The organism is Ruegeria sp. AF8, assembly GCF_056541825.1.
The window spans coordinates 505,070-954,182 of sequence record NZ_JBQFYW010000001.1 but is presented as its reverse complement, the minus strand read 5'-3'; the positions used below and the strand labels follow the sequence as shown (position 1 = coordinate 954,182).

Here is a 449,113-nt window from a genome sequence, read left to right as displayed (position 1 = left end):
TCGGCCAAGGCATTAGCAAACAAGTTGGCCATCTCATCGAAATCAGTGTGGCTGATATTGAGATTTCGATGAACCGCTTCAATCCTCTCGTCGCTAAACGAGGCAGGACCGCCGACCAAAGATGATATGAATTTGGTCTGATGATCCATCAGCCTCGGCATGTCGATATCCGCGAAATAGTCTCCAATCTGGTCGGAATCCAAAGCCATTTCATAAAAGGTCATCACGATCCGGCTGATGGTTTTGAAACCACCGTATTTTTCATAAATCGTTTGACTCATGGCACCGTTCCGCAAGTTTCACTGCAATTAGTCGTTAACTCTAAATCAAAGACGCCCTTTTGTTAAACCTTTTGGGTATTTTGCTCTGGCAATAAAAAGGCAGCCGCCGTTGCGGGATGGCTTGGCAGGTGTTAACAGCGCACAAGCGAGCTCCGTTTTCGGCAGGGTTATGAAACTTTTTCTCATCAATTTGGATCGTGCGGTCGATCGCCGCGATTATATGTTGTCGGAACTGCATCGGCTGTTACCGGACGCACAGGTGGAGCGCGCGCTTTGCGTCGATATCAAATCCGACAATTGGGAACCCCCGTCCAACGTAACGCCCGGAAAATGGAGCAGTGACCGTTGGTCTCTGCCACCCAGTGATATTGAAATCTTTCGCAGCCACATGGATTGCTGGCAGAAAATAGCAACAACTGGCGAACCGGGTATCGTACTGGAAGACGATCTTCTGTTCTCGAATGATTTCAAGACAGTATTTGATCTTCTTAATAGCCAAAGACCGTCTGCACTGATCCGTCTGGACGGGGTGCACTTTCCCTTGATCCTGGCCCCGTCGGACATTTCGGTTGGCAGTTTTGGACTGTCTCGCGTGCTGTCGATCGCGGCCAGTGCCGCTGCCTACTATCTGGACCCCGTTGTTGCAAAAAATCTGCTGAACGCGGCTCGGATCGATCGGACAGTTGATGATTATCTGTTTGACCCGGACTCAGCCGAACGCGGCGCACGCGGGCATAACCTGCCGATTTATCAGCTGGAACCCGCCGTGGCCGTCCAAGCCGAATGGGGCGCAATTAGTGACCCGGGCCGGGACACGCCGGCCTTTCTGAAAACAACCAAACGCGTGGACGCACCAACCCGCCGAGATCGCTCGTATGTAGGGCCTTGGCCCTATCGGCTGCGCAAAGAGCTTTATCGGGCGATTCACAAACACCGGCGCAAGCGGCGCCTTGAACGCGTCGAAAAATCCGGTGGTCGCTGGGGCGCTCCAGAACTCAGCCCGGATTTGCGTTGGGACTGAAGCGCATCCGCCGCCACCTGCATCTGCACCCACTAAAAAGCCAATAATACCCAGCTTCGATAGACATGAGCTTGCAAAAAAAGGCCGCGCCCTTGGCGCGGCCTTTTTCAAATCTTGGGACCCAAAGTTTAACGCTTCGAGAACTGGAACGAACGACGTGCTTTGCGCTTACCGTATTTCTTACGTTCCACAACGCGGCTGTCGCGGGTCAGGAAACCTGCGGCTTTCAGAGCGCCACGCAGGTTGGGATCGTACAGTTGCAGGGCTTTCGAGATGCCATGCTTGACCGCACCGGCCTGACCGGTCAGGCCGCCGCCCTTGACGGTTGCGACAACGTCGAACTCACCTTCCACACCGGCCACCTGCATGGGCTGGCGCAGGATCAGCTGCAGAACGGGACGCGCAAAATAGACGTCCTGGTCCTTGCCGTTCACGGTGACCTTGCCGGAGCCCGGCTTGATCCAGACACGGGCAACAGCGTCTTTGCGCTTGCCGGTGGCATAGGAACGGCCCAGCTCGTCACGCACGGGTTCACGCGCGATGACTTCTTCGGCCACGGTTTCAACGCCTGCGACGGCGCTCAGCTCTTCGAGAGTATTGATCTGATCAGCCATCGGTCATTAGCTCCGGGTGTTTTTCTTGTTCATGGACTTGACGTCCAGAACTTCGGGTGCTTGCGCCTCATGGGGATGCTCGGCACCGGCATAAACGCGCAGGTTGGTCATCTGCTGGCGCGCCAGACGGTTGCCCGGCAGCATGCGCTTGACCGCTTGGGTCACAACGCGCTCGGGGTGTGCACCTTCCAGGATCTGCTGTTTGGTGCGCGACTTGATGCCGCCCGGATGGCCGGTGTGCCAATAGAAGTTTTCTTCGCGCTTCTTACCGGTCATCTGGATTTTGTCAGCGTTGATCACGATGACATTGTCGCCCATGTCCATGTTCGGGGTGAACGACGCTTTGTGCTTGCCACGCAGACGCATGGCGACGATCGAGGCAAGACGGCCCAGAACAACGCCCTCGGCGTCGATCAGGATCCACTTCTTGTCGATGTCTGCAGGTGTTGCAGAAAAGGTTTTCATGGCAGGATAGTCCTGTTTGATGTGAAAGACCGCCCCAAGGCGGAGCGGCCCGAATTCGATGGATGCGTATCTAGACACCCAAAGGTGTCTCGTCAAGCAACACAATTCGAATTAAATGACGTTAAATCAATGAATTACAAAATAGGTATTATTTTACCCCACATCAGACGCTGATTTGCTCGGGCGGATTGTCCAGCAATGCGCGTAACCGCAGCATTGCATCCTCGAATTTCTCAAGCGAAACATGCCCATTGACCGCGATCCGAACGGCGTTGGGCGCGCGACCATCCCGCAAGGCGAACTCATCAGCCGAGCGCACCTGGATCCCCTCGCGCTCGGCAGCGCGGCTGAAGGCGGCGGATCGCCAGCCAGAGGGCAGGCTCAGCCAGACAAACGGCACCTCGGCGTCCCAGTTCAGGTCAAACCCGCCCAACGCGTTGACCGCCACCCGGATGTAATCCCCCATCTTCCTGCGCACGTTCCGGGCCAGTTTGCGGGCGCCGGGGTCGCTCAGCATCAGGCGGGTCAGTTCCGCCAGCGGTTGCGCCAACCCGAAATACCCGTATTCAGCCGAGCGCCGCAAATCCACCGCGCGATCCTTCGGCGCGATCGCGAACCCGACCCGCAAGGCGGGCGTCAGCGTTTTCGAGATCGACGACACGTGCCACCCGCGTTCCGGAGCCAACGCGCGATAGCTGGGCGCGCGGGCATCGCCCATGCGGTAACAGTCATCCTCGACGATTTGCAGATCGTGTTTGCGCGCGACCTCAACCACCTCTTTGCGCCGCTCCAGCGGAGAATGGCCGCCCGTCGGGTTCTGAACCTCGGGCGAGACACACACCGCCTGCGCCGGGGTCTGCCGCAGCACATGGTCCAGCGCTTCGGCGTTTATTCCCCATTTATCCATCTTCACACCGATGACATCGGCCCGCATCAACTCACCGGCGCGGCGGAACCCGGCATAGGACAGGTCTTCGACCAGAACGACGGGTTTGGGCCCCTTCAATATGGTTTGAAACACCACGCACAGACCGCTTTGCCCGCCATGGGTCAGTACGATATCATCCGCCGTCACTGCCCCCAACGGCAGATCGGACAACCATTCAACCACCGCCTGCCGCACGGGCAGATAGGCGCTGCGCGTCGGGTAGTTCATGAACATCCGCGGATCGCCCTGCGCGATCTTCAAAAGGCAGTCCCGGATCAGCGCCACCTGCCCCACATCCGGCAAACGCGGGCTGAACAGGCTGACATTGGCATCGTGGTTTTCATCCTGCAAGTGCAGTTGCCGCGACCAGACATCATCTAGAATCGGAGATTTCGGTGGCGCCACAAATGTACCGCGCCCCACTTCTGCCAGCAGCAACCCTTCGTCTGTCAGAATGGTGTAGGCGCGCGCAACCGTGCCTGGCGTAATTTTCAGCCGGTACGCCAGATCCCGCACCGGAGGCAGCTTGACGCCAACCTCCAGCGATTTGTTTTCAATGGCTTTTCGAATCGTATCGGCGACCAGAGTATATTTTGGCTCCTTGGATTGCGGCAACGATTCCGGCCAAATTGTACCCATTACAATTCTTCCTTTGCATTTAGCTCAATACAGAATGTACCAAGCACATGTACCGAACAATTCAACTTTGTGTCAATACAATTTGGAAAGGAAACCTGTCATGACACGCGCAATGCACAACCCCGCCCTGTCGCTGCTGAACGCCAGCCCCCGGCTGCCGCTGATCGCCGCTCTGGCCGTGCGTTTCGCAGCGACCGTGACACGTTGGGAGCAACGCCGCCGCAGCCGGATCAATCTGAGCCGTCTTGATGACCGGCTCCTTAAGGATGTGGGTCTGACGCATATGCAGTCGCGACGCGAAACGAGGCTTCGCTTCTGGCAGATATGAGATATCCCCAGTCCCTTTTCGGGACAATTCCTGGGCCGGGGTTGGACCCCGGCCTTTTTTATCCCGCCGACGCCGCCACCGACTCGGCGGGCGGAATGGAATAAGTCATCGTCGCGCGCGCCACGGGTTTGTCGCTCCCCTCGGAATACATCAGGATATCCCCCACCGCCAAAGTCCGCCCAAGTTTGAGCAACCGGCATTTAGCGATCATCTGTGCCGCACCGTCCGGCTTGCGCATGAAATCCATCGAACAATTCGTGGTAACAGCCAGCGCCATTCGCCCCAGCCGTGCCAGAACCATCGCGTAGACGCAGACATCCGCCAAAGCGAACATTGCGGGGCCAGAAACCGTTCCGCCCGGGCGCAAATGCCGCTCACCCGTCAGAAGCCGCATGGTCACGGTTTCATCGGTTAGATCATCGATGGCAAAATCTTCTCTGACTTGCGGAAAAACCTCGGCCAGGTAGTCCGCCAACTCCTCCTTGTTCATTGCCAAAGACATTCTTCCCCTCCTCCGGTTCTGCCTCTAGAGTTGCCCCGACTTAAGCGGAGAGGGCAAGATGACAATTCTGGAACGTCACGACACAGGCGCGGTTCGGCATCTGCAACTGAACGCTCCGGACCGGTTGAACGCGCTCAGCGATGAGATGCTCGCGGCGCTGCAGGCGGAATTGGATGCGTTGCAAGATGCGACGGAAATACGTGCCGTGATTCTGTCAGGGGCGGGCAAGGCGTTTTGTGCAGGACATGATCTGAAGCAGATGACTGCCGGGCGGCAAAGCGTGGACATGGGGCGTGCATATTTCAAGGATCTTTTCGACCGCTGCGCGCGCGTGATGATGACAATCCAACAGATACCGCAACCCGTTATCGCACAGGTGCACGGTATTGCCACTGCCGCCGGGTGTCAGCTTGTCGCCACCTGTGATCTAGCGATTGCTGCCGAAGGTACCCGTTTCGGCGTGAATGGCGTCAACATCGGTTTGTTCTGCTCGACCCCCATGGTTGCGCTGAGCCGGAACATTCCACGCAAACAGGCCTTCGAAATGCTGACCACAGGTCAGTTTGTCGACGCGGCCCGCGCCTCCGAGCTTGGCCTGGTCAACCGCGTGGTTCCTCCGCAGGATCTTGCGTCGGAGACGCAAAACCTTGCCGAACTTGTGGCCTCGAAACTTGGCAGTGCGGTCAAGATCGGCAAGCAGGCATTTTATCAGCAGATACCGATGCCGTTGGATCAGGCCTATGCCTTTACGGGGGATGTCATGGTCGAAAATATGCTGAACCGCGATACCGAGGAAGGCATTTCCGCCTTTATCGAAAAACGGAATCCGAACTGGAAACAATAACCCAACACCCCGGCCACTAGATCGAATTGTTAATACCTTATCCATTCACTATTGAAGATTTTCCTTTCCAAAATCGCCACAATGTGTCAAGGATTTGGTAAGGCTAAGGCCTTGACGACACTTTTGGGTCGCCGTGAGCGGAAGGTCCCTCCAAGCCGGTTTCTCTCACCGGCGTAGACATTCCCGCAACGGCGACCCCAAGTTCCCCTACATATGACCAAAGCTCTTTCAGGCGTTGCACAGTCCCGTGCCCTGCCCTATGTGGCTCGGCATGACACAGATATTGCATATCGTTGGCGGCGGCATGGCCGGGTCCGAGGCAGCATGGCAGGCTGCGGAAATGGGTGCGGATGTGGTCATTCACGAAATGCGCCCGAAGGTCGGAACATTCGCACATCAAACCGGCAATCTGGCCGAGATGGTGTGTTCCAACTCGTTTCGCTCGGATGATGATGAGCAGAACGCCGTCGGTCTTTTGCATTGGGAAATGCGCGCCGCGAATGGCCTGATCATGGCCACTGCGGACACACATCGCCTGCCAGCGGGTGGTGCCTTGGCCGTCGACCGCGATCCTTTCGCGGAAGCGGTAACCGCCAAGCTGCGCGCCCACCCGCGTATCTCGGTCACCGGGGAAGAAGTGACGGAACTTCCTGAGGGCGGCAAATGGATCTTTGCCACCGGCCCTCTGACCTCGCCTGCGCTCGGGGATGCGATCCGCAAGGAAACTGGTACGGATGCGCTGGCATTCTTTGATGCCATCGCGCCCATCGTCTATGCCGACAGCATCGACATGTCGCAGGCGTGGATGCAGTCGCGCTATGACAAGGGCGAAACCGAAGCGGAACGTACCGCATATCTCAACTGCCCGATGGATCGCGACCAGTACGAGGCATTCATCGACGCGTTGCTGGCCGCCGACAAGACCGAGTTTCACGAGGGCGAGACGGCCGGCTATTTCGATGGGTGCCTGCCGATCGAAGTCATGGTTGAACGCGGCCGCGAAACCCTGCGTCACGGTCCGATGAAACCCGTTGGCCTGACCAATCCTCATCAGCCGGATGTAAAACCCCATGCGGTCGTCCAACTGCGCCGCGACAATGCTCTGGGCACTCTGTTCAACATCGTGGGCTTCCAGACCAAGATGAAATATGGTGCCCAGACGGACGTGTTCCGAATGATCCCGGGCCTGCAAGACGCCGGTTTTGCGCGGTTGGGTGGGATTCACCGCAACACTTTCATCAACTCCCCAACGCTGCTTGATGCGCAGATGCGGCTGAGATCCCGGCCCAACATCCGCTTTGCGGGGCAGATTACCGGGGTCGAGGGCTATGTCGAAAGTGCCGCCATGGGTCTGTTGGCGGGCCGTCTTGCCGCGGCTGAAATCCTTGGAAAGACGCTTCCCGAAATCCCGCAGGACAGTGCCATGGGCGCATTGATCCACCACATTACCGGCGGGGCCGAAGCCAAAACTTTTCAGCCAATGAATGTCAATTTCGGCCTGTTCCGCCCCGTGGATGGCCTTAAAGGCGGGCGCCGTGGCCGCAAGGACCGTTACAAGGCTTATACGGACCGCGCCAAGGCCGCCTGGACGGAATGGCTGGCGCTTTCCTGACTGGACGAAGTGTCGTTCTGCATCCTAACATGTCGGCATGAGCGACAAGTTTTTGAAAAACACCTATGATCTTCAGTCCCCCGAGGCCACTCGCGACCACTATCAGGATTGGGCGTCGACTTACGACAAGGAGATCGGCGAAAACGGTTATGCCACACCGGGGCGTGTCGCCGAGGCGCTGTGGTCGGTACTGCCAGAGCCAGAGACCCCGATTCTGGATTACGGCTGCGGAACGGGCCTGTCCGGTGTGGCGCTGTCGCGCGTCGGATACAAGATTATCGACGGTATGGACCCGACACCCAAAATGCTCGAGCAAGCCGCAGCCAAGGGGGTTTACCGCAATCTTGAAACCTTTGAAATCACCGATCCCAACCCATTGACCCAAAACGCGTACAATACGATTGCCGCAACCGGAGTTCTGGGCCTGGGAGCGGCTCCGCCCGAAACCTTCGACCTGCTGATCAAGGCGCTTCCCAAGGGAGGATTGCTGGCCTTTTCCCTTAACGATCTCGCACTGGCCGATCACGCCTATACTGGTCGCCTGAGCGAATGGGTGGACATGGGCGCCGCACGCCTTCTGTTTCGTGAATACGGCGCGCATCTGCCCGGGATCGAACTGAAATCAGAAGTATATATCGTCGAAAAAGCGTGAATTTTATCACTCGCTTCGCCCCGTCACCAACTGGACCTCTGCATCTGGGCCATGCCTATTCGGCCCTGTTGGCCCATGACATTGCCGAGATGGCCGGCGGTGCCTTTCTTTTGCGGATCGAAGATATCGACCGATCCCGCTCGCGATCCGAGTGGGAAAGTCAGATCTATGATGACCTGCACTGGCTTGGTCTGAGATGGCCCGCCCCGGTCATGCGCCAAAGTGAAAGGCTGCCCAACTATCGCGCGGCGCTGGACAAACTGATTTCACTGGGTGTCGTCTATCCGTGCCGCTGCAACCGGTCGGATATCGAGGCAGCGGCGGGTGCACCGCAGGAGGGTGTGCCGCAATTCGGGCCGGACGGGCGCATCTATCCGGGAACCTGCCGCACGCGTTTGATGGCAGAGACCGGTGCAAACGATGTGCTACGGCTCGACATGTCCAAGGCGTTGGTCTGTACCGATCTGCATTCTTTTCAGGAACAGGGCCGGACGCATTCGGGAGTGCACAAACTTGACGCCGAAACATTGCTGACCGGCGTGGGGGATATTGTCCTTGTGCGCCGGAATATGGGCAGTTCCTATCATCTGTCCGTTGTGGTCGACGATGCCGATCAGAACATCACCCATGTCACGCGCGGCGAGGATCTGTTCGAGGCGACCCAGATCCACGTTCTGTTGCAATCGCTGCTGGATATTCCCACGCCGGTCTACCACCATCACCGGCTGATCCGCGACGAAAAAGGCAAACGCCTTGCCAAACGCGACGATGCACGGGCCATCGCGACCTTTAGAGAGACGGGCGCGGCGCCTGCGGATATCAGGGCACTGGTCGGGCTTTAACCTCAGGCCACCGGCGACATCAATTCCACTTCTTCGCCGTTCCGCACAGCCGTATAAAAACAACTCCGCCGGTTCGTGTGGCAGGCGGGGCCGGTCTGGCGGACCAGAACCAGCAGGCAGTCTCGATCACAATCAACCCTGAAATCCACAAGTTCCTGTACATGCCCCGAACTTTCCCCCTTGACCCAGAAAGACTGGCGCGACCGAGACCAATAGGTCACGCGCCCGGTTTCAAGCGTTCGCGCCACGGCTTCGGCGTTCATCCAGGCCATCATCAGAATCTCACCCGATGCCTCGTCCTGGGCAATCGCCGGAACCAGACCGGCCTCGTTGTATTTCAGCGAAGAAGGGTCGAACGTCATGAACAAAAACCTTTTGCATCCCGGAACATGCCCACTATGTATGGGGAACAGTCAACGAGGAAAACCCATGTCCGGCGAGACCGATCTGATCAAGCTTTATTCCGGCCGCATTCTGGCGCTTGCGGCGGATATTCCGCATCTCGACCGGCTGGAAAATCCTGACGCCACGGTCAAGAAACGCTCACCGCTTTGCGGCTCTACCGTAACGGTGGACATCAAGGTCGAAGACGGCAAGGTTGCCGATTTCGGCCAGGACGTCAAAGCATGCGCGCTGGGGCAGGCCTCGGCTTCGGTGGTAGGCGGCGCAATCATCGGCGCCACTCGGCACCAGGTGAAAACGGCCCGTGATCAGCTCAAGGCCATGCTCAAGAACGATGGCCCCGCGCCCGATGCGCCTTTCGACGGGCTCGAAGTTCTGAAACCTGCCCGCGACTACAAGAACCGGCACGCCTCAATTCTGCTGGCGCTGGAGGCCACGGCGGAGGCAATGGCGAAGGCCGAGCAGGCCAACTGCGCCTGAGCATAGATTTTTTTCCGAAAGTGCCCTAGCCTGCCGGATATTTTTCGGGGGGATCGCATTGTGGCAAATTCATTAGAAACATTCGTTACCCTGTGGGTTGTGATTGATCCGATTGGCACTGTCCCGGTCTTTGTGGCTGTCACCGCATCGCTGGACGCTGCGACGCGCCGCAAGACAGCATTGCAAGCCGCCCTGGTCAGTGCCGGTATTCTGATGTTCTTTCTGGTGCTGGGGCAAATTCTGATCGATGCGCTGGACATTGGGCTGAACTCGTTCCAGGTCGCCGGTGGCATCATCCTTTTCCTCTTCGCGCTCACGATGATCTTTGGTGAAAGCAAACCCGAGTCCGACCGCCGCCAGATCGAAGCGGAAACCGCCGAAGACGACCACAAACCCAACCCCGCGATCTTTCCTCTTGCGGTTCCGTCGCTCGCCTCACCCGGAGCGATGCTGGCCATCGTCATATTGACCGACAACGATCGTTTCAGCATTGCGGATCAAACCGCCACCGCCGCGGTTATGCTGGTCGTCATCGCCATCGCGTTCGTCATGATGCTGCTTGCCGGCCCGATCATTCGTCTGATCGGCCACGCCGGATCGGCCATAGTCAGCCGGGTGATGGGGATGATCCTAGCCTCGGTGGCGGCAAATTCGGTGCTGTCGGCGATATTGGACATTATCCATACCGGTCAGCTTTAAAAAAAAACCGCCGCTCCTCCCGGGCGGAGAGGGCGGCGGCAGGTCATGCGTGTCTCGTGAGGGATCCGGATAGCCGGTTCGGGGCCGAGGCATGGCCCCTCAAGGGTCTTGGGACAGGTCGTCACCCTGGCATCCAAATGGGGACAAGGATGCAGGCGCCGGCACGAGATCGCAGGCAAAATCGGTCAGAATGTTCCAGGCAGGTAGAGGGCAACCATCAGCATAACCACCAGCGACGCGGCGCCTGCGGCGTCCTGCAACAGCGTTCCATGCGAACGGGTCAGCGCGGTCTTGATCTGGCTCAGCATGCTCTCACCTCCGGTCAGGTTTAATCTTTTGTTGACCTTTTGTTCTCATTTTTGACCACGTCTGTAAAGAACTTTTTGAGAACATTTGCGAACTTTTGTGAATATTTCACCTAACCCACTGAAATCAAACGGATCGCCTGATCTTGCTTCATCAGCCACAAAAGCACACGCGCCGCCCTGCCCCGATCCGACGTCAGGCCGGGATCCGCAGACAGCAATGAACGCGCATCCGACTGTGCAACGACCATCAACCCCGCCTGGCGCTCCAGATCGGCGATCCGGAACCTGGGCAGGCCCGACTGCGCCGTGCCGATCAAATCTCCCGCACCGCGCATCCGCAGGTCCGTTTCGGCAATCCGGAAGCCGTCCTCAGTCTCGCGCAGGACCTCCAGCCGCTTGCGTCCGCCCTCGCTCAGTGGCGGCTGGTACATGAGCAAACAGGTCGAGTCCGCCTCGCCGCGTCCGACGCGCCCGCGCAACTGATGCAATTGCGCCAATCCGAATATTTCAGCCCGTTCGATCACCATGATCGACGCATTGGGTACATTGACGCCGACCTCGATTACCGTGGTCGCCACCAGAACCTTGGTCTCGCCCGACTGAAACGCGGCCATCGCCTGATCTTTTTCAACAGGCGGCATCTGGCCGTGCACCAATCCGACCAAACCTTCGCCCAACATCGCGCGCAGGCGTTTGAACCGCTCCTCGGCGGCGGTCAGATCGGATACTTCGGATTCGTCGACAAGCGGACACACCCAATAACATTGGCGCCCTTCCGCAATAGCCGTACGCAGGTGATCCACCACCTCATCCAACCGCTGCGTACTTACAATGGCCGTCTTGACCGGCTTTCGCCCCGGCGGCTTCTCATCCAGAACGGAAACGTCCATATCGCCATATTGCGCCAGTGCAAGACTTCGTGGAATGGGCGTGGCGGTCATGACCAGAACGTCCGCCGCGACACCCTTTTCCGCAAGCTCCATCCGTTGCCGCACACCGAATCTGTGCTGTTCGTCGATGATGGCAATGCGAAGGTCATGAAATGCGACATCGTCCTGAAACACGGCATGCGTGCCGACAAGAATGTGAATGTCTCCACGCGCAAGTGCCGCCAGTTTGGCCTTGCGCTCGGCTCCCTTGTCGCGGCCGGTCAGGATTTCCAGCACCACTCCGGCCTCTTCGGCCAGCGGACGCAACCCGTCAAGATGCTGTTGGGCCAAAATTCCGGTCGGGGCCATCATCACGCCCTGCCCGCCCGCTTCGACTGCGACCAGCAGCGCCATGAACGCCACCAAAGTCTTGCCTGCCCCGACATCCCCTTGCAACAGCCGGTTCATGCGCGTCGGCAATGCCATATCCGCGGCAATCTCTTCGATGGCCCGCACCTGAGCGCGGGTGGGTCGGTACGGAAGGCCGGACAGCACTTTGGATTGCAGCGCGCCAGTCCCGACGCTGACCAATCCACGCGCCTTCTGTTCCCGCTGGCGGGCCAGCGCCAATGTCAACTGATGCGCGAACAACTCGTCATAGGCCAAACGCGTCCGCGCCGGCGCAGTGGGAATCACGTCGGTCAACCCACAAGGCGCATGTGCGGCTTGCATTGCCGATAACCAACCCGGCCAGTTCTCTTTGCTCACTTGAGCCGGGTCGATCCATTCGGTTAATTCCGGCGCCCGGGCCAAAGCGCTTCGCGCCGCCTTGAACGCGGTTTTTTGTGTCACACCGTGGGTGAGGTGATAGACCGGCTCGAAATCCGGAATGTCACCTGCCGCTTCCACCGGCAACATGTGATCCGGGTGAACCATCTGCGCCATGCCGTCAAACAGCTCCAGCTTGCCGGAAACCACACGGCGAGCGCCCTGGGGCAGAACTTTCTTCAGATAGTCGCCACGGGCATGAAAGAAGACCAGTTGGAATTCCGTCTGCGAATCCTCGACATGCACCCTGTATGCGCCGCCCTTGCTGCGCGGTGGGCGGTGCGGGCCAACCGTGACTTCGACGGTCAGTGTGGACGGGAAATCCGCGCCCTTGATTGTGTCCCGCCGGCGGCGGTCGACCACCGCATAAGGCAGGGAATACAGCACGTCACGCGGCGTCTCAATTTCAAGCTGGCCGAAAAGCCGCGCGGTCTTTGGCCCCACGCCTTCAAGCGTTTCCAGCCCGGCAAAAAGCGGAAACAGTTGTTCCGGTCGGCCCTTCATGCGTCGCCGATCAGTTGTAGCCAACCATCTTCGTCCACTGTATCGACGCCAAGCTCGGCTGCTTTTTTGGCCTTGGAGCCAGCACCGGGGCCCGCTACGAGCAGATCGGTTTTCTTGCTGACCGAGCCCGCCACCTTGGCTCCCAGCGCCTCGGCCCGCGCCTTGGCCTCGGCCCGCGTCATTTTTTCAAGCGTACCGGTAAAGACCACGGTCTTCCCGGCGACCGGACTGCCAGAGGTGTCAGGCCGCTTCGCGTCCAAGACTGTAAGTTGAGCCACCAGATCGTCGATTGACTCGCGCTCGGCTGCTTGAGCAAAGGCTGATACCAGCGCCCGGGCCATGACCTCTCCGACACCGTCAATACTCAACAGCGTGTCCCAATCAGAACCTTCGAATTCCGCGGCGGCCGTCACCGAGCGCTCGAACTCCGGCCAGGTGCCGAAGTGGCTGGCGATCAGGTTCGACGCCGCTTCGCCGACATGACGGATACCCAGCGCAAACAGCAATCGCCCGAAGGGGATGGACCGTTTTGCGTCGATCGCCGCCCAAAGGTTCGCGGCACTCTGCGCCCCCCAGCCCTTGCGATTGGCAAGCTTGGTCAGATTGGCCGCGTCCCGTTCGTGCAGCGTGAAGATATCCACTGGGGTTTTCACGGGCAGATCGGGATCGTCGTAGAACATTTCTATCTGCTTTGCCCCAAGACCCTCGATGTCGAACGCTTTGCGCGAAACGAAATGTTTCAGCTTTTCCATGGCTTGTGCCGGACAGATGACACCGCCCGTGCAGCGCCGCACGGCATCCCCTTCCTCACGGACCGCATCGCTGCCGCATTCCGGGCATTTTAACGGGAATTTATAGGGTTGAGCATTCGCAGGCCGCTTGGCCAAATCCACATCCGCCACTTTTGGGATCACGTCCCCGGCGCGGTAGACCTGCACCCAATCGCCCACGCGAATGTCCTTTCCGCCTCGAATGTCTCCACCCGTGGCGTTGCGGCCGGCAACGTAGTCTTCGTTATGCAGCGTGGCGTTTGAAACCACCACACCCCCTACTGTCACCGGCGACAATCGGGCCACCGGGCTGAGCGCGCCTGTTCTGCCAACCTGTATGTCGATCCCCTCCAACCGGGTCCAGGCCAACTCGGCAGGAAACTTGTGTGCGATGGCCCAGCGGGGTGTCGTCGAGCGGAATCCCAAACGCGCCTGCAGGGACAGGTCATTTACCTTGTAGACCACTCCGTCGATGTCATAGCCCAATGTCGCCCGCTGCGCCTCGATCTCACGGTAGTGCGCGATCATGTCCTCGGGCGATTCACATAGTCGGGTCAACGAGTTGGTCCGAAAACCCAAGCCTTGCAACTTTTCTATGGCGGCCATCTGTGTTTCACCCAGTGGCTCGGACACTTCGCCCCAGGAATAGGCAAAAAACCCCAGGGGCCGCGAACGGGTAATTCTGGCATCAAGTTGCCGCAAGCTTCCGGCAGCTGCGTTGCGCGGATTGGAAAAGAGCTTTCCCCCGGTTTCCGCCTGACGCTTATTGAGAGCCTCGAAATCCGCTTGCGACATAAAAACCTCGCCACGAATCTCCAACACGGTCGGTGCTCCATCCAGAATGTGCGGGATGTCGGAAACCGTGCACGCATTCGCCGTCACATTCTCGCCGACCTCGCCATCTCCGCGCGTCGCGGCCTGAATCAGTTTTCCGTCTTCATACCGCAAGGACAACGACAACCCGTCGATCTTCGGTTCTGCCGTATAGCCCAGAGGGGTCGCCTCATCCAGCCCGAGGTATTTGCGGACGGAGCGATCGAAATCGACCACGTCCTCGTCGTCGAACGCATTGCCAAGCGACAGCATACGAATGGCATGGGTTACCTTCGCGAATCCGTCGGCGGCACGGGCACCGATCTGTTCGGTCGGGCTGTCTGGTCGCTTCAGTTTGGGGAAACGCGCCTCGATTTCGGAATTGCGGCGCTTCAGCGCATCGTATTCCGAATCAGAAATCTCAGGTGCATCATCTGTATGATAAAGCTCGTTCGCCCGCTGCAGCACCATCGCGAGTAGCGCAAGCTCTTCCTCAGCCTGAGCCTGTGTCAGCTTTTCCACCGGTAGAGAGTCGTTCATGGCCCCGCCCTGCTGCTCGATCTTGATCACCAGTGATAGGGCGAGGCCATGTGCAGGTCCAGATATGGTTTACGTGAGTGGCGCAGTCGTCCCGGACCCCAGGGACGAATTTGGTTTTGCGTTCAGGCGCTGACTGCTATGCGTACATCATCCAGCGGCTTGGTTTGCGGGTCACGCAGCACGTATCCACGCCCCCAAACAGTTTCGATGTAATTATCGCCACCTGTCGCATTGCTTAGTTTCTTGCGAAGTTTGCAAATGAAAACGTCAATGATTTTGAGCTCCGGCTCGTCCATTCCACCATATAGATGGTTCAGGAACATTTCCTTGGTCAGGGTAGTTCCTTTCCGCAAACTCAGCAGTTCCAGCATCTGATATTCTTTGCCTGTCAAATGAACAGATTTCCCATCTGCCTCGACCGTTTTCGCGTCGAGATTGACCGAAATCCGTCCCGTCTGGATAACCGATTGCGAATGGCCCTTAGACCGGCGGATAATAGCGTGAATGCGCGCCACCAATTCCTCGCGGTGGAACGGCTTGGTCAAATAGTCATCGGCCCCGAATCCAAAGCCTTTGATTTTGCTTTCCGTATCGTCCGCACCCGACAATATCAGAATCGGTGTTTCCACCCTGGCAATCCGCAATTGCCGCAAAACTTCATGCCCGGTCATATCCGGCAAATTCAGATCCAGAAGGATCAAATCGTAATCATACAGTTTGGCCAGATCGATCCCTTCTTCTCCGAGGTCAGTTGCATAGACATTCAAATTTGCATGCGTCAGCATCAGTTCGATGCTTTTGGAGGTCGTGGGGTCATCCTCGACAAGAAGTATGCGCATTTTTATTTCTCCGCTTCAATCTCGTTCCAACTTCAGATCGAGCCTGGCCAAGAATGGTTAATCTCTCGTTACCGGCGAATTTTATACTAATCCTCCCCTTTAGGTTGTCTATATTTTTTTAGCGCGGTGACTTTCAGAGCATCAACACCGTGATCGGCAATCGCCGCTATCCAGCCGTTCATTTCCTCTGCGCTCAGGCAGTATTTTTTTTGGGCCTCCGACACCGTTAAGAGACCATATAAGACGGCGCGCACAACCAGAGCCTTGCGAGAGGCAACCCAACGCGCCGTGTCTTCAGGTGGCAAATCGGCCCGCGACAAAATCGACCCGTCCGGCAAGGTGATTGACCGCGGTCCCTCGACTTTATGCAAATACATCGCCTGCTCCTCAGCTAATTTCATCGCCAGATTTCACCAACCTACTTAAAGACGTGTGAAACCGCCTCTTGAGAGTGTCTAGGATTTTCCTATATTCTGCCGGTCTTCATTAACCCGCACTGGAACCGACATGGCCCTCGATACCGAGCCCCCGCTGAATTCGCTTGGCTTTGCCAAACCGCCCTCGGAAACGCGGGTCGTCGTTGCCATGTCCGGTGGCGTGGACAGTTCAGTCGTGGCCGCGTACCTGGCCGATCAGGGCTATGATGTCGTGGGCGTGACGCTGCAGCTTTACGATCACGGTGCGGCACTTGCCAAGAAAGGCGCCTGCTGCGCAGGAATCGACATCCACGATGCGCGTCGCGTGGCCGAAGAACGTGGTTTTCCTCATTATGTACTCGATTATGAGAACATTTTCAGGGACGCGGTTATCGACGAGTTTGCCGACAGCTATCTGGCCGGGGCAACGCCTGTTCCATGCATTCGATGCAACGAGCGTGTCAAATTCAAGGATCTGCTGGAAACGGCCAGGGATCTTGAAGCCGATTGCATGGCCACCGGTCATTATATCCAGCGCAAGATGGGGCCGAACGGGCCCGAGCTCCATTGCGCCGAGGACGCCAATCGCGATCAATCCTATTTCCTCTTCTCCACCACGCCGGAACAGCTGGACTATCTGCGGTTTCCGCTCGGGCATCTGCCTTCAAAGGACGCGACCCGGGAAATGGCGGCGCAATATGGCCTGTCGGTGGCCGACAAGCCGGACAGTCAGGACATCTGTTTCGTACCAAACGGCAATTATGCGAGTGTGATCGAGAAACTCCGCCCCGGCGCCGCGGAACCAGGCGAGATCGTCCATGCGGACGGGCGCGTGCTGGGCAAGCACAACGGGGTGATCCATTACACGATCGGCCAGCGCCGGGGACTGGGGATCGGTGGTCTTTCGGATCCGCTTTATGTGGTCCGGCTGGACGTTGAGAAAAAACAGGTCGTCGTTGGCTCAAAGGATCTGCTCGCGACTCGCACAGTACCGGTGCGCGAGATCAACTGGCTCGGCGACGAACCCTTTTCTTCGCGCCCCGAATGGCATCTTTCGGTCAAGGTCCGGTCAACCCGTCCGCCGCGCGAGGCCATTGTGCGTCCGCTGTCGGACACGACAGCCGAAGTCGAATTGCTGACGCCCGAGGAAGGCATCTCACCCGGTCAGGCTTGTGTCTTTTATGAACCCGGCGGCAGCCGTATCCATGGCGGTGGCTGGATCTGGCGTGGTTACTGAAGCGCGTCTGTGCCCGAATTCATCAGGATATAAATCCCGGCCACAACCATGACAAAAGGGGCCAACCGTTCCAGCCGGCTGGCCCATCGGGATATGCCGGGCAAAATCCGCGTGCTCAGAATGCCAGTGGCAGCCAGCCCAGCGGCGGCCATCGAGGCCCCGAGAAAACCGGCCAACCGGTAGCTTGGCGTCGAATCCGCCAACAGAGGCGCGATCACCGAAAAACTGTCCATCGACATGCTGAGAAAAATCGCGGCAACAACGAAGACCGAGCCGTGAGATTTCATCTGCGATCTCACGGCTTCGTCTTTGCCGAATTGCCGCCAGATGCCAACGGCCCCAAGCGTCAGAGGGATCACCCCGAGGTACCCGGTCCAGCTTGGAACCGCCCCGCTGAGTTCCTGGGCAACCACCAGAGATGCCCCAAGCATCAACAGTTGCGCCAGCGCAAAACCGCCCACGGCCCGTGCCCGGCCTACAATCAGCATCAGCGCAATCAATGCGGCAAGATTGTCGAGATTGGTCAGCACTTGCGCGACAGCGGCTGAAAATGCAAACAGCAGATGATCCAGCATCTCAACCCTGCATACGTTCCAGAACCGCACGCGCCGCCCTGAGCCCGGGTGCTTCGCCGCCGCGTCCCAAACGCTCCATCGTCAATCGCATCGCCTCGGTCTGTGTTTGCGGGTCGGCATGTACCAGCCGCATTCGATCGGCGATATTGCCAGGCAGGCAGTCCGGCCCCAGGCATTCCGGCACAGCGCGGGTTTCGCTGACCAGATTGACCAGCGTAACCGTATCGAGCTTGACCAGCCTCTCGGCCATCTTCTGCGTCAGCCAGCTTAGCTTGTATGCAATCACCATCGGCGTGGCCTGGGCGGCCAGTTCCAGCGAGACGGTTCCGGATGCGGCCAGCGCCAGTTCAGCGGCGGCAAAACTTGCGCGTTTGTTCACCCCTGCCCGGGCCGGCTCAATTCCCCGCGGATCAAGAATCACAGGATCTCCCGGCCAGCCGCGCACCTGCTCGGTTACGTAATCGGCCATATGGGCCACCGCCGGCACAACCACCCGCATGTCGGGTCGGTCTGTCAGAAACAGGCGCAAGGCGCCGCCGAATACGGGCGCCAGCCTGTCCACTTCACCCCGGCGCGAACCGGGCAGAACCAGCAGCAGCGGCGCCTCGCCCAGATCATAGGCTGTGCGAAATCCGGCGATATCCTCTGCAGTGGATACCGGCTCGCTCACGACCGGATGACCGACGAAATCACATTCCATCCCGGCACGTTGCATAAGGGGCGGTTCGAACGGCAGCAGGGCAAGAACGTGGTCGATAACTTTTGCCATCTTGTCCGCCCTGCCAGGTCGCCAGGCCCAAACGCTGGGGGCGACATAGTGAACGGTGCGGATATTACTTTGCGCCTTGACCTGTTTCGCCACGCGCAGCGAGAAATCCGGACTGTCGATGGTGATCATCACATCCGGCGTCGTATCCAGTACCGCCTGTGCGGTCTCGGCAATACGGCGCTTGAGATGAAAGTACTTCGGCAGAACCTCCACCAGCCCCATGACACTGAGTTCCGCCATCGGAAACCGGCTGACCAGCCCCTGTGCCTCCATCGTTGGGCCGCCGATGCCGTCGAATTCGACTTCGGGAACAAGGGATTTCAACCCCTCCATCAAGGCCCCGCCCAGCCGGTCACCGGACGGTTCACCGGCCAGCAGGAAGACCCGCATCAGACCGCGCGCTCCCGCACCAGCAGGAACAGGCCAAGGCGGTTGCACTCTTCAATCACAGTTTCGCGGTCCAATACCATCACCCCGCCCTTTTCGATCACGATACCGGACAACCCAGCCGCAACGGCGGTGGTCACGGTATCCAGCCCGATCACGGGCAGATCAACACGGCGGTCCTGATCCGGTTTCGGTGCCTTGAACAAAACGCCTCCGCCCGCATCGGGCCGCTGCGTCAGCGATTCCAGCATCCAGTTGGTGCCGAATACGCCCTCGATGGCCAAAGCCTGCCCCCGTAATACAACGCATGCCTGACCAATATCCGCCGCACTCATAGCCCTCAGGATACCGGCCCCGCGATGGGCGTCCGCCAGATCCTCGTCCGAGGGTTGGGCATCTGTCATGCATCCCAGAGGCGGAAGGATATCAGGAGCAAGCTCATGGGCGGCGCGCACCTGCAGCCCCGCATCCTCAAAAATACCGATCACAGCCCGCAACGCCCCGTCATCACCGGACATGATCGCGCGCTGCAGAACCGGCACAAGCGGCCGGGTCTGTGTATCAATCCGCTTGGGGTCGATCACCGGGCGCCGTACCGTGCCCGCCATGCAAACCTCGGTCACACCGCGCGCCAGAAGATCGGCAATGAAACTTCCCAACTGCTCCAGCGGGAACTGCCGCTCAACCGGCAGACGGTCAGGCTCGAACCCTTCCATGGCGCAAATCAAAGGGCGCTCGGGCAAACGAGCAACCAACTCATCCGGCAAAGCTCCGGTTCCGGCGATCAGGGCCAGCATGAGATTATTTCCCCGGTGTCAGAAAGGACCGGTCGGTATCGCCAGTTACGAAATCGACGATCCTTTGCACATATTCACTGCGGTTCGCCTCTCCGACGCGTTTTGCCCGCTCCATGAACGTTCCGCCGCCTTCGGAAAGCTCGCGGAATGCGGCGCGAAGGGCGGATATATCTTCGCGCGGCACGCCCCGCCGTTTGAGACCGACAAGGTTGAGACCATCAAGCTCGCCCCTTGGTCCCTGCACCAGACCATAGGGAATGACGTCATTCGGAACCATCGTAAGCGCCCCGATAATCGCACCCCGGCCCACGCGCACCCATTGATGCAATCCCGAAATACCGCCGATGATCACATCATCCTCGATGATGCAATGACCAGCCGCCCCCGCGTGGTTGACCATGATCACGCGATTGCCGATCTGAACGTCGTGGGCCACATGAACACCTGCCATCAAAAGGCAATCGTCGCCGATGCGGGTCACGCCGCCACCGCCCTCGGTTCCCGCATTCACGGTCACATGTTCGCGGATGCGATTGCGCCGGCCGATTTCCAGACGTGTGTTCTCGCCCTTGAATTTCAGATCCTGCGGTATTTCCCCGATCACCGCAAAATTGAAGATTACAGTGTCTTCCCCAACCGAAGTTTCACCCGTGACGACAACGTGCGATTTCAGTTCCACCCGGTCTGCCAGCGAAACTTGCGACCCGACATAGCAGAACGGGCCGATCACGCAGTCCTGACCGATCTTTGCCCCGTCTTCGATTATGGCGCTGGGATGAATGTCGCTCATGTCGTTTTTTCCATATCCCAATCGACATACGCCGAAAATTCGGCTTCGGCTGCTACTTCGCCCTCTACGGTTGCGCGACCGCTGAATTTGAAGATCTTACCGCCAATCTTGCCGCGCACGGTTTCGACATGCATTTCCAGAACATCGCCCGGCACCACCTTGCGGCGGAATTTGCACTTGTCGATATTCATGAAATAGATCAGCAACTCGCTGTCGATCACGTCCATGCCGACACCCAGCATCACCCCGGCAGTCTGGGCCATCGCCTCGACGATGGTCACGCCCGGCATGATCGGAGTGCCCGGGAAATGCCCCTGAAAATGCGGTTCGTTCATGGTAACGTTCTTGATGCCAATGGCAGAGTGATAACCGTTGATATCGACGACCTTGTCGACCAACAGAAACGGGTAACGGTGCGGCAGAATACGCTGAATCAGCTGAATGTCGGCACTCTTGGTTTCCGTGGTCATGATGCGGCTTTCCTGTTCTGGATGTCTTTCATGCGTGGTTAGCAATACCGTCAGGTCAGGGCAAGCATGCCTATTCCGTATTGCCGTTTTCCAGCTCTCGCCCGTCGCCGATTACGGCATCGATCCTGGCAATGGCCAAATCGGTAATGTCGGTTGCGTCCGAACTGAGGAACACGCTGGAGCGTTCCAATATCACCCCTGCCCCGGTTTCCTGCATCAGGCCGGCGAGAACCGGCCGAACCAAATCGCGGAACATGGCGCGCGCCCTTTCCGTTCTTGCAGTCAGTGCGTCGAGCTTCGCCCTTTGACCATCCCGGTGAGACTGAACTTTCTGATCGAACGCATCTGCCAGAGCGCGAAACGCTTCCGGCTCCATTTCATGACGCTGCTCGGTCAGTTCTTTCTCTTCGCGGCTCAGATCAGCGATAATTCGCTCGTTCTCGTCGGCAAGCATCGCTCCTTCCGCCTCGATTTCTTCGATCACCCGGCGCCCGAACGCCGACTCAGAAAACAGCTTTTCGCTGGAGATCGTCAGGATTGTCCCCTGCGATAGGCCGAACTGCTGCGCCGCGACCTGAACCGGGACCAGCAGTGCCAAAAACACACACAAGGCCCGAAATGGGCCTTGTGTCGAAAGATTGCGGAAAAGGGGCCTCATCCGGCCTCAGAACCGTGCCTGAATTGTCAGGTCAAAGTTCTGCTCCTTGTCGAAGTCTTCCTTTTTGAGCGCTTTCGAAAAGTTGAAACGCAGCGGGCCGAAACCTGTGGTCCACAGGAATGACAACCCGATCACGTGACGGATCGAACCATCCGCGCCGACGATGTTGCCTCCGGCCGTATTCACATTGTCCAGATTGTAAAGGTTGCCCACATCGTAGAAAACGCCACCACGCAGACCAAGCTCTTCCGGCAGTCCCAGCGGGAAGTCCGCTTCGAAACGGGCAACCCAATAATAGTTGCCACCGATGGCGTCATCCTGGCCATTCGACAAGTCGCGGGGCCCGATACCCGCAGGTTCAAACCCTCGGAAAGTGTTTGGCCCCAACACGAACCGGTCAATCGTCCGGCTGAAATTGTCACCTGTCCAGGACAGAGCACCCAGTTCAAGGTCGGCCCGAAGGGTCACTTCTTCGTTCAGAACTCTTTGTTGAGCAACAGCCCGCGCAGTTGTTTTGACAAACTCATTGTCGCCACCCAAACCTGCCGCGTCCACACCAACCTGAAACAGCACACCGGCATTCGGATTCAAACCGCCAATGCGGCTGTCATACGTATAGGACAGTCCCAACGAACTGGTCGACAATTCGCCTTGGTCGATTTCCGATTGAATGACGCTGCCAACCGGCTGGTCAGTACGCGAAATCATCTCGCTGTTTTCCCAGTTGTAGCGCAGGGTGAGCGCCGAAAGCTCGCCGATTGCATAGCTTAGGGACGGGTTGAAAAAGACACGCTTGGTATCGTAGTTCGCAAAGCTCGAATTCTGCCGCGCCAGACCTAGGCCAAGATCGAACCGGAGGCGGCGGCCCAGAAGATAAGGTTCGGAGAAGTTGATCACATATTGTTCTGAATCCTGCGCGGTCGAGAGCGTCAAACCAAGCGTCTGACCCCGCCCGAGGAAATTGGATTCAGTGAGCCCGATTGCGACACCAAACCCGTCCGAGATCGAGTAGCTGCCGCCGAGGTTGAGCGAACCTGTCGGCTGCTCTTCGACATCCACGTCAACGATGATCTGACTCGGCGATGTGCCTTCGCGTGTTTCAACATCCGCAGTCGCAAAAAAGCCCAAAGCCCGGATACGTTCGGCACTTTGACGAATTTCGCGCGGATTGAACGGATCACCTTCAACGGTATCGAACTGACGCCGGATTACGCTATCCAGCGTCGTTGTATTGCCTTCGATATCAATCCTCTCGACAAAAATACGCGGACCTTTGACCAACGCGAAGGTCACATCCAGTGTCAGTTCGCGGTCATTGCGATTGATACGCGGTTCGACACGCAAAAAGTCCACCCCCTGTTTCAGGCCAAGCCTTTCCAGGCGGGTCAGGGAATTCTCGACATGCGATGGTGAATAAACCACGCCAGGCTTGATCTTCAGCGCGTCCTGATATGCCGCGGCCTCGACACCGGGGATTTCGCTGACAACTGAAATGTTTCCGAATTTGAACTGCTGGCCTTCGGTCACGTTCATAACCAGAAAGAATGCATCCCGCTCACGGGTAAATTCGACATTTGCACTATTGACCCGGAAATCGACATAGCCCCGGGACAAATAGAAATCCCGCAACACCTGTTTGTCGAACTCGATGCGGTCTGCGATGAACGTGTCAGAACGGAAAAATGCCCTCAGAAGACCGGCTTGCTTGGTCTCCAGAACGCGCCGCAAGCGACGGTCGGAATAGACGCGGTTGCCGACAAAGCTCACCCTTTCGATCTCGATCGTATCACCTTCGGCGATTTCGAAAACCAGATCGACACGATTGTCACTGCGCCGGATGATCCGCGGAACAACGGTTGCCGCGACGCGCCCTTGCGCCGAATAGATTTCGGCAATCAAGTTTGCGTCTTTCTCTGCCTGTTCCGGGGTGAAGACACGGCGCGATTCAGACTGGATCGCTTCCTGCAAACGATCGTCATTGATACGGCGATTGCCCTCAAAGCTGATCTTGTTGATTGTCGGGTTTTCCTTGACCGAGATCACAAGGGTGCTGCCGCGAGGCGTCAACTCGACTGTTTCAAAAACGCCACTGTCAAGCAGGCGTTGGAACGCGTCATTCAACTGGCCCGCGGTCACTTCCTGACCTTGCTCGATGCCTGCGCGTGACACAACGGTCGTGTCATCAATACGACGATTTCCTTCGACCTGAATTGTGTTGAATGTGTAGGTCTGTGCTTGAGCGGGCCGAGGTGCCGAGTAACCGGCCACTACAACAACCAAAAAAAACAAATAAACCATACGCAACAAGATATAGCTGCGCGCAGTATTGCCATAACAGGATGTGCCTGTGCCTCTGCCGTCACTCATATTATCAACCCAAGTTTTTTGTGACCTCAGAAAGGTCACTAACGGGATATCTGAAGGTTGTCAAAACCGCAAAAGCAAAGCGCGACCAAAAGATCGCGCCACACAAAAGAAACCGGCAATCGAGAATCAGAGAGTCAGAACATAGGCACCCGCAGCAAGCGCAAACGCGATGGTCCCCAGGCTTAGAAACCTGTCCCAATTCAGGGACATGATCAGACTGATGCCGCGATATGAGTTTTGAAGGGAATGTAGCATGAGCTTTTCGATCGCATAGCAAGTTGCACCTGCATGCAGACTAATTTCCAAATGCGGCATTACTGGGGCGGAATTGCGGCGCCCGTCCGCCTCGATCCGTCCAATCAGCAAAACAGGTCATTGCTTAGCGAAAACACCATCAGCGACAGGATCAGAGTAATTCCGATACCCATCAGAACTTTCAATGCCGCATCGCTCGGCGGGCGTCCGGTTACGGCTTCATACGCATAAAACACCAGGTGCCCCCCATCCAGGGCAGGGATCGGGAACAGGTTCAGCATTCCGACTGCGGTCGAGAGAACGGCAATGAACCAGACGAAACTCTGTGCCCCCTGGCTGGCCATCGCCCCCGAGGTTTCGGCGATCCCGATGGGGCCGGAGATATTACAGGTGCTGATTGCACCGGTAATCATGTGCCAGATTCCTGACAACGAACCTTCGACGATCCTCAGCGTTTGCGCCGCGCCACCGCCAAGCGCCGCCAGAAAACCGGTCGGCTCGGTGGCCGGTTCCAACATCATCCCGCCGACGATGCCAATCCGCCAATGCGTTACAAAACCACCTTCCGGCCTGGGTTCGTCCGTGCGCCTTGGCGCTAGCGCGAATTCATGGGTCTGACCATCGCGCCAGACGTCCAGCAGCAAAACGCGCCCATTCGATGTCTCGACCCGCTCCTTCAACTGCGAAAAGGCATAGATCGGTTCACCATCGACGGCCTGGATCACATCGCCCGGCCGCAGTTCAATATCCATCGCAGCGCTGCGCGGCGCGATCTGCTGGATGAATGGTGGAAACAGCCATGGACCTTTGACATCCATTTCCTGACCATCACGCAACACGGTGTAGTCCAAGGATGCCGACACTGGCAGATCGTCGACAAAACCGGACCACTCTGCACTCTGATCGAAGTCCGGCGTGTCTATCCCGTTGATCGCCCTGATTTCATCGCCAATCCGCAATTCCTGCACAGTGTTTGGCAGCGGACGCAACTCTCCTACGGTCAGCGGGCTTTTGGCCTGCCCTTGAAACATGAAAATCAGGCCAAAAACAATGATCGACATGACAAAATTGAAGACCGGCCCGGCGGCAACCGTCGCGGTGCGCGCCCACAGCGGAGCCCCATGCATCGTGTGACGGATATCATCGGGATTTTTGCGATAGATTTCGGCCATGGTGTCGCCATCCTTGCCGGACGCCGCATCGGCATCCCCCAGGAATTTGACATAACCGCCAAACGGCAAGGCCGCGACCTGCCACCGGGTGCCGCGCTTGTCCATCCGGCTCCACAGAACAGGTCCGAAGCCCAGCGAAAAAACTTCGGCGTGAATACCAGTCCAGCGTCCAACGATATAGTGGCCGTACTCATGCACGGCGACAATGGCGGACAAGGCCACGACAAAGGCAAGAATCGTGTAAAGAAGTCCGCCGAACTGCGGGATCAGAGAAATGATATCCAAACTTTTATCCTGCTCGTTGCAACACCGCGTCATCTGTCCACTTACGTGCCAGATGGTCTGTTTGCTGAACGTTATCAAGGGTCATTGGGGCGTCAATAAGACCTGAAGCGCCCTCAAATCTGTCAAGAACGCATTCGACGATGGCCGCCATCTCAAGAAATCCGACCTTGCGTGCTATGAAAAGATCCAGTGCGCGCTCTTTGGCGGCGTTGAAAACCGCCCCGGCCAGGCCGCCTCGCGTCATCACCTCGCGGGCGAGCCGCAGCGCGGGATAGCGGGCTTCGTCCGGAGAGCGGAAATGCAGACGCGTCAATTTGGTCAGGTCCAGCCTTTCAACCGGCAAGTCGCGCCGTTCCGGCCAATGCAGGGCATAGCCGATGGCGTGCCGCATGTCGGGGGTCCCCAGATGCGCCATTAAAGCCCCATCGCGAAAACCCACCAGCGCGTGGACCAGCGATTCGGGGTGTACCACGACCTCGATCTGCGACGGATCCACACCAAAGAACTCCCGGGTTTCGATGACTTCCAGTGCCTTGTTGAACATGGATGCGCTGTCGATTGTGATCCGTTGACCCATGTTCCAGTTCGGATGCCGCGATGCCTGTTCGACAGTCGCGCGTTTCAGATCCTCCAATGGCCAGTCCCGAAACGCTCCGCCGCTGGCGGTGATGATAATCCGCTCGATGGCTGCGACATCCTCGCCGACCAGGGCCTGAAACACTGCTGAGTGCTCGCTGTCGACCGGCAGCAGGCGGGCATCGTGAGCCTTGGCGGTGTCCAGAACCAGCTTACCCGCGCAAACAAGAGTTTCCTTGTTGGCAAGTGCCAGGGTCGCACCCTGCTTCAACGCTTCGAGCCCAGGCGACAATCCTGCTGCTCCTACGATTGCCGACATGACCCAATCCGCCGGGCGCGCCGCGGCTTCGTCCAGCGCCGCCTGCCCTGCCGCGGCCTCGATGCCGCTGCCGGCCAGCGCGCTGCGCAACTCCACCAAACACGTTTCATATGCCGTAACCGCCACGTCAGCGCGCAGTCGCCGGGCATCTTCTGCCAGACGCCGGATATTGGCACCGCCGGTCAGTGCGACGACGTCATAGGCTTCGAGATCGCGATTGATCAGGTCGATGGTGCTTTGCCCGATCGATCCGGTGGCCCCAAATATCGAGATCTTTCGCATTACATCACTCCGGGCTGATAAATCAGCCCCGCCAGCAGGACAAACACCGCCGCACCCATCATACCATCGAACCGGTCCAGAAACCCGCCATGACCCGGAATTAGGTTGGAGCTGTCCTTGACACCCAATCTGCGCTTGACGGCGCTTTCGGCGATATCTCCGGCCTGGCTGGCCATAGACGCCATGACGGAAACGACAACCAGACCCAGTCCGAGCCCTGCATAAACCGCAAACACACCCCCGACAAGGGCCGCGGCAATCCATCCTCCGGCTGTTCCCGACCACGTCTTCTTTGGGCTAACCCGAGGCCAGAATTTTGGACCGCCAATGGATTTTCCGGCAAAGTAACCGGCCACATCCGTCGCGACGACCACAGCAATCAACCAAAGCATCCAGCCGAACCCCATGCCTTCGCGGATGAGGATGAACCCCAGCCCCGAAGCCGCGATCCAGAACGCAAAAATCGCATAGAGCCCCTTTTCGCGGGAGATCTGCCCCGCTCCGACCAAAGCCGGAGACAGCAAAACCGGCAGGCGGAGACTGGAGGGCAGATAATAGCTGAGAAGAACCGCAAACCCGGTCAACAACGCCAACTGCACCGCTACCCCACGGCGACCGGGGTCGATCATCTGTACCAGTTCCCAGATCATAAGCGCTGATGCCGCCGCTATGAATGTCTCGAACCACAGGCCGCCCAGCCACACTTCAACCGCGCCGATGGCCACAAGAACCACTGCCGAGGCAACGCGCGCCGTCAGATCGGACCAGCGCCCGTCACTCATGCCTTTATCGCCCCAAACCGGCGGTCTCGTGCACCAAAGCTTCGGCACAGACGCTCAAGTTCGGCCGCCGTGAAATCCGGCCACAAAGTATCGATGAACTCATACTCGGCATAGGCCGACTGCCAGAGCAGGAAGTTTGAAATGCGGGCTTCGCCACTGGTACGGATCACCAGATCCGGATCGGGCAGAACATGCGTATCCAGATATTTCGGCAGGGTCTCCTCATCGACATCATCAGGTTTCAACCTGCCAACTGCCACATCCTGCGCCAGGCGTTTCGTCGCCCGCGACACCTCATCCCGACCGCCGTAATTTAGTGCAATTGTCAGGTTCACCCCTTTGTTATCGCGGGTTTTTTCTTCGAGTGTATCCATCAACGAGGTCAGTTTTTTGTCCAACCGAACGCGATCTCCGATGAACCGGACGCGAACGCCCCTGGCATCAAGCGCCATCGTTTCCTTGGCAATGTAGCGGCGGAAAAGGCTCATCAATCCGGCCACTTCCGCTTGTGTCCGCTTCCAGTTTTCCGTCGAAAACGCGAATATGGTCAAATATTTGATCCCAAGCGCGGGGCACGCTTCGACCACTTCGCGGACACGTTTCGCGCCCGCGTGATGGCCGAACAGTCTGGGCCGCCCCCGTGCCTGCGCCCATCGGCCATTGCCGTCCATGATGATGGCAACATGACGCGGGCCCACGGCCGGTTCGCTGATGGGATCTTTTGGCATACCGCCGCTCAGACCTGCATGATTTCGGCTTGCTTATGCTCCAGCGCCTCGTCCACGGACTTGATCATCGTGTCCGTCAATTCCTGCACCTCGGCCTCCCAGAACTTCTGGTCATCCTCCGAAACCGTATTGTCGTTCTTGGCCTTTTTTATCTGGTCCATCCCGTCCCGGCGAACGTTTCGAATGGCAACACGGGCATGTTCCGCATATTGCCCCGCGACCTTGCCCAACTCGCGGCGGCGCTCTTCGTTCAGTTCGGGAATGGGCAACATGATGATGGTGCCGTTCAGCTGCGGGTTGATACCGAGTCCGCTCTCACGAATGGCTTTTTCCACCTTTCCGACCAATGACTTGTCCCAGACATTTACCGTGACCATTCGGGGTTCGGGTACATTCACGGTGCCCACCTGGTTGATCGGCGTCAGCGCGCCATAGGCATCGACCATGATCGGCTCCAGCATGGAGGCGGATGCGCGTCCTGTTCTCAGCGAGGCGAATTCCGTCCGCAGGTTGGCCATCGCGCCGTCCATGCGACGCTGCAGATCTTTGGTATCCAGTTCAAAATCGTCAGACATGCTGCTCACTCCCCGAATTCAGGTGCTGTTGGGATGGGTGATAAGCCATCGCAAATAGGATGTATAGCAATCATGGCCGGGAATTTTCGCAATTGCGAGAGGCGTATCGCCAACAACGGCGAAATTCGCCCAATCAAGGGCGACGGCCCGCCAAGCCACCCTGCCCGGCGGAACATCCAGCCAATTCTGGTCTACGCGTTGACGTCCACAACAACGCGGCCCTTGACCTGTCCTTTCAGAATTTCCGCACCGAGTCGCGGCAGATCACCCAGCGTCGCGGGCTGGATCATCGCCTCAAGCCTGTCCATCGGCAGATCAGTGGCGATGCGGTTCCAGGCGCGCACTCGGTTGTCATAGGGCTGCATCACACTGTCTATTCCCAGCAGGTTCACACCGCGCAGGATAAAGGGCGTGATCAGCGCGCCTTCGATTGCCGCGCCGCCCGCGAGGCCGATGGCCGCGACCGAAGTGCCATATTTCATCTGCTTCAGAACCCGGCCCAGCATCACGCCGGCGACCGCATCGACACAGCCCGCCCAGGTTTCGCTTTCCAGCGGCTTGCGTGTGGGCTCGCTGAATTCGTCTCGCCCGACGATCTGGGCTGCGCCGAGCTCTCTGAGATAAGGTTCCTGTTCAGGGCGTCCCGTCACCGCGGCGACTTCATAACCGAGATTGGCCAGAATTGCGGTAGCCACGCTGCCGACACCGCCAGCGGCTCCTGTTACCAGAACAGGGCCGTGATCTTTCTGCAGCCCCTGATGCTCCAGCGCCATGACCGCCAGCATCGAGGTAAGACCCGCAGTGCCGACGGCCATCGCCTGACGCGTATCCAGCCCCTTGGGCAACGGCACCAGCCAGTCGGCCAGAACGCGCGCTTTTTGCGCGTATCCGCCCCAATGCGCCTCGCCCACGCGCCAACCGGTCAGCACCACCTTGTCACCGGGTTTATAGCGATCGTCCGAACTGTGCTCGACCGTCCCGGCAAAATCGATCCCCGGAACATGCGGGTATTTGCGAACAAGGCCTCCGCCCGGCCCGGTACACAGACCGTCCTTGTAGTTCACCGTGGAATATTCGACGGCGACCAACACTTCACCATTCGGCAGATCATCCTCGGCGATCCGTTTGACCGCCGCGCTGGTCTTGCCGCTTTCCTCGTCCTTTTCCACAATCAATGCGCTGAACATTTCAATTTTCCTTTTTCTACAGCGGATTACGTTCCGCTCTTCATTCTCTTTCAGATGGTGGCCCGGCCCTACCTCACCGCCAAAACTGTTTCTGCACAACGGCCCACCGCATGCCATGCTCGGTCAATACTTCAAGACGCGTTCCCGGCTCCCAACAGGCGCGATCCACCATGCCAATGGCCACATTTACCCGAAACTCGGGCGAGAACGCAGCCGAGGCGACCCGCCCCACCTCGTCACCGTTGGCCAGCAGCCGCCACGTGCCGGTGCAAGACCCAATCTCGCCCTCGATCACCAGCGGTCGGATCTGGCGCGGCGGGCCGTTCCTCGCGTGTTCTTCCAAAGCAGTCTTGCCGATATAGTCTTCCGGCGAATTGCAATACCGCCCCAAACCGCATTCATGGGGCGTGTTTTCGCGGCGCATGTCCGAACCGAAACTCAATAACCCGCCTTCGATCCTTTCGATGCCGTTCGGACAACCTGCGCGAACCTTCAGGTCATGCCCCGCGGCGAACAACGCGTTCCACAGCGGCATGCCATAGTCTGCGCCTTCGACGTAAATCTCGAATCCGCCCTGTTTGGACCAACCCGACCGCGCAACTATAAATTCCCGGTCCTCGAACCGGAGCCTTTTGTAGCGGAAGAAACGGATATCCCGCACGGCATCGCCAAACACGCGCGACATCAGTTCCTCGGCCCTTGGGCCTTGCACCGCCAATGGCGACACATCCGGCTCTTCGATTTCCACATCGAATCCCAGAGCAACCGCAATACCCAGAGCAAATTGCCACAAATCGCCGTCGGCAACGGAAAGCCAATAGTGGTCGTCGTTCAGCTTTACCGCCACGGGATCGTTCAGCATCCCCCCTTTGTGATCCACTATTGGCAAATAATAGCACTGGTCCGCCGCCATCCCGCCCAGGTCGCGCGGACTCAGCATTTTCATCAATCGCAAGGCGTCCGGGCCCCTGATCTCGACCTGCCGCTCGCAGGCCACGTCCCAGACCTGCACATGCTGCTTCAGATGGGCATAGTCGGCTTCGACACTTTCAAAGAATGTGGGCAGCAGCATATGGTTGTAAACCGTGTACCCGCCGACGCCCTCGGCTTCGACCCCGGGCGTGAACGGCGTCTTGCGGACGCGGCGGTTGGGCATGATGACCGCCATGTCAGAACTCTGCCGGCAAGAACACGAGATCGCTGACCGGAGCCTTCGATCCGGTTTCCGTCAGCATCTGATGTATCTGCCCCCTGTGATGAGTCTGGTGATTGAAGAAGTGGATCACGCATTGCGCATAAGGCCGGGTGACTTCCTTCCCCAACGCGGAAGACACCCACGAAAAGTCCCCCTCAAGCGCCCCATCCTCCAGTTTCTCGGCCCAATCTCCGATCCGCGCATCCATCTGACGACGCAGGGGCAACCATGCTTCGATATCCTCGCAAATGCGAACACTTCCCGGAATGCCACAATCCGGCGCAGAACCGCCATCAAACCGTGAAATCCAGATCCAGTCCCCCCAAAGCAAATGGTTCGCTGTCCCCAGGATCGAACCAAAAAAGGCCCCTCTGTCATATGCCAACTCCTCATTGGGAATTGATGCAAGAAAACCCGCCAACTGACTGTTTTGCCATCGATTATAGAGCGCCATCTCGCGTGCGTATTCGGCGGAGATCATCACTTTGGACCATGCCAGTCGATCTGGCAAATTTCAGCGGACCGGCCATCGAAATCCCAGACCCGGCCGAAGGCGCGCACCTTGCCTTTCGAGGCCGTGGCAACCGTGATGTCGGGACCCATCCAGTATTCGGTGTTCGAGATCACGATATCCGTGTCCTTATCCTTGCCCTGAACAGGGAACACGGTGCCCTGAATTTTCCGGCCCACGGTGATGTGGCGGTTCTTGCCGTCATTGACGTAAGTGACCGGCTGACGTTCGGCCCCAAGAAACTCACCGACCAGCACCGAGAACAGCCCCGTCGTGCCCCTCGCCTGACCCGAAAAAATCTTGACCAGCCCCTCAAAAGCCGCATGGCTGGCGCGGTCATCAATGAATACGGCCGCCTTCCAGTTGCCACGCGACATCATGCCGGGAATCTCGATCAGCAGACCGATATTGAGGCCTGACAAATCCTCGTCACCGTAGTGGCCGCTGTCGATCCGCACACCGCCCCAGGTCTGGCAATGACCCTCGGTCGGAGGGTGTTTGCCCAGCGACACAACGCACGGGCAGAACACGGTACAATTGCAGTTCAGAACCAACTCGCCCTTGATTGCCCAAGGTGTCATGCCGGGATCCTTACGCTCTGCCGCAGGGTGGCGGCTGTCGATCTTTTCGGCCACTTCCAGACGGTCGTTTGCCATTTCTCATCCTCCTCAGATCATTCCGGTTCCGATCACAGCGGCAGCTGCCAACAACAGCAGGCCAAGTGGCCGGGTTACCCAACGCCCGAGATCGGGCAGTTTTTCGAAAACCATTATGGCGGTCGCGAGCCCCATAAAGGCAAGGTTCATGGTCCCGCCGACAAAAGCCAAAAGCATCAAGGCCCAGCAGCAGCCCAGACAGACCAGCCCCAACCTGATGCCGTTGCGCCAGGGGCCTTCGTCCCAGTGCGTCATGAAAAACATCAGGGGAGAGCGGCACTTATCCAGGCAGGCATCCTTGACCGGCGAAAACTGATAGAACCCCGCCGCGGCCAGCAGACCGGCAGACAGCCACCGGGTGCTGCTTTGCCCTAACGGATCAAGCAATCCGGCCCTATACAGCCCAAATTGAAGCAAAGCCGCCACACCGGAAAATCCGACCCATACGAAAAGGTAGCCGCCGAACAACCGCGACATGCGAACCGGCGCACCTGTTTGGCCAAGCTCTTCATACGTGGCCAGAGCCGGCAGAGCAGTCGGTGCCATCATCGCAGCAGACATCAGAACCCACATGCCGGCTATCCGGGCAAACCCGGCCACGTCGGGGGTGATGACACACAAGCTGGTCCAGAAATCGGCACCATAGACAGAGCCGAATTGCCGCAATTCAGGGGGGACCGACATGAGATAAAGCAATGCCCACGCAACGGCGATTCCCGTAAACAACCCCAACCAGTGAGGCGCAGACATGGCTCGAATGCGACTCGACAGCACGGCTCTCCTCTCCTCACTCCCGACTCAGTTCTTGCTTTTCAAATGTCAGACTTTTAAATGTCAGACAAATAAAAAACGACGCGCTCATGAAAATTGATCCACAAAACCCCGCCGATCTGTCTGCCCAGATCGCTCAGGCCATCAAAGATGCCATCGTTTCCGGTGAACTAATTGTCGATGCCCGCCTGCCATCCGAGGCGGAACTTGCCGATCAGTTTCAAGTATCCCGCCCGACGGTGCGCGAGGCCCTGAAACGTCTTGCGGCCCAGTCCCTCATCCGCACCCAGCGCGGCGCAACCGGCGGCGCATTCGTGAATCGGCTGAACTTTGAAGACGCGTATTCCCAACAGATTACCACTTCGACCCTTCTGCTGTCGATGAACGCCGTCAGCTTCGACACTGCATGCGAAGCCCGCTATGCACTGGAGCGGGCCTGCGCGCCGCTGTCGGCCGCGCGGCGCACACCCGACCAACTGGCAACCATGCGGGCCGAGATTTTCCGTCAGTCCCAACCGGGCCTGACCGACGAGGCGTTTTGTGCCTCGGATGTGGCGTTTCACAGGGCGCTTGTGGATGGCGCCGCAAATCCAGTGCTGTCCTATCAGCTGGCCGGGGCCGTCGAGGCGATGCAACCGCTTATGAACATGATCACTTTCACGGCCCGATCGCGCGAAGCAATCATTGCATTGCACACCCGTATCGTCGACGCGCTTGATGCCCGCGACGCTCAGGCGGCGGATCTGACTTTGGCGGAACTGGAATCCTACACCCGGCAACTGGCCCGGGATGTCGCCGAGCGGCGCCGAAATCAATCCGGCTAGATAAAAAAAGAACTACAGTCTTGACGCGCCATGTGTCTCAATCCGACACTTGGTCAGGCAGTCTGACGCCCGGCAAAAAGACCGGTTTCCCCTAAAAACAATGAGTATCAATGATTTACGGGAGGAAGTTATGAACCTAAGACCGGACCCGACCTTTTATCCGTCCGCCAAAATCGCGATGGAAGCCCCGGCCGAAACCCTGGCCTTTACCCTGATGCTGAGCCCGGATTTCTCGCAACCTGACGGCCTGGCTGTCATCAATGTTGATCCGAATTCTGATGACTATGGCAAGATCGTTCACAGCGTGATCATGCCGGAGAAAGGAGACGAGTTTCACCATTTCGGCTGGAATGCCTGCTCTTCCTCTCTGTCGCCGCTCACGGGCCATGCTTTTCTGGAGAGGCGCTATCTGATCATTCCCGGCATACGGTCAAGCCGGATCTACATCGTAGATGTAAAGGAACCGCTGAACGCGAAAATCCACAAGATCATCGAACCCGAAGAGGTCTTTGAAAAGACAGGGTATTCCCGCCCTCACACCATCCACTGCGGCCCCGAAGGCATCTATGTCAGCACATTGGGCGGCGGCGGTCCCGATGGCACCGACGGCCCTCCGGGCATCTTTATTCTCGACTGCCAGACATTCGACATCATCGGGCGCTATGAGATCGAACGCGGCGTACAGGACAAGCAGTACGATTTCTGGTGGAACCTACCGCGCGATTATATGGTCAGTTCGGAATGGGCGCTGCCACCGCAGTTCGAAAACGGCCTGGTGCCCGAAGACCTGCTGTCCAACAAATACGGTCACCGGCTTCACTTCTGGAACCTGCGCAGCAGAACCAATGCCCAGACGATCGACCTTGGCGAAAATCACCAGATGGCGCTGGAGATCCGGCCCGCGCATGACCCGGTCAAACAGCACGGTTTTTGCGGCGTCGTGGTCGATACGACCAATTTGCAAGGTTGCATCTTTACCTGGTGGCGCAACCCGGACGGCACCTTCGAGGCTAAAAAGACGATCACCATCGATCCGCAACCGGCGGACCCGAACGACCTGCCAGAGCTGCTGAAAGGATTTTCCGCCGTGCCTCCGCTGGTCACGGATATCGACCTGAGCCTTGATGACAAGTATCTCTATGTGTCCTGTTGGGGCACAGGCGAGATGCACCAATATGATGTATCCGACCCGATGAACCCCGTGCTTGCCGGAAAGGTCGAAATCGGCGGTATCGTCAATAAGACCAAGCATCCCAACGGCAAGGACTTTGGCTATGGTCCGCAAATGGTTGAGATCAGCCGGGACGGAAAACGCGTCTATTGGACAAATTCGCTCTATTCCACCTGGGATGATCAGTTCTATCCTGGCGACCGGGGCTCTGCCATGGTCAAGGCAGATGTCGGCGAAAATGGCGGCCTGACGCTGGATCCGAATTTCTGGGTCGAATTCCCGGAAGGCTATCGGACGCACCAGATCAGGCTGGAGGGCGGCGACTGTTCGACCGACAGTTTCTGCTATCCTTCGGTTTAAGTGGAAGAGCTGGTAACAACAACGGCCGGCCTGTGGCTGGCCGTTTTTCTGAGCGGCCTTTACCATGGCATCAATCCCGGGATGGGTTGGCCGCTGGCCGTGTCGGCAGCGTTGATGGAACAGCGCCCCTTTGCGTTGTGGCGCGCCTTGGGTGCGCTTGCGGCAGGGCATTTTCTTGCAATGCTCGCCATTCTTACCCCATTTGCGGTGCTGACTGCGCTTGTGCAATGGCAGCGTGAAATTCAGATCGCCGCTGCTCTGCTGGTGATGTCGATGGGTTTGTATCTGGTCATCACCAGGCGCCACCCGCGATTTCTGTCCCGCATTCCCCCTGCCCGATTGATGCTATGGTCTTTCCTCGTCGCGCTGGCGCATGGGGCGGCGTTAATGCTGGTGCCAATTTATCTGGGGCTTTGCGACCTGAACGAACAGGACGCAGGCCATGTGGCCGCCGGTGCGCTGATGACTTCGAATGCAGGGCTGACATTGTTGGTTGCGGTGTTTCATACTGCGGCGATGATCTTTGCCGGTGCGGTTCTCTCGGTGGCTGTGTACCGCTGGCTGGGTCTGCGGTATCTGTCGCGCGGCTGGTTCGACCTGGAACTTGTCTGGGCGCTCAGCCTGCTTGCGGTTGGCGCTTTCAGCCTTTGGGTCGCAATTTGAAACCCGCCTTTCGGAACATCCCGCATATTTTGCGCCGGTCCCCTTTCCCCCTTTGCATCGGTTGGAATTCCACCTATATCTGAAATGTCCTTTCGGGGACTATGGACATAAACGCGCTCGCAATAAGCGGATCGGACCCGGGGGCGGTACCCGGCGGCTCCACCAAAATCCTTCGTTTGAGGATCCTGGGGCCGAAACAGGATCGACGGACGTCTAAAGGGGTTTGCTTTGTCTCGGTGAGGTACCACCGTTACCGGTCCGAACAGTACAATTGCAAACGACAATCGTGCTCCGGTTGCAGTTGCTGCGTAAGCAGTAGCAAGACCGAAACTTAAGCCCTTGCGCCTAGCAGCGTAAGGCGGGGTCCGCAGGTACCTGGCAACAGAAACCTGCATTTTGCCAAAAAAGATCAGACTTGTTCACAATTTGCTGTGACGATTCAGGATTCGTTCACCCTTTTCGCGCATCGTGATCCGGCAAGAACGGAGACTCCAGATGACCAAATCCGATGTTCTGAAAGCGTGGTACGAGCAGGTCTGGGAACAGGGCAACACCGACGCAATTCCGCAGTTTTTCGCGCCAGACACGACCGCGGACGGTTTGATTCCGGAAATGCAGGTGGGCGCGGACGACTTTCGCGATCTGGTTGCCGCCTTTCGATACATTCTGGGCGATATCCGGGTCGAATTGCCGAAAATCATCGAAGACGGCGATTGGTTGTCAGCGATCCTGCATGTTCACACCACCCGCGCCGATAACGGGGCACCGGTCGAAGTATCGGGTCAGGTCATGGCGCGGTTTCAAAACGGGAAAATGGTCGAAACCTACAATCATTTCGATTTCATCTCGTTTTTTGAGCAGCTTGGTCAATTTCCGCAGGACACATTGCCGGTTTGCATGACCGGTCAGCGTCTGGATTTCGCCTGACAATCCACCGGATTGTTGACGGGACCGGCCATTTGGCGCTAGCAAGGTTGCATGGGGCAAAATTGCGAACGCCCCGTGAGGCGCCAGCCCAAGTTTCGCATGTTTCCACCGACAAAGGACACATGCCATGGCTGCTCCAAACACGATAACGGTTCCTCAGCTTCTGCGTCTGATCGGCACTCCCGCAAGCCCGGTCATTGTGGACACATCGACCGACGAAGACTTTCAGGCAGATCCTTTCCTGATACCGGGATCGTTCAGGCATCCGCACACGGATATCGAGGGCCTCTGCCGCCGAATTGGCGACCGCGCCTGTGTGATCATCTGCCAGAAAGGCCAGAAGCTCAGCCAGGGGCTTGCGGCCTGGCTGCAAAATGACGGCTACCACGCCGAATATCTGCAAGGCGGCATGTACGCATGGCGCGACTACCCCGATGCGCCCCGCATTCCGGTCGCCAGCATCCCGGCGGCCATTGGCGGCAGCACGCTTTGGGTCACACGACACCGACCAAAGATCGACCGGATCGCCTGCCCGTGGCTCATTCGGCGCTTTGTCGATCCTGCGGCCCGGATTCTCTTCGTTGCTCCGGGTGAAGTGGCGGGGGTTGCCGAGCGGTACGGCGCAACCCCGTTCGATGTCGAAGACACATTCTGGAGTCACCGGGGCGAGAACTGCACGTTTGACACGATGCTGGAGGAATTCCGACTGCGAAACAACGCCCTGGATCGTTTGGCGCAGGTGGTGCGGGGGGCGGACACCAACCGTCACGACCTGGCCCCCGAAGCGGCTGGTCTGCTTGCCCTTTCCGTGGGGCTGTCACGCCAATACAGGAACGATCACGAACAGCTTGAGATCGGAATGCAAATGTATGACGCGTTCTATCGCTGGGCGCGCGACGGGTTTGATGAAGGTCACGACTGGCCAGCGGATCGGAAGAAATGAGCCCAACACTCGCCGATCTGGCGCGCGTTTTTGGCCGGATCGGTGTCATGTCCTTCGGCGGCCCCGCAGCGCAGATTTCGCTGATGCACCAGGAACTGGTAGAAAAACGCCCCTGGCTTGACGAACAGACGTTCCTGCGCGCCCTGTCGCTGTGCATGCTCCTGCCCGGACCCGAAGCCATGCAACTGGCAACCTATTCAGGCTGGCGGCTGAAGGGGGTGGCTGGCGGGTTGCTGGCCGGAGGGCTGTTCGTGCTGCCCGGTGCGATGATCATCGCCATTCTGGCGGGTCTCTATGCCGCTTACGGCACTCTGCCGCTGGTTCAATCCGCATTTCTGGGCATCAAGGCCGCGGTCATCGTCATTGTCCTGCAGGCGCTTATTAACCTGTCCCGCAAGGCGCTCGTTGCTCCGGCTGCAAAGGCCATTGCCGCTTTGGCATTCCTTGCGATCTTTGCCCTGAACCTGCCGTTTCCCGCAATCATTGCGCTGGCCGCCATCTGGGGCCTGGTGACTTCGACCGGGCCACAGGAGTCGCTTCCAATCCTGGAATCGCCGCCGAGCCATCCAATCAAAACCGCGGTCATCTGGCTGACACTTTGGCTTTCCCCCCTTTTTGCGCTGACAGCCCTGGGCCATCAACTGCTCAGCGATTTGGGATGGTTCTTTGCACGGCTTGCAGTCGTCACCTTTGGCGGGGCCTATGCCGTTCTGACCTATATGACGCAAACCGTGGTGGATAAATACCACTGGATATCGGCGAACCAGATGATCGACGCGCTGGGCCTTGCTGAAACCACACCCGGGCCGCTGATCCTCGTCACTCAGTTTGTCGCGATGCTCAGTGGTCAAATCGAGGGGGGTTTGACACTTGCCATCGCCGCCGGTCTGGTCGCTTTGTGGGCAACATTCGTCCCTTGTTTTCTTTGGATTTTCCTTGCAGCACCCTATTTGGAGCAAATTGCCGCGCGCCCCCGCCTGCACGCCGCGCTGGCGGCGATATCGGCTGCGGTGGTTGGTGTAATACTGAACCTGTCGGTTTGGTTTGCACTCAACGTGCTATTTGGATCTGTACCGTCAAAGTCCTTTGGGCCGCTATCCCTGCCCTTTCCCGATCCCGGCCTGCTGAACGTCAAAGCCCTGCTGTTGACCCTGTTTGCAGGGCTGCTCATGTTCCGCAGCAAGCTCCGCATGGAGGCGGCTCTGGCAATATTGGCGGCCACCGGGGCTTTCTGGCATTTCTTCTGACTAATAATCGGCTAGAAGCTCTTTTGTTTCCAACCGAATCCCGTATGCTGAAACTAATATTTATCGAGGAACAACCATGTCGCGAGACATTGATTACGGAAACCTCATGCACACTGCGATGCGGGGTCTGATCAAAACCGTTCTGGCAGATGTCGCCACGACCGGGCTTCCGGGCGCGCATCACTTTTTCATCACATTTGACACGCGCCATTCCGGAGTCGAACTCGCCGACTGGTTGCGCGACCGGTATCCCGAAGAAATGACAATTGTCATGCAGCATTGGTTCGAAAACCTCATCGTGACCGAAGACGGGTTTTCGATCACGCTGAATTTCGGCGACACGCCGGAGCCGCTTTACATTCCTTACTCGGCCATAAAGACATTTGTGGATCCATCCGTTGAATTCGGCCTGCGTTTCGAAACCGCCGATGAGGAAGGTGACGACGAAGAACTGCACGCCATGACCGAAGCGTTCGACGACGCGCAAGAGACGCCGCAACCCCAACACGATGCTGATGTGGTGTCACTGGACAGTTTCCGAAAATAGACCCGGTGGTCTCAGGAAACCGAACCGGCCCGCTGAGACCGCACCTTATTGTCTCGTCAGGAAGGTTTCGACCGACCGGGATCTCTCTCCGTTCCTGAAACGCGTGAAGGACAGGTCAAGCCCGCCTTGGGCCAGCGTCCGGTCAAATTGCTGCAACTCGTACCCGCCGGCGTCATCAATGAAGAGGGAATAGATCGTCAGAGTATCCCCGGTTATCCGACCCCAGACAAACGGCTCGCCTTTCATCGGGTCCAGTTGAACTTCGTGCCCGAATACGTTTCGGCGCATGGCGGCGGAAAAGACATCCATCCGGTCCGTCGGCACAAAATCGACCGTGTATTCCTGTTCTTTGACCCTTCCATCGGGTTTGTAGGTTGTCGTGGTCCAACTCACGTTGAAACCCTCTTTGGTCTCTGCAATCGCTACGCTCATATTCCGGGGCGTTTCTGTTCCGTCGGTCTCCACCATTTTGGCAGAGCCGTGATACGTCCCGACAAATGACGCAACCTCAGCCGCAAAGCCGGTTCCTGCTGAAAACACGATCACAAAACCGATTGAAAACAAGATCACAAAACCGATCACCATATTCCGCAATGCGTGAAACAAACGACTTCGAAACAGATCGGGCATCCGGATTCTCCACTCGGCTCGCGAAATCCATTCTACAACCGCGACGAACGCAAACAATGCCACAGTTTTACGCAGCCACGGGAAATTGAGGCGCCCGAATGTCTGTACCTGCCGGGGTCATGCTCATAAGGTGCGCGCAACTGGCCGATTGCGCCACGCGCGCAACGCGGCTAAACGGCATACAACCGCATACCAGACGGAGTGACAGATGTCTCAGACCCGCACCGAATCCGACAGCTTTGGCCCGCTCGAGGTGCCCGCCGACAAGTATTGGGGCGCGCAGACCCAGCGGTCGATCATGAACTTTCCCATCGGCTGGGAAAAACAGCCCGTGGCCATCGTGCGGGCGCTTGGCGTGATCAAAAAGGCCTGCGCGATGCAGAACAAGACCACCGGCGAGCTGGACTCCAGAATCGCCGATGCGATCATTCAGGCCGCCGGTGAGGTGATCGAGGGAAAATTCGACGACAACTTCCCACTGGTCGTTTGGCAGACCGGTTCGGGCACGCAATCGAACATGAACTCCAACGAGGTGATCGCCAACCGCGCAATTGAAATTCTGGGCGGCGTGATCGGCTCGAAAGATCCGGTGCATCCGAACGATCACTGCAACATGGGTCAGTCCTCGAACGACACTTTCCCAACCGCCATGCATATCGCCACCGCCATGAGCGTGCGCGACGTCCTGCTGCCAGGCCTTGAAAACCTGGCTTCGGCGCTGGAGCAGAAGTCTGATGAATTCAAGGATATCATCAAGATTGGCCGCACCCATACACAAGATGCAACACCCCTGACTCTGGGTCAGGAATTCGGCGGCTACGCACATCAGATCCGTCAGGGCATCGCCCGCGTTCACGCCGCCATGCCGGCGATTTACGAACTGGCGCAGGGCGGCACCGCCGTTGGCACCGGGCTGAATACCCAGAAAGGTTGGGGCGAGGCTGTGGCCTCGAATATGGCCGAAATCACTGGCCTGCCCTTCGTCACCGCGCCCAACAAGTTCGAGGCCCTGGCCGCACATGACGCCATGGTGTTCCTGTCGGGCGCTTTGGCGACCATCGCGGGCAGCTGCTACAAGATCGCCAACGATATCCGGTTCCTCGGCTCGGGTCCCCGCTCGGGTCTGGGTGAGCTGATCCTGCCCGAGAACGAGCCCGGCTCGTCCATCATGCCCGGCAAGGTGAACCCGACCCAGGCCGAGGCATTGACGCAGGTCGCTGCCCATGTGATGGGCAACAATGCCGCAATGACCTTTGCCGGGTCGCAGGGTCATTTCGAGCTGAACGTCTATAACCCGATGATGTCCTACAACCTGCTGCAGTCCATTCAGTTGCTGGGCGACGCCACTGACAGCTTTACCGAGCGGATGCTGAAAGGCATCAAGGCCAACGAGCCGCGCATCGACAAGCTGATGAAGGAATCGCTGATGCTGGTCACCGCGCTGGCGCCGACCATCGGCTATGACAACGCCACCACCGTCGCCAAAACCGCGCACAAGAACGGCACCACGCTGAAGGAAGAGGCCATCGCACTGGGTTTTGTGGACGAGGCGACCTTTGACGCCGTGGTCCGCCCCGAACAGATGATCGGCCCGAAAGACTGACCCGCTCGCGGCAAAAGCGACCCCGGCGGAGGGGTCGCTAACACGCGGCGCCCCCTTCCGAACAGGCATTGTCCGAAAGAACTTTAACCAAATCTCCCTACTTTAGTAGGATTCTTCGTTCAAAACTGGCATAGTTCCCAAAAAAGGCGGAGCAGCATTTATGGCGACAACAGTTTTCGAAGTATATCTTGCATCGGACCTGAACTTTTCCGATGCCAACCCATCTGTTGGTGACACAGTTACGTTGGTCAGCGGATACGACGGCAGCAACGACACTATCCTGACTATAGAAGACGATGACACGACGCTTGACGGCGACAATGCCCGCAACGAGGACGGCAACGATCTCAACCAATTCGGTACCGCCGTTTTTGCTGACGGTACTGTCATCGGCGGGTCCAATTACAATGTCTACTCGGAAGAGCAGTTCGAACTGACAGGCGACGACGGTTCGACGATAACAATGTACGTTATCGAAATTGACTCGGACCCGGACTCTCGCTTGGGCGATGGCGACTTCATCGGCTATTTGCCGTCCTCGCCATTGCAGCCCGGCGTAACCTATACCGTCAGCTCAACAAGCAATACCACCCAAACAACGGCCCCCGAGTTCAACGAGGTCGAAGGCGCCATTTGTTTTTCTGCCGATTGCCTGATTGAAACCAAAGACGGTCCACGCCCTGCGGGAGACCTGGAAACCGGAACTCTTGTCAGAACATTGGACAACGGGTTTCAACCGTTGCGATGGATTTTTCGGCGAAAGATCTCGCTGACCGAGTTGTCCAGATCACCACAGCTGCGCCCGATCTTGTTTCGCGCAGGATCTCTTGCGGCGGGCAAACCCGAAGTTGATATGCGCCTCTCCCCGCAGCACCGCATCGTCACTCGGTCGCCACAGAATGAGTTGTTCTTTGGAGAAAACACCTTGCTGGTCCCGGCCAAAGCCATGGTCAACGGCGAAACGATCCTGGTGGACGACAACGCCCGCTCTGTTGAATATGTCCATCTTCTCTTCGATCAGCACGAGATCGTATTCTCCAATGGGGTGGAAACCGAAAGCCTGAATCCCGGTGTCCAGGTGCTGAGGTCATTGTCGGACGACGCACAAAACGAATTGAAACAGATCTTTCCCGACCTGTTTTTGTCGCCAGATTCCTGTTACCCTGACCGCTATGCCTCGGTCACAACGACCGAAGCGCATGTTCTGGCGTGAAAATCCGCCGGCCCGTTGATCGGATGAGAGCCTAATGAGCAATGTCGTCAATCTGAGACAGGCGCGCAAAGCCATCAAGAGAGACAGGAAAAAAACTCAGGCGGCAGAGAATGCCGTACGATTTGGCCGTACCAAATCTGAACGTCAGCTTGAAAAGGCGCAGTCACTGAAAGCCGAGCGCGACCTTGATGGTCATGAGTTGGATAAGTGACCGGGCGACCTGTCAAACGGTCCCTGACATTGAAGGGACACCGAACATCTGTCTCGCTTGAAGAAGAATTCTGGCAAGCTTTTCGTGACATCGCCCGGGAAAAACAACTTTCCATCAACTTTCTGGCCTCCGAGATTGATGTTGCGCGCGATGCGAAAACCGGACTTGCCTCGGCAATGCGTGTATTTGTGCTCAACTGGTATCGTGAACGATCCCAGTCTCTTTGAACGCTGTGGACAAAAAGAGAACATTGCTTCAGAATGCGGCGCTGAAGCTTCGTTGCAGGCGTGTCATGTATATCATTCTTCTAAGGCTCTCGACCAATCGCGACCGCGTTAAAGACCTGTTCACCGCGCATAAGGCGTGGCTGGACAAAGGGTTTGAAGACGGTGTCTTTTTGTTGGGTGGCAGGCTCGACCCCGACGTCGGAGGCGGAATTCTCGCCCGATCGGAATCGCCTGAAGAAATCGAGGCCCGAGTGAACCAAGATCCATTTGTCGCGCATGGTGTTGTCACGCCGGAAATCCTCCACATGACCCCGTCCCTCGCCAACGACCGTTTGTCCTTTCTTCTGGCTCCGGAGAACGCATGACCAAGACCATTCCAGGCCCCGACGGGCAACCGCGTTGCGCCTGGTGCCAGGCGGCGCCCGAATTTTTCGAGTATCACGATAACGAGTGGGGCTATCCCGTTTCGGATGACCGGCGGCTTTTCGAAAAGCTTTGCCTCGAAAGTTTCCAGTCCGGTCTGAGCTGGCGAACCATACTGGCCAAGCGCGAAAACTTCCGCGCGGCGTTTTGCAATTTCGACTATGAAAAAGTTGCGGAGTTCACCGAGGCGGACGTTGATCAACTGCTGAACAACGCGGGTATCATCCGCCATCGCGGCAAGATTGAGGCGGTCATCAACAACGCCCGCCGTGCTCGCGAACTGGTGGAAAGCGAAGGCTCGATTGCCGCCTATGTCTGGCGGTTCGAAGCCAAACCCGAAGATATGCCCGAGCCTCAAACAGCTTCGACCTCGCCGGAATCGGTGGCGATGTCCAAAGATCTCAAGAAACGCGGTTGGAAGTTCGTGGGCCCGACAACGGTTTTTGCGTTTATGCAGGCCATGGGGTTGGTCAATGATCATGCCGTGGCCTGCGCAATGCGGGAAAAGGCGGCACGTCTCAGACGTGAATTTGACAAGCCCGAATGAAAAAAGCGCCCCGTGGGGCGCTTTTGCAATTAAACCGACGCGCGGTAGATTTTGTCGATATTGCTGCCGACTGCGGTGTTGAACTCCGTATCGGACTGCTGTTTGGACAGCCCTTCGGTCAGCGCGCGAGAGAAAGAGGCAATCATCTTGCCGTTCCGGGCCAGCAGGTCGCAGGCTTCTTCGGTAGAATATCCGCCCGACAGCGCAACAACGCGCAGAACGCGGGGATGATCGGCCAATTCGTCAAAAAGGTTCGCCTTGCTCGGGATGGTGAGCTTGAGCATTACCTCCTGACCTTCGTTCAGCGCGTCGAGATTCTTCAGGATTTCCGCTTTCAGAATATCCTCGGCCTCAGCCTTGGATTCCGAGTGGATGTTCACTTCGGGTTCCACGATCGGGACCATTCCGGCTGCCACCACCTCGCGCGCCACATCGAACTGCTGCGCGACAACCGCTGCAATCCCGCCGGCATTGGCTTCGTGGATCACCGAACGCTCTTTGGTTCCGAAAACGTTGGGGTATTTCGCCAGCGTATCGGCAAGACCCGGAATCGGCTTCATCATCTGCACGCCGTTTTCCTGATCGGTCAGGCCCTTGTCGATCTTGAGGAAGGGAACGATACCTTTTTCCTGCCAAAGATAGTCGGCAACTCCCTTGCCGTCGATTTCTTCACCCAGCGTCCGTTCGAACAGGATAGCGCCGATCACCTTGTCCCGGGTAAACCCGTCGGCCAGAATGATCCGTGCCCGCATTTTCTGGATCTCGTCGAACATCTCTTCTTCCGATCCATATTGCGCTGCATCCACGCCATACAGCGCCAGCGCCTTGGGGGTCGAACCGCCGCTTTGATCCAGAGCCGCGATAAATCCCGCTCCGTTGGTCATCTGTTCGCGCTGATCTGCCTTGGACATAACACTTTCCCGTTCAATCTGATTCCTCTTGGACTTTCGCATACAGCAAGGCTTTGACGGATGGTAGTTTGTTAGCGCTCAAGGACGCGCAACCAGATACCGTCCCGCGCCCTTACCGTCAGATGGGCAACCGGAACCGGATCGCGCCCCTCGACCCGTTCGAACCGGAAATGGCGCAACAGCGTCGACAGGATCAGCGGGCCTTCGACCATCGCAAACCCGGCCCCCGTGCAGACGCGCGGCCCAGCCGAGAACGGCATATATGCGTCACGCTGGCACGTCCGGCCATTCCCGGTCTGCCACCGCAACGGATCGAAGTCATCCGGCCTGTCCCACAACCGTTCATGGCGGTGCAGATGCCACGGGCTGAGAACGATCTGGGCACCTTTGGGCACAGCCCTGTCGCGAAACCGTTCCGGACAGGTCGATTCCCGCACCATCATCGGAACCGGAGGGTAAAGCCGCAACGCTTCGCGGAACACGTCTCGGCTGAGCCTGAGCCGGGACATCACCGCAAAGCTGTCATCGTCCAAGGCCGCAGCCTCGGCGGCCACCTTGTTTTGCCAATCCGGAAACAGCGCCATCAGATACAGCGTCCAGGCCAGCGCGGAAGCGCTCGTCTCGTGCCCGGCAAGGAAAAAGATCGCCACCTGATCGACCATCTCTTCCATACTGAAACGCTCACCCGTCACCGGATCGGCGGTTGTCATGATCTTGGTGGCCAGATCGTCCGGCGCCGTGCCCGCCTCGATCTCGGCCATACGTTGGATAGTGAGGCGTTCGATCAGTTTCCGCACCGCCGCGGCGTTTTCTTGGGTCTGGTGTGAATGAAACCGCGGGAGCCATCGCAGCAACGGCACGAAAGCCCCAAGATTCAACAGCGGCTGCGCCCGCTGATAGGCGCGGAACCGGTCGAATATCTGCGCGGCGATGTCGTGATCGATGGGAATCGAAAACAGCGTCCGAAAAATCACGTCCGCCGCCGCGTGACTGGTGATCTCTTCGAACTCGGCGCACTGACCGACGCGACTTTTCAATCGGTCGGCGCAGGCTTTGGATGCAGACAGCATCGCCGGAAACGTATCGCGCAGCCTGCCACCTTCGAAGGCCGGATCGATGATCCGGCGCTGCCGTTTCCAGGTTTCGCCATTGGTCAGAAACACCGAATTGCCCAATAGCGGAAGCAACCCCTCGCGAATACGTTTCGATTTGGGGAAATCATCGGGACGCTGCTTTAAAACCTCGTCAATCAGATCGGGCTGATTGATCAGAAAAGACCGGAAAAAAGGAGTTCGGAACTCGGCCATCCAGGCGCGATACAATCGCTGCGGTTGGGCCGAAAGCAAATCCTGGCGAAACATTTTCAGGTATCGCCACAGCGATATTTTGTCGGGTCGCGACGCGGGTTTGGGCGGGATCATGCGGCCACCGATGTGTATTTGGACACCGGTTTGTCGATCCGCGACTTCGAAGGTTTGCGCCCCGCAAACCGTTCGGCCAGAGTTTTCGGCCCGGCCGTGATACGGAAATAATCGTAGTCGCGCGGGCGATCAAAGGCGCACAGATACTGGAAGTGCACTCGAAAGAAACGCCTGCGCAATACCTTCCACCGTTCGGGCGACAGGGTTTGCGTGAACGCAGCGGATAACACGAGTGGCCAGCGCTTGTCGTCTGCCGCAACGCCGCTCACCGAAACCGGATCGCACAAGGCAAAGGCGCATCCATCACCAGGTGCAGTGACATCGACCCAGGTGATTATATCGCATGTGCCAAGAAGGTGCAGGTCCGCTCGCAGGCTTTGCGCTTCGGGCAGAAAAGAGACCATCGGCATCACCTGCCCCAATGTCAGAAAACTCAGCGCGGGACCATCGCCGGAAACGGTTCCGGACCGGATCAGATCCGCCAGTACCGACACGCCGATATGAGCGCCCGAACTGTGGCCGACAACCAGAACCTCTTCCACCTCGCTGCGCATGGCGTCACCGATCAGCGCAGTGAATTCGGCAATTCGCGCCTTGAGTTCCGGAGGGACCCTTCCCCGCAACCGTGAGGAATAAATGTAGTTGTGCAACAGGTAGTAGACCAGCAGTCTGTTGTCGAGTTTCCGAAACCAGCGCAAAACTCCAATGGCGACAACCAACGCTCCTACAAGGCCAATCCACCCCAGATATGGCAGCGACGCTAAAGCGACTGCCAGACCCAGCATCAGGGCAAGCATCAATTGCAAAACCAGCATTCCCACCGGATAGAGCGCCGCGATCACCGGCCCCTTGCGCAGCCGCATCATACGGCGCAACGTGCCCGTCGATACATATATCCAGGCCATGCCCAGCGTTTGTACACAGGTTCGGGCGATGGTTCCCGACATGCTGTCGCGCACGATATCGGACCAGACCAGTACATCGAACTCGGTATCCACCTGGCCGCCATCCTGTGTCGATGTCACATTCCAGCCATAGCGCCCGCCGCCGGATTTCGGTCTGAGAACAATATCGTAACCCGAAATACGCGCCTGTTCGGCACCTTCCTTGCGGTATAACTCCCTATACCTGCGTGCGTGCATGGGGTCGTAGCCGGGAATGTAAAACACCCGGCGCCGCCTTACCTGCCCCTGCAACGATTGACTGCTCATGACCTCGACCTCTTGGCGCAAACTATAGCAGCTTTGAGGTAAGCGTAAGGCCCCGCTCCGGGAACGTTTCAGATCAGCAGATGTGGGTCAGCCCAGTGTCGCAAGACCCGGGAAAGTCTCCAGCAACCACCAGCTGAAGGCCGTAAACAGACCAGTGATCAGCATGATCCCAACAAACAGCAGCAACCCGCCCATCACCTTTTCGATTGTTCCCATATAGGGTTTGATCCGGTTCATGACCGACATCGAACGGTTGAGGAACATGGCTGCCGCCAGAAACGGTATCCCAAGCCCCGCCGCATAGATCCCCAGCAACAGGGTTCCGCGCGCCACCGACGCCTCGGACGCGGCCAGCGAAAGAATCGCCCCGAGTTGCGGTCCGATACAGGGCGTCCAACCAAAAGCAAAGGCAAGCCCAAGGATATAGGCGCCAAAGACCGACCCCCCCGAGTCGCCGGTTTCCATGCGGGCCTCACGATCAAGCAGAGGAATGCGGAACACGTTCAGAAAATGGAGCCCGAACACAATGACCACGGCCCCCGAAAGCTTGGCGAAAAGCTCCTGATTCGACAGAACAAACGCACCGAACACCGATGCAGTGAAACCCAGCAGCAGAAAGACGGTGGACAAGCCCAAGACGAAAAACAATGCCGCCAGGGTGGCCTTGCGCCGTGCCTGCGTCTGATCCCGCATTTCGTTGATCGTGACGCCACTCATATAGGCCAGATACGGCGGCACGATCGGCAGAACACAAGGTGACAGAAAGCTGATGACCCCACCGAGCATCGCGATGAACATGGCGGGCAGCAGGCCCGCATCAATGATATCGATTCCGAACATGTAACTGCACATATGTCATGATTGCGCGCGCGTCACGTGGCCATGCGGTCACATCCCCGTGCTCTGGCCGCTGGACAGGAGCACCATGGAAGAATATCTGGCGCATATGACCAAGATAAACGAAACACTGGATGCATTGGGCCTGTTGTGCCCCTTGCCTGTTCTCAAGGCCCGCAAGCGGCTGAAATCCATGCCGGACGGCGCGGTTCTTCGCATTCTGGCGGATGACCCGGCCGCGATAATCGACGTGCCGCATTTTTGCACCGAATCCGGGCACGCCCTGCTGTCAACTGGCGAGGACGGTAACCACCAGTTTTATTTGGTCCGAAAGGGCGGATAGAACAAAGGCGGGCCGCCCGGACCCGCCTTGTTCAGGTTCAAAAGATCAGTTACCCGCAGACCACCAACCACGGCGTTTGGGTTTGGGCGGTTCCGCAGGTTGCGACGGTTCTTCCGCCACCATTTCGAACTCGGGCTCGGCTTCGGTCGGTTCGTCCGGTTCTTCGGCGACAGGCACTTCTGTTTCTGTCTTTTCCGCCTCGTCCGCGGTCGCTGCAGTTTCCTCGATGACCGGAGCGGATGCCGGATCGGCTTGATCCGGCTCAACCTCGGCTATTGCTTCCGGCTCCGGAATGGTGGCCTCCGCTTCCTCAGGCAGCACGTCCACCGCGCCTGGTTCCTGTGGCTGATCGGTGGTCGCCTCTGCGGTCGCATCTTCGGCGCTTGCCACCTCGGTTGCCTCGGCTTCGGCGGCTTGCTCCGCCTCGTCGCCCTTCCCGGCCTCCGGCTCTGACTCTCCCGCATCGGACGCACTTTCGGATGCTGAGGCCGATTCCTCGGCTTCCGCAACTTCGTCCTTTTTCTTCCGTCGCGGCGCGCGGCGTTTCTTGCGCTTCGGCGTATCTTCCTGCGCCACTTCCTCTGCCGGTTCTTCGGGCGCGCGCTCTGTTGGCTGTTCTTCGTCCTCGTCGCTTTCGGACGTGGCCTCCTGGCTCTCGCTCACATCGGCGGCATCGCCGCTTCCGCTCCCCTTTTTGCGACGCCGGCGGCGGCGCTTGCGCTTGGCTTTTGCTCTTCCTCGGTCTGAGCGGTTTCTTCTTCCTCAATTTCATCCGCGTCCACCTGATTCATCAATGAGGCGTCCACCGAAACAACCGGGGTCGTCGGTTCGGGAACTACGCGGATGGCAGTCTTGAATTTTTCCATCGAGAAATCCGGGCTGACCAGGTGCACATCGCCCTCAATTCGCACGGACAAGCCATAGCGCGCTTCGATCTGCGCGATATGTTCGCGTTTCTGATTCATCAGGAAATTCGCGATTCCCACCGGACACCGTACCAGAACCTCGCGCGAGCGGCGGCGGGTGCCTTCTTCTTCAATCTGGCGCAGAATAGACAACGCCATATTGTCATCCGACCGGATCAGACCGGTACCGTGGCAAGACGGACAAGGCTGTGTCGTCGCTTCGAGCATTCCGGGGCGCAGCCGCTGCCGACTCATTTCCAGCAGCCCAAATCCCGAAATGCGCCCGACCTGAATACGCGCGCGGTCGGTCTTGAGCTTGTCTTTCAGACGCTTTTCGACGGCCGCGTTGTTCTTGCGTTCGTCCATGTCGATGAAATCGATGACGATCAGCCCGGCAAGGTCGCGCAAACGCAGCTGGCGCGCGACTTCTTCAGCCGCCTCCAGATTGGTCTTGAGCGCGGTCTCCTCGATCGAACCTTCCTTGGTGGCCCGACCCGAGTTCACGTCGATCGCCACCAATGCCTCGGTCACGCCGATCACGATATAACCACCCGATTTCAGCTGCACCGTCGGATTGAACATCGAACTCAGGTAGCTTTCCACCTGATAGCGCGCGAACAGAGGCAGCGCGTCCTCATAGCGCTTCACGTTCTTGGCGTGGGACGGCATGATCATCTTCATGAAGTCCTTGGCGATGCGATAGCCCGCTTCGCCCTCGACCAGGACCTCGTCGATATCCCGATTGTACAGATCCCGGATCGAACGTTTGATCAGGTCGCCTTCCTCATAGATCTTGGCCGGCGCAATGGATTTCAGCGTCAGTTCGCGAATCTGTTCCCACAGGCGTTGCAGGTATTCATAGTCGCGCTTGATCTCGGATTTGGTCCTTTTGGCGCCCGCGGTTCGGATGATCAGCCCCGCGCCGGTCGGCACGTCGATTTCCGACGCGATATCCTTGAGCTTTTTCCGATCCACCGCATTGGTGATCTTGCGGCTGATACCGCCGCCACGCGCGGTATTCGGCATCAATACGCAATAGCGGCCCGCCAGTGACAGATAGGTGGTCAGGGCCGCACCCTTGTTGCCACGCTCTTCCTTGACGACCTGCACCAGCAGAACCTGACGGACCTTGATGACTTCCTGGATCTTGTAACGGCGCGGGCGTGGCTTGCGCGGCGGTCGAATATCCTCGCTATCGTCCTCGTCGGCCACCGACTCGATGCTGTCGTCCTTGTCGCTAGCATCGACACCACCGACGTCGTCGTCATCCTCGGTCTCGGTTTCGTCGTCCGAAAACTCTACCTCGGTCTCTTCACCGGCGTCAGTCACCTGGTCTTCGACCGGTTCGTCCCGAGAAACCTCTTCGATCGCTTCGCCGGCCTCATCTTCAGCGGCTTCAGACTGATCAGAAACCGCATCAGCGGCAATGGATTCCGCAGGATCCGACGGCTCTTCGACAGGTGTGTCCGCCACCAGTTCAATCGGGGATGTCCCTTCGGGCACCTCCGCCTCGGCGGCTTCGTCATCCTCTCCCAGATCGATCGTTTCCATACCGGTGGGTTCCGAGACCACATCCTTGGTCTCGACCGGATCGTTTGATTTGAAATCCTCCGCCTTGGTGCGCGAACGCGACCGGCGCTTTTTCGGTTTTCCCTCGTCCGCCTCATCACGCGCCTTCATCGCCTCTGCATAGGCGCGCTCTTCCTCCATCAGCGCCTCGCGGTCGGCGACGGGGATCTGGTAATAGTCCGGGTGAATTTCGGAAAACGCCAGGAACCCGTGCCGGTTCCCGCCATAGTCGACAAAGGCCGCCTGCAGCGACGGCTCGACCCGTGTTACTTTTGCAAGATAGATGTTGCCGGCAAGCTGGCGTTTGTTTTCGGATTCAAAGTCAAACTCCTCAACCTTGTTCCCGTCCACCACCACGACGCGGGTTTCCTCCGCGTGGGTGGCATCGATAAGCATTTTCTTAGCCATGTGTCCTTGTTGCACCGCGCCAAACGCGTTGTCCTTACCCGTCCGGGCGGACAGGCGCTTTTGGGGTGGTGTCTTGTCAGGGCGATATCGGACGGCGCGCGGCAGGGTCTGGCGCTGTGGCCCCCTGCCCGTTCTCTCGATCGTCGCGCGCGCGTCATCGCGGTTCTTCTCCGACAGGCGCGAATTGCCGCTGCCTGCCCATTTATTCCTTTCACCCGGGGTTCCCGGGCTCAGGCACTCCACTGCCCCAGCCGGGGCACAATCGGTCTGCTGAACCGCGAGGACTTGATCCTCAGCAACGGATCAGCAGCGAAACTCAAAGATGCGGGACTTCAGGGCATAAATACGCCCGGCCCGTCCGGTCACCATAAAGGCAGATCTGTGGAAAATACAATGGGCAAACTGCGCGCCCACCAGACAAGACCCTAAAGGAATCCCTTCATCTGGGCAAAAATATCCCGGGGGTGAATTGAGCGGAAGGCTCAAGAGGGGGCTGGCCCCCTCTCTCGAATCTCATAAATAATCCGATCGTTGCAGGCCATACTTGGCCATTTTCTCGTTCAGAGTCCGGCGCGGCAGGCACAATTCGTCCATCACCGACGCGATCGAACCCTTGTGACGGCGCATGGTGTTGTCGATCAGCATCCGCTCGAACGCCTCGACATATTCCTTAAGCGGTTTGCCTTCGGTCGTCATGACCGGCTGCATCTCTTCGTGGTCCGACATCAACAGCGAGGCAATGGTTCCCGAACCGCGCCGCGATTGCAGCACTGCGCGTTCGGCGATGTTGATCAACTGACGCACGTTGCCGGGCCACGGCGCCTGCAACAACTGCGCCGCCTCCTGAGCGCTCACCTGCGGAGCATCGCAGCCGTATTCCTCGGCGAACTGCTCGCTCAGGCGCGTGAAAAGCGTCAGAATATCCTCGCCGCGCTGGCGCAGGGGCGGCATGGTAATACGCAGGGCGGCCAGACGATAAAACAAATCCGGGCGCAGCACGTCCTCGCTCGTTTTGCCGGCCTCCTGCAGGTTCGAGATGGCGACGATCCGGGTTTCCGCCGGTGTCCCCTGTTCATTCATCACGCTCAGCAGCCGGGCTTGCAACGTGTCGCTCAGCGCCTCGACATCTTCCAGTACCAGCGTGCCGCCGCGCGCCTCTTCTATCGCAGGCAACTGGCTGTCCTCGGGCAGCATCGGGCCGAAAAGGCGCTTGGACAGGGCGTCCTCTTCCAAGGCAGCGCAGGACACCAGTACGAACTTCTTGCCCGCACGGCTGCCGACGGCGTGAAGGGCATGGGCGCAAAGGGTCTTGCCGGTTCCAGTTTCGCCATCGATCAGCACATGGCCATCGGCCTGCCCCAGGTCCAGGATATCCTCGCGCAGACGCTCCATCACGGGGCTTGCACCAATCAGTTTCCTCATGATCTGGGTTCCGCCCGACAATTCGCGCCGAAGCGCGCGGTTGTCGAGCGTCAGGCGCCGCGCATTGCTGGCGCGCTTGGCCAGTTCCGACATCCGGTCAGGGTTGAACGGTTTTTCCAGGAAATCGAATGCTCCAACGCGCATCGCTTCGACCGCCATCGGAACGTCGCCATGGCCGGTGATCATGATGACCGGCAAGGTACTGTCCGAGCCCATCAGCTTTTTCAGAAACTGAATACCGTCCATCCCCGGCATCTTGATGTCCGAGATCACGATCCCCGGGTAATCCGGCCCAAGCACCTTGAGCGCCTCTTCGGCGCTGGCGAATGTTTCGGTGTCATATCCGGAAAGCGCCAGCCATTGACTGATCGACTGGCGCATGTCCTGTTCGTCATCGACGATGGCAATCTTCATGGCCTGTGCCATAGTTTTTCCTCGTTATTCAGCGGCCTCCAGGCCGTCCTTGTCCAAAATCGGCAACTGCATCTCGAAAACGGCGCCGCCATTCTGCGCATTGCGCGCCGTCAGCCTTCCGCCATGGTCGTTCACGATCCCGGACGAGATGGCAAGCCCCAGACCGACCCCATCCCCGGGTTGCTTGGTCGTATAAAACGGTTCGAACAGGTTCTCGATATCCTCGATTCCGTACCCGTTGTCACGCACCGTCAGAACCGCCATATCCCCAGCCGCCAGGATGATTTCCACATCCGGCTCCGCCACTGATTTGGTGGCATCCAGCGCATTTCGCAAGAGGTTGACCATGACCTGCTCGATTCGCATTCGATCCCCCATGACCAGCACCGGCGCCTCAGGCAGAATCTGGGTGATCTTGACGTGCCGCTGCCGCAGCTGCGGCTCCATCATGGACAGCGACGAGGCCAGCGCATCGCCAAGGTTTACAGGCGAAAACGCATCCGCCCCCTTGCGCGCATAGGATTTGAGCTGACGCGTGATCGCCCCCATCCGTTCGATCAGACCGTCGATCCGGCCAAAGCTAGCCAGCGCCTCTTCGGGACGGTTTCGGCGCAGCAAAAGACGCGCCCCGGCAAGATAGGTTTTCATCGCCGCCAGCGGTTGATTCAGTTCGTGGCTGACCGCCGCCGACATCTCTCCCAATGCGGCCAGTTTCGAGCTTTGCGCAAGCGTTTGCTCGGCCACTTCCAGCGTCTTTTCAACCCGTTCGCGCTCAGCAATTTCCCGCTGCAGCCTTGCATTCAGTGCGCGAAGCTCCGCCGACTCGCGCTGAAACAGCGCCATACGCAAGGCGGTGCGGCGGCTGAGCGCATAGAAGGCCAATGCCAAAAGAATCGCGAACCCCATGATTTCCAGCGCCAAAACGCTGTTCACCCGCTCACGGATCGAGGCATAGGTGGTGAACGAGGTCATCTGCCAACCCCGGAAAGGTATACGGGATTCCATCCTCATGACCGCCTCGCCCTGCAGATAGGCATCCGCTGGCAATCCGCTCCAGTCAGTGGTCGCCCGGATGGCGCGCTGAATGGCGGTCTGCGGCGTCTGTCGCCGCAACGCCTCATCCTCGTTCAGACCGCGCCAGCGGGGTTCGGTGGACAGGATAATGTCTCCGGTACTGTCCGTGACCATCACCGCATCCGAAATTCCCGCCCAGGCCCGTTCGAATTTCTGCAAATCCACTTCGACGGCGATGACCCCAAGCACATCAGAGCCGCTTGCGATACGCCGCGAATAGAAAAATCTGTATCCCCCGGATTCCCGTCGGATCACTGAAAATATGGTCGCGTTGGAGCGCAGCGCTTCCACGAAATACGGCATGTTGCGATGGGTTTCCCCCAACCGGTTCCGGTCAGTCGCGGCGACCGACCGGCCATCCCGGTCCAGCAACATCAGCGACGCCGCGCCGATCTCTTCGACAAACGAAATCAGGCGCTGTGTGGATAGCGAAAAGTCATGCGACTGCAGCGCCGATATCAGTGTCGGATCACGCGCCAGAAGCTGTGGCACAATGGCATTGCGGCGCAGCTCGCTAAGCAGGTTGCCGGAATACAGCGCCAGACGCAGTTCCGCGCGGTTTCGCGTGCTTTCCGTGAACCTCTGCGTCAGCAGCGTATTGGTTGTCCAAACCGTGATAACCGCAAGCAACAGCAGGGACAAAACGACAGTGCGCAATCGCCAGCCCAGCGAACTGGTCTGCACCCACGACATGCGTTCCTTGTCGAATTTCTGATCGCCGGAGTTCATAAGCCGAGGCTACGCCGCCTCGCCCGTTATCACAAGTCAGGCCGGTGCCAAAACCCCCGCCAATGCGCGAAACAGCGCCGTTCCGTCCGTACCGCCATGCCCCGGGTCCGCGGCGCGCTCGGGATGTGGCATCATGCCCAGAACCCTCCGGTTTTCCGACAGAATTCCGGCAATATCGCTGCAGGACCCGTTTGGGTTTTCGGTATAGGTAAATGCGATCCGGTCCTGATCCCGCAATGCGGAAAGGGTTTCATCATCTGCAAAGTAATTGCCATCATGGTGGGCAATCGGAATGCTGATGACGTCACCTGCATTGTAGCCCTGGGTAAAGACGCTGTCGCTGGTCTCGACCCTGAGGCCCACTGTGCGGCAGATGTATTTCAGCCCCGCATTCCGCAGCAGCGCGCCAGGCAGGATGCCGGTCTCGGTCAGGATCTGAAAGCCATTGCAGATACCGGCGGCATATCCGCCGCGCTCAGTGTGCTCGACCACCGCCTTGCAGATCGGCGATTGTGCTGCGATTGCGCCGCAACGCAAATAGTCTCCGTAGGAAAATCCGCCGGGAACGCCGACGATATCAATCCCTTTCGGCAGGGTGGCATCCTTGTGCCAGACCATATCGACCTGAAATCCCGCCTGCTCGAAGGCCACGGCGAGGTCACGGTCACAATTCGATCCGGGGAATACGACTACGGCTGCGCGCATGGCAGGTCCTCCTAGGTCTCAAAATCGGTGATGACGGCCACGCCCGGAGGCGCGGGCCGGTCAAAAGCGGCAAGCTCGTCGCTTGCCTGGCTCAGGGCGATGGTTCGGGTCACAAGCGGGCTAAGATCAACCTGCCCGCCCGCAATCAGATTCAGAAGCGACGGATACCGCCAGCTTGGCATGCCGCGGGTACCATAAACGGCGAGCTGCCCGGAATAGAGCACGTCCATCGGCAGCGACATTTGTGTGTGCGCGCCAGCGGGCATCCCGATCTGAACCATCCGGCCCAGCTTTCGCAGCGACCGCATCGTGGCCACGGTCGTCGTCTCGATGCCAAGCGCCTCGATCCCGACATGTGCCCCGCCGCCAGTGATCTCGCGCACCGCCTGCGGCGCATCGCAGGTTGCGGCATTCACAACCGCGTCCGCACCCAGCTTGCGGGCATAGTCGAGCTTGTCTTCGCTGATATCAACCACGGCAACGCGCGCGCCAAGCGCACGGCCCAGCAGCAAGGCCGACACGCCAACCCCGCCGCCACCGAACACCGCCAGCCATTCACCGGGCTGAATCGCAGCACGTCCCACCAGGGCCTGCCAGGCGGTCGTCACCCGGCAGCCAAGCGCCGCGGCAATTTCAGGCGCGAGCATATCCGGCAGCTCTGTCAGATTGGTATCGGCATAGGAAACCGCGACCAATTCGGCAAAAGCTCCGTTGCAGGTAAATCCGGGTACGATCTGGCTGGCACAGGTCGTCTGATTTCCCGCCGCGCAATCACCGCATTTTCCACAGGCCAGGATGAAGGGCGCGATCACCCGGTCACCAACGCGCCAGCGCACGACATTCGCGCCAACCGCAACCACCTCGCCACAGAATTCATGGCCGGGTATCATCGGCAACCGGACATCCGGGTCGGAGCCGGTCCAGGCATGCCAGTCCGACCGGCAAACACCACAAGCCAGGACGCGCAGCACCACTCCGTCCGCATCCGGTTCCGAATCCGGCACGGTCGTCAGCTCAAGCGGCTGGCGAAAGGCGGTCAGACGCGCGGCCCGCATCCGTCAGACCAGTTCGATCTCGTAACGTTCGATCACGGTATTGGCGAGCAGCTTTTCGCACATTTCGGCGACATCGGCCTCGGTTGCACCTGCGGCCAGTTCCAGATCGATCACCTTGCCCTGACGCACGCCCTCGACCTTGTCGAAACCCATTGCGCCCAATGCATGGCGCACCGCTTCGCCCTGCGGGTCCAGAACCCCGTTCTTCAGCATTACATGCACCCGTGCCTTCATCTTTTCCGTCCTTCGGCTCGCTTGAGAAACCCTTTGGGCTTCGTCATTCTTCAATTACTCGAACGCAACGCCCGCGCCCCGGGCAACGCGCTCAGTTGATCAGCGTCGGCTTGGCAACCTGGCTTTTCGGCAGCACGCCCAGACGGCGCGCCACTTCGGAATAGGCATCCGTCAGGTTGCCCAGATCACGGCGGAACACGTCCTTGTCCAGTTTCTGGCCGGTCTCGATATCCCACAGGCGACAGCTGTCGGGGCTGATCTCGTCGGCTACGATCAGACGCTGGAAATCGCCGTCATAGACCCGGCCGATCTCGATCTTGAAATCGATCAGCCGGATACCGACAGCCAGCATCATGCCGCTCATGAAATCGTTGACCCGCAGCGCCAGGCTCAGAATGTCGTCCATGTCCTGCTGACCGGCCCAGCCGAAGGCGGCGATATGCTCTTCGGTCACCAGCGGATCGCCCAGACTGTCGTCCTTATAGCAATATTCCACGATCGGGCGCGGCAGTTGGGTACCTTCGGCAATACCCAGGCGCTTGCTCATCGACCCGGCGGCATAGTTGCGCACGATCACCTCCAGCGGGATGATTTCGCAAGAGCGCACCAGTTGTTCGCGCATGTTCAGACGGCGGATGAAATGGGTCGGCACGCCGATCTGATTCAGACCGGTCATGAAGAATTCGCTCAGACGATTGTTGAGCACGCCCTTGCCCTCGATGACATCCTTCTTTTCCGCATTGAACGCGGTGGCGTCATCCTTGAAATACTGCACGATGGTTCCCGGCTCAGGGCCTTCATACAGGATCTTCGCCTTGCCTTCATATATCTTCTTGCGACGCGCCATGTGCGACCCTTCCGGATTGAAGCGAGGGATTGAGTCCCTCTGCGTTGGCGCCCTCATAAGCCAAGCGCCGTTGTGTCGCAAGCTGGCGACACCCCCTTGCGGATGCGGCATAGCGGCGTCATACGTAATTTGAGGAAGAATTATTCTAAGGGGACGCATCCCATGACCACATTCGACGAACGCGAAGCCGCGTTTGAAGCCAAATTCGCCCATGATGAGCAGATGCAGTTTCTTGCCCGGATGCGCCGCAACCGGTTCATGGCCGTCTGGGCCTCGGCCCTCAAGGGCGAAACCGTCGAACAGGCCAAGAAATACGGGCAGCAATTGGTTCGCACCGATCTTCAGCATGTCAGCGAAGACGATGTGGTGGATGCGGTTCTGGGCTATCTTGGTGATCTGGCGGACGAGCAAACCGTGCGTCTGAAGATGGCCGAGCTTCTGGTCGAGGCCAAAGAACAGGTTCTGTCCGAAGCCGATCTGTGATCCAAGGCCGACAGGCCAGCCGGCCCGGCGCTGGCCTCATGATCTTCATGAGATTTATGAGTTTGATTTGACGCCCCGTTTGTGAGAAACGGGGCGTCTCACTTTTTAGTGATTGCAAATATTCTTATTGTGGATCGCGACCATGACCAATTCTCTTGCTGATCTTCTCGCAAGTTCAGATCCCATCCTTGCGGATGGAGCAACCGGCACCAACCTGTTCAATATGGGCCTGCAATCAGGCGATGCGCCGGAGTTGTGGAATACCGATGCACCCGACAAGATCCGCGCTCTCTACAAGGGATCGGTCGATGCCGGCAGCGATCTGTTTTTGACCAACACCTTCGGCGGCACCGCAGCGCGCCTGAAACTGCACGATGCGCAAACCCGTGTGCGCGAACTGAACCGCATCGGCGCCGAACTGGGCCGCGAGGTCGCCGACAAGGCAGGCCGCACGGTGATCGTGGCCGGATCGGTCGGCCCGACAGGCGAAATCATGGAACCCGTTGGCAGCCTGACCCACGCCGCGGCGGTCGAAATGTTTCATGAACAGGCCGAAGGTCTGAAGGAAGGCGGCGTCGACGTACTGTGGCTGGAAACCATTTCGGCCCCAGAAGAATTTCGCGCCGCTGCCGAGGCCTTTGCGCTGGCGGATATGCCCTGGTGCGGCACCATGAGCTTTGACACTGCCGGGCGCACCATGATGGGGGTAACTTCGGCCGATCTGGCGCAGTTGGTCGAAACCCTGCCCAATCCGCCACTGGCTTTCGGCGCAAATTGCGGGACCGGCGCGTCGGATATCCTGCGCACGGTCTTGGGCTTCGTGGCGCAGGGCACCGAGCGCCCGATCATCTCAAAAGGCAACGCAGGTATTCCGAAATATGTGGACGGACACATCCACTATGACGGAACACCCGAGCTGATGGGCCACTATGCGGCCATGGCGCGCGATTCCGGGGCAAAGATCATCGGCGGGTGCTGCGGCACCATGCCTGAACATCTGCGCAAGATGCGCGAGGCGCTGGATACCGAACCGCGCGGCGAGCGCCCGACACTGGATCAGATCACGGCGGCCCTCGGCCCGTTCACCTCGGCCTCGGACGGCACGGGCGACGAATCCGCCGGCCCGGACAGACGGTCTCGCCGCCGCCGCCGTGCCTGATTATTGCCCGACACCGGGCGCCTGCAACAGCGCCCGGACCTGGGCCGTCGGAACACCAAAATTCGACCCGCCGAATTCGGGAATGATGGCAGCATTGACTGCCACCACCTCGCCCCGCAGATTGAGGACCGGTCCACCACTGCCGCCATGCGTGGTTTCCGCGTCATAGACAATGGCCGCAACGGTTGCCTGACCGACAATTCCCCGGCTGGACAGGGGCGACATCAGGCCCGCCTCAGACAACCGGGCGGCGACGTCCCAAAATCCGGTCTCGCCGCGCTCCCGAAGCGCCGCCACGAACTCTTCGCCCGACTGCGCCAGCAGGGACATCAATCCGGTCGGATACCCCATGACCAGTACCTCCTGCCCCGGAACGGGCACAGCATCGGCCAGCGGGATACCCGGCGGCAGTGAACTGACGTCTGCTGGCACAAGCAGCGCCAGATCTGCGGTGTCGCTGACGGCCTGGGGCGTCAGATGGATCGGATCGGTTCGGCCCGGAAAATACCCTATGAACCGGGTCAGAACCGGTTCCATCGCCTCACCGCCCATGCGCACTCCCGGCTCCTGATCCCAGGGAACGGCGACATGGCGGTTGGTCACGATCAAATCATGCCCCGCAAGGACAAATCCGGTTCCGTTGAACTGCACTTCGGCCACCGGACCGTTACCTTCAAGCGACAGCATCGGCTGACCGTTCGGCAAACGGATCGGCACCCTCTCGGCATCCACAACCTGCCGCAGCATCTGGCCGCTGTCCCTATGGCGCAGACCATAGCCGCCCTGCAGGAAGGCCACGGATACCGCCGCGTCGCGCACCACCCGCATCGCCGCTCCCGTGCGCGCCTCAAGTGTTTGCAGACGTTCGGCATTGACGGACAAGCGGGTACGCAGATCTTCCTGCAACGCCTTCAGATCCCCGGAACTGATCGCATCGCGCTGCGTCTCCGACAGAGCCGCCGCCAGAGAATCGACCTGCATCTGCCCCGTTTGCAGTTGCGCGCGCAGCGCCCTGTCCGCCCGGAATTGAAATCCAACCGCAACGATCAACCCGATCAGCACAAGCATTACCGCAAATCGAAACAGCAAGGTGGTATCCGTGACAATACGGCGAACCACCTCTGTCATTGCCCGCAACACCCGGCTGGCAAGAGAGCGTCGGCTACTTCGCAGATAACACAGAGCATCGTCCAGAATTTCGCCAAATGTCAGCTTTGGATGGGTTTGATCGTCATATATGCGAAGCCGCGACAAGGGGCCGAATTCGCCGAATTCAATCATATCGCCCTGGCGCAGATCTGCCCGTTGAACCGCGCGCCGGTTGACCCAGATATCAATTTCGCCAGACGCTTCGACCGAAAACCTTTCGCAATCCCGCTGCACGCGCGCGGCGAACTGTCCGTCCGGCAGCTGCGCGCCGGGCAGCAAAACGCGAATTCCGCCAGACCGGTCCAGCCAGATGTCCATCGCATCGGCTGTGATCCAGGAGTAGTGGCCGCGATTCTTTCCCGTGAGATGTTCTAGAACCGCCGCGCAGGGGCTGAGGGTCGGCGCGGTCATGTTCCGATCATGACGCGCGCCCGCCCCCATCTGTCAATGGTTTAGCGACCTTCGAACTTTGCCGGGCGTTTTTCCAGAAATGCCACCACGCCTTCGGCAAAATCGCGGGTGCGCCCGCATTCGCCCTGCAAATGCGCCTCGGCCGCCAACTGGTCAGGCAATGTCCGGTCATAGGTACCCCGGATCGCTTTCTTGATCGCAGCGAAACCGGCGGTTGGACCATTGGCCAGATAGGTCGCGCGCCCGCGCCAATGGGCCTCGAAATCATCATCCGCCACCGATTCCCAGATGAGACCCCAATCATCCGCCTGGCGCGCACTGATCCTGTCGGCAAAAAGTGCAGCGCCCATAGCCTTGGCGAACCCCATCTGGCGCGGCATGAACCATGTGCCGCCTGCATCCGGCATCAAGCCGATCCGCGCAAAAGCCTGCAGAAAATAGGCGCGTTCTGTCGCGATCACCACATCGGCACACAAGGCCAGATTTGCCCCTGCCCCGGCGGCAGGGCCGTTGACGGCGGCAATCGTCGGCACCGGGCAGTCATAGACCGATTGCAGCATCGGCTCGTATTCATCCCGCAACGCGCGCTCCAGATCGATCTTGCCTGTACTGGATGCATCGCCAAGATCCTGGCCGGTACAAAAAGCGTCGCCCGCGCCGGTCAGAACAATGGCGCGGGCGCTGCGCGCCCCTTCATGCATCGCATAGGTGATCTCGGCCCGCATCTGGGCGGTCAGCGCGTTCATCTTTTCGGGCCGGTTCAACGTCAGAACCGCCAGGTTCCCGGCGATCTCGAACGTTATGGTGTCGTACTGCATGAAATGCCCCTCGCCTGCGTTCCTGTCGAACGCAAACTGGCGCAAGCTGACGTGCAGGGAAAGCGGAACCGCGCGTCACTCTTCGAGAATTTGACGCAACCGTTCCTTTTCCTGATCGCTCAGGGCCTTCTCAGCGGCAGGCGCTTTTCTGCTCGACCGATTGCGAACGAAACGCCATCCCATGGCCGCAGCCACCAAAAGCATGGCAGGCCCCGCCAGCCACAAAAGCCAGTTCGCCCCTTGGGCCGTAGGCCTGAGCAGAACGTATTCCCCATAACGTTCGACAATGAAATCAATCGCCTCTTTGTCCGTGTCGCCCGCCACCAAACGTTCACGAACCAAAATCCGCAGATCACGGGCCAACTCGGCATTGCTCTCGTCAATGCTTTCGTTCCGGCAAACCAGACAGCGCAATCCCTGGCTCAAATCGCGCGCGCGCTCTTCCAGAACCGGATCGTCCAGAACTTCATCGGGCTGCACTGCCAGAACCGGCCCCGCCAGGAACAAAAGGATCAGGATCAGCCGTTTCATTCCGCAGGCACTCCGGCATGAGGGGATTTTCGGGCACCGGCGGCAACCCGGAATCGCCGGTCTGACAGGGACAGAACCCCGCCAAGCGCCATCAGGATCGAGCCCCCCCAGATCCAGTTGGCCAGCGGTTTGATATAGGTCCGCATCGTCCAGCTTCCGTCCTGCTGGCGATCACCGATGACAACATAGACGTCCCGCAGGAAACGATAGTCGATGGCGGCTTCGGTCGTTGGCATACGTGACACGGGATAGTCCCGTTTTTCGGGATTGAGGGTTGTGACATAGCGCCCGTTCTTTTCGACCTTCACCGATCCCATCGTCGAGAAATAGTTCGGGCCTTCGACACGCTGCACATCTTCAAGCGTCAGGGTGAAGCCGCCCACCTCGAACGGTTCGCCTAAACGGGCCACGCGAATATCCTCGACCTCCCAGGCCATCAGCCCTGCAATCGCGAACATGGTGATGCCCAGCCCCGAATGCGCGACCGCCTTGCCCCAATCGGCGCGCGGCAGGCGCATCATGCGCGCCAAACTGCCTTTGCGGCCTGTCCGGCTCCACAAATCGACGGCGGCGCCAAAGGTGATCCATGCGCCCAGGAACAGGCCCACAGGCCCCAGCGCGCTGCGTCCGGACTGCATGACCCAGACCAGCAACATCAATGCGACGGCAAGACCGAAAGCATAACGCAGAGACCAGGCGACCTTGCCCAGCTTGCCCCGTTTCCACGGCAGCATGGAGCCAAGCGGCAGGGCAATTCCAAGGGCTACCATGAACGGCGTGAATGCAGCGTTGAAGAACGGTGCACCGACCGACAGTTTGCGGCCAAAGGCCATTTCGGCGACGATCGGCCAGAGAGTGCCGAAGAACACGACGAAACACGCCACGGCAAGCAGGATATTGTTCAGCACCAGCGCGCTTTCGCGGCTGACCATTCCGAACACGCCTTTCGCCTCCATCGCCTGCGCCCTGGCGGCAAAAAGCGTCAGCGAGCCACCGATAAACAGCGCCAGAATGATCAGGATGAACACGCCCCGCTCCGGGTCATTGGCAAAGGCGTGGACCGAAGTCAAAAGTCCGGAACGCACAATGAACGTGCCGATCAGCGAAAACCCGAATGCGATGATCGCCAGCAGAATAGTCCAGCTTTTCAACGCCTCGCGCTTTTCCACCACGATGGCCGAGTGCAGCAGCGCGGCCGCCAGAAGCCAAGGCATGAACGACGCATTCTCGACCGGGTCCCAGAACCAGAACCCGCCCCAGCCCAGTTCGTAATAAGCCCACCACGATCCCAGCGCGATGCCAATTGTCAGAAAAATCCACGCGGCCAGCGTCCAGGGGCGCACCCAGCGGCCCCAGGCGGCATCGATCCTGCCTTCGATCAGGGCGGCCACGGCAAAACTGAAGGCCATGCTGAGCCCGACATATCCCAGATAAAGAAATGGCGGATGAAAGGCCAATCCCGGATCCTGTAGCAACGGGTTGAGATCCTGCCCGTCAAAGGGCGGCACAATCAATCGCAGAAACGGGTTTGAAGTGAACAAGATAAACCCGAAAAAGGCCACCGCGATAGCCGACTGCACCGCCAGAACACGCGCCTTCAGGGTCGGCGGCAGCCCGCCACCGAACCAGGCCGCCATGGCTCCGAATAGGGTGACGATCAGAACCCACAACAGCATCGAGCCTTCGTGATTCCCCCATGTGCCGCTGATCTTGTAAATCATCGGCTTGGCAGAATGGCTGTTCTGCACAACGATCTGCAATGAAAAATCAGATGTGACGAAAGCCCAAACCAGAGCACCGAACGCGAAGGCGGTCAGCAGGAACTGCGCCGTCGCGGCGGGTTCCGCCATCGCCATCCATCCGGACCAGCGTTTATGGGCTCCAACGAGCGGGACAACTGATTGCACAATGGCAACCAGAAAGGCGAGGATCAGGGCGAAGTGGCCAAGCTCTGTAATCATGGCCCGACATATACTGCGCGGGCCCGGCATGTTCCAATCACTTTCGCCCTCAGGCCGCGCACAAAGTGTCGCGGCTCACACCCCGCGCCGCCTGCGCCATTCTTCAAGCGCCGGATTCTCCTGCGCCTCAACCGAAGACAACGTCATGGCGGCATCGCTTCCGGGATCAGCAACGCCCGGGTCATCCGCCCTTATCCGGTCTATGGTTGCGATGTTTCGGGCAAATTGCGGCACCCGCGCGGCCACCCCGGCAATCTCGCGTTGAAAGTCCTGCGTCTTGGCCTGGTGCCGCGCCCCGAAATAGAAAGACACGATCACGCCCAGCAGCCACCAAAGCGGCTCGGGCACAAGGGCAAGGCCTTGCATCCGTTCGGCAAACCACAGCGGATCAATCATTGCCGCAACGAACAGCCCCAGCGTTCCAAATGCCAGCGCCGGACGTGGCAACCGGTTCAGACCGTCGACGAACCGGTCGAACACTCCCTCTCGCGGCACTGAAAACTCCGCACCGAATTGCTCCATCGCCTGTGTTTGCAAGGTCAACTGGCGCCCTGCCCCGGCCTCGGCATTCTCGCGGAATACTCCGGCGGTTTCGGCAACCACGTTGCGGCTGTTTCCAAACAGAAAACCCAGAATTCCCGAAATCAGTCCCATGCCGCGGTCCTTTCCCGAAATTCCTCCTCACCCAGATGATAGCGGGGCGAAATAAAGGCTTCGGCCCGTCTGATCCAGCCGCCCTTGCCGCCGTTCCGGGTGCGCACATATTTCCGCGACGGCGGTCTATGATCCGCAAGCCGGAAATAATAATTCCTGCGCGCTATGCCGTAGGCATCCCGTAAAACCGGACCATCTGGTCGAGACGCCGTAAAAGCCGCGTGCATCGTCTGTGGTCCGATCGCCCCATCGACAGCGATTTCGAAACCCATGTCCCGCAACAGGATTTGCAGAATCCGCACCGCCTGCGCACCGGCATTGACATACATGTCAAAAAGCGGCGCCTGCAGCGCATCCGGCATCTCTCCGATCCGGGGGTTCTGATAGTAGTGCTCCAGAAAAATCCCAACAGCCTGATTCCGCGACAATTGCCGGACATCCGAAATCCCGATCGCCCCATCCTTATCCAGATCCAGCCCCAAACGACGCATCGTGTGGATAGTTATCCCGAAATTGGTCGCGCCGCCCGGGTCGTCCGGGTCGTTCACGAAACCACCTTCCCGCTTTACGATATCTTCGGCGATCTGTCTGACCGTCTGCATCTTGAACCCTCCGCAAACCCACGAAAACGCTGAGGTAAAACGATAAACCCCAGGACAACAAAAAGGGCGCTGCAACTGCAACGCCCTGTCCAGACCTTTGGATTTACCCTGATGAAGCGCGATCAGCTTTCGCCGGCTTCCTTATAGACGCCCTGATCCTTGAGCGCGTCCACGACCTCTTTCGGCATATACGTTTCATCGTGTTTCGCAAGAATTTCAGTTGCTTCGAACACGCCGTTCACATAGCGGCCGGTGCCAATCATGCCCTGGTTCTCGGCGAAAAGGTCGGGCAGCACACCGGTAAACACCACCGGCACACTTTCGCCGCCATCGGTGACCGAAAACTTCACCGCCTCTCCTTGGCCGCGCACCAGCGTGCCTTCTTCGACCAGCCCGCCCATCCGGAACACTTCATCCGGTCCCGGTGGTTCGGCGATGATCTGACTGGGCGCGCGGAAAAAGTTGATGCCGTCGCGCATCGCATACCCAATCAAACCTGTCGCCAGCGCAAGGGCCACCGCGGCCAGCAGAATAACTTGTACGCGACGTCGTTTCTTGAGCGATTTCATGTCGTCCTCACGGGAATAGCGGAGCCATCATCAGACCCCTCGTTTCAGGCTCACCTAACATCAGGTTGGCGTTCTGCAAGGCCTGCCCGCTGCTACCTTTTGTCAGGTTATCCAGCGCGCCGACTACGATGGCGCGCCGTTCGATCCGATCCGCCGTCACTCCGATATGGCAGAAATTGGAACCGCGCACATGATGCGTGGAAGGTGCCTCGCCAAAGGGCAGCATCCGGATGAAAGGTTCATTTTCATAGGCGTTGCAAAGCGTTTCATAAACGCTCTGCGGATCTCCATGCACATATGTGGTGGCCAGAATGCCCCGGTTTGCCGGGATCAGATGCGGCGTGAATTGCACATGCACCGTACGTCCGGCGATCTTGGAGAATTCCTGATCGAATTCACCCAAATGCCGGTGCGTGCCGCCGATGGCATAGGCGTTATAGCCTTCGCTCAGCTCGGCGTGCAGGAGGTTTTCCTTCAACGCCCGCCCTGCCCCGGAAACCGCACATTTCAGATCGAGAATGATGTCATCCAGATCGATCACCCCCGCCGAAATCAGGGGCCGCAGAACATATTGGCCTGTCGCGGCATTACAGCCGGTGCCCGCCACCAGCCGCGCGCCTCTGATCTCATCGCGATAGAACTCGGTCAGGCCATAGACGGCCTCGGCCTGACACTCCAACGCGGCATGCGGATTGCCGTACCATTTCTGGTATTCGGCCGGGTCGCGCAGCCGGAAATCAGCCGAGAGATCGACAATTTTCAGCGACTTCGGAAGATCACGTACAATCTCCTGGCTGGTTTTGTGCGGCAAGGCGCAGAAACACAGGTCGATCTGAGCGAAATCGATCTCTTCGATTTTGCACAGGTCCGGCAGGTCGAGATGCCGCAGATGCGGAAATACCTGTGCCATGCTCTGGCCCGCCTTGCGCTCGGCGGCAAGCGCAGCGATTTCCATGCTCGGGTGTTCGGCGATCAACCGCACCAGTTCGGCGCCGGTATAGCCGGATGCGCCCAGAATTGCGATTTTGTGGGTCATGTCAGACCTCTTCTCTTGGATGTCACATGATTTGACCGCCGATGTGACGGTCACGGGAATAGATAACCGGATGAACGCCGTCCTTGACCGAAGTCACGCGGCTTCGAAGCTGATCTGTCGTCGGAGAAACTGAGTCGCCCGGTCGCTGACAAAACCGGGCTTGCCGGTGGTCACGAAACCACCCTCGCCCTCGCCCATCATGTCGGGGTGACGCTGTAGATAGTCGGCAAGGCTGTCGGCCACCAGAGATCCCTGGCAGAAGACCTTCACATCCTCACCCAACGCGGCCTGAAAGGTCGCCTCCATCAGCGGATAGTGCGTGCATCCGAGAATGGCTGCCTGCGGATGCGGCATCTTGCGCTTCAGCGCATCCACATGGCTGCGCACCAGCGCCTCGGCCAGGATCATGTCGCCGTCTTCGATGGCATCGACCACACCGCCGCAGCTCTGCGCTTCGACATCCACACCGATGGCGCGGAACGCCAGTTCTCTCTGGAACGCGCGGCTCGCCACTGTAGCAGGCGTCGCAAACAAAGCCACATGTTTGGTTTCGACCTCGCGCGGTGGCGAGTTGTCGCCCCATTGCCGCTCGGTCAGCGCCTCGATCAAAGGCACGAACACACCCAGAACCCGCTTGCCCGGAGGAACGCCTTCTTCCTGCATCCGCCGCAGGGCCGCGGCGCTGGCGGTGTTGCAGGCCAGAATCACCAGATTGCAGCCCCGATCCCAGAGATCGTGTACCGCCTTGCGCGTCAGTTGATAGATATCCTCGGCATCCCGCACACCATAAGGCGCGTGGGCGCTGTCCGCGAAATACAAAAACTCCACATCCGGCAGGCGTTTCTGCGCGGCGTTCAGGACGGTCAGCCCGCCCAAACCGGAATCAAAGATGCCTACTGCCATTTGCCCCTTCAGGCGCGATGCCGTTCCTCGAATTCATAGCCATAGTCATACGACTCCAGCGGCTCCGGAGACAGCTCATACGTGGCTTTGCGCAGAAAATCCATCATCTTGCGCGTATCTCGCGACAACGGGTCCAGAATGTCACGTCCGATGGGCATTCCGACGACCACGCGTACAGAGGTATCGACGCGTTTGTTGAACTCTTTGATCAGCAACCCCATCCGCAAAGTACTGTGCAGATGGCTTGCGATCTGAAACAGGCGTGACGTGTGGCCGTCAAAGAAAAGCGGCACCACCACCGCGTTGGATTTTCCGATCATGCGCGCCGTGAACCCGCGCCAGCCGGGGTCCATCGGATGCGAAAACATCCGGGCCGACGTACTGACAGTGCCGCCGGGAAAAATGCCGATCGCCCCGCCCCCGTCCAGATAGTCCAGCGACTCCGTCCGGGTTTTAAGGTTGGTCTTGACCGCCTCTTTCGTCTCTTCAAAGGAGACAGGGAGTATCACCCTGTCCAGATCCTGCGCCTTGCGGAACACCCGGTTCGCCAGAATTCTGAATTCTCCCCGCGTCTGCGACAGGATATGACCCATCATCAGCCCATCGAGAATTCCGTAGGGATGATTGGCGATCAGGATCAGGGGGCCGTGGCTGGGAATATTCGACAGCGACCCACCGGCGACATCCAGCGTCAGACCATAGCGATCGGCCATAACCTCCCAGAAATCCCGCCCCGCGGCGACCTCGTTCTCATACCCGTCCGCGCGTCTGATCAGCCTCAGCCGTCCCGTCGCATTTTCCATCAGTCGGATCATGGCGCGCCCGCCGCGCGTGGCGGCGGAATGAGCATAGGTGATGTCGCGTGCAATATGACGGCGCGATGGCATGACTTTCTCCGAATCGATGCCCGCTGGATAAGGGCGGGCTCCGTTCTTGCATAGCCTTCATGACCGGAGTGTGACGGATTACTCCGCCGCCTTTTTCACCTCCGGCCCGCCCTGGCGGATCACCGCCAGCAATTCTTCGCGCCGTTTTGCGGCCCTGGCCTCATTCGCCTTCATCACAGGCCCGAACCCCCGGATATCCAGCGGCAAACGGGCCAGAGCGATGATGGCGTCCCGGGTTTGCGACGACAGCATCGGCAGGACTTCTTTCATGTCCTTCTCGTATTGACGGATCAGCGCCCGCTCCAACCTGCGCTCGGCGCTATAGCCAAAGATGTCGAGCGGCGTGCCCCGCAGCCCCTTCATCCGCGCCATCAGCTTGAGTGGCCCAAGCATCCATTCACCATATTCACGCTTTTTCGGGCGCCCATCCGGTCCCTTCCCGCCAAGGATCGGAGGGGCCAGATGCAGAGTCATCCTGAAGTCGCCGTCGAATTCCTCGGCGGCTTTCTCGCGACTGCTCAGCAGCATCCGGGCGACTTCGTATTCGTCCTTGTAGGCCAACAGCTTGTGATAACCCTCGGCCACCGCTTCCCTGAGTTCCACATCCTCGATACCATCCACCAGCCTGCGATAGCGCCCTGCCAGTCGCTTGCCCTGATACGCCACCAGATGATCGGCGCGGAAATTGATCTTTTCCTCAGGCGTTTTCGGCAGGTCCACCACGTTTGGCGCAACGATATTCGCCACCTCACCGGGATGCAGCACCGCCCACCGTCCGATTTCAAAGGCACGCTTGTTGCGCTCCACTGCGGCCCCGTTCAATTCGATCGCCTGTAGGATCGCATCATGGCTGATCGGCAACAACCCACGCTGCCAGGCGGCGCCAAATATCATCATGTTGGAGTAGATGGAATCGCCCATAACCGCACGCGCAAGTGCCGAGGCGTCAATCAGATCAAGCCGGTCTTTCAACCGCGCCTCCAGCGCCAATGCCAACCGGTCCGCAGGGATCTGGAACTCCGTATCTCGCGTGAAATCGCCTGTGATGATTTCGTGACTGTTGACAACGGCCCCGGTTTTTCCCGTCTGCGTCAGACCCAGTGTCTTGGCTCCGGCGGACACCACCAGATCGCCTCCGATCAGCGTATGCGCCTCGCCCGTGGCGACCCGGATGGCGCTGATGTCTTCGGGTTTGTTTGCCAGCCGGCAGTTGATCTGAACTGCCCCGCCCTTTTGGGCCAGACCGGCCATTTCCATCATGCCCGCGCCCTTGCCGTCGATCTGTGCCGCCTGCGCCAGCACCGCGCCGATGGTCACGACGCCGGTGCCCCCGACGCCGGTTATGACAACGTTATGGGTGCCGTTGATCTCGGGCAGCGTCGGTTGCGGAAGGTGCGGAATGTCGATCTCGGTTGTGGCCTCTTTGCGGAGCTTGGCCCCTTCAAGTGTCACGAAGGACGGACAAAACCCATTCAGGCATGAAAAATCCTTGTTACAACTTGACTGATCGATGGCGCGTTTGCGACCCAGTTCGGTTTCTTTTGGAACAATGGAAACACAGTTCGATTGAACGCCGCAATCTCCGCATCCCTCACAGATGTCCGTGTTGATGAAAACGCGCTTGTCCGGATCGGGGAATGTTCCCCGCTTGCGGCGGCGGCGCTTTTCGGCGGCGCAGGTCTGAACATAGACGATGACGGACACACCTTCGATGTCCCGAAACGTCTTTTGAACATTCGGCAGCTCGGCCCGCTCGAATGTCTTCACACCCGAAGGCAGCGCCTTGAAATCCACATCCTCTTTTTCGTCATAGACAACTGCAATGTGCCTGACGCCCATCGCTTCCACTTCCCGCACGATCCGGTCGGCGGTCAGGTCGCCTTCGTTCTGCTGCCCACCGGTCATCGCAACCGCGTCATTGAACAGGATCTTGAAGGTAATATTCGTCCCGGCCGCCAAAGCGGCCCGGATCGCCTGAACACCGGAGTGGTTATAGGTACCGTCGCCAAGATTCTGGAATACATGATTGGTTTTCGAAAACGGTGCTTCGCCGACCCAGTTCGCGCCCTCGCCACCCATCTGGGTGAACCCGGTCGTGTTGCGATCCATCCACTGCACCATATAGTGGCACCCGATCCCGGCATAGGCCCGGCTGCCCTCGGGCACCTTGGTCGAACTGTTATGCGGACAGCCGGAACAGAAATACGGCAGCCGAGACGCGATTTCCTGCGCGTTGTCGGCGCGGCGGGCGTCATCCAGCTTGCTCAGCCCGGCACGAATCCCGTCGGTGTCATGCCCCTCTTCGATCAGGATTTGCCCAATCTTTTCGGCAATCATGACCGGATCCAGCGCGCCGCGCGTCGGGAACAGTTCCTCACGGTGCATCGTACCCGCACCGCCCTTGTACCAGCCATAAACGCGACGTCCGCGACGGTCGTCAAAGATCGCCTCTTTGACCTGCACCTCGATCAGCTTGCGCTTTTCCTCGACGATGATGATCAGGTCCAGCCCCTCGGCCCAGTCATGAAAACCCTTCATGTCAAGCGGGAAAGTCTGACCGATTTTGTAGGTCGTTATTCCCAGACGCTCGGCTTCATTCTCATCGATATGCAACAAGGACATCGCATGGACGAGATCGAGCCAGTTCTTGCCCGCGGCAGCGATGCCGATCTTGGCGCCGGGCTTGCCCCACATACGCCTGTCCATCTTGTTTGCATGCGAGAACGTTTCCGCCGCAAAGCGTTTGTAATCGATGATGCGCGCCTCTTGCAGGTGCGGAGTATCGCCAAGCCGGATGTTCAACCCGCCTTCGGGCATATCAAATTCAGGGACGACCAGTTGCATGCGACCGGGACTTCCGTCCACCACCGACGTTACCTCGATCGTGTCCTTCATGGTCTTGAGACCCACCCAGAGACCAGCAAACCGGCTCAACGCAAACCCGTAAATGCCAAAATCAAGGATTTCCTGCACGCCCGCGGGACTGACAACCGGCATATACATATCGACCAGCGACCATTCCGATTGGTGCAATACGGTCGAGCTTTCACCGGTATGGTCATCCCCCATGGCCATCAGCACACCGCCATGCTTGCCGGTTCCCGCCATGTTGGCGTGGCGCATGACATCACCCGAGCGGTCGACTCCCGGCCCTTTGCCGTACCAGAGACCATATACGCCGTCGAATTTTCCGTCGCCGCGAAGGCCGGCCTGTTGACTACCCCAAAGGGCGGTGGCGGCCAGATCCTCGTTCAGACCGTATTGGAACAGGACGTCGCTCTCGGTCAGTTGTTTCTGTGCCCGGCTCATCTGAAGATCCACCGCCCCCATGGGCGATCCACGATACCCGGTGACCAATCCGGCGGTATTCAATCCTGCCCGCCGGTCCCGTTCTTTCTGCATGAGCATCAGACGCACGAGCGCCTGGGTTCCGTTCAAAAGAACAGGACTCTTTTCCAGATCGAACCTGTCATTGAGCGATATTTTTTGCTGACTCACCTGACGTCTCCCCTCGCCAAATAGCGTGCGATAACCTGTTTCGATATTAGGTCATAAATTCTGACCTGTATAGGTGATATTTCCTATTTCCGTTACAGCCTCATCGTTTGAGTGTGGAAATTGTTACCTCTTTCATATAGGGCTGCTGGCTCATAACGAAAGTTGCTGCGATGGATTGGGACAAGCTCAGAATATTTCACGCGGTTGCCGATGCGGGTAGCCTGACACATGCCGGGGACAAGCTGAATCTGTCCCAATCGGCGGTCAGCCGACAGATCCGCGCGCTCGAAGAATCGCTTCATTCGACCCTTTTCCATCGCCATGCACGCGGACTGATTCTCACCGAGCAGGGAGAATTGCTGTTTGATGCGACCTCCGCCATGTCCAAACGTCTTGATGCGGCTGCCGCGCGCATACGCGACAGCGAAGACGAGGTCTTTGGTGAATTGCGCGTCACCACAACATTTGGCTTCGGCACGCTATGGCTGGCCCCGCGCTTGCCGAAACTTTATGAAAAATACCCCGATCTGAACATCGACCTGATGCTCGAAGAGCGTGTTCTGGACCTGCCGATGCGCGAAGCTGACGTCGCCATCCGGATGAAAGAACCCAGCCAGGCGGATCTCGTCCGCAAACGTCTGATGACCGTGCAGATGCGCTTGTATGCCACCACCGGATACATCGACAGCCACAACGGGATGCCGCAATCGTTGAGCGATATGGTGAATTACCGGCTCATCTGCCAGAATCCGTCTTCCGCGCAAGTCGGCGCCGGGGCTTCGCTGGTCCAGGAACTCATGACCTACAATCCCGGTTCGTTGCTGACAGTGAACAACTATTTTGGAGTGCTGCAAGGTGTCCTGCACAATCTCGGCATCGGCGTTTTGCCGGACTACGTCACCGAAGACTTTCCGGACCTGGTGCGCGTCCTTCCTGACATCGAAAGCGCGGATGTACCGGTATACCTCGCCTATCCCGAGGAACTGAGGCATTCGCAACGCATCGCGGCGTTTCGTGATTTCGTGCAGCAAGAGATCATCGCACACCGCAAACAATTGAGACAGCTTGGAAAATTATAGCTATGCGCTCTGATCATATCGGGCATGAAGCGTTTGCACCCTAGTTTCTCTTGAACGGCCCGCGACTGATCCTTAAATGAAGCCTCGAAGGCGGTGATGCTGTAACGCTCATCATCTTCATACCTCCCTGTTGGACTTCGGCCGAGCTTAGAGCTCGGCCTTTTTTTTGGCTTTCGCCCCCGCCTGCACCGGTTCGAAGGGAATCTTCTGGAAAATTGGCTCCAACCGCTTATGATCTCGGAAAACAAACATAAAATTGTTACCGAGGGCTATCTATGTTCCGCTTATTCCGACTGTTTGTGGCAATCGCACTCGTCGCTGTTCTGGGAACCGCATCGCTTGCACAGGTTCCCGGAAGCACATCATCCAGCAGTTCGACCGCAACGCCTGTCGTTCCCGAAGACCTGACTCCGGAACAGGTGGACGACCTTGTGGCCCGCATGTCGGACGATCAGGTTCGGGCGCTGCTGCTGGAACGCCTCGACGCTGTCGCGGAAAAACAAACCGAAGCGGTCGGCTCGAAAAAGGGGCTGGTCGGCACGATCACCACCACGGTCACGGCAATGGCCGCATCCTGGGTGGATGTGATCAAAAAGCTGCCCTCGCTCTTTTCCAAGCAATTTGAAGCCGTTACCAATTTTGCTGCGACCTTCGGTTCGAGCGGGTTGCTTGCCCTGTTCGGATATACGTTCTTGGCGTTGGCAATCGGCTTTGCTGCGGAAAAAGCCATCGGCCTTTGGACAAGAAGATGGACCAGAGTGGTTCCCAGCGATTCGTCCTCAGACCTGCGCGGTGCGGTCACGTTTCTGTTCCGCCGGTTCTGTCGCGAACTTCTGGGTTTGCTGGTTTTCTACTATGTTCTTGTATTTGTCGGCCGTCGGTTGCTGGACGAACAGCAGATCGCTCATGTCGCTCCCTTCGTATTCTATCTGATCTGGTTTCCGAGGCTGGGCGCCGCAATCTCGCGCTTTGTACTGGCCCCTGAAAAATCCTCCCTGCGGCTGGTGAACATCGACGATCACTGGGCAAAATACCTGCATCGCAACCTGATCGGATTGTTTTTGCTGATCGGCTTCACGATGTTCATCATCATCTTCAACACCCAGAACGGTGTTTCGATAGGGGAAACCCGGCTCGGTTTCTGGCTCAACACGTCGATCCATATCTATATCGCGGTGATTGCATGGACCGCGCGCGAGGGTCTGAGCGACATGATGCGCGGAACCGATCCGGATCGCACCGAATTCGATGAACGTGCGGCGGAATTCTACCCCTATTTTGCCATCGGCGTATCCGTCGTTATGTGGTTCGTTGTCGAGTATCTCGCGGCGGTCGCCGACCCGTCCGTGCTTGTGTCGTTGGGTGAAGGCGCCCATTTCACCACCATGTTCTGGCTGATGATTGCCCCGGCCATCGACACACTGATCCGCGGATTGGTGCGCCATCTGCAACCGCCGATGATTGGCGTCGGGCCGATTGCGGAACGCGCGTATAAGTCGACCAAACGCAGCTATATCCGTATTGGACGCGTCCTTGCCGGCGTCTTTGTGATCCTGATGATCGCGAACGCATGGGATCTTGACCTTCAGGAAATCGCCGGAGCGGGCACTGATGCAGGCGGAAAAGTGATCCAGTTCTTCATCATTGCCGCCATCGGATACATCCTTAACGAAGTTGTATCGCTTTGGATCAACCGGCGCCTGGCCAAGGAACAAACCGCCTCCGGGCAGAGCCCGGATGAAGAAGCTGGCGAGGGTGGAGGAGCCGGCGGCTCGCGCCTGGCCACGGTTTTGCCCTTGCTGCGAGTGACGGCCCAGGTCGCTATCGCCGTCATTTTCGGCCTTCTGGCCCTTGGCGCGCTTGGCCTCGACATCACGCCACTTCTGGCAGGTGCCGGGATTTTGGGTCTGGCCATTGGTTTTGGTGCGCAAAAGCTAGTTTCGGACATTGTCGGCGGCATCTTCTTCCTGATCGACGACGCATTTCGCGTCGGCGAATATGTCGATGTGGGTGGCACGACAGGGACCGTCGAAAAAATCTCGATCCGGTCCATGCAACTGCGCCACCATCGTGGGCCGGTGCATACGATTCCCTATGGCGAGATACAGAAGCTCACCAACTACAGTCGCGACTGGGTGATCATGAAGCTCAAATTCACCGTGCCGTTCGACACCGACCCGAATAAGGTCAAGAAGATCTTCAAGAAAATCGGTGCGGAGATGATGGAGGACGAACTCCACAAAGATGGCTTCCTGGAACCGTTCAAGTCGCAGGGCGTCTTTGACTTCGACGATGTCGGCATGATCATACGTGGCAAGTTCATGGCCAAACCGGGCAAACAGTTCACCCTGCGCAAAGAGATCTTCAACCGCGTCAAGGCCGCCTTCAAGGAAAACGGCATCGACTTTGCCCGGCGCGAAGTGCGCGTCGCCATTCCGGGCCTCGATGAGGCCGAACATCTGACGGACGAACAAAAGGCCGCCGTCGGGGCCGCCGCAGGCGATGCGATTGCGCAGCAAGCCAATTTGCAAGACCAACAGGGAGAAAAGAAATAGTAAAACGCCCAACGCCATTCACCGGGCGTTGTCAATCGCCTAGTCGCCCAGTTTTTCGAGAATATGGAATTGTTGTCTCAGACTGGTTCAAAGCAGCACTGGTGGTTTTGGGCACTTCAGGATTGGCGCCGGAAAAAGTCTACGCACAAGAAGCAGGCAGTGTGGTCGATACACAGGTCGGTCACTTGGGCAACAATCCCGAATCCGAAAAAGCGGGCGCGAAGCGAGGCTCGTTCATAGTCGCGCCAATCCCTTTTTCGAATCCCACCATCGGCTCGGGTCTGGTTCTCGGCATGGGATATCTCTACAAGATCGACCCAGGCTCGGATCCATCAGTGATCGGCATCGGCGGGCTTGCTTCTGACAACGGCAGCCGCGTCGGTGGTGCTTCGGTGAAACTAAAATTCAACAACAACAAGTGGATCATAAGCGCACTTTATGCCAGGGCGGATGTGCGTTACGACCTTTACACGGACACGGCTGGAATCCTTCCGATCCGACAGGATGGCGTATTGGGAAAAATCAGTCTTTCATACGGCGTCACACCGGATTTGTCCTTTGGCGCAAGCCTGCGTTATCTCGATACCACGATCACACCGGACGCGCCGGGTTTGCCCCCGATCCCCCCTCCGTTCGACCAATTCCTGAACACGGAAATTGCAAATGTGGGCATACTGTCGGACTGGGACACAAGAGACGACACAATCTATCCGACCGAAGGTCACAACCTGCATTTCGAAGCCTATCGTGGCTATAGCCTTAGCGGTTTAGTAGACGACTATTCCAAGGCATATATGAATTTCACTTACTATTTCAGCCCGTGGAACACAGGCGCGGTGGCCGCCCGGCTGTCAATCTGTGACTCGTCCTCGGGAACGCCGTTTTTTGATCAATGTGGGTTGGGTACAGTGGATGCATTCCGTGGGTTTTCCGCAACACAGTTCCTGAATTTCAGCTCAGCGTCGCTTCAGGTCGAACTGCGCCAGCGCATTGGCGATCGAATTGGTGTTGTTGCCTTTGGCGGCGCAGGTCAAACCGGCGACAGTTTTTCCAATCTCAGCGACAATGGAACCCAGACGGCCTATGGCGTCGGCGCAAGATACCGTGTCTCCAAGAAGTTCCCGGTGGACTTTTCCATCGATGTGGCACGCAACGACGAACAGGAAAACACTCTCTACATTTATGTCGGGCAGCGGTTCTGAGGCTACTGCGCCTTCTTGGCACTTCCCCCCGGCCCGCCCTTGCCCTAAAAGGCCCGCAATATCGGCCAGCTTGGGGACAGGACAGACGATGCAAGAGCCCGCCATCACACCGGAACTGATCGCAGCCCACGGGCTGAAATCCGAAGAATACGACATGATCCTCGAGATCATCGGGCGCGAGCCGACCTTCACCGAACTCGGCATCTTCTCGGCCATGTGGAACGAGCATTGTTCCTACAAATCCTCCAAGAAATGGCTGCGTACCCTGCCCACCTCGGGGCCTCAAGTGATCTGTGGACCGGGTGAGAATGCGGGTGTCGTGGATATCGGTGATGGGCAAGCCGTGGTCTTTAAGATGGAAAGCCACAACCACCCCTCATATATCGAACCCTATCAGGGCGCCGCGACCGGCGTGGGCGGCATCCTGCGCGATGTCTTCACTATGGGCGCACGCCCAATTGCTTCGATGAACGCGCTGTCCTTTGGCGAACCGGGTCACCACAAGACCCGCCAACTGGTCAATGGCGTGGTCGAAGGCATCGGCGGCTATGGCAACTGTTTCGGCGTGCCTTGCGTCGGTGGCGAGGTTCGGTTTCATCCCGCCTATAACGGCAACTGCCTTGTGAACGCCTTTGCGGCGGGGCTCGCTGACAGCGACAAGATTTTCTATTCGGCTGCCTCGGGCGTCGGTATGCCCGTTGTCTATCTCGGTGCAAAAACCGGTCGTGACGGCGTGGGCGGCGCGACCATGGCTTCAGCCGAGTTCGACGACACCATCGAAGAAAAACGCCCTACCGTTCAGGTCGGCGACCCCTTCACTGAAAAGCGCCTGATGGAGGCGACGCTGGAGTTGATGCAGACCGGCGCGGTGATTTCCATTCAGGACATGGGCGCGGCGGGCCTGACCTGTTCCGCCGTCGAGATGGGCGACAAGGGCGGTCTGGGTGTGCGTCTTGATCTGGAAAACGTCCCTCAGCGCGAAGAGAACATGACCGCCTACGAGATGATGCTGTCGGAATCTCAGGAACGGATGCTGATGGTCCTCAAGCCCGAACTTGAGGCCGAGGCTCGCGCCGTTTTCGAGAAATGGGATCTCGACTTTGCCATCGTCGGCGAAACTATCGCCGAAGACCGTTTCCTGATCATGCACAATGGCGAAGTCAAGGCCGATCTGGTTCTGTCCAAACTCTCTTCGACCGCACCCGAATACGACCGCCCGTGGGAGCCGACCCCGCAGGCCGAAGAACTGACCGAGGTGCCCCAGATCGACCCCGTGGACGGTTTGCGCGCCCTTCTCTCTTCGCCCAACTATGCGGGCAAACAGTGGGTCTATGAACAATACGATACCATGGTGATGGCGGATTCGGCCCGCACGCCGGGTCTGGGCGCAGGCATGGTTCGCGTGCATGGCACCGATAAAATACTGGCGTTCACCAGTGACGTCACCCCGCGCTATGTCCGCGCCAACCCGGTCGAGGGCGGCAAGCAAGCTGTGGCCGAGGCTTATCGCAATCTGACCGCTGTTGGGGCCAAACCGCTGGCCACCACTGACAACCTGAACTTCGGCAACCCCGAAAAACCCGAGATCATGGGTCAGTTCGTCGGCGCAATTCAGGGGATCGGACAGGCCGTCGCTGCGCTGGATATGCCAATCGTGTCCGGCAATGTCTCGCTTTATAATGAAACCGACGGTCAGGCGATCCTCCCCACCCCGACCATTGGCGCGGTCGGCCTGCTGTTCCACACCGATGAGATCATCGGCAACGAGGTCCGCGATGGCCACGTGGCTCTGGTCATTGGCGAAACCAACGGCCATCTGGGCCAATCCGCCCTTCTGGCCGAGGTCTTCAACCGCGAAGACGGTGACGCGCCGCATGTCGATCTGGACGCCGAAAAACGCAACGGTGAGTTCATCCGCGCCAACCGCGGGATGATCAAGGCCTGCACCGATCTGGGCGATGGCGGCCTCGCGCTGGCCGCGTTCGAACTGGCCGAGGCGGCAGGTGTCGGCATCCATCTGGACGACGCCCCGACCGAGTTCCTGTTCGGCGAGGATCAGGCCCGCTATCTGGTCGCCTGCAACTTCGATCAGGCCGAAGCGCTGATGATCGCCGCCGGTCAGGCCGGAGTGCCGCTGACCTCGGTTGGCCGCTTTACCGGCGACAGCGTTCGCATCGGCGGCTCAGAGGCCAGGTTGGAAGACCTGGCCGAGACCTTCCGCAGCAGTTTTGCTGCCGCTGTGGCCTGATCCACAACTCTTCTTCTTGCCCCAGATACGGCAAATCCCGCGCCTGTGACCGGGCGCGGGATTTGCCGTTTCAGAACGGCCGTCACATCTTGCGCCCCCCCGCGCATCGCTCTACATCTTTTGGAAAGACCTTCAGGAGACACCTACATGCCGATGAGCGCCCACGAAATCGAACACCTGTTGCGCGAAGCCTTTCCGGACGCGGAAATTCAGGTCGGCGGGCATGACGGCGTGCATATGTCCGCCATGGTCGTGGACGAAAGCTTTCGCGGCAAAAATCGGGTCCAGCAGCAGCGCGCGGTCTATGCGGCCCTGAAGGGCAAGATGGATGGACCTGACGGAGAATTGCACGCGCTGGCACTGACGACGAAAGCGCCGGAGTAGGCAAATGAACGCGGCATTCACGGTATTCTTCATTGTTTCGGCCGTGATTTTGGTTGCACTGCTTGCCCGAAGCCGCGCAAAACTCGAAAACAAGGATCGGCGAGGAACTGAACCCGGCGACGGAGATCAGATCATTGACAACGGATACATCTCAGGTGGATTTGGTGGCGGACATTGCACCGTGATGCGGATTACCCGCGATCCGCATGAGTACACCAGAGCAATGGTGCCGCGAAAATGAGCGGATGGCTGATCTGGATCGGTTGCGGAATCGTCACTTTGGTGGTTGCCGCCGCTCTGGTTGAGGCCTATCTGAAACGCAACACACGACGCCGGTTGTCGGATATGCGCCCCGATCCCGAAAATCTCAAACGCCGCCCGTGGGAAGCAGATGGGGTTTCAAAGGTCGATGGCGGGCATCAAGAACTGGAACGAGGAAACCGGTGGTTCCGCCGCCACAGTATGAAATGATCACCGCCTCTGCGGGCAGACACAAGGACACGAAGAATGACCGACGTTAAGACCAAGATCGACGAAACCGTCAAAACCAATGACGTGGTGCTCTATATGAAAGGCACCAAGGAAATGCCGCAGTGCGGATTCTCGTCCCGCGTGGCCGGCGTTCTGAACTATATGGGTGTGGAATACACCGACGTGAATGTTCTGGCCGATGAAGAGGTGCGTCAGGGCATCAAAGACTATTCCGATTGGCCCACCGTGCCGCAGCTTTTCGTCAAGGGTGAATTCGTCGGCGGCTGCGACATCATTACCGAGATGACCCTATCGGGCGAGTTGGACACACTATTCGACGAAAACGGCGTCGGCTACAACAAGGACGCCGCCGACAAGATCCGCGAAGCAAACGCCTGACCTGGCAGTCACAGCGGGTGACCATCCTGCAGCGCGCTCTGACATTCCGATGGCACCGGAATCATCTGTCGCGTGTCGTGCTCTAACGGCTGGAACAGTCCTTGAACAAAACCCGCTCAGGGGCTGTTGATCCGACCGCTTGATGGGTGATCGTCGCGTCCCATCCTTTGGAACGAAGGGTATAAGTATTTTCTCCTCCGACGGATTCATACCGGATACCCGATCCGCTGGGGGCCTGCCGCATTGGCACCAGCAAGCCGTCGACAATCATTGCGGCCGCTCCTGATCCGTCGGAAGCGTTGAAATAAGTTACCGGGATCTGCGTGCCGTTTTCACAATTGAAGGTTACCGAAAGAATGTCGATCTCGGCCATTGCCGCAGTTGCGACGACGGACAACACCGCGCCAAGGGCGAAGTGACGCAAGCCCCTCATTTTCTCGACTTCTCTTCGACCACTGCCGCGAGGGCCTCGGCCCGGGCCGCCATCTCGGCCAATGTGTCGGTCACTGACGGCGGAATGACCGCAACCTCTATACGCTCGGGCTCGGGCGCGGGCGCATTGCGCAATGCCAGCATCTGCGCCTCATATTCGGCCAGCCTGGTCTCAACCGCCTTGATCCTGTCTTCGGCTGCTGCGGCCTTGTCCGCCAGCATCAGCCCCGCCATCAACAACATGCGCGCTTCGGGCATCCGTCCGATCTGGTCAGACAAGACCTGCGCCTCGTCATCCAGCATTTTGGCTGCGGCGTGCAAATAGGACTCTTCGCCATCCTGACAGGACACTTGAAAACCGCGCCCTCCGATATGAATGGTCACGTCGGGCATTACTCTACCTCTCCTTCTGCCAGATTGGCGCTGGCCAAAAGCGGTTCCAGCCGGGCCAGAACCGCACGCGCCTCGGCGGCATCGGTCGCCCGCACCGCACGCAGGGCTTCAAGCTCCGTTTCAGCCGCCTCGTTGAGCAACTCATGATCGGTCAACCCGGCTTCGGCCGCCGCCTTTAGCTTGGCAACCATGTCGCGCAATTCATCGTTTGATTTCCGCAGGCGCCGAAGATCTCCGTCCAGCCGGGCCATCGCCTCGCCGTGACTGATGCGCTCGGCCCGCAGCATCTCCAATTCCGCGCTTAGTTCCGCAACCCGTTCGGAATTGGCAAGTTCGGACTTGAGCGCCGCGATTTCGGACTTGAGCGGGGCCACATCCTCCACCGCTTCCAAAGCGGCTCTGGCTTCGGCCAGCTCAGACCGCAACACCTCGGCCATCTCTCCGCCGCTCAATTCGCCGCGCAGCGCCTCGATTTCCGCTGTGTGGCGGTCTCTCAACGTTTTCAGGCGCTCTTCGAGCTGCGCATTCGCCAGCCGCTCTTCCTGCAAGGCTTCACTTAGCTCCAGGCCCTGGCTCTCATCAGCCGAAGCCCCGGCCTCCAGCGCCTCAATACCGACGCTTATCCGATCCATCGCGGACAGGATGCGGCGGTGAAACTCTTCGATCTGACTCATGCCTGTGTCGCCTTTTGTCCAAGGTTCATTGTTTGCATGCCGCCCCGAATCGGAGCGGATCGGGCATAGCTCTAGTCTACCTAAACAGGGCGGAAAATACCCCCCTTTTGCTTTCAACGGCTTGCAGGCCACAGTTGAGGTCAGCGGCCCTTACCGCACCGGGTTCTGCTTGCACTTTGAGGGTTGGATGCTATTGAGCGCGCAAACCGCCCGTAATTCAAAGGAACAAGTTCCGTGGACCTGACTGCGCTGCGCAATGCCAACCCCGAACACTGGGCCAAGGCTTCGGCCATCCGCTCTCTGACTCTCGACGCCGTGGCCGCCGCCAATTCCGGCCATTCCGGCATGCCGATGGGCATGGCCGACGTAGCCACGGTGTTGTTCGAAAAACACCTGAAGTTTGACGCCGCCAACCCGACGTGGCCGGACCGCGACCGGTTCATCCTGTCGGCAGGCCACGGCTCGATGCTGATTTATTCGCTGCTGTATCTGACCGGCAATTCCGATATCACGTTGGACGAGATCAAGAACTTCCGGCAGCTGGGCGCCAAGACCGCAGGACACCCCGAAAATTTCCTGGCCAACGGCATCGAAACCACCACCGGCCCCCTGGGTCAGGGTATTTCCAACGCCGTGGGATTTGCCATGGCCGAAGAAATCCAGCGCGCGCACTACGGCAAGAAGATCGTTGATCACTATACTTATGTGATCGCCGGCGACGGCTGCTTGATGGAAGGCGTCAGCCAAGAGGCGATCGGACTGGCGGGTCGGCACGAACTGAGCAAGCTGATCGTGTTCTGGGACAACAACAACATCACCATCGACGGCAAGGTCGATCTGTCGGATCGCACCGATCAGGTTCGCCGCTTCACCGCTTCGGGCTGGCACGTCATTGAAATCGACGGCCATGATCCCAAGGCCATCGATGCTGCGATTGCTCAGGCAAAGTCTTCAAAGAAACCGACAATGATCGCCTGCGAAAGCCACATCGCGCTGGGTCATGCCGCCCAGGGCACATCAAAGGGACATGGCGCACTTACGGATCAGGACCAACTGAAAGCGGCGAAAGACGCCTATGACTGGCCGCACGGCGCTTTTGAAATCCCGCAAACCGTGAAGTCGGCCTGGGAAGCTATCGGCCAACGAGGAGCCGCCGAACGCGAAGCGTGGGAGAAACGCTTTGCCCAATTGTCCGAGCGCAAGCAGGCGGAATTCAATCGCGCCTATGCCTGTGAAGCACCCAAAAAACTGGGCAACGTTATTCGCGCGCTGAAAAAGCAAATCTCGGAAGATCAGCCCAAACTCGCCACTCGCGCCGCATCTGAAAAGGTACTGAGCGTGGTGAACCCGGTGATGCCCGAAACCGTCGGCGGCTCGGCCGATCTGACCGGTTCCAATAACACCAAGACCGCCGATCTGGGCGTGTTCGATCCGGAAAACCGCAAGGGCCGCTATATCTATTGGGGCATCCGCGAGCACGGTATGGCAGCGGCGATGAACGGCATGGCGTTGCATGGCGGCATCCGCCCCTATGGCGGAACGTTCATGTGCTTCACCGACTATGCCCGCCCAGCGATGCGTCTGGCCGCGCTGATGAAGATCCCTTCCGTGTTCGTCATGACGCACGACTCCATCGGGTTGGGCGAAGACGGTCCGACCCATCAGCCGGTCGAGCATCTGGCAATCAGCCGCGCGACGCCCAACACTTACGTCTTCCGCCCCGCCGACACAGTGGAAACGGCGGAAAGCTGGGAAATGGCGCTGACTTCTAAAAACAGCCCCTCGGTTCTGTCGCTGACCCGTCAGGGCGTGCCGACCGTGCGCACCGAACACAAGGCCCGAAACCTGACCGCTCAGGGTGCCTATGTGCTGGCCGAAGCCCAAGGCAAACGTCAGGTCATTCTGATCGCCACCGGGTCGGAAGTTGCCATCGCGATGGAGGCCAAGGCTCTGCTCGAAGCCGAAGGCATCGGTACCCGCGTCGTTTCAATGCCCTGCATGGAGCTTTTTGCCGAGCAGGACGAAGCCTATCGCAAAAAGGTTCTGCCCGCAGGCCCAGTCCGCGTCGGTATCGAAGCCGCCGTGCGTGCGGGCGGCTGGGACCGCTGGCTGCTGGGCGAGCGTGGGCGTGAGGCCAAGGCGGGCTTCATCGGCATGTCGAGCTTTGGTGCATCCGCCCCCGCCGGTGAGCTCTACAAGCATTTCGGCATCACTGCCGAAGCGACAGTGGCGAAGGTAAAAGAACTTCTGGGTCTCTGACCCCAGTTCAATTCTGATCGCTTCAGCCCGCCGGTCCTCCGGCGGGTTTTCATTTTGTGAGGTCATGCCCCTATAATTTACTTTTTCAATCAGGATTGACTTTCCGACAGTTTTACTCAATTAACGATATATAGCGAAATTGGACGAGCACTATGATCGTTTGCAGCTGCGAAACCATCACCGACCGCGATATCAACGCGGTGATCGACTGGATGCGGTCTTCGGATCCGAAAACGATAATAACGCCCGGAAAAATCTACCACGCTCTCGGCAAATCTCCCAATTGCGGCGGCTGCATGAAACTGTTTGTTGCAACCATGCGGCAAAACACCAACTGTGAGGTACCCGTTATTCTGCGGAACCTAAAACCTAACGACACGAATGGGAGTATTGGCCATGAAGGGCGACAAGAAAGTCATCGAGTATCTGAACAAAGCGCTTCGTGTTGAACTGACGGCGGTCAGCCAGTTCTGGTTGCACTATCGTCTGCAAAAAGACTGGGGCTATGGCAAACTTGCCAAGAAAATGCGCGAGGAATCCATCGAAGAGATGGAACATGCCGACAAGCTGATCGACCGGATCATATTCCTTGAAGGCCACCCCAACCTGCAAACTCTCGACCCACTTCGGATTGGCGAAAACATACGCGAGACACTGGAATGCGATCTGGCCGCCGAAATGGAGGCCGTCAAGCTATATACCGAAGCGCGAAAGTACTGCGCGGATGTTGGCGACTATGCCTCGATGCATCTGTTCGAGGAACTGATCCTGGACGAGCAAGGCCATATCGACTTCCTGGAAACTCAGCTCGATCTGCACGAGGAAATCGGTGCCGCAAATTACGGTCAACTGAACGCGGAACCTGCAAACGAAGTCGACGATTGATTGCGTCCAAGACGTTAGCCATTCGCTCTGCGCGAAAATCGGTTCGCGGGTTCAATGCGTTCGCGGACGCCCTGTTATAGTCGCGACCAGAGGGGCGATGACATTGGTGGCCACCGGGATCAGCACAAACCCCCAAGCCAACCCGAACACACCGTCCATGGTTGCCTTGGCAATCCATTCCACGGCTGCTGTCCATTGCCCGGGCCCTGCGTGGCCCACGGCATAGGCCCAGTCGTGGATGTGATGGCCCAGCCAGCCAAAGCCCAGCACCTCCAGCCCGTGGATGATGATCGAGCCGCCCACCCACAGCATTGCGGCGGTGCCGACGATCGACAGCGTCTTCATCACCGCAGGCATCGCCTTGACCAGCCCCCTGCCCAAGCCGCGTCCGACGGGCGTGGGCGCGTTCCGGGCCAGATACAGTCCCACATCGTCCATCTTCACGATCAGCGCGACCGAGCCATAGACCGCGAGAGTCACACCCAGCCCCACAACCGCCAGCGTCGCCGCCTGCATCCACAGATTCGGTGCCTCAATCGCCGCCAGCGCGATGGTCATGATCTCCGCCGACAGGATGAAATCGGTCTTGATCGCGCCCTTGACCTTCTGCTCTTCCAGATGGCCCGGATCGCGGTTTTTCATGTCCTCGTGAATAACGTGGCTGCCATGTGGAAACAGGGCATGAAATATCTTCTCCGCCCCTTCAAAACAAAGATAAGACCCGCCGATCATCAGCAAGGGCGTAATCAGCCATGGCGCGAAATTGGCCAGCAATAGCGCCACAGGTAACAGCAGCACGATCTTGTTGAACACCGACCCGCGCGCAATGCGCCAGATGATAGGCAATTCCCGCGCGGGCGCGAAACCCTGCACATATTTCGGGGTCACTGCCGCGTCGTCGATGATCACGCCTGCGGTCTTGGTCCCGGCCTTGCCCGCCGCAGCGAACACATCGTCCACCGATGCCGCCGCCACCTTGGCGATGCCCGCCACATCATCCAACAAGGCCAGAAGACCACTCATCCGCGCATCCTTTCGCTCATCCTGCCGTCCCGAACCATACCTGACGGCGGCGCTAGCGCAAGCGTTAGCGCAATCGTGGACGTTTTGCGCTAACATGCTCAAATCAGGCCGCTTTTGGCCTTTCTACACAAGGTTGGCGGGGCTATACGGCGCGCAAGTTACACCGCATTCGGAGACGCAACATGACCATCAAGGTTGGCATAAACGGTTTTGGCCGCATCGGCCGCTGCACCCTGTCCCATATCGCAGCTTCGGGCCGCGATGATATCGAGGTGATCAAGGTCAACGCCACGGGACCGCTGGAAACCGCCGCCCACCTGATCAAATATGACAGCGTCCATGGCCGCTTCCCCGGCGATGTCACCATTGGCGAAGGCACCATGAACCTGGGCCGTGGCGACATGCAGATGTTTTCGACCTATGACCTGAGCGAACTGGATTGGGATGGTTGCGACGTCGTTCTGGAATGCACCGGCAAGTTCAACGACGGCACCAAGGCCAATGTGCACCTGGAACGCGGCGCCAAAAAGGTCCTTTTGTCCGCCCCCGGCAAGAACGTGGACAAGACCATCGTCTTTGGCGTGAACGACGGCCAGCTTGAGGCGTCGGATACCATGATCTCAAACGGGTCCTGCACCACCAACTGCCTTGCGCCCCTGGCCAAGGTTCTGGACGAAGGCGTCGGCATCGAACACGGCATCATGACCACGATCCACGCCTATACCGGCGACCAGCCGACGCTGGACCGCCGCCACAAGGACCTGTACCGCGCCCGGGCCGCGGCCATGTCGATGATCCCGACCTCTACCGGCGCAGCCAAGGCTTTGGGCGAGGTTCTGCCGAACCTCAAGGGCCGACTGGACGGTTCCGCCATCCGCGTCCCTACTCCGAACGTCTCGGCCGTTGATCTGACTTTCCGTGCGGGCCGCAATGTGACTGCCGAAGAAATCAACACACTCGTCAAGGAAGCCGCCGAGGGTCCGATGAAAGGTGTCCTCGGTTACGAACCTGCGCCGCTGGTCTCAACCGATTTCAACCATACCGACGAAAGCTCGATTTTTGCGCCCGACCAGACCCGTGTGGTCGAAGACCGCATGGTCCGCGTTCTGGCCTGGTACGACAATGAATGGGGTTTTTCGGTCCGCATGGCGGACGTGGCCGTGGCCATGGGGAAACTCGGCTGAATTTGAGGCAACGCCTTGAGATAGAACGTCCGCTCAGGTTATCTGGGCGGGCGTTTTCCTTTGCACCGAGGTTCATATGACCAACAGGCTCGCCATCTGGTTCTTGGTGCTGCTGTTGAGTGCTGTCATGCTGGACTATGGCCTCAACGGGGCTGGGCATCTGCTTTTCCTCGGAAAGAAACTCTTCGACCTTCTTGATTGGCTCGCTTTTTGGCGGTGACCGAGTCCGGCTATTCGAGTTTCAGTCTCGATGCCGGCACCACCAGGCGCAAATGCGCCAACCTGTTGAACGGGAATTGCACCCGGACTTGTCATTGACGGTTTGGCCCGCGCGGCTGGGCAATTCTTCGCGCTGCGGCGTGAACGATACCCCGCCCTCAGCCAAGCCGTTCTTTCAAGGCATCGCGCACCCTGGGCGTGACAAATCGCGACACATCCCCGCCCAGACGCGCGATTTCCTTGACCAGTTTCGAGGCAATGGCCTGATGCCGCGCCTCAGCCATCAGGAATACGGTTTCGACCGAACTGTCCAAAGCCCGGTTCATTCCGACCATCTGAAACTCGTACTCGAAATCCGCAACCGCGCGCAGACCTCGAATGATGATCTGAGCACCCACGTCATTTGCGCAATCGATCAGCAGATTTTCAAACGGATGTGCAACAATCTCTGTTCCGGTCTGTTCAGTCAGCAGCGCGCATTCCGCTTCGATCATTGCCACGCGCTCTTCCAGGCCAAACAATGGCCCCTTGTCCCGGTTGATTGCGACGCCGATTACCAATTTATCCACCAACGCCGCAGCGCGGCTGATAATGTCGATATGACCCAAGGTGATCGGATCGAAAGTGCCCGGATACAATCCAACCCGCATGACGCTCTCCTGCGCAATATTATTTCTGCCGGAAGCAAACATAACTTCGCTGCAGGTGCAAGGGGCGCGCTCGTCCACCGCGCCGCCGTAATACGAAAACCCGAGGGTCAGTGACCCATGATCATGCCTTCAAGGGCGTCTTTTTCCATTGCCAGTTCAGTCAGCTGCGCCTTGACCACATCACCCAGCGTCACGATGCCGACCAGCTTGCCCTCTTCGACAACCGGCATGTGACGGAACCGCCTCTCGGTCATCTGGGAAAGGATGTCCTGAACGCTGGCCTGACCTGTGCAAGTCACAAGGTCGGTGGTCATATATTCGCTGACCGGTTGTGTCAGGCATCCGCTGCCGCTTGCGGCCAGTTCCCGAACGATATCGCGTTCGGACAGAATTCCGACAGCCGTCTGGCCATCATCATCCGAAACTACCACCGTCCCGATACGTTTGTCGGCGAGGATCCTCGCCACCTCCGTCACTGTCGCGGAGGATCCCACGGTAACCACTCCCGAGGTCGCCTTGGATTTCAGAATGGCCTGTACGAGCATATGCAACTCCTCCGAAATATAATTGCCGTTTTACAAAGCGTTGCCGCAATGCGTTGTCCTGTCAAGGTGAAGCTTCGACCTCCAGCCGCGCCACCTCGTCGCGTATACCGCGGCTGAATGCCTCGGCGAACCGGTTGAGACGCTCGTTGCGTTTGTCGCCCAAATGCCGGACCAGGTGGAAACCGCGGGTCAAACTGATCTGATCGGTCAGGATTTTCTTCAGTTGAGGGTGAAAGGGCAGCGTAAAGTCATGGGCCACGCAGACGCCTGTTCCCATGGACACCTGACGCAGCTGCACGGAAACGGAGTTGGACGCAAGCGGCACCCGCTCGATACCGATGTCGTTCAAATAGTCGAGTTCCCGGTCAAAGATCATGTCGGGGATGTATCCGATCATACGATGCCCCTTCAGATCGCTGACGGTGTTGATCGGCGGATTGGCTGCCAGATAGTCGCGAGTCGCAACCAGGTGCAGCTTGTAGTCGCTGATTTTTTGAACCAGCAACTGGCCTGCGGTCGGAGCGCTGACCGTCACCGCCATGTCGGCCTCACGCCTGGACAGGTTGATGATCCTCGGCAGCGCCAGAATCTGGATGTCGAGGTCGGGGTTGGCGTCGCTGATCCTGGCGCAGACCTGCGGCAGCAGGTAATTCGCGCTGCCATCCGGCGCGCCAATACGGATCTGGCCCGACAATTTCTCGGCCGGACCCGCCATTGCCCCGGCGGCCAGACGCATCGCCTCTTCGGCCTGCTCTCCATGCGTCAGCAACCGTTCACCCGCCGTCGTCAACACATACCCTTGCGGGGATTTGGTAAACAGCGGGGCCGCCAAGGCAGCTTCCAGACGGGCAACGCGCCGGCCGACGGTGGCCGGATCGAGCTTTAACTGTTTTCCCGCCCCCGAAAGGCTTTCTTCCCGCGCCACGGCCAGGAAAACCTTCATGTCATCCCAGTTCGGCTCCATCCTCGGCACCTGCATTTTTGCAAAATGACTTTGGCATATTGCCTCTTTTCATGGGATTTATGCAAGCCTATGGTGCCCGCAAATTCACCGGAGGAGTTCGACATGCAGGAACTGTATCACTTCATCAACGGCAAACACGTTGCCGGCACATCCGGCCGCACTGCCGATGTCTTTAACCCCGCGACCGGCGAAGTTCAGGCAAAATGCCCGATGGCCAGCGTCGCCGAAACCACTGCCGCCATCGAAAAGGCCGCCGCCGCGCAGCCAGAATGGGCCGCCTTCAACCCGCAGCGCCGTGCCCGGGTGATGATGGCAATGGTCGGCCTGATGAACCGCGACATGGACAAGCTGGCCGAGGCGCTGAGCCGCGAGCACGGCAAGACCATCCCGGACGCCAAGGGTGACCTTCAGCGTGGCCTGGAAGTGATCGAATACTGCATCGGCGCGCCGCAGATGCTGAAGGGCGAATACACCGACAGCGCCGGCCCCGGCATCGACATGTACTCCATGCGCCAGCCACTGGGCGTCGTGGCTTCGATCATGCCGTTCAACTTCCCCGCCATGATGCCGCTGTGGCATGTCGGCCCGGCGCTGGCCTGCGGCAACGCAGTGGTGCTGAAACCCTCCGAGCGCGACCCCTCGGTACCGCTGATGCTGGCCGAACTGTTTGTCGAGGCGGGGCTGCCCGAAGGCGTGTTCCAGGTGGTTAACGGCGACAAGGAAGCAGTCGACACCCTGCTCGACAGCGAAATCATTCAGGGCGTGTCTTTTGTGGGCTCGACTCCGATTGCCCAGTACATCTATTCCCGTGCAACCGCGAACGGCAAGCGTGCGCAGTGCTTTGGCGGCGCCAAGAACCACATGATCGTCATGCCGGATGCCGACATGGATCAGGCCGCCGACGCGCTGGTGGGCGCCGGTTTCGGCGCGGCCGGCGAACGATGCATGGCCGTTTCGGTTGCCGTACCGGTGGGTGACGAAACTGCCGACAGGCTGATCGACAAGCTGGTGCCCCGCATCGAGAAACTGCGCGTGGCCCCCTATACCGATGGCGACGATGTGGACTATGGCCCGGTCGTCACCCGCGAAGCGAAAGAGCGGATTCTGGGCCTGATCCAGTCCGGTGTCGATCAGGGCGCGGAACTGGTGGTCGATAATCGCGACTTCTCGCTGCAGGGCTACGAGGATGGCTTCTTTGTCGGGCCGCACCTCTTCGACCGCGTGACCCCCGACATGGATATCTACAAGACAGAAATCTTCGGGCCGGTCCTGTCCTGCGTCCGCGCCGGTTCCTATGAAGAGGCCATCGGCCTGGCCATGGATCACGAATATGGCAATGGCACCGCGATCTATACCCGCGACGGCGACACCGCCCGGGATTTCGCCAGCCGTATCAACATCGGCATGGTCGGCATCAACGTACCGATCCCCGTTCCGCTGGCCTATCACACCTTTGGCGGCTGGAAAAAATCCATGTTCGGCGATCTGAACCAGCACGGCCCCGACAGCTTCAAGTTCTACACCCGCACCAAAACCGTGACCGCGCGCTGGCCGTCGGGCATCAAGGAAGGTGGCGAGTTCAACTTCAAAGCGATGGATTGATCTTTTCATCTCTGGCATGATTTTGACCCCGGCCATTTGGCCGGGGTCTTTCTTTCAGGCAGGTTTTCGCTCAAGCGACATCGGCCCGCCTGCGCGTTCACGCAATTTTTAGCGGAACCGTCTTCAAAAAAGGGTGCCGACTGAATAAATTTGCGCGCAAAGATGTTACCGAGCAGAAACAATAAGAGGCGACCTTGTCCCAGCTGATCCTGACCCGCCGCAGTGCTCTTTTGGGCGCAGCCGCCGCATTGATGAGTCCTGCCATCGCACGCGCGCAAAACGCGTTTCCGACGGACGAGCCCCCGATTGAAGAAACGTTGCCAGTACGCCGCAACATTTCGTCCTTCTCGCAGCAGAACTGGCAGGATCATTTTGATGAACTGGGTGTCGGTTGCCTGTTGGCCGATATCACCAGCCGCGCCGTGCACTACTGGGGGCCGGATGGCACATACAAGCTGTATCCCAGTTCGGTCCCTCAAAGCGAAGAACTTACCAAACGCGGTTATACCGAAGTGGTCAGAAAGCAAGAGAACCCCAGCTGGACCCCGACCGCGTCCATGCGCGAGCGTGACCCATCCCTGCCCGAACGCATAGAAGGCGGTGAGGCGGGAAACCCGTTGGGCACCCGCGCCATGTATCTGACATGGCCAGCGTATCTGGTGCACGGAACCCATGACACCCGTAAGATCGGACGCCCGAGCTCGTCAGGGTGCATTGGTCTGTATAACCAGCATGTCGAGGAACTGTATCCGCTGGTCCAGATCGGCACTCAGGTCAGGCTGATCTGATCCTGATGGCCCCGGCAATAACAGTCGGAATAGGTTGTCCGGTTGTATGGTCCGCCATACAGGCAAACGAGCATCGGCCGCACTGAAATTGACATCAATCGCCGTTTCAGCATCTCCGCTCCCGTTGGTGGGGAGTGGAGTTGCAGAATCATTTCCGGACCGGGAATGATGCGATCAGGTTTTGCGGACCCACAGGCTCTGCGCCCTGCCAGCCTTCAGGAACGGCAAGGCTTCCACCGCGTCCGCGCGTGCCTGCTGCAGGTAATAGCCTGGCCATAGCATCTCGAACCCGCCGGACTGAAGCAATGCGTGCAGCACGTACTGCTCGGCCCATCCGGGACAGTCGTAGAAGAACCGTTTCGGATACTCATAGGGCAGGAAAACGTCGTGAACGTGGATGACCACTCCGGGTTTCAGCGCCGGAATGATGCGACAGAACAGATGCGCCACGTCGTTGCTCATCCGTACCACGTGGCTGGAGTCGATAAACAGGATGTCGCCGGGTTCAAGTTCGGAAAACAGATCCGGCTCGACCTCCTCAAGGCGCTTTTGTTCGAACTGGTCGACCACATGCGCGATATCGGCCCTCGGATAGGGGTCGATCGCTGTGATCCGGGTGTCCAGCCCGCCATCAATGACGGCCTGCCGTGTAACCCGGGTTGAATTTCCGCATCCCACCTCGATCACCCGCCGGGGCCGATAGCGCCGGACCATCAGATAAAGCGCGTCCGCATCCGGGCTGTCATAATACCCGTTTTCCGGGCGATAGCCCGTCTGATTCCCGGTCGTATCCTTCAACGCCTCCAGCGCGCTGGCGTGCACATGGTATTCTTCGACAAGGCCGGAAAGATCAAAATCCCGCATTCCCGGCGACAGCGCATAGGCGGGGCGATCCAGCCCGCCCGCCCTTTCGAACGCTTCAAGGCGCGCCCGTTCTTCCCTTTCGCCGGCTTTGTCGATCATCCTGACTCCGAAGGAATCCAGAATCGCGTTTATCCGGGGGAATTTTCTGGGCTTCACCTGACTGGTCCTTTTGTTTAGGGCTTCGCGCCTCAATACCTTTGCGGGCACGCCATCTGCAAGAACTTGCGGCGCAAACCCTTGGCAAGAGGGGAATTTCCGTATTCACTGAGCAGAATTCGAACGGGAGGCGCGACATGCAGCAGGATTTCACGCTGGGCATCGAGGAAGAATATCTGCTGGTTGACAAGGACTCCTTTCAATTGTCCGAAGCGCCCGCCGCATTGATGGAGGCGTGCCAGAACGATTTCGAAGGTCAGGTAAGCCCGGAATTCCTGCAGTGCCAGATCGAGGTCGGCACCCGCCCCCACGCCACGATTGCGGGCGCGCGCGAAGACCTCAGGCGCCTGCGCTCCTGCGTGTCCAAACGTGCAGCCGAGCACAATCTGTCGCCGATTGCGGTGTCCTGCCATCCCTTTGCCAACTGGAAAGACCAGCATCACACCCGCAAGGAACGCTATGACGCGCTACAACACGCACTGGGCGGTGTCGCCCGCCGCATGCTGATCTGCGGCATGCACGTCCATGTCGGGATCGATGATGAATCTCTGCGCGCCGATCTGATGCCCCAGCTTTGCTATTTCCTGCCGCATCTTCTGGCCTTGTCGACGTCGTCACCCTTCTGGAATGGCGAGGATACCGGCCTGTCATCCTATCGCCTGACCGTGTTCGACAATCTACCGCGCACGGGGTTGCCGCCGAGCTTTGGCAGCTGGGCGGAATTTCAGCGCACCACCGGCATTCTGGTTGAACTGGGCGTGATTGAGGACACAACGAAAATCTGGTGGGATTTGCGCCCGTCGCACCGGTTCCCCACGCTTGAAACCCGGATCATGGACGTGCAGCCCAGGCTGGAACACACGCTTTCGCTGGCCGCAATGAAACAGGCACTTGTGCGCATGCTGTGCCGCCTCAAGGACCGCAACCTGCGCTGGCGCCACTATGACAGGTTCCTGATCGGTGAGAACCGCTGGCGCGCGCAACGTTACGGCGTGGGCGAGGGTCTGATCGATTTTGGCGACCGTTCGATCAAGCCAATGACCGAGTTGATGGACGAACTGATGGGCATGCTTGCCGAGGATGCCGAAGCTCTGGGAACGCTGCCCGAAATCGCCCGTCTCCGCCAGATTGCAAATACCGGGACATCCGCGACCCGACAGCGCCGGGTTCATGCCGAAGCCCTCTCAAGGGACGAAAACGGGGGCCAGGCGGTCGTCAAACACTTGATCGAGGAATTCCATGCGGACCTGTGATGTTTCACGCAAGTCACTTCGGGTGCCTCAAACACTGCAGGTAGACACCTATTCTTGCAGTGATACCGGAAGAGGCCCTGGAGCAGCTTCCCGAAAGTGGTCCACCAACTGGGATAGCATTGTCCCGCGATTTGGAGGATCAGCGATGGCTGAGAAACGAGAGAAGCCCGACGAGATTGTATCGAAGCTTCGGCAGGTGGAAGTGCTGCAAGGGCAAGGCATGACAGTTGCCGAGGCGGTTCGCCAGATCGGCGTGATGAGCAACCTCATCTGACTGGTCCAAGTTGATTGTTAGTGCATGATCGGCCTGTGATCCATCGGGATAATGGTTTCGGGCGCTGGCGGTCGCGTATCCCGGAATATGGAAGGACGCATCATGAACGTTTAATACAGCGAGGATTCCCTGGAGTTTCTCGTGCTTGTCACTGATGAAGCGACCGAAGGGCCACGAGATCTAAGCACTGTCGCTGTTGAGGCATATGCCGCCCGATCCGGCTATGCTCCAATTGCTGCCAATTGCGACATCCCCGCACCGGCCGCCGCCGGAAACATCGTGGTCAGTTTTCCGGCAGGGTCGTTTTCGGGTGGCCCGGGTCATTATACCTGCCACGTGATCGCCACTGACACCGGGGAAGTGCAGACCGTCGCAGAGATCGAGTTCACAATTCATCGTTCGCTGAAACCCTACGCGGAATGCCTGCGAGCAATGACTGGCAAGACTTTCATCGCCAACCGCCATCAGATTGCGATCTCTTTCGATCCAGTTGGGAGGGATTGTCGCCGACATTTCGTGTTGGATTCTCCCTTGCCCTAGCCTAAGCATTCTTTCGAACAATTTTTGAGAGAGATTTCCATGCTGTTTGGTCGCAAGAAGATTGAAAAACCCGTCGAAGAATTCCCCCATGAAGACAAGTTTCCACATGAGCAAATTGCAGAGAAGCGGAAATGGATTCTACGCTATGCCAAGAAAGGCGGCATTGGCGCGGAGTTCGGTGTGTTCAGAGGGCATTTCTCTGCAGTGATCTGCCGGGTTTTGGAGCCGAAGAAACTCTATCTGGTAGATCCTTGGGAGAAGTTGGGCGAACGGTTCAATTGGGGCACCGGCAACTACACAAACAACAACCAATTGACCACAAGGCAGGCAAAAGAAGATATGCTTCGCCGGACCAAGGGACTTACCGGCGTTGAGGTTGTCGAGGATTTCGAAGACAATTTCATTGCCGGTCTGAAAGAGAAGTTGGATTTCGTCTATCTCGATAGTGGCCACCACTATGGCGAAGTTCTCGAAACTCTGCGCAGGATCGACAAGATTTTGGCCCCCGGTGGCGTTATCATCGGTGACGATTGGTACTCCAACCCAAAGCACTATTCCGGTGTCTGTCGTGCGGTAAATGAGTTTGCCAAGGTGGCAGGGTACGAAATTATCGCGGCTGGATATGACGCTCAGTTCTGCATTCGCAGGATATCTGACATCACGTATTCGCACGAGTTCGGAACGCCTGCGCTAGAGGAAAAGTTCTGAATGCTGCTGTCGGACGCCTTGGCGCTGCAATTTCTTTCGGAGGCTGGCGAACACACCGTGTCTCTAGTGACGGGCAGCGCCGAAGATCAACTAACTATTCAATTGGAGCGTCTCGTGTCCGAGGGCTTGGTGAGCCGCGACTCCCCCCGACCTGGTCGCGGGACTACCTATCGCATCACTGGGGTGGGTAGAGCCGTTTTGCGAGAACATCTCTAATTCAGTTTGGCTTCGCACTAGCCTGACAAGCACTCAATTTTCCATTCAACAACCATTTTGCTCGCGCTTCAAAAGCGGTTTACGGAACTCCGGTCCAGTCACTTCATTTCAAGCGGCAAAGGTTGTCTTTGAACGGTATCGCCGACAAAAAGCGTGTTGCTGCAAATAACTCTGTCGAAATTTGAAAAAAATACGTGTCGCGCTACAGCTACACACCAATACCCCTATCGAGCGTTGCAAAACTTCTGTAAGAATTCGGAAATAAACAGTCGTTCAATTCATCACGCCGGGAGGGAGACAGGCCATGGATTTCGCACTGACCGAGGAACAAACGGCCATTTTCGACATGGCCTATGCGTTCGGGCAGGAAAACATCGCCCCCTTCGCCCGCCAGTGGGAGGCCGAGGGCACCATCCCCAAGGACCTCTGGCCGCGGGTAGGCGAGCTTGGTTTCGGCGGGCTCTATGTCTCCGAAGACGCTGGCGGCTCGGGCCTGACCCGGCTGGACGCGACACTGGTATTCGAGGCGCTGTCGATGGCCTGCCCCTCGGTCGCGGCCTTTCTGTCAATCCATAATATGTGCGCCAAGATGCTGGACAGTTTCGCCAGCGACGAGTTGAAGGCGCGGATCATGCCGGATGTGCTGAGCCTCAAAACAGTGCTTAGCTATTGCCTGACCGAACCGGGATCGGGGTCGGACGCCGCAGCACTGAAAACCCGTGCAGAACGCACGAACGAAGGTTATACCCTCAACGGCACCAAGGCCTTCATCTCGGGCGGCGGCTATTCCGATGCCTATGTCTGCATGGTGCGTACCGGCGAAGACGGACCCAGGGGGATTTCCACCGTCTATGTCGAGGATGGAACATCCGGCCTCAGCTTTGGCGCGCTCGAACAAAAGATGGGCTGGAAAAGCCAGCCGACAGCACAGGTACAGTTCGATGATTGCAAGATTCCGTCCGGCAATCTGGTCGGCACCGAAGGGGACGGGTTCAAATACGCAATGATGGGTCTGGACGGAGGGCGCCTGAACATCTCGTCCTGTTCGCTGGGTGCGGCCCAGACCGCTATCGACATGACGCTTCAGTACATGTCCGAGCGCAAGGCTTTCGGCAAGTCCATCGATCAGTTTCAAGCGTTGCAATTCCGGCTGGCGGATATGGAAATCGAGTTGCAGGCCGCGCGCACCTTCCTGCGTCAGGCCGCCTGGAAGCTGGACCAGGGCGCGCCGGATGCGACAAAATTTTGCGCGATGGCCAAGAAATTCGTGACCGAAACCGGCTCGAAGGTCGTGGACCAGTGCCTGCAATTGCATGGCGGATACGGATATCTTGCGGATTACGGTATCGAGAAACTGGTCCGCGATCTGCGCGTGCATCAAATCCTCGAAGGCACCAATGAGATCATGCGCGTCATTGTTGCCCGCCACATGCTCGCCAACCGCTGAGAGGTCACATGGCTGACATCGACATCCGCGCCACCGGCCGTGCGGGCCGCATCACACTGACCCGCCCGCATGCGCTCAACGCCATGAGCTATGACATGTGCATGGCGATCGATACCGCTCTTCGAAACTGGCGTGAGGACGATGACATCGACCTCGTGATCCTGGACGCCGAAGGCGAGAAAGCCTTTTGCGCCGGCGGTGATATTGCCGAACTCTACGAAACCGGCACAAAGGGAAACTTCGACTACGGCCGGACGTTCTGGCGCGACGAATACCGCATGAACGCGATGATCTTCGAATATCCCAAACCGGTCGTCAGCTTCATGCAGGGTTTCACCATGGGCGGCGGCGTGGGCATTGGTTGCCACGGCTCACACCGGGTTGTCGGCGAAAGCTCGAAAATCGCCATGCCGGAATGCGGCATCGGTCTGATCCCCGACGTAGGCGGAACCCTGATGCTGGCACTGGCCCCGGGGCGGATCGGAGAATATCTGGGGCTGACCGCTGTCCGGATGGAAGCCGACGATGCAATTTTCGCAGGGTTTGCCGATCACTATATCCCTCAGGAAAATTGGGCTGATCTGATTGGGATGCTCGAGGCCTCGGGCGACGCGTCACATATTCAAACCCATGCCGGAACGCCTCCAGCAGGGTCATTGCGTGCAGCGCAAGGCGATATCGACCGCCATTTCGGCGGCGAGACACTTGGCGACATTCTGACGTCGCTTAGCCACGCAGGCGAAGAATTTTCGTCGAAAATTCTCGCTGGTCTGAAGCGGAACTCTCCGCTGTCGATGGCCTGTACGGTCGAAATGCTGCACCGATTGCGCGGCCCGTCCCTGACCATCCGCAAGGCGCTTGAGCTGGAATACCGCTTCACCCACCGTGCGATGGAGCATGGCGATTTTCTGGAAGGTATCCGGGCCCAGATCATTGACAAGGACCGCAATCCCCAGTGGCAATATGCCGACATGAACGTGCCAGCGGTGGCCGTTTCCAAAATGCTGCAGCCTTTGGGCGCTGAGGCACTGACATTCGAGGAGGAGTAAGAGATGAAGATCGGGTTCATTGGCCTGGGCAACATGGGCGCACCGATGGCGGCCAATCTGGCAAAGGCCGGGCACGAGGTCGTGGGCTTTGATATGGCCCAGGTGGCGGTCGACGGCGTGACCATGGCCGGCTCGGGCGCCGAGGCCGCCAGCGGTGCCGAAGTGGTCATCACCATGCTCCCCAACGGCCAGATCCTGCGCGCGGTGGCGAACGAGGTAATCCCGGCCATGACCCGGGGTGCCGCGCTGGTCGATTGCTCGACCGTCGACGTCGACAGTGCCCGGGCGGTGGCCCAACAGGCCACTGCCGCCGGTCTTCTGTCCGTCGACGCCCCGGTCTCGGGCGGCATCGGCGGCGCGGCGGCGGGCACGCTGACCTTCATGGCGGGCGGCACGGCTGAAGCCTTCGCCAAGGCCGAACCGCTCTTCGACATCATGGGCCAGAAGGCCGTGCATTGCGGCGAGGCCGGCGCCGGTCAGGCGGCCAAGATCTGCAACAACATGATCCTCGGCGTCACCATGATCGCCACGTGTGAGGCCTTCGCGCTTGCCGACAAACTCGGCCTGGACCGGCAAAAAATGTTCGATGTCGTCAGCACGTCATCGGGATACAGCTGGACCATGAACGCCTATTGCCCCGCCCCCGGCGTCGGCCCGCAAAGCCCGGCGGATAACGGCTATCAGCCCGGCTTTGCCGCCGAACTGATGCTCAAGGACTTGCGGCTGAGCCAACAGGCTGCCAAAAGCGCCGATGCCGATACGCCGATGGGTCAGGCCGCCACCGCGCTTTACGAGCAATTCGTCGAAGGCGAAGGCGGTCAGGGCATGGATTTCAGCGCCATGCTGCCCCGGTTCGAGAAGCGCGGGCGCGGTTAGCATGCATGCGGCGGATTTTTGCGCAGTCATTTGAAACAGGGGCGAAAATTCCCATCTGATGCAGTAACGCTATGTCCAGGACACCCAGCGATACCGCCTAGGAGCATGAACGATGAAATTTCTGGCCTATTCCGCCGCCGTTCTGGCCCTGACCCTCAGCCCCGTCTCCGGTTGGGCCGGGAACGGAAATGGCAAAGGGAAAGGGCACAACAAGAACAAGGTTAAGATCGAGCGCGTATCGCCGGGCTATAGCCGCCAACCTGTCGCCAATGTCGGCCATTGCCCACCCGGACTTGCAAAAAAAGCGGTACCCTGTGTTCCGCCCGGTCAGGTCAAGAATCGCTATTATGCGGGCGACTACATCTATCGCGATTATATCCGGATAAACGATCCCTATCGGTATGGGCTGCGCCGGGACGGTTATTACGTCCGGGCCGGAGATTATGTCTACAGCGTCGACCGCGATACACACAAGGTGCTGAACCTCATCGGCGCGGTCGCCGATATCCTGAACTGATCCTATCGGTAAGGATTGCCGGGCGAGCGGTCTCCTGACAGGCTGGCTTGTCTGTCCCGCACCAGTTCCTCGATCGCATCCGCCAGGTGAATGCGATCTATGTTGTAGTCGCCCCTGTCGACCCTCAACCGATGCGCCCGGATGAGTACATCGGCATAAGTGCAGCCGACGGGCGGTTCGAAGCGATAGCTCGCCAGTTCGATCAGCAACCCGAGCGGATCCTTGAAATAGATCGAATCCATGAACCCCCGGTCCTTGGGGCCGGAATGGCCGATCCCGCGCTCATCCAGCCGCTCTACCGCTTGCCAGAACGTCGCCTGCGACACGTTGAACGCCAGATGGTGCACGCAACCCGGATCGGTCGGGGTGCGGGCTCGGTTCCCTTCGCGGGTTTCATTGGTGAAAACCGTGATCAACCGCCCATCGCCGGGATCGAAGTACAGATGCCCTTCATCCGGATTGTCCAGATTGGGTTGGTCGAACACAAAGGGCATGCCCAGTACGCCTTCCCAGAAATCGATGGTGCTTTGCCGGTCGGTCCCGGTCAGCGTGATGTGGTGAACGCCCTGGGTCTGCAGTTTTCGCATGATCCTTCCTCCGCAAGTGGAATTTGCCACAGCAGAGCAGCTCTGTGCAGTTCATTTCCATGCCTCTGAGGAACTTTTTCACCGCAACACTGCAGCGCTAGGCTTAACTCCCAATTTTTGACGCAATTTGGCGTCACCGTATTTTCGAATTATTGTGAGAATTGCATAATGAATAATGATGGCGTGATATTTCAGTTCCACGGCCCCTGGGGCGTACCAGTACAAATCAATCAAAGCTTAATTTTTCTGATTTTCATCATTGTGGGCTTCAACTTTGATCCCGCCAGCCTGCTCTATGCTTTGGCTTTTGTGGCGATCCTGCTTGGGTCGATCCTGCTGCATGAACTGGGGCACGCCTGGGGTTGCCTGATCCAGGGCATTCCCGTCAACCGGGTGGTGCTATACTGCGGCGGCGGCTTCTGCGAGCATCGCCGTTCGACCTCGCATTATGAGGATGAACTGATCGTCGCCATGGGTCCGATCGTGAACCTGACGCTATGGGCGGTGTGTTCCTTGCTGGAACCGCTTGTTGTTTCTCCGGATCTTGCATGGATCGTCGGGCGAACCGCAGATCTGAACCTTTGGCTGGCCCTGTTCAATCTGCTGCCGCTGATGCCGCTGGATGGCGGGCGGCTGTTCCATGCACTGATGGCACGATTCCTGCCGCCCAGAGCCGCCACCCGCCTGGCCGGCGCAGTGGGGCTGGTCGGCGTGATTCTATGGATTCCGCTGATGCTCTTTGCCTATGTCAGCTTTGGGTTTGTCTTTCTGTTTTTCCCGCCGCTGGCACGCCACTGGAATATGTTGCGGCACGCCCATTACTGAGCCTGCGCCACGGCGGATGTCATTCCGCCGCGACTCGTTCGGGATTCAACATCGCTTTCAGATAGCGCCCGGTATGGCTGCGCTCGCAGTCGGCCACCTCTTCCGGCGTGCCCTTGGCGACGATCCGGCCGCCGCCATCGCCGCCCTCGGGACCGATATCGATGATGTGATCGGCGGTTTTCACCACATCCAGATTGTGTTCGATCACCACCACCGTATTGCCCTGTTCGACCAGTTCATGCAGCACTTCCAGTAGTTTGCGCACGTCTTCGAAATGCAACCCCGTGGTTGGCTCATCAAGGATATAGAGCGTGCGTCCGGTCGAGCGCTTGCTGAGTTCCTTCGACAGCTTCACCCGCTGTGCCTCGCCGCCCGAAAGCGTCGTCGCCTGCTGACCGACCTTGATATAGCCAAGACCCACGCGCGCCAGCGCGTCCATTTTTTCCCGGATCGAGGGCACTGCCTTGAAGAACTCCTGCGCATCCTCGACGGTCATGTCCAGTACGTCGGCGATGGATTTGCCCTTGAATTTGATCTCCAGCGTCTCGCGGTTGTAGCGCGCGCCCTTGCAGGTCTCGCAGGTCACGTAGACGTCGGGTAGAAAGTGCATCTCGATCTTGATGACACCATCACCCTGACAGGCCTCGCACCGCCCGCCCTTGACGTTGAAGCTGAAGCGGCCCGGCTTGTAGCCGCGCGCCTTGGCTTCGGGCAGACCGGCGAACCAATCGCGGATCGGAGTAAAGGCCCCGGTATAAGTGGCTGGATTCGAACGCGGAGTCCGCCCAATCGGTCGCTGATCGATGTCGATGACTTTGTCCAGATGCTCGAGCCCCTTGATGGTCTCGCAGGGCGCCGGCGTCTGCCGCGCACCGTTCAGACGCATTGAAGCGGTCTTGAACAGCGTCTCGATGGTCAGCGTCGACTTGCCCCCGCCGGACACACCCGTCACGCAGACGAACTTGCCCAACGGGAAATCGGCGGTCACCTTCTTGAGGTTGTTGCCTGTGGCCTTGACCACCGAAACGTTCTTGCCATTCCCCTTTCGCCGAACAGCTGGCACCGCAATCTCACGCGTCCCGGACAGGTATTGCCCGGTGATCGAGGCGGCATCTGACGCGATGTGCTCGGGCGTGCCGTGGCTGACCACCTGCCCGCCATGCACCCCGGCGCCGGGGCCGATATCGAACACGTAATCCGCCTCGCGGATCGCTTCTTCGTCATGTTCGACCACGATCACCGTATTGCCCTGATCGCGCAGGTTCTTGAGCGTGCCCAGCAATCTGTCGTTGTCGCGCTGATGCAACCCGATCGAGGGTTCGTCGAGCACATACAGCACGCCTGTCAGGCCCGAGCCGATCTGGCTGGCCAGACGGATGCGCTGGCTCTCGCCGCCCGAGAGCGTTCCACTTGAACGTGACAGCGTAAGGTATTCCAATCCCACGTTATTCAGGAAACCCAAACGCTCACGGATTTCCTTTATAATGGCCCGCGCGATCTCGTTCTTCTGATCGCTCATATGGTTCGGCGCATCCTCGATCCAGGCCAGCGCCTCGCGGATCGACATCTGCACCACATTGCCCACATGCAGGCCCGCAATCTTCACCGCCAGCGCCTCTTCGCGCAGGCGATGCCCCCGGCAGGTGCCGCAGGGGCGGTTATTCTGGTAGCGCTCGAACTCCTCGCGAATCCAATTTGAATCCGTCTCGCGATAGCGGCGTTCCATGTTGGGGATCACGCCTTCGAAGGTGCGGGTGACCTGATAGACCCGCCCGCCCTCGTCATAGCGGAACGGGATTTCCTCGTCGCCCGAACCGTACAGGAACACCTGCTGCACGTGTTTCGGCAGATCCTTCCACGGGATGTTCTTGTCGAACTCGAAATGGCGCGCGATGGCCTCGATGGTCTGCAGGAAATAGGGCGACTTGCCTTTGCGCCACGGCGCCAGCGCGCCGTCATAGACCTTGAGCGTCTGGTCCGGCACCACGAGACGTTCGTCAAAGAATAACTCGACCCCCAGACCGTCGCAATCCGGACAAGCTCCAAAGGGTGCGTTGAACGAGAATAGGCGCGGTTCGATCTCGGGGATGGTGAAGCCGCTGACGGGGCAGGCAAAATTTTCGCTGAACGTGATGCGCTCCGGGTCGCCTTCACGCGGGGCGGTTTCCAGAATGGCGATGCCGTCGGCCAGATCCAGCGCGGTGCGCAAACTGTCGGCCAGACGGGTCTCCATCCCCTCGCGCACCACCAGACGGTCCACCACCACGTCGATATCGTGGCGGAATTTCTTGTCCAATGTCGGCGGTTCGTCCAGCTCATAGAAAGCGCCATCTACCTTGACCCGCTGAAACCCCTGCTTGCGCAGTTCCAGGAACTCCTTACGGTACTCACCCTTGCGGTCCCGCACGATGGGCGCCAGCAGATAGCCGCGCGTGCCCTCCTCCATCATCATGATACGGTCGACCATGTCCTGCACCTGCTGCGCCTCGATGGGCAGGCCGGTGGCGGGGCTGTAGGGTGTTCCGGCGCGGGCGAAGAGCAGGCGCATGTAGTCATAAATCTCGGTCACGGTACCGACGGTCGAGCGCGGGTTCTTCGAGGTCGTCTTCTGCTCGATGGAGATTGCAGGGCTCAGGCCGCTGATGTGATCCACATCCGGCTTTTCCATCATGTCGAGGAACTGCCGCGCATAGGCAGACAGGCTTTCAACGTAGCGCCGCTGCCCCTCGGCATAGATCGTGTCGAAGGCCAGCGAGGACTTGCCCGAGCCCGACAGCCCGGTGATCACCACCAGCCGGTCGCGTGGGATATCCACGTCGATTCCCTTGAGATTGTGCTCGCGCGCGCCACGCACTTCGATATTCTTCAGTTCCGCCATGACCTACCTCGGCAACAATTCCTAATAGATAGTTGAGACAGCCTGAGTCTCCAACCAAAAAATAAGAACATACAAAGAACATTCATGCGGCGCCATGGATAGACCAGCTGGGGCTCTGCCCCAGACCCCGGGATATTTGAGGCCAGATGAAGTAACGGATCCTTAACCCGTTTTCGGCAGAGTTGACCCCGCGGTGCAGGCGGGGACGCCGATGACCGCGCCAGGTGAAGCGCCCCGACCGGTTCGGGGCGCGGATCCCGTGTTCATCTGGCCTCAAATATCCCCGCCGGAGGCACCGGCTTTCGCCAGAAAGCCCAACAAAAAAGCCGCGCCAGAGGCGCGACCTTTTGAGAACCAATTGTTTTTCGGGATCACATGTGGATCACCCGCCCGTAAGCGTCCAGCACGCTTTCATGCATCATTTCGCTGAGCGTGGGATGCGGGAAGACCGTGTTCATCAAATCTTCTTCCGTGGTCTCCAATTGGCGGCCCACCACATAACCCTGTATCATTTCAGTGACCTCGGCACCGATCATGTGCGCGCCCAGCAATTCGCCGGTCTTGGCGTCGAACACAGTCTTGACCAGTCCCTCGGGTTCTCCCAGGGCGATTGCCTTGCCGTTGCCGATAAAGGGGAAGCGGCCGACCTTGACGTCATAGCCCAGTTCCTTCGCCTTGGCCTCGGAATAACCCACCGACGCCACCTGCGGATGACAATAAGTACAGCCCGCAATGCTCTCTGGTTTCACCGGATGCGCATGCTTGCCCGCGATCAGGTCGGCGACCATGACGCCTTCGTGGGACGCCTTGTGCGCCAGCCAGGGCGCGCCGGCGATATCGCCGATGGCATAGAGCCCTTCGACCCCGGTGCGGCAGAATTCATCAGTCACTACATGGGTCCGGTCAATCTTGACGCCCAGAGCCTCCAGACCAAGATTCTCTACGTTGCCCACGATGCCCACGGCAGAGATGACCGTGTCAAATTCGTGCTTTTCGACCTTGCCCTTGACCTCGATGTGGGCGGTGACCTTGCCCTTGCCGCGATCCAACTGCTTGACCATCGCCTTTTCCATGATGGTCATGCCCTGTTTGGTGAACGCCTTTTTGGCAAAGGCGCTGATCTCGGCATCTTCAACCGGCAGGACGCGATCCAGCACCTCGACCACGGTCGTATCGGCCCCCAACGTATTATAGAAGCTGGCAAATTCAATCCCGATTGCGCCCGAGCCAATTACCAGCAGCTTTTTCGGCATACGGGGTGGTTGCAGCGCGTGCTTGTACGTCCAGACCAAATCGCCATCCGCCTCCAGCCCCGGCAGTTCGCGCGCCCGCGCACCGGTGGCGAGGATGATATTCTTGGCCGTCAGCTCTTCGGCCCCCTTGTCGGTCTTGACGCTGACCTTGCCCTTGGCCGGGATCGTCGCCTCGCCCATCACCACGGTCACCTTGTTCTTTTTCAACAGGTGACCGATGCCGCCCGAAAGCTGCGCGGCAACTCCCCGGGACCGTTTCACGACCGCATCCAGATCGTAACCGATCTTGTCCGCCTTCAGCCCGAAGTCCTTGGCGCGCTCCATCAGGTGAAACACTTCCGAAGACCGCAGCAGCGCCTTGGTCGGAATACAGCCCCAGTTCAGACAGATCCCGCCCAGATGCTCTCGCTCGACCACAGCCGTCTTGAGGCCCAGCTGCGCCGCGCGGATGGCGGCAACATAGCCGCCGGGGCCAGCGCCGATTACGATAAGATCAAAGGATTGTGCAGCCATGGGTCCCTCTCGGCGCAGGTCGTTTCAAAACTAGTTTACCATTAAACTACTTTTCCCAACACATCAATAACCCTGTCCCGCGACAAATGCAACGCAAGGTCAAACACCGTATAACAAGCGGTTTCCAACCTATACGCGGTCAAGCTATTTGGCTAGAAAAGATGACGAGTTCATTGAAGCAGCCAAATTTAACGACTGAAATCAGAGGGATCGAAAATGGTCAGGATACTCAAAGATCTGTTGCTCGCGATGCTTAACGCGACCTTGATCCTTTTGGCAATCTGCCTGTTCCTGGGTTGGAAGCTGTTTTCAACGCTTGACGGCTTTAAAGATGACTTCACCCAAAAAATGGAACTGCTGCAACCGCTGCGCATTCAGGCGCAGGACGTCGCGGGCGAGTTGAAAGGCCTCAGAAACGATATGAAGGAACTCGGCCAGAATAACGGAGAAATCTCGCCGGCCGTCGCCCAGCGAATTCTGGGAGTGCTGGCCAGCACCAACGCCATCGAACAGAAACTCGAAAAAACACAAGCCCAGTTGGCGGATCTGGCGGATTCACCTGAAAAGTTATTTGACCATGCCATCGAAACATCCGCCGCAGCCATCGCCAACAGCATCAACGAAATTCGTGGCTGCCGCCCGGCGTCCTAGATGGCCGCCTGCAACTCGCGGATCGTCTGACCGTATCCGCCACTGCTGACATAATCCGCTTCCTGCGGTGTCATCTCACGATGCAGGGCCTCGTTGCGATACGGGAAACGGCCGAATTTGCGAATGACCTCACGATGAGCCTGCGCGTGCAGCAGGTTTCCGGCGTCCGACTGCGGCATGCGCTGATGCATCAGGCGAACGCAACGCTCCTGATCGCACAGGTTTTCCGAATGCATCAGCGGCATATAGAAAAACTGCCGGGCCGGTTCGTCGATCCTCAGATCCCAACCCTTGTCGATCGCACATTTCGCCGCCGACAGCGCCGCGCGGTCCGAAGCAAACGCCCGGCCTTCGCCGCGGAACATGTTCCTAGGAAACTGGTCCATCAGGATGGTGTACGCCAATGTTCCGCTGGGATATGTCAGCCAAAGCGAAAATTTGCCCTGACATGCGCCATTCCAGGTTTCGAGAAACGTGTCGCGAATAAGCGCATCCAGCGCTTCATCCTGCTTATACCACCCTTCGGGCCCTACTTCATCTAACCAGAAACTCAATACTTCTTCAGGACGTACCATTGCCCTTACTCCACTAATGTTCCCCCCCAGGGGCACTGACTATAATAAAATGACTTTTACAAACGTGTTACAATAAAATATTGCAACATTGGCGACATAAATCCAACCATTATGCGCCATCTTGCGTTTCGCTGCTTACCTGTTCGGCTTCGATCGCCACCACCTGGGCGACCTCCAGGGCCACGGGCGACGCTGTCGGATAAAGTGCCGTCATAGTACCGGTCTCGTCGATCGGGGTCGCGGCACGCTGAGTCATCCGGTAGAGTGCATAAAACGCCATCATGAACAGAAGTACCGAGAAATACAGGAAAAATCCCGACGGTCCGAATGATCCCTCTCCCATCATCCCCCCCACGATCACCGGCCCGGCAATCGCTCCAAGCCCGTTGATGAAGACCAGCCCGCCAGATGCGGCCGCCATGTCTTCGTGAAGCAGATAGTCGTTTGTATAGGCGATCAGCAGAGAATAGAGCGGGTTCGTCATTCCGCCGATGGCAAAGGCCGTACCCAGAAGAACCGGGAAACTGTTGCCGAAAATCATCGCTATTATTGCGCTTCCGCCACCGACCGCGGCCACCATCATGATCAGAAACCGGCGGTCCATACGGTCCGAAATCCACCCCAACGGATATTGCAGGACCACCGCACCGACGTAAAACATCGCCACGAAGGTCGAGATTTCCACCAGGCTCAACCCGGCCTCCGCACCATATACGGCGGACATACCGAACTGCGCCGAAAAGACGCCGCCCAGCAAAAACATCCCGACACAGCCAAGCGGAGAAATTTTCATCAACTGCTTCAACGTCATCGGTTTCGTCGTGTCGAATGCCGGTGTCGGCGAAATCGACAACAGGATCGGGCCGAAGGAGATCGAAACCAGTATCGACGCGATGACAAAGATTTCGTACCCGGCCGGGTCTCCGATGAGAAGCAACCCCTGCGCGACGATGATCCCGCTCACCTGAACAATCATGTACAGCGACAGGGCCTGTCCCCGGTTCTCATTGCTGGCCGCGTTGTTCAGCCAGCTCTCGGCGGTGACATACACGCCCGAAAAGCAAAATCCGATGACCACACGCCCCAAAGACCATGCTACCGTATTGGCCAGCATCGGATACATGATCATGACGGCAGAAATGAATGAGGCCAGCGCAGCGAACACCCGCACATGCCCGACTCGCCGGATCATTTCCGGCGCCAAACGGGAGCCGCCCAGAAAACCCACGAAATAGGCAGACATGACAAAGGACATCTCTAAGGTGGAAAACCCTTCGATTCCGCCGCGCACGCCAAGCAACGTGCCCTGCAGGCCGTTGCCCACCATCAACAGGCCCATACCAAGCAAAAGCGCCCATGCGCTGGAGAGAACCTGTAACATTGGGTTTTCCGCCTCTTAACGTCTCGTGTTGCGGGGTATTCTCCCCGCAAATATCATTTCTGAGTGTTTCTCGACAACAATCGGCGCATAAGCGCCCAAAAACGCGCCTTTCAGGGTATCAAAAGCGACGCATCGCCATAGGAAAAGAAACGATAGTTCCCGGCAATTGCGTGGGCATAGACCGTGCGCATCCGCTCTTGCCCCATCAGGGCGGACACCAGCATCAGCAAGGTCGATTTCGGCAGATGGAAATTGGTCATCAGCGCGTCCGTGACATGAAACTCGAAACCGGGATAGATGAAGATGTCCGTCTCTCCTTCCCATGGCGCGATCCGGCCGCTTCGCGCTGCGCTTTCGATCAGCCGCAGCGCGGTCGTCCCGACGGGAATGACCCGGCCGCCCGCCGCCTTTGTCGCACGGATCTCTTCGGCTGCCTGCGCGCTGACACGCCCCCATTCCGCGTGCATTTTGTGGGTCGTCACATCCTCGACCTTCACCGGCAGAAAAGTGCCCGCCCCCACGTGCAGCGTCACATGGGTGAAATCAACCCCCTTGTCGCGCAGCGCCTGCATCAGCGCCTCATCGAAATGCAGCGAGGCGGTCGGGGCAGCCACCGCCCCGGAATGACGGGCCCAGATGGTCTGATAGTCCATCTTGTCCTGATCGTCCGCTGGCCGCCTGGCCGCGATATAGGGCGGCAGGGGCATAGCGCCCGCATCCTCCAGCGCGCGGTCAAAATGGTCTCCCGCAAGATTGAACCGCAGGAATGCCTGCCCGTCCTCCACCCGTTCAAGGGTCGCACTGAGCCGGTTGGAAAAGGCGATTTCTTCGCCGATCTTCACTTTTTTCAGCGGCTTGATCAGTGCAGCCCAGGTGCCGTCCGCCTGCGGGTCAAGCAAAGTTGCCCCGATCACGGCCGTAACCGGGCCCTGCGCGCTCTGGCGATGCCGGCGCCCGCTCAGCCGCGCCGGAATCACACGGGTATCATTCAGAACCAGCCGATCACCGGCGCGCAGCCAGTCGGGCAGATGAATGGCCGAGGAGTCCGCGATCTGATCCCCTTCCGCAACCAGCATCCTCGCCGAAGAGCGTGGGCTGGCCGGACGGGTTGCGATCAACTCTTCGGGCAAATGGAAATCAAAGTCGCTCAGTTTCATGCGCGCGCCTTACCTTGCCCGCAAAGATTCGGCCACTGCATCCTTCAACGGTCGCTGCCCTGCAAACTTTTTGGGGTTTCCTTCGGCGCATTGTCATCAGGAAACAGTAATTTGGTGGCATCGTCCGGTATGGCGGGGCGCGGCTTTCGCAACAGATCGCGGAGAAAGACGGGGGCCAGCCCCGACAGGGGATTCACACCGACTTTGGGGTCGGAAATCGGGCCGTTCAGAGTATAGTTGAACGCAAACACCCCTTCTCCCTTGCGGGTCAGGACACTGCCGATCGCATTCAACAGATATACCGGAGTGACCGCCCCCCGCAGATCAAGCCAGCGCCGCTCGGTATTCACCTTACCGTCGAACGAAAGTCCGATGGACGGGCCGACGGCACTGCCGCTCAATACCGTGACCTCTGTCGGAGAGATCCGCATCCGGCTGTCAATGCCGGTGAAATAGATCCCCTGCCCCGACATTTCATCCAGCAGACCGACCAGGCTGATGGCGTTCAGCAAGGCCGCCATTGCCGGAGCGTCCTTGACCCGCGTGTTGGCAATTCTCAAAACTGCATCGTAATACCCGGATGCCTGTACCGGTTCGAGGGTAAGCCGGAAACTTCCTCCGTGCGCCTGTGTGAGAATACCTGACGATCGCAACACACCGCCGGCATCCGCCGATTGCAGCACGATGCCGCTGCGGTTGCCGCGTGGCGCCACTTGCCCGGAAACCGCCGTCCCGCCGTTGACGCGGGCCGTGAAGGTCCCGCCGAGCCCGCCCAATGTGCGAAATCCCCCCTGAAACCCGGTCAGGGCGATTGTATCCGTGATCTGCAACCGGTCGAGCCGCACCTCCAGATCGGGGCTGTCGCCGCCTGCAGCGGACGTTCCACCCGAACCGCCGGACCCGAAAGTTGCGGTTCGCATATCCATGCGACCACCAAGAATTCGGATATCGGGCGCGCGGTTGCCCCGGCTGACCAACTCTACCGGAACTGAGAGCCAGCTACCCAGTTCAAAGGACGAAAGCCGCACGCGATCCATCTGCGCACCGTCCGAGAACGAAATGCTGCCGGTCGTCCGCAACCCCGCTGCGTCGACCTTGATCTCGTCAACATTCATCCCCGCGCCCAGTTCCGCTGCCATCGTCAGCAACCCCGAACTCGCCGCGGCCTTGCGCCATCCCAGTTCCGGTATCGCCAGCCCCACACCAACCAGATCGGATTGTGCCGTCAGGTACGGTGGCTTTCCGCCACCCAGATCGACGGTCACATCCGCTGTCCCTACGCCGGTCAGCATTCCGTCCGGAAGGCCTGCGTGGATTTCCGTCATCAGCCGGGGCGACAATTCGATCTGACCCACCAACCGGCTGCGTTCCGGCTTTGCTCCGCCAATGGGTTGCGTCCAGCGTCCCTGCATGGGAACCGCCCCGAAATATCCCTGCCCGGCTATGGAAACCTGTGTCTGATCCCCGGACAGGTCCAGACGATCGGCGCTTACCTCCATGCCCGGAACGAGTTTATCGCTTTTTACGTTCCCCACATCGCCGGCATAGTGAAACTCCATATCCGCAAGCCTGACCTCGTCCCGCAGCGGCAGCGCCAGCGTGCCTTCCAGACTTACCAGCCCCTGCGCCAGATCAACCGGCAACCCGGCTTTGGTCATTACCTGCAGCGGCGGACGGTCCAGCAGGGACAGCGCCGCGGTGGCGCTGCCGCGCGCGCGAATCCGGGCAATGCCCGGCGCGGCCTTTTTGATGCCTATGTCCGGAATGATGAACGATGTGCCCGCCGCATCGATCGCGCCCCCCTGATCGGGGATAACCCGGCCTCGCTGAGCCGTGACCGTGAACCGGCTCCCCACAAGACTGGCCTGCCCCTGTGCGTCGACAACCGGCGGCAGGGTCTTGGCGAATTTGATTTTGGCGTTTTTGTAGTCGAAATCGGCATAGAACTGCGGGCGCGCGCCGGGCCTAAGCCTGACCGCGAGGTCAAGATCCTCCAGCCGCCCCTCCAGCAGGTTTTCCGAAACCCATTTCCGGGGCTTTCTGGCCGCCTTTTCCGGCCAGTAATGCAGCAGTTGCGCAGGCGTCAGGTGATCCAGTTGCGCATCCAGATCGACGCCCCAGCCTTGGGACAACTCTTTCAGGCTGCCGAAAACCCGCAAGCGGCGGTCCTTGTCCTCGACCACCAACTGCCCGATCCGCAAGCGGAATGGCGCGAATTTCAGCTGGAATTCAGCCGCCGCGCCCGACAGCTCCAATGCCTCGGCATACATTCCGGCCGGATTCGCCTTGATGCCCGAAGATCGGAATTGCGCGGTCAGGCTTTTCAATTGACCGCCTTCCACGCCTTCAAGGTCCGCGCGCCCGTCAATCACGGCGGATCCCCATGGCGAAGCAATCGAAATCTCGCTGAAATCAAGAAATTGCCGCTTGGGATCATACGAGAAATACGTGCGCGCCGTATCGAACGGAATAGGGCGCACTTCGGGGTTGGGCTGAACCACACCTTTGGCAATCTGCAATGTTGCAAAAACCGGGTCCAAACTGCCATCCGCCCCGACGCTGCCACGCAACGCCCCCGACAGTGGTGCGCGCAAAACCTGCAGCCAGGCCAGAACCGGGCTTTGCAGCGCGATGTCCTCGGCCGGCAAGTCGGTGACACTGACGCCAAAACTCGCTTCAGGTGATCCGAGCTTGCTGGTATAATTCATTTCGACCGCACTGGCATAGTCACGCCCACCCAAAAGCGAAAACCCGGTCGCAATGCGGATTTCGTCGGTGCCGCGTGTAATCTGAATATGCCCTCCGTCGAGCGTCCATGACCGGTTCTGCCGCAAGTCGCTGTAAAACAGTGTGATCGCATCCAGTTCGAAAGAGGTCAGCGCCGACAAGGCCGGGGCCATAAAAAGGGTGTCGGCCTCCTCGATCAATTCCCTGACATTGGGCGCCTGCTCCACCGGTTCACTGTCTTGACCGACGACCAGAGAAAACTGGCCGTTCTTGTCGCGTTGCAGGGCAATATGCGCCCCGCTCATCATGATGCGCTTTGGGCGAATCTCTCCGCGCAGCAGCGGGCGCATGGCAAGGCTTGCGCGCATATCGGACAACTGCGCGATCTGCCGACCTTCGCTGTCGCTGAGCGTCACGTCGCGCAATCTCAGACGGGGCCGCCAACCTTCGTGAATGATGAAACTGACATCCCCAAACTTGATCTGCAGCCCCCCGGTGGCCTGTTCAATCCGGTGTTCCACGCGGTCCCGCAACCATTGCGGCGCATGCATCCTCTGACCGACGACCATAAGCGCCGAGATCGCAGCCAGAAAAATCAGGATGAAGGTGCCGCGCATGGCCCACAACGCCGCCCTGCGCCTGCGCGACCGACGGCGAACGGGTTTTTGAGCCTGACCTTCCGGCTTATCCGATCTGTCCTTGTGTGTCTCGGCGTCTTTCAACTTGCCCGTCCCGGCTTATTGTGTTGAGCAACATGCATCGAATTCCGCCGGAGTAAGCCCATGCCTGAAATATCCGATCCCGCTCCCGACTTCACCCTGCCCCGCGACGGCGGCGGTGAAGTTACGTTGTCCGCCCTGCGCGGCAACGCCGTGGTCCTGTTTTTCTATCCCCGTGATGATACTCCGGGCTGCACCAAGGAATCCATCGAATTTTCCGAACTATTGCAGGAGTTTGCCGAAGCTGGCGCAAATGTGTTCGGGATATCCCGCGACAGCGTGGCCAAACACGACAAGTTCGTCGCCAAACATGGCCTGACCACTCCGTTGCTGTCGGACGAGGGATCGGCCGTATGCGAAGACTATGGTGTCTGGGTCGAGAAGAACATGTATGGCAAAAAATCCATGGGGATTGAACGGACGACCTTCCTGATCGACGCCGAAGGTCAGATTGCGCGCGTCTGGCGCAAGGTGAAAGTGCCCGGTCACGTCGAAGAGGTTCTGCAAGCCGTCCGCAGCCTGGCCTGACCCAACCCCATATGAACGGAGCAAGCGCATGCCCTTGACCCTGACCGAAATGGCGACTGAGGTTCTGACCACGGCAGACGGACATGCCAAGACCGCGCTGTCGCAGCAACATGCTGCGGCATGGTTTGCTTCCCGCACCGGAGACGCGCCGCCAATCGAAATCGGCACGGCATCGCCACCGCTTAATCCGGCCCGGCCCGACCGGCCTGAGTTGCTGTCGCCGCGCGACGTCCCGAAACGGCGCCCCGGGTCCGAGGCCGGCAGGATCGCCCTGCTCCACGCGGTTGCCCATATCGAACTGAACGCGGTGGACCTGCACTGGGACATCATCGCGCGGTTCGGACATGTGCCGATGCCCGTCGGATTCTATGACGACTGGGTGAAATGCGCCGCCGAAGAATCACGTCACTTCGAGCTCGTCTGCGATTGCCTGGATTCGATGCAAAGCCACTATGGCGCCCTGCCCGCCCATGCCGGAATGTGGCGCGCCGCCGAGGATACGGCAGAGGATCTTATGGGGCGGCTGGCCGTGGTTCCGATGGTACTCGAAGCACGCGGGCTGGATGTAACCCCCGGAATGATAGATATTTTCCGCAAGGCCAATGCGCAAAAAGCCGTTGATGCGCTGAATGTGATCTATGCCGAAGAGGTCGGTCATGTCGCCTATGGATCGAAATGGTTTCACTTCCTGTGCGGACGTGAGAATTCCGATCCCAAAGAGGTTTTCCACCGGCTCGTGCGCCGTTATTTCCATGGGGCGCTAAAACCCCCGTTCAACGAAGAAAAACGGGCCAAAGCAGGACTGCCGCCGGATTTCTATTGGCCTCTGGCGGACGAATTGCCACCCTCCGGAAAAGTGATCGTCTGATACAAGCGAATACCAGGCGTCGGCAAAAACCCGCTCATCTCAAGCGCGATTATCCCCCGAAATTCGACCGGATGGTTAACAAACTTGCCCCGAACGTTCCGCGCCGCTATGCAAGCGCCCCAAGGGACGGTCGCAGCCACTCTCGATGCGTCTCTATACAGGGGATGAAAAAGAGGAAAGACGCGTGCGGACACGTCTGACGATCAGAATTCACGCTCTGCTGGAGAAACATTTTCCCGAGCGCAGGGTGTTCCTCAAATCGGACAACGACACGCGTTTCATCCGGCTTCGGCCGGAGACTCAGATCATCGCCTTTTCCGGGGTCGCCCTGACGCTTGCATGGACCATCGTGGCGACGGCGATCATTCTGATGGACAGTATCGGATCGGGCAATTTCCGCGAGCAGGCAAAAAGAGACCAGGCGACATATCAGGAAAGGCTCAACATCCTGTCACAAGAACGGGATATGCGAGCCGAAGAAGCCCTGGCAGCGCACCAACGGTTCAACAAAGCCCTCGAACAGGTTTCGGCTATGCAATCGGAACTGCTGAAATCGGAAAACCGGCGGCGTGAGTTGGAAACCGGGGTCGAAGTGATCCAGACCACTTTGCGCGAAACGATGAAACAGCGCGAAGCGGCCCGTATGGCGCTGGCAAATCTCGAGCAGAATACAGGCGAAGACGCGGCCAGCCACGAGTTGGCCGCGTCGGCTCCGGTGCAGATGGGGTTCATGTCCGAGGCCCTGTTGCGGACCGCGCAGGAACGCGACCTGATCCAAGCCAATGCGCAAGAAGCGCTGGTTCAGCGTGATGACCTGGAGCTGGAAATCCAGCTGATGCGCGAACGCAGCGACCAGATCTTCCGCCAACTGGAAGAGGCGATGGCAATCTCGATCGAACCGCTTGACAAGATGTTCCGTCAGGCGGGCATGCCCACCGACCGGATCATCGAGGAGGTCCGGCGTGGCTATAGCGGTATGGGCGGTCCGCTGACCCCTTTATCCTTCAGCACACGCGGTGAAGAGATTTCCGCCGAGGAAATCCGCGCGAACAACCTGCTTCAGCAGATGGATCAGCTTAATCTGTACCGCATCGCGGCCGAGAAAGCCCCGTTCGCCAGCCCGGTCAACGCGGCGGTGCGATATACCAGCGGTTTCGGCCACCGGCGCGATCCGAAAACCGGCGGGCGACGCATGCATAACGGTTCGGATTTCGCGGGCGCGCACGGCACTGATATCTTTGCCACCGCGGACGGCGTGGTCACGCATGCCGGCTGGCAATCCGGTTTCGGGCGGCTCGTAAAAATCAAGCACGCCTTCGGGATTGAGACACTTTACGCTCATAACACCACTATCCGCGTCAAGGTCGGACAAAGGGTCTCGCGCGGGGATCATATAGCTGATATGGGTAGCACCGGACGGTCGACCGGCACACATTTGCACTATGAGGTGCGTGTGAACGGGGAACCCGTGAATCCAATGACTTACATCAAGGCTGCGAGAAATGTTTTCTAAGAGCAAAATCAACGAGCCGGCATCCAAGGCACCCGAAGCGGCCAAGCCCGCCGCCCCGTCGACCCCGGCAAGCCCGGCCCCGGCTGAAACCAAGGCCAGCGCGCCCAAACCCAAGCCGCCCGCATCGGTGCTGTCGTCGGATCTGCACATCACCGGTAACATCAAGACCAGTGGCGACATTCAGGTCGAAGGCACTGTCGAGGGGGACATTCGCGCCCATCTTCTGACCATCGGCGAGACCGCCACCATCAAAGGCGAAGTGACCGCCGATGATGTGGTGGTCAATGGCCGCATCGTGGGCCGCGTCCGTGGTTTGAAAGTGCGCCTGACCTCGACCGCCCGGGTCGAGGGTGACATCATTCACAAGACCATCGCGATCGAAAGCGGCGCCCATTTCGAAGGCTCGGTTCAGCGTCAGGACGACCCGCTCAACCCGGGACGTTCGGGCAACAAATCTTCCGGCAACCCGGCCGCAGCAACTGCGGAAGTCAGCCAGTAAGACCACTCAACCATCCCGTTGGGTGGTCCCATTTCCAGGCGCTCCGGAGAAATCCGGGGCGCTTTTTGTTGCCGCTTGCCGGTCCCCAGGAATTTCAGAGTTTCGCTTTTTTCTTCCAAATTGAAGAGTTTGACGCCTAATATCGATCATTCAACTTTGGGAGGTACGTTGGATGTCTTCAAAGCTTTTAGCTGAATTTTTCGGTACATTCTGGTTGGTGCTTGGCGGTTGCGGCAGTGCAGTTCTGGCAGCGGGCGTTGCGGATGTCGGCATTGGCTGGCTGGGCGTCGCACTGGCCTTTGGCCTGACCGTGCTGACCATGGCCTTTGCCGTCGGCCACATATCGGGCGGGCATTTCAATCCCGCCGTCAGCCTCGGCCTCATGATCGCCGGACGGTTCGAGGCCAAGGATCTGATCCCTTACTGGATTGCGCAGGTCGTCGGAGCGATTGTCGCGGCGGTCGTGCTTTACGTGATTGTTTCGGGCGCGCCCGATTTCACCGGTGTCGGTGGGTTCGCCTCGAACGGGTATGGCAGCGCGTCACCCGGCGGTTATTCGATGACAGCCGGCTTTGTGACCGAAGTCGTGATGACCGCCTTTTTCCTGTTCATCATTCTGGGAGCCACGTCGAACGGCGCCCCAGTCGGGTTTGCGCCCATCGCCATCGGTCTCGGCCTGACGCTGATTCATCTGGTTTCAATTCCCGTCACCAACACATCGGTTAACCCGGCGCGCTCGACCGGTGTGGCGCTGTTCGCCGATGGCCCGGCTTTGGCGCAGCTCTGGATGTTCTGGGTGGCGCCACTGATTGGCGGCGCGATCGGCGGCCTGATCTGGAAAGCGGTCTCAACCGACGACTGAAAGATTGCGCGACATCTGACAAACGCCGCCTCATCGGGCGGCGTTTTTCATGAACGTCTCCGGCCCGCCTCTGGAATATGGGTCAGTCCCGTACGCCGAGTTCACGAACACATTTCTGATTCAGGCGCCCGCATGATATCATGCCCGGGTTTCAGCTTTGTATTTAGGGGAAAAATCATGATGACACCGGAATTGCGCGCCACCTATTCCCTGGCACGGCAGACTCATTACTTCGCAATCATGCAGACGACCATATTCTCGTTCATTGCGTTGGCGGCGATCATCCATTTCGGGCCACAGGGCTTTTCACCTGCGCTGGCTATGCTGGTTATCGTAACAACGGCTTACGGCATCCTCGCCGGCGGCACCGCGCTGGACGATATCATCAACCTGATCGCCGATCTCAGCCCGGACATGGCCGAGACGAATATGGGCCAGGGCATCAAAGCCCGGAATATGCCCATGCTCAAAATGATTTCGGCCGTCCTCATCGGTCTGACCGGGTTGGCGGAACTGATCGCGCTTGCGGCGTGAACGCTGCGCCGTTCAGCGCCCCAACATCCATTGCCCTCCGGGCCAGAAGGCATGAAACGCAAAGGCGAACATGACGTCATGGGCCACGTCCCGGCCCTGCCCGTCGCGGACGCGGATCGAACCCACGTCACGCCCCTTGCGGATGGAACCGGTATCCAGCGCCGAGGCCTGGCCCGCGGCCCAAGTGATCCGCACGCCGCCCTCGTGCACTTCGCCCATCTCGCTCAGCCGCGTCATAGGCCAGGCCCTGTCACCCACCCGCACCACGCGTTCAAGCGGATGGATGCCGTGCGGCGGCATTTCACCGGAATAGAGAAACGGTCTGCGCGATGTGTCATAGCCGCGATAAGGATTGCGCCCGTATGAGCGGTTGTATCCCGGTTCTGCCATGACCAGACCGTCGGGGTTGCGGGCCTTATAGTCCTGCCAGCTTTCCATCCAGGACGGCAAGGTCTTCAACTGGGTACCGGCCAGGCGTCCCACAATCGCCTCTCCAACCGCCTGCTGCCACCAGCTTTCAGTCTGACGGTCATACATCACCATGTCGGAATGGCGCAGCTTGCCGCTGACGCCAAAGCTCAGCTCGCCGCGCGGCGTCCTGCGGTCAAAGGTGATGGCCGAGTTGCAAAGCGGACAATAGGTAACCGCCACGGGCACGCCGCCGATCCGGTCATTCACGATCTCATGCCAGATCAGATAGCGGATCGGATAGGCCCGGGGCCGCTGCCCGTCGATCTCAACCGTGACTACCGGCTCGCGCGCGCCAATGCGGGTTTTCTGGCTGACGGACAGGAAAGTGGGATTGTCAATCGCCGGTATCCCGTCTTTCGGCGGCCCGCCTGACTGGATCTCGGACCAGTTGGAAATACGCGATTTGCTGAAATCAGTCTCGGGCCATTCGTGCCGCCAGAATTCAGGACTGGCCCAGGTCTGAGTGGCAAGGACGACGGCGATTGCGATCGAAAGAAGACGCATAGGGCTGCTCCTGTCGGATGCGCAATTCTGCGCAACACGCGCCCGCGAAGCCAGCCCACTGCACACAGACGTGATGCAATGTGCGCCGAACCCGGCGCGGAGCAAACCGCGCCGGGTTGCCGGTCAGTCCGTGACGGTGACCTTTTTCATGACATCCGGCTGGCCGATCACGGCTCCGTTCGGGCCGGCGCCACGCTTGATGGCATCGACCACGTCCATGCCACCGGTCACCTTGCCCACGACGGTGTATTGACCGTCAAGAAACGGACCCGGCGCGAACATGATGAAGAATTGCGAATTGGCACTGTTCGGGTCTTGCGCCCGCGCCATTCCAACAATGCCCCGGTCATAGGTGACGTCCGAAAACTCTGCCGCAAGGTCCGGACGGTCCGACCCGCCAGTGCCGGCGCGGCGCATGTCACCGCCCAGTTTGCCGTGCTGGACATCGCCGGTCTGAGCCATGAAGCCGTCGATCACGCGGTGAAACACCACCCCGTCATACTGACCTTCGGCGGCCAGCGCTGAAATCTGCTCGACATGCTTCGGCGCCACATCCTCGAACAGATCGACGGTAATCGTGCCATTGGCCCCCTCGCCCTCAACCTCGATCTCAAGCCCGGTCGCCAGCGCCGGGCTGGCCAGAAGGGCGAATGCAACTGCCAGTTTATGCATCAGCGGCCACCTTGACGCTGATCATCCGGTCAGGGCTTGCGGGCGGTTCGCCCCGCACGATCGCGTCCACATGCTCCATCCCGTCGATGACACGGCCATAGACGGTGTACTGGCCATTCAGGAAATGGTTGTCCTTGAAGTTGATGAAGAACTGCGAATTTGCCGAATTCGGGTTCTGTGACCGTGCCGCGCCCAGGGTTCCGCGATCATGCGGCAGCTTGGAGAATTCCGCCGGCAAATCCGGCAGCGACGAACCGCCCGTGCCCGCCATGCGGATGTTGAACCCGTCTTCCATGTCGCCATGCTGAACGTCGCCGGTCTGCGCCATGAAACCGTCGATCACCCGGTGAAAGCATACGTTGTCATATTCGCCCGAGCGCGCCAGTTCTTTCATGCGCGCGCTGTGCTGCGGGGCGACATCCGGTAGCAGCTCGATAACCACGTTACCGCCCTTCAGTTCGATGATGATGGTGTTTTCGGGATCCTTGATCTCGGCCATTGGGCCCTCCTGTCGATGGTATTGCGCGAATACCTAAGCCCCATGCGCGCGAATGCCAAGTGACGCATTGACCTTGGCGCGAAATGCGGGAAAAGAACCGCTCAAACAGGATGCGAACTGCGGAGCGGAAAATGGGCTGGAAAACACTCGACGACATGGATCTGAACGGCAAGCGCGTGCTGGTGCGCGTCGATATCAACGTGCCGATCGTCGACGGCGTCGTCACCGACTCCACCCGCATCCGCCGTATTGCCCCCACCGTGCGCGATATTCTGGCCGCCGGTGGCCGCCCGATCCTGCTGGCTCATTTCGGTCGCCCCGGCGGCGAGCGGCGTAAGAACCTGTCGCTGAACCAATTGGTGCCCACTCTGGAGCGCGCGTTCGAGACCAGGGTCCTGTTTGCCGCCGACTGCGTCGGCCCCGCCGCCGAACTTGCAGCGGAATCCCTGCAACCGGGCGAGGTACTGCTGCTGGAAAACACCCGCTTTCACGCAACCGAAACCAAGAACGACCCGGATCTGGCCGCAGGTATGGCGCGGCTGGGCGACGTCTATTGCAACGACGCGTTTTCAGCCGCCCACCGCGCCCATTCCTCGACCGAGGCCATCGCCCGCCTGCTGCCCGCCTGCGCCGGTCGCCTGATGCAAGCGGAACTGGAGGCGTTGGAAAGCGCGCTGGGCGCTCCCAGACGTCCGGTCACGGCGGTTGTGGGCGGTGCCAAGGTCTCGACCAAGCTGGAACTGCTGGGCAACCTGATCGAAAAGGTCGATTTCCTGGTGATCGGCGGCGGCATGGCCAACACCTTCCTTGTCGCCAAGGGACATCACGTCGGCAAATCTCTGGCCGAGCGGATCATGAAGGACACCGCCGCCGAAATCCTTGCCAAGGCGGAAGCGGAGGGGTGCAGGATCATCCTGCCCAGCGATATCGTCGTGGCGAAAAAGTTCGAATCCCACGCGCCGCATGAAATTCTGCCTGCCGACCAATGCCCCGAAGACGGGCTGATCCTGGACGCAGGCCCCGACAGCGTCGCCACCATCATCGATATCTTCAACCAAAGCCAGACACTGATCTGGAACGGCCCGCTGGGCGCCTTCGAACTGGAGCCGTTCGACGCCGCCACCAACGCCGCCGCGCTCAAGGCCGCGGCACTGACCCGCGCGGGCCAGCTGACCTCGGTTGCCGGCGGTGGCGATACGGTTGCCGCGCTGAACGCATCAGGGGCCGCAGGCGATTTCTCGTACATCTCCACCGCCGGCGGCGCATTTCTTGAGTGGATGGAAGGCAAGATCCTGCCCGGCGTCGCCGCCCTGAACGGCAGCTGACGCCGGATGCGGTCAGCGCCGGGTCACCTGGCGCATTCTCACGCTTTCGGGGCGTTTCGGCCTTGATATTTGCTCGGCCGCACCGCCGCCATCCGGCCCATCATCGTCATCGACAATGGCTTCGCGCATATCGTCGATATCCAGGCTGTGCATCCAGCGCAGCCCCGTGGTGCGGTAGGCGAATTCGAACATGTCTGCTCCTCTCTTCTGAAGTGTCAGCCCGATCCGGCGACCTGTGCGCGCGGCGCCATTGCGTCGAGCGTTCGCAGGATGCCTTCATGCCTTGCCAGATCGTCCTTGATGCGTACTTTGCGCCGCTTGAGATGCTGCAGGGTCATGCTGCAGGGCGACGGGCGTTTAAGCTCTTCGAGAATCCGGGCCTTCAGCTCTGCCTGACGCTGGCGCAGCCGTGCCATACGGGCCTTCAACGAGAATTTCTTAATGCGTGGACTGTTTTTCATGGGACCTCCGAAGTTCCGAGATGCTGATTTCCAGTGTTCACAACGCAGATATGGAGATTGCGTATCTTTAAACGAGACAATTCAATGATAATTTAAGATAGGAAAAACCTATCATGATTGAGGCACCCAACCCTTGAACTCCGATGTTACCCTGCGCCAGATCCGCTATTTCGACACGCTGGTCCGGGTCGGTCAATTCCGGCGGGCCGCGCAGCAACTGGGCATCAGCCAGCCATCGCTAAGTTTACAAATCAGCGCGTTCGAGGATGCGTTGGGTGTTCGGTTGCTGGAACGCCACCGCAGCGGGCTGATCCTGACACCGGACGGGCGCGAAGTGGCCGATCTTGCCGAAAAGGTGTTGCACCAGGTCGAAACCCTGACCAGTTACGCCACCCCATTGCGCGAAGGATTACGCGGCACGCTGCGGCTGGGCGCCACCCCGACGATCGGCCCTTACCTGCTGCCGCGCGTGCTGCAACGCCTGCATGCCGCGCATCCCGATCTGCGGCTTATGGTGCGGGACGGCGCGCCGCGTGAACTGGCCGAGGATTTGACCGCCGGACAGCACGACATGATCCTGACCCAGCTTCCTGTGCGGGGCGCGGCCTTTCGGACCCGCCCCCTGTTCCGCGAACCACTGCATCTGGCGGTTGCGCCGGAACACGAACTTGCGGGGCGAACACGGGTCGACCGTGCCGAACTTGCCGGCCAGACCCTGCTGACCCTCGGCCGTTCCTACCTGTTGCATCGCCAGATTGCCGATCTGTGCGAAGACACCGGCGCGGTGCTGCGCAGCGACTTCGAAGGCACCAGCCTCGACGCGTTGCGCCAGATGGTTTCCATGAACATGGGCGTCACTCTATTGCCCGCGCTCTATGCCCATTCCGAGGTACAGGCGCGCGGCGGGGACGTGTCCGCCAGCCATCTGCGCGGCATGTATCGAAGCGTCGGCCTGGTATGGCGCGCCGCCAGCGGAATGCCCCGCGCCTTCACCGATTTCGCCGACCTGATCGATGCCGTCATTCGCGAGGATTTCGCCGGTGTCGTCACACCGCAGGGGTGAGGACCTTCACAACCGCAAATTATTATTGCCCTGGTGCAGAACGGGGATTCACAAGCCGAATCACCTGTGACATAGTGCCGGAAGACGCCCGGAAAGGGCGCGTTTCCTGAGGCAGAAATCATACGGCAAAGCAGAGTGTCCCGTTCCAGTCGACCCAGTTTAGGTGCAGTTTTGTTTTTCGCAGTGGCGTTCGCGTTGGGTGTGTATTTCACCTTTGCGGCGGTGCAGGGCGATTACGGGCTGTTCCGGCGGGTCGAAATTGCGGCGGAACGGGACGCCCTGTCACGCGACATGACGGCACTTGAGGACCAGATCACAGAAATGGAAAACCTGACCCTGCGCCTGTCGGATACCTATCTTGACCTCGACCTGCTGGATCAGCAGGCGCGTTCGGTGCTGGGTTTGCTGCGCGCGGATGAAGTCGTCATTCACTAATCCCTCGCGTTCTTTTGTTGCGTGAGCCTCCTCGCCCATCAAAGCCTCAATAAGTTTGTCATCATAGTAGAATCTGGATTGTCTTCTTCATTCTCGGCCTGATCCCAAGCGTGCGCCGCAACGGCCCACCGTCCTCCTGTTTTCACTAGGAGGTATCCACTGCCTTGTCCCAACACATTGCATCGAAATGATTGCCGATGAGCGCTCGGATTTCTCGGTATCGGTCATGTTCTCCCATTGCGAAACTCGATCTCCAGTCCAACACAGATCATTTCCCTGTTGGCTCAAGCATTGGAAACACGCCGAAATTAGGCAATTTGCGGCCTTCGGGAACGCTGCGTCACATTTCCTCTCGCCAGAGGGAGAGAAATGCTTTATGAGATAGTTTAACGCTAAACTATCTTGCCGAAGACGGGAGATCGCCACGATGGCCGCGCGAAAAACTACTAAGAAACCAAACGTTTCTGCGGAAGAACTCAAGACCTACTACCGTGAAATGCTACTGATCCGCCGATTCGAAGAAAAGGCCGGTCAGCTTTATGGAATGGGCCTGATCGGTGGGTTCTGCCACCTTTACATCGGGCAGGAAGCCGTTGTTGTCGGGCTGGAAGCCGCCGCCGAGGAGGGCGACAAACGCATCACCTCCTATCGCGATCACGGCCACATGCTGGCCTGCGGCATGGACCCGGGCGGCGTGATGGCCGAATTGACCGGGCGCGAGGGCGGCCTGTCCAAGGGCAAGGGCGGTTCGATGCACATGTTCTCGAAAGAGAAGCACTTCTACGGCGGTCACGGCATCGTCGGTGCGCAGGTTCCACTGGGCGCGGGGCTGGCTTTTGCCGACAAGTACAAAGAGAACGGCCGCGTAACCTTTACCTATTTTGGTGACGGTGCTGCCAACCAAGGTCAGGTTTACGAGACCTTCAACATGGCCGCCTTGTGGAACCTTCCGGTCGTCTTCGTGATCGAGAACAACCAATACGCCATGGGCACCGCTCAGGCCCGGTCGACCTCGACGCAGGATATCTATGTTCGCGGCGAGGCCTTCGGCATCCCCGGTGAAATCGTCAACGGTATGGACGTGCTGGCTGTCAAGGAGGCCGGCGAAAAGGCAGTCGCTCACTGCCGCGCCGGAAAGGGTCCCTATATTCTTGAGGTCAAAACCTACCGCTATCGCGGCCACTCGATGTCGGACCCGGCCAAGTACCGCACCCGCGAAGAGGTGCAGAAGGTTCGCGAACAAAGCGACCCGATCGAACATGTGCGCGAGTTGCTGTTGACCGGTAAACACGCGAGTGAGGATGACCTGAAGGCGATCGACAAGGAAATCAAGGAGATCGTCAACCAGGCCGCCGAATTCTCGAAAGAAAGCCCCGAGCCGTCCGTGGACGAGCTCTGGACCGACATTTACGCCTGAGAGGACGATTAAGACATGGCAACCGAAATTCTCATGCCCGCCCTTTCGCCCACGATGGAAGAGGGCACCCTTGCCAAATGGCTGGTCAAGGAAGGCGACACCGTCAGTTCCGGCGACATCCTTGCCGAGATCGAAACCGACAAGGCCACGATGGAATTCGAGGCGGTCGATGAAGGCATCGTCGGTAAGATACTGATCGAAGAAGGCACCGAAGGGGTCAAGGTCAACACCCTCATTGCGGTGCTGGTCGAAGAGGGCGAAGACGCCTCCGCCCTGCCCTCGGCTGCACCCGCAGCCGAAGCGGTGGCCGAGGCCGCCCCGGCGGCGGTTGAGGCCCCCGCTCCCGCCGCTACCCCCGCCGCACCGGTCGTTGATCTGTCGCCGGATTGGCCTGCGGATGCGGAAATGAAATCCGTCACCGTTCGCGAAGCTCTGCGCGACGCCATGGCCGAAGAAATGCGCGGCGACGAAGACGTCTACCTGATGGGTGAGGAAGTCGCTGAATATCAGGGCGCCTACAAGATCAGCCAAGGCTTGCTGGACGAATTCGGATCCAAGCGCGTGATCGACACCCCGATCACCGAGCATGGATTTGCCGGTATCGCAGTGGGTTCGGCCTTTGGCGGTCTGAAGCCGATTGTCGAATTCATGACCTTCAACTTCGCCATGCAGGCAATTGACCAGATCATCAACTCTGCCGCCAAGACGCTCTATATGTCCGGCGGTCAGATGGGCTGCCCCATCGTGTTCCGTGGCCCCAACGGTGCCGCCGCTCGTGTGGCCGCGCAACACAGCCAGGACTACGCCGCGTGGTACATGCAGGTCCCGGGCCTGAAAGTTGTGATGCCCTATTCGGCAGCCGACGCAAAGGGCCTGCTGAAATCGGCGATCCGCGACCCAAATCCGGTGATCTTCCTGGAAAACGAAATCCTCTACGGCCGCTCTTTCGACGTGCCGCAGGTGGATGACCTGACCGTGCCGCTGGGCAAGGCGCGCATCTGGCGCGAAGGCTCGGATGTGACCATCGTCAGCTTCGGCATCGGCATGCAGTACGCGCTGGAAGCCGCCGACAAACTGGCCGAGGAAGGTATCAGCGCCGAAGTGATCGACCTGCGCACCATCCGTCCGATGGATACAGGCGCGATCATCAACTCGGTGATGAAAACCAATCGTCTGGTGACGGTCGAAGAAGGCTGGCCTCAAGGCTCGGTCGGCAGCTACATCTCTTCCGTGGTGATGCAGGAGGCGTTCGATTATCTCGACGCGCCTGTCATCAACTGCACCGGCAAGGATGTCCCGATGCCTTACGCCGCAAACCTCGAAAAGCTGGCCCTGATCACCACCGATGAGGTGATCGCAGCGGTCAAACAAGTGACGTACCGGTAAGGAGCGACAGACAGATGCCCACCGAAATTCTGATGCCTGCCCTTTCCCCGACAATGGAGGAAGGCACGCTTGCCAAATGGCTGGTCAAGGAAGGCGATACCGTCTCTTCCGGCGACCTGCTGGCAGAGATCGAAACCGACAAGGCCACGATGGAGTTCGAAGCCGTCGACGAAGGCACCATCGGCAAGATCCTGATCCCCGAGGGCACCGAGGGGGTCAAGGTCAACACCGCAATTGCGGTGCTGCTGGAAGAAGGCGAAAGCGCCGATGATATCGCGGCCGCTCCGGCCGCAGCACCCGCGGCAGCACCAGTAGTCGCAGCGGGTAACCAGGCTGCCGCGCCCGCGGCACCCGAGGCGCCCGCCCCTGCCCCGGCGGCTTCGGTCAAAGCCGATGGCGGCCGTATCTTCGCCTCGCCTCTGGCCCGTCGGATCGCGTCACAGAAAGGTCTCGACCTGGCGCAGATCGCCGGCTCCGGCCCGCATGGCCGCATCGTCAAGGCCGACGTTGAAGGTGCAACCGCCACGGCCCCGGCACCTGCTCCGGCGGCAACCGCCGCCGCACCTGCTGCCGCCCCGGCGGCTCCGGCTGGTCCGTCGGCGGATATGGTCGCGCGGATGTATGAAGGCCGCGCGTACGAAGAGATCAAACTTGACGGGATGCGCAAAACCATCGCGGCACGCCTGGGTGAGGCCAAACAGACCATCCCGCATTTCTATCTGCGCCGCGATATCAGGCTGGATGCGCTGCTGAAATTCCGCAGCCAGTTGAACAAGCAACTGGAGTCGCGCGGCGTGAAGCTGAGCGTCAACGATTTCATCATCAAGGCTGTCGCCAATGCGCTGCAGCAGGTTCCCGAGTGCAACGCCGTGTGGGCGGGCGACCGGGTGCTGCAACTGAAACCTTCGGACGTGGCCGTCGCGGTCGCCATCGAGGGCGGTCTGTTTACCCCGGTTCTGCAGGATGCCGACACCAAATCGTTGTCGGCGCTGTCGACCGAGATGAAAGATCTGGCCGCCCGCGCCCGCGACCGCAAACTGGCACCTCATGAATATCAGGGCGGCACTTTCGCGGTCTCGAACCTCGGCATGTTCGGCATCGACAATTTCGACGCTATCGTGAACCCGCCGCACGCAGGCATTCTGGCGGTCGGCACCGGGTTGAAGAAACCTGTTGTGGGCGACGACGGAGAGCTCACCGTTGCCACCGTGATGTCCGTCACCATGTCGGTCGATCACCGGGTCATCGACGGCGCCCTCGGCGCACAACTGCTGCAGGCCATCGTGGACAACCTTGAAAACCCGATGGTCATGCTGGCCTGAGCATCGTCTTCTCCAAACGAAAAAGCCGCCCCGTTTTTCGAGGCGGCTTTTTTGTCCATCAGATGTGTTTACTGGTCCTTGCCAAGCATGTGATCCATATTGACTGAAGGCTGATCGCAACCTGCCTCGCCCATGATCTTGGCGGGAATACCCGCAACCGTCTTGCAAGGCGGAACTTCCTGCAGCACAACCGAACCCGCTGCGATACGGCTGCAATTGCCGACCCTGATGTTGCCCAGAATCTTGGCCCCGGCCCCGATCAGCACTCCATCGCCGATCTTGGGATGGCGGTCTTCTTCTTCCTTGCCGGTTCCGCCCAGCGTCACCGAATGCAGCATCGAGACATTGTCGCCCACAACAGCAGTTTCACCGATCACGATGGAATGCGCGTGGTCGATCATGATGCCCTTTCCGATCCGCGCGGCAGGGTGGATGTCGATCCCGAAAATCTCGGACGAGCGCATCTGGAAGAAATATGCCAGGTCAAACCGCCCCTTCCGCCACAACCAATGCGCGACGCGATAGGCCTGCATCGCCTGATATCCCTTGAAATACAGGATCGGCTGCAGCAACCGGTGGCAGGCCGGGTCGCGTTCGAACACCGCCATCAGATCGGCACGCGCGGCCTCAAGCAGACCGGAATCGTCCGCATAAGCCTCCTCCACGATTTCACGCAGAACCATCATCGACATCTCGTTCGAGCAGAGCTTGGCGGAAATGCGATAGGACAGCGCACGCTCGAGGCTCTTGTGATGCAGGATACAGGCATGAACCAGCCCGCCCATCAACGGTTCCTTCTCAACCGCTGCCTGGGCTTCAGTGGTGATCCGGCTCCAGACCGGATCGATGGGCGTCAGTTTTCTGCGTGTCTCGACCATGGCTTTACGTCCTCTGCTTCGACTAGAATACCCATCTAAGGCGGAAAAGGCCAAACGCAAACCCTTGAAGTGCGACATAACGGAAATGAATGAGACCGAGCTGGAACAATTCGAACGTTTGATCCATGAAAAACTGGACGAGTTGGATCAGGGTTCCGTTGCCGGGCGCGATGCGCAGGCCGTGGTGGAACTGGATCAACAATCGGTTGGGCGCCTCAGCCGCATGGACGCGCTGCAAAATCAGGCGATGGCCAAGGCGCAACAAGCCCGGCGCGATATCGAAACCAGACGCCTTATGGCCGCCCTGCAGCGCATCGAACACGGCGAATTCGGCTGTTGCGAGGATTGTGGCGACGAAATCGCGCCACAGCGGCTCAAGCTTGATCCCGCCGCATGCAAATGCGTCAGCTGCGCTTCCGGCTGAGCCTGCGTCGAACCAGATGGCGCAGCACCATCTCGAAACAACTGCAATAGTCCGTATCGTCGAAACCCGGCTCATCCGCCAATATGCGTTTGCGCGCCGCCGACATCAGCGATCCGTTGCCAAATACCGGATGGAGACGACCGGTCTTGCGAACATGCCGGTCCGCCAGTTCAGCCTCTCGGATCATCCGGCGGCACAGATGCTCCCGCAAGGCGGGGGCGGTCCGCAACAGCACCCGCGCCGCCGAACTGACATCGCCATGCAGGACCGCGCGCAACCGCGCTACTCCACCCGCAACCCGGCAAACGGGCCGGGACCATAAACCGCCGAAACCTGCGCCACTTCGACATCAAAGGGTTCGCCGACCCCGTCCGCCCCTCGGGCGGCCGCGCCATATACCCAGCCCGGCGAATGAGTCACCGCCTCTCGGACGATGGCTCCGTCCTTGCGCACCCGAACGAAATAGGTTTCGCTCTCCTCCGCCAGCGGAACCTCCAGCCCGTCCCAGCCGTCACCGTCAATCCGGGTGCGCCTGATCCAGGACACCACCAGGTCTCCACTCGCCCCGTCGGCACGCAAATGCGCCGGCGAATAGGGGCGCAAACCGTTGCCGTCGAACGCCTCGACCAGATGCGTGTAGGATGGATCGTCATATCCCCGGCGGGCCGTTCCGATCCGATAGTGCCTGGCAAGCCTGCGCTCCGACCGTTTCAGCCCGATCTGGGAAACCGCACCGTTCATCAGCACGAATCGCGATCCGGCGGGCCAGAACTCGGGCATCAGCGCGTCACTGCCCAACTGGCCGCGCAAACGCCCGCTCAACAGGTATGTTCCTTCGGCGATCAGTTGGGCCTCGCGGAACTGGAACAGCTCCCAAGCCCCGCTGCTGCCATCCCCGATCGCGGCCAGATTGGCGCCGTCAAGCACCGCCGAAGCAGGGCGCGACTCCAAAGCCCCGGTCGCCAGTTTCACCTGTAACGCCGCGCCTTCGTCCCACAATCCGGCAGAGCTGCGCGGCAACCCGTTTTCCGTGACCCCGACCACCGCCCGGCTGGCGATGATGTCGGACAGGGCATAATCCTCGTCTTGTGCGGACGCGTAAACCGCGACCGTCCCCGGCCAGGGTTTCGCAGTGACCGCCAGATGCGGAGCATGCTCGACCTCGTCGCCGGTGATCAGCGGTAAGTCCATGAATATCGGCAGCACCGGCAAAGGCGGTACAAAGGCTGAGGCATTCGGCAACACATCCACGATATCGCCGGGGAGATATACATTCGGCTCGATCCGCACCGCCTCGATCAGCTGCAACCCCACCTGTTCCACCCTATCGATCCTGAACAGGGCGCCAGCCTCACCATCCCCGCCCGGCAACCGCACGACATCCCCTGCCCCCAATCCGATCAGCGACGGCGGCACCGCGAACTTGATCGTTTCCCGCGATGCCCGCGCCTCGACCAGCCATCGTTCGGCCGTTTGCCGCCCCTCCGAGCGGGTCATGGACAGCGGCATCTCGCTGGCGGACACGGCATGTGTCGCCTCATCCGGCAGAACCGCCTCTTCCGAGACAATGTCGTGATCCGCATCCGATTGCACGAATCTCAGCCGCACTCGGCCCGACATTTCCGCATCCGCCTCACGGCGATGCTCGAACGTGCCGTCCACTTCCGGCGACATGGCCAACTGATCTTCGGTCAGATCAAACGGGCGCAACCCGTCCCGCATCCGGAACTTCAGAACCCCGTCCCGCTCGATCGCATCAAAGCCAAAGCGCAGCATCAGGGGCTGCAACAGAGCGCGCGCATCGCTTACCTCTTCGGCCACATAACCGCGCACGACCCCCCACAACTCCGAGACATCGATCTCTGTTACACCCGACCGGTGACAGATCTCGGCCACCACCGAGGCCAGCGTGCGGCTACCGGACCGCCCGTTCAGCCAGTGACCGCGCGGATAGTTCTCGCCGTCGCTCCACAGGCTCAGCCGGTTGGGAAAGGCCGGAAACGGCCGCAGATCCCAGGCCCAGACATAGGCGTTCGCCATGTCGATCATCTGGTCTTCGTAGATCGGCGAGACCGGGTTGTTCTCGGCCTTGCCCCAATACCCCAGAACCGCCTTGAGGTATTGAAGCTGAATCAGATCATCCCTCGCGCCGCCGGAATATTTGGGCAACTGAGATTCCGACGATTTGGGATCCAGAAACTTGTTCGGCTGATTGGTGCCTTTGTCGATCGCCGCACACCCCAATTCGGTGAACCAGATCGGCTTTGAACGCGGCTCCCACGCGGTCGGCGTGGCAATACGCTCTCCGCCGATACGCTCGTGATGCGGTCTGGCCCACCAATTGCGCAAATCCTTGTAGCGCCAGATCCACGGCTCGTCATGCTCCCCGTCGGTGATCGGCGTGCGGATCTGCGCCTGTTCGGCCTCGGGTGAATGGTAATACCAGTCGTACCCCTCGCCCCCCTCGATATTGCCCTGAAGGTAGTCAAGCTCATAGATCGATCGCGCCCCGCCCAGCGCGTCCAGATGCTCTTGCCCGTCGCGCCAGTCCGAGATCGGCATATAGTTGTCGATGCCGATGAAATCGATGTTGTCGTCGGCCCAAAGCGGATCAAGGTGAAAATACCGGTCGCCACTGCCATCCTGCGGCTGATAGCCGAAATATTCCGACCAGTCGGCGGCATAGCCGATCCGCGTTTCGGCCCCCAGCAGCGTGCGCACCTCGGCGGCAAGCTGTTTCAGCTCCGACACTGCCGGAAACCCGGACGCGCCGCGAATATGCGTCAGCCCGCGCATTTCCGAGCCGATGCAGAACGCATGCACCCCGCCTGCCGCCGCACACAGGGCGGCGTTGTGCAGGATGAATCGCCGCAGCCCCCACTCATCCGGACCGGTATAGGACACGGTGCCGTTTCCGACCACGAAATCCGATGCCGACGCCGCACCGAAAAACTGCGCGACCTCGGCCTCTGCCGCACTGGACCGGTCCGGCGAACCCGGCTGTCCCGGCGCGGCGCTCAGAGTGATCCGCCCCCGCCACGGCAGATGCGGTTGATCGGCGTTTCCGGTCCAGGGATCGGGCAAGCCGTTTCCGGACAATTGCTCCATCAGAATGAAAGGATAAAACATCACCCGCTTGCCGCTGTCATTCAGGTGTCGGATCGCCTCGATCACCGATGCATCCGCCGGGGTACCGCCATAAACCGGCTCGCCTTCCACGCGCGGCACTTCCTGCGCGGCGGCCCGCGACAAACCGGATACCCGCCACGGCATGTTCGCCCCGTCATATTTCCGACGCTCCACCTTTGGCCGGATCTCGCATTCTCCGCAGCGCAGGTCGCTGCCGAACCACGACACGATCAGCGACGCCGCATCACATCCCGGCAACTCCGCCTCCAACGCGTCCAGCGAAGTCAGAATGTCCGCCTGGCCCGAGGGCGAGTTCGCATTGGCCGCCCAATAGCTGCCCGGCCCGTCAGTATAGTTTACCTGCCGCGTCGCCAGCGCGTATTCACCGGTTCCCGGCATCAGGGCGACGCCGCGCACGAGCCCGGCAAGCCGGTCTTCATGCCCCGGCAGATCCGGCTGTTCCTGACGTACCACCTCGAACGAGAATTGCGGCACCCGATTGCCATAGGGCGCCAGTTGCAGGTCCTCAAACACTACATAGGCTGTGCCGCGATACGCGGGCACCTGCCCCGCCCCTTCGATTGCCTCCAGCAGAGGGTCGGGCAGTTGATCGCGCGTACCCCGATAAACGCGCATGTTCAGATCGGTATGCGCGACCTCTTCGCCATCGGCCCAGATACGGGCGATCCCGGCAATCTCGCCAGCCCCGACCGACACCGCCAGCGACACCGAATAACTGTACTCGGTCGTCGTCACCTCGGGCTGTGACGGGCCCCCCTTGCCGCCACCGGATGTATGGGTTCGTGTCGTGGACAGGAAATCCGACGCCCAGATGACCTGACCGCCGACCCGCATCCGGCCAAAGACCGAGGCGACGGGCGCCCCCTCGCCGGACCCTGTCAGACGAAAACGGTCGATCCTGCCGGTTTCCACCGACTCGCTGCCGCCCCCCAGCAACCGCTGGTCGATCAGTTTGCCCAATGTCGCGCCGACGGCGCGCCCGATAACAGCGGTGGACAGGCCTGCAACCGTGCCGCCGATTGACCCGCCAATGGCCGCGCCTGCGGCCGAAAGAAGTATGGTCGCCATTTACTGCTCCTTCAGCGGAAATTGAAACCGGGCCGCGATCCGTTTTCGCCACGGCTCGCTCAGGGGGTTTTCGACAACGCCGCGCCCCGAATAGGCATGAATGAATTTGGGATGCGGGCCAATATCGCTCACCAGCCCCACATGTTTGGCCACCGAGGCGCCGCGCATCCGAAACAGGATCACGTCGCCCAGATCGAGCGCCGGCAGGGGGCGTTCGACCAAATGGCGACGGGCCGCCTGCCAGAGACGCTCCTCACCCTGCGGCTCGGACCAGTCCATGCTGTATGCGGGAACCGCTTCGGGCTCGGCCCCGTAAAGCTCCCGCCACACTCCGCGCAGCAGGCCCAGACAATCGGTTCCCGCACCGCGCCGCGACGCCTGATGCCGATAGGGCGTTCCCACCCAGCGCCGGGCGGCCTCGACCACATCCTGCCTGCCACCCGTCATCTCAGGCTGCCCCCGGTATTGGTTGCGCTCGACTTCGGCACCGCCATCATCCAATCCTCGCTCGGCAGGTCCGGAAATCCTTGAAAGTTCAGCAGGTTGTTGAATTTCAACCGGCAACTGTCAAAGCGCTTGTCACAGCCCGCGAGCAACCGCACCCGATCCCCGGTGTTCAGACCCGCGCGAACCGACTCCCACAGTTCGACGACCCTCTGGCCGTCCTCGACCCCGTCGCGCTTGATCGTTCCCCACAAGCCTGCCGCCGGCCCGTCCAGCACCGTCAACCTTCCCCGCTGGAACCATCCCGGCTCGAACCCGCTCAGATCGGCCCAACGGCACACCCTTGCATCCTCGATGAATTCGACGGCCACATCGGTCGAATATCCCGGCAGCGAAAGATCGAACCCGCAATCGCCATCCCCCAGCACCGCCGTGCATGGTTTCTGATAGATACGACCCAACGAACGGTTCAGCGCATCGGTCAGCCCGCGCAGCTCGGCATGAAACGCACCGCCCGCACGGCGGATCTCGCCGATCGAGCCGCGAAACTGCAGCCAGCGGTCTTGCGGGTTGGCCCAGTTCACCAGCCACACCCGCACCTCGGCCCCGTCAAACCGCCCGGCCTCGATATCCTCGTCCCGCACCGCGGCGTCCGACAGCACCCCCATCGCCTCGCTGTTGTCGATGGATAAACCGGTCGACTGCTCCAGCGACGCCGCTGTCAGGCCGCTGTCGGACCTGAACGCGACCCCTTCGAATTCCAGACCGCGATCGTGATCGGTGAACCCGTATTCCACACCGTCGCTCCGGGTTACCGCCCAGCACCGGCACAGGGTTGTCAGCCCGCCCGCGACATGCGCCTGAAAGCTCTCGGAAACACCCGCCATCAGACCCGCACCTCCACCACCGGCACGTTGGGCACATCTCCCGCCTGAAAACTCGCCACGCTGGTCTGGATACGGTCGGTGTCAAAACGCACGGGAACGTCGAATTCGAACCCCGCTGTCACCTGCGTCTGTTCCGAGGGCGGCACCGCGAATGTCACAAGCCCGGTCGCGGGATCGGCCTCGAAATCAACCCCTTCCTTCATCTCATCCTGCTCAACCCCGATCCGCACCGTGCCCAGAACCGGCTTGACGATCGGTCGCGCATAATCGAACCCGCCCGAGCGATAGGTCTTGACCAGTTGAAACACTGTGGTCTCTCCATCGCCCTGCGCGATCACCTGATCCCCGATCGAGGTCTCGGCCGAGGCCATCCCGGACTTGAAATCCGACCAGTCCTTCCAGCGAAACCCGAACATCTGCCCGCGCCGCGCCTCGAAGAACGCGATCAGCGTCTCGACATCGTCCAGCGAACGCATGCCCAGACCGGCATCATAGCGCCGCCGCGAATGTGCCCAGGGCGTGTTACGCTCCTCGAACCCGTTGGCCAGCGTCACGATATCCGTGCGCCGCTCGGGGCCACCGACCGAGCCAAAGCTCAGATTGGCGGGAAATCTCACCTCGTGGAAATTCATCACCTGCTCCCTGATCTACCTGTTGCGGTTGCCACGGCCCAGCGCGCGGCTCATCTGCGACGCGATCTGGCCCTGGCTGCGGCGGAAGCCCTGCACATCCGGCGTCGTGATGTTCATCACCACATTCACTGCACGCGCGCCGCCCGAGCTGCGAACCCCCAGCTTGCCGTCGAGGCCGCGCGCCAGCGGCATGATCGCCTCGGGCCCGGCCTCGCCCATCAACCCGGTGCCGCCACGCATCGGGAACAAGGTCGGGCCGCTGACCACGCCGCCATTGGCAAAGGGCATCACCCGACCATGGGCAAAACTGCCACCATCGGCGAAAGGCAGAATGCCCTGCACCAGCCCACCGACGGTACTAGCCAGCAACCCGCCGAAATGATCCGTCACCGGCTTGATCGCGGCGGAATAAGTAGTCTGGATCATCGACTGCGCCACAGTTTCCAGCGCGTCCGACAGCTTCATCCCGTCGAACACCACCCCGTCGAACGCCCGTCGCAGCCCCTTGGACAGCCCGCGCTCCAGCGTCGCCACGTCCTTACCCGTCTCCGCCAGCGCCGAGCGCACACGCTGCAATTCGCTGTCGAATCCGGCCGCCATGACCGCCGCGTCGCCCAGTGCATCGCCCAGCGCCTCGCTGCGCGTTTCCAGATCGTCGAATCCGTCACTCTCCGCCATCGCTCACTCCTTGTGTCCTGTCCGGATAGGCCGCCAACAGCGCGTCCAGCCCGGCACGGTTCATCGCCGGCACACCCGCGCCCTGCCCCAGCATCAGCCGCAGCTCGGCCGGGGTCAGACGCCAGAACTGATCCGGCGCCAGCCGCAGGCCGAGGAACCCTGCACGCATCAGCGCGGGCCAGTCGAACCCGCTCACTCCGGCACCATGAAGGCGCGCGCCAGCAACTCTGCCGCCGCTTTGGCGCCCATCATTGGCCCGCCTTCGATCCCGGCATGCATCAGGTCGGCACGCGTCACATCCGCTCCGCCACCACGCAGCCCGGCCACGATCAGCGCCAGCACGTCACCGCTGGAATAGGCCCCGCCCTCAAATCGCTGCACCAACTCAACCAGAGACCCCGCCTCCAGCGCCTGCTCCAATTCCGCCAAAGCACCCAAAGTCAGTTTGAGCACCCGCCGCTCCCCATCGATGGTCAATGCCACCTCGCCCGTCCACGGATTGGCCATCAGAGCGCCGTAAAGCTCAGCGCACCGGCGCTTGCCATGCTCATCTCATAGGTCGCCTCACCGTTATGCGAGCCCGCATATTCGATGCCGGTCACCTGAAACGGGCCTTCGACAATGCCGAAATCCGGGATGATCACCTGAAACGCGGGCGTCTCGCCATCAAAGAACAGCTGCCGCGCACGCTCGTCCGTGCCCGCGTCCTTGAACACGCCCGAGCCCGAGATCGAGGCAGACTTGACCCCCGCCCCCGACAACAGTTCGCGCCAGCCGCCCTGGCTCTCCAGGCTGGTCACATCCACGCTTTCCGCGTTGAAACTCACCCGCGTGGCGCGCAGCCCCGCGATGGTCTCGAACAGGCCCGTGCCATTCATATCCACTTTGACCAGCAGGTCCTTACCGTTCTGGGCACCCATATGCTCTCTCCAAAGATTGGTTGCTTAGTCGTCTTCCACGCGGGCGCGGAATCTCAGATCGATCTGGCGGATCGCCCCGCCGGTTCCGGTACGCCGGGCCGAGGCCCGCTCGAACCACAGCCCCACCACGCGCCCCCGGGCCAGCGTCAGCGACGCCGCCTCCAGCGCGTCGCACACGGCGCCCGCCAGCGTCTTGGCCGCGCCAAACCCGGCTGCCTCGGAGACCACCGAGACGGTAAAGCGATGCACCGCCCCGGCGCCGGTCCCGTCGGACGCCTCGCGCACCTCCTCGGGCCCGAGCGTCACATAGGTCTGCGGCACAGATCCCGACGGCACGGCGTCGTAAATCGCCCCTCCAGCCAGCGCGCTGACCTCCGCATCCGCAACAAGCTGCTGATAGACCGCGGCCTGAAGCGCCGCCGACACTGCATAGCTCATGCCGCCACCTCCTCATCCGCGAAACAGGTCAGGTACCGGCCCGCCGGATCGCGCCCGGCCACCGCCCGGATCACGAACCGGCGCGCACCATCGCGAAACCGCTGATCCGGCGCCGGACGCATGCTCGACCCTTCCGGAGCCCCCCGCACCACGATGCGATAGCTCACTCGTGACACCGGCACCCCGGCAATCGATCTCTCAGACCCGCTGCGCGCACTCACCTCGGCCCAAAGCGTGCCCAGCACCGCCCAGCTCTCGGTGTAACCGCCCGCACCATCGGCACTGCGTACCGGCGCCTCCAGCACCAGACGCCGGTTCAGATGCGGCGCCTTCATTGCACCACCCCGGCACCAAACCGCACCATCCGATAACGCTGGATCAGGCTGGTGACTCCAAAGGGCATGCAGCCATCGCCCAACGCAGTCTCGTTGCGATATTCGTGGTAATGCGCCGCCAGCAGCAGCACCGCCTGGCCCAGATCGGCCGGCAACCCGCCCCAATCCGCCGCCATCCCGGCGGTAAAGGCGATCTTCACCGACCCACCGGTCGCAATCGCAGGCAACAAAGCACCAGCAGGACGCAAACGCGGGCGCTGGCTGTCGGGCTCCAGCCGGTACGCACCGGCGCCCACCACGGCCTCGACTCCTTTGGCATCCACCAGCGTCACCGCGTCGATCCCGGTCACCGGCGCCACCGGCAGCACCTCGCCCCCGCGATCGCGCCAGCTGTTCAGGCTCCAGGAAAACGCCCGCACGATCAGCACCTTGCCCGTCCGCGCCTCGATCGCCGCAATCGCCGCCCGCAGAAAGCTCTTCAGCACCTCGTCCTGCACATTGTCCTCGGCAAACCCGGTGCCCAGCCGCAAATGCGCCTTGAACTGGTCCACCGGCAGCGCGGCATCCGGAACCGAGGTCTCTTCGATCAACATCATCAATTCACTCCGCAAGCTCGGACCCCTGTCGGGCCCTAATCTTCAGGAAAAAGCGGGCACGCGCCGCCCCACGTTGCTCGGACGGAGGGGAGCAGCTAGACAACGCAGGGTTCACCCCGACCCGTACCCGCCCGAGGGGCCCTGGGCCCCCCGGATTCAGCCCGCGTTACGCGATGCCGAATTTCACCAGCTTGATCGCGGCAAAGTCGCTCACGTCACCGCCCACGCGCTTGGTGGCATAGAACAGCACATGCGGCTTGGCGCTGAACGGATCGCGCAGCACGCGCAGATCGGGACGCTCGGCGATGGTGTAACCGGCGGAAAAGTCACCGAAGGCAATCGAGAAACTGTCGGTGCCCGCATCCGGCATGTCCTCTGCGATCAGCACCGGATAGCCCATCAGACGCGCGGGCTCACCGGCGGCCAGACCGTCCGACCACAGGAAGCGGCCATCGCTGTCCTTGAGCTTGCGGATCACCCCGGCGGTTTTCGAATTCATCACGAAAGTGCCGTTGACGCGGTACTGCGCCCCCAGCGCATAAACCACATCCACGATGGCATCCGCATCGACACCTCCATCGATCCCGGTCGGCACGTAACCGATATTGCCCCAGGCCCAGACATCATTGTCGATCTTGGCGTGATGCAGGATACCCTTCGGCTTGTCCGCACCATCCCCATTGATGAACGCCGCCGCCTCGGCGCGGGCGAACTTGTCGGCGATGCGGCCGGCCAGCCAGCCCTCGACATCGAACGCGCTGTCATCCAGCAGGCGCTGCGACGCCTTGGGCAACGCGCTCAGCTCGTGCAGCCCAATCGAGATCCGGTCGATCAATGGCGTTGCCGTCTCGGTCGAGCCCGAGGTTTCGTCCGCCCAGCCCGCGCCCACATCGGTATGGTCGATCAGCACATCGAACGAGTTCGCCTCGACATTCACCACCGACGCAATCGAACGGATCGAGGCAGTGGATTTCAACACCGATTTGATGATCTCGGCGGTCTGCGGATCGACCAGATAGCCGCCATCGCTGTTGACGGCGCTCGACAGCGACTTGGCCTCCATCTCCAGCCCGCGCAAGCCATCGTCGTCGCCCGAACGCACATAGGCGTCAAAGGCCTTCTGATGCGGCGCGCCCTCGTCGGTAAAGGCCGCCAGGTGCGGACGCGCCGCGATGGTTGATTTACGATCCAGCATTGTCAGTCGCTCTTCTGTCTGTTGCAGTTTGGTTTGAACTTCAGCCTTCAGGCCCTTGAACTCATTCACGAAGCCAGTCATCGCCTGCTTCACCTCCTGAGCCAGGGGCACACCCTCTCCGGCCAAGGCCGGCATTTCGGTCTTGCTCATCAGCACTTCCTTCTTGGGGGTGAGTTTTCGGCGCGCTAGTTTCGCGCCAGCTCCAGCCGGGCGTCTCTGAACACCTCGGCAATCTCGCGCCAGATATCCCCGGCCTCGGGGGTTGCCCCCTTGGCCGCCACCCGCGCACTGGGCAGCATCGGAAAGGTCACCAGCGACACCTCCCACAGCTCCAGTTCCGTCAAGAGCCTCTGGCCCTTCTCGTTCTTCACGGCCCGCCTGGTGCGATAGCCGATCGACAAACCGTCGATCGCGCCCGCCTTGATCAGCGCCGCCGCCTCGCGCCCTTTCTGGGTGCTCTCCAGCAGCCGCCCCTTGACCCACAGGCCGGTGTCGTCCTCGCGCACCTCGTCCCAGACGCCGATGGGCTGCGCCGGATCGTGCTGCCACAGCATCTTGACGCGCTGACCGGCGGCCTCCAGCCCTTTGAGTGACGCGCGATACGCGCCCTTCTGTACATTGTCGCCGCCCTGATCGGTCTGGCCGAACAGGCTGGCATAGCCCTCGATCACCGCATCGTTCGTCACCGTCAGCCCGTCGCCGAACCGCGCGAACTTGTGTTCAAGCCCGGTGTCCATGTTCATGAAACACTCCTTGTAACCCTTTGAAATCCTAAGGCGCCGCCACCAGAACCGATTGAAACGCCTGCGCCAGAATCACCGCCACAACCCCGTAGACGGTCAGCCACAACCGCTTTTCCAGCCGCTCCATCATCTCTTCGATCTGATCCAGCCTGCGGCACAGATGCTCATGCTGGATCGCGGCCACCCGCTCATGGGCGGCCAGTTGCAACCCCGGAGCACACTCGAACGGCGGATATCCCGGCCCATCAGCCATCGGCAGTCTCCGTCAGCACCGGCAGCCCCAACAACGCGCGCTTCTCGGCATCGCTCAGAAACTCGGCCCCACACACCCGCGTCCATTGCGCATCGCGTTCCGCCGACAGCGCCGGCACCTGATCCAGATCGGGCTTCAGCATCAGATCCTCGCCAGTAAAGCCCGAGAGCCATTCCGACACCGCCGCCGCCACCCGCGTCACCAGGGGCAGCACGGTCAGGCGATAGAACGCCCGGTTGGCCTCCTGATAGTTCGAATAGGTCGCGTCGCCCTGAATCCCCAGCAGCATCGGCGGGACTCCAAAGGCCAGCGCGATCTCGCGGGCGGCGGCTTCCTTGGTCTTCTGAAACTCCATGTCGGAAGGCGAGAACCCCATCGGCTTCCAATCCAGCCCCCCTTCCAGAACCATCGGTCGCCCGGCATTGCGCGCCCCGCGATAGTTCTGCTCGATCTCATCCGAGAGGCGGCGGAACTGATCCTCGGCCATCACCCCATGCCCGTCACCGCCCTTCCACACCAGCGCCCCCGAAGGCCGCGCGGCATTGTCCAGCAACGATTTCGACCACCGCGACGCACTGTTATGCACATCAATCGCCATCGCCGCCGCCTGCATGGGCGAGAACCCATAGTGATCGTCCTGCGGGTGGAAGGATTTGATATGACAGATATTTTCCGCCACGAACCGGTGCGTCTTGCCGCCCACCGCGTAATCATACGCCTTGGGCCACCCATCGGCCCCCGGCACCACGCTCATCCGGTCCGAGCGCAAGACGTGCAGCTCAACCGGCAAGCCTTCCTCGGCCTGCACCGCCTCGACATAGGCGTTCCCCGACAGCAGCAACTGCCCGAACAAAGCCTCCATCAACTCCGCCCGCCCCTGCGCCGCATTCGGACGGCGCATGAGGCTGAGGATCGGATGCACATCAAACCGCTGCGCCTGATCCTGTAACACCAAAGGCAACGCCGCCGCCGCCTCGGCAATCAACTTGACCGAGCGAAACCCTACCGGGTTCCCCGAAAACCCCGTGCGTGTCAGCGACACCGTGTCCCGAGGGCTCCACGCCACGCGCCCGCCCGTCTGCCACGCCACCACAGGCCCCGCCGCGCTCGCCTTTGCCTCGGGCGCCTCGCCAGCCGATCCACGACGCAAGAAATCGAATACCATCTGTGCTCCTTTCTGCCGCCGCTCTGCCCGGCTTGTTGAAAGGAGTTATGAGGGAAAGAAGTTTAAGCCTTGGGAATGGGGCGCACGGGGGATGGGCAACGGCAGTCTCCACCTTCTGTTGTGTTTCAATACGGCGGCAGCCTCAAAATGTAACTTTGTTGATAAATCAGCCATCTATTTTGAACTACAGGGCTTCACCATTTGAGCACAATATAGCGTATTCAACGTCTTTGTCTGACAACGTTGGGTTGCTTTCAACGTAGTCCCTCACAAGTTCTTTGGTGTCTGGATGATATACGTGGTTCAATCCGTGCAAGGCAGCGAACTGGCAGTGTTTGGTATCCAGCCACAGTATCTTAGATAGTGTTTCGAACATCGCGTTCTGAATTCGCTTGTGTTCTGGATTGTTCCTGGGGTCAGCTCTCTTCATTGGATTAATGTCGTATGCCAAACCATCCCACCACATTTCGCAAGTCAGGCCCAAGGGATCGGAGGCAAACAAATCGCGATACAAGTAATACATAGAGTGGATCAGGGTTTCTTTTGTTTCTATTGGAAGCGCACTATCCCAGATCAAGGTTTCGAGGCTGCCATCAAAACCCGCGCTGAACAAAGCCCAGCAACTCTGCTCCAGTTTTGCCCGCGTATACTTGGTGAGCAAGCTGCGCGCTCCGATAAACATTTCGATCATGCACTTTGCGCTGTTTTCGGCATCGTATTGAATATCTAAATCAAACTGGTCATACCAAACATCGGAGCTCCCGATGTTGTGCACATCGTGCTCAAACACGAATTCTTCGAAATCACTTAAAGTAGCCTGCCTTAAATCTATGATTCTTCTGGTCATACAGCTTTGTCGCACCAAAATTGTAGAATCGAAATATCAAATGGCGGCCTGATTAAAGATCAAAGCCGTCATGGGCCGAATGTGTTTGTTCGGTTTCTGTGAACAACGTAGACAAAGCCCGCACCCTCGGCCGCCGACACCCCCCCGCAGGCCCAACCGCCAACCCATTCTGCGCGCGGAACGGCGCATCACCTGCCGGGCACTTTTAATGCCCCGCCTCAATCCGACCGCAACGACCGCCCGGTTACAAAATTGTAACTCTCCAGCACCAACTGGAACACGACATCCAGTTCCTCGGCGGTCATTGGGGTGTAGATCATCACGAACCCCTCCCATCCCGGTCGCTGATCGGCCCATGGATGTGGCACGGCCCAGCCCTTAGCGACCGCCAGACGCGCCGTTTCCGGATTCAACGAGGCGTGGAGAGAGCCGTCTGGATGAACATGTGCGAACTCCCGCCCGCCAACAATGACCTCCGGGCGCTCCAGCGGCAAACTGTCCGCCAGCCAGAACCCTTTTGCTCCGGGCAGCGAGACTACGGTTTCGCGAATTTCAACATCAGGAATTTCATCGACCCGTCTCAACAGGTCTTCCGTCAAAGCCGGAACAGGGGAAACTCCAATTTGGACATGTGGCACTCCGCTGGTCGTGTCCGGCCGTGGCGAAGTTCTCTCAGGCAATCTGGTACTCTGCGCAGCGGCGCACATGGCCGTGCCGCAAATGATCCCTGCAAAAAGGGTGCCTCGCAATATACTTTGGACTCTCATGACTTTGCCTCCGTCATGAAATGGTCGCACCAAGCATGTTATCAGGCAACTCTTCTCAATCCCGGCGTGACGTTCACCTTCACGGCAAAACCAGTCGTTGGTCTCAATCTAACGGCTCAATATCCTGATAGCCATCACTCACAAAGCCCGCACCCTCGGCCGCCGATACGCCCCCGCTGGTCCCACAACCAGCTCATGCAGCGCCCAGACCAGCGCGTCGACCCGGTCGGGCGAGCCCTGCCCCTCGAACCCGCGCGCGGTCATCTGGCACATCTGCTCCTCGAGCGCGTCCAGCCCGGCCACATGCAACACCCGCCCCTGCTCGTACAAGGCCGCCACAGGCTCCGCCCGCGCCACCTTGCCGCGCGAGGCCCGCACCGCCCGGAACGGGACCAGAGGGTCTACCTGCCGCACGACCTCTTCCACCAGTTGCCCGCCCTGATTGACCTCGGCCACCAACCGCTCGGCCCCGAATTCATCCATCGCGTCAATCGCCGCCTGCGCCCAGCCCGCCGGGCCGACGCCCTGCACCGTGCGGTCGGCCAGCACATAGGCGCGCCAGTCCTCGGGCGGGCCCTGCAATTGCGCGCCCACGACCATGATCCCGCAGGCATCCGCATCCGAACCAGCCGTCACCGCCGGGTCCAGCGCCACCACGATGCGGTCCAGTTCCGGCACACGCGCGCAACGCGCCGCCTCCAGCATCGATCCGGTCCACAGCGCGCCTTCCGCATCCGACAGCAACACCCCGTCCAGTTCCTGCCGCCCCAGCCGCGTCCCCGCATAGCGTGCGCGCACCTCCTCCAAGAAGGACTCCGCCAGATTGGCCCGGTTCGCCTCGGTTGGCGCATGGGTGACCACCGTGGACGGCGACGCCAGCAACTCCTTCAAAACCTTCACATTCCGCGGCGTGGTCGTCACGCAGACCCGAGGCCGCTCGCCCAACCGCAATGCAAATTGCAACATGTCCCAGGTCTCGCCCGCCTTCTTCCACTTGGCCAGTTCATCCACCCAGGCGGCATCGAACTGCGGCCCCCTCAACCCCTCCGGATCATGCGCCGAAAACGCCTGCGCCTCGGCGCCGTTGGGCCAGACCAGCCTCCGCTCCGACGCCTTCCACACCGGGCGGCGATCCGGCGGCGAACACTGCAGGATCCCGCTATCGCCAAAGATCATCACGTCCCGCACCTGATCGAAGGTCTCACCCACCAGCGCCACACGCTTCGCCACGCCCTCATCCAGCGGCTTGCCCCCCTCGACCATCGACCGAACCCATTCGGCCCCGGCCCGCGTCTTGCCCGCGCCGCGCCCGCCCATGATCACCCACGTGCGCCAGTCGCCCCCGGGCGGCAACTGATGCGGCAACGCCCAGAACTCGAACAGGAAAGGGAGGGCACACAGCCCTCCCTCCCCGATCTCACTCAGAAACCTCTCCCGCACCGCAGCATCGGCGGAGGCGAGCCAGCCTGCACCCGATCTCAGATCGGGCCTGCTCAAGGTCGAGCGCATAGCTCCCTCGGGCAATTCCTTGTTGTCTGTGATGGTGTTCGACAAGGCTCGTCTCCACTTTCTGACAGCTCCGGATCAGGCCCTCGACCTGACCAAGCTGCTTGCCGGTGCCGGCAAGATCTGCATCCTCCCCGGTCACGATCTGCTTGCGCAGGTCTTCCGCCGCTTGCCGCAGACCGCGAATGGACGTTTCCAGCGACTGCAACAATTCAGCCGTCCGGGCGATCCTCTCTTCCGGGGTAATCATCGTCATGTGTGCGTTTGACCTCATGCGTGAGTTATTCCGCACGAGAGAAATGAAAAACGGCCACCGGATCGCACCCGGAGACCGTCACTCACTTCTTCTAGCATGACACAACCTATACGAGAATGCGTGCGGCAAGTCAAGATTTCCCGCAACAGGCGCGCAACACCCAACGTACCGGGATCACGCACCCATGCAACGATCACGGGCCATCACAGCCCATGCTACGGCGTGTCAAACACGAAAGACAACGGTTTGCAAAGCGCGATCAACCAATCCAGAAACAACTGCACAGGCCCCGCAAGCGGGCCTTTGCGGCAGATAGCATAATACACACCCGTCATATTCAGCGGCGCATCCACCTGTACCAGTGACCCTTCGCGCAGCTGCTTTCTGACCGTCAGTTCAGGACTGACATGAAGCCCATATCCCATCAATGCGGCCTCCAACTCGAATTTCGCGCCGCCGGGATCGACAAGCTGAATGGTATCCGGATCGAATCCGGCCTGCCGAACAACGCGCTGAAATACGTTCCAACCTATACTGTGATCTTCAATCCAGGGCACTGACGCCAGACCAATTTCCGCCGAACTGACAAGATCGGGCGTACCGCAAATGATGATTGGCGTTTCAAGCAGCGGCATTTCGAAATATCCGTCCCAGCTATGTCCCGGAGGGCCCGCGCGGACAACAATATCGAATTCGTCCAGGTTGATGGGCTGCGAGTTTCCTTCAGGCGTGAACGACACCTGCAACCCCGGATGCATCTGCCAAAGCGCACCCAGTTGCGGCAGTATGACAGCATCGACAAAACGGTCCGTGGTGGACACCCGAACGCCGCGTGTTGCCTCGCGCAATAGCAGATCGTCGAACCCGGTTGCGATTGTTGAAAAGGCGTCGCTCAAAGTACCGCCCAGCTGACGGCCAGCGTCCGTCAGGGCCAAGCCGCGCCCGTCCTTGCGTACCAGGGTTACTCCAATATCAGCTTCAAGTCTGCGCACCTGCTGAGCTATCGCAGCAGGCGTCACATTAAGGGCGCGTGCGGCCGCAGAATATCCATTTAGCCGCGCGGTGGCTTCAAAGGCCCGCAGCGTGGTCAGGGGAGGTAGTTTGTGCCAATCCACATCCGCCATTTATTACTTTTCCTAAAAGATCAGGAAATATTCCTGACTCTAAAAATAAATTTTTTCAAGTTATTGTTCAGAGCACAGCAAGTCTGAACCGATAACAATCTTGTGGTTTTTCTACCAAAAACAAAAACCACGATCCCGGTCGGGTCGAACAGTTTCATGGGTTTCTTGCACCCGGCATCAACGGCCCGAAACCGATCCATCGGCCAATTAAAGGAAGCAACCATGATCAGGATAACCGGCGCATTCGCGGCCGCCACAATTGGTATGGCCCTGACCAGCCCCGCCCTTTCCGAAACCAGCAGACACCCGGCCTTCAAGGCACATGACGCCTATCTTGACGCAATGAACGCGAACGACCTTGAGCTTTTCCTGAATGCCGTCACCGACGACATCGTATTCATAGCACCGAATTCTCCGGCAATAGTCGGCAAGACCGAAGTCAGGAACTGGGCAGACGTCTATTTTGAAGAGTTCAAAACGTCGTGGCGGAAAACCCCGATAGAACGTGTCATCGCATCTGACTGGGCATTCGAACGATACGCCTACACCGCAGTCGCCACACCGTATTCAGGTGGCACGACCCGGATTGAGTACGGAAATGGCCTTAACATCTATCGGATGGGAGAGGACGGGATCTGGCGTGTCGCCCGGGACGTCTGGACCGCAAGCCACCAGTCGCAGAGAAACTCGGACAGCGGCGCATTGGCTTCTTGCGCCACCGACCACGCCCCCTGCTAGCTGTGATCCGTCAATGGTGCGTTAACCGTTTTTGTCTCATGAAATCACAACTCAAAGGGCCGCTCTGGGCGGCCCTTTTCATCTTTGCCTCCGAACAGCCCCGGCGCCATGTACAAAATGCACACCGGCTCCCCGGAACTCAGTACAAATCGCACAATTCAGCGGATTGGCTCAGTTATTCGAATTTTGCCGCTGCGCTTCGATCTCGCGCCATTTGGCGACGTTGCGGTTGTGCTCCTGCAGCGTCTTCGCAAAGGCGTGACCGCCCGTGCCGTCCGCCACGAAGAATACGTATTCCGTATCCTCCGGCGCCACTGCCGCCTCAAGGCTTGCCAGCCCCGGATTGGCGATCGGCGTCGGCGGAAGGCCATCGATCAAATATGTATTCCAAGGCGTTACACGGCGAAGCTCACTTCGACGCAATCCACGCCCCAAGCTGCCCTGGCCCTTGGTAATGCCATAGATCACGGTCGGGTCCGTCTGCAGCTTCATGCCCTGTTCCAAACGGTTGACGAACACGCTCGCCACCTGTCCTCGCTCATCCGGAATCCCGGTTTCCTTTTCAATGATCGAAGCGAGAATCAACATCTCTTCAGGTGTCGTGATCGGCAATCCATCCTGCCGATCCTCCCAAATGGCATTCACCCTAAGTTGCTGTTTTTCTTTCATTTTCGCAAGGACGTCAGCGCGCGGCATCCCCGGTGTCACCTCATAGCTGTCGGGGGCCAGCATCCCTTCGGCCGGCAACTCTCCGACTTCTCCCTCCAGCACGTCCATTACCTTGAGCGCCTCTGCGACCTGCCACGTGGTCACACCTTCGGCCATCGCAATTCGATAGCGCGTATCCCGTTCAGAGCGTTTTTCCGAATATATTTCAGGCACTTGCCCCTCGGCTGGGTCGAACTCGGCAATCTCCACAAACTCCAGTGTCGCGGGGTCCAGTTCCCGCACCTCGGTCTGATTGCGCGTCACTCCGATCCGATAGACGATCTCGGTTCCGCAGGTGCTGGCGCCGCTGCGCGTGATTTCATCGACAATCTGATCCATCGAGGCACCTTCCCGGATCAGAAAACTCCCTGCTTTCAATTGCTTGGATTTATCGGAATAGTCCGCCCCCAGCCGAAAGATCGTGCTGCTGGTGACCGCACCCTGTTGTTCCAGATCTCGGCTGACCCGGGTCATGTTCGACCCGCTGGCGACCCGCAGGCAGATGGCCGTATCCAGCGGTCCCTCGGCGGTGTATTGCGACTTGCCCCACAGAACGATCCCGGCGGCCAGAAACATGCCAACCGCCAGAACAGTCAGCATGTTCGAAGCCAGACTACGCCACATCTAGTTGGCCTTTCCGAAAATCACACTCGCGTTGGTGCCGCCAAACCCAAACGAGTTCGACAGGGCAACATCAATCTTGCGCTCGCGTTTGGCGTTCGGAGCCAGATCGAGCGATGTCTCGATCGCAGGGTTGTCAAGGTTGATCGTCGGCGGGGCAACCTGGTCACGGATCGCGAGGATCGAAAAAATCGCCTCGATCGCGCCGGCGGCGCCCAGCAGGTGGCCCGTAGCCGATTTGGTAGACGACATCGTGGCATTGGCGGCATGATCACCCAGCAGTCGCTCCACCGCGCCAAGTTCGATCGTATCCGCCATAGTCGAAGTGCCATGCGCGTTGATATAGTCAATGGCCGAAGGCTCCAGCCCGGCGCTTTTCAGCGCGGCACGCATCGAGCGTTCGGCGCCGTCGCCATCCTCGCTGGGCGCTGTGATGTGATAAGCGTCGCCCGACATGCCATAGCCAAGCACTTCGGCATAGATCTTGGCGCCACGAGCCTTAGCGTGCTCGTATTCTTCCAGCACGACAACGCCCGCGCCCTCGCCCATCACAAAGCCGTCGCGGTCAACATCATAAGGACGGCTCGCGGCCTTGGGATTGTCCGCATATTTCGTCGACAAAGCCTTGCATGCATTGAAACCCGCAATGCCGATTTCGCAGACACAGCCTTCGCCGCCACCGGCGACCATCACATCCGCATCGCCCAGCCTGATCAGCCGGCTGGCGTCGCCGATGGCATGCGCCCCGGTCGAACAGGCCGTCACAACCGAATGGTTCGGCCCCTTGAAGCCGAACCGGATCGACACTTGTCCGGATGCCAGATTGATCAGTGCCCCGGGAATAAAGAACGGGGACACGCGGCGCGGGCCGCGATCCTTGATCAGGTTTGCGGTTTCCGCGATCGAGCCAAGCCCGCCGATACCCGATCCGATCATCACGCCGGTGCGCAGAAGCGCATCTTCATCCTCGGGCAACCAGTCGGCATCCTTGCAGGCCATCTCGGCCGCAGCGATCGAATAAAGTATGAAGTCCTCGATCTTGCGCTGTTCTTTTGGCGGCATCCAGTCATCGGGATTGAATGTCCCGTCGGTTCCGTCACCGCGCGGTACCTCGCAGGCATAGGTTGTTGTGACGCCACTTGCCTCGGCGTCAAACAAGGTGATCGGTCCTGCACCCGACTCGCCGGCCAGCAGCCGCGACCAAGTTTCCTCGACTCCGCTGGCCAATGGAGTGACCAAACCAAGACCGGTTACAACGACTCTGCGCATGAACTATGCCTCTTGCCTGCTTCCTGTTTGAAACCCGCTCATACCCCGGTCAAGGGGACGGGGGCAAGAGCGAGCATGGTTTCCCGATCAGCGTTTTTCAGCCGTTTGACGGTCACGTCATTTTGGCGCATCCGCCAAAAACGGGCAAGAGTCCGGGGTGCCCTGACCATTGCCGTACTCAACGAGCCGGCGGACGATCGGGCCTTCGGACATTATCGTCAAATCTGCCCTGTCTGCATTTGAATACAGTCGCGCCGCCTCTCCTCCGGCGATTTACCAGGCGGATCACAGGCAGCGCTGTAGTTTTCTATTGGAAATCCGCGACCGGCTCGTGTGCTTTTTTCGCGACCTCAAGAACGTCTTCCAGTTTCAAAGTCTTGCGGAACAAGGCCCGGCTGACAAAGGCGCCCGAAATGTTGTGGAGATAGGCTAGCCGGGAAATATCATCGACCGAACGCACGACACCACTGGCGATCACAGGTGTTTTGGCGTCAGCCGCCAATCCTGAAATCAACCCGAGCTGCGCTTCCACATCCACCATCTCGCTGTCGATGTCGGTGATCACGATCGCAGCAAACGGCGTATCTGCGAAGGCTTCGATATAAGCTTCGGGCGTCCAGGCGCTTTGACTGCGCCATCCTTCGGTCATAACCTGCCCCTGCCATACGTCGACGGCCAGGACGATCTGGTCGGGATGCAGCTTGGCAAGCTCTTTGGCGGTGTGCGGATCGCGCGCCGCATAAGTTCCCAGAACCACGCGCCCGGCCCCTTTGTCGATCCAGTGTTCAACGGTTTCACGGGTGCGCATGCCACCACCCAACTGCACCGATACACCGGCTGTCCGAATGATTTCTTCGATCAGTTCGGCATTTTCGCGGCTGCCTTCGATGGCATCGAAATCTGTAATATGGATCCACTCCGCCCCTGCATGTGCCCAGGCGCGCGCCGTCTCGACAGGGTCGACATGCCAGATCATCGCCGAATCCAGCCGGCCCTTTTCCAGCGTCACACACCGACCGTGCTGCAGTTCCATTGTGGGATAAATTATCATGAGCCTGTTCCTCCGCTCAATCGCAGTGAAATTTGAGTTTAGCATATCGCACAGAGAATCAGAGTCATCTCACGGGATCGGCATCGTTTGTCTCATTTGCGGCGCGCAATTGACCGATTCATTTCATGGTCTGGCCGGTGGGCCATTTCTGCGAAACAGGTTGACCGGTGTCCCCCGATACTCGGCCTCGCGCAGCGGCTTGTAACCCAGCTTGTCCACGAGGTTTCGGGACACTTCATTGGCGGCATCCACCAAGGCCACCAGCGGGCCGGGGATCACCCGGTCGAACCAGTCATGCGCGGCCTGAGCAGCCTCAAATCCCAGCCCCTGCCCCTGCGCCTCGGGCGACAGAACCCAACCCGCTTCGGGAAACCGGTCGAAATCCTCGCCAAGGCAGCGGTTGCTGTAGAAAAAGCCGGTCTGACCGATCATCCTGCGGGTCGCCTGCGACACCACCGCCCACTGCCCGAAACCCGTCATCTGCCAGTGACCGGCATTGCGCAGAAACGCATCCCAGGACTCGCCGCGCGTGCGCACCTCGCCCCCAATAAAGCGGACAACCTCAGGGTCGCTCCAGATTTCCGCGAACCGCTGAAAATCCTCGGGGCGCATCGCGCACAGCGTCAGACGCGCCGTGTTTATCATCGGGATGGATCGTTTCATGCCCTGCCCGCTCTGCTTTTTTGCCTCAGGGATGAAAATTGCGTGGGGCTTGGGTGTTGCGCAAGGCGGAATTCATCCTGACAAAGAAAAACGGCGCCTCCGTTGCACGGAAGCGCCGCTTGTCAGTTCACACGAAAGGCTCAGGAAGCTTCGGTGATGAATTTCACAGCGTCGCCGAAGGTCTGGATAGTTTCGGCTGCATCATCCGGGATTTCGATGCCGAATTCTTCTTCGAAGGCCATCACCAGCTCCACGGTGTCCAGGCTGTCTGCGCCCAGATCGTCGATGAAGGACGCGTTTTCGACAACTTTGTCCTCTTCAACACCCAGGTGTTCAACAACGATCTTTTTCACGCGATCTGCGACGTCGCTCATGTCTATTCCTCATTCCTTCAGGGCGCTCTGCCCGGTTCTGCCCTTGCCCGATCGGGAGGCTTTGATATGCCCGATCCGGGCGGTTTGTTTCCCGGATTTCCGGGGATTTCAGAGCCGACCACCGGACCGGCCCCAACAGATATGCGCCGCCTATAGCACAGACAACGCAGGAGGCAAACGCTTTCCGCCTGCCTCCAGCTGCGCCTACAACATGGCCATACCGCCGTTCACATGCAAGGTGCTTCCGGTGACATAGCCCGCTTCGGGGCTGGCAAGATAGAGAACCGCGGCCGCGATTTCGCCGGCCTCCCCCATTCGTCCCATCGGAACCTGTTGCAGCAGGCCCGATTTTTGGTCACCGGACAGTTTGTCGGTCATCGCCGTGGTGATAAAGCCGGGCGCGACGGAGTTCACCGTGATCCCCCGTGTCGCAACTTCGTAGGCCAGCGATTTGGACAGACCGACCATACCCGCCTTCGAGGCCGCATAGTTGGCCTGCCCGGGATTCCCGGTTGCCCCGACGATGGACGAGATGTTGATGATCCGCCCCCAGCGCGCCTTCATCATGCCGCGCAGGACGCCCTTGCACAGGATCATGGTCGCGGTCAGATTGACGTCCAGCACGCTTTGCCATTCGTCATCCGACATGCGCATGAAAATGTTGTCACGCGTGATCCCAGCGTTGTTGACCAGGATATCGACCGATCCCATCGCCTCGGCAGCCTGCTTGGGCAGCGCGGCCACAGCCTCGGCATCGCTCAGGTTGCAGGGCAGGACGTGCGCATGCTCGCCCAGGTCATCCGCCAGAGCCTGCAAGGGCTCGACCCGGGTGCCCGACAGCGCCACCGTTGCTCCGGCCTTGTGCAATGCCCGCGCGATCTCGCCGCCAATGCCGCCGGATGCACCGGTGATCAGTGCATTCTTGCCTGTCAAATCAAACATATTCGTCCCCTTTGTTTGGGTATGGGCATCCTACCCAGAACCCTTAACGTTCCCAGAACAGTCAGGCCGCGCCTGCCGCAACCTTTGCCACATCTTCCGGCGTGCCGACCGCGTGGCTTGAAATCGCGCGGTCGATCTTGCGGATCATACCGGACAGGGCTTTGCCCGCCCCGATTTCCCAGGCCTCGGTCACGCCCTGTGCCGCCATGTATTGTACGCTTTCGCGCCAGCGGACCGAACCGGTGACCTGCTCTACCAGCAATTGGCGGATCAGCGCCGGGTCCGTCACCCCCTCGGCGCGCACATTGGCCACCAGCGGGACGGCGGGCGCCTTGATTTCGACTGCGGCCAGAGCTTCGGCCATGGCGTCCGCCGCAGGCTGCATCAGCGCGCAATGGAACGGGGCGCTGACAGGCAGCATGACCGCGCGCTTTGCGCCCTTTTCCTTGGCAATTCCCGCCGCGCGTTCCACGGCAGCCTTGGTCCCGGACACCACGACCTGCGTCGGATCGTTGTCGTTGGCAGCCTGACAGACCTCGCCCTGCGCCGCCTCTTCGGCAACCGCGCGCACCGCGTCCAGATCCAGCCCCAGAATGGCGGCCATCGCGCCCTGGCCAACCGGCACGGCGCTTTGCATGGCCAGCCCGCGCGTGCGCAGAAGACGGGCGGTGTCGGATACGCTCAGGGCACCCGCGGCGGCCAGCGCCGAATATTCACCCAGCGAGTGGCCGGCGACAAAAGACGCTGTCGACACCGGTATCCCTTCGGCCTCCAGCGCACGCATGGCCGCCATCGACGTCGCCATAAGCGCAGGTTGGGCATTCTGCGTCAGCGTCAGCTCGCCAATGTCACCTTCCCAGATCAGCGCGCTCAGCTTTTCCTCCAGAGCCTCGTCAACTTCCTCAAAGACAGCCCTGGCAGCCGGATAGGCATCAGCCAGGGCCTTGCCCATTCCGATCGTTTGGGCGCCCTGCCCCGGAAAAACGAATGCGATTGTCATTGCGACCTCTTACCTGACGTTGGGTTGCCGCGCGGTGTAAACCGCGCAAGCGCGCGGCACAAGCTCTGCATCCAGACACCGGCCCTGTGCGCCGCAACCAGTTGCGCTTTGCGATCCGTCACATAGGTTCTGTCGAAATTCAATCATGAGATCGGGAGAGCCGCAAAGTGCCCTTGTCGAACACGTCGCGCCAATACGGAAGCGTTGCCAAAACATTTCACTGGCTGACCGCACTGATGATATTGACCGCAATACCACTGGGCTGGATCGCCAGTGACATGGCGCATGATATCAACGATCCGGCGGTTCCAACAACGATCGAAGATATCAGCCGCACCTTCACCTTGTTCTCCATACACAAAACTCTGGGCGTCACGATATTTTTCGTGGCCCTAGCGCGAATCCTCTGGACCATAACCCAAACCAGACCCGGTCTCCTCAACGCCGAAAACAAGCCCGAGGCTTTCGCTGCGGAAATCGTGCACTGGCTGCTTTACGGAGCATTGATTCTGGTGCCGTTGACCGGATGGATGCACCACGCCGCGACCGAAGGGTTTGCGCCGATTGCCTGGCCATTTGGGCAGAACCTGCCATTTGTGCCCAAATCCGAGTGGTTCGCCGAGTTTTTCGGCGGTTTGCATTGGGTGTTTCAATGGGTTCTGGTTGCCGCTTTGACATTGCATGTAGTGGGTGCCCTCAAACACCACGTGATCGATCGGGACGCCACGTTGCGGCGTATGCTGCCTGGTTCCCACATGGCCCCGCAACCGCCGAAACAGCCGCACAGCCCGCTGCCCGCGATCACCGCCATAGTTCTGTGGGGCGCGGCATTGGCGTATGGCGTCTGGATCGGGAGCAATTCAGAAAAAACCACACCCGTCCCCAATCTGGGTTTGGCCCAGGTGCAGTCGGACTGGCACGTCGAAAGCGGAAATCTTGGGATCACGGTCACACAGGCGGGAAACCCGGTCAAAGGCGCGTTTGCCGACTGGACTGCGGCCATATCCTTTGAAGACCCGGCGCGACCCGGTCCGGCAGGAACTGTCGATGTGACGGTCTCGATCGCCTCCCTGACCATCGGTTCAGTCACGGATCAGGCGAAAGGTCCGGACTTCTTCGACGCCATGGAATACCCCACCGCGACATTCAAGGCCGAGCTTCTCAAGACCGAAACCGGCTATGAGGCTCGTGGCCCCCTGACGATCCGCGACCAGACGCACGAGGTCGTTCTGCCATTCACGCTTGACCTGCAGGAAGGCACGGCAGTTATGGTCGGCGATCTGGCTCTCAACCGTTTGGATTTCGGGGTCGGCTCGAACGTCAAGGACGAGGCATCGCTCAATTTCGCGGTCGACGTGAATATCGAACTGACGGCCAAACGCTCAGAATAACCCCCAAGGCCCAACGACGGGCAAAAAAAAGCGGCGGCCCTTTATGGGCCGCCGCATCCTCAAAGTAGAAACCGACCGATTATTCGGCTTTCTGTGCTTCGATCGAAATCAAAATCTCAACCTCGTCGCTCACATACGGCGCGAACATGCCCAGGTTGAAGTCCGAACGCACAACCTTGGTCGTTGCATCAAAGCCGGCCCAGGGTTTGCCGACCACCGGGTGTTCACCCAGCTGGTTCAGCTTTGCATCCAGCTCAACGGGTTTCGTGACGCCGTTCATGGTCAGGTCACCGGTGATTTTCGCCGTATTCTCACCGGTAATTTCGATTCCGGTCGAGTTGAAAGCGATCAAGTCACCTTCCTCGGCACCGAAAAAATCGCCGGACATGAAATGCTCTTCACGCTTTTCCCATCCAGTGAACATGGACAGGACCGGCATCGAAACCGAAACGCTTGAAGTTTCCGGGTTTTCAGGATCGAACAGAATCTCGCCTTCAAACCCCGAGAACATACCGGTGGTGGTCGAGAACCCGAGATGGTTGTAGGTGAATACCACCTGGCTGTGGCTTGCATCCAGGATGTATTTTTCAGCGCTGGCCAAAGCCGATGTCGCTGTCATCGCCAGTGCGGCGGCAAGAAGGGTCGATTTCATTAAGTCTGCTCCACAATAGTGTCGATGCGGCCGGTTCGGGCCGCTCAACGAAAGAATATGTGTCGCCCATGGGCGACACTCAACCTTCGAAAATTCACAGAATCTGTGAGCGAATAAACAGAGGCGGATTCACGCCTTAATTGCGATGGAGCCGCTCAACTGTCCTTTGAGCGCATGCGTGATCTCTTGCGACGCCAGCGGCAGTTTCATCAGAAGGCTGCCATCCAGATCGAACAGTTCCACCTGCTTGTCCGAAAACCGTGCGCCACCCAGCGTGTCATAGCTGCGACGAAGAACAGTGTGCGGGCGGCCTTTTTCATTTTTCTGCAGAACCCGTACTTCGCGACGGATCGGGTCGAAATAAGCGTCAGGGCGGTCGTTCACGTGCTTCAAAGTCAACATCGCGATTCCGGTTGCCAGAACCAGCATGGATGGAACCGCCTTGAACAGCAGCACATCGGCGTCAAATGTCGATCCCGGTACGAACCACAGGGCCAGAACGCTGAGGATCATCAGCAGACCGATCGCCTTGATCAGTACAATGCGCGCGGGCCAGTTCGGGGCAAACGTGATCTTGACCGGAACGGATTTTTCAAAGGCCGATGCGACGATCGGCTGCGGAAACGTGTTGGTCTGGGTCGCGGTCATCGGTCTCAGGGTCCTTACAGTGCAGTTACTCTTATGCGGTTCAACTCGCGGTAGACAAGACTTCGACCGGAAAAGCGTCAGCAATTGGGCACATGCGGGGTATTTGGGCGGCGTGGCCATGACTTTATTCAGGACTTGCCCTTGGCGCTGCAACGTGTATACGGGGCCATCCTTTCGCAAAGCTATGTGAACCGCGCAGCCTCTCGTGGCAGGGTCGCGAAAGGGAAATGGCCCCGCCTATGAAATGCGCCTTGATACAAACAGGAGTACACATGCCGTTTTATGAGCATGTTATGATCGCGCGCCAGGACTTGTCCAACGCGCAGGCAGAAAGCCTCGTCGAACATTTCGGCACCGTCCTCGCGGACAACGGCGGCAAGATCGTCGACAGCGAGTACTGGGGCGTCAAGACGATGGCCTACAAAATCAACAAGAACCGCAAGGGCCACTATGCCTTCCTGAAAACCGATGCCCCTGCTGGCGCGGTCCAGGAAATGGAACGCCTGATACGCTTGCATGACGACGTCATGCGCGTTCTGACCATCAAGGTCGAGGGCCATGAAGAAGGCCCCTCGATCCAGATGCAGAAACGTGACGACCGCGACGGTCGCCGTGAACGCCGTTCGTAACCTCAAGGAAGGAGATTAAACCATGGCTGCAAAACCATTTTTCCGCCGCCGCAAGGTCTGCCCTTTCTCGGGTGAGAACGCGCCGAAGATCGACTATAAGGACACTCGCCTGCTGCAGCGCTACATTTCCGAGCGCGGCAAGATCGTACCTTCGCGCATCACCGCCGTTTCGGCAAAAAAGCAGCGTGAACTGGCCCGCGCCATCAAGCGCGCCCGCTTCCTCGCCCTGCTGCCCTACGCCGTGAAGTAAGGAGAAACTGACATGCAAGTTATCCTTCTGGAACGCGTTGCGAAACTGGGTCAGATGGGCGACGTCGTTGACGTCAAACCCGGCTACGCCCGCAACTTCCTGCTGCCCCAAGGCAAGGCGCTGAGCGCGTCCGAGTCGAACATCGCCTCGTTCGAAGCCCAGAAAGCGCAGCTTGAGGCCCGCAACCTGGAATCCAAGAAAGAAGCTGAAGCCCTGGCTGAAAAGCTGGACGGTCAGCAGTTCATCGTGATTCGTTCGGCATCGGATGCTGGCGCGCTTTATGGTTCGGTCACACCGCGTGACGCCGCCGATGCCGCCACCGAATCCGGTTTCTCGCTCGACAAGAAACAGGTCGCCCTGGTCGCTCCGATCAAGGAACTGGGCCTGCACACCGTCGCCGTGATCCTGCATCCCGAGGTTGAAGTCGCAATCAAGCTCAACGTCGCCCGTTCGACGGAAGAAGCCGAACTTCAGGCTTCGGGCAAATCGATTCAGGAACTGGCAGCCGAAGAAGAAGCTGCTGCTGAATTCGAGATCTCGGAACTGTTCGACGATATCGGCTCGGCCGCGTCCGAAGACGAAGACATCGCCGCAGCCGGCGCTGAAGCCTCGGGCGACGACGCCAACGCCTGAGATGTCTCACTAAACCGAATGAAAGGCCGCGCACTGATTGCGCGGCCTTTTTTGTTTCCCGATAGGCGAGAAATGGCGGACAGCCTGCCGGAGGTTTGCAGCTCAGAACCGTGCCAATTATACAATTCGCACAACTGAGGTGCCCGATGACCAACCTGACCCGCCGGACAATCCTGTTCGCGCTTTGCTCAACCGCCCTGACCGCCTGTTCTGGCGCGAATGACCGGCTGAGCAGCCGAAACCAACAATTCGACCCCCCGCTCTATCCCAATGAAACGCCCGAATTGCGGGAATTGATCAATGAGTGGGCCGACCACTATGAATTGCCGCGCGAGTTGGTCCACAAACTTGCGATCCGCGAAAGCACCCATCGCCCGTGGGCTGTCAATCGGCCTTATTACGGGTTGCTGCAAATTCTCCCGGCGACAGCTCGTTCGATGGGATATCAGGGGTCGCCCGACGAGCTTTTGGATGCCGATACCAACCTGAAATACGCGGGAAAATACCTGCGCGGCGCCTGGCTGTTGGCGGATGGCGATCAACAGCGGGCAATTCATCTTTATGCCAAGGGCTACTACTACGAGGCGAAGAAACGCGGGATGCTAGTCGAAACGGGATTGGTCAAACCAAAGACCTGATGGGCTGCCAATGCCATTTCACCCAATTTGAACCGGCTCAGAATGGCGAAATGTTTTCAAAGTTTAAGGATCTGGGGCATTTGGGACACAAAATCGCCAAAGTGTTGCCAATCGAACGCGCTTATTGTTCGATTATGCTCAACTTACTTGCGTATATCGCGCCATTTGACGCAACGTTCGAGCGTGGATATGGTAAAAGCCGCAACTTAAACGGACAGGTTCACCGTCTGCAGCCGAGGTGTGTGAGGTGAAGTTAATAGACTTAGCAGCGGTCGATCAGAAAGAGACGTCCGCCAGCGAGATCATAGATTCCATCTGTGATCTTCTCGGCTTTGACTTTGCGTCTTATGCAACGATGAATCCGATTCATGGTGATGTGCAGGGATATGCGAACTATCCCGAAGAATGGAAGCATCACTATGCCCGGCAAGGCTTTCACCATTTGGATCCCACACTCTCTCAAGCGGCATTGAGCGTGGCACCCGTGGATTGGGGGCGTTTCAATCACGACAACAAATTCAATACGGTTTTCCGCGACGCGAGTGATTTCGGCATTACCGATCGCGGTCTGACCGTTCCAATTCGCGGTCCCTACGGAGAATGCGGATTGCTCAGCGTCACGCGCGACTGTTCTGACAGAGAGTGGGAATCCCAGATCAAGGATGTGATGGGAGAACTGCAGATGGCCGCCGTACATATTCATGACACCGTGATGCGCTCGGGACTTCTGGCGAAGGCATTGTATCTTCCCCCCCTGTCATCGCGGGAAAAGGAAATTCTGCAATGGGTGGCCGAGGGCAAATCCCAGCAGGATATTGGCGATATTCTCAGCATCTCCCACCGCACGGTCGAGGTCCATATGCGCTCGGGCCGCGACAAACTTGGCGCTTTGACCACAGCACAGGCCGTCGGGCGCGCGATAAGCCTGGGATTAATCTACCCAGGCTAAGAAAAAGGCCAATATACGGGAATCCCCCAATAGATTTGAACCTCAAGTCTCTCTTAACGTTAATGGTACGGACAATAGAGAACTGAGGGGGATGACATGATCATTGTCATTGACGGGCTGAACGCACAGAAGTTCAGCAGTGTTTTGGACGAAATGTTCAAATTGCGCGCACGCGTCTTCCAGGATCGCCTGGGTTGGGACGTTAACGTCGTGGACGGGAAAGAACGGGACGAATTCGATAACCTGCATCCCGCACATGTTGTAAGCATCAACGATGATGGGGACGTCGTTGGGTGCATGAGATTGCTTCAGACCACTGGCCCGCACATGCTGGCCGATGTCTTCAGTGACATTCTGGACGGAGAACCCCCGCTGCGCAGCGCGCAGATCTGGGAAGCGACCCGCTTTTGCGTCGATACTAACAAACTGGGACATGGCCGGGGCAAGAACACCGTCTCATACGTTACCAGCGAAGTGATGATCGGATCTTTCGAATACGCACAAAAAGCGGGTGTTCTGGATGCCGTCGCGGTGATTGACCCGGTAATCAACCGCGTTCTGAAACGCTCTGGAAACGCGCCTTGCGACTATCTCGGAACGCCAAAACCCATGGGCAAGGTCACGGCGATGGCGGCCTTGATGGATTGCTCTGATGAACGGATCAGCAGCATTCGGGAATATGCCGGAATAGATCACAACGTGTTCCTGGAGGAGAACGAAGCGCTGGACTTGTTCAACGGAGTGACCGCGAAACAACCCGCCGAACAAAATCCGGCGAACCGGGATCACCAGCCGCTCAGCTCTCTGGAACGGTATTTCGTCGAACAGATGAACTCGGCCAGAACTGAAAGCGAAATGCAGGCGGTTCTGAGGCTCATTGAAGAGCTTTCGGACAAGTTCACACCCGCGCAAAGAGAGGCACTGCGACACACAACACCTCGCGCTTTTGCTCAAGAGGCCTGACCCCCTCACCTCCTGAGCATGAAGCCAATCTGGCAGAGTTGCCGTCCACACACCCGGCGACTCTGCCAAGAGACCCCCCGTGCTTTTGCTAGCAAGACCTGACCCCCTCATCTTGCATATCAGAAGCCACCCAAGCGGAGCCGCTGAATTACCGGCGGTTCCGCCCAATTTCCCCGGTGCTTTTGCCTGCGGGGCTCCCCCCTCGCCTTGCAGGATCAGAAGCCACTCACGCGGAGCCGTCGCACATCCGGCGGCTCCGCCCCAATTTTCTGCGCTTCTACCGACGAGGGTCGACCCCCCTCACCTCGTTCGGCGGACGCAAAAAAAACGGAGCTGCAAGTTTCCCTGCAGCTCCGTTTTTTTTGCGTTTTATCCAGCGCAGGTCGGGAAGAGGATTATTCCTCTTCCAGCGCTTCAACCGCCTTTTGCAAGTCGTCCTTGCCAACTTCCTTGTCGTCGATGCTGGCCAGTTCAAAGACATAGTCCACAACTTTGTCTTCGTAGATCGGCGCGCGCAGCTGTTGCTGCATCTGGGCGTTCTTCTGGATGAATTCGAAGAACTGGCGTTCCTGTCCCGGATACTGACGTGCCTGGCTCATGATCGCCTGGGTCATTTCGGCGTCGGTCACCTCGACTTCGGCCTTCTGGCCCAGCTCGGCCAGCAGCAGGCCCAGACGCACCCGACGCTCGGCCAGCTTGTTGTGCTCGTCGGTGGGCTCGATCTCGCCGTGGTCGTGGCCTTCCACTTCCGGGTTTTCTTCGTGCCACAGCTGATGCGCGATCTGCTTGGCCTCGGCATCAACCAGCGACGGCGGCAGGTCGAATGAAACCTTGGTGTCCAGCGCATCCAGCAGGGCGCGCTTCATGACCGCGCGCGACGCACCGGCATATTCCGCTTCCAGACGCTCACCGATCTGGGTTTTCAGCGCGGCCAGATCCTCGGCACCGAATTTGGTGGCCAATTCGTCGTTGATCTCGGCGGCGACCGGCTCTTTCACCTCTTTGATGGTGCAGGTGAAGACAGCGTCCTTACCGGCCAGATGTTCGGCGCCGTACTCCTCGGGGAAGGTCACGTTGACCTCTTTTTCCTCTTCGGCCTTCACGCCGACCAGCTGCTCTTCGAAGCCGGGGATGAAGCTGTTGGAGCCCAGAACCAGCGGATAATCTTCGGCCGAGCCACCGTCGAAGGCTTCGCCATCGACCTTGCCGACGAAATCAATGATCACCTGGTCGCCATCCTTGGCCTTCGACCCCTTGCGGCGGCTTTTGAAATCCTTGGCGGTATCCGCCAGGTTGCTCAGCGCTTCCTCGACCGCCGCATCGTCGGCCTTGACCACCAGTTTCTCCAGCGAGATCGATTTCAGATCAACCTCGGGGATTTCGGGCAGCGCCTCATAGGACATCGCAACATGCACGTCGTCGCCTTCTTTCCAGTCCTCGTTGGTCATCTTGACCTCGGGCTGCAGGGCCGGGCGGTCGCCGCTGTCCTCGAAATGCTTGCTCATGGCGCCGTCGATGGTTTCCTGCATCGCCTCGCCCAAAAGACGCTGGCCGAACTGCTTTTTCAACAGTGCCATCGGTACTTTGCCCTTGCGGAATCCCTTCATTTCGACTTCCGGCTGTGCTTCGGTCAGCTTTTCGTTGACCTTGTCGTCCAGCTCGGCTGCGGTGACAACAATGTTGTAGCCGCGTTTCAGACCTTCGTTCAGCGTCTCGGTAACCTGCATTCTGGTAGTCCCCATAGGATTCGGGGCGCGCAAAACCGCGCGCCGGGAAAATTTGTTGCCTTCTATTTTGCCCACCGCCCGCGTGCAAGAGGCATATACCGCAACAGCCCGGTTTCGGCACAATTTCCCCAACAAAAAACGCCCCGGCGTGAACCGAGGCGTTATTCGATCCTGTTCAGTCGGAACTCAGAACTTCCAGCGGGCACCCAGTACCCAGGTTGTCAGGTCCTGATAGTCTGCGGTTGCATCCTGATACTCGTAGCTCTGATAGGTCAGATAGACGTCGGTTTTGTAGCTGTCGAGCCTCTGAACCGCGCCGATCCCCCAGCCCTTGGTGGACGATCCATCCACATTGAAATCGGACCCGTCATAATAGTGCACACCGATGCCGGTCTTGCCTATCGCGAACCACTCGGCGTCATAGGCCACCTTGGCATAGTAATAGCTCGGGTCGCTGCCGGCATCATTGTCGCGGCTCCCTCCAGCCACGGTAAAGCTGATCCCGTTTTCAAGCAGCACCGAGGCCGAGCCGATCACGTCTTCCCGCTTGGTCCCGCTGTCGTCGCGAACCTGATAGCCGACGCCCGCCGCAACCTCGGCCCCGCCAAAGTCGCCGCCATAACGCAGAGCTACGTCATAGTAGTCGGCGTCATCGCTGGAAGAGAGGATATTCTGCCCCCAGGCCGCCGAAGCGGTAAAGCCCGAAAACTCCGGCGTGTCATACCGCAACCGGCCCCGGCGCGAGCCGTCAAAGTTGTCGGTCGTGTCCCCAACGATCGGCCCGGTCAAAGCTCCCGCAGGATCGCGGAACAGAAAGCTGAAGTTTGAATCCGCCGTATAGGAATAAAGCGCGGTCCCGACATAGGACAGATCCACTTCGGCAATTCCGTCGGTGCTCATGCTGCCCTGACCGGCCGAGGCCTTGCCCCAATCACCTTCCAGCCAGAAATCGACGTGCCGGATATCCGTGCGGGTCCATCCGCTGTAGAAGGATCCGAACTGGTTCACTTCGGTCGAATTCGGCAAGCCCAGAGCCGCCTCGAAACGGAACCCGAAGTTATTCGCGCCATAGGGCTGCATCAAAAGCAAGCCGACCCGGCTGTTGGACAGATCGTTGTCCAGCAGGTTGGTTTCCGTCTGCTCACCATCGTCAACCGAGATAATGGCGGGGTTGAGCTGCCCGTAAAGCAGGACATAACCGCCGGAATTGTTTTCGTACTTCAATTCGGCCAGGGCCGGAATGGCTGACGAGGACGCAAGAAGCGCTGCCAGTGAGAGAATTTTTTTTGCGTTAGGTTTCATCACAGTCCCCATGAACAGTTCGGTTTTTGGCTTGTTCGCTCCCACTCACTTGTGCACGCCAGATGATTATTCCAGAACCGGGCATCCAATCTCGCAGGACTATGGCAAAATCATCACAGCCGGAATCATTCAAAGCTAAAAAAGCCATTTTTTTCCAACTCTTAACTGAAACCTCAGCTCCTCAGGAAAGGTCGCCAAGACATTTGAAATGCCAGTTCTATGTCCAACGCACATGCCGCCTGTGTATTTTGGCACATGCTGCGAAAAATGTACCGCGCAACCGATTGATTCGGGCGGTAATTCGCCGATCTCCTGGAACGGTTGTTTGACACGTATTGAATGGTTTGGTGCGGGTGAAGGGACTTGAACCCCCACGCCTTGCGGCGCCAGAACCTAAATCTGGTGCGTCTACCAATTCCGCCACACCCGCACGATCAGGGCCCTGCCCTGCTGTGAGGCGCTCAATAGCAAAGCTTGCAACCGAGTGCGAGGGGGAATCTTGTCCTGTTCACAAAGAAAGCCTGCGGAACACTTCCGGCAGTTCTTCCGGCAGATCCTCGGCGATCAAGCCGGGTCCGAACGCCCGCGCGCATTCCACATGCATCCAAGCGGCCGTCTCCGCCGCTCGCTTCGGCCCAAAGCCGCGTGCCAGAAGACCGGTGATGAATCCGGCCAGCACATCGCCCGAGCCCGCGGTCGCCAACCAAGGGGCCGCGCGTTCATAAAGCGCTGCATTGATCGAACACTGCCCGTCGGGTGCGGCGATCACCGTATCCGGCCCTTTGAACAGCACGACACAGCCTGCCCGTTTCGCCGCTTCGCGGGTGGCATCGACTTTGGAATAGGCCGGGCCTTTGGTTGGTATTGCCGCCAGCTTCTTGGCAATGTCCGGGAACAACCGCGAGAATTCTCCGCCATGTGGCGTCAGAACACAGTTTTCATGGAGTTGTGAAAGCAACGCTGCCGGCTCATCCGCAAACGCCGTCAACGCGTCGGCGTCCAGAACCGTTGCACGTTGGGCCGCAAGGGCAACCGTCACCAACTCTCGTGCGCGTTCTATGCCCAATCCCGGACCGAGACACAGAGCATTCAGCCGCTCGTCCTTCAGCAGGTCGGTCATGCCATCCGCGCCTTCGACCCGCTGCAACATGATGGCCGTCACCTGTGCCGCAACCTCCATCTGAGCGGCTGGAGGCACCGCCAGCGTCACCAACCCCGCCCCAATGCGCAAAGCCCCCCGCGCCGCCAGCCGCGCGGCCCCGGTTTTCGCGGCGCCGCCGGAGAGGATGAGGGCGTGACCGTGCGCGTATTTGTGAGTCTGAGGAAGTTTTTTTAAACGTTTTGGTACGCCTTCAACCAAACCTAAGATCGCCCCGTCTGCCTTCTCATTCCAAACTTCATTTATGCCAATTGATTTCACGACCAGCTGACCCGATTGATTTGATCCGCGATCTAAATAATGACCCCGCTTAGCCCGGTGAAACGCGACTGTCAGATCAGCGACCGCGAACACACCAAGCGACTTGCCACTATCTGAGCAAAGCCCAGACGGAGCATCGATGGCGACAACTTTGATCCCCCTTGCTTCGATCAAGGCGTCGAAAGACTGCAAAACTTGCGCAAGCTCCCCTTCAATACGGCGAGCTAGCCCGGTTCCAAAAACAGCGTCAATGATTAGGTCTGGTTCCTTAGTTTTTGAAAGTGGACTCTTGCTTCGAAGATCGCCGACAGCGCCCAACTCGCGCCAGCGCTCGTAGTTGGCTCGCGCATCTTCAGGAAGCTTCTCAGGGTTGCCATACAGAAAGACTTCGACCTCCCAACCCTGATCGCGCAACATACGCGCTACAACAAAGCCGTCGCCGCCATTGTTCCCCGGCCCGCACAGAACCACAGCCCGGCCAGGCGATTTTGCCAGTTCCGGCCACTCTTCAAAAATCGCCTCGACAACGCCCCTCCCTGCCCGCTCCATCAGCTCAAGCCCGGTCACCTCGCCAGACTCGATCGCAGCCTTTTCAATCGCCCGCATCTGCGCCGCCGTCAGCAGTTCCGTCATCGCGATCCTCCTCCTCGATTCAGTTTTGCAAATTTTTTGTGCGCTTCGGTCAAAATTTAATCGCGCCCCCGGTTTGACCGCACCGGACCCGGCGCATTTCCACAAACACATTGCCGCCCGATCTTAGACGTGATCTGAGCCGACCTGACAAGATTGCGAGGGGACTCGGATGAAGAAGATCGAAGCCATCATCAAGCCATTCAAGCTGGACGAGGTCAAAGAAGCACTGCAGGACGTGGGCGTTCAGGGCCTGAGCGTAATCGAGGTCAAGGGCTTTGGCCGCCAGAAGGGCCATACCGAGCTGTATCGCGGCGCCGAGTATGTCGTCGATTTTCTGCCCAAGGTGAAGATCGAGGTCGTGCTCGACGACGACCAGGTCGACTCCGCCGTCGAGGCAATCATTGGGGCCGCGAAGACCAACAAGATCGGGGATGGCAAGATCTTTGTCTCGCCCGTCGAACAAGCCATCCGCATCCGCACCGGCGAATCCGGCTCGGACGCGCTGTAAAAAATACCGAGATCTCAAACAGAGGACAAATAGAATGAGCAAGGACGCAGTTCTTCAGCTGATCAAGGATGAGGGTGCCGAATATGTCGACATCCGCTTCACCGACCCGCGCGGCAAACTCCAGCACGTAACCATCGTGTCCGATCTGGTGGACGAAGACTTTCTGGATGAAGGTTTCATGTTCGACGGCTCGTCCATCGCCGGCTGGAAGTCGATCGAAGCATCCGACATGAAGCTGATGCCCGACACGGACAGCGCGTACGTCGATCCGTTTTATGCCGAAAAAACCGTCAGCATCCACTGCACCGTGGTGGAACCCGACACCGGCGAGCCCTACGAGCGTGACCCGCGCGGCACCGCGCAAAAGGCCGAGGCCTATCTGAAGGCATCGGGCATCGGCGATGTGGCCTATATGGGCCCCGAGGCCGAATTTTTCCTGTTTGACGACGTGCGCTTCTCGAACTCGATCAACAAGGTGTCCTACGAAGTGGACGCGACCGACGCGTCCTGGAACACCGACACCGAATACGAGATGGGCAACATGGGGCACCGCCCCGGGCTTAAGGGCGGGTATTTTCCTGTCAACCCGACCGACGAGGCACAGGACCTGCGCTCGGAAATGCTCTCGACGATGAAACGTCTGGGCATGAAGGTCGACAAGCATCACCACGAGGTTGCATCCTGCCAGCACGAGCTGGGTCTGATTTTCGGCACGCTGACCAAACAGGCGGATGAACTGCAAAAGTACAAATACGTCATTCACAACGTGGCCCATGCCTACGGCAAGTCCGCCACGTTCATGCCCAAACCGATCTATGGTGACAACGGCTCGGGCATGCATGTGAACATGTCGATCTGGAAAGACGGCAAACCGCTTTTTGCCGGCGACAAATATGCCGACCTGTCGGACGAGGCGCTGTGGTTCATCGGTGGCATTCTCAAGCACGCAAAGACGCTGAACGCCTTCACCAACCCCGGCACCAACTCGTACAAGCGCCTGATCCCCGGTTTCGAAGCGCCGGTTCTGCGCGCCTATTCGGCCCGCAACCGTTCGGGTTGTGTCCGTATTCCGTGGACCGAAAGCCCGAAAGCCAAGCGCGTCGAGGCCCGCTTCCCCGATCCGTCGGCGAACCCATACTTGTGCTTTGCCGCGCTGCTAATGGCCGGTCTGGACGGTATCAAGAACAAGATCGATCCGGGCGAAGCCATGGACAAGAACCTGTACGACCTGCCGGCGGAAGAGCTGGAAGGCATCCCGACCGTGTGCGGCAGCCTGCGCGAAGCGCTGGACTGTCTGGCGGCGGATCATGACTTCCTGCTGCAGGGCGACGTGTTCACCAAGGACCAGATCGACGGCTATATCGCGCTGAAGATGGAAGAGGTTCACCAGTACGAACACACCCCGCACCCGGTCGAATTCGGCATGTATTACAGCTGCTGATCCGGCAACCGGCTTTGATCCAAAGGGCGTCCGCAGGGGCGCCCTTTTTCATTTGACCTTTGCGGGCGCGCCGATACGCTTGATCACGGATTCAAGCTATGGAACTGTTTCATGACATTGCCTTGCCTGCCTGGTGCCTACCCGAAAATTTCTCCTGCGCGGAGCCGAGCTGTTCGAATTGTACCGGCTTTGCAGGCACTGTTGTCCATTTTGTACAACCCGGTCCGCACTCCGCCGCTCACCCGGGCCGAAGGATTTTCCATGCGCCCGGCGACACTCGCCGCCCTGTTCGCGGTGAGCCTGCTTCCGGCGGCAGCGCAGGCCGCGCCCTGCGGCAATACCGGATCAGGGTTCGAGGCCTGGAAAAAGGATTTCGCCGCAGAGGCGAAACGCGCGGGCGTGCGCAAGAAAGGGCTGAACGCCCTGGCGCAGACCCGCTATGCCACCCGCACCATCGCGGCGGACCGGAACCAGAAAAGTTTCAGGTATTCGCTCGACAAGTTCATGCAGGTGCGCGGCGCGGATGTCATAGTGGCGCAGGGCCGCAAACGGAAGGCGGCGAACGTGGAATATTACGCGGTGCTGGAACAGCAATACGGCGTGCCGGCGGGTATTCTGATCGCCATTCACGGCATGGAAACCGGATTTGGAAGGTTTATGGGCGACAGTCCCGTTGTTTCCGCAATCACAACACTGGCCTATGATTGCAGACGCTCGGATTTTTTCATCCCGCATGCAATCGGCGCATTGAAACTGGTCGATCAGGGGTCGATCTCGGTGGCGACAAAAGGCGCAAAACATGGCGAACTTGGGCATACGCAATTTCTACCCGGCAACGCGCTGACCTATGGCGTGGACGCGACCGGCGACGGCCAGGTCGATTTCTACAACATGACCGATGCGCTGGCATCGACCGCAAATTTCCTGCGCCAGAAGGGCTGGAAGCCCGGACGCGGATACCAGCCGGGTGAGCCGAACTTTGCGGTGATCGAACAGTGGAACGGTGCCACCGTCTACCAGAAGGCGATTGCCATAATGGCGGCGCGAATCGATGGATGACGAATCTGTGCGCTTGAGCCACGCCACACATTCGCCACATTGAATCTGAAAATTCTCCCGAAACCCCTAAGTCTTGTGGTTTCCAATCCGTGATCAATCCAGAAGTTCCATTTCGAAAGTTGAAATTCGGTCTAACTTTCCCCCACATCGTGCAGTAGTCTTGATTCTGGCGATGCACGCATAGGAGGATTCTGTCCTTGACACAGAACGGCAAGTATCACGGTGGCCTTATATTCGAAGGTGGCATCGAAGGAGCGCTGGATGAGTTTAGCCGCATCGCCGCCACGACACTGAAGGATTACGGGCACACCATCGAGCGACGCTCGCTGATGGGACCCCATGATGCGCGTATCGTATCGGGTCAATACCTGATCCGTATGCACCTGGAATCCGACGTCTCGGCCCAGGAACCCAGGTACCGGCGTCTTGACCGGATCGCGGGACTAAAAAGCGCATTGGCGCTTGCGGCTCCGGCGCCGCAAAACAGGTTGGTGATTTCGATGTCTCCGGTTTCGGACCTGCTGGACGACCGGGAACTTTCGGAAATGATGCTGGTGGTGATCTTGTACCGGCTGGTCGCTGTACAACCTTCGGCGCTGATCGAATGGCTGTCGCCGAACGCGATCCTGACGGTCGACCAGTTCATGAGCGCCTTCGCCAACCTTGCCCCGCAGAGTTCGCGCAGCCGCCGACAGATGTTTGGCGCGGTCTGCGGTCCGTTCTCGCCGGGAATGCCGGACAATGACAATGCCGAGATTATCTCGATGCGGGGCCGGACAGGCGATGGCCACAAGACCGCCGGGAAACACCAAGACATTACCAAACCATTCGATGATCAAGTTCTGGCCCTGACCTTTCGAGCAGTCCCGGATCATGAGGCAAAGGACGACACAAGCCCGAAAGAGGCCCTTTCCAATGATCTACAAAGGTTGACCAGTTGGTGCATGACCGGAGTTGTTGCGTATTTGGCAACTCCGGTCGCGGTTTCTCTGGCCGCCGTCAACCTGATCAGGGGCGAGGATTTTCGTCTGAATACGCAGGTTCTGTCCTATACCTCGGCCATCGTGACGTTGAAGGCGACCGGATCTTTCACAGAATTGGCGTCCGCCCTCGGAATCTGAGGTCAGGACGGCCGCTGAAGTCTTTCGGCCGCCACTACGTAAGTGTGGATTGAAAACACCACGGCCCGGCTTTGCGGCAGACGCAGCAGGCATTGACGCTCGCTGCGCAGAAAATTCGCATGCGAGCGGTTGCGCGCCAGGCGCGGCGCATTGGCGCGGCGGGGTTGGTAAAGCTCGGCGTCGTCATACCAAAGAGCGTTGTGGCGCCAGAGCGGCCTGCCAGGCTGGATGCCGTCAAACAGGCGCTGCACACGTTTGGCGATGCCGTCATCGTATTGCGCCACCGGGTCGTGAATCGCAATCAGCGGGCGCATGAATTTTTCCGACAAGGTCCAGCTTGCGGGGAAACACAGGATGGCACCGGTCAGGATGTGTTCGCCGCCGCATTTCTGGAGGATACAGAAATCCTCCTGAACCAGTCTGCACAGGGTTCCCAGCGGATCGGCCCGGTCGATACCGACCCGCACCCCATCCGGCCGCAAGGCGTGGTCGCAAGCGTCCGGATAGGCCTGCGCCAGCACCAGATCGAGCAATTCCCGCGCCGCCGGAAGAGCACTTTCGTCAAGTGCCAGAACCCGGGACCGGCGATCCGACAAAAGCGCCTCGCGCCGGGCCATCTGGGCGGCAAAGACATCGTCCCGGTGCAGCCAGTCCTGAATCTGCAACGGCTGAATTCCCGGAAGCGGTCTTTTGACCAGCGGATCATAGGGAATCGTTTTCTGAAGTATTTCCATCATTTTTTCGGCCTAACATTCAAATTGCCGCCTGTCGGTCGAAAAACGACGATTTGCCGGTCGCAAACCTTGGCGACCCCGCAACCTGGAACACGCAGGCTGCACCGGCAAACCGGGAGATACGCATTGAACACGCATTACCGCGACACCCGCAAGATCGACCCCACCAGAGGCGCAGCCCTGGGGGACGGCACACCCAACGACAATGACCGGGTCGAGATCGGCCCGACCCAGCTTGCCTTTGCGGAATGGGCGGCGGCGGGGCTGGAACTGCCCAATCTCGAACGGATGCGCGAGCATCGCTGGAAGCGGCTGACACAGGCCATCGTCGATCGCGGTTATGGCGGGCTGCTGATGTTCGACCCGCTCAACATCCGCTACGCCACCGACAGCACCAACATGCAGCTCTGGAACACGCATAACCCGTTCCGGGCTTTGCTGCTGTGCGCCGATGGCTACATGGTGATCTGGGACTATAAACAGTCGCCATTTCTTTCCACCTTCAACCCGCTTGTGCGCGAGCAGCGCTCGGGCGCCGACCTGTTCTATTTCGACCGGGGCGACAAGGTGGATGTGGCCGCCGACAAGCTGTCGAACGAAATCCGCATCCTGATCGAGGAGCATGGCGGCGGCAACATGCGGCTCGCCGTGGACAAGATCATGCTGCACGGCCTGCGCGCGCTTGAGGCGCAGGGCTTCGAAATCATGGAAGGCGAAGAGGTCACCGAAAAGACCCGTGCCGTCAAGGGCGCCGACGAGATCCTGGCCATGCGCTGCGCCCACCACGCCTGCGAAACATCCGTGCGTGCGATGGAAGAATTCGCCCGCGCCAATGTCGGCAACGGCAAGACCTGCGAAGACGATATCTGGGCCGTGCTGCACGCCGAGAACATCAAGCGCGGCGGCGAGTGGATCGAGACCCGCCTGCTGGCCTCGGGGCCGCGCACCAACCCGTGGTTTCAGGAATGCGGGCCGCGCATCACCCAGAAGAACGAGATCATCTCCTTCGATACCGACCTCATCGGCTCATACGGCATCTGCATCGACATCTCGCGCAGCTGGTGGATCGGGGACGAAAAGCCGCGCCCCGACATGATCTATGCCATGCAGCACGCGCAAGAGCACATCATGACCAATATGGAGATGCTGAAGCCCGGCGTGACCATCCCGGAACTGACCGCCAATGCGCATCGGCTGGATGACAAGTTCCAGGCCCAGAAATACGGCTGTCTGATGCATGGCGTGGGCCTGTGCGATGAGTGGCCTCTGGTCGCCTATCCCGATCAGGCGGTCGAGGGCGCCTATGACTATCCGCTGCAGCCGGGCATGGTGTTGTGTGTCGAGGCCTGCGTCGGCGAAGTCGGCGGGGATTTCACGATCAAGCTGGAGGATCAGGTGCTGATCACCGAGGACGGGTATGAAAACCTGACGACCTATCCGTTCGATCCGGCCCTGATGGGCGCGTCGTAACGAACGAACGCAACATGTCACCTCCGCGTGAGGCGGGTGTCAAACGGGTTGTGGCGTGGCGTGGTCGCGCCCACTCTGTGACCGACGAGTCAGGAGAATACCCATGCCCACCGAACGCATTACCTTTGCTGGCCATGACGGCAGCCAACTGGCCGCGCGCCTGGATCTGCCCGATGGCCCGGTATTGTCGACCGCCGTGTTTGCCCATTGCTTTACCTGTTCCAAGGACATTCCGGCGGCGCGGCGTATCTCGGCGCGGCTGTCGGCGATGGGCATCGCGGTGTTCCGTTTTGACTTTACCGGGCTGGGCCATTCGGGGGGCGAGTTTGCCAACACAACCTTTACCTCGAATGTCGAGGATCTGATTGCCGCCGCGCAGTATCTGGCCGGGCGCCACATGGCCCCCGCCCTGCTGATCGGCCATTCGCTTGGCGGTGCTGCCGTGTTGCGCGCACGGGCAGGCATCCCGTCGGTCAAGGCGGTGGTGACGCTGGGCGCGCCCGCCGATCCGGGCCACGTCGCCCACCATTTCGAGGCCGCACTGCCGGAAATCCGGCGGCAGGGCGCCGCCGAGGTGTCGCTGGGCGGACGTCCCTTCCGCATCGGCAAGGCCTTTGTGGACGATATCTCGGAAACCGCGCTGACCCCGGCCATTGCCGGGCTGAACGCAGCCCTTCTGGTCCTGCACGCGCCGCGGGATGAAACGGTCAGCATCGACAATGCTGGCACGATTTTCCTGGCCGCGAAACATCCCAAGAGCTTTGTCACGCTGGACGATGCCGATCACCTGATCACCCGCCCTGCCGATGCCGAATACGCGGCCGATGTCATCGCGGCCTGGGTGTCGCGCTATATCACCCTGAAACCGCCCGCCCCGCCGCCGGGTGCGCCCGAGGGGATTGTGCGCGTGACCGAGGCCGATGCAAACGGCTTTCTGCAGGATGTGCAGTCGGGCCCGGAGCACCACACACTGGCGGACGAGCCGGTTGCCTATGGTGGAACCGACAAAGGCATGTCGCCCTATGGGTATCTGGCCGCCGGGTTGGGGGCCTGTACCTCGATGACGATCCGGATGTATGCGCGGCGCAAGCAATGGCCGCTGAAGGGCATCAGCGTCGATGTCAGCCACAACAAAGTGCATGCTCAGGATGCCGGTCTGAAAACGGCCAACAAAATCGACCATTTCGACCGGAGAATCCGCCTTGACGGTCCGCTGGACGCGGAACAACGACAGAAGCTGTTGGAAATTGCCGACAAATGCCCGGTGCACCGGACACTGGAGGGCTCATCGCATGTGACCACGGTACTGGAGGACCACCCTCCTACCCGCGCAAAGACGGGCACCCTCGGCACCTGACACGCGATCCGGCGTCATCGTGGGCGCGCGGGAAGCGGTCGGGCTGTCGGAGGTCTGTGAATCGGCGGCTTGGCAACCGGCGGGCGGGCGATCGGATGCTCGGGTTTGGGCCGATCCGGGCGCGGCGGGCGGGGATAACCGTAGTAATAGTCGTTCCACAGCATCGAATCGTAGTAAATCCCCCCACCGACCGAGACGTTGGCGTTAGGATCACATGCCGCCAGGGTGATCGCCGCAACACCGCCTCCGACCAGCAGCGTTAGTCTTTTGATCAACGTCGCCATTTATCCCTCCTTCAGCGCATCGAGCGAAACGAGCCATAAATGGCGTTGATATCCGAAACGAGTTCGGGATTTGCGCCAGCCTCAATGACCGCCAGCGAAATCGCGACCCGGTCGCCGGGCAGGTCGATCAGCAAGGCCGTGAAATTGACGGTCCGGCCATCCCGTTCACCGGTTCCGGCAAATTTCTCTGCAGGCAATCCACCGATGCGTAGGCGGGATTCAGTCTGAACCTCGGGATTGGTGACCACCGATTTGCCGATATTTGAAAGATAGGCGCGGGCCTGTTCAAAGTTGGCGACGCCATTCGGAGACATGAACCCGACCCAGACACCTGTTTCGGCCACCGGCTCAAACCCGATTACCCGGTTTATCAGGCGCTCCTCGTCCGAGTCCGGAGGCGATATTGTGCGGGGGCCACCCGCCCGGACCTGCCAGAAATCCGGAGCGCTGATCCGAAACAGGGATTGGCCGTCGGATTTATAGGTCACAGGCATGTCCGCCTTTGCGGCCAGCGGGACCAGCATCGCCGAAACGGCGCAGGCCCGGACGACATTCGCAATCTCAAACATCTCTCTCACTTTCGCTACATTGGGTATGACATTCATAAGCCGGATGAGTTTTGTAAAGAGAAAGGCGCACAAGGGCGGCGGGGAATAATTTGGGTTGTTGCGCCCACAAATTTCCGGTCAACCCACACGAGTCGCCGGAAAACCGCGAAAAAGCAGATCAAACGACAAAGGCCCGGAACGTCGTTCCGGGCCTTTCGATCAGATTGCAAAAGGGCTTAGCCGCGGGCGTCGCCCACCAGTTTCCACAGCGCGGGGATCAGCAGGGCCGCCAATACCAGCTTGATCGCGTCACCCACCAGGAACGGCGTCAGGCCCCATTCCAGGATCGGCTTGTCCCAGCCATAAAGCTGGCCCAGCCACAGCAGGCCGGGAACGTAGATCAGCACATTTGCCAGAACCAGCGCCAGCGCCATCCTGCCAAACGAGCGGTCCCAGCCGCGCGCGGCCAGCGCGCCCAGAAGAACCGTGGCCAGCAGGTAGCCCACCAGATAGCCGCCAGTGCCGCCCATCATGTAAGTCAGGCCGTATTTCTCGGCTGAAGAGCCGGCAAACACATCAAAGCCCAACGCGCCGACCAGCAGATAGCCCAGCATGGTCACAAGGCCCAGACGCGCGCCATATGCGGTGCCGATCGAGAGAACGGCGAAGGTTCCCATGGTGATCGGAACCGGCCACATAGGCACCTTGATCTTGGCGGCAATTGCCAGGGCAACGATGCCCAGCGCCACCAGAACCACTTGTTTGACCCGCAGGGCCGTTCCTTCGCGCGGGCCGATTGCGTCGGCCAGAACACTCATGTTCATATTATGGTCTCCCATATCAATCCGTTATTGGCATACAGCAATGCCCATTCAGGCCGCCTGCTGCAAGAAGTTTACGCTATCGGCGCGAGAATTCTGTTCTCATTTCATAGGATTTGCGCGGCCCCGAAACCGTCCAGCAAACGTTCCAGCGGGGCCAGCGGGAGAAATCATAGGCCGCGTCATAGCTGTCGGGCGGGCAATCGTGGTGGTCGGCCGGGTTTACCTGACCAAGCGTCAAGCCATGGAAATAACGGCCATCTTCGAAATGAACCGCAATTTGGGCGGCTGTGCCCCGCCACAGGTAGCGGCGCGTGCCGCGCATGGGCTGCTGGCCGGGAATGCGCAGCGTAACCTCTTCATCATAAACATATCCGTCTGCGCTGCGACGCAGCGTCGCGACCCCGTCGGCATGCAGGGTCTGGCCTGAAACGCGGTCGTCGATCACCCGTTCCAGACGCCATTCGCCCGCGAAATCCTCGATGCGTTCCGGTCCGGTCACTGCATGTACTCTCCGTCCGTGAGATCCCCGCCCTGCCCGATAAAGCGGATTCTGTCCCCGTCCCTTTCAACATCGTAGCACGCCCACAGGTCCGAGGGCGGCCAGGCCGAACAATACTGGCCGTCGCGCACCGCCCACCTGCCGGTGCTGGGCCCGTTCGAGACATAGAGCGTGGACATCGACGGGTCGAAACTCTGCGTGGCGCCGCCGTCATAGATCAGCTTGCGGCCCGAGAGCGCCTCGAGAATTTCATCACCGTCCAGCCGCCGGAACTCTTCGGCGGCCAGTGCCGCGGGCAACAGCGTCAAAATCAGGGCAAACCGTCTCATTCCCGCTCTCCTGCCTTGTCGACATGCGCGCGCGGGTTTATGACCCGCGCCAACGCCCCATGCCAATCACAAAAAGGTGCCGCTGCCAATGATCCCACGCTATTCCCGCCCCGAAATGGTCGCCATCTGGTCGCCCGAGACCAAGTTCCGCATCTGGTACGAGATCGAGGCCCATGCCTGTGACGCGCAGGCCGAGTTGGGTGTGATCCCGAAGGAAAACGCGCAGGCCGTGTGGAAAGCCAGGGACGTGGAATTCGACGTGGCGCGGATCGACGAGATCGAGGCCGTCACCAAGCATGACGTGATCGCGTTTCTGACCCATCTTGCCGAACATATCGGATCGGAGGATGCGCGTTTCGTGCACCAGGGCATGACCTCGTCGGACGTGCTGGACACCACGCTGAACATCCAGCTGGTGCGCGCCGCCGACATCCTGCTGGCGGATATGGACAAGGTGCTGGCGGCGCTGAAAAAGCGCGCGCATGAACACAAGGACACCGTCCGCATCGGCCGCAGCCACGGCATCCATGCCGAGCCGACGACGATGGGGCTGACCTTTGCCCGCTTCTATGCCGAGATGGACCGCAACAAGAACCGGCTGGAAAAGGCGCGGTGGGAAGTGGCGACCGGCGCCATTTCGGGCGCGGTGGGCACATTCGCCAATATCGACCCGGCGGTCGAGGAGCATGTCTGTGACAAGCTGGGTCTGCGGCCCGAGCCGATTTCAACTCAGGTGATCCCGCGCGACCGGCACGCGATGTTCTTTGCGACGCTGGGGGTCATTGCCAGCTCGATCGAGAATATTGCCGTGGAGATCCGCCACATGCAGCGGACCGAGGTTCTGGAGGCGGAAGAGTTTTTCTCCAAGGGCCAGAAGGGCTCGTCGGCGATGCCACACAAGCGCAACCCGGTTCTGACCGAGAACCTGACCGGCCTCGCCCGCCTGGTGCGCATGGCGGTGATCCCGGCGATGGAGAATGTGGCGCTGTGGCACGAGCGCGATATCTCGCACTCGTCGGTGGAACGCGGCATCGGTCCGGACGCCACCGTGACTCTGGATTTCGCGCTGAACCGTCTGGCCGGCGTGATCGAAAATCTTGTCATCTACCCCGACAATATGCTGGCCAACATGAACAAGTTCCGGGGCCTGGTGATGAGCCAGCGGGTCTTGCTGGCGCTGACGCAGGCGGGCGTGAGCCGCGAGGACGCCTATCGTCTGGTGCAGCGCAACGCGATGAAGGTCTGGGAACAGGGCAAGGATTTCAAGACCGAGTTGCTGGGTGATCCCGAGGTGACCGCCGCGCTGAGCCCTGCTGAGATCGAGGAAAAATTCGATCTGGGCTATCACACCAAGCACGTGGATACGATTTTCGCCCGCGTTTTCCGTGACTAACCGATCAACGCTCGGATGTTAAAGACCAAGGCCCGGATCGCAGGCGTGATCCGGGCCTTGTTGTTTTGCCAGAACGGCCAAAACCGGGTATGATGGCGGGGCAAGTCAAGACAGGAGAAACGCGATGACGTTCAAGACGCTAGCTTGCGCCGTGGTTTTCGGGCTGTCGGCATCGGTCGTTCTGGCCTGCGACAAACACCAGCAGCAGACACAGTCCTGTGTTCCCGGAACGGTCTGGGACAGCGAAAGCCAGAGCTGCGTGAAAGAGGTCACCAGTTGAACTGCGCCTCACCGAAGTTTGAAAGAAAGCGGGCCATCGGTGGCTCGCTTTTTTTGCCTTTGGGCTATTTGATCTGAGAACGGATTATTGACCGGAGATTTCTGATGCGCCTGCTGATCGTGACTGCCGTTGCCCTTTCGGGATTTGCCTTTGCCCCCGACATGGCCCTTGCCGCCAGCGGTGGCAGCGGCAGCCCGCCAAAGACGACGAAGACTACCAAGAAGTGCCTGTTCGGACGGGTCTGGGACGTGGACCGGCAGAAATGCGTCAAACCCAGCCAGACCAACTTTACCGATGACGAGCTTTACGAGGCCGCGCGCGAGCTTGCCTATGACGGGCAGCTGGAGCATGCGCAGAACGTCCTGCGGGTGATGAGCGATCAGAACGACGACCGGGTTCTGACATATTGGGGCTTTACCTATCGCAAGATGGGCCGGGCGGACCTGGCCAATACCTATTATCAAAGGGCCATCGCCACCAATCCCGACAACCTTCTGGCCCGCAGCTATATGGGGCAAGGGTTCGTTGCCGAAGGAAACACCGAGCTGGCCATCGAACAGTGGAAAGAGATCACGGCGCGGGGCGGAGAAGGCACCTGGCCCGAAACCTCGCTGCGCGAGGCGATCCGGTCGGGGTTCACTTACAGCTATTGAGGTTCAGCCTTTCTTTACCCGTGTTCGGCTAGCCTGACTGCGGAAGTCGACTATTGGGTGACGCAGACGATGCAGAACAGCAGCGCATTGGCACGGGTGGCCGCCGGCGGGCAGCGCGCGCCGGCCACGGAACCGGAGGGAATAGCGGAACGCCGGGTTCCGAGGAAGCTTTCCAATATCCAGAAAGCGGCCGTGGTGGTGCGGCTTTTGCTCAGCCAGGGCGCCGAAATCCCGCTGGAGGACTTGCCGGACGAATTGCAGGACCGGCTGACGCAGCAGATGGGGCGCATGGGGCTGGTGGATCGGGTGACTCTTGACGCCGTCGCGCATGAGTTCGCTGAAGCGCTGGAGGGGATCGGTCTGTCCTTTCCGCACGGGCTGGCCGGGGCGCTGGACGCGATGACCGGCAAGATCGGCGCAAGTACGGCGGCGCGTCTGCGCAAGCAGGCCGGGGTGCGCCAGATCGGCGACCCCTGGCAACGACTGCGGGCGCTTGAGGCGGCGGAACTGGCCAAAATGGCGCAGGCGGAAAGCACCGAGGTGGCGGCGGTCATGCTGTCCAAGCTCGACACGCCCAAGGCCGCCGCCCTGCTGGGATGCCTGCCGGGTCCGGTGGCGCGACGCATCACCTATGCGGTGTCGCAGACCGGAAATGTAACGCCCGAGGCCGTCGATCGGATCGGCTGGTCGCTGGCCACGCAACTGGACCAAAGGCCGGTCCCCGCGTTCAAGGACGGACCCGAGGCGCGGGTCGGCGCAATTCTCAACCAGTCGGCGGCCAGCACTCGCGACGGGCTGTTGAGCGCGCTGGACGAGGAGGATGCGGAATTCGCCACCAATGTGCGCCGGGAGATCTTTACGTTCGCCCATATTCCGAACCGAATCGTACCGCGCGATGTCGCCACCGTGGTACGGGGGGCCGAACAGCCGGTTCTGGTCACCGCCCTGGCCGGGGCGGAAACCGAAGGTGACCGGGCGGCGGCGGAGTTTCTGCTGGCGAACATGTCCGGCCGGCTGGCGGACAACCTGCGCGAGGAAATCGGTGAGCGCGGCATGGTCAGGCAGGTCGAGGCGGAACAGGCCATGGCCGAGATCGTGGGCGCGATCCGGGCCCTGACCGAGGACGGCGCAATCACGCTGATCGTCCCCGAGACGGAAGAGGCAGCCTGACCCCGCGTCAGGAACGCTGCGGCATTTTCGGAACGGATGGATGGACCAGCCGCTCGCACCGGCCTATCAAGCGCCATGCCATCCGCCCTTCCTCTGCCCCGAATCGGAGACCCGGCTTGAGCGCCGGAGCGGGCCGCGCCATCCTGTTCATGGTGCTGGCGATCCTGTGCTTTTCGCTGATGGATGCCTCGGTCAAGGCGCTGGCCCCGCAAATCGGAGTGCTGTCGGCGCTTTGGGTGCGCTATGCCGGGCAGATGCTGGTGGTGCTGTTGCTGGTGCTGCCGCGCCTGCGATGGATCGTGCGTACCCGCTATCCGGTTCTGCAACTGCTGCGCTCGCTGCTGCTGATGGGGGCGACCGGATTTTTCTTTGTCGGACTCAGCCGCATTCCCCTGACCGATGCGGCGGCGTTGATGTCGATAAACCCGGTGCTGATCACACTGGGCGCGGCGCTTTTTCTGCGCGAGCCGCTGGGGCCACGCCGGATCACCGGGATTGCGGTCGCCGTGCTGGGCGCGGCGCTGGTGATCCGCCCCGGTTCGTCGGTGTTCCAGCCGGCCGCGCTCTTTCCCATCGGCGCGGCCATCTGTTATTCGGCCTATGCCCTGCTGACCCGGCGCGTCGGCCCTGACGAGGACCCGTGGACCTCGCTGTTCTATACCGGGCTGGTGGGCACCGTGTTGCTGAGCCTGATTGCACCGGGGCAATGGCGGATGCCCGAAGCATCGGGCTGGGCCCTGGTCGTGCTGGTCGCGGGGTTCGGCACGCTGGGGCAGATGTTCCTGATCCGCGCCTTCAGCCGGGGCGAAGCGGCGATGCTGGCGCCCTATGCCTATTCCGGCCTGGGCTTTGCCGCCGTGTGGAGCGTGCTGTTCTTTGCGGAATATCCAGATCTGTGGACAGTTCTTGGCACGCTTGTGATCGCGGGGGCGGGTCTGTATGTCTGGCATCGCGAAACGCAACAGCGGTGAGACCCCTAAATGCCCGTCGAAAAATCGGAACTCGGCCGAGTTGAGCTTGGCAAATACTATGCCGCCAATCTGTTTCTGAAGGGCGTGATCGGCGCCATGCATCTGTTGCCCTATGAGCGCCGGCTGGCAACGATGGGTGCGATGGTGCGCCGCCTTTCGCCGCTGATCGGGTTCCGAAAACGGGTGGAAAAGAACCTGAAACTCACTTGTCCCGACCTGCCGCCCGCCGAGGTCGACCGGATCTGCCGGCAGGTGCCGGACAATGCCGGGCGCGCAATCATGGAGCATTTTTCGCCCGAGGATTTCACCGATCGCCAAAGGAATGCCAAGGTGTCGGGTTCGGGCGTCGCGGCCTTTGAACAGGCGGTGGCCGAAGGGCGGCCGCTGATGATGATCACCGCCCATTTCGGGCATTATCTTGCCGCCCGCATCGCGTTGCAGGCCCGCAGCGGCAAACCCATCGGATGCCTGTATCGCCGCATGGCAAACCCTTATTTCAACGAGATGTATGTGGATGCCTTTCACCGCACCGGTGAGCCGATGTTCGAACAGGGCCGGCGCGGGATGATGGAAATGGTGCGGTCATTGAAACAGGGCGGCATCATCGCGATCGTATCGGACCTGCATGCGCATGGCGGCGAAGAGCTGACGTTTTTTGGCAAACCCGCGGTCACCTCGGTTCTCAACGCCGAACTGGCGATCAAATACGATGCGGTGATGATTCCCTGCTATGCCGTTCGCCAGCCCAACGGTGCCGATTTCGAAATCGTTCTGCATGACCCGGTGCCGCATTCCGACGCAAAGACCATGACGCAGTTCATCAATGACGATCTCGAAGCGATGGTGCGTCAGCATATGGGTCAGTGGTTCTGGATACACCGGCGCTGGAAAGCATGGAACGGTCTGGGCGTGCAGCCCGAGGACATGCCCTGATCACTCGGCCCGGGCGGAGGCGATGATCGGCCCGTGATCGGCGTGCTGCACCAGGACGATGGCTGGATGATCGGAGTCGAGCGCCGCCGAAAATGTCGCGTCCGCCGCGCCGTCCCATTGCCCCGCAACGCGCCAGCTTTCCACCACATTGGCATAGTCCAGATCATGGCCCGCAAGCTCTCCGCGCGTGATCGATACCTGGCGCAGCGGTGAATACTGGACGACCTGGATATCGTAACTTGCGCCCGCCGGCAGGTTCAGCGGCGTGACATCGATGGTCAGATTGCCGCCGGTGCGCGTCACCGACACGCTGGCCACATCCGGCCGCGCGCCGTGGGCTTCGATCAGCCGGTCCAGTTCGCGGCCCTTGGCCCCCACCACGTCATGCTGGCCGTTGACCACCATCTGCGGCGTATAGATCATCGAGCGGCCGCCTTCGCGGGCATAGGCCTTTTGGCGCAGGGTATGCGCGGGATCGGCATATTCATCCTTCCAGCCGATATAATCCCAATAGTCCACATGCAGGGCCAGACCGATCACATCGTCGCGTTTGGCCAGATCATGCATGATCCTGTCCGCCGGCGGGCAGGACGAGCACCCTTGCGAGGTGAACAGTTCGACCACGACCGGATTATCCCCGGCCCAGGCGGGCGAGATGGCGGAAAGGTAGAACAGCACGGCAGCGGCGGATGGTTTGAGCATGGTCGGTCCCGATGTGATGGGGTGTTTCTCAAGGTTTAAAACGCTTGCCGTTCAATCACCAATCAAGGTTTCTTGAGACGAATTTCAAGCCTGCCTCAAAAAATGTGTGCAATGGTATACAAAAATTGCCGCACCCGGCGTCTTGGACCTTGAACCAATCGTCCGGGTGATGCAGATACCCTTCAGCGAATCCCAAATTCCACGTCATTTGAGAGGGAGGCCACCCGATGCCCATCAAAGTCGGACAGGATACCGCCAAGACACGCCGCAGCCTGAGCGTGAATGGTAAATCCGTTTCTTATTACTCGATCCCCGCCGCGCAAGAGGCCGGTCTGGGGGATTTCTCGAAACTGCCTGCAGCGCTGAAAGTGGTGCTGGAAAACATGCTGCGGTTCGAGGATGACGGTTTTTCTGTCTCGGTCGATGACATCAAGGCGTTTGCCGAATGGGGTGCCAACGGCGGCAAGAACCCGCGCGAGATCGCCTATCGCCCGGCTCGGGTTCTGATGCAGGACTTCACCGGCGTTCCAGCGGTCGTCGACCTGGCCGCGATGCGCGACGGTATCAAAGGCCTGGGTGGCGACGCCCAAAAGATCAACCCGCTGAACCCCGTTGATCTGGTCATCGACCACTCGGTCATGATTGATGAGTTCGGCAATCCGCGCGCGTTCCAGATGAACGTGGACCGGGAATACGAACGCAACATGGAGCGGTACCAGTTCCTGAAATGGGGCCAGTCGGCCTTTAACAACTTCCGCGTTGTGCCCCCCGGAACCGGCATCTGCCATCAGGTGAACCTGGAATATCTGGCCCAGACCGTCTGGACCGACACCGACCAGAGCGGTGAAGAAGTCGCCTATCCCGACACGCTGGTCGGCACCGACAGCCACACCACCATGGTCAACGGCATGGCCGTTCTGGGCTGGGGCGTCGGCGGCATCGAGGCCGAGGCCGCGATGCTGGGTCAGCCGATCTCGATGCTGATCCCGGAAGTGATCGGTTTTGAGCTGACCGGTGATCTGGTCGAAGGCACTACTGGCACCGACCTGGTTCTGAAGGTCGTCGAAATGCTGCGCGAAAAAGGCGTTGTGGGCAAATTCGTCGAGTTCTACGGCGAAGGTCTGGACCGTCTGCCGCTGGCCGACCGCGCCACCATCGCCAACATGGCACCGGAATACGGCGCGACCTGTGGTTTCTTCCCGATCGACGGCGAAACCCTGCGCTATCTGCGCAACACCGGCCGTGACGAAGACCGAATCGCATTGGTCGAGGCCTATGCCAAGGAAAACGGTTTCTGGCGGGATGCGGACTATGCACCGATCTATACCGACACCCTGAGCCTCGACATGGGCACCATCGTTCCCGCGATCTCGGGCCCCAAGCGCCCGCAGGATTATGTTGCGCTGACCGATGCCAAGGCCGCCTTCACCAAGGAAATGGAGCAGACCTTCAAGCGTCCCATGGGCAAGGAAGTCGCCGTCAAGGGCGAAGACTACACCATGGAATCGGGTAAGGTCGTGATTGCTTCGATCACCTCGTGCACCAACACCTCGAACCCCTATGTGATGATCGGTGCGGGTCTGGTGGCGCGCAAGGCGGCTGCGTTGGGTCTGAACCGCAAGCCGTGGGTCAAAACCTCGCTTGCACCGGGAAGCCAGGTTGTTTCCGCCTACCTTGAGGCCGCTGGCCTGCAGGAAGATCTGGACAAGGTCGGATTCAACCTCGTCGGCTACGGCTGCACCACCTGTATCGGCAACTCGGGTCCGATCCAGAAGGAACTGTCCGAGGCGATTGCCGAGGGCGATCTGGTCGCCACCTCGGTGCTGTCGGGCAACCGCAACTTCGAAGGCCGTATCTCGCCCGACGTGCGCGCCAACTATCTGGCCTCGCCGCCGCTGGTTGTCGTTTACGCGTTGGCCGGTACCATGGATATCGACCTGACGTCCGAACCGATCGGTCAGGACAAGGACGGCAATGACGTCTTTATGAAAGACATCTGGCCGACCCAGGCCGAAGTGGCCGAACTGGTCGAACAGACCGTCACGCGCGAGGCGTTCCAGTCCAAATATGCCGACGTCTTCAAGGGCGACGAGAAATGGCAGGGGGTCGAGACCACCGACGCGGAAACCTATGACTGGCCGCCGACCTCGACCTATATCCAGAACCCGCCTTATTTCCAGGGTATGGGGCATGAGCCGGGCACCATTTCGAATATCGAAGGGGCCAAGGTTCTGGCGGTTCTGGGCGATATGGTCACCACCGACCACATCTCGCCCGCCGGGTCCTTCGCAACCAACACGCCTGCGGGCAAATACCTGACCGACCGTCAGGTGCAGCCGCGCGAGTTCAACTCGTACGGGTCGCGCCGGGGCAACCATGAGGTCATGATGCGCGGCACCTTCGCCAATATCCGCATCAAGAACGAGATGCTGGAAGGCGTCGAGGGCGGTTACACCAATGGCCCCGATGGCGAACAGACCTCGATCTACGACGCCTCGATGGCCTATCAGGAACAGGGTACGCCGCTGGTGGTGTTCGGTGGCGAGCAGTATGGCGCGGGATCTTCGCGCGACTGGGCGGCCAAGGGCACGGCCCTGCTGGGCGTCAAGGCCGTGATCGCCGAAAGCTTTGAGCGTATCCACCGCTCGAACCTGGTCGGAATGGGCGTCATCCCGTTCGAATTCACCGGCGGCGACAACCGCAAAACGCTGGGCCTGAAGGGTGATGAAACCGTCTCGATCCACGGTCTGGACACCATCCAGCCGCTGCAAGAGGTGCCCTGCACCATCACCTATGGCGACGGTTCGGAAAAAACCATCACCCTGAAGTGCCGCATCGATACCGCGCCCGAGATCGAGTACATCGAAAACGGCGGCGTGCTGCACTATGTGCTGCGCAACCTGGCCAAGGCTGGCTAAGCCGCAGGGTTCATATCAAAAACAAGGACCACCAGCGCCATGCTGGTGGTCTTTTTCATTCGGGATTCAGGCCTCGACAATATCGCCTTTCAGGCCGCCCACGAAATCGGCGATCTGCCCCTGCAGATCAGCCGGAATCGACAGCGCATTCATGGTATCCACGGCATGGCCCAGAAAGCGGTTCCAGTCATCCTCGCTGATCCGCATTCCCACATGCGTCACCTTCATGTCGCGCCCGGTATAGAGCAGTGATCCGCCCGTCTTTTCGACAAGATAGTCGACCAACAACTGGTGTTCGCGAGCGATACCGTCCTGCCCACGATGAGCCCAGAACCGGCCCAGAACCTCATCCCCCATCAGTTTCGGCATCAATGTCGCTACGAAGGCCGCGATGGCGTCATAGCCGCCCAGCTGGCTGTAAAGGCTTGGTTGATCTGTCATGTCATCTCCATCTGGCTGAAAAGTAATCCCGTATTGATAAGCCCCGCACTGCCCGTGCGCTTGACATCGGTCAAATGCGCGGATCACCTTTGCTTGAAGACCAAGAGCATGGGCAGTGGAACGGATGACCAAAGTCGCATTGGTGACAGGCGGCGCGCGCGGGATCGGGCGCGCGATTGTCGAGGATCTGCGGCGGGATCATCAGATTGCCTTCACCTGGCATGCAACCGAACCGGCCGAGGCGCTGTCAGGCAATGACGCCCTGCCCCTGCGGTCCGATCTGACATGCCCCGGCCAGCCCGAGGCCGTGATCGCGCAAGTGCTGGCGCGTTTCGGGCGGCTCGACGTGATCGTGAACAACGCGGGGCTGGTGGCGACAACACCCAAAGAGCGGTTCAACCCCGAGGGTCACCGCGCGATCCTTGATCTGAACCTGCTGGCCCCCGCCGCGCTGCTGGCCGCTGCGCTGCCGCATCTGCAACCGGGGGCCGCGATTGTCAGCATCTCGTCGATCAACGCCGAAGTGCCGCCACGCGACGCGGTGACTTATGGGGCCAGCAAGGCGGCGCTGAACCTGTGGACCCGCGCGATGGCCAAGGAACTGGGGCCGAATGGCATTCGCGTGAATGCCGTGGCCCCGGGGGCGATCAACATCGCCGATGCGCCACGCTCTGACGACCTGACAGAGGCGTTTGTCAGGGACACGGCGCTTGGCAGGATCGGCGTTCCGGAGGACGTGGCCCGCGCGGTCAGGTTCCTGGCATCGGACGCGGCGGCCTTCATCACCGGAGAAGTCTTGACCGTGTCAGGCGGGTACAGGTTGTAGAACGGAACTAGGACCCGCCCATCGCCTTTTCCATCGCCGGGCGCAGGCGGCTGGTCAGTTCGCGTTCCGTGATCGGACCGGCGACGCGCAGGATGATGCGACCCTCGCCATCGATCAGAAAGGTCTCGGGAACGCCATAGATGCCCCAGTTGATGTTCATGGACTGCTCGGCCGCGCCGCCGGCGGTATAGGGATCACCCAGTTCCTCCATGAAGGCGAGCGCGTTTTCGGGGTCGTCCTTGTAATTCGCGCCGAGGACGGTGATGCCCTCCTGTTTCAGCGCCTCAAGGTTGGGATGCTCGGCCCGGCAGGGCGCGCACCAGCTGGCCCAGAAATTCACCAGCTTGATCTTGCCGTCCCGCAGGGTTTCGTCGGACCACAGTTCCTTGTCCCCCAGTTGCGTCAGTTCGACCGCCGGAGACTGCTTGCCCGCCAGTGCCGTCGGCAGCTCGTCCTTGTTGTCGCTGCGGAACATCTGCATCATCGCCAGCAGAACGAAAGCGCCGAAAATCAGCGGCGGTGCCATCATCAGGGGCGAAACCTTAGCCATTCCGGGTCATCCTTTGTTCGACCTGTTCCATCTCGGCCCGCACCTTGCGTCCGCGCAGCACCGAAAACACCACCAGAGCGATCAGCAGCAGCAACGAGGCGGCATAGGCCGACAGAACGGTATCTGCGTATTTCCCCAGATCCGGTATCATGCGTTCACCCTTTCACGTGCCAGCAGCGCCTTGATGCGCCGTGCCCGGATCTCGGTTCCGGTGCGATAGAAAACCAGCGCGATGAACAGCAGCACAAATCCGATGATGCACATCAGCAGCGGGTAGAAGAAGATGTTGCTGACCTTTTCCTCGGTATCCGCGCCGGTGACGGCGGCGGCACGCATCACCGAGGCGCCCTGATGCAGGCCTTGGTTCCAGAAGTTCACCGCATAGCGGCTGAGCAGCGCGAAAACCGACCCCACCAGGCACAGGACCGAGGTCAGATCGGCGGCGGTGTCGGGATCTTCGATCGCCTCCCACAACGCCATATAGCCAAGATAGAACAGGAACAGGATCAGGAACGAGGTCAGGCGCGGGTCCCATTCCCACCAGGTGCCCCACATCGGCTGGCCCCAGATCGCGCCGGTGACCAGCGCGATCAGCGTCATCACGATGCCGATGGGCGCTGCGGCGCGGGCGGCAAGCGCGCTGACATGGTGACGGCGCACCAGCCATACAAGCGAGGTCGCCAGCATCATCAGCCAGCAATTGATCGCCATCAGCGCCGAGGGCACGTGCAGATAGATGATCTTGACGGTCGAGCCCTGCTTGTAGTCATCGGGCGTGAAGAAAAAGCCCCAAACGAGGCCCACCACCAGAAACAGTGCGGAGGTCACCCAGAAGAATGGCAGCACGCGTTCGGTCGTGGCCAGAAATTTCTTGGGGTTGGCATATTCCCAGAGGGCGTTGGCTTTGGTTGCGATTGACATGGGGCTTATCTAGTCCGAGTCGGGGTCATTCTCAATTGACATTGATCAACGGGGCGCCGGTTATCGCAGATTGACGCGCAATACAGCGGCGCTGGCGAAGGGCAGCAGGGCGATGGTGGCGGCGGTGATCCCGGCCAGCATCATCAGCGGGGTGGCCGTATCCATGCCGGTGGCGCCACGCCGGGCGACTTCGGCCCCAAAGATCAGCGTCGGCACATAAAGCGGCAGCACCAGCAGCGACAGGAGCAGCCCGCCGCGTTTCAGCCCGACGGTCAGGGCGGCGCCAAAGGTGCCGATAACGCTGAGCGCGGGCGTTCCGACGCCCAGCGACACCACCAGCCAGAAAAACCCCGGTACCGGCAAGTTCAGCAACACGCCCAGAACCGGGGCCACCAGCACCAGCGGCAGGCCGGTTGTGATCCAGTGCGCCAGCGCCTTGATGGTGACGACCGATTCCAGCGGCAGCGGTGCAGTGGCCAGTAGGTCGAGCGAGCCGTCCTCCCAATCCAGCGCCAGCAGGCGGTCCAGCGACAACAGGCAGGCCAGCAGCGCGCCCAGCCACAGCACCCCCGGCGCGATGGTTGACAACAGCGAAGATTGCGGGCCGACCGCAAAGGGCACCATCACGGTCACGATCAGGAAAAACGCCAGACCAAGGCCAAACCCTCCGCCCGCGCGGAAGGCCAGTTTCAGGTCGCGCAGCAGCAGGGCGATCACAGGAAGCCTCCGTCGAAATCGTCGATGGGTTTGGGTTTGGCCTTGTTGGGGCCGACATCCAGAACCTCTCCGTCCAGGCCGAGGTCGATATGGGTGGCGATCAGGGCCGAACCGCCCTGCCCCAGATGCGCGCGTATCGCGTCGGCAAACATCTGAACCGCGTTCCGGTCCAGCGAGACCGTAGGTTCGTCCAGCATCCAGATCGGCCGCCCGGTGACCAGCATCCGTGCCAGCCCCAGCCGCCGCTTCTGCCCCGCCGACAGGTTGCCTGCGTGCCGGTCGGACAGTTCGTTCAGGTCAAAGGCGTCCAGCGCGGGCTGTATGTCCGGCGTGCCAAAGACCGAGGCCCAGAAGGTCAGGTTCTCGGTCACCGTCAGTGTCGGTTTCAGCCCGTCGGAATGGGCGGCATAGGCGATCCGGTCTTCGGCGCCTTCGATCCGGCCGGTCAACGGCGGCTGCAACCCGGCCAGCGTCCGCAGCAGTGTCGTCTTGCCGATGCCGTTGGGGCCGCGCAGGATCAGTGCCTTGCCAGAGGCAAGGGTGAAGCTCAGACCTTCGAGGACGGGAACGCCGCCACGGGTGACGGCCAGATCGGTAACGGTCAATGTCATGGGTTTCGCTTATCTCATTGCCGTCAGGGGCAAAAGGCAAGATTTGCCGCAGGGGTTCGATGAGCGTGCATGTGAGCATTGTCGGAGCCCGGGGCCAGGCCGCCGCCATTGGCGCTCCCCGCGGTATTTCGGGTCAGATGAAGATTGGAACCCGCTAAACCGGGATCAGGGCCAGCGCGATACGGCGGCCCTCGGCAAGGAGGACGTTATAGGTGCGGCAGGCGGCCGGGGAGTTCATGATCTCGATGCCGATACCGGCATCTTCGAGGGTGCGGCGCAGACCGGCGGGAATGTGTGCCATGTCCCTGCCGGTGCCGATCAACAGAACGTCCACCTGCTCCGACAGAGCCAGCAGCGGCTGGTCGTCGGTATAACCGCCCCAGGCGGCTGTTCCCGCCGGGCCGGTCAGGACGGCCCCCTGATACAGCGCACCGCCGATGCGGAAAAAGCCGGGGCCATAGCCATCGACCGGTTTCGCATCCGTAAAGGAGATTTCGTTGAGGCGCATTTTGATGCCTTTCAGTCCAAAATCGGCAGCCCGGTAATCACGGCCACCGCAATGACCGCATAGGACACCGTGCGGTAAATCTTTTCCAGCGACGGGTCGAACAGCGATTTGCCGATCAGCGTGGTCACAAGATAGGGAATCGAAAACAGGAACGCCATCCACAACACGCCGAGGCCCGCAAGCCCGCCGATCAGGATATTGGCCGCGATCACGATATCGAGAATGGCAAGGAAGATGATCGTGTTTGCCCGCACCTTGCGCACGTCGCGCGCGTTGGCAAGATAAAAGACGATTATGACCGGCCCGGTCAGCCCCGTCATGCCGCCCACCACCCCGGCACCGCCGCCGATGGCGAACCGCCCCGGCCAGCCCAGTTGCCCGTGCCAGCGCCAGCCGGTGACGACCGCCAGCAGGGTCAGCCCGATCACGCCGCTTGCCAGCCAGCGCAGCGTCACCGGATCGAGGCTGGTCATGATCCACAACCCAGCCGGGACCATCACGGCGGCGGCCAGCGCCAGCGAACTGACCTCGGCCCGGTCGCATTCCCGCCAGGCCTGCGGCGCCAGAGCAAGGATCGAGGCAAACCCGGTCGCGGCCATCACGAAGACGACATTGGCCGTGGGCAGGAACTGGGTCGCCACCGGCACGAAGATCATCGCCGTTCCGAAACCGGTAAAGCCGCGGACTAGCCCCGCGACCCCGATCGCGACCAACATCCAGACAAGCCCCGGCGCGGCCAGGGCCTGAAGCAGTTCGTCAGGCATCGATATTGGCGAACTGATTGCCTGCGGTGTTGGATGGCTTGGACCAGTCGCGTTTGACGCCCAGCCACAACAGCACTGTCGAAGCCACGAAGATCGACGAATAGGTGCCCACGATCACGCCCCAGATCATCGCAAAGACAAAACCACGGATCACGTCCCCGCCCAGCACATAAAGCGAGATCAGCGCCAGCAACGTGGTGACCGAGGTCATCACCGTCCGGGAAAGCGTTTCGTTGATCGACACGTTCAGCACCTCTTTGAGGTCTTTCTTTTTGTACTTCCGCAGGTTTTCACGCACCCGGTCGAACACCACCACGGTATCGTTCAGCGAATAGCCGACAATGGTCAGCAGCGCCGCGATGATCGCCAGATCGAACCGGATCTGAAGTTCCGAGAAAATGCCGATGGTCAGAATCACGTCATGCACCAGCGCGGCCACCGCCCCCAGCGCGAACTGCCATTCGAAGCGCAGCCAGATATAGACGAGGACGGCGGCAATCGCGAGCACGACGGCGATCACGGCGGTCTGGATCAACTCGCCCGAGACTTTTGGACCGACGGATTCGACGGACACGAACTCGATATCCGGAATCACACCACGCAGCGCGTCTTGTACCTGGTTGATCACGGTCGCGCTTACCGCCTCGGCGTCCTCCTGCGCCTGAATGCGGATCATCGCGACGTTTTCGTCCGGGCCGAAAGTGGGGTCGAAGATTTCGGTGATGGTCACGTCACCCAGTTCCAACGGCGAGATCGCGTCGCGATAGGCACCGACGTCGATAACCTGCGCGCTTTCGGTGCGGATGGTGGTACCGCCGCGGAAGTCGATGCCAAAGTTCAGCCCCTGAAGCAGGAACGAGGCAAAGCCCACTACCATCAGCAGCGCCGAGATGCCCAGCCACAGCTTCCACCGGCTAAAGAAATCGAAGGAGGTTTCCTTGGGAACAAGTCTCAGTCGCATGTCAAACCTCGATCGTTTTCGGGCGGCGGCTTTCGAACCACATCACGATCATCAACCGTGTCACGAAGATCGCGGTGAAGACCGAGGTGAGGATGCCCAGACCCAGTGTGATGGCAAAGCCGCGAACCGGGCCGCTGCCCATGGCAAACAGGATCGTTGCGGTGATGAAGGTGGTGATGTTGGCGTCCAGAATGGCCGACAGAGCCTTTTCATAGCCCAGTTCGATGGCGCGCGAAGGACCTTTGGCGGTTTTCAACTCCTCCCGGATACGCTCGAAGATCAGCACATTGGCGTCCACCGCCATGCCGACCGTCAGCACGATCCCGGCGATGCCCGGCAGGGTCAGCGTGGCCCCGATCAGCGACAGCAGGCCAAAGATCAGCCCGACATTGATGATCAGCGCGACATTGGCGAAGACGCCGAACAGGCCATAGCTGAGCGCCATGAAAGCCAGCACCGCGACAAAGGCCACGATGGTCGCCACCTTGCCCGCGTCGATGCTGTCCTGGCCCAGTTCGGGGCCGATGGTTCGTTCTTCGAGGAATTCCAGACCGGCGGGCAATGCACCCGCGCGCAAGAGCACGGCCAGATGGGTGCTTTCCTCGACGGTGAAGCGGCCGGTGATGATGCCCGAGCCGCCGGGGATATGGCTTTGGATCACCGGGGCCGAGATCACCTCGTCATCCAGAACGATGGCGAAAGGCGCGCCGATATTGTCGCGGGTATAGTCGCCGAACTTGCGCGCGCCCGAGGTGTTGAACCGGAAATTCACCGCAGGCCGCCCGTTCTGATCGAACGAGGGCTGTGCGTCCACCAGTTCTTCGCCGGTAACGACCGGGGCGGACTCGATGATGTAATAGACACCCCCTTCGTCGATGGACGGTACGAGCTTTTCGCCAACACCCGGCTGGGCATCGGGATCGGTTCCGCGTGAAACCACCGGGTTGAAGGTCAGTTGCGCGGTGGTGCCGATGATCTCTTTCAACTCGCCGGCGCTGCCGATACCCGGCACCTGAATCAGGATGCGGTCGGCGCCCTGCCGTTGGATCGTGGGTTCGCGAGTGCCGACCTCGTCGATCCGGCGACGTACGATTTCCAGCGCCTGCCGCACGGTGCGATCGTCCGAGGCCAGTTTTTCCGCATCCGACAGTTGCACGACAACCATATCGCCGTCGGCCCGCACCTCGATATCCGTGGCCCCGGCTCCGGTCAGGCTTTGGATCGGGCGAGCAAGACCGCGTACCACTTCGAGGGCGCGGGACATGCCTTCGGGCTGGCTGATACGTACGCGAATCTCATCGGGGGCCGAAGGCTGTTTGCGGATCGTGCCCACCGTCGCGCGTTCGCCGCGCAACGCGTCGCGGATTTCGGGCCACATCGCCTCCATCCGGGATTCGTAGACATCGGCCACCCGAACTTCGGCCAGCAGGTGCGCGCCGCCGCGCAGATCAAGGCCCAGATTGACCAGAGACGAAGGCATCCAGCTGGGCCATTGAGCCGCTTCCGCCTGCATCTGGGGCGTGTCGTTGCCCAATTCGATGGCGGCGCGCGCGTCGTTCGACTGTTCGACGCGCGTGTAGAACGCATTTGGCAGGGCCATCAGCAGGCCGGCCACGCAGACCAGACAGATCAGAACCCGCTTCCAGGTATCAATTTGCAGCATTACCCTGCCTTTTCAAGGAATTGCGGAACGAAATCAGTTCGCCGGTTCAGTCTTGTTCAGAACCTGCGCGATGGTCGCCTTGACCACCCGCACCTTGACGCCCTCTGCGATCTCGACCTCGACCTCGCCGTCTTCCTTGACCTTGGCGACCTTGCCGATGAGGCCGCCCTGGGTGACCACCTGGTCGCCACGGCGCAGCGCGTCGACCATGGCCTGATGGGCCTTCATCTTCTTTTGCTGAGGACGGATCAGCAGAAAATACATGATCCCGAAGATCAGGATCAGCGGGAGAAATTGGGCGATTGCGCCACCATCCATAGGATATTCCTTTGTCCAGAAAAGCGGGCCGGACCCGCGAATTTGGCGCGAACCTATGCGTTGGGACAGGTGTTTGCAAGACGGCATGATTGCGCGGTTTTGTGCATTTTGTACCGCTCCCCCGACCCCGATCGTGCAATTTGTACGCTTCGGAGTTTTCGGTTGCGCCCGCTGGTCCGGTGATCGCTGACGCGCCCCACCGATCCCGAACGGGTCGCGACAAAAAGCCGGGCGGGTCAAGGCGGCACGAACCTAACCGGCAAAGGCAGGCCCGCGGTTGACCTGCCCGCTGTCGCGGCCCTAGGCTTTGGAGAGGCGGTGACTGACAGTCTAGAACAGCTCGGGTGGACAGCGGCAGATGAGTGACGATCCCTATGACATCCTCGGCGTTGCGAAAACGGCGACGCAGGAGCAGATCAAGAAAGCCTATCGCAAGCTTGCGAAATCCCTGCATCCCGATCTTCACCCCGACGACCCGGACAAGATGGCGCAATTTCAGGCGGTGTCGGCCGCCTATGACCTGTTGGGCGATCCGGACAAGCGCAGGCGGTTCGACGCCGGGGAGATCGACGCCAGCGGTCAGGAACGGCCCGAGCGGCAGTATTATCACCACTATGCCGGACAGGATGCAGGCCGCCGGTATGATCCGGGCGGTGGCGAGTACGACGATATGTCGGACCTGTTCTCGGAACTTTTCGGTCAGCGCGCGCGTGGCGGCGGGGGTGGTTTCCAACAGGAGTTTCATGCGCGCGGACCTGATGCGCGCTATCACCTCGACGTGGATTTTCTGGACGCCGCGCGAGGCGCGAAAAGCAGCGTCACCATGCCGGACGGAAAGAAGATCGAGATTTCCATCCCCGCCGGGGTAAAGGATGGCCAGACCTTGCGCCTGCGCGGCAAGGGCGGGCTGGGCCATGGCCGGGGTCCGGCGGGCGACGCGCTTGTGACCATCGGCATCCGGCCCCATCCGGTATTTTCGCGAGAGGGCAACGATATCGAGATGGAACTGCCGATTTCATTTGATGAGGCGGTGTTGGGGGCAAAGGTCGATGTGCCGACCATTTCCGGCACGGTTTCGATGACGGTTCCCAAGGGCGTGTCATCCGGGCACAGGCTGCGGCTGAAGGGAAAGGGGGTTGCTTTGCCCACCGGAGAGGCGGGAGATCAGTATGTGCGCCTCAGGATCATGATGCCGGACAGGATCGACGCCGAGATGGAGGAACTGGCCAAACGCTGGCGGGATCACGCGGGGTTCGACCCGCGCAAGGATTTACGGAGACGGGTATGAAACTGGATGAACGGGCCGTTGTGCAGCGCGTCGAACGCCTGAGCCTGCGGGAATTGCGGGTCTGGGTCAGGGAAGGCTGGGTGCGCCCCGCGCAAAGCCCCTCGGGCCCGGTTTTCGACGAGGTCGACATCGCGCGCCTGCGCCTGTTGTGCGACCTGAGAAAGGAAATGTCGGTTCCGGCGGATACGGTCCCCGTCGTGCTGACGCTCATCGACCAGCTGCATCAGACGCGTCGCGAATTGCGATGTCTGGCGGACGCGCTGGAGGCACAGCCCGACGAGGTGCGCACCGCCGTGATCGCAAGGTTTCGCGCAATGCAGGGCGATCCGGGGGGCTGATGCCCTTATGATCCCCGGCGGTTCTGTCGCAGCCAACCGGTTCAATTGCTTTTTACAATTCAGGGCGGGTGTCGAACAGCTACGCGGCCATGCCGGTGTTTTGACTGACGAGATGGTGATGCAGCCTTCACCACCGGGTGGGACGGACGGGAAAGTATTGTTCCCAATGACAATCGGGCCGGTCCGCAACGCCGGGACTTTTCTTTGCGCAATGCTGTCCACCAGTGCTACACCCTGCCTTTCATATGGTGCATAACCGGGCGAGTGAATCACCGTTCAAGGACCTGAAACATGCACGACATCCGCGCCATTCGCGAAAATCCCGCCGCCTTCGACGCCGCTCTTGCGCGCCGTGGGGACGCGCCGGTGTCGTCGGACCTGCTGCGCCTCGACGAGGAGCGGCGCGCCAAGATCCTGGCGGCCGAGACCGCGCAGGCCGAGCAGAACAAGGCCAGCAAGGAGGTCGGCGCCGCCAAGGCACGCGGCGATGAAGCCGAGTTCGCGCGGCTGCGCGCGCTGGTGGCCGAGAAAAAGGCCGAAATCGCGCGGATGCAGAACGAGGCCAAGGACCTGGATGCTCTGCTGAGCGATCAGATGTCGCGTATCGCCAACCTGCCGGCCGAGGACGTGCCGCAGGGGGCGGACGAAGACGACAATGTCGAAGTGAACCGCTGGGGCACCCCGCGCGAGATGGATTTTGCGCCCAAAGAGCATTTCGAGATCGCCAGCGTCCAGAACGGCATGGATTTCGAAACCGCCGCCAAGCTGTCCGGCTCGCGCTTTGTGCTGCTGTCCGGCGGCGTCGCGCGCATCCACCGGGCGCTGGCGCAGTTCATGCTTGACACGCATATCAATGAAAACGGCCTGACCGAAGTCAACGGCCCGGTATTGGTGCTGTCCGAGATGATGCAGGGCACCGGCCAGTTGCCGAAATTCGGCGAAGACAGCTATCAGACCCGCGAGGGGTGGTGGCTGATCCCGACTTCCGAGGTGTCGCTGACCAATATCGTCAATGATACGATGATCGAGGAAAGCTATTTGCCGCGCCGCTACACCGCGCATTCGTTGTGCTTCCGGTCCGAGGCCGGGTCGGCGGGCAAGGACACGCGCGGCATGCTGCGCCAGCACCAGTTCGAAAAGGTCGAGATGGTGTCGGTCACCCATCCCGACAAATCGGAAGAGGAACAAAAGCGCATGCTGCGCTGCGCCGAGGGGATTCTGGAAAAGCTGGGCATCCCCTATCGCACCGTGGTTCTGTGCACCGGCGACATGGGGTTCGGCGCGCGCCGTACTTATGACATCGAAGCGTGGCTGCCCGGGCAGGACACTTATCGCGAGATCAGCTCGGTCTCGACCTGCGGCGATTTCCAGGCCCGCCGGATGAATGCCCGGTTCCGTCCCGAAGGCGGCGGCAAGCCCGAATTCGTGCATACGCTGAACGGCTCGGGACTGGCGGTGGGGCGCTGCCTGATCGCGGTGCTGGAGAACGGGCAGAACGAGGACGGCACCGTCACCCTGCCCGAGGTGCTGGCGCCCTATCTGGGCGGCAAGCTGACGCTGCAAATGGACGGCACGCTGGCATAAGAAAACCGGCGCCGCAGATCGCGGGGCCGGTTTCGCCGGGACAAGGGGGAAGGCGTTACTTCTTCGCCTTTTTCTTGTCCTTCTTTTCTTTCTTGTCTTTCTTCTTCTTGTCTTTTTTCTTTTTGTCTTTCTTGGCCTTGATCTTGTCCTTGGCCTTTTTGATCTTGGCCTCCATCTCGGCCTTTTGTCTGGCGGCCTTTTCGGCCTTGGCCTTTGCCTTGGCTTTCTTGCGCGCCTTGGCCTCGATCTTTTCAAGCTCGGCCGCCTCCTGCGCTGCCTTGCGGTCGGCTTCGGCCTTTTGAACCTCGGTCAGGACCGCGACGGCGGCTGGTGCCGCGCGGCGGTTCTTGGCCTTGCTTGCCGACGGCTTGCGCCCGCGTGTGGCGCGCGCCGGAGGTTTGGTCGCGGGTTCGGATACGGCGAGTTCGCGGGCCGCGGCGATCAGGACGGGCGCGCGCGCCTTGCCGATGCCGGGCACCTTGACCAGTTGCTCGGGCGTTGCCTTGGCGAGCGCCGAGACGTTTTCGATACCGTGGTCCTTGAGGGCTTTGGCCAGTGCCGTGCCAATGCCGCGTACGAGTGTGACCGGGCTCATTTCTGCTCCTTGTATTGTGTCAGGCGCGTTTCAACATGTGTCTAGCAGATTATCCGGCCGACGCCACGGGATCGGCCGACGAGCTGTTGGGGAACGGCACCAGGCGTTTTTGGTCTTCGTCCCACAGCTTGAGGTTCAGCGCCATCACCGCCTCGATGAACCCGATGCGGCGCGGGGTGTATTCGGCGGGCAGGTTGTAGTGGCAGGCGCGCAGCCGGTATGACGGGATGCGGGCGTTGAAATGGTGGATGTCATGCAGCGTGATGCAGGCCACCGACGCGTCGAACCACCAGCCGAAATCCAGAGCCGACGAGCCTTGCAGCGCCGCCAGTTGCGGATCGAGATCCGGGCGGCGGTCCCAATAGGTGTCCTCGAAATTGTGCTGAAGGTAGACGAGGAACACCCCAAGCATGCCGCCGAGGAAGGAAAAGACCAGCCAGACCAGAACACCGGTCGCGCCGGCGGCGAGATACAGCAGGCCCAGCATCACCGCGATCGACAGGTTGTGTAGCAACACGCCGCCAACCCCGAAACGGGTGGTGTTCTTGGGCCAGCGGTAGCGGATGAAATAGGTGAACAGCGCCCCGATCGGAACCAGGAAGAACGGGTTGCGGTAGAGCCGGTAGAACAGCCGCGTCTTCCAGTCCGCCGCGTTCCATTCCCGCAGGGTCATGGTGTGAATCTCGCCGGTTTCGCGATGCTCCAGATTGCCGACGCCCGCATGATGCAGGTTGTGGTTCTGCTTCATCACTTCGAATGGCGCAAAGGTGAACGGCGACAGCACATGGCCCGCCAGTTCGTTCTGACCGCGTGTTTCAAACAGCGAGTGATGGCCGCAATCGTGTTGCAGTACATAAAGGCGCACGGCGCAGAAAGCGAATACGATCCCCGCCGGGAGCAGGATGAACCACTGGTCCACATACCGGATCGCCAGCCACAGCGCGGTGAAATAGACCGCGAAAGTGCCGAAATAGCTGAACGCAGCGCGCCGGTTGTCCTGCACCGCGTACTGGCGTGTGTAACTTCTCAGATCCATGCCCTACGCTCCCGACGCTGGCTGGCCCAAACCGAGTTCAAAAATGGTTGCGGCCTGCAGGGAGCAAGCCGCGCGCAGAATCTTGTGCGCGCATTCATGCTAACGCCAGGTTCGGGGCGTTGTCACGTGTCTGAGGTGAAAATGCTGCGAATTGGCGCAGTTACGCTGTTCTTCTCATTGATTTGCCGGGAACGTCTTTAAACAGAAACACGGCAGAAGCGGGCCATTACCTGGTCGCGGCTGCCTGTACATCGCGCATGACGCGCAAGACGTTGAGCCCCCAAAGTTTCGCGATATCCTCTTCGGAATATCCCCTTTCCATCAAAGCGGCCGTGACATTGGGCGAATCCGCGGCGTTGTCCCACCCGGCGACGCCGCCGCCGCCATCAAAATCGCCGGACAATCCGACATGATCGATTCCGGCAACTTTGACAGCGTGATCCACGTGATCAAGAAACTGGGCAAGGGTCACGTCATCAAACCTTTTGCGTATTCGCTTCTGCTCGCGCAGAAATTCCCTAATCGTCTCTGGCGAGGCGGCCACGTAATCCGCAAACGAGGTCAGACCCAGTCTGGTTCTGAGAACGCCAAGCGCGGCGTCGATCCGGGGATCGATATCGGCGATGTACGAACGATATGCAGTAATCTGTGCAACGCCGCCTGTGTCGCGAATTGCCAAAAGCTGTTCGTCGGTCAGGCCACGCGGATTGTCATGGACCGACGCCACCGTCGAGTGGGTGGCAATAACCGGCGCCCGCGACAGCGCGATGACGTCAGAGACGGTTTGTTTGCCGACATGGCTGACATCCACCATTATCCCGTGGTCATTCAGCGCCGCCACCAACACCTGACCAAGATCGGTCAGCCCGGCATCGGGCCCTTCTTCGCGGCTGGGGGATGGGTTGGATGACCCGCCGAACTGGTTATGTCCAAAATGCGTAATCGACGCATAAAGCGCGCCGCGCCGGTCCCAAAGGGCGACGGCATCGGTGATTTGCTGCGGCGTGGCCCCCAGTGGATAACTGTTTTCAATGCCAATAAGTGCTGCGAGTTTGCCTTGTGCATTCAGAGCCTCGACGTCATCGGCGGAGCGCGCGAGTTCGATCCGATCCGAATTGGCGCGGAGCATCCGCAGAATTCCCCGATATCCTTCGTCGGCGATTTCCTTGGCCTGCCCATAGCCGCCTTCGTTCAGGTTGCCTTGCGGAGTGAAAACGACGAAGAACCCGGCATCCAGCCCGCCGATGCGCATCGAAGGCAAATCGACCTGTGCATGGTTGAGCACTCCCGGATCAAGCGCCGCGGTTCCATAACCGGGACCGATGTCGATATGCGTGTCAATTGTCAGAATCCGGTCATGCAGTGCGATTGCATCGGGATTTGAAAGGGCGGATTGGGTAAGCCCCGGCGTCGCGGCAAGCCAAAGACCAATGGCCGAGAAGACAAGGAATTCTGAACGCATAGCCAACACTCTCAAAAAAATTCGTCACAGCCTGAAACCGCGCGGGCTCCCGGGGCGAGAAATCTTGAAAGCCGGGCGCATGCGGTTTCCAATCAAGGATATTCCGACCAGAAAACCTGTTCCGATTCCAAAAATCCAATGAAAATTTCGGAACTGGGTGTTTGAAACGATCGCGCGGGATGTTTCCATGAGTGTCGGCGCAGAATTTGAAAGCACCGGCGATATGGTATGAAAGAAGAAAGGGCGGTCAGGACCGCCCCTTGAGATGCTTGGCCAGCGCACCGGCGTTTTTCTTGCGCCGTCCCTTATAGGGGTTCTTGTCCCCCTGCCCGCGCAGGGTCAGACGGATCGGGGTGCCGGGCATGTCGAAATCGGCGCGCAACCCGTTGACCAGATAACGCGTATAGCTGGCGGGCATCTTGTCGGGATGCGAGCACATCACCACGAAGCCCGGCGGGCGGGTCTTGGCCTGGGTCATGTAACGCAGCTTGATCCGTTTGCCCTGCGGCGCGGGCGGCGGGTGCTGTTCCAGCATGCCGGTCAGCCAGCGGTTCAGCGCCGCCGTCGGAACCCGGCGGTTCCAGACGTCATAGGCGCGCAGGATCGCATCATGCAGGCGGTCGAGCCCCCTGCCCGTTTTGGCCGAAACCGTGATAAGCGGTGCGCCGCGCAGTTGCGGCAAAAGGCGTTCGAACGCTTCTTTCAGTTCGCGCAGCTTGTCCTGTCTGCTTTCCTCGACATCCCATTTGTTGACTGCGACCACCACGGCCCGGCCTTCACGCTCGGCCAGGTCGGCGATGCGCAGGTCCTGCTGTTCGAAGGGAATGGCCGCATCCAGCAGGACCACGACGACCTCGGCGAATTTCACCGCGCGCAGGCCATCGGAAACAGAGAGCTTTTCCAGCTTTTCCTGCACCTTCGCCTTCTTCCGCATGCCGGCGGTGTCGAAGATGCGCATCGGCGTACCACCCCAGTCGGTGCGCAGGGAAATGGCGTCGCGGGTAATGCCGGCCTCGGGACCGGTCAGCAGGCGGTCTTCGCCGAGAATCTTGTTGATCAGCGTTGACTTGCCCGCGTTGGGGCGGCCGACGACGGCAACCTGCAACGGTTTTTGCGGTGTGATCCGGGGCAGCTCATCCTCCGGATCGGCGTCTTCGCTGTCATCCAGGTCGACATCGGTCTCGGGCGCATCTTCGGTCGCTTGCGCATCCATGGCGTCGGCAAGCGGCATGAGCTGCGCATAGAGGTCGGTCATGCCTTCGCCATGCTCGCCCGACAGACGGATCGGCTCGCCCAGTCCCAGGCCGTAGGCTTCGAGCACGCCCGCATCCGCCGCCGACCCCTCGGCCTTGTTGGCCGCGAGGATCACGTGGTCGCAGCGCTTGCGCAGGATGTCCGCAAAGATCTCGTCCACCGGCGTCACCCCGGCGCGGGCGTCGATCAGGAACAGGCAGACATCGGCCATGTCCACTGCACGCTCGGTCAGGCGCCGCATCCGGCCCTGCAGGCTGTCGTCGGTGGCGTCCTCAAGCCCTGCCGTGTCGATCACGGTAAAGCGCAGATCGCCCAGGCGCCCTTCGCCTTCGCGCAGGTCGCGGGTCACCCCGGGCTGGTCGTCGACCAGGGCCAGACGTTTGCCCACGAGGCGGTTGAACAGGGTGGATTTGCCCACATTCGGGCGCCCCACGATGGCGAGGGTCAGAGACATGTCACTCAACTTTCAAGACTCAGACGCGCCCTATAACGCGTCCGGGCGTCAACGGAAAGCGTGCAATTGGCCCTTGGACGAGACGACATAAAGCGTCTGGCCTGCCACGACGGGCGCGGTGGTGGCGCCGCCGGGAACCTCGATCCGGTTGGTCATGGTGCCGTCGACCGGATCGTAGAAACGCAAGAAGCCGTCGCCCGAGGCCACGATCACCTTGCCGCCAGCCATGATCGGGCCGTAATGGGCATAGACCGCGCCGCGTTTGCGGGGCTTGTCCTTGACGAAGCCGGGCAGATCACGCGCCCAGATGACCGACCCGTCCGAGGCGTTCACCCGGAGCAGTTGATTGCGGTCGCTGACCAGAAAGACGCTGTCCGCCACCGGCCAGACCGGGCCGAGCGCGCCTTCGTCGGCGGTCCAGATCCGCTCACCCGAGTCGGCGCGGAACGCCACGGTGCGTCCGGAATGATTGCCGACATAGATCGCATTGCCCGACACCACCGGCCCGCCGGTCACGTCACCGATCTGGGCAACCGCGCGGCCCTTGCGGCCGCCGGCGATAGAAGCGTTCCAGCGCACGATCCCGCCCTTGCGGAAGCTCGACGTGATATCGCCGGAGCCAAAGGCAAAGACAACCAGATCCGAGGTCATTGCCGGGGCCGGAGCGCCCAGAACGTTTCCGACGCTGGGCGTGGCGTCGATCTGCCAGGCGATGCGGCCATCCTTGGTCCGGATCGCCCAGCCGGTGTCGTCCCCTGCCACCAGATAGAGCAGCCCGTCGCGAATCGTGGGCGTGCCGCTGCCGGTTGCGTTCAGTTTCTGCTGCCAGCGGATCGCTCCCGTCTTGGCATCCAGCGCTGTCAGACGGCCAAAGCCCGACGACACGTAAAGCACGCCGCCGTCATAGGCCAGCCCGCCGCCGGTGGCCTGCGCCTCGCTTTCCCCCGCCGGGATCAGGTCGGTGCTCCAGACGGTCCCGCCCTGGGGCGTAACCGCGGTGACGGTTGCCGCCGAATCGAGCGTATAGACCAGACCGCCCGCAACAACCGGGTCGGCGGTGATCCTTTGACGGCGGGAATCGCCGCTGCCGATCGGAACCGACCAGACCGGTTGTGGCACCGCCCGCAGCGCCGGGTTGGCTGTGCGATAGGCCGCGGTTCCCGGGCTTTGCGCCCAGCTTGCATTAGCCTTTTGAGACGGCAGGCGAATGGGCCGAGAACCCACGGCCTTGCTTACCGCGTCCTCGGTGGGGCGAATATCTTCGCGTTCGCCCGACAGGATCGCCTCGGGTGGCTGGCACGCTGCCAGCGTCATGATCGCCAGCCCCATCAGTGTAACCCCGAGGCGGGGGAAGGTCGTGTTAGCCATCGTATTCTGAACTCGCCTGTGTTTCGCCATAGCCCTGGGACCGGGTCAGATCCGTTTCAACCCTGCTGTCCGGGAATGGGTTCGGGCGTACCGCCCAGCGCCACAATCAACTGTGTTGCACGCTGTTGCAAGTCCACGCTGACCTCGGCGTCCTGGCGCAGTGCCTCGAGCCGCGACAGGGCCGCGTTCCCATCACCCTCGGAGATGTCGATCAGGGCAAGCTGCTCTTCGGCCAGCAGGCGCAGCGGAGCGCCGGGTTGGGCCAGGGCCTCGAACTGTTGCCGGCGGTCGGCGACAGGCAGAGCGTCGCCCTGAATCAGCAGCGCCTTGAAGGCGGCGATCTGGCGGTAGATTTCCGGCACCTCGCCGTCGGAAGCCACCTGGTTCAGACCCTGGGCGGCACTTTCCGCCGAACCGGAATTGGCCTGCGCAGCGGCGATCATCATTTGCAGCACCGCTTCGCCACCGGCGGATTCGGCCTCGATCCGCTCAAGCCCGGCGGCGCGATCCGCCGCGTCGTTTTCGGCCAGAGCGGCGATGATCTCATCGCCCAGCTTCTCGGCTGCCGCCGTCGTCTGGGCCTTGCGGTATTCATTGAACGCGGCGCCGCCAACGATGGCGACGACGGCCAGCGCCCCAATCCATCCCCACCTCTTCAACAGCAGGAACAGGCGGTCGCGGCGCACCTCTTCGGTCACCTCATCGATGAAACTGTCAACGTCACTCATCCCTGCCCCCGGGTGTTGTTTCAGGCTGTGTCGCGCCTGTCATACCCCGCCGCAACCGGCAAGCCAAGTACCCCGGATCGACCAATTCGATCAGCCTTGCGTTGCAGGAGCAAAAAAAATAAACTGAACTAATCCGTTCAGTATGGACAAGTCGTCTGTGCGTCCCCATCTGAAGTCAAATGCCGAAGAATCCGGCAATCGGGACAGATTTGAGAAGGGCATAAAATGCGATTGATCCCCGTCCTCACCGCAATTTTGGTGATCACTGCGCTTTATCTGCTTGTTTTTGAAAGACCGGCCCTGCTGGCCTTTGCCGGTTACGATGCGGCCGCGGCGCAGCCGCAGGACAGTCAGGGCACCGAAGACGCGGCGGAAACCGGCCAGGAAGACATCGCCCCGAACGCCGTTGCCGTCGTTGCGTTGCGGTCAGTGGCACGCGAAATCGACAGTGCGGTGTTTCTGCGCGGCCAGACCAAGGCGAACCGTCAGGTCGAAGTGCGCGCAGAAACCACTTCAACCGTGATTTCGGAGCCCCGTCGCAAAGGCGCATTTGTGAAAGCCGGCGATCTTTTGTGTGAACTCGACCCCGGCACACGCTTTGCCAGCCTGGCCGAAGCCAAGGCCAGAAAGATCGAGGCGGAAAGCCGGCAACCTGAGGCAGAGGCCCTGCTTGACGAGGCCCGCGCCCGGCTGGCCGAAGCGAGAATAAATCACACCGCAGCCCAGAAGCTGTCGGAAACCGGATACGCATCGGAAACGCGGCGCGTTTCGACCGAAGCGGCGATGCGCGCCGCCGAAGCGGGGATCAAGACCGCCGAGGCCGGGCTGGAGGCGACACGGGCAGGGATCGAAGCGGCAGCCGCCGCCGTTGCCGCAGCCCAGCGGGAAATCGACCGCCTGACGATCGAAGCACCGTTCGACGGTCTGCTGGAAAGCGATGCCGCCGAGTTGGGCAGCCTGATGCAGCGCGAAGCCGGCAGTCTGTGCGCGACGGTGATCCAGCTTGATCCGATCAAACTGGTGGGATTCGTTCCCGAAACCGAGGTGAACCGGATCACGGTCGGCGCCGAAGCCGGCGCCACGCTGGCCACGGGCCGGCAGGTTCAGGGCCGCGTCACGTTCCTGAGCCGGTCTGCCGACGAGACCACCCGCACCTTCGAAGTGGAAATCACCGTTCCCAACCCGGATCTGACCATTCGCGACGGTCAGACCGCCTCGATCGCGATCTCGTCCGAGGGGGCCAAGGCGCATCTGTTGCCGCAATCGGCGCTGACGCTGAACAATGACGGGCAGTTGGGGGTCCGCGCCGTCGCGTCGGGCAATGTCGTGGATTTTCTGCCGGTCCGCCTGTTGCGCGATACCACCGAAGGCGTGTGGCTGGGCGGGCTGCCCGAAACCGCTGACGTGATCGTCGTCGGTCAGGAATTCGTGACCAAGGGTGTCGCCGTCGCGCCGACCTATCGGGAGGCGTCGGAATGATCGGCATCGTCGACTGGGCCGCCGCACGGGCGCGGATGGTTCTTGCCTTTATCGCGATTTCACTGGTTGTCGGCGGGTTCGCCTATGTCAGCCTGCCCAAGGAAGGCGAACCGGATATCGAAATCCCCGCCCTGTTCGTTTCGGTTCAGTTCCCCGGCATTTCAGCGGAAGACAGCGAGAACCTGCTGGTCAAACCGATGGAAACCGAACTGGCCGATCTCGACGGGCTCAAGAAGATGAGTTCGACCGCCGCCGAGAACTATGCCGGTGTGGCGCTGGAGTTTGAATTCGGCTGGGACAAGACCGCGATCACCGCTGATGTGCGCGACGCCATGAACACGGCGCAGGCCGAGTTCCCTGACGGGGCCGAGCAATATACGCTGAACGAAATCAATTTCTCGGAATTCCCGATCGTCATCGTCAACCTGACCGGCGCCGTTCCGGAACGGACGATGGCGCGCATTGCCAAGGATCTGCAGGACGATCTGGAAGCGCTGGATTCGGTGCTGGAGGCCGGCATCGCGGGCAACCGCGACGAATTGCTGGAAGTGATCATCGATCCGCTGCGACTGGAGGCCTATAACGTCACTGCCGCAGAACTGATCAATGTGGTGCGGAACAACAACCAGCTTATTGCCGCCGGCGAGGTCGAGACCGAACAGGGCACCTTCTCGGTCAAGATCCCCGCCTCATTCACGACGGCGCAGGATGTCTATGGCCTGCCGGTCAAGGTCAACGGCGACCGGGTGGTGACACTGGGCGAGCTGGCCGAGATCAACTATACCTTCGAAGACCGCGAGGGCACCGCCCGTTTCGACGGAGAGCCCACGGTCGCGCTGCAAGTGGTCAAGCGCAAGGGTTTCAACCTCATCGATACCGTCGAAGCGGTGAAACAGACGGTTGCGACATCGCGTGAGAAATGGCCCGACGAGTTGAAGGCGGCGGTCGAGGTCGGCACTTCGAACGACCAGAGCCGCGTCGTGGGGTCGATGGTCAGCCAGCTTGAAGGGTCCGTGCTGACCGCCATCGCGCTGGTGATGATCGTGGTTCTGGCCTCGCTCGGCTCGCGCGCAGCGCTGCTGGTGGGGTTCGCGATCCCGACCTCGTTCCTGCTGTGTTTCGCCTTCCTCGCAGTGATGGGGGTCAGCATTTCGAATATCGTGATGTTCGGCCTGATCCTGGCGGTGGGGATGCTGGTCGATGGCGCCATCGTGGTGGTGGAATATGCCGACAAGCGCATCAAGGAAGGCGTCGGCCCGATGCACGCCTATGTCGAGGCGGCGCAGCGGATGTTCTGGCCCATCGTGTCCTCGACCGCGACGACCTTGTGCGCGTTCCTGCCGATGCTGTTCTGGCCCGGCATTCCCGGCGAGTTCATGGGGATGCTGCCGGTCACGCTGATCTTTGTTTTGTCGGCCTCGCTGGTGGTGGCACTGATCTATCTGCCGGTGATGGGTGGTGTCTCGGGGCGGTTGAGCCGGGTGTTCGGCCACATCTCGGACTGGCTGCGGGAACGCACGCCCTGGGTGGTGCGGGCGGCGCTGGTGCCCCCTGCCCTTTACCTGATCTTCCTGGGCGCGATGCAGCTTCTGAATCCGTATTACCTGTTGCCCGAAGGCGCTTCGGGGGGGACGGCCCTGGGCGTGTTCCTGTTTTTGTTCGGCGCATTCGCCGGATCGGTCACGCTGGGCGCGGCGCGGATCGAACGCAGTGAAGATCACGTGCATTCCGCCGAAGAGCACACGGCGTTCGGGCATTTCATCAAATTCCTCGTCGGCAACCCGGTCATGCCGATCGTTTCGATCGCGGCAGTGGCGTTTGCGGTTTTCAGCGTGATGTCCGCCTATGGCGAAAACAACCGCGGCGTCGAATTCTTTGTCGACAGCGAGCCGGAACAGGCCACCGCCTATGTGCGGGCACGAGGCAACCTGTCGCTGACCGAAAAGGACGCGATGGTGCAGGTGACCGAAGCGGTGATCGAGGCGCATCCGGCGATTACAAATGTCTTTGCTTTTGCCGGTGAAGGCGGGCTGAACCAGAACACCGGCGGCTCGCAGGCGCCCGCCGATACGGTCGGGCGGGTGCAGTTCGAAATCATCCCGTGGGAGGACCGCCCGAAAGTGGAGGAACCGTTCGTGGGCGGCCTGATCTCGCGCGAGGTGGTGGCGCCCGACTATGCCGGCAACACGGTGATCGAACAGCTTAACGCGGAACTGGCGAAGCTGCCCGGGTTCGAGGTTGAGATTGAGGTTCTTGGGCGCGGCCCGGCCTCGGCCAAGCCGGTGCATCTGCGCATCAAGGGCGACGGTTGGAGCGCGCTGACTGCCGCCACAGAGGCCGCCCGGGAGAAGTTCGAGACCACACCGGGCCTGATCCGGATCGAAGACAACCTGCCCCTGCCCGGCATCGACTGGCAGATCGACGTGGATGTAGCCAAGGCAGGCCGGTTCGGTGCGGATGTGGCCACCGTCGGCGCGATGGTGCAACTGGTGACGCGCGGCATCCTGCTGGGCGAGATGCGGCCCGAAAGCAACGACGAGGAAATCGAGATCCGCGTGCGCCTGCCCGAAGAGGACCGGGTGCTGTCCACGCTGGACACGCTCAAGGTACGCACGCCGGACGGGCTGGTACCGCTGTCGAACTTCATCACCCGCCAGCCGGTCAAGAAGCTGGCGCAGATCAACCGGGTCGATCAGGAACGCTATTATGACGTCAAGGCGGATGTCGAAAGCGGGCTGACCAAGATCGTGGGCACCGGCGCGGACGGGACGGATCAGACCCTGGCCATCGTGCGGGAAGTCGAAGAAGGGACATCCCCGCAAGAGGCAACGGTGGAAAAGAGCGACGGCAAGATTTATGAACTGATCAGCCTGTTTGAAGTTGAAAGTGCCGGCGGTCTGCAGGACCGGATCACCGGCGGAGAGGCGCGGTTCGCGCCGATCAACCCCAATGAGCGTATCGTGGCGCTGACCGAGTGGTTGAACACCAGCCCCTTCCCGAACAGCATAAGCTGGGAATGGACCGGCGATCAGGAGGATCAGGCGGAAAGTCAGGAATTCCTGTCCAGCGCGTTCCTTGCGGCATTGGGGCTGATGTTCGTGATCCTGCTGGCGCAGTTCAACAGTTTCTACAATTCGGTGCTGGTGCTGCTGGCGGTGGTGCTGTCCACCACAGGCGTTCTGGTCGGTATGATGGTGATGGATCAGCCGTTCTCGATCATCATGACCGGTACCGGTATCGTGGCGCTGGCCGGGATCGTGGTGAACAATAATATCGTGCTGATCGACACCTATCAGGAATACAGCCGCTACATGCCCAAGATCGAGGCCATCGTGCGCACCGCCGAGGCGCGCATCCGCCCCGTTTTGCTGACCACGCTGACCACGATGGCGGGTCTGACGCCGATGATGTTCGGCCTGTCGCTGGATTTCATCAATGGCGGCTATTCAATCGACAGCCCGACGGCGCTGTGGTGGAAACAGCTGGCCACGGCGGTGGTGTTCGGGCTGGGTATCGCGACGGTGCTGACGCTGATCGTGACGCCATCGTTCCTGGCGCTGCGGGTGTGGGTAACGACCTATATCATCTGGCTGGGCCGGGCACTCGCACGATTGACCGCAGGCCGGTCCAGCCGCATCGCGCAGGACATGGCGCTGGGCCGCGCGGCGATCGGCGCGCAGGCAACCGAGGTTATCTGGGAAGATGGCGACCGGCCGCGCCCGGACAACAACGATGACAAGGACAGCAGCCCGCCTTCAGCATCACCGCTGAAAGCGGCGGAATAGACATCAAGGGGCCGGGTCGATCCGGCCCTTTTCCATTGGCAATGGCCTGCATACCGGGTCGTCAGCCTGCAGGATTTACAGCCACCTCAAAGCCGTGACCAGGACTGGTGACCGCAGATGTGGTGGGCACAGCCCTTGACCTTCAGCGTGTCTCCATTCAGCGTCATCTGGGGTACCGCCTGAACGTTGACCAACGGCACCCAGAATTCGCCGCCCCCGTATTTTCCACCCCCCTCGTTCGCAACGTCCCAGAACAGCCGTTTGCCGATATTCGGGGTCTGGACCTGTTTCCCCGACGAGTCATAGGCCGACAGGATCTTGCCACAGAACTTGCTGCCGCAAGCGGAAATCTGGATGTGCGAAATCAGGTTTTTGCGGTCCGGTTCTGTTTTCCAGACGCCGACGATCGGATCGGCATGGGCCACGGCGGAAAGGAAGGACGGGCTTGCAATCAGAATTGTCAAAAATAGAGTCAGTCGCAGGTTTCGATGCATGATGAGACCTCCTGAAACAGTCTCCATCATAACACTCGCAAGCAAACTCTCAAAGCGGCCGCGCAATCAGGCATCTGCCCGCCAGCGCTTCTTCCCGCGCAGACCGAGACAGCCATTGTGGAGCGGGTTGCCCCGCTTTCCGAAAAAAGCGAGGCCCTACCCGGTGCTGAGCCCGCCACAATCAGTCTGTGAAGGTGTAGCCGCCCAGATCGCACAGATCGAGATCGAAATCCTCGACCGAGGTGCCATCCGCGAACCCGCCGCGCAGGTCGTATATGCAGGTTGTCAGGCCGTCCGCGATCAGGACTTCCGTTTCGTAGCCGGGGGCGAGATAACCACCCGCAAGCAAGTTTTCTTCCCAATCATCCGACGATGCCGGCGACAGGTTGAATTCCACCAGATCGGCACTGCTTTCATTGGTCAGCAGAAATTGCAGATCTTCAGCGTGGGCGGGGAGCATAGAGACCAGCACGGCCAGAACCGACGCGCCAAAAATATTCTTCATTCGAGTGTTCCACATAATTCGATTTTACCGAACCGAAGAACTCGCCGCCACACACGGCGAGGCCCACGATTGAGAGGTACGTAGAAAAAATTCAGTCCTGCGGTCAATCGTGAAAGTTGAATCGAGCTAGGCAAGATCGCGCTGGGTGGTCCGTGCGCCACCTGGCCGCCCAAGCGGCGATTGATCAGGCGACCTCGGCATCGGCTTGTTGCCTGCTCCAGAGCTGGGCGTAGCGGCCCTCGCGCAGCAGCAACTCGTCATGCCTGCCCTGTTCGACGATCTCGCCCCGCTCCAGCACCACGATACGGTCGGCCTCGGCGATGGTGGACAGGCGATGGGCGATAGTGATCACCGTGCGCCCTTCGCCCGCGCGCGCCAGAGCGCCCTTGATTTCCTGCTCGGTCTCGGTGTCGAGCGCCGATGTGGCCTCGTCGAGCAACAGGATCGGCGGATTCTTGAGCAGGGTACGGGCGATGCCCACGCGCTGCTTTTCGCCGCCCGACAGTTTCAGGCCGCGTTCGCCCACCCTGGTGTCATAGCCTTCGGGCAAAGTGACGATGAAGTCGTGGATCTGCGCGGCGCGCGCGGCCTCTTCCACCTCGGTCTGGCTGGCGCCTTCGCGGCCATAGGCGATGTTGTAGCGGATCGTGTCGTTGAAGAGCACGGTATCCTGCGGCACCACGCCGATGGCCGCGTGCAGGCTGGTCTGCGTCACGTCCCGCACGTCCTGCCCGTCGATTGTCAGCGCGCCGCCGGTGACGTCGTAAAAGCGGAACAACAGCCGTCCGATGGTCGATTTGCCGGAACCGGTGGCACCGACGATGGCCACCGTCTGCCCGGCCGGGACGGTCAGGGAAATCCCCTTGAGGATCTCGCGGTCGGGATCATAGCCGAAATGGACCCTGTCCAGCACCACCTCGCCGCCATTGACTGCAAGTGGCGGGGCGTCGCGCTTGTCGGTGACCTCCGATGGTTGCCCGAGCAGTTGGAACATCTGGCCCATGTCCACCAGCGCCTGCCGGATCTCGCGATAGACGGTGCCGAGAAAGTTGAGCGGCACGGTGATCTGGATCATATAGGCGTTGACCATGACGAAATCGCCCACCGTCAGCGTGCCATTCTGCACGCCGTGGGCGGCCAGAACCATCACCGCGATCAGCCCGCAGGTGATCAGCAAACTCTGACCGAAATTCAGGAAAGCCAGAGAATAGGCGGTTTTCAGGGCCGCCTGCGCATAGGCTTTCATCGATACGTCATAGCGCTGCGCTTCGCGCTCTTCCGCGTTGAAATATTTGACGGTTTCGAAATTCAGCAGGCTGTCGATGGCGCGCTGGTTGGCCTCGGTATCCTGATCGTTCATTTCGCGGCGCAGTTTCACCCGCCATTCTGTCACCGCGAAGGTGAACCAGATATAGAGCGCGATGGTCACGGCCACGACGACCAGATACCAGACATCAAACAGCCACATCAGAATGATGGCGACCAAAAGCAGTTCCAGGATCAGCGGCCCGATGGAGAACAGCAGAAAGCGCAACAGGAATTCAACGCCTTTCACCCCGCGTTCGATGATTCGGCTGAGACCGCCGGTACGGCGGGTGATATGATAGCGCATCGACAGGCGGTGGATGTGCTGAAAGGTCTCCAGTGCCAGCGCCCGCAGCGCCCGCTGCCCGACCGGCGCGAACAGGGCGTCGCGCAACTGCTGGAATCCGACGGTCAGCATCCGCGCCACGCCATAGGCGACGGTCAGGCCAACCGCCCCCAGCAGCATCGGCGGCGCGCCGTCCTGGGCCAGGCTGTCCACCGCGCCCTTGTAGAGGATCGGCGTATAGACCGCGATCAGTTTGGCCAGCACCAGCATCGCCATGGCCAGCACAACCCGTTTCTTGACCCAGGGCTGATCCTCGGGCCACAGATACGGAGCCACCTTGCGGATCGTGCGCCAGCCCGAGGCGCGCTCGTCCTCGGGTGGCAGGTCGTCGGAATGCAAAGGGGCCAGTCGTCTCATCACGTACCTTGACTGCGGTCAGAGATAGCCCTGGCCCCGGCGGGGCCAGAGTCGGGGGTCATTCGGGGATGGTAAAGACCTGTCCCGGATAGATCAGATCGGGGTCACGGATCGACTCGCGGTTGGCGTCGAACACCCGGACATACAGAAACCCGTCGCCATAGCGCTCGCGCGAAATGGCCCAGAGCGTGTCGCCCTTCTGAACGGTCACCGCGCGGATCGCCGGTGCGGGGGCGGGTTGCGATGCAGCGGCCGCCGTTTCGGCTCCTGCCGTGGCCACGGGCGCTTCCTCGACGGGTGTGGTCCCGGTGGATGCCTCGGTGGACGCGCCTGCGGTGGGCGCCTCGGCAGTGACGACCGGCGCGGCGGGTTGGAGGACCTCAAGCGATTCCCGTTTGAACGGGGTTTCCAGGCGGCTCAGAACGGCACCGTCGCCGCCGATTTCGTCCAGACGCAGGGTATAGATTCCGGGTTCGATCCCTTCGATTTCGCCCCGCCATTTGCCCTGATCACTGGCCGACATATCGGTGATCGCGCGGTTATTGAGATACAGGCGGATCACCGCGCCCGGCTGCGCGCGGCCCGAAAGCTGCACATCGCCGCTGTCGGAATACCCGATCGTGTCGAGCGTCACCTGCGCGGCGGGCACGTCCTCCCGTTTCGCCGGAGGCTGCACCAGTTCGACGCCTTCCTCGCCAGAGCGGAGAATGGCGACCTGACCCGAGGCTTCGGGGGCCGGTGCATCGGCAGCCTCAGACTGGGCGGGCTGTTCGGCACCGGCGGTTTTGGGGGGGTCGGCCGCTTCGGTTGCTTCGGCAGTGTCCGGGCTTTCCGCCGGTTCGATGGCTTGCGCCACTTCCGCGGCGCCGGCTGTTGTGGTGTCCTGCGTCCCGGGCGCTTCGGTGCTTTGCGCCTGCGTCTTCGGGCCTGTCTCGGCCTGGGCCGGTTGAGCCGCAGGTTCCTGAGCCGCGCTTTCGCCGGTTTCGGTATCCGCGCTTGCAATCTGTTCGGGCTGCGCTTCCGGCTCTGGCAGCGCGGCGATCAGATAGTCGTCGGATCGTTGTACCTGCCCGTCAACCTCGCTTTCCAGAACCAGCCCGCGCGCGGCCTTGCTGAAGGGAAGCGACAGGAATTCGGCGAATTCACCGCTGCCGTCAACGGTGAACCCGTGCACCTTGGCCCCATCGACCAGAATCGCGATGGAGCTGCCCGGAACCGCGCTGCCGGACAACAACGCGCTGCCGTCCCTTTCGACAAAAATCTGGTCGAGAACGGGGGCCGGAATGGCGGCTGACTCGGGGGTTTCCTCAGCCGTGTGCTGTTCGGCCGGTTCGGAAACGGATTGCTGTCGCGCCGATTCTTCCTCAGCCCCGACCGCGCTCTCTTGCTGAAGTTCTTGTTCCGGCTCCGCCGCCGTCTGAGTCTGTGTCTCGGGCAGCGCCGCCTGCTCGACCGGTTCCGGCGCGGGTTCGGGCGATGTCCCGAAAACCCCTGCATAGTACAGAACTCCCGCCCCGATCAGGGCAACCCCTCCGGCGAGCAGTCCCCAGACGAAACTCCCGCTTCCCGACTTCGCAGCCATTTCAGTCCTTTCAATCCGTGGCGTGTGCCCATCCCCAGGCTCGCATCCGCGCCACGCAGTTGAGCCAGCTTATCAATCCCGCTATCAGGGGTCAAAAGCTCTGACACAAGCCCGGAAAGGCCCTTTCATGTCCCAGAAATCCGTCTGTGTGTATTGCGGGTCACGCAATGGCGCAATTCCGGCCTATACCGAAGCCGCGAGAGAGTTTGGCCGGTTGCTTGCCGAGGCGGATTGGCGACTGGTCTATGGCGCCGGGGATGTGGGGCTGATGGGCGAGGTTGCACGCGCGGCTCAGGCGGCAGGCGGTGTCACCTTTGGCGTGATCCCGGTGCATCTGGTGCGCCGCGAGGTCGGCAAGACCGACCTGACCCACTACGTGATCACCGAAACCATGCATGAACGCAAGAAGGTGATGATCATGAACGCCGACGCTGTGGTGGTGCTGCCGGGCGGCCCGGGTTCGCTGGACGAGCTGTTCGAGGCGCTGACCTGGCGGCAGCTGGGCCTGCATGACAAACCGATCCTGATCCTGAACGCCGAAGGCTATTGGGACAAGCTGCGCGAGTTACTGGATCATGTGATTGCTCAGGGATTTGCCGACCCGTCGCTTGGCGAGTTCCTGATATGGGCGGAAACGCCAAGCGCGGCCATGGACGCCCTGCGCGTGGCCCTGTCCTGAGCCAGAGCTGAAATCGAAAAGATCGCAACCGCCGCCCAGATGAGGGCAAAGGCGACCCGGTGCCAGAAGGTAAACGGCTCGCCAAAAACAAAGACGGCGCAGCAGAATTGCAGCGTCGGGTTGATGTATTGCAGCACACCGACGGTCGACAGGCGCACGCGGCGGGCGGCATAGCTGAACAGGATCAGCGGCACCGCCGTCATGGGGCCGGACAGCATCAGCAGCAGACTGGTCTGCCAGCCACCGGCGAAATGCCCCTGCCCCGTGCCGTGATACCAGGCCAGCACCGCCAGCCAGAACGGCGTGAAGACCAGAATTTCGCAGGTCACCGATACGACCGGCCCCAGTTCCAGCCCCTTTTTCAGAACGCCATAGATGGCGAAGGACGTGGCCAGAAACAGGGATATCCAGGGCGCGACACCAAGACCGACGGTCAGGACCAGAACCGCCAGCGCGGCCAGCCCGATCGCGCCCCATTGCGCCGCGCCCAGCTGTTCGCCGAACCACAGGCGGCCCAGCAGAACCGCCATCAGGGGAAAGGTGTAATAGCCCAGCGACGCCTCGGTCGCCTTGTCGATCTGGATCGACACGATGAAGACGAACCAGTTGGCCGAGATCATCGCGGCGGCCAGGGCGATGAGCGCTGCCTGCCTGCGCTGCGAAAAGGCCAGGGAAACTTCCCGCAGCCGCCCCTGCATCGCCAGAAGTGCGGCAAAGAAAAAGACGGACCAGAGTGTGCGATGCGCCAGCACTTCGGGCGGCGGGACATGGGTCAGAAGTTTGTAGAACAGCGGCGACAGGCCCCAGACCGTGCAGGCCACGATCATGGCCAGGATGCCTTTGGTTGCTTCGCTCATGACCGCCCTCCGCTGCCAGCGGAACCACGGCGGCGTGGCAAGGTCAAGCGCTGATCTCGATCACGGTGATTTCGGGCACCACGCCGAACCGGACAGGCAGGATCGAACACCCGATACCGCCGGAGACAACCAGATCGCGCCCCTCTTCGCGTACATGGCCATAGGCAAACCGGTTGCCGAACCGTGAGGGGACGACCGGGGAGTAACCAAACAGGCGCACCTGCCCGCCATGCGTATGCCCGGAAAGGGTCAGGGCCACGCGGGCAGGAACCTGCGGAAAGATATCGGGCTCGTGTGCCAGCAGGATGACGGGATCGTCGTCGGTGATCTGTGCCAGCGTTCCGGGCAGATCGTCCAGCCCGTCGAACCTGCCCCTGCCCCGGGCCAAGGCCAGTTGATCCTCCAGCCCGGCCAGCCAGACACCGGATCGGGCCAGTTTAATGGCCGTGTTGGACAGAACGGGAATGCCCTCGGCGTTGAGCGCGTCGGCGTAAAGGTTCGGGCCACCACCACGGGCCTGCGCCGCCAGATCGTCCCACCAGTCGTGATTGCCCAGAATCGCAAAGACGCCGTCGGGGGCTGAAAGTTGCGCCAGAACCGGGGCCAGATCCACAATCTTGACCGGTTCGGTCACAAATCGGTGCCCCGCGGCGAAATCGCCCAGCAACACGATGACATCCGCCCCTAAAGCGTTGGTGCGGCGCACCAGGCGCTCGACGCGGTTCAACCCGACAAACGGTTCGCCGACATGCAAATCGGCAATCACCGCGATTCTCAGCGGTGGCGCCGTCCATTCGTCGCGCCGGATGATCCAGCGCCGCACCCGCAGGCGCAGAGCCGGTTCGATGAAGAAGCCGTAGAGGGACGAAAAAAGGGCTGCCAGCGTCACCGCCAGCAACCCCTTGATGAACCCGCGTCGGGTCAATGATTACATCCGCGAAGCGACGTTTTCCCAGTTCACCAGGTTGTCGAGGAAGTTCGACAGGTAGGCGGGGCGCTTGTTGCGGAAGTCGATGTAGTACGAATGCTCCCACACGTCACAACCCAGCAGCGCGGTCTGACCAAAGCACAGCGGGTTTACGCCGTTCTCGGTCTTGGTCACGGCCAGCGAACCGTCCGCATTCTTGACCAGCCACGCCCAGCCCGAACCAAACTGACCGGCGCCGGCGGCGCTGAACTGCGACTTGAACTCGTCGACCGAGCCGAAGCTCTCGGTCAAGGCTTTTTCCAGCTCGCCGGGCATGGCGTTGTCGCCGGGACCCATCATTTCCCAGAACTGGTTGTGGTTCCACAGCTGGCTGATGTTGTTGAAGATGCCATTCTGCGCGACGGCGTTTGCGTCATAGGTGCCGGTGATGATCTCTTCCAGCGACTTGCCGTCCCACTCGGTGCCCGCGATCAGCTTGTTGCCGTTGTCGACATAGGCCTTGTGGTGCAGGTCGTGGTGATATTCCAGCGTTTCCGCGGACATACCCTTGGCTGCCAGCGCGTCATGTGCATAAGGAAGATCAGGAAGTTCAAAAGCCATCTCGGCCCCCTGTTGAAATATGAGTTGCGTTCCCAAGTTTTAATGCTTTGGCATCGCCACAAGGTCAAGGGCCGAGACAACAAAACCCGGAGGCAGGGGATGCTGACCAAAGCGCGCAAGATGTTCTATCGCGCCCGTGGATACTATGCGGGGAACCTGAATGGCGAGCCGTTCCGCATGGACCCGTACCATTCCAAATTCTGGCGCAAGGCATCGGAGGGAAAGTGGGAGCCCGAGACCTTCGCGGTGCTTGATGAATATCTTTCGCCGGACCGGGACTATCTGGATATCGGTGCATGGATCGGCCCGACGGTTCTGTATGGCGCGCGCAGGGCACGGCATGTCTGGTGTTTCGAGCCAGACCCGACGGCCTATCGCCATCTGGCATGGAATCTGGAATTGAACGATATCCGCAATGTCTCTGCCTTTGGGGTGGCGTTGTCGGACGGGTTCGGGGTGGCGCGCATGGCCTCGGTCCGGGGAGAGCCGGGGGATTCCACCACGTCGCTGCTGAGCGATGCTGACCACGGAACCGATGCGCTGACCATTGGATGGGACCAGTTTGTTGCCACCACGGATCTGTCGCGGGTGTCCCTGGTCAAGATGGATATCGAAGGAGCCGAATACGCGGTCCTGCCGACACTGCTCAATTGGCTGACTGAGAACCGCCCTGCCCTGTTTCTTTCGACGCACGCACCGTATCTGTCGGGCGATGAGCGCGAAAGCAGAACACGGGACCTGTTTGCAGCTTTGTCTTTCTATCGCAACTGTTCGAACGAAAAGGGACTCTCAGTCGATATCGAAGCCGCGATCAACGGCGCGGCGCTTGAGCGGTTCGGAACATATCTGTTCACAAACTGAAACGACCCCCGAAGGGGCCGTTTGAAAGCACCTTAGTAAACGCCCACCTCACTGCCAGGCTGCGCGGCAACCTTGAGCAGTTTGAACGCATAGTCCGCGGCCGAGCGGAAGCAGACAACGCGGAAAGTGTCGTCGCCATCCATCCAGAAGGCGCCGGCCACCTGGGCCAGTCGCGAGCGGCGGATTTGGCCGGGTTGGAACGCCTCAGCCGACAGGTCGACAGGCGCGACCTTGGCCATCACCTCGCGGGCATAGGCCCCCGAGACGCGGAACACCGCGCGGGCATCCGAGACATTGACCGCCAGCGCATGCGTTCCGCTAAGCGCGTTGGTCATTGCGGCCAGTTTGGCCTCGACCTCGGCATAAGGCACCAGCACCAGCAATTCGTCGGGGGACATCCAGCAGACGCCGGTGTCACCGTCGACCAATGCCTCGCACTGGCCGGGCACTTTCTGCCCGGTGGCGTCCTTGACGGCCTTGGCCAGAACCTTGTCAGACAGGTCGCCGCGCAAGGTGATCATACCCTGCAGGCCGGTTTCCTCGACCCTGGCGATGCCATCATAGCTGGCGTGGTTCAGTGCGCTGATGGGTTCAGACATTCTGCTTCTCCCCGTCCTTGTCGAAGAAGATCGGGTCCACGATCTTTGCTTTGTAGGTTTTGCCGTCCGTGCCCGGGAACTCGACAATCTCGCCCATCCGGTCGGGGCCGTGCTTGATCAGCCCCATGGCGATGCCCTTGCCAAGGTTGGCCGAGTAATAGGTCGAGGTCACACGACCGATCATGTTGCGCTGACCGTTGGCGTTGACGCCCTCGCCAACCGCGTAAGCTCCGTCGGGGATGACAGAACCATCCACAGTCTCGAGACCGACCAGTTTCCAGCGCTCGGGATCGGCCATGTGGGTGCGCGAATGGGCACGTTTGCCGAGGTAGTCTTCCTTCTTTTTCGAGAGCGCCCAGTGCAGCCCCAGATCCTGCGGGATCACGGTGCCATCCGTCTCGTCGCCGATCATGATAAAGCCCTTCTCGGCCCGAAGGATGTGCAGACATTCGGTGCCATAAGGCATAACTCCGAATTCTTTACCTGCCTCCATCAGCGCATCCCAGAAAGCCTGACCCTGCGATGCAGGAACCGCGATCTCATAGGACAGCTCACCGGAGAACGAGATGCGGTAAGCGCGGCAATCGAACTCACCGATCTTGCCATCACGCCATTCCATGAACGGCAGCGCCTCTTTGCTGACATCCATGCCGCCCAGTTTCTCCAGCACCTTGCGGGCATTGGGGCCGACCACGGCGACCTGCGCAAATTGCTCGGTCACGTTGGCGACATAGACTTTCCAGTCCCACCATTCAGTCTGCAGCCATTCCTCCATGTGACCATGGATGCGCTCGGCGCCGCCGGTGGTGGTGTGGCACAGCCAGGTGTCCTCGTCGATGCGGGCGACAACGCCGTCATCGATCAGAAAGCCGTTTTCCGAGCACATCAGACCATAGCGGCATTTGCCGACCTTCAGCGTGGACATCATGTTGGTGTAGAGCATGTCCAGGAACTTGCCCGCGTCCGGGCCTTTGACGATCAGTTTGCCAAGCGTCGAGGCATCCAGCAGGCCAAGATTCTCGCGCGTGTTCCTGACCTCGCGGTTCACCGCGTCATGCACGGATTCGCCGGGACGGACATAGGCATAGGTCCGGCGCCAGTGGCCCACAGGCTCCCAATCGGCGCCGTTGCGGTCGTGCCAGTTATGCATCGGTGTCTGACGGATCGGCTGGAACACCTCGCCACGTGCCTCGCCGCCGATCGCGCCCATCGAGATGGGGGTATAAGGCGGGCGGAAAGTGGTGGTGCCGACCTGCGGGATTTCCGAGTTCAGCGCATCAGCAAGGATCGCCAGTCCATTGATATTACTCAACTTCCCCTGATCGGTCGCCATGCCCAACGTGGTATAACGCTTGGTGTGTTCGACGCTTTCATAACCTTCGCGCGCGGCAAGCTGCACGTCGGACACTTTCACGTCGTTCTGGAAATCCAGCCAGGATTTGGCGCGCAACTGCACCTCGGCATTGGCGGGCATCAGCCAGACTGCCTCCATCGCCGCTTCCTCGGTGCTTTCGCCTAAAGGGGCCTTGGTGTTCTTGGGTTTGAAGCCCGCGCCCTTGGCCGCTGCCTTGCCTGCCGCATGGGCATCGGCCATCACGTCGGCCAGCGACTGCGATCCGTTTGCCGATCCGGCGGCCACGACGAAACCTTCGCCATTCGCACCCAGCGGCGGGCGATCAGGATCGGGGCGGAAGTGGGCGTTGGCATCATCCCAGATCAACTTGCCGCCGCAATGGGACCACAGATGCACCACCGGCGACCAGCCGCCAGACATAGCGACCGCGTCGCATTCGATGTCTTCGCGCGCGCCGCCGACGCCATCCTGATTGCACAGGGCCACCTTTTTGACACGCTTGCCGCCCTTGACCTTGGCGATGGCCCGGCCGGGATCGACGCGGATACCCAAAGCGCGCGCCTCATCGGCCAGAGCACCGGCGGTAGAGCGGGCGTCAACGATGCGCAGTACATCGACACCGGCCTGTTTCAGAGTGATCGCGGTGCGATAGGCGTCGTCGTTGTTGGTCGCGACGATCACCCGTTCGCCGGCGATCACTCCCCAGTTCACGGCATAGTCACGCATGGCCGAGGCCAGCATCACACCCGGGACATCGTTGCCCGCGAAAGACAGCGGCCGCTCGATCGCGCCGGTGGCGGTCACGATCTGTTTGGTACGAATGCGCCACAGGCGGTGGCGTGGCCCTTGCGTGCCTGGTTTGTGGTCAGTCAGACGTTCATAACCCAGCACATAACCATGGTCGTAGACACCCGCGCCCATGCAACGGGACCGCATTGTCACGTTGCTCATTGTTTCGAGTTCGGAAACGATTTGTTCCACGAACTTATCCACAGGCTCGCCATCGACAGAGCCGCCATCGACCGGCGCGCGGCCGCCCCAATGCGCGGTCTGTTCGATCAGCATGACTTTGGCACCCGATTGCGCTGCCGCTTTGGCCGCTTGCAGACCGGCGACGCCGCCGCCAATCACCAGTACATCGGCGAAGGCATAGAAATGCTCATAGGTATCGGCGTCGCGGGTCTCTTTGTCGGGCGCTTTGCCCAGACCCGCCGATTGGCGGATGATCGGTTCGTAGACGTGTTTCCAAAACGGTTTCGGATGGATGAACGTCTTGTAGTAGAAGCCCGACGGCAGAAAGCGCGCCAGCTTGTTGTTCACCGCCAGGATGTCAAAATCCAGGTTCGGCCAGTGGTTCTGCGAAGCGGCGGAGAGCCCCTCGAACAGCTCGGTGGTGGTGGCGCGCTGGTTCGGCTCGAACCGGCCGCCCTGCCCCAGACCCATCAGGGCGTTGGGTTCCTCGGCGCCCGAGGCCACCACGCCGCGCGGGCGGTGGTATTTGAACGAACGGCCCATCATCATCTGATCGTTGGCCAGCAGGGCCGAGGCGAGCGTGTCGCCCTCGTAGCCCTGCATCGAGGTGCCGTTGAAAGTGAATGTGATCTGCTTCGACCGGTCGATCAGCCGGCCCTGATTTGCGAGACGGGTGCTCATGTCATGCGGACCTTTCGCAGGAGGAGGCGTCAGAGCCTCCGGCGGGAGTATTTCGGAAAAGATGAAGCATCAGGAGAAGTCTCTCCACGCCCAGCCCGGGCGTTTGGCGGTGATGGCGTCCTTGATCGCCTGCGGCGGCTCGGTAGTCTGGGCCGGGTAGGTGCCGAACACCTCGAGCGTCTGGGTGCAGCGGGCGGCATGGAACCACTTGCCGCAGCCGTTGCTGTGGCGCCAGCGTTCGAAATGAACGCCTTTGGGGTTCTCGCGCATGAACAGGTAGTCGTGGAACTCGTCATCCGACGAACCCGGGCCGAAACGCTTCAGATGCGCTTCGCCACCGGCGGCCAGTTCGGTTTCCTCGGCGTCGACGCCGCAATAGGGGCAATTCAGGATCAGCATGGGCTAAACCTCCAGCTTGCATTTTCAAAACCGCTACCCATCTGGATTCCATGATTATTTGGATTCTCGCGGCGGGTGCGGCAGTAGTTTTGCTCTGCCTTGTCGTCGACTGGCGCCGAAGCGAACGCATTAATCCGGCTGGCAAATACCGAGGTCCGGCGCCCGTCAGATTCTTGAAACATTGTGCAGTTCTTGTGCTTGACGGGATTATTGGCGGAGTTTTCGGAGCTTTTTAACCAGTAGAGCAGCATCAGTGCGCCACCCCGGCGGCGACGCTTTCGTCGATGAAACGGCCTTCTTTGAATCGATCCAGCGAAAACGCCTCGGTCAGCGGTGAATGGCCGGTGGCCATCAGCTGCGCCATGCCCCAGCCGGAACCGGGGATCGACTTGAAGCCGCCCGTGCCCCAGCCGCAGTTGATGAAGCAGCCGCCCAGCGGCGTTTTCGACAGGATCGGCGAGCGGTCGCCGGTCATGTCCACGATGCCGCCCCACTGGCGCAGCATCTTGAGCCGGGAAATCATCGGGAAGGTTTCGTTGAGCGCCCGCACGGTTTCCTCGATGTGATGGAACGAGCCGCGCTGGGTGTAGTTGTTGAACCCGTCGGTGCCGCCGCCGATCACCATTTCGCCCTTGTCGGATTGCGACATGTAGCCATGCACGGTGTTGGCCATCACGACCACGTCCATGCAGGGTTTGATCGGTTCGGACACCAGCGCCTGTAGCGCAATGGCCTCAAGCGGCAGGCGGAAGCCCCCCATCTCGGCCAGCTGGCCCGAATGGCCGGCGACCACGATGCCCAGTTTGTCGCATTCGATGGCGCCCTTGGTGGTCTCGACCCCGGTGACGCGGCCGTTTTCCTGCCGCACGCCAGTGACCTCGCATTTCTGGATGATGTCCATGCCCATGTTCGAGCAGGCGCGCGCATAGCCCCAGGCCACCGCATCGTGGCGGGCGGTGCCGCCGCGTTCCTGCCAGAGTGCACCCAGAACCGGGTAGCGGGGGCCGTGAATGTTGATGATCGGTACCAGTTCCTTGACACGCTCGGGGGTGATCCATTCGGTCTTGACCCCTTGCAGCGCGTTGGCGTGGGCGGTGCGCTGATAGCCGCGGATCTCATGCTGGGTCTGGGCCAGCATCATCACGCCGCGCGGGCTGAACATGACGTTGTAGTTCAGATCCTGGCTCAGATCCTCATAGAGGCTGCGCGCCTTTTCATAGATCGCCGCTGAGGGGTCCTGCAGGTAGTTCGAGCGGATGATGGTGGTATTGCGGCCGGTGTTGCCGCCGCCCAGCCAGCCCTTTTCGATCACGGCAACATTCTGGATGCCGTAATTCTTGCCCAGGTAATAGGCGGTCGCCAATCCGTGACCACCTGCGCCGACGATGATGACGTCATAGCGTTTCTTGGGTTCGGGCGAACGCCAGGCGCGTTCCCATCCGGTGTGATAGCGCAGCGCCTCGCGCGCCACTGCAAAAGCTGAATAGTGTCTCATGAGCGAATCCGATCCGGTTCGTGATTGGCCGCAGATATGCCGTGCGCCCGGAGTTTACCCCTGCCGTACTGCGTCGCAATAGAGCATTATTGCGACATGCATCCCGTATCGCGGCCATTTGCCTCTTTTTTCGGCCCGCGGGCGGGTCTAGATGAGGGCAACACTCTCGGAGAGAACATGACCTTCTGGATTCTGATTTCACTCATGGCGCTGATGATCGCGGCGCTGCTTGGTCTGACCATGTTGCGTGGACGGCGCAATGGCGAGCCGGCGGCGGCCTATGATCTGCGCGTCTATCGCGAACAACTGGCCGGTGTGGACCGGGATCTGGCGCGCGGCGTGATTGCCGAAACCGATGCCGATCGGGTGCGCACCGAGATCTCGCGCCGCATTCTGGCCGCCGACGCTCAGGTGCGGCAGGAACGCGATGGCGGCGGACCGGCGCGCCGGGTGACGCTTGGTGTCGCCGTTCTGTCGGGCGTGGTTCTGATCGGCGGCGGCGTTCTGCTGTACGACAGGCTGGGTGCGCCCGGATATGGCGATCAGCCGCTGGAGCTGCGGATCGAGATGGCCGAAGAGTTTCGGGCCGACCGCCCGGATCAGCTGACGGCCGAAGAAAAGCTGCCGGTCCCGCCCAGCCCCGAGATCGACGCCAGCTATGCCGAGTTGCTGAAGAAGCTGCGTGAAACCGTCGCCGGACGGCCAGAAGATGTGCAAGGGCACAAACTGCTGGCGCAGCACGAGGCGAATGTCGGCAACTTCAAGGCCGCCTATGCAGCCAAGGGCCGGGCCATCGAATTGATGGGCGACGCGGCCACGGCGGATGATTTCAGTGATCAGGCAGAGATGTTGATCCAGGCCGCAGGCGGCTATGTGTCGCCCGAGGCCGAGGCGGTCTTGCTGCGCGCGCTTGAACTTGATCCGGCGAACGGGCCCGCCCGGTATTACTGGGGTCAGATGCTGACGCAGATCGGACGGCCCGATCTGGCCTTCAGCCTGTGGGAGGAAACCTTGCGCATGTCCTCGCCGCACGCCCCCTGGTCGCAGGCCATTCGCGCGCAGATCGAGGATCTGGCCTATCGCGCCGGCGTCAACTACCAGCCACCGGCCAGCCCGGCCCCGATGTCGGGACCGTCGGGCGATGACGTCGCCGCAGCCGAAGACATGACGGCCGAGGAGCGGCAGGACATGATCCGGGGTATGGTCGAGAACCTGTCCGACCGGCTGGCGACCGAAGGCGGCGCGCCCGAGGAATGGGCGCGGCTGATCACCGCCCTGAGCGTTCTGGGAGAGACCGACCGCGCCACCGCCGTCCGGGATGAGGCGTTGGGCGTGTTTGCCGAAAATGCGGCGGCCCTGGAAATGATCAGGGGCGCGGCAAGCCAGGCGGGGCTTGGCGAATGATCCAGGATGCGTTCGAGGATTTCGCCGCCGCCCTGTCGCCGATGTCCGCCCTGATGGGGCTGGATCTGGGGGACAAGACCATCGGTGTCGCGGTATCCGACCGGATGCGCGGGGTGGCGAGCCCGCTGGAAACGGTTCGGCGAAAGAAATTCGGCGTCGATGCCGCGCGCCTGCTGGAGATCACCACCGACCGCGAGATTGGCGGCATCCTGCTGGGGCTGCCCAAAAACATGGACGGAACCGAAGGGCCGAGGTGCCAGTCCACCCGCGCATTCGCCCGAAACCTGTCGCGTCTGACCGACCTGCCCATCGGATTCTGGGACGAACGGCTGAGCACGGTCGCCGCGGAAAAAGCGCTTCTTGAGGCGGATACGACACGAAAACGTCGCGGACAGGTCATTGATCATGTCGCGGCAGGGTATATCTTGCAAGGTGCGCTGGATCGTCTGCGCTTTCTCTGACGGGTTGGAGCCTGCCGATGTCGAACATGGTCTGGAAACGGAATGAGGTCGAAAGCCCCTGCGTCCAGATCTGTGTCGTGCACCCGACCGAACGGATCTGCACCGGCTGCTACCGCACCATCGACGAGATCAGCCGCTGGTCCAAGATGGACAATGCCGAGCGCGCCGAGATCATGGAAGAACTGCCCGCCCGCAAACCGCGCCTTGCCAAACGGCGCGGCGGGCGCGCGGCCCGGCTTGAGCGGTAGGCGCACAGGCCCGGTCCCGATCAGGCGACCCAGGCGCTAGGCTGGCGCATATTCAGCGGATAAACTGGACTTCTTTGGCTTCTGTTTTGAAGGAGATGCATAGATGTCCGGTTTGACCATGGACGCACAAAGGCTTTTTGACAGGTATCTCGACTGCTGGAACAAACGCGATCTGGAGGGCGTGGCCGCCTGTTTCGACGAACCCGCGATGTTTATCCTTCCCACCGGCGCCGTTTCGCTTCCTGATCGGGCAGCGGTGGTATCGTTGCTGAAAACCGTATTTGCCGGGCTGGAAGCCGCCGGGTTCAGCCACACAACCATCGGGGCAATCAGCGCAACGTCCTGCGGTGAGGGAATGGCGGTTCTGGATGCAACGGACGTCACCCGACTGAAACAGGATGGTTCGGTTCTGGAAACCATCGATGGTCACTATGTACTGCGCAAATGCGATGACGCATGGCGACTGACCGTAGCGGTCTCTTGCGCGAATGGATGGCGCTCGGCCTGAGCCCATCCTTTACTGAAGCACTACTGCCAGTCGATGCGGCTCTGATCCCGTTCAGGCTGCACATCAGGGCCGGACTACTGGTTGGGGCCGATATCGTTTCCGCGACAGGGCGTTCGAAAAGGACTATTCCGCCCCCCATACCGCCAAGGCCGCGCGGGCAACTTCTGCCCCATGTGTTTCCTGTACGAAATGCCCTGCATCGGGCAGAAACAACGGCGGACGTGAAATTCCCAGTATCTCGTGCATTCGCTGCATCAGCCTTGGCGGGATCAGAATATCCTGCGCGCCGATGGCCATGAAGCTGTCCCCGCTCCAGTCCTTGTTCCACCACGAGGCGGCGCGGCGGGACACGTCGACACCCTCCATATCGGGTTCGGTCATGACCAGGAACGGAAACCGCCGCGTTCCGGCACGAAATCGGGCATCGGGAAACGGGGCCGCATACGCGGCAGCGACCGCGTCGCTCATCCCCGGAACATAGCGCTGAAACAGGGCCGAAACGTCGTAGTCCGGGTGCGTGCGGTGAAATTCACGCCACGCATCAAACCCATCGCTACTGCCGCCGCCCAGACCCAGAACCGTGTTCATGACCAACAGCCGGTTGAACCGGTCCGGCATATCGAGGGGAATGGTCAGGCCAAGCAGCCCGCCCCAATCCTGAACGACCAGAGTGATGTTTCGCAAATCCAGCGCTTCGATCAGTGCGATCAAACTCTGCCGGTGAAACGAAAACGTGTAATCCGCATCGCGCGTCGGTTTATCCGATCTTCCAAATCCAAAGAGGTCAGGTGCAACAACGCGGGCGCCGGTTTCCAGAAAAACCGGGATCATGTGCCGATACAGGAAACTCCATGAAGGCTGTCCATGGAGACACAGAAAGACGCGATCCGCATCTTCCGGGCCTTCGTCGATTCTGGCCATGCGGAGCGATTCATATCCGGCAAGCTGATCGTGATAGCGAGGTGACCAACGGAAATCCGGCAGGTCCGCAAATCGGGCCTCCGGAGTACGAACTGCTTCGAATTGCGTCATGACATGCTCCGTTGGTTCTGCAAATCAAAACAGGTGCGGTATTTCCTGCCTGTCCTTCCGGAACATGTCCGCACCCGGCCTAATGTGTTCCCCCAGAGGCTGGAATTTCAACCTCGTTCAGGCTGCACATCCGGATCAGCCAGGCCCCGTCCGGCTGACGTTCGCAGACATTGAGCGAAACGCCTTCTTCGGCCAGCGCCTCTTCGGAGAAACGCGCAACGCACCATGCCAGATCACCGTTTTGCCCGGACTGAACAACGTCGATTGATTTACTTTCGCCCCCCTCCGCGACCCATTCGGAATGGGTTGCCTCTATGGCCGAGCGTCCCTTTGCAGGCGGGCCGTAGGGCGAGAACAGTTCCGCGTTCTCGGAAAAACACGCGGCACACCCGGCGGCGTCGCCACGGCGATAGGCGGCGACGTAGCGGTCATAGAGCGATTGCAGCTCTGCGTGGATATCCATACCCGGCCCCTTTCGGTCAGCCTGCAGCGAGCCACGCCTTGGCGGCTTCCAGTTCGTCGGCGGGGAAGAACTGTGCCTTGGCGTTCACGATATGGCGCCCTACCCGTTCAGCCATACGCTGCCAGGTCTTGTCGCCGACTATGGCCGCGCGGTCGAGCAGACCCACATGGTTGCCCGCAAGGCGGAAATGCGCGGCCAGTCCCGACAGGCCCTGCCAGCCATCGAATTCCGTCAGGTTGATCAAAAGGCGGAACCCGTCCTTGGCGCGGATCAGCGCGTCCAGATCGCCCTCGGCATCTTCATAGGCTTCGGGGTCGAGCTTGCCCATCAGCTTGATCTGAATGCACGGCCCGCCCAGATCGGTGACATGGATCGTCCCCAGCGACTCGCGAATCCAGCGGCGGGCGGTTTCCACCTCGGCCAGATCAAAAACCTGCACAGGACAGGGCAGGATCGGTGCGGCCAGCCGGACGCCATTCTGTACCCATTTCTGGTCCGATACGACCGCGATCCGGTCAAAACCGCGCCAATGACTGAGGCCCAGCATCGTATCGGCCCAGGCCGCGCTCAGGTCGTAACCCCGGAACTCCTGCCCCATGATGACCAGCAGGCGAATGCGGTCGTGATCGGCCAGCGCCGCCTCGACAGCCGGAACCAGAGTGTCTGCGTAATCGGCGCTGGTGATTTCGCCCGACAGTTCCGCCTCGATCAAGGCGCCGTCCAATTGGGTCGTGATGCTGATCATGGTCTCAAATCCCCTCAACTTCGAAAAAAATTTCCGGAAGGTTACGGGGTTTCGATCCATTCGGCTACTCCCCCGGGCAGTTCGGGGCGGAAATATGCGATCATCCGGCCATCCGGCCCGGCGAATGCGGTGTCGGCCCAGGGCGCGACCCCGTGCAGGGTGTGGCGGTGCAACAGATACGCCTCGCCCGGGCGCGCCGGCAATTCGATGCGCGGGCAGGTGTCGAACACGACACGCCGGGCGTTCTGGTAGATGTCGGTGACATCAACCTGATGGAGACTGTCGCCGGGCAAACCTTTGAGCGCTTTTGCAAACGCTTCCCCCAAAATCCGGTGACTGCCATCCCAGACCACCATCGGGGCGGCGTCGGCGCTGGTTTCAGTGAGGGGAATGCCCATAATCCAGGCGTGCGGCTCGTCAACCTTGCGGCGGCGTTCGGGGCCGCAGGGTTTCAGACCGTCCACATGCGCCGCATCGCGTTTGGCCCGGTATCGCGCCGCCGCCTCGCTTTCTCCCCGGCGCGGACGGGGATAGCCCGGATAGATCACCGACACCTGGCCTTTGTGCAGCGGGTGAAAACCCAATTGCCGGGAAATGAACTCCACCGCCTTGCCGGACAAGCGGCCCGAACCTCCCACCCTGCCCTGCGGATCATTATCGAGCGCGTCGACGCCGATGAACCACGTCCCGTCGCAATCGTGCCACTGGACGTGGGCCGGGTCGCAGACGGATGCCCTTGCGGCGGGCAAGGCGTGGCCGACCCAATCCGCCAGAACCGGATCGAAGGGAAAACGGAGCCACCCGCGTTCGAAAAACGCGTCTACCATCCCAGTGCCTTGCGCAGCATGTTGAGCGCGACCAGCGTCAGAAACACGGCAAAGACACGTTTCAGCGGCTTCGGATCCATCGCGTGGGCCAGCCTGACCCCCCAAGGTGTCGTGATCAGGGTCATTGCAATGACGATGCCAAAAGCGATCAGGTTGACCGCACCAAACGTCAGCGGCGGACGGTGTTCGGGCGCGATTTCGAGAAACAGAAAGCCCAGAACGCCCGGAACCGCAATGATGACGCCAAATCCTGCAGCGGTCGCCACGGCCCTGTGGATCGGCGTGTTGTAAAGGCTCATCAGCGGCACGCCGAAACTGCCTCCGCCAATTCCCATCAGCACCGACAGAAACCCTACCATCGGCGATAGGGTGATCCGCCGCAGCCCCTTTGGCATTGCATCGCCTAATCGCCATTCGGATTTGCCAAGGCCCAGATAGGCGCCGATCACCATCCCCAGAACACCGAAAAGCGCCTGCAACGCTTCGGACCGCAGCGCCGAAGCCACCAGCACGCCGATGACGGCCCCCAAGGCGATACCCGGCCCCCAACTGCGCAGGATCGACCAGTCGACCGCGCCCTTCTTGTTGTGACTCAGAACCGAGCGGACCGAGGTGACGATGATCGTTGCCAGAGAGGTCGCCAGGCACATCTGCATCAGTTGTGGGCCGCCATAGCCAAGTGTCTGGAACGCATAGAAAAACGCGGGGACCAGAACGATGCCGCCGCCGACGCCCAGCAACCCCGCCAGCACGCCCGCAAAGGCGCCGATCGCCAGCAACAGGCCCAGCATCTGGACCAACAGCATCGTCTCCGGCATCGTCCCCTCCCGATCAGTTCCGGCCTTGTTACACCGCCTCTGCGGCCTCGACCAGTGGCGCGATCCGGGTCAGGGCCGCCTCGACCACTTCCGGCCCAGCGCCTTCGCGCACCGCGCCTTCGGACAGCGCCCGCCGCCAGCCGCGCGCGCCCGGACGGCCCGCGAACAGGCCCAGCATATGCCGGGTGATTTGGTGCAGACGCCCACCGTGGCTGAGATGGTGCTCGATATAGGGCAGCATCCGGCCCACTGCATCCAACGGGTTCGTGATCTGGCCCGTGCCGAAAATCTGCGTATCCGCCTCGCAAAGAATATCGGCCGGCTGGTGATAGGCGGCGCGGCCGATCATCACACCGTCGAGCCCGGCATCAAGATGCCTCCGCGCCTCGGCCAGCGAGGCGATACCGCCGTTGATCGAGATGTGAAGCTGCGGGAATTCGCGCTTCATCCGGTGCACAAGATCATAGTCCAAGGGCGGGATATCGCGGTTTTCCTTGGGGCTGAGACCCTGCAGCCACGCCTTGCGCGCATGGATCGTGACCCGCCTGCATCCGGCTTGCGAGATTTTGTCCAGAAACTCGGGCAGGACCTGTTCGGGGTCCTGATCATCCACGCCGATGCGGCATTTGACGGTGATATCCACATCCACCGCCTCGCGCATGGCTGTGACACACGCCGCAACACGATCCGGCTCTTTCATCAGCACGGCACCGAAAGTGCCCGATTGAACCCGGTCCGAGGGGCAGCCGCAATTGAGGTTGATCTCGTCATAACCGGCCTGCGCCCCAAGCCGCGCAGCCTGCGCCAGTTCCCTGGCGTCGGAACCTCCGAGTTGCAACGCCACCGGGTGTTCTTCGGGATTGAAGCCAAGCAGATGCAGCGCCCCGCCCCGCACCAGCGCAGGTGCCGTGACCATTTCCGTATAGAGCAAGGCGTTGCGGCTTAGGAGGCGGTGCAGATAACGACAGTGACGGTCGGTCCAGTCCATCATCGGTGCCACGCTTAAACGCGCCGCTTTTTGTGCGTTATTTTTCAAAGCGTTAACTCCGTACAACCTTGACGGCCCCTTTGGCACTATTTCCCCTGATTTCGTCGTATTCCTGCGGATTTCCGGGGTTCTCGATTCGAGCGTGCTACGGTGTAGCACATCCGAAGCGTACAAACAGCGGCCCGAATGCAGTTGGTTCCTGGCCCGGGAATCCCCGGTTCCATCTTCCGTGTTTCCCTTGGCATCCGGAGATCAAAACCTTGTTGCCGCATATAAATCTGCCAAAATTTGAAAAATGGACGTGTCGCGCCACAAACAAAACATGCCATCCCCGGCGACACCGGAAACGCGGGCATCGAGGGGAATGTAAATCTTTTTCACATTTCCTCTTGCAATCCCTCAATCCCTCACCATCTTGTTCAATGTGAAAGGTGTTTACATCAACCAGGAGAGTCCAGATGTCCACATTGTCAGACCCCGCCACCCCTGCCCAACCAGGATGGCTTTACCGTACCGAAGCCTGGCTTGACAGCAAAGGCAAGGGCGCATGGATCGCAGCGATGGTCCTTGGCTTTGTCTTCTTCTGGCCCATCGGCCTGGCCCTTCTTGCCTATCTGATCTGGAGCAAACGCATGTTCAGCAAATCCTGCAGCCGCCGCAAAACCTGGCACAGCCACATGAGCGCGATGAAACCTTCGGGCAACAGCGCATTCGATGCCTACAAGGCCGACACTCTGGCACGGCTGGAGCGTGAGCAGCAGGACTTCGAGGATTTCCTCAGACGCCTGCGTGAAGCCAAGGACAAGGCCGAATTCGATCAGTTCATGGACGAGCGCGCCCGCGCCAACCGGGACGACATGGACGAACCAAAAGACGACGCCTGACCCCAGACCGCCCTGCCCGGACATCCGGGCGGGGCGTATTGCCCCTGCCCTTTTCTGGACGAACCCCATGAACCACCTGCCCGATCCGGACCGTCAACCTCAGTTCTATCAGACCGTGGCAGTCAAACGCTTTGCCGCCTGGCTGATCGACGTGGCCATCATTTCGGTCTTCAGCATGATCGCAGTGCTGCTGACCGTGGGGCTGGGCCTGTTCTTTCTGGCCCTGATCTATATGGTGATCAGTTTCGTATACCGTGTCGCCACCATCACAAACGGCTCGGCCACCTGGGGTATGCGGTTCATGGGGATCGAGTTGCGCGACGCATTCGGGGCACGCATGGATGCGGGCAAGGCGCTCGCGCACACTGCCGGCTATTTCGTCAGCATGGCGTTTCCGGTGATACAGGTGGTCTCGGTCATCATGATGCTGACCAGCGCACGCTGTCAGGGACTGACCGATGCTTTCCTCGGAACGGTTGCCCTGAACCGGCGGGCAATCGCCTGAAAGCGCTTCATTGAATCCTTGGCGGGTTCCGAAACGGTTGCTATCATCAACCAAACAAACACGGAACCCGCATGCGCCACACGCTGCCGATAGCGCCACAATTCTATGTGACGGCACCTCAGCCGTGTCCTTATCTTGAGGACCGGATGGAACGGAAATTGTTCACCGCCCTGCAAGGCGAAGGCGCGAACCGGCTGAACGATTCCCTGTCGAAACAGGGTTTTCGCCGATCCCAGAACGTGTTGTACCGACCCTCCTGCACGGAATGTTCCGCCTGTCTTTCCGCCAGGATCGACGTGTCCGCCTTCAGCCCCGGGAAAAGCCAGAAACGAACCGCCAAGCGCAACGAGCATCTTGAGCGCCGCGCCATGTCTCCCTGGGCCACGGACGACCAGTTCGAGTTGTTCCGGCGCTATCTGGACGCCCGGCATGCCGACGGCGGCATGGCCGACATGGACGTGTTCGAATTCGCGGCGATGATCGAGGAAACTCCGATCCGCAGCCGGGTTGTCGAGTATTCCGACAGGCGCACCGGCGACCTGATGGCCGTCAGCCTGACGGACGTTCTCGAAGACGGGCTGAGCATGGTCTATTCCTTTTACGACCCCTATCAGCCGCAGAACTCGCTGGGCACCTTTATGATCCTCGATCATATCGACATCGCCCGCGAGGCCGGATTGCCGTATGTCTATCTGGGCTATTGGGTGCCGGGCAGTTCCAAGATGGGATACAAGGCCAAGTTCTCGGGCCTGGAAATCTATCTCGGGGGACGCTGGGAAAGGGTGAAGAACCCTCGCGCATACGAAGATATCACGCACCACCCCCTGGCCACCGATCCGATTGCCGAGCAGGTCGCGAATATCCAACTGCCCGACCGGCACCCGACCAAGGGCTGAGACCGGATATATCAACCGCCGCTGACAGTCGCGCCAAAGCGGCCTTTTTTCCTGCAACAAACGTAAAAGGGAGCCCGAAGGCTCCCTTTTCTATTATTGCCGCCAGCCTCGATCAATTCGGAATCAGTGCCGGTACGATCGTCACGATGGCCGGGAAGAACCACAGTATTCCGATCCCCACCACCTGAATGATCACGAACGGAATGATGCCCCGATAGATATGGCCTGTCGTGACCTCCTTGGGCGCCACACCGCGCAGGTAGAATAGCGCGAAGCCGAAGGGCGGTGTCAGGAACGAGGTTTGCAGGTTCACCGCCACCATGATCGTGACCCATTTCGGATCGAACGACCCGCCATAGATCACCGGCCCCACGATGGGGATCACGATGTAGATGATTTCGAGGAAGTCCAGAACAAAGCCCAGAATGAACAGCACCAGCATCACGATCAGGAAGACCGTGAACTCGTTGTCAAAGCTTTTCAGGAATTGCTGGATATAGTGTTCGCCGCCGAACGAGATCACCACCAGGTTCAGCAATTGCGATCCGATCAGGATGGTGAACACCATCGACGTCACCTTGGCCGTCTCGCGCACAACCGGTGTAAGAACGCCACTGGTAAACAGCACCCAGCAGCCAAACAGCAGACCGAACAGAGCATAAAGATAGGTGGCATAGGCCAGAATGAAGGCGACCCACGACTCGAAGTTGACATTGCCCTGATTGATGCGCAGATCGAAGTTCACACCGATCAGCAGACAGATGATGATCGCGAAGGTCGACCAGATGATGACCCGGCCGGACCGGCCCTGATCCTGAAGCTTGCGATAGGCCGCCAGCATGATAGCGCCGCCCGCCCCCAGCGCCGCCGCCGGCGTCGGGTTGGTGATGCCGCCCAGGATCGACCCGAGAACCGCGATGATCAGAACCAGTGGCGGGAAAACCACTCGGATCAGATCATTGCTCGCACAGCGTATCGCCGCTTCCTTGCAGCCATAGATAGCCAAAAAGAAGGGCAGTGCCAGCATGACAAACGTAGTCCCGGACGAGGTCGTCGGTGCGACTGCAAGAATGTCGACCAGCACCACGCCCAGCAGACCCAGAGAGCCCAATATCAGGGGCATCGCCGGGCGCGAGGGCGCAATGCCGCGCGCCAGAATCAGCGTCAGGCCGAGCAGGACAACGACCAGGGCAACGCCGGTGCCGATCGGGGCCGCGGCCGCGATCTTGGCCGCTCGGGCCGCTTCAAATTCCTCGTCGCTCAGCTTTTGCGATTCAGTTGAGCCGCCCGCTTCGTCGATCTGCGCCTGCTCGGCCACGGCCTGATCCCAGGCCGACTGACCATGCAGTTCGATCATCGACGCCTTGCATTCGGCCGAAACATTGGTGCGCAGCGACGCGCCCTCGGAAATGTCCGAGAACGCCGAAACGGTAACGTCCTGATTGCCGATCAGCCCGACACTGCCCATCAGAACGGCACCCGCAATCAGCCCGAGCGGCGCCGCCAGCAACCAGGTCAGACCTTCGGCGCGGGTGATCGGCTCACCGCTGCCGCCCGACATCGGAACTGCAGGCGCGTGTTCCGGATTCAGCAGCGCATAGCCGAATGCATATAGCGCATAAAGGAAGGCCAGCATTATCCCGGGCAGCAACGCGGCCTGGAACAGCGTGCCAACCGAAACCACCGCCGGTTCGCCCAGATACGTCAGGGCGTCGGAACAGCCTGCCGTGGTGGCACGGGTCTCCTGCGCGGCGGAATAGAGGTCGCCGGCAAGAGTGCCCAGCAGCACGATCACGATCGAAGGCGGAATGATCTGCCCCAACGTCCCGGAAGCCGCGATCACCCCGGTTGCCAGTTCCGGCGAATAGTTGTTGCGCAACATGGTGGGCAGCGCCAGCAGCCCCATCGTCACCACGGTTGCGCCGACAATCCCGGTCGAAGCGGCCAGAAATGCCCCCACCACCACGATCGACACCGCCAGGCCACCCGGCAGCGGGCCAAAGACGCGCGCCATCGTGGTCAGCAGATCGTTGGCGATCTTGGAACGTTCCAGCGTGATGCCCATCAGCACGAACATCAGCACGGCCAGCAGCGTTTCGATGGATTGCCCCGCCAGTACCCGCTCGTTCATGCGGTTAACGATGAACGAGATGTTGCGGTCCATCGCGGTTTCCCAGCCGCCGACAAAAACGTTCTCGGCGACGCGTGGCAAATCCGGGTATCGGAAGACCGAAATCGTGTCCGGCTTCACACCTGAAGCGATCAGATCGGAATACAGTTGCGACCCGGTGTCGATCGCCTGGTGCACCAGCAACCCTGCGCTATCGAGCGCGGCGATGATGCCGAATGAGATGATCCCGGCGCCGCCAATGGCGAAGGCCACCGGAAAGCCGCTCAGGATGCCTCCGAAAAGGCAAAGAAACACGATAATGAGGCCAATTTCGACGCCATCAAGACCGAATAGCATATTCCCTAGTCCCCGTACTTAATGAGCGCCTTCATAGGCTTCTTCACCTTCGCCAAGCGTATCCTTGTCGAGGTATTTGCCTGCACTTTCCGGCCCTTCCACGAACTCCAGATACGAGCGGTAGAAGAACGCGATGGCGTGCAGGAAGACCATTGCAGCGAATGACACCAGCAGGATCTTGAACAGGAAATACCCGTTGAATCCGTTGGGGCTGAAGCCGATGGTTTCCACGTTCCAGCGCAGGGCGCGGGATTTCATGAGCAGACGGTCCAGCGCGTCAGAGGCCGAGGGTTTCGGCACGATCAGGTGCCGCCACATGAAATACCAGCCATACATCCAGGTCAGCACCGCCATCGGCATCATGAACATCAGCGACCCCAGCATGTCCACGACACGTTTGCCGCGATGGCTGAGCCCGGCATAGATCAGGTCGACGCGCACGTGGCCGCCCTGCACGAATGTGTAGGTGGCACACATGCAAACCACCATCGCGTTGTAAAGTTTCAGCTCTTCGGCATACCAGCTGATGTCCAGCTGAACCGGGATGCCGAAACCAAACACCATGTCGGGGCGCGCAAATACCCGCTGCATGAAGACAATGACGATCTGCTGGATCACCATCAGCAGGCCCGCCCAGGCAAAGAAGCGTCCGGTCGTGTTGGCAAACCCTTCCAGCCCGCGCACCATACCCCACATGAAGCCGCGCCTGTACACTCCGATGGCGGTCAGCACCAGAAACAGGGTGAACACGACAAAGAAGAATTCGACCGAGCCGCCGTAATAGACAAAGCGCATGATCGCCTCTTTGTCCGACCAGTTCAGCCAGAGCTGCGGATGCGTGACGGCGTATCCGAGGTTATAGAAGGCTTCGGCGATGTTCTGAAGGAACCAGATAAGTCCATTCCACAATGCGCCGAAAAACGAGATGCCGTTTTCGTCCTGCATGTTGTCCCCAGGGTCTCGTCAGTTGCCGGCTATGGCTGCGAACCCCACCTGTTCGCGCCCGGGCAACGGGAAAAGTTCCCCCGCCTTGCGCGGAGGAACCGGTTTTTTGCGGATAACAGCCTAGCCCAGAACGCGGTCGCGCTGAGCGGTGTAGATCCGCGAGGACTTGCTGTCCCAGGCCGCCGAGGCTTTCATCGACTCCATGGCACTGTCGTGGATCTTCTTGAACAGCTCGTCGCCCATGTTTTCCTGCATCACTTCTGCCGAAGCTTTGCCGAAGGCGTCCCAAACGCTGTCGGGGAATTCCACGGCCTTCACGCCCGAAGACTGCAGACGCTGCAGCGAGGAACCGTTGTTGGCAAGGAACTGTGCCAAGTTCCACTGGTGGCATTCGGCGGCCGCGATTTCGATGATCTTCTGCTGGGCCGGGCTCAGGCCTTCGAAGACTTCGCGGTTGGTTGCCACGGACAGGCCCGCGCCCGGTTCATGGAAGCCTGCGGTATAATAGGTCTTGGTGACCTCCTGGAAACCGGCCTTTTCGTCTGCCCATGGTCCGATCCATTCGGTGCCGTCGATCGCGCCGGACGCCAGCGCCTGATACACCTCGCCACCCGGCAGGTTCTGCACCGATGCGCCAAGCTTGCCCAGCGCCTTGCCGCCAAGGCCGGGCATCCGGAACTTGAGACCGTTGAAATCCTCGGGGCCATTGATCTCTTTCGCGAACCAGCCACCCGCCTGAGCACCGGTGTTGCCCGCCAGGAAGGATTTCAGACCAAAGATCTGGCCCAGCTCGTCATGCAGTTCGGCGCCGCCGGCATGATAATACCAGTTCACCAGTTCCTGTGCGGTCATGCCGAACGGCACGGCGGTAAAGAATGCATAGCCCGGATGCTGGCCGACGAAATAGTAGTCGGCGCCGTGATACATATCCGCCTGGCCTGCGGTCACCGCGTCGAACACCTCGAACGCACCGACAAGTTCGCCTGCGGCCTTGAGATCCACCGTAAGCTGGCCATCGCTCATCGCGGTGATGTTGTCGGCGACACGCTGCGCGGCGTCGTGCACGCCTGCAAATCCGCGCGGCCAGGTCGTGACCATGGTCAGCGTACGCTTGTCCTGCGCATAGGCCGGGGCCGCCAGGGTGGTGGCCGCCGCGGCCGAGCCGCCCAGAGCGGAAGTTTTCAGAAATGAACGACGATCCATATGAGTGATCCTCCCCTATTTTAGTAATGCCCGAAGCGCGGGCTCCGGACGGATCGTTTCAGGTGGCGCCAGCCTAGCGAAGCAGAAATCTATGTGAATACCTAGTACTGCGTAGAGGCCGGATTTTTTCCTTCAAACTCAGGGATTCGCGCAGAAAAATGATACCCGACCCCTCTGCCGGGACTTCACACCCTTTTGTGATGCATACCAATCCTTTTGATTTTCCGGCCACGCTTGCGTAACGATTCGGACATGCGGTCAATTCGTGATCTGATCAAATTGAGCTATGCGCAGAAACTCGCGCTGGTGGCGGCCATCCCTCTGGTGGTCGCAGTGGCGGCAATTGCGGTGATGGTGACATTCGAGGCCCGCGCAACCGCAGAACGCGAGATCAAGGCGCTGGAAAAGCGGTTGATCGAAACCAAGAAAGATGAGCTTAGAAATTATGTGACGCAGGCGCGGAACGGGTTCGGCTATATCTACGGCCCCGCCGCGCCGGACGACGAAAAGGCCAAGACCCGGGTCGCGCAGGTTCTGGCGGCAATGATCTATGGCTCCGACGGGTTCTTTTTCGTCTATGACTATGACGGAACCAATCTGGTCAGCCCCCGGCAGACCGAGTTCATCAACCGAAACTGGGAAGGGCTGACCGACAGTAACGGGATACCGGTGGTGAATGAATTCATCCGTCTGGCCCGCGAGGGGGCGGGCTGGCACAGTTTCATGTGGGAAAAGCCGTCGACCGGGGAAGAGGCGATGATGATCGCCTATGTCGTGGGCCTGCAGGATTGGCAATGGGCGGTCGGAACCGGCGTTTTCATCGACGACATTCTTGCGACGGTCGCCAATGCGCGGGCCGAGGTCGAGGCGCGGGTGCAGCGCACATTCTACTATATTGGCGCCATCGTGCTGGCGGCGCTGTTGATCGTGTTCCTGTCGGGTATGCTTTTGAACATCCGAGAACGGCGGCTGGCCGATGCCAAGCTCAAGGAACTGACCCAGCGCGTATTCGATGCGCAGGAAGAAGAACGGGGCCGCGTTGCACGCGAGTTGCATGACAGTATCAGTCAGATCCTCGTCGGTGTGCGCTTTGCGCTGGACAACGCCCGGCGGCGTCTGGGGCGTGGCGACGGCGAAGGCGCAAGCGCGCCGCTGGAGAAAGGTATCGAAAACCTGGGCACTGCCATCACCGAGGTGCGCCGGATCAGCCGCGACCTGCGCCCAGGCGTACTGGACGATCTGGGGCTCGGCCCTGCGGTCAAAGCACTGACCGACGATTTTCGCGAGCGCACCGGCATCGAGACGGAATTCACCACAGTGGTTTTTCGCAACCGGCTGGATCAGGACAGCAAGATCGCCCTCTACCGTATCGCGCAGGAAGCCCTGACGAATATCGAGCGCCATTCCGGCGCCACGCATGTCTCAATCGATCTGCGCGGGCACAAGAAGGGCGCGACCATGCGCATTGCGGATAACGGTCGCGGGCTGCGGTCTCAGCCGGGTCAGGTCACTCAGGGTATTGGCCTGCGCAACATGCAGGAACGGATCGAACAGCTTGACGGCACCCTGCGCATCCTGTCATCACGCGGCGCACAAAGCGGCACGGTGATCGAAGTCAGCCTGCCGCTCAGCCACCTGTTGTCTCCCGGCGAGGAGGCGACGCCGAAAAGAAAGGCCGGAACATGAGCGTCGATCCTGTTCGCGTCCTGATCGTCGACGATCACCCGATGGTCGCCGAAGGCATTCAATCCATCCTTGAAAGCTATGAGGACATTCTGGTCGTCGGAACGCTCGGCAACGGGCAGGAAGCCGTTGACAATGCCGCCACCTTGGCGCCCGACGTGGTGCTGATGGACCTTAACATGCCCGGTCTGGGCGGGTTGAGCGCAACCGAGATGATTCTGGAACGCCTGCCCCGAACACGCATTCTGATCCTCTCGATGCATGACAGCCCCGAATATATCTCGACCGCCCTCAGTCACGGCGCGGTGGGCTATGTGCTCAAGGATGTCCCGACCGACGAGATCAAACAGGCAATCGACGCCGTCATGCGCGGTGAACGGTATCTGTGCACGGGCGCAATCGGTTCGCTGGAACCGAAGGCGGGTGAAACGCGCGAGGCGCTTACCGGGCGCGAGCAGACGATCCTTTTGCAACTGGCACAGGGCAAATCGAACAAGGAAGTCGCGATCGCGCTCGACATATCGGTACGCACCGTTGAAACGCATCGCAAGAACATCAAGCGCAAGCTTGGCATTTCGTCGACCGCAGGGCTGACCCGCTATGCGATGGAGCATGGAATGCTCCAAGGCACCGGCGTCGGTTTCTGATCCCGCCGCATTCCGGCATTGGCGCGCATGACGATCCGGCGGGCTGCTGCCGTATCTTGAAAGGTTTCAGTCCAGCAGCCGGTCCGAACGGCGCCCCTCGCGTTCGTAATGATGCGGCAGCACACGACCATAGAGTTGCCGGGTCCGTTCGACCCCGCCGCACATGCCTTCGGTTTCGACAAAGGAAAAGATGCCGACATAGCGTTTTCTGTCCCCCCGGACCGGTGCGACGCGGTGCAACGAGTAACGTCCCTTGAAAATCTGCAGGTCTCCGGGCCGAAGTTCCAAACGACTCACTTGGGTCATGTCTCCGTCAAGTATTTGGGCCACGCCCTCGAAGTTTTCGTCGTCGGATGTGCGCAGGTTCGGCGCATATTCGAACTCTCCGCCCGACTCTCCGTTCTGTATCGCCAGCGTCACCGTGTAGTTGTTTGTGTCGAAATGCCAGGGAAACCCCTGCCCTTCCTCGACCACATTGATGATGACATCCGCAAGTGGATCGTCGTAGCGGAAAAAACGGTCCTCGGTTTCATTCAAACTTTCGCGTATGAACGGCATGAAGCCCGGATATTCGTAGATTTGCCGCAATGGCCCCGTCGCCGGAAAGTTGTCTGCGGGAACAAAAGAATTCGACCGATCGTAGAAACGCCGCGCCGGATGATTTGGGCTGAGGCCTGGATTGTCCTTGCTGAAATAGGCGTTGGTTCGGTTGAAGGAACGATGCGCCATGGGTGCCACTGCGTCGGCTTCGCGGACGAGCAGTTCGACGCCCTGCTCATGAACGAAACCTGGCAGTACCGCACATCCGTCCTCATCCAGATCGCGCCGGAGATCGCTGACCATGCGCCTGTAGGCAGGCGAGCCTGGCCTGTCGATCGGATACCGGCCCAAATCCACCAAATCGTAAAGCATCATGCGAATGGTCCCCGCAACTGAGTTTTTTGAATGGCTTTCCACCAGCGTGGCAGGTCAATCGGAGCCGTTCAGGTCTGTTTCGGACATGAGGTTGACGGTTTTTGCCCTCATCGGCGATACGATGTGGTTTTCCGCCGGGTCAGTTTGACGGAAGTTCCCCGCATGCGGCAATCTGCGCAACAAAATGTCGCGAATACAGGGGCCCGGATCATGTTTTGGACAGATTGGCTGTTGACGCTTCTGGCGCCCGACCATAATGTCCCCGCCAGCAAGAAGGAGCCAGTGGCAATGACCACTCTAGTCGTAGTCGTAGGAACAAAGCGCATGGGCCGGTAACGGAATACCATAATCGAACCCATGCGCCTCCGAATGATCGGGGGCTTTTTTTATGCTGAACGGACGCATGTCGCCAATGGAGCAAAGCAGATGACACGTGAGATGACCGGTGCAAAGATGGTGGTTCAGGCCCTCAAGGATCAGGGCGTGGACACGGTATTCGGATATCCCGGTGGCGCGGTACTGCCGATCTATGACGAGATTTTTCTGCAAAACGATATCCGCCACATTCTGGTGCGGCACGAACAGGGCGCGGTGCACGCCGCCGAAGGTTATGCCCGCTCGACCGGTAGGCCCGGCGTGGCGCTGGTGACTTCCGGCCCCGGTGCGACCAACGCGGTGACCGGCCTGACCGACGCGCTGATGGATTCGATCCCGATCATCGTACTGACCGGGCAGGTTCCGACCTTCATGATCGGCTCGGACGCCTTTCAGGAGGCCGACACCGTGGGCATCACGCGCCCCTGTACCAAGCATAACTGGCTGGTGAAGGACACAGACACGCTCGCCGCCACTCTGCACGAGGCGTTCCATGTCGCCACCGCGGGCCGCCCCGGCCCGGTGCTGATCGACATTCCCAAGGACGTGCAGTTTGCAAGCGGTGAATATCAGCCACCCAGACCGTCGACCTCGCATTATCAGCCGGTGCTCAAGGGCGATCTGGATGAGATCACCGAACTGGTTGCCGCGATGGAGACCGCGAAAAAGCCGGTGTTTTATACCGGAGGTGGCGTCATCAATTCGGGCGCGGCCGCAAGCCAGCTGCTGCGCGAGCTGGTCGATGCGACCGGGTTTCCGATCACCTCGACCTTGATGGGCCTGGGCGCCTATCCGGCATCCGGCCCGAACTGGCTGGGTATGCTGGGCATGCACGGGCTTTACGAGGCCAACATGGCGATGCACGACTGTGACCTGATGATCAATGTCGGGGCGCGTTTCGATGACCGCATCACCGGACGCATCGATGCCTTCAGCCCGCATTCGAAAAAGGCGCATATCGACATCGACCCATCCTCGATCAACAAGGTGATCCGGGTCGATATCCCCATCGTGGGGGACGTGGCGCATGTGCTGGAGGACATCCTGAAGGTCTGGAAATCGCGGGGCCGCAAGACCGACGCGGCCAACGTGGCGCAATGGCAGGCGCAGATTGCGGATTGGCGCAAGGTGAACTGTCTTGCCTTCACCAACAGCGAAAAGACGATCAAACCGCAATATGCGCTTCAGCGCCTCGAGGAACTGACCAAGGGGCATGACCGTTATGTCTGTACCGAGGTCGGTCAGCACCAGATGTGGGCGGCGCAGTTCATGGGTTTCGAAGATCCGCATCGCTGGATGACCTCGGGCGGGCTGGGAACCATGGGATACGGATTTCCAGCCTCCATCGGTGTGCAGATGGCGCACCCCGAGGCGCTGGTGATCAACGTCGCCGGTGAGGCATCGTGGCTGATGAACATGCAGGAGATGGGCACCGCCGCCCAGTACCGCCTGCCGGTGAAACAGTTCATCCTCAACAACGAGCGCCTGGGCATGGTGCGCCAGTGGCAGGAACTGCTGCATGGCGAGCGCTATTCGCATTCGTGGTCCGAGGCGCTGCCCGATTTCGTGAAGCTGGCCGAAGCCTTCGGCGCCAAGGGAATCTGCGTGAGCGATCCCGCCGACCTGGATGACGCGATCATGGAAATGATCAACTATGACGGCCCGGTGATCTTTGACTGTCTGGTCGAAAAGCACGAGAACTGCTTTCCGATGATCCCGTCGGGCAAGGCGCATAACGAAATGCTGCTGGGCGAAGCCGAGACGCAGGGCGTGATTCAGTCCGGCGGCGCGGTGCTGGTGTAACACGATTCAACGAATTTTGCCGGATCTCTCGCAGTCTGGCACAAATTGAATGAGGAAAGGGACGTAAATGTCTGCCCTACATATCAAACAAGGTTCCACCCGCCATTCCGCCTATAACCTGCGCCCGACCTTTTCGGACGTGCAGGAAAAGCACACGATCGCGGTTCTGGTGGAAAACGAACCCGGCGTTCTGGCTCGCGTCATTGGGTTGTTCTCGGGCCGTGGCTACAACATCGAAAGCCTCACGGTGGCCGAGGTGGACCATACCGGGCATCTGAGCCGCATCACCATCGTCACCACCGGTACGCCGCAGGTGATCGAACAGATCAAGGCCCAGCTTGGACGCATCGTATCGGTACGCGACGTGCATGACCTGACCGTCGAAGGTGCGTCCGTCGAAAGGGAGCTGGCGATGCTCAAGGTGGTCGGCCAGGGCGACAAACGGGTCGAAGCCCTGCGGCTCGCCGATATCTTTCGCGCCAATGTGGTCGACAGCACCTTGAACTCGTTCATCTTCGAGATCACCGGAGCGCCGGACAAGATCGACGCGTTTGCCGATCTGATGCGGCCGCTTGGGCTGGTCGAAATCGCCCGGACCGGCGTCGCGGCCCTGTTGCGGGGCGACTGACGCATTTGCCGGCGCGCCCGCGGCACCATGCGGCGGGCGCTGAATGACCGGGCCTGCCGGGATCACGTATCGGAAAATCAGGACCGCGGGATGTGAGCTCTGACAATTATGTCTAGTTATTTCCACATACTCGCGAACAAAATGCACAAATTTGCCAATTGTTTTGTTGCTTTTGCGCGTTGACCGTTTAGGTTTCCAGACAATATCGCGCGTGTCAGTATACACAGTCTTCTTCACGGCACCTGTTTCCCGCGATCGGCCGGACCTGTCCCGAAGTTGTTGTGTCTGTCGCTTGGGAACAACACATCTGGATCCTCAATGACTGAAGCCAAGCGGTCTCCTGCCGAATTGCGCGGCGTTTTTGGAGCAAATCTTCGCCAACTTTCCAAACGGTTTTCTTCTGTCACCGAACTAACCCGGCAATTGGGTGTTAACCGCACGCAGTTCAACCGGTATCTCTCGGGTGAAAGCTTCCCCCGCCCCGAGGTTCTGGATCAGATATGCCGATTTTTTGATGTCGACGCCCGAATTCTGTTGGCGCCCATCGAAGAAATCGATCCTCGTGGCGCGATGCAGAACACTCCGTTTCTGACGGGGTTTTCTGCAGCCAGCGCGGTTGAACCGCACATAGACGACTTCCCTGGCGGATTTTACAGGATATCGAAACGGCACCGCGAAGCTACGGACAAATATTCGCTGGGGATCATCTTTGGGTTCAGGTCCACGTCCGGCACATTCTTTCGCGGCTTCACGCCTGAACACACAGCCCGGCAAGACCGCAGATCGCGGGAATTTCGCGGCTATGTGGTGAAATCGGGAAGCGGCATCGCCTTGGTCGCGTCTCATCGCGGCACGACCGCTTGTTCATATGCGCTTTTGACACCGATGGGGCAAGCAACGGATGCATTCTGGCAAGGGTTTGTGATGCAGTCGATTTCCGATGACGACGACAGGGTCATAGCCAAACCATTGGCACTCGACTATCTCGGACCCGGATGGCAGTCGGCCCGGGACGCGGTGAAGACCTCGGGAATTGTCGAGATTGCCCGACTGCCCGCCAGCCACCGCCAACTGCATGGATCGCGGCCCGACCAGCGCTGAACCGGGCAGGTTGCCAGGCACGGGAAACTTTGGCTGTCGCCGAATCAAAAGCGCGGACAGAGGCATGTTCCGCCATTCCCGGAGCCGCCAAAAAAAGGCCCGCTGGCGAAAGGGAGATTTTCGGATTGACCGTGTGCTCCCGCCCATTGTCGCCGCCCCTTCGGGGCCTCTCCTCTGGTTGGGTCGGGCGCGGAGCAGGCAAGCCTGCACCGCGCGGTTGCATCAGGCCGTTTCCCCAACCGCACTCTGATCGGGCTTCGCATCGTCGGCGATGGCGATCTGGCGGTAAAGATGCCAACTGGCATGGCCAAGCCAGGGCAATACGACAAGCAGGCCCAGAAACCACGGCAACAGCGCCAGAAAGGTCACTACGGCGACGAGCAGAGCCCAGCCAAGCATCACGACGGCATTGGTTTTGACATAGGAGAAGCTTGCGATCATGGCGGTGACGAAATCAAGCTCGCGGTCGAGCAGCATCGGAATAGACAAAACCGAAATCATATAGAGCAGCAAGGCGAACACCGCCCCCACCGCCGTCCCGACCGTCAGCATCATCAGACCGTTCAGCGTCGTGAAAACTTCGAATGAGGAAGAGACATTCGTCATCGTCGACAGGCCCAGAAACAGCGCAAAGACCATGTGGCCAAGAAAGAACCAGAACAGGAAAACAACCACGATGATCGCGCAGATCGACGGCAGTTGCCGGCGGCTTTGCTGAACCACCACGCCAAAGATCGCCCCATAATCAAGTGGTTCGTTCTGATCGAGACGGTGCGATACCTCATAGAGGCCCACCGCCGCGAAGGGGCCAATCAGCGGAAAGCCGATTGCCGCCAGCACCAGCCAGAACGTGGTCCCCGTCTGGATCGTGACCCATGCCATTGCCCAGCCGGCCAGCACGTAAAAGCCCGCGAATAACAGCCCGAACACCGGCGCGCGCATGAAATCGCGCCAGCCCCGGCGTAGCGCCACGCGCAGCATGGCGGTATTGGCTGGCTTCAGACGCGGAACGCCAAATGGTTTCTCCATGAATTCCTCCCCTGTCGGATCCGGCTCTACATTGCCGGTCTTTCTTGCGGCCACCCGGTTTCCGCGTGATAGGCCGCCCCCAATCCCAAAAGTCGCGCATCGCTGCCGCGCCGGCCGAAGATCTGCAGGCCCATCGGCAGCCCCTTGGCCCCGAACCCAGCCGGAACGGTGAGGCAAGGCAGGCCCGAAAGGCTGACCGGAGCGAAAACCTGCATCCAGCGGTGATACGTGTCCATGCCAAGGCCCGCAATTTGGGCCGGGTAAGGCAGATTGACATCGAACGGCCAGACCTGCGCGGCAGGCAGCACCAGGGCGTCATATTCCTCGAACAGCGCGGCAGCACGGCGAAACCAGGCGGAACGGATGACGCTGGCGCGGTGGACCTCCATCGCGCTCAACGCAAGACCACGATCCAGTTCCCATCGGGCGCTGTCCTTGAGCATCGCCTTGTCCGCGTTCAGCGGCGCGAGGCGGGCCGCTACGCTCCATGACCGCAAGGTGATACAGCTTTCCCAGATCTGTTCGGCGTCGAAAGGCGGCGGCACGGGTTGGACCGTACAGCCCAGAGACCGGAAGACCTCCAATGCGCCTTCGCACAGCGCCAGGATACCGTCTTCCATCGGAAAGGCCCCATCCCAGTCGCCGAGCCAGCCGATCCGCATCCCCGCTGTTTCCGCCGGACGGACGGGCGATACCGGATCACTGGCACCGGGGTGCGGCTGACGCGGGTCAGGGCCCGAGATCACGTCGAGAAGAAGCCCGATATCCTCAGGGCTGCGCGCCATTGGCCCCAATGTCGAAAGCTGGTGCAGAAACGTGTCGCCCAGAGGCTCGGACGGCACCCGGCCCCAGCTTGGGCGAAACCCATAGACATTGTTCCACGCCGCCGGGTTGCGCAGGCTGCCCATCATGTCGGAACCGTCGGCCAGCGCCACCATACCTGTGGCCAGCGCAACCGCCGCGCCGCCGGATGAGCCACCGCAGGACAGCGCCGGGTCATAAGGATTGCGGGTCACACCATAGACCGGGTTGAAAGTGTGAGAGCCCAAACCGAATTCGGGCACGTTGGTTTTACCGATCAGGATCGCCCCCGCCGCCCGCATCCGTGCGGCGATCAGGTCATCCGATTTCGGAATGTGGTTCCTGAAAACCGGCGAGCCCTGCGTCGAAACCACGCCCGCCACATTCACCAGATCCTTGACGGCAATCGGCAACCCATGCAACGGGCCAAGACGGGGGCCGGCATCCAGCGCCACGGCCTCGGCCATCAATGTGTCCTCGTCACGCAGCGCGACAATGGCGTTGACCTTGTCGTTGACCGCGCCGATCCGATCGAGTGTGGCCCGCATCAGTTCCGCCGCAGACAGGCGACCTGCGGAAATGGCGGACAGCAGCTCGGTGGCAGAGGATCGGTTCAAGTCCATGGGCGCTCACATCTGATGGTTGAGCTTACCCTAGACGCCGCCCGATTTCTTTTAAACCCACTGTTTGAATGTATCTTTCGGGGTCAGTCGTCCGCCCGCGCCTCGGACCGGCTTTTGCCCGATACGTTCAGCGCCAGCGTCGCGGCCATGAACCCGTCGAGATCGCCATCGAGCACGCCCTTGGTGTCCGATGTTTCGTGATTGGTGCGCAGGTCCTTGACCATCTGATAGGGCTGCAACACGTAAGACCGGATCTGGTTGCCCCAGCCCGCGTCGCCCTTGGCTTCGTGCGCCGCGTTGATCTCGGCGTTGCGGCGGTCCAGCTCCTGCTGATACAGGCGCGACTTCAGCGCCTTCATGGCGATGTCGCGGTTCTGGTGCTGCGACTTTTCGGAACTGGTCACGACGATCCCGGTCGGGATGTGGGTGATCCGCACCGCCGAGTCCGTGGTGTTGACGTGCTGGCCACCCGCCCCGGACGACCGGTAGGTATCGACGCGGATATCGGCCGGGTTCACCTCGATCTCGATATTGTCGTCGACCACCGGATAGACCCAGACCGAGCTGAACGAGGTATGCCGCTTGGCGGCCGAGTCAAAGGGCGAGATCCGTACCAGCCGGTGCACGCCGCTTTCCGATTTCAGCCAGCCATAAGCGTTATGGCCGGAAATCTTGTAGGCGACCGATTTGATCCCGGCCTCTTCACCCGGCGTTTCCGATTGCAGCTCGACGTCATAGCCTTTTTTCTCGGCCCAACGGACATACATGCGCGCCAGCATCGACGCCCAGTCGCAGCTTTCGGTGCCACCGGCACCCGAATTGATTTCGAGGAAGGTGTCGTTGCCGTCCGCCTCGCCGTTCAACAGCGCTTCGAGTTCTTTCTTCGCGGCCTTTGCCTTGAGCGTCTTCAGAGTGTTTTCGGCGTCGGTGACAACCTCTTCATCCTCTTCCATTTCGCCCAGTTCGATCAGTTCGACATTGTCGTTGAGGTCCGTCCTGATCGCCTCATAGGTTTCGATGGCATCGACCAGAACCTGCCGGTCACGCATCAGCTTTTGCGCATTTTCGGGATTGTCCCACAGGTTGGGGTCCTCGACGCGGGCGTTGAACTCTTCCAGACGGTGCGGCGCGGTTTCGTAATCCATCCGCTGAGCCAGAAGCTCCAGCGACTTTTGGATGTCCGCCACGATGTTTTGAATTTCGGCGCGCATGGTCTGGTCCCAACTTGCTCAATCAGGCCTGCGTGATAGCAATTGGTTCGGGACACCACAAGACGGGCATGGCGCGAATGCGGGAAGAGTTGAATGACGTCGTTGACAGATGGCGGCTGACGATCCTTTTTCATGTCGCGGATACCGGTCTGGCGCGGATCTGGAAAGTCAGGACTGGTGACGGGTCACTGGCGGCGCTGAAGCTTTATGCCCGGGCGGATCGTGGAAATGAAGCACCGGGCTCGCGGCTGTTGGCGGCGTGGCGGGATCGCGGCGCGGTGCCGATTATCGCGGAAACATCGAACGCCGTTCTGATGCAGTGGCTGGAAGGCGCTTCGCTTGGCGACATGGCGCGCAGGGGCCGGCAGGACGCTGCCCTGACGATGTTGGCCGAAACCGCACGCCGGTTGCATCGGGTCCCGCAGGTGGAAGTGAAGGGTTTACAACCACTGGAACAGGTTTTCGCACCGCTTTTGGGCTGCGCCCGTGGCGCGGGTTGCCCCACCTCTCTGTGGCGGGACCTGGCGCGCGCGACCGCCTTGGCCGAGAGGTTGCTGGACAGTCAGGACATCCGCGTGCCGCTGCATGGCGATCTGCATCCCGACAACGTGATCCTGACGAAATCCGGACCCCGCGTGATCGACGCCAAAGGATATTGGGGCGATCCGGGGTTCGAATTGGCGAATGCGCTGCGCCACCCCAAGGGGATGCCGGAACTGGTCAGGCAACCCGCGCAGATCGACCGCAGCGTGGCGCTGTATTCCGGAGCGATGGGCGTATCGCCCCGGCGCCTGTCGGAATGGGCCGCCGCCAAATGCGCCTTGTCCATCGTATGGCGGTCGGACGGGACAGTCACCGAGGATGCCGAAGCCGACCTGCTGAGCCTGCTCGTGGAAAAGGCGGGTCAGTAAAGGCCGCCGGAACTGACAGTGCCGAAATTCGCCTTGGGTCCGACCGTGGTGGTCTGACCGGTCGAGGTTCGCACCTGTTGCCCGGCCTGTTGCACCTCTTCGAACAGCGGCAGATCGGAGCCCATCGCGAAACCACCGTCATAGGTCAGACCAAAGATCGGGTCGACGCCGTCGCGGAAGTATTCGGCCACCACATACTCGCCTGCCGCGTCATCCGGCAGGCGCGCACCGGTGAAGCGGTCGATCTTGATGAAATACCCGCCGGGCGGCACGTCGAACGGGCCGCCGCCATATTTCGCCACGGCGGTTTCCATGAAACTCTGGAACACGGGCCCGCACATTGACGAACCATAGGCCGACCGGCCCATCGGGCGCGGTTGGTCGTAGCCGATATAACAGCCCGCAACGATGTTCGAGGTGAAGCCGATGAACCACACATCCTTGGCGTCGTTGGTGGTTCCGGTCTTGCCTGCGGTCGGTACCGGCAGGTTCACCGCCCCCGCGGCAGTACCGCGTTCGACAACGCCGCGCATCATCGAGGTCAGCTGATAGGCGGTGATCGGATCCATCACCCGTTCGCGGTTGGTCACGATCCGGGGCGACGAATCGCGGGCGATCCGGTCGGAATTGCAATCCACGCATTCGCGCTTGTCGTGGCGATAGATCGTTTTGCCGAACCGGTCCTGAATGCGGTCTACCAAAGTCGGCTGCACCCGCTCGCCACCATTGGCAAACATCGCATAGGCCGACACCATCTGGTAAAGCGTGGTTTCCTGCGCGCCCAGCGAATTGGCCAGATACGGCCCCATGCGATCATAGACACCGAACCTTTCGGCATAGCCCGCGACCACGGGCATCGAGACCTCTTGCGCGAGACGGATGGTCATCAGGTTCCGCGACCGTTCGATCCCCGTACGCAAGGGCGTCGGTCCATAGAACTTGTTCGACGAGTTCTTGGGCCGCCACAATCCTTGCGGCGTGTTCACCTCGATGGGTGCGTCCACAACGATGGTCGCAGGGCTGTAGCCACTATCAAGCGCCGCCGCATAGACGAAGGGCTTGAAGCTCGACCCCGGCTGCCGCAGCGCCTGAGTGGCGCGGTTGAACACGGAATCCTGATAGCTGAACCCGCCCTGCATCGCCAGAACCCGGCCCGAATTGACGTCCATCGCGACAAAGCCGCCCTGAACTTCGGGAACCTGACGCGCCGACCATTGGCCGTCATCTTCCTCACGAACCAGAATCACATCGCCGCGTTTGAAATTCGCGGCGAAATCCCCCTGCATCCACTTGATGTCAGAACGGGGGATGACACCGTCTGCGGGGCCGCCCTCGACGCCTACCGTCAGCTGCTCGGAGGCGACGCCTAGCACAACCGCCGGAAACCATTGCGTTGGCAGAATCACGTCGCGCGGCACTTCGGTCTGCGCCAGCGCCTCTCGCCAGCTATCCTCGCTGGCCATCTGTTCTTCGGTCAGGGCCACGTCGGTGCCGCGCCAGCGACCACGCGACCGGTCATATTTCTCCAGAGCTTCGCGCAGGGCGCGCGCCGCCTCGACCTGCATTTCCTCGTCAATCGAAGCGCGCACGCTGAAGCCGCCGGTGAAAAACTCGCCCTCGCCGAAATCCTCGCTCAGCTGGCGGCGTATCTCGTCGGTGAAATAGTCGCGCGGCGGCAATGCGGTACGGAAACTTTCAAAGTCGCCATTCTGCACCGAACGCAGGGGCTGTTCGACTTCGGCCTCATAGGTCGCCTGATCGATATACCCGTTCTCGCGCATCTCGCGCAGAACATAGTTTCGCCGCGCCTTCAGCCGGTCCTTCTGGCGCACCGGGTGAAAGTCCGAGGGTGCTTTGGGCATCGCCGCCAGCATGGCAGCCTCGTGCGGGGCTAGTTCCTGAAGGGTTTTGTTGAAAAACGTCTGGGCCGCGGCGGTGACGCCATAGGAGTTTTGCCCCAAATATATCTCGTTCAGATACAGCTCGAGGATCTGTTCCTTGTTCAGCGAATCCTCAAGCCGGGTGGCCAGAATGATCTCTTTGATCTTGCGTTCGGCGCGCCGGTCGCCGGACAGCAGAAAGTTCTTCATCACCTGCTGCGTGATGGTCGAGGCCCCGCGCACGTTCTCGCCCTTGGAGCGCACCGCCTCGACACCGGCGGCGACGATGCCGCGAATGTCATATCCCTGATGAGTATAGAAGTTCTTGTCTTCGGCTGAAATGAAAGCTTGTTTGACAAGTTCGGGGATCTCTTCGGAGGGGGTGAACAGACGCCGTTCCTGCGCGAATTCGTCGATCAGATGCCCTTCGCCGGAATAGATCCTGCTGATCGTCGGCGGTTTGTACTGCGCCAGCGACTCGTGGCTGGGCAGGTCGCGGCCATACATCCAGAACACGCCCCCGATGGTCAGGGCGGCCATGAAAATGCCTAGCGTCACGAGGCTGAAAATCGCCCCGAAGAAGGAGAATACAAACCGGATCACATCGATGCCTTTATTCCGCGGTGGTGCCTATATAGTCACGCCCTGTCGCGGGGTCAAAACACATGGCGTATTTTAGCCGCATTACCCGACGGTCACCAGTTTTGTCAGGGCTCAGTGCCGGAGTAAAGCCCGATTGGCCTGATCCATGCGGCGCCAGTTTTCCAACCCGGTGACGATGCCTTTTGCGATCGACGCGCGCCATTCCGGGTTCGAGATGTTCTCGAAATCGCGCGGGCTCGACAAAAAGCCAAGCTCAACAAGGACCGACGGGATATCCGCGGCCTTGAGAACCGAAAAGGACGCCTCGCGCAGCGGTCTGTTGTTCATCGGACCACCCTGTTGCGCCATGCCGTCCGCCAGGAAACGCGCAAGGTTCCCGGTTCGCGGTTGCGTCTCCTGGCGGGCCAGTTGCAACAGCACATTGGTTACCTGGTCGTCGGCGCCGCTCAAATCGACACCAGACAGCAAATCCCCCCGGTCATGCCGTTCAGCCAGCTTGGCACTGGCCACGTCCGATGCCTCGCTGGACAGGGTATAGACCGTCGCGCCATGCGCCCGCCCCTCGGCCAGGGCATCGGCATGCAGCGAGATGAACACATCCGCACCGGATCGGTGCGCCAGTGCGATCCGTTGCTCCAGCGACACGAAATGATCCGCATCGCGGGTCATCGAAACCTCGAAGCCCTCCGTGCGCAGCAGCAATTCGCGCAGTTCGCGCGCGAAGGTCAGCATCAGGGTTTTCTCGTCGGTATGCGCTGTCTCGGCCCCCGGATCGATTCCACCATGACCAGGGTCCAGCATGACACGCAGCGAGGCGTCCGGTCCGCGTTGCAGGGGCGTTTCCAGATTTTCCGGTGCCGGCAGATCCCATCGGCGATCACGCGGCGCACCTGCGGATTGGGCGAATGCCTCGGTAGCGACCGGCTGCAGGGTCAGCGCCAGCAGCGCACCACCGCTCACCGCGTCCACCTGCAACTCGGCCCTGTCCACGGCCATCGGCGACGCCAGTTCCACCACCATTCGGGACCAGCCCGGAACATAGGTGCCGAACGTCACGGCCCTGACACGATCCGTCCGCACGAAGTTTTCGGCCCGCAGCCCGGCCCAGTCCACCTCCTGAAAGTCCAGCACCAGACGACGGGGCGTATCGAGTGTGAACAGCCGGTACGGCACACCCTGGCTCAGCGCCAGATGCAGCGAAATTCCCTTGCCGTCCGGGCCGGTTACATGACTGCCTTCCGGCACCACCCGGGCAAGGCCGCTGAATTCCTGCGCCTGAACACCGGAAAACGACGCCCAGATGAGCGTGATGAAAATGGCGATCCTGCTCATTGCCTCAGTGTATCCCCGAGATCGATTGCGCGGACCCTATATCATGCCGCCCCGTTTGTGAACGTTTTTGGACTGTCCTTAGCCACGCGCCTGCATGAAGGATTTGAGCCGTTCCAGCCCCTCTTCGATATCACCGACCGAGCGGGCATAGGAAAACCGCAACGTGGTATGACCCCGGACAGGATCGAAATCGAGGCCCGGCGTGACCGCAACCCCCGCTTTTTCGAGGATCTCGGCAGCGAAAGCCCCGCTGTCATCCGTCAAGTCCGAGACGTCCGCGTAGACATAGAAGGCGCCATCGGGCGGTGCGATATTGGTGAACCCGGCCTCGGGCAGCCCCCTGAGCATCAGTTCGCGATTGGCGCGATAAACGTCCAGATTGCCCTGCAATTCGTCCTCGCACTCCATCGCCGCCAAAGCCGCCACCTGGCTTGCATGAGGGGCGCAGATGAACAGGTTCTGGGCGATGCGTTCGACAACGCGGACCTGATCCTCGGGCACCACCATCCAGCCGGCGCGCCAGCCGGTCATCGAAAAATATTTCGAGAACGAGTTGATCACATAGCACTCATCCGTCAGTTCCAGCGCGGTGACCGCCTTGGCCTCGTATTCCAGACCGTGATAGATTTCGTCGCTGATGAAGGACGCGCCCTGCCCCTGCGCCGCCTCGATCAGCGCGCCCATGGCCGCGTGATCCAGTATGGTGCCGGTGGGATTGGCGGGCGAGGCCACCATCAGTCCGGCCAGATCCAGACCCTCAAGGTCGGCGGGCACCGGTTGAAGCCGGTTTTTCGGAGCCGTCTGAATATCGACCGGAACCAGATCCAACGCCTTGAGAATCTGGCGATAGGACGGATAACCCGGCGCGCCGATGCCGACGCGGTCGCCGGTGTCGAACAGGGCCGTGAAGGCCAGCAGAAAGCCGCCCGACGATCCGGGCGTGACCACGACACGCTCGGGGTTCAGGTCGACGCCGTACCATTCGCCATAAAGGCGCGCAACACGCTGACGCAGGGCCGGTATTCCCAGCGAAACGGTGTATCCCAATGCCTCGTGTTTCATGGATTTCTCGAGCGCTTCAAGCGCCCCCCTGGGCGCGCCGGTCCCGGGCTGCCCGACCTCCATATGGATGATGTGGCGACCGGCCTCCTCGGATTTGCGCGCCGCCTCCATCACATCCATCACGATAAAAGGATCGACCCCGGACCGGCTTGAGTTTCGCATGCCCATCTCCCATGTTGCGAGCATGGCTTTTGACCGCGTATCCCGGCTGGCGTCAATCCCGGCCCTTATGCTGACTTCAGTTCTTTGGCTGATGACGGCGGTACCGGTCATGGCGATCGGTCTGCTGCGCGACCCGGATATAGAACATGGCCTGCGCGAACTGGCGTTTCCGGTCCTGCGGGCGGCGGGGCTGAACACCAACCGCGTCCGGGTCCTGCTGGTTGACGACGACAGCTTCAACGCCTTTGTCATCGACTACAACACGATCTTTCTGAACTATGGGCTGATTCTGAAGGTCGACACGCCCGAAATGCTTCAGGCCGTCATCGCGCATGAGGCCGCCCATATCACCAACGGTCATCTCGCCCGCCGCACCGCCAATCTGGAAAGTGCGCAGCGCGCGGCGACACTTGGCACCGCCCTGGCCCTGATTGCTGCCGCAGCCGGTGCCGGCGAAGCCGCCGGCGGGATCGCAGCCGGCACTTCAAGTGCCGCCCTGCGCGGATTTCTGGGTCACACGCGCGCCGAAGAAGCCTCTGCCGACCGCTCTGCCGCCAGCTATCTGCAGTGGTCCGATATCTCGCCCAAGGGGCTGGTCGATCTGCACCGCGCCTTTGCCGGTCAGGAATTGTTGCTGCCTGCGCAGCAGGACCCCTATATGCGCTCGCACCCGCTGAGCCGCGACCGGCTGCGCGCCGCCGAGGATTTTCTTGCCGCCTATGGCGACAAGTCCAACCCCAACCCGAATGCGGATTACTGGTTCGCGAGGGTCAAGGGCAAGGTGTCGGCCTTCACCCGATCCTCGTCCTGGACGCTGCGCCGCGCGCACGAAGAAAAAAATCGCGATATCCGTCTGATGCGCGAGGCCGTCGCACATCACCTGAACCGCAACCTGCCCAAAGCGCTGGCGGCCATCGACGGCGCCCTTGCGGCCCGCCCCGACGATCCGTTCTATCACGAACTCAAGGGGCAGATCCTTTTGGAAAACCGCAAGCTGCAGTCGGCCGTGAAGGAATACGGAAAAGCGGTGGAGCTTGCCCCTTACGATGCGCTGATTCTGTCGGGATACGGGCGTGCCCTTTTGGGCACCGGTCAAACCCAATCGGCACTGGAGGCACTGGAAAAGGCACGTGCGCGGGACTATCGTAACGCCCGGATGATGCACGATCTGGCAATGGCCTATGCGAAGGCGGGCAAAAACGGCATGGCCTCGATGGTCACGGCAGAACGATTTGCCCTGCAGGGGCGTTTACAGGACGCAGGAATACACGCCAAACGGGCCGTTGGCCAATTGCCCGAAGGTTCTCCGGGCTGGCAACGCGCTCAAGATGTACTAATTGCTTCGGAACGAGCACGGAAAAGGAAGAAATAATGCTCCGATTTGCCGCCCCGGCCCTTGTGGGCCTGACACTGATTTCCGGTCCCGCACAGGCAACGGACCTGAATGACATGACTGCTGAAGAGAAAGCGCTTTTTGGTGCCCAGGTGCGAGAATACCTGCTGGAAAATCCGGAAGTCATACTTGAAGCGATCGAAATTCTCGAAGAAAGGCAGGCCGTCGCCGCGGCGCAGGCCGATCAGGATCTGGTCGCCGCCAATGCCAAGGCACTGTTTGACGACGGCTACAGCTGGGTGGGCGGCAATCCCGACGGGGATATCACCCTGGTCGAATTCATGGACTATCGCTGCGGCTATTGCCGCAAGGCCGTGCCCGAGGTCGCCAAGTTGCTTAAAGCAGACGGAAATATCCGGCTTGTGATCAAAGAATTCCCGATCCTCGGCGAAGGGTCGGTTTTGTCCTCGCGCTTTGCCGTCGCCGCCAAGCAGACCGCCGGGAACGATGCCTACAAGCAGGTTCACGACGCGCTGATCGAATTCGGTGGGGAGGTGAGCGAAATCACCCTGCGCCGCATCTCGGACGGGCTGGGGCTGGATACCGATGCCATCCTTGCACATATGGACAGCGACGACGTCACCCGCGAAATCGCCCAGACCCGCGCGCTGGCGCAGCGGCTGAAAATCTCGGGCACGCCGACCTTTGTTCTGGAGACCGAAATGTTGCGCGGTTATGTGCCTGTCGAGCAAATGGAAATGCTTGTCGAAGACATCCGCAGCGAACGGAGCTGATCCGGACGTGAGAGTTAAGAACGGCCGTCAACGCTCTGCTTTGACGGCCTTTTTTATTCCGCGGCCTCAGCCGCCGCATCCAGTTCAGCCGCCTTCTTTTCGACTTCTTCCACGATGTGATCGATCATCTGCTCGTTGGACATCTTGTGGCTGGCTTTGCCCGCAAGATAGACCATGCCAGACCCGGCCCCGCCGCCGGTAAAGCCGACATCGGTCATCAGCGCCTCGCCCGGGCCGTTCACCACACAGCCGATGATCGACAGGCTCATCGGTGTCTTGATATGTTCCAGCCGCATTTCCAGCGCCTCGACCGTTTTGATCACGTCAAAGCCCTGACGCGCACAGGACGGGCAGGAAATGATGTTCACCCCGCGATGGCGCAGACCCAGAGATTTCAGAATTTCGTAGCCGACCTTGACCTCTTCGACCGGATCGGCGGACAGGCTGACGCGGATCGTGTCGCCGATGCCCATCCACAGCAGATTGCCCAGCCCGATGGCCGATTTGATGGTGCCCGAGACCAGCCCGCCCGCTTCGGTGATGCCCAGATGGATCGGGGCATCGGTCGCCTCGGCAATGCCCTGATAGGCCGCCGCCGACAGAAAGACGTCACTGGCCTTGACGCTGATCTTGAAGTTGTGGAAATCGTTATCTTCGAGGATGCGGATATGCTCCAGCCCGCTTTCCACCATCGCCTCCGGGCACGGCTCGCCGTATTTTTCCAGCAGGTGTTTTTCCAGACTGCCCGCGTTCACACCGATCCGGATCGAGCAATTGTGATCGCGTGCGGCCCTGATCACCTCTCGCACACGGTCCGATGCGCCGATATTGCCGGGATTGATGCGCAGACAGGCCGCGCCCGCCTCAGCCGCTTCGATGCCCCGACGATAGTGAAAATGAATGTCGGCGATGATCGGCACCGGGCTTTCGTGCACGATCTCCTTCAGCGCCTTCGACGAGGCCTCGTCCGGTACCGATACCCGGACAATGTCCGCCCCCGCCTCGGCGGCGGCCTGAACCTGGGCAACCGTCGCGGCCACATCCGTGGTCAGCGTGTTTGTCATGGTCTGCACCGCGATCGGCGCGTCGCCCCCGACGGGAACATTGCCGACCATGATCTGACGGGATTTGCGGCGATAGATATTGCGCCACGGGCGCACGTGATTCAACGACATGAGGTCAGGTCCGCATCTGCTCCGGTTCTGCCGGATACATAGGCCGGACGCCGGGCGCCTGCAATGGTCGGATTACTCGCCGGGCGTTTCGACGGGTTGATCCTCGATCAGTGTCCGGGCCTCGGCAACCATGCGCGCAAGGTCGTCATCCTGTTCAAGATCGGCCACCTGATAGCGGTCGGTGACCGCATCAATCGACAGCGGAACATTCTTGGTCACGATCCCGCGCTCGCCCACCGGGCCGAAATGTTCGCCATTCGTCGCAAAATAGATCGCACCGCTTTCACCGGCGCGCAATGTCGGAGGCTCTTCGGTCAGCGGGACCTCGTAGGTCTCGCCCGACTCCATGATCTTTTCAAAGATGGTCGTGCCATCTGCCGCCGTTACCCGCACCCACGAAGGGCGCACGGCAACCATCGTCAGCGATGGCGCAACTTCTTCCAGAACCTGAGGTGTTGCCGGATTGGGCTCTTCCCGCTGCACTTCGGCGATCTGAACTTCCGGCAGTTCCGGCGCCTTGAAGGTTCCAACTGTTCTTGGGTCAAGCGTTGAAATCGGTGCGTCGCGCGCCACGAGAACCGGCACATCCAGCGCCTGAGGCCGATACAGGCGGTCCAGCGCGTCGGCTGTCGGCGCGGCCTCCGCTGCCGTGTCCGAACGGACTGCCCGGTCGCGGGCCTCATGCAGCGGGTCGAGATCGGTCAGCACCAGCGGTGCCTGCTCGACCGGAGCCACCTGAACCTGCTGTACTTCCTTCAGCACGATCCAGCCGCCATAGCCAATTCCGGCGATCATCGCCACGAGCACGCACAACGAACCCAAAGCGCGCGGTTCGACATGGTTCAGGAATGAATCCTTGCCAGGAACGAAAGGTGTGTTCGGCGAAACGAAGGGATCGCGCCCCATCGGACCGCGCGCCGGCAGGGCACCGGTGGATTTCTTGACTACCGACGCTTCGGCGGACATGCCGTGGGCAACTTCGAACCCGCTTTCCTTGCAGAATGTGGCGAAGGTTTCATCGGGGTTCATACCCAGATAGCGGGCGTAAGAACGCACATACCCGGCGATAAAGCCGGGCGTGTCGAATGCTTCGGGTTCGGCATTTTCAATCGCAGCGATGTAGTTGGCCTTGATCCGCAACTCGCGCTGCACATCCAGCAGAGACTTGCCCATCGTTGCGCGTTCACCGCGCATCACGTCTCCTAGCCGCAGTTCGAAATCGTCAAACCCTTTGGGTCTGACGCTGTCAACTTCTCCGGAGTCGCGCTGATTGCTGCGCCCAATCATTCCTGCCGCCCCATGTTGCCTGCCGCGATTCTTTCACGTAGCTGCAACCGTCCCCATAACGATTCGCTCGTGCTTTTGTTACCGTAAGACTAACACGCTGCAAACGAGTTGCACACCGAGCCTTCACGTTATCCGGCAAGTTCGGCGCGATTTAGCGCACAATGTGACCAAAGTTCGTCCATCGCCTGCACCAACCGGTTCATTTCGTTTGGCCCATGTACCGGTGACGGAGTGAAACGCAGGCGTTCGGTGCCGCGTGGAACGGTCGGGAAATTGATCGGCTGAACATAGATGCCGTAGTTCGTCAACAGCATGTCGCTCAACTTTTTGGTATGCACCGGATCACCCACGATCACCGGCACGATATGGCTGCCGTGATCGATCAGCGGCAAGCCCATGCCCTTTAGACGCAGCTTGAGGATCTTGGCCTGGGTCTGGTGCTGTTCGCGCAGTTCGGGCGCGGTTTTCAGATAGGCAACCGAGGCCGCCGCTCCTGCCGCAACCGCCGGAGGCAACGACGTGGTAAAGATGAAGCCTGGCGCATACGAACGCACGGCGTCGCACATCTTGGCGCTGGCGGCGATATAGCCGCCCATCACGCCATAGGCCTTGGCCAGGGTGCCGTTGATGATGTCGATGCGATGGGCCAGCCGATCGCGTTCGGTCACGCCACCGCCACGGGGGCCGTACATGCCCACCGCGTGCACCTCGTCGATATAGGTCAGCGCGCCGAATTCATCGGCCAGATCGCAAATCTCCTCGATCGGGCCAAAGTCGCCATCCATCGAATAGACCGACTCAAAGGCGATCAGCTTGGGGGCCGCCGGATCGTCGGCCTCAAGCAGTTCACGCAGATGCGCCACGTCATTGTGACGGAAGATGCGCTTGGCGCCGCCATTACGGCGCACGCCTTCGATCATCGAGGCATGGTTCAGCGCGTCGGAATAGATGATCAGGCCGGGAAACAGTTTCGGCAGCGTGCTCAGCGTCGCGTCGTTTGCGATATAGGCACTGGTGAACAGGAGCGCGGCCTCTTTACCGTGCAGGTCGGCCAGTTCGGCCTCGAGCCGTTTGTGAAAGACCGTGGTGCCCGAAATGTTACGGGTACCGCCCGAGCCTGCCCCGGTTGCGTCGATGGCTTCGTGCATGGCGGCCAGAACCACCGGATGCTGCCCCATGCCCAGATAGTCGTTGCCACACCAGACCGTGATGTCCTGCTGGCTGCCGTCGGGACGGGTCCAGACCGCATGCGGGAACTGACCCTTGCGGCGTTCGATATCGATGAAGGTCCGGTAACGGCCCTCTTCATGCAGCCTGGCAATCGCGGAATCGAGCTGAGCAGTATAGTCCACCGGGGTCTCCTTCATCATCCTTCCGCTCTCCCCATTTCAAGCATCAGGACCCTTCACCAACGCAAACAAATTCACGTTAATGAATGAATATATTTCATGTTCCTTCAGATCAACTGCCTAAAGTCTTACAAGACAATGCAGCTTTGATCTGCATCAAATATATTTTTAGAACCGCTCTCACAAGTGAAGTTCCGGCGCACCAGCGCGAGGAAACGACGCAGGCAGGTGCAAGCGATGCCCAATCGGTTTCCTATCATACACGATTTCCCATGCCTGCGCACTGGACTGTTCCGCCGCCGGTGCTAGGCTTCGCGCAAATCGAACATTCAGGAGCCACCCATGTCGCTAGACGCCGTACTCAACCGGATCGATTCCGAACTGCCCTCTGCCATTGACAGGTTGATGGAGTTGCTGCGCATTCCGTCCATCTCGACCGATCCGGCCTACAAGGAACATTGTGACAGGGCCGCCGACTGGCTGGTCGCCGACCTCAACACAATCGGAATTGACGCTGCGAAACGCGCGACACCGGGCCATCCGATGGTCGTGGGTCACGTAGGCGACGATGACAGCGCGCCGCATGTGCTGTTTTACGGGCACTATGATGTTCAGCCGGTGGACCCGCTGAACCTGTGGACGCGCGACCCTTTCGATCCCGCCATTGAAGAGACCGGGAACGGGCAGGTCATCCGCGGACGCGGCGCGTCGGACGACAAGGGCCAGCTGATGACCTTTGTCGAGGCCTGCCGCGCGTGGAAGGCGGTGCACGGTAAGCTGCCCTGCCGCATCACTTTCTTCTTCGAGGGTGAAGAGGAATCCGGCTCGCCATCGCTGATCCCCTTCCTTCAGGAAAACGCCGAAGAGTTGAAGGCCGATCTGGCGCTGGTCTGCGACACGTCGATGGTGTCGCGCGGCGTGCCATCCATCGCCTCGCAGCTGCGTGGGATGCTAAAGGATGAATTCACCATCATCGGTCCCCGCATCGACCTGCATTCCGGCCACTATGGCGGCCCCGGGCTGAACCCGCTGCGCGAACTCTCGCGGATCGTTGCGTCCTTCTATGACGAGGAGTCCGGGCGTGTTGCCGTCGAAGGATTCTATGAAGGTGTCCAGGACGTGCCCGCCGATCAGTTGCGGCAATGGGAAGGCTGCGGGTTCGACGAGGCAGAATACCTGAGCTCGGTTGGTTATTCGCTGGCCCATGGCGAAAAGGGTTATTCGACACTCGAACAGCAATGGGCGCGCCCGACGCTTGAGGTCAACGGCCTGTGGGGCGGCTACAACGGCGCGGGTTCGAAAACCGTGATCCCGTCGCAGGCGCATTGCAAGATCACCTGCCGGCTGGTCGGCGACATGGACCCCGACGCCCTGCGTGACAAGATCCGCAAACATGTCCAGGACCGCCTGTCGCCCGACGCCAAAGTGATCTGGGACAACGACCTGGAAGGCTCGCCTGCTTCGGTGATGAACATATCGCGCCCCGAATTCGAGGCCGCGCGCGGCGCGTTGTCGGATGAATGGGACCGCGAGGCGGTTTTTACCGGCATGGGTGGTTCGATTCCGGTCGTCGGGTACTTCAATTCCATTCTCGGGCTGGATTCGATGCTGGTGGGCTATGCCAATGAAGACGACGCCATCCATTCACCGAATGAAAAATACGACGTGAAGAGCTTTCACAAGGGCATTCGCTCCTGGGCGCGGATTTTGGACGCGCTGAACTGAATTATTGCCGGCACCGGCTATCATATGGCCGGTGCCCGCAGCCCTCACGGGTCGTGAGACATGTCCAGAACCACGCCCTCGTTCTTGCCGTGATCCGACTGACCGGGCGAATCGTAGGCGTCCTGTTTATCCTGCCAACCTTGCGTTTCATCAGTCCAATGGGATGTCAGATCCGCCTTTTTTACGTTTTCTTCCGTCAGATCGGCTTCAAACTCATCGACGCATTTGACAAAAATTTTGTGGTGATTGTCCTCGTGGGTCTTCAGCTTTTTCCACATGGTGTCCCAGCTGCCCTTCTGCCCCTTGTTGCCTTTTGAGTAACTCTTCCACTTGGGCATGGTTATGACCGGCTTGGCCGTGATCGTGATCGTCTTGATATGGCCATCTAACTGAAACGACGCGTTCATCGATGTGTTCGACCGGTAGCGCCCCCAGAACTGGCGCTTGTTGAGATTGTCGAACACTTGCTTGATGCTGTTGCCGGCGACTGAATACGTGACCAGTTTTGGGCTGGAAATCGACCGTTTGACTTCCGGCGGATCGGGGGGAACCTCTTTCAACTCGACGCCCTGCTTATATCCGCCAAGCTGCTTGTCATCATAGTCCTGCGGCGCTTTCTTGATGGCCTCCTTGACCTTCTTTGCCGCAGCCGTAAAACCTGGCTTGTCAAGGTCCATCGCCTCCAGCTCCTTGCTTGCCTTCGCTACCGCCTCAAGCGCCAGCGCGTGCAGTTTGCCCAGATACTTCTCAAGCGCCTTGACCATCCGGTTCCATTCGGCCTGGCGGTCCTTGGTGCTCTTGGACTGTTCCTTCCACTTCAGAAGTGTCATGGCCGGTTTCAGAGTGATGGTGATCTCGGTCACCTTTTTGGACTTGTCGTATTTTGGGATCAGGGACGGGTTCGCCTCATAGCTTCCCCAGGTCGGGCGTTTGTCCAGAATGGTCGTCAGCGCGTCGAAATCCACGCCGGACACGGTCAGCATTTTCTTGGACGGTTTTGGCAGCTTGGCCTTGACCTTGATTGCCATTTCACTCTCCCTCACGCTCAATACGCAAAAGAAAGCCTAACACATGCCTTGCTTTTCTTAAGGGGAAAGAAATGGCGCGGTTGACGGGGCTCGAACCCGCGACCCCCGGCGTGACAGGCCGGTACTCTAACCAACTGAGCTACAACCGCGCATATATTCTGAACCCTTTAACCCGGATTCTGGGCTGGACAGCGGTGGCGCGGTTGACGGGGCTCGAACCCGCGACCCCCGGCGTGACAGGCCGGTACTCTAACCAACTGAGCTACAACCGCTCGCTGCCCGTTCATTGCTGAACGTTGGGGTGTATTATGGCCACGCCCGTGCCCCGTCAAGCGGCGTTTCCAACTTTTTTCGCCCGGGCATGAGAATTTCCCCGTTTCAGTGCAGCCGATATTCCGGCCGGCCGATACGAACTCCTCAAATGATATAGTTTTTTCAATTCTATACGCCGCTGAACCGTACGTTTCGGCAAATCTCCGACCGCAGTCGAACCTCGCTTTAATCCTGCAACTTTCAAGCGCGATGAGCCCCCCAAAAACGCCGTACCACCGGCCCTCGAAACCGATGACATCCCGGAATCAAGGGCAACATCATGACCGCGACCGGATGGCCAAATCCCGGGACTTGTTCAATTTGCACAGGCCTGAAGACCGAAGGTTCCGGTTTTATTCATATGAGTTGTCAGACGGCATCGTGCCCCCCGCGCAACAGACGCGAATATTGATCCGCACCCGCTACCTGAAAGTGAACTGGAGGATTATCCGGACGGCAGCGGATTCGGTCAATTTTCAGGCCGAGGCGCATACCAACAAACAGGAGCAGTTCCTTGAAGAACATTATGGTTTCCGGCGCCGTGGCGGCCGGGTTTTTGGCGAGTGCCGCGCATGCGGTCGAAGTATCCGGCGGATATATCGATCTGGGGTATTCGACTTTTACCGACAGTGACGACGGCAGCAAATACAATCTGAACGGATCGGGTGAGCTTGCCTTTACACGCCAGTTCAGCCTGCAGCTGGATCTTGGCGGTTACAGCTTTCGCGAAATCGACGAGACCGGCACCAACGTGACGCTGCACACCAATTTCCATGCCAACGACAGCTTGTCATTGGGCGCGTTTTACGGTCAGGACTCGCTTGACATGACCGGTCTCGGGTCGCTGGATTTCGACTTTTATGGCATTGAGGCCGGTTTCGATGCTGGGCCGGTGGAAATCGAGGGGTATCTGGGGCGTCAGGAGCTGAGTGATTTCTCGGGCTTTGACGGCACCATTTTTGGCGTATCCGTCGCAAGATTTGTGACCGAACAGTGGGAATTGTCTGCAAACTATGACTATATCGACAACTTCATCGGCGTCGTCGACGCGAGCACATTGTCGGTTGGGGCGATTTATCATTTCAACGAAGGCGCCGAAATATACGGCGAACTCGGAACCGCACGGCTTGACGTGTCTGGCTTCAGCGACAACGAAACATACATCGGCGTCGGCGTCCGGATGAACCTGGGCAATGCACGCGGCACGACTTTCGGTCGTCGCGGAGTGCTGGACAAACTGCCCGGTCTGTAGAGATTGCAACTTTGGCGGAAGGCGCGGTCCCACCGGATCCCGCCTTCCGTTCGTTTCCCGGACCCATGTTCCCGGACCCATGTCGTCAGATTGCAAAAAACGTGAAGGTCAGGGAAGGTTCGGAATGCGAGCCGTGTGACGTTCACCGCAACCGGATTGGGCCCGGCATCTAAAAGCCCGGTGGCGACGGAAAACAATTTCCATTGGCCTGCTGCACGCTCATGTTGTCCCCTGTCTTGAATCCGAAGTGCAGAAAACTTCTTTGCGCGGGCGCACCATCTATGGCCTGCGGGTTCAGGGTAAACTGAACGGCAGTTTTACGCCCCGTCGTCACGCTGGGCCCATAGCCGCGCGCGATATAGATTCGCTGCCGCCAGCCCGCCCCGAGTTCCCGGCGCGCATATTCCGAGGCCGCACACCAGTAATCAACGCTCCGCTGAGGTCCCCCGGGGATCACTTCGAACACATTGCTGTCGACCTGATTGACCGAATAGCCGCCCCTTGCCCGAAAGGCATCCGCCTGTGTCGCGGCCACGAGCGCAGCCACTGTAACGAATCCAATCCATTTCATACCAATAGCTTCCTTCAGCACTCGCGTTTCTTCAATCTAGTGCCGAATACCGGGAATTGACAGATGGCGCAGATAACAAAGGTTACAGCACACCAGTCGGCGCCGTTCAAAAACTCGCAGTTGCCCAGACATCACCTATTGCCGAGAGGGCCTCACAAGAAAAAGCGGAGTTCAAGCATCTTACGAACATGTTTTGGTTCCAGAGACATGAACTGGTGGTTCGATTGTTCAATGTACCCTCTTGCGAGATAACATTTATTTGCGTTCTCGCAGGTATTTCCTGTATCAGATTCTACTATTGGTCTACCTCAAGTCCAAACGATACAAGCTTCGTTTAACTCGCATTGGCGCATACAAGCTTCGACACTCATAACGTTGAGGATCGGCGGGGCAATGCGATGAACCCCCATGCCTCCATCGGTAAGGCTAGTGCCAATCATAGGCTCGCTCATTGTGCAAGAATGGAGCCTGTTTCCACCGGAAGCCTCGACATCCTGTACACCAATAGCAACTGAATTTGTGTCACTATTCGGTGGCAGCCATGCTTCAGCCGGGAAAATCTTCATCCAACCTGCAAGCATGGCAAGGAACATTATAGCGCTGCAGCGGACGTCCATTTCCGCTGCAGCCCATTCCATTCCAGCTCAATGCCTGCGAGCTTGATCCTCCCAAAGATAGGTAGCACTGCACAAGCGAAGAAGAAACTTGCAAGCGCAATGGGTACCTGTTCGGGACCGTCCCACATATTGAAGAGGCTAACTTTCTCCTCCATTCAAAGCCTCATTGGTCGAGGAAAGACCGCAACTTGCGGCTTCGGCTGGGGTGCTTCAGTTTGCGCAGCGCCTTGGCCTCGATCTGGCGGATACGTTCGCGGGTCACGCTGAACTGCTGACCGACCTCTTCCAGCGTGTGGTCGGTGTTCATGCCGATGCCAAAACGCATCCGAAGAACCCGTTCTTCGCGCGGGGTGAGCGAGGCCAGAACCCGTGTGGTGGTTTCCTTGAGGTTTTCCTGAATGGCGCTGTCCAGCGGCAGCACGGCATTCTTGTCCTCGATGAAATCGCCAAGCTGGCTGTCTTCCTCATCGCCAATCGGAGTTTCCAGGCTGATCGGCTCCTTGGCGATTTTCATCACCTTGCGGACCTTCTCCAGCGGCATTTGCAGCTTTTCAGCCAGTTCTTCCGGCGTCGGCTCACGACCGATCTCATGCAGCATCTGACGGCCGGTGCGGACCAGTTTGTTGATCGTCTCGATCATATGCACCGGGATACGGATGGTGCGCGCCTGATCCGCGATGGAGCGAGTGATCGCCTGACGAATCCACCATGTCGCATAGGTGGAGAACTTGTAGCCGCGACGGTATTCGAACTTGTCCACCGCCTTCATCAGGCCGATGTTGCCTTCCTGAATAAGATCAAGGAACTGCAGGCCACGGTTCGTGTATTTCTTGGCGATCGAAATCACCAGACGCAGGTTGGCTTCGACCATTTCCTTCTTGGCCTGCCGCGCCTCTTTCTCGCCTTTCTGAACCTGCTGCACGATGCGGCGGAATTCAGAGATGTCCAGACCGACATACTGGCCGACCTGCGCCATGTCGCTGCGCAGTTCCTCGACCTTGTCCGACGAGCGTTCGATGAACATCTGCCAGCCACGGCCCGGCCTTTCGGCCATCTCGGTCAGCCAGTTCGGATCAAGTTCGCGGCCCCGATATGCATCAATGAATTCCCGACGGTTGATCCTGGCCTGATCGGCCAGTTTCACCATGGCGCTGTCCAGCGACATCACCCGCTTGTTGATACCGTAAAGCTGATCGATCAGAGCATCGATCCGGTTGTTGTGCAGGTGCAGGCCGTTTACCAGTTCCACGATCTCGGACCGCAGCGCCTGATAGGTGACCTCGTCCTTTTCACTGAACGAACCATCCTCGTTCAGAGTTGCCGAAATCCGGCTGTCCTGCATTTCGCTGAGCTGGGCGAAATCGGTCGAAATCCGCTCCAGCGTATGAAGGACCTGCTCTTTGAGCGCTGCCTCCATCGCCGCAAGCGACATATTGGCCTGATCGTCCTCATCGTCGTCATCGTCTTTGGCGATCGGATTACCGTCGGCATCCAGTTCCGGCCCCTCATCCTCGGATTTTTTGGACGCCGTCGCGACCGAAGCGCCGACAACGGGTTCTTCAACCTCGCCGTCCTCGTCCATTTGGTTGCCGAACGTGGTTTCCAGATCGATCACGTCGCGCAGCAGAATGTCCTCGCTGAGCAATTCGTCATGCCAGATGGTAATTGCCTGAAAAGTCAGAGGGCTTTCGCAAAGCCCCGCGATCATCGTGTTCCGGCCCGCCTCGATCCGTTTGGCGATAGCGATCTCGCCCTCGCGGCTCAGCAGTTCGACGCTTCCCATCTCGCGCAGATACATGCGCACCGGGTCATCCGTGCGGTCCAGCTTTTCGGCCTGGGCCCCGGCCAGAGCGACCTCGCGGGGTCCGTCGGTGGTGACCAGATCTGTCGAGCCTTTCTGCTCTTCCTCTTCGGCCTCTTCATCCTCGATGATGTTGATGCCCATTTCCGAGAGCATCGACATCACATCCTCGATCTGTTCCGAACTCACCTGATCGGGCGGCAGAACCTGATTGAGCTGATCGTAGGTAATGTAACCTTTCTCACGGGCCTCAGCGATCATCTTCTTGATCTGGGCCTGGCTCATGTCCAGCGAGACTTCTTGTTCCTGCTCGTCGGATTTGCGTTCCTCGGTCGTGTCCTTGGCGGCCATTCAGTAGCTCCTGCAGGGATGGGTGATTCGTTTGATCCGAATCATTAGCGCGAAGAAGTGATTCGGCTACCCGTTTACCCGTTTTTCTTGTGCTGTTCTTCCCGAAAACGCAGTCTCACCTGCGTTTCCGCTCAAAGTTGATGCCGGACATGATTGATTCGAAGGCTTCCCGCTCGTCCCTGCTGAGACGTGCACCGTTGTCGGCAATATCGAATATGGCCTTGTCCTCGTTCTGGCTGCGACTGGCGCGGTTTCTTTCTTCGGCGGCCTGGGCCAGCCGGTATGTCAGCGCCTCATCCGCCAAATCGGACAGTTCCTCTTGGGCTTCGGCAATCTCGGCATCCAACCCCCGGAGCGCTTTGATTTTTGCGAGTTCCTCGGCCAGCGTCATCTCGGCCTTTTCAACGTCGCCCGGTTTATGCACACAGGGGATTACTGCGACATGGCGAAGGGCCAGCAGATTTTCAAGGGTCTCGGGCCCCAATGCCGCGACAATGTGGTCTTTCAGGCTATCTGGGTCATCGATGGCATGCCGCAGGATGGCTTGCCTCAGCGCCGCATGATCGGGATCGAGACAGTCCATCTCTTCCAACTGGTGCTCGAACTGGACGACAACCTTGGGGTTGAGGATGGCGATGGCCAGAATCGCCGCCTCGCGCAGGCGGATATCGGCATTCTCGGACGAGGCCAGGAATGACGCCCGAGCGCCGGGCGTTGCCGGGGCCTTGTCGACCTGCCATTTGCCGCGCGGTTGCCATGATTTGTTTTGCGGCGGGCGTTGCGGCCGGAACAATTGCCAGCGCAGGTCCTTGATCTCTTGCCCGTAATGCGCCCGGATCGAGGGGTCGCGGATCAGTTTGATCTTGTCACGCAGCGATTTGTCCAACGCCGCCTTGCGCTCGGGGCTGTCAAACACCTTGCCTTCGGTTTCGCGCTGCCAAAGCAGTCTGACCATCGGGATGGCCGCGTCCAGTACTGCCTGCACGGCCCCGGGTCCTTCGGCGCGCAACAGGTCGTCGGGGTCTTTGCCCTCGGGCATCAGTGCGAAGCGCAGGGATTTGCCGGCCTCCAGCAGCGGCAGGGCCAGATCGACCGCCCGCATCGCCGCACGCAGGCCTGCCGTGTCGCCATCCAGTGCGATGACCGGCTCATCCGAGATGCGCCAGAGCAGCTGCAACTGGTGTTCGGTGATCGCGGTTCCCAAGGGCGCAACGGACGCGCCGAACCCGGCCTCGGCCAGCGCGATCACGTCCATATAGCCTTCGGCAACGATCAGGGGTTTCCCCTGCCCCGCCGCCTGCCGCGCCGGGCCGTGGTTATACAGGCTGCGACCCTTGTCGAACAGCGCGGTCTCGGGCGAGTTTAGATATTTGGCGTTATCATTCGGGTCCATCACCCGGCCGCCAAAGGCGATACAGCGCCCGCGCGGGTCGCGGATAGGGTACATGATCCGGTTGCGGAACGTGTCATAGGGCTTTTTGCCCTTGTTCGACGGCTTAGCCAGCCCCGCATCCAGGATCAGATCCTCGGGCACATTCTTGCCGCGCAAATGATCCCACAGCTCCTGCCAGCGGTCCGGCGCAAAGCCGATCTCCCACCGATCCAATACCTGCGCGTCCAGCCCACGGCGGGTCAGGTAATCGCGCGCCGGTGCCCCTGCCCCGGTCTTCAATTGCAGACGGAAGAACTGCGCGGCCTGCTCCATCACCTCAGCCAGTTGCGCGCGGCGATCCTGCTTCTCCTGTGCTTTCGGATCACGGGCAGGCATCGGCATTCCGGCCTCACGCGCCAGAATCTCAACCGCTTCGATGAACGAGACATTCTCGGTCTCTTGCACGAAATTGATCGCGTCGCCTTTGGCGTGGCACCCAAAGCAGTAATAGAACCCCTTGCGGTCATCGACATGGAACGAGGCGGTCTTTTCGTGATGAAACGGGCATGGCGCCCACATGTCGCCCTTGCCCTGATTGGACTTGCGCGCATCCCACATGACCTTGCGCCCGACAACCTGAGACAGGCTCAGCCGGGTGCGCAACTCGTCCAGAAATCCGGGTGGCAGTGACATGTGCTAAATCTGACAGAAGCAGGCAGTCGCGCCAAGCCCCGCGCGCGCGTTATCCACAGCGAAGAATACCCGCCCGGGTTTGTTAAGCCCGGTACTGCCTATTGCTGCAAACACAGCTCCAGCCAGGCCTCCGCCAGATCCTTGTTGCGGACATCACGCATCTTCTGTTCATAAACCCAGGGCGTGATCAACGGAATGGCCGCGTTGTAGTTTTCGGGCCAGGTTGGATTGGTGTCGGCAATCGCCTGCGGCACGCTGCGCTCCTTGACGCGGTCCAGCCGGGCCTTCTGGATCGCGGCCACCACATCCGACTGATACCGACAGCTCTGCTCCTTGGTCTCGGCAGCGGATAGCGGGCTTGCCACCATGGCGGCAAGAAAAGCAAGGCGGATCATCGGGGCCTCCGGGAATCAATGCGTGACCCGCGCAGATTAACCGCGCGCGGCCACACCTTCCATCGCCGTTTTCAGATCATGCACCAGCGATTCGGCCATCGACCGGAACACCATGATCTGAAAGGTGTCATTGCCGACACGGGTGATCGAAGCAGTCATGTGAAACAACAGGCTGCGCACTGTATGGCCACGTTTGAATTGCGCCGCGCGCAGATCGACCGGCACCAGACGGGCCAGCACATCCTCGGCCCCCGCGCCTTCCAGCCGCACGACCGCCCAGGCGTCGGACTGATCGACAAGGGCCGCGTGTCCGGCCAGCGCGGCATCAGGTGCAGGGCCCATCAGCATTGCCTGGGCATGGCCAAACCAGAGTGCGCGCGCCCCGGCCTTGCCGGTGGCGCGGTTCGCGTCCGGATAGGCCATCCCATGCGCGGACTTCAGCGCCTCGGACAAATCCTTGACCCTGCCCTTGTACGGCGAAATCGACGTCATGACGCCTGCATCTTCCTCGCTCAGCGTGAGCGGGCCAACGGTCAGCGGCAACAGCCCCTCGCAAGGGGTTTTGGCAATCAGCTTATCCACGCACACGCCCTCCTTCGGGGTCAAAGAAGACCGGATTCACCACTTCGCAAAGCGTCGTCACCCCGCGCAACCCGTCCACCATCTTGACGACCTCGCCATAGCGCGCCGGGCCGTCGGCCAGAAAGCCCAGCCCCAGCATGCTGCCCAGCGTCGGTGAGTAGCAGACCGAGGTGATATAGCCTTGATCGTTCACGCGAACCGGCTCGGCCTCTTCCTTGTAAAGATGCGCCCCGGCCAGCAACTGTTTACTTTCGCCGATGGGTTTCAGCCCCACCAGCTGCTCGCGCCCGGCCTCTTCCAGACCGGGACGCTCCGACATGGTCTTGCCGATGCAGTCCTTCTTCTGCGACACCATCCGCCCCATACCGATGTCATAAGCGGTGGTGCGGCCATGGATTTCGGAGTGGGTGATGAACCCCTTCTCGATCCGCAGAACATTCAGTGCCTCCATCCCGTAAAGACCGCCGCCCAGCGCCTCGGCCCGCTCAGTCAGCACATCGAAGAGGCTTGCGCCATAGCGAGTGGGCACTGCGATTTCATACGCCAATTCGCCCGAGAACGAGATCCGGAACAGCCGCCCCTCGACCCCCAGAACCCCGACCGGACCGCAGGCCATGAAGGGCCAGTCCCCGTCGCTCAGGTTTTCGCCTACCAGGCTGCTCAGCAATTCACGCGACTTTGGCCCGGCCACGGCAAACTGCGCCCATTGCTCGGTCACCGAGGTGAATGCCACATCCAGATCCGGCCGCAGACCCTGTGCGACAAATTCCAGATGCTTCATCACATCACCCGCGCCCGCCGTCGTCGTGGTCATCACGTAATGATGCTCGCCCAGCCGCGCGGTGGTGCCGTCATCCATGACGAACCCGTCCTCGCGCAACATCAGGCCATAGCGCGTGCGCCCCACCTTCAGCGTCGAGAACATGTTGGTATAGACGAAATCCAGAAATTCGCCCGCATCCGGCCCCTGAATGTCGATCTTGCCCAGGGTCGAGACATCGGCCACGCCCACCGCCTCGCGCACCATCTGCACCTCGCGGTCGCAGCTTTCGCGCCAGTTGGTTTCACCCGGTTTCGGGAAATAGCTGGGGCGGTACCACAACCCCGCCTCGATCATCGGCGCCCCGCGCGCGACGCTGGCCTTGTGCGAGGTGGTAAAGCGTTGCGGCTTCAGCCCCATCCCCTCGGCCCCGGCACCCAGCGCGGCAATCGCAACCGGCGAATAAGGGGGGCGGAACGTGGTCGTCCCGGTCTCGGAAATGCCGCGCCCGGTCGCGTCGGCCAGAACGGCCAGCGCCGCCACGTTCGAGTTCTTGCCCTGATCCGTGGCCATGCCTTGCGTGGTATATCGTTTCATGTGCTCGACCGAGCGGAAGTTCTCGGTGGCGGCCTGTTTCACGTCCTTGACGGTGACGTCGTTCTGGAAATCCAACCATGCGCGCCCCTTGCCGGGCACCGACCAGAGCGGCGTGATCTCGTATGGCGCATCATCGGCCCGCGGCAACGCGGCATCCGATGTCTTCAGCCCAAGATCGGCCAGCACTTCGCCCGCCGCCGCAGCCCCTTCGCGCAGACAGGCCGCCGTCGAGAACGCCCCGTTGCACGCCCCTGCGGTCACCATCCCCGGCACCGCATCCGGTGCAGGAACAAAGGCGGCAATGTCGCGCCGCCAGACCGGCCGCCCGTTCATGTGACAGGTCAGATGCACCGACGGGTTCCAACCGCCGGTCATCGCCAGACAATCGGTCTGGATCTTCTCTTCGCCGCTCGGACGGCGCACGGTGATGCTCTCCAGCCCCTTGCGGCCCGAACTGCCGCAAACCTTCGCCCCTCGCAGAACCTGATAGTCGCTCGACAATGGCGCATCGTGGCGGCTGTCGATCACGGCGGCCACATGCACGCCTGCCGCCAGCAGATCGCGCGCGGTGCGGTGGATGGCATCCGTATTGCCGAACACCGTTATGTTCTTGCCCGCGCTCACGCCCCAGTGGTTGAGATAGGCACGCACCGCCCCGGCGGTCATGATGCCGGGTCGGTCGTTGTTGCAAAACGCAACGGGCCGCTCCAACGCGCCCGCGGCCAGAACCGATCGCCTGGCCACAATCCGCCAGAACGTCTCGAGCGGCGCACCAAACGGACGGTTGCCGGTGTGATGCAGCACCCGTTCGAGCGCTCCGAAAGTGCCCTGGTCAAACACGCCGGATACGGTAGTGCGCGTCATTAGGCGCACATTGTCCATCGCCTTCAACTCGGCCAGCACCTCGTCGGCCCAGACGGGACCGGGCTTGCCGTCGATCTCATAGGTTTCGGCCAGCAGACGTCCACCCATGCGGCTACCCTCGTCGGCCAGGATCACATCCGCCCCGGCCCGGCCCGCGACCAGCGCCGCCATCAGCCCGGCAGGCCCCGCGCCGATCACCAGCAGATCACAGAACGCATATGCGCGCTCGTACTTGTCCACGTTGTTCTGTCCCGACAGCGCCCCAAGCCCCGCCGCGCGCCGGATCGCCGGCTCATAGACCTTTTCCCAGAAACTTTTGGGCCACATGAATGTCTTGTAATAAAACCCCGCTCCGAAAAACGGCGCCGCCAGATCGTTCATACCCAATAGGTCGAAATTCAGCGACGGCCAGCGGTTCTGGCTGCGCGCCTCGAGCCCCGCATAGATTTCCTGCACGGTCGCCCGCACGTTGGGCTCCTGCGAGGCGCCCTGCCCCACGGTCACCAGCGCGTTGGGTTCTTCGCTACCCGCCGTCAGAACGCCGCGCGGACGGTGATACTTGAACGAACGCCCCATCAGGTGAATATCGTTGGCCAGCAAAGCCGAGGCCAGCGTATCGCCCTCAAAGCCCGAATAGAGTACGCCGTCGAAACGGAACGGGATCGGTTTGCCGCGATCCACAAGGCCCTTGCCGCCGATCCTCATGACCGCGCCTCCGATGCCAGTTCAGTGCCCAGAACCTCATGCGTCACGGTGTTTCGGGTCACCACCACCCATGCGCCACAGCCGCCCTCGTGATACCACAGGTCCCGCGTCACCCCTGCGGGGTTCTCGCGCAGATGGACGAAACTGTCCCACGCCTCTTCCCCGGCGTCCGGCGCGGGCCTGTCCAGATCCACCGCGGCTCCGCGATAATAGAATTCCCGGCGATCCCGTTCGCCGCAATGCGGACAGGTGATCCTCATGACCGCGCCCCCTGCTTCTTCTCGTCAAAAATACGGAAATCCAACATCTGTCACGAACCCTAGTGCAGGTTATGCTGAGAGCCCTTGCCCTCTTCATCCATGATCCCGCGCCCGGTCCGGAACCGGTCCAGGCGGAAACGGGTGGCGTTCTCGTGATGGCGGTCCGTGGCGATCAGATGGGCAAACACATTGCCCGAACCCGGTACCGCCTTGAACCCGCCATAGTTCCAACCGCAATTCAGATAGAGCCCGTCAATATGCGTCCGGTCGATGATCGGAGAGCCGTCGGGCGACATGTCCATGATCCCGCCCCAGCTGCGCAGCACCTTGGCCTTGCCGATCATCGGCATCAACGCCACGCCTGCCTCCATCACGCTTTCCACCCCGGGCAGATTGCCACGCGCTGCATAAGAGGCGTAGAAATCCAGATCGCCACCAAAGACCAGTCCGCCCTTGTCCGACTGGCTGATATAAAAGTGCCCCATGCCGAAAGAGATCACGTGGTCGATGCAGGGTTTCAGCCCTTCGGTCACGAAAGCCTGCAAAACATGGCTTTCGATCGGCAGACGCATCCCCGCCATCGCCGCCACCTGGCTGGACCGGCCGGCAACCACCATCGCAACCTTTTTGGCGCGGATCGCGCCGCGCGAAGTCTGCACGCCCCTGACCGCGCCATTCTCGATATCGATGCCGGTGACTTCGCAATTCTGGATCAGATCGACGCCGCGCTGATCGGCCCCGCGGGCAAATCCCCAGGCCACCGCATCGTGCCGCGCCGTGCCGCCGCGCGCGTGATACAGCCCGCCATAGATCGGAAAGCGCAGATCGTCGAAATTCAGGAACGGCACCTTGGCGCGCAGCGCATCGCGATCCAGCAATTCGGCATCGTCGCCCTGACTGATCATCATGTTCCCGCGCCGCGCCGCCGCGTCCCGCTGGCCATCGGAATGGAACAGGTTGATGATGCCCCGCTGCGAATGCATCACGTTGTAATTCAGGTCCTCTTCCAGCCCTTCCCACAGTTTCAGCGAGTGGGAATAAAACTCGGAATTGCCCTGCAGGAAATAGTTTGCACGCACGATGGTGGTGTTCCGCCCGACATTGCCGCCACCGAGATAGCCCTTTTCCAGCACCGCCACATTGGTCAGCCCATGTTCGCTGGCCAGATAATAGGCCGTGGCAAGACCATGCCCGCCACCGCCGATGATGACGATATCATATTCGTCCCTGGGATCGGGGTCGCGCCAATGGGGCGTCCAGCCCTTGTTGCCGGTCAACCCCTCTTTCAGTACACGGAGGCCCGAAAATCGCATGTCACACTCCCTTTCCGCCCATACCCGGCCGGCCCGACGGGTCACATCTATCAAGGTGGATACTCACCGGCCATATCACTTTTCGACAAAAACCATTCCACCCACGACCAATTGCATCGCGGTCGCGTCGCCCGGTTTGCCGGGTAGCGGCGCCGGGAACGGAAACAGGGCGCGCTTTAACGGCGCGCCCCTTACAATCGGCTGCGATGCGTTACAGACCCTTGGCGCGGTAACTCTTGGCCACACGGTCGATTGCAACGATATATGCCGCCGTCCGCAGATCTTCCACGTCGGACCTGTCGTGCCACACTTCGCTCATCGACTGATAGGCGATCCGCATCGTGTCATCGAGACCCGAACGCACCAGCTCCAACTCATCCGCGCCCTTGAGGTATTTCGACTTGAAGTTCGGTGACATCGACCAGGCGTCGGCGAGATACCGGTCAAGACGTTCCAGCTCCTGCACGATCAGTTCGTGTCGCGCTTCTTCCTGTCGACGCTGCATGCGGCCAAAGCGGATGTGGCTGAGGTTCTTGACCCATTCGAAATAGGAAACGGTCACACCACCCGCGTTGGCATACATGTCGGGGATGATTACGGTTCCCTTTTTGCGCAGAATCTCGTCGGCGCCCGCCGTCACCGGCCCGTTCGCAGCCTCGATGATCAGCGGCGCTTTGATCCGATCCGCGTTGGACAGGTTGATCACCCCTTCCAGAGCCGCCGGGATGAGGATATCGCATTCCTCTTCCATAACAGAGGATCCTTCGGCCGTATGCGTCGCGTCGGGATAGCCCGACACCCCTCCGTGTTTCACAATCCACTGGTGCACTGCCTCGACGTCAATGCCGTCCGGATCGTAAAGCGCGCCGTCCCGTTCGATGATCCCGACAATTTTCGAGCCATCCTCTTCGCTTAGAAACTTTGCGGCATGATAGCCCACATTGCCCAAACCCTGCACAATGACACGCTTGCCGTCGAGCTTACCCGACAGACCCGCCTTCTTGACGTCTTCGGGATGCCGGAAAAACTCGCGAAGCGCGTATTGGATGCCCCGACCCGTCGCCTCGACCCGCCCGGCGATACCGCCGGCATTCAACGGTTTCCCGGTAACGCAGGCCCGCGCATTGATGTCAGTCGTGTTCATCCGGGCATATTGATCCGCTATCCACGCCATTTCGCGCTCGCCTGTGCCCATATCCGGCGCGGGCACATTTTGCGACGGGTTGATCAGATCCCGCTTGGCCAGTTCATAAGCGAACCGGCGGGTGATCTGTTCCAGCTCATGTTCTTCGTACTGGCGCGGGTCGATGCACAGGCCACCCTTCGAACCCCCAAAGGGGGCTTCGACCAGGGCGCATTTGTAAGTCATCAAGGCCGCGAGCGCCTCGACCTCGTCCTGATTCACCGCGGTCGCATATCGGATGCCGCCCTTGACCGGCTCCATATGTTCGGAATGGACAGACCGATACCCGACAAAGGTGTGAATCTGCCCGCGCAAACGGACGCCGAACCGAACCGTGTAGGTTGCGTTGCAGACCCTGATCTTTTCTTCAAGCCCGGGAGGAAGATCCATGAGGGCCGCGGCCCTGTTGAACATCAGATCCACACTTTCACGGAAACTGGGCTCGGCAACTAGAGTCATAAATTCCTCCCTGACCACGTAAAATGGGGACACGCCCCACGTCATGTTGTCGCAATCCGGATACTTCAGATCAATCAATTTCTGCCGAAAAATTTGGCATTTGTTAAAAATTAACAACCAGCAATTTTCGAGTCGCTTGAGAATGCAATTTTTCCAGCGATTGTTTGCGGATCAGAAACAGATCCCCCTGCTCGGTAAAGAATGGGCGCGTTTTTCGTTCCGTTACAGCAGGATAATGGCAAAAACGCCCAAATCTCGCCACCTTCTACGTTTACCTTTAGTCAGTCCTGTACTTCTAATGGCCGTTCTGCCCGGCCCGGAAAGGGTATCATTATGCGCAAGGATTTTTGGAAGTCCGCTGATCGCAAATCTGCGTCGCTTGATCATACGCCATCGCAAAGCAAAGGCTTCGTTGATGGCGAAGAAGGGTCGATGAGCATTCTGGCTCTGTTTCTGTTCCTGATCATTGTGGGGGCGGCAGGGATCGGTGTCGATCTGATGAAGTACGAAAGAGAACGGGCCGAACTGCAATACACCATGGACCGCGCGGTTCTGGCAGCTGCCGACCTTGATCAAACGGTGGATGGGGAAACCGTAGTACGCTCATATCTCGAAAAAGCGGACCTGCTTGACAACCTCGTTGACATCAAGGTGGTGGACAGCGTCGGTTACCGGCATGTCACCGCATCGGCGCTGGCCGAATTTCCGACCCATTTCATGCACCTGAGCGGCGTAGACAGCCTGGCCGCACCCGCGCTGAGCGCTGCCGAAGAAAGTGTTGGCGCCGTCGAAGTGTCCTTGGTTGTGGATTTCTCCACTTCAATGTACGGCCCCAAGCTGGATAACCTGAAGTCCGCTGCGAAAAGCATTGTCACTCAGCTGGGCCAGAAGAACGGGCTTTGGAACAAAGAGGTGTCATTCTCGATCATCCCCTACGCCAGCCAGGTGAATGTCGGCGCGGATATGATCAAATACTATAACCTTGACCGGTTCCAACCCTATTCGCATTGCATCAACTTCGTCGATGACGAGTATAGCAAGCCCTATCTGTCAACAACCGAGTTGAGAGAGCAGACCGCGCATTTCGACCCCTATACATTGGCCAGAGAGCCGATCGAATACCCGGTCTGCCCGATCCGGGCCGGTTCGGCGATCCTGCCGTTCCAGAATGACGAAAAGATCCTTCACGACTATATTGATGGCTTGACCGCTCTGAACCCGGTGGCCTGGGACGAGGATTCAAGCGAAGATACCGGCACCGACAATGGTGCAAACTGGGGCTTGGCGCTGCTTGATCCCGGTACGCGACCGGTGATCAACAACCTGGCGAATATCGATGGCATCGTCCCGACAATGTTCGATAACCGCCCTGTAGACTATGGAACCAAGGTTCTGAAAATCCTGATCATCATTTCCGATGGGGACAACACCGACCAGTTCATGCTGAATTCGTCGCGCCGGACAACCATGTCGGATATCTGGTACAATCCGGGCGCAACTGCGGACGAAGGCTATTTCTCGCTCTACCAATCGAACGGGGGCAAAGAGTACTGGTGGCCGCATGACGGAACCTGGCAGGACCATCCCTATGGCAATGGTGGCCAATACTGTACCGGCAAGGGCGGAAAAGAGACCTGCGTCGAACAAACCGCTGCGGACGAGCCTGGCGAGGCAGTACAGTTGAGCTATGTGGAGTTGCTGAATCTGGTCTCGCTGGAATATATCGAAAACGAAATCTTCGATACGCCAAACGCTTATGGCGTGTGGGAAAGTGCGGCATTCAGCAAGAAAAACGCTGTTGCCAAGGACCAGCGCACCAAACATGTCTGCAAGGCCGCCAAGGACGAAGGCGTGGTGGTGTTCAGTGTCGGCGTAAGCGTGACGTCCGGTGGCAAGAAGGTCCTGCAGAGCTGCGCCAGCTCGGACAGCCACTATTACGATGCAACCGCCGTTGACCTTCCGGATGCATTCACCTCGATCGGCTCGTCCGTTCGCATGCTGAGGCTGACTCAATGATTGCAAAAATGGTTTCTGCCCTGTGCAGGTTCCGAAAGCGGGAAGACGGGACTGCAACGGTCGAGTTCGTGATCGTCTTCCCCGCTTTCATGGCGCTGATGCTCTCGGGTGTCGAGCTTGCCTTTGTCACGCTCAATCATTCGAACCTAGAATACGCCGTGGATCTGACAGTGCGGGACATCCGTCTGAACACGGGTACCGTCCTCACGCATGACACGATCAAGAAATCGATCTGTGAACGCGCGATGTTTATCCGCGACTGCGAAAGCAGTCTCAAACTTGAAATGATCCCCCAGGATCCTTTTGCCACGGTAACCATCCCGGTGGAACCCGACTGTACGGACTTGTCGGAGGAACCGCGACCGGTGCGAAACTTTGAAAACGGACAGGAAAACCAACTGATGGTCCTGCGCGCCTGCGCCAAGATAAATCCCGTCTTCCCAACCTCCACAATGGGAAAGGCACTGGCCAACGTCGAAGGTCAGTATGCCCTGACGGCAACGACCGTTTTTGTTCAGGAGCCGATCTGAGCCATGTTGATACCTCGCTTGAAATCCCGACTGGAACGTTTCCGCAACGACGAGCAGGGCTCGATTGCGGTCGAGTCCCTGGTGATACTGCCGATCCTGTTCTGGTCGATCATGGCGGGATACACTTTTTTCGAGGGATACCGGCAAAGCGCTTCGAACATCAAGGCTGCCTATACCATCGGTGACCTTCTTTCGCGCGAAACCCGCACCATCGACCACTCCTACATCGACTCTATGGAGGCCATGTTCAAATTGATGGTGCGCAATGAATCTGACTTGAAGATGAGGATTTCGTACATCGTCTATGATGAGGCCACAGACAGCCATTCCGTACCCTGGTCTGTACCTCGCGGCGGTTATACGGAGAAGCTCGATAACGCGAATATCGTATCTTACAAAGATGCCCTTCCGGTGATGGCGGATCAGAACTCTCTGATCCTGGTCGAAACCTCGAACACTTTTGTGCCACCATTCAGAGTTGGGCTGGACAATATCGAGCTGCAGAATTTCGTCTTCACCCGTCCCCGCTTTACGGAAAACCTTCAGGGGCCCGCCGCCTAGGTCCGCTCGGCAATCATGGCCGACAGCACTTCGGACATGAACTTGGTCTGAGCACCCGGGGTCACGCCCCCGATGCCGACGCGGCGGCCAATGCGCCACCACAACCCCGGATGCCACGCGCGCGGTCCGGGGTTTTTTGTACGGATCAGAAACCCGCTTGAGGGTTTGAACGCAAAGACGCCCCTGTCGATCAGGTCGATTTCGGACACTGGTGCGATCACTTCGCCGGAACTGGATCGCAGTTCCGTTTCCGTCAACTCGATCCGGTGTGCGGTGGCCTGGTGCAATCGCTGCGCCAGCCACAATGCCGCAGCGCCGACAACGATCAGGAACACCTGCCATCCCGGGGCAGGAGGCGAAAATACGGCCACATATATCACCAGAAATCCGAAGAAACCCAGCATCGCAACGCCTATCCAGCGCCTGGGCACCGATGCCTCGACAACGGCCAGTATTTCATCCTGCATGCGGCACCTCCGGTTTGCACAATTTTTCATTACTGCAAACCCCGGGCAAGCAACAGCCCGACCGGGCCGGTTTTATGCCCGCGCAAAATCGCACACCTTCAGTGAGCAGACGCCGATTGAAACCGCCCCTGCCCCGATTACATTTGTTCCGCAAAGAACAGGAGGGTCAAATGTCAATCCGACCGACACTCGAAGCGCGCAAGGCGGTTCCCACGATGGAAGGGGCCGGCGTCAAACTTCACCGGGCTTTCGGCTTTCAGGACCCCACGGAACTGGACCCGTTCCTGCTGTTTGACGATTTCAGGAACGACTCGCCCGAGGACTATCTCAAAGGCTTCCCCTGGCATCCCCATCGCGGCATCGAAACCATCACCTATGTTCTTGCCGGAACGGTGGACCACAGCGATTCGCTGGGCAATACGGGTTCATTGGGCGCAGGTGATGTCCAATGGATGACGGCGGGCTCCGGCATTCTGCATCAGGAAATGCCCAGGGGAAACGCAACAGGGCAGATGCATGGCTTTCAGCTGTGGGGAAATCTGCCCGCAAGCCAAAAGATGACAGCGCCGCGCTATCAGGACATTTCCGGCACCGACATTCCCGAAATTGCGGATGACGACGGCACCACTGTCCGCGTGATCGTCGGATCGTTCTGGGGAAAAACCGGACCCGTAGACGGCATCGCCGCGGATCCGCAATACTTGGATATTTCGGTTCCGGCAGGTGTCAGGAAAACCTTCAGGATCGACACCTATCGCAAAGCCTTTGCCTATGTGTTCGAAGGTCAGGCCGCCTTTGCCGACGCCTCGCCTCCGACCGGGGTGCTGCTGGAAAAGGAAGTGGCGGGGCAAGAGGTCAACATACGCGACATGTCGGGCGACCGGACGTTGATCCGCTTTGGAACTGGCGACGAAATCACAGTGCAGGCCGGCCCTGAGGGCGTACGGTTTCTGCTGATTTCCGGCGCTCCCATTGCAGAGCCGGTGGCGTGGCACGGACCGATTGTCATGAATACGCGGGAAGAGCTGCACCAGGCCTTTCGCGATCTGCGCAACGGGACCTTCATCCAGCCCGCACAATGACCTGTGGTAGGATGGCCTTGTGAACCAAGACGGAGGCCACCATGATCGTCCGCATTTTCCGCGCGGTCATCTACGATGACCAGATCGAGCATTTTCGGCAATTCCTGCTCGAAACCGCACTGCCGCTGATGCACGAACAAAAAGGGCTGGTATCAATCACGCCGTGCCTGCCCCGGCCGGAAACCCCAAACGAATTCTGTCTTGTGATGGTGTGGGAGTCGGTCGCGGCCCTGGCCGCGTTTGCCGGTGACGAGTGGCAGCGCCCGCACGTCATGCCCGAGGAGGAGGGCATCGTGAAAGAGCGGTTTCTGCACCACTATGAACTGGCCCCGGACCCGGTCTGATCACGACATCACTGCCTTGCGCACCATGTCCCAATAAATGGATTCGACCTCGTCAAGCGACAATCTTCCGCCGCTGCGATACCAGGTATTCACACCGTTCAGCATGGCGATCACGGCCAGAGTGGCGATCTTGGTGTCCGGCACAATGAAGGCGCCCTCTGCCACTCCCCTTTTCAGGATGCCTTCGAGGTCATCCTCGTACCGGCGGCGCAGCGCCTCGATCGTAGCGAAATTTTCGGGCGTGAGGTTGCGCAATTCCATGTACGCAATGAAAACTTCGTCCGGTCGTTCCAGGTGAAATCGGATGTGAAAGCCGACGAATTGTTTCAGGTCTTCCAATACGCCGGTAGTTGCCTCCCGCGTCTTGCGGGCACACAACAGGTCGTCCATGTGCTCACGCATCAGGCGAAACAGCAAGCTTTGCTTGTCGGGGGTATAGTTATACAGGGCACCAGCCTGCACGCCGACCTCTTTCGCGATCTGCCGCATCGAGACGGCGGCATATCCGTGCTGGGCAAACAGCCGGAGCGCGGCCTGCCGGATACGTGGGCCGGTGATATCGGAATGGGAACCTTGAGTACGTGCCATGGCCGCAGGTTATATGAACAATTGTTCAAATAGAACCCTGCTTGAACCAATGCGGCAAAACGGGCATCAAGCCCATACACGTTTTCGGAAGAGACTTTGATGAAACGGCTTCTCCTTGCCATTCCACTTGCAGCGGCGGTCGGGTGCACGCCAATTCCGCAATTGTCCGAAAGGATCCCGGAACACATCAAAAACGCGCCCTACCCCGAGTTGATTCCGCTTGATCGCGCCCTTGGGCCGTCCATCCGCCCAGAAGAGGAAGCCGCCGAGTTGCAGGAGCAGCTGGAGGCGCGGCGCGAGCGTCTGGCGTCACGGGCGCGCGAAATGCAGGGGCCGGTTCTGGATCAGGCGGACCGGGATCGGTTGGACCACGAAATTACCCAATAGCTCGCGCCTCAGACGCATTGCACCCTTGCGCCGAACCGGATAAGGCAGCCCGCAACGACGTAAAGCAATAGCCGAAAACTCGAGCGGAAAGGGACCCACAACATGACACAGGCGTTGCGGCTTGGGATTGCAGGTTTGGGGACCGTCGGTGTGGGGGTCGTCAGGATCGTGCGCCGTCAGGCCGAGTTGCTTCGGGCGCGCACCGGGCGTCCGATCGAAATCGTGGCCGTTTCCGCCCGTGATGCCGGCAAGGACCGGGGCGTCAACCTGTCCGGCTACGCCTGGGAGACCGACCCGGTCGCGCTGGCCCAACGGGACGATATCGATGTTTTCGTCGAACTGATGGGCGGTGAAAACGGCCCGGCCAAAACCTCGGTCGAGGCGGCGCTTACAACCGGCAAGGATGTGGTGACAGCCAACAAGGCGTTGTTGGCCGTTCACGGCCAGGAATTGGCCGAAACCGCCGAAGCGGCCGGGCGCGTTATCCGGTTCGAAGCGGCTGTTGCCGGTGGCATCCCGGTCATCAAGGCGCTGACCGAGGGGCTGGCGGGCAATGAAATCACCCGCGTCATGGGTGTCATGAACGGCACCTGCAACTATATCCTGACGCGGATGGAGGCGAAGGGCCTCGGCTATAACACGCTGTTCGAGGAATGCGCCGAGCTTGGCTACCTGGAGGCGGACCCCAATCTGGACGTTGGCGGGATCGATGCGGCGCACAAGCTGGCGTTGCTGTCATCCATCGCATTCGGCACCAGACCCGATTTCGATGGCATCGAGATCGAGGGCATCCAGCATATCAGCCTCGAAGACATTCATCAGGCCGCCGACATGGGCTATCGCATCAAGCTGCTTGGCGTGGCACAGCGAAGCGCGCGTGGGCTTGAGCAGCGCATGCAGCCCTGTCTGGTCCCCAGCGACTCGCCTCTGGGGCAACTGGAAGGCGGAACCAACATGGTGGTGATCGAAGGCGATGCGGTCGAACAGATCGTTCTGCGCGGCCCTGGCGCCGGCGAAGGCCCGACCGCGAGCGCGGTCATGGGCGACATTTGCGATCTGGCGCGCGGATTGCACATTCCGACCTTCGGGCAACCGGCACATACGCTCAATTCCATGCCTGCCGCGCGAACCGGACTGCCCGCGCCTTACTATCTGCGCCTGGCGCTCGAGGACAAGCCGGGCGCCCTAGCCAAAATCGCGGCAATCTTGGGCAATGCCGGCGTTTCGATCGACCGGATGCGCCAGTACGGGCACACCGACAGCACCGCGCCGGTTCTGATTGTCACCCATAAAACCACCCGCGCAACTCTGGATGTGGCCCTGGACGGGTTCCGGGCAACCGACGTCGTCGCGGGCGAACCCGTCGCGCTGAGAATCGAGCAGGTCTGAGGGACCTCCCCTCTTGCGAGTCCCGCCATGCGCGGGCTATGCCGATAGAAACGTCTGATTGACCAAAGGATAATAGGGACATGAACGCAGCCAAGATCGAATTCAACGACCGGATGCTGTCACTGGGCCTTGCGCGGGTGGCGGAACAGGCCGCTCTGGCCTCGGCCTCGCTGGTGGGGCGCGGCAACGAGAAGGCGGCGGATCAGGCTGCGGTGAACGCCATGCGCGAGCAGCTGAACCTGCTCGACATCGCCGGTGTGGTCGTGATCGGAGAAGGAGAGCGAGACGAAGCGCCAATGCTTTTCATCGGCGAAGAGGTCGGCACTGGCAATGGCCCCGGCGTGGACATCGCCCTGGACCCTCTTGAGGGCACCACGCTTACCGCCAAGGACATGCCGAACGCGCTGACCGTGATCGCCATGGGGCCGCGCGGCTCGATGCTGCATGCCCCCGACGTCTATATGGACAAACTGGCCGTCGGCCCCGGCCTGCCTCAGGGCGTCGTGTCGCTGGACATGACCCCGCGCGAGCGTGTTGAGGCACTGGCAAAGGCCAAAGGCTGCAAACCCTCCGACATCACCGTCTGCATTCTGGAACGTCCCCGCCACGAAGCCATGATCGCCGAGGTCCGGGAAACCGGTGCCTCGATCCGTCTGATCACCGACGGCGACGTGGCGGGCGTGATGCATTGCGCCGAAAGCGATGCGACGGGCATCGACATGTATATGGGTCAGGGTGGCGCGCCCGAGGGCGTTCTCGCCGCAGCGGCGCTGAAATGCATGGGCGGTCAGATCTTTGGCCGCCTGCTGTTCCGCAACGACGACGAGCGCGGCCGCGCCGCCAAGGCCGGCATCACCGATCTGGACCGCATCTATTCCCGTGATGAGATGGTCACCGCCGACGTGATCTTTGCCGCCACCGGTGTCACCGGCGGCTCGCTGCTGCCGCGCATCAAGCGCGAGCCCGGCTGGCTTGAGACCACCACACTTTTGATGCGCTCCAAGACCGGATCGGTCCGGCGTATGTCCTATCGCACTCCGATGTGGTCGCACGACAAGGAATAGCGGCTTGCGCCGCTGCCTCCGGCGGGAGTATCTCTGAAATGACGAAGAGGCCGGGTCCGCGAGGGTCCGGTCTTTGTACCTGAGGTGAAACGTGACATTTCTGGGTGTAGAGCAATCCCTGACAGGACGGCGCTGGATTGGTCCCGCGCCGGGCAACGAACGGGCCGCAGACATGATGGCGCAACAGACGGATCTGCCGCGCGCGGTGTGTCAGGTTCTGGCCCGGCGCGGCGTTCCGCTGAACGAGGCCACGGGCTTTCTCGAGCCCAAGCTCAAGGAATTGCTGCCGGACCCCCGCGCGCTGAAAGGCATGGAAGATGCCGCCGCGCGGTTTCTGGAGGCCGTGCGCAAGCGTCAGAAAATCGCCGTCTTCGCCGATTACGACGTGGATGGTGGCAGCTCGGCGGCGCTGTTGTTGGTCTGGCTGCGGCACATGGGAATGCAGGCAACGCTCTATGTCCCGGACCGCATCGACGAGGGATATGGGCCGAATGTACCGGCGATGCAGAATCTGGCAGCCTCGCACGACCTGATCATCTGCGTCGATTGCGGCACGCTGAGCCATGAGCCGATCGCTGCGGCCCGGGGCGCGGATGTGATCGTTCTGGATCATCATCTGGGGGGCGAGACGCTGCCGGACTGCGTTGCGGTGGTGAACCCCAACCGGCAGGACGAAAGCGGCGATCTGGGCTATCTCTGCGCCGCTGGCGTGGTGTTCCTGATGCTGGTCGAGGCAGGGCGACAGATGCGCGATGCCGGTGCCACGGGCCCGGACCTGCTGTCACTGCTCGATCTGGTGGCGCTGGCCACCGTGGCGGACGTGGCGCCGCTGATCGGGGCCAACCGGGCGCTGGTGCGGCAAGGGCTGAAGGTGATGGCACAGCGCAAGCGCCCCGGTCTTGTCGCCCTGTCCGACATTTCCCGCATGGACGCAGCCCCCAACACCTATCATCTGGGTTTTCTTCTGGGTCCCCGGGTCAATGCCGGAGGCCGGATCGGACAGGCCGACCTTGGCGCCCGGCTTTTGAGCACCGACTCGATGGTCGAGGCCGAGGCGCTATCGCAACGGCTGGACGCGTTGAATACCGAACGGCGCGATATCGAAAACATGGTGCGTGCCGCTGCCCTGGCGCAGGCCGGGGAACGCGGGCTGGACGCCCCGCTCGTCTGGGCGGCGGGCGACGGCTGGCATCCTGGTGTTGTCGGTATCGTCGCCTCGCGTCTCAAGGAAACCGCCAATCGACCGGCAATTGTCATCGGCTTTGATGGCGATGAAGGCAAAGGATCGGGCCGGTCGGTCTCGGGCGTGGATCTGGGCGCGTCGATCCAAAAGCTTGCCGCCGAAGGGCTGCTGGTCAAGGGCGGCGGGCACAAGATGGCCGCAGGGCTGACGGTTATGCGCGACCGGCTTGAACCGGCGATGGCGCGGCTTTCGGAACTGCTGGCGAAACAGGGCGCCGGTCAGGGTGGCCCGGCCGATCTGAAACTTGATGGCGCGCTGATGCCGGGGGCGGCAACGGTGGACCTGATTGAACGGATCGAGCAGGCAGGCCCATTCGGGGCCGGGGCCCCCGCCCCGCGCTATGCCCTGCCAGACCTGCAGATCCGCTTTGCGAAACAGGTCGGAGAAACGCATCTGAAACTGTCGTTGTCCGATGGAATGGATGGCGGGCTTGACGCCATCGCTTTTGGTGCATTCGACGGGCCGATGGGCGACCGGCTGATCAATCATGGCGGCGGGCGGTTTCATTTCGCCGGCCGGCTAGAGGTCAATTCCTGGGGTGGCAGGCAAACGGTGCAACTGCGGATCGAAGATGCCGCCGAGGCGGCGGCGTCTTGAAATCCGGCCTGTTTGCAGGGGCATAAAAAAGTTTCTCCGCACCGCATTTTTCGGCTTGCGGGGGGCAGATGTAATCCGTAAAAGGCCCTCCACAAGCCAGCGTGGCCCGTTCGTCTATCGGTTAGGACGCCAGGTTTTCAACCTGGAAAGAGGGGTTCGATTCCCCTACGGGCTGCCACTTGTGCTTGTCTTGGACCAAAAATGGCCCGTTCGTCTATCGGTTAGGACGCCAGGTTTTCAACCTGGAAAGAGGGGTTCGATTCCCCTACGGGCTGCCAGGTCTGCGGTTATCTTCCTGCAATATCAGTACTTGCCGGACCTCCGGTCACCCCGGGGTCGCCGTCGCGTGCATGTGCATTGCTCTCATTGCCCCTGCCGCACGGATTTGGTCTGGGGTCGCGATACCGAGAAACATGAAAACCTGCGCTCGGGGCGGCAGATCCATTGGCAACCAAAGAAAAACCCGGGCCATCACAGCCCGGGCTTGAAGTGTTGGAAGGTGTCCGGCTTACTCGTCGGTCTTGAGACTGTTCGGATCGAACGCCCCTCCGAAGCCGCCGTTGTTCGAGGGCTGTTCTTCGGTGTTTGAGGCGCCATCGTCCTCATCACCACTCAGCGATCCTGGCGCAAATACACCACCGAAACCGGAGTTGTTGGAATCGGCAGGCGCTTGTGAGCCCTGCTCATCCTGACCCGGTTGCAACTCGTCCGGATCGAACACACCTTCGAACCGGCGCTGGCGGCGCTCTTCACGCTCCTGACGCAGTTTTTGAATGCGCTCTTCAGCTTCGAGACGTTTTTGCTCCCTGATATCCGCGATACATTGAGACGGGTTGTAGACCGTCGCGGTACCGACCACCGTGATCGTCGCCACACAGAACACCACGAGGATCACTGCGGCCAGGTTACCGGCGAAAAAGCTGGGCAGCTTGATCTTGCCTGCCAGTTCTTCGACCGTCGCGTTTTTACGCGCCACTGCAACCAGTTCCTGCCGCTTGAGCTTGGTTTCGTTCAGCAGGGCAAAGAACACCGTCAGCACCACGATGATAAAGGCCAGGGCCGAAATCGCCGGAGTGATCCCGTACCGCACCTTCTGCGCCAGTTCGATGGTCAGCGTCGGGTATTCGCCAAAGGTGAAGGTCGTGGTGTTGTAGTTCTCGAACGACGCGAGAAACGCCAGCACCGCGGCCGAGGCGATCGCGGGACGCATGAAAGGCAGCAGGATCTTGCGGAAGGCCTGCGCGTGGGATGCGCCCAGATCCAGTGCCGCCTCGGTCAGCGCCACGTCATAGCGCTGCAGCCGGGCCACCAGCACCAGCATGCAATAGCTGGCGATAAAGGTGGACTGGCCGATCACCGTCAGGAAGATGCCGTTCGACAAGAAACTGTCCGCCCCCAGTCCCAGAACCCGGTTGATCCGGTCCCAGAACACCAGCGTCGAGATACCCAGAACCACACCGGGGATCAGGATAGGCGCGATGATGATCGTATAGTAGGTCGCCCGCAGTTTCGGCCAGATCTGGGTCAGCATCAGCGCGCCAGCCAGACCCATCGCAACCGACAGCACAACCGTGCCAAGGCCGATGATCAGCGAGTTCTTGATGCCGTTCAGAATCCGTTCATCCTGAAACAGTTCGCCGAACCACTGGAAGGTCAGACACTCCCACGGCGATATTCGGGGAAATCCAGACGAGTTGAAGGCCGTGGCCGACATGATCACCAGCGGGCCCAGCAGATAGGCGAAGAAGATCGCCAGGTAGACCCAGATGCTTACACGAAGGAAGGAGTTGTTCATTTTCCGATATCCCCCATGTTGACCTTGAACAGGCGCATCATTGCCAGCACGAACAGGATACAGGTCACCAGAAGCACGATCGCGTAGGCGGCGCCCTGTGGCCAGTCATTGTTGTCGTTGAACTGCTGGTAGATCAGCTGAGTGAACCACAGGCTCGACGGCCCGCCAAGGATCTGCGGTGCGGCCAGCGCGCCTGCGCTGAGCATGAACACCATGGTGCAGCCCGAACTGATGCCCGGCTTGGCATAGGGAATGACCACGCGCCAGTGGATACGCCACCAGGGCGCACCCAGATCCCGCGCCGCCTCGATCTGATTTTTGTCCAGGCTTTCGATCACGTTATACATCGGGAAGATCATCAGCAGGATATAGGCATAGCCCAGACCGGCATAGAGCGCGATGTCGTTGCGGATGAAGTCGAAAGGCGTATCGAATATGCCCAGCCCCACCAGCATGTTGTTCAGAACGCCGGTTTCACCGAAAATGATGCGCAACGCAAAGGCGCGCAGAATTTCGTTGATCCAGTAAGGGATGATCAGCATCAGCGCAAAGACACGCATGTGATTGCCCTTGTTCTGCCCCAGGTAATAGGCAATCGGATAGCACAGGATCAGATTGAAGATCGTCACAAAGACCGCCGCGATCAGCGTGCGGAAAAAGATCCTCAGATCGACGGTATTATAGGCCTGGCCGCCGCCTTCGGGGCCAAAGACCAGATACTTGTAGTTCTCCAGTGTATAGACGTCCTTGGGTCCGCCGATTTCCGGCGGCGGCAGATTGGGACGGAATGAAAAGTCGAGCATCGACAATTGCGGCAGGATGATCAGGCCAATGGTCCAGAAAAGTACCAGACCGAGGATCGCCAGCCCCATGCCGAAGCCATTGCGGTTGAAGAAGTCCTTGAGGAAGCCGGGCATCATCTGGCCTCCTTATTCCGCGGCCAGTTCGCCGGCGGGCACGACAACCGCATTGCGGGTCTCGTATTGCAGCGTGATGTTCTGGCCTGTGTGATCTTTGAAGGACTGGCCCAGGTTCGGGATCGACACCTTGATCTCTTTCCCGCCCTCGCCTTCTGTGAAGATGTTGAAGGCATTGCCTTCAAACTCTTCGTGATTCACCCTGGCGGTCACAAAGTGATCGCCCGATGCGCCTTCGGGCGCGATGGCCAATGCTTCGGGGCGGATGAACATCATGGCATCGTCGCCTTCTTTCATCTTGCCCTGATTGGCCGTGGAAATCCGCGCGACCAGATCACCCGAGCGGTTGGTCGAGATCATCGCCTCATTGCCCATGACTTGCTTGACCTTGCCGCGGAACACGTTGTTTTCGCCGACAAAAGAAGCCGCGAATGCGGTCGAGGGGTCGTTGTAGATCGTCTTGCCGTCTGCGATCTGGTCGATGACACCGGCCTTCATCACGGCGATATCGTCCGACATGGTCAATGCTTCGCCCTGGTCGTGGGTGATGTAGATGAAGGTAATGCCGACCCGCTGCTGGATTTCCCGCAGCTCGGTCCGCATGTGCTGTCGCAGCTTGAGGTCGAGTGCCGAGAGCGGCTCGTCCAGCAACAGCACGTCCGGCTCGGCGCAAAGCGCACGCGCGATGGCGACACGCTGGCGCTGACCGCCCGACAGTTCGCTGGGCAGTTTGTCCCCCTGCCCCGGCAGCGCGATCATGTCGAGCAGTTCATCGGCGCGCTTGCGGCGCTCGGCGGCACTGGCCCCCTTGATTTCCATCGAAAAAGTGATGTTTTCCCAGATCTTCATCAGCGGGAACAGTGCCAGGTTCTGGAAGATCAGCGCCGTCGGACGCTTGTTGGGGCCAATGCCCCGCATATTGCTGCCACCGATCAGGACGTTGCCTTCGGACGGCTCAAGAAAGCCCGACACGGCGCGCAAGATGGTGGTCTTGCCGCATCCCGAGGGCCCGAGAAACGAAAAGAAATCGCCCCCGTTGATATTCACATTGGCGTCGCGCACGGCGACAAAATCTCCGAACCGGATCCAAAGGTTTTCCAGATCGACTCCGACCCCAGCACTCATCTTTTGTTTCTCCCTGTGATGGCATCCCGCCGACAAAGGCGACATCTGTTATGGCAATGTGCGATGAGCACAAAAAAAGAGGGCCCCCTGAACGCACAGGGGGCCCGTGTTCAACGCGCTCAGGCGCTCTTGAACTTGTTGACGAACTCGGTCCGGACTTCGGCATACCAGGGCGCTTCGGCAGGCCACGGGTTCAGATTGGCCAGCGAGTCGCCCGGATAGGCTTCGGCAAAGTTCTTCTTATAGACGTCACCGGCAAAAGTGTCGGCGCCCAGAACCGGCGAGTTGTAGCCATGGCTGTCGATCGCCACGCCCGCAGGCTCTTTGCGATAGGCGAATTCGATGAAGGCATAGACCTGCTCTTCGTTCGTCGCGCCGGTCGGCATTGCCATACCGTCGACCCAGGCCATCGCCCCCTCGATGGGCGCCTGATAATGCACGGGTTCGCCTGCCGCTTTGAGCGCCAGCGGCGGACCGTCCCAGGTCTGGCCCACGATCACGCCTTCGTTCAGAAGACCATTCTTCTGGGTGTCGGCGTCGTTCCAGATCAGCTTGATCCGGTTCTTGCGTGCGATGCACCAGTCGGCGACCTGGCTCCAGACTTTGCGCATTGTGTCTTCGTCACCATATGCGGCCCAGATCGAGCCCGGCTCCATCTCGCCCGAACGCTCCATGAAGAGGCCCGCACCCAGCATCATCGAGTGTGCACGGCCCATGGTCTTACCGGCGTTTTCCTCCGACCACACGTCGCCATAGGACGGTGCGTCGCCTTCAGGCAGCCACAGGTCGGTGCGGTATGCGATACCTTCGGTGCCCCAGATGTGCGGCAACCAGTGAGCACCCGCACCACCGAAATCCCAGGCGTCGGTGCCGATCTTCATCATAGCGGGGTTGACCGCCTCGACGTTGACCTTGCTCAGGTCGAACGGCTTGAGCAGTTCCAGCGGCTCCCACTGCAGCGAGCGGTTGTTGGTCGGCGACACGATGTCGAAGCCCTGACCCTTGGTGGCTTTCATCTTGTTGATGATTTCTTCGTTCGAGCCGATACCGGTGTAGTTTACCTTGATGCCGGTTTCATTCTCAAACTCTGAAATGAAGGACGGCGGCAGATAATCCGACCACATCAGGATGTTGATCTCACCCGACGATGCCAGTGCGCTTTTCGAGTACAGCGGTGCCGCCAAAGCGGCTGCGCCCGCGCCTTTCAGAACACTGCGCCGAGTTACCGTTGATTTAGAAGTCATACTTGTTCTCCCATTTTTGGACTGTTGTAGCTAGTTTGTTGTTGTTGGTAGTTGATGATATTTTGATGAAGTTTCTTTGCGTCGCTTCCCTTCCCGAAGTGACAGTTGGATTTTTTTATAAGTCCAGTTTTAGGTCCGTGCCCTTTTTTCGGAGTATTGCATTGGTATTCCGCCTTTGCAATTTCACCAGCCCCGTTCCTTCGCACATCACCGCTGCACTTTTCTCAATCATCTGAAAAGTTTGGCGTGAAAAGCTTATGTGCCGTCCACCTCCGACCCAAATTCGATTCGGTTCAACGGACAGGCGGCCGCCAAGAATGTTTTGCGTTATCTGCTTTGTCGGGGCCATTCCGCATACAGTCTCGAACAGAAAGGCCGTGCAGGTCAATACAAATGACGGAACAGACCAGGTGCGACCTCTCCGCTTTTCGGGAAATTCTCCGTCCGTCAAAAGACACCGACCACGATCAGCCGCCGAAAAACGACCACCGCCGGGGATTGTCCCGGATCTTGTCCAGGGCCCAACTTCGAAACTTTCCCAACGGTTCCGGCTGACATTCGACGCAGCAGTGTTTCTCATGCGAAGGCTCCGATCAGTGCAACGACCGGCATTGCCGAACATGCAACCCTCATCCGTTTGCTCCAGTCTTCAATCTTAAAAGCCGCGAACCGGACCAATGCTGCAAAATTCACCCGATACCGACGACCAGGCGACATCGCAACATCGAAGCGAAGGTTTTCGCAGGCCGGCGCGAATGCCGCGCAGGCCCGGCCTGTGTCCGCCTGCCAATTCAAAGGGTCGCCTTGAACAGTTCGGTAAGGTTGTTTTCGGTCAATTCGATCGGGTTGCCGCCACAGGACGGATCGACGATCGCGCCTTTGACCAGCTCGGTGATCGACACTTCGGTGACGCCCAGATCGGACAGTTTGCGCGGAATGCCCAAGGAGTCATTGAACTCCTGCACGAAAGCCCGGAAGCCGTCGAACCCGCCGCCGATGCCCAGATAGGCCGCTGCCACCTCGAAACGATCGGCGATGGCAGGCGCGTTGAATTCCAGAACCGCAGGCATACAGACGGCGTTGGTGGTTCCGTGGTGGGTGTTGAAATGTGCCCCGATCGGATGGCTCATCGCGTGGATCGCACCAAGCCCCTTCATAAAGGCTGTGGCGCCCATTGCGGCGGCGCTCATCATCTGGGCGCGAGCTTCGATGTCAGTTCCGTCCGCATAGGCACGCGGCAGGTAATCTTTGACCAGACGCATCCCCTCCAAGGCAATCCCTTGGCTCATCGGGTGGTAATGCGGGCTGGAGAATGCCTCGACGCAATGGGCAAAGGCATCGAGACCCGTGCCCGCGGTGATGAACCTGGGCATGCCCACGGTCAGTTCGGGGTCGCAGATCACCACTGTAGGCAGCACCTTGGGGTGGAAGATGATCTTCTTGGCGTGCGTTTCGGAATTGGTGATGACGCTGGCGCGGCCCACTTCCGAGCCGGTCCCGGCGGTCGTCGGCACCGCGATGATCGGTGCGATGGCGTCGGCATCGGCGCGGGTCCACCAGTCGCCGATATCCTCGAAATCCCACACGGGCCGCGTCTGACCGGCCATGAAGGCCACCATCTTGCCCAGATCCAGTCCCGAGCCGCCGCCAAAAGCGATCACCCCGTCATGGCCCCCGGCCTTGTAGGCCGCGACACCCGCATCAAGGTTTTTCTCATTCGGGTTCGGGTCCACATCCGCAAACAAGCCCCGGCCCAGACCGGCGGCCTCCATGATATCCAGCGTCGCCATGGTGATCGGCAAATCGGCCAGCCCCTTGTCCGTGACCAGCAGCGGTTTCTTCATCCCTGCCGCCGCGCAGGCCTCGGGCAGTTCCTTGATACGGCCTGCGCCGAATTTGATCGCGGTCGGATAGGACCAGTTTCCCTGAAGGCTCATGATGTCACCTTTTTCAGATGGTAGGATTTCGGACGGGTCAGGTTGTGGTAGCCGATGACGGACAAGCCGCCGCCGCGACCGGTGTTCTTGCAGCCGGTCCAGCACAGGCCCGGGTCCAGATAATCGGCGCGGTTCATAAACACGGTGCCGGTTTCGATCTGATCTCCGACCCGTGCCGCCCGGCCCACATCGCGCGTCCAGAGGCTCGCGGTCAGGCCAAACTGGCTGTCATTCATCAGCCGGATGGCTTCCTCGTCCGAGGACACTTTCATGATGCCGACCACGGGGCCAAAGCTCTCATCCCGCATCACCCGCATGTCATGAGTGACACCTGTAAGAATCTGCGGCGTCAGATAGGCGCCGCCATCATCCTCAGCGAAGGTCTCGATATGGGCTACCGCGCCATCGGCCACAGCCTCGGCAATCTGCGCCCGCACCTCATCGGCAAAGCGCACATTGGCCATCGGGCCAATCGTGGTGCCACTGTCCAGCGGATTGCCCAGCCTATAACCCTTCACGACCTCAACCGCCTTGGCGACAAAATCGTCATATAGACGTTCATGTACATAAATCCGTTCGATCCCGCAGCAGCACTGACCCGAGTTGAACATCGCGCCGTCGATCAGCGTATCGACGGCCGCATCCAGATCAGCATCTTCCATGACATAGCCCGGATCCTTGCCGCCCAGCTCGGTACCAACCCCGGTAAATGTGCCCGCCGCCGCGCGCTCCATCGCCTGACCGCCCCCGACACTGCCGGTAAAGTTTACGAAATCAAACGCATTGCCCGCGATCAGATCATTGGTCACGTCATGGCTCAGAAATACGTTCTGGAACACGTCCGCAGGCACGCCCGCCGAATGGAAGGCCTGCGCCATGCGCTCACCCACCAGCAGGGTCTGGGTGGCGTGTTTCAGGATCACCGTATTGCCCGCGATCAGCGCCGGCGCCACCGTGTTGATCGCCGTCATGTAGGGGTAGTTCCAGGGCGCCACCACAAACACCACGCCGTGCGGGATGCGCTTGATATAGCGTTTGAAGGTCGCATCCTCGCCCACCGCAATATCAGCCAGAGACGCTGCCGCGATCTCCGCCATATGGCTGGCGCGCTCGTTGAAGCCGCCGAACTCGCCACCATAGCGAACGGGGCGGCCCATCATATGCGCCAGTTCTGGCACGATCTCGTCATTCATCGCGCCTACTGCGGCAACACCCGCCATCACCAGATCGATGCGCTCCTGCAACGGCCGCGCGGCCCATTGCGCCTGTGCCGTGCGCGCACGCGCCACAACCTCAAACGCCGCCTCCCGCGACAGAACCTCCCGCTCAGCATAAACCGATCCATCGATCGGCGAGACACATTGCAACATCTGCCCCATTTTCACTCCATTTCCGAAAGGAAGCAGGATCACCTGCTTCATCTGGCCAAAATTATCCCGGGGGTCTGGGGGGCAGAGCCCCCAGCCTTGCCCATCCTCACGCCCGCTCGAACCCGCGGGCCACTTCCCAATCGGTCACCACACGCTCGAACTCCTCGATCTCGACCTCCGCCGCACGCACATAGTGATCGACCACCTCATCGCCCATGGCCGCCCGCAGCATGGCCGAACCATGCAGCGCATCCCGCGCATCCCTCAGCGTTCCGGGGATCATGCCTGTGTCGCCCTGATAGACGTCGCCTTTCGTCGGCGGCTGTAATTCCAACTCTTCCTCGATCCCGGCGATCCCCGCCGCCAGCATCCCCGCCATTGCCAGATAGGGGTTCATGTCCGATCCCGGAATCCGGCACTCGACCCGAACCGCCTTGGTGCCGTCGCCACACAGACGGAACCCGGCCGTGCGGTTGTCCACCGACCAGATGATCCGCGTCGGCGCAAAGGTACCCTTCATGAAGCGCTTGTAACTGTTGATGTAGGGGGCCATGAAACAGGTGTAATCCGCAGCATATTTCAGCAGACCCGCCATATAACTCTTCATCAGCGCCGACATGCCCAGATCATCCTCCGCATCAAAAAACGCAGGCTTGCCATCCTTCCACAGCGACTGGTGCACGTGGGACGAACTGCCCACCTTGTCGTGATGCCATTTCGGCAGAAAGGTTGCGGCATGACCGTGCTGCCAGGCGATTTCCTTCACCGCGTTCTTGGCAATGGTGTGATAGGCCGCAGTGTCCATCGCCGGGGCATATTTGATGTTCAGCTCTTCCTGCCCGGCCTCGGCCTCTCCCTTCGAGTTCTCGACCGGCACACCCGCATTCCACAGATGATTGCGGATCGGGCGCATCACGTGTTCTTCCTTGGTGGTCTGGAGGATGTGATAGTCCTCGTTATAACCCGAGATCGGCTTCATGTTGCGAAAGCCGTCCTTGCGGATCTCGTCAAAGCTTTTCTCAAACAGGAAAAACTCCAGCTCGGTCGCGGTCATCGCCTCATAGCCCATGTCCTTCAGCCGCCTGACCTGTTTTTTCAGTATGGCGCGCGGACTGTGCGGCACGTCTTCGTGGGTATGATGGTCCAGAACGTCGCAAAGAACCATGACTGTGCCCTCCAGCCACGGCACCCGGCGCAACGTTTCCAGATCGGGCTTCATCACATAGTCGCCATAGCCCCGCTCCCAACTGGTCGAGGCATAGCCGTCGGGCGTGCCCATCTCCAGGTCGGTGGCCAAAAGGTAGTTGCAACAATGGGTTTCCTCCCATGCACCGGCGATAAAATGACCGGCATGGAAACGTTTGCCCATCAAACGGCCCTGCATGTCCACCAGACAGACCAGAACCGTGTCGACCTCGCCGGCGGCAACCTGGGTCTTGAGATGTTCAAAGGTGAGTTCTGCGCTCACGATGCGTCCTCCCTGATCGCAATGTCCTTCAGCGCCGGCTCCAGCAGCGCCTGTATTTCTGTCGCCATGCCGGCAACCTGTTCCTCGCTGCGCAAGAGATCGTTGCGCACTTCGATCATGACATTGGCCAATCCCCGGCTCAGTGCGTGCAGCTTCAGCGAATGCGTGACGCCATCGGCAGGGGTATAGGGCTCGTTCCGTTCGGTTCGGCGGTGCGGGATGCGGCCCGAATAGGTCAGCATCGCATCCACCAACCGGCTGTCGACATCATGAAGCAACCCCATTTCCACCTTTCGCGGCCGCCCGTGAAAGACAGGTGTGAAGGAATGCACAGTCACCACCACCGTCTCGGGTCCGCGCGCATCGAGAACCCGGGACACCGCCGCACAGAACGGGTGGTACACGGCGGTGGTGCGGGCGTCCCTGTCGTGCTGGCTCAGCCCTGCATTGCCCGGAACCTCGATCAGTTCCGATTTTTCGGGCATGGCGCTTGGCGCCTCGGGCGGGCGGTTGCAGTCATAGACCAGACGCGAAACGGTCGAGGCCACGACCGGCGCATCCAGCGCCCGCGACAGCTGCAGAGTCAGCGCGCGTGCGCCCGGATCCCAGGCTGCATGGCTGGTTCTGTCGTGCTCGGCCAGACCCAGCCCGTCATATTCATCGGGTATCCGGTTGCTGGCATGTTCGCACAGCAGCACCACCCGGCCCCTGCCCGCCCCGTTCAGTATTTCGACCGGACCCGTCATCCCCGTTCCTCCGAATGGATGTGCTCGTCGTCTTCCGGCATGTCTTCGATCAGACGTGTCTCAAGCAACTGGCCGTTGCGATACAGGATCGGATAAGCCACTGCCGCAATGTGGCTGTTGAACTCGCGGAAGGCGCGCAGGGTTTCCAGATGGATATCGCTGGTTTCAAAACTCTCCGTGGTACCGTGCTGCAGGCGCTTGAGATGACGCTTGCGGCTGTCACGCTCGGCGCGTTTGATCTCGGTTTTTTCAAGGCTCAGCAGGCGGGCGCTTTCCAGATCGTCGGAAATCAGCACGTTCGAGGCCAGTTTCAGGTTTGCCACGATGCTTTCATGCATCTGCACCAGTTCCATCCATCCGTCATGCGAGAACGAGGCACCCTTTTTACGCATTTCCGCGGCCAGAACGGTCAGGCGCTTGGCCACCACGTCCCCGGCGGTCTCCAGGCGGATCGCATATTCCATCAGATCACGCGCAATCTTGGCGTTGTCTTTGCCGAACCCATCGGTCGGTATCGACGCGACATATGACCGGATGCCCGACAAACAGTCGTTCACCTCCTCGTCGATCGCCTGCACTGCGCGAATCTGGTCCTTGTCACCGCTGCGATAAAGCTCCAGCGCCGGCTCGAACATGGATTGCACCAGATCGCTCATCCGAAGCAATTCGCGCTTGAGGCCGGGCAGCGCCTGGCTTGGATTACCGATAACGCGCTTGTCCAGGGCGCTTGACGGGCGTCCGGCCGGTCGTTTTCCGATGTCCTTCCTGGGTTCGGGGAACAGCCGCTCGAACGGGGCCTGCAAGCGGCCACAGAACGGGATTGCAAACACCAGCAACGATGCGTTGAAGGCCAAATGAGCGTTGACCAGCATCTGACCGCCCTGCAAATCCCCCAGCAATCCGTTGCGCAGCGCGATATTGGCCGCGAACAGGATGATCACCGCCCAGCTGCCGCGCAGGAACAGGTTGGCAAAGGGGATGCGGCGCGCAGACAGATCCATGCCCCGCGTCAGCCAGATCGGAATGAAGGCCGAGCCGAAATTTGCGCCCAGCATCAGCGACAACCCGGCCGCGAAAGGAATGGCGCCGATCTGAACCAGCGTCACGCACATCAGGATCGCGGCCACCGAGGAATGCATCACAAAGGCCAGCGCCCCGCCGACCAGAAACGCCGTGATATAGTCACGGGCCAGATAGTCTGCGATCGCGGGCAAAAAGGCACTGTCGCGGATCGGGTCCATCGCTTCGCGCAGGAACCGCAGCGAAATCAGGATAAAGGCGATCCCCATCAGAATGCGCCCCAATTGCCGCGCTTTCTTGGCTTCGGTCTTGACGAACAGATACCCGCCGACCGCCAGCAGTACAGGTACCAGCCAGTCCAGCCTGAACGACAGGATCTGAATGATCAGGGCCGAGCCGAGATCCCCGCCCAGAACGATGGCAAGCCCGGCGGGAAAGGTCAGCATTCCGCTGGCGGCAAAGCCCGAAGACAACAGTGCCACAGCGGCGGAACTTTGCAGCACGATGGCCATCACGATCCCAACCAGCGATGCCTGGGCATAGCTGCGCTGACCGGTCATGACCCGCTGGAACGAGGCGCCATAGCTGCGCTCGATCCCTGTGCGCACCATGCGCACGGCGTAAAGGAGCAACATCGTCGCTCCGGCAAGGCTTATGATGAAACTGACGATCGCCATGGTCTATCCGCGCACAAGTTCCAACATTTCGGCATGCAGTTCCGGCGTCGCCGCCGAAATTACCCGCCCGTCCGAGTTCAGGTCCAGCGGTCGGCCTTCCCAATCGGTCATGATACCGCCTGCCGCCTCGATGACCACCGAAACCGGCAAATAGTCGTAGGGCTGCAGGTCATAATCGATCACGGCATCCACATGCCCTGCCGCCACAAGCGCATGAGGATAGCAATCATAGGCGAAGCGGCGGGTTTGCCCCGCATTCATCAGCCTGTCGAACACCGCCGGATGATCGCGGTGAATCTTGTCGCCCTCGTTCACGAAAAGAATGGCCTGATCCAGCCGGGTGCAGGCGGAAACCCGAATCACCTCGCCATTCAGTGTCGCCCCCTGACCTTTCACGCCAAGAAAAACCTCTCCCAGGGCGGGCATCCCGATCACGCCAACCTGAGGCACTCCGTCTTCAAGGTGACCCAGCAGAAACCCGAACAGCGGATGCCCGGACAGAAACGACCGGGTACCGTCGATCGGGTCGACGATCCAGATATGGCGGCGGTCCTGCCCTTCGAAACCATGTTCCTCGCCAAAGATGCCATGTTCGGGGAAATGCCGCCCCAGATAGTCGCGGACACAGGATTCGACGCCCTTGTCGGCCTGCGTCACAGGACTCTCATCTTCTTTGAACTCAACGCCAAGACGGCCACGGAAATAACCGCGCGCCGCTTCGGCGGCAATTGCGGCGATTTCGACCGCGTGTCCCGCATAATCACCTTTCGCCAGCACCGGCCTCAACTCCTGTCGCAATCTCTATCTCTATGCCCCAATCCTTCAGCGCTGCCGCCAGCGCGCCCTTGGGCCTCTTGTCAGTGAACAGATCGTCCACCCGCCGCGGATCGGCACCGCGATAGGGGGCGGTCTCGCCAAATTTGAAATGGTCGGCCGCGACCACCGACCGGTCGGTGCTGTCGACAATGATCGATGCCAGGTCCGCTTCTGCCGAGCTCAGATACAGAAACCCCTTGCGCGCCGACAGGGCATCGGCGCTCAGGATCGACAGATCGAACGCGAACCGCTGCGCCTGACGATGCGCGACATGCCCGAAAGTGCCGCGTTCATCGCTTTGCATTTCTCCGCCCAACAGATGAACCCGTGACCCGTTCACGCCAACAAGGGTCTGCGCCACGCCCACCGAATTGGTCACAACAGTCAGATTGTTGCGCTGACGCAGTTCCTCGGCAACGAAGGCCGTGGTCGAACCGACGTCCAAAAATACTGTCATCCCGTCGCGCACGACCCGTGCGACACTGGACGCGATCAGGCGCTTTTCGTCGGAATGCTGCGCGATCCGGCGGAAAAAGCTGGGATCGCCCTGCGTTCCCGACAGGTAGGCCCCACCGTGCACCCTTTCCACCGCGCCGGATTTGGACAACGCCTTGATCACGCGCCGCACGGTTTCCTCGGACACACCGAGAGCCTTGGCGAGGTCAGAATTCCGCGCCGCGCCGCCTAGGCGGCGCAGCACATCCAGCAACTCGACCTCCCGGTGTGTATGAACCCCGCGATTCGACACGGTATCCCCCAGCCATCCCCACAAACACGCTCAACCAGCCACACAATACGGGCAAAAGCAAGCATAATTGTTGATAATTTGGCGTTCGACTCTGATTTCACTGCGAAACCGACATTGTATTCCCACAAATTCACACAAATAGCGCGCAACTTGCGGCACAGGCACCGTTGCGGAATTTCGTGCTCAAAAAAGTTTTGCGCAAAAAGATTCAACCTTGAGGGGAAATTTTGACCTTCCTGAACGACGCAGCGTCACTTTCGGCTCCTCTAATGTGGGTTTCAGCAGCGTTTCCAGGGGGTGGATCGTCTGCGAACTCACCATCGCCCCCAACAAACGGGGCGACCCACATATTTGGAGCAAGATATGAAAAACTTTATCGCAAATACCTTCAAGCGTCTGCGTCGTGACGAGTCGGGCGCGACTCTGGTCGAATACGGCATCGCGATCGCTTTGGCGGTTGTTCTGGGTGCTGGCGCGCTTTCGACTCTGGCGGGTGACGTCGCGGGTTCGATGACTGCCGCGGGCAACTGTATGCCGAATGCGGATGGTTCCGTTCCGACCTGCGGCACCACGCCGTAACTATTCGGAAGGCAATTTCTTCCAAATGCACTTTTGTTGCCGCGGCCCTGCAAGTCTCGCGGCAACACCACCCGGAGCAAATCCACAAGAAGCCTTTGTTATCCATAGTTTTCTTAAAGAGTGCGACTTCGAACGGATTTGAAAAGGGCGTTTCACCGCAATCAGTTCACGGCTGCCAAGTCGGCAATGAAACACCCCCTCCGGGCCATCTGATCAACGGCAAAAAAAGCGCCGACCAACAATATTGGAGACCACCATGCGTTTCTCTTCTTTCCTGACATTCGTCGCCGGATTGGGGGTTGCAGCGGGCTCGGTGTACATGGCCCGCGATTACATCGAGAATGAATATGCCAAACGGCAGGCCGTCGAAGAAGAAAAGGTCGTCAACGTCATCGTTGCCGCTCAGGACATCGAGTTCGGCCATGTCGTGGACGCCCAGAAACTGACTACCATCGCCTGGCCGAAAGAAGCGTTGCCGAGCGGTGTTTTCACTGCCTATGACACCCTGCTTCCGAACGAAAACCGAGAATTCCGCCGCGCCAAGCGCGCGATTGCTCAGGGCGAGCTGATCCTGGCCAACAAGGTTTCGAACTTCGGTGAAAAAGTCACCATCGTTCAGACAATCAGCCCCAACAATCGCGCGATGGCCATCAACGTTAACGCTCAGACCGGCGTTGGCGGTTTTGTCACGCCAGGGGACTTCGTTGACATCCTGCTGACACACGGTTCCAACAAGGAACTCAAGACCGTCACGATCCTGCAGAACAAGCGCATCATCGGCGTCGATCAGGAAGCGGATGAACAAAAGGACACGCCCGGCGTCGCCCGCACCGTCACCGTCGAAGTCACACCCGAAGAAGGCCAGCGCCTGGCACTTGCCCAACGCGCGGGAACGCTCAGCCTGACACTGCGCACGCTGGAGGCAGCCAATGACGAGCCGCTTGAATCCATCGGTCTGAGCGACGTTCTGCGCGAACTGTCGCCGGTGCCGGAACAGGCCCCGGTCAAGACCGTCGTCGTCCGCCGCGGCACAGATGTGACCGTGACCGAACTGCGCTGAGACACTCTGCCGAGGAGATGAAAGATGAAACCCGCCCGCACCATGAAACGCCTCGCCTCTGACGAAAACGGCGGAATGCTGGTGATCTGGGGGGTTTCGTTCGCCATCTTCTTCGGCATTGTCGCGCTTTCCTTTGACGTCGGCCGCACCGCGATCACCCGGACCGAACTGCAATCCTTTGCCGATCATGTCGCCCTGGCCGCAGCCGGAGAACTGGATGGCGGCGCCGACGCCATCATCCGCGCGACGGCCGCCGCACAAAACATGATCTCGGACAACAAGACATTCGGCAGCGGTGGCCGCCAGTTGAGCGGCGATACCGACTATACCCTGACATTTCTGTCCGACCTTCCCGACGATGACGCGGATCTCGTGACCGCGACCACCACCGATGCGACCGAAGCCGCATATGTGTTGGTTGAAACCACACCGTCGACGATCACCGCCACATTCGGGGCCGTATTCGCCACCCTGACCGGGAACGCACTGCCGAACGGTTGGGCCAACGGGTCGGCCATCGCGGGCTTCACCCAATACGCCTGTGATGTGACGCCGATGATGTTCTGCCTGCCCAGCCCCAGCTACAAGGCCGATGAAAACATCGGCGACATGATCCTGCTCCGCTCGGGCGGCAATGGCGCGGCCTGGGGGCCGGGCGATTTCGGCTTCCTCGATCCGGCCAAGACTTTGGTCGACGACGAAGGCCCCTGTGCCGGTCTGAGCGGCGTGAACCTGGATGCCTGCCTGATCGGGGCCGAGGGCAGCATCACCCAATGCTTCAACATGCGCGGCGTCGATATCGAGCCGGGTCAGAAGAACGGGATCGAGAACGCCATCTATAACGTGCGCTTCGACATCTACCGCTCGATCATGAACGGAAAGAAGAACAACACGAACTTCCCGCCCGCGCCGAATGTGATTAAGGGCATCGTTTCCGACACCGGCAATGCCTGCATCGGTGGAAACACAAGAGGATCGAACGACTCAAGAGGTTTGCCTCGTGACACTTGCCTCCTCAACGGTGGTACCTGCAGCCGGTTTGGCGACGGGAACTGGAGCACCGGGCGCGCGGAATATGTTGATTATAACTATGACGGCACCGATCCTCATCCGAGCGCCACAACACGCTATGAATACTACCTGGCCGAGATCAACGCAGCCCCCAGCGCCTCTTCGCCCCTCCTCATCGGCAGGGAAGAAACTGGGCGCCCGATGTGCTCGAACAATCAAAGCACCGATCCTGAACGCCGGGTGATCATCGTTGCGGGTATTGACTGCGATGCCAACCCAATCAACGGCGCCGCCACCAACGTGCCTGTCCAGGAGTTCTTTAAGGTCTTTCTGACGGAACCTGTTGGCGAAGAGCCAACCACCCCACCCACCGTGAACATCTATGGGGAAATCGTCGGCAGCGCCAGCGAATACAGCCCCGGTGCCGGTTCCCTCTTCCACGACGTTGTCCAGCTTTACAGGTGATCCCATGATGTCTCGTCTGTTCCATAGCAAAAAACTGTCAGAGTTCCGCCGCGACGAATCCGGCACCGCCCTGGTCGAGTTCGCCATCCTGATGCCGATGATGCTGGTGCTGTTTGCCGTCATCATCGAAGGCGGCCGCCTGATGTGGGCCTATCAGAACGTCAATGCGGGCGTTCGTGACGCCACCCGTTATCTGGCCCGCGTCGCCCCCAAGGACATGTGCAGCGGCGGCACTGCGGTCAGCACCTACACCACCAAGGCCGAGGAAATCGTCAGAAACCGCATCGACGGAACCTCGCCGTTTCCGTCGGGGATCAGCGTCAACTCGGTCTCTCTGAGCCTCAACTGCGTTGCCGGCACCTATCGCGTCTCGCCCGCCCCGGTCATCCAGGTCTCGGCCAACCTGTCGGTCACCTTCCCGTTCGCCGGTGTCTTTTCGCTGGTCGGGGGAAACCTGCAAAACGTCAACACCGTCATTTCGGACCAGTCACGGGTATTCGGAGCATGAGACAGTCAGCCAGAAAATACCGCCTCGCCAAGCAACTGGCACGTCTGGGCCGCGACGAAAGCGGCACAACTCTGGTCGAGTTCGCGGTCGTGTTGTCGATCTTCCTGCTGCTTTTCTTTGGCCTGCTGGATTTTGGCCGCATGAGCATGCACTACGCCGCCGCCGAACGCGCCATGCATATCGCGGCACGCATTGCCGCCGTGCGCCCCCCGGCCTGCCCGGACGTGCCGAACGTGCATCGCCGCGGGCCGGTCTCGAACGGATCGAACGCGCCCGACTTTGGCACGATGTGCAGCAGTGGTGCAAACATCTGCGCCGATGTCGGAACAATCAGTTGCGCCGGCGACGCCACCAACGACACCGCCAGCGAAATCTGGGACATCGTCCAGGGGTCGATGCCGGTCGGCAGTTCGATTTCCAACCTGCGCTTCTCCTATACCTATGACAGCGATCTCGGCTTTCTGGGCGGACCGTTCACGCCGATCGTCACCGTCGAGGTGCAGAACCAAACTTTTGAATTCATTTCGCCGCTCGGGGGGCTGGTGGCATTGGCCGGAGGCACGTCCTCACCGGATCTCGGGGCCACCATAACTTTCCCCTCCATGAGCGTATCCATGCCCGGCGAAGACCTGGCCATGGGCACCAGCGGATAATTTCAGACAGGAGCATAGTAAAATGGAACAGAGACGTAAGACGATTGCAGTCGTATCTGACGACCCGCTGGTTCACTCCAGCCTGCAAGAAGCTCTGGGCACCGACGCTTCGCTGAAAGTGACGGGCCTGAACGCAACCCTGCCCCAGATCAATGGCAAGGCCTCCGAACTCGCCGCTTCGACCGATGTGATCTTATTCCGGACCGGAACTGCGACAACGGAAGATGTCGAGGCGATCCGAGCCATTCGCCAGGGCGGCGGTACGCACGCGGCGATTATCGCGCTCAGCGATGAAAGCATCCTGTTCAGCGATGCCCGCAAGCTGACCGATGCGGGTGCAACCGACGTGCTGCCGATCTCGACCAGCGCCGACGAACTGCGGAGCAGTATCCGCAAGGCGATGAGCGCGGATGCTAAGGCCGCGTTCGGATCAGGTGATGCCGGACGCGCCGGAAAAGTGATCTCGGTTGCGCGGGCGCGCGGCGGGATCGGATCGACCACCGTTGCAGTCAACTTGGCCGACCAGCTTCTGGACCGGCGCGGCATGATGAAGAAAGTGGCGAAAAACCGTGTTGCGCTGGTGGATCTTGACCTGCAATTCGGCGCCATCAGCAGCTTTCTCGACGTGCAACCGAATGAGACTTTGTTCCAGATGGCGGTCGAAGGCACCATGCCCGACGCAACCTTTGTTGAACAATCCATCGTGACGGCCGCGAACGGGGTCGACGTTCTGTCCGCTCCGACCGGATTTGCCCCGGTGGATTCCCTGCGTCCCGATCAGGTGAACGCCCTGCTCGAAGTTCTGCGCGCCAAATACGACTATGTCGTCGTGGACCTGCCGCGCGCTCTGGTGCCCTGGCTATCGCCGGTGCTCGAGATCAGCGACCGGATGTGCCTTGTGACCGACAGTGCGGTTCCGTCCGTGCAGCAATGCCTGCGCCTGATCAATTTCTTCACCGAGGACGTGGCGACGCTTCAGATCGACCTGGTGGTCAATCACGAGAAAAAACCGCTGGTCCTCGCCAGCCATCACAAGGAGGCCGCGGCCATTCTGGGGCGTCCGCTGCGCTATTGGCTGCCGCGCGATGAAAATGCGGGACGCGAAGCGATCGATCGCGGGCAGCCGCTTTCGAAAGTTGCCGGACGCTCGGCGCTGACTGCGGCGATCGCGAAGATGGGAAAACAGATCACCGCGGATCTTATGGAAAACAACACAATTGCGACGGCAAAAGCCTGAATGGGGGAGTAGAAATGTTTAAGTATTTTTCGAACAACAGCGAACAGGCGTCCGCAAAAGCCATTCACCTTCGCCCGGTCGAAGACGTCAAGCCGGTTGCAGTGGTCAGGCAGTCGGAAGAGGAAAGGGAACTGGTGAAGTTTCTGGAACTCAAAAGCCGCCTGCACGAAGCCCTGCTGGACCGCCTCAACCTTTCCGTCGTCGAAAAGGTCGCGCCAGAGGAGCTGCGCCGCGAAGTGGCGGCACTGACCAGCGAGGTTCTGGCCGCCGAAAACAACCCGCTTCGCTCGGATGACTTCCGCCGGATCGTGGACGAACTGATGGACGAGGTCCTGGGTCTCGGACCGCTCGAACCATTGCTGGCCGATCCGACGATCAACGACATTCTGGTCAACGGTCACTGCGACGTTTTCGTCGAGCGCCGCGGCGTGCTGGAACGCACCAACACCCGGTTCCGCGACGAAAAACATCTGTTGCGGATCATCGACAAGATCGTGTCGCGCATTGGCCGCCGCGTGGATGAAAGCAACCCCTGGGTAGACGCCCGTCTTGAGGACGGCAGCCGCGTCAACGCCATCATCCGCCCCTGCGCCATCGACGGCCCCAGCATGTCGATCCGGAAATTTTCCGAAACTCCATTGACGCTCGACCGTCTGATCGAAACCGGCTCGCTGGACGAGCGCGCCGCCAAGTTCCTGATGGCTCTGGTCGAGGCACGCAAGAATATCCTGATCTCGGGCGGCACCGGTTCGGGCAAGACCACAATGCTGAACGCGGTTTCCGCCGGTATCGACCACCGGTCACGGATCGTCACCGTCGAAGACGCCGCGGAACTGCGACTGCAGCAGGAGCATGTCGTGCGTCTGGAAACCCGTCCGCCGAACCCGTCGGGCAACGGCGCGGTTCTGCAACGCGATCTGGTGCGCAACGCGCTAAGGATGCGCCCCGACCGCATCATCGTGGGCGAGGTGCGCGGCGGCGAAGCGTTCGATATGCTTCAGGCAATGAACACTGGCCATGACGGTTCGATGACCACGGTGCACGCGAACTCGGCCCGCGACGCCATCGGCCGGATCGAACAGATGGTTACGATGATCGGGCTGGACATGCCGCTCAGCGCCATTCGCGCGCAGATTTCGTCGGGGCTCAACTTTGTCGTGCAACTTACCCGTCTGGCCGACGGCAAACGCCGCGTCGTCAGCATTTCCGAGATCACAGGTCAGGAAGGTGACGTGGTGACGATGCAGGACATCTTTGTGTTCCGCAAACTCGGGAAATCGGAAACCGGGGAAATCCTTGGTGAATTCGTCGCTACCGGCATCCGCCCGCAATGCATGGACGATCTGATTGCCGCGGGTATCGACCTCGATCTTTCGACCTTCCTGGCCAAGGGAGCATAGTCATGGATATCTTCGCCGGAAAACAGGACATCACCTATCTCGTCTATTGCGGTATTGCGGTGGGAACGCTGCTTGCCTTTACCGGGATGGCCCAGTTGGCCAGCCGCCGCGAAAAAACAAACGAGGCGAAAACACGCCGCCTCAGGATGCTGGCCAAAGGCCATGACACGGCGGATGTGCTGGCTCTTCTGAAACCCAAGCAAAGCAGCGGCTTTTGGCGAAAAATGCCGTTTGTGGGCGATCTGCCCCGACAACTGCACCAATCCGGCCTGACCATCGGAACAGACAAGTTTACTGCGCTGTGCCTGTTGCTGGGGTTCGGTGTGTTTGCATTCGCACTGTATCCGCTCGGCCCCGTCCTTGCCTTTGTCCTGTCCATCCTGGTTGGCTTTATCGGCCCGGTCGGTTTTGTCAAAATCAAGTACAAGCAGCGGACCGACGAATTGACCAAGCAACTTCCCGACGCTTTGGATATGCTGGCGCGGGGTCTCAAGGTCGGCCACCCGCTCAGCAACTCGATCGGTGCGATTGCGCGCGAAATGCCAGATCCGATCGGGACCGAGTTCGGCATAGTCTTTGATCAGATTAGTTATGGCGACGACCTGCCGGACGCCTTTCAGGAATTTGCACAGCGCGTAGATATCGAAGACGTCTATTATCTGGCGGCAAGCATCGGCATCCAGCACGGCACCGGCGGCGATCTCGTCAATGTCATCGAGATTCTTTCCCGGGTGATCCGGGACCGTATAGCGATGCGCCGAAAAATCCGGGCGATCTCCTCCGAAGGCCGGTTGACCGCATGGTTCCTGTCAGCACTACCCGTGATCATCGGCATCTTCACCTCCATCACCGCACCGAATTACTACAGAGGCGTCATGGAAGATCCACTGTTCGTGCCAATGGCGATTGCGGTTGTGGTCCTGACATTTGCCAATCTGCTGGTCCTGAAAAAACTCGTCAATTTCAGAATTTGAGAGGACGAATACCATGTTCAACAGCATTGAAAACTTTGCGAGTTCACTGGAAATTTCTCCCGAAATCCTGATCCTTTCAGGATTGGGAGTTGGAATAGTCCTGGTTTTTTGGAGCCTGGCTGCGAACATGGGGCAAAAAAGCGTCCCCGCAAGCCGCATCGCCGCCCTGAAAGGGGCGCCCAATACAACACGGCTGGACAAGGCGATCCTGAAAACTCCAACTGCCGAATTTGAAGGAATTACCAAAGCGTTTGCGCCCGGGAACGAAAAAGAGCGCTCGGACCTCAAACAGCGCTTGCTGCGTGCGGGCTTTACCTCGCCAGCGGCATTGCGGAATTTTGTCATCACCCGTGCCGTTCTTGGCCTGATCCTCCCCGGCCTGCTTTTGTCCCTGGTCGTGATCAGCAAAATGCCGGGCGCATCGCTTCCAAGCGGCGTGGCAGCCGTTGTTTCCGGCTTGACTAACTTCCAGATCAAACTGTTTTTGTGCTTCCTTGTCGGGGCGGGATATTTCGGACCGAACTACTGGCTCAACGGCAAAGTCAAAAGCCGCACGGCCAAAATCGAGGAAGGTTTTCCGAACGCTCTGGATTTGATGCGCATCTCGGTAGAAGCGGGTCTTGGTTTTGATGCTGCGATGGCACGCGTCGGCAACGAGCTCGCCGAGATCTCGCCCGAGATATCCGAGGAATTCCTTTCGGCGCAGCGGCAGGTCCAGGCAGGTCGTCCGCGGGATGCAGCCCTAATGGACATGGCCGACCGCACCGGCGTGGAAACCGTGCGTTCATTTGCGAAAGTGACGCAACAGTCGATGCAATTTGGCACCAGCATGTCTCAGGCGCTGTCTACCTATTCGGACGAATTGAGAAACTATCGCGAAATGAAAGCCCAGGAGATGGCGAACAAGTTGCCGGTCAAGATGTCCGCCGTATTGGCCGCATTTATGCTGCCGGCGCTGATCATGTTGACCATCGGGCCGAACGTCATTCGCTACATCCGGTATTTTTCCGGCTGATCCTTGTCTGCGGCTTGAACGACGCACGTGAGTGGAGCCGCGTTCCTTCAAGAAGCCGCCATACACTGTTGTATGGCGGCTTTTTTGTACTGCGATCGGGGCGTGTCCCCGAAGTTGACCGCAAACCCGTCCGAACCAACCGGTGAATCGGCACCAATCGGATTCTCCATGCAGGTAACTTACATTTCGTGAATAATACCCGGCAACAAACCGGACTGTATTCGCCCGGGACCGTAATTACGGGGTATTTCGCTGAAAATTCTTCATTTTGTAGTAACTTTTCCAACTATTTGCCAATCTAGATTTACCAGGCTTGCCACGGCTTGGAAGTTGTTCCCTTGGCCCTTTTTTGTTTGCGGGTTGAGGTCATTGTTTACGAGTAACCTGACCTGGGGGGTTAGGCATGTTTTCACACCGCGGCCATGCAGAAGGTCATCAAAACCACCTCGCTTCCGAAGCCCGATTGATCGGGGCGGTTGCGAAATGGTGCGAATGTCTTCATTCCAAAGCTTTGCTGCTGGATGCGCTCCGCAGCATCGCGGACAGCGTCGGTGCCGAAATCGTGGTGCTTGCGCGCGTGCCCAAATCGACACGCGCGCTTCCCAAAACCATATCCTACGATGCAAAGCCGGCAAACGAACAGGGATCTTGCAGGTCGTTTTCCCGAACCCTGCTTGGTCCCTACCTCGATCAGGCCAAACCCGGTTCCACCTGGGCAAAGTCAACCTTATACGACGAGTTCGACCCGTCGCTACAGGAGTTTCATCTGAACCGCCGGTTGCGGGAACTGATCGTGATACCGCTTTGCCGCAGCGATATGACTTCGGATTTGCTGGAGTTTCATTTCCCCGAGATCGTACCACCGCACATTCTGGCGGTTCTGAATATTCTGGCCGAAACGCTTGCACAAACCTGGGGCAACCGCGCCAAAGGCCTATTCATGGATGCTTTGCTTCGGTCCACGCCCAATGACGCAGCGCCACTGGATGGCAAACCGATCCTGAGCGTCGAAAACCCCGCCCGCCTGAGCCGCGCCGAATATCGTGTTTGCGTCCTCTTGAATCGTGGAAAAACGAACGAAGGCATCATCAAGGCTCTGGCAATATCCACGTCGACGCTCCGGACACATCTCAGGAACATTTATGCCAAGACCGGCGTACAGAACCAGGCGGAACTGATTTATCAACTGATGTCCGTGGAACCCTTCGCATCCGACGACGGCATCAGCGCGCAACTTGCCTGAGGTTTCCGGCAATGACACTGTTACTTGACGTCCTGTTTGTTACCCTGATGGTTCTGGTCGCCTATTGCGATGTCAGATACATGAAAATCCCGAATGCCCTGCCCCTGGCCGCCATGGCCCTGTTCGGATTCACCTGCTTCACCCTCCCCTATGACGAAGTGGTTTGGAGACTGGCGGCAGCCGGTATTGTATTCGTTTTGACATTTGTTCTTTTCTCCCTGCGGCTCATCGGCGGCGGGGACACAAAGATGCTTCCGGCCCTGATCCTGTTCGTTCCGACCGCGGGGCTGATATCCTTTTCCTACATCTTCTCCGCGGCAATGCTTTTCGGCAGTTTGCTGACCATCGCGATGCAAAGAATCCCGGCTCTTCAGGACACAAGCCTGTTGAGTGTCGCCCAAAAAGGTCATTTCCCAATGGGAATTTCCATCGCAATGGCGGGTATTGGACAACTAGTACTGTTAGGGTGAGCCAAGAAGGCCCAAAGTTGGATATTGGTGCGGTCGAGAAGACTCGAACTTCCACGGGTGTTACCCCACAGCGACCTCAACGCTGCGCGTCTACCAATTCCGCCACGACCGCACGCCTGTGACTTGGTGAGGGGCGTATAGACGGTCCGGCCAGCGATGTGAAGAGGCAAAAACACTTCTGTTTGATTTTCTGACACCGCCACATATCTGCTAAGGAACGCACGTCCGCATCGCCGCGAAAGGAGCTTCGAATGAATGCCGCAGATGGCCGCCCTATCCTGCATATCGACATTGTTTCCGATGTCGTCTGCCCATGGTGCATTGTCGGCTTCAAGCAGCTTGAGCGAGCGCTTTCCCAGGCGGATGTTCTTGCCCGTCTGCGCTGGCACCCGTTTGAACTCAATCCCGATATGGGTCCGGAAGGCCAAAACCTGAGGGAGCATATCATGGAGAAATACGGCTCGACGGCCGAACAAAGCCAGCAGGCGCGCGGGCAACTTGCGGCACTTGGCTCCGAACTTGGCTTCACCTTCAATTTCCAGGACAACAGCCGGATCGTGAATACTTTTCAGGCGCATCAGCTGCTGGATTGGGCGGAAAACCAGGGGCGGCAGCACCCTTTGAAACTGGCATTGTTCACGGCATACTTCTCGGACCAGAAGGACATATCTGATCCCAACATCCTGATCGAAGTGGCCAAGGCCGCCGGTCTGAACGGGGATGCGGCCCGAAACGCACTGGAAAGCGGCGCACACATGGCCCAGGTCCGCGAAAAACAGCGTTTCTGGACCAGCCGGGGAATATCGGGGGTTCCCGCAATGGTTTTCGGAGGAAAATACCTGATGACCGGCGCGCAAGGTGTCGAAAACTATGACCAGATCATACAACGCTGCCTGACCGAAGCAGCCTAACATCCTCCCCTTTCGCCCGCGACCGGATCGGGGTATTGACGGCCATGGAATGGAAAATCACGGATGGTTTGACCGACTATCATGAGGCGGTCGCGTTCATGGAGCACCGCGCCTCGGCCATCGCGTCGGGCGAGGCAGAGGAGTGCATCTGGCTTTTGGAACATCCGCCTCTTTATTCGGCCGGCACGTCGGCCCGAGGCGAGGACCTGACCGACCCGAACCGCTTTCCGGTTTATGAAAGCAAACGAGGCGGGCAATACACCTATCACGGGCCGGGTCAGAGGGTCGTCTATGTCATGCTCGATGTCGGCAAGCGCGGTCACGACGTGCGCCGCTTTGTGCAACAGCTGGAAAACTGGGTGATTGCGGCGCTGGCCGAGTTCAATGTCCGCGGCGAAATCCGCGACGGTCGGGTCGGCGTCTGGGTCCGGCGAAACGACAAGCCACTGACCGCTTCGGGTATGACGGTCGAAGACAAAATTGCAGCTATTGGCATCCGCTTGCGCAAATGGATCAGCTTTCACGGGATCTCGATCAATGTCGAACCAGATCTGGATCATTTTTCTGGCATTGTTCCCTGTGGCATCACCGACCACGGTGTGACGTCGCTGGTCGATCTGGGTTTGCCGGTCACGATGGCCGATGTCGACAACGCGCTACAACGCACGTTCGACGACATTTTCGAATCCCGCCCCGACCGCACGCTCGAAAACACGCGTTAGCGTTGCTCCCATCGCACCAACTCAGAATCCGAGCGGGGGGGGCGATACCGGCCTGACCGCGACCCAGCGCGAAGTGGTCAGCACATGCGCGCGGCGCATGGGTTTCGATTGCATTGGACAGGTCTGTTTCGGCCATCGAAGTACGATTTTCTGAGTTTGCCGCCTTGCGAAAAAACGGCGGACGATTCTCTCTGATTACGACTCGGGTCATGTCGGGCACGCTGCTCCGTGCATAGCCAAACCCCGCGTCAGGAAAACAATCGATCGGTTTCGAAGGCTATGTTTCACAGACCGGGCCAATTCTACGGTTCCGTGAGTGATTTCCTTAAGTTTTAAACCACTTTTTCAGAATCCCAGTGCAGTTCCCGGCAAAATATCTTAAACTGAGTTCACCATTCGAAGAGTGAGTGGGATGTTAAACCGGGATACCTGGATGACCGTCCGAGTTGACCGTTCAGTGTGATTGGTACGAGTCTGCCGCTCCGACCCAAATCGGAGCGGCAATTCATTTGTGCCGCTCACAATCTTAGCCGTGCCCAAAGCGATTGGGCTCAATGCAGGCATGGCTGACACACTCTGTTTCAAGTGTGACATGTTCAACGCCAAAACGATCCTGCAGCGTTGCCTTGACCCGACCCTTGATTTCATCGGCGCGGCCCCAGGCACCCTGATCGACGACCACATGGGCGGTCAGAGCCGTCTGTCTTTCCTGCATGCTCCACAGATGTATATGGTGCACGCCCTGCACGCCCTCGATCGCCTCAATGGCTTCGGCCACGTGTTCCGGGTTCAATCCGGGGGGCGTGCCCAGCATTAAGACCCGAACGGTGTCTCCGATTTCGGCCTTGACGTGCCACAGGATATAGATGGCGATCAGGATCGTCACCAGCGGATCGACCCAGGTCCAGCCGAACAGAATGACCGCAGTGCCCGCCACGATGACCGCCACCGAACCCAGCGCGTCGGCCACATTGTGGATGAACGCGGCGCGGATATTCATGCTCTGCTTGGCCATGGTGTAGGTCAACGCTGCGGTGACCAGATCGACCAGCAACGCAAGGGCCGCGATCCAGACGACTATCCAGCCGTTGATCGGTTCGGGGTCGAAAAAGCGCATCACACCTTCATAGATCAGATACACCGCCAGAACGATCAGGGTCGTGTAGTTGACGAGTGCTGCGATGACCTCGGCGCGGCCATAGCCAAAGCTCATCCGGGCGTCCGCGGGGCGACGCGCGATCTTGCGGGCGACGAACGCAATGATCAGGGCAATCGCGTCCGAGAAATTGTGCAGCGCGTCGGCGATCAGCGCCAGCGAGCCCGACAGAATGCCGCCGATCACCTGGGCAAGTGTCAGGAACATGTTGACAGCGATGGCCCAGGCCACGCGGGCATCGCCGGTTTGGGGATCTATATGCTGATGTTTGTGCGAATGATCATGCGGCATGTGGCGGTGCCCTTTTTGGCTGTTTCGCAACCTTGATTAATTGATCCAGCAACTGGAGCTTCAAGGGGGGCAGTCAAAATTAACCCAACGCCGCCCTGATTTTCTCGGCGTGGCCACCGATCACCTCCATGTCGCCCATGTTTCCCGGAGGTCGCAGACGATCGCCCTCGCGGCGCGGCAGCACGTGGAAATGCAGGTGAAACACCTCTTGCCCGCCGGCCGCCTCGTTGAATTGCTGCACCGTAACCCCTTGAGCATCAAAGGCTTTCATGACGGCGCGGCCCATGATTTGCACCGTGCGCATGACCGCGGCCAATTGCTCGGGCGAGGCGTCCAGAACATTTCGGCACGAAGTTTTCGGGATCACCAGCAGATGCCCGTCGGCGCGCGGCATGATGTCCATGAAGGCCAGCGTGTCGTCGTCTTCGTAAACCTTCGAGCAGGGAATTTCACCGCGCAGGATCTTGGCGAAGATGTTGTCGGGGTCATAGTCCATGAGGGGCCATCCGTTCTGTTGGGGTTGTTGCAAGATTTGTGGGCCACCCACCCCGCCGGGTCAAGCCGCAGGTTTGTACAGCGAACTGGACGAATTGTACCGGAGATTTCGGGGTGGGTGTGCGGATTGTACAGGTGGTTTTGGCCGGGTTTCATGTCGATGACACTTGATGCTGATGGCGGCAAGATCAGGTCTGTCGGCTGGCAACGCGTCTGCCTCAGGTGTGCCGCTCTTTGGTGATCCCTCAAGTTTCCCTTGACCAGCTCACTTTGGGATTTCAATCTTTGCGTGTTTTGCAGAACGGATATGTTAGGATTAAGTGAATTGAGAGTTCTATTGATCAATCCCCCATACCGCGCGGTGACCAGCAAACTGGGCGTGGGTGAGCAAGTTCCTCTGGGCCTGTTGTCTATTGGTGGGCCAATAGTCGATGCAGGATATGCTGCAAAACTAATCGATGCGGAGGCACGGCATCTGACAATCAATGCCATCGTTTCCGAGGCCGCAGAGTGGAACCCTGATGTGATCCTTGTTGGCCACTCGGGATCAACACCTGCGCATTCAACATCAATGACGATGACCCGAGCCCTGAAACGACGGTTCCCGCAAACAACAATCGTCTATGGTGGCGTGCACCCGACATATCACGCTGAAGAAATACTTCGCGATGAACCGCAAGTTGATATCATTGTTCGCGGCGAGGGCGAGGAAACTGTCATAAGCGTTCTTGCGGCGATCTCAGCCGATGCCGACTTGTCTTGCGTCAACGGCATCGCTTTCCGCTCGAAAAGTGATGTCCATTCCACCCGGACCCCCGCGCCGATTTCCGATCTGGACGCATTGCGTGTCGGATGGGAACTGGTGGAAGATTGGGACCTCTACCAATGTTGGGGGCTGGGCCGGTCCGCGCTGGTTCAACTCTCACGCGGATGCCCGCACCTATGCTCCTATTGCGGCCAGCGTGGCTTCTGGACCCGCCAAAGATATCGAACACCGGAAAAGCTGGCCGCCGAAATTGCTTGGCTGCACCGAACCCATGATGTGCGGTTTGTGGATCTTGCGGATGAAAACCCGACCACTTCGAAAAAGAAATTTCGCAGATTCCTTGAAGCCCTGATAGCGGAAGACGTGGATGTTCGCCTTTTCGCGACTTTGCGGGCTGACGATATCGTGCGTGACGCTGATATTCTTCATCTGTACAAGAAAGCCGGGTTTGAGTGCTTTTTGATGGGTATGGAGACAACGGATGCCGAAACCCAGCTTGCCATTCGAAAGGGATCGACCGTGGCAAAAGACCGGGAAGCGATCCGTCTGTTGAGGAATCACGGGATCATTTCCATGATGGGGCATGTGGTCGGGTTTGAGGAAGAGACCGACCGCGACTATTGGAACGCGTTGAAGCAGGTTCTTTTCTATGACCCTGATCTGATCAACGCCATGTACGTCACGCCCCACAGATGGACACCTTTTTATGCAGAGATACAGGAAAGAGGGGTTATTCAACCCGAGCTTTCCAAATGGGACTATCGGCACCAGGTGCTGGCCACCCCGCACATTCCCGCATGGCGCGTATTTCTTTGGGTGAAACTAACGGAAATACTGGTTTCCTTGAGGCCCCGCGCACTGGTGCGGGTTCTATTTCACCGGGACCCTTCCATCCGAAGGGCGCTGCGATGGTGTTTCTGGCGCTCAGGTTTGGTTTGGCTGGACGAGATTGTCGATTTCCTGCTGCGCGACCGTCTGTTGCGGCAGCCGGTTCCGCTCAGAGAACTGCGCGGCCGTCCTGAGCAGGAGAAGGAATATGTGCTGACCGTCAGGAGAGGTCAGCCCGCCAGTTCTCGCGATGCCGCATAACTCGAATACTGTGGAGGCGATGGCATTCGATTTTGATCGCACCTGAGGTCCTGCAGTCGCGAGATTTGTGACAGCGTTGTTCAGAATGTGTTCCGGGGCGGTCAGACACTCCGCTACCGGCCCCGGCCCGATCAGCAAATGGTCTTTGTTGTTTCGGCACGTGGCTGGAGACGGTTCGTCCCGCTGCCCCAAAGCCGAATTCTCGTGCTCCGTTCACCCCCGCTTCAAGGGGGTGCGGCCATTTATCTTGATCCAGATCAAACTCGGGCATTGAAGGCAGGCCCTTCGCCCTCTAAAACCAGCAGGAATCCCCGCGCGCCGGAGCGTTTCGGCTGCGCGGGTTAGTTGCAACAGGAGGCACCTAAATGGCAGACGCAGCCATTCACGGTCATGATCATGAAGACCAGCGCGGGTTCTTTACCCGGTGGTTCATGTCGACCAACCACAAGGATATCGGGATTCTCTATCTGGTATTCTCGGCCATCGCCGGTCTGATCTCGGTACTGATGACCGTTTACATGCGGCTTGAACTGATGCATCCGGGCGTTCAGTACATGTGCATGGAAGGCTTCATGGCCGATCCCTGTACCCCCAACGGGCATGTCTGGAACGTGATGATCACCTATCACGGCGTTCTGATGATGTTCTTTGTGGTCATCCCGGCCCTGTTCGGCGGTTTCGGCAACTATTTCATGCCGTTGCAGATCGGCGCGCCGGACATGGCGTTCCCGCGGATGAACAACCTGTCCTTCTGGCTGTATGTCGCCGGCACCTCGCTGGGCGTCGCCTCGTTGCTGAGCCCCGGTGGCAATGACCAGCTTGGATCGGGCGTGGGCTGGGTTCTGTACCCGCCGCTATCGACGACCGAAGGCGGGATGTCGATGGATCTGGCGATTTTTGCCGTGCACGTATCGGGCGCCTCCTCGATCCTCGGCGCGATCAACATGATCACCACCTTCCTGAACATGCGTGCCCCGGGCATGACCCTGTTCAAGGTGCCGCTGTTTTCCTGGTCGATCTTCGTCACCGCCTGGCTGATCTTGCTGTCCCTGCCGGTTCTGGCAGGCGCAATCACCATGTTGCTGATGGACCGCAATTTTGGCTTTACCTTCTTTGACCCGGCCGGTGGCGGTGACCCGATCCTGTATCAGCACATCCTGTGGTTCTTCGGCCACCCGGAAGTGTATATCGTGATCCTGCCCGGTTTCGGCCTTATCAGCCACGTGATCGCGACTTTCTCGCGCAAGCCGGTCTTCGGCTACCTGCCGATGGTTTGGGCGATCATCGCGATCGGCGTGCTGGGCTTTGTCGTTTGGGCGCACCACATGTACACCGTCGGCATGTCGCTGCGCCAGCAGGCCTATTTCATGCTGGCCACAATGGTCATCGCGGTGCCCACGGGCGTCAAGGTGTTCAGCTGGATCGCGACCATGTGGGGTGGCTCGATCGAGTTCAAGGCCCCGATGATTTTCGCGATGGGCTTTCTGTTTCTGTTCACCGTCGGCGGCGTCACCGGCGTGGTTCTGTCTCAGGCGGGCGTCGACCGGGCCTATCATGACACCTATTACGTGGTGGCGCATTTCCACTATGTGATGTCCCTGGGTGCGGTGTTTGCGATCTTTGCCGGGATCTACTTCTATTTCGGCAAGATGACCGGGCGGCAATATTCAGAGTTCTGGGCCAAGGTTCATTTCTGGATGTTCTTCATCGGCGCCAACCTGACCTTCTTCCCGCAGCACTTCCTGGGCCGTCAGGGCATGCCGCGCCGCTATATCGACTATCCGGAAGCCTTCGCGCAGTGGAACTTTGTCTCGTCGATCGGCGCATTCATCTCGTTCGCCTCGTTCCTGCTGTTCTTCGGCATCGTGTTCTATGCGCTGTTCCGCGGCGCGCGGGTGACCCAGAACAACTACTGGAACGAATACGCGGATACGCTGGAATGGACCCTGCCGTCGCCGCCGCCCGAACACACGTTCGAGATCCTGCCCAAGCAGGAAGACTGGGACAAGGGCCACGCGCACTGATCCCTGTCCCTGAGACAGCTTTGAAACCCCGCCTTCCCGGCGGGGTTTTTTTATGACCGGGATGCGCCGGAAAATTGCCTGTGTTCAGAACAATTGATGGACATCCTCCGACCGGATCAGATTGGCATATTTCTGTTCCATGTCGAACAGGCTCGCTTCGTGGGGGCCTTGCGCCCGGTCTCCGACGCAGTCCGAGATGACCGTGGGCCGGAAATTACCGCTGACAGCATCCACCACTGTGGCCCTGACACAGCCGCTTGTCGTTGCTCCGACGACAGCCAACGCATCGACATTCTTGCTGCGCAGCACCGATCCGAGATTGGTGTCGAAGAATGCCGAGGGCTGGGTTTTGCAAACTACAAACTCGCCCTTTTCAGGGCGCAGAATGTCAATGACATGACTTGCGGGGTCGCTGTCTTTCAGATCGCGCAACCGCGGAGCCTTTTCGCACCAGACCCCCGTATCGGACCCGTCCTCGGAATATACGATGCGGGTGAAGACAATTGGCAGGCCCAACTCTCTGAACGCGGACAGGACACCGACACTTGTCTTCGCCGCCTCCAGACAATTGCCGCCGCCGAATATCTCGGGATCGATAAATCCGTTCACGAAATCGACCACCAATAGCGCCGTGCGTTTTCCCTTTTTCAGGGTCCCGCCCATTTGCTGCTTTTCGTAGATACCAATATCGCTCATCGGAATATCCTGACGGAACTTTCACTCAAACCTTAGCATGCACAATCGCGGTCGCACATTGCGTTCGCCAAAAACCGCCCGGTACCAATGACGGCCGATCCCCGGCCGTGGCGGCATTCGCGTGGCCCGCCAGGACGGCGCCGGCGCGCCCCGGCCCGGTACAGGCCGCCACAACAGCAGTAAACCGCAACGCCTTCCCGGACGGCTTTCTTGTCCAAGACCTCCATCACCAGGGCGGCTTGAAATAGCCAGACAGGCGAAAATCGGGTATTCTTTCAAGGGCCGCTTACTTCTTTCAGGAGTTTCGCTCATGCCTGAGATTGATTTTTGGTATTCCATCGGAAGCACATACACATTCCTGACCGTCATGCGCCTGCCGGAGTGGTGCAACGAGCACGACGTCACGGTGCGATGGCGCCCGTTCAACGTGCGCACGGTCATGACCGATCAGAAGAACGTGCCTTTTGCCGGCAAACCGGCCAAGTCGTCATATATGTGGCGCGATATCGAGCGCAGGACGGCCAAATACGGCCTGCATGCTCATTTGCCCGCCCCCTACCCCATCTCGGATCTGGCGCTGGCCAACCAGGTCGCTCTTTTGGGCATGTCCGAGGGCTGGGGTCAGCGGTTCACCGAAAACCTCTATCGCATCTGGTTCGAGGATAGCGTGGAGGCGGGAAGCGAAACCGCGCTGTCCGAGGCGCTGTACCGCTGTGAACAGGACCCGATGCCGGTGCTGGCCCGCGCGCGGGAACCGGACGCCGCCCGCGCGCTGGAACGGGAAACCGAGACGGCGGTCTCGCAAGGTGTTTTCGGCGCGCCAAGCTTTGTCGTGCGGGGCGAGCTGTTCTGGGGCGACGACCGGCTGGACGACGCGTTTTCCTGGGCGCGCGTCGGCCACGTGGTTTGAGCGGGCCGGGCAAGATTGCGCTCGACCCGTAGGGCGGAAATGCTAGATCTCAGTTATGCCCTATCGGTGGAAACAGAATTCGGATTCGGTGCAGGAACTGCATCTGTGGCCGCATAATTCGCTGCCGCCGCGCGGCGCGATGGCGATCATTCTGAGCATCTTTGTGATGGGGCTGTTACCGCTGATGGCGGTGTTGGGATCGGTTCTGCTGTGGGGGTTGCTGCCGTTTACGCTGCTGGCGGTGCTGGGGCTTTGGCTGGCGCTGGAAATGAATTATCGGCAGCGGCGCACGCTGGAGGTGCTGACGCTTACGCAAAGCAAGGCGCGGCTGGTGCGGCACGATCCGCGCGGGCGCGCGCGGGAATGGAACTGCAACCGGTATTGGGCACGACCGGAGATGCACCGGCATGGCGGCCCGGTGCCGCATTACGTCACCCTCAAAGGGGGCGGGCGCGAAGTGGAGATCGGCGCGTTTCTGTCCGAGGACGAGCGTATCGCGCTTTATGACGATCTGCTCGTGAGGCTGAACCGCTCCGGCAACTGAACCCGCGCGTAGGTGCCTAGCCGCCCTTCGAGGCGCAGAGCTGATCCTTGACCATCGGGCCGACCTTGCCGAAATCCATCTGGCCGGTATGGCGCGCCTTGAGTTCGCCCATGACCTTGCCCATGTCCCGGATCGACCCCGCCCCGGTGGCGGTGATCGCGGCATTGATGGCCCGAGTCACCTCGTCATCGTCCAGCTGCTTGGGCAGAAATTCCTCGATCACCGCGATTTCCTGACGTTCGCGTTCGGCCAGATCCAGCCGCCCGCCCTCTTCATAGGCGCGCGCGCTTTCATTGCGCTGCTTGGTCATTTTTCCAAGGATTTCAAGAATGTCCGCATCGCCGCAACCCTGCGCCTCGTCATTGTCCGAGCCGCGCGTGGCGATATCCCTGTCCTTGATCGCGGCATTGATCAGGCGCAACGTCGACAACCGCGCCGTCGCCTTATCCTTCATTGCCTGCTTCAGGGCGGCATTCACCCTTGATCGCATATCCATATGTTCTGCCCATCCCCATGGATCCGGAACCCCGACCATATAGAAACAAAATGAATGAGACAACAGGCGGCCGGTATGGTTAACCCATTGAAATCTATGGAGAGCGCAAAAAACGAACGGACTTGACCCGGCGGCGCAACCCCCTTAGGTATGCGCCGATTTACCCAGCAGGAGAGTCGTGCCATGGCCCAGAACGCCACGTCCAAGCCCACCGCATGTCTGGCACTGGCCGACGGGACGCTGTTTTACGGGCACGGTTTCGGCGCCACTGGCCAGACCGTGGCCGAACTGTGTTTCAACACCGCGATGACCGGCTATCAGGAGATCATGACCGACCCGTCCTATGCCGGGCAGATCGTGACCTTCACCTTTCCCCATATCGGCAATGTCGGGGTCAACCCCGAGGATGACGAGACCGGCGATCCGGTGGCCGAAGGGATGGTGGTGAAATGGGACCCGACCGAGCCGTCGAACTGGCGCGCAGCGGAGGAGTTGAAAGCGTGGCTGGCCAACCGGGGCCGCATCGCCATCGGCGGTGTTGATACCCGCCGCCTGACCCGCGCCATCCGCCAACAGGGCGCGCCGCACGTGGCACTGGTCCATGACCCGGACGGCAATTTCGACATTGAAGCGCTGATCGCCGCCGCCCGTGGCTTTGCCGGGCTGGAAGGCATGGATCTGGCCCGGAAGGTTACCTGCGCCCAGAGCTACCGCTGGGACGAGATGCGCTGGGCCTGGCCCGACGGCTATGCCCGTCAGGAGGCCCCGCAGCACAAGGTGGTCGCCGTCGACTATGGCGCAAAGCGCAATATCCTGCGCTGCCTGGCCTCGGCCGGGTGCGATGTCACGGTGCTGCCCGCCACCGCCACTTCCGAGGAAGTGCTGGCGCATGATCCCGATGGCGTGTTTCTGTCGAACGGCCCAGGCGACCCGGCGGCGACCGGCGAATATGCGGTGCCGATGATCAAGAAGATCCTCGACGGCACCGACCTGCCCGTCTTCGGCATCTGCCTGGGCCACCAGATGCTGGCGCTGGCCCTTGGCGGTCAGACCGTCAAGATGAACCACGGCCATCACGGCGCCAACCACCCGGTCAAGGATCTGGAAACCGGCAAGGTCGAAATCACCTCGATGAACCACGGTTTCGCGGTGGACGCACAGACCCTGCCCGAAGGTGTGGTCGAAACCCACCGGTCGCTGTTCGACGGCTCGAACTGCGGCATTCGCATGGCTGACCGGCCCGTCTATTCGGTGCAGTACCACCCCGAGGCCTCGCCCGGCCCGCAGGACAGCTTCTATCTGTTTGAACGCTTCGCAGCGGCAATGGCGGCACGGAAAACCGTGGCATAGCACGCACGACATCACGCTTAACGACCCGTTAACCTTGTTCGGTCACTCCTGATGCAGAACGCCTGCATCAGGGTTGTGGTATGATTGAGCAGAGCCTGAAAAACCTATCCCCGACGTATCCCGTCGCTGAGACGCGGGTCAGGCAGCCACTGGGCCGGTATCTGGTCGAAAATGGCGTCATCACCGAAAGCCAGCTTGTTCAGGCCCTGAGGCTTCAGGAGCGTGTGAACGCACCCATCGGGGAAATCCTGATCGCCGAAGGTCTGGCCGATGCAAATGACATTCTGTCGGTGCTGGCGGCGCAATACGGTCTTGAAGTCGCGGCGTTGGACGCGCCCGCGCCCACGTCTGAGCTTTGCACCTTGATGCCCGCGCCATTCTGGCTGGAGCATCGTCTGGTTCCATGGATGCGGCTGGGCCCGCTGGTTCTGGTGGCGACGGCGCGGCCGGATCGTTTTGACATTCCGCGTGCGCTGTTGGCCGAGGCGGGCGTGACGGCGATCCCGGTTCTTGCCTGGACCGACGATATCGACCGCGCCATCGCCCGCCTGTTTTCCGGCATTCTGGCCACGGCGGCGGAAACCCGCGTCATGGCCGAGCAAAGCTGCAGAAACTGGAATGCGGCCTCGCGATTGCCATTCATTTTGATCGCGCTGCTGCTTGTCGCCGCCATGGTGGTGTCGCCGCTACCGGTATTTGCGGTCCTGACCATGGCGGCGGTTCTGACCCTGGGCCTTTTCACCACGCTCCGCGTGGTAGGAATTCTGGGGCAGATGGCGGGGCACGCGCTGGTCAACGCCCCCCGCCCCGGCACCGAAAGGCCCGCCGCCGACGCCCGGTTGCCACGGGTGTCGGTTCTGGTCCCGCTCTACAAGGAGCGCGAGATCGTCGGCGACCTGATCCCGCGCCTGAACCGGCTGACCTATCCAAGGGCGCTGCTCGACATCATTCTGGTTCTCGAGGAAAAGGACCAGATCACCCACGACACGCTGAAACAGTCGCAGTTGCCTGCCTGGATGCGGGTGATCGAGGTGCCCGACAGCAAAGGGCTGACCACCAAGCCCCGCGCCATGAACTATGCGCTGGATTTCTGCCGGGGCGATATCGTGGGGGTCTGGGATGCCGAGGACGCGCCGGTCGCCGATCAGATCGAACACGTGGTGGCCCGGTTCGCGCAGGTTCCCGAAGATGTCGTGTGTTTGCAGGGGATTCTGGATTACTACAACCCGCGCACGAATTGGCGCTCGCGCTGCTTCACCATCGAGTACTGCAGCTGGTTCCGCGTCGTTCTGCCCGGCATGGCGCGGCTGGGTCTGGTCATTCCTCTGGGCGGCACCACGCTGTTTTTTCGCCGCAAGGCGCTGGAGGCGCTGGGCGGTTGGGACGCGCATAACGTCACCGAGGATGCCGATCTTGGCGTCCGGCTGTGCCGGGCCGGTTACCGGACCGAAGTGATCGACACGGTCACCTATGAAGAGGCCAATTTCCGTCCCTGGCCGTGGATTCGCCAGCGCTCGCGCTGGCTGAAAGGGTTCATGGTGACATATCTTGTGCACATGCGCTCGCCCCGCAAACTGTTGGGTGAACTGGGGCTGAAACGGTTTCTGGGGGTTCAGGCGTTTTTTCTGGGCACCGTGGGGCAGTTCCTGCTGGCGCCGGTTCTGTGGTCATTCTGGCTGATGCTGTTCGGGCTGCCGCACCCTCTGTCCGGGGTTTTCCCGGCCTACGCCATGGCGGCCCTGATCGGGTTTTTCATTATCGCCGAGACCCTGAACATGATTGTCGGTCTGGCGGCGGTTTCATCCGAGCGCCGCCGGTTTCTGATGCCCTGGGTGCCAACGATGGTTCTATATTTTCCGTTCGGCGTCATCGCGGCCTACAAGGCGCTGTGGGAATTGGCGATCAAGCCCTATTTCTGGGACAAGACCCAGCACGGGCAGGCCGGTGAAGAATGCGCGCCCGGTTGAGGCCTATTGGCGCTCGCGCTTGTCGGCGTCCTGCTTGAGCCGGGTCATGAAGGCGATGGAGATATGCTCCTTGAGCGCCTGCTGTGCCGCATCCTCGTCGCGTGCGGCGATTGCCTCGACAATGCCCTTGTGTTCGCTTTGCGCCACCTCGCCGCGCCCCTGCGCGGCCAGCGACGTGGTGGCCATCAGCGCCATGGTGCGATGCACGAGGTCCAACTGCTGCACCAGATAGCGGTTGTGCGATGCCAGGTGAATCTGTTCGTGAAACCGCCGGTTCGCCCGAGACAGGGCCGACGGGTCGTTGACCAGCGCGTCATCCTCCTGAACCATGTCGCGCAACACCCGGATCTCCTCGTCGGTGGCATGCTTGGCGGCGAGGCGCGCGGCCAGACCTTCGAGCTCGCGGCGCACCACGTAAAGCTCGGCCATCTGGTTGTGATTCAGCGAGGCGACGATCAGCGAGCGCCCGTCGCGTTCCAGCAGCGATTGGGTTTCCAGCCGTTGCAGGGCTTCGCGAATGGGCGTGCGCGACACGCCGAACCGATCGGCCAGTTCGCTTTCGACCAGACGGTCACCGGGTTTGTAGATGCCTACGTCGATCGCTTCGAGGATCAGGCTGTAGGCGTCGGTGTTGGACTGGCGGCTCTGGCTCATGTTGTCATCTGGCTCCCTGTTCGGACCTGTCTATCCGCCGGGTGTGCCTGCGATCAAGATTGAAATCCGACCATGTCCGGCCTAAACCGGCACGCATGGTGAAGCCCGCATTCTCTCATGTCACGCAATGGGTGTTCGATCTGGACAACACCCTCTATCCGCCGCACATGCGCCTGTTCGACCAGATCGAGGTGCTGATGACGCAATATGTCATGGGAGCGCTGGGGGTCGAACGCGCCGAGGCGGACCGGCTGCGCTCGGACTACTGGCGGCGCTACGGCACTACGCTGGCGGGGCTGATGGCCGAGCACGACCTGGACCCCGAGCCCTATCTGCAGGCGGTGCATCAGGTCGACATGAGCCATATGGAGGCGGATACCGAACTGGCCGCCCATATCCGGTCGCTGCCGGGCCGGCGGATCGTCTATACCAATGGCAGCGCGCCCTATGCCGAACGGGTGCTGGCGGCGCGCGGGCTGAGCGGGCTGTTCGATGCGGTTTATGGCGTCGAACATGCCGGCTACCGGCCCAAGCCCGAAAGGGTGGCCTTTGAGGCGATCTTTGCCCGCGACGGGATCGCGGCCGCGCAGGCCGCCATGTTCGAGGACGATCCGCGCAACCTGGCCGCGCCGCACGAGATGGGGATGCGCACCGTTCATGTGGCGCCCGAGCACCATCCGGCGGACCACATCCACCATCACACCGACGACCTGACCGCGTTTCTGTCGCGCCTGGTCTGAGCACCCGTCGGCGGCTTGCTGCGACCTGCTGCCTCAGCCCCCGGCACTGCGTCAAAATGCACCTGCCACATGTATCTTTTGGTTCCTATATGCGCGTCGCAAGACATCGAACCGCACAAAGGAACCCGCCATGGCCGCCATCGACTTTCCCCTGCCCCGCCGCCCCCTCTGGCAGCGCCTGATCTTTGCCGTGCCGCTATTCGGCTGGATCGCCCGCGAGATGGCCGAGGGCGAAGCGGAGACCTGGTATTTCGCCGCCTTCGCACTGGTTGCGATGTGGGGATGTTCAGCCCTTCTGTTTGGCCTGCCCGGACTTTACGTCCCGGCGTTGATGGCGGTGCCGGTGGTGTTTCTGCTGCTGATCCTGATCTCGCGCGGCTGAGATACGGGACAGGATGTCACTTGGCGCCGGGTCGGGAATCCACCTAGGGTCCGGCCCGAACGGAGAGCGTGCAATGATGACCAGCTGTGACATCCTGATTTCCGGCGGCGGCATCGCCGGGCTGACCGCGGCCGCCGCCTTTGGCACCGCCGGGTTCAACGTGATCTGCGTCGACCCTGCGCCGCCGGTGACCGAGCGCGACGCCGAAGGCTCGGACCTGCGGACCACTGCCTTCCTGCAACCGGCGCGCGGATTGCTGGAGCAATGCGGGCTGTGGCCCCGGCTGGCCGACCATGCCGCGCCATTGCAGATCATGCGCATTGTCGATGCAGGCGGTGAGGTGCCGGAACCGCGTGTGGTGCGGGATTTCAACGCCGCCGACATCTCGGACCAGCCCTTCGGGTGGAACCTGCCGAACTGGCTGCTTCGGCGCGAGATGGTGGCGCGGCTGGCCGACCTGCCCAATGTCGAGTTCCGCCCCGGAACCGCCACCACCAGCCAGTTCACCCGAACAGCGGAGGCCCGCGTCGGCCTGAGCGATGGAGGCCGCGTGCGGTGCAGGCTGGTGATTGCCGCCGATGGGCGGGCCTCGCCCATGCGCGAGGCCGCCGGAATCAACGTTCAGACCACACGCTATGGCCAGAAGGCGCTGGCCTTTGCCGTCACCCATCCGATTCCGCATGAAAACGTGTCGACTGAGATCCATCGCTCGGGCGGTCCGTTCACCCTCGTGCCCCTGCCGGACTGGCAAGGCCAGCCCTCGTCGGCCATCGTCTGGATGGAACGCGGCCCGAAGGCGGTCGACCTGATGCAGATGTCGCCCGAGGCGTTCGAGGCGGCGATGACGGAACGGTCCTGCAGTCTTTTCGGGCCGCTGAAGCTGGCGTCGCGCCGCACCCTCTGGCCGATTATCAGCCAGTCGGCAGACCGACTGGCCGGCGAACGGGTCGCGTTGATGGCCGAGGCAGCGCATGTGGTGCCGCCGATCGGCGCGCAGGGCCTGAACATGTCGCTGGGCGATCTGCGGTCACTGCTGGATCTGGCACAGGCACGGCCGGAGGGGTTGGGCGATGCGGAAATGCTGGAGGCCTATCACAAAGCGCGCCACAACGAAATCGCGCTTCGTGTCAGGGGAATCGACCTGCTGAACCGCGCCTCGATGATCGAGGCGCGCCCCTTGCGGGATGCGCGGGCGCTGAGTCTGAGCGCGCTCTATTCACTGGCCCCGGTGCGCAAGACGCTCATGCAGATGGGGCTGGGCGTAAGGTGAGCGGTGAGGCGGGCGCATCAGCCCGCCACCCGGTCAAAGCACCTGATCCAACACCCGTTTCAGCCGCGCAATCGTGCCGTCCACATCATAGAGCTTGTCCAGCCCGAACAGTCCCAGCCGGAACGTGCTGAACCCTTCGGGTTCGTCACATTGCAGCGGCACCCCGGCGGCGATCTGCATGCCCAGCGCGGCAAATTTCTTGCCGTTCTGAACCTCGGGGTCGCTGGTGTAGCTGACCACAACCCCCGGCGCTCCGAAACCTTCTGCGGCGACGGACATGATGCCCTTGTCCTTCAGCATCGCCCGGACACCGTTGCCCAGCGCCCATTGCGCATCGCGCAGCTTGTCAAACCCATATTCGCGGGTCTCGGCCATGGTGTCGCGAAAGGCGCGCAGCGCATCCGTCGGCATCGTGGCGTGATAGGCATGACCGCCGCCCTCATAGGCTTTCATGATGTCACGCCATTTCTTCAGATCGATGGCGAAACTGTCCGAGCTGGTCTCGGCCAACCGCTGCTCGGCGCGGTCCGAAAGCATCACGAGGCCCGCGCAGGGCGAGGCGCTCCAGCCCTTCTGCGGGGCCGAGATCAGGACATCGACGCCGGTGGCCTTCATGTCGACCCAGACACAGCCCGAGGCGATGCAATCCAGCACCATCAGCGCGCCGACCTCATGCGCCGCAGACGCCATGGCGGTGATGTAGTCGTCAGGCAGGATCACACCTGCCGCAGTTTCCACGTGAGGGGCAAATACGAAGTCGGGCCTTTGCTCGCGGATGGCGGCCACCACCTCGTCGATCGGTGCGGGCGCAAAGGGCGACGGGCTGTCATTGCCGGTCTGGCGCGCCTTCATGACCGTCGTGCTGGCGGTCAGGCCGCCGGTTTCGAAAATCTGGCTCCAGCGATAGGAAAACCAGCCGTTGCGCACCACCAGAGCGTTGGCGCCGCGGGCGAACTGGCGGGCCACCGCCTCCATCCCGTAGGTGCCGCCACCTGGGATCACCGCAACTCCGTCGGCCTTGTAGACATCCCGCAGCATGGCCGAGATATCCCGCATGACCTGCTGGAAAGCGGATGACATGTGGTTCAGGGAGCGGTCGGTGAAAACCACCGAGAATTCTTCGAGACCGTCGGGGTCAATGGTTTCAAGCAGCGCAGGCATAAACAGTCCTTTCTGTCGCGGTGGTTCATTTCTGACTGCGGCTTTCCGTGAGGTAAAGCGGGAAATCGTCAGAAAACTGCGATTTCCGACATCCCGGCCGGGCCAGCTGTTGTAAATTCATCACCCATTCGAACCAAAGACAATGTTCCGGCATCCGTTAATGAAAGGTTAGAGAATTGACGCCAATCAGTGTCACCAGACCTTTACACTCTGGCGTGTTTCTGAACAGATGGATGCAGCCAGAGCATGAAAGTACGGAGTTACCAGTGACGGCGAAAAAGCGTATTAGTTTTCAAGTTGTTCGAGATGAAGTTAAGCGCAGAATTGAGACCCGCATTTGGCCTCAGGGATCGATACTGCCCACGGAAACGGAATTGGCCGACGAATTCGGCTGCGCCCGTGCAACCGTCAACCGCGCCCTTCGAGAACTGGCGGATCAGGGATTTGTCGAACGCAAACGCAAAAGCGGCACGCGGGTCAAGAAATCCCCGTTGAAACAGGCACGGCTTGAAATCTCGCTGGTCCGACATACGGTCGAAGACAGAAATTCCGAATACCGCTATGTGCTGGTCGAGCGCAACGTGCTGGCAAGCCCCGCTTGGCTGGCGTCACAGCTCGGCCTGCCTTACCAAACGCCTGTGCTGCACCTTCTGTGCATGCACTATGCCGACAATCGTCCGTTCCAGTTGGAAGAACGCTGGATCAACATCGCGGCGGTACCAGAGATCGAACATGCTGATTTCAGCCAGTCCGGTCCTCATGAATGGTTGCTGCACGCGGCCCCGTTCGCGGATGCAGCCGTTACGTTTTCCGCCATCGCCACCGATGGACGCCTTGCCGAGTTCATGGGCACCACATCTGGGGCCCCGGTGCTGCAGACCGAACGCATGACCTGGCTGAACGACACGCCGGTGACATTTGCCCGGATGACCCACCATCCCGGCTACAGGATCAGCAGCCAGTATTAAGGCCGTCTATCCGATCGGCCCGGCCAGCCGCTCCTCGCTCAGCAGGACATTGGCCTCGACGTCCCCGGCTCCCGGCAATGTCATGATGCGGCGCCGCAGGACACGCTCAAAATCCGCGAGATCCCGCGCAACCACCCGCAAGCGGTAGTCGTACAATCCCAGCACGTGCTCCACGGTCTGCACTTCGGGGATGGCGCTGACGGCGCGTTCGAAATCCTCAAGGCTGACCTGCCCCTTGCGCGCCAGTTTGACGCCCAGAAACACTGTCACTCCGAACCCCAGCGCCCCGGCATTCAGGCGCAGACGCCGGCCCTTGATAACGCCCGCCTCCTCCAGACGTTTGATCCGCCGCCAGGTGGCAGGTTGCGACAGGCCAAAGCGCCGCCCCAGCGCTCCGGCGCTTTGGGTGGCGTCCTGCACCAGCGCCCGCAGCAGCTTGCGGTCGATCCCGTCCAGTTCGATCATACCGGCAGCACCTCGTCGCGTTTCACCCGGGCAATGTGCATCAGCGCCTCGATATCGGCGATATGCGGCAGGGTCAGGATGCGGTCGCGATAGAGTTGCTGATAGTGGGGCATGTCCCTTGCGATCACCGACAGGCGCACATCGACCCGGCCCAGAAATGTCTGGATTTCGATCACCTCGGGTACCTGCCGCGCGGCGGCGGTGAACTCGTCAAAGGCGCGGGCCTGCGTCTTGTCCAGCGTCACCCGCAGCGACACCTCGACCGCATAGCCTAGCGCGCGCCAGTCTATCACCGCCTCCTGCCCCTCGATGATCCCGGCGGCCTGCATCTTTTCGATCCGGCGCCAGCAGACGCCGGATGTGATGCGGCAGCGCTCGGCCAGTTCCCCGGTCGAAAGGCTTGGATCGGCCTGATAGTGGCGCAAAATCCGGCGGTCGATGTCATCAAGCATGATTTCTCCACATTTTACCAATCCCGCGAATGATTCTTCACCTTTTCCACAAATACTCAGCCCCTTCCCTATCGCCAATATCCGATCTCACCGATAAAAGCACTGCAATCGAAACAGAAAGGACCGGCGAAATGCGCGTCTATTACGATCGCGATTGCGACATCAACCTGATCAAGGACAAGAAAGTGGCGATTCTGGGCTATGGCAGCCAGGGCCACGCCCATGCGCTGAACCTGCGCGACTCGGGCGCCAAGAACCTAGTCGTCGCCCTGCGCGAAGGCTCGCCCTCGGCCAAGAAAGCCGAAGCCGAAGGCCTGACCGTCATGGGCATCGCCGAAGCGGCGGCCTGGTGCGATGTCATCATGTTCACCATGCCCGACGAACTGCAGGCCGAGACCTACAAGAAATACGTGCATGACAACATCAAGCCGGGCTCGGCCATTGCTTTCGCCCACGGCCTGAACGTCCACTTCGGCCTGATCGAGCCGAAAGAGGGCGTCGACGTCATCATGATGGCCCCCAAAGGCCCCGGCCACACCGTGCGCGGCGAATATGTCAAGGGCGGTGGCGTACCCTGCCTTGTTGCCGTTAACACCGACGCAACCGGCAAGGCGCTGGAAATCGGCCTGTCCTACTGCTCGGCCATCGGCGGCGGCCGTTCGGGCATCATCGAAACCAACTTCCGCGAAGAATGCGAAACCGACCTGTTCGGCGAGCAGGCTGTTCTATGCGGCGGCCTGGTCGAACTGATCCGCTGCGGCTTTGAAACCCTGGTCGAGGCCGGATACGCACCGGAAATGGCCTATTTCGAGTGTCTGCACGAAGTGAAGCTGATCGTCGACCTGATCTATGAAGGCGGCATCGCGAACATGGATTACTCGATCTCGAACACTGCCGAGTATGGCCAGTACGTGACCGGCCCGCGCATCCTGCCGTATGAGCAGACCAAGAAGGCGATGAAAGAGGTTCTGAACGACATCCAGCAGGGCAAGTTCGTCCGCGACTTCATGCTGGAAAACCAGGTCGGCCAGCCCTTCCTGAAAGCCTCGCGCCGCGCCAATGACGAACACCAGATCGAAGAGGTCGGCAAGAAGCTGCGCGGCATGATGCCGTGGATTTCGGCCGGCAAGCTGGTCGATCAGGAAAAGAACTAAGGCGCCCCGCGGAGCATTTCGCAGCCCATTTTCTCTGCCGGGCGCCCCATTTTGGGGCGCCCGTTTTTTTTCGTTAAGGTCGTCACATGCCAGACACTCCCGGGGCCGTGAATTGGGCCAAGCTTTTGTTCCTCGGTGTGATCTGGGGCGCGTCCTTCATGTCGGTGTCGCTAGCGCTTGATGGGTTCGCGCCGATGACGATCGCGGCGCTGCGGATCTCGATCGGCGCGCTGTGCCTGCTAGGCGTGGTGACCGCGATGGGTATCGGCCTGCCCTCGCTGCGGTCCCGCGATGGTCCGGTCATCTGGGCCTGTGCGCTGGGCATGGGATTTTTCAGCAACGCGCTGCCCTTCACCCTGCTCAGCTGGGGGCAGACCTATGTGGCCAGCGGCTTTGCCGGCGTCTGCATGGCGGTGGTACCGCTGTTCGTGCTGCCGCTGGCGCATGTGCTGGTGCCGGGCGAGCACATGACCCTGCGCCGCACCGTCAGCTTTCTGATCGGCTTTGCCGGGGTCGTGGTGCTGATCGGGCTGGACGCGTTTCGATCCGCCGGAACCGATTTTGAATCGCTTGCCCGTCTGGCCTGCCTTGGCGCTTCGCTCTGCTATGCCGTCGGCTCGATCATCACCCGGCTCTGCCCATCGGTGAACATGCTGTCGCTGTCTGCCGCCGCGCTGTTATGCGGTGCCGTCATGATGACGCCGGTTGCGCTGTGGGTCGAGGGCGTGCCCGAATGGCCCGCCGCCCTGCCGCTCGGCGCTGTCATCTATCTCGGTCTGTTGCCCACGGCGCTGGCACAGGTACTGCTGGTTCAGGTGGCCCGCAGCGCCGGACCCGCGTTCCTGTCGACGGTGAACTATCAGGTGCCGGTCTGGTCCGTGATATTCGGCGCCGTCCTGCTGGGCGAGGCCCTGCCGCCGCAGCTGTTTGCCGCTCTGGCACTGATCCTTGGCGGCCTGCTCCTCAGCCGCAAACGCCGCCCGCGCATGACGTAAGAGTTCAGACAGCAAAGCAATTGCCACCGCCCATGTGGTGGCTGCTGCCGAACCTGTCAGGGGACCACGTCAGTTTGGCGCGTCAGACCGACACCGCCCCCGACACCGCGTTCACGACCGAATCCACTGTCTGTTCCAGCAGACCTTCGTCCTCGCATTCCGCCATCACGCGGATCAGCGGTTCAGTGCCGGACTTGCGGATCAAAAGCCGCCCCTTGCCGTTCAGCGCGCCCTCGGCATCGGCAATTGCCCGTTGCACCATCGGCAGTTCCAGCGGCGTCTGGCCCGCGCCGAAACGCACGTTTTTCAGCAGTTGCGGCACCGGGGTGAACTGTCGCGACAGTTCCGAAGCGCGGCGGCCCGACAACACCATATCGGCCAGGAAATGCAGCCCCGCCATCAGCCCGTCACCGGTGGTGGCGTAGTCGCTCATGACGATATGGCCCGATTGTTCGCCGCCCAGATTGAAGCCGCCCTCGCGCATCCGCTCAACCACATAGCGGTCGCCGACCGCCGTGCGTTCCAGCCGCAGGCCCTGACTGTCCAGATGACGTTCGAGGCCGAGATTCGACATCACCGTGGCAACCAGAGCGCCACCGTTCAACTGCCCTTCGGCGGCCCACCGCGATGCCAGCAGCGCCATCAGCTGATCGCCATCGGCAACCGCGCCGGCCTCGTCGATCACGATGACGCGGTCGGCATCGCCGTCAAGACAGATACCCACATCGGCACCATGGGCGACGACGGTTTCGGCGGCCAATTGCGGATGGGTCGAGCCGCAGCCCAGATTGATATTCTTGCCGTCGGGCGCCACGCCAACCGGGATCACATCGGCCCCCAGTTCCCACAGCACTTCGGGCGCGGTGCGGTGCGCCGCGCCATTGGCGCAGTCGATCACCACTTTCAAACCGTCCAGCCGCAAATCGCGCGGCAGCGAGGATTTCACCCGCTCGCCGTACCGGAACCGGGCGTCGTCGACCCGACGCGCACGGCCGATATTCTGCGCCTGCGCCGGTTTCACGCCTTCTTCGATCAGCCGCTCGATTTCGATCTCGGCCTGATCGGAAAGCTTGTAGCCGTCGGGGCCGAAGAACTTGATCCCGTTGTCCTGAGCGGGATTGTGGCTGGCCGAGATCATCACCCCAAGGTCGGCCCGCATGGACCGGGTCATCAATCCCACGGCGGGCGTCGGCACCGGCCCCAGCAACAGCACGTTCATCCCCGTCGAGGTCAGCCCCGCCGTCAGCGCGTTTTCGAACATATAGCCCGACAGGCGGGTATCCTTGCCGATCACCACCCGGTGCACGCCCGAAGCGTCTCGACGAAAATACCGGCCCACCGCCGCGCCCATGCGCAGCGCCAGTTCTGCTGTCATCGGGTAGGTATTCGCAGTTCCCCGCACCCCGTCGGTGCCGAACAGCTTACGCATAATGAGCCTCCGTAGTCGTCTATGCGCAGAATTAACGGACAGCGGCCCAGAGGCGCAAGGCCTGCGCGGTTTCCCTGACGTCATGTACCCGGATTATCTGCGCCCCCTGCGCCAGCCCGGCCAGCGCCACGGCGATCGAACCGGGGGCACGGGCGTCGGCGCGGGGTTCGCCGCCGATCCGTCCGATGAATCCCTTGCGCGAGACGCCCAGCAGAATCGGGCAGCCCAGACCGTGAAACAGGCTGAGGTTTTGCAGCAGGGTCAGATTGTGCGCTTCGGTCTTGCCAAAGCCAATCCCCGGATCGACGACGATTTGCGCCCGCGCAAGCCCCAGCGCCACAAGCCGGGAAACCTGCGCTTCGAGGAAATCGTAGACGTCCAGCAACACGTTTTCATATTGCGGATCGTTCTGCATCGTCGCCGGGTCGCCCTGCATGTGCATGACGCAGACCGGCACCTGATGCGCTGCGCAATAGGGGGCGAGATCGGGGTCGAACACAAAACCCGAGACATCGTTGACCAGGCTTGCGCCCGCTTCGACCGCCGCCCGGGCTACTCTGGCCTTGCGGGTGTCGATGGAAATTGCGGTGCCGGTCTCGGCGCGGATGGCCTCGATCACCGGGACCGTGCGGTCGATTTCCTTGTCGATGGCCACTGTTTCGGACCCCGGCCGGGTGGATTCGCCGCCGATATCGAGAATCGCCGCCCCCTGTGCGACCATGTCCCGCGCCGCCGCGCGGGCGGTTTCGACGGTGTTGTGCCGTCCGCCATCTGAAAAACTGTCCGGCGTGGTGTTGATGATCCCCATGATCTGCGGCTGGCCCATGTCCAGACCGGCGACCGGGGTGCGGGGCGCGGTCAGGCGGTCGAGCGCCTGTGCGGGGATCGCGCGCGCCTCAACCACAAAAGCGGCGGCGTTTCTGGCAAGTTTCTCGGCGTGGGTGAACCACATATCCGTGCCCGCCAGCGGAACTGCCCCGTCGGGCCGCGCCCGGCCCTGTTGCACCAACGGGCGGTAATAGCCGGTCACAGTTGCGCCTGCTCCACCGGAATCTGTCGCAGCGGCACGCTGGCATCGCCGTGCAGGTCACCACCGATCACCAGCATTTCGCTGGCCTCGAAGGTGGCCGCGAACCAGGCGGCCAGCGCCACTGCATCGGCGCGTTTGGCCGAGGGGCCGTCCACCGCGTCGAGCACGATCTTGGACGGAGCCCAGACACAAATCTGGCCGTTTTTCATCGCCCAATCCAACTCGGTCCGGGTCGAGACCACGACACAACGATGGTCGCGCGCGGCCAGAACCCATGCATTCTGTTCGATGGCCAGAAGGTCGATCCGGCGCTGGGTCATCGCATGGCCGGTTTGCGGCACCGGCAGCGGCGACGCGCCGACGCACAGGATCAGGGGACGCCGGCGGTGTTCCAACTGATCGATCCATGCCGACAGGTTGTCCGACATGATCGCCTCGTTTGACAGGAAAACCAGGCGGGGATGGGGGCGTTCCTCGGCGGCGACATCGTGGTAGACCATATCCTTGCCACGCACGATCTCTACCCCCAGAGCGCCCGGACCACGATCCAATTTTTCTATGCGGACAAAAACCCTTACAGCCTGAGGTTCAAGCAAAATACGCTCTGCCACACGCTCGGCCAACGTCTCCAGCAGGTTCAGGCGTTCCGCGGACAGCTCATGCGCGATGGCCTCGGTCACGCGGTCATAGGACAGGATCCGGTCGACATCGTCGTCGATCGGCCCGGTCAGGGGTTTGACCTCGACCACGATGTTGAAACAGATGCGCTGGGTGGTACCGCGCTCGGCCTGAAAGGCGCCGATCTCGACCTCGACGATATGATCCCGCAGCGAGATGCGGTCCAGCGGCCCGAGCGACGCGGTCGCTTCGGAGCGTTCGGAGGGGTGCGCGAAGGCGAGGCGGATTTCGGAACTCATGCGTCTGGCCTTTTCGGCTCGATGAAAGGGTCCACCTTGGATAGACGGTGGAGTGGCCTATAGCAGCTTCGTAAACGCCACACCAGCAACAGAATGCGTCCTCAGACGGGCCTGAACCAGCGTACCTTACCAGAAACGGTACAGTTATGCATGTGGCTGGTTGCTCGGATTGCCGGCCCGTCGACGCACGCTCGGCCCAGGCCTTGCCGCCTGGCGCAATCGCGGAAAACCGGCGCTTCACTTCATGTGTCAGCAGGAAGCGGGTAGGCTGCTATCAGTTGCTGGCGGTCCGGTAATTGTGCCGATAAAAGATGTGCACACCTATCCGCGTGGTTTCCTTGTAGACTCGCGACCAGGACGGGCGCACCGCTTTTGTGTGGTAATGGGTGGCACCGTCTGTGAGTTCTTCAGCGACACCGTCAATTGCCAGCCGGGCGACCTTAGCCACGCGTGCATAAGCCTGTTTTTCCGCGATCACCTCCTTGAGGCCATCGCAGGTATAGGTGAACTGGCATTGGTACTTGCGGCCCGTCCCCTGTCGAATGACCCCGCAAAGCGTATCGGGAAAGCGGTCGGTCGCGACCCGGTTCAGGATCACTTCTGCCACGGCGAACTGTCCTTTGACGCTTTCACCGCGAGCTTCGAAATACAACGCCTCGGCCAGGCATTGCCAGTTTTCATCCCCGGTTGCCTTGGGGTACTGATCCAGCCATTCCCGGGTGTAGCTCACCTTGACCGGTTCGGCTTCCTTTTCGCGCTGGAAAAGTTTCAGATAGTCGCGAAAGTTTTGAGCCAGCGGCTCGCTCCGGGACACGACTTCCGCGCCGCCGGAATAGACCGAATCGCGTTCAGCACTGGATGCAGTTGGAAACAAAAAAGCGGCCAGAACCGCCGTGGCAGCAACAAAGCGTATCATTCAGAAAACCTCGCACAGGCACATAACGCGCCAAACCCTCCCCCGGCGGGCGCGAGGAGGCTCTTAGCGCACTTGGCGCCAAAGGTCCAGTTCCTGGGAAAAAGCAAGAGGAATCATGCCCGTCCAGGCAAGATTCTGCGACCTCAAGTACGCTCAAACACCACTAAATTTGGGGTTCACGGGCTTTGTCAACCCCCAAGTTTGGACGAAATTGCCAGTTGAGCGGCAGCCAGCCGAGCGACCGGCACACGGAAGGGCGAGCACGAGACATAGTCGAACCCCGCGGACCGGCAAAAGGCGATTGATTCGGGGTTGCCGCCATGTTCTCCGCAAACCGACAGGGTGACCTCCGGTTGCGCCCTGCGCCCGCGTTCAGCACCCAGTTGCAGAAGTTCGCCCACGCCGTCGGTGTCGAGCACATGAAACGGGTCTTCGGCAAAGACCTGCTGGTTCACATAGGCCGACATGAAACGGCCCGCATCATCGCGGGACAGGCCATAGGTCATCTGCGTCAAGTCATTGGTGCCAAAGCTCAGAAATGCTGTGTTCGGCGCGATTTCATCGGCGCGCAGGCAGGCGCGCGGGGTTTCCACCATCACGCCCAGACGGTAGTCGAACTCTTTGTCCTGTTCCGAGGCCACCGCCGCCGCCACCGCATCGATGCGCGCCTTGACCAGTTCCACCTCGCGCTTGGCAGAGACCAGCGGGATCATCACCTCGGGCACCACCGGCTCGCCTTCGCGGCTGGCCTCAAGCGTCGCCTCGAATATGGCGCGGGCCTGCATGTCGTAGATTTCCGGCACGGTGACGCCCAGGCGCACGCCGCGCAGGCCCAGCATGGGATTGTATTCGGTCATCGCGGCGACCCGGCGCTCGACATCCGAGACCGGCAGGTCCAGCGCATCGGCAAGTTCGCGCTGGCCGCTGCGGGTGGTTGGCAGAAACTCGTGCAAAGGCGGGTCGAACAGGCGGATGCAGACAGGCTGCCCTTCCATGATTTTGAAAAGTTTCACAAAATCATCACGTTGCATGGGCAACAGACGTTCCAGAACTGCCGCGCGCCCTGACGGCGTTTGGGCAAAGATCATCTCGCGCATTACGGTCAGGCGACCCGGATCGAAGAACATGTGCTCGGTCCGGCACAGGCCGATGCCCTGCGCGTTGAAGTTGCGCGCGGTCTGGGCGTCGTCGGGGGTATCGGCATTGGCCCGGATGCCGATATCGCGTTCGGCGTCGGCCCAGGCCATCAGGGTCTGAAAACAGTCGTCCTGTGCCGCTTCCAGCATGTCGGGCTCGCCCGCCAGGACCTGCCCGGAACTGCCGTCGATGGTCAGGATATCGCCGGTCCGGAACACCCGCCCGTCCGGGGCCACAAGTTGCCGTTCCTTGATCCGGAAGCGCATGTCCGATGCGCCGACGATACAAGGCAGGCCCATGCCGCGCCCGATCACCGCCGCATGGCTGGTCATGCCGCCCTTTTCGGTCAGAACGGCCACGGCGGCATGCATGCCGCGCACGTCCTCGGGCGAGGTCTCACTGCGCACCAGAATGCAGGCCTCGCCCCGCGACGCGCTGGCCTGCGCCTCGGCGGCGGTAAAGACGATCCGGCCCGTAGCCGCGCCGGGGCTGGCCCCGATCCCCTTCGCCAGAATGTCGCGGCGGGTTTCGGGATGCACCTGCCGGTGCAGCAGTTCGTTGACCGAATGCGGATCGATCCGCATCACCGCCTCTTGTGGAGTGATGATACCGTCTTCGGCCAGATGAACGGCGATGCGCACGGCCGCCCGTGCGCCGCGTTGGACGCGGACACCGTCGAGAATATGGACATGGCCATTCTCGATCACGAACTCGACCTGCATTTCCTCGCGCAGCTTCCGGCGCATCAGGGCGGCATGGTCTTTCAGGGCGGCGAAGGCTTCGGGCGCGACATCTTCCAGTGACTGTCCGCGCCGGTCTTTTTCAAGATAGAGCGCCGAAACCCCCTCGCCCAGCGCATCGCGGCCCTGCGACTGACTCAGATAGCGGCCGGTGATCTGCGACAATCCGGTCGTCGGGTCGATCAGTTGCAGCACGCCCGATCCGCATTCGCCCTGCCCGACACCGGGGATCATTTCCTGCACCACCAGACCCAGACCGGCATCCGCCGGCGCCCCCTTGGCCTGCCGCAGCAGCCGGGCCGACGTGCCGTCCCATGCCCGCGCCATCGACCGCAGCACCGCGATCAGTTGTTCGCCGCGATCCTGGGGAAAGCTTTCGTCGGTTTCATCCTCATAGGCGCGCAGCGACTGGCGCAGGCCCTCGCGGCCATCGGCCTCGATATCGTCGAACACGTCCGGGTCCAGCCGCGCCACGTGGATCGCGTAGCTTTGAACGAAGCGCAGATAGAGCGCCGCCGCCGCTTCGACCCCCATCGTGTCGGACAGATCGACATAGCGGGCATCGTTCATGCCGATGTTCAGTATGGCGCCGGGACCGCCCCAGTCGGGATCTTCGGAACTGGGCCGGACACAAAGCAGCGTCGCCGGGTCGAACTGATCCAGAATGGCGGCGATATCGGGGACCTCGCCTTCGGCGATGTGATGCACCGAGTTGAACGACAGCGCCACGGTACGCGGCACCGGAAGGTCGAGGCGCACCAGACGCTGCAGGCATTTGGCCCGCCCGCCATGGGTCGTGGTCGCCACCGGGGCGCTGGGGGTGATGAGGGTGGTATCCGGATTATTCTGCACTGCGGCATCCTTTCGCTTGCCTGCAGCATAAGCGGCTTTGTCCGTGGCGCAAGAGTGATGTCGGGCGCTTGGGGCGCGCCCGGTCACTCAGCCTTCGATCCGGGTCAGATCGGCGACCGAGGAACAGACCTGGCGGATCTGGTTCAGCAGGTTCAGCCGGTTTCGGCGCACGACGGCATTATCGGTGTTGACCTGGACCTCTTCAAAGAAGGCGTCGATCGGCGCGCGCAGGGCCGCCATCGCCGCCATCGCCGCGGGGAAATCCTCGGCCTTGAGGGCGGGGGCGATTTTCGTCTCGGCCCCGGTCAGCGCCGTAAAGAGCGCCTTTTCGCTGTCGGCCTCGGCGAACTTGATATCGGCGCCATAGGAATATTCCACCCCGTCCTGTTCCTCGGCCTGGGTCAGGATGTTGTTGGCGCGCTTGAAGCCCTGCACGAGGTTCTCGCCATCCTCGGTCGTGATCACCGCATTCAGCGCGCGGGCGCGTTTGACCAGCAGGTTGAGGTCGTCATTGCCCTCCATCGCGATACAGGCGTCGATGATATCGTGGCGGATGCCCTCGTCACGGAGGAAGACCTTGAGACGGTCGTGGAAGAAGGAGAGGAGGTCAGCAGCGGATTCATCACTCTTGAACGTCTCTGAGGCCAAATTTTCTACCAGATCATCGAGTTTTGGCGAAACCCGATCTTCAGGGTTCTCGTGTTGATCACGCAAGATTTGCGCCTCTTTCCGAATTTCACCTTTCAATTCGGTCTCTCCAAAGTGCTTGAAGTGCCCAAATATCAAATTGGAAGAATCCAAGCGGAGATCGCTGGTAAGAACCAACCGAATAACCCCAAGTGCTGCCCGCCGCAGGGCGAACGGGTCTTTCGATCCCGTGGGTTTCTCATCAATCGCCCAGAACCCGGTCAGCGTGTCCAGCTTGTCGGCCAGCGCAACGGTCACAGACAGCGGCGCGGTCGGCACGTCGTCGGACGGACCCAGAGGTGAGTAATGTTCCTGCGCCACGGCGGCCACGGCGGCGTCTTCCCCTGCCGCTTCGATGTAATACCGCCCCATAAGCCCCTGAAGTTCGGGGAATTCATAGACCATCTCGGAATTCAGATCGGCCTTGGCCAGACGCGCGGCTTTCTCGGCCTGATCGACATCTGCGCCCGTCACCGGGGCCAGTTCGCGGGCCAGTGCGGCGATGCGGTCGATCCGTTCGGCCTGTGTGCCCAGCTTGTTGTGGAAGGTCACGTTCTCAAGCGCGCGGGTCCATTGGGCGATGTCCGATCTGGCCACGCGCAGGTCGTTGTCCCAGAAGAACTTGGCATCGGCCAGACGCGCCGACAGCACCTTTTGGTTGCCCGCCAGAATGGTCGCGCCATTATCCGCCGTCTCGCGGTTGGCAACGGTGACGAAGCGTTCGATCCGGCCCGTTTTCGGATTGCGGACCGAAAAGAATTTCTGATGCTCTTTCATCGAGGTCTGCAGCACTTCCGGAGGAAGATCGAGGAATTCGGCGTCGATCTGCCCCATCAGTACCACGGGCCATTCGACCAGCCCGGCGACCTCGGCCAGCAGGCCCTTGTCCTCGACCAGTTCCAGACCGGCGGCAAAGGCCATGTTCTGCGCTTCGTTCCAGATATGTTCGGCCCGCTCGCTGGGCGACAGGATCACATGGGCGCGTTTCAGCTTGGCGGCATAGTCGTCGAACGACGTGACAGGGAAACGGCCCGGCGCCATGAAGCGGTGGCCCTCGGTCTTGTCGCCCGACCTGACCCCCTCGACCTCCAGCGGCACCACCTGCGCGCCGGTCTCGTCGGTGAGGATGCACAGGATCGAATGCAGCGGGCGCACCCAGCGCAACGATGACGCGCCCCAGCGCATGGATTTCGGCCAGGGAAAATTGCGGATCGTCGCCTCAAGCACCTCGGCCACGATTTCCGCCGCCGGGCGGCCGGGTTTTTCGATGGTGGCGAAATAAACCGCACCCTTGGGGGTATCGCGTTCCTCAAGCTGGTCGCGGGTGATCCCGGCGCCGCGCAGAAACCCCTCGACGGCCTTGTCGGGCGCGCCGACCTTTGGGCCTTTGCGTTCCTCGCGGATGGTGGGGCTGGCGGCCAGCAGCCCTTCGACCGCCAGCGTCAGGCGGCGCGGCGTGGTCAGGGCGGCGGCATGGGCATAGGTCAGACCGGCCTCGACCAGACCATCGGTGATCCGCTTTTTCAGATCCTCGCCCGCGCGGGTCTGCATGCGCGCGGGGATTTCCTCGGAAAACAGTTCGATCAGCAGGTCGGGCATGGTCGGTCCTTAGAAATTGACGATCGTCTGGATGACGATGGCATTGGCGATGTCCACGAAGAAGGCGGATACAAGGGGGAGCACGATAAAGGCAATAGGCGACGGGCCATATTGCTTGGTCACGGCGGTCATATTCGCGATAGCGGTGGGCGTGGCCCCCAGCGAGAACCCGGCAAAACCCGAGGCGAGCACCGCCGCCAGATAGCTGCGCCCCATGATGACGAAGAGGCCGAGGATGACGAATATAACGGTGAAAGCGGTCTGGGCCAGCATGATGGCGCCAATGGCCAGACCATGCCCGGCGATGGTCCAGAGTTGCAGGCTCATCAGCGACATGGCCAGAAACGCGCCCAGCGAAAATTCCGAGACCAGCCCCAGAGCCGCCGTGCGGGTGATTGGCGGTGCGCCGGGGAACAGAGCGGTGCGCAGGTTGCCCACGACGATGGCCAGGATCAGGCAGGGCACGAACAGCGGCAGCATGATCCCGGCGGCCTGAATGGCCTGATGCGCCATGAAGCCGAGAACGATGGAGATGTTGAGATACAGCAGGACCCGCATGACCGAGTGATGATCGATCCGGTCGGGCGCGTCGTCGCGGGTGCCGGAGACGCCGACAATCAGTTCCTCATCCGGGTTCGATGAGGTCAGATCGTGCTTTTCCACCAGAAATTTCGCCACCGGACCACCGATGAGCGCGGCCAGGACAAGCCCCAGTGTGGCGACCGCCACGCCCAGTTCCACCGCGCCCTGAAAGCCGGTCAGCTCGGCCACCTGCGGCGCCCAGGCGATGGCGGTGCCGTGCCCGCCGATCAGCGAAGCGGAGCCGAACAGCACGCCCACCTGAGCCGGAAAACCAAACAGCCAGGCCCCGGCGACGCCGATCAGGTTCTGCACGATCATGCAGAACAGCGTGATCACCAGCAGCAGGAACAACGGCCTGCCCCCCGCCAGCAGATCGGAGAACCGGGCGTTCAGGCCGATCCCGGCAAAGAACAGCACCAGCAGGAAATCGCGCGGGCGCAGATCGAAATTCAACTCGATCCCCGAGATCAGGTAGAGCGCCAGCAGAACAAGCGAGGCCAGCAGGCCGCCGGTGACGGGTTCGGGGATGTTATAGCGCCGCAGGACAGCGGCGCGCGCGTTGATCTCGGCCCCGGCCAGATAGACCGCGAAGCCCAGCGTTGCGGTGATGAAGCCCGGTATTTCCATAAGCGCCGCCTGCCCCTCTTACTGTTCCGGACGGGGCGGGCATTCTTCGCCGACCACGGTGCCGTCATAGGCCTTTTGCCCGCAATTGTTGAGCGCGTGCCAGACATAGCCCTGCCCGGTCTCGGTGACGGCGACGATGCGGTCGACGCCGAAATGGATGTTCTTGGCCCCGAGATACGCGCGCGCGGTGCCGTTTTGCAAAGCGCTGCCGATCGCCGCCGCGTCGAAACAGTCGAACCATCCCGGCGCGGTCAGGGGTTCGGCACCTTCCACGACGGCGTATCTGGCCGACAGTTCATCGAGGCCGAGACCGGTCTGGAAACAGGCGCGGTAACGGATCGGAGAGCTGTCGGCGTCGATGGCCTGGAAGCCGGAATAGTCTATCGCCTCGGGCGTGTCGTCGGCGCGGGTCACCAGCGCCACATCCTGACCCGGACGCGCGGCGACGTCATAGTAGAACCCATAGACCTGCAGGTAATACATCGCCACGCCCGCAGCGGCGCAGCAAAGCAACAGGAACACAACCAGTATCTTTCCCGTCATAGTCGATCTCCTTGGATCAGGCCGCCTCTTTCGGGCCGGTCAAAAATCGGTCAGGTTTGGGGCAGCGGCAAAACGAAAAGGAGCGCCGGACATGGACACAAGCTTTGCCGTCGGGTTTTTCGGCGCGCTTTTTGCCATCATGAACCCGGTCACGAATCTGCCGGTGTTCCTGAGCATGACCAGCGGCGCGGCGCTGGCGGACCAGCGCAAGATCGCGCTGAAGACCGCGCTTTACTGCATCATTCTGGGCGCGGGCTCTGCCGCCATCGGCGAGCAGGTGCTGAAACTGTTCGGGATCAGCGTCAACGATTTCCGTGTCGCGGGCGGCTTGGTTGTTCTTTACATCGCGTTCAACATGCTGCACGGGAACGAGACCAGTTCGCACCATGGCACCAAGGGGGAACAACAGGCCTATCCCGCGCCCGAGACGGTGGCCTTTTATCCACTGGCCTTCCCCATTCTCGTCGGCCCCGGCACCATCACCACGCTGGTCATCTATGCCCACAAGATCACCGGCACCGCGCATCTGATCGCCTATGTGCTGGTCTTTCTTTTCGTGGTGGCGCTGGTGGCGCTCACGTTCTGGAATGCGGCGGCGCTGTCGCAGCGGCTGTCCAACACCGCCCGCGTGATCATGAGCCGGTTCATGGGGATGATCCTTGCCGCTATCGCCATCGGCATGATCACCGATGGCCTGAAGGCGCTGTTGCCGGGATTGGCCTGAACAGTCCACCCCCATCAGGCCGCGTGCCCGCCCGCCTCCGTCTGCACGAAGGCGTCGGCGCATTGTTTGGCCAGCGCCCGGACGCGACCGATATAGGCCTGACGCTCGGTAACCGAGATCACCCCGCGCGCGTCCAGCAGGTTGAAGATGTGGCTTGCCTTGATGCACTGGTCATAGGCGGGATGCGCCATGATGATGCGCTTGCCGGTTTTCGGGTCGTCATGCGCCTGCGCCAGGATGGCGGCGCATTCGGCCTCGGCCTCCTCAAAGTGACGCAGCAGCACCTCGGTATTGGCCACGTCGAAATTCCAGCGGGCATATTCTTCTTCGGTCTGCCTGAAGATGTCGCCATAGCTCAGCGGGCTGGGCGATTGCGGGTCGTTGAAGGGCATGTCCATCACATGGTCGATGCCCAGCACATACATCGCCAGACGCTCCAGACCATAGGTCAACTCACCCGAGACCGGGGCGCAGTCGTGGCCGCCGACCTGCTGGAAATAGGTGAACTGGCTGACCTCCATGCCGTCGCACCAGACCTCCCAGCCCAGCCCCCAGGCGCCCAGGGTGGGGCTTTCCCAGTCGTCCTCGACAAAGCGGATGTCGTGCAGGTCCATGTCGATTCCGATGGCCTGCAATGAGCCCAGATACAGATCCTGCAGATCCGGCGGGCTGGGTTTGATCAGAACCTGGTACTGGTAATAGTGCTGCAAACGGTTCGGGTTTTCGCCATAGCGCCCGTCGGTGGGGCGGCGCGAGGGCTGCACATAGGCCGCCGCCCATGGCTTGGCACCCAGCGCCCGCAGGGTGGTCGCGGGGTGGAAGGTGCCTGCGCCCACCTCCATGTCATAAGGTTGCAGGATGGCGCATCCCTTTGACGCCCAATAGTTTTGCAGACGCAGGATGATCTCCTGAAAAGAGCGCGGCGCGTTGGGCTTGTCGGTCATGGCGTTCCTTCTGGGTGCGTCCACCCGGTTCCGATGGGTCGTGCCTTTCCTATGCAAGGGGTCCGGGGGCGTCAACGGCCCATTGAGCCCTGACGCAGCCCTGCGCTGTCGCGCCGCCGCCACACCCGGCCCATCAGTCGCCGCAGGCATGGCGTTTGCCGCAAAATCCTGCATAAGGTTTCGCAAAGATAAGGCTCCGGAACGCGGGACAACACATGGTACGAGCATTCGCGACTTTGGTCGTTTTACTATTCTTTGGTTTGGGCGGCGCGCTGGCGCAGCAGGGTCAGGGCGACACGGCCTGGGTACAGATCGAGGCGCAGCCGTCACTGCGGAAGGCGCAGGAGCGGGCGCAGGTCTATTCCGACTATCTGGCCGACGTGAACGGTTTCCAACTGCGTCAGGGCTGGTACGCGATCGTGCTTGGGCCCTATGCCCGGTCCGACGCCGAGCAGGTGTTGCGCGTCTATCGCATCGAAGGGCAGATCCCGCAGGACAGTTTCATCGCATTGCCACAGGCGCTGGGCCAGCAATTCTGGCCGATTGGCGCAAGTGTTCCGGGTTCGGGCACGGCAACCGCCCCTGTTGAAAGCACCGGACAGTCGCAGCAGGCGGTACAATCCCCGGACAATCTGCCGGACGAAACCGTGGCCGAGGCCCGCCGCAGCGAGCGGCGATTGAGCGCGGACGAGCGCAAGGGCCTGCAGACCGCTTTGCAGGCTGCCGGCTTTTACAGTTCGGCCATTGACGGGGCGTTCGGGGCCGGGACGCGCCGGTCGATGGAGGATTGGCAATACAACAAGGGTTTCGAGCCGACCGGGGTTCTGACCACGAAGCAGCGCAAGATCCTGATGGACGACTATAACGCGCCGCTGATCAGTGTCGGGATGAAGCGCCATGCCGACCGCGACGCCGGAATCGAGATGGATCTGCCATTGCAGGTCGTCGGTTTCACCCGCTACGAGGCGCCCTTTGCGCATTTCGAAAGCGCCTCGGATCTGGGCGCGCAGGTTCTGCTGATCAGCCAGCAGGGCGACCGGGCGACGCTGCGTGGCCTTTACGATGTCATGCAGTCGCTGGAGATCGTGCCCCTGGAGGGACCGCGCGAGTTCAGCCGCGACAGCTTCACGCTGGAGGGGCGCGGCAAGGGGATCGTCAGCTATACCCAGGCCGGGCTGAAGAACGGCGAGATCAAGGGTTTCACGCTGGTCTGGCCGGAAGGGGACGAGGCCCGCCGGGCGCGGATTCTGGCGGCCATGAAGGCCAGCTTTGCCCGCACTGACGGGGTGCTTGCCGATGGCGCGGGCGTCGAGGCCGGGCAGAGCATCGACCTGCTTGCCGGTCTCAGCCTCCGCAAACCCCGGCTGGCGCGTTCGGGCTTTTTCGTGGATGCCGGCGGCACTGTCGCCACTGTAAGCGAGGTGACCGAAGGCTGCGCCCGGATCACGCTGAACGACAGCCATGCCGCCGAAGTGATCGGCGGCGATGCGGGCCTTGGCGTGGCATTGCTGCGCCCGACCGAGGCGCTGGTGCCGATGTCCGTGGCGCAGTTCGTGACCGCCACACCCCGGCTGCAATCCGAGGTGGCGGTTGCGGGGTATTCCTATGAGGGTGCGCTTGGCTCGCCCACGCTGACCTATGGCAGGCTGGCCGACATTCGGGGTCTCGATGGCAATGCGAACTTGTCACGGCTGGAGCTGGAGGCACAAAGCGGCGATGTCGGCGGGCCGGTCTTTGATCAGACCGGCGCGGTTCTGGGCATGCTGTTGCCCAACCCCAGGTCGGGGCAGACCCTGCCGCGCGATGTCAGCCTGGCGGCGGCGTCCACGGCGCTGGAAACCGCGCTCACCGACAAGGGGCTGAGCCCGCAGACAGCCGGTAACGCAGACAGCATCTCGCCCAACGAGTTGCTGCGCCGCGCCCTGGGGATGACCGTTCTGGTCAGTTGCTGGGACTGAACCTGAGTTGACGCAAAAGATAGCCCGCAGCGTTTCCTTCGCCGCGGGCTTTTTTGTTGCCCCATATTGGGGCGCCGGTCAGCCAATCTCGGGTGTCAGCCGGATCAGGGTCGGCCCGTCAGCCTGAAAGGCGGCGCGTACCACCTCCTGCATCTGGTCCAGTGTCCGGGGTGCGGCCGAGGCGGCCCCGAAGGCTTCGGCCAGCTTGCAGAAATCGGGGTTGCGGGCAATCACCGCGTTCGGTGCGATCTGACTGCGGACCATGCTGTCCTCGATCTCTTTCAGCTTGCCGTTATCCCACAGGATGATCGGAAGCGGCAGACCAAGTTCGACCGCGACGCCCAGTTCCTGCATCGTGTAGTGAAAGCCATAATCGCCCGCGATCACCGCCGTGGGTTTGCCGCGCCGGGCAACCGCGCCACCGATCCCGGCTGGCAGCGCATAACCCAGCGTGCCGAACCCGGTCGGGTGATGCCAATGATAGGGATAGGGCATTTCCCATACTTCCTTGGCCACATAAGCGAACTGGGTCATGTCGGAATAGATCATCGCATTGGCCGGCATTGCGGCCTGCAGCGCATCAATCACCGGGACGATGCCGGGACGGTCAGCATCGACCTCGGCCCGCCAGCGCGCCTTTGCCTCGGCTACCTCTTCCGCGCTCCACCCGGTCGCCGGCTTGAGGGCGTCGCTTTCCTCCCACAGTGCATGGGCAAAGCTTTCGCCATCGGCCTGCAGCTTGACCGTGGCACGTTGGCCATCCGCCAGAACTGCCGCGTCGATATCGACCCGGATCAGCGGAGCCGCGTGGCCCAGATCTTCGCGCCACAGGTCGACCTCGGCCAGTTCGGCGCCGACGGCCACGACCAGATCGGCCGAGGCGATCACCTCGGCGCTGCCGGGGCGTGCCAGGGCCGCGCCGAAATCGAGCGCATATCCCGCCCCGGCCATACCGCGCCCCCCATATGTGGTGAAACAGGCCGCACCGAGCTGTATGAGTATCTGCCGCCACAGGTTCGATTTCGTGCCTCCACCAAGGATGAACAGAGGCCGCCGCGCCATGTTCAGCAACGAGACAACCGGGGCGACATCGGGTTTCTGTGCCCTGGTGCGCAGCGCGGGCTGATAGGGGAAAGGCGCCGGTTCGGCATCACTCTGAAGCCGGGAGATCGGCACCTGAACATGCTTGGGCCGGGGGCGTCCGACCTCGAACTCTTCGAAGGCGCGTTCGATCAGGGCATAGGCGGCCTCGGGCGTGTTGGCGGTGTGGGACCAGTCGCAGACCGCCGCCGCAGCACCCTCCTGATCCTTCATCTGGTGCAATTGCCCGCGCCGCGCCGAGGTTTCGTCGAGACAGGACGAGATCACCAGCATCGGAACCGAATCCGAATAGCCCTGCCCCATCGGCGTCATGATGTTGCACAGGCCCGGCCCGGTGATCACATAGGCCACGCCCGGCTTGCCGGTGGCGCGGGCATAGCCGTCGGCCATGAACCCCGCGCCCTGTTCGTGGCGGGCCAGGACGTGGGTTATGCCGGCCTCTTCGATGCCCCGGTACATTTCCTGATTGTGCACGCCGGGGATGCCGAAAATGACCTCGACCCCCCGATCCCTGAGCATGTGCGAAATTTGCGCACCGAGCGGCCTTTTCATCAGTTTCTCCAGAATTTGACGGTGAAGATCACGTATACGGCCAGCAATTCCAGCCTCCCGATCAGCATCCCCGCCGACAGCATCCATTTGGCAGTGTCGTTCAGCCCCGCGAAATTTCCCGACGGGCCGATCTGCGGGCCCAGCCCGGGGCCGATATTGGCCAGCGCCGCCGCCGCGCCGGAAACGGCGGTGATGAAGTCAAGCCCCGTCAGCGCCAGGCCCCAGGACAAGATCCCCATCGACACCACGAAGAATACGAAAAAGCTCATGACCGAGCTGAGCACGTCGGGCCCGACCGGGCGGCCGTCGTAGCGCGGCGTGAAGATGCCGTGCGGCGATCGGATCCGCTGGATCTGGGTCCTGATCGAGGCGAACAGCAACTGATACCGGAAAATTTTGATCGAACAGGCGGTCGATCCGGCGCACCCACCGATCAGGCCGATGAAGAAAAAGACCATGATCAGGAAACTGCCCCAGTTCATATAGTCGACGCTGGCATATCCGGTGCCCGATATGATCGAGGTGATGTTGAACAACGCCTCGCGGAAGGCCCGTTCGATGTGGTGAGGAAAGATTCTGGTCAGGACAATGGTGGTGACCGCCACAAGCACCGCGATGGTGATCAGAAAGGCGCGAATCTGGCTGTCGCGCCAAAGCGGGCGGGCAGAGCCGTTCACCAGCTGCACATATCTGACAAAGGGCAGCGCCGCCAGAATCATAAAGATCGACGCCGCATATTCCGCCGGGCCTGAAAACGTGCCGAACGAAGCGTCGTAGTTGGAAAACCCTCCGGTGGCGATAGTGGTCATCGCATGGACGAGAGAATCGAAAAAGCTCATGCCCAGGGTGGTATAGACAAAGGCGCAAACCAATGTCAGTCCGATATAGATATAGGAAATCTGCCCCGCGATCTCCTGCGCGCGAGGCAGGATTTTTCCCATGGTCTCAAAGCCTTCCGAGCGGAAGATCTGCATCCCGCCGACGCGCAGTTCCGGCAGGAACACCATCGCCACGACGATGATCCCGATCCCGCCCAGCCATTGCAGGATGCCGCGCCACAACAGGATACCGCGCGGCAGGTCGTCAAGCCCGGATATCACCGTCGAGCCGGTTGTGGTGAGACCGGACATGGCCTCGAAAAACGCGTCCACAAAGCGCAGTTCGGTTTCCCCGAGCATCAGTGGCAGCGCTCCGAAAAACGGCAGGGCAACCCAGACCGTCGTCGTGACCAGAAAGGTCTGACGAATCGTCAGACCCTCACGCACGCTATTGGCGCAACTGAGCGCCAGCACGGTCCCCGAAAGCAGCGTAATCACCGAACTTTCCAGAAACACATGCCATTCACCGCGCCCTTCGATCAGGTCGGCAAGCATCGGAAACAGCATGGTCGCGCCAAGAATGGCCACCAGAAGGCCGATCACGTATCCGACAGGGCGCAGGTCAATCATGACGCGCAGCGTTGGCGCGTCATTCCGGCCCTGTCAAGGCAAAGGCCGCCGCCTAACGATCGGATTTCGGCTTTCGATCCGGCATTGCCGGCGGCTGCGACGGTGACCGCGTTCTGCCGCCTGCCGGTTTCGCGGCGGCTTTATTGTCCGGCGCGGTCCGTGCCGGGGCAGGTTTCGGCGACGATACCAAAGGTGCAGCGGGCGCGGCCGTTGCGTCAGCCTTGTTCGCTGCAGTGGTCTTCAGAACCTGATCGGGCGATTTGGTTTTGGTGCCGATTGGCGAAGTCTTCGCCTCGATACCCGACGGCAATGGCTTGGGGCTGGCTTCCTGCTTCTTCGATTCGGATGCCTGCAGCGCGGGCGCGGTCACACTGGTTGGCTGAACCGGCGCCTGTTTTGGCGCGGTCGGTTGCGCGGACTTCGTGCCATCAGTTTCACTGTTCGGCGTCGCAGCCCCTGGTGTTTTGCTTGCCGGGGTCACTGTTTTTGAACTCTGCCCGGGCTTCGGCGCTTGCGCCCTTTTTGGGTTCACCTTTCTGGCGGCGACCCTTGAATCCGCTCTCGTTTTTTTGGCCGGTGCCGATTGTTTCGACCGGACCCGCGGTCTGGAGCCGACAACTTTGGTTTTCGTATCGTCGGAATCTTCGCCCGGAATCGCGGCTGCCACCGTTTCCGGCTTGACCGCGCCTGCCGCTTCGATTGTCCGGGCCTGGCTTGAGGGCCGGGACGAGGCGATCCGAAGTGCGCGCACCTGCGCCATAGGAGCGTCGAGCACCGAGCAGGTCATGATCTGCATGATCCGCAGGTTGTTTGTCAGTATATAGCCTGCCAAACGCATCGCGGCGGCCTGATACTCGAACGGTTGAGAAATCGGATTCATTGAAGAGTGTCTCCTTTAAAGAATCGGCTGGCGGACAATGCCGCGAAAGGAAATCCCGGCCGATCGCCGGCACTGAAACCATAGAATTTGCACATCCCAGGCCCTTCCCATTTCGAACCGGCACGGCTGCCGCCAAGTTTACCTTACGGCAATATATATCGCTGTCGCGGCATTTTTTGCCGCAGTGCAGCGTTTTTTGGCGCGATGAGCAAAAAGCCACCGATCGCACGTTTTGCGTGCAACTGTGGGCCGGGTTCAGCCGACGTGGAACAGGGTGTTGAACAATTTGGGATCGAGGCTTGATGCCGCAAATGTCGGGCCTTCGGTCAGGATCGAGACCGCATCATGGCTGTGCAGGCTTTCCTGATGGCTCGCGATCACGCGAAAATCACCGATATGGTGATCTGCCTGTAATTCCGCACAAAACAGCCGCGCCGCATCCTCGACAAAGATCGGGTTGGCGGCATTGAGTTCGGCAAAGGCCTGTTCATCCTCGCGCTTGACCATGACCTGCGTCTCGGTCGGCACCGCGCGGCGGCAGAGCGCGATCAGATCCTCGAACCACAGGCAATCGGCATCCGGGTCCACCACCGCCGATATACGCGCCACCGAGCGCTGCGAATGTGGCGTCGCCAACTGGCCGCGCACAGATCGCGCATGTTCGCTCAACTCCAGTGAACAGGGGCATGTCGAGGAATAGACGTAGTCGAGATGAATGATCTTTAGCCGCACGCCGCCCTGTTCGACCAGTTCCAGCGCGATGTCGTAATACTGATATCCCGACAAGCCTGAGCGCAGGCTTTCAATCCGGTCGGGATAGGAAAACCGCATCTGAATACGGGCATCGAAACTGTCCAGATCGGTCATGTAGTCGCTCAGCGCCGCTTCGATCACCTCAAAGCTGAATGTGCGCTCGGCATGCTTGTAGAACGACCGCATGATCCGGGACATGTTGATGCCCTTTTTCCCGGCCTCCAGGCTGACGGTGCCGGTGACCGAGGTTTCCAGCGTCAGATCCTCGCCATGTTTGCGGTGAAAGCGAATCGGCAGGCGGAAATTGGAGATGCCCACATGCTGGATCTGCTGTTTGGCGCCCCGGATCAGACTGGAGGGGCCGTTCTGAAGATCGGGCAGTGTCGCCCTGTAGGCATCGTCAGCCGAGAAATTTTCAGGATAGTCCCGCGACAGCAGCGGGTAGTTCACCGGCAACAGACCGGGCACCAGACGGGCAACCGCCGGGTCCAGCTTGCTGATCTCCGCCGGGTTGGCGGATTGCGCCCATTTCCGCAACAGCGCCAGTGCTTCGGCGGCCTGTTCACGATTGGGGCTCTCGTCAATGTCGCGAGGGTGGATGTTCATCGGCGCGTTTCCTGGTCGGGTCGCCAGTATATAGACGACTTTCCGGCAAGTTCCAATCTAGTGCTTTTTTCTGCGAAGTACCAAAACTTGTACTGAATATCGCGCGAAAACCGCCGCTTTTCGACTGAATCCGCCGTGATTTCGAGATTCGGGCCGTTTGATCTGACCGATCCGTCGGCGCTTTCTGCAGGACCGGCAACCGGCGCATGTATGTCATGCGCCACGTAGTGACCGCATCGGGCGGCAAATGTGTCACGGCGCGGCAAGGCCAAAGGCATTTCGACATGCCTTCGGCGCGCGGATTTCAGCGCTGCGAAGCGTCAAGTGCCTGTTTGATATCGGCCAGCAGGTCGCCCGCATCCTCCAGACCGATGGACAGGCGGATCAGGCCAGGGGTGATTCCCAGTTCTTCCCGCTGCTCGTCGCTCAGGCGCTGGTGGGTTGTCGTCGCGGGGTGGGTGGCGATGGATTTCGCGTCACCGAGATTGTTCGAGATCACCGGCACCGTCATTGCGTTGAGGAAAGCAAACGCCGCCGCCTTGCCACCCTTGATGTCCAGCGACAAGACCGTGCCGCCTTTGCCGCCCAGCTGCCGCTGCACCAGCGCGTGCTGCGGATGCGAGGCCAGGCCCGGGAACAAGGTCCGCTCCAGCGCCGGATGACCTTCGAGCGCTTCGGCCAGGCTCAGCGCGGTTGCCGACTGCGCGTTGACCCGCAACGCCATCGTCTCGAGCCCTTTCAGCATGATCCAGGCATTGAACGGGCTGAGCGCGCCTCCTGTATGCTTGAGATAGGGTTCCACAGTGCCCCGGATAAAGTCGCGCGTGCCCAGGATCACGCCGCCCAGCGCACGGCCCTGACCGTCGATATGCTTGGTCGCCGAATAGATGACCACATCGGCACCCTGCTCGATGGCGCCGGAGAAGACGGGGGTCGAAAACACGTTGTCCACCACCACGAGAGCACCGGCCGCATGGGCCAGTTCGGCGACACCGGCGATGTCGATCACCTCGAGCGTGGGGTTCGACATGGATTCGAAAAACACCGCCTTTGTGTCAGGACGAATCGCCGCCCGCCACTGGTCCAGATCGGTACCGTCGACAAAGCTAACTTCTACGCCGAAGCGGGTCAGGATGTTCTCGACGATATAAAGGCACGAGCCGAACAGGGCCTTGGCCGAAACGATGTGATCCCCGGCCTTCAGCATCGAGGTCAGTGCACCGTTGACCGCCGCCATGCCCGAGGCGGTCGCGAAGGCGTCCTCGGCGCCTTCCAGCGCGGCGATACGCTGCTCGAACATCGAAACGGTGGGATTGCCATAGCGGGCATAGATGAATTCGTCGGGGCCGGCTTCGATGAAGCGCGCCTCGGCCTGTTCGGCGGTGTCATAGACAAACCCCTGCGTCAGGAAGATCGCCTCGCTCACTTCCTTGTACTGGCTGCGCCGGATGCCCCCATGCACGGCTTTGGTCGCTTTGCTCCAGTTCTCGTTCATCTCAATCCCTTCCTGCGCCGATCCAAGGGCGCCAACAAAAAACCCCAGACGCGGCCAAGCGAAAGGGGTCTTTCATCCTGACCTTTTAGCGGTGTTGTTTAGCGTGGCCCGCAATCCGGTAACAAATCGCCACGTGGTTCCTGCACTGCCCATACGCCCGGCCTGCCCGCACGTCAAGTCCGAAGCGGGCGACGCTCACGCTTCCGTCACCGGATCGGTGCCCCCTTGCCCTCTGGCCGGAAAGCCCCATGATCCTGACGGACAAACGGGAGGATTCAGGCACATGGCAACCCCGATCGAGCTTTATTACTGGCCCACGCCCAATGGGTGGAAGGTTTCCATCGCACTGGAAGAGTTGGGGCTGCCCTATAACGTCAACCTGATCGATATCGGCAAGGGCGACCAGCACGACCCCGGGTTCCTGAAAATCGCGCCCAATAACCGGATGCCTGCCATCATCGATCCGGACGGACCGGGCGGCGCGCCGGTCTCGATTTTCGAAAGCGGTGCGATCCTGATGTATCTGGCTCGAAAAACCGGGCAGTTCTACGGGGAAACCGAGCGTGACCGGATTGTGGTCGAGGAATGGCTGATGTGGCAGATGGGCGGCGTCGGCCCGATGGCGGGTCAGGCGCATCATTTTCTGAAATACGCGCCCTATCTCGATCCGCCGCAGGATCTGCCCTATGCCAAGGACCGCTATCGCACCGAGGTCGCGCGGCTTTACGGCGTGCTCGACCGGCGGCTGGCCAAACATGAATTCGTGGCGGGCGATTTCTATTCCATTGCCGACATGGCGATCTGGGGCTGGGCGAGCCTGTGGGAAGGCCAGCAGCAGACGTTGGAGGACAAGCCGCATTTTGCCCGATGGCTTGAAACCGTGGGCGCGCGCCCGGCGGTACAGGCGGGGCGGAACCTGCATATCGAATTGCGTGGCGATCATCGGGACAAGCAGGCGCAGGGTGTTCTGTTCAGGCGGTAACCCGCGCGGGCCGGCGCGAATGCGAGTGGCGATCCGCGGCGTGATCTGACACAATCCGACCATGCTGATGCGTTATTTGATTCCCCTGCTGATTACCGGACAAATGGCCCTGTCAGCGGAACCCATGTCCGGCGAGGATTTTGACACCTATACCCGTGGCAAGACGCTGTTCTACGGCTTTGACGGCGTGGCCTACGGGGTCGAGGAATACCTGCCCAACCGCCGCGTCATCTGGTCGTTTCTGGATGGCGACTGCAAAGAGGGCATCTGGTACGAGCGGGACCGGCAGATCTGTTTCATCTACGAAGACCGGCTGGACCCGCAATGCTGGGAATTCACCCGGTCGCCCGGCGGGCTGGTCGCCCGCTTCGAGGGCGATCCCGAGATGACCGAACTGTATGAAGCCGAGGATATCGGCGAGGAAATGGTCTGTTACGGGCCGGATGTCGGGGTTTGACCCGTCCGGTCAGGTCACCCGCAATTCATCATAGCTGATCATCACATGCTCGCGATAGGCGGGGCGGTGGCAGAGGTCGCGATAGTAGCGCTCCAGATTCGGCAAATGCGCCCGGTCGATGCCAATATCGTAGTAGCGATACAGGATATGGCCGAACTGGATATCCGCCAGTGTCAGGGCTTCGCCCACAAGAAACTGGCCATCGCCCAGCCTGTGTTCGGCGATGGCCAGTTTCTGTTCGAGGTTTCGCGTCGAGGCCAGAATGGCGTTCGGATCGCGCGCGGCCTCTGGTGTGCGCACCACGCGCCAGAAAACAGGGACGGTGAAGGCCATCGCGACATTGATCTTGGCCCATTCGGCCCATTGGTCGATATGCGCGCGCCGCGCCGGGTTGCGTGGCCAGAATGCCTCGTTCCCGTATGCGGCGGCGAGATAGCGCAGGATTGCGCCGGTTTCCCAGATCGGCGCGCCGTCTGCGTCCTTCAGAACCGGGATGGTGCGGTTCGGGTTCAGCGCGGCGAAGCTGTCGGAGGTCAGCCCGCCAAAGCGATGACCGATGTCATGACGCCTGTACGGCAGACCAAGCTCTCCCACGCACCACATCAGGGCCTGCACATTCGAAGACGTTTTGCGGCCCCAGATCGTCAGCATCGGATCAGAACAAACTGCCCTGATCGGGCGGCTCGGGTTCGGATTTCCTTGCGGCAGTTTTGGGGGATGCGGTCGCTCCGGTCGTTATCCGGCCGTCCGTGAACTCGATCTCCAGAACGCTGTGCCCGGCAGCCTGGGATCTGGTGGTCACGACCGCGCCCTCGGCCCGGACCACCGCATATCCGCGCCCAAGCGTCGCCTTGTAGCTGAGGGTTTCGCGCAGCCGGTCGGTGGCGTCGAGTTGCTGGCGCAGCCGGTCGATACGCGTGCCTTGCGCGGTTTCAAGGCGTTCGGACAGGCGTGTCAGCGCGTCACGGCGGCTTTGGAGTTCGCGTGCAATCGGACGCAGCGACAGGCGCGAGGACAGGTTGTTCCAGCGGTCGCGGCGCGTCGAGACGAGATTGCGCAGGGTCGAAGGACGCAGATGTGCCGAGATATCCAGCAGTCTCACGCGGCGGTTCTGCACCCCCCGGATCAGCGCGTTCGGCAGGCGTTCGGATATCTGGTCCAGCCGCTGGCGCGGCGTGTCCAGCAGGCTGTCGGCGCGCGGCAGGGCGCGGGACAGGTCCCGCAGGCGCTGAGAACGGCGCTGCACGGCATCCGTTGCCGCGCGGGACAGGCGCGCGCCCTGCTCGCCGGTCCAGGCCAAAAGCTCCATCCGCACCGGCACCGCCAGCTCGGCGGCAGCGGTCGGCGTCGGCGCCCGGCGGTCCGACACATAGTCGATCAGAGTGGTGTCGGTTTCGTGCCCCACAGCCGAGATCAGCGGGATTTGCGACGCCGCCGCCGCGCGGGCCACGGCTTCTTCGTTGAAGCCCCAGAGATCCTCGATCGAGCCGCCGCCGCGCGCGACGATGATCAGATCGGGCCGGGGCAGCGCACCGCCCGGTGTCAGCTTGTTGAATCCTTCGATGGCGCGGGCGACCTCGGGGGCGCAGTTTGCCCCCTGCACCGCCACGGGCCAGATGAGCACTTTTCGCGGGAACCGGTCGCGCAGCCGGTGCAGGATATCGCGGATCACCGCGCCCGAGGGCGAGGTCACCACGCCGATGATCTGCGGCAGAAACGGCAGCGGTTTCTTGCGCTCGGTCGCAAACAGCCCTTCGGCCTCAAGCTGTTTCTTGCGCTTTTCCAGGAGCGCCATCAGAGCGCCCTGCCCCGCGACGGCAACCTCGTCAACGTTCAGGTTGTATTTCGATTGCGCGCCAAAGGCGGTCAGGCGCCCGGTGACGACCACTTCCAGCCCTTCCTCGGGCACCACCGACAGCCCCGAAATCTGTCCCTTCCAGGTGGTGCAGGCCAGCACGTTCCGGTCATCCTTGATGTCGTAGTAGAGGTGCCCGGAGCGCGCCTTGAACACTCGCCCAACCTCGCCGCGCACACGGATTCGCCCGAATGCGCCTTCGAGCGTGCGCTTCACCTCGCCGGACAAGTCCGAGACTGTGTATTCGGGCATGTTCTGCCCCGGAACGGGGTCGTCAATCAAATCACTCATGGCGCAACACTAGACTGCTATCGAGCGGGGGAAAACCATGGATGCGCGTTTTACCGTGTCCGTCGTCAAACAGAGAGTCCGGCGGCGACAAGACCCGCCCGGTATGTGTTCCAATCGATTTCACCGCGAAATGGAAACGGGCGCGGCGTCTGCGCACTCAAGCCCGGAACGGCACTGGGAAAGTCCGCAAGAATTCCGTCGCCCATGGTCCTGACAATCCGTCCCTCCGCCCCCTGATCCATTGGCGCAACGACGGAGTTCCAGAGGGGCTGGGCCGCCTCAATGGTTTCCTCTTCATGGGCTTTGATCAGCGCGGAATACCCGGCCACAACCGCCGCCAGTATCGTGCCCAGCCTGCGTTCCGACGCGGCCTGCTTGCCCGACGCCTCAGGCATCGGCGACACGCCACCGGGTTGACGACGGCTCTGGCTCTTTCCCACCTGTTCCGCCCAGTTCCGATGGCAGGTCAGAGAATTTCGGCAGGCCGTCGGCCATATCCATGACGCGCTCGGGATAAAAGATAGGGGCCGCGGGCGCATAGATCACGGGATAAAACGGCGGTCATCCCGATCCCGGGCTTGAGAATGGCAACCGAACCGCCGCAGGCCGCACAGGACACCCGGTGGCTCTCGGGGCTGGTGGCGGACGTGATTGTTTCACCGCGAATTGTCACCGCTGGCAGGCCAGATGCTGAAGGCGTTCAGGGGCGCGGCATGCCAGGCCCTGCAGGACTTGCAATGGCAGATGGCGGACAATGCCGGAGGGCCGGCAATTTCCACGGCTACCCCGCCGCAAAAGCAGAATCCCGAAACCATGTCGTTTGGACCCATTGCGCACCTCTCCGCGTTCCAAGCGAGCCTGCCTGCAAAGTCTCATCCGGACAAAGGCCGGAATTCCGGCGGTTGCCTCGGGGCAGATATACCCGAGCCGCTCGCGCGGCGTCTCCGACGCGACACATGCGTCATTGCCCCACTTGCCTGACGCCGTTCGACAAACTAGACCGCGCACAGATCCAAAGGACAGGAGAGCATGGTGAACATCCTCATTCTCGGCAGCGGCGGGCGCGAACACAGCCTCGCCTGGGCGGTGATGCAGAACCCCAAATGCGACAGGCTGATCGTGGCCCCGGGCAACGCGGGGATCGCGCAGATCGCCGACTGTGCCGGACTGGACATCATGGACGGCGGCACTGTGGTCAGCTTTGCCGAAGAAAACGCCATCGACTTTGTTATCGTCGGCCCCGAAGCGCCGCTGGCCGCTGGTGTTGCCGACCGGCTTCGCGAGGCGGGCATTCTGGTATTCGGCCCGTCGGAAAGCGCGGCGCGGCTGGAGGCGTCAAAGAGCTTCACCAAGGAAATCTGCGATGCCGCAGGTGCGCCCACCGCCGCCTATGCCCGGTTCGCACAGGCCGAACCGGCCATCGCCTATATCCGGCAGCAGGGCGCACCCATCGTGGTCAAGGCGGACGGGCTGGCCGCCGGCAAGGGCGTGATCGTGGCGATGGACGAAGAGACGGCGGTCGCAGCGGTCGAGGATATGCTGGGCGGCGCATTTGGCGGCGCCGGCGCCGAAGTGGTGATCGAAGAATTCATGGAGGGCGAGGAGGCCTCGCTTTTCGTGCTGTGCGATGGTGCCGACATCCTGTCGATCGGTACCGCGCAGGATCACAAGCGCGTCGGCGAGGGCGATACCGGGCCGAACACCGGCGGCATGGGCGCCTATTCGCCCGCCCCGGTTCTGAGCCCCGAGGTCGAGGCCCGCGCGATGGAACAGATTGTGCGCCCGACGATGGCTGAAATGGCACGACGCGGGATGCCGTTTCAGGGTGTTCTTTATGCCGGGCTGATGATCAGGAACGGCCAGCCCAGGCTGGTGGAATACAATGTTCGTTTCGGCGATCCCGAATGTCAGGTGCTGATGATGCGGCTGGGCGCGCAGGTGCTGGACCTGATGCATGCGGCCGCCGAAGGGCGGCTGGCCGGGGCACAGGTGAACTGGGGCGATGATCACGCGCTCACCATCGTCATGGCGGCGCGGGGCTATCCGGGGTCTTATGAAAAAGGCACGGCAATCAAGGGGCTGGACAGCCTGCCCGAGGACAGCAAGAACATGGTCTTTCACGCGGGCACGACCAAGGACAACGGAACGATCACCGCGACCGGCGGTCGGGTGCTGAACGTGACAGCCCGAGGAGCGTCGCTGCACGAGGCCCGCGACCGCGCCTATTCCATGGCCGGATCCATCGACTGGCCGGAAGGGTTCTACCGCCGCGACATCGGCTGGCGGGCGCTCTGAACGGCGCAGGCCGGGCTCCCGCGCCCTGACGCCGCATCACAGATGCAACGTCACAGGCCTTGGGTCAGGCAGCCCGCCGACGCGGGCTGCGATCGTGTTTGTGATCCGCGTTCCCAGCAAAAACGGGACCGCGCCGCGCGCCCCGCGCGGCGCCCGGCCCAACGCCTGGACGCCTTTCGCAAGAAAGGTTCCGGGGGGCGGGAGATCCCGGATATTCGGGTCTGCACGATTCCTGTCCTGACCGTCACCTCGGGAAACGCGGTGCTGGCCCGGCGGCGGCGACCGGGCGGAAACTCACCCCGGATGGGCGGCAAATCTCATCGGTCAGGGCTGGTTTCCAACCTGGTATTCCTCGGGCACGAAGAACGTGAAATCCCGCTCCTCCACCGATATGTGGCATTCGTGGCAATAGGCCACCGCCGCGCTCCGGTCACCCATCGTGTCGCCAAACAAAGAGCCATCCGGCATCACCATGATATATCGCCAGTCCCCGGTCGCGGGGCTTGTGCCTTGGGGCAGCTTTTCCATGACGAACAACGCGCCCGGAAAGATGCGGTTTTCTGTCGTCACCGTCATGCTGTCCTTTGCCAGAACCGAGCCTGCGGGCAGTTTCTCGCCCTCCTGCAAGGTTCCGTAATTATGCGCCGCCACGTTGGCATAGCTGTTCACGTAGCGCTGGCCATGCGTGGCCGAAACGAACGGCGCGTCATTGAAGACGGGCCAGTCCTGATAGTTCGCCAGGATATCGAGGCGCGATGCCTCATAGCCCATGGCCATGCGGTCCATCAGGCTTTCATAGATGCGCGATGCCTCGTCCTTGGGCAATTCCGCGGGGTTCTCGATCGCGAGATGGGCCTCCTGATCGCCCGACTGGGCGACGACGACCGACGCCGCCAACCCCGAAACCAGCAGGATCGAAACGGCACCTGCAAATGCATTATCGACTTTCTTCGTCATTTTTCACCGACCCGTCACAGGCAGGATAACACAAGAGCTCACCGGGTGTCTTCAGCACCATGGTAAGCTCAAATTGATCCCCTGCCATCGCTCAAGGGCCGCAATCACCCACCTGTGTGCGGGCGTGAGCTGGCCGGCAATCTGCGCCTTCCCCAAATTCTGCGACTGCTAATTCAACCCGAACATCCCATTGATAGCGCAAGGCGCGGCCTGCGACTATGAACCAGATCACTCGCAGCGCATGGCGTGTTCCATCCGGGACCGGGTAAAGGGTGCAATATCCTGGCGCACCCAGCCGCCGTCATAGCGGACCGATACGATCCGCCGCCAGTCGGCGCTGGCCACCACAAGTTCGGGACCTTTCCCACAGTCGCGCAATCCGCCCGAGATGAAATCCTCGCCGATGCGGTGATTGGTAAGCCCGGGCAGGCTGGCGATTTCGGTCAGTCCCCCGTCCCGGAACCGCCAGATGCGCAGGGTTTTGGCCAGATGCGGGCGGTCGACATAGGCGATCTCGACATACCCGTCGCCATCCAGATCAGCGGCCCCGGCAGGAGCGAGCCAGCGAAACCGGGTGCCGATATATGGTGTTGCCGCGAGGTGGTCGGGTTTGCCGTCATTCAGTCCGATGATCAGCAACCGCGCACCATGGTTCTGATGGCTTTCGACAACAACCACTTCGGAGTCATCGTCGCCGGTCACGTCCCAAAGGCGCGGTGCGATATCCTCGAAAACGGTGTCTGGCAGGGCGTTGATTTCATAGGTCAGGCTCAGATGGCCCGCGAGCAGCGATCCTTCGGTGCCCTGCCGGCGTTCGACGGTTATCCGAATGGCCCCCCATTCTTGCTTGTCGCCCAGAACGCCATGCGGATAGGCCATGGTTGGTGCGGTGTACGAAGCATCCGAGATGACCTGCGCCAGCGCGGGAAATAGCGACCACAGCGTCAAAATCGCCGCGGCGACCGCCGTGCGCATCAGATCTGCTTTTCCGGCATCTGCACAACCAGACCGTCCAGCGCGTCGGAGACCTTGATCTGACAGGTCAGGCGCGAGCGGGCCGGGTCTGGCTCATAGGCAAAATCCAGCATGTCCTCTTCCATGTCGTCCTTGGCCGGGATCTTTTCGATCCAGTCGGGATGGACATAGACATGACAGGTCGAACAGGCGCAGGCGCCGCCGCAATCGGCCTCGATGCCGGGGATATTGTTGTCGCGGGCGCCTTCCATCACGGTCAGCCCGTTGGCGACCTCGACGGTGTGTTCGGTGCCGCCATGCTCGATATAGGTGATCTTTGCCATTGCTCGCGTCTTCCTTCTGCGATGTTCCGAACCTTCCTTAGTCAAGCCATCCGGTCGTTTCCACCCTCATTTGCGACTCATCGCGGCACGTCTGGACTTTCCTTGCGTATGTTCTATTTTTGTTCTCATGACTGCGCTTCCCGTTTCCAAGGCATCCCAACCCCATGACTGGCCGCGCCCGCCCGCCTGCCTGCCCGCCAACCGGCTGGCCGCCCCGCCCGAAGGCGCGCAGGTGACGGTGGCGGGGCTGGTGATCCTGCGGCAGCGGCCCGGAACAGCCAAGGGGGTGATATTCGTCACGCTCGAGGACGAGACCGGTGTGGTCAATGTGGTGGTCTGGCGCAAAATCTACGAACGCTTCCGCCGCGCGGTAATTTCCGGGCGGCTGTTGCGGGTGACGGGCCGAATGCAGCGGGCGCATTCGGTGACCCATGTGATCGCCGAAGAGGTCGAGGATATCTCGGGCATGCTGGATATGCTGGTGCGTGGGGATAGGTAGGTCGGCTTTGCGGGACTTTGTTCCAGTTCAATTTTTCTGGCGGAGGAAAATACCTCGAAGATAGAAAAGAACTGCACCTAATCCTACGGAAACCGTACCTGTAACAACCCCAGACAACATACGTTGGAACGTCGGCGGACTGTATGAGTCCTGGTCGGGGGCAGGCTCGGGGAGTGAGGAATAGTAACTAATTTCATAGCTGTAGGTGTTGAGTGCGATCAAAATCAGAAGCAGTCCCCACAGCACGAGCAGCCACTGCAAAACTATCAGAACCAAATTCGAGAAGTTCCGAAGTGCTTTCTGCATGATAATCATCCACTATTAAAATTCGCTCCGAAAATAAAACTCCATCAAGGCATCAAAATGACGAAACCCAAATAAGTTTGGGCTCAAAAGCGGCCTAACCCAGAAATCTATGCACAAACAAAAACGTTGCACCAATTTGGTCTCTGACCTCCTTCACGACACGGCATATCAAGCAAAATTCGCCACGGGTCAGCCGGAATAACTTCGCGTCACCCCCTGTCCTTTCCCGTTGAACCCCGCGCCGGGATTTGCCCCTTTGGCCGGAACGACAAGGGACACACCGAATGCCGCACCTCCTGTTCTGGATCGCCGCCACCTGTGCGCTGGCCTATCTGCCGATGACATCCCGCCCCGCGAGCGCTGTCCGAACCGCCCTGAAAGCCGCCTCGGTGGCGGGCCTTGCGCTTTACGCCCTGATCCTCGGCGCGCCGTGGCTGCTGATCGCGGCGCTCACGTTCTGCGCAGTGGGCGACGCCTTGCTGTCGCGGGAAACGGATGCAACCTTCATGGCCGGCATCGGCGCATTCGCCGCCGGGCATCTGGTTTATATCGCGTTGTTTCTGACCCACCCCGCAGCCGACATGACCCGGATCATGGCAAGCCCCGGCATCGTCTGGACGCTGGTGTTGATTGGCATCGTGATGGCCACCCTGCTCACCCCTCGCGCAGGCGATCTGAGGGGGCCGGTCCTGGCCTATATCCCGATCATCCTGGGCATGGGCATCACCGTTCTGGCCCTGCCCGACACCGGCGCGTTGCGCTGGGCATTGCCCGCCGCGCTCGCCTTCATCGCCTCAGATCTCGTTCTGGCAACGGAAAAGTTCCTGTTGCCGAAGGGCCATCCGGCGCTGCAGGCCACTCCCTATATGGTCTGGCCGCTCTATTGGGGTGCGCAGGCCGGGTTTGTCGCAGCCTTCGCCTGACCCTTTGCAACCGGCGCCAATCCGCATTAGGTGAGGGGAACACCTGCGGAGACCAAAGATGGCGTTTTTTTCCAAGCTCAAGGACCGGCTCTTCAAATCCTCCTCGCGGCTCGAACAGGGCCTGGACGCGATCGTCGAGGAAGGCGGCGAGGAAACGCCCGTCACTCCGGACCCGGTGATCCCCGAGCCCGACCCTGAACCGCAACCGGTTCCCGAAATCCCGGACCCGGCCCCGGTCCCGCAACCGGTCGAGACACCGGCGCCGATGCCCGCCGATCCGACCCCTACCCCGCCGCCGCCCGAGGACCCCGCGCCCGAGGCACAGAAGGGGCTGCTGGGTCGCCTGTTCTCGCGCGGGACCGGGCACACCGTCGTTCGTCGCACCCTTGACGACGACATGCTCGAACAGCTCGAAGAACTGCTGATCGCCTCCGACATGGGCGTCGATACCGCCCTGCGCGTGACCGCCAACATGGCCGAGGGCCGCTTTGGCAAGAAACTCTCGACCGGCGAAATCAAGGCGTTGCTGGCGCAGGAGGTCACCCGCATCATGGAACCGGTGGCGCGGCCGCTGCCGATCTATCCCAATCGCCCGCAGGTGGTGCTGGTGGTGGGCGTGAACGGCTCGGGCAAGACCACCACCATCGGCAAGCTCGCCAGCCAGTTCAAATCTGCCGGCAAGAAGGTGGTGATCGCCGCCGGCGACACCTTCCGCGCCGCCGCCGTCGAACAGCTTCAGGTCTGGGGCGAACGCGCCGGCGTGCCGGTGCTGACCGCACCCGAAGGCTCGGACCCCGCCTCGCTCGCCTTCGACGCCCTGACGAAAGCGCAGGAAGACGGCGCCGACCTCCTGATGATCGACACCGCCGGTCGTCTGCAGAACCGCGCCGACCTGATGGAGGAACTGGCCAAGATCGTCCGCGTCATCCGCAAGAAAGACGACACCGCCCCCCACAATACGTTGCTGGTGCTCGACGCCACCACCGGCCAGAACGCACTCAGCCAGGTGGAGACCTTCCGCAAACTGGCCGACGTCTCGGGCCTGGTGATGACCAAGCTCGACGGCACGGCCAAGGGCGGCGTGCTGGTGGCGTTGGCCGACAAGTTCGGCCTGCCCATCCATGCCATCGGCGTCGGCGAACAGATTGACGATCTTGCTCCGTTCGACCCCGAAGACTTCGCCGCCGCCCTGACCGGCCTCGACCGGACCTGAGTTTCATCTTTTCGAAATACTCCCGGGGGTCCGGGGGCAGGCAGCCCCCGGTCTCGACACCTCATGAAAGGTCCGCTGTTGAGCGACTGGCTGATCTCCCTCGAAGGCACCGAATCCGGCCACCGGCTGGCGCTCGGCCTCGCGCTGATGGCGGCCTTTCTGCACGCGGTGTTTGGCGCGCTGCAGAAAGGCCGGCACGATCCATGGCTGTCGCGCGGTGCGATCGACGCTTCCTACTGTATCATGGCCGCGCCGTTCGCGTTCTTCGTGGTCCCCTGGCCCGAGCCGCATATGTGGCCGATCTTCGCCACCGCCTGGTTCATTCACATCCTCTACAAGATCTTTCAGGCGATGGCCTATACCAAGGGCTCCTACACCGTGGTCTACCCGGTGGTGCGCGGCACCGGTCCGCTGTTCACGGTGATCGGCGCCTATCTGCTGTTCGCCGAGATCTTCACGCCGATGCAATGGCTCGGGGTGGCGGTTCTGCTATCGGGCATCTTTGGGCTTGCAGCCTATAACCTGCGCTATCTCGAAACCAACCGCGAGACGTTGGCCCTGGCGCTGACCCTGGCCGTGACCACGGGTCTTTTCGTGGCGCTATACACCACCTATGACGCCTATGGCATCCGTTCGACCGCCGACCCGTTCACTTTTCTGGCCTGGTTCTTCATGATCGACGGCTGCACAATGCCGATCTATTCCTTCCTCAGATGGCGCGCGATGATTCACCGCCCCGCCCCCGGCCCGCTGATGCTGCGCGGCTTTGCGGGCGGGATCATCGCCTTTCTGTCCTTCGGGTCGATCATGCTCGCCACCCGGCTCGACAAGGTCGGCGAGGCCGCGGTTTTGCGCGAGACCTCGACCGTGTTTGCCGCGGTCATCGGCTGGCTGGTTCTGAAAGAGACGGTCGGCCCCAGACGAATCGCCCTGATGGCATTGATTGCGGCGGGCGCTGTGATAGTTGAGATGGGTGGCTGAGCGACAGGACTGGCAATGGCAGAGAAAAAAGACATCAACCCCTTATTGAAGCAGGTATTGGAACTGGGCCCGCCGCTGGCCTTTTTCTTCATCTACCTGCGTCTGCGGGATGACAGTTTCGTGATCGGCGGCACCGAATATTCCGGCTTCATCGTCGCCACGCTCCTGTTCGTGCCGCTGATGCTGGCGGCGATGGGCGTCCTTTGGTATCTGACGGGCAAGCTCAGCCGGATGCAGATCTTCACCGCTTTCATGGTCATCTTCTTTGGCGGGCTGACCGCCTGGTTCAACGACGAGCGGTTCTTCAAGATGAAGACGACGCTGGTCTACGGCTTTTTCTCGGCCATGCTGGGGATCGGGCTTTTACAGGGTAAATCCTATCTGGCCTACATCCTCAACGAGATGATTCCGATGCGCACCGAGGGCTGGATGATCCTGACCCGCCGCCTGTGCGCGGGGTTCGCGGCACTGGCCATCGGTAACGAACTGGTCTGGCGCACGCTTTCGACCGATCTTTGGGTCAAGATCGAGACATTCGGTTTTCCGCTGGCTCTGATGGCCTTTCTGATGATGCAGTTCAACCTGTTGCAGAGCTATATGGACGACCCGGACAGCAACTGAACCGCCGCCGTCGCCCCGGGCGGGTCCGGCGCTTGTCACCTTGGCCCGCCGCATTGGCCCCTTTCCATCACGCGATGGTGAGGGCCGCGTATCCATCGGATAAAACACTTGGTTTACGGGCCAACCTGTGAAAAATTGCGTAACACACTCAATGGAACTGGGGCCCTGTCCAATTCATGACAGCTTTTCCTGACACCGGATTTCTATCCGACGCATCCGACCGGCTCAAAACCATGCTTTCGGCCCAGGCTTCCGAGATCGTTCTCGACCGGGGGGATGTCCTGTTCGAGCAAGGTGACGACGGCGATGCGCTCTACGCCATTCTGTCGGGAACGCTCGAAGTTTCATATCTTTCGATGAATGGCCGCAAGCTGACGCTGGATCTGATGCGCCCGGGCGAGGTGTTCGGCGAGATCGCACTGTTCGATCCCGGCCCACGCACCGCAGGCGTGTCGGCCGCCGAGCCATCGCGCATTCTGCGCGTGCGCAGCAGCGACGTTCTGAACGAGATCCAGACCCATCCCGAACTGGCCGTGGACATGATCCGACTGGCCGGGATTCGTATGCGTTGGATGAACTCCCAGGTGAACGAACAGGTGTTCCTGCCGATGCCGATCCGGCTGGCGCGAAAACTACAGCATCTGGCCCAGCTTCAGGGTGACCCAAACGCCAAACTGGCACTGTCGCAAAGCGAATTGGCCGAGTTTGTCGGCGCCACGCGCGAGGCGGTTTCGAAAACCCTGTCCAGTTGGAAGAAGGAAGGCATCGTCGAAGCGACCCGCGGCGGCTTGCGAATCCGGGATTTCGCGGCGCTTGGCGATCTGGCAGAATCCGATCTCATTTGATTTGCGAATGCCGGTGTGATCACGTTCACAGACGGCGCATTCCAGCCGGCCTATACAGATTGTGGTTACCGTACTGAGGCCGGAAGATCATCCCCAATATCTGTCCGTACCGGCTTCTTCCTGTAACAGAGCCATATGCCCCGGCATATGGCTCTTCTTTTGCGCCCCGGCAACCAAAGGCAGGAAACAGAAAACGGCCGGGCAAGACCCGGCCGTATTCGATAGCTGTCGCCGGATCACTCCGACAGGCTCAGCGCCACAAATCTCGGTTCGCCGCCACGGCGCACCAGCAGCAGGAGCGACTTGCGCCCCGCTTCCTTCGCCTCGTCGATCCGCGCATCCAGATCATCGAGCGAGGTGACCTTTTGCTGCCCCGCCTCGGTAATCAGATCGCCCGCGCGGAGCCCCTTTTCAAATGCTTCGGACGCTTCGTCGACATTTTTCACAACAAGGCCGGCGGCATCCTTGTCCAGCCCCAGATCCTCGCGCATCTTGTCGGTCAGCGGCATCACAGTCAGCCCCAGGATATCCTTTTCCGCCTCGGTTGAGGGCGCTTCGGACGACTGGTCATCTCCGTTTTCCTTGCGTTCCGCATCCTCGCGGCGGCCCAGCGTCACCAAAAAGGTTTGAGTTGCGCCGTCGCGGTAAACGACGACCCGAACCGACTTTCCGACGGTCGTTTCGCCCACCTGCCGCACCAGCCCGCGGGTATCGGCCACCTCGACGCCGTCAAAATTGATAATCACGTCACCGGCAAGCAATCCGGCCTCTTTCGCGGGGCCTTCCGGCACATCACTGATCAGCGCGCCGCCGGGCTTGTCCAACCCCATGGCTTCGGCCATGTCTTCGGTCACGTCCTGAATGCGCACGCCCAGCCAACCGCGCCGGGTCTCGCCGAATTCCCGCAACTGGTCAACCACTTTGACCACGACGTTCGAGGCCATGGAAAACCCGATCCCGATCGAACCGCCATTGGGCGACAGGATCGCGGTGTTCACGCCAATCACCTCGCCGTTCATGTTGAACAGAGGCCCGCCCGAGTTGCCCCGGTTGATGGCCGCATCGGTCTGGATATAGTCGTCATAGGAGCCGCTGAGAGCGCGGTTGCGGGCCGACACGATCCCGGCCGATACCGAAAAACCCTGCCCCAGCGGGTTGCCCATCGCCACCACCCAATCGCCGACGCGGGCGGTGTCACTGTCACCGAATTTCACAAATTTCAGAGGGCCTTCCGCCTCGACCTTCAACAGGGCGATATCGGTTTTTTCGTCCGTTCCGATCACCTTCGCGGGCAGATCCTGCGGCGGCTGTCCGTTGCCCGGGAAAAATTCGATCAGAATCTCGTCGGCCTCGGCGATCACGTGGTTGTTGGTAACGATATAGCCGTCCTCGGAGATCACGAATCCCGAACCCAGCGCGTTGCTGCGGCGCGGGCGGTCGCCGTTGTCACCGTTGCGATCCTGAAACTCGCGAAAGAAATCCTCGAACGGTGAGCCTTCGGGAACGATGCCATGCGGGCCGCCCTGGCTTTCGATCAGGGTGGTGGTGGTGATGTTGACCACCGCCGGGCTGACCAGATCAGCCAGTGGCGCCAGGCTTTCCTGTTTCGCCAGCGCCGATACCGCCTGCACCAGCACAAGCAGCGTTGCCAGGAACGCCAGCCACATCAGTCTGACCTTGGTCAGGGTATCATCTTTCCTCAGGGAAATACTGTGTGCCTTCACCTGCACTGGAGGTCTCCTTGTCACCAACATTATCCGGCTATCCGGGGACAGCCTGTTCTTCACGTTCAATGTAGTCAGTTTGTTCCCGCCCGCAACTCGCGAAAGCAGGGAATTCACCAGCACGTGAGTCAATAACTACGCAGCGCACCGCACGGACGGGCGCAAAACCACTCAATAGCCGATCTGATGCGCTGCCCACAGCAGAATGAATCCGGTGACCACGCAAAGCAGCCCGACATTGCGGCGGACGCTTTCCGGCAGGGTGCGCAAGGCCTCGAGCATCCGTTCGATAAGCGAAGGGGCCAGCGCATAGGCCAGCCCCTCTACAACCAATACCAGCCCAAGGGCCAGAAGGATCATGCCCATTACTGGACAGCCTTCCCCGAAGGCGATTTCAGGTAGTTGAAGAAATCCGAATCCGGACTCAGGACCATCGAACTGTTGCCGCCCTGCAAGGCGCGCTCATAGGCCGACAGAGAGCGGTAGAATTCGAAGAACTCGGGGTCCTTGCCAAAGGCTTCGGCAAAGATCGCGTTGCGTTCGGCATCCGCCTCACCACGGATGATCTCGGCCTCACGATTTGCGTCCGAGACCAGTTCGACCACGGTCCGGTCGGCTTGCGCGCGCACGCGCTGCGCCGCTTCGTTACCCCGGGCGCGTTCATCGGTCGCTTCGCGTTCACGTTCGGCTTTCATCCGGTCGAATGTGGCCTCAAGGTTGGCCTGCGGCAGATCGGTCGCCTTCAGGCGCACGTCGATCACGCTGACGCCCAGCGCCTGCGCTTCGGCAATCGCACTGTTTCGAATGCGCAGCATCAGCGCCGCACGATCCGAGCTGAGGATATCGCGGGAGGAAACCGAACCCAGCACCTCGCGGGTTTCAGCGCGCAGAATGCGGTCCAGACGGTCCTCGGCAACCGGAATGCCACCAACGCCAACAGCCTGACGGAACTGGTTCAGATCGGAAATCCGGTAACGGGCAAAGGCATCGACGACCAGACGGCGGTCATCCAGTGGCGTGACTTCCAGCGGTTGCACGTCAATGGACAGGATACGGTCGTCATAGCGCACGACCTCTTGGATCAGAGGAATCTTGAAGGCCAGGCCCGGTTCTTCCTTGACCGCCACGACGCGGCCGAATTGCAGAACCAGCGCCCGTTCGCGCTCATCCACGATAAAGATCGAGGACAGCGCCACGACAACGGCAATCACCGCAACCGGCAGAATAAATGTCGTTTTACGCATCAGTTGCTCCCCTCGGCCTGATTGCGGCGCAACTCGTTCAGCGGCAGATAGGGCACGACGCCCTGCCCCTGACCGGTCGAGTTCTCATCCAGGATGATCTTGTCCACGTCGCCCAGAACCTGCTCCATCCGTTCCAGATACAAGCGCTTGCGGGTCACGTCCGGCGCTTTGGTATATTCTTCCAGAACCGCGCTGAAGCGGCTGGCCTCACCCTGCGCGCTGTTGATCTGCTGGGCGCGATAGGCCTCGGCCTCTTCCAGAACCTGCGCGGCTTCACCGCGCGCCTCGGCCAGAACCCGGTTGGCATAGGCATCGGCCACGTTCTGCAGGCGGTCACGTTCCTGCGCGGCGGCCTGAACGTCGCGGAAGGAGGCGATTACGTCCTGCGGCGGGTCGGCCTTGTCAAAGTTCACGCGGACAATGTTGATCCCTGAATCATAGCTGTCCATTGTGGACTGGATCAGCTCCTGCAAGCGGTCGGCGATGATGCCGCGATCCCGGTTCAGGATTGGTGCTAGTTCACTTTGCGCGATGATCTCACGCATCGCCGATTCAGACACTGCACGGATCGTCTGACGCGGATCACGCAGGTTGAACAGGAACCTTGCGGGATCGTTGATGTTCCAGACGACCTGATAGTCGATATCGACCACGTTCTCGTCGCCGGTCAGCATCAGCCCGTCATCGCTGCCGCGGGTGCCGCCCATGTCCTCGGTCTGTTCTCGCGTCACCGGGATGACCTCGGCGGTCACAAACGGCCAGGGCGCAAAGTTCAGGCCCGGATTGCCGATGGCTGAAAATTCACCAAGGAAAAGCTCCACCGACTGTTCTTCGGGCTTAACTGTGTAGAAACTGGCCACGCCCCACAGAATGGCGGCTGCAACCACGCCCAGCACAACCGTGCCCTTGGTAAAGATCGGACCACCGCCGCCGGGGCCGCCCTGACCGCTGCCGCCACGGCCACCGCCGCCGCGCCCGCCCATCAGCACGCGCAGCTGCTCCTGGCCCTTTTTCATCAGTTCGTCGATCTCGGGGATCTGCGGGCCGTCGCCTTCGGGCGGACGCCGCCCGTCTCCGTTATCGCCCCGATTTCCTCCGCCTCCGGAAGAGCCTCCGCCCCCCCAGGGGCCACCGCTGTTGCCCGCCATGTGTTTGTCTTTCCCTTGTTTTGGCCCGTGTTGCCACGGTGTCCCTTTTAACGTGTATACGCGCGCGTGCAAATCAAGCGCTGCGGACCGGATGCCGCATCGTGACCAGTTCCTCGGCCATGACCGGGTGAACCGCGACTGTTCGGTCGAAATCTTCCTTGGTCGCGCCCATTTTTACGGCAATTCCCGCAAGCTGAATCATCTCGCCCGCGCCCGGCGCCACGATATGACAGCCCAGAATCTTGCGCGTGGCCTTGCTGACGATCAGCTTCATCAGCACCCGCTGCGAGCGCCCGGCGAATGCCTGCTGCATCGGCTTGAACGAGGTGGCATAAACCTCGATCGGCTCCTGTTCCGCCGCGTCCTCTTCGCTGAGGCCCACGGTGCCCATCTCGGGCTGGGTGAAGATCGCAGTCGGGATCAGTTCGTGATCGACCGGCGTCGGGTTGCCTTTGAACACCGTTTCAACAAACGCCATGCCTTCGCGGATCGCCACCGGAGTCAGGTTCACCCGGTCGGTCACGTCCCCGATGGCATAGATCGAGGGCACCGCCGTCTGGCTGTACTCGTTGACCACGATCTCGCCCTTGCGTCCGCGTTCGACGCCCAGTGCTTCCAGCCCCAGATCGTCGGCATTGGGCGCGCGGCCCGTGGCGTACATCACCACGTCGAATGCCTGCTCGGTGCCGTTGGTCGCCTTGACCCGGATCTTGTCGCCGTCGCGCGCCATCTCCAGAACGTTGGTGCCCAGATGCACATCGATGCCGTTCTGGCACATTTCCTCGCAGATCAGCCCGCGCGCCTCGTCATCGAAACCGCGCAGGATCTGCGCGCCGCGATAGAATTGCGTGGTTTTCACCCCCATCCCGTTCATGATCCCGGCGAATTCGCAGGCGATATAGCCGCCGCCGACGATCAGGATGGATTCGGGCAGCTTGTCCAGGTGGAATATCTCGTTCGAGGTGATGGCCAGTTCCGAACCCGGGAATTCAGGCACAACCGGACGCCCGCCGGTCGCCACCAGAATATGCTTGGCCGTCTTGCGGGTGCCGTCGGCCAACTCCACCGTATGCGGATCGACCAGACGGGCCCGCTGATCGAAGCTTTCGACGCCATTGTTTTTCAGGATATTGCGATAGATGCCTTCCAGCCGGTCCAGTTCGGCGACCAGCTTGTCGTGAAAGGCGCCCCAGTCGAAAGCGCCGGCCTGAATGCCCCAGCCATAGGATTGCGCATCCTCGACAATGCTGGAATATTCGCTGGCGAACACCATCAGCTTTTTCGGCACGCAGCCCCGGATCACGCAGGTGCCGCCATAACGGTCTTCCTCGGCCAGCGCCACCCGGGCCCCGGTCTCGCCCGCTGCCACGCGCGCCGCGCGCACCCCGCCCGAACCGCCGCCTATGACGAACAGATCATAGTCAAAACTCATCGTTATTGCCCTTAATCCGCCAGATCGGAAAACAGGTTGTCATTCTCTGCCAAATCCACCCTGTCCCGCTCGATCGTGCCTTCGTTGATGTCGCGCACATCGACCCGGCCATCGCCATAGCCGATCACGACCCTGTCACAGATATCAATGAAAAGCCCGTTTTCAACCACGCCCGGAATCTGGTTCAGCACCAGCGCCAGTTGCCGGGCATTGCCGATGCGTTGCAGATGCAGGTCCAGAATGTGATTGCCTTCGTCGGTGACAAACGGCGCCTCGCCATTCATCCGCAGCGAGGTCGAGCGGCCCAGAACATCCATGGCCACCAGCGTTTCCTCGATCAGCGAGCGCGTGGTCTGCCAGCCGAACGGGATGACCTCGACCGGCAGGGGGAACGCGCCCAGCGCCTCCACCTCTTTTCCGACATCCGCGATCACCACCATCTGGTCGCTTGCGGTGGCCACGATCTTTTCCTGCAACAGCGCCCCGCCGCCGCCCTTGATCAGGTTCAGGTCGCCGTCGAACTCATCGGCACCGTCGATGGTCAGATCCAGCCAGCCCGCCTGATCCAGCGAGACCACATCGATCCCCACCTCGCGCGCCAGCTGCGCCGTCCGGGTCGAGGTCGGCACACCCTTGATCTGCAACCCCTCCTCGCGCACCATTTCGCCCAGAAACCGCACAAGCCAGGCGGCGGTCGATCCGGTTCCCAACCCAACGCGCATTCCATCCTCGACCATCTCGGCGGCGCGTTTCGCGGCGGCGAGCTTGGCCTTGTCGATGGGCGGTAACTCACTGGTCATGGCAGCAACTCCAAAAGCTCCAATAGCATAATTCGCGCCCTTATAGGCAAAGATTTGCGGCGGCGCGAGGGGGCTTGGACCGCTTTCCTCGCACCGGCGTCACAAATATGATAGCCTGAACAGAGGGGGACAAATGCTGCAATTTGACGAGGCCACGGCGCGGGTGTTGGATGTCGCCTATCTTGGGGCCGACGTGTCCGAAAGACGGCGGGCAAACTTTGACGCTCTTTCCCCAAGACCGGATGAGCGCATTCTGGATCTGGGATGCGGTAACGGCCTGTTGACGGTAGAGCTTTCCCGCGCGGTCGGACCCAAAGGAAACGTGACCGGCCTGGACCAGAGCCCCGACATGCTTGCCTCTGCCCGCAACCGTTGCGCCGGGATGGACAATGTGGATCTGGTCGAGGGGATGGCCGACGCGCAGCCCTTTGGAGACTCCCGGTTTGACAAAGCCGTCTCGATACAGGTCTTCGAGTATTTCGACGACATGCGCCCGGCCCTGCGCGAGTTGCATCGCGTGCTGCGCCCCGGCGGACGGCTGGTCATTGGCGACATACATTGGGACACACTTGCGTGGTTCAGCGACGATCCGGACCGCATGGGCCACATGATCCGCCTCTGGGACGACCACCTGGCACAGCGCGACGTGCCAGCACATCTTCCGGCGCAACTGAGAGATTGCGGGTTCACCGTCGACACCGTTCGGCCTCATACAATCTGCGACACGGTCCTGCGCCCCGACGGGATGGCGAATCTGTTGATTCGGATCATGACGGCTTACGCGATCCAGAACGGCGCCTTCTCAGAAGAGCGCGCTCAGGCCTGGGCGAGAGAGCAGGAAAATCTGGCCAAACAGGGCCGCTTTTTCTTTTCGATCACACATTTCGTCTGCATTGCGCACCGGTCGATGCAACCCTCTTGAGCAAAGATGTCGCGGAAATGCGCGTTTCCGATGGGAAACGTCGGAATCGGCGGTTTCCCAGATCGCGCACAGCAGTAGATTGCCTGTAATGGAAACGCGCTATCGCCTGCATTACGCCCCCGACAATGCCTCGCTGATCGTCCGGCTGGCACTGGAAGAGATGGGCCTGCCCTACGAGACCGTTCTCGTGAACCGCGCCCGGCGCGAGCAGGATGGCGCGCCCTATCGCGCCCTGAACCCCAACGGGCTGATCCCGGTGCTGGAAACCCCGCAGGGCGCGGTGTTCGAAACTGCGGCCATCCTGCTTTGGCTGGCCGACACGCATGGCCGGCTTGCCCCCGCAGTGGATGCCGGAGACCGCGCCCCATTCCTGAAATGGCTGTTCTTCGCGTCAAACACCCTGCATGCCGACCTGCGCATTCTGTTTTACCCGGACACCTATATCGATGCTGCCGCGGCCGAGACCCTGCGCGCAGGCATTCGCCCAAGGCTGCGCCGCCACCTCGCCATTCTCGATACCGAAGCCAAGGCAAAACCCGGCTGGCTGCATCCCGACACACCGTCGATGCTGACCTACTACCTCGCCTGCATGATGCGCTGGATGGGCCTTTACCCGCAAGCCAGCGACCGCAGCTGGTTCAACATTGCCGACACGCCGCATCTGCAGAAGATCCTGCAGGAGCTGGAGATCCGTCCCGCCACCCGCGCCGCCATCGCGGCCGAAGGGCTGGGCGCCACGCCCTTTACCTCACCTGTTCACGCCACTCCTCCAGAAGGCTCAGCTACCTGACATGTTCCTTTCTGTCTTCGATATGTTCAAAGTGGGCATCGGCCCGTCCTCCTCTCACACGATGGGTCCGATGGTCGCCGCCGCGCGGTTTCTGGACCTGATGCGCGCCTCGCCATTCGAGTTCTCGGGGCTCAAGGCCTCGCTGCACGGCTCGCTGGCATTCACCGGCGTGGGCCATGCCACCGATCGCGCCACCATTCTGGGGCTGGCCGGGTTCGTGCCCGACACCTATGACAACGACAGGGCCGAGGCGACGCTTGCCGCCATCCGGGAAACCCGTTCGGTAACGCCCGAGGGGCTGCCCACGCTCAAGTTCGACCCCAAGACCGACCTGACCTTCGACTATGATCACAACCTGCCTGGCCACGCCAACGGCATGATCCTGATGGCGACCGATGCCCAGGACGACGTGATCCTGAAACAGGTCTATTATTCGGTCGGCGGCGGTTTCGTTCTGACCGAAGAGGAACTGGCCGAAGGCAAAGACACCAATGATGGACCGCCGGTTCCGTTCCCCTTCCATTCCGCCGCCGAGATGCTGGACATGGCGGCGAAATCCGGCAAATCCATCGCGCAGATGAAACGCGAGAACGAAATCGCGCGCGGCTGCCCGGTCTCTTTCGCCAAGGGCACCGCCCGGCTGTGGGAGGTGATGAACAACTGTATCGAGCGCGGCCTGGCCACCGACGGCATTCTGCCGGGCGGTCTGAACGTGCGTCGCCGCGCCAAGGGCATCCACGACGCGCTGCTGGCCGAGCGGGGCATGAACCTGAACGCGCCACATACCATCAATGACTGGATGAGCGTCTATGCCATGGCGGTGAACGAGGAAAATGCCGCCGGAGGTCAGGTCGTCACCGCCCCCACCAACGGCGCGGCTGGCACCATGCCGGCGGTGCTGCGCTATTACCTTGATCACGTCCCCGGCGCGTCCGAGTCCCATATCGAGGATTTCCTGCTGACCGCCGCCGCCATTGGCGGTCTGATCAAGTACAACGCCTCGATCTCGGGGGCCGAAGCCGGATGCCAGGCCGAGGTCGGCAGCGCCTCGGCCATGGCCGCCGCCGGTCTGTGCGCGGTGATGGGGGGCACACCGGAACAGGTGGAAAACGCCGCTGAGATCGCGCTGGAGCATCATCTGGGCATGACCTGCGATCCGGTCAAAGGGCTGGTGCAGGTGCCCTGCATCGAACGCAACGGGCTGGCGGCGATCAAGGCGGTTTCCGCCGCCTCGCTGGCCCTGCGCGGCGACGGGCAGCATTTCGTGCCGCTTGATGCGGCCATCGAAACCATGCGCCAGACCGGGCATGACATGCACGAGAGATACAAGGAAACCTCGCTTGGCGGTCTGGCCGTCAACGTGCCGAACTGCTGAGGAGGCGCCGGCCTCGGTTATTCCGGCGGACCGAGGCGTGCCGGGCTTGTCTCGGCTCCGCTCCGAAACTAGCGTGACCGCATGACCCGTGACCGGCCCGTATTGGGTATCCTGCTGATGCTCGGTTTTTGCACGCTTGCGCCGCTGGGCGATGCGATGGCCAAGCTGCTGACCCAGACCACCCCCCTGGGCCTTGCGGTATTCGCACGGTTTGCGATTCAGGCCGCCATCCTTGTTCCGATGGTGATCCTGACGCGCCGCCCCTGGCGTATGGGCCCCCGCATTCTGTACCTGACCGCCATCAGGACATGCCTGCACATCGCAGGGATCACGTTGATGTTCAAAGCGCTGTTCTATCTGCAACTGGCGGATGCGATCGCCATCGCCTTTGTGATGCCCTTCATCATGCTGTTGCTGGGGAAATACCTGCTGGGGGAACAAGTCGGCCCGCACCGGCTTGGCGCCTGCATCATCGGGTTTGCGGGCACGCTGCTGGTCATCCAGCCCAGCTTTGCCGAGGTCGGCCTGCCCGCTCTGCTGCCGCTGAGCGTGGCGGTGATATTCGCGCTGTTCATGCTGGTGACCCGGAAGCTGGCGAAAGCGACCGGTCCGATCTCACTTCAGGCCGTGTCCGGTGCCATGGCAACTGTCCTGATGCTGCCATTCATGTTGCTGGCAGCCGATCCCGGCCTGTCTTTCACCATGCCGACCGGACCCGCGCTCTGGCTGTTGCTCGGGGTCGGGATTGTGGGAACGGTTGCGCATCTGCTGATGACCTGGTCGCTGCGCTATGCGCCCTCGGCAACGCTGGCGCCGATGCAATATCTGGAGATCCCCATTGCAACAGTGTTTGGCTGGCTGATCTTTCGCGACCTGCCGAACGGGCTGGCGGCGGTCGGGATCTGCATCACCATCGGCGCGGGCCTCTACGTCATCCTGCGCGAGCGGGCCAGCGCCCGCTCCGCTCCGAACGAATCGACTGCATGACGACGTCCAGCGAATCACGCGGCACCATGATCAGCATCCCCGGCCCGTCGAATTCGAGCGCCACCTCGGACAGCGCGCGATTGGAGGTTCCGGTCCGTCCGTCTGGTTCGAATATCAACCCGTCGATCGGCCATTCCAGACCCCGGCTGCGCCCCTTTACCCGCCGCAACGGAAACAATGAAACGACACTGCCCGGCTCGATCCTCAGCCCGACGGAAGGCGGGGCGTGGAAGATGACCTCGTGTTCTCCAATCAAAAGGCATCTCTTTTCCGGGTTTCGAATCAAAACGTTGAAGACTGCAAGCTGGTGATCGATCCGCCCGCCGAGAAATCCGATTCCGACGATCAGAGGTGCATCGATATTGCGCAACGCCTTGTCGAAATCCGTGCTGTCCTGTTCTCGAATGGGAAACAATGCTTCTGCGGGCATCTGACTCAGTTCGACCTGAGTGAGCGAATCAAAATCGCCTATGACGGCATCCGGCACGCGCCCGTTCGCCAATACCGTTCGCGCCCCGCCGTCCGCTGCCGCAACCAGGGCCACATTCCGCGACATCAGATCGAAATCTTTTGCCCCAATTTCGCCACCTCCGACGAGGCCAACTGGCGCGGAAGATTGGACAAATGCGGCATTTTTGTGACCACTGGAATTATTTTTGAAATTTCGACACATTTCGACCACAAAATGATACCTTGAGTTACACAGTTTTGCGCCGAAAATGGCTCTGGGCGCAACATAAGCTAGACAACTGGTATTTAGAGGACGAGCGTCGCATGGTACAGAGCAACAAAGTGTTAACCGTGTCTTACGGGACCTTCTCATGCACTCTCGAAGGATTTGACGATTCCTTCGAGACCATGAAGGCAATTGCACAGTATTTTCGGGATCTTGCTGCGGATGACCGCTATTTCGGGTCCGAACCTGCGCAGCCCGACCCCGAGACGCTGACACAAATCGCGCGACGCGATCAGGCCCGCCATATCGAAGCACATCAGGATGCCAGCGGCATTGTGCTGCGCGCCTCGGGCGCCGAAAACAGGGGGGAAGCGCCGGCTCAGGACGATCCCCAGCCGCAACATCGTGACACACCGACCGACGAAACCGCGCCCCGTGATCAGACCACCGAAGACCCGTTGCCCAACGAGATGACGACCAGCGACAGCGGATCCGCCGCCGAGCCGCAGGATCTGACCCCGGAACAGGCTCAGGTCCACGAACGGGCCGAAGACACCTCTGTTTTTGCGCATCCCGAAGAAGCACCTGATGCCGCAATTGTGGAGGAGGTGGCCGACAGCGAATCGGCACCGGAAGTTCAGAATTCGGACGTCGAAGAGGAAGAGACCGTCGCGGACTCTTTGGAAGTGATTTCCCAGGTCAAAGCCCTGGCGGAAGAAGAAACGGATGAGCTGGCGTTCGAGACTCATACCGCCCCGTACGAGACCACCGCAGCCGCCCATGAACCCGAAGATATCCCGGCGGTCGAAAGCATTGTGTCCAAACTCCAGCGTATCCGCGCCGTCGTCTCACGCCACGATACCGAAACCGCAAATCTTGCCGAGGACCACAATACCGAATTCAAGCCGCCCGAGGCATTGGACACGATCGACGCCATCTCCGCCGCCTTTGCCAAGGCCAGGGTCGAAGATGAGGCCCGCGAAGAGGCCGAGAAAAACAGTGCCGGCTACAAGATTCTGGGCGTAAAAGCCTCTGACGACGCCATCGATGGCTTCCTGTTCACCAAACCTCAGGTCGGGCTCGATTTCGGTTCCGACTTCCCAACGGCAACTTCGACCGAAGAAACCGGCGAGACCTTGAGCGAGGCTCTGGATGAGCAGCAAGCGGGTGGCGAACCGGAGGAGACGTCCGAGCCGGTTGAAGACCTCGTCGAACCCGTTTCCGTGCAAAGCGCGGAGGTCAGCGACGCCAAGAACGAAGAGTTGTCGCGCCTGTTGGCCACAGCCGAGCAGAAGATGAAACAGTCCGGCCGGCAGGATGCTGCGGCAGAGGATGCCGATGCTTCGGGCGTGCTGCGGCTGGTTGCCGAACAACGGGTCGACCTTGCCCCCGAGGAAGACGCAACCATACTGCCGCATCGGGTCGTCCCCGAGGATGCCCGAGAAGGCGAAAGCGAAGGTTTCAGGGCCTTTGCTGAAGAACAGGGCGCACAATCGATGCCGGAATTGCTGGAGGCGGCGGCGGCCTATCTGTCATTTGTCGAAGGACAGGAGCAATTCTCGCGCCCGCAGCTGATGAGCAAGATCCGCGCGCTCGACCTTCCCATTTTCGACCGCGAAGACAGTCTGCGCTCGTTCGGTCAATTGCTGCGCGACGGCAAGATCGAAAAGGCGGGCGGCGGGCGCTTTTCGGCCTCCAGCCAGATCAGCTATCGCCCCGACGGAAACCGCGCTGCCGGATGATCGGACAGGTATAGAGAAACGGAAAAAGGCCGGCCATGTGGCCGGCCTTTTTGCATGGATCGGAATGCCCGACGGGCCACCCCTGCCCTCAGTCCCTGTCGCTGTCCGGGTCGGCCTGCCCAACACCGCGAAAAATGTACTTGAAGGGTAGCGCCCACAGAATGCCGAGGCCGATATAGACCAACAGTTCCAACCAGATTGGCGGGCGGTCCAACAAGTTCAGCACCGTCACCACCGCCACGACATAAAGCGGCAGACCTACCAACAGGATGACCAGCGACCACCTGCGGCGCGCCTTGTAGCTGAGACCGGGCTTGCCGTTCCCGCCCATCAGTCGGCAAACGGGTCGGTGACCAGAATGGTATCCTCCCGCTCCGGGCTGGTGGACAGCAGCGCCACAGGGCATTCGATCAGCTCTTCCACGCGCTTGACGTATTTGATCGCATTGGCAGGCAGGTCGTTCCAGCTGCGCGCGCCTTCGGTGGATTCACTCCAGCCGGCCATTTCCTCATAGATCGGCGTACAGCGCGCCTGGCTGTCCGCCGCGGTCGGCAGGTAATCCAGCCGCTCGCCGTCCAGTTCGTATCCGACGCAGATCTTCAGCGTCTCGAACCCGTCCAGCACGTCCAGCTTGGTCAGCGATATGCCGTTCACGCCGCTGGTGGCGCAGGTCTGGCGCACCAGGCAGGCATCGAACCAGCCACAGCGGCGCTTGCGGCCCGTGACGGTGCCGAATTCGTGTCCGCGCGTGCCAAGGCGATTGCCGTCCTCGTCATCCAGCTCAGTCGGGAACGGGCCTTCGCCCACGCGGGTGGTATAGGCCTTGACGATACCCAGCACGAAATCGACCGAGCCCGGCCCGATGCCGACGCCGGTGGCCGCCTGACCGGCAATCACATTGGACGAGGTTACAAACGGGTAGGTTCCGAAATCGATATCCAGCAGCGCGCCCTGCGCCCCTTCGAACAGGATGCGCTTGCCCGCCTTGCGCTTTTCGTTCAGCACTTTCCAGACCGGCGCGGCAAAGGGCAGAATTTCGGCCGCGATCTCCTTGAGCTGCGCAATCAGCGCATCCCGGTCCACAGGCTCGATCCCCAGGCCCTTGCGCAGCGGATCATGATGCTGCAGCGCGCGGTCCACACGCGCCTCCAGCGTCGCCTCATCGGCCAGATCGGCCACCCGCACCGACCGGCGTCCCACCTTGTCCTCATAGGCCGGGCCGATGCCGCGCCCGGTGGTGCCGATCTTGGTGCCCTTGCTGGCGGCCTCTTCGCGCGCGCGGTCCAGCTCGCCGTGAATCGGCAGGATCAGCGGCGTGTTTTCGGCGATCATCAACGTCTCGGGCGTGATCTCGACGCCCTGCTGCCGGATCGAGGCGATCTCGTTCACCAGATGCCAGGGGTCCAGCACGACGCCATTGCCGATCACGCTCAGCTTGCCGCCCCGCACAACGCCCGAAGGCAACGCGTTCAGCTTATAGACCTCGCCGTCGATGACCAGGGTATGGCCGGCATTGTGCCCGCCCTGAAACCGCGCGATCACATCCGCCCGCTCGCTGAGCCAGTCGACGATCTTGCCTTTTCCCTCGTCACCCCACTGGGCGCCGACAACCACCACGTTGGCCATATCCGGTCCTTTTGCGCTGAATTACCAAACCCGGCTCATATACCGGGGCGCATGGATCAGGGAAACCGCAAATTCGACGCACCGGACAGACCGCCCCCGAAAATCCGCCACTTCATCTTTTCGGAAATACTTCAGGGAGTATCGGTTCGCTGCGACAGAGGCCGCACCCACTGTCATCGCCCGGGCAAATGCACCGGGTGGCCATGGGGCGTCGTCAGATATGCCTGTTCCCAGGCGTCGCGAATTCTGTCGACCTCGACGGACTGCGCGGCACCGGTTTCGGCCAGAAATCCCTCAAGCGTTTCCAGCCAGGCATGAAAATAATCGTCGCCGCCGTCCAGTTCCTGCGCCACACCGCGCCGTTTAAGCGTGGCCGAGAACCGCGCCGCCCAATCGGTCCAGGCGAACCGCCCGGCCTCGTTCATGGCGACGGTCAGCGCAAAGACCTGCGCGTGCCAGGGTTGTTCGAACACCGGCTCGGGGGCGGAATGCACGGGACAGCTGCTCATGCCGGCACCAGATAGCTCTGCCAAAGATCCAGCACCACCTCGTCATCGGGGTGTTCCGGATGCGCCCACAATTCGCGTGCGAAAAAGCGTACCGCATAAAGCGGCTCGGGCGACTCGCCCAACCCGTGCGCGTTGCTGTCGGGCAGAACGTGATTGCCGTGATACATATGGACATACCCATGTGCCCCGGCGACGTATTTCGGCAGCCGCGTATGCCCGCCCGGCACCAGAGCGTTGTCGGAGGGGATGCGCACCCGCACCGCCTGACCGGGCGAGAACTGCGCCGCCGGTCCCGCCGCGCGATCTGCCGGGCCGCCCCTGGACAGAACTTCGGCCACCGCGTCCGCCTTTAACGCCTTGTCGGCCAGCGGATGCCGCTTTTCGCTGCCGCCGCCGCGCAGGTCATCCCCAGTCAGCACCCCGGTTTCGACCAGCAGATCGGCCAGCGCCGCGATCCATTTCTCGTAATAGGAAAACCGGGTGTAATCCTGCGGCGACAAACGCTCGCGCGCGTGCCGCGAGATATCGATGTTCCACTGACCCAGCGCCCCGGCGGCCAGCGTCACCGCAAGCGCCCGCGCGTGCCATTCCTCGGCGAATACCGGATCATCCTCGGCCTCGGGCCGCACCGGGCCGTCGCCGAACCGCCCGCCCATGTCATGCACGCGGGTCATGACGGCGCCTTGGGCAGGCCGGTGCCGATCATGCTGTCGCGGGTGACCAGTTTGGCGAGGTCTTCTTCGCTCATCCCGTCGGTTCCCTCAGGGCGCATCGGCAGCACGAGATAGCGCATCTCGGCTGTCGAATCCCAGACCCGCACGGCAGTGCCCGGCGGCAGGATGACACCGAAATCCGCCAGAACCTTGCGCGGCTCGCGCACCGCGCGGGCGCGATAGGCATCGGATTTGTACCAGCCCGGCGGAATACCCAGCAGCGGCCAAGGGTAGCAACTGCACAAGGTGCAAACGACCATGTTGTGCTGATCGGGTGTGTTTTCGACCACCACCATATGCTCGCCTTGCCGCCCGAAATATCCCAGCCCGGCAACGGCGGGCGTCGCATCTTTCAGCAGCGCCGCCCTGAAATCCGGATCACTCCAGGCTTTCGCGACGACATGCGCGCCGTTCTTTGGCCCGATCCGATTCTGATAGGTGTCGATGATCTCGTCCAGAGCCGCCGAATCGATCAGCCCCTTGCGGGTCAGAATCGTTTCCAGCGCCTTCACGCGCAATGCAGGCTCGGGCGGCAAAAGGGCGTGCGGGTGGTCAGGGTCGTCATGTGGCATACACCAAGCCTGCGCGAGGCAGCGCCCCTCTGTCCAGCCCCTTTGGAGTGATATCCGCCATCAACGGGCATGATGGAAACTCCTCCCTTGCCCCTGAGGGTAAACTTGCATAGATACCACGCGGTACACGCCACGCCGCACGGAAAGATCATGGAAAACGTTGTCCTCATCATTCACCTTCTTCTGGCCCTGGGCCTGATCGCCGTCGTTCTGATGCAGCGGTCCGAAGGTGGCGGGCTTGGCATGGGCGGTGGCGGCGGCGGTGTCATGTCGGGCCGCGCGGCGGCGACCGCATTGGGCAAGGTGACATGGATCCTGGCGATCTGCTTCATCATCACCTCGCTGACGCTGACGATCATCGCGGCCAAGAAATCTTCGGGCAGTTCGGTCATCGACCGGCTGGGCGTTCCGGCACAGGAAGAAACGCAGCCCAATACACCGGCGCTTCCGGCGGGCGAAGACCTGCTGCCGCCGACACAGGGCGACAACGCGCCGCTGATTCCGCAAGCCGACTGATCCACTAGACCTAGAAAACCAAAAGAGAACGGCAACAGCATCTTGCGGTTCTCTTGCGCTGTGTGCGCGAATCCTTTATACGTGAAGTCCCGTGGTGCTGCGGTTTTTTCAAGCCGCCGGGCAGTTGATTATGACGTCTCACGGGAGCAGCCGAAAAACATGGCGCGATTTATTTTCATCACTGGTGGTGTGGTTTCGTCCTTGGGTAAAGGGCTGGCTTCGGCGGCTCTGGGATCGCTGTTGCAGGCCCGGGGATACTCGGTGCGGCTGCGCAAGCTGGACCCTTATCTGAACGTCGATCCCGGCACCATGTCGCCATTCGAGCACGGCGAGGTGTTCGTCACCGATGACGGCGCCGAGACCGATCTGGATCTTGGCCACTATGAACGGTTCACCGGCGTTGCAGCGCGCAAGACCGACTCGGTCAGCTCGGGCCGGATCTATTCCAACGTGCTGGAAAAGGAACGCCGCGGCGACTACCTGGGCAAGACCATTCAGGTGATCCCGCACGTCACCAACGAGATCAAGGATTTCATCGCCATCGGCGAGGATGAGGTCGATTTCATGCTGTGTGAAATCGGCGGCACGGTGGGCGACATCGAGGGCCTGCCGTTTTTTGAGGCCATCCGCCAGTTCAGCCAGGACAAGCCGCGTGGTCAGTGCCTGTTCATGCACCTCACCCTGCTGCCCTATATCAAGGCCAGCGGAGAACTGAAGACCAAGCCGACGCAGCACTCGGTCAAGGAACTGCGCTCGATCGGTCTGGCCCCGGACATTCTGGTCTGCCGTTCCGAAGGGCCGATCCCGCGCAAGGAACGCGAGAAACTGGCGCTGTTCTGCAACGTCCGCCCCGACAGCGTGATCGCGGCGCAGGATTTGTCCACCATCTATGACGCGCCGCTGGCCTACCACAAGGAAGGGCTGGATCAGGCGGTGCTGGACGCGTTCCAGATCAGCCCGGCCCCCAAGCCCGATCTGGCCAAATGGGAAGACGTCAGCGACCGCATCCACAATGCCGAAGGTCAGGTCAAGGTTGCCATCGTCGGCAAGTACACCCAGCTTGAGGACGCCTATAAATCCATCGCCGAGGCGCTGACCCATGGCGGTATGGCCAACCGGGTGAAGGTCAAAATCGAATGGGTCGATGCCGAGATTTTCGACACCGAAGACCCCGCCCCGCATCTCGAAGGCTTCCACGCCATTCTGGTTCCCGGCGGGTTCGGCGAGCGCGGCACCGAAGGCAAGATCAAGGCGGCGCAATATGCCCGCGAGCATAACGTGCCCTATCTGGGCATCTGTCTGGGCATGCAGATGGCGGTGATCGAGGCTGCGCGCAACGCCGCCGGCATCGCCGAAGCGGGTTCGGAAGAATTCGACCACGAGGCCGGCAAACGGCGGTTCGAACCTGTGGTCTATCACCTCAAGGAATGGGTACAGGGCAACTACCGGGTGCAACGCGGCGTCGATGACGACAAGGGCGGCACCATGCGCCTGGGCGCCTATAATGCGGTTCTGGCCGAAGGCTCCAAGGTGGCCCAGGTCTATGGCTCGTGTAATATCGAAGAACGCCATCGCCACCGCTATGAGGTGGACATCAAATACCGCGAAAAGCTGGAAAGCGCCGGCCTGAAATTCTCGGGCATGTCGCCCGATGGGCGGCTGCCGGAAATCGTGGAATGGTCGGACCATCCGTGGTTCATCGGGGTTCAGTATCACCCCGAACTGAAATCCAAACCCTTCGACCCGCATCCCCTGTTCAAGGATTTCGTCCGCGCCGCCAAGGACACCTCGCGGCTGGTCTGATCCCGATCAGCCGGAACACATCGACACGTTCATGGTCACGGCGCGCTCATCTCTGGTGCCCTGTCAAATCCAGAAAGACAGCGCCAGCGGCAACACGACAATCGTCGCCAGCGTCGACACGAGGATGAACCCTGCCACGTCCGGCGCGTATTCGGGAACGTTCTGGTCGATGAACAGATAGGTCGCGACCGAGACCGGCATCAGGCAGCACAGGATCAGCGCCCCGCGCTCGACACCCGTAAAGCCGAACAGCCAGACCAGCGCCGAGGCGACGATCACAGCCAGCAACACGTGAATTGCTGTCAGCAGTGCCGCCCGCCACAACGTTCCGACCTTCAGTGTCGCCAATGTGTGGCCGAGTGTCAGCAACATCAGCGGAATCGACAGACCACCCAGAATATCAAAGGATTTCCCGATGGGTTCAGGCAGGTGGTACCCGGTGGCCAGCAGGACAAGCGCGACGATCACGGCATAGATGATCGGCGAGGTCACAAGGCTTTTGACCGAAAACCGTCCCGCCGGGATCCACATGCCCACGGTAAAGATGCTGATCAGCACCACCACCACAAACGCCATACCATAGGCCATCCCCGCATCGCCCAGCGCCAGCAGCGTGATCGGCAACCCGACATTGCCGACATTGCCATGCATCATCGGCGTCAAAAACGCGCGCACCGGCAGACGCAGCACTTTGAGAACACCGAGGCCCAGAATACCAAAGCCCGCGATCGCCAGCGCGCTGGCCAGCATCATGTCCAGAAAGGTCGACACCTCGATTTTCGTTGTCGACAGATGCGAGATGATCAGGGTCGGATACCCGACCCGCGACACGATCTCGCCGACGACCTTGTTGTCGAACGGGGTCTTCGTGATGGCCAGTACATACCCGACGCCCGCACAAATCAGAACGGGCAATACGATATTGAAAACGTTGAGAAACAAATGTTCCAGATGAGGCTCCCGAATTTTCTCCGACGGGCGGAAACGGTGGCGCCCTGACGAAAATCTGAGCGAAAACAGGATATTTAACAAGTAGGTTGTCGCAAACCGCCGTTGCCAATCCACTTGCACGTGCATCAAATTCGCGCCAACCTGCCGGCGAAAGAAACTGCGAGGCTGACATGACCAAGGGGTACTGGATTGCCCATGTCGATGTGGATGACATGGAGACTTACAAGACCTATATCGCCGCCAATGCCGTGCCGTTTGCCGAATATGGCGCCCGGTTTCTGGTACGCGGCGGCGAGCGGCATGTCCGCGAGGGACAGGCCAAGGCCCGGACCGTGGTCATCGAGTTTCCAAGCTACGAGGATGCGCTGGCCTGCTATGACAGTGTCGGCTATCAGGATGCCAAGGCGCTGCGCGACCCGGTCTCGGCCTGCGATCTCGTGATCATCAGGGGATATGATGGTTAGATCCCGCTTGGCGACCCGTGCAAACCGGAATAGTCTGCGCCCATGCTGAAGAAGTTTTTACAGGCTTTTCGCCCCCCCCAACACTCGGCGCTTCCTGATCCCGATGCCGAACTGGCGCTGGGGGCCTTGCTGGTGCGCGTGGCGCAGGCGGACCGGGATTATCAGGTCGAGGAAATCCGCCTGATCGACAAGATTCTCGCACGCCTCTATCAGCATAACGCGATCGAGGCCGCCAAGGTGCGCGCCACCTGCGAAAAACTCCACGCCGCCGCCCCGGACACGGACACGTTCGGCAAGCTGATCCGCGAAACCACAGACCTGCAAGAGCGCATGGCCGCGCTGGACGCGCTATGGGAAGTGGTGCTTGCGGATGGAGAGACCCAGGAGGGCGAGATCAAGATCGTGGAAGAGGCCCGTGCGGCGATGGGCCTGAGCTATAATGACAGCAAGGCGGCGCGCGAGCGGGTGCAAAGCCGCTTGGAAGCGGGCTGAAGCCCCCCTATAACCGAACCATGTTTGGCAATTTCCTTTCCCGACTGACACAACCGCAGCCTGATCCGCTGAGCGCCGAAGACGCCCGTCTGGCCCTGACCGCGCTGCTGGTGCGCATCGCCCGGTCCGACAATGACTATGCCGATACCGAAATGGCCCGGATCGACAGGATCACCGCGCAACGCTATGGGCTGTCCCCTTTTGAAGCCGCCGCCCTGCGCGCGCGGGGCGAGGATCTGGAGGCGCAGGCCCCCGACACCGTCCGCTTTACCCGCGCCATCAAGGAAGCGGTGCCCTATGACGACCGCAAGGCCGTAATCGAGGCGATGTGGTCGGTGGTTCTGGCTGACGGAACGCGCACCGGCGAAGAGGATTCGCTGCTGCGCCTTGTCGCCAGCCTGCTCGGGGTCAGCGACGTCGATTCGGCACTGGCGCGGCAAAGGGCGGAACGTAAATGACCGCAATGCTTGGCATGTATGACCTGCCCGAGCTGCAACCCGCAAACAACCGGTTCTGGGCGCAGATTCGCCACCACCTTGGTCGCGGACCCGAACACCTGACCCGCGACCGGGATTTCTGGGACATCTGGCTGGACCCCGACATGGTGTTTTCGCAGACCTGCGGCATGCCCTACCGGACACGGCTGCATGGCCGGGTGCAGATTGTGGGCACGCCCGACTATGACCTGCCCGGATGCCCGCCCGGCCACTATCGTTCGGTTTTCGTCGCCCGAGGCGATGACGATCGTGATCTGGAAGCTCTGATCGCCGGAACCTTCGCCTATAACGAGGCGCTGTCGCAATCCGGCTGGGCCGCGCCGGTGACGCATCTGGCAAATCTGGGCCTGCGGCCCGGATCGCTTCTGGAAACTGGCGGGCACGCACGATCGGCACAGGCCGTCGCCGACGGGCTGGCCGATCTTGCGTCGCTCGATGCAGTGACATGGGAATTGCTGCAACGCCACAGCCGCCTCGGGGGCGAGCTGCGCGTGGTTGATCAGACGGAACCGACCCCGGCGCTGCCTTACGTGACATCGCTGCACGAGGACGCGCCCGCCATCGCGCAAGCGGTGCGCGCGGCGATTTCCGACCTGTCGGAGACGGACCGGAATATGCTGCATCTGCGGCAGATGGTGGACATCCCCGCCGATGCCTATCTGGCGGTTCCGACCCCTTCGGGTCCGGAAGTTTTCGCTAGGTCACCCTGACCATTTCGGGCATTGCCCCTTGCCAAATCGGACAATTGCCCGCCTATTCGTCACAATTGCGCATTGCATTGCGCAGAATTTTCGGCCCTAGTACCGGACCAACAACGCTCAAAAAAAACCGGACAGACCGTGACAACTAATGCACCCGTCATCGAGATCAGAGATCTTCACAAAAGCTTTGGACAGCTGGAAGTTCTGAAAGGGGTCGACATAACCGCGCATCGCGGCGACGTCGTTTCGCTGATCGGATCATCGGGATCGGGAAAATCCACCCTTCTGCGCTGTTGCAACCTGCTTGAGGACAGCCAGCAGGGTGAGATCGTCTTCAACGGCGAACCCGTACGCTGGAGCGGCAACGGCCATAACCGTCGCCCGGCCGATCCCAAACAGGTCCTGCGCATCCGCACCAATCTTTCCATGGTCTTCCAGCAGTTCAACCTCTGGGCCCATATGACCATCCTGCAAAACGTGATGGAAGCGCCTCTGACCGTGCTGGGCCGCGACCGCGCCGAAGTCGAAGACAGCGCCCGCCGCTATCTTGAAAAGGTGGGTATCGGCGACAAGTGCGACGCCTATCCGGCCCAGTTGTCAGGTGGCCAGCAACAGCGCGCCGCCATTGCGCGCGGGCTTTGCATGGAACCGCAGGCGCTGCTGTTCGACGAGCCGACATCAGCACTGGACCCGGAACTGGAGCAGGAAGTCATCAAGGTGATCAAGGACCTGGCCACCGAGGGGCGCACCATGATCATCGTGACTCACGACATGAAAATGGCCGCCGACATTTCCAGCCACGTCGTCTTTCTGCATCAGGGCCTCATCGAAGAAGAAGGCTCGCCCGAAGACATTTTCACCGCCCCGGAATCCGCGCGACTTCAGGGCTTTCTTTCCGCCACTCAGGCGGCATAAATTACCAATCAGGACAGAACCAAACTGGGGAGTAAACAATGAAAAACCTGATTCTGACCACTGCGGCGCTGGCATTGGGCGCCGGTATGGCGATGGCCGAAACCATCCGCATGGGTACAGAGGGCGCCTACCCTCCGTGGAACTTCATCAACGACTCCGGCGAGATCGACGGATTCGAGCGTGAACTGGGCGATGAGTTGTGCAAACGCGCCAGCCTGGACTGCGAATGGGTAAAGAACGATTGGGATTCGATCATCCCGAACCTGGTCTCGGGCAACTATGACGTGATCATCGCCGGCATGTCGATCACCGACGAGCGGGACGAGGTCATCGACTTCACCCAAAACTACACCCCGCCGGATCCGTCGGCCTATGTCGCGATGTCGGATGACGTCGACGTCACCAGCGGCGTGATCGCAGCGCAAACCGGCACCATCCAGGCGGGCTATATCGCGGAATCCGGTGCGACTCTGGTCGAATTCGCCAGCCCCGAAGAAACCATCGCCGCAGTTCGCAATGGCGAGGCGGACGCGGTTCTGGCCGATAAATCCTTCCTGGCGCCGATCGCCGACGAGGATGCGGACCTGCGCTTTGTCGGTGATGACGTGCCGCTGGGCGGCGGCGTCGGCATCGGTGTTCGCGAATCGGACACCGAGTTGAAGGAAAAGCTCAACACAGCCATCCAGTCCATGAAGGATGACGGCAGCCTGAACGCCATGATCACCAAATGGGAAGTGTCCTCGACCTTCTGATCTGAAACAGGTGGCGCGCCCCGAATACTGCGGGCGTGCCACGTCTGAGCCTTTGCCACGATAAGAGGCCCGCCATTTTTTCGTTCTGCTCCGATCCCGATACGCTGGGCACGTTCCGCTGGTTCTCGTGCTACCTGACCAATGGTGTGCACTGGTCGTTCTATCTGTCCTTCGTCAAGGTTCTGGCCCTGCTGGCGGTGACGGCGCCCGTGGCACTGGGGTTCGGCTTTGTCGGCGCCATGGCCGCCCGCTCGCATATCCCTCCGGTCAGCTGGTTGGGCAAAGGGTACATCGCCATCGTGCGCGGCGTGCCGGATATCGCCTTTTTCATGTTCTTCGTGATCGCTCTGGATCAGGCGTTCGAATGGACGCGGCACAAGATTCTGTGCCCCGACTGGACCGATCCGATTCGTCAGGGCAATGACTTCATCGTCTGTCAGGCCGCCAAGTTGCCGCTGGGCACCTCGCCGGAATGGGTTCATGAAACCTATGGCTTCTTCCTGGCCGTCATCACCTTTTCCATCGTCTTCGGCGCTTTTGCCGCCAATGTCCTGTTCGGTGGCATGCGCGCCGTGCCCCACGCTCAGCTAGAGACCGCCGAGGCCTATGGAATGAACCGCCGCCAGACTTTCTGGCGCATCCTCGTGCCGCAGATGTGGGTCTATGCCCTGCCCGGCCTCTCCAACCTGTGGATGGTGCTGATCAAGGCCACGCCGCTGCTGTTTCTGCTGGGGATCGAGGACATCGTCTATTGGGCGCGCGAACTGGGCGGCACCAAGACCACGAAATTCACCCAATATCCGCATGGCGACTGGCGCATGTGGTATTTCCTGTTCCTGCTGGTCTTCTATCTGGGCATGACCCGCGCCTCGGAAATCGGCCTCGAAAAACTGATGCGCAAATTGTCCCACGGGCAGGCGACATCCGGCGGCGAGCTGCTGCGCAAGGAGACCACCGCATGAGCTGCCTGCAAACCATCCACGACTATGGCCTGCGTTCGCTCGGCATCGGCGAGCGGCTTTTGCCCAGAAGCGACTTCACGCTGTGCGAGCATTTCACCCTGATCGGCTCGGGCATGATCTGGAACGTCTATTTCGGTGCGATGGCGATGGCCACCGGGTTCTTTCTGGCCACCGCGCTGGCGGTGGGGAAAAGTTCGGGCAACCGCTGGATTCGCAAATCGTCGGAATGGTTCATCTTCGTGTTCCGCGGCTCGCCCCTCTTCATCCAGTTCTTCTTTGCCTACTTCCTGTTCCTGTCGCTGAAGAAATCCTATCCGATGTTCGACGCCTTCACCTCGGCGTGGCTGGGTGCGCTGATCGTGTTGTTTCTCAACACCGCCGCCTATTCGGGCGAGATCTTCTATGGCGCGCTGCGCTCGATCCCCAAGGGGGACCTGGAAGCGGCTGACGCCTATGGCATGTCCGGCTGGCCGCGCTTTCGCCGTATCGTCTGGCCAACCATGCTGAGGCTGGCCTGGCCCGCCTACACCAACGAGGCGATCTTTCTGTTCCACGCCACTACGCTGGTCTTTTTCTCGGCCTTTCCAGCCTGGCAACAACGCGGCGACGCGCTTTACTATGCCAGTTATTTCGCTGACAAGACCTTCAACCCGTTCGTGGCTTACCCGATCCTGGCCTTCTATTTCATCCTGCTGACATTGGTGATTTCGTGGGGCTTTGGTCTGGTGAACAAGCGTCTGAACCGCCACCTGCCAAGTGCTCAGCGCACCAGAATGCGGTTCCGCCTGAATCTCGCACGATAACGGAAACCGGGCGGCTGGTTGGCGACAGCGTTCCTTACCGGCTGAGTATTGAGCACGCCAACGGCGCATGATCTGGAAACGGTCGCGTGTTCGCTATTGGACAAAACGGGACAAAGCCGCCAAAATCGGTTCAAACCACCCAGAAAACCGCACCTCTTTGGCGCCATGACCGGTCCCGTTCTTCAAAGCACCATCACCTGTCCGTCCTGTGGCCATGCACAGGACGAAGAGATGCCGACAACCAGTTGCCAGTGGTTTTATGAATGCGTCTCCTGCAAGACCCTGCTCAAGCCAAGGCAGGGCGATTGCTGTGTGTTCTGTTCCTATGGCACCGTCCCCTGTCCGCCCGTGCAGGACGGGAAGAGTTGCTGCGGAACATGAACAGGAGTGGAAAGACAGCCTGACCGGGTGTTTTCCGGCTTCCAAAATAATTTGATCAAATGTGGTGACAAGTCTTCTGCGCTCGTCTAAATCTTTTGCCGACAGCAATGGAGACCCCCATGGATCTGAGCACCCTGCACACTTTCCGTGTCGCCGCCTGCGACCTCAACGGTCAGATGCGCGGCAAGCGCGTACCGCCCGGCTATGCTGACAAGCTCGGCAAGGGCGCGGTCCGGATGCCCTATTCGGCGCTCAATGTCGATCTGTGGGGCGCGGACATCGCAAACAGCCCGCTGGTCTTTGAATCCGGTGACGCGGATGGCACGCTGTTGCCGACCGATCGCGGCCCGGTGCCGATACCGTGGCTTGATACGCCCACCGCGCTGGTGCCGATGAGCCTGTATCACGACGACGGTGCGCCGTTTACCGGTGACCCGCGCCACGCCCTTGCCGACGTCCTCGAACGCTATGCCCGGCGCGGCTGGTCGGTGGTTGCGGCGACCGAACTGGAATTCACTTTGCTGGATGCCTCTGGCGACGGTCCCAGACCTCCGTTCAACCCGCTGACCAACCGGCGGCTGGACAGCGAATCGGTTTTGTCGATGGCCGAAATGGACGCCTTCGACGCCTTTTTCACCGAACTCTACGACGGCTGCGAGGCGATGGGCATTCCCGCTCAAACCGCCATTTCCGAAGCCGGCATCGGACAGTTCGAGATCAATCTGAATCATCAGAACGCTATGCGCTGCGCCGATGATACGTGGCTGTTCAAGGCTTTGGTGCGCGGTCTGGCGCGCAAGCACGGCTTTGCCGCGACCTTCATGGCAAAACCATATGCCGATGACGCAGGCAACGGCATGCACGTGCATTTTTCGGTCCTCGACGCCAGCGGCAAGAACATCTTTGACAATGGCGGAGATGAAGGCACCGAAGAACTGCTTTCTGCAGTCGCCGGTTGCCTTGCCGCGATGCCGGGCAGTTCGCTGATTTTCGCCCCGCACGGAAACTCCTATGACCGCCTCGTCCCTGGTGCGCACGCGCCAACCGGGGCCTGCTGGGCCTATGAAAACCGCACCGCCGCGATCCGCATTCCCGGCGGCGCACCCGCAGCCCGCAGGATCGAGCACCGGGTCGCGGGCGGCGATATCAATCCCTATCTGATGCTGTCCGTGGTGCTGGGCGCAGCACTTGTCGGCATCGAGGATTCGATGACCCCGCCCGCCCCCATCTCGGGCAACGCCTATGAAATCGACGGCCTGCCCCGGCTCGCGCCGGATTGGACCACAGCGATTGCGGCGTTCGAAACCGATCCTGTGATCGCCCGCATCCTGCCCGCGGACCTGATCCGTTTTCTGGCGATGACCAAGCGCCAGGAAATCGCCCGTTTCGCGGATCGCCCCGCCGAGACCCACTGGCTCAGCTATCTGGAAGCGGTCTGACCCCCCTTGCCGGGTGACGCCCAATCGATTAAGTTAAATTTGATCAAATTAGGTGACCCATGAAAATCGGCATCCTGCAAACCGGCCATGCCCCCGACATGCTGATCGACAGCACCGGCGACTATGACGCCATGTTCCGCGCCCTTCTGGGCGGCAACGGCTTCGGGTTTGAAACCTTTGCGGTCGTGGACGGTGTCTTTCCGCAAGGCACTGGTGACGCCGATGGCTGGGTCATCACCGGCTCGCGCCACGGCGCCTATGAGGATCATCCCTGGATCCCGAAACTCGAGGCCCTGATCCGCGAAATTCACGAACAGGGGCAACCGCTGATCGGCGTCTGCTTCGGCCATCAGATCATTGCACAGGCGCTTGGCGGCAAAGTCGAGAAATTCGATGGCGGCTGGGCCGTCGGGCGCACCGAATATGATCTGGGAGGAAAATCCGTCACCCTGAACGCCTGGCATCAGGATCAGGTGACGGAGCTGCCGGCGGGCGCAACCGTCCTGGGCAGCAACGCCCATTGCCGCAATGCGGTTCTGGCCTATGGCGACACCATCTGGACGGTTCAGCCGCATCCCGAATACGACAACGATTTTCTGCTTGATCTGATGCGCACGCGCGGCAAGGGCGTCGTGCCCGACGATCTGCTGCGTGACGCGGCCAACCGGCAGGACGGACAAACTGACAGTGCGGCCATCGGACAATACATGGCCGATTTTTTGAGGAAAGAGAGGGCCTGATGGCCGATTGGACTGACAACCTACCGCAAGCCGCCCGGGATTATCTCGAAGGGCGCCGACTGGACGAAGTCGAATGTATCATCTCGGACCTGCCGGGCATCGCGCGCGGCAAGGCGGTTCCGGCGTCGAAATTCGCACGCCAATCCTATTTTCACCTGCCCGACAGCATCTTTTACCAGACCATCACCGGCGACTGGGGAGAAGCTGCGGGCGATGACGGGTTCATCGAGCGGGACATGATCCTGAAACCCGATTTCAGCACCGCATCGGCCGCGCCATGGACCGGCGACTGGACCCTGCAGGTGATCCACGACGCCTATGACCGCGACGGCGATCCGATCCCGTTCAGCCCGCGCAACGTGCTGAAACGGGTGGTGCAGCTTTATCTCGACAAGGGCTGGAAACCGATCGTGGCACCCGAGATGGAGTTCTACCTGGTGGCCCGCAACGTCGATCCCGCCAAGGAGATCGAGCCGATGATGGGCCGCTCGGGGCGCCCGGCGGCGGCGCGGCAGGCCTATTCGATGACGGCGGTGGACGAGTTCGGCCCCGTCATCGACGACATTTACGATTTCGCCGAAGCGCAGGGATTCGAGATCGACGGCATCACCCAGGAAGGCGGCGCCGGTCAGCTGGAAATCAATCTGCGCCACGGCAACCCGGTGAAGCTGGCCGACGAGGTGTTCTATTTCAAACGCCTGATCCGCGAAGCGGCGTTGCGCCACGACTGTTTTGCCACCTTCATGGCCAAACCGATCGAGGACGAGCCCGGCTCGGCCATGCATATCCACCACTCGATCGTGGACATGGATACCGGCCAAAACCTGTTTTCGGGGCCGCAGGGCGGTGAAACCGATGCCTTCTATCACTTCATCGCCGGCCTGCAGAGTTACATGCCCGCCGGTCTGGCGGTGATGGCGCCCTATGTGAACTCGTACCGCCGCTATGTGAAGGATCACGCGGCACCCATCAATCTGGAATGGGGCCGCGACAACCGCACCACCGGCATCCGCGTACCGCTGTCAGGGCCCGAAAGCCGCCGCATCGAAAACCGCATCGCCGGGATGGATTGCAACCCCTATCTGGGCATCGCGCTGTCGCTGGCCTGCGGTTACCTGGGCCTGATCGAACAGGAGCGCCCGCGCCGCCAGTTCTATGGCGATGCCTATGAGGGCGACGGCGACATCCCACAGGTGATGGGCAACGCGCTGGATCTGTTTGACGAGGCCGAGGCGCTGCACGAAGTGCTGGGTCCGGAATTCGCGCGCGTCTACGGGATCGTGAAAAGGGCGGAATACGAAGAGTTCCTTCAGGTGATTTCACCCTGGGAGCGTGAGCACCTTCTGCTCAACGTCTGACCCCGGCAGCGGGGCCGGATTACCGCATTCGCAACGAGACAAAGACAGGGGACGGGGATGAACCTGCTACACAGCAATGATCAGCGCGGGGCTTTCCCGCCCAGCTGGTACGCGGCCACGGCGCATCCGTTCAATCGATGCGCGCCGCTTCGAGGTGAAACCAAGGCCGATGTGTGCGTGGTCGGTGGCGGCTATACCGGCCTGTCAGCGGCGCTGCATCTGGCCGAGGCCGGTCTGGATGTCGTTTTGCTCGAGGCGCATCGCGTGGGTTTCGGCGCCTCGGGGCGCAACGGCGGGCAGCTTGGCAGCGCCCAGCGGATGGATCAGGAAGATCTTGAAAAGCTGGTCGGTCAGGATGACGCGGAAAAACTGTGGCATTTGGCCGAAGACGCCAAATCTTTGGTCAAGGACCTGATCGCAAAACACGACATCGACTGCGAGCTGAAACCCGGCATCGCCGCATTGGGTTTCAGCGACAGGGAACGGCAGGATCTGCACGATCACGCCGAGCATCTGCGGACACGCTATGGATATGATCGGATCGAGCCGCTGGACGCGGAGGCCGGTCACGCAATTTGTCCCTCGCCTGCCTACAAGGGTGGCTATCTCGATATGGGGGCTGCGCATCTGCATCCGCTGAATTATGCGCTGGGACTGGCGCGAGCGGCGCAAGCAGCCGGGGTTCGAATATTCGAAGAGACCGAGGTGAAAGGCATCGAAGAAGGGCAACCCGCCTCGGTTCGGACCGATCAGGGCCGTGTCGTGGCCGGCCACATCATTCTGGCCTGCAATGGGTATCTGGGCGACCTCAACCGCAAGGTCGCGGCAAGGGTCATGCCGATCAATAACTTCATTGCCGCAACCGAACCGTTGGGAGAGGACGCAGCTCGCGTCCTGACGCGAGACGTCGCCGTCGCCGACACCAAATTCGTGATCAACTATTTCCGCTTGAGCGCTGACAAACGGCTTCTGTTCGGCGGCGGTGAAAGCTATGGCTATCGCTTCCCGTCGGACATTGCCGCCAAGGTGCGCAAGCCGATGGCCGAGATCTTTCCGCATCTGCGCGACGTCCGGATCGACTATGCCTGGGGCGGCACCCTGGCCATCACCATGCGCCGGATGCCCTATCTGACCCGGCTGGCCCCGAATATCCTGTCGGCCTCCGGATATTCCGGCCACGGTGTCGGCACCGCCACCCATGCCGGCCAGCTTATGGCGCTGGCCATTCAAGGGCAGGCGGAAGGATTCGACACGATGTCCCGCGTTCCGGCCCTGCCCTTCCCCGGCGGTTCTGCCCTGCGCAGCCCGCTGCTGGTGCTGGCGATGACCTGGTTCGCCATGAGAGACCGTCTGGGCATCTGAGCCCTTAACGTGACAGTTGAGTGAATTTTTGCCGAAGCCGCAAAAGCGGTCTTGGCATATCCGAGTCCTGAATTTAACTTTATGAAAGTTAGAATTCGGGAAAACCAAATATGATACAGCCGCCAAACGTTCACGACGCCGAACCCATCCCCGCCCCCGCGCGCGCGGCCATCGACGCGCTGCTGCAATCGGGCGACCTGTTCCGCTATACCGCGCCGCAGGACGCGCCGGTGGCCCTGCTCGAGGCCGAATTCGCCGAACTGCTGGGAACGAAATACGCGCTGGCGGTTTCATCCTGTTCAGCGGCGCTGTTCCTGTCGCTCAAGGCGCTGGGGTTACCGCGCGACGCCCGCGTGCTGATCCCCGGATTCACCTTTGCCGCCGTGCCCTCTTCGGTCGTGCATGCCGACTGCATTCCGGTGCTGTGCGAAGTGGGCGAAAATTATCGCATCGACATGGCAGATTTCGCCGCCAAGCTGGACGGCGTGCAGGCCGTCATCATCAGCCACATGCGCGGCCATACCTCGGACATGGACGCAATCATGGAATTGTGCGATGCGCGCGACATCCCGGTAATCGAGGACGCCGCACATTCGCTGGGCACCACCTGGGCCGGCCGCAACATCGGCACCATCGGCAAAGTCGGCTGTTTCTCATTCCAGTCCTACAAGATGATCAACGCGGGCGAAGGCGGCATCCTGATCACCGACGATGCCGACCTGATCGCGCAGGCGGTCATCATGTCGGGCGCCTATGAGCATAACTGGAAAAAGCACAAGGGCCCGCGCGGCGACAATTCACCCGAGCTGGAACAGGCCTTTGGCCGCTGGCAGAACAGGCTGCCGCTCTACAATCTGCGCATGAGCAACCTCAGCGCCGCAGTAATCCGGCCGCAACTTCCGGAACTGGCGCGCCGCGTTTGCAACGGCCTGATCAACCACGACTATGTGGCTGAGCGCCTGAATGCCTCGCCTTATATCCGGGTTCCCGCGCCGCTGGCCCCCGAGCGCCGCGCACCGGATTCGATCCAGTTCAATCTGACGGGCCTGACCGAAGACGAGATTCGCGGCTTTGCCGCCTCGGCGGAAGCGCGTGGCGTCAAGGTGCAGGTTTTCGGCCTGAGCGAGGACAACGCGCGCGCCTTCTGGAACTGGCAGTTCCTGCCCGAACAGGTGGACCTGCCGCAGACCCGCGCAATGCTGATGCAGGCCTGCGACGTGCGCCTGCCGGTGCGTCTGACCCGCGACGAACTCGATGCGATTTCGGACATCCTGCTGGCGGCGATGGAGGACGTGACCGGCTCCGTTCCGGTCTACGGAACCTGACGGCCCGCCATTTGCTGTAGGCAAGTTCCGCATTTTCTGCTGGAATACCGGTAGCGGGCAAACCCGCCCGCATACCGGAGGAACCCGATGACGCGCCGACTGGCCGCAATTCTCGCCGCCGATGTCGTCGGCTATTCCGCGCTGATGGCGCGGGATGAGCAAGGCACTTTGTCCCGCCTCATCGCGCTGCGCCAGTCGGTTTTTGATCCGCTCGTGGCGCAGCATTCGGGGCGGATCGTCAAGCTGATGGGCGATGGCGCCCTGGTCGAATTCGCCAGCGTCGCCGATGCCGTTTCCTGTGCTATCGCCGTTCAGACCCGGTTGCGCGAAGATACGGCGCAGGACCTGAGCCTGCGCATCGGCATCAATCTCGGAGATGTCATCAACGAGGCGGGCGACATCTATGGCGATGGCGTCAACCTTGCCGCCCGGTTGGAAACCCTGGCCGAATCCGGTGGCATCTGCATTTCGGACATCGTGCGGCAAGGCATCGGACAACGCATCGAAGCCGAATTTCAGGACGGCGGCCCGCAACAGCTCAAAAACATCGACCAGCCGGTGCGCGTGCATCACTGGGTCGCCCGACAAACCAGGCAGCCGGACACAACCCTTCCCCCCGTCACGGCACCGGACAATCCCGGTATTGCCGTGCTGGCCTTCGACAACATGTCGACCGATCCCGAACAGGAATATTTCTCGGACGGTATCGCCGAGGACATCATCACCGCATTGTCGCATTTCCGCGAATTCTTCGTCATCGCGCGCAACACCACCTTTACCTACAAGGGGCAGGCCATCCGCGTCGATCAGGTCTGCCGCGAGTTGGGCGTGCGCTATCTGCTCGAAGGCAGCGTGCGCAAGGCCGGAAACCGGGTGCGGGTCACAGCACAGCTGATCGACGGCGCAACCGGTGCGCATATCTGGGCGGACCGCTATGACCGCGCCATCGACGACATATTCGCTGTGCAGGACGAGATCACACAGGCCATCGTCGCCGCGGTTGCGCCCGAAACCATGGGGGCCGAGATGCAGCGCGCCCGCACGAAACGGCCTGACAGGCTGTCTTCGTGGGACAAGATTCTTCAGGCGCGCTGGCATCTGGGCAAGTTCACCCAGGCCGACAACGACGCAGCCCGGCAACTGTTGACCGAAGCGGTCGCCAGCGATCCCAATCTCAGTGACGCTCATACAGGTATCGCCCTATGCGATCTGATTGCAATGCTGCATATCTGGCGGCGGGATACAGACGTTGCCATTCAGTCCGCCAAGGCAGAGGCCGAGCTTGCCGTCGAAATGGATAGCGGAAACGCGCATGCCCATGCGGTACTGGGGATGGCAAATACGTTCGCCCGCGAATACGAAGATGCCGAGACGCATCTGAGCCGCGCCATCGCGCTGAACCCAAATCTCGCTTCCGGATACGGTAACTTTACCGCCCTGTATGGTGTGAGCGGGCAGTTCGAAGAGGCACGTACTTCCTTCGAGCGCGCCATCGCACTTTCGCCCCGCGATCCGCTGCGCGCCTTCTGGCGCGCCGGATTTGGCATAGCGAGCTATGTCTCGGGCCAGTACGAAATCTGCGTCGAAAACGCGCGCACTGGATTGAAAGACACTCCCGCCTATGCGTCGTTGATGCGGCAGGAGGCTGCGGGGTTGGGCATGCTGGGCCTGACGGACGAGGCGCAGGCGTCGGTTGCCCGGTTACTGGAAAAGATGCCCGGCCTGACAATTTCCCAGGTACGCCAGATCGTCCCCGTCCGCTCTGAAGAGGACTGGGAAAGATGGCTGGAAGGCCTGCGCCGGGCGGGCCTGCCGGAATGAACGCACTCAGCTCAGCTTCGACAGCTTGTTCTGCAATTCGGCCAGTTGCTTTTTGATCTCGTCGAGGTCTTCGCCTTTTTCCGGCTTTTCATCCTCGTCGGCATTTCCCGGACCCGACCAGTTCCCGGACAACCCGCCGGTCATCGCCTTCAGAAACGCCTGTTGCTGCGCCTGCATCGCTTCGAACCCCGGCATTTTGCTCATCGGGTTCATCGCGTTCATGTTCTCCATCATCTTGGCCTGGCTTTCGCGCAGCATCTCGAACGAGCTTTGCAGGAATTGCGGCATCACGCCGCCGCCCGGCAGCATATAGCTGCGCACCAGATCATTGAGCACGCCAACCGGCAGAACGTTCTCGCCCCGGCTTTCATGTTCAGCAATGATTTGAAGCAGATACTGACGGGTCAGGTCGTCGCCGCTTTTCAGGTCGACAATCTGAACCTCGCGCCCGTCGCGGATGAATCCGGCGATATCTTCGAGAGTTACGTAATCGCTGGTTTCGGTGTTATAAAGCCGCCGGCTGGCATATCTTTTGATCAGCAGCGGTTTTTCCTGTTCAGCCACTGGTTCCCTCCCCAAGGATGATGCGATGCAGCATAGCCTATGCGACCGCAGAAGAAAAAGAAAGGGCGACCGAAAGAGGAAGTCGCGGCGATTGCATGATAAAATCGCCCTCTAAAACCGAGTCGGGTGAACGGGCGATGGCTGAAGGCAATCCCATACGCAGGCTGGCGGCAATTCTGGTCGCGGATGTCGTAGGATATTCCAGGTTGGTGAAGGTCGACGAGGAAGGAACCGTCGCCATCATCCGCAGGCTGACCAGACATGTCATCGACCCTGTCGCCCGCCGCCACTCGGGACGGATCGTGAAAACGATGGGTGACGGTTTTCTGTTAGAATTCGCAAGCGCGCTGGAGGCGGTGCGGGCGGCGATTGAGATCAGCGGCACAATTGACGAAACTCAGACCAAAGACCCTGCCTTTAGCGGTCTGACCCTGAGAATGGGCGTCCATGTCGGCGACATTCTGGCCACCCCGCATGACCTGATGGGGGATGGCGTAAACATCGCCGCACGGATCGAAACACTGGCCCGGCCCGGCGAAATCTGGATCTCTGCGGACACCCACAGCCAGGTTCGCGGCAAACTGGACGTGGAGTTCGAAAATCTCGGTCAACACCAGGCCAAGAACATGCCCGAGCCGCTGCATGTGTTTCGCGTCGCCGGCGGCGGCGGCAACACAATCAACGCCTCTCCGTCCCATGAGCCATCCAGCGATTTGGTCGTGGTGGTGCCCCTTGCCTTTGTGGGGGCGGACCCCGAGGGGCATTCCCTTGCCGAAAGCATCACCAAGGACATCACCACCGGGCTGGCCCGATTTCGCGATCTGCGGGTGATATCGCCTGGTTCCTCTTTCCAATATCGCGATCAGAATGCCTCGGTCCGGCAAATCGCGCAGGACCTGAACGCCGCCCTGGCCATTGAAGGAAATCTTCGCAAATCCGGTGACCGCCTCCGGCTGGATGTCAGCCTTGTGGATGCGACTACCGGAGAATGCCTGTGGTCGGACCGGTTCGACCAGCAGGGGGACGATCTGTTCAAAGCTCAGGACGACCTTGTCAGCAGCGCCGTTCAAATTCTCGCGAGCCGGATCGACAAGACCCTTCGAAATCGCGTGTTGCAAGGCGCAGATACGGAAAAGTCCGGATCAACCCCGGACCTGATCCAGCGGGCACGGGCAGTTATTCTGGACACACCCGAGGCGCTGGAAAAATGCCGAAAGCTGTATGAAAGGGCGGTGGCGCAGGATCCGCGATCAGCATTGGCGCTGGCCGGTCTCGCCGGTACATACTCGATGGAATGGACCAGCACCTGGTCCACGTCACGGCATGACACGCTCGACAAAGCCCTCGACCTGTTGCGCCGCGCCGCCATCCTCGACGATCAAAGCAGCGAAATTCAACGCAGGCTGGGCGTGCTTCACGTTTTCCGCGGCGAACCGGAACAGGCGGAATCTCATCTTGACCGGGCGCTGCGGCTCAACCCGAACGACGCTGCCGCGATGGCCTATAAGGGGCTGCATCTTGTGTATCGGGGCAAACCGCAAGAGGCGCTGGCCGAGTTGGACCGCGCGACGCGCTGCAACCCGTTTCACCCGACCTATTTCCTGTGGTTTGCGGGCCTTGCCCATTTCATGTCGGACGAGTTTGAAGAAGCCATTCCCAAATTGACCCGCGCCGTCGAACTTTATCCCGGTTTCGTGACGCCGCACCGCCATCTGGCCGCGTGCTATGCCAGGATGGGTGAATGGAACAAAGCCGATTTCGAGCGCAGGGCGGTCTTGTCGTTGGAACCCGGTTTCACGATTTCCGGAATCGCTCAGACATTTCAGTATGTCGATCCGGCAGACAAGGCGAGATATTGCGAGGCTCTCAAGCTTGCGGGCCTGCCCGAGTGACGCCTGAACCCCACGGAAAACAAAAAAAAGGCGGGTCAATCGACCCGCCTTTCGCGACTGCACCGAATAGGGAGGAGAGGGTGCAATTTCGCGATCGTACTTACTTGGCTGCCGAAGCTTTCTTGGCAGCAGCGGTCACCTCGTTGGTGGCCTTCTTGACGGCGGCGGTGGCATCTTCGGTGATGTCCTTGCCAGCAGCCATCAGCAGCTCGACGGTTTCGGTCTGAACCTTCTTGGCGATTTCAGCGAAGGCGGCCATGTTTTCGGCTGCGACTTCGGCCGAGGCGCTTGCGAAATCGGTTGCTGCCTTTGCATAGTCGGCCGGCTCTGCCTTGGCTTTCGACATCTCGGTCAGCTTGGCCAGGGTTTCCTTGGTCCACTTGTTCGAGATCTCGGCCGATTTCTCGGCTGCTTCCAGAGCAACGCCCGACAGCTTTTCGTTCAGGCTTGCGGTCGATTTGAACGCATCTTCCATCGCTTTGGTGTCAACCGGGAATGCGCCCATCATGTCTTTCATGATCGCGGTAAAGTCTTGGGTCTTTGCCATTGTCCTAATCCTCTTTTGCTGTCCGGGCCCACCCCGGTGTTCATCAGCTTGAGAGGAATATGCTTTCTGCATTGCAGCATTTCAAGCTTTTTCTTGCTGCAATGCAGAAAAAATTAAGTTTCAAAATGAAATCAACCGCTTGCCTTTGCAACGACATAGGTCCCCGGTGCGGCAGCCAGACGCGGGTGATCCGAATCGCCGGTATCACGCGCCGGAACCTGCTTGCCCGACCGCTTTTTCAGCCAGGCCTCCCACATCGGCCACCAGGATCCTTCGTGAAACTTGGCCCCCTGCATCCAGTCATCAGCGCCAGCCTTCATGTCGGGGTTGGTGTAATGGCCGTATTTCTTCTTGGTCGGCGGGTTGACAATGCCGGCGATATGCCCCGACTCCGAAACCACGAATGTCTTCGAGCGCGACCCCATCTTCTGCACGCCACGATAGCAATCCTTCCATGCGGCGATGTGGTCGGTCTCGCAGGTGATCGCCATCAGCGGCACATCCACATCCTGTACATGCAGTTTGTGCCCCATCAGTTCGAACCCGTCCGTGACGAACTCGTTCTTCTGACACAGCCCACGCAGATATTGCATCGCCATCTTGCCCGGCAGGTTGGCCCCGTCGCCGTTCCAATAGAGCAGATCGAACGCCGGCGGGGTTTCCCCCATCATGTAGCTGCGGATCGCCGGGGTATAGATCAGGTCGTTTGAACGCAGATAGGAAAAGGTACGCGCCATGATCCAGGATCGCAGAACGCCGTCCTTGTCCACCTGTTCCTCGATCCCGTCGATGAAGTCGTTTTGCAGGAAGGGTGTGAACTCTCCCTGATCCGCGAAATCGGTGAGCGCGGTAAAGAAGGTGGCCGATTTCACCGACGTGTCGCCCCGCTGTTTCATCAGCGACAGGGTCAGGCTCAGCGTGGTGCCTGCAATGCAATAGCCCACCGCGTTGACCTGCTCGACCTTGCAGATCTTCTTGACCTCGTCGATCGCGGTCAGGAACCCGTCCTGGATGTAATCTTCCATCCCGACATCTGCAAAACTTTCGTCGGGGTTCACCCAGCTGACCACAAACAGCGTATAGCCCTGTTCGGTGATCCACTTGATCAGGCTGTTCTGTGCCTTGAGGTCAAGGATATAGAATTTGTTGATCCAGGGCGGGAACAGCACGATGGGGGTTTCGTGAACCGTATCGGTGACCGGCTTGTACTGGATCAGTTCCATCATACGGTTGCGATAGACCACATCGCCCGGCGTGGTGGCGATATTGCCGCCGATCTCGAACGCGCTTTCGTCCGCCAGCCGCACGACGAATTCGCCCTTGTTGGCCTCAAGGTCCGCAACCAGATTCTCCAGCCCCCTGATCAGTGACTGCCCCTCGGTCTCGACCGCCTTTTCCAGTGCATCGGGATTGGTCGCCAGGAAATTCGTCGGCGCCATCATGTCGATGATCTGCTGCGAGAAATAGTTCAGACGGCGGCGGTCCTTGTCGTCGATGTCATCGACGGATGCGACCGCCTGCGCAAGCGCCTCGGCATTGGTCTGGTACTGCTGGCGGATCAGTCGGAAATAGGGGTTGGTTTCCCACAGGGGGTTGGAAAATCGCCGGTCCCTGGGGCCGTCTTCCTCCGGCGCATCGCCCCCCGTCGCCATTGCCTGCTGCGCCGCGGCGAAGTTCATTACCGATTTGCCCCAGTATTCGATCTGTTGTTCCAGCAACTTGGCGGGATTTTGCCAAGCTTCGGCCCAATAGGCCGTTGCTGCTTTTGCAAAAAGCTCTTGATTCGGGCCATCCAGCGCAGGGGTATGCGGTTTTTTCTCGGCCATGATTTCGACAAGGCGCTTGGACAGCTCTTCGACCTTGGTCATGTTTTCTTTAAGCTGTTCAATATGTTCGCCGCTCAATTCAGGCGTCTTGTCGTCTGTAGTTGTCATTTTAAGGAATTCCCCCTAACCTCGCTGCTATGCAGAATAACGTCGTAAACTGCGGGGAGCAAAGCGACGAATGGTCCGAACTCTCACAATGGGACTCAGGAGGCCCATTCCATGCGTTACATGATGACCTACGACCTGATGGAAACGGTCCGAAACACCAACCAGTGGCTTGGTGCGACGGCAAATTCCATGGCTTCCTATCCATTTTTCAGCATGTTTCCAAACCCCGCTTTCAACTGGATGGCAGCCTGGGGCGAGGTAACCGAGCGCACGTTTCAGCGCATGGTTGTCAAGCCCGACTGGGGCATCCGGACATTCACCTGCGAGGACGGCAAGGACCATCTGGTCGAAATCACCCCGGTCGTCGAACACCCCTTTGGCGATCTGCTCCATTTCCGTGTCAATGGGCGCAAGGAACAGCCCCACAAGGTTCTGCTGGTTGCGCCCATGTCGGGGCACTATGCCACGCTCCTGCGCTCGACGGTCAAAAGTCTGCTGGTCAATTGCGAAGTCTATATCACTGACTGGCACAACGCCCGCGACATCCCGGTTTCGGCGGGCAAGTTCGATATCGAGGATTACACGCTGTACCTCGTTGATTTTATGCGCGAACTTGGCCCCGACACCCATGTGATCGCGGTCTGTCAGCCTGCGCCTCTGACACTCGCCGCAACGGCTTACCTGGCCGAGCTAGAACCCAAGGCGCAGCCCAGCACCCTGACCCTGATCGGCGGCCCGGTTGACCCGGACGCGACCCCGACCGAAGTGACCGATTTCGGCCGCCGCGTGACCATGGGGCAACTGGAAGAAACGATGATCCAGCGCGTCGGCTTTAAATACAAGGGCGTCGGCCGCATGGTCTATCCCGGGCTGCTGCAGCTTGCCTCGTTCATGTCGATGAACGCCGAGCGCCACTCCAAGGCGTTTTCGGATCAGATCCACCGGGTGGTGCGCGAAGAGGCGTCGGATCACGACGCGCACAACCGGTTCTATGACGAATATCTCGCCGTCATGGACATGCCCGCCGAATTCTACCTGTCCACGGTCGAACGGGTGTTCAAAAACCGCGAGATCGCGCGCAACGAATTCGTTGTCGGCGGTCACCGTGTGGACCTGAGCAAAATCACCGATGTCGCGATCATGACCGTCGAGGGCGCCAATGACGACATCTCGGCTCCCGGTCAGTGTATTGCCGCGCTGGATTTGAGCACCGGCATCCCCGCCAGCAAGAAAGCCAGCCATGTGGAACCCGGCGCGGGACACTATGGCATTTTCGCGGGGCGCAGCTGGCGCGACAATATCCGTCCGCTGGTTATTGAATTCATGAAAGAAAATCTGCGGAGCCCCTCCCCCCGAAAGGCCGCGAACAAGAACACGGCCGCCTGACCGATGGCCCCGGCCGACCGCACCCTCGCCTTTTCCTGCGACTGCGGCGGCCTGACGGGACACATTACTGCTCGGGGCGTTCGCCATGGCACGCATGTGGTTTGTTTTTGCCATGATTGCCGTGCGGCGCAGCTCTATTTCGGTCAGCCGGACCCTGCGCCGGGGCCGGTCGAGATTCTGCAGACCACTCCCGAAGATATAGAGATCACAGCTGGTGCCGAGCACCTGGCTCTGATGCAGCTCAGCCCCCGCGGCATGCTGCGCTGGTACGCCGGATGCTGCAACGCGCCGCTTGCCACCACGTCACGGACGCCGAAATTTCCCTTTGCCGGATTTATCGTTCATCGCCTTGCAGATCCGGGTCGGCTGGGTCCGGTCACTACACGCGGGTTCGTTTCGCAACCAAATGGCAAACAGTCGCATGAAAAGCTCCGTTATGCGGCCATCGGGTTGCTGACCCGCGTGATCGCCTCCAGACTTTCAGGCCGGTGGCGCAAGACACCGTTTTTCAACATCGCGACCGGACAGCCGGTGGCCGAACCCACTGTGCTGAGCAAGGCAGAGCGCGCCGCCCTCTATCCCTGATCCGGTCGGTTCAGCCATCCCTCCATGGCCCGCGTCACCGCATCCGGTGTCTCCATCGCCGGCAGATGGCCCGCGTCGTCTATGATCGTCAGTTCGGCGTTGGGAACCAGCTCCGCCATCACCCTGTGCCGTTTAACCGGCGTCAGCCCGTCATGCGCGCCGCACAGGATCAGCGTCGGCACCCTGATCTTGCACAGCGTGCCCTGCTGATCGGGGCGCCGCTGCAAGACCCGCATCTGGCGCACGAAAACCTCCGGCCCCAGATCCATCGCCATGCGGAGGAACCGGTCCAGCACTTCCATCCGCTGCGGGCCCGGGGCCAGAAAATCGGGCCGGATCGCCTCGCGCAGCGCATCCTCCAGCAATCCCGCCTTGGCGCGCACCATCAGCGGCTCGCGCGCCGCCGCGATCTGCGGCGTATCGGCCAGCGCATCGGTATCCATCAGGCACAGGCGCGCCACCCGGTCGGGGGCCCGGCGCATGATCTCCATCGCCACGATGCCGCCCATGCTCAGCCCCGTCAGCGCAAACCGTTGCGGCAGCTGATCCAGCAGGCCCGAGGCGATTTCCTCAACCCGCTCTCCCTGCGTGATCGGCGCAACCATGACCGCCCGTCCGCGCGAAAAATACCGCAGCTGATCCTGAAACAGCCGCGCGTCGCACATCATTCCCGGCAACAGAACCAAGGGCTCGATCATTTCCGGCCTCCTCACCAGCACCCCACAAATCGCACAATGAGACCTCGCCCGCTACCGGGCAAGCGGAACGTTACGGATATCGAATGCCGCGAAACGCCGGAAAATCCGCATAGCGCGCGCGCCGCGCCTCTATTGGTTCCGCCGGCTCCGCCTCCGGCGCCAGCAGCCGCCCGCGCGGCACGATATAGCTGTCGATCCGGCGCAGCGGGCTGGGCCGCCAGACCAGATTGAAGGCGCAAAGCTTGGGAAAGAACCAAATCTCGGAATAGTCCAGATGATCATGCATCCACCACGCCAAGTCGCGCCAGTCGCGCCCCTGCGCATAGCGGTCGGCAAACCACGGGATCACAACCGACGCCCCGGCGATGCGCTCATCGCCGCTGCCGCGATCCCAGATATGGCATTCCAGCGGATGATCGTTGCGCGCACAGTTGAGCCTGTTCTCATTGCCGAACCGGTTCAGCGCGGGCGACCGATAGCCCGACCGAACCGCAACCCGGCCAAAGGTCTCCTCCAGAGGGTCCATCAGGGCTTCGCAAAAGGCCCGGCCCGTCTCGATGGCCAGATCGGGATTGTCGGGAATGTTCTGCCGCTCATGAAAATTTCCGATTTCAGAATACAGAAAATCCCGCATGAAGAAATGCCGCGACAGGCGCACGCGGCCCAAGGTTTCGAGACTCCACATGCTGCCGGGTCTGCGCATCACGGCACCCGGCACCGGTTTGCGCTCGGCTTCATCATTCGATCCCCTGCTGCGCCAGCCAGTCGAGGATGCCGCTAACCGCTGCCTCTGTCTGGCCGGGCGACACCAGATCTCCGGCAATCACATGCGACGAGGGGTCGTCTTCTTCCCCCACCGTCACCAGATGCTCGGTCGCCGCCCCGCCCCAGCGACCGGCAATCTCATGGGTCCTGTCGGGCCGCACCACCTGATCGTCGGGCGAATACCAGAACAGCGCGGGGATCGACACGCCCGAGAAATCCAGCGCCACCACGGCCTTGACCAGCGCCGACATCGGCACCACCGCCTCCCAGGAATAGCGCGTGGTCCAATAGGTGTTGATCTCGGGGTCGGGATCAGGCTCACCCCGCTCGCCGCCCATCACCAGCGGCAGCCAGATGCGCGCGCCGGGCAGCGTCGGCGCCCAGGCGGCGCGTTCGTTCACCCCGAAATTCGGCGAGACAAAGACCATCGCGGCAACGCCTTCGCCCAGTTCCGCATCCACCGCCGCGGCCGCCGCCAGCGCACCCCCGGTCGAGGTCGAGATCACCACCACCTGCTCGCCCACTGCCCGCGCGGCCGCCAGCGCCTCGGCGGTGTCCCGCATCCAACCCGACGCGGTTGCCTCGGCCATTGCGGCACTGCCGCGGCCATGGCCCTGCAGCCGGGTAAAGACAAGATTGGCCCCCAATGCCTCGGCCACCCGGTCGGGCACCGGGCGGATTTCCTCGGACGTGGCCGAAAATCCGTGAATATACAGAACCGAATAAGGCGTGCGCTGCTCCTCCGCGCCCGGTTGCCAGATCACCCGCTTTTCGACTCCAGGCGTGATGTCATCAAACCGCGCCTCGACGCTTTCGAAATAAACCTGCACCCCCTCACCGAACCGCCGCGGATCAAAGCGCGGGGCCAGTTCGACCTCCTCATAGGGTCCGAACCACCACAGCAGCCCCGCCGCCGCCAGCAGCGCCAGCAGGAAACGTCCGAGAACTTTGCCGAACACCCGCATCACATGGCTCCCATCACGTCCAGAACCGCCGCTTCAATCAGGCCCAGGCACGGCCCGTCCGAAAACCGGTGATCGGCATCCTTGACCAGCAGCAGACGCATGTCGTCACAGGTCGCGTGTTCCAAAAGCCGGATCGCCGTATCCACCGTCACCGCCGTATCTGCCGTGCCCTGCAGGCACCGTACCGGAAACGGCAGGTTCAGCGTTTCACGCAACACCAGCCGGTCACGCCCATCCTCGATCATCCGCCGGGTCACCACATAAGGTTCCATGTAATCCGACGGCAGCTCCACCCGTCCGGTTTCTGCAATCGCCGCCCGCTGTGCCTCGGAAAACGACGCCCACCACCCGTCCTCGGTGAAATCCGGCGCCGCCGCGATCGTGACCAATCCCGCGATCCGCTCCGGCACGGTCCGCGCCAGCAACAGCGCCTGCCAGCCCCCCATGGACGAGCCGACCACGATCAGCGGCCCCTCGGTCAGCGACGAAACCGCCACCACCGTATCCTCGTGCCAGTCGCCGATGCAGCCATCGGTGAACTGCCCCGAGCTTTCGCCATGTCCGGAATAGTCGAACCGCAGAAACCCCTGCCCGCGCGCCTGCGCCCAGGCCTCAAGATGAACGGCCTTGGTACCCTCCATATCCGACTTGAGGCCGCCCAGAAAAACAACGGTCGGACCAGCACCTTCGCTCTTGTGATAGGCCAACCGCCGTCCCTGCGGTGTTTCCAGAAAATCCGTCGCTGCCATGAAACCCTCTTTCCTTTTGCAGCATCATGCACGCCCCGCCCTCAAGTGCAATTCCAGGATCCCTCTTCATCTGGCCCAAAATATCCCCAGGGTGCGCGAGGGGCTGGCCCCTCGCTCCTGCCCTTGACACAAGCGCAACCACCTGCCACATGAGCCCGGCATCATAACCCGCAACCGGGCGTTCAGTGGGCGCCAAACCGACGAGGAGTGCCAATATGGCCCTGGATACACAATCCGTCTCCCTTACCTTTCCCGATGGCAATGCACGATCCTATGACGCAGGCGTAACGCCCGCTCAGGTGGCGGCCGATATTTCGACCTCGCTGGCGAAAAAGGCCATCTCGGCCACGGTAAACGGCCGGCACTGGGACCTGCAATGGCCCATCGAGGCCGATGCCGACATCGCCATCCACACCATGAAGGACGAGGCGCAGGCCAACGAACTGATCCGCCACGACCTGGCGCATGTGATGGCGCGCGCGGTGCAGGAGATCTGGCCCGCCACCAAGGTCACCATCGGCCCGGTGATCGAAAACGGCTGGTATTATGATTTCGACCGCGCCGAACCCTTCACCCCCGAAGATCTCGGCCTGATCGAAAAAAAGATGAAGGAAATCATCAACAAGCGTGATCCGGTCACAACCGAGGTCTGGGATCGTGAGCGCGCGGTTGAGTTCTACAAGGCCAATAACGAGCCCTACAAGGTCGAACTGATCGAGGCCATTCCGGGCGACGAGCCGCTGCGCATGTACTGGCACGGCCACTGGCAGGACCTGTGCCGCGGCCCGCACCTGCAGCATACCGGCCAGCTGCCGGGCGACGCGTTCAAGCTGATGTCCATCGCGGGCGCCTATTGGCGCGGCGACAGCAGCCGCGCCATGCTGCAACGTATCTACGGAGTCGCTTTCACCGGCAAAGAAAAGCTCAAGGCACACCTGCACATGCTGGAAGAGGCCGCCAAGCGCGACCACCGCAAGCTGGGCCGCGAGATGGACCTGTTCCACATGCAGGAAGAGGCGCCGGGCCAGATCTTTTGGCACCCCAACGGCTGGACCATCTACACCCAGCTGCAGGATTACATGCGCCGCCAGCAGCGCCGCGGCGGCTATGTCGAGGTGAACACGCCGCAGGTCGTCGACCGCAAGCTGTGGGAGCGTTCGGGCCACTGGGACAAGTATCAGGAAAACATGTTCATCGTCGAAGTGGACGAGGAGCATGCCCGCGAAAAGGCCGTCAACGCGCTCAAGCCGATGAACTGCCCCTGCCATGTCGAAATCTTCAAACAGGGCCTGAAATCCTATCGCGACCTGCCGCTGCGCATGGCGGAATTCGGCTCGTGCAACCGCTATGAACCTTCGGGCGCGCTGCATGGCATCATGCGGGTGCGCGGCTTTACACAGGACGATGCGCATATCTTCTCGACCGAAGAGCAGATCGAGGCGGAAACTGCCGAGTTCATCCGTTTCCTCAGCGTGATCTACAAGGATCTGGGCTTCGAGAACTTCTCGGTGAAATTCTCTGACCGCCCGGAAACCCGCGCCGGATCGGACGAGGTCTGGGACAAGGCCGAAGCCGCGCTTCTGTCCGCGACCCGCGCCGCCGGGATCGAACCGGAACTGAACCCGGGCGAAGGTGCGTTCTATGGTCCGAAACTGGAATTCGTGCTGACCGACGCCATCGGTCGCGACTGGCAGTGCGGTACCTTCCAGGTGGATTTCGTGCTGCCCGAACGGCTGGACGCTACATATATTGGCGCCGACGGCGGCAAGCACCGCCCCGTCATGCTGCACCGCGCGACGCTGGGATCGTTCGAGCGTTTCATCGGCATCCTGATCGAAGAGCACGCCGGCAAGCTGCCCTTCTGGCTGGCCCCGCGCCAGGTCGTCGTCGCCTCGATTACCTCCGAGGCGGATGACTACGTGCACGAGGTCGTGGCCGGGCTGCAAAAAGCGGGCGTGCGCGCCGAGGCGGATACCCGCAACGAAAAGATCAACTACAAGGTCCGCGAACATTCGGTGGGCAAGGTGCCGGTGATTTTGGCCGTCGGTCACCGCGAAGTCGAAGAGCGCACCGTCTCGGTCCGCCGTCTTGGCGAAAAACAGACCAGCGTTCAGCCGCTCACGGATGTAACAAAAGAGCTGGCCCGCGCCGCGACACCGCCGGATTTGCTGTAACAATCCCTGCCATTCCGGCCCCCATTGCGGGGCCGGAATGAAACAGAAATAAACTTTATCATTTAAAACCAATAAATTAACCTCTATGAGGGCATGACACTCCCTGACGGGGTTGTGAGACACGTGGTCGTGAATTCAACTGTGCGGCCCAAGCCACTACCTTTGTCAGTGTCACAAACAAACTTACCTGGTCATCAAGAGGATTATCGAGATGTCGAACACCGCAAAAACCCTTGTCATCGCCAGCGCCGTCGCCGCCGCAATCTCCGGCGCCGCCACCACCGCGAGTGCGCAGGCCAAAGAAAAGTGCTATGGCGTGTCGCTGGCCGGTCAGAACGACTGCGCCGCGGGCCCCGGCACCACCTGCGCCGGAACTTCGACTGTGGACTATCAGGGCAACGCCTGGACTCTGGTTGACGCCGGCACCTGCGAAGGCATCGACCTGCCCGCACAAGCCGACGGCAGCGCCCGCAAAGGCTCGCTGGAAGCACTTGACCGCGACCTTCCTGCATAAGCCGAACCGGAATAAAGGGGGCGGGTATTGCACAAATACCCGCCCTTTTCCTATCAGACAGGAGACGGGTAGATGTTGGATGATGCGCTAAGGTCGAACCGCCTGCCAGCAGGCCCCGGCGTGGGCTACAAGCCGCAGCATTTCGCCCAGATCCTCGACGCGGCCGACCCCGTGGCCTGGCTGGAAATCCATGCCGAAAACTACATGGGCGACGGCGGCCGCCCACTGGCGCAATTGCGCCATCTCTCCGAACGCTTCCCGATCTCGGTTCACGGTGTCGGCCTGTCCATCGGCGGCGAAGGCCCGCTGGACCCCGATCACCTGGCCCGCCTGAAACATCTGCTGGGCTGGCTGAACCCGGCCAGCTTTTCCGAACATCTGGCCTGGTCAACCCATGACAGCCATTTCCTGAACGATCTGCTGCCGCTGCCCTATACCGACGCCACGCTGGCGCGGGTGTGCGACCACATCGATCAGGTGCAGGAGGTGGTCGGGCGCAAGATGCTGCTGGAAAATCCCTCCAGCTATCTGGCCTTTGACGAAAGCACCTGGTCCGAGCCCGATTTCCTGCGTGAGATTTCCCGCCGCACCGGCTGCGGTCTGCTGCTGGACGTCAACAACGTCTTTGTCTCGGCCACCAATCTCGACTTTTCACCGCAGGGTTACATTGACGCCTACCCGCTTGAGAAAGTGGGCGAAATTCACCTCGGCGGCCACGATGAAGATCACGACGATCACGGCAAGCCTTTGCTGATCGACAGCCACGGGCGCGAGGTGGTCGATCCGGTCTGGGCGCTGCTCGACCACGTGCTGGACCGCTCGGGCCCCAAACCCGTGCTGATCGAATGGGACACCGACGTTCCCGACTGGCCGGTTTTGCGGGCCGAGGCCGTGCGGGCGCAGGCCGCGCTCGAACGGATACCCGCATGACGGTGTCGCAGACCACCTTTCGCCACGCCCTGCTCGACGCGGAGCAGCCGGTTCCTGTCGGGCTGAGCGACGCTCACAAGCAACCCGCAGGCCGCCGTTTCAGCGTCTATCGCAACAATGTGGCGGTGTCGCTGACCGAGGCGATGCATCAGGCGTTTCCCGTGGTCGCCAAGCTGCTGGGACCGCAGAACATGGACGGGCTGGCAGGGATCTTTCTGCGCCGGCACCCGCCCGACTCGCCGCTGATGATGCATTACGGCGGAGAATTCCCCGATTTCCTCGCCGGCATGGAGCAACTGTCGCATCTCGGCTATCTGCCGGATGTGGCGCGGCTGGAACTGGCGCTGCGCCGCTCATATCACGCCGCCGACAGTGTGCCGATTGCGCCCGAGGCGCTGGCCGTCGACCCCGAGGATCTGCTTGCCGCACGGCTGGGATTTGCACCCTCGATGATCCTTTTTCGCTCGCCCTGGCCGGTCCATGCGATCTGGCGCTTCAACACCGAAGACGGTGCTCCCAAACCCGAACCCGGCGCGCAGGACATCCTGATCACGCGCGCCGAATTCGATCCGGCCCCGCACCTGCTGCCGCCGGGAGGCGGCGACTGGATCGAGGCGGTTCAGGCCGGGCAAACCATCGGCGAGGCCCATGAACACGCCCTGTCAAAGGCCGTGGACTGCGATCTGGGCGCCACACTGACCCTGATGTTGCAGGGCAACGCACTCACTTCCCTGACTATCGAAAGGCTCACACGATGACTGCTGCACTGATTACCCTTCACAACAGTGTCTCTGGAAAGCTCGACCGCGCGTCGGACCTTCTGACGCCGACACTGGCGCGGATCGTATTTGCGGCAGTCCTGCTGTTCTATTACTGGAACTCCGCAATGCTCAAAATCGACGGCTCGATCTTTTCGCCGTCCGCCGGCGCCTTTGGCCAGATCTTCCCAAAGGCCGCCGAGGCGGTTCTGTATGACGTCACTCAGATGACCTTTTTTCAGCGCCTGGTGATCTTCGCCGGCACGGTCGCCGAATTCGTCCTACCAGCGCTGATCGTGCTGGGTCTGCTGACCCGCCTGTCGGCGATCGGCATGATCGGCTTCATCTGGGTGCAGACCATCGTTGACGTGACCGGCCACGGCGTCAAACTCGGCAGCCTGTTCGACAACACGGTGACCCTGGTCGATCAGCGCACCATGTGGACTTTCCTGCTGTTGGTACTGGTGATCAAGGGGGCCGGGCCGATCTCGCTCGACCGTCTGCTGCGGCTGCCCTGATTTCAGAAATGCGCCTTGGGCTCGTCCGGTTTCCCGGCGGCGAGCCCAAGCACCCCGGCCAGACCGGCAAATGCGATCGGGAACATGGTGAAGGCATTGAAACCAAAAGCGTGATACATGCCCGCCGCCGACAACAGCAACAACACCCCGCCCCACAACGCCCTGGCCCGCGCCATCGCACCGCCCGCGATGGCCAGCATCGGCGACAGGATCGAAACGGTCCGGATCAGGGGCGCGTTCTGCACCTGCTCGGCCACGCCCTCGATCTCGCCGAAATGGTCGATCAACGCGACGTAGCCATAGCCGAAGAACCCGACGATCATCCCGGTCAGCCCGGCAATGACACCCAGCACCAAGGCGGCGTTTCGCATATTAACTCTCCAGTTGCGTAAGTCCGCAGATAGTCAGCCGATCAGGCAACGCCAAGGGCGGCGCGGGTTTTATCCGTCCAGCCCAGATACAACGCCCCATCCTTTTCGATCAGCGGGCGTTTCATCAGCGCCGGATGCTCGGCCAGCAGTTCTGCGGGCGGTTTTGCACGCTCGGCCTCGTCCAATCCCCGCCAGGTCGTGGACCGGGTGTTAAGCAAAACATCGCCGAACGCCGCAAGCGCCTGTGTCATGATTTCCACAGGTACACCATCCGAGCGGACATCGACAAACTCCGCTTCTGAAAGTGATTTCAATGCCTTACGGCAAGTATCACAGGTCTTGAGACCGTATAAGCGCATAGTTCCCCCTGCTATTGGGTCTGCTTAAAAAATAGACAATCTGGATCGAGCCAGAGCGTTGTTCTTGATTTTTTACAATGCCATGCAATGGTACAAAAGGTGAAACCTGCCTTTTTCGCCGGTTTGTTCCTGCAAACCGGGCAGATAAGGGTGGGTGGACCAACTTCGCCTCAAATTCCGGGGCAACGACAAAGTAGAAGGAGACACGGGAAATGCCAACTGGCACCGTGAAGTGGTTTAATACTACCAAAGGCTATGGATTTATTGCGCCCGATGAAGGGGGCAAAGATGTGTTTGTTCATATCTCGGCCGTTGAACGATCTGGTCTGACAGGGCTCGCTGACAATCAGAAAGTCTCGTACGAGCTTCAGGATGGCCGCGACGGCCGGCAGATGGCTGCTGATTTGAAAGCGCTGTAATGGCCCACCGCGCCATTTCGGCGCGCTAAATCAAGGGCAACGGCTGAATTGACGGCCGTTGACCAATCCCAAAAAACCGCAATCTTCCGGACAGGCCAAACCCCTGTGCCCGGAAGGGTTTGCGGCTGCCCATTCGCCTCGGCATAAACCCCGGCAATATGATAGCAAACTTGGCCGAATGATCTCACTTCCAACGGTACGCTGGCTATATCACGGCGCCATGAGCGGATCCCGGTGTCATAATCATTGTCGCGGTCCTTACTCTTACCTGTGCCTCATATACTCGTTTAAGAAGCACTTTGGCTCGACTGACCGCAGCAACCTTTTATTGATCAAACACCAGGAATCCAGATCCAAACCAGGAAAAAAAGTGTCGGCATCTTGAATCCGAATTTCGACTTCGGAAATCATCAACCTATCCGCCAATGGGATCATCTCTTCGTAAATCTGCGCTCCGCCGATGCCATAAATCCGATCGTACCCCATATCGGAAGCTGTCTGGACGGCCGCGGCCACCGAGGGAACCACAACCTCCGCAGCATCAGAACGCGAAGAGACAACTATATTCAGGCGCTTTGGTAGCGGCTTTCGTGGAAGGCTTTCCCAAGTGTTGCGCCCCATGATCAGCGCTCCACCAAGCGTTTCCCGCTGAAATGACTTCAAGTCCTCGGGAAGATTCCATGGGATCTCGCCGTTTCGGCCGATTGCTCCGTTTTCGGCACGCGCCACAATCAATGTTATCATCGCCTAGACCGCCACTGGCGCGCGGATCGCGGGTTCGGGATCATAGTCAACAATTTCAAAGTCCTCGTAGCGGAAATCAAAGATGGACGACACATCGCGCTTGATCCGGATCGCTGGCAGCGCCTTCGGCGTGCGAGTAAGCTGCAATTTCACCTGATCCATATGGTTGGAGTATATGTGGGCATCCCCGATGGTGTGCACAAAATCACCTGCTTCATAGCCGGTTACATGAGCGAGCATCACGAGAAGTAACGCATAGGAAGCAATGTTGAAGGGAACGCCTAGGAACATGTCGGCTGACCGTTGGTAGAGCTGAAGATGCAAGCGACCGTTCAAGACCCGAACTTGCCAGATTGTATGGCAAGGAGGGAGTGCCATGCGCGGAACATCTCCCGGATTCCACGCAGAGACAATAAGGCGGCGACTATCTGGCGTTGCCTTTATCGTTTCGATTAGCTGCGTGATCTGGTCAACCCCCCTCCCGACGTACAGGGGTTCACCATCCCTCATCTGCCCAGTTGGTTGAAGTGTGGGGAAAGCTCGCCATTGATGGCCATATACAGGACCAAGATCACCGTTTTCGTCAGCCCATTCGTCCCAAATCGTAACACCATTGTCGTTCAAATACTGGATATTGGTGTCGCCGGCCAAGAACCACAGAAGCTCGTGAATGATTGAGCGCAAGTGTAGCTTCTTGGTAGTTACCAAAGGAAAACCGTCCGCCAGCCGATAACGTGACTGCAAGCCGAATAACGAGATTGTACCCGTTCCCGTGCGGTCAGTTGATTCTTCACCACATTCTAGAATGGTGTTCAATGCATCGAGATACTGCTTCAATTTTGCCCTCGTCTTTCTTTCCTCAGCTTGGACGTCATCGGCCCGAAGCTAATATCATAGTGCAATCACATCGACGTTCACTCGGACCTACTCTCGGAGCAAAAGCCGTCGGCGCGGCACGTTATATCAAACAGAACCTAGCTGGCCCAACCATCCACGTTTGAGAAGATCTCTCAGTTCAATAATGGGAAAAAAGCCCCCCATCTTCTCGTAACTAATTGATCTCAATAAACCTCTCTCCAAATCTGGAAAGCCAGCGACACCCAAGACATTCCAGTACCATTGCGTATAGACATTGGCCGGCAGATCCATCCGCGCCAGCCCCGGCTGGCCGTCCCGACCGATCATTGCCTGGTAATTGTCATAGCACCGGGTGCTGTCGGCCTTGAGGATCTCCGGCACGCGCGCCGCCTGACGGATCGCCGCATTGTCGTCCATATAGTCGGTCACCCGGACAAATTCGTGATGCGGAACCGAATGCGCGGTGTAAAGGCGTTCTTCCATTCCCCGCGTGACCACCCGGCGTGTCGACAGCGGCTGCGCGCGCTGCGCCTCGATTTCGGACAGTTGCTCAGGGGACAGCCGCATCGAAGAGTCCTTTCGTGAAATGAGTCGTCTGCCACTATATATCGACATTGCGCACGTCGGAAAGGCAACATAATGTAATTACCCCCAAGAAATTCACCGCCCGGCCTTTTTGAATTTCCCCGTTTGGAACCCTCGACTAACCGGCAAGGCGCGCTAAGCTTGGTCCCGATGACTATCTGACAAAGGATGACCGCGATGGCGCTGACCTATCTGCACACCATGGTGCGCGTGAAGGACCTGGAAAAATCCATGGCTTTCTATGAGTTGCTGGGGCTGAAGGAAACCCGGCGATATGAGAACGAAAGCAGCCGCTTCACGCTGGTCTTCATGGCCCCGCCCGGACAGGAAGACGCCCCGATCGAACTGACCTATAACTGGGACGGCGACGACGCCCTGCCCAGCGACAGCCGCCATTTCGGACATCTGGCCTATGGGGTCGATGACATCTATGCCGCCTGCCAACGGCTGCAAGACGCCGGGATAACCATCAACCGGCCGCCTCGCGACGGGCGTATGGCCTTTGTCCGCTCGCCCGACAACATCTCGGTCGAGCTGCTGCAGAACGGCCACGCGCTGTCGCCCGCCGAGCCGTGGGCCAGCATGGAAAGCACGGGCCACTGGTGATCCGCTGGCTGGCGATACTGGGGCTTGCGGTGCTGGCGGCCCCCCTCCGGGCCGAGGATTGCCGCCTTGCGCTGGTGCTGGCCATCGACGTGTCGTCCTCGGTCAACGAGGCCGAGTACGCGCTGCAACGTAACGGCCTCGCCGCAGCCATGCTCGCGCCCGAGGTCGAACACGCGTTTTTCTCTGCTCCGTTGCCGGTGGCGCTGGCAGTCTATGAATGGAACGGCCGGTTCAATCAGCGCGTCGTGCTGGATTGGCGGATCATCCGCGGACCCGAAGATCTTTACGCCGTCTCCGCCAGTCTCGCGTCGACCACGCGGGCCGAGGGGATCTTTCCCACCGCGATGGGGCATGCGCTGAGCTTTGGCGCCGAAATGTTGCAGAAAGCGCCGCAATGCCTGCGCCAGACCATCGACGTGTCGGGCGACGGCATCAACAATGACGGCTACGGTCCGGCCGAGGCCTATCGCCACTTTCCCTTCCAGAATGTCGTGGTCAACGGGCTGGTCATCATGAGCGGCGCCTATGAGGCGGCCACGGAACTTATCCCGTTTTATCGCGAGAACGTGCTGAGGGGGTCGTCCGCATTCCTCGAGGTCGCCACCGGGTTCGAGGATTTCGAACGCGCCATGCGGCGCAAGCTTGAACGCGAATTATCGGGCCTGATCGTCAGCCAGGCCGATACCGGGGGGGCGGAGTGATCCTGCGCGCCGCGGCAACGGTTCTGTGCCTTCTGGCGGCGCAGGCCACGGCGCAATGCCGCCAGGCGCTGGCCCTTGGGCTGGATGTCTCCGGTTCGGTCGACAGCCGTGAATACCGCCTTCAGCTCGATGGCGTGGCGCAGGCCCTGCAACATCCCGACGTGACCCGGGCGCTGCTGTCACATCCGTCAGCCCCAGCGCGTCTGGCCATATTTGAATGGAGCGAGACCGGACATCAGCGGCTGCTGCTGGACTGGAGCGATATTCGCAGCGCCTCGGATCTGGCGCGGATCGCCGCCACCCTCTCTGCGACCCGACGCGCCCCGGCCCCCAGCGGCACGGCCGTCGGCTCGGCCATGCTGTACGGCGCGGATCTGCTGTCGCGGCAAAAGGCATGCTGGAAACGCACATTGGATCTGTCCGGCGACGGCAAGCACAATATCGGCCCGCACCCGCGCGAGGTGAAAGACAACCTTGCCGATGCAAATCTGACTATCAACGGTCTGGTCATCGGCGCCGACGACCCCGGTATCGACGACAAGCGGCTGTTGCAGGTCGGTGAACTGATCGCCTATTACAATGCCTGGGTCATTCTGGGGCCGGACGCATTTGTCGAATCCGCCCTGGGATTCGAGGATTTCGAGGCCGCCATGGCCCGCAAGCTCATGCGCGAACTGGAAAGCCCGTCCGTTGCGGCATTGCCGGGCGGTCAATAGATATACCGGATCTGATCAGTCCAGTAACGCTCGACCCGCCGCAGGGACGATGTGATGCCTTCGACCCCATCCGCACCAAGAACACCCCGGGATTGCAGCCCCTCGGCATGTCTCGCAAAAAGCTCCGATACGATGTCCCGGATATCGCGCCCCTTCTGCGTCAGCCGGACCCGGACCGAGCGCCGGTCGATCTCGCATCGCTGGTGGTGCATGTACCCCATCTCGACCAGCTTCTTGAGGTTATAGCTGACATTGCTGCCCTGGTAGTAGCCGCGGCTTTTCAATTCGCCTGCCGTCACCTCGTGATCGCCGATATTGAACAACAACAGCGCCTGCACGGCATTGATCTCCAAAACGCCCACCCGCTCGAACTCATCCTTGATCACATCCAGCAACAGACGGTGAAGCCGCTCGACCAGCGCCAGCGCTTCCAGATAGGCCCCCATGAAGCTTTTGTTTTCCGGTGCGGCAAACTTCCTTTCGATACTCATCCCGTTCTCCGACTCGCTATGCTGCGCAGACAGGATGCGCTTCAAAAGCCGAAGAATCGGTTAAGACGAAATTTCCCTATTTTTGAAAGGTTTGCGCGATGTCACCGATCAGATTGCCATATTTGTCGGGCACGTCCACCTGCCCCGTGACCCATTGGTACAGATCCTGATCGTTCTCGTGCAGCAGCGCGTCGTACAGGTCTAGCGCCGCGGCGTCCATCCTGTGCAGGTGGCGATCCGCATAGGCCGAAAGGATCAGATCCATTTCCTTGATGCCGCGCCGCATCGAGCGCATCTTCATCCGCCGGATGCGGTTTTCACGCGTTTCCGTCATCCGGTGCCCTCCGCCAGCAGACGCAGGCGCTTTTCCAGACGGGCGGCGCGTTCGGCGTTTTCCCGCATCGCACCACGCAGGGAACGCAATTCGGTCAGGATCGAGACCAGGTCCGCGTTGTCCCCGGCAAATTCGCCGGGCACGTCCGCGCCTTCGCCCTCACCGGTCAAAAGCCACTTGATCGAAACATTCAGCATGCCCGCCAACATCGACAGCCTGTTGGCCCGGGGTTCCGACATGTCGTCTTCCCACCCGGCAATCGTTGCCTTCTTGACGCCCAGCCGGCGCGCCAGCTGGGTTTGCGTCATGCCCGCCGCTTCACGGGCCCCGGCAACCCGGTCGCCAAAGGTCGCCGCATCCGGTCCGAACCAGTCATTGTCTTCGTTCATCGCGAGCTCCCTTGCCGTTTCCATATCGCTTGATCACAAATCGGGCGCACCCTATGACAGTCGGGCTCAACATACAAACCGAGGCTGCCCATGAGTTTCCTGTCTGCGACATTGTCGCGCGTCAAACCTTCGCCCACCATCGCGATGACGGCCAAAGCCGCCGAGCTGAAAGCCGCCGGGCGTGACGTGATCGGGCTGAGCGCGGGCGAGCCCGATTTCGACACACCGCAGAATATCAAGGACGCCGCCGTCGCTGCCATCGCGGCGGGCAAGACCAAATACACCGCCCCCGACGGCATCCCCGAGCTGAAACAGGCGGTCTGCGCCAAGATGAAACGTGATCACGGGCTCGACTACTCGCCCGCGCAGGTCTCGGTCGGGTCGGGGGGCAAACAGACGCTCTATAACGCTCTGATGGCGACGCTGAACGCCGGGGACGAGGTGATCATTCCCGCCCCCTACTGGGTCAGCTATCCGGATATGGTTCTTCTGGCAGGCGGCACGCCGGTGGTGGTCAGGACCAGACTGGAAAACCGCTTCAAACTGACCGCCGAACAGCTTGAGGCGGCGATCACGCCAAAAACCAAGTGGTTCATCTTCAACTCGCCCTCCAATCCGACCGGCGCGGGCTATTCGCATGACGAATTGAAGGCGCTGACCGAGGTACTGATGCGCCATCCCCATGTCTGGGTGATGAGTGACGACATGTATGAACATCTCGCCTATGACGGGTTCGAGTTCTGCACGCCGGTTCAGGTCGAACCGGGGCTTTACGGGCGCACGCTGACCTGCAACGGCGTCTCCAAGGCCTATGCCATGACCGGCTGGCGCATCGGTTATGCCGCCGGGCCGGACGAACTCATCGCCGCCATGCGCAAGGTGCAGTCGCAATCCACCTCGAACCCCTGTTCGGTCAGCCAGTGGGCGGCGGTCGAGGCGCTGAACGGCACCCAGGATTTCCTTGCCCCCAACAATGAAATCTTCAAACGCCGCCGCGATCTGGTGGTCTCGATGCTGTCCGCCATCGACGGCATCACCTGCCCGACGCCCGAAGGCGCGTTCTATGTCTACCCCTCGATCTCCGGGCTGATCGGCAAGACGACACCCAAGGGCACCCGGATCGACAGTGACGAGACCTTCGCCACCGCCCTGCTGGAAGAGGCCGACGTGGCGGTCGTTTTCGGCGCGGCCTTCGGCCTGTCGCCGAATTTCCGCGTCAGCTACGCCACTTCGGACGAGGCCCTGACCGAGGCCTGCACCCGTATCCAGCGCTTTTGCGCGTCCCTGACCTGACGGAATAAGCGAATGGCGACCGAACTTCCCGAATATTATTTCCGTGTCCGCGAAAACGGCGCGTTCGTTTTTCGCCTGAACCTGGAAAACCGCCACCAACGGATCGAGATGGACCAGATCGCCGTGGTCAACATCCGCAACGGCGAGATCAAGCCGCACGGCCAGCGCACCCTGACACCCGGGGATATGGCCGAGATCGAAAGCTGGATGGCCGGGCGCAAGGCGCAACTGGCCCTGCGCGACATCGACGATATCCTGCGCACCGTGGATCGTCTGAACCTCACGGCCCACTGGGCGCAATCCAGGGCGACGCCCGAGCAGCTGGACCAGGTCACCGACGCCCTGCTGCTCGCCATGCACGACCTGCGTTCGGTTCTGGTGCGCAAGAAAGCGGATCGGATCAGCAAAGGCTGACGCTCCGTTCTATTTGCCTTGCGGGCGCAATCCGCCCACTCTTCCACGCTGTCAGAGGGGGGGGTCTCCAGATTCCCATGCGTTCGGCCAGACAGACCACCGGAACACGCACCTAGCTGGTCACCTCCGGCGCGCATCTTCTTTCAACGCCCTCGCCGTGGTCCATCAGATATCCGTCCACATCGCCAGCCACATCCGATTTGGGTTCCTCGGTCACGTCCAGACAAAGCGCGATCCCGACGCTGATCTCGGCGATGCGTTCAAAGAAGGCTTCAAGCTGCTCGACCGGTGGCGGTTGATAAATCCGGGTCAGAACGATTACCCGTGGATCAAGAGGATAGCGTGCCGTTAACCCGCAATATTCGAAAGTCGCTGAGTGACTTTCTGCGGAACAGCCAATTGCGTACTGTTTTGATGATGATTTTGGCGTCAAGTACAGGAGCCTGAATCCGTTTTTTGCGGCTGAGTTTACCCTAAATCCTGGCAACCTGAGGTGGTCGGGCACAGGATCAGGGAACTTATAAGCCCCGCCGGGGCCAGTTGGCGACCACAAGAAATCGGATGTTCGGTTCAATTGCTTGATATGAACAACAGTGTTTTTCAGAATGGGTTCGCGGCGCATAAGCTCATCCAGCCAGTCAATACGGTTGAGCGGGATGAATTCGGGGTCCGGACCGATCCGAGGCAACTCTGCTCCCGTAAAGAAGGTTCGTGAACTGAGCTGAATGGTGAAGTCATCTTCCCCTGCCTGCGCGGCAGAGGCCCCCAGCAAAGCAAATACAAGACTACCAAGAATTCGTGCGCGTGTAATCAATTCTGATTTTCCCAAGACTGAGTACGGAAATATTTTGGCACTTTTACCCAACCGCCTATTGCCGGTTGCCGGGTAAACTCGGCGGCTGATCGGGAACCGGGCCCACCTTGCGGATCACCCGGCCCCAGAACCGCGACATCAGCAGCACGCCGGCAAAGGCCAGCCCCACCACCAGTCCCGACCACACACCGATCCCCTCGAAGCCATAGACAAAGCCCAGCAGGTACGAGGCCGGGATGCCGATGGCCCAATAGCTCAGCACCGCCATCACCATCGGCACCGCCGTATCCTGCGCCCCGCGCAACAGGCCCAGCGCCATCACCTGCGCGCCGTCGACCAACTGAAACAGCGCCGCCATCGCCAAGAGGCCGACACCGATGGTCAGGATCTCGGGCCGCACCGGGTCATCGGGTTCCAGAAACAGCGAGATCAGCGGCTCGGCACAGGTCAGAAACAGAACGATCGTGACCAGCGACATCGCCAGCGACATGCCGATCACAACCACCGCGCCGCGCGCCATGCGCTCCCGGTCCTTGCGGCCAAAGGCGTTGCCCGCCCGGATCGTCGCCGCGTTGCTCAGCCCCAGATGAACCATGAAGGTGGCCGAGGTCAGCTGAATGGCGATGCCATGCGCCGCCAGCGGCACCGCGCCCAGCCAGCCCATCATTATCGCCGAGGCCGCGAACAGGCTGACCTCGCTCAGATTGGTCAGCCCGATCGGCACGCCCAACCGGTACACGCGCGCGAACATCTCCCAGTCGGGCCGCCAGAATCGATGGAACAGCTGATGCTTCGGCAACTCGCGCACGGCATAAACGACCACCGCAACCAGCGACACAAGCTGGGTCACGACCGAGGCAATCGCCGCCCCGATGATCCCCAGCTCGGGCGCGCCCCAGTTGCCGAATATCAGGGCATAGTTCGACAGCGCGTTGACCACGGCCGCCGCCACCGTGATCCACAATACGATCTGGGTCCGCTCCAGCGCCGCCAGATAGGATTTGAGCACCATGACCAGCAAGGCGGGCATCAATCCCCAACCGGCGACACGCAGGTAACCCGCGGCCATCCCGGCGACACTTTCTTCCTGCCCCAAAGTCAGCAGGATCGGATATGACCACAACAAAAGCGGCATCGCCAGCACGGTGAAAAGTGTCGACAGCCACAACCCCATGCGCGTGGCCCGGCGGATGCTGGCCTCGTCCTCTTCGGCCGCCGCCGCCGCAACCATCGGCATCACCGCCAAGCCGAAACCGGCGCCCAGCAGGAACAGGACAAAGAAATAGCTGCTTGCCAGCGTTACCGCCGCCAGCTCCTCGACGCCATACCAGCCCAGCATCACGGTATCAGTCAGCCCAATGGCGAATTGCGCGAGATGGCCGCCGATCAGCGGCAGCCCCAGTATCGCAATCGCGCGAACATGGCCTCTGTATGTCATGGGTGAATTCATCCGGTCAGGATTACGTCCGGTCTGCGGTACTTACAAGCGGCAATGAATTCCGTTTCCTCCTCCGCGCCGCCTGCTAAACTGGCCACGAAGGAGGTGTGCCCGATGCCCGACCCTTTCGCCGATCTGATCCCCGAGGCCCGCGCCTTTCTGAGCGAACTGGCCCGTAACAATTCGCGCGACTGGTTCAACGGTAACAAGTCCCGGTTCGAAACCAGCCTGAAAACCCCGGCCACCCTGCTGCTGGAACAGGTCGCCGCGGTCATAGGGCCGGGCACGGGCACCAAGCTTTTCCGTCAGCAACGCGATATCCGGTTCTCGAAGGACAAGACCCCCTATCACATCCACCTGCACATGATGTGGACCCTGCCGGAAAGCCCACCCGCTCCGGGCCTCTTTTTCGGCATCTCTCCCGATTACGTCAGCATCGGCGGTGGCGTCATGGGTTTTGACAAAACCGCCCTCACCTCCTGGCGCCAGGAGGTGGACGGGCCGCGGGGCGATGCCCTGTCGCGGCTGCTGGACAGCTACCGGGCAAAAGGCTTTCGGATCGGCGAACCGGAACTCAGGCGCGTGCCCGCTCCTTTCGACCGCGATCACCCCAACAAGGAGCTGTTGCTGCGCAAATCCCTGACGATCTGGAACGACCTCGCCCCCAAAGCCTTCAACCGCCCCCTCGGCGCCTTGCAGGACACCTTCACGCAGCTCAGCCCCCTGTTCACGGCGCTTCGGGACGCACTCGGATAACAGCGCCAGGGTTACTTGACGCGCGTCTCCGGGTGCATCGCCGCCCCCAGAATGTGATCGGATTTATGGATCACGTGATGCGCCTGCCCGACAATCAGCGGATCGGGTTCACCAACCAGCGCCTGATCCTTGCCGGGATAGTCCAGCGTCGACAGGAAATGCCGCATGCAGTTCAGCCGTGCCCGTTTCTTGTCGTTCGACTTGACGATGGTCCAGGGCGCGTCGGCGGTGTCGGTATAGAAAAACATCGCCTCCTTGGCCTCGGTATAGTCGTCCCACCTGTCCAGGCTCGCCTTGTCGATCGGCGACAGCTTCCACTGTTTCAAAGGATCGGTCTCGCGCGATCTGAACCGGCGCAGCTGTTCGTCGCGGGTCACCGAGAACCAATATTTGTAGAGCCGGATGCCCGAGCGCACCAGCATCCGCTCCAGTTCCGGCGTCTGGCGCATGAATTCCAGGTATTCATTGGGCGTGCAGAACCCCATCACCCGCTCAACCCCCGCGCGGTTGTACCAGGACCGGTCATAGAACACCATTTCACCAACCGTCGGCATGTCCTGAACATAGCGCTGATAATACCACTGCCCCTTCTCCTCCCACGTGGGCTTGTTCAGCGCCACCACGCGGGCCTGCCGCGGGTTCAGATGCTCCATGAAACGCTTGATCGTACCGCCCTTGCCCGCCGCGTCCCGGCCCTCGAACAGCAGCACAAAGCGCTCGCCGGTTTCCTGAGCCCAGTGCTGTACCTTGAGCAATTCGGCCTGCAACTTGGCCTTCTCGGCCTCATAGTCCCGCCGCCCCATCTTCCTGGGATAGGGGTACTCGCCGCTCTCGAAGGCCTGCCGCACCCGCTCCGCACTGGGCTCTGCCGGGCTGGCCGGTACCGGACCCGGCCCATTCGGACGCGCGTTATTCTGTTCGGGCTGGGGTTCTGTCACCATCCGCTCATTCTCCTACTTGTTGTTGCTTTGAACAGTCTAGCATGAATGCCCGATGCCCCGCGTTGATCGGTATCAACACTTCAGGGCAACCAGCCCCGAAAAGCAGTCGCCGCGCAGGCCGAAACCGTCAACCGGAACGGTTCACCCTTCCTTCTGCGTCTTTCCGGTTGCAAAAATCCCGGGGAAACGAGCGGCCGCTCCCTACCGGTGCCCCCAGTCGTCGGGATTATCCGAATTGTTCGGCGACAGGCCCAGAATGTCGCCCTCGGTCGAACATCCCAGCCCCAGCACCGTTCGGTTGGCATATGAGAAATAGGCGCAGACCTGATTGATCTCGAGGATCTCGCCATCCTCCCAGCCCGCCGCGCGCAGGGCGGCGATGTCCCGTTCGGTCAGGTCTGCCGGGGCCTCGGTCAGCTTTTTCGCATATTCCATCGCCGCCACCTGCGCGCTGTCCAGGGGCGCCGCCACCGGATCGCGCGCCTCGATCGCCGCCCGGATCGCCGCGCCCCGGTCCCGATCCCCCAGCAGCCGCTGCAACCCGCTGAAATGATGCTCGACACAATAGCCGCACTGGTTCAGTGAACTGACCCAGACGCCAAGCGTCTCCAGAAACCACTTGGGGATCTTGTTCCCGGTGTGGTGCAGCACGTTCTTGTACAGCGCCATATGGCCTTCCATCGAATGCGGCCGCAGGGAATGCGCCATCATGATGTTGTCCACATTGTTGTCCGGGCCGGTGACGCGGTCATAGAGTTTCTTCAGCTTTCCGGTCGCCTCTTCAAACGGCACTGTCCTGATCCAGCTCATGCGGTTCCCGTCTTTCCTCTCGATTGAATGTCAGGCGCAGCCTAGTAACAATTCGAACCGGTTACGAGGCTAACATTAAGCGATGGCGTACCGGGACGCAGAGGGCGGTGAACCACCGGTTCGAGCCCGAAGCAGGCATTGCAATTTCTCGGCTAACGGATGCTATGGCAGCGGATGACGCAGAACCTTGATGACGTCGTCGCCTCGGCGGGCAAAGCGCCGGTCACGGCGCGTCATGACCTGCCCGTCGAAAGGCGAAAGTATTTCATGGTGCGCTGCTCCCGGTTCCGACAAAACAACGGCAAGACATTGTCCTTCCTTCACCCAGTCGCCGACCTCAACGCCATAAATAAGGGCACCAGGCACCGGCGTCTGGATCAGTTCGGCGGCATCGACATCGCCCACAATGGGTTCTGTGGAAGAAACAGCAGGGAGTTCGTCGTCGACGGCACCAATATCCACGAGATATCGGTAGAGACCGCTGGCGTCTTGTTCTGCAAAGTCGGAGGTTACATCAATCATACCGCGCAACTCGACTGTAGCGGCAAAACGCACATCACCTTCGCATTTCTCAGCCGCCCAACGAGCTCCAACTGCAAGATCGAAAGAGATTGGATCGATACTGGCGTCCGTCAGTATCACAGCGGCTTGCATCGCCCGGGCGAGGCGGCGCCCTTCGTCAAGTTGCGTTTCGGAAACGTACAAATAGATCGGGCCTTCATCGTCGCAGTGCAGATCAAGAACGACATCAGCTTTTTCTGCAATCTCGAGAAGAGTTGCTTTCAATCGATCGGCGGCGGGCTTCCCAGTCAGGTCTTTTGCAGCTTTGGTGGGAAATGACCGGTTGAAGTTGGTCCGGCCATTCAAATCAAAACGTCCCAGCGTTTCTCCGTACACACCTTGGGCCAAACCGATCGGATTGGCGTGGGGCACGATAGTCACAATTCCGACAAGTCGCCCATCACGTTCGGCCTTTTCAAGACGCGGGATCACACGGTGGAGCGCAACCATCCCCGGCATCTCATGTGAATGAAGCGCGGCTTGAATGTAAACTTTTGGACCATTCCCCGTACCTTGAAAGCGAAAAACACGAAATGAGAGTTCTTGGCCCGGTGTGTCCGACTCGAGTGTGACGGTTTCGATCTCCATGGACAGATAGTCTAAACTTAACCGCCTCGTTTCGCTAAACCTTTATCGCGATTGCAACCGACGACGGACAAATGTCCGTTTCGTCCGCATAGCTGGCACCTACGCTCCTCGTCGCCCCTCAAATCCCCACAACACCTCGCGCCCCTCTTCCCCCGGACCACATCACCTGCCATAATGGGGCCAAACCCGATAACAAGAGCAGCCCCCATGCCCGAAGACCTTCTGACGCCCAGCGCCACCTCCACCTATGACGCCTCGTCCATCGAGGTGCTCGAAGGGCTGGAACCGGTCCGCAAACGCCCCGGCATGTATATCGGCGGCACGGACGAACGCGCGCTGCACCACATGGTCGCCGAAATCCTCGACAATTCGATGGACGAAGCGGTGGCGGGTCATGCCAACCGGATCGAGGTGGAACTGCATTCCGACTACGCCCTGACCGTGCGCGACAACGGGCGCGGCATCCCGATCGACCCGCATCCGAAATTCCCCGGCAAATCCGCGCTTGAGGTCATCCTGTGCACCCTGCACGCGGGCGGCAAGTTTTCGGGCAAGGCCTATCAGACCTCGGGTGGTCTGCACGGCGTGGGTGCGTCCGTGGTCAACGCGCTGTCGGACTCCATGGTTGTTCAGGTGGCACGCGACAAACAACTGTTCGAACAGCGGTTCTCACGGGGCGTCCCTTTGGGTCCTGTCGAAAAAATCGGTGCAGCCCCCAACCGGCGCGGCACCACGGTAACCTTCCACGCCGACGAAGAGATCTTTGGCCACCACCGGTTCAAACCCGCGCGTCTGTTCAAATCCATCCGCTCCAAGGCCTACCTGTTCTCGGGCGTCGAAATCCGCTGGAAATCCGCTATCGATGATGGTGAAACCCCGACCGAGGCATCCTTTCACTTCCCCGGCGGGCTGTCCGATTACCTGAAAGAGACGATGAACGGCTCGTCCACCTATGCCGAGCAGCCCTTTGCCGGCACCGTGGATTTCAACGAGAAATTCAGAACCCCCGGCAAGGTCGAATGGGCGATCAACTGGACGCCCTCGCGCGACGGGTTCATCCAGTCCTACTGCAACACCGTCCCCACCCCCGAAGGCGGCACCCACGTCGCGGGGTTCTGGGCCGCGGTCCTCAAGGGGATCAAGGCTTACGGAGAGTTGATCAACAACAAGAAGGCCGCGCAGATCACCCGCGACGACCTGATCACCGGCGGCTGTGCACTGGTATCCTGCTTCATCTCGGAACCGGAATTCGTCGGCCAGACCAAGGACCGCCTTGCCACGGTCGAGGCGCAACGGCTGGTCGAAAACTCCGTCCGCGACCATTTCGACAACTGGCTGGCCGCCGATACGAAATCCGCCGGGGCCATCCTCGACTTCCTGATCCTGCGCGCCGAGGAACGCCTGCGCCGCCGGCAGGAAAAGGAAACGGCCCGCAAATCCGCCACCAAGAAACTGCGCCTGCCCGGCAAGCTGGTGGACTGTTCCGCCACCAGCCGCGACGGCACCGAGCTGTTCATTGTCGAGGGCGACTCGGCCGGCGGCTCGGCCAAGATGGGCCGGGATCGCAAGACACAGGCCCTGCTGCCCCTGCGCGGCAAAATCCTGAACGTGCTGGGCGCGGCCAGTTCCAAGCTGGGCACCAATGCCGAGATCAACGACCTGACACAGGCGCTGGGCGTGGGGCTTGGCACCAAGTTCAACGTCGACGACCTGCGCTATGACAAGATCATCATCATGACCGACGCGGATGTGGACGGGGCGCATATCGCCTCGCTGCTGATGACGTTCTTCTTCACTCAGATGCGCCCGATGATCGACGCAGGCCACCTGTATCTGGCCTGCCCGCCCCTTTACCGCCTGACCCAAGGCGCGAAACGCGTCTATTGCCTGGACGAGGCCGAACGGGACGAGTGGCTGGCCAAAGGTCTGGGCGGCAAGGGCAAGATCGACGTTTCCCGCTTCAAGGGTCTGGGTGAGATGGACGCCAAGGACCTGAAAGAGACCACGATGGACCCGGCCTCCCGCAAACTGATCCGCGTCACCATCGACGAGGACGAACCCGGCGAGACCGGCGATCTGGTCGAGCGCCTGATGGGCAAAAAACCCGAACTGCGGTTCCAGTACATTCAGGAGAACGCGCGGTTTGTGGAGGAGTTGGATGTTTGAGGTAGAACCCCAGAATTTCGGATGCTGACAAAAAACTTACTGTTAGCGGCGTTTGCCACATCATTGGTATTCGCACCCAAAGTGTACGCTGATAACTCGATCGAGCTCTCTTCGCCGAAAATCCAGCGTGTCACTTATGACAAGATCCACTTCCACGGCATCCCGAGCATTAATGATGATGGGCAGATCAAATTTGAATTTTCCATAAAACGTCCCGGTCCTAAGACCGCGTCGTTTCGGTTCTGGGGCATTTCTATCACCCAAACTGATGAACTGCGCCGTCTACTACAAGATCGTGCTCTGAGTTGTTGGCAAATATTTGAAATCGACGGGGTCGGCCTTGTAGATTGCACGGTATCACCGTCACGTGGGGCAGAACAATTACTCGGGGTCTCCGCACCCAATTGGTTGGACGTATTCACTTGGCTCCCAGAACTGGGATTGGCAACTAAACTATGCAATTTCCCTCAGAATCTTCAAGTGACTACCAGGGACCCTGAGGTGGCCTACTTTTGTCGAACCTCAAATGGTCAGGTGTCTGAGCGCAGCAATAACCAAGCAATTCCCATACGGGCGATGCCCTTGGTCCCCGCTCCCTATTAAAAGCAAGCCGTAGGGTGGGTTTCCAACCCACCGGTGCTCCATCGAGCCCCCCCGCAAGCGTAGGATGGGTGCTTGCACCCATCATTCAAAAACCCGCTGACGCAACTATGGGTTGAAAACCCATCCTACCCCATCCAAGAACCCTCGCGCCCGGCCCGAGGGTGGGTGCGGATCGCGCCCGCCGTCAAACTGAAGGTTTGCCTTCGGCAAAACGGGGGCGGGTCGGGCGCGTGCTTGATGCTTCGAATCAAGCATTGGGCGGATAGCGAGGGACGTCCCCACAAGCGGCCTGCAAACACGCCCCTTGCCTAACCCGTTGATCTCGTTCACACTTACCCTCAAACCGTCATTCAAGAACGACATTTGAGGTTCCGAGCGTCCAAGACCCAGTTGGACCAACAGATATTCGAACGGGAGGACGACATGAAAACACTAACCCTCGGACTGGCTCTGGCCATGCTGGCCTCGCAGGCCCCCGCGCAACAGATGCTCACCACCGCATCCCCGATCCCGGACGGGGCCGAGACGCGGTTCTGCTATTACCAAGGCATGGCTTATTCCGAGAATGCCTTTGTCCTGATGGTTGGTGACAACACCGTCACCGAAACCATCAGTACGGTACAGGAACGCCTGCTGCGCTGCCATCGGGAGAGCGACGGCGTCCTGAAATGGAAACCGCAAAGCACCTTCTCGACCAATAAATAAAGCCGAGGGCGGGTGTTCTAGCCCACCTTCTGATCCAGCCAGTCCGCGATCTGTCCTGCCGGCTTCTCCCAGCCGGGTTCCATGAACAGAAAATGCGCGTGATCCTCCACGGGCAGGAAAGTCGCGTGGTCTCCGTACAGGTCGGCCAAGGCGCGGCAGGTGTTGGGGTTCACGGCCCGGTCCTCGGTGCCCGAGACGATCAGAACCGGGCAGTCGACCTTGTCGATATCGACCTTCATCGCGTGCTGGTCGTCGAACATCCAGAAGAACATCTCGAACATCACCCGCCCGCTTTCGGCGCCCAGCCGGTCGAAGACCTCATGCTGCTGCGCCTCGGGCATCCTGTTGAGCGCAAAAGGCGCCATCAGGTCGAACTCCACCCGCATCGGCGCTTTCCAGAACGCCCCGCCCTCCATCAGCGCACGGGGCACCGCGCGTTCGTCGTCGGTTTCCGGCAACGTCCCCCAGGGTGCGTTCGGGTTGATCAGAACGATGGCGCTGGCCAACCCGCGCGCCGCCACCTGCTGCGCCACCACGCCCGCGATGGCATGACCCAGCAGCACCGGCTTGCTGTCCAGCCCCTGCACGAAGGCAGCGATGTCATCGGCGTAATCCATCACGCTGGTATCGGTCAGTCCCGGATCGGGCGCGGCCTTGGGGTCGCCGCCGTGATAGCGCAGCGCTGGCGTGTGCACCGTCCAGCCCCGGTCGCGGAAAAAGCCCGCGTAATCCTCCATGCACCACGGCCCGGCAAAAGCCCCGTGGATCAGAACAATCTCTCTGGTCATGAAGTTCCCTCCCGTCGCAGCCTCCGTCACTATGACCGGCAAACGCCCGATGCGGCAAGCGGCCGCCGCCGGGGCGCCTCGTACAATTCGCACAAGTGCCGCCTGAAAACCCGTACAATTCGGACCGTTCGCGCCCGACCTACATCTTCGTGAGGACAGTTGCGCAAACCCGCGCACCCCGTAAACTTTGCCCCATGACGTTCATTACCGACAACCAACTGCCCCTGCTGATCCTGTTTTTCTTGGTCGGATCGGTCGGCACCGCGTTCCTGTTCCGCAAACCCGCCGGACACAGGGCGTGGAAACTGGCCGATCTGGTCTGGGTCGTGCTCGGCGGTATCGGTGCGTTGGTCGCTGTTCTGGCCGGGCTTTATACTTCCGACAGCTCGCGCCTCGACCGGCAGATCGATGTCGCCTATGCCGCCACGCAAGCCTTTGACCGCGACGCCGCGCGGTTCCGGCTGCGGTTCTGCGACCCGGCCTATGACGTTGATATTGCGGCATTATGTGACAAAGTCGAGTTCCTGTCGGCCTCAACCGCCAGCAATGCCGACCTGCCGCTGTTCATCGAAGTCACCAACGAGGTCGCCCCCCTTCAGGGGCTGCATTTCCTGTTCGGAGGCAAGGCCCGGGACGAGATGGAAGAGGTGCACGAGATGGTGGCGCAGGCCGATGCCTTTGACATCGACCAGTTCCTCGTCTTCACCACGCTGGACGAACCCACCCAAGTGGCCATCGACAATCTGCGCCGAAAAGTCCCTGCAATTGCAGGAGATTACGTGATTCTGGCGCAAAGCTATGACGATCTGATCGAACAGGTCGGCAAGCTGCGCGACGAGTGGAAATACCTGCAGGACAACGCCCATATCCTGATCCTGCAGATCATCGCGCTGTGCCTTGTCAGCTTTGCAGCGCCCTTCCGGCTGGGCAAATCGCTGGTCGAACTGCGCCGCAGCCTCAGCGGCGATAGCCCCGCGCCAGCCGTTCAGGATCCGCACCCAGACAATAGCGGATAAAGGTCCAGAGGTTGCGCGTACCCCGCCGCAGCCATCCCGCGCGCTGGTATCCGTCGGCGCTGGTCAGGGCCCGAACCGGCAGCAGCGCAACGCGGGGCAAAGCGCGAACCAGTGCCACGTCCTCCATCAACGGCTGATCGGGAAACCCGCCCGCTGTTTCGTAGTCCCTGCGCAGAACCAACAGGCCCTGATCGCCATATGGCAACCCGAAAACCCGGCTGCGCAGATTGGCCCACCCTGCCACCCAGACCGCCCCTAACCCTTTGGCACGGAACGACAAACGAAACGCTGCGGGTGCCTTTTTCGACTGCATATGCGCCGCCACGGCCTCGCTCCAGCCCGGTTGCAGAGCTGTATCCGCATGGAGCACCAACAGCCATTCGCCCTGCGCCCTTTCGCAGCCGCGACGCAACTGGCCGCCGCGCGAGGGCGGGCCGGTTACAACCACGGCTCCGGCCTCTTCGGCAATCTGCAGCGTGGCGTCCCCGGAACCTCCGTCACTGATGATCAGTTCGCGGATCAACCCGGCCTGCAGCCCTTCGAACAGGGCCTCCAGCGAAGCCTGCAGGTCACTGCCCGCGTTCAGGGTTGGGATCACGATGCTGATCGGGGCGGGCACGTCGGTCACCTCTGGTCTTGGTCACGGGTTCTCCTATATCAACGACCCAGACAAATGACGAGGACCCGCATCATGCCCACCCGCCGCATTCTGCGCCTGACCGGAACGGATACCGAGCCGTTTTTGCAGGGGCTGATCACCAATGATATCGCGCGGCTGAAAGACGGGCTGGTCTATGCCGCCCTGCTGACACCGCAGGGCAAGTATCTGGCGGATTTCTTTCTGGCCCGGGACAGCGACGGCATTCTGTTGGATGTGAGCGAGGAATTGGCGGATGGCTTGATCAAGCGGCTGAGCATGTACAAGCTGCGCGCCGACGTGACGATCTCCGACAGCGGCCTGCACCTGCAACGCGGCACCGGAGCGCGGCCCGATAGCGCGCTGGCGGACCCCCGCCACCCGGATATGGGCTGGCGCGCGTATACAGACGCGCCGGAAAGCGACGACGGTACCGATTGGGATGCAATCCGCGTGGCCCATTGCATTCCCGAAACCGGCATAGAACTGACGCCTGACAGCTATATCCTCGAGGCGCGATTCGAAGCCCTGAACGGTCTCGACTTCAAAAAAGGCTGCTATGTCGGCCAGGAAGTCACCGCGCGCATGAAGCACAAGACCGAATTGCGCAAGGGGCTGAAGATCGTTGAAATCGATGGCGAAGCCCCGGTCGGATCAGAAATCACCGCAGCGGGAAAACCAGTCGGCACCCTCCATACCCGGTCCGGCAACCGGGCCATCGCCTATCTCCGGCTGGACCGCGCAAAAGGAGAGATGCGGGCCGGGTCCGCGCCCGTCCGCCTGCCCGGATAGCCACCGTGCTGGGGCCAGAGGAAAAACACGGTTTGAACTCTGCCCCCTCCCGCGCCAAACTCCATTCACCATCCGGACGGGGGGGGCAAATATGTTTCAACTCTATTCTGCCATCTGGCGCGTCAGTTCCGGCCGTCAGATCGTTCTGATTGTCCTGTCCATCGCGATTGCCGCACTGGCGGCGGTGCCGCTGGAGTTCCAGCGGGACATCATCAACCATCTGACCTCGGGCAATATCGACAAGGACGAGCTTCTCCTGCTTGGGACCGGAATGATGGGCGTCATATTGCTGAGCCTCGTTCTGAAATGGTTGTTGGGATTCCGCTCGGGCATTCTGGGTGAGGACATCATCCGTCTGATCCGCCACAGGCTGCTTGGACGCGCGGCGGACGCGGAAGAACAGGAACAACCCGTGCGCAGGGGTACACTGGCGACGGCAATCTCGGCCGAAGCCGAAGAACTGGGCAAGTTCGCCGGGGGCGCGTTTTCCGACCCGGTCGTGCAATTCGGAACGTTGATCAGCGTTATCGGCTATATTTCATCCACCCAACCCGGATTGGGCCTGATCGCCCTGTCGATGATCGTTCCGCAGGTCGTGATCGTTCTGATCTCGCAGCGCAAGGTCAATGTCTTTGTCGCCGAGCGCGTCCGCATCCTGCGTGCCGCGACCGATCACGTGACCACACAGGATATCGAGGATGCGGTCCGGGCCGTAAACGATCGCTTTGACGCGATCTATGAAACCCGCCGCAAAATGTTCCTGTGGAAACTGTCCGCCAAGTTCCTGCTCAGCGTAATCAACGGGGCCGGTACGGTGGGGGTTCTGATGTTGGGGGGATGGCTGGTGCTGAATGGCAGGACTGATGTCGGCACTGTCGTCGCCGCCACCACAGGCCTGACCCGTATCCAGGGTCCGACCGCATTTCTGATCGCCTTCTACCGCCAGGTCAGCGCCAACCGGATCAAATACGAACTGATTCTCGAAATATTCGGGGATCAGCCGGGACGCCGATGACAAAATGCCCGCTCTTTTCACCAAAAAGAGCGGGCATTACGGTTTCCCGGATCGGGTGACGCGACGTCAAGCGCGCTCGGAATAATCCATGGTCTCGGTATTCACGACGATCATTTCGTCCTGCGCGATGAACGGCGGCACCATGACCTTGACGCCATTGTCGAGGATCGCGGGCTTGAACGAATTCGCTGCCGTCTGTCCTTTGACCACCGGTTCAGTTTCCACAACCTGGCACGTGACTTTCTGCGGCAGGGTGGCGTTCAGCGCTTCGCTTTCATAGAATTCCACGACGATGGTCATGCCATCCTGCAGGAACGGACGGCGCTCGCCCAGCAAATCCGCAGGCAGTTCGATCTGTTCATAAGTTTCGGCATCCATGAACACCAGCATCCCGTCGTTTTCATACAGAAATTGCTGATCTTTCTGCTCCAGCCGGACGCGCTCGACCTTGTCTGCCGACCGAAAGCGTTCATTCAGTTTCGAGCCGTTGCGCAGGTTGCGCAGTTCGACCTGGGCAAAGGCGCCACCCTTGCCGGGCTTCACATGATCCACCTTGACCGCGGCCCACAGCCCGTCGTTGTGCTCCAGAACGTTGCCGGGGCGGATTTCGTTCCCATTGATCTTGGGCATGACATTATTCCTTCACACATGGTTGATGCGCCGTTCGGCGACCCTATATCTGGCGGGACCGGACCTGGCAAGACAACGAAACCTAGTGCTGCAGTTGCAGCGAGCCATGCAGTTTACGCAACGCAACTATGCATTTTAGGTGTATCCGAATCACGCGTCATCGGTCATAAGGAACGCCACGCCGAAAATTGCAAGAGCAAGAACAACAAGGAAGACGAGATGAGAGATTTCGTTGACGGCACCGCCTTTAACAACGAGCAGGGCAACCGCGCTCGTAAGCTGTTTGCGGCCGTTGTACTGGCTGCGCTGGATGATGCCATCGCTGACGACAAGAAATACGGTAACGGCCCGGAACAGATCGCCCGTTGGGCCCGTTCGCGTGATGGGCGCGAAGTGCTGACCTGTGCCGGAATCGACCCGAACGAGCGCGTCGTGAACGGCCTGATGGAATTCGTGGGCCGCGGTATCCGTACCTCGGTGGCCCTGTCGCGCGAGGAAAGTGAGCGCCGTAACGCCGCATTGCAAGCGGAAGCGGCTTAAACTCGCCTTCGCCCCCTAAAAAACGCGCCGGTTTGACGGCGCGTTTTTTAATGCCCGGATCCTTGGCCCCGCAGTCAGGAATGTCGGTTTTGCCGTCAATTGCGTGCCGTCCAGGTCTTTTCCTTGACCGCGAATTCGGGTCATGTGCTGGCGTCAGCAGGAGGCACCCCATGGTTCGAGCCATCATGATTCAAGGCACCGGCAGCAATGTCGGCAAGTCGATGCTCGTGGCCGGGTTGGCGCGTGCCTATGCGCGGCGCGGCCTCAGGGTTGCGCCGTTCAAGCCGCAGAACATGTCCAACAATGCCGCTGTCACGGAAAACGGCGGCGAAATCGGGCGTGCGCAGGCGTTGCAGGCGCGCGCGGCCGGGCGCGCCGCGCATACGGATATGAACCCGATCCTGCTGAAGCCCGAAACCGATACCGGGGCGCAGATCATCGTTCAGGGCAAACGCGCTGGCACGATGAGGGCGGGCGACTATCGCAAGGACAAATCCAAACTTCTCGGCGCCGCACTGGAAAGCTTCGACCGGCTGTGTTCGAATGCCGATCTGGTGTTGATCGAAGGTGCGGGCAGTCCGGCGGAAACCAACCTGCGCAAGGGCGACATCGCCAATATGGGGTTCGCCTGCGCCGCCGGAGTGCCGGTGGTGCTGGTGGGCGACATCCATCGCGGCGGCGTCATCGCGCAGCTTGTCGGCACCCGGGCGGTGCTGGAACCCCAAGACTTGTCGATGATCCGGGGCTTTGCGGTCAACCGCTTCAAGGGCGATGTGACACTGTTCGACGAAGGCCGCGAGGACATCGCGCAACGGACCGGCTGGCCCTGCCTTGGAGTTGTTCCATGGTTCAATGACGCCTGGAGACTGCCCGCCGAGGACATGATGGATATCCGCTCTCATACCGGCGGTGCCTGCAAGGTGGTGGTGCCGCAACTGGAGCGGATGGCGAATTTCGATGACCTCGACCCGTTGTCGGCGGAACCAGAGGTCAGCGTCGAAATCATCCCCGCCGGACGCCCCTTGCCGGGCGATGCGGATCTGGTGTTGCTGCCGGGCAGCAAGTCGACCATTGGCGATCTGGCCTATTTCCGGGCGCAGGGATGGGACATCGACCTTTACGCGCATGTGCGGCGCGGCGGGCATGTTTTGGGCCTGTGCGGCGGCTATCAGATGCTGGGCAAAAGCATCGACGACCCCGACGGCATCGAAGGGTTCAGCGGCCGGGTCGAGGGGCTTGGCCTGCTGGATGTCCACACCTTGATGGTAGGTGACAAGCGGGTGACCCTGACCGACGCCGTGGCGTTGCCGAACCGTGAACCCGTCAATGGATACGAAATTCACATAGGGCGGACCGAAGGCCCGGACTGCGCGCGCGCGTGGCTGGAGATCAATGGCCGCCCCGAAGGCGCCGCCAGCCGGGACGGGCGCATTCGCGGCAGCTATCTACACGGGGTGTTTTCATCCGACCCGTTCCGCGCCAGCTTTCTGGCCGGGCTGGGGGTTCGGTCGCTGGGGGGGTACGAAGACGGTGTCGACGAAACCCTCGACGCTCTCGCCGATCATCTGGAGCAGCACATGGACCTCGACCAGTTGCTAAAACTGGCCGAAAAACCCGGGCGCCATTAAAAGAAATCAGTCCAGATCCTGAGCATCCAACGCGCGGTGGATTTCCCGGCGCACCAGCTTGCGCACATTGCGGGTGATCCGCTCGCCAAGCGCGCCCTGTAGCTCTTCGCGGACGATATCCGAGACAAGCTGCCGAAGCGCCTCCTCGTCGATCACCGCCTCGACCGCCCCGGCGAACTCAAAATCAAGCATGTCATCGTCATCGAAGTTACCGCCAGGTTCGCGATCCGTGCCCCTGTTCGCGGGACGACTCTCTTCTGTCACCTGCTCACTCTCCAGAACATACGGTGCCGGCTCTGCCTTTTCCGTGGCTTTTTCTGCGACACTCGCACCATCGTCTGTGTGTTGGGATGGCCGGTCTTCTTCGTGCCATTCCATCGCCCCGATCCGTGTACCGGCATAGGCGTCGGTGCTGTCCCCATCCGGTTCCCACTGATCTTCTGTCTGAGCGATCGCCGCCTCCAAGGCTTCGATCTTGGCACTCAGGCTGATTGCCGGTTCCACCCGAATCACGCCGCGATCGACAACCTGTTTCTTGACCGCTTTCGTTTCCGCCGCCATGGCGAACGATGGTTCGACCTGTGCATGGGCTTCAAAGGTCTGATGAGCCGAAACGCCGGCAACCGTTTCATTGGCCGGTTCGTTTCTGTCGTGCCTGGCCGAATCCGCGACCTGTTGCGCGCGCCCCAGGACCAGGGGGGTGCGGGCCGCCCCTCTGCGACCTTCAGGCATATCGGCAATCCGCAGCGCCGGCGTCAGCAATAGCCGACCCGGTTTTCTGCGCACATTTTGGGTGGGCATATCCTGTTCCCCGTCCTGTTCGCGAACCAGACGACGAACTGACGACAGAACGTCCTCAGATTCGGCTTTTTTGACGGGATCCGACATTCTCTGACAATACTCCTACCCTATGGGTTGAGTTTAGCGAAACTCCGGCCGAACCACAACGGACGACAACCACGCCTATTTTCTTCCCAGCGCATTCAGAACGCGCTCAAGGTCCCGGCTTTGCTTGCTGACCTGCGCCGGAGCATTCTTGACAAGGTTGTAATATAGCGTCGGATCATAGATCTGAACGGCCAACCCAAGGTGCTCAGCCGTCAGCAGACCCTGCGCCTGCAACAGCTGATAGGCGGCCAATGCCCTTTCAATACGCGATTCAACCTGTGTCAGCTGCGCATCCAGAAGATCCTGTTCGGCGGTCAGAACATCCAGCGTGGTACGCGCGCCAAGCGTGGCTTCTTCGCGAATACCGTCAAATGCGACCTGCGAAGCGCGCACACTTTCGGTCGATGCGGTCAGGCTGGCCCCCGCGGTCTGGAACCGGGCAAAGGCTTCGCTGACATCCTGCGTCACATCCTTCTGAACGTTTAGCAGATTTGCACGCGAAGCATCACGCTGCGCCATCGCCCTGCGAACCGTAGCGGCGAGGCGGCCGCCGGCATAGATGTTCTGCGTGAACCGAAGACTTACCCGGGCGTCGTTTCTGTAATCATCGTCGCCGTAGTTTTCAGTGATACCTGCCTCAGCCAGCAAATCCACCGACGGTCCCAATCCCGCCCTTTGCTGCTGAACAAAAAGATCAAAAGAACGAACCTGGTGCTGGGCGGACAATATCGAAGGATGATTTCGCGCGGCGAGGTCGGTTGCGCTGCCGACCGAGCGGGGGATTTTCGGAAGCGGAGGCTGACCGGCCGTGCGGCCCGGATCCCTACCAACCACATTGACATATTGCGCCCGTGCCGTGGACAGGTTGCCCTGAGCATCGGCAAGAAAGGCCCGTGCGCTCGCCAGTCGCGACTCGGACAGGGCGACGTCGGTTCGCGTCACCTCTCCGACTTCGAACCGATCCTGCGACGCGCGAAGCTCTTCGCCAAGCAGTTGCACGTTATTCTGCCGGATCTCAACCGTTTCCTCAAACAGCAAAACCTGCAGATACGCCACCACGGCGCTGAACAGAACCTGCTGTTCAATATCCAAAAGACCCTGCCGCGTCGCGAGAACGGTTTCCTGAGCCGACTGTTTGCTCAGAACCGAAGCGCCACCATCGTAAATCAGTTGATTGAGAGTGAGGCCGGTGAAGAAGTCTGCCTGATCTCCACTGGTGACCACGTTCCCGGTTCGGGCCCGGCTGTAGTCTTCGGTGATGCGCGCGGTCCAGTCGATGATCGGACGCAGCGCCGAAAGCGCAATGGCCACATCTTCGTCGGCGGCGCGCAACAACGCGCGGTTCTGCTCCAGCAGACCGCTGGTGTTGTACGCACCGATCATTGCATCGGTAAGATTGTCTGCGAATCCGACCCGTGGCGAAATTGCCATCCACGAAACGCCGACCGTCAGAACAAGCGCTTTCGCAAGCTTGCGCCCTGTCGCTCTGTGCATTTTATGCCCCTTGTTTGTATGTCAGCCTTGCCTCCACGCTAGTTTGGGCATGATTCCACATAGTTGCAAGAAGGAGCTGAAATCAAATTTCGGGACTATAGCACAAATGCCAGTTCTTTTTCGAACCCCAAAAGCACCGGCGCGCCGGCATTGAAGGCATTCCGCCAATTGACCCGGCCATTCGCCTTGTGCCCAACCCGTACGGTTCCCAGATTGCCGTCCATGAACACGCAGGCAATGCGACCGTGATCCTTTAGCTGATCCAGCAGCGCCTGCGGAACCTCTTCGACACCGCCCTGCACCATGATCACATCGTAGGGTCCATGTTCCGCGGCCCCCTCGGTCAACGGACCCTGATGCACGATCGCGTTGTCGGCACCGGCCTGGACCAACTGCGATTGCGCCTCTTCGGCCAGCCCCTCTTCTTCGACTGCGACGACCAGCTGTGCCATGCAAGCCGCCACCGCCGTCGAGTATCCCAGTCCCGGGGCAATATCGAGAACGACTTCATCCTTCGAGATATTGAGGAAGTCCAGCATCTTCGCCAGGGTGCGCGGCTCCGGCATGTACCGCCCGCCTCCCAGATCGACCAGATCGCCCGCATAAGCCGCTTCGCGCTGCGCATCGGGCACGAATTTTTCCCGCTCGACCCTCAACATCGCATCTATAATGGGAAACTTGGTGACATCCGAGGGCCGGATCTGAGTGTCAACCATGGTGCGGCGGCGGTCTGCGAAATTCGTCATCTCGTTGCTCGTGATTTCCTTTGGCTTTCCGGCTTTTGCCATATCCCGCAGGTTCCGGCAATGTCCGTTTGGACGTATTTGTTCCTTATCCGCAATTTACCGGCTTCGAGCCGTGACAGATAAATTCCCGCTCAACCGCAACTTTCGGCTCCCGCCCTACTGGACGTCCGCGACGAAAGCTGGTAGAACGCCCATCACACCACAGCAAGTGCTTGAAAACACTTACAAAGGCGAGTTGGCGGAGTGGTGACGCAGCGGATTGCAAATCCGTGTACACCGGTTCGATTCCGGTACTCGCCTCCATCCCATCCAGCTTTCGAAATCGAATTGCATTCCGTTTGGCAGTTCGGGCTCTTGCATACCGGGACTGTGGCGATGCCCGGCAAGTTATTCGTCATCAATCAGAATGGACCATTCAAATCAGACCGACCGCACCGCACGGTAGAGCACTTGCCGCCCACCGGTTCGGCACTTTTTTTTCCGATGAATGCGTTTTTCCTCTTGCAGCTTGCCGCCAGAATTTATACTTCACGCCTCACTCAAAGGGGCGGGCGTAGCTCAGGGGTAGAGCATTACCTTGCCAAGGTAAGGGTCGTGAGTTCGAATCTCATCGCCCGCTCCAACGAGGAACCGAATGTATCTGATTGCGGGCGTAGCTCAGGGGTAGAGCATTACCTTGCCAAGGTAAGGGTCGTGAGTTCGAATCTCATCGCCCGCTCCAGATACACTTCCCACCTTTGAATTTTGAACGCCCAGCTGGCCTTGCCCTTCCGCTTGCGCCATGCTGTCTGCACACAGTTCAAACGGCAAAGGAGGCGGCATGTCCGACCATGTGATCAGACCCCTGCGGTCGGAAGAGATTCAGATCGCAGTCGATTGGGCCGCTGACGAAGGCTGGAACCCCGGCAGGCACGATGCGCAGTGTTTTCACAGGGTGGATACACAAGGATTCTGGGGCGTATTTTTGGATGGCCGCATGATCGCATCGGTCTCGGTCGTCAAATATGACGAGACATTTGCTTTTCTCGGCTTTTACATCGTTCATCCTGATTATCGCGGCCTGGGCTTTGGATTGCGTTTGTGGGAACATGCAATCGCGCAATGTGAGAGCGACAACATCGGCCTGGATGGCGTGGTTGATCAGCAGGAGAACTACCGCAAATCCGGTTTCACGCTGGCCTACCGCAATATCCGGCATGGCGGATCGATCAACGGCGCCCTCGCCGCACTGAAAGCGCCGGCAAAAGGCCGCGAACCCGCTGCGGCAGAACAGCCGTACCGCATAACTGAAGCCTCCCCCCGGATCAGCGCGTTTGACAGCGCCCATTTTCCCGTGCCCCGCGAGAGTTTTATTCAGGGGTGGTTGAGTGCGCCGAAACATGTCTCATACGCCACCGAGCAAGACGGGGAGATAACGGGATATGGCACATTGCGCCCATGCAGAAACGGCTACAAGATTGGCCCGCTCTTCGCGGCAGACCCGGTCACGGCGCGCGCGTTGTTGATTTCTCTTTTGTCGGAAATACCGGCAAGCGATCACGAAACGGACGTTTATTTGGACACGCCTGAACCGAACACGCATGCCGTGTCACTGGCCCAGGAACTTGGCCTTGTTCCGGTCTTTGAAACCGCACGCATGTACACCGGACGCGCGCCGGATCTTGACCTGGCGCGCATATTCGGGGTGACGACATTCGAGCTGGGCTGACCCTCAAAACGCCTTGAAGGTCATGGTGGTCAGCGAGCGTTCAATGCCCGGAATCACCAAAAGGTTTTCGTTGATGAAATGACCGACATCCTCGTTTTCCGGGATGTAGAGCTTCAACAGCAGATCGTATTCGCCGCTGGTGGAATAGAGTTCGGAATGAATCTCACGCAGAGCGATTTCTTCGGCCACCTTGTACGTGGTTCCGGGTTTGCAGCGGATCTGGATGAAAACACAGGTGGTCATGCCGGGCCTATTCTTTGATTTTGCCTCAGGCTGGCATGCGAACGACCCGGACGCAATCCCCTGTTATTCGCGCAACACATCGCCGCGCCCGGTCGATGCGGGCTGGAATTCAGGTCGGTGTCACGCCTATAAGCGCGCGGTAGCAAAAGGAATACGCCCATGCGTCGCGCCACGATCAGCCGCAACACCGCCGAGACCGATATTTCGGTCGAGATCAATCTCGACGGTACCGGCCGGTATGACAATCAGACCGGCGTCGGATTCTTCGATCACATGCTGGACCAGTTGTCGCGCCATTCCCTGATCGACATCACGATCCGCGCCACGGGTGACTATCACATCGACGATCACCACACGGTCGAGGATACCGGCATCGCACTGGGTCAGGCGCTGAGCGCCGCGCTTGGCGACAAGATGGGTATCCGCCGCTATGGCGAATGCCATCTGCCGATGGACGACGCGCAGGTGCGCTGTGCGCTTGACCTGTCGGGTCGCCCGTTCCTGATCTGGAACGTGGATCTGCCAACCCAGAAGATCGGCAATTTCGACACCGAACTGGTGCGCGAGTTCTTTCAGGCGCTCAGCACCCATGGCGGCATCACGCTGCATATCGACCAATTGCACGGTTTCAACAGTCACCACATCGCCGAGGCCGCCTTCAAGGCCGTGGCCCGCGCGCTGCGCGACGCGGTCGAGACCGATCCGCGCAAGACCGATGCGATCCCTTCGACCAAGGGTGCGTTGTAAATGCTGACCGCCATCATCGACTACGAGTCGGGCAATCTGCACTCCGCTGAAAAGGCGTTTCAGCGCATGGCGCAAGAGGTGGACGCGGGTGAGGTCGTGGTAACCTCGGACGCCGATATCGTCGCGCGCGCCGACCGGCTGGTGCTGCCGGGCGACGGGGCGTTCCCGGCCTGTGCGACGGAACTGCGCGGCCACAAGGGCATCCACGACGCCATGGTCGAGGCGGTCGAACAGAAAGGCCGCCCGTTCCTGGGTATCTGCGTGGGCATGCAGCTGATGGCCACAAAGGGCCACGAATACTCTGAAACCGACGGGCTGAATTGGGTCGCGGGCGACGTGGTACGGATCGAGCCGTCAGATGCCGCGCTGAAGGTGCCGCATATGGGCTGGAACGATCTGGTTCTGGAAAGCGACCACCCGGTCTTTGCCGGGGTGAAATCGGGCGATCACACCTACTTCGTGCATTCCTATCACTTCCGCGTCGCCGACCCGGCGCAGCGTCTGGCCTATGTCGACTATGGCCAGCAGGTCACGGCTGTGATCGGCCGCGACACGATGGTTGGGATGCAGTTCCACCCCGAGAAAAGTCAGGATGTGGGTCTGCGCATGATCGGGAATTTCCTGACCTGGGCGCCCTAGGGTTTACTTGACCCGCGTCCAGTCCTGCCCCCGACAGACCAACCCGCCCACGACGCAGCCCTTAACCGTCAGCTTGTTCTGCCCATCCAGCGACATTTTCGAGTTATAGGTCTTGTCCCGGTCCGGTGCCCAGATCTTGCCGCCGCCATAGCTGCCGTCGCCCTCTGGCACCATGTCCCAGATGATTTGCTTGCCCAGATTTTCGTAGTCCAGCGATTCATTTCCTTCGGCATCAAAAGCAGTGTCGATCGTTCCGCAGATGGCGCTGCCGCATGGGCCGATCGTGACATGCAGATAGCCGCCGGTATCGCCCGGCTGGGTCTTCCAAAGACCATCGACCGGATCATCCGCCAAAGCGCCGGTCG

The 449,113-nt window shown here is 60.4% G+C and carries 454 protein-coding genes, 9 tRNA genes, 1 other RNA gene, 2 pseudogenes and 1 riboswitch (2 of these 467 cut by a window edge); of the genes and pseudogenes, 208 read left to right on the top strand and 258 right to left on the bottom strand.

Annotated elements, in window-relative coordinates; translation table 11 throughout:
- Positions 1-281, bottom strand: partial view of a group I truncated hemoglobin gene (locus tag ACR0AO_RS04865; protein WP_480600512.1) — the 5' portion only. The gene continues 88 nt to the left of window position 1, outside the view; the window shows 281 of its 369 coding nt (coding positions 1-281); the start codon lies at positions 279-281; its stop codon lies off the left edge, out of view.
- 109 nt (positions 282-390) lie between these two features.
- Here ACR0AO_RS04865 and ACR0AO_RS04860 point away from each other — a divergent pair, with 109 nt between their 5' ends.
- On the top strand, positions 391-1,302 hold the full coding sequence (locus tag ACR0AO_RS04860) for a glycosyltransferase family 25 protein (RefSeq protein ID WP_480600508.1): 912 nt from the start codon (positions 391-393) through the stop codon (positions 1,300-1,302).
- Positions 1,303-1,430: 128 nt separating this feature from the next.
- On the opposite strand, the gene rpsI is transcribed toward ACR0AO_RS04860, so the two are convergent.
- From rpsI to ACR0AO_RS04845, 3 genes are all read right to left on the bottom strand, one after another.
- Positions 1,431-1,916, bottom strand: coding sequence for a 30S ribosomal protein S9 (gene rpsI, locus ACR0AO_RS04855; protein ID WP_480600506.1), 486 nt, complete (start codon positions 1,914-1,916; stop codon positions 1,431-1,433).
- A gap of 6 nt (positions 1,917-1,922) precedes the next feature.
- Positions 1,923-2,381 (bottom strand): 50S ribosomal protein L13, encoded by a 459-nt coding sequence (gene rplM / locus ACR0AO_RS04850; RefSeq protein ID WP_039536983.1) that lies wholly within the window; start codon positions 2,379-2,381, stop codon positions 1,923-1,925.
- A 163-nt stretch (positions 2,382-2,544) separates the two neighbouring features.
- On the bottom strand, positions 2,545-3,948 hold the full coding sequence (locus ACR0AO_RS04845; RefSeq protein ID WP_480600504.1) for an aminotransferase-like domain-containing protein: 1,404 nt from the start codon (positions 3,946-3,948) through the stop codon (positions 2,545-2,547).
- Between the two features lie 100 nt (positions 3,949-4,048).
- Here ACR0AO_RS04845 and ACR0AO_RS04840 point away from each other — a divergent pair, with 100 nt between their 5' ends.
- Positions 4,049-4,276: a DUF1127 domain-containing protein gene (locus ACR0AO_RS04840; RefSeq protein ID WP_480600501.1), complete on the top strand. Its 228-nt coding sequence runs from the start codon at positions 4,049-4,051 to the stop codon at positions 4,274-4,276.
- A 58-nt stretch (positions 4,277-4,334) separates the two neighbouring features.
- Here the strand turns inward: ACR0AO_RS04840 and ACR0AO_RS04835 are convergent, their stop codons facing one another.
- Positions 4,335-4,778 carry a PaaI family thioesterase gene (locus ACR0AO_RS04835; protein ID WP_480600498.1) on the bottom strand — a complete coding sequence of 148 codons (444 nt, stop codon included), beginning with the start codon at positions 4,776-4,778 and terminating at the stop codon, positions 4,335-4,337.
- Between the two features lie 58 nt (positions 4,779-4,836).
- On the opposite strand from ACR0AO_RS04835, the gene ACR0AO_RS04830 reads away from it, so the two are divergent.
- From ACR0AO_RS04830 to gluQRS, 4 genes are all read left to right on the top strand, one after another.
- On the top strand, positions 4,837-5,622 hold the full coding sequence (locus tag ACR0AO_RS04830) for an enoyl-CoA hydratase (RefSeq protein ID WP_480600495.1): 786 nt from the start codon (positions 4,837-4,839) through the stop codon (positions 5,620-5,622).
- Positions 5,623-5,893: 271 nt separating this feature from the next.
- Positions 5,894-7,234 (top strand): methylenetetrahydrofolate--tRNA-(uracil(54)-C(5))-methyltransferase (FADH(2)-oxidizing) TrmFO, encoded by a 1,341-nt coding sequence (gene trmFO, locus ACR0AO_RS04825; RefSeq protein ID WP_480600493.1) that lies wholly within the window; start codon positions 5,894-5,896, stop codon positions 7,232-7,234.
- A 37-nt stretch (positions 7,235-7,271) separates the two neighbouring features.
- Positions 7,272-7,886, top strand: a complete 615-nt coding sequence (locus ACR0AO_RS04820; protein ID WP_480600491.1) for a class I SAM-dependent DNA methyltransferase — start codon at positions 7,272-7,274, stop codon at positions 7,884-7,886.
- Positions 7,883-8,728, top strand: a complete 846-nt coding sequence (gluQRS, locus tag ACR0AO_RS04815) for a tRNA glutamyl-Q(34) synthetase GluQRS (RefSeq protein ID WP_480600489.1) — start codon at positions 7,883-7,885, stop codon at positions 8,726-8,728. The genes ACR0AO_RS04820 and gluQRS overlap by 4 nt, the downstream gene beginning before the upstream one ends.
- A 2-nt stretch (positions 8,729-8,730) precedes the next feature.
- Here gluQRS and hisI read toward each other — a convergent pair whose 3' ends face one another.
- Complete coding sequence (gene hisI, locus ACR0AO_RS04810) at positions 8,731-9,090, bottom strand: phosphoribosyl-AMP cyclohydrolase (protein ID WP_480600486.1); 360 nt, start codon at positions 9,088-9,090, stop codon at positions 8,731-8,733.
- A 67-nt stretch (positions 9,091-9,157) separates the two neighbouring features.
- On the opposite strand from hisI, the gene ACR0AO_RS04805 reads away from it, so the two are divergent.
- The gene (locus ACR0AO_RS04805; RefSeq protein ID WP_480600482.1) at positions 9,158-9,610 is read left to right on the top strand and encodes an iron-sulfur cluster assembly scaffold protein; all 453 of its coding nucleotides are present in this window, start codon (positions 9,158-9,160) and stop codon (positions 9,608-9,610) included.
- A gap of 60 nt (positions 9,611-9,670) precedes the next feature.
- Complete coding sequence (locus ACR0AO_RS04800; RefSeq protein WP_480600480.1) at positions 9,671-10,309, top strand: MarC family protein; 639 nt, start codon at positions 9,671-9,673, stop codon at positions 10,307-10,309.
- A gap of 185 nt (positions 10,310-10,494) precedes the next feature.
- Here ACR0AO_RS04800 and ACR0AO_RS04795 read toward each other — a convergent pair whose 3' ends face one another.
- The 5 genes from ACR0AO_RS04795 to sciP form a co-directional block, all read right to left on the bottom strand.
- Complete coding sequence (locus tag ACR0AO_RS04795) at positions 10,495-10,617, bottom strand: hypothetical protein (protein ID WP_480600476.1); 123 nt, start codon at positions 10,615-10,617, stop codon at positions 10,495-10,497.
- A gap of 110 nt (positions 10,618-10,727) precedes the next feature.
- Positions 10,728-12,818, bottom strand: coding sequence for an ATP-dependent DNA helicase RecG (gene recG / locus ACR0AO_RS04790; protein ID WP_480600473.1), 2,091 nt, complete (start codon positions 12,816-12,818; stop codon positions 10,728-10,730).
- Positions 12,815-14,941: an NAD-dependent DNA ligase LigA gene (gene ligA / locus ACR0AO_RS04785; protein WP_480600469.1), complete on the bottom strand. Its 2,127-nt coding sequence runs from the start codon at positions 14,939-14,941 to the stop codon at positions 12,815-12,817. Before ligA ends, recG begins: the two co-directional genes overlap by 4 nt.
- 122 nt (positions 14,942-15,063) lie before the next feature.
- Positions 15,064-15,780: a response regulator transcription factor CtrA gene (gene ctrA / locus ACR0AO_RS04780; protein WP_480600466.1), complete on the bottom strand. Its 717-nt coding sequence runs from the start codon at positions 15,778-15,780 to the stop codon at positions 15,064-15,066.
- 86 nt (positions 15,781-15,866) lie between these two features.
- A complete protein-coding gene (sciP, locus tag ACR0AO_RS04775; RefSeq protein WP_480600872.1) occupies positions 15,867-16,157 on the bottom strand; it encodes a CtrA inhibitor SciP in 291 nt (96 codons plus the stop codon).
- 130 nt (positions 16,158-16,287) lie between these two features.
- Between sciP and mnmA the strand changes: the two genes are divergently transcribed.
- Positions 16,288-17,433: a tRNA 2-thiouridine(34) synthase MnmA gene (gene mnmA, locus ACR0AO_RS04770; RefSeq protein ID WP_480600464.1), complete on the top strand. Its 1,146-nt coding sequence runs from the start codon at positions 16,288-16,290 to the stop codon at positions 17,431-17,433.
- Here mnmA and ACR0AO_RS04765 read toward each other — a convergent pair.
- From ACR0AO_RS04765 to ACR0AO_RS04685, 17 genes are all read right to left on the bottom strand, one after another.
- Complete coding sequence (locus ACR0AO_RS04765; protein WP_480600461.1) at positions 17,427-18,008, bottom strand: hypothetical protein; 582 nt, start codon at positions 18,006-18,008, stop codon at positions 17,427-17,429. The genes mnmA and ACR0AO_RS04765 overlap by 7 nt on opposite strands.
- A gap of 1 nt (position 18,009) precedes the next feature.
- Positions 18,010-19,167, bottom strand: coding sequence for a lipid-A-disaccharide synthase (lpxB, locus tag ACR0AO_RS04760; RefSeq protein ID WP_480600458.1), 1,158 nt, complete (start codon positions 19,165-19,167; stop codon positions 18,010-18,012).
- On the bottom strand, positions 19,167-19,961 hold the full coding sequence (locus tag ACR0AO_RS04755; protein WP_480600455.1) for an LpxI family protein: 795 nt from the start codon (positions 19,959-19,961) through the stop codon (positions 19,167-19,169). The genes lpxB and ACR0AO_RS04755 overlap by 1 nt, the downstream gene beginning before the upstream one ends.
- Before the next feature lie 4 nt (positions 19,962-19,965).
- Complete coding sequence (gene lpxA, locus ACR0AO_RS04750; protein ID WP_480600453.1) at positions 19,966-20,751, bottom strand: acyl-ACP--UDP-N-acetylglucosamine O-acyltransferase; 786 nt, start codon at positions 20,749-20,751, stop codon at positions 19,966-19,968.
- Complete coding sequence (fabZ, locus tag ACR0AO_RS04745) at positions 20,748-21,221, bottom strand: 3-hydroxyacyl-ACP dehydratase FabZ (protein ID WP_480600451.1); 474 nt, start codon at positions 21,219-21,221, stop codon at positions 20,748-20,750. The genes lpxA and fabZ overlap by 4 nt, the downstream gene beginning before the upstream one ends.
- A 70-nt stretch (positions 21,222-21,291) precedes the next feature.
- Entirely contained in the window at positions 21,292-21,825 is a 534-nt protein-coding gene (locus ACR0AO_RS04740; RefSeq protein WP_480600449.1) for an OmpH/Skp family outer membrane protein, read from the bottom strand.
- A 60-nt stretch (positions 21,826-21,885) separates the two neighbouring features.
- A complete protein-coding gene (bamA, locus tag ACR0AO_RS04735; protein ID WP_480600446.1) occupies positions 21,886-24,246 on the bottom strand; it encodes an outer membrane protein assembly factor BamA in 2,361 nt (786 codons plus the stop codon).
- A 359-nt stretch (positions 24,247-24,605) separates the two neighbouring features.
- On the bottom strand, positions 24,606-25,958 hold the full coding sequence (gene rseP, locus ACR0AO_RS04730; RefSeq protein ID WP_480600444.1) for an RIP metalloprotease RseP: 1,353 nt from the start codon (positions 25,956-25,958) through the stop codon (positions 24,606-24,608).
- Positions 25,959-25,962: 4 nt separating this feature from the next.
- Complete coding sequence (gene dxr, locus ACR0AO_RS04725) at positions 25,963-27,135, bottom strand: 1-deoxy-D-xylulose-5-phosphate reductoisomerase (protein WP_480600441.1); 1,173 nt, start codon at positions 27,133-27,135, stop codon at positions 25,963-25,965.
- Positions 27,135-27,917, bottom strand: coding sequence for a phosphatidate cytidylyltransferase (locus ACR0AO_RS04720; protein WP_480600438.1), 783 nt, complete (start codon positions 27,915-27,917; stop codon positions 27,135-27,137). Before ACR0AO_RS04720 ends, dxr begins: the two co-directional genes overlap by 1 nt.
- The gene (locus tag ACR0AO_RS04715; protein WP_480600435.1) at positions 27,914-28,645 is read right to left on the bottom strand and encodes an isoprenyl transferase; all 732 of its coding nucleotides are present in this window, start codon (positions 28,643-28,645) and stop codon (positions 27,914-27,916) included. Before ACR0AO_RS04715 ends, ACR0AO_RS04720 begins: the two co-directional genes overlap by 4 nt.
- Before the next feature lie 8 nt (positions 28,646-28,653).
- Complete coding sequence (gene frr / locus ACR0AO_RS04710; RefSeq protein ID WP_480600433.1) at positions 28,654-29,220, bottom strand: ribosome recycling factor; 567 nt, start codon at positions 29,218-29,220, stop codon at positions 28,654-28,656.
- 191 nt (positions 29,221-29,411) lie between these two features.
- Entirely contained in the window at positions 29,412-30,407 is a 996-nt protein-coding gene (acuI, locus tag ACR0AO_RS04705) for an acryloyl-CoA reductase (RefSeq protein WP_480600430.1), read from the bottom strand.
- A gap of 73 nt (positions 30,408-30,480) precedes the next feature.
- A complete protein-coding gene (locus ACR0AO_RS04700; RefSeq protein WP_480600427.1) occupies positions 30,481-31,575 on the bottom strand; it encodes a dimethylsulfoniopropionate demethylase in 1,095 nt (364 codons plus the stop codon).
- Position 31,576: 1 nt separating this feature from the next.
- Entirely contained in the window at positions 31,577-32,083 is a 507-nt protein-coding gene (locus ACR0AO_RS04695; protein ID WP_480600870.1) for a DinB family protein, read from the bottom strand.
- Positions 32,083-32,694 carry a DUF1326 domain-containing protein gene (locus ACR0AO_RS04690; RefSeq protein WP_480600867.1) on the bottom strand — a complete coding sequence of 204 codons (612 nt, stop codon included), beginning with the start codon at positions 32,692-32,694 and terminating at the stop codon, positions 32,083-32,085. The genes ACR0AO_RS04695 and ACR0AO_RS04690 overlap by 1 nt, the downstream gene beginning before the upstream one ends.
- An 87-nt stretch (positions 32,695-32,781) precedes the next feature.
- Positions 32,782-33,519, bottom strand: a complete 738-nt coding sequence (locus ACR0AO_RS04685; RefSeq protein WP_480600424.1) for a DUF2182 domain-containing protein — start codon at positions 33,517-33,519, stop codon at positions 32,782-32,784.
- 110 nt (positions 33,520-33,629) lie between these two features.
- Between ACR0AO_RS04685 and ACR0AO_RS04680 the strand changes: the two genes are divergently transcribed.
- The 8 genes from ACR0AO_RS04680 to ACR0AO_RS04645 all read left to right on the top strand — a co-directional run bounded on the left by ACR0AO_RS04680 (position 33,630) and on the right by ACR0AO_RS04645 (position 40,222).
- The gene (locus ACR0AO_RS04680) at positions 33,630-34,364 is read left to right on the top strand and encodes a FadR/GntR family transcriptional regulator (protein WP_480600421.1); all 735 of its coding nucleotides are present in this window, start codon (positions 33,630-33,632) and stop codon (positions 34,362-34,364) included.
- Positions 34,365-34,494: 130 nt separating this feature from the next.
- Positions 34,495-35,895: a selenium-binding protein SBP56-related protein gene (locus ACR0AO_RS04675; RefSeq protein WP_480600419.1), complete on the top strand. Its 1,401-nt coding sequence runs from the start codon at positions 34,495-34,497 to the stop codon at positions 35,893-35,895.
- On the top strand, positions 35,896-36,558 hold the full coding sequence (locus ACR0AO_RS04670) for a hypothetical protein (protein ID WP_480600416.1): 663 nt from the start codon (positions 35,896-35,898) through the stop codon (positions 36,556-36,558).
- A 47-nt stretch (positions 36,559-36,605) separates the two neighbouring features.
- Positions 36,606-36,954, top strand: a transfer-messenger RNA (tmRNA) gene (ssrA, locus tag ACR0AO_RS04665).
- Positions 36,955-37,053: 99 nt separating this feature from the next.
- Positions 37,054-37,485 (top strand): ester cyclase, encoded by a 432-nt coding sequence (locus ACR0AO_RS04660; protein ID WP_480600414.1) that lies wholly within the window; start codon positions 37,054-37,056, stop codon positions 37,483-37,485.
- Between the two features lie 127 nt (positions 37,486-37,612).
- Positions 37,613-38,428, top strand: a complete 816-nt coding sequence (locus ACR0AO_RS04655; RefSeq protein ID WP_480600412.1) for a chromate resistance protein ChrB domain-containing protein — start codon at positions 37,613-37,615, stop codon at positions 38,426-38,428.
- A complete protein-coding gene (gene chrA, locus ACR0AO_RS04650) occupies positions 38,425-39,675 on the top strand; it encodes a chromate efflux transporter (protein ID WP_480600409.1) in 1,251 nt (416 codons plus the stop codon). The genes ACR0AO_RS04655 and chrA overlap by 4 nt, the downstream gene beginning before the upstream one ends.
- 76 nt (positions 39,676-39,751) lie before the next feature.
- The gene (locus ACR0AO_RS04645) at positions 39,752-40,222 is read left to right on the top strand and encodes an SspB family protein (protein WP_480600406.1); all 471 of its coding nucleotides are present in this window, start codon (positions 39,752-39,754) and stop codon (positions 40,220-40,222) included.
- A gap of 45 nt (positions 40,223-40,267) precedes the next feature.
- On the opposite strand, the gene ACR0AO_RS04640 is transcribed toward ACR0AO_RS04645, so the two are convergent.
- Positions 40,268-40,852 carry a hypothetical protein gene (locus ACR0AO_RS04640; RefSeq protein ID WP_480600404.1) on the bottom strand — a complete coding sequence of 195 codons (585 nt, stop codon included), beginning with the start codon at positions 40,850-40,852 and terminating at the stop codon, positions 40,268-40,270.
- A gap of 208 nt (positions 40,853-41,060) precedes the next feature.
- On the opposite strand from ACR0AO_RS04640, the gene fumC reads away from it, so the two are divergent.
- From fumC to ACR0AO_RS04610, 6 genes are all read left to right on the top strand, one after another.
- Positions 41,061-42,455, top strand: a complete 1,395-nt coding sequence (fumC, locus tag ACR0AO_RS04635; protein WP_480600401.1) for a class II fumarate hydratase — start codon at positions 41,061-41,063, stop codon at positions 42,453-42,455.
- A 160-nt stretch (positions 42,456-42,615) separates the two neighbouring features.
- Complete coding sequence (locus tag ACR0AO_RS04630) at positions 42,616-43,668, top strand: Hint domain-containing protein (protein WP_480600399.1); 1,053 nt, start codon at positions 42,616-42,618, stop codon at positions 43,666-43,668.
- A 34-nt stretch (positions 43,669-43,702) separates the two neighbouring features.
- Positions 43,703-43,879, top strand: a complete 177-nt coding sequence (locus ACR0AO_RS04625) for a DUF4169 family protein (protein WP_480600397.1) — start codon at positions 43,703-43,705, stop codon at positions 43,877-43,879.
- Positions 43,876-44,106 (top strand): ribbon-helix-helix domain-containing protein, encoded by a 231-nt coding sequence (locus tag ACR0AO_RS04620; RefSeq protein ID WP_480600396.1) that lies wholly within the window; start codon positions 43,876-43,878, stop codon positions 44,104-44,106. Before ACR0AO_RS04625 ends, ACR0AO_RS04620 begins: the two co-directional genes overlap by 4 nt.
- Before the next feature lie 65 nt (positions 44,107-44,171).
- Positions 44,172-44,471, top strand: a complete 300-nt coding sequence (locus ACR0AO_RS04615) for a YciI family protein (protein WP_480600394.1) — start codon at positions 44,172-44,174, stop codon at positions 44,469-44,471.
- Positions 44,468-45,076 carry a DNA-3-methyladenine glycosylase I gene (locus tag ACR0AO_RS04610; RefSeq protein ID WP_480600391.1) on the top strand — a complete coding sequence of 203 codons (609 nt, stop codon included), beginning with the start codon at positions 44,468-44,470 and terminating at the stop codon, positions 45,074-45,076. The genes ACR0AO_RS04615 and ACR0AO_RS04610 overlap by 4 nt, the downstream gene beginning before the upstream one ends.
- A 29-nt stretch (positions 45,077-45,105) precedes the next feature.
- On the opposite strand, the gene ACR0AO_RS04605 is transcribed toward ACR0AO_RS04610, so the two are convergent.
- From ACR0AO_RS04605 to ACR0AO_RS04590, 4 genes are all read right to left on the bottom strand, one after another.
- On the bottom strand, positions 45,106-45,987 hold the full coding sequence (locus ACR0AO_RS04605) for a fructose bisphosphate aldolase (RefSeq protein ID WP_480600388.1): 882 nt from the start codon (positions 45,985-45,987) through the stop codon (positions 45,106-45,108).
- A 71-nt stretch (positions 45,988-46,058) separates the two neighbouring features.
- Positions 46,059-47,408: a cytochrome P450 gene (locus tag ACR0AO_RS04600; protein ID WP_480600385.1), complete on the bottom strand. Its 1,350-nt coding sequence runs from the start codon at positions 47,406-47,408 to the stop codon at positions 46,059-46,061.
- Positions 47,405-48,619, bottom strand: coding sequence for a hypothetical protein (locus tag ACR0AO_RS04595; protein ID WP_480600383.1), 1,215 nt, complete (start codon positions 48,617-48,619; stop codon positions 47,405-47,407). Before ACR0AO_RS04595 ends, ACR0AO_RS04600 begins: the two co-directional genes overlap by 4 nt.
- Positions 48,620-48,706: 87 nt before the next feature.
- Entirely contained in the window at positions 48,707-49,459 is a 753-nt protein-coding gene (locus ACR0AO_RS04590; RefSeq protein WP_480600381.1) for a cytochrome c biogenesis CcdA family protein, read from the bottom strand.
- A 106-nt stretch (positions 49,460-49,565) separates the two neighbouring features.
- On the opposite strand from ACR0AO_RS04590, the gene ACR0AO_RS04585 reads away from it, so the two are divergent.
- Positions 49,566-49,799: a sulfurtransferase TusA family protein gene (locus ACR0AO_RS04585; protein ID WP_480600864.1), complete on the top strand. Its 234-nt coding sequence runs from the start codon at positions 49,566-49,568 to the stop codon at positions 49,797-49,799.
- 45 nt (positions 49,800-49,844) lie between these two features.
- Here ACR0AO_RS04585 and ACR0AO_RS04580 read toward each other — a convergent pair.
- The 7 genes and pseudogenes from ACR0AO_RS04580 to purC all read right to left on the bottom strand — a co-directional run bounded on the left by ACR0AO_RS04580 (position 49,845) and on the right by purC (position 59,161).
- A pseudogene (locus ACR0AO_RS04580) lies at positions 49,845-52,681 on the bottom strand (Rne/Rng family ribonuclease).
- Positions 52,682-53,194: 513 nt separating this feature from the next.
- On the bottom strand, positions 53,195-54,529 hold the full coding sequence (locus tag ACR0AO_RS04575) for a sigma-54-dependent transcriptional regulator (RefSeq protein WP_480600378.1): 1,335 nt from the start codon (positions 54,527-54,529) through the stop codon (positions 53,195-53,197).
- Between the two features lie 12 nt (positions 54,530-54,541).
- The gene (locus ACR0AO_RS04570) at positions 54,542-56,320 is read right to left on the bottom strand and encodes a sensor histidine kinase (RefSeq protein WP_480600376.1); all 1,779 of its coding nucleotides are present in this window, start codon (positions 56,318-56,320) and stop codon (positions 54,542-54,544) included.
- Between the two features lie 36 nt (positions 56,321-56,356).
- A complete protein-coding gene (gene purQ / locus ACR0AO_RS04565; protein WP_480600374.1) occupies positions 56,357-57,025 on the bottom strand; it encodes a phosphoribosylformylglycinamidine synthase subunit PurQ in 669 nt (222 codons plus the stop codon).
- A gap of 11 nt (positions 57,026-57,036) precedes the next feature.
- Positions 57,037-58,080: a zinc-dependent alcohol dehydrogenase family protein gene (locus ACR0AO_RS04560; RefSeq protein WP_480600372.1), complete on the bottom strand. Its 1,044-nt coding sequence runs from the start codon at positions 58,078-58,080 to the stop codon at positions 57,037-57,039.
- 3 nt (positions 58,081-58,083) lie between these two features.
- Positions 58,084-58,314: a phosphoribosylformylglycinamidine synthase subunit PurS gene (gene purS, locus ACR0AO_RS04555; RefSeq protein ID WP_480600369.1), complete on the bottom strand. Its 231-nt coding sequence runs from the start codon at positions 58,312-58,314 to the stop codon at positions 58,084-58,086.
- 91 nt (positions 58,315-58,405) lie between these two features.
- Positions 58,406-59,161, bottom strand: coding sequence for a phosphoribosylaminoimidazolesuccinocarboxamide synthase (purC, locus tag ACR0AO_RS04550; protein WP_480600367.1), 756 nt, complete (start codon positions 59,159-59,161; stop codon positions 58,406-58,408).
- A 162-nt stretch (positions 59,162-59,323) separates the two neighbouring features.
- Between purC and ACR0AO_RS04545 the strand changes: the two genes are divergently transcribed.
- Both ACR0AO_RS04545 and bmt read left to right on the top strand, forming a co-directional pair.
- Entirely contained in the window at positions 59,324-59,644 is a 321-nt protein-coding gene (locus tag ACR0AO_RS04545) for a DUF1476 domain-containing protein (protein ID WP_480600364.1), read from the top strand.
- 142 nt (positions 59,645-59,786) lie between these two features.
- Entirely contained in the window at positions 59,787-60,803 is a 1,017-nt protein-coding gene (bmt, locus tag ACR0AO_RS04540) for a betaine--homocysteine S-methyltransferase (RefSeq protein ID WP_480600362.1), read from the top strand.
- Here bmt and ACR0AO_RS04535 read toward each other — a convergent pair whose 3' ends face one another.
- The 11 genes from ACR0AO_RS04535 to ACR0AO_RS04485 form a co-directional block, all read right to left on the bottom strand.
- Positions 60,804-62,363, bottom strand: coding sequence for a S1 family peptidase (locus ACR0AO_RS04535; protein WP_480600359.1), 1,560 nt, complete (start codon positions 62,361-62,363; stop codon positions 60,804-60,806).
- Positions 62,364-62,404: 41 nt separating this feature from the next.
- Positions 62,405-63,181, bottom strand: coding sequence for an enoyl-CoA hydratase-related protein (locus ACR0AO_RS04530; protein ID WP_480600356.1), 777 nt, complete (start codon positions 63,179-63,181; stop codon positions 62,405-62,407).
- 75 nt (positions 63,182-63,256) lie between these two features.
- Entirely contained in the window at positions 63,257-63,712 is a 456-nt protein-coding gene (locus ACR0AO_RS04525) for a cytochrome c-type biogenesis protein (protein WP_480600354.1), read from the bottom strand.
- Positions 63,709-65,673, bottom strand: coding sequence for a heme lyase CcmF/NrfE family subunit (locus ACR0AO_RS04520; RefSeq protein WP_480600352.1), 1,965 nt, complete (start codon positions 65,671-65,673; stop codon positions 63,709-63,711). Before ACR0AO_RS04520 ends, ACR0AO_RS04525 begins: the two co-directional genes overlap by 4 nt.
- 75 nt (positions 65,674-65,748) lie before the next feature.
- The gene (locus ACR0AO_RS04515; RefSeq protein WP_480600350.1) at positions 65,749-66,327 is read right to left on the bottom strand and encodes a holin family protein; all 579 of its coding nucleotides are present in this window, start codon (positions 66,325-66,327) and stop codon (positions 65,749-65,751) included.
- The gene (locus ACR0AO_RS04510; RefSeq protein ID WP_480600347.1) at positions 66,318-66,929 is read right to left on the bottom strand and encodes a holin-associated N-acetylmuramidase; all 612 of its coding nucleotides are present in this window, start codon (positions 66,927-66,929) and stop codon (positions 66,318-66,320) included. Before ACR0AO_RS04510 ends, ACR0AO_RS04515 begins: the two co-directional genes overlap by 10 nt.
- Before the next feature lie 122 nt (positions 66,930-67,051).
- Positions 67,052-67,498 (bottom strand): cytochrome c maturation protein CcmE, encoded by a 447-nt coding sequence (ccmE, locus tag ACR0AO_RS04505; protein WP_480600344.1) that lies wholly within the window; start codon positions 67,496-67,498, stop codon positions 67,052-67,054.
- 7 nt (positions 67,499-67,505) lie between these two features.
- Positions 67,506-68,534, bottom strand: coding sequence for an N-acetyl-gamma-glutamyl-phosphate reductase (gene argC / locus ACR0AO_RS04500; RefSeq protein ID WP_480600342.1), 1,029 nt, complete (start codon positions 68,532-68,534; stop codon positions 67,506-67,508).
- Positions 68,535-68,627: 93 nt separating this feature from the next.
- Positions 68,628-69,437, bottom strand: a complete 810-nt coding sequence (locus ACR0AO_RS04495) for a glutamate racemase (RefSeq protein ID WP_480600340.1) — start codon at positions 69,435-69,437, stop codon at positions 68,628-68,630.
- An 8-nt stretch (positions 69,438-69,445) separates the two neighbouring features.
- Positions 69,446-70,324, bottom strand: coding sequence for a lysophospholipid acyltransferase family protein (locus tag ACR0AO_RS04490; RefSeq protein ID WP_480600338.1), 879 nt, complete (start codon positions 70,322-70,324; stop codon positions 69,446-69,448).
- Between the two features lie 78 nt (positions 70,325-70,402).
- Positions 70,403-73,822 (bottom strand): indolepyruvate ferredoxin oxidoreductase family protein, encoded by a 3,420-nt coding sequence (locus tag ACR0AO_RS04485; RefSeq protein WP_480600336.1) that lies wholly within the window; start codon positions 73,820-73,822, stop codon positions 70,403-70,405.
- Positions 73,823-73,992: 170 nt separating this feature from the next.
- Between ACR0AO_RS04485 and ACR0AO_RS04480 the strand changes: the two genes are divergently transcribed.
- The 8 genes from ACR0AO_RS04480 (at position 73,993) to grxD (ending at position 82,160) form a co-directional block, all read left to right on the top strand.
- Entirely contained in the window at positions 73,993-74,901 is a 909-nt protein-coding gene (locus ACR0AO_RS04480) for a LysR family transcriptional regulator (protein ID WP_480600334.1), read from the top strand.
- A gap of 275 nt (positions 74,902-75,176) precedes the next feature.
- The gene (locus ACR0AO_RS04475) at positions 75,177-77,456 is read left to right on the top strand and encodes a mechanosensitive ion channel family protein (protein WP_480600331.1); all 2,280 of its coding nucleotides are present in this window, start codon (positions 75,177-75,179) and stop codon (positions 77,454-77,456) included.
- A 161-nt stretch (positions 77,457-77,617) separates the two neighbouring features.
- Positions 77,618-78,658 carry a BamA/TamA family outer membrane protein gene (locus tag ACR0AO_RS04470; protein WP_480600329.1) on the top strand — a complete coding sequence of 347 codons (1,041 nt, stop codon included), beginning with the start codon at positions 77,618-77,620 and terminating at the stop codon, positions 78,656-78,658.
- 88 nt (positions 78,659-78,746) lie between these two features.
- Positions 78,747-80,906 carry a phosphoribosylformylglycinamidine synthase subunit PurL gene (purL, locus tag ACR0AO_RS04465; protein WP_480600326.1) on the top strand — a complete coding sequence of 720 codons (2,160 nt, stop codon included), beginning with the start codon at positions 78,747-78,749 and terminating at the stop codon, positions 80,904-80,906.
- Positions 80,907-81,053: 147 nt separating this feature from the next.
- Complete coding sequence (locus ACR0AO_RS04460; RefSeq protein ID WP_068331068.1) at positions 81,054-81,290, top strand: BolA/IbaG family iron-sulfur metabolism protein; 237 nt, start codon at positions 81,054-81,056, stop codon at positions 81,288-81,290.
- A 4-nt stretch (positions 81,291-81,294) separates the two neighbouring features.
- The gene (locus ACR0AO_RS04455; RefSeq protein WP_480600324.1) at positions 81,295-81,531 is read left to right on the top strand and encodes a hypothetical protein; all 237 of its coding nucleotides are present in this window, start codon (positions 81,295-81,297) and stop codon (positions 81,529-81,531) included.
- A complete protein-coding gene (locus tag ACR0AO_RS04450; protein WP_480600322.1) occupies positions 81,528-81,761 on the top strand; it encodes a hypothetical protein in 234 nt (77 codons plus the stop codon). The genes ACR0AO_RS04455 and ACR0AO_RS04450 overlap by 4 nt, the downstream gene beginning before the upstream one ends.
- A gap of 36 nt (positions 81,762-81,797) precedes the next feature.
- Positions 81,798-82,160, top strand: a complete 363-nt coding sequence (gene grxD, locus ACR0AO_RS04445) for a Grx4 family monothiol glutaredoxin (RefSeq protein ID WP_480600319.1) — start codon at positions 81,798-81,800, stop codon at positions 82,158-82,160.
- A gap of 82 nt (positions 82,161-82,242) precedes the next feature.
- On the opposite strand, the gene ACR0AO_RS04440 is transcribed toward grxD, so the two are convergent.
- The 3 genes from ACR0AO_RS04440 to ACR0AO_RS04430 are packed head-to-tail and all read right to left on the bottom strand — an operon-like array spanning position 82,243 to position 83,659.
- Positions 82,243-82,593: an MliC family protein gene (locus tag ACR0AO_RS04440; RefSeq protein WP_480600316.1), complete on the bottom strand. Its 351-nt coding sequence runs from the start codon at positions 82,591-82,593 to the stop codon at positions 82,243-82,245.
- A complete protein-coding gene (locus ACR0AO_RS04435) occupies positions 82,590-82,985 on the bottom strand; it encodes a cell division protein ZapA (RefSeq protein WP_480600313.1) in 396 nt (131 codons plus the stop codon). Before ACR0AO_RS04435 ends, ACR0AO_RS04440 begins: the two co-directional genes overlap by 4 nt.
- Positions 82,985-83,659, bottom strand: a complete 675-nt coding sequence (locus tag ACR0AO_RS04430) for a hypothetical protein (RefSeq protein ID WP_480600311.1) — start codon at positions 83,657-83,659, stop codon at positions 82,985-82,987. The genes ACR0AO_RS04435 and ACR0AO_RS04430 overlap by 1 nt, the downstream gene beginning before the upstream one ends.
- Positions 83,660-83,893: 234 nt before the next feature.
- Here ACR0AO_RS04430 and tkt point away from each other — a divergent pair, with 234 nt between their 5' ends.
- Both tkt and bfr read left to right on the top strand, forming a co-directional pair.
- Entirely contained in the window at positions 83,894-85,918 is a 2,025-nt protein-coding gene (gene tkt / locus ACR0AO_RS04425) for a transketolase (RefSeq protein WP_480600308.1), read from the top strand.
- A gap of 396 nt (positions 85,919-86,314) precedes the next feature.
- Positions 86,315-86,803 carry a bacterioferritin gene (gene bfr, locus ACR0AO_RS04420; protein WP_480600305.1) on the top strand — a complete coding sequence of 163 codons (489 nt, stop codon included), beginning with the start codon at positions 86,315-86,317 and terminating at the stop codon, positions 86,801-86,803.
- A 51-nt stretch (positions 86,804-86,854) separates the two neighbouring features.
- Here bfr and ACR0AO_RS04415 read toward each other — a convergent pair whose 3' ends face one another.
- Positions 86,855-87,826 carry a DUF808 domain-containing protein gene (locus ACR0AO_RS04415; protein WP_480600303.1) on the bottom strand — a complete coding sequence of 324 codons (972 nt, stop codon included), beginning with the start codon at positions 87,824-87,826 and terminating at the stop codon, positions 86,855-86,857.
- 182 nt (positions 87,827-88,008) lie between these two features.
- Here ACR0AO_RS04415 and gap point away from each other — a divergent pair, with 182 nt between their 5' ends.
- Entirely contained in the window at positions 88,009-89,010 is a 1,002-nt protein-coding gene (gene gap, locus ACR0AO_RS04410) for a type I glyceraldehyde-3-phosphate dehydrogenase (RefSeq protein WP_480600301.1), read from the top strand.
- Positions 89,011-89,086: 76 nt separating this feature from the next.
- On the top strand, positions 89,087-89,230 hold the full coding sequence (locus tag ACR0AO_RS04405) for a hypothetical protein (protein ID WP_480600299.1): 144 nt from the start codon (positions 89,087-89,089) through the stop codon (positions 89,228-89,230).
- A 157-nt stretch (positions 89,231-89,387) separates the two neighbouring features.
- Here ACR0AO_RS04405 and coaD read toward each other — a convergent pair whose 3' ends face one another.
- From coaD to ACR0AO_RS04390, 3 genes are all read right to left on the bottom strand, one after another.
- Positions 89,388-89,879, bottom strand: coding sequence for a pantetheine-phosphate adenylyltransferase (gene coaD / locus ACR0AO_RS04400; protein ID WP_480600296.1), 492 nt, complete (start codon positions 89,877-89,879; stop codon positions 89,388-89,390).
- Between the two features lie 107 nt (positions 89,880-89,986).
- Positions 89,987-90,424, bottom strand: a complete 438-nt coding sequence (locus ACR0AO_RS04395) for a CBS domain-containing protein (protein WP_480600293.1) — start codon at positions 90,422-90,424, stop codon at positions 89,987-89,989.
- 61 nt (positions 90,425-90,485) lie between these two features.
- Entirely contained in the window at positions 90,486-91,388 is a 903-nt protein-coding gene (locus tag ACR0AO_RS04390) for a LysR family transcriptional regulator (RefSeq protein ID WP_480600290.1), read from the bottom strand.
- Positions 91,389-91,490: 102 nt separating this feature from the next.
- Here ACR0AO_RS04390 and ACR0AO_RS04385 point away from each other — a divergent pair, with 102 nt between their 5' ends.
- Both ACR0AO_RS04385 and ACR0AO_RS04380 read left to right on the top strand, forming a co-directional pair.
- A complete protein-coding gene (locus tag ACR0AO_RS04385; RefSeq protein ID WP_480600288.1) occupies positions 91,491-92,990 on the top strand; it encodes a CoA-acylating methylmalonate-semialdehyde dehydrogenase in 1,500 nt (499 codons plus the stop codon).
- Between the two features lie 251 nt (positions 92,991-93,241).
- Positions 93,242-93,778, top strand: coding sequence for a L,D-transpeptidase (locus ACR0AO_RS04380; protein ID WP_480600861.1), 537 nt, complete (start codon positions 93,242-93,244; stop codon positions 93,776-93,778).
- Positions 93,779-93,952: 174 nt separating this feature from the next.
- Here the strand turns inward: ACR0AO_RS04380 and ACR0AO_RS04375 are convergent, their stop codons facing one another.
- Complete coding sequence (locus ACR0AO_RS04375; RefSeq protein WP_480600286.1) at positions 93,953-94,741, bottom strand: class I SAM-dependent methyltransferase; 789 nt, start codon at positions 94,739-94,741, stop codon at positions 93,953-93,955.
- A gap of 194 nt (positions 94,742-94,935) precedes the next feature.
- On the opposite strand from ACR0AO_RS04375, the gene ACR0AO_RS04370 reads away from it, so the two are divergent.
- From ACR0AO_RS04370 to ACR0AO_RS04335, 8 genes are all read left to right on the top strand, one after another.
- Positions 94,936-96,051, top strand: coding sequence for a carboxylate-amine ligase (locus ACR0AO_RS04370; RefSeq protein WP_480600284.1), 1,116 nt, complete (start codon positions 94,936-94,938; stop codon positions 96,049-96,051).
- 145 nt (positions 96,052-96,196) lie between these two features.
- Positions 96,197-96,325 (top strand): hypothetical protein, encoded by a 129-nt coding sequence (locus tag ACR0AO_RS04365; RefSeq protein ID WP_480600884.1) that lies wholly within the window; start codon positions 96,197-96,199, stop codon positions 96,323-96,325.
- A 141-nt stretch (positions 96,326-96,466) separates the two neighbouring features.
- Positions 96,467-96,865 (top strand): hypothetical protein, encoded by a 399-nt coding sequence (locus ACR0AO_RS04360; RefSeq protein WP_480600281.1) that lies wholly within the window; start codon positions 96,467-96,469, stop codon positions 96,863-96,865.
- 39 nt (positions 96,866-96,904) lie between these two features.
- Positions 96,905-97,573 (top strand): class I SAM-dependent methyltransferase, encoded by a 669-nt coding sequence (locus ACR0AO_RS04355; protein ID WP_480600279.1) that lies wholly within the window; start codon positions 96,905-96,907, stop codon positions 97,571-97,573.
- A 520-nt stretch (positions 97,574-98,093) separates the two neighbouring features.
- Positions 98,094-99,236: an acyl-CoA dehydrogenase family protein gene (locus ACR0AO_RS04350; protein ID WP_480600277.1), complete on the top strand. Its 1,143-nt coding sequence runs from the start codon at positions 98,094-98,096 to the stop codon at positions 99,234-99,236.
- An 8-nt stretch (positions 99,237-99,244) separates the two neighbouring features.
- A complete protein-coding gene (locus ACR0AO_RS04345; RefSeq protein WP_480600275.1) occupies positions 99,245-100,285 on the top strand; it encodes an enoyl-CoA hydratase/isomerase family protein in 1,041 nt (346 codons plus the stop codon).
- 3 nt (positions 100,286-100,288) lie between these two features.
- Positions 100,289-101,161 (top strand): 3-hydroxyisobutyrate dehydrogenase, encoded by an 873-nt coding sequence (gene mmsB, locus ACR0AO_RS04340; RefSeq protein ID WP_480600273.1) that lies wholly within the window; start codon positions 100,289-100,291, stop codon positions 101,159-101,161.
- 112 nt (positions 101,162-101,273) lie between these two features.
- Positions 101,274-101,678, top strand: a complete 405-nt coding sequence (locus ACR0AO_RS04335) for a hypothetical protein (protein WP_480600271.1) — start codon at positions 101,274-101,276, stop codon at positions 101,676-101,678.
- Positions 101,679-101,680: 2 nt separating this feature from the next.
- Here the strand turns inward: ACR0AO_RS04335 and ACR0AO_RS04330 are convergent, their stop codons facing one another.
- Positions 101,681-102,265, bottom strand: coding sequence for a VOC family protein (locus ACR0AO_RS04330; protein ID WP_480600269.1), 585 nt, complete (start codon positions 102,263-102,265; stop codon positions 101,681-101,683).
- 168 nt (positions 102,266-102,433) lie between these two features.
- Here ACR0AO_RS04330 and ACR0AO_RS04325 point away from each other — a divergent pair, with 168 nt between their 5' ends.
- Positions 102,434-103,090, top strand: a complete 657-nt coding sequence (locus ACR0AO_RS04325; RefSeq protein ID WP_480600266.1) for a site-2 protease family protein — start codon at positions 102,434-102,436, stop codon at positions 103,088-103,090.
- A gap of 19 nt (positions 103,091-103,109) precedes the next feature.
- On the opposite strand, the gene uvrA is transcribed toward ACR0AO_RS04325, so the two are convergent.
- Together uvrA and lpdA are read right to left on the bottom strand one after the other, a co-directional pair.
- On the bottom strand, positions 103,110-105,968 hold the full coding sequence (gene uvrA / locus ACR0AO_RS04320) for an excinuclease ABC subunit UvrA (RefSeq protein ID WP_480600264.1): 2,859 nt from the start codon (positions 105,966-105,968) through the stop codon (positions 103,110-103,112).
- A gap of 371 nt (positions 105,969-106,339) precedes the next feature.
- On the bottom strand, positions 106,340-107,734 hold the full coding sequence (gene lpdA / locus ACR0AO_RS04315; RefSeq protein ID WP_480600262.1) for a dihydrolipoyl dehydrogenase: 1,395 nt from the start codon (positions 107,732-107,734) through the stop codon (positions 106,340-106,342).
- Between the two features lie 216 nt (positions 107,735-107,950).
- Here lpdA and ACR0AO_RS04310 point away from each other — a divergent pair, with 216 nt between their 5' ends.
- Complete coding sequence (locus ACR0AO_RS04310) at positions 107,951-108,385, top strand: hypothetical protein (RefSeq protein ID WP_480600260.1); 435 nt, start codon at positions 107,951-107,953, stop codon at positions 108,383-108,385.
- Here ACR0AO_RS04310 and ACR0AO_RS04305 read toward each other — a convergent pair.
- From ACR0AO_RS04305 to ACR0AO_RS04290, 4 genes are all read right to left on the bottom strand, one after another.
- A complete protein-coding gene (locus ACR0AO_RS04305) occupies positions 108,382-108,960 on the bottom strand; it encodes a DUF924 family protein (RefSeq protein WP_480600258.1) in 579 nt (192 codons plus the stop codon). The genes ACR0AO_RS04310 and ACR0AO_RS04305 overlap by 4 nt on opposite strands.
- A 109-nt stretch (positions 108,961-109,069) precedes the next feature.
- Positions 109,070-110,341 carry an MFS transporter gene (locus ACR0AO_RS04300; RefSeq protein ID WP_480600256.1) on the bottom strand — a complete coding sequence of 424 codons (1,272 nt, stop codon included), beginning with the start codon at positions 110,339-110,341 and terminating at the stop codon, positions 109,070-109,072.
- A gap of 110 nt (positions 110,342-110,451) precedes the next feature.
- Complete coding sequence (gene queA / locus ACR0AO_RS04295; protein ID WP_480600254.1) at positions 110,452-111,498, bottom strand: tRNA preQ1(34) S-adenosylmethionine ribosyltransferase-isomerase QueA; 1,047 nt, start codon at positions 111,496-111,498, stop codon at positions 110,452-110,454.
- Between the two features lie 44 nt (positions 111,499-111,542).
- The gene (locus ACR0AO_RS04290; RefSeq protein ID WP_480600252.1) at positions 111,543-114,947 is read right to left on the bottom strand and encodes a YhdP family protein; all 3,405 of its coding nucleotides are present in this window, start codon (positions 114,945-114,947) and stop codon (positions 111,543-111,545) included.
- Positions 114,948-115,007: 60 nt separating this feature from the next.
- Between ACR0AO_RS04290 and ACR0AO_RS04285 the strand changes: the two genes are divergently transcribed.
- The 6 genes from ACR0AO_RS04285 to ACR0AO_RS04260 all read left to right on the top strand — a co-directional run bounded on the left by ACR0AO_RS04285 (position 115,008) and on the right by ACR0AO_RS04260 (position 119,748).
- Entirely contained in the window at positions 115,008-115,472 is a 465-nt protein-coding gene (locus ACR0AO_RS04285; RefSeq protein WP_480600250.1) for a peroxiredoxin, read from the top strand.
- A gap of 28 nt (positions 115,473-115,500) precedes the next feature.
- On the top strand, positions 115,501-116,340 hold the full coding sequence (locus ACR0AO_RS04280; protein WP_480600247.1) for a ferritin-like domain-containing protein: 840 nt from the start codon (positions 115,501-115,503) through the stop codon (positions 116,338-116,340).
- 184 nt (positions 116,341-116,524) lie between these two features.
- Entirely contained in the window at positions 116,525-117,853 is a 1,329-nt protein-coding gene (locus tag ACR0AO_RS04275; protein WP_480600245.1) for a DUF5930 domain-containing protein, read from the top strand.
- A complete protein-coding gene (locus ACR0AO_RS04270) occupies positions 117,843-118,352 on the top strand; it encodes a bactofilin family protein (RefSeq protein ID WP_480600243.1) in 510 nt (169 codons plus the stop codon). The genes ACR0AO_RS04275 and ACR0AO_RS04270 overlap by 11 nt, the downstream gene beginning before the upstream one ends.
- Before the next feature lie 172 nt (positions 118,353-118,524).
- The gene (aqpZ, locus tag ACR0AO_RS04265) at positions 118,525-119,214 is read left to right on the top strand and encodes an aquaporin Z (protein WP_480600241.1); all 690 of its coding nucleotides are present in this window, start codon (positions 118,525-118,527) and stop codon (positions 119,212-119,214) included.
- Between the two features lie 177 nt (positions 119,215-119,391).
- Positions 119,392-119,748 (top strand): hypothetical protein, encoded by a 357-nt coding sequence (locus tag ACR0AO_RS04260; protein ID WP_480600239.1) that lies wholly within the window; start codon positions 119,392-119,394, stop codon positions 119,746-119,748.
- A gap of 12 nt (positions 119,749-119,760) precedes the next feature.
- On the opposite strand, the gene ACR0AO_RS04255 is transcribed toward ACR0AO_RS04260, so the two are convergent.
- From ACR0AO_RS04255 to ACR0AO_RS04245, 3 genes are all read right to left on the bottom strand, one after another.
- Positions 119,761-120,723 (bottom strand): DUF3179 domain-containing protein, encoded by a 963-nt coding sequence (locus ACR0AO_RS04255; protein WP_480600237.1) that lies wholly within the window; start codon positions 120,721-120,723, stop codon positions 119,761-119,763.
- A 123-nt stretch (positions 120,724-120,846) separates the two neighbouring features.
- Entirely contained in the window at positions 120,847-121,395 is a 549-nt protein-coding gene (locus ACR0AO_RS04250) for a peptidylprolyl isomerase (protein ID WP_480600235.1), read from the bottom strand.
- Positions 121,388-121,894, bottom strand: coding sequence for a peptidylprolyl isomerase (locus ACR0AO_RS04245; protein ID WP_480600233.1), 507 nt, complete (start codon positions 121,892-121,894; stop codon positions 121,388-121,390). The genes ACR0AO_RS04250 and ACR0AO_RS04245 overlap by 8 nt, the downstream gene beginning before the upstream one ends.
- A gap of 131 nt (positions 121,895-122,025) precedes the next feature.
- Between ACR0AO_RS04245 and ACR0AO_RS04240 the strand changes: the two genes are divergently transcribed.
- Positions 122,026-123,219 (top strand): phosphoglycerate kinase, encoded by a 1,194-nt coding sequence (locus ACR0AO_RS04240; RefSeq protein WP_480600231.1) that lies wholly within the window; start codon positions 122,026-122,028, stop codon positions 123,217-123,219.
- Between the two features lie 12 nt (positions 123,220-123,231).
- Here ACR0AO_RS04240 and ACR0AO_RS04235 read toward each other — a convergent pair whose 3' ends face one another.
- The gene (locus tag ACR0AO_RS04235; protein ID WP_480600229.1) at positions 123,232-123,411 is read right to left on the bottom strand and encodes a hypothetical protein; all 180 of its coding nucleotides are present in this window, start codon (positions 123,409-123,411) and stop codon (positions 123,232-123,234) included.
- A 23-nt stretch (positions 123,412-123,434) separates the two neighbouring features.
- On the bottom strand, positions 123,435-123,680 hold the full coding sequence (locus tag ACR0AO_RS04230) for a YdcH family protein (RefSeq protein WP_480600227.1): 246 nt from the start codon (positions 123,678-123,680) through the stop codon (positions 123,435-123,437).
- Between the two features lie 133 nt (positions 123,681-123,813).
- Here ACR0AO_RS04230 and ACR0AO_RS04225 point away from each other — a divergent pair, with 133 nt between their 5' ends.
- The 5 genes from ACR0AO_RS04225 to ACR0AO_RS04205 all read left to right on the top strand — a co-directional run bounded on the left by ACR0AO_RS04225 (position 123,814) and on the right by ACR0AO_RS04205 (position 129,303).
- The gene (locus ACR0AO_RS04225) at positions 123,814-124,743 is read left to right on the top strand and encodes a hydrogen peroxide-inducible genes activator (protein ID WP_480600225.1); all 930 of its coding nucleotides are present in this window, start codon (positions 123,814-123,816) and stop codon (positions 124,741-124,743) included.
- A gap of 135 nt (positions 124,744-124,878) precedes the next feature.
- Positions 124,879-125,178: an FtsB family cell division protein gene (locus tag ACR0AO_RS04220; protein WP_480600223.1), complete on the top strand. Its 300-nt coding sequence runs from the start codon at positions 124,879-124,881 to the stop codon at positions 125,176-125,178.
- A gap of 427 nt (positions 125,179-125,605) precedes the next feature.
- Entirely contained in the window at positions 125,606-126,595 is a 990-nt protein-coding gene (pdhA, locus tag ACR0AO_RS04215; protein WP_480600221.1) for a pyruvate dehydrogenase (acetyl-transferring) E1 component subunit alpha, read from the top strand.
- A 15-nt stretch (positions 126,596-126,610) separates the two neighbouring features.
- Entirely contained in the window at positions 126,611-127,981 is a 1,371-nt protein-coding gene (locus ACR0AO_RS04210; RefSeq protein WP_480600219.1) for a pyruvate dehydrogenase complex E1 component subunit beta, read from the top strand.
- Positions 127,982-127,995: 14 nt separating this feature from the next.
- Positions 127,996-129,303, top strand: coding sequence for a pyruvate dehydrogenase complex dihydrolipoamide acetyltransferase (locus ACR0AO_RS04205; protein WP_480600217.1), 1,308 nt, complete (start codon positions 127,996-127,998; stop codon positions 129,301-129,303).
- A 68-nt stretch (positions 129,304-129,371) separates the two neighbouring features.
- Here ACR0AO_RS04205 and cysE read toward each other — a convergent pair whose 3' ends face one another.
- A complete protein-coding gene (gene cysE, locus ACR0AO_RS04200; protein WP_480600215.1) occupies positions 129,372-130,181 on the bottom strand; it encodes a serine O-acetyltransferase in 810 nt (269 codons plus the stop codon).
- An 85-nt stretch (positions 130,182-130,266) separates the two neighbouring features.
- On the opposite strand from cysE, the gene ACR0AO_RS04195 reads away from it, so the two are divergent.
- Positions 130,267-130,605, top strand: a complete 339-nt coding sequence (locus ACR0AO_RS04195; protein WP_480600213.1) for a TraR/DksA family transcriptional regulator — start codon at positions 130,267-130,269, stop codon at positions 130,603-130,605.
- Here the strand turns inward: ACR0AO_RS04195 and ACR0AO_RS04190 are convergent.
- From ACR0AO_RS04190 to ACR0AO_RS04100, 19 genes are all read right to left on the bottom strand, one after another.
- A complete protein-coding gene (locus ACR0AO_RS04190) occupies positions 130,586-130,882 on the bottom strand; it encodes a DUF7742 family protein (RefSeq protein ID WP_480600211.1) in 297 nt (98 codons plus the stop codon). The genes ACR0AO_RS04195 and ACR0AO_RS04190 overlap by 20 nt on opposite strands.
- Before the next feature lie 5 nt (positions 130,883-130,887).
- Positions 130,888-134,823 carry a baseplate multidomain protein megatron gene (locus ACR0AO_RS04185; protein WP_480600209.1) on the bottom strand — a complete coding sequence of 1,312 codons (3,936 nt, stop codon included), beginning with the start codon at positions 134,821-134,823 and terminating at the stop codon, positions 130,888-130,890.
- Complete coding sequence (locus ACR0AO_RS04180; protein WP_480600207.1) at positions 134,824-135,270, bottom strand: NlpC/P60 family protein; 447 nt, start codon at positions 135,268-135,270, stop codon at positions 134,824-134,826.
- Positions 135,267-136,154 (bottom strand): DUF2163 domain-containing protein, encoded by an 888-nt coding sequence (locus ACR0AO_RS04175; RefSeq protein WP_480600205.1) that lies wholly within the window; start codon positions 136,152-136,154, stop codon positions 135,267-135,269. The genes ACR0AO_RS04180 and ACR0AO_RS04175 overlap by 4 nt, the downstream gene beginning before the upstream one ends.
- A complete protein-coding gene (locus tag ACR0AO_RS04170) occupies positions 136,154-136,786 on the bottom strand; it encodes a phage distal tail protein, Rcc01695 family (protein ID WP_480600203.1) in 633 nt (210 codons plus the stop codon). The genes ACR0AO_RS04175 and ACR0AO_RS04170 overlap by 1 nt, the downstream gene beginning before the upstream one ends.
- 15 nt (positions 136,787-136,801) lie before the next feature.
- Positions 136,802-137,464: a phage tail tape measure protein gene (locus ACR0AO_RS04165; RefSeq protein ID WP_480600201.1), complete on the bottom strand. Its 663-nt coding sequence runs from the start codon at positions 137,462-137,464 to the stop codon at positions 136,802-136,804.
- Positions 137,451-137,660 carry a rcc01693 family protein gene (locus ACR0AO_RS04160; protein ID WP_480600199.1) on the bottom strand — a complete coding sequence of 70 codons (210 nt, stop codon included), beginning with the start codon at positions 137,658-137,660 and terminating at the stop codon, positions 137,451-137,453. Before ACR0AO_RS04160 ends, ACR0AO_RS04165 begins: the two co-directional genes overlap by 14 nt.
- Complete coding sequence (locus ACR0AO_RS04155; protein ID WP_480600197.1) at positions 137,657-137,971, bottom strand: gene transfer agent family protein; 315 nt, start codon at positions 137,969-137,971, stop codon at positions 137,657-137,659. Before ACR0AO_RS04155 ends, ACR0AO_RS04160 begins: the two co-directional genes overlap by 4 nt.
- Positions 137,971-138,384, bottom strand: a complete 414-nt coding sequence (locus tag ACR0AO_RS04150) for a phage major tail protein, TP901-1 family (protein WP_171179427.1) — start codon at positions 138,382-138,384, stop codon at positions 137,971-137,973. The genes ACR0AO_RS04155 and ACR0AO_RS04150 overlap by 1 nt, the downstream gene beginning before the upstream one ends.
- 24 nt (positions 138,385-138,408) lie before the next feature.
- Complete coding sequence (locus ACR0AO_RS04145) at positions 138,409-138,822, bottom strand: DUF3168 domain-containing protein (protein ID WP_480600194.1); 414 nt, start codon at positions 138,820-138,822, stop codon at positions 138,409-138,411.
- A complete protein-coding gene (locus ACR0AO_RS04140; protein ID WP_480600192.1) occupies positions 138,819-139,157 on the bottom strand; it encodes a phage head closure protein in 339 nt (112 codons plus the stop codon). Before ACR0AO_RS04140 ends, ACR0AO_RS04145 begins: the two co-directional genes overlap by 4 nt.
- Positions 139,154-139,753, bottom strand: a complete 600-nt coding sequence (locus ACR0AO_RS04135; RefSeq protein ID WP_480600190.1) for a head-tail connector protein — start codon at positions 139,751-139,753, stop codon at positions 139,154-139,156. Before ACR0AO_RS04135 ends, ACR0AO_RS04140 begins: the two co-directional genes overlap by 4 nt.
- A gap of 166 nt (positions 139,754-139,919) precedes the next feature.
- Positions 139,920-141,098 (bottom strand): phage major capsid protein, encoded by a 1,179-nt coding sequence (locus ACR0AO_RS04130; RefSeq protein WP_480600188.1) that lies wholly within the window; start codon positions 141,096-141,098, stop codon positions 139,920-139,922.
- A 35-nt stretch (positions 141,099-141,133) separates the two neighbouring features.
- Positions 141,134-141,691 (bottom strand): HK97 family phage prohead protease, encoded by a 558-nt coding sequence (locus ACR0AO_RS04125; RefSeq protein WP_480600186.1) that lies wholly within the window; start codon positions 141,689-141,691, stop codon positions 141,134-141,136.
- A 28-nt stretch (positions 141,692-141,719) separates the two neighbouring features.
- Positions 141,720-141,944, bottom strand: a complete 225-nt coding sequence (locus ACR0AO_RS04120) for a GTA head formation protein, RCAP_rcc01685 family (protein ID WP_367936741.1) — start codon at positions 141,942-141,944, stop codon at positions 141,720-141,722.
- Positions 141,937-143,109 (bottom strand): phage portal protein, encoded by a 1,173-nt coding sequence (locus ACR0AO_RS04115; RefSeq protein ID WP_480600184.1) that lies wholly within the window; start codon positions 143,107-143,109, stop codon positions 141,937-141,939. Before ACR0AO_RS04115 ends, ACR0AO_RS04120 begins: the two co-directional genes overlap by 8 nt.
- A 184-nt stretch (positions 143,110-143,293) precedes the next feature.
- Entirely contained in the window at positions 143,294-143,956 is a 663-nt protein-coding gene (locus ACR0AO_RS04110; protein WP_480600182.1) for a hypothetical protein, read from the bottom strand.
- A 218-nt stretch (positions 143,957-144,174) separates the two neighbouring features.
- Entirely contained in the window at positions 144,175-144,540 is a 366-nt protein-coding gene (locus ACR0AO_RS04105; protein WP_480600180.1) for a luciferase domain-containing protein, read from the bottom strand.
- A 321-nt stretch (positions 144,541-144,861) separates the two neighbouring features.
- Complete coding sequence (locus tag ACR0AO_RS04100) at positions 144,862-146,232, bottom strand: DNA-packaging protein (RefSeq protein WP_480600858.1); 1,371 nt, start codon at positions 146,230-146,232, stop codon at positions 144,862-144,864.
- A gap of 31 nt (positions 146,233-146,263) precedes the next feature.
- Here ACR0AO_RS04100 and ACR0AO_RS04095 point away from each other — a divergent pair, with 31 nt between their 5' ends.
- Positions 146,264-146,497, top strand: coding sequence for a hypothetical protein (locus ACR0AO_RS04095; RefSeq protein ID WP_480600178.1), 234 nt, complete (start codon positions 146,264-146,266; stop codon positions 146,495-146,497).
- A gap of 203 nt (positions 146,498-146,700) precedes the next feature.
- Here the strand turns inward: ACR0AO_RS04095 and ACR0AO_RS04090 are convergent, their stop codons facing one another.
- Positions 146,701-147,609: a LysR substrate-binding domain-containing protein gene (locus ACR0AO_RS04090; protein WP_480600176.1), complete on the bottom strand. Its 909-nt coding sequence runs from the start codon at positions 147,607-147,609 to the stop codon at positions 146,701-146,703.
- A 222-nt stretch (positions 147,610-147,831) separates the two neighbouring features.
- On the opposite strand from ACR0AO_RS04090, the gene ACR0AO_RS04085 reads away from it, so the two are divergent.
- Complete coding sequence (locus ACR0AO_RS04085; protein ID WP_480600174.1) at positions 147,832-148,347, top strand: YybH family protein; 516 nt, start codon at positions 147,832-147,834, stop codon at positions 148,345-148,347.
- A 171-nt stretch (positions 148,348-148,518) separates the two neighbouring features.
- Here ACR0AO_RS04085 and mltG read toward each other — a convergent pair whose 3' ends face one another.
- The 7 genes from mltG to fabD form a co-directional block, all read right to left on the bottom strand.
- Complete coding sequence (gene mltG / locus ACR0AO_RS04080; protein ID WP_480600172.1) at positions 148,519-149,679, bottom strand: endolytic transglycosylase MltG; 1,161 nt, start codon at positions 149,677-149,679, stop codon at positions 148,519-148,521.
- Positions 149,680-150,945, bottom strand: coding sequence for a beta-ketoacyl-ACP synthase II (fabF, locus tag ACR0AO_RS04075; protein WP_480600170.1), 1,266 nt, complete (start codon positions 150,943-150,945; stop codon positions 149,680-149,682).
- A gap of 307 nt (positions 150,946-151,252) precedes the next feature.
- Positions 151,253-151,996, bottom strand: a complete 744-nt coding sequence (locus ACR0AO_RS04070; RefSeq protein ID WP_480600168.1) for a 1-(5-phosphoribosyl)-5-[(5-phosphoribosylamino)methylideneamino]imidazole-4-carboxamide isomerase — start codon at positions 151,994-151,996, stop codon at positions 151,253-151,255.
- Between the two features lie 123 nt (positions 151,997-152,119).
- The gene (locus ACR0AO_RS04065; protein WP_480600166.1) at positions 152,120-152,659 is read right to left on the bottom strand and encodes a GNAT family N-acetyltransferase; all 540 of its coding nucleotides are present in this window, start codon (positions 152,657-152,659) and stop codon (positions 152,120-152,122) included.
- Between the two features lie 140 nt (positions 152,660-152,799).
- Positions 152,800-153,033, bottom strand: coding sequence for an acyl carrier protein (locus ACR0AO_RS04060; protein ID WP_073249626.1), 234 nt, complete (start codon positions 153,031-153,033; stop codon positions 152,800-152,802).
- A gap of 204 nt (positions 153,034-153,237) precedes the next feature.
- The gene (fabG, locus tag ACR0AO_RS04055) at positions 153,238-153,975 is read right to left on the bottom strand and encodes a 3-oxoacyl-[acyl-carrier-protein] reductase (RefSeq protein ID WP_480600164.1); all 738 of its coding nucleotides are present in this window, start codon (positions 153,973-153,975) and stop codon (positions 153,238-153,240) included.
- Between the two features lie 61 nt (positions 153,976-154,036).
- Entirely contained in the window at positions 154,037-154,975 is a 939-nt protein-coding gene (gene fabD, locus ACR0AO_RS04050) for an ACP S-malonyltransferase (protein ID WP_480600162.1), read from the bottom strand.
- Between the two features lie 167 nt (positions 154,976-155,142).
- On the opposite strand from fabD, the gene ACR0AO_RS04045 reads away from it, so the two are divergent.
- Positions 155,143-156,366 (top strand): cytochrome b/b6 domain-containing protein, encoded by a 1,224-nt coding sequence (locus ACR0AO_RS04045; RefSeq protein WP_480600160.1) that lies wholly within the window; start codon positions 155,143-155,145, stop codon positions 156,364-156,366.
- 79 nt (positions 156,367-156,445) lie between these two features.
- Here ACR0AO_RS04045 and ACR0AO_RS04040 read toward each other — a convergent pair whose 3' ends face one another.
- Together ACR0AO_RS04040 and ACR0AO_RS04035 are read right to left on the bottom strand one after the other, a co-directional pair.
- Positions 156,446-157,018: a YceI family protein gene (locus tag ACR0AO_RS04040; RefSeq protein ID WP_480600158.1), complete on the bottom strand. Its 573-nt coding sequence runs from the start codon at positions 157,016-157,018 to the stop codon at positions 156,446-156,448.
- A 129-nt stretch (positions 157,019-157,147) separates the two neighbouring features.
- On the bottom strand, positions 157,148-157,666 hold the full coding sequence (locus ACR0AO_RS04035; protein WP_480600156.1) for a hypothetical protein: 519 nt from the start codon (positions 157,664-157,666) through the stop codon (positions 157,148-157,150).
- A 272-nt stretch (positions 157,667-157,938) separates the two neighbouring features.
- On the opposite strand from ACR0AO_RS04035, the gene rpsF reads away from it, so the two are divergent.
- The 6 genes from rpsF (at position 157,939) to ACR0AO_RS04005 (ending at position 161,728) form a co-directional block, all read left to right on the top strand.
- Complete coding sequence (gene rpsF, locus ACR0AO_RS04030; protein WP_480600154.1) at positions 157,939-158,295, top strand: 30S ribosomal protein S6; 357 nt, start codon at positions 157,939-157,941, stop codon at positions 158,293-158,295.
- A 22-nt stretch (positions 158,296-158,317) separates the two neighbouring features.
- On the top strand, positions 158,318-158,545 hold the full coding sequence (gene rpsR, locus ACR0AO_RS04025; RefSeq protein WP_005608650.1) for a 30S ribosomal protein S18: 228 nt from the start codon (positions 158,318-158,320) through the stop codon (positions 158,543-158,545).
- Between the two features lie 12 nt (positions 158,546-158,557).
- On the top strand, positions 158,558-159,178 hold the full coding sequence (rplI, locus tag ACR0AO_RS04020; protein WP_480600152.1) for a 50S ribosomal protein L9: 621 nt from the start codon (positions 158,558-158,560) through the stop codon (positions 159,176-159,178).
- Positions 159,179-159,324: 146 nt separating this feature from the next.
- The gene (locus ACR0AO_RS04015) at positions 159,325-159,816 is read left to right on the top strand and encodes a transglycosylase SLT domain-containing protein (protein ID WP_480600150.1); all 492 of its coding nucleotides are present in this window, start codon (positions 159,325-159,327) and stop codon (positions 159,814-159,816) included.
- Positions 159,817-160,063: 247 nt separating this feature from the next.
- A complete protein-coding gene (locus ACR0AO_RS04010) occupies positions 160,064-160,765 on the top strand; it encodes a helix-turn-helix transcriptional regulator (protein WP_480600148.1) in 702 nt (233 codons plus the stop codon).
- Positions 160,766-160,861: 96 nt separating this feature from the next.
- Complete coding sequence (locus tag ACR0AO_RS04005) at positions 160,862-161,728, top strand: acyl-homoserine-lactone synthase (RefSeq protein WP_480600146.1); 867 nt, start codon at positions 160,862-160,864, stop codon at positions 161,726-161,728.
- Between the two features lie 395 nt (positions 161,729-162,123).
- Here ACR0AO_RS04005 and tig read toward each other — a convergent pair whose 3' ends face one another.
- From tig to ACR0AO_RS03985, 4 genes are all read right to left on the bottom strand, one after another.
- Positions 162,124-163,455: a trigger factor gene (gene tig / locus ACR0AO_RS04000; RefSeq protein WP_480600144.1), complete on the bottom strand. Its 1,332-nt coding sequence runs from the start codon at positions 163,453-163,455 to the stop codon at positions 162,124-162,126.
- 186 nt (positions 163,456-163,641) lie between these two features.
- Positions 163,642-164,757, bottom strand: a complete 1,116-nt coding sequence (locus ACR0AO_RS03995; RefSeq protein WP_480600142.1) for a porin — start codon at positions 164,755-164,757, stop codon at positions 163,642-163,644.
- 345 nt (positions 164,758-165,102) lie between these two features.
- Positions 165,103-165,187, bottom strand: a tRNA-Leu gene (locus ACR0AO_RS03990).
- Positions 165,188-165,265: 78 nt separating this feature from the next.
- A complete protein-coding gene (locus ACR0AO_RS03985) occupies positions 165,266-166,810 on the bottom strand; it encodes an NAD(P)H-hydrate dehydratase (protein ID WP_480600140.1) in 1,545 nt (514 codons plus the stop codon).
- A gap of 169 nt (positions 166,811-166,979) precedes the next feature.
- Between ACR0AO_RS03985 and ACR0AO_RS03980 the strand changes: the two genes are divergently transcribed.
- The 4 genes from ACR0AO_RS03980 to ACR0AO_RS03965 all read left to right on the top strand — a co-directional run bounded on the left by ACR0AO_RS03980 (position 166,980) and on the right by ACR0AO_RS03965 (position 170,939).
- Positions 166,980-167,318 carry a P-II family nitrogen regulator gene (locus tag ACR0AO_RS03980; RefSeq protein ID WP_480600138.1) on the top strand — a complete coding sequence of 113 codons (339 nt, stop codon included), beginning with the start codon at positions 166,980-166,982 and terminating at the stop codon, positions 167,316-167,318.
- Positions 167,319-167,352: 34 nt separating this feature from the next.
- The gene (gene glnA / locus ACR0AO_RS03975; RefSeq protein WP_480600136.1) at positions 167,353-168,759 is read left to right on the top strand and encodes a type I glutamate--ammonia ligase; all 1,407 of its coding nucleotides are present in this window, start codon (positions 167,353-167,355) and stop codon (positions 168,757-168,759) included.
- Positions 168,760-169,020: 261 nt separating this feature from the next.
- Entirely contained in the window at positions 169,021-169,818 is a 798-nt protein-coding gene (locus ACR0AO_RS03970; protein WP_480600854.1) for a lytic murein transglycosylase, read from the top strand.
- Between the two features lie 197 nt (positions 169,819-170,015).
- On the top strand, positions 170,016-170,939 hold the full coding sequence (locus ACR0AO_RS03965; protein ID WP_480600134.1) for a hypothetical protein: 924 nt from the start codon (positions 170,016-170,018) through the stop codon (positions 170,937-170,939).
- Between the two features lie 2 nt (positions 170,940-170,941).
- Here the strand turns inward: ACR0AO_RS03965 and ACR0AO_RS03960 are convergent, their stop codons facing one another.
- Positions 170,942-171,676 carry a heme-dependent oxidative N-demethylase family protein gene (locus ACR0AO_RS03960; RefSeq protein WP_480600132.1) on the bottom strand — a complete coding sequence of 245 codons (735 nt, stop codon included), beginning with the start codon at positions 171,674-171,676 and terminating at the stop codon, positions 170,942-170,944.
- A 123-nt stretch (positions 171,677-171,799) separates the two neighbouring features.
- Between ACR0AO_RS03960 and dddP the strand changes: the two genes are divergently transcribed.
- The gene (gene dddP, locus ACR0AO_RS03955; protein ID WP_480600130.1) at positions 171,800-173,143 is read left to right on the top strand and encodes a dimethylsulfonioproprionate lyase DddP; all 1,344 of its coding nucleotides are present in this window, start codon (positions 171,800-171,802) and stop codon (positions 173,141-173,143) included.
- Positions 173,144-173,246: 103 nt separating this feature from the next.
- Positions 173,247-174,500 (top strand): bifunctional alpha/beta hydrolase/OsmC family protein, encoded by a 1,254-nt coding sequence (locus ACR0AO_RS03950; protein WP_480600128.1) that lies wholly within the window; start codon positions 173,247-173,249, stop codon positions 174,498-174,500.
- 14 nt (positions 174,501-174,514) lie between these two features.
- Here ACR0AO_RS03950 and ACR0AO_RS03945 read toward each other — a convergent pair whose 3' ends face one another.
- From ACR0AO_RS03945 to ACR0AO_RS03925, 5 genes are all read right to left on the bottom strand, one after another.
- On the bottom strand, positions 174,515-174,784 hold the full coding sequence (locus tag ACR0AO_RS03945) for a hypothetical protein (RefSeq protein WP_480600126.1): 270 nt from the start codon (positions 174,782-174,784) through the stop codon (positions 174,515-174,517).
- 11 nt (positions 174,785-174,795) lie between these two features.
- Entirely contained in the window at positions 174,796-175,353 is a 558-nt protein-coding gene (locus tag ACR0AO_RS03940) for a hypothetical protein (RefSeq protein WP_480600124.1), read from the bottom strand.
- Positions 175,354-175,568: 215 nt separating this feature from the next.
- Positions 175,569-176,156 (bottom strand): biotin transporter BioY, encoded by a 588-nt coding sequence (locus ACR0AO_RS03935; protein WP_480600122.1) that lies wholly within the window; start codon positions 176,154-176,156, stop codon positions 175,569-175,571.
- 76 nt (positions 176,157-176,232) lie between these two features.
- Positions 176,233-176,655, bottom strand: a complete 423-nt coding sequence (locus ACR0AO_RS03930; protein WP_480600120.1) for a DUF6314 family protein — start codon at positions 176,653-176,655, stop codon at positions 176,233-176,235.
- Entirely contained in the window at positions 176,652-176,984 is a 333-nt protein-coding gene (locus ACR0AO_RS03925; protein ID WP_480600118.1) for a hypothetical protein, read from the bottom strand. Before ACR0AO_RS03925 ends, ACR0AO_RS03930 begins: the two co-directional genes overlap by 4 nt.
- 88 nt (positions 176,985-177,072) lie before the next feature.
- Here ACR0AO_RS03925 and purB point away from each other — a divergent pair, with 88 nt between their 5' ends.
- From purB to ACR0AO_RS03895, 6 genes are all read left to right on the top strand, one after another.
- Positions 177,073-178,377: an adenylosuccinate lyase gene (purB, locus tag ACR0AO_RS03920; RefSeq protein WP_480600116.1), complete on the top strand. Its 1,305-nt coding sequence runs from the start codon at positions 177,073-177,075 to the stop codon at positions 178,375-178,377.
- A gap of 124 nt (positions 178,378-178,501) precedes the next feature.
- Positions 178,502-178,657, top strand: a complete 156-nt coding sequence (locus ACR0AO_RS03915) for a chitin-binding domain-containing protein (protein ID WP_480600114.1) — start codon at positions 178,502-178,504, stop codon at positions 178,655-178,657.
- Between the two features lie 104 nt (positions 178,658-178,761).
- Positions 178,762-179,310, top strand: a complete 549-nt coding sequence (locus tag ACR0AO_RS03910; RefSeq protein ID WP_480600112.1) for a tetratricopeptide repeat protein — start codon at positions 178,762-178,764, stop codon at positions 179,308-179,310.
- Between the two features lie 69 nt (positions 179,311-179,379).
- The gene (locus ACR0AO_RS03905; protein ID WP_480600110.1) at positions 179,380-180,480 is read left to right on the top strand and encodes a flagellar motor switch protein FliG; all 1,101 of its coding nucleotides are present in this window, start codon (positions 179,380-179,382) and stop codon (positions 180,478-180,480) included.
- 116 nt (positions 180,481-180,596) lie between these two features.
- Positions 180,597-181,451, top strand: coding sequence for a DMT family transporter (locus tag ACR0AO_RS03900; protein ID WP_480600108.1), 855 nt, complete (start codon positions 180,597-180,599; stop codon positions 181,449-181,451).
- 9 nt (positions 181,452-181,460) lie between these two features.
- Positions 181,461-182,384 (top strand): lysophospholipid acyltransferase family protein, encoded by a 924-nt coding sequence (locus ACR0AO_RS03895; RefSeq protein WP_480600106.1) that lies wholly within the window; start codon positions 181,461-181,463, stop codon positions 182,382-182,384.
- Here the strand turns inward: ACR0AO_RS03895 and ACR0AO_RS03890 are convergent, their stop codons facing one another.
- Entirely contained in the window at positions 182,385-183,086 is a 702-nt protein-coding gene (locus ACR0AO_RS03890) for a DUF1223 domain-containing protein (protein ID WP_480600103.1), read from the bottom strand.
- Positions 183,087-183,313: 227 nt separating this feature from the next.
- Between ACR0AO_RS03890 and acnA the strand changes: the two genes are divergently transcribed.
- Positions 183,314-186,004: an aconitate hydratase AcnA gene (gene acnA, locus ACR0AO_RS03885; protein ID WP_480600101.1), complete on the top strand. Its 2,691-nt coding sequence runs from the start codon at positions 183,314-183,316 to the stop codon at positions 186,002-186,004.
- 66 nt (positions 186,005-186,070) lie between these two features.
- On the opposite strand, the gene ACR0AO_RS03880 is transcribed toward acnA, so the two are convergent.
- Complete coding sequence (locus ACR0AO_RS03880; protein WP_480600097.1) at positions 186,071-186,445, bottom strand: group I truncated hemoglobin; 375 nt, start codon at positions 186,443-186,445, stop codon at positions 186,071-186,073.
- Positions 186,446-186,569: 124 nt separating this feature from the next.
- On the opposite strand from ACR0AO_RS03880, the gene ACR0AO_RS03875 reads away from it, so the two are divergent.
- Entirely contained in the window at positions 186,570-187,271 is a 702-nt protein-coding gene (locus ACR0AO_RS03875; RefSeq protein WP_480600094.1) for an SDR family NAD(P)-dependent oxidoreductase, read from the top strand.
- Positions 187,272-187,278: 7 nt separating this feature from the next.
- On the opposite strand, the gene ACR0AO_RS03870 is transcribed toward ACR0AO_RS03875, so the two are convergent.
- From ACR0AO_RS03870 to yajC, 10 genes are all read right to left on the bottom strand, one after another.
- Positions 187,279-187,821 carry a DsbE family thiol:disulfide interchange protein gene (locus tag ACR0AO_RS03870; protein WP_480600092.1) on the bottom strand — a complete coding sequence of 181 codons (543 nt, stop codon included), beginning with the start codon at positions 187,819-187,821 and terminating at the stop codon, positions 187,279-187,281.
- Positions 187,814-187,972 carry a heme exporter protein CcmD gene (ccmD, locus tag ACR0AO_RS03865; RefSeq protein WP_480600089.1) on the bottom strand — a complete coding sequence of 53 codons (159 nt, stop codon included), beginning with the start codon at positions 187,970-187,972 and terminating at the stop codon, positions 187,814-187,816. Before ccmD ends, ACR0AO_RS03870 begins: the two co-directional genes overlap by 8 nt.
- Entirely contained in the window at positions 187,969-188,742 is a 774-nt protein-coding gene (locus ACR0AO_RS03860; protein ID WP_480600087.1) for a heme ABC transporter permease, read from the bottom strand. Before ACR0AO_RS03860 ends, ccmD begins: the two co-directional genes overlap by 4 nt.
- Before the next feature lie 60 nt (positions 188,743-188,802).
- The gene (gene ccmB, locus ACR0AO_RS03855) at positions 188,803-189,459 is read right to left on the bottom strand and encodes a heme exporter protein CcmB (protein WP_480600085.1); all 657 of its coding nucleotides are present in this window, start codon (positions 189,457-189,459) and stop codon (positions 188,803-188,805) included.
- Positions 189,456-190,070: a heme ABC exporter ATP-binding protein CcmA gene (gene ccmA / locus ACR0AO_RS03850; protein WP_480600083.1), complete on the bottom strand. Its 615-nt coding sequence runs from the start codon at positions 190,068-190,070 to the stop codon at positions 189,456-189,458. The genes ccmB and ccmA overlap by 4 nt, the downstream gene beginning before the upstream one ends.
- Positions 190,071-190,224: 154 nt before the next feature.
- Positions 190,225-190,578, bottom strand: a complete 354-nt coding sequence (locus ACR0AO_RS03845; RefSeq protein ID WP_480600081.1) for an Mth938-like domain-containing protein — start codon at positions 190,576-190,578, stop codon at positions 190,225-190,227.
- Between the two features lie 11 nt (positions 190,579-190,589).
- Complete coding sequence (locus ACR0AO_RS03840; RefSeq protein WP_480600079.1) at positions 190,590-191,342, bottom strand: TSUP family transporter; 753 nt, start codon at positions 191,340-191,342, stop codon at positions 190,590-190,592.
- Entirely contained in the window at positions 191,335-192,303 is a 969-nt protein-coding gene (secF, locus tag ACR0AO_RS03835; protein WP_480600076.1) for a protein translocase subunit SecF, read from the bottom strand. The genes ACR0AO_RS03840 and secF overlap by 8 nt, the downstream gene beginning before the upstream one ends.
- Position 192,304: 1 nt before the next feature.
- A complete protein-coding gene (gene secD, locus ACR0AO_RS03830; protein WP_480600074.1) occupies positions 192,305-193,966 on the bottom strand; it encodes a protein translocase subunit SecD in 1,662 nt (553 codons plus the stop codon).
- A 33-nt stretch (positions 193,967-193,999) separates the two neighbouring features.
- Positions 194,000-194,284: a preprotein translocase subunit YajC gene (gene yajC / locus ACR0AO_RS03825; RefSeq protein ID WP_480600072.1), complete on the bottom strand. Its 285-nt coding sequence runs from the start codon at positions 194,282-194,284 to the stop codon at positions 194,000-194,002.
- A gap of 358 nt (positions 194,285-194,642) precedes the next feature.
- Between yajC and ACR0AO_RS03820 the strand changes: the two genes are divergently transcribed.
- The 3 genes from ACR0AO_RS03820 (at position 194,643) to serS (ending at position 197,494) form a co-directional block, all read left to right on the top strand.
- A complete protein-coding gene (locus ACR0AO_RS03820; protein ID WP_480600070.1) occupies positions 194,643-195,572 on the top strand; it encodes a DnaJ C-terminal domain-containing protein in 930 nt (309 codons plus the stop codon).
- Positions 195,569-195,910, top strand: coding sequence for a MerR family transcriptional regulator (locus ACR0AO_RS03815; protein WP_480600068.1), 342 nt, complete (start codon positions 195,569-195,571; stop codon positions 195,908-195,910). Before ACR0AO_RS03820 ends, ACR0AO_RS03815 begins: the two co-directional genes overlap by 4 nt.
- A gap of 291 nt (positions 195,911-196,201) precedes the next feature.
- On the top strand, positions 196,202-197,494 hold the full coding sequence (gene serS / locus ACR0AO_RS03810; RefSeq protein WP_480600066.1) for a serine--tRNA ligase: 1,293 nt from the start codon (positions 196,202-196,204) through the stop codon (positions 197,492-197,494).
- 55 nt (positions 197,495-197,549) lie between these two features.
- On the opposite strand, the gene ACR0AO_RS03805 is transcribed toward serS, so the two are convergent.
- From ACR0AO_RS03805 to ACR0AO_RS03780, 6 genes are all read right to left on the bottom strand, one after another.
- Complete coding sequence (locus ACR0AO_RS03805; protein WP_480600064.1) at positions 197,550-198,089, bottom strand: helix-hairpin-helix domain-containing protein; 540 nt, start codon at positions 198,087-198,089, stop codon at positions 197,550-197,552.
- 49 nt (positions 198,090-198,138) lie between these two features.
- Positions 198,139-199,125, bottom strand: coding sequence for a fatty acid desaturase (locus tag ACR0AO_RS03800; RefSeq protein WP_480600062.1), 987 nt, complete (start codon positions 199,123-199,125; stop codon positions 198,139-198,141).
- Positions 199,126-199,351: 226 nt separating this feature from the next.
- Complete coding sequence (locus ACR0AO_RS03795; RefSeq protein ID WP_480600058.1) at positions 199,352-200,587, bottom strand: dipeptidase; 1,236 nt, start codon at positions 200,585-200,587, stop codon at positions 199,352-199,354.
- A gap of 247 nt (positions 200,588-200,834) precedes the next feature.
- Entirely contained in the window at positions 200,835-202,295 is a 1,461-nt protein-coding gene (der, locus tag ACR0AO_RS03790; RefSeq protein WP_480600056.1) for a ribosome biogenesis GTPase Der, read from the bottom strand.
- A gap of 48 nt (positions 202,296-202,343) precedes the next feature.
- Positions 202,344-203,663 carry a PQQ-like beta-propeller repeat protein gene (locus ACR0AO_RS03785; protein ID WP_480600054.1) on the bottom strand — a complete coding sequence of 440 codons (1,320 nt, stop codon included), beginning with the start codon at positions 203,661-203,663 and terminating at the stop codon, positions 202,344-202,346.
- Positions 203,664-203,719: 56 nt separating this feature from the next.
- On the bottom strand, positions 203,720-204,391 hold the full coding sequence (locus ACR0AO_RS03780; protein WP_480600051.1) for a hypothetical protein: 672 nt from the start codon (positions 204,389-204,391) through the stop codon (positions 203,720-203,722).
- 225 nt (positions 204,392-204,616) lie between these two features.
- Here ACR0AO_RS03780 and ACR0AO_RS03775 point away from each other — a divergent pair, with 225 nt between their 5' ends.
- On the top strand, positions 204,617-205,870 hold the full coding sequence (locus ACR0AO_RS03775; RefSeq protein WP_480600048.1) for an efflux RND transporter periplasmic adaptor subunit: 1,254 nt from the start codon (positions 204,617-204,619) through the stop codon (positions 205,868-205,870).
- A complete protein-coding gene (locus tag ACR0AO_RS03770; RefSeq protein WP_480600046.1) occupies positions 205,867-209,655 on the top strand; it encodes an efflux RND transporter permease subunit in 3,789 nt (1,262 codons plus the stop codon). Before ACR0AO_RS03775 ends, ACR0AO_RS03770 begins: the two co-directional genes overlap by 4 nt.
- A gap of 86 nt (positions 209,656-209,741) precedes the next feature.
- Here the strand turns inward: ACR0AO_RS03770 and ACR0AO_RS03765 are convergent, their stop codons facing one another.
- From ACR0AO_RS03765 to ACR0AO_RS03750, 4 genes are all read right to left on the bottom strand, one after another.
- Positions 209,742-210,149 (bottom strand): DUF2147 domain-containing protein, encoded by a 408-nt coding sequence (locus tag ACR0AO_RS03765; RefSeq protein ID WP_480600044.1) that lies wholly within the window; start codon positions 210,147-210,149, stop codon positions 209,742-209,744.
- A gap of 181 nt (positions 210,150-210,330) precedes the next feature.
- Entirely contained in the window at positions 210,331-210,654 is a 324-nt protein-coding gene (locus ACR0AO_RS03760; protein ID WP_480600042.1) for a hypothetical protein, read from the bottom strand.
- Between the two features lie 184 nt (positions 210,655-210,838).
- Positions 210,839-212,662 carry an ABCB family ABC transporter ATP-binding protein/permease gene (locus ACR0AO_RS03755; RefSeq protein ID WP_480600040.1) on the bottom strand — a complete coding sequence of 608 codons (1,824 nt, stop codon included), beginning with the start codon at positions 212,660-212,662 and terminating at the stop codon, positions 210,839-210,841.
- 58 nt (positions 212,663-212,720) lie between these two features.
- Positions 212,721-214,244 carry a LysM peptidoglycan-binding domain-containing protein gene (locus ACR0AO_RS03750; protein WP_480600038.1) on the bottom strand — a complete coding sequence of 508 codons (1,524 nt, stop codon included), beginning with the start codon at positions 214,242-214,244 and terminating at the stop codon, positions 212,721-212,723.
- Positions 214,245-214,371: 127 nt separating this feature from the next.
- Here ACR0AO_RS03750 and ACR0AO_RS03745 point away from each other — a divergent pair, with 127 nt between their 5' ends.
- On the top strand, positions 214,372-214,923 hold the full coding sequence (locus ACR0AO_RS03745) for an LOG family protein (protein WP_480600036.1): 552 nt from the start codon (positions 214,372-214,374) through the stop codon (positions 214,921-214,923).
- Here the strand turns inward: ACR0AO_RS03745 and rarD are convergent.
- The 3 genes from rarD to ACR0AO_RS03730 are packed head-to-tail and all read right to left on the bottom strand — an operon-like array spanning position 214,830 to position 217,308.
- Positions 214,830-215,780 (bottom strand): EamA family transporter RarD, encoded by a 951-nt coding sequence (rarD, locus tag ACR0AO_RS03740; RefSeq protein WP_480600034.1) that lies wholly within the window; start codon positions 215,778-215,780, stop codon positions 214,830-214,832. The genes ACR0AO_RS03745 and rarD overlap by 94 nt on opposite strands.
- Before the next feature lie 43 nt (positions 215,781-215,823).
- Positions 215,824-216,705 (bottom strand): metallophosphoesterase, encoded by an 882-nt coding sequence (locus ACR0AO_RS03735; protein ID WP_480600032.1) that lies wholly within the window; start codon positions 216,703-216,705, stop codon positions 215,824-215,826.
- A gap of 3 nt (positions 216,706-216,708) precedes the next feature.
- Positions 216,709-217,308 carry a superoxide dismutase gene (locus ACR0AO_RS03730; RefSeq protein WP_170651789.1) on the bottom strand — a complete coding sequence of 200 codons (600 nt, stop codon included), beginning with the start codon at positions 217,306-217,308 and terminating at the stop codon, positions 216,709-216,711.
- A gap of 99 nt (positions 217,309-217,407) precedes the next feature.
- Between ACR0AO_RS03730 and ACR0AO_RS03725 the strand changes: the two genes are divergently transcribed.
- Positions 217,408-218,169 (top strand): FkbM family methyltransferase, encoded by a 762-nt coding sequence (locus tag ACR0AO_RS03725; protein ID WP_480600030.1) that lies wholly within the window; start codon positions 217,408-217,410, stop codon positions 218,167-218,169.
- A 32-nt stretch (positions 218,170-218,201) separates the two neighbouring features.
- On the opposite strand, the gene ACR0AO_RS03720 is transcribed toward ACR0AO_RS03725, so the two are convergent.
- The 5 genes from ACR0AO_RS03720 to ACR0AO_RS03700 all read right to left on the bottom strand — a co-directional run bounded on the left by ACR0AO_RS03720 (position 218,202) and on the right by ACR0AO_RS03700 (position 223,669).
- Positions 218,202-218,768 carry a sarcosine oxidase subunit gamma gene (locus ACR0AO_RS03720; RefSeq protein WP_480600028.1) on the bottom strand — a complete coding sequence of 189 codons (567 nt, stop codon included), beginning with the start codon at positions 218,766-218,768 and terminating at the stop codon, positions 218,202-218,204.
- Entirely contained in the window at positions 218,761-221,775 is a 3,015-nt protein-coding gene (locus ACR0AO_RS03715) for a sarcosine oxidase subunit alpha family protein (protein ID WP_480600026.1), read from the bottom strand. The genes ACR0AO_RS03720 and ACR0AO_RS03715 overlap by 8 nt, the downstream gene beginning before the upstream one ends.
- A gap of 69 nt (positions 221,776-221,844) precedes the next feature.
- The gene (locus tag ACR0AO_RS03710; RefSeq protein WP_480600024.1) at positions 221,845-222,174 is read right to left on the bottom strand and encodes a sarcosine oxidase subunit delta; all 330 of its coding nucleotides are present in this window, start codon (positions 222,172-222,174) and stop codon (positions 221,845-221,847) included.
- Positions 222,168-222,425 carry a hypothetical protein gene (locus tag ACR0AO_RS03705; RefSeq protein ID WP_480600022.1) on the bottom strand — a complete coding sequence of 86 codons (258 nt, stop codon included), beginning with the start codon at positions 222,423-222,425 and terminating at the stop codon, positions 222,168-222,170. Before ACR0AO_RS03705 ends, ACR0AO_RS03710 begins: the two co-directional genes overlap by 7 nt.
- Positions 222,425-223,669, bottom strand: coding sequence for a sarcosine oxidase subunit beta family protein (locus tag ACR0AO_RS03700; RefSeq protein WP_480600020.1), 1,245 nt, complete (start codon positions 223,667-223,669; stop codon positions 222,425-222,427). The genes ACR0AO_RS03705 and ACR0AO_RS03700 overlap by 1 nt, the downstream gene beginning before the upstream one ends.
- A gap of 177 nt (positions 223,670-223,846) precedes the next feature.
- Between ACR0AO_RS03700 and ccmI the strand changes: the two genes are divergently transcribed.
- The 4 genes from ccmI (at position 223,847) to ACR0AO_RS03680 (ending at position 226,290) form a co-directional block, all read left to right on the top strand.
- Positions 223,847-225,073 (top strand): c-type cytochrome biogenesis protein CcmI, encoded by a 1,227-nt coding sequence (ccmI, locus tag ACR0AO_RS03695; RefSeq protein ID WP_480600018.1) that lies wholly within the window; start codon positions 223,847-223,849, stop codon positions 225,071-225,073.
- Positions 225,070-225,534, top strand: coding sequence for a Holliday junction resolvase RuvX (gene ruvX, locus ACR0AO_RS03690; RefSeq protein ID WP_480600015.1), 465 nt, complete (start codon positions 225,070-225,072; stop codon positions 225,532-225,534). Before ccmI ends, ruvX begins: the two co-directional genes overlap by 4 nt.
- 17 nt (positions 225,535-225,551) lie before the next feature.
- Positions 225,552-225,782, top strand: coding sequence for a DUF1289 domain-containing protein (locus tag ACR0AO_RS03685; RefSeq protein ID WP_480600013.1), 231 nt, complete (start codon positions 225,552-225,554; stop codon positions 225,780-225,782).
- Between the two features lie 103 nt (positions 225,783-225,885).
- Positions 225,886-226,290 (top strand): nuclear transport factor 2 family protein, encoded by a 405-nt coding sequence (locus tag ACR0AO_RS03680; protein ID WP_480600011.1) that lies wholly within the window; start codon positions 225,886-225,888, stop codon positions 226,288-226,290.
- 123 nt (positions 226,291-226,413) lie between these two features.
- Here ACR0AO_RS03680 and ACR0AO_RS03675 read toward each other — a convergent pair whose 3' ends face one another.
- The 6 genes from ACR0AO_RS03675 to dusA all read right to left on the bottom strand — a co-directional run bounded on the left by ACR0AO_RS03675 (position 226,414) and on the right by dusA (position 231,211).
- Positions 226,414-227,322, bottom strand: a complete 909-nt coding sequence (locus ACR0AO_RS03675) for a haloalkane dehalogenase (RefSeq protein ID WP_480600009.1) — start codon at positions 227,320-227,322, stop codon at positions 226,414-226,416.
- Positions 227,323-227,401: 79 nt separating this feature from the next.
- The gene (locus tag ACR0AO_RS03670; RefSeq protein WP_480600007.1) at positions 227,402-227,785 is read right to left on the bottom strand and encodes a YybH family protein; all 384 of its coding nucleotides are present in this window, start codon (positions 227,783-227,785) and stop codon (positions 227,402-227,404) included.
- Between the two features lie 16 nt (positions 227,786-227,801).
- Positions 227,802-228,530, bottom strand: coding sequence for a SpoIIAA family protein (locus ACR0AO_RS03665; RefSeq protein WP_480600005.1), 729 nt, complete (start codon positions 228,528-228,530; stop codon positions 227,802-227,804).
- Between the two features lie 41 nt (positions 228,531-228,571).
- Positions 228,572-229,357, bottom strand: a complete 786-nt coding sequence (locus ACR0AO_RS03660) for a hypothetical protein (protein WP_480600003.1) — start codon at positions 229,355-229,357, stop codon at positions 228,572-228,574.
- Positions 229,351-230,175 (bottom strand): sulfite exporter TauE/SafE family protein, encoded by an 825-nt coding sequence (locus tag ACR0AO_RS03655; protein ID WP_480600001.1) that lies wholly within the window; start codon positions 230,173-230,175, stop codon positions 229,351-229,353. The genes ACR0AO_RS03660 and ACR0AO_RS03655 overlap by 7 nt, the downstream gene beginning before the upstream one ends.
- 28 nt (positions 230,176-230,203) lie before the next feature.
- Complete coding sequence (gene dusA / locus ACR0AO_RS03650; RefSeq protein WP_480599999.1) at positions 230,204-231,211, bottom strand: tRNA dihydrouridine(20/20a) synthase DusA; 1,008 nt, start codon at positions 231,209-231,211, stop codon at positions 230,204-230,206.
- A 410-nt stretch (positions 231,212-231,621) separates the two neighbouring features.
- Here dusA and ACR0AO_RS03645 point away from each other — a divergent pair, with 410 nt between their 5' ends.
- The 3 genes from ACR0AO_RS03645 (at position 231,622) to ACR0AO_RS03635 (ending at position 233,448) form a co-directional block, all read left to right on the top strand.
- Positions 231,622-232,047, top strand: coding sequence for a DUF2852 domain-containing protein (locus tag ACR0AO_RS03645; protein WP_480599997.1), 426 nt, complete (start codon positions 231,622-231,624; stop codon positions 232,045-232,047).
- A 67-nt stretch (positions 232,048-232,114) separates the two neighbouring features.
- A complete protein-coding gene (locus ACR0AO_RS03640) occupies positions 232,115-232,552 on the top strand; it encodes an RDD family protein (protein ID WP_480599995.1) in 438 nt (145 codons plus the stop codon).
- Positions 232,553-232,623: 71 nt separating this feature from the next.
- The gene (locus ACR0AO_RS03635) at positions 232,624-233,448 is read left to right on the top strand and encodes an arginyltransferase (RefSeq protein ID WP_480599993.1); all 825 of its coding nucleotides are present in this window, start codon (positions 232,624-232,626) and stop codon (positions 233,446-233,448) included.
- Positions 233,449-233,560: 112 nt separating this feature from the next.
- Here the strand turns inward: ACR0AO_RS03635 and ACR0AO_RS03630 are convergent, their stop codons facing one another.
- The 3 genes from ACR0AO_RS03630 to ACR0AO_RS03620 all read right to left on the bottom strand — a co-directional run bounded on the left by ACR0AO_RS03630 (position 233,561) and on the right by ACR0AO_RS03620 (position 238,063).
- Entirely contained in the window at positions 233,561-235,915 is a 2,355-nt protein-coding gene (locus tag ACR0AO_RS03630; RefSeq protein ID WP_480599990.1) for a TRAP transporter large permease subunit, read from the bottom strand.
- A gap of 18 nt (positions 235,916-235,933) precedes the next feature.
- Positions 235,934-236,860, bottom strand: coding sequence for a TRAP transporter small permease subunit (locus ACR0AO_RS03625; protein WP_480599987.1), 927 nt, complete (start codon positions 236,858-236,860; stop codon positions 235,934-235,936).
- Between the two features lie 120 nt (positions 236,861-236,980).
- Positions 236,981-238,063, bottom strand: a complete 1,083-nt coding sequence (locus tag ACR0AO_RS03620) for a TRAP transporter substrate-binding protein (protein ID WP_480599985.1) — start codon at positions 238,061-238,063, stop codon at positions 236,981-236,983.
- Between the two features lie 252 nt (positions 238,064-238,315).
- Between ACR0AO_RS03620 and ACR0AO_RS03615 the strand changes: the two genes are divergently transcribed.
- The gene (locus ACR0AO_RS03615) at positions 238,316-239,749 is read left to right on the top strand and encodes a cache domain-containing protein (protein WP_480599983.1); all 1,434 of its coding nucleotides are present in this window, start codon (positions 238,316-238,318) and stop codon (positions 239,747-239,749) included.
- Complete coding sequence (locus tag ACR0AO_RS03610) at positions 239,746-240,393, top strand: response regulator transcription factor (RefSeq protein ID WP_480599981.1); 648 nt, start codon at positions 239,746-239,748, stop codon at positions 240,391-240,393. Before ACR0AO_RS03615 ends, ACR0AO_RS03610 begins: the two co-directional genes overlap by 4 nt.
- Positions 240,394-240,459: 66 nt before the next feature.
- Here the strand turns inward: ACR0AO_RS03610 and ACR0AO_RS03605 are convergent, their stop codons facing one another.
- Positions 240,460-241,305: a HalD/BesD family halogenase gene (locus ACR0AO_RS03605; protein WP_480600851.1), complete on the bottom strand. Its 846-nt coding sequence runs from the start codon at positions 241,303-241,305 to the stop codon at positions 240,460-240,462.
- Between the two features lie 429 nt (positions 241,306-241,734).
- Here ACR0AO_RS03605 and ACR0AO_RS03600 point away from each other — a divergent pair, with 429 nt between their 5' ends.
- The 3 genes from ACR0AO_RS03600 to ACR0AO_RS03590 all read left to right on the top strand — a co-directional run bounded on the left by ACR0AO_RS03600 (position 241,735) and on the right by ACR0AO_RS03590 (position 245,215).
- A complete protein-coding gene (locus tag ACR0AO_RS03600) occupies positions 241,735-243,486 on the top strand; it encodes an acetolactate synthase 3 large subunit (protein WP_480599979.1) in 1,752 nt (583 codons plus the stop codon).
- A gap of 67 nt (positions 243,487-243,553) precedes the next feature.
- Entirely contained in the window at positions 243,554-244,114 is a 561-nt protein-coding gene (ilvN, locus tag ACR0AO_RS03595) for an acetolactate synthase small subunit (RefSeq protein ID WP_480599977.1), read from the top strand.
- A 318-nt stretch (positions 244,115-244,432) separates the two neighbouring features.
- Positions 244,433-245,215, top strand: a complete 783-nt coding sequence (locus ACR0AO_RS03590) for a helix-turn-helix domain-containing protein (RefSeq protein ID WP_480599975.1) — start codon at positions 244,433-244,435, stop codon at positions 245,213-245,215.
- Positions 245,216-245,437: 222 nt separating this feature from the next.
- Here ACR0AO_RS03590 and ACR0AO_RS03585 read toward each other — a convergent pair whose 3' ends face one another.
- The 3 genes from ACR0AO_RS03585 to prfB all read right to left on the bottom strand — a co-directional run bounded on the left by ACR0AO_RS03585 (position 245,438) and on the right by prfB (position 248,879).
- Complete coding sequence (locus ACR0AO_RS03585) at positions 245,438-246,244, bottom strand: DUF2189 domain-containing protein (RefSeq protein WP_480599973.1); 807 nt, start codon at positions 246,242-246,244, stop codon at positions 245,438-245,440.
- Between the two features lie 26 nt (positions 246,245-246,270).
- Entirely contained in the window at positions 246,271-247,668 is a 1,398-nt protein-coding gene (locus ACR0AO_RS03580) for an amidase (protein ID WP_480599971.1), read from the bottom strand.
- 83 nt (positions 247,669-247,751) lie between these two features.
- Positions 247,752-248,879, bottom strand: coding sequence for a peptide chain release factor 2 (gene prfB, locus ACR0AO_RS03575; protein ID WP_480599969.1), 1,128 nt, complete (start codon positions 248,877-248,879; stop codon positions 247,752-247,754).
- A gap of 68 nt (positions 248,880-248,947) precedes the next feature.
- Between prfB and ACR0AO_RS03570 the strand changes: the two genes are divergently transcribed.
- Positions 248,948-249,790: an aminoglycoside phosphotransferase family protein gene (locus ACR0AO_RS03570; RefSeq protein ID WP_480599967.1), complete on the top strand. Its 843-nt coding sequence runs from the start codon at positions 248,948-248,950 to the stop codon at positions 249,788-249,790.
- Here the strand turns inward: ACR0AO_RS03570 and ACR0AO_RS03565 are convergent.
- From ACR0AO_RS03565 to ACR0AO_RS03555, 3 genes are all read right to left on the bottom strand, one after another.
- Complete coding sequence (locus tag ACR0AO_RS03565) at positions 249,784-252,273, bottom strand: penicillin-binding protein 1A (protein WP_480599965.1); 2,490 nt, start codon at positions 252,271-252,273, stop codon at positions 249,784-249,786. The two genes, ACR0AO_RS03570 and ACR0AO_RS03565, sit on opposite strands and share 7 nt — an antisense overlap.
- Before the next feature lie 111 nt (positions 252,274-252,384).
- Positions 252,385-253,605 carry an N-acetylmuramoyl-L-alanine amidase gene (locus ACR0AO_RS03560; RefSeq protein WP_480599962.1) on the bottom strand — a complete coding sequence of 407 codons (1,221 nt, stop codon included), beginning with the start codon at positions 253,603-253,605 and terminating at the stop codon, positions 252,385-252,387.
- Positions 253,606-253,683: 78 nt separating this feature from the next.
- Positions 253,684-254,829: a pyridoxal phosphate-dependent aminotransferase gene (locus ACR0AO_RS03555; RefSeq protein WP_480599960.1), complete on the bottom strand. Its 1,146-nt coding sequence runs from the start codon at positions 254,827-254,829 to the stop codon at positions 253,684-253,686.
- Between ACR0AO_RS03555 and ACR0AO_RS03550 the strand changes: the two genes are divergently transcribed.
- Both ACR0AO_RS03550 and ACR0AO_RS03545 read left to right on the top strand, forming a co-directional pair.
- Positions 254,828-256,201, top strand: coding sequence for a M48 family metalloprotease (locus tag ACR0AO_RS03550; protein ID WP_480599956.1), 1,374 nt, complete (start codon positions 254,828-254,830; stop codon positions 256,199-256,201). The two genes, ACR0AO_RS03555 and ACR0AO_RS03550, sit on opposite strands and share 2 nt — an antisense overlap.
- Positions 256,198-256,956, top strand: coding sequence for a DsbA family protein (locus tag ACR0AO_RS03545; RefSeq protein ID WP_480600849.1), 759 nt, complete (start codon positions 256,198-256,200; stop codon positions 256,954-256,956). The genes ACR0AO_RS03550 and ACR0AO_RS03545 overlap by 4 nt, the downstream gene beginning before the upstream one ends.
- Positions 256,957-257,009: 53 nt before the next feature.
- Here ACR0AO_RS03545 and ispG read toward each other — a convergent pair whose 3' ends face one another.
- The 3 genes from ispG to hemA all read right to left on the bottom strand — a co-directional run bounded on the left by ispG (position 257,010) and on the right by hemA (position 260,770).
- The gene (gene ispG, locus ACR0AO_RS03540; RefSeq protein ID WP_480599953.1) at positions 257,010-258,131 is read right to left on the bottom strand and encodes a flavodoxin-dependent (E)-4-hydroxy-3-methylbut-2-enyl-diphosphate synthase; all 1,122 of its coding nucleotides are present in this window, start codon (positions 258,129-258,131) and stop codon (positions 257,010-257,012) included.
- 72 nt (positions 258,132-258,203) lie between these two features.
- Complete coding sequence (locus ACR0AO_RS03535) at positions 258,204-259,418, bottom strand: helix-turn-helix domain-containing protein (protein ID WP_480599950.1); 1,215 nt, start codon at positions 259,416-259,418, stop codon at positions 258,204-258,206.
- Positions 259,419-259,546: 128 nt separating this feature from the next.
- Entirely contained in the window at positions 259,547-260,770 is a 1,224-nt protein-coding gene (gene hemA, locus ACR0AO_RS03530; protein ID WP_480600846.1) for a 5-aminolevulinate synthase, read from the bottom strand.
- A gap of 339 nt (positions 260,771-261,109) precedes the next feature.
- Here hemA and ACR0AO_RS03525 point away from each other — a divergent pair, with 339 nt between their 5' ends.
- Complete coding sequence (locus ACR0AO_RS03525; RefSeq protein ID WP_480599947.1) at positions 261,110-262,492, top strand: M20/M25/M40 family metallo-hydrolase; 1,383 nt, start codon at positions 261,110-261,112, stop codon at positions 262,490-262,492.
- 44 nt (positions 262,493-262,536) lie between these two features.
- Here ACR0AO_RS03525 and ACR0AO_RS03520 read toward each other — a convergent pair whose 3' ends face one another.
- The 4 genes from ACR0AO_RS03520 to ACR0AO_RS03505 all read right to left on the bottom strand — a co-directional run bounded on the left by ACR0AO_RS03520 (position 262,537) and on the right by ACR0AO_RS03505 (position 264,357).
- Positions 262,537-263,520 carry a DUF922 domain-containing protein gene (locus tag ACR0AO_RS03520; protein ID WP_480599945.1) on the bottom strand — a complete coding sequence of 328 codons (984 nt, stop codon included), beginning with the start codon at positions 263,518-263,520 and terminating at the stop codon, positions 262,537-262,539.
- Positions 263,521-263,592: 72 nt separating this feature from the next.
- Positions 263,593-263,669: transfer RNA gene (locus tag ACR0AO_RS03515), tRNA-Asp, on the bottom strand.
- A 46-nt stretch (positions 263,670-263,715) separates the two neighbouring features.
- Positions 263,716-263,792, bottom strand: a tRNA-Asp gene (locus ACR0AO_RS03510).
- 409 nt (positions 263,793-264,201) lie between these two features.
- A complete protein-coding gene (locus tag ACR0AO_RS03505) occupies positions 264,202-264,357 on the bottom strand; it encodes a hypothetical protein (protein ID WP_480599942.1) in 156 nt (51 codons plus the stop codon).
- On the opposite strand from ACR0AO_RS03505, the gene ACR0AO_RS03500 reads away from it, so the two are divergent.
- Positions 264,347-265,084 carry a porin gene (locus tag ACR0AO_RS03500; protein WP_480599940.1) on the top strand — a complete coding sequence of 246 codons (738 nt, stop codon included), beginning with the start codon at positions 264,347-264,349 and terminating at the stop codon, positions 265,082-265,084. The two genes, ACR0AO_RS03505 and ACR0AO_RS03500, sit on opposite strands and share 11 nt — an antisense overlap.
- Before the next feature lie 169 nt (positions 265,085-265,253).
- On the opposite strand, the gene ACR0AO_RS03495 is transcribed toward ACR0AO_RS03500, so the two are convergent.
- The 9 genes from ACR0AO_RS03495 to ACR0AO_RS03455 form a co-directional block, all read right to left on the bottom strand.
- Entirely contained in the window at positions 265,254-265,655 is a 402-nt protein-coding gene (locus ACR0AO_RS03495) for a hypothetical protein (protein WP_480599938.1), read from the bottom strand.
- Positions 265,656-266,435: 780 nt separating this feature from the next.
- A complete protein-coding gene (gene rpoD / locus ACR0AO_RS03490) occupies positions 266,436-268,424 on the bottom strand; it encodes an RNA polymerase sigma factor RpoD (protein WP_480599936.1) in 1,989 nt (662 codons plus the stop codon).
- A 115-nt stretch (positions 268,425-268,539) separates the two neighbouring features.
- Entirely contained in the window at positions 268,540-270,489 is a 1,950-nt protein-coding gene (gene dnaG, locus ACR0AO_RS03485; RefSeq protein WP_480599933.1) for a DNA primase, read from the bottom strand.
- A gap of 98 nt (positions 270,490-270,587) precedes the next feature.
- Positions 270,588-270,884 (bottom strand): hypothetical protein, encoded by a 297-nt coding sequence (locus ACR0AO_RS03480; protein ID WP_480599931.1) that lies wholly within the window; start codon positions 270,882-270,884, stop codon positions 270,588-270,590.
- Between the two features lie 36 nt (positions 270,885-270,920).
- Complete coding sequence (locus tag ACR0AO_RS03475) at positions 270,921-271,466, bottom strand: sarcosine oxidase subunit gamma (protein ID WP_480599928.1); 546 nt, start codon at positions 271,464-271,466, stop codon at positions 270,921-270,923.
- Entirely contained in the window at positions 271,459-274,392 is a 2,934-nt protein-coding gene (locus ACR0AO_RS03470) for a sarcosine oxidase subunit alpha family protein (RefSeq protein WP_480599926.1), read from the bottom strand. Before ACR0AO_RS03470 ends, ACR0AO_RS03475 begins: the two co-directional genes overlap by 8 nt.
- Positions 274,389-274,652 (bottom strand): sarcosine oxidase subunit delta, encoded by a 264-nt coding sequence (locus ACR0AO_RS03465; RefSeq protein ID WP_480599924.1) that lies wholly within the window; start codon positions 274,650-274,652, stop codon positions 274,389-274,391. The genes ACR0AO_RS03470 and ACR0AO_RS03465 overlap by 4 nt, the downstream gene beginning before the upstream one ends.
- A gap of 59 nt (positions 274,653-274,711) precedes the next feature.
- Complete coding sequence (locus ACR0AO_RS03460; RefSeq protein WP_480599922.1) at positions 274,712-275,965, bottom strand: sarcosine oxidase subunit beta family protein; 1,254 nt, start codon at positions 275,963-275,965, stop codon at positions 274,712-274,714.
- Positions 275,966-276,176: 211 nt separating this feature from the next.
- Complete coding sequence (locus ACR0AO_RS03455) at positions 276,177-277,607, bottom strand: Glu/Leu/Phe/Val family dehydrogenase (RefSeq protein WP_480599919.1); 1,431 nt, start codon at positions 277,605-277,607, stop codon at positions 276,177-276,179.
- 333 nt (positions 277,608-277,940) lie between these two features.
- On the opposite strand from ACR0AO_RS03455, the gene ACR0AO_RS03450 reads away from it, so the two are divergent.
- Genes ACR0AO_RS03450 through ACR0AO_RS03440 form a run of 3 tightly spaced genes read left to right on the top strand, consistent with a single transcriptional unit; the run spans position 277,941 to position 280,714 of the window.
- Positions 277,941-279,623 (top strand): TadE/TadG family type IV pilus assembly protein, encoded by a 1,683-nt coding sequence (locus tag ACR0AO_RS03450; RefSeq protein WP_480599917.1) that lies wholly within the window; start codon positions 277,941-277,943, stop codon positions 279,621-279,623.
- On the top strand, positions 279,620-280,153 hold the full coding sequence (locus ACR0AO_RS03445) for a TadE/TadG family type IV pilus assembly protein (RefSeq protein WP_480599915.1): 534 nt from the start codon (positions 279,620-279,622) through the stop codon (positions 280,151-280,153). The genes ACR0AO_RS03450 and ACR0AO_RS03445 overlap by 4 nt, the downstream gene beginning before the upstream one ends.
- A 3-nt stretch (positions 280,154-280,156) precedes the next feature.
- Complete coding sequence (locus ACR0AO_RS03440; protein ID WP_480599912.1) at positions 280,157-280,714, top strand: TadE/TadG family type IV pilus assembly protein; 558 nt, start codon at positions 280,157-280,159, stop codon at positions 280,712-280,714.
- Here the strand turns inward: ACR0AO_RS03440 and ACR0AO_RS03435 are convergent.
- On the bottom strand, positions 280,711-281,181 hold the full coding sequence (locus ACR0AO_RS03435; protein WP_480599910.1) for a hypothetical protein: 471 nt from the start codon (positions 281,179-281,181) through the stop codon (positions 280,711-280,713). The two genes, ACR0AO_RS03440 and ACR0AO_RS03435, sit on opposite strands and share 4 nt — an antisense overlap.
- Positions 281,182-281,351: 170 nt before the next feature.
- Here ACR0AO_RS03435 and ACR0AO_RS03430 point away from each other — a divergent pair, with 170 nt between their 5' ends.
- Both ACR0AO_RS03430 and ACR0AO_RS03425 read left to right on the top strand, forming a co-directional pair.
- Entirely contained in the window at positions 281,352-282,263 is a 912-nt protein-coding gene (locus tag ACR0AO_RS03430; protein ID WP_480599908.1) for a pirin family protein, read from the top strand.
- A gap of 41 nt (positions 282,264-282,304) precedes the next feature.
- Complete coding sequence (locus tag ACR0AO_RS03425) at positions 282,305-282,607, top strand: antibiotic biosynthesis monooxygenase family protein (protein WP_480599906.1); 303 nt, start codon at positions 282,305-282,307, stop codon at positions 282,605-282,607.
- Here ACR0AO_RS03425 and ACR0AO_RS03420 read toward each other — a convergent pair whose 3' ends face one another.
- The gene (locus ACR0AO_RS03420) at positions 282,608-283,195 is read right to left on the bottom strand and encodes a TetR/AcrR family transcriptional regulator (RefSeq protein WP_480599904.1); all 588 of its coding nucleotides are present in this window, start codon (positions 283,193-283,195) and stop codon (positions 282,608-282,610) included. It abuts the gene before it with no gap.
- Positions 283,196-283,294: 99 nt separating this feature from the next.
- On the opposite strand from ACR0AO_RS03420, the gene ACR0AO_RS03415 reads away from it, so the two are divergent.
- From ACR0AO_RS03415 to ACR0AO_RS03390, 6 genes are all read left to right on the top strand, one after another.
- A complete protein-coding gene (locus ACR0AO_RS03415) occupies positions 283,295-283,582 on the top strand; it encodes a hypothetical protein (protein ID WP_480599902.1) in 288 nt (95 codons plus the stop codon).
- 102 nt (positions 283,583-283,684) lie between these two features.
- Positions 283,685-284,971, top strand: coding sequence for a homoserine dehydrogenase (locus ACR0AO_RS03410; RefSeq protein WP_480599900.1), 1,287 nt, complete (start codon positions 283,685-283,687; stop codon positions 284,969-284,971).
- An 80-nt stretch (positions 284,972-285,051) separates the two neighbouring features.
- Positions 285,052-286,035 carry a class II fructose-bisphosphatase gene (gene glpX / locus ACR0AO_RS03405; protein WP_480599898.1) on the top strand — a complete coding sequence of 328 codons (984 nt, stop codon included), beginning with the start codon at positions 285,052-285,054 and terminating at the stop codon, positions 286,033-286,035.
- Between the two features lie 91 nt (positions 286,036-286,126).
- Positions 286,127-287,875 (top strand): single-stranded-DNA-specific exonuclease RecJ, encoded by a 1,749-nt coding sequence (gene recJ / locus ACR0AO_RS03400; RefSeq protein WP_480599895.1) that lies wholly within the window; start codon positions 286,127-286,129, stop codon positions 287,873-287,875.
- 103 nt (positions 287,876-287,978) lie between these two features.
- Positions 287,979-288,053 (top strand) — tRNA-Glu (locus tag ACR0AO_RS03395).
- A gap of 25 nt (positions 288,054-288,078) precedes the next feature.
- Positions 288,079-288,153, top strand: a tRNA-Glu gene (locus tag ACR0AO_RS03390).
- Positions 288,154-288,383: 230 nt separating this feature from the next.
- Here ACR0AO_RS03390 and ACR0AO_RS03385 read toward each other — a convergent pair.
- From ACR0AO_RS03385 to ACR0AO_RS03335, 11 genes are all read right to left on the bottom strand, one after another.
- Complete coding sequence (locus ACR0AO_RS03385; RefSeq protein ID WP_480599893.1) at positions 288,384-289,670, bottom strand: ABC transporter permease; 1,287 nt, start codon at positions 289,668-289,670, stop codon at positions 288,384-288,386.
- Positions 289,667-290,587: an ABC transporter permease gene (locus ACR0AO_RS03380; protein WP_480600844.1), complete on the bottom strand. Its 921-nt coding sequence runs from the start codon at positions 290,585-290,587 to the stop codon at positions 289,667-289,669. Before ACR0AO_RS03380 ends, ACR0AO_RS03385 begins: the two co-directional genes overlap by 4 nt.
- Before the next feature lie 12 nt (positions 290,588-290,599).
- The gene (locus ACR0AO_RS03375) at positions 290,600-291,712 is read right to left on the bottom strand and encodes an ABC transporter ATP-binding protein (RefSeq protein WP_480599891.1); all 1,113 of its coding nucleotides are present in this window, start codon (positions 291,710-291,712) and stop codon (positions 290,600-290,602) included.
- Between the two features lie 119 nt (positions 291,713-291,831).
- Positions 291,832-292,956: an extracellular solute-binding protein gene (locus ACR0AO_RS03370; protein WP_480599889.1), complete on the bottom strand. Its 1,125-nt coding sequence runs from the start codon at positions 292,954-292,956 to the stop codon at positions 291,832-291,834.
- Positions 292,957-293,747: 791 nt separating this feature from the next.
- Positions 293,748-294,893, bottom strand: a complete 1,146-nt coding sequence (locus tag ACR0AO_RS03365; protein ID WP_480599887.1) for an iron-containing alcohol dehydrogenase — start codon at positions 294,891-294,893, stop codon at positions 293,748-293,750.
- The gene (locus ACR0AO_RS03360) at positions 294,890-296,272 is read right to left on the bottom strand and encodes an aldehyde dehydrogenase family protein (RefSeq protein WP_480600841.1); all 1,383 of its coding nucleotides are present in this window, start codon (positions 296,270-296,272) and stop codon (positions 294,890-294,892) included. Before ACR0AO_RS03360 ends, ACR0AO_RS03365 begins: the two co-directional genes overlap by 4 nt.
- Before the next feature lie 97 nt (positions 296,273-296,369).
- On the bottom strand, positions 296,370-297,647 hold the full coding sequence (locus tag ACR0AO_RS03355; protein ID WP_480600838.1) for a glutamine synthetase family protein: 1,278 nt from the start codon (positions 297,645-297,647) through the stop codon (positions 296,370-296,372).
- A gap of 80 nt (positions 297,648-297,727) precedes the next feature.
- On the bottom strand, positions 297,728-298,477 hold the full coding sequence (locus ACR0AO_RS03350) for an N-formylglutamate amidohydrolase (RefSeq protein ID WP_480599885.1): 750 nt from the start codon (positions 298,475-298,477) through the stop codon (positions 297,728-297,730).
- Positions 298,474-300,174: a Na/Pi cotransporter family protein gene (locus ACR0AO_RS03345; RefSeq protein WP_480599883.1), complete on the bottom strand. Its 1,701-nt coding sequence runs from the start codon at positions 300,172-300,174 to the stop codon at positions 298,474-298,476. The genes ACR0AO_RS03350 and ACR0AO_RS03345 overlap by 4 nt, the downstream gene beginning before the upstream one ends.
- A gap of 3 nt (positions 300,175-300,177) precedes the next feature.
- Positions 300,178-300,951: an inositol monophosphatase family protein gene (locus ACR0AO_RS03340; RefSeq protein WP_480599881.1), complete on the bottom strand. Its 774-nt coding sequence runs from the start codon at positions 300,949-300,951 to the stop codon at positions 300,178-300,180.
- Entirely contained in the window at positions 300,935-301,738 is an 804-nt protein-coding gene (locus tag ACR0AO_RS03335; protein WP_480599880.1) for a DeoR/GlpR family DNA-binding transcription regulator, read from the bottom strand. Before ACR0AO_RS03335 ends, ACR0AO_RS03340 begins: the two co-directional genes overlap by 17 nt.
- Positions 301,739-302,101: 363 nt before the next feature.
- On the opposite strand from ACR0AO_RS03335, the gene ACR0AO_RS03330 reads away from it, so the two are divergent.
- From ACR0AO_RS03330 to ACR0AO_RS03280, 11 genes are all read left to right on the top strand, one after another.
- Entirely contained in the window at positions 302,102-302,317 is a 216-nt protein-coding gene (locus tag ACR0AO_RS03330) for a Flp family type IVb pilin (RefSeq protein WP_480599878.1), read from the top strand.
- 256 nt (positions 302,318-302,573) lie between these two features.
- Entirely contained in the window at positions 302,574-303,377 is an 804-nt protein-coding gene (gene cpaB, locus ACR0AO_RS03325) for a Flp pilus assembly protein CpaB (RefSeq protein ID WP_480599876.1), read from the top strand.
- A gap of 24 nt (positions 303,378-303,401) precedes the next feature.
- On the top strand, positions 303,402-304,853 hold the full coding sequence (locus ACR0AO_RS03320; RefSeq protein ID WP_480599874.1) for a pilus assembly protein TadG-related protein: 1,452 nt from the start codon (positions 303,402-303,404) through the stop codon (positions 304,851-304,853).
- A gap of 7 nt (positions 304,854-304,860) precedes the next feature.
- Entirely contained in the window at positions 304,861-305,361 is a 501-nt protein-coding gene (locus tag ACR0AO_RS03315; protein ID WP_480599872.1) for a TadE/TadG family type IV pilus assembly protein, read from the top strand.
- Positions 305,358-306,014, top strand: coding sequence for a TadE/TadG family type IV pilus assembly protein (locus ACR0AO_RS03310; protein WP_480599867.1), 657 nt, complete (start codon positions 305,358-305,360; stop codon positions 306,012-306,014). Before ACR0AO_RS03315 ends, ACR0AO_RS03310 begins: the two co-directional genes overlap by 4 nt.
- A 22-nt stretch (positions 306,015-306,036) precedes the next feature.
- Positions 306,037-307,251: an AAA family ATPase gene (locus ACR0AO_RS03305; RefSeq protein WP_480599863.1), complete on the top strand. Its 1,215-nt coding sequence runs from the start codon at positions 306,037-306,039 to the stop codon at positions 307,249-307,251.
- 14 nt (positions 307,252-307,265) lie between these two features.
- Entirely contained in the window at positions 307,266-308,651 is a 1,386-nt protein-coding gene (locus ACR0AO_RS03300; RefSeq protein ID WP_480599859.1) for a TadA family conjugal transfer-associated ATPase, read from the top strand.
- A 2-nt stretch (positions 308,652-308,653) separates the two neighbouring features.
- Positions 308,654-309,625 (top strand): type II secretion system F family protein, encoded by a 972-nt coding sequence (locus ACR0AO_RS03295; RefSeq protein WP_480599856.1) that lies wholly within the window; start codon positions 308,654-308,656, stop codon positions 309,623-309,625.
- Positions 309,626-310,034: 409 nt separating this feature from the next.
- Positions 310,035-310,640, top strand: coding sequence for a type II secretion system F family protein (locus tag ACR0AO_RS03290; RefSeq protein ID WP_480599854.1), 606 nt, complete (start codon positions 310,035-310,037; stop codon positions 310,638-310,640).
- 403 nt (positions 310,641-311,043) lie between these two features.
- Positions 311,044-311,883 (top strand): helix-turn-helix transcriptional regulator, encoded by an 840-nt coding sequence (locus tag ACR0AO_RS03285; protein ID WP_480599852.1) that lies wholly within the window; start codon positions 311,044-311,046, stop codon positions 311,881-311,883.
- A gap of 11 nt (positions 311,884-311,894) precedes the next feature.
- The gene (locus ACR0AO_RS03280; protein ID WP_480599850.1) at positions 311,895-312,353 is read left to right on the top strand and encodes an A24 family peptidase; all 459 of its coding nucleotides are present in this window, start codon (positions 311,895-311,897) and stop codon (positions 312,351-312,353) included.
- A 25-nt stretch (positions 312,354-312,378) separates the two neighbouring features.
- Here ACR0AO_RS03280 and ACR0AO_RS03275 read toward each other — a convergent pair.
- A tRNA-Leu gene (locus tag ACR0AO_RS03275) sits at positions 312,379-312,465 on the bottom strand.
- 139 nt (positions 312,466-312,604) lie between these two features.
- Between ACR0AO_RS03275 and ACR0AO_RS03270 the strand changes: the two genes are divergently transcribed.
- Positions 312,605-313,264: a DsbA family oxidoreductase gene (locus ACR0AO_RS03270; protein WP_480599848.1), complete on the top strand. Its 660-nt coding sequence runs from the start codon at positions 312,605-312,607 to the stop codon at positions 313,262-313,264.
- A gap of 44 nt (positions 313,265-313,308) precedes the next feature.
- Complete coding sequence (lipB, locus tag ACR0AO_RS03265; RefSeq protein WP_480599845.1) at positions 313,309-313,986, top strand: lipoyl(octanoyl) transferase LipB; 678 nt, start codon at positions 313,309-313,311, stop codon at positions 313,984-313,986.
- Positions 313,987-314,512: 526 nt separating this feature from the next.
- Here lipB and ACR0AO_RS03260 read toward each other — a convergent pair.
- Positions 314,513-315,433 carry a cation diffusion facilitator family transporter gene (locus ACR0AO_RS03260; protein ID WP_480599843.1) on the bottom strand — a complete coding sequence of 307 codons (921 nt, stop codon included), beginning with the start codon at positions 315,431-315,433 and terminating at the stop codon, positions 314,513-314,515.
- A gap of 79 nt (positions 315,434-315,512) precedes the next feature.
- Positions 315,513-315,929: an HIT family protein gene (locus ACR0AO_RS03255; protein WP_480599841.1), complete on the bottom strand. Its 417-nt coding sequence runs from the start codon at positions 315,927-315,929 to the stop codon at positions 315,513-315,515.
- Positions 315,930-316,265: 336 nt separating this feature from the next.
- Between ACR0AO_RS03255 and bchE the strand changes: the two genes are divergently transcribed.
- Positions 316,266-317,783, top strand: a complete 1,518-nt coding sequence (gene bchE / locus ACR0AO_RS03250; RefSeq protein WP_480599839.1) for a magnesium-protoporphyrin IX monomethyl ester anaerobic oxidative cyclase — start codon at positions 316,266-316,268, stop codon at positions 317,781-317,783.
- Between the two features lie 365 nt (positions 317,784-318,148).
- The gene (gene ctaD, locus ACR0AO_RS03245) at positions 318,149-319,807 is read left to right on the top strand and encodes a cytochrome c oxidase subunit I (RefSeq protein ID WP_480599837.1); all 1,659 of its coding nucleotides are present in this window, start codon (positions 318,149-318,151) and stop codon (positions 319,805-319,807) included.
- A gap of 84 nt (positions 319,808-319,891) precedes the next feature.
- Here the strand turns inward: ctaD and ACR0AO_RS03240 are convergent, their stop codons facing one another.
- Positions 319,892-320,503 carry an isochorismatase family protein gene (locus tag ACR0AO_RS03240; protein ID WP_480599835.1) on the bottom strand — a complete coding sequence of 204 codons (612 nt, stop codon included), beginning with the start codon at positions 320,501-320,503 and terminating at the stop codon, positions 319,892-319,894.
- A 310-nt stretch (positions 320,504-320,813) separates the two neighbouring features.
- On the opposite strand from ACR0AO_RS03240, the gene ACR0AO_RS03235 reads away from it, so the two are divergent.
- Together ACR0AO_RS03235 and ACR0AO_RS03230 are read left to right on the top strand one after the other, a co-directional pair.
- Positions 320,814-321,413, top strand: coding sequence for a DsbA family protein (locus tag ACR0AO_RS03235; protein ID WP_480599833.1), 600 nt, complete (start codon positions 320,814-320,816; stop codon positions 321,411-321,413).
- A 55-nt stretch (positions 321,414-321,468) separates the two neighbouring features.
- A complete protein-coding gene (locus ACR0AO_RS03230) occupies positions 321,469-321,957 on the top strand; it encodes a DUF2244 domain-containing protein (RefSeq protein WP_480599831.1) in 489 nt (162 codons plus the stop codon).
- A gap of 16 nt (positions 321,958-321,973) precedes the next feature.
- Here ACR0AO_RS03230 and ACR0AO_RS03225 read toward each other — a convergent pair whose 3' ends face one another.
- On the bottom strand, positions 321,974-322,453 hold the full coding sequence (locus ACR0AO_RS03225; protein WP_480599829.1) for a GatB/YqeY domain-containing protein: 480 nt from the start codon (positions 322,451-322,453) through the stop codon (positions 321,974-321,976).
- 183 nt (positions 322,454-322,636) lie between these two features.
- Here ACR0AO_RS03225 and carA point away from each other — a divergent pair, with 183 nt between their 5' ends.
- Complete coding sequence (carA, locus tag ACR0AO_RS03220) at positions 322,637-323,803, top strand: glutamine-hydrolyzing carbamoyl-phosphate synthase small subunit (RefSeq protein WP_480599827.1); 1,167 nt, start codon at positions 322,637-322,639, stop codon at positions 323,801-323,803.
- Positions 323,804-323,883: 80 nt separating this feature from the next.
- Positions 323,884-325,770: a glycosyltransferase gene (locus ACR0AO_RS03215; RefSeq protein WP_480599825.1), complete on the top strand. Its 1,887-nt coding sequence runs from the start codon at positions 323,884-323,886 to the stop codon at positions 325,768-325,770.
- Positions 325,771-325,773: 3 nt separating this feature from the next.
- Here the strand turns inward: ACR0AO_RS03215 and ACR0AO_RS03210 are convergent, their stop codons facing one another.
- Positions 325,774-326,424 carry a GntR family transcriptional regulator gene (locus ACR0AO_RS03210; RefSeq protein WP_480599823.1) on the bottom strand — a complete coding sequence of 217 codons (651 nt, stop codon included), beginning with the start codon at positions 326,422-326,424 and terminating at the stop codon, positions 325,774-325,776.
- 95 nt (positions 326,425-326,519) lie between these two features.
- Between ACR0AO_RS03210 and ACR0AO_RS03205 the strand changes: the two genes are divergently transcribed.
- The 3 genes from ACR0AO_RS03205 (at position 326,520) to ACR0AO_RS03195 (ending at position 328,816) form a co-directional block, all read left to right on the top strand.
- Positions 326,520-327,164, top strand: coding sequence for a pyrimidine 5'-nucleotidase (locus ACR0AO_RS03205; protein WP_480599821.1), 645 nt, complete (start codon positions 326,520-326,522; stop codon positions 327,162-327,164).
- Between the two features lie 130 nt (positions 327,165-327,294).
- Positions 327,295-327,546 (top strand): hypothetical protein, encoded by a 252-nt coding sequence (locus tag ACR0AO_RS03200; protein ID WP_480599819.1) that lies wholly within the window; start codon positions 327,295-327,297, stop codon positions 327,544-327,546.
- 73 nt (positions 327,547-327,619) lie between these two features.
- Positions 327,620-328,816: a UbiH/UbiF family hydroxylase gene (locus ACR0AO_RS03195; RefSeq protein ID WP_480599817.1), complete on the top strand. Its 1,197-nt coding sequence runs from the start codon at positions 327,620-327,622 to the stop codon at positions 328,814-328,816.
- 33 nt (positions 328,817-328,849) lie between these two features.
- Here ACR0AO_RS03195 and ACR0AO_RS03190 read toward each other — a convergent pair whose 3' ends face one another.
- Positions 328,850-329,977 (bottom strand): aminotransferase class V-fold PLP-dependent enzyme, encoded by a 1,128-nt coding sequence (locus ACR0AO_RS03190; protein ID WP_480599815.1) that lies wholly within the window; start codon positions 329,975-329,977, stop codon positions 328,850-328,852.
- Positions 329,978-330,210: 233 nt separating this feature from the next.
- Here ACR0AO_RS03190 and ACR0AO_RS03185 point away from each other — a divergent pair, with 233 nt between their 5' ends.
- Entirely contained in the window at positions 330,211-330,945 is a 735-nt protein-coding gene (locus tag ACR0AO_RS03185) for a GntR family transcriptional regulator (protein ID WP_480599813.1), read from the top strand.
- Between the two features lie 6 nt (positions 330,946-330,951).
- On the opposite strand, the gene ACR0AO_RS03180 is transcribed toward ACR0AO_RS03185, so the two are convergent.
- Both ACR0AO_RS03180 and ACR0AO_RS03175 read right to left on the bottom strand, forming a co-directional pair.
- Positions 330,952-331,410 (bottom strand): Lrp/AsnC family transcriptional regulator, encoded by a 459-nt coding sequence (locus tag ACR0AO_RS03180; RefSeq protein ID WP_480599811.1) that lies wholly within the window; start codon positions 331,408-331,410, stop codon positions 330,952-330,954.
- Positions 331,407-331,862, bottom strand: a complete 456-nt coding sequence (locus tag ACR0AO_RS03175) for an Lrp/AsnC family transcriptional regulator (protein WP_480599808.1) — start codon at positions 331,860-331,862, stop codon at positions 331,407-331,409. Before ACR0AO_RS03175 ends, ACR0AO_RS03180 begins: the two co-directional genes overlap by 4 nt.
- A gap of 131 nt (positions 331,863-331,993) precedes the next feature.
- Between ACR0AO_RS03175 and ilvC the strand changes: the two genes are divergently transcribed.
- Positions 331,994-333,016, top strand: a complete 1,023-nt coding sequence (ilvC, locus tag ACR0AO_RS03170; protein WP_480599806.1) for a ketol-acid reductoisomerase — start codon at positions 331,994-331,996, stop codon at positions 333,014-333,016.
- A gap of 86 nt (positions 333,017-333,102) precedes the next feature.
- On the top strand, positions 333,103-334,011 hold the full coding sequence (locus ACR0AO_RS03165; protein WP_480599804.1) for a DMT family transporter: 909 nt from the start codon (positions 333,103-333,105) through the stop codon (positions 334,009-334,011).
- A gap of 82 nt (positions 334,012-334,093) precedes the next feature.
- On the opposite strand, the gene glmM is transcribed toward ACR0AO_RS03165, so the two are convergent.
- The 8 genes from glmM to ACR0AO_RS03125 form a co-directional block, all read right to left on the bottom strand.
- Complete coding sequence (glmM, locus tag ACR0AO_RS03160; RefSeq protein WP_480599802.1) at positions 334,094-335,440, bottom strand: phosphoglucosamine mutase; 1,347 nt, start codon at positions 335,438-335,440, stop codon at positions 334,094-334,096.
- Between the two features lie 31 nt (positions 335,441-335,471).
- A complete protein-coding gene (folP, locus tag ACR0AO_RS03155; protein ID WP_480599800.1) occupies positions 335,472-336,470 on the bottom strand; it encodes a dihydropteroate synthase in 999 nt (332 codons plus the stop codon).
- A complete protein-coding gene (locus ACR0AO_RS03150; RefSeq protein WP_480599798.1) occupies positions 336,467-337,387 on the bottom strand; it encodes a dihydroneopterin aldolase in 921 nt (306 codons plus the stop codon). Before ACR0AO_RS03150 ends, folP begins: the two co-directional genes overlap by 4 nt.
- A 274-nt stretch (positions 337,388-337,661) precedes the next feature.
- A complete protein-coding gene (locus ACR0AO_RS03145) occupies positions 337,662-338,303 on the bottom strand; it encodes a cell wall hydrolase (RefSeq protein WP_480599796.1) in 642 nt (213 codons plus the stop codon).
- A gap of 188 nt (positions 338,304-338,491) precedes the next feature.
- Positions 338,492-341,032, bottom strand: a complete 2,541-nt coding sequence (locus tag ACR0AO_RS03140) for a putative PEP-binding protein (protein ID WP_480599793.1) — start codon at positions 341,030-341,032, stop codon at positions 338,492-338,494.
- Positions 341,033-341,119: 87 nt separating this feature from the next.
- Complete coding sequence (glyS, locus tag ACR0AO_RS03135; RefSeq protein ID WP_480599790.1) at positions 341,120-343,318, bottom strand: glycine--tRNA ligase subunit beta; 2,199 nt, start codon at positions 343,316-343,318, stop codon at positions 341,120-341,122.
- A gap of 9 nt (positions 343,319-343,327) precedes the next feature.
- Positions 343,328-344,527: a sodium/glutamate symporter gene (gltS, locus tag ACR0AO_RS03130; protein WP_480599786.1), complete on the bottom strand. Its 1,200-nt coding sequence runs from the start codon at positions 344,525-344,527 to the stop codon at positions 343,328-343,330.
- Positions 344,528-344,545: 18 nt separating this feature from the next.
- Positions 344,546-345,070: a DUF6446 family protein gene (locus tag ACR0AO_RS03125; RefSeq protein ID WP_480599784.1), complete on the bottom strand. Its 525-nt coding sequence runs from the start codon at positions 345,068-345,070 to the stop codon at positions 344,546-344,548.
- 91 nt (positions 345,071-345,161) lie between these two features.
- Between ACR0AO_RS03125 and ACR0AO_RS03120 the strand changes: the two genes are divergently transcribed.
- Positions 345,162-345,794 carry a MarC family protein gene (locus ACR0AO_RS03120; RefSeq protein WP_480599781.1) on the top strand — a complete coding sequence of 211 codons (633 nt, stop codon included), beginning with the start codon at positions 345,162-345,164 and terminating at the stop codon, positions 345,792-345,794.
- A 14-nt stretch (positions 345,795-345,808) separates the two neighbouring features.
- On the opposite strand, the gene ACR0AO_RS03115 is transcribed toward ACR0AO_RS03120, so the two are convergent.
- Positions 345,809-346,738, bottom strand: coding sequence for a glycine--tRNA ligase subunit alpha (locus tag ACR0AO_RS03115; protein ID WP_480599778.1), 930 nt, complete (start codon positions 346,736-346,738; stop codon positions 345,809-345,811).
- Positions 346,739-346,953: 215 nt separating this feature from the next.
- Between ACR0AO_RS03115 and ACR0AO_RS03110 the strand changes: the two genes are divergently transcribed.
- Positions 346,954-348,696 carry a serine protease gene (locus ACR0AO_RS03110; protein WP_480599776.1) on the top strand — a complete coding sequence of 581 codons (1,743 nt, stop codon included), beginning with the start codon at positions 346,954-346,956 and terminating at the stop codon, positions 348,694-348,696.
- A gap of 78 nt (positions 348,697-348,774) precedes the next feature.
- Here ACR0AO_RS03110 and ACR0AO_RS03105 read toward each other — a convergent pair whose 3' ends face one another.
- The 5 genes from ACR0AO_RS03105 to metZ all read right to left on the bottom strand — a co-directional run bounded on the left by ACR0AO_RS03105 (position 348,775) and on the right by metZ (position 355,531).
- Positions 348,775-350,349 (bottom strand): thiamine pyrophosphate-binding protein, encoded by a 1,575-nt coding sequence (locus tag ACR0AO_RS03105; RefSeq protein WP_480599773.1) that lies wholly within the window; start codon positions 350,347-350,349, stop codon positions 348,775-348,777.
- Positions 350,349-351,797: a TrkH family potassium uptake protein gene (locus ACR0AO_RS03100; RefSeq protein ID WP_480599771.1), complete on the bottom strand. Its 1,449-nt coding sequence runs from the start codon at positions 351,795-351,797 to the stop codon at positions 350,349-350,351. Before ACR0AO_RS03100 ends, ACR0AO_RS03105 begins: the two co-directional genes overlap by 1 nt.
- A gap of 52 nt (positions 351,798-351,849) precedes the next feature.
- Positions 351,850-352,593 carry a hypothetical protein gene (locus tag ACR0AO_RS03095; protein ID WP_480599768.1) on the bottom strand — a complete coding sequence of 248 codons (744 nt, stop codon included), beginning with the start codon at positions 352,591-352,593 and terminating at the stop codon, positions 351,850-351,852.
- Between the two features lie 339 nt (positions 352,594-352,932).
- Complete coding sequence (gene folE2, locus ACR0AO_RS03090; protein WP_480599765.1) at positions 352,933-354,036, bottom strand: GTP cyclohydrolase FolE2; 1,104 nt, start codon at positions 354,034-354,036, stop codon at positions 352,933-352,935.
- A gap of 304 nt (positions 354,037-354,340) precedes the next feature.
- Positions 354,341-355,531: an O-succinylhomoserine sulfhydrylase gene (gene metZ / locus ACR0AO_RS03085; RefSeq protein ID WP_480599762.1), complete on the bottom strand. Its 1,191-nt coding sequence runs from the start codon at positions 355,529-355,531 to the stop codon at positions 354,341-354,343.
- 65 nt (positions 355,532-355,596) lie between these two features.
- Positions 355,597-355,674: riboswitch (SAM riboswitch) on the bottom strand.
- A gap of 140 nt (positions 355,675-355,814) precedes the next feature.
- Between metZ and ACR0AO_RS03080 the strand changes: the two genes are divergently transcribed.
- Positions 355,815-356,513, top strand: coding sequence for a glutathione S-transferase N-terminal domain-containing protein (locus ACR0AO_RS03080; protein ID WP_480599759.1), 699 nt, complete (start codon positions 355,815-355,817; stop codon positions 356,511-356,513).
- A gap of 67 nt (positions 356,514-356,580) precedes the next feature.
- Entirely contained in the window at positions 356,581-356,970 is a 390-nt protein-coding gene (locus ACR0AO_RS03075; RefSeq protein WP_480599757.1) for a hypothetical protein, read from the top strand.
- A gap of 9 nt (positions 356,971-356,979) precedes the next feature.
- On the opposite strand, the gene ACR0AO_RS03070 is transcribed toward ACR0AO_RS03075, so the two are convergent.
- The 4 genes from ACR0AO_RS03070 to ACR0AO_RS03055 form a co-directional block, all read right to left on the bottom strand.
- Positions 356,980-357,621, bottom strand: coding sequence for a glutathione S-transferase family protein (locus ACR0AO_RS03070; RefSeq protein WP_480599754.1), 642 nt, complete (start codon positions 357,619-357,621; stop codon positions 356,980-356,982).
- Positions 357,622-357,625: 4 nt separating this feature from the next.
- The gene (gene xseA / locus ACR0AO_RS03065; RefSeq protein ID WP_480599752.1) at positions 357,626-359,116 is read right to left on the bottom strand and encodes an exodeoxyribonuclease VII large subunit; all 1,491 of its coding nucleotides are present in this window, start codon (positions 359,114-359,116) and stop codon (positions 357,626-357,628) included.
- A gap of 65 nt (positions 359,117-359,181) precedes the next feature.
- Positions 359,182-359,556, bottom strand: coding sequence for a hypothetical protein (locus ACR0AO_RS03060; RefSeq protein WP_480599750.1), 375 nt, complete (start codon positions 359,554-359,556; stop codon positions 359,182-359,184).
- 216 nt (positions 359,557-359,772) lie between these two features.
- Positions 359,773-359,931: a GFA family protein gene (locus ACR0AO_RS03055; protein WP_480600836.1), complete on the bottom strand. Its 159-nt coding sequence runs from the start codon at positions 359,929-359,931 to the stop codon at positions 359,773-359,775.
- Between the two features lie 217 nt (positions 359,932-360,148).
- On the opposite strand from ACR0AO_RS03055, the gene purD reads away from it, so the two are divergent.
- On the top strand, positions 360,149-361,411 hold the full coding sequence (purD, locus tag ACR0AO_RS03050; protein ID WP_480600833.1) for a phosphoribosylamine--glycine ligase: 1,263 nt from the start codon (positions 360,149-360,151) through the stop codon (positions 361,409-361,411).
- Between the two features lie 324 nt (positions 361,412-361,735).
- Here the strand turns inward: purD and ACR0AO_RS03045 are convergent, their stop codons facing one another.
- The 3 genes from ACR0AO_RS03045 to ACR0AO_RS03035 form a co-directional block, all read right to left on the bottom strand.
- A complete protein-coding gene (locus ACR0AO_RS03045; RefSeq protein WP_480599747.1) occupies positions 361,736-362,368 on the bottom strand; it encodes a cytochrome P460 family protein in 633 nt (210 codons plus the stop codon).
- A 228-nt stretch (positions 362,369-362,596) separates the two neighbouring features.
- Complete coding sequence (locus ACR0AO_RS03040; protein ID WP_480599745.1) at positions 362,597-363,343, bottom strand: FG-GAP repeat domain-containing protein; 747 nt, start codon at positions 363,341-363,343, stop codon at positions 362,597-362,599.
- Positions 363,343-363,666 (bottom strand): 2Fe-2S iron-sulfur cluster-binding protein, encoded by a 324-nt coding sequence (locus tag ACR0AO_RS03035; RefSeq protein ID WP_480599743.1) that lies wholly within the window; start codon positions 363,664-363,666, stop codon positions 363,343-363,345. The genes ACR0AO_RS03040 and ACR0AO_RS03035 overlap by 1 nt, the downstream gene beginning before the upstream one ends.
- Positions 363,667-363,793: 127 nt before the next feature.
- Between ACR0AO_RS03035 and ACR0AO_RS03030 the strand changes: the two genes are divergently transcribed.
- A complete protein-coding gene (locus tag ACR0AO_RS03030) occupies positions 363,794-364,165 on the top strand; it encodes an OB-fold nucleic acid binding domain-containing protein (protein ID WP_480599741.1) in 372 nt (123 codons plus the stop codon).
- Positions 364,166-364,192: 27 nt separating this feature from the next.
- Here the strand turns inward: ACR0AO_RS03030 and ACR0AO_RS03025 are convergent, their stop codons facing one another.
- Positions 364,193-364,471: a hypothetical protein gene (locus ACR0AO_RS03025; RefSeq protein WP_480599739.1), complete on the bottom strand. Its 279-nt coding sequence runs from the start codon at positions 364,469-364,471 to the stop codon at positions 364,193-364,195.
- Positions 364,472-364,755: 284 nt separating this feature from the next.
- On the opposite strand from ACR0AO_RS03025, the gene ACR0AO_RS03020 reads away from it, so the two are divergent.
- The 5 genes from ACR0AO_RS03020 (at position 364,756) to ACR0AO_RS03000 (ending at position 369,054) form a co-directional block, all read left to right on the top strand.
- Positions 364,756-365,394: a lysoplasmalogenase family protein gene (locus ACR0AO_RS03020; protein WP_480599737.1), complete on the top strand. Its 639-nt coding sequence runs from the start codon at positions 364,756-364,758 to the stop codon at positions 365,392-365,394.
- 58 nt (positions 365,395-365,452) lie between these two features.
- On the top strand, positions 365,453-366,607 hold the full coding sequence (gene ftsY, locus ACR0AO_RS03015; RefSeq protein ID WP_480599735.1) for a signal recognition particle-docking protein FtsY: 1,155 nt from the start codon (positions 365,453-365,455) through the stop codon (positions 366,605-366,607).
- A gap of 78 nt (positions 366,608-366,685) precedes the next feature.
- Complete coding sequence (locus ACR0AO_RS03010; RefSeq protein WP_480600830.1) at positions 366,686-367,588, top strand: EamA family transporter; 903 nt, start codon at positions 366,686-366,688, stop codon at positions 367,586-367,588.
- Positions 367,589-367,603: 15 nt separating this feature from the next.
- On the top strand, positions 367,604-368,209 hold the full coding sequence (locus tag ACR0AO_RS03005) for an inner membrane-spanning protein YciB (RefSeq protein ID WP_480599733.1): 606 nt from the start codon (positions 367,604-367,606) through the stop codon (positions 368,207-368,209).
- 176 nt (positions 368,210-368,385) lie between these two features.
- The gene (locus tag ACR0AO_RS03000) at positions 368,386-369,054 is read left to right on the top strand and encodes a Crp/Fnr family transcriptional regulator (protein ID WP_480599731.1); all 669 of its coding nucleotides are present in this window, start codon (positions 368,386-368,388) and stop codon (positions 369,052-369,054) included.
- Positions 369,055-369,290: 236 nt separating this feature from the next.
- On the opposite strand, the gene ACR0AO_RS02995 is transcribed toward ACR0AO_RS03000, so the two are convergent.
- The 6 genes from ACR0AO_RS02995 to rpiA all read right to left on the bottom strand — a co-directional run bounded on the left by ACR0AO_RS02995 (position 369,291) and on the right by rpiA (position 375,402).
- Positions 369,291-370,784 (bottom strand): Do family serine endopeptidase, encoded by a 1,494-nt coding sequence (locus tag ACR0AO_RS02995; protein WP_480599729.1) that lies wholly within the window; start codon positions 370,782-370,784, stop codon positions 369,291-369,293.
- Between the two features lie 165 nt (positions 370,785-370,949).
- Complete coding sequence (locus ACR0AO_RS02990; RefSeq protein ID WP_480599727.1) at positions 370,950-371,144, bottom strand: DUF2065 domain-containing protein; 195 nt, start codon at positions 371,142-371,144, stop codon at positions 370,950-370,952.
- Entirely contained in the window at positions 371,144-372,022 is an 879-nt protein-coding gene (gene hflC, locus ACR0AO_RS02985; RefSeq protein ID WP_480599725.1) for a protease modulator HflC, read from the bottom strand. Before hflC ends, ACR0AO_RS02990 begins: the two co-directional genes overlap by 1 nt.
- Entirely contained in the window at positions 372,022-373,170 is a 1,149-nt protein-coding gene (gene hflK / locus ACR0AO_RS02980) for an FtsH protease activity modulator HflK (protein WP_480599723.1), read from the bottom strand. The genes hflC and hflK overlap by 1 nt, the downstream gene beginning before the upstream one ends.
- A gap of 73 nt (positions 373,171-373,243) precedes the next feature.
- On the bottom strand, positions 373,244-374,602 hold the full coding sequence (gene gor, locus ACR0AO_RS02975) for a glutathione-disulfide reductase (RefSeq protein ID WP_480599721.1): 1,359 nt from the start codon (positions 374,600-374,602) through the stop codon (positions 373,244-373,246).
- An 11-nt stretch (positions 374,603-374,613) separates the two neighbouring features.
- On the bottom strand, positions 374,614-375,402 hold the full coding sequence (gene rpiA / locus ACR0AO_RS02970; protein ID WP_480599719.1) for a ribose-5-phosphate isomerase RpiA: 789 nt from the start codon (positions 375,400-375,402) through the stop codon (positions 374,614-374,616).
- 133 nt (positions 375,403-375,535) lie between these two features.
- On the opposite strand from rpiA, the gene ACR0AO_RS02965 reads away from it, so the two are divergent.
- From ACR0AO_RS02965 to ACR0AO_RS02950, 4 genes are all read left to right on the top strand, one after another.
- On the top strand, positions 375,536-376,324 hold the full coding sequence (locus ACR0AO_RS02965) for a methyltransferase domain-containing protein (protein ID WP_480599717.1): 789 nt from the start codon (positions 375,536-375,538) through the stop codon (positions 376,322-376,324).
- An 88-nt stretch (positions 376,325-376,412) separates the two neighbouring features.
- Positions 376,413-377,114 (top strand): glutathione S-transferase family protein, encoded by a 702-nt coding sequence (locus ACR0AO_RS02960; RefSeq protein ID WP_480599715.1) that lies wholly within the window; start codon positions 376,413-376,415, stop codon positions 377,112-377,114.
- A 1-nt stretch (position 377,115) separates the two neighbouring features.
- The gene (locus ACR0AO_RS02955; RefSeq protein WP_480599713.1) at positions 377,116-378,489 is read left to right on the top strand and encodes an L-serine ammonia-lyase; all 1,374 of its coding nucleotides are present in this window, start codon (positions 377,116-377,118) and stop codon (positions 378,487-378,489) included.
- Positions 378,490-378,570: 81 nt separating this feature from the next.
- Positions 378,571-379,476: a DMT family transporter gene (locus tag ACR0AO_RS02950; RefSeq protein WP_480599711.1), complete on the top strand. Its 906-nt coding sequence runs from the start codon at positions 378,571-378,573 to the stop codon at positions 379,474-379,476.
- Here ACR0AO_RS02950 and ACR0AO_RS02945 read toward each other — a convergent pair.
- Positions 379,421-380,149, bottom strand: coding sequence for a thiamine diphosphokinase (locus ACR0AO_RS02945; RefSeq protein ID WP_480599709.1), 729 nt, complete (start codon positions 380,147-380,149; stop codon positions 379,421-379,423). The genes ACR0AO_RS02950 and ACR0AO_RS02945 overlap by 56 nt on opposite strands.
- A gap of 101 nt (positions 380,150-380,250) precedes the next feature.
- Between ACR0AO_RS02945 and ACR0AO_RS02940 the strand changes: the two genes are divergently transcribed.
- Positions 380,251-381,894, top strand: coding sequence for a hypothetical protein (locus ACR0AO_RS02940; protein WP_480599707.1), 1,644 nt, complete (start codon positions 380,251-380,253; stop codon positions 381,892-381,894).
- A gap of 88 nt (positions 381,895-381,982) precedes the next feature.
- Here ACR0AO_RS02940 and ACR0AO_RS02935 read toward each other — a convergent pair whose 3' ends face one another.
- The 5 genes from ACR0AO_RS02935 to nthA all read right to left on the bottom strand — a co-directional run bounded on the left by ACR0AO_RS02935 (position 381,983) and on the right by nthA (position 385,314).
- Entirely contained in the window at positions 381,983-382,225 is a 243-nt protein-coding gene (locus ACR0AO_RS02935) for a DUF2842 domain-containing protein (protein ID WP_480599705.1), read from the bottom strand.
- Positions 382,225-383,520 (bottom strand): adenylosuccinate synthase, encoded by a 1,296-nt coding sequence (locus ACR0AO_RS02930; RefSeq protein WP_480599703.1) that lies wholly within the window; start codon positions 383,518-383,520, stop codon positions 382,225-382,227. Before ACR0AO_RS02930 ends, ACR0AO_RS02935 begins: the two co-directional genes overlap by 1 nt.
- 173 nt (positions 383,521-383,693) lie before the next feature.
- On the bottom strand, positions 383,694-384,029 hold the full coding sequence (locus ACR0AO_RS02925) for a nitrile hydratase accessory protein (RefSeq protein WP_480599701.1): 336 nt from the start codon (positions 384,027-384,029) through the stop codon (positions 383,694-383,696).
- Positions 384,026-384,703 (bottom strand): nitrile hydratase subunit beta, encoded by a 678-nt coding sequence (gene nthB / locus ACR0AO_RS02920; protein WP_480599699.1) that lies wholly within the window; start codon positions 384,701-384,703, stop codon positions 384,026-384,028. The genes ACR0AO_RS02925 and nthB overlap by 4 nt, the downstream gene beginning before the upstream one ends.
- Positions 384,700-385,314 (bottom strand): nitrile hydratase subunit alpha, encoded by a 615-nt coding sequence (gene nthA, locus ACR0AO_RS02915; protein WP_480599697.1) that lies wholly within the window; start codon positions 385,312-385,314, stop codon positions 384,700-384,702. Before nthA ends, nthB begins: the two co-directional genes overlap by 4 nt.
- 150 nt (positions 385,315-385,464) lie before the next feature.
- Between nthA and secG the strand changes: the two genes are divergently transcribed.
- Together secG and ACR0AO_RS02905 are read left to right on the top strand one after the other, a co-directional pair.
- Positions 385,465-385,830 carry a preprotein translocase subunit SecG gene (secG, locus tag ACR0AO_RS02910; protein ID WP_480599695.1) on the top strand — a complete coding sequence of 122 codons (366 nt, stop codon included), beginning with the start codon at positions 385,465-385,467 and terminating at the stop codon, positions 385,828-385,830.
- A 159-nt stretch (positions 385,831-385,989) separates the two neighbouring features.
- A complete protein-coding gene (locus ACR0AO_RS02905; protein ID WP_480599693.1) occupies positions 385,990-387,633 on the top strand; it encodes a CTP synthase in 1,644 nt (547 codons plus the stop codon).
- 63 nt (positions 387,634-387,696) lie between these two features.
- Here ACR0AO_RS02905 and ACR0AO_RS02900 read toward each other — a convergent pair whose 3' ends face one another.
- Positions 387,697-388,575, bottom strand: a complete 879-nt coding sequence (locus ACR0AO_RS02900; protein WP_480599691.1) for an AEC family transporter — start codon at positions 388,573-388,575, stop codon at positions 387,697-387,699.
- Between the two features lie 179 nt (positions 388,576-388,754).
- Between ACR0AO_RS02900 and ACR0AO_RS02895 the strand changes: the two genes are divergently transcribed.
- The 15 genes from ACR0AO_RS02895 (at position 388,755) to ACR0AO_RS02825 (ending at position 402,596) form a co-directional block, all read left to right on the top strand.
- Positions 388,755-389,048, top strand: coding sequence for a DUF1330 domain-containing protein (locus ACR0AO_RS02895; RefSeq protein ID WP_480599689.1), 294 nt, complete (start codon positions 388,755-388,757; stop codon positions 389,046-389,048).
- 42 nt (positions 389,049-389,090) lie between these two features.
- Positions 389,091-389,540: a tellurite resistance TerB family protein gene (locus tag ACR0AO_RS02890; protein ID WP_480599687.1), complete on the top strand. Its 450-nt coding sequence runs from the start codon at positions 389,091-389,093 to the stop codon at positions 389,538-389,540.
- 20 nt (positions 389,541-389,560) lie between these two features.
- Positions 389,561-389,998 (top strand): tellurite resistance TerB family protein, encoded by a 438-nt coding sequence (locus tag ACR0AO_RS02885; RefSeq protein ID WP_480599685.1) that lies wholly within the window; start codon positions 389,561-389,563, stop codon positions 389,996-389,998.
- The gene (locus ACR0AO_RS02880) at positions 389,995-390,747 is read left to right on the top strand and encodes a phosphate/phosphite/phosphonate ABC transporter substrate-binding protein (protein ID WP_480599682.1); all 753 of its coding nucleotides are present in this window, start codon (positions 389,995-389,997) and stop codon (positions 390,745-390,747) included. Before ACR0AO_RS02885 ends, ACR0AO_RS02880 begins: the two co-directional genes overlap by 4 nt.
- A gap of 129 nt (positions 390,748-390,876) precedes the next feature.
- On the top strand, positions 390,877-391,653 hold the full coding sequence (locus tag ACR0AO_RS02875) for an ABC transporter ATP-binding protein (RefSeq protein WP_480599680.1): 777 nt from the start codon (positions 390,877-390,879) through the stop codon (positions 391,651-391,653).
- A 38-nt stretch (positions 391,654-391,691) separates the two neighbouring features.
- On the top strand, positions 391,692-392,405 hold the full coding sequence (locus tag ACR0AO_RS02870) for a transporter substrate-binding domain-containing protein (protein ID WP_480599675.1): 714 nt from the start codon (positions 391,692-391,694) through the stop codon (positions 392,403-392,405).
- A 74-nt stretch (positions 392,406-392,479) separates the two neighbouring features.
- Entirely contained in the window at positions 392,480-393,367 is an 888-nt protein-coding gene (locus ACR0AO_RS02865) for an ABC transporter permease (protein WP_480600827.1), read from the top strand.
- Entirely contained in the window at positions 393,364-394,170 is an 807-nt protein-coding gene (locus ACR0AO_RS02860) for an ABC transporter permease (protein ID WP_480599673.1), read from the top strand. The genes ACR0AO_RS02865 and ACR0AO_RS02860 overlap by 4 nt, the downstream gene beginning before the upstream one ends.
- A gap of 165 nt (positions 394,171-394,335) precedes the next feature.
- Entirely contained in the window at positions 394,336-394,551 is a 216-nt protein-coding gene (locus ACR0AO_RS02855; protein WP_480599671.1) for a GDCCVxC domain-containing (seleno)protein, read from the top strand.
- A 119-nt stretch (positions 394,552-394,670) separates the two neighbouring features.
- Positions 394,671-395,990 (top strand): glutamine synthetase family protein, encoded by a 1,320-nt coding sequence (locus ACR0AO_RS02850; RefSeq protein WP_480599669.1) that lies wholly within the window; start codon positions 394,671-394,673, stop codon positions 395,988-395,990.
- A gap of 59 nt (positions 395,991-396,049) precedes the next feature.
- Entirely contained in the window at positions 396,050-396,730 is a 681-nt protein-coding gene (locus tag ACR0AO_RS02845) for a type 1 glutamine amidotransferase (RefSeq protein ID WP_480599667.1), read from the top strand.
- Positions 396,730-398,088, top strand: a complete 1,359-nt coding sequence (locus ACR0AO_RS02840) for a glutamine synthetase family protein (protein WP_480599665.1) — start codon at positions 396,730-396,732, stop codon at positions 398,086-398,088. The genes ACR0AO_RS02845 and ACR0AO_RS02840 overlap by 1 nt, the downstream gene beginning before the upstream one ends.
- Before the next feature lie 57 nt (positions 398,089-398,145).
- A complete protein-coding gene (locus tag ACR0AO_RS02835; protein ID WP_480599663.1) occupies positions 398,146-399,450 on the top strand; it encodes an NAD(P)/FAD-dependent oxidoreductase in 1,305 nt (434 codons plus the stop codon).
- Positions 399,451-399,560: 110 nt separating this feature from the next.
- Positions 399,561-400,775: a DegT/DnrJ/EryC1/StrS family aminotransferase gene (locus tag ACR0AO_RS02830; RefSeq protein WP_480599661.1), complete on the top strand. Its 1,215-nt coding sequence runs from the start codon at positions 399,561-399,563 to the stop codon at positions 400,773-400,775.
- Positions 400,776-400,862: 87 nt separating this feature from the next.
- Positions 400,863-402,596 carry an adenylate/guanylate cyclase domain-containing protein gene (locus ACR0AO_RS02825; protein ID WP_480599659.1) on the top strand — a complete coding sequence of 578 codons (1,734 nt, stop codon included), beginning with the start codon at positions 400,863-400,865 and terminating at the stop codon, positions 402,594-402,596.
- Between the two features lie 6 nt (positions 402,597-402,602).
- On the opposite strand, the gene phaR is transcribed toward ACR0AO_RS02825, so the two are convergent.
- Positions 402,603-403,160, bottom strand: coding sequence for a polyhydroxyalkanoate synthesis repressor PhaR (gene phaR, locus ACR0AO_RS02820; protein ID WP_480599657.1), 558 nt, complete (start codon positions 403,158-403,160; stop codon positions 402,603-402,605).
- Positions 403,161-403,297: 137 nt separating this feature from the next.
- Between phaR and ACR0AO_RS02815 the strand changes: the two genes are divergently transcribed.
- A complete protein-coding gene (locus ACR0AO_RS02815) occupies positions 403,298-405,052 on the top strand; it encodes an adenylate/guanylate cyclase domain-containing protein (RefSeq protein WP_480599655.1) in 1,755 nt (584 codons plus the stop codon).
- A gap of 100 nt (positions 405,053-405,152) precedes the next feature.
- On the opposite strand, the gene ACR0AO_RS02810 is transcribed toward ACR0AO_RS02815, so the two are convergent.
- Positions 405,153-405,599: a phasin family protein gene (locus tag ACR0AO_RS02810; RefSeq protein ID WP_480599651.1), complete on the bottom strand. Its 447-nt coding sequence runs from the start codon at positions 405,597-405,599 to the stop codon at positions 405,153-405,155.
- A 131-nt stretch (positions 405,600-405,730) separates the two neighbouring features.
- Positions 405,731-407,533: a PHA/PHB synthase family protein gene (locus ACR0AO_RS02805; protein ID WP_480599649.1), complete on the bottom strand. Its 1,803-nt coding sequence runs from the start codon at positions 407,531-407,533 to the stop codon at positions 405,731-405,733.
- A gap of 111 nt (positions 407,534-407,644) precedes the next feature.
- Between ACR0AO_RS02805 and phaZ the strand changes: the two genes are divergently transcribed.
- Both phaZ and ACR0AO_RS02795 read left to right on the top strand, forming a co-directional pair.
- Positions 407,645-408,919 (top strand): polyhydroxyalkanoate depolymerase, encoded by a 1,275-nt coding sequence (gene phaZ / locus ACR0AO_RS02800; protein ID WP_480599646.1) that lies wholly within the window; start codon positions 407,645-407,647, stop codon positions 408,917-408,919.
- A 3-nt stretch (positions 408,920-408,922) separates the two neighbouring features.
- Positions 408,923-409,504, top strand: a complete 582-nt coding sequence (locus tag ACR0AO_RS02795; protein WP_480599644.1) for a DUF6151 family protein — start codon at positions 408,923-408,925, stop codon at positions 409,502-409,504.
- On the opposite strand, the gene ACR0AO_RS02790 is transcribed toward ACR0AO_RS02795, so the two are convergent.
- From ACR0AO_RS02790 to ACR0AO_RS02775, 4 genes are all read right to left on the bottom strand, one after another.
- Positions 409,495-410,202: an alpha/beta fold hydrolase gene (locus ACR0AO_RS02790; RefSeq protein WP_480599642.1), complete on the bottom strand. Its 708-nt coding sequence runs from the start codon at positions 410,200-410,202 to the stop codon at positions 409,495-409,497. The two genes, ACR0AO_RS02795 and ACR0AO_RS02790, sit on opposite strands and share 10 nt — an antisense overlap.
- Before the next feature lie 70 nt (positions 410,203-410,272).
- A complete protein-coding gene (locus tag ACR0AO_RS02785) occupies positions 410,273-410,887 on the bottom strand; it encodes a hypothetical protein (RefSeq protein ID WP_480600825.1) in 615 nt (204 codons plus the stop codon).
- 52 nt (positions 410,888-410,939) lie between these two features.
- Positions 410,940-411,932, bottom strand: coding sequence for an alpha/beta hydrolase (locus tag ACR0AO_RS02780; RefSeq protein ID WP_480599640.1), 993 nt, complete (start codon positions 411,930-411,932; stop codon positions 410,940-410,942).
- A complete protein-coding gene (locus tag ACR0AO_RS02775; RefSeq protein ID WP_480599638.1) occupies positions 411,932-412,681 on the bottom strand; it encodes an alpha/beta hydrolase in 750 nt (249 codons plus the stop codon). Before ACR0AO_RS02775 ends, ACR0AO_RS02780 begins: the two co-directional genes overlap by 1 nt.
- 215 nt (positions 412,682-412,896) lie before the next feature.
- On the opposite strand from ACR0AO_RS02775, the gene thrS reads away from it, so the two are divergent.
- From thrS to ACR0AO_RS02750, 5 genes are all read left to right on the top strand, one after another.
- Positions 412,897-414,855: a threonine--tRNA ligase gene (gene thrS / locus ACR0AO_RS02770; RefSeq protein WP_480599636.1), complete on the top strand. Its 1,959-nt coding sequence runs from the start codon at positions 412,897-412,899 to the stop codon at positions 414,853-414,855.
- A 211-nt stretch (positions 414,856-415,066) separates the two neighbouring features.
- On the top strand, positions 415,067-415,369 hold the full coding sequence (locus ACR0AO_RS02765; RefSeq protein WP_480599634.1) for a BufA1 family periplasmic bufferin-type metallophore: 303 nt from the start codon (positions 415,067-415,069) through the stop codon (positions 415,367-415,369).
- Positions 415,370-415,441: 72 nt separating this feature from the next.
- Positions 415,442-416,299, top strand: a complete 858-nt coding sequence (gene bufB / locus ACR0AO_RS02760; RefSeq protein ID WP_480599632.1) for an MNIO family bufferin maturase — start codon at positions 415,442-415,444, stop codon at positions 416,297-416,299.
- Positions 416,296-417,057: an HvfC/BufC family peptide modification chaperone gene (locus ACR0AO_RS02755; RefSeq protein ID WP_480599630.1), complete on the top strand. Its 762-nt coding sequence runs from the start codon at positions 416,296-416,298 to the stop codon at positions 417,055-417,057. The genes bufB and ACR0AO_RS02755 overlap by 4 nt, the downstream gene beginning before the upstream one ends.
- Positions 417,054-417,575 carry a DoxX family protein gene (locus ACR0AO_RS02750; RefSeq protein ID WP_480599628.1) on the top strand — a complete coding sequence of 174 codons (522 nt, stop codon included), beginning with the start codon at positions 417,054-417,056 and terminating at the stop codon, positions 417,573-417,575. Before ACR0AO_RS02755 ends, ACR0AO_RS02750 begins: the two co-directional genes overlap by 4 nt.
- Before the next feature lie 2 nt (positions 417,576-417,577).
- Here the strand turns inward: ACR0AO_RS02750 and ACR0AO_RS02745 are convergent, their stop codons facing one another.
- Entirely contained in the window at positions 417,578-417,946 is a 369-nt protein-coding gene (locus ACR0AO_RS02745) for a hypothetical protein (protein WP_480599626.1), read from the bottom strand.
- Between the two features lie 41 nt (positions 417,947-417,987).
- Positions 417,988-418,305 carry an ArsC/Spx/MgsR family protein gene (locus ACR0AO_RS02740; RefSeq protein WP_480599624.1) on the bottom strand — a complete coding sequence of 106 codons (318 nt, stop codon included), beginning with the start codon at positions 418,303-418,305 and terminating at the stop codon, positions 417,988-417,990.
- A gap of 212 nt (positions 418,306-418,517) precedes the next feature.
- Here ACR0AO_RS02740 and ACR0AO_RS02735 point away from each other — a divergent pair, with 212 nt between their 5' ends.
- On the top strand, positions 418,518-418,724 hold the full coding sequence (locus tag ACR0AO_RS02735) for a cold-shock protein (RefSeq protein WP_480599622.1): 207 nt from the start codon (positions 418,518-418,520) through the stop codon (positions 418,722-418,724).
- Positions 418,725-418,988: 264 nt separating this feature from the next.
- Here the strand turns inward: ACR0AO_RS02735 and ACR0AO_RS02730 are convergent, their stop codons facing one another.
- The 3 genes and pseudogenes from ACR0AO_RS02730 to ACR0AO_RS02720 all read right to left on the bottom strand — a co-directional run.
- Positions 418,989-419,468: a dihydrofolate reductase gene (locus tag ACR0AO_RS02730; RefSeq protein ID WP_480599620.1), complete on the bottom strand. Its 480-nt coding sequence runs from the start codon at positions 419,466-419,468 to the stop codon at positions 418,989-418,991.
- A 3-nt stretch (positions 419,469-419,471) separates the two neighbouring features.
- Positions 419,472-420,305: a thymidylate synthase gene (locus ACR0AO_RS02725; RefSeq protein ID WP_480599618.1), complete on the bottom strand. Its 834-nt coding sequence runs from the start codon at positions 420,303-420,305 to the stop codon at positions 419,472-419,474.
- A gap of 267 nt (positions 420,306-420,572) precedes the next feature.
- Positions 420,573-420,893: pseudogene (locus tag ACR0AO_RS02720) on the bottom strand (hypothetical protein); the annotation flags it as partial.
- A 195-nt stretch (positions 420,894-421,088) separates the two neighbouring features.
- Between ACR0AO_RS02720 and ACR0AO_RS02715 the strand changes: the two are divergent.
- From ACR0AO_RS02715 to ACR0AO_RS02705, 3 genes are read left to right on the top strand one after another with little or no spacing between them, the layout of a single operon-like run.
- Positions 421,089-421,517 carry a VOC family protein gene (locus tag ACR0AO_RS02715; protein WP_480599616.1) on the top strand — a complete coding sequence of 143 codons (429 nt, stop codon included), beginning with the start codon at positions 421,089-421,091 and terminating at the stop codon, positions 421,515-421,517.
- The gene (locus ACR0AO_RS02710) at positions 421,514-422,218 is read left to right on the top strand and encodes a DUF1194 domain-containing protein (RefSeq protein WP_480599614.1); all 705 of its coding nucleotides are present in this window, start codon (positions 421,514-421,516) and stop codon (positions 422,216-422,218) included. Before ACR0AO_RS02715 ends, ACR0AO_RS02710 begins: the two co-directional genes overlap by 4 nt.
- Positions 422,215-422,934 carry a DUF1194 domain-containing protein gene (locus tag ACR0AO_RS02705; protein WP_480599612.1) on the top strand — a complete coding sequence of 240 codons (720 nt, stop codon included), beginning with the start codon at positions 422,215-422,217 and terminating at the stop codon, positions 422,932-422,934. The genes ACR0AO_RS02710 and ACR0AO_RS02705 overlap by 4 nt, the downstream gene beginning before the upstream one ends.
- On the opposite strand, the gene ACR0AO_RS02700 is transcribed toward ACR0AO_RS02705, so the two are convergent.
- The 3 genes from ACR0AO_RS02700 to ACR0AO_RS02690 all read right to left on the bottom strand — a co-directional run bounded on the left by ACR0AO_RS02700 (position 422,928) and on the right by ACR0AO_RS02690 (position 424,148).
- Positions 422,928-423,425 carry a MarR family winged helix-turn-helix transcriptional regulator gene (locus ACR0AO_RS02700; RefSeq protein ID WP_480599610.1) on the bottom strand — a complete coding sequence of 166 codons (498 nt, stop codon included), beginning with the start codon at positions 423,423-423,425 and terminating at the stop codon, positions 422,928-422,930. The genes ACR0AO_RS02705 and ACR0AO_RS02700 overlap by 7 nt on opposite strands.
- A gap of 76 nt (positions 423,426-423,501) precedes the next feature.
- Positions 423,502-423,759: a succinate dehydrogenase assembly factor 2 gene (locus tag ACR0AO_RS02695; RefSeq protein ID WP_480599608.1), complete on the bottom strand. Its 258-nt coding sequence runs from the start codon at positions 423,757-423,759 to the stop codon at positions 423,502-423,504.
- Complete coding sequence (locus ACR0AO_RS02690; protein ID WP_480599606.1) at positions 423,756-424,148, bottom strand: helix-turn-helix domain-containing protein; 393 nt, start codon at positions 424,146-424,148, stop codon at positions 423,756-423,758. Before ACR0AO_RS02690 ends, ACR0AO_RS02695 begins: the two co-directional genes overlap by 4 nt.
- 90 nt (positions 424,149-424,238) lie before the next feature.
- Here ACR0AO_RS02690 and ACR0AO_RS02685 point away from each other — a divergent pair, with 90 nt between their 5' ends.
- Positions 424,239-425,441, top strand: coding sequence for a pyridoxal phosphate-dependent aminotransferase (locus ACR0AO_RS02685; RefSeq protein ID WP_480599604.1), 1,203 nt, complete (start codon positions 424,239-424,241; stop codon positions 425,439-425,441).
- A gap of 12 nt (positions 425,442-425,453) precedes the next feature.
- Complete coding sequence (locus ACR0AO_RS02680) at positions 425,454-425,855, top strand: hypothetical protein (RefSeq protein ID WP_480599602.1); 402 nt, start codon at positions 425,454-425,456, stop codon at positions 425,853-425,855.
- 112 nt (positions 425,856-425,967) lie between these two features.
- Here the strand turns inward: ACR0AO_RS02680 and ACR0AO_RS02675 are convergent, their stop codons facing one another.
- A complete protein-coding gene (locus ACR0AO_RS02675) occupies positions 425,968-426,669 on the bottom strand; it encodes a hypothetical protein (protein ID WP_480599600.1) in 702 nt (233 codons plus the stop codon).
- Positions 426,670-426,724: 55 nt separating this feature from the next.
- On the bottom strand, positions 426,725-428,107 hold the full coding sequence (locus tag ACR0AO_RS02670; protein ID WP_480599598.1) for an MATE family efflux transporter: 1,383 nt from the start codon (positions 428,105-428,107) through the stop codon (positions 426,725-426,727).
- A 114-nt stretch (positions 428,108-428,221) separates the two neighbouring features.
- Between ACR0AO_RS02670 and ACR0AO_RS02665 the strand changes: the two genes are divergently transcribed.
- Entirely contained in the window at positions 428,222-428,863 is a 642-nt protein-coding gene (locus tag ACR0AO_RS02665; protein ID WP_480599596.1) for a TIGR02453 family protein, read from the top strand.
- A gap of 11 nt (positions 428,864-428,874) precedes the next feature.
- Here ACR0AO_RS02665 and ppk2 read toward each other — a convergent pair whose 3' ends face one another.
- From ppk2 to ACR0AO_RS02650, 3 genes are all read right to left on the bottom strand, one after another.
- Entirely contained in the window at positions 428,875-429,804 is a 930-nt protein-coding gene (gene ppk2 / locus ACR0AO_RS02660; RefSeq protein ID WP_480599594.1) for a polyphosphate kinase 2, read from the bottom strand.
- A 201-nt stretch (positions 429,805-430,005) separates the two neighbouring features.
- Entirely contained in the window at positions 430,006-430,614 is a 609-nt protein-coding gene (locus ACR0AO_RS02655) for a carboxymuconolactone decarboxylase family protein (RefSeq protein WP_480599592.1), read from the bottom strand.
- A gap of 162 nt (positions 430,615-430,776) precedes the next feature.
- Entirely contained in the window at positions 430,777-431,763 is a 987-nt protein-coding gene (locus ACR0AO_RS02650; protein ID WP_480599590.1) for a hypothetical protein, read from the bottom strand.
- Positions 431,764-431,970: 207 nt separating this feature from the next.
- On the opposite strand from ACR0AO_RS02650, the gene parE reads away from it, so the two are divergent.
- The 3 genes from parE (at position 431,971) to ACR0AO_RS02635 (ending at position 435,237) form a co-directional block, all read left to right on the top strand.
- Positions 431,971-433,929, top strand: a complete 1,959-nt coding sequence (gene parE, locus ACR0AO_RS02645; protein ID WP_480599588.1) for a DNA topoisomerase IV subunit B — start codon at positions 431,971-431,973, stop codon at positions 433,927-433,929.
- Positions 433,930-433,950: 21 nt separating this feature from the next.
- Positions 433,951-434,532: a hypothetical protein gene (locus tag ACR0AO_RS02640; RefSeq protein WP_480599586.1), complete on the top strand. Its 582-nt coding sequence runs from the start codon at positions 433,951-433,953 to the stop codon at positions 434,530-434,532.
- A 423-nt stretch (positions 434,533-434,955) separates the two neighbouring features.
- Positions 434,956-435,237: a DUF1496 domain-containing protein gene (locus tag ACR0AO_RS02635; RefSeq protein WP_480599585.1), complete on the top strand. Its 282-nt coding sequence runs from the start codon at positions 434,956-434,958 to the stop codon at positions 435,235-435,237.
- Between the two features lie 17 nt (positions 435,238-435,254).
- On the opposite strand, the gene ACR0AO_RS02630 is transcribed toward ACR0AO_RS02635, so the two are convergent.
- Positions 435,255-436,025, bottom strand: a complete 771-nt coding sequence (locus ACR0AO_RS02630) for an alpha/beta hydrolase (protein WP_480599583.1) — start codon at positions 436,023-436,025, stop codon at positions 435,255-435,257.
- Positions 436,026-436,219: 194 nt separating this feature from the next.
- Here ACR0AO_RS02630 and ACR0AO_RS02625 point away from each other — a divergent pair, with 194 nt between their 5' ends.
- The gene (locus ACR0AO_RS02625; protein WP_480599581.1) at positions 436,220-437,041 is read left to right on the top strand and encodes a hypothetical protein; all 822 of its coding nucleotides are present in this window, start codon (positions 436,220-436,222) and stop codon (positions 437,039-437,041) included.
- Here the strand turns inward: ACR0AO_RS02625 and ACR0AO_RS02620 are convergent.
- Entirely contained in the window at positions 436,983-437,660 is a 678-nt protein-coding gene (locus tag ACR0AO_RS02620; RefSeq protein ID WP_480599579.1) for a TIGR04283 family arsenosugar biosynthesis glycosyltransferase, read from the bottom strand. The two genes, ACR0AO_RS02625 and ACR0AO_RS02620, sit on opposite strands and share 59 nt — an antisense overlap.
- Before the next feature lie 72 nt (positions 437,661-437,732).
- Here ACR0AO_RS02620 and ygfZ point away from each other — a divergent pair, with 72 nt between their 5' ends.
- Together ygfZ and ACR0AO_RS02610 are read left to right on the top strand one after the other, a co-directional pair.
- The gene (gene ygfZ, locus ACR0AO_RS02615; protein WP_480599576.1) at positions 437,733-438,470 is read left to right on the top strand and encodes a CAF17-like 4Fe-4S cluster assembly/insertion protein YgfZ; all 738 of its coding nucleotides are present in this window, start codon (positions 437,733-437,735) and stop codon (positions 438,468-438,470) included.
- A 91-nt stretch (positions 438,471-438,561) separates the two neighbouring features.
- Positions 438,562-439,485, top strand: coding sequence for an ABC transporter transmembrane domain-containing protein (locus tag ACR0AO_RS02610; protein WP_480599574.1), 924 nt, complete (start codon positions 438,562-438,564; stop codon positions 439,483-439,485).
- A 66-nt stretch (positions 439,486-439,551) separates the two neighbouring features.
- Here the strand turns inward: ACR0AO_RS02610 and efp are convergent, their stop codons facing one another.
- A complete protein-coding gene (efp, locus tag ACR0AO_RS02605; RefSeq protein WP_480599572.1) occupies positions 439,552-440,115 on the bottom strand; it encodes an elongation factor P in 564 nt (187 codons plus the stop codon).
- A gap of 219 nt (positions 440,116-440,334) precedes the next feature.
- Here efp and ACR0AO_RS02600 point away from each other — a divergent pair, with 219 nt between their 5' ends.
- Positions 440,335-440,655, top strand: a complete 321-nt coding sequence (locus tag ACR0AO_RS02600; protein WP_480599570.1) for a DUF6280 family protein — start codon at positions 440,335-440,337, stop codon at positions 440,653-440,655.
- Positions 440,656-440,825: 170 nt separating this feature from the next.
- Positions 440,826-442,283 (top strand): cobyric acid synthase, encoded by a 1,458-nt coding sequence (locus ACR0AO_RS02595; protein WP_480599568.1) that lies wholly within the window; start codon positions 440,826-440,828, stop codon positions 442,281-442,283.
- A 6-nt stretch (positions 442,284-442,289) separates the two neighbouring features.
- Here the strand turns inward: ACR0AO_RS02595 and ACR0AO_RS02590 are convergent, their stop codons facing one another.
- From ACR0AO_RS02590 to ACR0AO_RS02580, 3 genes are all read right to left on the bottom strand, one after another.
- A complete protein-coding gene (locus ACR0AO_RS02590) occupies positions 442,290-443,171 on the bottom strand; it encodes a hypothetical protein (RefSeq protein ID WP_480599566.1) in 882 nt (293 codons plus the stop codon).
- A gap of 75 nt (positions 443,172-443,246) precedes the next feature.
- Positions 443,247-444,665, bottom strand: coding sequence for a TolC family outer membrane protein (locus ACR0AO_RS02585; RefSeq protein ID WP_480599564.1), 1,419 nt, complete (start codon positions 444,663-444,665; stop codon positions 443,247-443,249).
- A 95-nt stretch (positions 444,666-444,760) separates the two neighbouring features.
- On the bottom strand, positions 444,761-445,411 hold the full coding sequence (locus ACR0AO_RS02580; RefSeq protein WP_480599562.1) for a protein-L-isoaspartate O-methyltransferase family protein: 651 nt from the start codon (positions 445,409-445,411) through the stop codon (positions 444,761-444,763).
- 229 nt (positions 445,412-445,640) lie between these two features.
- Here ACR0AO_RS02580 and ACR0AO_RS02575 point away from each other — a divergent pair.
- The 4 genes from ACR0AO_RS02575 to ACR0AO_RS02560 all read left to right on the top strand — a co-directional run bounded on the left by ACR0AO_RS02575 (position 445,641) and on the right by ACR0AO_RS02560 (position 447,119).
- Positions 445,641-445,714 (top strand) — tRNA-Cys (locus ACR0AO_RS02575).
- Positions 445,715-445,958: 244 nt separating this feature from the next.
- Positions 445,959-446,033 (top strand) — tRNA-Gly (locus tag ACR0AO_RS02570).
- A gap of 24 nt (positions 446,034-446,057) precedes the next feature.
- A tRNA-Gly gene (locus ACR0AO_RS02565) sits at positions 446,058-446,132 on the top strand.
- Positions 446,133-446,231: 99 nt separating this feature from the next.
- Positions 446,232-447,119 carry a GNAT family N-acetyltransferase gene (locus ACR0AO_RS02560; protein ID WP_480599560.1) on the top strand — a complete coding sequence of 296 codons (888 nt, stop codon included), beginning with the start codon at positions 446,232-446,234 and terminating at the stop codon, positions 447,117-447,119.
- A gap of 3 nt (positions 447,120-447,122) precedes the next feature.
- On the opposite strand, the gene ACR0AO_RS02555 is transcribed toward ACR0AO_RS02560, so the two are convergent.
- On the bottom strand, positions 447,123-447,362 hold the full coding sequence (locus ACR0AO_RS02555; RefSeq protein WP_480599558.1) for an Lrp/AsnC family transcriptional regulator: 240 nt from the start codon (positions 447,360-447,362) through the stop codon (positions 447,123-447,125).
- A 159-nt stretch (positions 447,363-447,521) separates the two neighbouring features.
- Between ACR0AO_RS02555 and hisB the strand changes: the two genes are divergently transcribed.
- Together hisB and hisH are read left to right on the top strand one after the other, a co-directional pair.
- On the top strand, positions 447,522-448,109 hold the full coding sequence (gene hisB / locus ACR0AO_RS02550; protein WP_480599556.1) for an imidazoleglycerol-phosphate dehydratase HisB: 588 nt from the start codon (positions 447,522-447,524) through the stop codon (positions 448,107-448,109).
- The gene (gene hisH / locus ACR0AO_RS02545) at positions 448,110-448,748 is read left to right on the top strand and encodes an imidazole glycerol phosphate synthase subunit HisH (protein WP_480599554.1); all 639 of its coding nucleotides are present in this window, start codon (positions 448,110-448,112) and stop codon (positions 448,746-448,748) included.
- Positions 448,749-448,751: 3 nt separating this feature from the next.
- On the opposite strand, the gene ACR0AO_RS02540 is transcribed toward hisH, so the two are convergent.
- Positions 448,752-449,113: the 3' portion of a DUF2147 domain-containing protein gene (locus ACR0AO_RS02540; RefSeq protein WP_480599552.1), read on the bottom strand. The gene runs 40 nt beyond the window's last position; the window shows 362 of its 402 coding nt (coding positions 41-402); its start codon lies beyond the right edge, outside the window; it ends in the stop codon at positions 448,752-448,754.

Coding starts and splice junctions, on each gene's coding strand:
- rpsI (WP_480600506.1), bottom strand. CDS start 1,916: ATGGCTGATCAGATCAATACTCTCGAAGAGCTGAGCGCCGTCGCAGGC.
- rplM (WP_039536983.1), bottom strand. CDS start 2,381: ATGAAAACCTTTTCTGCAACACCTGCAGACATCGACAAGAAGTGGATC.
- ACR0AO_RS04845 (WP_480600504.1), bottom strand. CDS start 3,948: ATGGGTACAATTTGGCCGGAATCGTTGCCGCAATCCAAGGAGCCAAAA.
- ACR0AO_RS04840 (WP_480600501.1), top strand. CDS start 4,049: ATGACACGCGCAATGCACAACCCCGCCCTGTCGCTGCTGAACGCCAGC.
- ACR0AO_RS04835 (WP_480600498.1), bottom strand. CDS start 4,778: ATGTCTTTGGCAATGAACAAGGAGGAGTTGGCGGACTACCTGGCCGAG.
- ACR0AO_RS04830 (WP_480600495.1), top strand. CDS start 4,837: ATGACAATTCTGGAACGTCACGACACAGGCGCGGTTCGGCATCTGCAA.
- trmFO (WP_480600493.1), top strand. CDS start 5,894: ATGACACAGATATTGCATATCGTTGGCGGCGGCATGGCCGGGTCCGAG.
- ACR0AO_RS04820 (WP_480600491.1), top strand. CDS start 7,272: ATGAGCGACAAGTTTTTGAAAAACACCTATGATCTTCAGTCCCCCGAG.
- hisI (WP_480600486.1), bottom strand. CDS start 9,090: ATGACGTTCGACCCTTCTTCGCTGAAATACAACGAGGCCGGTCTGGTT.
- ACR0AO_RS04805 (WP_480600482.1), top strand. CDS start 9,158: ATGTCCGGCGAGACCGATCTGATCAAGCTTTATTCCGGCCGCATTCTG.
- ACR0AO_RS04795 (WP_480600476.1), bottom strand. CDS start 10,617: ATGCTGAGCCAGATCAAGACCGCGCTGACCCGTTCGCATGGAACGCTG.
- recG (WP_480600473.1), bottom strand. CDS start 12,818: ATGAAGGGCCGACCGGAACAACTGTTTCCGCTTTTTGCCGGGCTGGAA.
- ligA (WP_480600469.1), bottom strand. CDS start 14,941: ATGAACGACTCTCTACCGGTGGAAAAGCTGACACAGGCTCAGGCTGAG.
- ctrA (WP_480600466.1), bottom strand. CDS start 15,780: ATGCGCATACTTCTTGTCGAGGATGACCCCACGACCTCCAAAAGCATC.
- sciP (WP_480600872.1), bottom strand. CDS start 16,157: ATGTATTTGCATAAAGTCGAGGGACCGCGGTCAATCACCTTGCCGGAC.
- mnmA (WP_480600464.1), top strand. CDS start 16,288: ATGGCCCTCGATACCGAGCCCCCGCTGAATTCGCTTGGCTTTGCCAAA.
- ACR0AO_RS04765 (WP_480600461.1), bottom strand. CDS start 18,008: ATGCTGGATCATCTGCTGTTTGCATTTTCAGCCGCTGTCGCGCAAGTG.
- lpxB (WP_480600458.1), bottom strand. CDS start 19,167: ATGCGGGTCTTCCTGCTGGCCGGTGAACCGTCCGGTGACCGGCTGGGC.
- ACR0AO_RS04755 (WP_480600455.1), bottom strand. CDS start 19,961: ATGCTGGCCCTGATCGCCGGAACCGGAGCTTTGCCGGATGAGTTGGTT.
- lpxA (WP_480600453.1), bottom strand. CDS start 20,751: ATGAGCGACATTCATCCCAGCGCCATAATCGAAGACGGGGCAAAGATC.
- fabZ (WP_480600451.1), bottom strand. CDS start 21,221: ATGACCACGGAAACCAAGAGTGCCGACATTCAGCTGATTCAGCGTATT.
- bamA (WP_480600446.1), bottom strand. CDS start 24,246: ATGAGTGACGGCAGAGGCACAGGCACATCCTGTTATGGCAATACTGCG.
- dxr (WP_480600441.1), bottom strand. CDS start 27,135: ATGCGAAAGATCTCGATATTTGGGGCCACCGGATCGATCGGGCAAAGC.
- ACR0AO_RS04720 (WP_480600438.1), bottom strand. CDS start 27,917: ATGAGTGACGGGCGCTGGTCCGATCTGACGGCGCGCGTTGCCTCGGCA.
- ACR0AO_RS04715 (WP_480600435.1), bottom strand. CDS start 28,645: ATGCCAAAAGATCCCATCAGCGAACCGGCCGTGGGCCCGCGTCATGTT.
- frr (WP_480600433.1), bottom strand. CDS start 29,220: ATGTCTGACGATTTTGAACTGGATACCAAAGATCTGCAGCGTCGCATG.
- acuI (WP_480600430.1), bottom strand. CDS start 30,407: ATGTTCAGCGCATTGATTGTGGAAAAGGACGAGGAAAGCGGCAAGACC.
- ACR0AO_RS04700 (WP_480600427.1), bottom strand. CDS start 31,575: ATGGCGGTCATCATGCCCAACCGCCGCGTCCGCAAGACGCCGTTCACG.
- ACR0AO_RS04695 (WP_480600870.1), bottom strand. CDS start 32,083: ATGATCTCCGCCGAATACGCACGCGAGATGGCGCTCTATAATCGATGG.
- ACR0AO_RS04690 (WP_480600867.1), bottom strand. CDS start 32,694: ATGACACCTTGGGCAATCAAGGGCGAGTTGGTTCTGAACTGCAATTGT.
- ACR0AO_RS04685 (WP_480600424.1), bottom strand. CDS start 33,519: ATGTCTGCGCCTCACTGGTTGGGGTTGTTTACGGGAATCGCCGTTGCG.
- ACR0AO_RS04680 (WP_480600421.1), top strand. CDS start 33,630: ATGAAAATTGATCCACAAAACCCCGCCGATCTGTCTGCCCAGATCGCT.
- ACR0AO_RS04675 (WP_480600419.1), top strand. CDS start 34,495: ATGAACCTAAGACCGGACCCGACCTTTTATCCGTCCGCCAAAATCGCG.
- ACR0AO_RS04660 (WP_480600414.1), top strand. CDS start 37,054: ATGACCAAATCCGATGTTCTGAAAGCGTGGTACGAGCAGGTCTGGGAA.
- ACR0AO_RS04655 (WP_480600412.1), top strand. CDS start 37,613: ATGGCTGCTCCAAACACGATAACGGTTCCTCAGCTTCTGCGTCTGATC.
- chrA (WP_480600409.1), top strand. CDS start 38,425: ATGAGCCCAACACTCGCCGATCTGGCGCGCGTTTTTGGCCGGATCGGT.
- ACR0AO_RS04645 (WP_480600406.1), top strand. CDS start 39,752: ATGTCGCGAGACATTGATTACGGAAACCTCATGCACACTGCGATGCGG.
- ACR0AO_RS04640 (WP_480600404.1), bottom strand. CDS start 40,852: ATGCCCGATCTGTTTCGAAGTCGTTTGTTTCACGCATTGCGGAATATG.
- fumC (WP_480600401.1), top strand. CDS start 41,061: ATGTCTCAGACCCGCACCGAATCCGACAGCTTTGGCCCGCTCGAGGTG.
- ACR0AO_RS04630 (WP_480600399.1), top strand. CDS start 42,616: ATGGCGACAACAGTTTTCGAAGTATATCTTGCATCGGACCTGAACTTT.
- ACR0AO_RS04625 (WP_480600397.1), top strand. CDS start 43,703: ATGAGCAATGTCGTCAATCTGAGACAGGCGCGCAAAGCCATCAAGAGA.
- ACR0AO_RS04615 (WP_480600394.1), top strand. CDS start 44,172: ATGTATATCATTCTTCTAAGGCTCTCGACCAATCGCGACCGCGTTAAA.
- ACR0AO_RS04610 (WP_480600391.1), top strand. CDS start 44,468: ATGACCAAGACCATTCCAGGCCCCGACGGGCAACCGCGTTGCGCCTGG.
- ACR0AO_RS04605 (WP_480600388.1), bottom strand. CDS start 45,987: ATGTCCAAGGCAGATCAGCGCGAACAGATGACCAACGGAGCGGGATTT.
- ACR0AO_RS04600 (WP_480600385.1), bottom strand. CDS start 47,408: ATGATCCCGCCCAAACCCGCGTCGCGACCCGACAAAATATCGCTGTGG.
- ACR0AO_RS04595 (WP_480600383.1), bottom strand. CDS start 48,619: ATGAGCAGTCAATCGTTGCAGGGGCAGGTAAGGCGGCGCCGGGTGTTT.
- ACR0AO_RS04590 (WP_480600381.1), bottom strand. CDS start 49,459: ATGTTCGGAATCGATATCATTGATGCGGGCCTGCTGCCCGCCATGTTC.
- ACR0AO_RS04585 (WP_480600864.1), top strand. CDS start 49,566: ATGACCAAGATAAACGAAACACTGGATGCATTGGGCCTGTTGTGCCCC.
- ACR0AO_RS04575 (WP_480600378.1), bottom strand. CDS start 54,529: ATGGCACAGGCCATGAAGATTGCCATCGTCGATGACGAACAGGACATG.
- ACR0AO_RS04570 (WP_480600376.1), bottom strand. CDS start 56,320: ATGAACTCCGGCGATCAGAAATTCGACAAGGAACGCATGTCGTGGGTG.
- purQ (WP_480600374.1), bottom strand. CDS start 57,025: ATGCGCGCAGCCGTAGTCGTATTCCCCGGATCGAATTGTGACCGTGAC.
- ACR0AO_RS04560 (WP_480600372.1), bottom strand. CDS start 58,080: ATGCGGGCCGCGCGTCTGACCGCCTTTCGCCAGCCGCTTGAGCTGACG.
- purS (WP_480600369.1), bottom strand. CDS start 58,314: ATGAAGGCACGGGTGCATGTAATGCTGAAGAACGGGGTTCTGGACCCG.
- purC (WP_480600367.1), bottom strand. CDS start 59,161: ATGGCGCGTCGCAAGAAGATATATGAAGGCAAGGCGAAGATCCTGTAT.
- ACR0AO_RS04545 (WP_480600364.1), top strand. CDS start 59,324: ATGACCACATTCGACGAACGCGAAGCCGCGTTTGAAGCCAAATTCGCC.
- bmt (WP_480600362.1), top strand. CDS start 59,787: ATGACCAATTCTCTTGCTGATCTTCTCGCAAGTTCAGATCCCATCCTT.
- ACR0AO_RS04535 (WP_480600359.1), bottom strand. CDS start 62,363: ATGACCGCGCCGACCCTCAGCCCCTGCGCGGCGGTTCTAGAACATCTC.
- ACR0AO_RS04530 (WP_480600356.1), bottom strand. CDS start 63,181: ATGCAGTACGACACCATAACGTTCGAGATCGCCGGGAACCTGGCGGTT.
- ACR0AO_RS04525 (WP_480600354.1), bottom strand. CDS start 63,712: ATGAAACGGCTGATCCTGATCCTTTTGTTCCTGGCGGGGCCGGTTCTG.
- ACR0AO_RS04520 (WP_480600352.1), bottom strand. CDS start 65,673: ATGATTACAGAGCTTGGCCACTTCGCCCTGATCCTCGCCTTTCTGGTT.
- ACR0AO_RS04515 (WP_480600350.1), bottom strand. CDS start 66,327: ATGGGACTGATTTCGGGAATTCTGGGTTTTCTGTTTGGAAACAGCCGC.
- ACR0AO_RS04510 (WP_480600347.1), bottom strand. CDS start 66,929: ATGCAGACGGTCAGACAGATCGCCGAAGATATCGTAAAGCGGGAAGGT.
- ccmE (WP_480600344.1), bottom strand. CDS start 67,498: ATGAAATCGCTCAAGAAACGACGTCGCGTACAAGTTATTCTGCTGGCC.
- argC (WP_480600342.1), bottom strand. CDS start 68,534: ATGACCCACAAAATCGCAATTCTGGGCGCATCCGGCTATACCGGCGCC.
- ACR0AO_RS04495 (WP_480600340.1), bottom strand. CDS start 69,437: ATGGCAGTAGGCATCTTTGATTCCGGTTTGGGCGGGCTGACCGTCCTG.
- ACR0AO_RS04490 (WP_480600338.1), bottom strand. CDS start 70,324: ATGCCATCGCGCCGTCATATTGCACGCGACATCACCTATGCTCATTCC.
- ACR0AO_RS04480 (WP_480600334.1), top strand. CDS start 73,993: ATGGATTGGGACAAGCTCAGAATATTTCACGCGGTTGCCGATGCGGGT.
- ACR0AO_RS04475 (WP_480600331.1), top strand. CDS start 75,177: ATGTTCCGCTTATTCCGACTGTTTGTGGCAATCGCACTCGTCGCTGTT.
- purL (WP_480600326.1), top strand. CDS start 78,747: ATGCAAGAGCCCGCCATCACACCGGAACTGATCGCAGCCCACGGGCTG.
- ACR0AO_RS04460 (WP_068331068.1), top strand. CDS start 81,054: ATGCCGATGAGCGCCCACGAAATCGAACACCTGTTGCGCGAAGCCTTT.
- ACR0AO_RS04455 (WP_480600324.1), top strand. CDS start 81,295: ATGAACGCGGCATTCACGGTATTCTTCATTGTTTCGGCCGTGATTTTG.
- ACR0AO_RS04450 (WP_480600322.1), top strand. CDS start 81,528: ATGAGCGGATGGCTGATCTGGATCGGTTGCGGAATCGTCACTTTGGTG.
- grxD (WP_480600319.1), top strand. CDS start 81,798: ATGACCGACGTTAAGACCAAGATCGACGAAACCGTCAAAACCAATGAC.
- ACR0AO_RS04440 (WP_480600316.1), bottom strand. CDS start 82,593: ATGAGGGGCTTGCGTCACTTCGCCCTTGGCGCGGTGTTGTCCGTCGTC.
- ACR0AO_RS04435 (WP_480600313.1), bottom strand. CDS start 82,985: ATGCCCGACGTGACCATTCATATCGGAGGGCGCGGTTTTCAAGTGTCC.
- ACR0AO_RS04430 (WP_480600311.1), bottom strand. CDS start 83,659: ATGAGTCAGATCGAAGAGTTTCACCGCCGCATCCTGTCCGCGATGGAT.
- bfr (WP_480600305.1), top strand. CDS start 86,315: ATGAAGGGCGACAAGAAAGTCATCGAGTATCTGAACAAAGCGCTTCGT.
- ACR0AO_RS04415 (WP_480600303.1), bottom strand. CDS start 87,826: ATGAGTGGTCTTCTGGCCTTGTTGGATGATGTGGCGGGCATCGCCAAG.
- gap (WP_480600301.1), top strand. CDS start 88,009: ATGACCATCAAGGTTGGCATAAACGGTTTTGGCCGCATCGGCCGCTGC.
- ACR0AO_RS04405 (WP_480600299.1), top strand. CDS start 89,087: ATGACCAACAGGCTCGCCATCTGGTTCTTGGTGCTGCTGTTGAGTGCT.
- coaD (WP_480600296.1), bottom strand. CDS start 89,879: ATGCGGGTTGGATTGTATCCGGGCACTTTCGATCCGATCACCTTGGGT.
- ACR0AO_RS04395 (WP_480600293.1), bottom strand. CDS start 90,424: ATGCTCGTACAGGCCATTCTGAAATCCAAGGCGACCTCGGGAGTGGTT.
- ACR0AO_RS04390 (WP_480600290.1), bottom strand. CDS start 91,388: ATGGAGCCGAACTGGGATGACATGAAGGTTTTCCTGGCCGTGGCGCGG.
- ACR0AO_RS04385 (WP_480600288.1), top strand. CDS start 91,491: ATGCAGGAACTGTATCACTTCATCAACGGCAAACACGTTGCCGGCACA.
- ACR0AO_RS04380 (WP_480600861.1), top strand. CDS start 93,242: ATGAGTCCTGCCATCGCACGCGCGCAAAACGCGTTTCCGACGGACGAG.
- ACR0AO_RS04375 (WP_480600286.1), bottom strand. CDS start 94,741: ATGATCGACAAAGCCGGCGAAAGGGAAGAACGGGCGCGCCTTGAAGCG.
- ACR0AO_RS04370 (WP_480600284.1), top strand. CDS start 94,936: ATGCAGCAGGATTTCACGCTGGGCATCGAGGAAGAATATCTGCTGGTT.
- ACR0AO_RS04365 (WP_480600884.1), top strand. CDS start 96,197: ATGGCTGAGAAACGAGAGAAGCCCGACGAGATTGTATCGAAGCTTCGG.
- ACR0AO_RS04355 (WP_480600279.1), top strand. CDS start 96,905: ATGCTGTTTGGTCGCAAGAAGATTGAAAAACCCGTCGAAGAATTCCCC.
- ACR0AO_RS04350 (WP_480600277.1), top strand. CDS start 98,094: ATGGATTTCGCACTGACCGAGGAACAAACGGCCATTTTCGACATGGCC.
- ACR0AO_RS04345 (WP_480600275.1), top strand. CDS start 99,245: ATGGCTGACATCGACATCCGCGCCACCGGCCGTGCGGGCCGCATCACA.
- mmsB (WP_480600273.1), top strand. CDS start 100,289: ATGAAGATCGGGTTCATTGGCCTGGGCAACATGGGCGCACCGATGGCG.
- ACR0AO_RS04335 (WP_480600271.1), top strand. CDS start 101,274: ATGAAATTTCTGGCCTATTCCGCCGCCGTTCTGGCCCTGACCCTCAGC.
- ACR0AO_RS04330 (WP_480600269.1), bottom strand. CDS start 102,265: ATGCGAAAACTGCAGACCCAGGGCGTTCACCACATCACGCTGACCGGG.
- ACR0AO_RS04325 (WP_480600266.1), top strand. CDS start 102,434: ATGAATAATGATGGCGTGATATTTCAGTTCCACGGCCCCTGGGGCGTA.
- uvrA (WP_480600264.1), bottom strand. CDS start 105,968: ATGGCGGAACTGAAGAATATCGAAGTGCGTGGCGCGCGCGAGCACAAT.
- lpdA (WP_480600262.1), bottom strand. CDS start 107,734: ATGGCTGCACAATCCTTTGATCTTATCGTAATCGGCGCTGGCCCCGGC.
- ACR0AO_RS04310 (WP_480600260.1), top strand. CDS start 107,951: ATGGTCAGGATACTCAAAGATCTGTTGCTCGCGATGCTTAACGCGACC.
- ACR0AO_RS04305 (WP_480600258.1), bottom strand. CDS start 108,960: ATGGTACGTCCTGAAGAAGTATTGAGTTTCTGGTTAGATGAAGTAGGG.
- ACR0AO_RS04300 (WP_480600256.1), bottom strand. CDS start 110,341: ATGTTACAGGTTCTCTCCAGCGCATGGGCGCTTTTGCTTGGTATGGGC.
- queA (WP_480600254.1), bottom strand. CDS start 111,498: ATGAAACTGAGCGACTTTGATTTCCATTTGCCCGAAGAGTTGATCGCA.
- ACR0AO_RS04285 (WP_480600250.1), top strand. CDS start 115,008: ATGCCTGAAATATCCGATCCCGCTCCCGACTTCACCCTGCCCCGCGAC.
- ACR0AO_RS04280 (WP_480600247.1), top strand. CDS start 115,501: ATGCCCTTGACCCTGACCGAAATGGCGACTGAGGTTCTGACCACGGCA.
- ACR0AO_RS04270 (WP_480600243.1), top strand. CDS start 117,843: ATGTTTTCTAAGAGCAAAATCAACGAGCCGGCATCCAAGGCACCCGAA.
- aqpZ (WP_480600241.1), top strand. CDS start 118,525: ATGTCTTCAAAGCTTTTAGCTGAATTTTTCGGTACATTCTGGTTGGTG.
- ACR0AO_RS04260 (WP_480600239.1), top strand. CDS start 119,392: ATGATGACACCGGAATTGCGCGCCACCTATTCCCTGGCACGGCAGACT.
- ACR0AO_RS04255 (WP_480600237.1), bottom strand. CDS start 120,723: ATGCGTCTTCTTTCGATCGCAATCGCCGTCGTCCTTGCCACTCAGACC.
- ACR0AO_RS04250 (WP_480600235.1), bottom strand. CDS start 121,395: ATGCATAAACTGGCAGTTGCATTCGCCCTTCTGGCCAGCCCGGCGCTG.
- ACR0AO_RS04245 (WP_480600233.1), bottom strand. CDS start 121,894: ATGGCCGAGATCAAGGATCCCGAAAACACCATCATCATCGAACTGAAG.
- ACR0AO_RS04240 (WP_480600231.1), top strand. CDS start 122,026: ATGGGCTGGAAAACACTCGACGACATGGATCTGAACGGCAAGCGCGTG.
- ACR0AO_RS04235 (WP_480600229.1), bottom strand. CDS start 123,411: ATGTTCGAATTCGCCTACCGCACCACGGGGCTGCGCTGGATGCACAGC.
- ACR0AO_RS04230 (WP_480600227.1), bottom strand. CDS start 123,680: ATGAAAAACAGTCCACGCATTAAGAAATTCTCGTTGAAGGCCCGTATG.
- pdhA (WP_480600221.1), top strand. CDS start 125,606: ATGGCCGCGCGAAAAACTACTAAGAAACCAAACGTTTCTGCGGAAGAA.
- ACR0AO_RS04210 (WP_480600219.1), top strand. CDS start 126,611: ATGGCAACCGAAATTCTCATGCCCGCCCTTTCGCCCACGATGGAAGAG.
- ACR0AO_RS04205 (WP_480600217.1), top strand. CDS start 127,996: ATGCCCACCGAAATTCTGATGCCTGCCCTTTCCCCGACAATGGAGGAA.
- cysE (WP_480600215.1), bottom strand. CDS start 130,181: ATGGTCGAGACACGCAGAAAACTGACGCCCATCGATCCGGTCTGGAGC.
- ACR0AO_RS04195 (WP_480600213.1), top strand. CDS start 130,267: ATGAATGAGACCGAGCTGGAACAATTCGAACGTTTGATCCATGAAAAA.
- ACR0AO_RS04185 (WP_480600209.1), bottom strand. CDS start 134,823: ATGGCGACCATACTTCTTTCGGCCGCAGGCGCGGCCATTGGCGGGTCA.
- ACR0AO_RS04180 (WP_480600207.1), bottom strand. CDS start 135,270: ATGACGGGTGGCAGGCAGGATGTGGTCGAGGCCGCCCGGCGCTGGGTG.
- ACR0AO_RS04175 (WP_480600205.1), bottom strand. CDS start 136,154: ATGGCGGGTGTTTCCGAGAGCTTTCAGGCGCATGTCGCGGGCGGGCTG.
- ACR0AO_RS04170 (WP_480600203.1), bottom strand. CDS start 136,786: ATGAATTTCCACGAGGTGAGATTTCCCGCCAATCTGAGCTTTGGCTCG.
- ACR0AO_RS04165 (WP_480600201.1), bottom strand. CDS start 137,464: ATGGCGGAGAGTGACGGATTCGACGATCTGGAAACGCGCAGCGAGGCG.
- ACR0AO_RS04155 (WP_480600197.1), bottom strand. CDS start 137,971: ATGGCCAATCCGTGGACGGGCGAGGTGGCATTGACCATCGATGGGGAG.
- ACR0AO_RS04150 (WP_171179427.1), bottom strand. CDS start 138,384: ATGGGTGCCCAGAACGGTAAGGACCTGCTGGTCAAAGTGGATATGAAT.
- ACR0AO_RS04145 (WP_480600194.1), bottom strand. CDS start 138,822: ATGAGCTATGCAGTGTCGGCGGCGCTTCAGGCCGCGGTCTATCAGCAG.
- ACR0AO_RS04140 (WP_480600192.1), bottom strand. CDS start 139,157: ATGAAGGCGCCGCATCTGAACCGGCGTCTGGTGCTGGAGGCGCCGGTA.
- ACR0AO_RS04135 (WP_480600190.1), bottom strand. CDS start 139,753: ATGATGTTGATCGAAGAGACCTCGGTTCCGGATGCCGCGCTGCCGGTG.
- ACR0AO_RS04130 (WP_480600188.1), bottom strand. CDS start 141,098: ATGAGCAAGACCGAAATGCCGGCCTTGGCCGGAGAGGGTGTGCCCCTG.
- ACR0AO_RS04125 (WP_480600186.1), bottom strand. CDS start 141,691: ATGAACATGGACACCGGGCTTGAACACAAGTTCGCGCGGTTCGGCGAC.
- ACR0AO_RS04120 (WP_367936741.1), bottom strand. CDS start 141,944: ATGGCTGATGGGCCGGGATATCCGCCGTTCGAGTGTGCTCCGGGGTTG.
- ACR0AO_RS04115 (WP_480600184.1), bottom strand. CDS start 143,109: ATGGTATTCGATTTCTTGCGTCGTGGATCGGCTGGCGAGGCGCCCGAG.
- ACR0AO_RS04110 (WP_480600182.1), bottom strand. CDS start 143,956: ATGACCAGAAGAATCATAGATTTAAGGCAGGCTACTTTAAGTGATTTC.
- ACR0AO_RS04100 (WP_480600858.1), bottom strand. CDS start 146,232: ATGCGCTCGACCTTGAGCAGGCCCGATCTGAGATCGGGTGCAGGCTGG.
- ACR0AO_RS04095 (WP_480600178.1), top strand. CDS start 146,264: ATGGTGTTCGACAAGGCTCGTCTCCACTTTCTGACAGCTCCGGATCAG.
- ACR0AO_RS04090 (WP_480600176.1), bottom strand. CDS start 147,609: ATGGCGGATGTGGATTGGCACAAACTACCTCCCCTGACCACGCTGCGG.
- ACR0AO_RS04085 (WP_480600174.1), top strand. CDS start 147,832: ATGATCAGGATAACCGGCGCATTCGCGGCCGCCACAATTGGTATGGCC.
- mltG (WP_480600172.1), bottom strand. CDS start 149,679: ATGTGGCGTAGTCTGGCTTCGAACATGCTGACTGTTCTGGCGGTTGGC.
- fabF (WP_480600170.1), bottom strand. CDS start 150,945: ATGCGCAGAGTCGTTGTAACCGGTCTTGGTTTGGTCACTCCATTGGCC.
- ACR0AO_RS04070 (WP_480600168.1), bottom strand. CDS start 151,996: ATGATAATTTATCCCACAATGGAACTGCAGCACGGTCGGTGTGTGACG.
- ACR0AO_RS04065 (WP_480600166.1), bottom strand. CDS start 152,659: ATGAAACGATCCATCCCGATGATAAACACGGCGCGTCTGACGCTGTGC.
- ACR0AO_RS04060 (WP_073249626.1), bottom strand. CDS start 153,033: ATGAGCGACGTCGCAGATCGCGTGAAAAAGATCGTTGTTGAACACCTG.
- fabG (WP_480600164.1), bottom strand. CDS start 153,975: ATGTTTGATTTGACAGGCAAGAATGCACTGATCACCGGTGCATCCGGC.
- fabD (WP_480600162.1), bottom strand. CDS start 154,975: ATGACAATCGCATTCGTTTTTCCGGGGCAGGGCGCCCAAACGATCGGA.
- ACR0AO_RS04040 (WP_480600158.1), bottom strand. CDS start 157,018: ATGAAATCGACCCTTCTTGCCGCCGCACTGGCGATGACAGCGACATCG.
- ACR0AO_RS04035 (WP_480600156.1), bottom strand. CDS start 157,666: ATGACCGCGACCCAGACCAACACGTTTCCGCAGCCGATCGTCGCATCG.
- rpsF (WP_480600154.1), top strand. CDS start 157,939: ATGCCGTTTTATGAGCATGTTATGATCGCGCGCCAGGACTTGTCCAAC.
- rpsR (WP_005608650.1), top strand. CDS start 158,318: ATGGCTGCAAAACCATTTTTCCGCCGCCGCAAGGTCTGCCCTTTCTCG.
- rplI (WP_480600152.1), top strand. CDS start 158,558: ATGCAAGTTATCCTTCTGGAACGCGTTGCGAAACTGGGTCAGATGGGC.
- ACR0AO_RS04015 (WP_480600150.1), top strand. CDS start 159,325: ATGACCAACCTGACCCGCCGGACAATCCTGTTCGCGCTTTGCTCAACC.
- ACR0AO_RS04005 (WP_480600146.1), top strand. CDS start 160,862: ATGATCATTGTCATTGACGGGCTGAACGCACAGAAGTTCAGCAGTGTT.
- tig (WP_480600144.1), bottom strand. CDS start 163,455: ATGCAGGTTACCGAGACGCTGAACGAAGGTCTGAAACGCGGCTACAAC.
- ACR0AO_RS03995 (WP_480600142.1), bottom strand. CDS start 164,757: ATGAAACCTAACGCAAAAAAAATTCTCTCACTGGCAGCGCTTCTTGCG.
- ACR0AO_RS03985 (WP_480600140.1), bottom strand. CDS start 166,810: ATGACGGAACTGCTGACGGCGGCGCAGATGCGGGCGATTGAAAAGGCT.
- ACR0AO_RS03980 (WP_480600138.1), top strand. CDS start 166,980: ATGAAGAAGATCGAAGCCATCATCAAGCCATTCAAGCTGGACGAGGTC.
- glnA (WP_480600136.1), top strand. CDS start 167,353: ATGAGCAAGGACGCAGTTCTTCAGCTGATCAAGGATGAGGGTGCCGAA.
- ACR0AO_RS03970 (WP_480600854.1), top strand. CDS start 169,021: ATGCGCCCGGCGACACTCGCCGCCCTGTTCGCGGTGAGCCTGCTTCCG.
- ACR0AO_RS03960 (WP_480600132.1), bottom strand. CDS start 171,676: ATGATGGAAATACTTCAGAAAACGATTCCCTATGATCCGCTGGTCAAA.
- ACR0AO_RS03950 (WP_480600128.1), top strand. CDS start 173,247: ATGCCCACCGAACGCATTACCTTTGCTGGCCATGACGGCAGCCAACTG.
- ACR0AO_RS03945 (WP_480600126.1), bottom strand. CDS start 174,784: ATGGCGACGTTGATCAAAAGACTAACGCTGCTGGTCGGAGGCGGTGTT.
- ACR0AO_RS03940 (WP_480600124.1), bottom strand. CDS start 175,353: ATGTTTGAGATTGCGAATGTCGTCCGGGCCTGCGCCGTTTCGGCGATG.
- ACR0AO_RS03935 (WP_480600122.1), bottom strand. CDS start 176,156: ATGAACATGAGTGTTCTGGCCGACGCAATCGGCCCGCGCGAAGGAACG.
- ACR0AO_RS03925 (WP_480600118.1), bottom strand. CDS start 176,984: ATGAGACGGTTTGCCCTGATTTTGACGCTGTTGCCCGCGGCACTGGCC.
- purB (WP_480600116.1), top strand. CDS start 177,073: ATGATCCCACGCTATTCCCGCCCCGAAATGGTCGCCATCTGGTCGCCC.
- ACR0AO_RS03915 (WP_480600114.1), top strand. CDS start 178,502: ATGACGTTCAAGACGCTAGCTTGCGCCGTGGTTTTCGGGCTGTCGGCA.
- ACR0AO_RS03910 (WP_480600112.1), top strand. CDS start 178,762: ATGCGCCTGCTGATCGTGACTGCCGTTGCCCTTTCGGGATTTGCCTTT.
- ACR0AO_RS03905 (WP_480600110.1), top strand. CDS start 179,380: ATGCAGAACAGCAGCGCATTGGCACGGGTGGCCGCCGGCGGGCAGCGC.
- ACR0AO_RS03895 (WP_480600106.1), top strand. CDS start 181,461: ATGCCCGTCGAAAAATCGGAACTCGGCCGAGTTGAGCTTGGCAAATAC.
- ACR0AO_RS03890 (WP_480600103.1), bottom strand. CDS start 183,086: ATGCTCAAACCATCCGCCGCTGCCGTGCTGTTCTACCTTTCCGCCATC.
- acnA (WP_480600101.1), top strand. CDS start 183,314: ATGCCCATCAAAGTCGGACAGGATACCGCCAAGACACGCCGCAGCCTG.
- ACR0AO_RS03880 (WP_480600097.1), bottom strand. CDS start 186,445: ATGACAGATCAACCAAGCCTTTACAGCCAGCTGGGCGGCTATGACGCC.
- ACR0AO_RS03875 (WP_480600094.1), top strand. CDS start 186,570: ATGACCAAAGTCGCATTGGTGACAGGCGGCGCGCGCGGGATCGGGCGC.
- ACR0AO_RS03870 (WP_480600092.1), bottom strand. CDS start 187,821: ATGGCTAAGGTTTCGCCCCTGATGATGGCACCGCCGCTGATTTTCGGC.
- ccmD (WP_480600089.1), bottom strand. CDS start 187,972: ATGATACCGGATCTGGGGAAATACGCAGATACCGTTCTGTCGGCCTAT.
- ACR0AO_RS03860 (WP_480600087.1), bottom strand. CDS start 188,742: ATGTCAATCGCAACCAAAGCCAACGCCCTCTGGGAATATGCCAACCCC.
- ccmA (WP_480600083.1), bottom strand. CDS start 190,070: ATGACATTGACCGTTACCGATCTGGCCGTCACCCGTGGCGGCGTTCCC.
- ACR0AO_RS03845 (WP_480600081.1), bottom strand. CDS start 190,578: ATGCGCCTCAACGAAATCTCCTTTACGGATGCGAAACCGGTCGATGGC.
- ACR0AO_RS03840 (WP_480600079.1), bottom strand. CDS start 191,342: ATGCCTGACGAACTGCTTCAGGCCCTGGCCGCGCCGGGGCTTGTCTGG.
- secF (WP_480600076.1), bottom strand. CDS start 192,303: ATGCGACTGAGACTTGTTCCCAAGGAAACCTCCTTCGATTTCTTTAGC.
- secD (WP_480600074.1), bottom strand. CDS start 193,966: ATGCTGCAAATTGATACCTGGAAGCGGGTTCTGATCTGTCTGGTCTGC.
- yajC (WP_480600072.1), bottom strand. CDS start 194,284: ATGGATGGTGGCGCAATCGCCCAATTTCTCCCGCTGATCCTGATCTTC.
- ACR0AO_RS03820 (WP_480600070.1), top strand. CDS start 194,643: ATGAGTGACGATCCCTATGACATCCTCGGCGTTGCGAAAACGGCGACG.
- ACR0AO_RS03815 (WP_480600068.1), top strand. CDS start 195,569: ATGAAACTGGATGAACGGGCCGTTGTGCAGCGCGTCGAACGCCTGAGC.
- serS (WP_480600066.1), top strand. CDS start 196,202: ATGCACGACATCCGCGCCATTCGCGAAAATCCCGCCGCCTTCGACGCC.
- ACR0AO_RS03805 (WP_480600064.1), bottom strand. CDS start 198,089: ATGAGCCCGGTCACACTCGTACGCGGCATTGGCACGGCACTGGCCAAA.
- ACR0AO_RS03800 (WP_480600062.1), bottom strand. CDS start 199,125: ATGGATCTGAGAAGTTACACACGCCAGTACGCGGTGCAGGACAACCGG.
- ACR0AO_RS03795 (WP_480600058.1), bottom strand. CDS start 200,587: ATGCGTTCAGAATTCCTTGTCTTCTCGGCCATTGGTCTTTGGCTTGCC.
- der (WP_480600056.1), bottom strand. CDS start 202,295: ATGTCTCTGACCCTCGCCATCGTGGGGCGCCCGAATGTGGGCAAATCC.
- ACR0AO_RS03785 (WP_480600054.1), bottom strand. CDS start 203,663: ATGGCTAACACGACCTTCCCCCGCCTCGGGGTTACACTGATGGGGCTG.
- ACR0AO_RS03780 (WP_480600051.1), bottom strand. CDS start 204,391: ATGAGTGACGTTGACAGTTTCATCGATGAGGTGACCGAAGAGGTGCGC.
- ACR0AO_RS03775 (WP_480600048.1), top strand. CDS start 204,617: ATGCGATTGATCCCCGTCCTCACCGCAATTTTGGTGATCACTGCGCTT.
- ACR0AO_RS03770 (WP_480600046.1), top strand. CDS start 205,867: ATGATCGGCATCGTCGACTGGGCCGCCGCACGGGCGCGGATGGTTCTT.
- ACR0AO_RS03765 (WP_480600044.1), bottom strand. CDS start 210,149: ATGCATCGAAACCTGCGACTGACTCTATTTTTGACAATTCTGATTGCA.
- ACR0AO_RS03760 (WP_480600042.1), bottom strand. CDS start 210,654: ATGAAGAATATTTTTGGCGCGTCGGTTCTGGCCGTGCTGGTCTCTATG.
- ACR0AO_RS03755 (WP_480600040.1), bottom strand. CDS start 212,662: ATGAGACGACTGGCCCCTTTGCATTCCGACGACCTGCCACCCGAGGAC.
- ACR0AO_RS03750 (WP_480600038.1), bottom strand. CDS start 214,244: ATGGCTGCGAAGTCGGGAAGCGGGAGTTTCGTCTGGGGACTGCTCGCC.
- ACR0AO_RS03745 (WP_480600036.1), top strand. CDS start 214,372: ATGTCCCAGAAATCCGTCTGTGTGTATTGCGGGTCACGCAATGGCGCA.
- rarD (WP_480600034.1), bottom strand. CDS start 215,780: ATGAGCGAAGCAACCAAAGGCATCCTGGCCATGATCGTGGCCTGCACG.
- ACR0AO_RS03730 (WP_170651789.1), bottom strand. CDS start 217,308: ATGGCTTTTGAACTTCCTGATCTTCCTTATGCACATGACGCGCTGGCA.
- ACR0AO_RS03725 (WP_480600030.1), top strand. CDS start 217,408: ATGCTGACCAAAGCGCGCAAGATGTTCTATCGCGCCCGTGGATACTAT.
- ACR0AO_RS03720 (WP_480600028.1), bottom strand. CDS start 218,768: ATGTCTGAACCCATCAGCGCACTGAACCACGCCAGCTATGATGGCATC.
- ACR0AO_RS03715 (WP_480600026.1), bottom strand. CDS start 221,775: ATGAGCACCCGTCTCGCAAATCAGGGCCGGCTGATCGACCGGTCGAAG.
- ACR0AO_RS03710 (WP_480600024.1), bottom strand. CDS start 222,174: ATGCTGATCCTGAATTGCCCCTATTGCGGCGTCGACGCCGAGGAAACC.
- ACR0AO_RS03705 (WP_480600022.1), bottom strand. CDS start 222,425: ATGCTGCTCTACTGGTTAAAAAGCTCCGAAAACTCCGCCAATAATCCC.
- ACR0AO_RS03700 (WP_480600020.1), bottom strand. CDS start 223,669: ATGAGACACTATTCAGCTTTTGCAGTGGCGCGCGAGGCGCTGCGCTAT.
- ccmI (WP_480600018.1), top strand. CDS start 223,847: ATGACCTTCTGGATTCTGATTTCACTCATGGCGCTGATGATCGCGGCG.
- ruvX (WP_480600015.1), top strand. CDS start 225,070: ATGATCCAGGATGCGTTCGAGGATTTCGCCGCCGCCCTGTCGCCGATG.
- ACR0AO_RS03685 (WP_480600013.1), top strand. CDS start 225,552: ATGTCGAACATGGTCTGGAAACGGAATGAGGTCGAAAGCCCCTGCGTC.
- ACR0AO_RS03680 (WP_480600011.1), top strand. CDS start 225,886: ATGTCCGGTTTGACCATGGACGCACAAAGGCTTTTTGACAGGTATCTC.
- ACR0AO_RS03675 (WP_480600009.1), bottom strand. CDS start 227,322: ATGACGCAATTCGAAGCAGTTCGTACTCCGGAGGCCCGATTTGCGGAC.
- ACR0AO_RS03670 (WP_480600007.1), bottom strand. CDS start 227,785: ATGGATATCCACGCAGAGCTGCAATCGCTCTATGACCGCTACGTCGCC.
- ACR0AO_RS03665 (WP_480600005.1), bottom strand. CDS start 228,530: ATGATCAGCATCACGACCCAATTGGACGGCGCCTTGATCGAGGCGGAA.
- ACR0AO_RS03660 (WP_480600003.1), bottom strand. CDS start 229,357: ATGGTAGACGCGTTTTTCGAACGCGGGTGGCTCCGTTTTCCCTTCGAT.
- ACR0AO_RS03655 (WP_480600001.1), bottom strand. CDS start 230,175: ATGCCGGAGACGATGCTGTTGGTCCAGATGCTGGGCCTGTTGCTGGCG.
- ACR0AO_RS03645 (WP_480599997.1), top strand. CDS start 231,622: ATGTCCACATTGTCAGACCCCGCCACCCCTGCCCAACCAGGATGGCTT.
- ACR0AO_RS03640 (WP_480599995.1), top strand. CDS start 232,115: ATGAACCACCTGCCCGATCCGGACCGTCAACCTCAGTTCTATCAGACC.
- ACR0AO_RS03635 (WP_480599993.1), top strand. CDS start 232,624: ATGCGCCACACGCTGCCGATAGCGCCACAATTCTATGTGACGGCACCT.
- ACR0AO_RS03630 (WP_480599990.1), bottom strand. CDS start 235,915: ATGCTATTCGGTCTTGATGGCGTCGAAATTGGCCTCATTATCGTGTTT.
- ACR0AO_RS03625 (WP_480599987.1), bottom strand. CDS start 236,860: ATGCAGGACGAAAACGGCATCTCGTTTTTCGGCGCATTGTGGAATGGA.
- ACR0AO_RS03620 (WP_480599985.1), bottom strand. CDS start 238,063: ATGGATCGTCGTTCATTTCTGAAAACTTCCGCTCTGGGCGGCTCGGCC.
- ACR0AO_RS03615 (WP_480599983.1), top strand. CDS start 238,316: ATGCGGTCAATTCGTGATCTGATCAAATTGAGCTATGCGCAGAAACTC.
- ACR0AO_RS03610 (WP_480599981.1), top strand. CDS start 239,746: ATGAGCGTCGATCCTGTTCGCGTCCTGATCGTCGACGATCACCCGATG.
- ACR0AO_RS03605 (WP_480600851.1), bottom strand. CDS start 241,305: ATGCTTTACGATTTGGTGGATTTGGGCCGGTATCCGATCGACAGGCCA.
- ACR0AO_RS03600 (WP_480599979.1), top strand. CDS start 241,735: ATGACACGTGAGATGACCGGTGCAAAGATGGTGGTTCAGGCCCTCAAG.
- ilvN (WP_480599977.1), top strand. CDS start 243,554: ATGTCTGCCCTACATATCAAACAAGGTTCCACCCGCCATTCCGCCTAT.
- ACR0AO_RS03590 (WP_480599975.1), top strand. CDS start 244,433: ATGACTGAAGCCAAGCGGTCTCCTGCCGAATTGCGCGGCGTTTTTGGA.
- ACR0AO_RS03585 (WP_480599973.1), bottom strand. CDS start 246,244: ATGGAGAAACCATTTGGCGTTCCGCGTCTGAAGCCAGCCAATACCGCC.
- ACR0AO_RS03580 (WP_480599971.1), bottom strand. CDS start 247,668: ATGGACTTGAACCGATCCTCTGCCACCGAGCTGCTGTCCGCCATTTCC.
- prfB (WP_480599969.1), bottom strand. CDS start 248,879: ATGCGCGCCGAAATTCAAAACATCGTGGCGGACATCCAAAAGTCGCTG.
- ACR0AO_RS03570 (WP_480599967.1), top strand. CDS start 248,948: ATGGCGCGAATGCGGGAAGAGTTGAATGACGTCGTTGACAGATGGCGG.
- ACR0AO_RS03560 (WP_480599962.1), bottom strand. CDS start 253,605: ATGAGCAGGATCGCCATTTTCATCACGCTCATCTGGGCGTCGTTTTCC.
- ACR0AO_RS03550 (WP_480599956.1), top strand. CDS start 254,828: ATGCCCATCTCCCATGTTGCGAGCATGGCTTTTGACCGCGTATCCCGG.
- ACR0AO_RS03555 (WP_480599960.1), bottom strand. CDS start 254,829: ATGCGAAACTCAAGCCGGTCCGGGGTCGATCCTTTTATCGTGATGGAT.
- ispG (WP_480599953.1), bottom strand. CDS start 258,131: ATGTCGTTGAATCACGTGCGCCCGTGGCGCAATATCTATCGCCGCAAA.
- ACR0AO_RS03535 (WP_480599950.1), bottom strand. CDS start 259,418: ATGATTGGGCGCAGCAATCAGCGCGACTCCGGAGAAGTTGACAGCGTC.
- ACR0AO_RS03525 (WP_480599947.1), top strand. CDS start 261,110: ATGTCGCTAGACGCCGTACTCAACCGGATCGATTCCGAACTGCCCTCT.
- ACR0AO_RS03520 (WP_480599945.1), bottom strand. CDS start 263,520: ATGGCAATCAAGGTCAAGGCCAAGCTGCCAAAACCGTCCAAGAAAATG.
- ACR0AO_RS03505 (WP_480599942.1), bottom strand. CDS start 264,357: ATGTTCTTCAAGGAACTGCTCCTGTTTGTTGGTATGCGCCTCGGCCTG.
- ACR0AO_RS03495 (WP_480599938.1), bottom strand. CDS start 265,655: ATGAAATGGATTGGATTCGTTACAGTGGCTGCGCTCGTGGCCGCGACA.
- rpoD (WP_480599936.1), bottom strand. CDS start 268,424: ATGGCCGCCAAGGACACGACCGAGGAACGCAAATCCGACGAGCAGGAA.
- dnaG (WP_480599933.1), bottom strand. CDS start 270,489: ATGTCACTGCCACCCGGATTTCTGGACGAGTTGCGCACCCGGCTGAGC.
- ACR0AO_RS03480 (WP_480599931.1), bottom strand. CDS start 270,884: ATGATCCGCCTTGCTTTTCTTGCCGCCATGGTGGCAAGCCCGCTATCC.
- ACR0AO_RS03470 (WP_480599926.1), bottom strand. CDS start 274,392: ATGAGGATCGGCGGCAAGGGCCTTGTGGATCGCGGCAAACCGATCCCG.
- ACR0AO_RS03465 (WP_480599924.1), bottom strand. CDS start 274,652: ATGAGGATCACCTGTCCGCATTGCGGCGAACGGGATCGCCGGGAATTC.
- ACR0AO_RS03460 (WP_480599922.1), bottom strand. CDS start 275,965: ATGCGATTTTCGGGCCTCCGTGTACTGAAAGAGGGGTTGACCGGCAAC.
- ACR0AO_RS03455 (WP_480599919.1), bottom strand. CDS start 277,607: ATGACTCTAGTTGCCGAGCCCAGTTTCCGTGAAAGTGTGGATCTGATG.
- ACR0AO_RS03450 (WP_480599917.1), top strand. CDS start 277,941: ATGCGCAAGGATTTTTGGAAGTCCGCTGATCGCAAATCTGCGTCGCTT.
- ACR0AO_RS03445 (WP_480599915.1), top strand. CDS start 279,620: ATGATTGCAAAAATGGTTTCTGCCCTGTGCAGGTTCCGAAAGCGGGAA.
- ACR0AO_RS03440 (WP_480599912.1), top strand. CDS start 280,157: ATGTTGATACCTCGCTTGAAATCCCGACTGGAACGTTTCCGCAACGAC.
- ACR0AO_RS03435 (WP_480599910.1), bottom strand. CDS start 281,181: ATGCAGGATGAAATACTGGCCGTTGTCGAGGCATCGGTGCCCAGGCGC.
- ACR0AO_RS03430 (WP_480599908.1), top strand. CDS start 281,352: ATGTCAATCCGACCGACACTCGAAGCGCGCAAGGCGGTTCCCACGATG.
- ACR0AO_RS03425 (WP_480599906.1), top strand. CDS start 282,305: ATGATCGTCCGCATTTTCCGCGCGGTCATCTACGATGACCAGATCGAG.
- ACR0AO_RS03420 (WP_480599904.1), bottom strand. CDS start 283,195: ATGGCACGTACTCAAGGTTCCCATTCCGATATCACCGGCCCACGTATC.
- ACR0AO_RS03415 (WP_480599902.1), top strand. CDS start 283,295: ATGAAACGGCTTCTCCTTGCCATTCCACTTGCAGCGGCGGTCGGGTGC.
- ACR0AO_RS03410 (WP_480599900.1), top strand. CDS start 283,685: ATGACACAGGCGTTGCGGCTTGGGATTGCAGGTTTGGGGACCGTCGGT.
- glpX (WP_480599898.1), top strand. CDS start 285,052: ATGAACGCAGCCAAGATCGAATTCAACGACCGGATGCTGTCACTGGGC.
- ACR0AO_RS03385 (WP_480599893.1), bottom strand. CDS start 289,670: ATGAACAACTCCTTCCTTCGTGTAAGCATCTGGGTCTACCTGGCGATC.
- ACR0AO_RS03380 (WP_480600844.1), bottom strand. CDS start 290,587: ATGCCCGGCTTCCTCAAGGACTTCTTCAACCGCAATGGCTTCGGCATG.
- ACR0AO_RS03375 (WP_480599891.1), bottom strand. CDS start 291,712: ATGAGTGCTGGGGTCGGAGTCGATCTGGAAAACCTTTGGATCCGGTTC.
- ACR0AO_RS03370 (WP_480599889.1), bottom strand. CDS start 292,956: ATGACTTCTAAATCAACGGTAACTCGGCGCAGTGTTCTGAAAGGCGCG.
- ACR0AO_RS03365 (WP_480599887.1), bottom strand. CDS start 294,893: ATGAGCCTTCAGGGAAACTGGTCCTATCCGACCGCGATCAAATTCGGC.
- ACR0AO_RS03360 (WP_480600841.1), bottom strand. CDS start 296,272: ATGGGGCAGATGTTGCAATGTGTCTCGCCGATCGATGGATCGGTTTAT.
- ACR0AO_RS03355 (WP_480600838.1), bottom strand. CDS start 297,647: ATGCAGGGCCGTTTGATGGGCAAACGTTTCCATGCCGGTCATTTTATC.
- ACR0AO_RS03350 (WP_480599885.1), bottom strand. CDS start 298,477: ATGACGGGTCCGGTCGAAATACTGAACGGGGCGGGCAGGGGCCGGGTG.
- ACR0AO_RS03345 (WP_480599883.1), bottom strand. CDS start 300,174: ATGGCGATCGTCAGTTTCATCATAAGCCTTGCCGGAGCGACGATGTTG.
- ACR0AO_RS03330 (WP_480599878.1), top strand. CDS start 302,102: ATGAAAAACTTTATCGCAAATACCTTCAAGCGTCTGCGTCGTGACGAG.
- cpaB (WP_480599876.1), top strand. CDS start 302,574: ATGCGTTTCTCTTCTTTCCTGACATTCGTCGCCGGATTGGGGGTTGCA.
- ACR0AO_RS03320 (WP_480599874.1), top strand. CDS start 303,402: ATGAAACCCGCCCGCACCATGAAACGCCTCGCCTCTGACGAAAACGGC.
- ACR0AO_RS03315 (WP_480599872.1), top strand. CDS start 304,861: ATGTCTCGTCTGTTCCATAGCAAAAAACTGTCAGAGTTCCGCCGCGAC.
- ACR0AO_RS03310 (WP_480599867.1), top strand. CDS start 305,358: ATGAGACAGTCAGCCAGAAAATACCGCCTCGCCAAGCAACTGGCACGT.
- ACR0AO_RS03305 (WP_480599863.1), top strand. CDS start 306,037: ATGGAACAGAGACGTAAGACGATTGCAGTCGTATCTGACGACCCGCTG.
- ACR0AO_RS03300 (WP_480599859.1), top strand. CDS start 307,266: ATGTTTAAGTATTTTTCGAACAACAGCGAACAGGCGTCCGCAAAAGCC.
- ACR0AO_RS03295 (WP_480599856.1), top strand. CDS start 308,654: ATGGATATCTTCGCCGGAAAACAGGACATCACCTATCTCGTCTATTGC.
- ACR0AO_RS03290 (WP_480599854.1), top strand. CDS start 310,035: ATGCCGGGCGCATCGCTTCCAAGCGGCGTGGCAGCCGTTGTTTCCGGC.
- ACR0AO_RS03285 (WP_480599852.1), top strand. CDS start 311,044: ATGTTTTCACACCGCGGCCATGCAGAAGGTCATCAAAACCACCTCGCT.
- ACR0AO_RS03280 (WP_480599850.1), top strand. CDS start 311,895: ATGACACTGTTACTTGACGTCCTGTTTGTTACCCTGATGGTTCTGGTC.
- ACR0AO_RS03270 (WP_480599848.1), top strand. CDS start 312,605: ATGAATGCCGCAGATGGCCGCCCTATCCTGCATATCGACATTGTTTCC.
- lipB (WP_480599845.1), top strand. CDS start 313,309: ATGGAATGGAAAATCACGGATGGTTTGACCGACTATCATGAGGCGGTC.
- ACR0AO_RS03260 (WP_480599843.1), bottom strand. CDS start 315,433: ATGCCGCATGATCATTCGCACAAACATCAGCATATAGATCCCCAAACC.
- ACR0AO_RS03255 (WP_480599841.1), bottom strand. CDS start 315,929: ATGGACTATGACCCCGACAACATCTTCGCCAAGATCCTGCGCGGTGAA.
- ctaD (WP_480599837.1), top strand. CDS start 318,149: ATGGCAGACGCAGCCATTCACGGTCATGATCATGAAGACCAGCGCGGG.
- ACR0AO_RS03240 (WP_480599835.1), bottom strand. CDS start 320,503: ATGAGCGATATTGGTATCTACGAAAAGCAGCAAATGGGCGGGACCCTG.
- ACR0AO_RS03235 (WP_480599833.1), top strand. CDS start 320,814: ATGCCTGAGATTGATTTTTGGTATTCCATCGGAAGCACATACACATTC.
- ACR0AO_RS03230 (WP_480599831.1), top strand. CDS start 321,469: ATGCCCTATCGGTGGAAACAGAATTCGGATTCGGTGCAGGAACTGCAT.
- ACR0AO_RS03225 (WP_480599829.1), bottom strand. CDS start 322,453: ATGGATATGCGATCAAGGGTGAATGCCGCCCTGAAGCAGGCAATGAAG.
- carA (WP_480599827.1), top strand. CDS start 322,637: ATGGCCCAGAACGCCACGTCCAAGCCCACCGCATGTCTGGCACTGGCC.
- ACR0AO_RS03215 (WP_480599825.1), top strand. CDS start 323,884: ATGATTGAGCAGAGCCTGAAAAACCTATCCCCGACGTATCCCGTCGCT.
- ACR0AO_RS03210 (WP_480599823.1), bottom strand. CDS start 326,424: ATGAGCCAGAGCCGCCAGTCCAACACCGACGCCTACAGCCTGATCCTC.
- ACR0AO_RS03205 (WP_480599821.1), top strand. CDS start 326,520: ATGGTGAAGCCCGCATTCTCTCATGTCACGCAATGGGTGTTCGATCTG.
- ACR0AO_RS03200 (WP_480599819.1), top strand. CDS start 327,295: ATGGCCGCCATCGACTTTCCCCTGCCCCGCCGCCCCCTCTGGCAGCGC.
- ACR0AO_RS03195 (WP_480599817.1), top strand. CDS start 327,620: ATGATGACCAGCTGTGACATCCTGATTTCCGGCGGCGGCATCGCCGGG.
- ACR0AO_RS03190 (WP_480599815.1), bottom strand. CDS start 329,977: ATGCCTGCGCTGCTTGAAACCATTGACCCCGACGGTCTCGAAGAATTC.
- ACR0AO_RS03185 (WP_480599813.1), top strand. CDS start 330,211: ATGCAGCCAGAGCATGAAAGTACGGAGTTACCAGTGACGGCGAAAAAG.
- ACR0AO_RS03180 (WP_480599811.1), bottom strand. CDS start 331,410: ATGATCGAACTGGACGGGATCGACCGCAAGCTGCTGCGGGCGCTGGTG.
- ACR0AO_RS03175 (WP_480599808.1), bottom strand. CDS start 331,862: ATGCTTGATGACATCGACCGCCGGATTTTGCGCCACTATCAGGCCGAT.
- ilvC (WP_480599806.1), top strand. CDS start 331,994: ATGCGCGTCTATTACGATCGCGATTGCGACATCAACCTGATCAAGGAC.
- ACR0AO_RS03165 (WP_480599804.1), top strand. CDS start 333,103: ATGCCAGACACTCCCGGGGCCGTGAATTGGGCCAAGCTTTTGTTCCTC.
- glmM (WP_480599802.1), bottom strand. CDS start 335,440: ATGCGTAAGCTGTTCGGCACCGACGGGGTGCGGGGAACTGCGAATACC.
- ACR0AO_RS03150 (WP_480599798.1), bottom strand. CDS start 337,387: ATGAGTTCCGAAATCCGCCTCGCCTTCGCGCACCCCTCCGAACGCTCC.
- ACR0AO_RS03145 (WP_480599796.1), bottom strand. CDS start 338,303: ATGATACGCTTTGTTGCTGCCACGGCGGTTCTGGCCGCTTTTTTGTTT.
- glyS (WP_480599790.1), bottom strand. CDS start 343,318: ATGCCCGACCTGCTGATCGAACTGTTTTCCGAGGAAATCCCCGCGCGC.
- gltS (WP_480599786.1), bottom strand. CDS start 344,527: ATGGAAATACCGGGCTTCATCACCGCAACGCTGGGCTTCGCGGTCTAT.
- ACR0AO_RS03125 (WP_480599784.1), bottom strand. CDS start 345,070: ATGACGGGAAAGATACTGGTTGTGTTCCTGTTGCTTTGCTGCGCCGCT.
- ACR0AO_RS03120 (WP_480599781.1), top strand. CDS start 345,162: ATGGACACAAGCTTTGCCGTCGGGTTTTTCGGCGCGCTTTTTGCCATC.
- ACR0AO_RS03115 (WP_480599778.1), bottom strand. CDS start 346,738: ATGACCGACAAGCCCAACGCGCCGCGCTCTTTTCAGGAGATCATCCTG.
- ACR0AO_RS03110 (WP_480599776.1), top strand. CDS start 346,954: ATGGTACGAGCATTCGCGACTTTGGTCGTTTTACTATTCTTTGGTTTG.
- ACR0AO_RS03105 (WP_480599773.1), bottom strand. CDS start 350,349: ATGAAAAGGCCGCTCGGTGCGCAAATTTCGCACATGCTCAGGGATCGG.
- ACR0AO_RS03100 (WP_480599771.1), bottom strand. CDS start 351,797: ATGATTGACCTGCGCCCTGTCGGATACGTGATCGGCCTTCTGGTGGCC.
- ACR0AO_RS03095 (WP_480599768.1), bottom strand. CDS start 352,593: ATGCAGATCATGACCTGCTCGGTGCTCGACGCTCCTATGGCGCAGGTG.
- folE2 (WP_480599765.1), bottom strand. CDS start 354,036: ATGAACATCCACCCTCGCGACATTGACGAGAGCCCCAATCGTGAACAG.
- metZ (WP_480599762.1), bottom strand. CDS start 355,531: ATGAACGAGAACTGGAGCAAAGCGACCAAAGCCGTGCATGGGGGCATC.
- ACR0AO_RS03080 (WP_480599759.1), top strand. CDS start 355,815: ATGGCAACCCCGATCGAGCTTTATTACTGGCCCACGCCCAATGGGTGG.
- ACR0AO_RS03075 (WP_480599757.1), top strand. CDS start 356,581: ATGCGTTATTTGATTCCCCTGCTGATTACCGGACAAATGGCCCTGTCA.
- ACR0AO_RS03070 (WP_480599754.1), bottom strand. CDS start 357,621: ATGCTGACGATCTGGGGCCGCAAAACGTCTTCGAATGTGCAGGCCCTG.
- xseA (WP_480599752.1), bottom strand. CDS start 359,116: ATGAGTGATTTGATTGACGACCCCGTTCCGGGGCAGAACATGCCCGAA.
- ACR0AO_RS03055 (WP_480600836.1), bottom strand. CDS start 359,931: ATGGTTTCGGGATTCTGCTTTTGCGGCGGGGTAGCCGTGGAAATTGCC.
- ACR0AO_RS03045 (WP_480599747.1), bottom strand. CDS start 362,368: ATGACGAAGAAAGTCGATAATGCATTTGCAGGTGCCGTTTCGATCCTG.
- ACR0AO_RS03040 (WP_480599745.1), bottom strand. CDS start 363,343: ATGCGCACGGCGGTCGCCGCGGCGATTTTGACGCTGTGGTCGCTATTT.
- ACR0AO_RS03035 (WP_480599743.1), bottom strand. CDS start 363,666: ATGGCAAAGATCACCTATATCGAGCATGGCGGCACCGAACACACCGTC.
- ACR0AO_RS03030 (WP_480599741.1), top strand. CDS start 363,794: ATGACTGCGCTTCCCGTTTCCAAGGCATCCCAACCCCATGACTGGCCG.
- ACR0AO_RS03025 (WP_480599739.1), bottom strand. CDS start 364,471: ATGCAGAAAGCACTTCGGAACTTCTCGAATTTGGTTCTGATAGTTTTG.
- ACR0AO_RS03020 (WP_480599737.1), top strand. CDS start 364,756: ATGCCGCACCTCCTGTTCTGGATCGCCGCCACCTGTGCGCTGGCCTAT.
- ftsY (WP_480599735.1), top strand. CDS start 365,453: ATGGCGTTTTTTTCCAAGCTCAAGGACCGGCTCTTCAAATCCTCCTCG.
- ACR0AO_RS03005 (WP_480599733.1), top strand. CDS start 367,604: ATGGCAGAGAAAAAAGACATCAACCCCTTATTGAAGCAGGTATTGGAA.
- ACR0AO_RS03000 (WP_480599731.1), top strand. CDS start 368,386: ATGACAGCTTTTCCTGACACCGGATTTCTATCCGACGCATCCGACCGG.
- ACR0AO_RS02990 (WP_480599727.1), bottom strand. CDS start 371,144: ATGGGCATGATCCTTCTGGCCCTTGGGCTGGTATTGGTTGTAGAGGGG.
- hflC (WP_480599725.1), bottom strand. CDS start 372,022: ATGCGTAAAACGACATTTATTCTGCCGGTTGCGGTGATTGCCGTTGTC.
- hflK (WP_480599723.1), bottom strand. CDS start 373,170: ATGGCGGGCAACAGCGGTGGCCCCTGGGGGGGCGGAGGCTCTTCCGGA.
- gor (WP_480599721.1), bottom strand. CDS start 374,602: ATGAGTTTTGACTATGATCTGTTCGTCATAGGCGGCGGTTCGGGCGGG.
- rpiA (WP_480599719.1), bottom strand. CDS start 375,402: ATGACCAGTGAGTTACCGCCCATCGACAAGGCCAAGCTCGCCGCCGCG.
- ACR0AO_RS02965 (WP_480599717.1), top strand. CDS start 375,536: ATGCTGCAATTTGACGAGGCCACGGCGCGGGTGTTGGATGTCGCCTAT.
- ACR0AO_RS02960 (WP_480599715.1), top strand. CDS start 376,413: ATGGAAACGCGCTATCGCCTGCATTACGCCCCCGACAATGCCTCGCTG.
- ACR0AO_RS02955 (WP_480599713.1), top strand. CDS start 377,116: ATGTTCCTTTCTGTCTTCGATATGTTCAAAGTGGGCATCGGCCCGTCC.
- ACR0AO_RS02950 (WP_480599711.1), top strand. CDS start 378,571: ATGACCCGTGACCGGCCCGTATTGGGTATCCTGCTGATGCTCGGTTTT.
- ACR0AO_RS02945 (WP_480599709.1), bottom strand. CDS start 380,149: ATGTGTCGAAATTTCAAAAATAATTCCAGTGGTCACAAAAATGCCGCA.
- ACR0AO_RS02940 (WP_480599707.1), top strand. CDS start 380,251: ATGGTACAGAGCAACAAAGTGTTAACCGTGTCTTACGGGACCTTCTCA.
- ACR0AO_RS02935 (WP_480599705.1), bottom strand. CDS start 382,225: ATGGGCGGGAACGGCAAGCCCGGTCTCAGCTACAAGGCGCGCCGCAGG.
- ACR0AO_RS02930 (WP_480599703.1), bottom strand. CDS start 383,520: ATGGCCAACGTGGTGGTTGTCGGCGCCCAGTGGGGTGACGAGGGAAAA.
- ACR0AO_RS02925 (WP_480599701.1), bottom strand. CDS start 384,029: ATGAGCAGCTGTCCCGTGCATTCCGCCCCCGAGCCGGTGTTCGAACAA.
- nthB (WP_480599699.1), bottom strand. CDS start 384,703: ATGACCCGCGTGCATGACATGGGCGGGCGGTTCGGCGACGGCCCGGTG.
- nthA (WP_480599697.1), bottom strand. CDS start 385,314: ATGCCACATGACGACCCTGACCACCCGCACGCCCTTTTGCCGCCCGAG.
- secG (WP_480599695.1), top strand. CDS start 385,465: ATGGAAAACGTTGTCCTCATCATTCACCTTCTTCTGGCCCTGGGCCTG.
- ACR0AO_RS02905 (WP_480599693.1), top strand. CDS start 385,990: ATGGCGCGATTTATTTTCATCACTGGTGGTGTGGTTTCGTCCTTGGGT.
- ACR0AO_RS02895 (WP_480599689.1), top strand. CDS start 388,755: ATGACCAAGGGGTACTGGATTGCCCATGTCGATGTGGATGACATGGAG.
- ACR0AO_RS02890 (WP_480599687.1), top strand. CDS start 389,091: ATGCTGAAGAAGTTTTTACAGGCTTTTCGCCCCCCCCAACACTCGGCG.
- ACR0AO_RS02885 (WP_480599685.1), top strand. CDS start 389,561: ATGTTTGGCAATTTCCTTTCCCGACTGACACAACCGCAGCCTGATCCG.
- ACR0AO_RS02880 (WP_480599682.1), top strand. CDS start 389,995: ATGACCGCAATGCTTGGCATGTATGACCTGCCCGAGCTGCAACCCGCA.
- ACR0AO_RS02870 (WP_480599675.1), top strand. CDS start 391,692: ATGAAAAACCTGATTCTGACCACTGCGGCGCTGGCATTGGGCGCCGGT.
- ACR0AO_RS02860 (WP_480599673.1), top strand. CDS start 393,364: ATGAGCTGCCTGCAAACCATCCACGACTATGGCCTGCGTTCGCTCGGC.
- ACR0AO_RS02855 (WP_480599671.1), top strand. CDS start 394,336: ATGACCGGTCCCGTTCTTCAAAGCACCATCACCTGTCCGTCCTGTGGC.
- ACR0AO_RS02850 (WP_480599669.1), top strand. CDS start 394,671: ATGGATCTGAGCACCCTGCACACTTTCCGTGTCGCCGCCTGCGACCTC.
- ACR0AO_RS02845 (WP_480599667.1), top strand. CDS start 396,050: ATGAAAATCGGCATCCTGCAAACCGGCCATGCCCCCGACATGCTGATC.
- ACR0AO_RS02840 (WP_480599665.1), top strand. CDS start 396,730: ATGGCCGATTGGACTGACAACCTACCGCAAGCCGCCCGGGATTATCTC.
- ACR0AO_RS02835 (WP_480599663.1), top strand. CDS start 398,146: ATGAACCTGCTACACAGCAATGATCAGCGCGGGGCTTTCCCGCCCAGC.
- ACR0AO_RS02830 (WP_480599661.1), top strand. CDS start 399,561: ATGATACAGCCGCCAAACGTTCACGACGCCGAACCCATCCCCGCCCCC.
- ACR0AO_RS02825 (WP_480599659.1), top strand. CDS start 400,863: ATGACGCGCCGACTGGCCGCAATTCTCGCCGCCGATGTCGTCGGCTAT.
- ACR0AO_RS02815 (WP_480599655.1), top strand. CDS start 403,298: ATGGCTGAAGGCAATCCCATACGCAGGCTGGCGGCAATTCTGGTCGCG.
- ACR0AO_RS02810 (WP_480599651.1), bottom strand. CDS start 405,599: ATGGCAAAGACCCAAGACTTTACCGCGATCATGAAAGACATGATGGGC.
- ACR0AO_RS02805 (WP_480599649.1), bottom strand. CDS start 407,533: ATGACAACTACAGACGACAAGACGCCTGAATTGAGCGGCGAACATATT.
- phaZ (WP_480599646.1), top strand. CDS start 407,645: ATGCGTTACATGATGACCTACGACCTGATGGAAACGGTCCGAAACACC.
- ACR0AO_RS02795 (WP_480599644.1), top strand. CDS start 408,923: ATGGCCCCGGCCGACCGCACCCTCGCCTTTTCCTGCGACTGCGGCGGC.
- ACR0AO_RS02790 (WP_480599642.1), bottom strand. CDS start 410,202: ATGATCGAGCCCTTGGTTCTGTTGCCGGGAATGATGTGCGACGCGCGG.
- ACR0AO_RS02785 (WP_480600825.1), bottom strand. CDS start 410,887: ATGTGGAGTCTCGAAACCTTGGGCCGCGTGCGCCTGTCGCGGCATTTC.
- ACR0AO_RS02780 (WP_480599640.1), bottom strand. CDS start 411,932: ATGCGGGTGTTCGGCAAAGTTCTCGGACGTTTCCTGCTGGCGCTGCTG.
- ACR0AO_RS02775 (WP_480599638.1), bottom strand. CDS start 412,681: ATGGCAGCGACGGATTTTCTGGAAACACCGCAGGGACGGCGGTTGGCC.
- thrS (WP_480599636.1), top strand. CDS start 412,897: ATGGCCCTGGATACACAATCCGTCTCCCTTACCTTTCCCGATGGCAAT.
- ACR0AO_RS02765 (WP_480599634.1), top strand. CDS start 415,067: ATGTCGAACACCGCAAAAACCCTTGTCATCGCCAGCGCCGTCGCCGCC.
- bufB (WP_480599632.1), top strand. CDS start 415,442: ATGTTGGATGATGCGCTAAGGTCGAACCGCCTGCCAGCAGGCCCCGGC.
- ACR0AO_RS02755 (WP_480599630.1), top strand. CDS start 416,296: ATGACGGTGTCGCAGACCACCTTTCGCCACGCCCTGCTCGACGCGGAG.
- ACR0AO_RS02750 (WP_480599628.1), top strand. CDS start 417,054: ATGACTGCTGCACTGATTACCCTTCACAACAGTGTCTCTGGAAAGCTC.
- ACR0AO_RS02745 (WP_480599626.1), bottom strand. CDS start 417,946: ATGCGAAACGCCGCCTTGGTGCTGGGTGTCATTGCCGGGCTGACCGGG.
- ACR0AO_RS02740 (WP_480599624.1), bottom strand. CDS start 418,305: ATGCGCTTATACGGTCTCAAGACCTGTGATACTTGCCGTAAGGCATTG.
- ACR0AO_RS02735 (WP_480599622.1), top strand. CDS start 418,518: ATGCCAACTGGCACCGTGAAGTGGTTTAATACTACCAAAGGCTATGGA.
- ACR0AO_RS02730 (WP_480599620.1), bottom strand. CDS start 419,468: ATGATAACATTGATTGTGGCGCGTGCCGAAAACGGAGCAATCGGCCGA.
- ACR0AO_RS02715 (WP_480599616.1), top strand. CDS start 421,089: ATGGCGCTGACCTATCTGCACACCATGGTGCGCGTGAAGGACCTGGAA.
- ACR0AO_RS02700 (WP_480599610.1), bottom strand. CDS start 423,425: ATGAGTATCGAAAGGAAGTTTGCCGCACCGGAAAACAAAAGCTTCATG.
- ACR0AO_RS02695 (WP_480599608.1), bottom strand. CDS start 423,759: ATGACGGAAACGCGTGAAAACCGCATCCGGCGGATGAAGATGCGCTCG.
- ACR0AO_RS02690 (WP_480599606.1), bottom strand. CDS start 424,148: ATGAACGAAGACAATGACTGGTTCGGACCGGATGCGGCGACCTTTGGC.
- ACR0AO_RS02685 (WP_480599604.1), top strand. CDS start 424,239: ATGAGTTTCCTGTCTGCGACATTGTCGCGCGTCAAACCTTCGCCCACC.
- ACR0AO_RS02680 (WP_480599602.1), top strand. CDS start 425,454: ATGGCGACCGAACTTCCCGAATATTATTTCCGTGTCCGCGAAAACGGC.
- ACR0AO_RS02670 (WP_480599598.1), bottom strand. CDS start 428,107: ATGACATACAGAGGCCATGTTCGCGCGATTGCGATACTGGGGCTGCCG.
- ACR0AO_RS02665 (WP_480599596.1), top strand. CDS start 428,222: ATGCCCGACCCTTTCGCCGATCTGATCCCCGAGGCCCGCGCCTTTCTG.
- ppk2 (WP_480599594.1), bottom strand. CDS start 429,804: ATGGTGACAGAACCCCAGCCCGAACAGAATAACGCGCGTCCGAATGGG.
- ACR0AO_RS02655 (WP_480599592.1), bottom strand. CDS start 430,614: ATGAGCTGGATCAGGACAGTGCCGTTTGAAGAGGCGACCGGAAAGCTG.
- ACR0AO_RS02650 (WP_480599590.1), bottom strand. CDS start 431,763: ATGGAGATCGAAACCGTCACACTCGAGTCGGACACACCGGGCCAAGAA.
- parE (WP_480599588.1), top strand. CDS start 431,971: ATGCCCGAAGACCTTCTGACGCCCAGCGCCACCTCCACCTATGACGCC.
- ACR0AO_RS02640 (WP_480599586.1), top strand. CDS start 433,951: ATGCTGACAAAAAACTTACTGTTAGCGGCGTTTGCCACATCATTGGTA.
- ACR0AO_RS02635 (WP_480599585.1), top strand. CDS start 434,956: ATGAAAACACTAACCCTCGGACTGGCTCTGGCCATGCTGGCCTCGCAG.
- ACR0AO_RS02630 (WP_480599583.1), bottom strand. CDS start 436,025: ATGACCAGAGAGATTGTTCTGATCCACGGGGCTTTTGCCGGGCCGTGG.
- ACR0AO_RS02625 (WP_480599581.1), top strand. CDS start 436,220: ATGACGTTCATTACCGACAACCAACTGCCCCTGCTGATCCTGTTTTTC.
- ygfZ (WP_480599576.1), top strand. CDS start 437,733: ATGCCCACCCGCCGCATTCTGCGCCTGACCGGAACGGATACCGAGCCG.
- ACR0AO_RS02610 (WP_480599574.1), top strand. CDS start 438,562: ATGTTTCAACTCTATTCTGCCATCTGGCGCGTCAGTTCCGGCCGTCAG.
- efp (WP_480599572.1), bottom strand. CDS start 440,115: ATGCCCAAGATCAATGGGAACGAAATCCGCCCCGGCAACGTTCTGGAG.
- ACR0AO_RS02600 (WP_480599570.1), top strand. CDS start 440,335: ATGAGAGATTTCGTTGACGGCACCGCCTTTAACAACGAGCAGGGCAAC.
- ACR0AO_RS02595 (WP_480599568.1), top strand. CDS start 440,826: ATGGTTCGAGCCATCATGATTCAAGGCACCGGCAGCAATGTCGGCAAG.
- ACR0AO_RS02590 (WP_480599566.1), bottom strand. CDS start 443,171: ATGTCGGATCCCGTCAAAAAAGCCGAATCTGAGGACGTTCTGTCGTCA.
- ACR0AO_RS02585 (WP_480599564.1), bottom strand. CDS start 444,665: ATGCACAGAGCGACAGGGCGCAAGCTTGCGAAAGCGCTTGTTCTGACG.
- ACR0AO_RS02580 (WP_480599562.1), bottom strand. CDS start 445,411: ATGACGAATTTCGCAGACCGCCGCCGCACCATGGTTGACACTCAGATC.
- ACR0AO_RS02560 (WP_480599560.1), top strand. CDS start 446,232: ATGTCCGACCATGTGATCAGACCCCTGCGGTCGGAAGAGATTCAGATC.
- ACR0AO_RS02555 (WP_480599558.1), bottom strand. CDS start 447,362: ATGACCACCTGTGTTTTCATCCAGATCCGCTGCAAACCCGGAACCACG.
- hisB (WP_480599556.1), top strand. CDS start 447,522: ATGCGTCGCGCCACGATCAGCCGCAACACCGCCGAGACCGATATTTCG.
- hisH (WP_480599554.1), top strand. CDS start 448,110: ATGCTGACCGCCATCATCGACTACGAGTCGGGCAATCTGCACTCCGCT.